The 461,373-nt window shown below is 38.6% G+C and carries 406 protein-coding genes, 8 tRNA genes, 3 rRNA genes, 99 pseudogenes and 1 riboswitch (3 of these 517 only partly in view); of the genes and pseudogenes, 343 read left to right on the top strand and 173 right to left on the bottom strand.

Going from position 1 to position 461,373, the window contains the following annotated elements:
* A protein-coding gene (locus LZ575_RS12330; RefSeq protein ID WP_235324860.1) for a hypothetical protein crosses the window boundary here: on the bottom strand, positions 1-42 show its 5' end (the start). The gene continues 846 nt to the left of window position 1, outside the view; only the first 42 of its 888 coding nucleotides appear in the window; the start codon lies at positions 40-42; its stop codon lies off the left edge, out of view.
* Positions 1-808 carry the 5' portion of a hypothetical protein gene (locus LZ575_RS12325; RefSeq protein WP_235324859.1) on the bottom strand. The gene continues 14 nt to the left of window position 1, outside the view, so only the first 808 of its 822 coding nucleotides appear in the window; the start codon lies at positions 806-808; its stop codon lies beyond the left edge, outside the window. Before LZ575_RS12325 ends, LZ575_RS12330 begins: the two co-directional genes overlap by 56 nt.
* Before the next feature lie 36 nt (positions 809-844).
* Positions 845-1,444, bottom strand: a complete 600-nt coding sequence (locus LZ575_RS12320; RefSeq protein ID WP_235324858.1) for a ribonuclease HII — start codon at positions 1,442-1,444, stop codon at positions 845-847.
* Positions 1,445-1,613: 169 nt separating this feature from the next.
* Between LZ575_RS12320 and LZ575_RS12315 the strand changes: the two genes are divergently transcribed.
* The 24 genes from LZ575_RS12315 to LZ575_RS12200 all read left to right on the top strand — a co-directional run bounded on the left by LZ575_RS12315 (position 1,614) and on the right by LZ575_RS12200 (position 20,817).
* Positions 1,614-2,150 (top strand): carboxypeptidase-like regulatory domain-containing protein, encoded by a 537-nt coding sequence (locus LZ575_RS12315; protein ID WP_235324857.1) that lies wholly within the window; start codon positions 1,614-1,616, stop codon positions 2,148-2,150.
* Positions 2,063-4,576: a SusC/RagA family TonB-linked outer membrane protein gene (locus tag LZ575_RS12310; RefSeq protein ID WP_235330726.1), complete on the top strand. Its 2,514-nt coding sequence runs from the start codon at positions 2,063-2,065 to the stop codon at positions 4,574-4,576. The genes LZ575_RS12315 and LZ575_RS12310 overlap by 88 nt, the downstream gene beginning before the upstream one ends.
* 32 nt (positions 4,577-4,608) lie before the next feature.
* Entirely contained in the window at positions 4,609-5,514 is a 906-nt protein-coding gene (locus LZ575_RS12305; protein ID WP_235324856.1) for a RagB/SusD family nutrient uptake outer membrane protein, read from the top strand.
* On the top strand, positions 5,501-6,082 hold the full coding sequence (locus tag LZ575_RS12300) for a RagB/SusD family nutrient uptake outer membrane protein (protein ID WP_235324855.1): 582 nt from the start codon (positions 5,501-5,503) through the stop codon (positions 6,080-6,082). The genes LZ575_RS12305 and LZ575_RS12300 overlap by 14 nt, the downstream gene beginning before the upstream one ends.
* A 124-nt stretch (positions 6,083-6,206) precedes the next feature.
* Positions 6,207-8,105, top strand: a complete 1,899-nt coding sequence (locus LZ575_RS12295; RefSeq protein WP_235324854.1) for a putative porin — start codon at positions 6,207-6,209, stop codon at positions 8,103-8,105.
* Positions 8,106-8,923: 818 nt separating this feature from the next.
* Positions 8,924-10,441 (top strand): 16S ribosomal RNA (locus tag LZ575_RS12290).
* Between the two features lie 185 nt (positions 10,442-10,626).
* Positions 10,627-10,700 (top strand) — tRNA-Ile (locus tag LZ575_RS12285).
* 238 nt (positions 10,701-10,938) lie between these two features.
* A tRNA-Ala gene (locus LZ575_RS12280) sits at positions 10,939-11,012 on the top strand.
* 226 nt (positions 11,013-11,238) lie between these two features.
* A 23S ribosomal RNA gene (locus tag LZ575_RS12275) occupies positions 11,239-14,076 on the top strand.
* 197 nt (positions 14,077-14,273) lie between these two features.
* A 5S ribosomal RNA gene (gene rrf, locus LZ575_RS12270) occupies positions 14,274-14,383 on the top strand.
* The 16S, 23S and 5S rRNA genes sit together here with 2 tRNA genes alongside, the layout of an rRNA operon.
* 864 nt (positions 14,384-15,247) lie before the next feature.
* Positions 15,248-15,691, top strand: a complete 444-nt coding sequence (locus LZ575_RS12265) for a hypothetical protein (protein ID WP_235324853.1) — start codon at positions 15,248-15,250, stop codon at positions 15,689-15,691.
* 216 nt (positions 15,692-15,907) lie between these two features.
* Positions 15,908-16,669, top strand: a complete 762-nt coding sequence (locus LZ575_RS12260) for a hypothetical protein (RefSeq protein WP_235324852.1) — start codon at positions 15,908-15,910, stop codon at positions 16,667-16,669.
* 27 nt (positions 16,670-16,696) lie between these two features.
* Entirely contained in the window at positions 16,697-16,957 is a 261-nt protein-coding gene (locus LZ575_RS12255) for a hypothetical protein (RefSeq protein WP_235324851.1), read from the top strand.
* A complete protein-coding gene (locus LZ575_RS12250; RefSeq protein WP_235324850.1) occupies positions 16,917-17,147 on the top strand; it encodes a hypothetical protein in 231 nt (76 codons plus the stop codon). Before LZ575_RS12255 ends, LZ575_RS12250 begins: the two co-directional genes overlap by 41 nt.
* Before the next feature lie 210 nt (positions 17,148-17,357).
* Complete coding sequence (locus tag LZ575_RS12245) at positions 17,358-17,549, top strand: hypothetical protein (protein ID WP_235324849.1); 192 nt, start codon at positions 17,358-17,360, stop codon at positions 17,547-17,549.
* 27 nt (positions 17,550-17,576) lie between these two features.
* The gene (locus LZ575_RS12240; RefSeq protein ID WP_235324848.1) at positions 17,577-17,714 is read left to right on the top strand and encodes a hypothetical protein; all 138 of its coding nucleotides are present in this window, start codon (positions 17,577-17,579) and stop codon (positions 17,712-17,714) included.
* A gap of 83 nt (positions 17,715-17,797) precedes the next feature.
* Positions 17,798-17,989 carry a hypothetical protein gene (locus LZ575_RS12235; protein WP_235324847.1) on the top strand — a complete coding sequence of 64 codons (192 nt, stop codon included), beginning with the start codon at positions 17,798-17,800 and terminating at the stop codon, positions 17,987-17,989.
* A 27-nt stretch (positions 17,990-18,016) separates the two neighbouring features.
* Positions 18,017-18,331 carry a hypothetical protein gene (locus LZ575_RS12230; RefSeq protein ID WP_235324846.1) on the top strand — a complete coding sequence of 105 codons (315 nt, stop codon included), beginning with the start codon at positions 18,017-18,019 and terminating at the stop codon, positions 18,329-18,331.
* 126 nt (positions 18,332-18,457) lie between these two features.
* On the top strand, positions 18,458-18,718 hold the full coding sequence (locus LZ575_RS12225) for a hypothetical protein (RefSeq protein ID WP_235324845.1): 261 nt from the start codon (positions 18,458-18,460) through the stop codon (positions 18,716-18,718).
* On the top strand, positions 18,678-18,938 hold the full coding sequence (locus LZ575_RS12220) for a hypothetical protein (RefSeq protein ID WP_235324844.1): 261 nt from the start codon (positions 18,678-18,680) through the stop codon (positions 18,936-18,938). The genes LZ575_RS12225 and LZ575_RS12220 overlap by 41 nt, the downstream gene beginning before the upstream one ends.
* Complete coding sequence (locus tag LZ575_RS12215; RefSeq protein WP_235324844.1) at positions 18,898-19,158, top strand: hypothetical protein; 261 nt, start codon at positions 18,898-18,900, stop codon at positions 19,156-19,158. The genes LZ575_RS12220 and LZ575_RS12215 overlap by 41 nt, the downstream gene beginning before the upstream one ends.
* Positions 19,118-19,378, top strand: a complete 261-nt coding sequence (locus LZ575_RS12210) for a hypothetical protein (RefSeq protein ID WP_235324843.1) — start codon at positions 19,118-19,120, stop codon at positions 19,376-19,378. The genes LZ575_RS12215 and LZ575_RS12210 overlap by 41 nt, the downstream gene beginning before the upstream one ends.
* On the top strand, positions 19,338-19,610 hold the full coding sequence (locus LZ575_RS12205) for a hypothetical protein (protein WP_235324842.1): 273 nt from the start codon (positions 19,338-19,340) through the stop codon (positions 19,608-19,610). The genes LZ575_RS12210 and LZ575_RS12205 overlap by 41 nt, the downstream gene beginning before the upstream one ends.
* Positions 19,611-19,791: 181 nt before the next feature.
* A complete protein-coding gene (locus LZ575_RS12200; protein ID WP_235324841.1) occupies positions 19,792-20,817 on the top strand; it encodes a T9SS type A sorting domain-containing protein in 1,026 nt (341 codons plus the stop codon).
* 67 nt (positions 20,818-20,884) lie between these two features.
* On the opposite strand, the gene LZ575_RS12195 is transcribed toward LZ575_RS12200, so the two are convergent.
* From LZ575_RS12195 to LZ575_RS12175, 3 genes and pseudogenes are all read right to left on the bottom strand, one after another.
* The gene (locus LZ575_RS12195; RefSeq protein WP_235324840.1) at positions 20,885-22,345 is read right to left on the bottom strand and encodes a glutamate synthase subunit beta; all 1,461 of its coding nucleotides are present in this window, start codon (positions 22,343-22,345) and stop codon (positions 20,885-20,887) included.
* Between the two features lie 4 nt (positions 22,346-22,349).
* A pseudogene (gltB, locus tag LZ575_RS22580) lies at positions 22,350-26,878 on the bottom strand (glutamate synthase large subunit).
* 341 nt (positions 26,879-27,219) lie between these two features.
* Positions 27,220-28,363, bottom strand: a pseudogene (locus LZ575_RS12175) (acyl-CoA dehydrogenase).
* Positions 28,364-28,454: 91 nt separating this feature from the next.
* Between LZ575_RS12175 and LZ575_RS12170 the strand changes: the two are divergent.
* The 8 genes and pseudogenes from LZ575_RS12170 (at position 28,455) to LZ575_RS12135 (ending at position 34,605) form a co-directional block, all read left to right on the top strand.
* Complete coding sequence (locus tag LZ575_RS12170; protein WP_235324839.1) at positions 28,455-29,519, top strand: anhydro-N-acetylmuramic acid kinase; 1,065 nt, start codon at positions 28,455-28,457, stop codon at positions 29,517-29,519.
* Positions 29,520-29,626: 107 nt separating this feature from the next.
* The gene (locus tag LZ575_RS12165) at positions 29,627-30,853 is read left to right on the top strand and encodes a Glu/Leu/Phe/Val dehydrogenase dimerization domain-containing protein (RefSeq protein ID WP_235324838.1); all 1,227 of its coding nucleotides are present in this window, start codon (positions 29,627-29,629) and stop codon (positions 30,851-30,853) included.
* 55 nt (positions 30,854-30,908) lie between these two features.
* Positions 30,909-31,612: pseudogene (locus tag LZ575_RS12160) on the top strand (MotA/TolQ/ExbB proton channel family protein).
* A gap of 1 nt (position 31,613) precedes the next feature.
* Complete coding sequence (locus LZ575_RS12155; RefSeq protein ID WP_235324837.1) at positions 31,614-32,012, top strand: biopolymer transporter ExbD; 399 nt, start codon at positions 31,614-31,616, stop codon at positions 32,010-32,012.
* 11 nt (positions 32,013-32,023) lie between these two features.
* Positions 32,024-32,844, top strand: a pseudogene (locus LZ575_RS12150) (energy transducer TonB).
* Between the two features lie 30 nt (positions 32,845-32,874).
* On the top strand, positions 32,875-34,062 hold the full coding sequence (locus LZ575_RS12145) for a folylpolyglutamate synthase/dihydrofolate synthase family protein (protein WP_235330724.1): 1,188 nt from the start codon (positions 32,875-32,877) through the stop codon (positions 34,060-34,062).
* Positions 34,063-34,131: 69 nt separating this feature from the next.
* Positions 34,132-34,206, top strand: a tRNA-Val gene (locus LZ575_RS12140).
* Positions 34,207-34,530: 324 nt separating this feature from the next.
* Positions 34,531-34,605: transfer RNA gene (locus LZ575_RS12135), tRNA-Val, on the top strand.
* Positions 34,606-34,678: 73 nt separating this feature from the next.
* On the opposite strand, the gene murF is transcribed toward LZ575_RS12135, so the two are convergent.
* The 3 genes from murF to gldJ form a co-directional block, all read right to left on the bottom strand.
* Entirely contained in the window at positions 34,679-35,641 is a 963-nt protein-coding gene (gene murF / locus LZ575_RS12130) for a UDP-N-acetylmuramoyl-tripeptide--D-alanyl-D-alanine ligase (RefSeq protein ID WP_311196108.1), read from the bottom strand.
* Positions 35,642-35,666: 25 nt separating this feature from the next.
* Positions 35,667-35,960, bottom strand: coding sequence for a Mur ligase domain-containing protein (locus LZ575_RS23690; protein WP_311195765.1), 294 nt, complete (start codon positions 35,958-35,960; stop codon positions 35,667-35,669).
* Positions 35,961-36,099: 139 nt separating this feature from the next.
* Complete coding sequence (gldJ, locus tag LZ575_RS12125; RefSeq protein WP_235324836.1) at positions 36,100-37,761, bottom strand: gliding motility lipoprotein GldJ; 1,662 nt, start codon at positions 37,759-37,761, stop codon at positions 36,100-36,102.
* A gap of 352 nt (positions 37,762-38,113) precedes the next feature.
* Between gldJ and porV the strand changes: the two are divergent.
* The 9 genes and pseudogenes from porV to LZ575_RS12080 all read left to right on the top strand — a co-directional run bounded on the left by porV (position 38,114) and on the right by LZ575_RS12080 (position 47,506).
* Positions 38,114-39,272 (top strand): annotated as a pseudogene (gene porV, locus LZ575_RS12120) (type IX secretion system outer membrane channel protein PorV).
* 57 nt (positions 39,273-39,329) lie between these two features.
* A pseudogene (cdd, locus tag LZ575_RS12115) lies at positions 39,330-39,814 on the top strand (cytidine deaminase).
* Positions 39,815-39,921: 107 nt separating this feature from the next.
* On the top strand, positions 39,922-40,923 hold the full coding sequence (gene pdhA / locus LZ575_RS12110) for a pyruvate dehydrogenase (acetyl-transferring) E1 component subunit alpha (protein WP_235324835.1): 1,002 nt from the start codon (positions 39,922-39,924) through the stop codon (positions 40,921-40,923).
* A 4-nt stretch (positions 40,924-40,927) separates the two neighbouring features.
* A pseudogene (locus LZ575_RS12105) lies at positions 40,928-42,613 on the top strand (pyruvate dehydrogenase complex dihydrolipoamide acetyltransferase).
* A 154-nt stretch (positions 42,614-42,767) separates the two neighbouring features.
* The gene (locus LZ575_RS12100; RefSeq protein WP_235324834.1) at positions 42,768-43,679 is read left to right on the top strand and encodes a M20/M25/M40 family metallo-hydrolase; all 912 of its coding nucleotides are present in this window, start codon (positions 42,768-42,770) and stop codon (positions 43,677-43,679) included.
* Positions 43,676-44,194, top strand: a pseudogene (locus LZ575_RS12095) (SDR family NAD(P)-dependent oxidoreductase); the annotation flags it as partial. The gene LZ575_RS12100 and the pseudogene LZ575_RS12095, both read left to right, overlap by 4 nt.
* A 170-nt stretch (positions 44,195-44,364) precedes the next feature.
* Positions 44,365-44,967 (top strand): annotated as a pseudogene (locus LZ575_RS12090) (SprT-like domain-containing protein).
* Between the two features lie 12 nt (positions 44,968-44,979).
* Complete coding sequence (locus tag LZ575_RS12085) at positions 44,980-46,071, top strand: mannose-1-phosphate guanylyltransferase (RefSeq protein WP_235324833.1); 1,092 nt, start codon at positions 44,980-44,982, stop codon at positions 46,069-46,071.
* Between the two features lie 202 nt (positions 46,072-46,273).
* Positions 46,274-47,506: a DUF389 domain-containing protein gene (locus tag LZ575_RS12080; protein WP_311195764.1), complete on the top strand. Its 1,233-nt coding sequence runs from the start codon at positions 46,274-46,276 to the stop codon at positions 47,504-47,506.
* A gap of 2 nt (positions 47,507-47,508) precedes the next feature.
* Here the strand turns inward: LZ575_RS12080 and LZ575_RS12075 are convergent, their stop codons facing one another.
* Both LZ575_RS12075 and LZ575_RS12070 read right to left on the bottom strand, forming a co-directional pair.
* Positions 47,509-48,276 carry an ABC transporter ATP-binding protein gene (locus tag LZ575_RS12075; protein WP_235324832.1) on the bottom strand — a complete coding sequence of 256 codons (768 nt, stop codon included), beginning with the start codon at positions 48,274-48,276 and terminating at the stop codon, positions 47,509-47,511.
* Positions 48,276-49,014: pseudogene (locus tag LZ575_RS12070) on the bottom strand (MlaE family ABC transporter permease). Before LZ575_RS12070 ends, LZ575_RS12075 begins: the two are co-directional and overlap by 1 nt.
* 112 nt (positions 49,015-49,126) lie before the next feature.
* Between LZ575_RS12070 and pafA the strand changes: the two are divergent.
* Positions 49,127-50,779 (top strand): annotated as a pseudogene (pafA, locus tag LZ575_RS12065) (alkaline phosphatase PafA).
* Here the strand turns inward: pafA and LZ575_RS12060 are convergent.
* The 4 genes and pseudogenes from LZ575_RS12060 to gcvP form a co-directional block, all read right to left on the bottom strand.
* Positions 50,776-51,626: pseudogene (locus LZ575_RS12060) on the bottom strand (glycosyltransferase). The pseudogenes pafA and LZ575_RS12060 overlap by 4 nt on opposite strands.
* Before the next feature lie 129 nt (positions 51,627-51,755).
* On the bottom strand, positions 51,756-52,277 hold the full coding sequence (locus tag LZ575_RS12055; RefSeq protein ID WP_235324831.1) for a methyltransferase: 522 nt from the start codon (positions 52,275-52,277) through the stop codon (positions 51,756-51,758).
* Between the two features lies 1 nt (position 52,278).
* Positions 52,279-53,337, bottom strand: a complete 1,059-nt coding sequence (locus LZ575_RS12050; protein ID WP_235324830.1) for a 3-oxoacyl-ACP synthase III family protein — start codon at positions 53,335-53,337, stop codon at positions 52,279-52,281.
* A 186-nt stretch (positions 53,338-53,523) separates the two neighbouring features.
* Positions 53,524-56,374 (bottom strand): annotated as a pseudogene (gene gcvP, locus LZ575_RS12045) (aminomethyl-transferring glycine dehydrogenase).
* Between the two features lie 305 nt (positions 56,375-56,679).
* On the opposite strand from gcvP, the gene LZ575_RS12040 reads away from it, so the two are divergent.
* Entirely contained in the window at positions 56,680-57,333 is a 654-nt protein-coding gene (locus LZ575_RS12040; protein ID WP_235324829.1) for a hypothetical protein, read from the top strand.
* Positions 57,334-57,580: 247 nt separating this feature from the next.
* Here LZ575_RS12040 and LZ575_RS12035 read toward each other — a convergent pair.
* The 4 genes and pseudogenes from LZ575_RS12035 to LZ575_RS12020 form a co-directional block, all read right to left on the bottom strand.
* Positions 57,581-58,133 (bottom strand): annotated as a pseudogene (locus LZ575_RS12035) (sigma-70 family RNA polymerase sigma factor).
* 94 nt (positions 58,134-58,227) lie between these two features.
* Positions 58,228-60,253, bottom strand: a pseudogene (locus LZ575_RS12030) (M3 family metallopeptidase).
* Between the two features lie 240 nt (positions 60,254-60,493).
* A pseudogene (gene purE / locus LZ575_RS12025) lies at positions 60,494-60,980 on the bottom strand (5-(carboxyamino)imidazole ribonucleotide mutase).
* A 46-nt stretch (positions 60,981-61,026) separates the two neighbouring features.
* Positions 61,027-62,184, bottom strand: a complete 1,158-nt coding sequence (locus LZ575_RS12020; RefSeq protein ID WP_235324828.1) for a 5-(carboxyamino)imidazole ribonucleotide synthase — start codon at positions 62,182-62,184, stop codon at positions 61,027-61,029.
* A gap of 131 nt (positions 62,185-62,315) precedes the next feature.
* Here LZ575_RS12020 and LZ575_RS12015 point away from each other — a divergent pair, with 131 nt between their 5' ends.
* From LZ575_RS12015 to LZ575_RS12000, 4 genes are all read left to right on the top strand, one after another.
* Positions 62,316-62,846: a phosphoribosyltransferase gene (locus LZ575_RS12015; RefSeq protein WP_235324827.1), complete on the top strand. Its 531-nt coding sequence runs from the start codon at positions 62,316-62,318 to the stop codon at positions 62,844-62,846.
* Positions 62,847-62,848: 2 nt separating this feature from the next.
* Positions 62,849-63,427, top strand: coding sequence for an adenylate kinase (locus LZ575_RS12010; protein WP_235324826.1), 579 nt, complete (start codon positions 62,849-62,851; stop codon positions 63,425-63,427).
* Positions 63,428-63,465: 38 nt separating this feature from the next.
* On the top strand, positions 63,466-64,470 hold the full coding sequence (obgE, locus tag LZ575_RS12005) for a GTPase ObgE (protein ID WP_235324825.1): 1,005 nt from the start codon (positions 63,466-63,468) through the stop codon (positions 64,468-64,470).
* A 61-nt stretch (positions 64,471-64,531) separates the two neighbouring features.
* Positions 64,532-65,053, top strand: a complete 522-nt coding sequence (locus tag LZ575_RS12000) for a DUF4136 domain-containing protein (protein WP_235324824.1) — start codon at positions 64,532-64,534, stop codon at positions 65,051-65,053.
* A 454-nt stretch (positions 65,054-65,507) separates the two neighbouring features.
* On the opposite strand, the gene LZ575_RS11995 is transcribed toward LZ575_RS12000, so the two are convergent.
* The 3 genes from LZ575_RS11995 to LZ575_RS11985 are packed head-to-tail and all read right to left on the bottom strand — an operon-like array spanning position 65,508 to position 73,501.
* Positions 65,508-67,124 (bottom strand): OmpA family protein, encoded by a 1,617-nt coding sequence (locus tag LZ575_RS11995; protein WP_235324823.1) that lies wholly within the window; start codon positions 67,122-67,124, stop codon positions 65,508-65,510.
* Positions 67,125-67,138: 14 nt separating this feature from the next.
* The gene (locus LZ575_RS11990; RefSeq protein ID WP_235324822.1) at positions 67,139-68,080 is read right to left on the bottom strand and encodes a type IX secretion system membrane protein PorP/SprF; all 942 of its coding nucleotides are present in this window, start codon (positions 68,078-68,080) and stop codon (positions 67,139-67,141) included.
* 24 nt (positions 68,081-68,104) lie between these two features.
* On the bottom strand, positions 68,105-73,501 hold the full coding sequence (locus LZ575_RS11985; RefSeq protein WP_235324821.1) for a gliding motility-associated C-terminal domain-containing protein: 5,397 nt from the start codon (positions 73,499-73,501) through the stop codon (positions 68,105-68,107).
* 684 nt (positions 73,502-74,185) lie between these two features.
* Here LZ575_RS11985 and murC (LZ575_RS11980) point away from each other — a divergent pair.
* The 7 genes and pseudogenes from murC (LZ575_RS11980) (at position 74,186) to LZ575_RS11950 (ending at position 81,111) form a co-directional block, all read left to right on the top strand.
* Positions 74,186-75,551: pseudogene (murC, locus tag LZ575_RS11980) on the top strand (UDP-N-acetylmuramate--L-alanine ligase).
* Between the two features lie 57 nt (positions 75,552-75,608).
* Positions 75,609-76,307: a RadC family protein gene (radC, locus tag LZ575_RS11975; protein ID WP_235324820.1), complete on the top strand. Its 699-nt coding sequence runs from the start codon at positions 75,609-75,611 to the stop codon at positions 76,305-76,307.
* Positions 76,308-76,316: 9 nt separating this feature from the next.
* Positions 76,317-77,606 carry a polysaccharide deacetylase family protein gene (locus LZ575_RS11970; protein WP_235324819.1) on the top strand — a complete coding sequence of 430 codons (1,290 nt, stop codon included), beginning with the start codon at positions 76,317-76,319 and terminating at the stop codon, positions 77,604-77,606.
* A pseudogene (locus LZ575_RS11965) lies at positions 77,593-78,189 on the top strand (YjjG family noncanonical pyrimidine nucleotidase); the annotation flags it as partial. The gene LZ575_RS11970 and the pseudogene LZ575_RS11965, both read left to right, overlap by 14 nt.
* 141 nt (positions 78,190-78,330) lie before the next feature.
* A complete protein-coding gene (locus tag LZ575_RS11960; RefSeq protein ID WP_235324818.1) occupies positions 78,331-78,879 on the top strand; it encodes a hypothetical protein in 549 nt (182 codons plus the stop codon).
* On the top strand, positions 78,880-80,286 hold the full coding sequence (locus LZ575_RS11955) for a DUF5723 family protein (RefSeq protein ID WP_235324817.1): 1,407 nt from the start codon (positions 78,880-78,882) through the stop codon (positions 80,284-80,286).
* 3 nt (positions 80,287-80,289) lie between these two features.
* Positions 80,290-81,111 carry a hypothetical protein gene (locus LZ575_RS11950; RefSeq protein ID WP_235324816.1) on the top strand — a complete coding sequence of 274 codons (822 nt, stop codon included), beginning with the start codon at positions 80,290-80,292 and terminating at the stop codon, positions 81,109-81,111.
* Here LZ575_RS11950 and LZ575_RS11945 read toward each other — a convergent pair.
* Complete coding sequence (locus LZ575_RS11945) at positions 81,105-82,379, bottom strand: replication-associated recombination protein A (RefSeq protein WP_235324815.1); 1,275 nt, start codon at positions 82,377-82,379, stop codon at positions 81,105-81,107. The two genes, LZ575_RS11950 and LZ575_RS11945, sit on opposite strands and share 7 nt — an antisense overlap.
* 152 nt (positions 82,380-82,531) lie before the next feature.
* Here LZ575_RS11945 and LZ575_RS11940 point away from each other — a divergent pair, with 152 nt between their 5' ends.
* Positions 82,532-83,296: a rhomboid family intramembrane serine protease gene (locus tag LZ575_RS11940; RefSeq protein WP_235324814.1), complete on the top strand. Its 765-nt coding sequence runs from the start codon at positions 82,532-82,534 to the stop codon at positions 83,294-83,296.
* Between the two features lie 55 nt (positions 83,297-83,351).
* On the opposite strand, the gene rlmB is transcribed toward LZ575_RS11940, so the two are convergent.
* The 9 genes from rlmB to LZ575_RS11905 form a co-directional block, all read right to left on the bottom strand.
* Positions 83,352-84,089, bottom strand: coding sequence for a 23S rRNA (guanosine(2251)-2'-O)-methyltransferase RlmB (rlmB, locus tag LZ575_RS11935; protein ID WP_235324813.1), 738 nt, complete (start codon positions 84,087-84,089; stop codon positions 83,352-83,354).
* 94 nt (positions 84,090-84,183) lie between these two features.
* Positions 84,184-85,104 (bottom strand): hypothetical protein, encoded by a 921-nt coding sequence (locus tag LZ575_RS11930; RefSeq protein WP_235324812.1) that lies wholly within the window; start codon positions 85,102-85,104, stop codon positions 84,184-84,186.
* Between the two features lie 5 nt (positions 85,105-85,109).
* Positions 85,110-85,949: a hypothetical protein gene (locus tag LZ575_RS11925; protein WP_235324811.1), complete on the bottom strand. Its 840-nt coding sequence runs from the start codon at positions 85,947-85,949 to the stop codon at positions 85,110-85,112.
* A gap of 11 nt (positions 85,950-85,960) precedes the next feature.
* Positions 85,961-86,266: a SusD/RagB family nutrient-binding outer membrane lipoprotein gene (locus LZ575_RS22575; RefSeq protein ID WP_255702608.1), complete on the bottom strand. Its 306-nt coding sequence runs from the start codon at positions 86,264-86,266 to the stop codon at positions 85,961-85,963.
* Positions 86,259-87,317, bottom strand: coding sequence for a SusD/RagB family nutrient-binding outer membrane lipoprotein (locus LZ575_RS11920; RefSeq protein WP_255702607.1), 1,059 nt, complete (start codon positions 87,315-87,317; stop codon positions 86,259-86,261). The genes LZ575_RS22575 and LZ575_RS11920 overlap by 8 nt, the downstream gene beginning before the upstream one ends.
* Positions 87,318-87,452: 135 nt before the next feature.
* A complete protein-coding gene (locus LZ575_RS11915; RefSeq protein WP_235324810.1) occupies positions 87,453-89,180 on the bottom strand; it encodes a TonB-dependent receptor in 1,728 nt (575 codons plus the stop codon).
* Complete coding sequence (locus LZ575_RS11910; RefSeq protein ID WP_235324809.1) at positions 89,149-89,946, bottom strand: hypothetical protein; 798 nt, start codon at positions 89,944-89,946, stop codon at positions 89,149-89,151. Before LZ575_RS11910 ends, LZ575_RS11915 begins: the two co-directional genes overlap by 32 nt.
* Positions 89,906-90,076, bottom strand: coding sequence for a TonB-dependent receptor plug domain-containing protein (locus LZ575_RS24290; protein ID WP_409187214.1), 171 nt, complete (start codon positions 90,074-90,076; stop codon positions 89,906-89,908). The genes LZ575_RS11910 and LZ575_RS24290 overlap by 41 nt, the downstream gene beginning before the upstream one ends.
* A 59-nt stretch (positions 90,077-90,135) precedes the next feature.
* Positions 90,136-90,570, bottom strand: coding sequence for a carboxypeptidase-like regulatory domain-containing protein (locus tag LZ575_RS11905; RefSeq protein WP_235324808.1), 435 nt, complete (start codon positions 90,568-90,570; stop codon positions 90,136-90,138).
* A 428-nt stretch (positions 90,571-90,998) separates the two neighbouring features.
* On the opposite strand from LZ575_RS11905, the gene rpsL reads away from it, so the two are divergent.
* The 35 genes and pseudogenes from rpsL (at position 90,999) to LZ575_RS11730 (ending at position 112,491) form a co-directional block, all read left to right on the top strand.
* Complete coding sequence (gene rpsL / locus LZ575_RS11900) at positions 90,999-91,373, top strand: 30S ribosomal protein S12 (RefSeq protein WP_006795815.1); 375 nt, start codon at positions 90,999-91,001, stop codon at positions 91,371-91,373.
* A gap of 71 nt (positions 91,374-91,444) precedes the next feature.
* Positions 91,445-91,921 carry a 30S ribosomal protein S7 gene (rpsG, locus tag LZ575_RS11895; RefSeq protein ID WP_235324807.1) on the top strand — a complete coding sequence of 159 codons (477 nt, stop codon included), beginning with the start codon at positions 91,445-91,447 and terminating at the stop codon, positions 91,919-91,921.
* A 5-nt stretch (positions 91,922-91,926) separates the two neighbouring features.
* Positions 91,927-94,034, top strand: a pseudogene (gene fusA / locus LZ575_RS11890) (elongation factor G).
* A 10-nt stretch (positions 94,035-94,044) separates the two neighbouring features.
* A complete protein-coding gene (gene rpsJ, locus LZ575_RS11885) occupies positions 94,045-94,350 on the top strand; it encodes a 30S ribosomal protein S10 (protein WP_010230113.1) in 306 nt (101 codons plus the stop codon).
* Positions 94,351-94,608: 258 nt separating this feature from the next.
* A pseudogene (gene rplC / locus LZ575_RS11880) lies at positions 94,609-95,222 on the top strand (50S ribosomal protein L3).
* Positions 95,222-95,851: a 50S ribosomal protein L4 gene (rplD, locus tag LZ575_RS11875; protein WP_235324806.1), complete on the top strand. Its 630-nt coding sequence runs from the start codon at positions 95,222-95,224 to the stop codon at positions 95,849-95,851. Before rplC ends, rplD begins: the two are co-directional and overlap by 1 nt.
* 5 nt (positions 95,852-95,856) lie before the next feature.
* Positions 95,857-96,147, top strand: coding sequence for a 50S ribosomal protein L23 (rplW, locus tag LZ575_RS11870; protein WP_146836868.1), 291 nt, complete (start codon positions 95,857-95,859; stop codon positions 96,145-96,147).
* A 9-nt stretch (positions 96,148-96,156) separates the two neighbouring features.
* A pseudogene (gene rplB, locus LZ575_RS11865) lies at positions 96,157-96,986 on the top strand (50S ribosomal protein L2).
* 6 nt (positions 96,987-96,992) lie between these two features.
* Complete coding sequence (gene rpsS, locus LZ575_RS11860; RefSeq protein WP_235324805.1) at positions 96,993-97,271, top strand: 30S ribosomal protein S19; 279 nt, start codon at positions 96,993-96,995, stop codon at positions 97,269-97,271.
* A gap of 8 nt (positions 97,272-97,279) precedes the next feature.
* The gene (gene rplV / locus LZ575_RS11855; protein ID WP_235324804.1) at positions 97,280-97,687 is read left to right on the top strand and encodes a 50S ribosomal protein L22; all 408 of its coding nucleotides are present in this window, start codon (positions 97,280-97,282) and stop codon (positions 97,685-97,687) included.
* Positions 97,688-97,695: 8 nt separating this feature from the next.
* Complete coding sequence (gene rpsC, locus LZ575_RS11850) at positions 97,696-98,427, top strand: 30S ribosomal protein S3 (protein ID WP_235324803.1); 732 nt, start codon at positions 97,696-97,698, stop codon at positions 98,425-98,427.
* Between the two features lie 19 nt (positions 98,428-98,446).
* On the top strand, positions 98,447-98,866 hold the full coding sequence (gene rplP / locus LZ575_RS11845; RefSeq protein WP_235324802.1) for a 50S ribosomal protein L16: 420 nt from the start codon (positions 98,447-98,449) through the stop codon (positions 98,864-98,866).
* A gap of 11 nt (positions 98,867-98,877) precedes the next feature.
* Positions 98,878-99,069, top strand: coding sequence for a 50S ribosomal protein L29 (rpmC, locus tag LZ575_RS11840; protein WP_235324801.1), 192 nt, complete (start codon positions 98,878-98,880; stop codon positions 99,067-99,069).
* 18 nt (positions 99,070-99,087) lie between these two features.
* Entirely contained in the window at positions 99,088-99,345 is a 258-nt protein-coding gene (gene rpsQ / locus LZ575_RS11835) for a 30S ribosomal protein S17 (RefSeq protein ID WP_073085362.1), read from the top strand.
* Positions 99,345-99,713, top strand: a complete 369-nt coding sequence (gene rplN, locus LZ575_RS11830) for a 50S ribosomal protein L14 (protein WP_235324800.1) — start codon at positions 99,345-99,347, stop codon at positions 99,711-99,713. The genes rpsQ and rplN overlap by 1 nt, the downstream gene beginning before the upstream one ends.
* A gap of 12 nt (positions 99,714-99,725) precedes the next feature.
* Positions 99,726-100,039: pseudogene (gene rplX, locus LZ575_RS11825) on the top strand (50S ribosomal protein L24).
* 2 nt (positions 100,040-100,041) lie between these two features.
* Complete coding sequence (rplE, locus tag LZ575_RS11820) at positions 100,042-100,593, top strand: 50S ribosomal protein L5 (RefSeq protein WP_235324799.1); 552 nt, start codon at positions 100,042-100,044, stop codon at positions 100,591-100,593.
* 2 nt (positions 100,594-100,595) lie between these two features.
* A pseudogene (rpsN, locus tag LZ575_RS11815) lies at positions 100,596-100,864 on the top strand (30S ribosomal protein S14).
* A 62-nt stretch (positions 100,865-100,926) separates the two neighbouring features.
* Positions 100,927-101,326 (top strand): annotated as a pseudogene (gene rpsH / locus LZ575_RS11810) (30S ribosomal protein S8).
* A gap of 18 nt (positions 101,327-101,344) precedes the next feature.
* Positions 101,345-101,887, top strand: coding sequence for a 50S ribosomal protein L6 (gene rplF / locus LZ575_RS11805; protein ID WP_235324798.1), 543 nt, complete (start codon positions 101,345-101,347; stop codon positions 101,885-101,887).
* Between the two features lie 12 nt (positions 101,888-101,899).
* Positions 101,900-102,256, top strand: a complete 357-nt coding sequence (gene rplR, locus LZ575_RS11800; protein ID WP_235324797.1) for a 50S ribosomal protein L18 — start codon at positions 101,900-101,902, stop codon at positions 102,254-102,256.
* Positions 102,257-102,263: 7 nt separating this feature from the next.
* Positions 102,264-102,790 (top strand): annotated as a pseudogene (rpsE, locus tag LZ575_RS11795) (30S ribosomal protein S5).
* A gap of 11 nt (positions 102,791-102,801) precedes the next feature.
* Positions 102,802-102,984, top strand: coding sequence for a 50S ribosomal protein L30 (rpmD, locus tag LZ575_RS11790; RefSeq protein WP_235324796.1), 183 nt, complete (start codon positions 102,802-102,804; stop codon positions 102,982-102,984).
* 8 nt (positions 102,985-102,992) lie between these two features.
* Positions 102,993-103,445: a 50S ribosomal protein L15 gene (gene rplO / locus LZ575_RS11785; RefSeq protein WP_235324795.1), complete on the top strand. Its 453-nt coding sequence runs from the start codon at positions 102,993-102,995 to the stop codon at positions 103,443-103,445.
* Between the two features lie 10 nt (positions 103,446-103,455).
* A pseudogene (gene secY, locus LZ575_RS11780) lies at positions 103,456-104,794 on the top strand (preprotein translocase subunit SecY).
* Positions 104,795-104,796: 2 nt separating this feature from the next.
* The gene (gene infA, locus LZ575_RS11775) at positions 104,797-105,012 is read left to right on the top strand and encodes a translation initiation factor IF-1 (protein WP_006988529.1); all 216 of its coding nucleotides are present in this window, start codon (positions 104,797-104,799) and stop codon (positions 105,010-105,012) included.
* Positions 105,013-105,017: 5 nt separating this feature from the next.
* Positions 105,018-105,134, top strand: coding sequence for a type B 50S ribosomal protein L36 (ykgO, locus tag LZ575_RS11770; RefSeq protein ID WP_006988528.1), 117 nt, complete (start codon positions 105,018-105,020; stop codon positions 105,132-105,134).
* A 3-nt stretch (positions 105,135-105,137) separates the two neighbouring features.
* Complete coding sequence (rpsM, locus tag LZ575_RS11765) at positions 105,138-105,512, top strand: 30S ribosomal protein S13 (protein ID WP_235324794.1); 375 nt, start codon at positions 105,138-105,140, stop codon at positions 105,510-105,512.
* Between the two features lie 8 nt (positions 105,513-105,520).
* Positions 105,521-105,910, top strand: a complete 390-nt coding sequence (gene rpsK / locus LZ575_RS11760) for a 30S ribosomal protein S11 (RefSeq protein WP_235324793.1) — start codon at positions 105,521-105,523, stop codon at positions 105,908-105,910.
* Between the two features lie 90 nt (positions 105,911-106,000).
* The gene (rpsD, locus tag LZ575_RS11755; protein WP_235324792.1) at positions 106,001-106,606 is read left to right on the top strand and encodes a 30S ribosomal protein S4; all 606 of its coding nucleotides are present in this window, start codon (positions 106,001-106,003) and stop codon (positions 106,604-106,606) included.
* 20 nt (positions 106,607-106,626) lie between these two features.
* Positions 106,627-107,619: a DNA-directed RNA polymerase subunit alpha gene (locus tag LZ575_RS11750; protein ID WP_235324791.1), complete on the top strand. Its 993-nt coding sequence runs from the start codon at positions 106,627-106,629 to the stop codon at positions 107,617-107,619.
* 87 nt (positions 107,620-107,706) lie between these two features.
* Positions 107,707-108,231: a 50S ribosomal protein L17 gene (gene rplQ, locus LZ575_RS11745; RefSeq protein ID WP_235324790.1), complete on the top strand. Its 525-nt coding sequence runs from the start codon at positions 107,707-107,709 to the stop codon at positions 108,229-108,231.
* Between the two features lie 184 nt (positions 108,232-108,415).
* Positions 108,416-109,530 (top strand): annotated as a pseudogene (carA, locus tag LZ575_RS11740) (glutamine-hydrolyzing carbamoyl-phosphate synthase small subunit).
* Between the two features lie 201 nt (positions 109,531-109,731).
* Positions 109,732-111,018 carry a phosphopyruvate hydratase gene (eno, locus tag LZ575_RS11735; RefSeq protein ID WP_235324789.1) on the top strand — a complete coding sequence of 429 codons (1,287 nt, stop codon included), beginning with the start codon at positions 109,732-109,734 and terminating at the stop codon, positions 111,016-111,018.
* 188 nt (positions 111,019-111,206) lie between these two features.
* Positions 111,207-112,491, top strand: a pseudogene (locus LZ575_RS11730) (citrate synthase).
* A gap of 21 nt (positions 112,492-112,512) precedes the next feature.
* Here the strand turns inward: LZ575_RS11730 and LZ575_RS11725 are convergent.
* The 5 genes from LZ575_RS11725 to LZ575_RS11705 all read right to left on the bottom strand — a co-directional run bounded on the left by LZ575_RS11725 (position 112,513) and on the right by LZ575_RS11705 (position 117,520).
* The gene (locus LZ575_RS11725) at positions 112,513-113,367 is read right to left on the bottom strand and encodes a hypothetical protein (RefSeq protein WP_235324787.1); all 855 of its coding nucleotides are present in this window, start codon (positions 113,365-113,367) and stop codon (positions 112,513-112,515) included.
* 136 nt (positions 113,368-113,503) lie between these two features.
* A complete protein-coding gene (locus LZ575_RS11720; protein WP_235324785.1) occupies positions 113,504-114,337 on the bottom strand; it encodes a glycoside hydrolase family 26 protein in 834 nt (277 codons plus the stop codon).
* Positions 114,321-114,623 (bottom strand): hypothetical protein, encoded by a 303-nt coding sequence (locus tag LZ575_RS11715; RefSeq protein ID WP_235324784.1) that lies wholly within the window; start codon positions 114,621-114,623, stop codon positions 114,321-114,323. Before LZ575_RS11715 ends, LZ575_RS11720 begins: the two co-directional genes overlap by 17 nt.
* Positions 114,568-116,304: a glycosyltransferase gene (locus LZ575_RS11710; RefSeq protein WP_235324783.1), complete on the bottom strand. Its 1,737-nt coding sequence runs from the start codon at positions 116,302-116,304 to the stop codon at positions 114,568-114,570. Before LZ575_RS11710 ends, LZ575_RS11715 begins: the two co-directional genes overlap by 56 nt.
* Positions 116,294-117,520, bottom strand: coding sequence for a hypothetical protein (locus LZ575_RS11705; RefSeq protein WP_235324781.1), 1,227 nt, complete (start codon positions 117,518-117,520; stop codon positions 116,294-116,296). Before LZ575_RS11705 ends, LZ575_RS11710 begins: the two co-directional genes overlap by 11 nt.
* Before the next feature lie 279 nt (positions 117,521-117,799).
* Between LZ575_RS11705 and LZ575_RS11700 the strand changes: the two genes are divergently transcribed.
* Both LZ575_RS11700 and ctlX read left to right on the top strand, forming a co-directional pair.
* Positions 117,800-118,714: a dimethylarginine dimethylaminohydrolase family protein gene (locus tag LZ575_RS11700; RefSeq protein ID WP_235324780.1), complete on the top strand. Its 915-nt coding sequence runs from the start codon at positions 117,800-117,802 to the stop codon at positions 118,712-118,714.
* A 2-nt stretch (positions 118,715-118,716) separates the two neighbouring features.
* Complete coding sequence (gene ctlX, locus LZ575_RS11695) at positions 118,717-119,652, top strand: citrulline utilization hydrolase CtlX (protein WP_235324779.1); 936 nt, start codon at positions 118,717-118,719, stop codon at positions 119,650-119,652.
* A gap of 82 nt (positions 119,653-119,734) precedes the next feature.
* On the opposite strand, the gene LZ575_RS11690 is transcribed toward ctlX, so the two are convergent.
* From LZ575_RS11690 to LZ575_RS11675, 4 genes are all read right to left on the bottom strand, one after another.
* Positions 119,735-120,751, bottom strand: a complete 1,017-nt coding sequence (locus tag LZ575_RS11690) for a DUF6056 family protein (protein WP_235324778.1) — start codon at positions 120,749-120,751, stop codon at positions 119,735-119,737.
* 643 nt (positions 120,752-121,394) lie between these two features.
* Positions 121,395-121,766: a hypothetical protein gene (locus LZ575_RS11685; RefSeq protein ID WP_235324776.1), complete on the bottom strand. Its 372-nt coding sequence runs from the start codon at positions 121,764-121,766 to the stop codon at positions 121,395-121,397.
* Between the two features lie 101 nt (positions 121,767-121,867).
* Positions 121,868-122,839 (bottom strand): right-handed parallel beta-helix repeat-containing protein, encoded by a 972-nt coding sequence (locus LZ575_RS11680; RefSeq protein ID WP_235324774.1) that lies wholly within the window; start codon positions 122,837-122,839, stop codon positions 121,868-121,870.
* A 228-nt stretch (positions 122,840-123,067) separates the two neighbouring features.
* Positions 123,068-123,520 (bottom strand): hypothetical protein, encoded by a 453-nt coding sequence (locus LZ575_RS11675; protein ID WP_235324772.1) that lies wholly within the window; start codon positions 123,518-123,520, stop codon positions 123,068-123,070.
* 641 nt (positions 123,521-124,161) lie between these two features.
* On the opposite strand from LZ575_RS11675, the gene LZ575_RS11670 reads away from it, so the two are divergent.
* Positions 124,162-124,365 carry a hypothetical protein gene (locus tag LZ575_RS11670; RefSeq protein WP_235324770.1) on the top strand — a complete coding sequence of 68 codons (204 nt, stop codon included), beginning with the start codon at positions 124,162-124,164 and terminating at the stop codon, positions 124,363-124,365.
* 1 nt (position 124,366) lies between these two features.
* On the opposite strand, the gene LZ575_RS11665 is transcribed toward LZ575_RS11670, so the two are convergent.
* Entirely contained in the window at positions 124,367-124,801 is a 435-nt protein-coding gene (locus LZ575_RS11665; RefSeq protein ID WP_311195761.1) for a hypothetical protein, read from the bottom strand.
* Positions 124,802-124,909: 108 nt separating this feature from the next.
* On the opposite strand from LZ575_RS11665, the pseudogene argS reads away from it, so the two are divergent.
* From argS to LZ575_RS11645, 4 genes and pseudogenes are all read left to right on the top strand, one after another.
* Positions 124,910-126,692 (top strand): annotated as a pseudogene (argS, locus tag LZ575_RS11660) (arginine--tRNA ligase).
* Between the two features lie 37 nt (positions 126,693-126,729).
* Positions 126,730-127,188 carry a hypothetical protein gene (locus LZ575_RS11655; protein WP_235324769.1) on the top strand — a complete coding sequence of 153 codons (459 nt, stop codon included), beginning with the start codon at positions 126,730-126,732 and terminating at the stop codon, positions 127,186-127,188.
* Positions 127,189-127,289: 101 nt separating this feature from the next.
* A pseudogene (gene ffh / locus LZ575_RS11650) lies at positions 127,290-128,617 on the top strand (signal recognition particle protein).
* Between the two features lie 115 nt (positions 128,618-128,732).
* A complete protein-coding gene (locus LZ575_RS11645) occupies positions 128,733-129,626 on the top strand; it encodes a bifunctional 5,10-methylenetetrahydrofolate dehydrogenase/5,10-methenyltetrahydrofolate cyclohydrolase (protein ID WP_235324767.1) in 894 nt (297 codons plus the stop codon).
* Between the two features lie 67 nt (positions 129,627-129,693).
* Here LZ575_RS11645 and LZ575_RS11640 read toward each other — a convergent pair whose 3' ends face one another.
* The 12 genes and pseudogenes from LZ575_RS11640 to LZ575_RS11595 all read right to left on the bottom strand — a co-directional run bounded on the left by LZ575_RS11640 (position 129,694) and on the right by LZ575_RS11595 (position 137,493).
* Complete coding sequence (locus LZ575_RS11640) at positions 129,694-130,110, bottom strand: YkvA family protein (RefSeq protein WP_235324765.1); 417 nt, start codon at positions 130,108-130,110, stop codon at positions 129,694-129,696.
* An 18-nt stretch (positions 130,111-130,128) separates the two neighbouring features.
* Positions 130,129-130,896 (bottom strand): AI-2E family transporter, encoded by a 768-nt coding sequence (locus tag LZ575_RS11635; RefSeq protein WP_311195760.1) that lies wholly within the window; start codon positions 130,894-130,896, stop codon positions 130,129-130,131.
* Positions 130,856-131,149, bottom strand: coding sequence for a hypothetical protein (locus LZ575_RS23680; protein ID WP_311195759.1), 294 nt, complete (start codon positions 131,147-131,149; stop codon positions 130,856-130,858). The genes LZ575_RS11635 and LZ575_RS23680 overlap by 41 nt, the downstream gene beginning before the upstream one ends.
* A gap of 6 nt (positions 131,150-131,155) precedes the next feature.
* Positions 131,156-131,581: a VOC family protein gene (locus LZ575_RS11630; RefSeq protein WP_235324763.1), complete on the bottom strand. Its 426-nt coding sequence runs from the start codon at positions 131,579-131,581 to the stop codon at positions 131,156-131,158.
* Positions 131,582-131,704: 123 nt separating this feature from the next.
* Positions 131,705-132,529: a 23S rRNA pseudouridine(2604) synthase RluF gene (rluF, locus tag LZ575_RS11625; RefSeq protein ID WP_235324762.1), complete on the bottom strand. Its 825-nt coding sequence runs from the start codon at positions 132,527-132,529 to the stop codon at positions 131,705-131,707.
* An 86-nt stretch (positions 132,530-132,615) separates the two neighbouring features.
* A complete protein-coding gene (locus LZ575_RS11620; RefSeq protein ID WP_235324761.1) occupies positions 132,616-132,822 on the bottom strand; it encodes a hypothetical protein in 207 nt (68 codons plus the stop codon).
* A gap of 102 nt (positions 132,823-132,924) precedes the next feature.
* Positions 132,925-133,122 carry a hypothetical protein gene (locus LZ575_RS11615; RefSeq protein WP_235324760.1) on the bottom strand — a complete coding sequence of 66 codons (198 nt, stop codon included), beginning with the start codon at positions 133,120-133,122 and terminating at the stop codon, positions 132,925-132,927.
* 88 nt (positions 133,123-133,210) lie between these two features.
* Complete coding sequence (locus LZ575_RS11610) at positions 133,211-133,477, bottom strand: hypothetical protein (RefSeq protein WP_235324759.1); 267 nt, start codon at positions 133,475-133,477, stop codon at positions 133,211-133,213.
* Between the two features lie 13 nt (positions 133,478-133,490).
* A pseudogene (locus LZ575_RS11605) lies at positions 133,491-135,017 on the bottom strand (helicase HerA-like domain-containing protein).
* Positions 134,971-136,095, bottom strand: coding sequence for an LD-carboxypeptidase (locus tag LZ575_RS11600; protein WP_235324758.1), 1,125 nt, complete (start codon positions 136,093-136,095; stop codon positions 134,971-134,973). Before LZ575_RS11600 ends, LZ575_RS11605 begins: the two are co-directional and overlap by 47 nt.
* A gap of 74 nt (positions 136,096-136,169) precedes the next feature.
* Positions 136,170-136,394 (bottom strand): D-alanyl-D-alanine carboxypeptidase, encoded by a 225-nt coding sequence (locus tag LZ575_RS24285; protein ID WP_409187159.1) that lies wholly within the window; start codon positions 136,392-136,394, stop codon positions 136,170-136,172.
* Positions 136,360-137,493, bottom strand: coding sequence for a D-alanyl-D-alanine carboxypeptidase (locus LZ575_RS11595; protein ID WP_255702606.1), 1,134 nt, complete (start codon positions 137,491-137,493; stop codon positions 136,360-136,362). The genes LZ575_RS24285 and LZ575_RS11595 overlap by 35 nt, the downstream gene beginning before the upstream one ends.
* A gap of 223 nt (positions 137,494-137,716) precedes the next feature.
* Between LZ575_RS11595 and LZ575_RS11590 the strand changes: the two genes are divergently transcribed.
* The 3 genes from LZ575_RS11590 to LZ575_RS11580 all read left to right on the top strand — a co-directional run bounded on the left by LZ575_RS11590 (position 137,717) and on the right by LZ575_RS11580 (position 139,830).
* Positions 137,717-138,379, top strand: coding sequence for a peptidoglycan recognition family protein (locus LZ575_RS11590; RefSeq protein WP_311195758.1), 663 nt, complete (start codon positions 137,717-137,719; stop codon positions 138,377-138,379).
* A gap of 7 nt (positions 138,380-138,386) precedes the next feature.
* The gene (locus LZ575_RS11585; RefSeq protein ID WP_235324755.1) at positions 138,387-138,980 is read left to right on the top strand and encodes a M14 family zinc carboxypeptidase; all 594 of its coding nucleotides are present in this window, start codon (positions 138,387-138,389) and stop codon (positions 138,978-138,980) included.
* A gap of 91 nt (positions 138,981-139,071) precedes the next feature.
* Positions 139,072-139,830 (top strand): hypothetical protein, encoded by a 759-nt coding sequence (locus LZ575_RS11580; RefSeq protein WP_235324754.1) that lies wholly within the window; start codon positions 139,072-139,074, stop codon positions 139,828-139,830.
* Positions 139,831-139,886: 56 nt separating this feature from the next.
* Here LZ575_RS11580 and LZ575_RS11575 read toward each other — a convergent pair whose 3' ends face one another.
* Positions 139,887-141,203, bottom strand: coding sequence for a D-alanyl-D-alanine carboxypeptidase/D-alanyl-D-alanine-endopeptidase (locus LZ575_RS11575; protein WP_235324751.1), 1,317 nt, complete (start codon positions 141,201-141,203; stop codon positions 139,887-139,889).
* A gap of 149 nt (positions 141,204-141,352) precedes the next feature.
* On the opposite strand from LZ575_RS11575, the pseudogene LZ575_RS11570 reads away from it, so the two are divergent.
* A pseudogene (locus tag LZ575_RS11570) lies at positions 141,353-141,986 on the top strand (7-carboxy-7-deazaguanine synthase QueE).
* A 55-nt stretch (positions 141,987-142,041) separates the two neighbouring features.
* Here the strand turns inward: LZ575_RS11570 and LZ575_RS11565 are convergent.
* Positions 142,042-142,602 (bottom strand): DUF2911 domain-containing protein, encoded by a 561-nt coding sequence (locus LZ575_RS11565; protein WP_235324749.1) that lies wholly within the window; start codon positions 142,600-142,602, stop codon positions 142,042-142,044.
* A 618-nt stretch (positions 142,603-143,220) separates the two neighbouring features.
* Between LZ575_RS11565 and gyrB the strand changes: the two genes are divergently transcribed.
* The 5 genes and pseudogenes from gyrB (at position 143,221) to secDF (ending at position 150,436) form a co-directional block, all read left to right on the top strand.
* On the top strand, positions 143,221-145,161 hold the full coding sequence (gene gyrB / locus LZ575_RS11560) for a DNA topoisomerase (ATP-hydrolyzing) subunit B (RefSeq protein ID WP_235324748.1): 1,941 nt from the start codon (positions 143,221-143,223) through the stop codon (positions 145,159-145,161).
* Between the two features lie 136 nt (positions 145,162-145,297).
* Positions 145,298-145,453 carry a hypothetical protein gene (locus LZ575_RS11555; RefSeq protein ID WP_235324747.1) on the top strand — a complete coding sequence of 52 codons (156 nt, stop codon included), beginning with the start codon at positions 145,298-145,300 and terminating at the stop codon, positions 145,451-145,453.
* Positions 145,446-146,261, top strand: coding sequence for a DUF6588 family protein (locus LZ575_RS11550; RefSeq protein WP_235324745.1), 816 nt, complete (start codon positions 145,446-145,448; stop codon positions 146,259-146,261). The genes LZ575_RS11555 and LZ575_RS11550 overlap by 8 nt, the downstream gene beginning before the upstream one ends.
* A gap of 90 nt (positions 146,262-146,351) precedes the next feature.
* Positions 146,352-147,278 carry a malate dehydrogenase gene (gene mdh, locus LZ575_RS11545; protein WP_235324743.1) on the top strand — a complete coding sequence of 309 codons (927 nt, stop codon included), beginning with the start codon at positions 146,352-146,354 and terminating at the stop codon, positions 147,276-147,278.
* A 157-nt stretch (positions 147,279-147,435) separates the two neighbouring features.
* Positions 147,436-150,436, top strand: a pseudogene (gene secDF / locus LZ575_RS11540) (protein translocase subunit SecDF).
* A 542-nt stretch (positions 150,437-150,978) separates the two neighbouring features.
* On the opposite strand, the gene LZ575_RS11535 reads toward secDF, so the two are convergent.
* From LZ575_RS11535 to folE, 5 genes and pseudogenes are all read right to left on the bottom strand, one after another.
* Positions 150,979-151,467 (bottom strand): DUF192 domain-containing protein, encoded by a 489-nt coding sequence (locus LZ575_RS11535; protein WP_235324742.1) that lies wholly within the window; start codon positions 151,465-151,467, stop codon positions 150,979-150,981.
* Positions 151,464-152,286, bottom strand: a pseudogene (gene lgt / locus LZ575_RS11530) (prolipoprotein diacylglyceryl transferase). The gene LZ575_RS11535 and the pseudogene lgt overlap by 4 nt, the downstream one beginning before the upstream one ends.
* Before the next feature lie 79 nt (positions 152,287-152,365).
* Positions 152,366-152,590 carry a membrane protein insertion efficiency factor YidD gene (gene yidD / locus LZ575_RS11525; protein WP_235324740.1) on the bottom strand — a complete coding sequence of 75 codons (225 nt, stop codon included), beginning with the start codon at positions 152,588-152,590 and terminating at the stop codon, positions 152,366-152,368.
* Between the two features lie 17 nt (positions 152,591-152,607).
* Positions 152,608-154,093, bottom strand: a pseudogene (gene cysS, locus LZ575_RS11520) (cysteine--tRNA ligase).
* Positions 154,094-154,119: 26 nt separating this feature from the next.
* The gene (gene folE / locus LZ575_RS11515) at positions 154,120-154,797 is read right to left on the bottom strand and encodes a GTP cyclohydrolase I FolE (RefSeq protein ID WP_235324738.1); all 678 of its coding nucleotides are present in this window, start codon (positions 154,795-154,797) and stop codon (positions 154,120-154,122) included.
* Between the two features lie 147 nt (positions 154,798-154,944).
* On the opposite strand from folE, the gene LZ575_RS11510 reads away from it, so the two are divergent.
* Positions 154,945-156,789 (top strand): T9SS type B sorting domain-containing protein, encoded by a 1,845-nt coding sequence (locus LZ575_RS11510; RefSeq protein WP_235324735.1) that lies wholly within the window; start codon positions 154,945-154,947, stop codon positions 156,787-156,789.
* A 60-nt stretch (positions 156,790-156,849) separates the two neighbouring features.
* Here the strand turns inward: LZ575_RS11510 and LZ575_RS11505 are convergent, their stop codons facing one another.
* The 4 genes from LZ575_RS11505 to LZ575_RS11490 all read right to left on the bottom strand — a co-directional run bounded on the left by LZ575_RS11505 (position 156,850) and on the right by LZ575_RS11490 (position 159,470).
* Positions 156,850-157,005 carry a hypothetical protein gene (locus tag LZ575_RS11505; protein ID WP_235324733.1) on the bottom strand — a complete coding sequence of 52 codons (156 nt, stop codon included), beginning with the start codon at positions 157,003-157,005 and terminating at the stop codon, positions 156,850-156,852.
* Positions 156,995-158,029, bottom strand: a complete 1,035-nt coding sequence (locus tag LZ575_RS11500) for an outer membrane protein transport protein (protein ID WP_235324731.1) — start codon at positions 158,027-158,029, stop codon at positions 156,995-156,997. The genes LZ575_RS11505 and LZ575_RS11500 overlap by 11 nt, the downstream gene beginning before the upstream one ends.
* Before the next feature lie 70 nt (positions 158,030-158,099).
* Positions 158,100-158,363 (bottom strand): hypothetical protein, encoded by a 264-nt coding sequence (locus LZ575_RS11495; protein ID WP_235324729.1) that lies wholly within the window; start codon positions 158,361-158,363, stop codon positions 158,100-158,102.
* Positions 158,364-158,384: 21 nt separating this feature from the next.
* Positions 158,385-159,470 (bottom strand): hypothetical protein, encoded by a 1,086-nt coding sequence (locus LZ575_RS11490; protein WP_235324727.1) that lies wholly within the window; start codon positions 159,468-159,470, stop codon positions 158,385-158,387.
* A gap of 117 nt (positions 159,471-159,587) precedes the next feature.
* Here LZ575_RS11490 and proS point away from each other — a divergent pair.
* The 4 genes and pseudogenes from proS to rpsT all read left to right on the top strand — a co-directional run bounded on the left by proS (position 159,588) and on the right by rpsT (position 161,765).
* Positions 159,588-161,068, top strand: a pseudogene (gene proS, locus LZ575_RS11485) (proline--tRNA ligase).
* A gap of 198 nt (positions 161,069-161,266) precedes the next feature.
* Positions 161,267-161,338 (top strand) — tRNA-Glu (locus LZ575_RS11480).
* Between the two features lie 78 nt (positions 161,339-161,416).
* A tRNA-Glu gene (locus tag LZ575_RS11475) sits at positions 161,417-161,488 on the top strand.
* Positions 161,489-161,516: 28 nt separating this feature from the next.
* Positions 161,517-161,765, top strand: a complete 249-nt coding sequence (gene rpsT, locus LZ575_RS11470) for a 30S ribosomal protein S20 (protein WP_235324725.1) — start codon at positions 161,517-161,519, stop codon at positions 161,763-161,765.
* A gap of 129 nt (positions 161,766-161,894) precedes the next feature.
* Here the strand turns inward: rpsT and yihA are convergent, their stop codons facing one another.
* A complete protein-coding gene (gene yihA / locus LZ575_RS11465) occupies positions 161,895-162,500 on the bottom strand; it encodes a ribosome biogenesis GTP-binding protein YihA/YsxC (protein ID WP_235324723.1) in 606 nt (201 codons plus the stop codon).
* Between the two features lie 9 nt (positions 162,501-162,509).
* Positions 162,510-163,274 carry an alpha/beta fold hydrolase gene (locus tag LZ575_RS11460; protein WP_235324721.1) on the bottom strand — a complete coding sequence of 255 codons (765 nt, stop codon included), beginning with the start codon at positions 163,272-163,274 and terminating at the stop codon, positions 162,510-162,512.
* A gap of 288 nt (positions 163,275-163,562) precedes the next feature.
* On the opposite strand from LZ575_RS11460, the pseudogene mraZ reads away from it, so the two are divergent.
* The 17 genes and pseudogenes from mraZ to LZ575_RS11375 all read left to right on the top strand — a co-directional run bounded on the left by mraZ (position 163,563) and on the right by LZ575_RS11375 (position 182,888).
* Positions 163,563-164,032, top strand: a pseudogene (mraZ, locus tag LZ575_RS11455) (division/cell wall cluster transcriptional repressor MraZ).
* Positions 164,019-164,916, top strand: a pseudogene (gene rsmH, locus LZ575_RS11450) (16S rRNA (cytosine(1402)-N(4))-methyltransferase RsmH). Before mraZ ends, rsmH begins: the two co-directional pseudogenes overlap by 14 nt.
* Before the next feature lie 31 nt (positions 164,917-164,947).
* Positions 164,948-165,265 carry an FtsL-like putative cell division protein gene (locus tag LZ575_RS11445; RefSeq protein ID WP_235324719.1) on the top strand — a complete coding sequence of 106 codons (318 nt, stop codon included), beginning with the start codon at positions 164,948-164,950 and terminating at the stop codon, positions 165,263-165,265.
* A gap of 3 nt (positions 165,266-165,268) precedes the next feature.
* A pseudogene (locus LZ575_RS11440) lies at positions 165,269-167,277 on the top strand (penicillin-binding protein).
* Complete coding sequence (locus LZ575_RS11435) at positions 167,274-168,737, top strand: UDP-N-acetylmuramoyl-L-alanyl-D-glutamate--2,6-diaminopimelate ligase (protein ID WP_235324717.1); 1,464 nt, start codon at positions 167,274-167,276, stop codon at positions 168,735-168,737. Before LZ575_RS11440 ends, LZ575_RS11435 begins: the two are co-directional and overlap by 4 nt.
* A 33-nt stretch (positions 168,738-168,770) precedes the next feature.
* Positions 168,771-170,012: a phospho-N-acetylmuramoyl-pentapeptide-transferase gene (mraY, locus tag LZ575_RS11430; RefSeq protein WP_235324716.1), complete on the top strand. Its 1,242-nt coding sequence runs from the start codon at positions 168,771-168,773 to the stop codon at positions 170,010-170,012.
* Between the two features lie 181 nt (positions 170,013-170,193).
* Positions 170,194-171,538 (top strand): annotated as a pseudogene (gene murD, locus LZ575_RS11425) (UDP-N-acetylmuramoyl-L-alanine--D-glutamate ligase).
* A 123-nt stretch (positions 171,539-171,661) separates the two neighbouring features.
* Positions 171,662-172,866: pseudogene (locus LZ575_RS11420) on the top strand (FtsW/RodA/SpoVE family cell cycle protein).
* Positions 172,863-173,962, top strand: a pseudogene (gene murG / locus LZ575_RS11415) (undecaprenyldiphospho-muramoylpentapeptide beta-N-acetylglucosaminyltransferase). Before LZ575_RS11420 ends, murG begins: the two co-directional pseudogenes overlap by 4 nt.
* 48 nt (positions 173,963-174,010) lie before the next feature.
* Positions 174,011-175,371: pseudogene (gene murC, locus LZ575_RS11410) on the top strand (UDP-N-acetylmuramate--L-alanine ligase).
* Complete coding sequence (locus tag LZ575_RS11405) at positions 175,361-176,077, top strand: cell division protein FtsQ/DivIB (RefSeq protein WP_235324714.1); 717 nt, start codon at positions 175,361-175,363, stop codon at positions 176,075-176,077. Before murC (LZ575_RS11410) ends, LZ575_RS11405 begins: the two are co-directional and overlap by 11 nt.
* Positions 176,078-176,080: 3 nt before the next feature.
* Positions 176,081-177,431 (top strand): annotated as a pseudogene (gene ftsA, locus LZ575_RS11400) (cell division protein FtsA).
* A 26-nt stretch (positions 177,432-177,457) separates the two neighbouring features.
* A pseudogene (gene ftsZ, locus LZ575_RS11395) lies at positions 177,458-179,434 on the top strand (cell division protein FtsZ).
* A 90-nt stretch (positions 179,435-179,524) separates the two neighbouring features.
* Positions 179,525-179,975, top strand: a pseudogene (locus tag LZ575_RS11390) (GatB/YqeY domain-containing protein).
* 50 nt (positions 179,976-180,025) lie between these two features.
* Positions 180,026-180,102, top strand: a tRNA-Arg gene (locus LZ575_RS11385).
* 228 nt (positions 180,103-180,330) lie between these two features.
* Positions 180,331-181,584 carry a site-specific integrase gene (locus tag LZ575_RS11380; protein WP_235324712.1) on the top strand — a complete coding sequence of 418 codons (1,254 nt, stop codon included), beginning with the start codon at positions 180,331-180,333 and terminating at the stop codon, positions 181,582-181,584.
* Positions 181,585-181,785: 201 nt separating this feature from the next.
* Positions 181,786-182,888: pseudogene (locus LZ575_RS11375) on the top strand (IS3 family transposase).
* Between the two features lie 118 nt (positions 182,889-183,006).
* Here the strand turns inward: LZ575_RS11375 and LZ575_RS11370 are convergent.
* The 3 genes from LZ575_RS11370 to LZ575_RS11360 all read right to left on the bottom strand — a co-directional run bounded on the left by LZ575_RS11370 (position 183,007) and on the right by LZ575_RS11360 (position 185,191).
* Positions 183,007-183,627, bottom strand: coding sequence for an MAE_28990/MAE_18760 family HEPN-like nuclease (locus LZ575_RS11370; protein ID WP_235324711.1), 621 nt, complete (start codon positions 183,625-183,627; stop codon positions 183,007-183,009).
* Positions 183,628-183,638: 11 nt separating this feature from the next.
* Positions 183,639-184,691 (bottom strand): DUF262 domain-containing protein, encoded by a 1,053-nt coding sequence (locus LZ575_RS11365; protein WP_235324709.1) that lies wholly within the window; start codon positions 184,689-184,691, stop codon positions 183,639-183,641.
* An 83-nt stretch (positions 184,692-184,774) separates the two neighbouring features.
* On the bottom strand, positions 184,775-185,191 hold the full coding sequence (locus LZ575_RS11360; RefSeq protein ID WP_235324707.1) for a helix-turn-helix domain-containing protein: 417 nt from the start codon (positions 185,189-185,191) through the stop codon (positions 184,775-184,777).
* 148 nt (positions 185,192-185,339) lie between these two features.
* Here LZ575_RS11360 and LZ575_RS11355 point away from each other — a divergent pair, with 148 nt between their 5' ends.
* From LZ575_RS11355 to LZ575_RS11345, 3 genes are read left to right on the top strand one after another with little or no spacing between them, the layout of a single operon-like run.
* On the top strand, positions 185,340-186,254 hold the full coding sequence (locus tag LZ575_RS11355; RefSeq protein WP_235324705.1) for a hypothetical protein: 915 nt from the start codon (positions 185,340-185,342) through the stop codon (positions 186,252-186,254).
* Complete coding sequence (locus tag LZ575_RS11350) at positions 186,220-186,627, top strand: hypothetical protein (protein ID WP_235324704.1); 408 nt, start codon at positions 186,220-186,222, stop codon at positions 186,625-186,627. The genes LZ575_RS11355 and LZ575_RS11350 overlap by 35 nt, the downstream gene beginning before the upstream one ends.
* Complete coding sequence (locus LZ575_RS11345; RefSeq protein WP_235324703.1) at positions 186,611-186,949, top strand: hypothetical protein; 339 nt, start codon at positions 186,611-186,613, stop codon at positions 186,947-186,949. The genes LZ575_RS11350 and LZ575_RS11345 overlap by 17 nt, the downstream gene beginning before the upstream one ends.
* 866 nt (positions 186,950-187,815) lie before the next feature.
* Here the strand turns inward: LZ575_RS11345 and LZ575_RS11340 are convergent.
* Both LZ575_RS11340 and LZ575_RS11335 read right to left on the bottom strand, forming a co-directional pair.
* Positions 187,816-188,265, bottom strand: a complete 450-nt coding sequence (locus tag LZ575_RS11340) for a RadC family protein (RefSeq protein ID WP_235324702.1) — start codon at positions 188,263-188,265, stop codon at positions 187,816-187,818.
* Between the two features lie 68 nt (positions 188,266-188,333).
* Positions 188,334-188,684, bottom strand: coding sequence for a single-stranded DNA-binding protein (locus LZ575_RS11335; protein WP_235324701.1), 351 nt, complete (start codon positions 188,682-188,684; stop codon positions 188,334-188,336).
* A gap of 399 nt (positions 188,685-189,083) precedes the next feature.
* Between LZ575_RS11335 and LZ575_RS11330 the strand changes: the two genes are divergently transcribed.
* The 12 genes and pseudogenes from LZ575_RS11330 (at position 189,084) to LZ575_RS11280 (ending at position 198,172) form a co-directional block, all read left to right on the top strand.
* Positions 189,084-190,091, top strand: a complete 1,008-nt coding sequence (locus LZ575_RS11330) for an IS110 family transposase (RefSeq protein ID WP_235324700.1) — start codon at positions 189,084-189,086, stop codon at positions 190,089-190,091.
* 722 nt (positions 190,092-190,813) lie between these two features.
* Positions 190,814-191,446 (top strand): Crp/Fnr family transcriptional regulator, encoded by a 633-nt coding sequence (locus LZ575_RS11325; protein ID WP_235324697.1) that lies wholly within the window; start codon positions 190,814-190,816, stop codon positions 191,444-191,446.
* A gap of 78 nt (positions 191,447-191,524) precedes the next feature.
* Positions 191,525-192,324, top strand: a pseudogene (locus LZ575_RS11320) (sulfite exporter TauE/SafE family protein).
* A gap of 43 nt (positions 192,325-192,367) precedes the next feature.
* On the top strand, positions 192,368-192,988 hold the full coding sequence (locus tag LZ575_RS11315; RefSeq protein WP_235324696.1) for a bifunctional 2-polyprenyl-6-hydroxyphenol methylase/3-demethylubiquinol 3-O-methyltransferase UbiG: 621 nt from the start codon (positions 192,368-192,370) through the stop codon (positions 192,986-192,988).
* 148 nt (positions 192,989-193,136) lie between these two features.
* Positions 193,137-193,418: a heavy-metal-associated domain-containing protein gene (locus LZ575_RS11310; protein WP_311195755.1), complete on the top strand. Its 282-nt coding sequence runs from the start codon at positions 193,137-193,139 to the stop codon at positions 193,416-193,418.
* 39 nt (positions 193,419-193,457) lie between these two features.
* Entirely contained in the window at positions 193,458-193,607 is a 150-nt protein-coding gene (locus LZ575_RS23670) for a hypothetical protein (RefSeq protein ID WP_311195754.1), read from the top strand.
* The gene (locus LZ575_RS11305) at positions 193,591-194,052 is read left to right on the top strand and encodes a TlpA disulfide reductase family protein (RefSeq protein ID WP_311195753.1); all 462 of its coding nucleotides are present in this window, start codon (positions 193,591-193,593) and stop codon (positions 194,050-194,052) included. The genes LZ575_RS23670 and LZ575_RS11305 overlap by 17 nt, the downstream gene beginning before the upstream one ends.
* Positions 194,053-194,153: 101 nt before the next feature.
* Complete coding sequence (locus LZ575_RS11300; protein WP_235324695.1) at positions 194,154-194,447, top strand: hypothetical protein; 294 nt, start codon at positions 194,154-194,156, stop codon at positions 194,445-194,447.
* Positions 194,410-194,853, top strand: coding sequence for a protein-disulfide reductase DsbD domain-containing protein (locus LZ575_RS11295; RefSeq protein WP_235324692.1), 444 nt, complete (start codon positions 194,410-194,412; stop codon positions 194,851-194,853). Before LZ575_RS11300 ends, LZ575_RS11295 begins: the two co-directional genes overlap by 38 nt.
* A complete protein-coding gene (locus LZ575_RS11290; RefSeq protein ID WP_235324689.1) occupies positions 194,783-196,267 on the top strand; it encodes a protein-disulfide reductase DsbD in 1,485 nt (494 codons plus the stop codon). Before LZ575_RS11295 ends, LZ575_RS11290 begins: the two co-directional genes overlap by 71 nt.
* A gap of 101 nt (positions 196,268-196,368) precedes the next feature.
* On the top strand, positions 196,369-196,866 hold the full coding sequence (locus tag LZ575_RS11285; RefSeq protein WP_235324688.1) for an SRPBCC family protein: 498 nt from the start codon (positions 196,369-196,371) through the stop codon (positions 196,864-196,866).
* Between the two features lie 268 nt (positions 196,867-197,134).
* A complete protein-coding gene (locus tag LZ575_RS11280; RefSeq protein ID WP_235324687.1) occupies positions 197,135-198,172 on the top strand; it encodes a c-type cytochrome in 1,038 nt (345 codons plus the stop codon).
* A 122-nt stretch (positions 198,173-198,294) separates the two neighbouring features.
* On the opposite strand, the gene LZ575_RS11275 is transcribed toward LZ575_RS11280, so the two are convergent.
* From LZ575_RS11275 to LZ575_RS11245, 7 genes and pseudogenes are all read right to left on the bottom strand, one after another.
* Entirely contained in the window at positions 198,295-198,651 is a 357-nt protein-coding gene (locus LZ575_RS11275) for a 5'-nucleotidase C-terminal domain-containing protein (RefSeq protein ID WP_235330720.1), read from the bottom strand.
* Between the two features lie 31 nt (positions 198,652-198,682).
* Positions 198,683-199,888, bottom strand: coding sequence for a bifunctional UDP-sugar hydrolase/5'-nucleotidase (locus tag LZ575_RS11270; RefSeq protein WP_235324686.1), 1,206 nt, complete (start codon positions 199,886-199,888; stop codon positions 198,683-198,685).
* Between the two features lie 115 nt (positions 199,889-200,003).
* Positions 200,004-201,658: pseudogene (locus tag LZ575_RS11265) on the bottom strand (bifunctional metallophosphatase/5'-nucleotidase).
* Positions 201,659-201,669: 11 nt separating this feature from the next.
* Positions 201,670-202,050 carry a DsrE family protein gene (locus LZ575_RS11260; RefSeq protein ID WP_235324683.1) on the bottom strand — a complete coding sequence of 127 codons (381 nt, stop codon included), beginning with the start codon at positions 202,048-202,050 and terminating at the stop codon, positions 201,670-201,672.
* A gap of 52 nt (positions 202,051-202,102) precedes the next feature.
* Entirely contained in the window at positions 202,103-202,519 is a 417-nt protein-coding gene (locus LZ575_RS11255; RefSeq protein ID WP_235324678.1) for a DsrE family protein, read from the bottom strand.
* 2 nt (positions 202,520-202,521) lie between these two features.
* Positions 202,522-202,965, bottom strand: a complete 444-nt coding sequence (locus tag LZ575_RS11250) for a DoxX family protein (RefSeq protein ID WP_235324677.1) — start codon at positions 202,963-202,965, stop codon at positions 202,522-202,524.
* 82 nt (positions 202,966-203,047) lie between these two features.
* Positions 203,048-203,341, bottom strand: coding sequence for a hypothetical protein (locus LZ575_RS11245; protein ID WP_235324676.1), 294 nt, complete (start codon positions 203,339-203,341; stop codon positions 203,048-203,050).
* Between the two features lie 347 nt (positions 203,342-203,688).
* Here LZ575_RS11245 and LZ575_RS11240 point away from each other — a divergent pair, with 347 nt between their 5' ends.
* From LZ575_RS11240 to LZ575_RS11215, 6 genes and pseudogenes are all read left to right on the top strand, one after another.
* The gene (locus LZ575_RS11240) at positions 203,689-204,903 is read left to right on the top strand and encodes a hypothetical protein (protein ID WP_235324675.1); all 1,215 of its coding nucleotides are present in this window, start codon (positions 203,689-203,691) and stop codon (positions 204,901-204,903) included.
* 72 nt (positions 204,904-204,975) lie between these two features.
* Complete coding sequence (locus LZ575_RS11235) at positions 204,976-206,229, top strand: MFS transporter (RefSeq protein ID WP_235324674.1); 1,254 nt, start codon at positions 204,976-204,978, stop codon at positions 206,227-206,229.
* 356 nt (positions 206,230-206,585) lie between these two features.
* Positions 206,586-207,922 (top strand): annotated as a pseudogene (locus LZ575_RS11230) (MBL fold metallo-hydrolase).
* 137 nt (positions 207,923-208,059) lie between these two features.
* A complete protein-coding gene (gene epsC, locus LZ575_RS11225) occupies positions 208,060-208,863 on the top strand; it encodes a serine O-acetyltransferase EpsC (protein ID WP_235324673.1) in 804 nt (267 codons plus the stop codon).
* 401 nt (positions 208,864-209,264) lie between these two features.
* Positions 209,265-209,465: a DUF1264 domain-containing protein gene (locus LZ575_RS11220; protein ID WP_235324671.1), complete on the top strand. Its 201-nt coding sequence runs from the start codon at positions 209,265-209,267 to the stop codon at positions 209,463-209,465.
* A 24-nt stretch (positions 209,466-209,489) separates the two neighbouring features.
* Positions 209,490-209,672 (top strand): hypothetical protein, encoded by a 183-nt coding sequence (locus LZ575_RS11215; protein ID WP_235324669.1) that lies wholly within the window; start codon positions 209,490-209,492, stop codon positions 209,670-209,672.
* Positions 209,673-209,796: 124 nt separating this feature from the next.
* Here LZ575_RS11215 and LZ575_RS11210 read toward each other — a convergent pair whose 3' ends face one another.
* From LZ575_RS11210 to LZ575_RS11170, 10 genes are all read right to left on the bottom strand, one after another.
* The gene (locus LZ575_RS11210; protein WP_235324667.1) at positions 209,797-210,246 is read right to left on the bottom strand and encodes an OsmC family protein; all 450 of its coding nucleotides are present in this window, start codon (positions 210,244-210,246) and stop codon (positions 209,797-209,799) included.
* 52 nt (positions 210,247-210,298) lie between these two features.
* The gene (locus LZ575_RS11205) at positions 210,299-210,520 is read right to left on the bottom strand and encodes a hypothetical protein (RefSeq protein ID WP_235324665.1); all 222 of its coding nucleotides are present in this window, start codon (positions 210,518-210,520) and stop codon (positions 210,299-210,301) included.
* Position 210,521: 1 nt separating this feature from the next.
* On the bottom strand, positions 210,522-210,842 hold the full coding sequence (locus LZ575_RS11200) for a rhodanese-like domain-containing protein (RefSeq protein ID WP_235324663.1): 321 nt from the start codon (positions 210,840-210,842) through the stop codon (positions 210,522-210,524).
* Between the two features lies 1 nt (position 210,843).
* The gene (locus LZ575_RS11195) at positions 210,844-211,128 is read right to left on the bottom strand and encodes a rhodanese-like domain-containing protein (RefSeq protein WP_235324661.1); all 285 of its coding nucleotides are present in this window, start codon (positions 211,126-211,128) and stop codon (positions 210,844-210,846) included.
* Between the two features lie 278 nt (positions 211,129-211,406).
* The gene (locus LZ575_RS11190) at positions 211,407-211,796 is read right to left on the bottom strand and encodes a DUF302 domain-containing protein (RefSeq protein WP_235324660.1); all 390 of its coding nucleotides are present in this window, start codon (positions 211,794-211,796) and stop codon (positions 211,407-211,409) included.
* A 98-nt stretch (positions 211,797-211,894) separates the two neighbouring features.
* The gene (locus LZ575_RS22570) at positions 211,895-212,227 is read right to left on the bottom strand and encodes an aspartate/glutamate racemase family protein (RefSeq protein ID WP_255702605.1); all 333 of its coding nucleotides are present in this window, start codon (positions 212,225-212,227) and stop codon (positions 211,895-211,897) included.
* Positions 212,217-212,582, bottom strand: coding sequence for an aspartate/glutamate racemase family protein (locus LZ575_RS22565; protein ID WP_255702604.1), 366 nt, complete (start codon positions 212,580-212,582; stop codon positions 212,217-212,219). The genes LZ575_RS22570 and LZ575_RS22565 overlap by 11 nt, the downstream gene beginning before the upstream one ends.
* Before the next feature lie 178 nt (positions 212,583-212,760).
* Positions 212,761-213,276: a hypothetical protein gene (locus LZ575_RS11180; protein WP_235330719.1), complete on the bottom strand. Its 516-nt coding sequence runs from the start codon at positions 213,274-213,276 to the stop codon at positions 212,761-212,763.
* A 40-nt stretch (positions 213,277-213,316) separates the two neighbouring features.
* The gene (locus LZ575_RS11175) at positions 213,317-213,913 is read right to left on the bottom strand and encodes an FAD-dependent oxidoreductase (RefSeq protein ID WP_235324659.1); all 597 of its coding nucleotides are present in this window, start codon (positions 213,911-213,913) and stop codon (positions 213,317-213,319) included.
* Positions 213,910-214,110 (bottom strand): hypothetical protein, encoded by a 201-nt coding sequence (locus tag LZ575_RS11170; protein WP_235324658.1) that lies wholly within the window; start codon positions 214,108-214,110, stop codon positions 213,910-213,912. Before LZ575_RS11170 ends, LZ575_RS11175 begins: the two co-directional genes overlap by 4 nt.
* A 186-nt stretch (positions 214,111-214,296) precedes the next feature.
* Between LZ575_RS11170 and LZ575_RS11165 the strand changes: the two are divergent.
* The 13 genes and pseudogenes from LZ575_RS11165 to LZ575_RS11100 all read left to right on the top strand — a co-directional run bounded on the left by LZ575_RS11165 (position 214,297) and on the right by LZ575_RS11100 (position 229,464).
* A pseudogene (locus LZ575_RS11165) lies at positions 214,297-214,856 on the top strand (YeeE/YedE family protein).
* Positions 214,857-214,861: 5 nt separating this feature from the next.
* Positions 214,862-215,275: a YeeE/YedE family protein gene (locus tag LZ575_RS11160; RefSeq protein WP_235324657.1), complete on the top strand. Its 414-nt coding sequence runs from the start codon at positions 214,862-214,864 to the stop codon at positions 215,273-215,275.
* 1,482 nt (positions 215,276-216,757) lie between these two features.
* Positions 216,758-219,274, top strand: a pseudogene (nirB, locus tag LZ575_RS11150) (nitrite reductase large subunit NirB).
* Positions 219,275-219,287: 13 nt separating this feature from the next.
* Positions 219,288-219,665, top strand: a complete 378-nt coding sequence (gene nirD, locus LZ575_RS11145; RefSeq protein WP_235330718.1) for a nitrite reductase small subunit NirD — start codon at positions 219,288-219,290, stop codon at positions 219,663-219,665.
* A gap of 15 nt (positions 219,666-219,680) precedes the next feature.
* Positions 219,681-220,271 carry a DUF4202 domain-containing protein gene (locus LZ575_RS11140; protein ID WP_235324656.1) on the top strand — a complete coding sequence of 197 codons (591 nt, stop codon included), beginning with the start codon at positions 219,681-219,683 and terminating at the stop codon, positions 220,269-220,271.
* 10 nt (positions 220,272-220,281) lie between these two features.
* A complete protein-coding gene (locus LZ575_RS11135; protein WP_235324654.1) occupies positions 220,282-220,449 on the top strand; it encodes a hypothetical protein in 168 nt (55 codons plus the stop codon).
* 11 nt (positions 220,450-220,460) lie between these two features.
* Positions 220,461-220,979, top strand: a complete 519-nt coding sequence (locus LZ575_RS11130; RefSeq protein WP_235324652.1) for a hypothetical protein — start codon at positions 220,461-220,463, stop codon at positions 220,977-220,979.
* A 16-nt stretch (positions 220,980-220,995) separates the two neighbouring features.
* A complete protein-coding gene (locus LZ575_RS11125; protein ID WP_235324651.1) occupies positions 220,996-222,099 on the top strand; it encodes an ATP-binding protein in 1,104 nt (367 codons plus the stop codon).
* A gap of 45 nt (positions 222,100-222,144) precedes the next feature.
* A complete protein-coding gene (locus LZ575_RS11120) occupies positions 222,145-222,807 on the top strand; it encodes a response regulator transcription factor (protein ID WP_235324650.1) in 663 nt (220 codons plus the stop codon).
* A gap of 181 nt (positions 222,808-222,988) precedes the next feature.
* Positions 222,989-223,564, top strand: a complete 576-nt coding sequence (locus LZ575_RS11115) for an MFS transporter (protein ID WP_235324648.1) — start codon at positions 222,989-222,991, stop codon at positions 223,562-223,564.
* Positions 223,565-223,581: 17 nt separating this feature from the next.
* Positions 223,582-224,412, top strand: coding sequence for an MFS transporter (locus LZ575_RS11110; protein ID WP_235324645.1), 831 nt, complete (start codon positions 223,582-223,584; stop codon positions 224,410-224,412).
* 89 nt (positions 224,413-224,501) lie between these two features.
* Positions 224,502-228,025: pseudogene (locus LZ575_RS11105) on the top strand (molybdopterin-dependent oxidoreductase).
* Positions 228,022-229,464 carry a rubredoxin domain-containing protein gene (locus LZ575_RS11100; protein ID WP_235330649.1) on the top strand — a complete coding sequence of 481 codons (1,443 nt, stop codon included), beginning with the start codon at positions 228,022-228,024 and terminating at the stop codon, positions 229,462-229,464. Before LZ575_RS11105 ends, LZ575_RS11100 begins: the two are co-directional and overlap by 4 nt.
* A 27-nt stretch (positions 229,465-229,491) precedes the next feature.
* Here LZ575_RS11100 and cobA (LZ575_RS11095) read toward each other — a convergent pair whose 3' ends face one another.
* The 6 genes and pseudogenes from cobA (LZ575_RS11095) to LZ575_RS11070 form a co-directional block, all read right to left on the bottom strand.
* The gene (cobA, locus tag LZ575_RS11095; protein WP_235330648.1) at positions 229,492-230,268 is read right to left on the bottom strand and encodes a uroporphyrinogen-III C-methyltransferase; all 777 of its coding nucleotides are present in this window, start codon (positions 230,266-230,268) and stop codon (positions 229,492-229,494) included.
* Positions 230,269-230,496: 228 nt separating this feature from the next.
* Complete coding sequence (locus LZ575_RS11090) at positions 230,497-231,099, bottom strand: TetR/AcrR family transcriptional regulator (protein WP_235330647.1); 603 nt, start codon at positions 231,097-231,099, stop codon at positions 230,497-230,499.
* A 97-nt stretch (positions 231,100-231,196) separates the two neighbouring features.
* Positions 231,197-234,357, bottom strand: a pseudogene (locus LZ575_RS11085) (efflux RND transporter permease subunit).
* A 13-nt stretch (positions 234,358-234,370) separates the two neighbouring features.
* Positions 234,371-235,427 (bottom strand): annotated as a pseudogene (locus tag LZ575_RS11080) (efflux RND transporter periplasmic adaptor subunit).
* 1 nt (position 235,428) lies between these two features.
* The gene (locus LZ575_RS11075; protein ID WP_235330646.1) at positions 235,429-236,772 is read right to left on the bottom strand and encodes a TolC family protein; all 1,344 of its coding nucleotides are present in this window, start codon (positions 236,770-236,772) and stop codon (positions 235,429-235,431) included.
* A gap of 234 nt (positions 236,773-237,006) precedes the next feature.
* Complete coding sequence (locus LZ575_RS11070; RefSeq protein WP_235330645.1) at positions 237,007-237,678, bottom strand: DUF2490 domain-containing protein; 672 nt, start codon at positions 237,676-237,678, stop codon at positions 237,007-237,009.
* Positions 237,679-237,858: 180 nt separating this feature from the next.
* On the opposite strand from LZ575_RS11070, the gene LZ575_RS11065 reads away from it, so the two are divergent.
* Positions 237,859-238,290 carry a PepSY-like domain-containing protein gene (locus LZ575_RS11065; RefSeq protein WP_235330644.1) on the top strand — a complete coding sequence of 144 codons (432 nt, stop codon included), beginning with the start codon at positions 237,859-237,861 and terminating at the stop codon, positions 238,288-238,290.
* Between the two features lie 140 nt (positions 238,291-238,430).
* Here the strand turns inward: LZ575_RS11065 and LZ575_RS23660 are convergent.
* The 4 genes and pseudogenes from LZ575_RS23660 to LZ575_RS11045 form a co-directional block, all read right to left on the bottom strand.
* Positions 238,431-239,421, bottom strand: a pseudogene (locus LZ575_RS23660) (lipoate--protein ligase).
* Positions 239,422-239,717: 296 nt separating this feature from the next.
* The gene (locus tag LZ575_RS11055; RefSeq protein ID WP_235330643.1) at positions 239,718-239,843 is read right to left on the bottom strand and encodes a PAS domain-containing protein; all 126 of its coding nucleotides are present in this window, start codon (positions 239,841-239,843) and stop codon (positions 239,718-239,720) included.
* A 177-nt stretch (positions 239,844-240,020) separates the two neighbouring features.
* Positions 240,021-240,473 carry a hypothetical protein gene (locus tag LZ575_RS11050; protein WP_235330642.1) on the bottom strand — a complete coding sequence of 151 codons (453 nt, stop codon included), beginning with the start codon at positions 240,471-240,473 and terminating at the stop codon, positions 240,021-240,023.
* Between the two features lie 152 nt (positions 240,474-240,625).
* Entirely contained in the window at positions 240,626-240,790 is a 165-nt protein-coding gene (locus LZ575_RS11045; RefSeq protein ID WP_235330641.1) for a hypothetical protein, read from the bottom strand.
* A 274-nt stretch (positions 240,791-241,064) separates the two neighbouring features.
* On the opposite strand from LZ575_RS11045, the gene LZ575_RS11040 reads away from it, so the two are divergent.
* From LZ575_RS11040 to LZ575_RS10940, 25 genes and pseudogenes are all read left to right on the top strand, one after another.
* A complete protein-coding gene (locus tag LZ575_RS11040) occupies positions 241,065-241,601 on the top strand; it encodes a DUF542 domain-containing protein (protein ID WP_311196081.1) in 537 nt (178 codons plus the stop codon).
* A gap of 4 nt (positions 241,602-241,605) precedes the next feature.
* Entirely contained in the window at positions 241,606-241,809 is a 204-nt protein-coding gene (locus LZ575_RS23650; RefSeq protein ID WP_311196080.1) for a hemerythrin domain-containing protein, read from the top strand.
* A gap of 95 nt (positions 241,810-241,904) precedes the next feature.
* Positions 241,905-242,246 carry a phosphoribosylpyrophosphate synthetase gene (locus LZ575_RS11035; protein ID WP_235330640.1) on the top strand — a complete coding sequence of 114 codons (342 nt, stop codon included), beginning with the start codon at positions 241,905-241,907 and terminating at the stop codon, positions 242,244-242,246.
* A gap of 162 nt (positions 242,247-242,408) precedes the next feature.
* Positions 242,409-242,570 (top strand): hypothetical protein, encoded by a 162-nt coding sequence (locus tag LZ575_RS11030; protein WP_235330639.1) that lies wholly within the window; start codon positions 242,409-242,411, stop codon positions 242,568-242,570.
* The gene (locus LZ575_RS11025) at positions 242,524-242,988 is read left to right on the top strand and encodes a hemerythrin domain-containing protein (RefSeq protein ID WP_235330638.1); all 465 of its coding nucleotides are present in this window, start codon (positions 242,524-242,526) and stop codon (positions 242,986-242,988) included. The genes LZ575_RS11030 and LZ575_RS11025 overlap by 47 nt, the downstream gene beginning before the upstream one ends.
* A gap of 22 nt (positions 242,989-243,010) precedes the next feature.
* Entirely contained in the window at positions 243,011-243,469 is a 459-nt protein-coding gene (locus tag LZ575_RS11020) for a hemerythrin domain-containing protein (protein WP_235330637.1), read from the top strand.
* 112 nt (positions 243,470-243,581) lie between these two features.
* On the top strand, positions 243,582-244,388 hold the full coding sequence (locus LZ575_RS11015) for a universal stress protein (protein WP_235330636.1): 807 nt from the start codon (positions 243,582-243,584) through the stop codon (positions 244,386-244,388).
* Positions 244,389-244,704: 316 nt separating this feature from the next.
* Positions 244,705-244,995 (top strand): annotated as a pseudogene (locus LZ575_RS23645) (MFS transporter); the annotation flags it as partial.
* A gap of 10 nt (positions 244,996-245,005) precedes the next feature.
* A complete protein-coding gene (locus LZ575_RS23640) occupies positions 245,006-245,143 on the top strand; it encodes a hypothetical protein (RefSeq protein WP_311196144.1) in 138 nt (45 codons plus the stop codon).
* On the top strand, positions 245,136-246,194 hold the full coding sequence (locus LZ575_RS11010) for an MFS transporter (protein WP_311196079.1): 1,059 nt from the start codon (positions 245,136-245,138) through the stop codon (positions 246,192-246,194). The genes LZ575_RS23640 and LZ575_RS11010 overlap by 8 nt, the downstream gene beginning before the upstream one ends.
* 26 nt (positions 246,195-246,220) lie before the next feature.
* Positions 246,221-246,529: a hypothetical protein gene (locus tag LZ575_RS11005; RefSeq protein WP_235330635.1), complete on the top strand. Its 309-nt coding sequence runs from the start codon at positions 246,221-246,223 to the stop codon at positions 246,527-246,529.
* A gap of 23 nt (positions 246,530-246,552) precedes the next feature.
* Positions 246,553-247,773 carry a hypothetical protein gene (locus LZ575_RS11000; RefSeq protein ID WP_235330634.1) on the top strand — a complete coding sequence of 407 codons (1,221 nt, stop codon included), beginning with the start codon at positions 246,553-246,555 and terminating at the stop codon, positions 247,771-247,773.
* Positions 247,774-248,015: 242 nt separating this feature from the next.
* Positions 248,016-249,071 (top strand): MFS transporter, encoded by a 1,056-nt coding sequence (locus tag LZ575_RS10995; RefSeq protein ID WP_235330633.1) that lies wholly within the window; start codon positions 248,016-248,018, stop codon positions 249,069-249,071.
* Positions 249,072-249,089: 18 nt separating this feature from the next.
* A complete protein-coding gene (locus LZ575_RS22560; RefSeq protein WP_255702938.1) occupies positions 249,090-250,220 on the top strand; it encodes a molybdopterin oxidoreductase family protein in 1,131 nt (376 codons plus the stop codon).
* Complete coding sequence (locus tag LZ575_RS22555) at positions 250,153-250,659, top strand: molybdopterin oxidoreductase family protein (protein ID WP_255702937.1); 507 nt, start codon at positions 250,153-250,155, stop codon at positions 250,657-250,659. Before LZ575_RS22560 ends, LZ575_RS22555 begins: the two co-directional genes overlap by 68 nt.
* A 43-nt stretch (positions 250,660-250,702) precedes the next feature.
* Entirely contained in the window at positions 250,703-251,311 is a 609-nt protein-coding gene (locus LZ575_RS10985) for a molybdopterin oxidoreductase family protein (protein ID WP_235330632.1), read from the top strand.
* 167 nt (positions 251,312-251,478) lie between these two features.
* Positions 251,479-252,049 (top strand): annotated as a pseudogene (locus tag LZ575_RS10980) (4Fe-4S dicluster domain-containing protein).
* 171 nt (positions 252,050-252,220) lie between these two features.
* Positions 252,221-252,577, top strand: coding sequence for a ubiquinol-cytochrome c reductase iron-sulfur subunit (locus tag LZ575_RS10975; RefSeq protein WP_235330631.1), 357 nt, complete (start codon positions 252,221-252,223; stop codon positions 252,575-252,577).
* A 2-nt stretch (positions 252,578-252,579) separates the two neighbouring features.
* Entirely contained in the window at positions 252,580-252,864 is a 285-nt protein-coding gene (locus LZ575_RS10970; RefSeq protein WP_235330630.1) for a DUF6755 family protein, read from the top strand.
* A gap of 256 nt (positions 252,865-253,120) precedes the next feature.
* Entirely contained in the window at positions 253,121-253,891 is a 771-nt protein-coding gene (locus LZ575_RS10965; RefSeq protein ID WP_235330629.1) for a GTP 3',8-cyclase MoaA, read from the top strand.
* On the top strand, positions 253,888-254,163 hold the full coding sequence (locus tag LZ575_RS22550) for a hypothetical protein (RefSeq protein WP_255702933.1): 276 nt from the start codon (positions 253,888-253,890) through the stop codon (positions 254,161-254,163). The genes LZ575_RS10965 and LZ575_RS22550 overlap by 4 nt, the downstream gene beginning before the upstream one ends.
* Positions 254,164-254,170: 7 nt before the next feature.
* Positions 254,171-255,070 (top strand): molybdopterin molybdotransferase MoeA, encoded by a 900-nt coding sequence (locus LZ575_RS10955; protein WP_255702932.1) that lies wholly within the window; start codon positions 254,171-254,173, stop codon positions 255,068-255,070.
* Between the two features lie 191 nt (positions 255,071-255,261).
* A complete protein-coding gene (locus LZ575_RS10950) occupies positions 255,262-255,801 on the top strand; it encodes a molybdenum cofactor guanylyltransferase (protein ID WP_235330628.1) in 540 nt (179 codons plus the stop codon).
* Between the two features lie 127 nt (positions 255,802-255,928).
* A pseudogene (moaCB, locus tag LZ575_RS10945) lies at positions 255,929-256,845 on the top strand (bifunctional molybdenum cofactor biosynthesis protein MoaC/MoaB).
* 96 nt (positions 256,846-256,941) lie between these two features.
* A complete protein-coding gene (locus LZ575_RS10940; protein ID WP_235330627.1) occupies positions 256,942-257,289 on the top strand; it encodes a cupin domain-containing protein in 348 nt (115 codons plus the stop codon).
* Positions 257,290-257,400: 111 nt separating this feature from the next.
* Here LZ575_RS10940 and LZ575_RS10935 read toward each other — a convergent pair whose 3' ends face one another.
* The 10 genes and pseudogenes from LZ575_RS10935 to LZ575_RS10890 all read right to left on the bottom strand — a co-directional run bounded on the left by LZ575_RS10935 (position 257,401) and on the right by LZ575_RS10890 (position 265,564).
* Positions 257,401-257,841 carry a universal stress protein gene (locus LZ575_RS10935; RefSeq protein WP_235330626.1) on the bottom strand — a complete coding sequence of 147 codons (441 nt, stop codon included), beginning with the start codon at positions 257,839-257,841 and terminating at the stop codon, positions 257,401-257,403.
* Positions 257,842-258,146: 305 nt separating this feature from the next.
* Complete coding sequence (locus tag LZ575_RS10930) at positions 258,147-258,725, bottom strand: Crp/Fnr family transcriptional regulator (protein ID WP_235330625.1); 579 nt, start codon at positions 258,723-258,725, stop codon at positions 258,147-258,149.
* 401 nt (positions 258,726-259,126) lie between these two features.
* Entirely contained in the window at positions 259,127-259,546 is a 420-nt protein-coding gene (locus LZ575_RS10925; protein WP_235330624.1) for a hypothetical protein, read from the bottom strand.
* A 61-nt stretch (positions 259,547-259,607) separates the two neighbouring features.
* A complete protein-coding gene (locus tag LZ575_RS10920; protein ID WP_235330623.1) occupies positions 259,608-259,958 on the bottom strand; it encodes a GreA/GreB family elongation factor in 351 nt (116 codons plus the stop codon).
* A gap of 66 nt (positions 259,959-260,024) precedes the next feature.
* Positions 260,025-261,303: pseudogene (locus LZ575_RS10915) on the bottom strand (Glu/Leu/Phe/Val family dehydrogenase).
* A 364-nt stretch (positions 261,304-261,667) separates the two neighbouring features.
* Positions 261,668-263,004: pseudogene (locus LZ575_RS10910) on the bottom strand (sigma-54-dependent transcriptional regulator).
* Between the two features lie 4 nt (positions 263,005-263,008).
* Complete coding sequence (locus LZ575_RS10905) at positions 263,009-263,854, bottom strand: sensor histidine kinase (protein ID WP_235330622.1); 846 nt, start codon at positions 263,852-263,854, stop codon at positions 263,009-263,011.
* A 44-nt stretch (positions 263,855-263,898) separates the two neighbouring features.
* Entirely contained in the window at positions 263,899-264,108 is a 210-nt protein-coding gene (locus tag LZ575_RS10900; RefSeq protein WP_235330621.1) for a hypothetical protein, read from the bottom strand.
* A gap of 97 nt (positions 264,109-264,205) precedes the next feature.
* The gene (locus LZ575_RS10895) at positions 264,206-264,538 is read right to left on the bottom strand and encodes a hypothetical protein (protein WP_235330620.1); all 333 of its coding nucleotides are present in this window, start codon (positions 264,536-264,538) and stop codon (positions 264,206-264,208) included.
* Positions 264,539-264,775: 237 nt separating this feature from the next.
* Positions 264,776-265,564, bottom strand: coding sequence for a discoidin domain-containing protein (locus LZ575_RS10890; protein WP_235330619.1), 789 nt, complete (start codon positions 265,562-265,564; stop codon positions 264,776-264,778).
* A gap of 352 nt (positions 265,565-265,916) precedes the next feature.
* Between LZ575_RS10890 and LZ575_RS10885 the strand changes: the two genes are divergently transcribed.
* The 9 genes and pseudogenes from LZ575_RS10885 (at position 265,917) to LZ575_RS10845 (ending at position 275,276) form a co-directional block, all read left to right on the top strand.
* Positions 265,917-267,719: a SusC/RagA family TonB-linked outer membrane protein gene (locus tag LZ575_RS10885; protein ID WP_235330618.1), complete on the top strand. Its 1,803-nt coding sequence runs from the start codon at positions 265,917-265,919 to the stop codon at positions 267,717-267,719.
* A gap of 10 nt (positions 267,720-267,729) precedes the next feature.
* Positions 267,730-268,995, top strand: a complete 1,266-nt coding sequence (locus tag LZ575_RS10880) for a TonB-dependent receptor domain-containing protein (protein WP_235330617.1) — start codon at positions 267,730-267,732, stop codon at positions 268,993-268,995.
* A 12-nt stretch (positions 268,996-269,007) separates the two neighbouring features.
* Positions 269,008-269,547 (top strand): hypothetical protein, encoded by a 540-nt coding sequence (locus tag LZ575_RS10875; RefSeq protein ID WP_235330616.1) that lies wholly within the window; start codon positions 269,008-269,010, stop codon positions 269,545-269,547.
* Positions 269,480-270,619 (top strand): RagB/SusD family nutrient uptake outer membrane protein, encoded by a 1,140-nt coding sequence (locus LZ575_RS10870; protein WP_235330615.1) that lies wholly within the window; start codon positions 269,480-269,482, stop codon positions 270,617-270,619. Before LZ575_RS10875 ends, LZ575_RS10870 begins: the two co-directional genes overlap by 68 nt.
* A gap of 86 nt (positions 270,620-270,705) precedes the next feature.
* Positions 270,706-272,138 (top strand): annotated as a pseudogene (locus tag LZ575_RS10865) (glycoside hydrolase family 125 protein).
* A gap of 29 nt (positions 272,139-272,167) precedes the next feature.
* Positions 272,168-272,647 (top strand): ROK family protein, encoded by a 480-nt coding sequence (locus LZ575_RS10860; protein WP_235330614.1) that lies wholly within the window; start codon positions 272,168-272,170, stop codon positions 272,645-272,647.
* 49 nt (positions 272,648-272,696) lie between these two features.
* Entirely contained in the window at positions 272,697-273,113 is a 417-nt protein-coding gene (locus tag LZ575_RS10855; protein ID WP_235330613.1) for an ROK family protein, read from the top strand.
* Positions 273,114-273,736: 623 nt separating this feature from the next.
* A complete protein-coding gene (locus LZ575_RS10850) occupies positions 273,737-274,744 on the top strand; it encodes an IS110 family transposase (protein ID WP_235324700.1) in 1,008 nt (335 codons plus the stop codon).
* 148 nt (positions 274,745-274,892) lie between these two features.
* A complete protein-coding gene (locus LZ575_RS10845; protein WP_235330612.1) occupies positions 274,893-275,276 on the top strand; it encodes a hypothetical protein in 384 nt (127 codons plus the stop codon).
* A 125-nt stretch (positions 275,277-275,401) separates the two neighbouring features.
* Here LZ575_RS10845 and LZ575_RS10840 read toward each other — a convergent pair whose 3' ends face one another.
* From LZ575_RS10840 to LZ575_RS10825, 4 genes and pseudogenes are all read right to left on the bottom strand, one after another.
* Positions 275,402-275,626 (bottom strand): hypothetical protein, encoded by a 225-nt coding sequence (locus LZ575_RS10840; protein ID WP_235330611.1) that lies wholly within the window; start codon positions 275,624-275,626, stop codon positions 275,402-275,404.
* Entirely contained in the window at positions 275,586-275,861 is a 276-nt protein-coding gene (locus tag LZ575_RS10835; protein ID WP_235330610.1) for a hypothetical protein, read from the bottom strand. Before LZ575_RS10835 ends, LZ575_RS10840 begins: the two co-directional genes overlap by 41 nt.
* A gap of 184 nt (positions 275,862-276,045) precedes the next feature.
* Positions 276,046-276,192, bottom strand: a complete 147-nt coding sequence (locus LZ575_RS10830; protein WP_235330609.1) for a hypothetical protein — start codon at positions 276,190-276,192, stop codon at positions 276,046-276,048.
* Positions 276,193-276,448: 256 nt separating this feature from the next.
* Positions 276,449-277,903, bottom strand: a pseudogene (locus LZ575_RS10825) (protein adenylyltransferase SelO).
* Between the two features lie 688 nt (positions 277,904-278,591).
* Between LZ575_RS10825 and LZ575_RS10820 the strand changes: the two are divergent.
* The 4 genes from LZ575_RS10820 (at position 278,592) to LZ575_RS10805 (ending at position 283,432) form a co-directional block, all read left to right on the top strand.
* Positions 278,592-278,804 (top strand): hypothetical protein, encoded by a 213-nt coding sequence (locus LZ575_RS10820; RefSeq protein WP_235330608.1) that lies wholly within the window; start codon positions 278,592-278,594, stop codon positions 278,802-278,804.
* A 267-nt stretch (positions 278,805-279,071) separates the two neighbouring features.
* Positions 279,072-281,612, top strand: a complete 2,541-nt coding sequence (locus LZ575_RS10815; protein ID WP_235330607.1) for an MBG domain-containing protein — start codon at positions 279,072-279,074, stop codon at positions 281,610-281,612.
* Positions 281,613-281,706: 94 nt separating this feature from the next.
* Positions 281,707-282,573: a T9SS type A sorting domain-containing protein gene (locus LZ575_RS10810; RefSeq protein ID WP_235330606.1), complete on the top strand. Its 867-nt coding sequence runs from the start codon at positions 281,707-281,709 to the stop codon at positions 282,571-282,573.
* 187 nt (positions 282,574-282,760) lie between these two features.
* Positions 282,761-283,432 (top strand): type 1 glutamine amidotransferase domain-containing protein, encoded by a 672-nt coding sequence (locus LZ575_RS10805; protein WP_235330605.1) that lies wholly within the window; start codon positions 282,761-282,763, stop codon positions 283,430-283,432.
* 185 nt (positions 283,433-283,617) lie between these two features.
* Here LZ575_RS10805 and LZ575_RS10800 read toward each other — a convergent pair whose 3' ends face one another.
* The 4 genes from LZ575_RS10800 to LZ575_RS10785 form a co-directional block, all read right to left on the bottom strand.
* A complete protein-coding gene (locus LZ575_RS10800; protein ID WP_235330604.1) occupies positions 283,618-284,514 on the bottom strand; it encodes a carbohydrate kinase family protein in 897 nt (298 codons plus the stop codon).
* A 41-nt stretch (positions 284,515-284,555) separates the two neighbouring features.
* Positions 284,556-284,792 (bottom strand): HAD hydrolase-like protein, encoded by a 237-nt coding sequence (locus tag LZ575_RS10795; protein WP_235330603.1) that lies wholly within the window; start codon positions 284,790-284,792, stop codon positions 284,556-284,558.
* Positions 284,793-284,828: 36 nt separating this feature from the next.
* Positions 284,829-285,341, bottom strand: a complete 513-nt coding sequence (locus LZ575_RS10790; protein WP_235330602.1) for a hypothetical protein — start codon at positions 285,339-285,341, stop codon at positions 284,829-284,831.
* A 121-nt stretch (positions 285,342-285,462) separates the two neighbouring features.
* Complete coding sequence (locus tag LZ575_RS10785; RefSeq protein WP_235330716.1) at positions 285,463-286,809, bottom strand: sugar porter family MFS transporter; 1,347 nt, start codon at positions 286,807-286,809, stop codon at positions 285,463-285,465.
* A 286-nt stretch (positions 286,810-287,095) separates the two neighbouring features.
* Here LZ575_RS10785 and LZ575_RS10780 point away from each other — a divergent pair, with 286 nt between their 5' ends.
* On the top strand, positions 287,096-287,494 hold the full coding sequence (locus LZ575_RS10780; protein ID WP_235330601.1) for a hypothetical protein: 399 nt from the start codon (positions 287,096-287,098) through the stop codon (positions 287,492-287,494).
* A 17-nt stretch (positions 287,495-287,511) separates the two neighbouring features.
* Here LZ575_RS10780 and LZ575_RS10775 read toward each other — a convergent pair whose 3' ends face one another.
* The 6 genes from LZ575_RS10775 to LZ575_RS10750 all read right to left on the bottom strand — a co-directional run bounded on the left by LZ575_RS10775 (position 287,512) and on the right by LZ575_RS10750 (position 293,068).
* Positions 287,512-288,492, bottom strand: coding sequence for a YpdA family putative bacillithiol disulfide reductase (locus tag LZ575_RS10775; protein ID WP_235330600.1), 981 nt, complete (start codon positions 288,490-288,492; stop codon positions 287,512-287,514).
* Entirely contained in the window at positions 288,479-289,141 is a 663-nt protein-coding gene (rpe, locus tag LZ575_RS10770) for a ribulose-phosphate 3-epimerase (protein ID WP_235330599.1), read from the bottom strand. The genes LZ575_RS10775 and rpe overlap by 14 nt, the downstream gene beginning before the upstream one ends.
* A gap of 35 nt (positions 289,142-289,176) precedes the next feature.
* A complete protein-coding gene (locus tag LZ575_RS10765) occupies positions 289,177-289,587 on the bottom strand; it encodes a BLUF domain-containing protein (RefSeq protein WP_235330598.1) in 411 nt (136 codons plus the stop codon).
* A 56-nt stretch (positions 289,588-289,643) separates the two neighbouring features.
* Positions 289,644-291,032 carry an NAD(P)/FAD-dependent oxidoreductase gene (locus LZ575_RS10760; protein WP_235330597.1) on the bottom strand — a complete coding sequence of 463 codons (1,389 nt, stop codon included), beginning with the start codon at positions 291,030-291,032 and terminating at the stop codon, positions 289,644-289,646.
* Positions 291,032-291,904: an SDR family oxidoreductase gene (locus LZ575_RS10755; RefSeq protein ID WP_235330596.1), complete on the bottom strand. Its 873-nt coding sequence runs from the start codon at positions 291,902-291,904 to the stop codon at positions 291,032-291,034. Before LZ575_RS10755 ends, LZ575_RS10760 begins: the two co-directional genes overlap by 1 nt.
* Positions 291,905-292,204: 300 nt before the next feature.
* On the bottom strand, positions 292,205-293,068 hold the full coding sequence (locus tag LZ575_RS10750) for an RNA polymerase sigma factor RpoD/SigA (RefSeq protein WP_029035204.1): 864 nt from the start codon (positions 293,066-293,068) through the stop codon (positions 292,205-292,207).
* 275 nt (positions 293,069-293,343) lie between these two features.
* On the opposite strand from LZ575_RS10750, the gene LZ575_RS10745 reads away from it, so the two are divergent.
* A complete protein-coding gene (locus tag LZ575_RS10745) occupies positions 293,344-294,111 on the top strand; it encodes a LexA family transcriptional regulator (RefSeq protein WP_235330595.1) in 768 nt (255 codons plus the stop codon).
* 261 nt (positions 294,112-294,372) lie between these two features.
* Here the strand turns inward: LZ575_RS10745 and LZ575_RS10740 are convergent, their stop codons facing one another.
* From LZ575_RS10740 to LZ575_RS10730, 3 genes are all read right to left on the bottom strand, one after another.
* A complete protein-coding gene (locus LZ575_RS10740; protein ID WP_235330594.1) occupies positions 294,373-294,591 on the bottom strand; it encodes a hypothetical protein in 219 nt (72 codons plus the stop codon).
* 67 nt (positions 294,592-294,658) lie between these two features.
* Positions 294,659-294,901: a hypothetical protein gene (locus LZ575_RS10735; protein WP_235330593.1), complete on the bottom strand. Its 243-nt coding sequence runs from the start codon at positions 294,899-294,901 to the stop codon at positions 294,659-294,661.
* 256 nt (positions 294,902-295,157) lie between these two features.
* Entirely contained in the window at positions 295,158-296,192 is a 1,035-nt protein-coding gene (locus LZ575_RS10730) for a glycosyltransferase N-terminal domain-containing protein (protein WP_311196078.1), read from the bottom strand.
* Positions 296,193-296,362: 170 nt separating this feature from the next.
* On the opposite strand from LZ575_RS10730, the gene LZ575_RS10725 reads away from it, so the two are divergent.
* Positions 296,363-297,496, top strand: a complete 1,134-nt coding sequence (locus tag LZ575_RS10725; protein WP_235330592.1) for a DegT/DnrJ/EryC1/StrS aminotransferase family protein — start codon at positions 296,363-296,365, stop codon at positions 297,494-297,496.
* A gap of 164 nt (positions 297,497-297,660) precedes the next feature.
* On the opposite strand, the pseudogene fabD reads toward LZ575_RS10725, so the two are convergent.
* The 5 genes and pseudogenes from fabD to LZ575_RS10695 form a co-directional block, all read right to left on the bottom strand.
* Positions 297,661-298,545 (bottom strand): annotated as a pseudogene (gene fabD / locus LZ575_RS10715) (ACP S-malonyltransferase).
* A gap of 92 nt (positions 298,546-298,637) precedes the next feature.
* A complete protein-coding gene (locus LZ575_RS10710; RefSeq protein ID WP_235330590.1) occupies positions 298,638-299,138 on the bottom strand; it encodes a pyridoxamine 5'-phosphate oxidase family protein in 501 nt (166 codons plus the stop codon).
* Between the two features lie 95 nt (positions 299,139-299,233).
* Complete coding sequence (locus tag LZ575_RS10705) at positions 299,234-300,100, bottom strand: fructosamine kinase family protein (protein ID WP_235330589.1); 867 nt, start codon at positions 300,098-300,100, stop codon at positions 299,234-299,236.
* A complete protein-coding gene (locus tag LZ575_RS10700) occupies positions 300,087-300,569 on the bottom strand; it encodes a dihydrofolate reductase (RefSeq protein ID WP_235330588.1) in 483 nt (160 codons plus the stop codon). The genes LZ575_RS10705 and LZ575_RS10700 overlap by 14 nt, the downstream gene beginning before the upstream one ends.
* A 2-nt stretch (positions 300,570-300,571) precedes the next feature.
* Complete coding sequence (locus LZ575_RS10695) at positions 300,572-301,027, bottom strand: 2TM domain-containing protein (RefSeq protein WP_235330587.1); 456 nt, start codon at positions 301,025-301,027, stop codon at positions 300,572-300,574.
* Between the two features lie 63 nt (positions 301,028-301,090).
* On the opposite strand from LZ575_RS10695, the gene LZ575_RS10690 reads away from it, so the two are divergent.
* A complete protein-coding gene (locus LZ575_RS10690) occupies positions 301,091-302,164 on the top strand; it encodes an aminotransferase class V-fold PLP-dependent enzyme (protein WP_235330586.1) in 1,074 nt (357 codons plus the stop codon).
* Between the two features lie 49 nt (positions 302,165-302,213).
* On the opposite strand, the gene LZ575_RS10685 is transcribed toward LZ575_RS10690, so the two are convergent.
* From LZ575_RS10685 to LZ575_RS10665, 5 genes and pseudogenes are all read right to left on the bottom strand, one after another.
* On the bottom strand, positions 302,214-302,471 hold the full coding sequence (locus LZ575_RS10685) for a DUF427 domain-containing protein (RefSeq protein ID WP_235330585.1): 258 nt from the start codon (positions 302,469-302,471) through the stop codon (positions 302,214-302,216).
* Between the two features lie 16 nt (positions 302,472-302,487).
* A complete protein-coding gene (locus LZ575_RS10680; protein ID WP_235330584.1) occupies positions 302,488-303,465 on the bottom strand; it encodes an L-histidine N(alpha)-methyltransferase in 978 nt (325 codons plus the stop codon).
* Between the two features lie 13 nt (positions 303,466-303,478).
* Positions 303,479-304,642 carry an ergothioneine biosynthesis protein EgtB gene (egtB, locus tag LZ575_RS10675; protein ID WP_235330715.1) on the bottom strand — a complete coding sequence of 388 codons (1,164 nt, stop codon included), beginning with the start codon at positions 304,640-304,642 and terminating at the stop codon, positions 303,479-303,481.
* 165 nt (positions 304,643-304,807) lie between these two features.
* The gene (locus LZ575_RS10670) at positions 304,808-305,218 is read right to left on the bottom strand and encodes an energy transducer TonB (RefSeq protein WP_235330583.1); all 411 of its coding nucleotides are present in this window, start codon (positions 305,216-305,218) and stop codon (positions 304,808-304,810) included.
* Between the two features lie 16 nt (positions 305,219-305,234).
* Positions 305,235-306,088 (bottom strand): annotated as a pseudogene (locus LZ575_RS10665) (thymidylate synthase).
* 228 nt (positions 306,089-306,316) lie between these two features.
* On the opposite strand from LZ575_RS10665, the gene LZ575_RS10660 reads away from it, so the two are divergent.
* The 3 genes from LZ575_RS10660 (at position 306,317) to LZ575_RS10650 (ending at position 309,568) form a co-directional block, all read left to right on the top strand.
* Positions 306,317-308,161, top strand: a complete 1,845-nt coding sequence (locus tag LZ575_RS10660; RefSeq protein WP_235330582.1) for a hypothetical protein — start codon at positions 306,317-306,319, stop codon at positions 308,159-308,161.
* A 106-nt stretch (positions 308,162-308,267) separates the two neighbouring features.
* On the top strand, positions 308,268-308,702 hold the full coding sequence (locus LZ575_RS10655) for a helix-turn-helix domain-containing protein (RefSeq protein WP_235325074.1): 435 nt from the start codon (positions 308,268-308,270) through the stop codon (positions 308,700-308,702).
* Positions 308,666-309,568 carry an IS3 family transposase gene (locus tag LZ575_RS10650; RefSeq protein WP_311196085.1) on the top strand — a complete coding sequence of 301 codons (903 nt, stop codon included), beginning with the start codon at positions 308,666-308,668 and terminating at the stop codon, positions 309,566-309,568. The genes LZ575_RS10655 and LZ575_RS10650 overlap by 37 nt, the downstream gene beginning before the upstream one ends.
* A 392-nt stretch (positions 309,569-309,960) precedes the next feature.
* Here LZ575_RS10650 and LZ575_RS10645 read toward each other — a convergent pair.
* The 4 genes and pseudogenes from LZ575_RS10645 to LZ575_RS10630 form a co-directional block, all read right to left on the bottom strand.
* A pseudogene (locus LZ575_RS10645) lies at positions 309,961-311,663 on the bottom strand (NupC/NupG family nucleoside CNT transporter).
* Positions 311,664-311,671: 8 nt separating this feature from the next.
* On the bottom strand, positions 311,672-312,289 hold the full coding sequence (locus LZ575_RS10640) for a bifunctional nuclease family protein (RefSeq protein WP_235330581.1): 618 nt from the start codon (positions 312,287-312,289) through the stop codon (positions 311,672-311,674).
* 84 nt (positions 312,290-312,373) lie between these two features.
* A complete protein-coding gene (locus tag LZ575_RS10635; RefSeq protein ID WP_235330580.1) occupies positions 312,374-313,342 on the bottom strand; it encodes an electron transfer flavoprotein subunit alpha/FixB family protein in 969 nt (322 codons plus the stop codon).
* Positions 313,343-313,403: 61 nt separating this feature from the next.
* Positions 313,404-314,150 carry an electron transfer flavoprotein subunit beta/FixA family protein gene (locus LZ575_RS10630; protein ID WP_235330579.1) on the bottom strand — a complete coding sequence of 249 codons (747 nt, stop codon included), beginning with the start codon at positions 314,148-314,150 and terminating at the stop codon, positions 313,404-313,406.
* Between the two features lie 169 nt (positions 314,151-314,319).
* On the opposite strand from LZ575_RS10630, the pseudogene LZ575_RS10625 reads away from it, so the two are divergent.
* The 11 genes and pseudogenes from LZ575_RS10625 to LZ575_RS10580 all read left to right on the top strand — a co-directional run bounded on the left by LZ575_RS10625 (position 314,320) and on the right by LZ575_RS10580 (position 327,346).
* Positions 314,320-315,298: pseudogene (locus tag LZ575_RS10625) on the top strand (pyruvate dehydrogenase complex E1 component subunit beta).
* Positions 315,299-315,315: 17 nt separating this feature from the next.
* Positions 315,316-316,257, top strand: coding sequence for a DUF5686 family protein (locus LZ575_RS23635; RefSeq protein ID WP_311196077.1), 942 nt, complete (start codon positions 315,316-315,318; stop codon positions 316,255-316,257).
* The gene (locus LZ575_RS23630) at positions 316,254-317,855 is read left to right on the top strand and encodes a DUF5686 family protein (RefSeq protein ID WP_311196076.1); all 1,602 of its coding nucleotides are present in this window, start codon (positions 316,254-316,256) and stop codon (positions 317,853-317,855) included. Before LZ575_RS23635 ends, LZ575_RS23630 begins: the two co-directional genes overlap by 4 nt.
* Positions 317,856-317,923: 68 nt before the next feature.
* Positions 317,924-318,436 (top strand): inorganic diphosphatase, encoded by a 513-nt coding sequence (locus LZ575_RS10615; protein ID WP_235330578.1) that lies wholly within the window; start codon positions 317,924-317,926, stop codon positions 318,434-318,436.
* A 118-nt stretch (positions 318,437-318,554) separates the two neighbouring features.
* A pseudogene (locus LZ575_RS10610) lies at positions 318,555-320,867 on the top strand (sodium-translocating pyrophosphatase).
* Positions 320,868-321,210: 343 nt separating this feature from the next.
* Positions 321,211-322,065, top strand: coding sequence for an SDR family NAD(P)-dependent oxidoreductase (locus LZ575_RS10605; protein WP_235330577.1), 855 nt, complete (start codon positions 321,211-321,213; stop codon positions 322,063-322,065).
* Between the two features lie 169 nt (positions 322,066-322,234).
* Positions 322,235-322,483, top strand: coding sequence for a Rho termination factor N-terminal domain-containing protein (locus LZ575_RS10600; protein WP_235330576.1), 249 nt, complete (start codon positions 322,235-322,237; stop codon positions 322,481-322,483).
* A gap of 508 nt (positions 322,484-322,991) precedes the next feature.
* Positions 322,992-323,764, top strand: a pseudogene (locus LZ575_RS10595) (Ku protein).
* Entirely contained in the window at positions 323,765-325,333 is a 1,569-nt protein-coding gene (gene ligD / locus LZ575_RS10590) for a non-homologous end-joining DNA ligase (RefSeq protein ID WP_235330575.1), read from the top strand. It abuts the pseudogene before it with no gap.
* Positions 325,263-326,234 (top strand): non-homologous end-joining DNA ligase, encoded by a 972-nt coding sequence (gene ligD, locus LZ575_RS10585; RefSeq protein ID WP_235330574.1) that lies wholly within the window; start codon positions 325,263-325,265, stop codon positions 326,232-326,234. Before ligD (LZ575_RS10590) ends, ligD (LZ575_RS10585) begins: the two co-directional genes overlap by 71 nt.
* Positions 326,235-326,311: 77 nt before the next feature.
* Positions 326,312-327,346: an App1 family protein gene (locus tag LZ575_RS10580; protein ID WP_235330573.1), complete on the top strand. Its 1,035-nt coding sequence runs from the start codon at positions 326,312-326,314 to the stop codon at positions 327,344-327,346.
* 365 nt (positions 327,347-327,711) lie between these two features.
* Here LZ575_RS10580 and LZ575_RS10575 read toward each other — a convergent pair whose 3' ends face one another.
* From LZ575_RS10575 to LZ575_RS23620, 6 genes are all read right to left on the bottom strand, one after another.
* Entirely contained in the window at positions 327,712-328,326 is a 615-nt protein-coding gene (locus LZ575_RS10575) for a deoxynucleoside kinase (protein ID WP_235330572.1), read from the bottom strand.
* Positions 328,327-329,268: 942 nt separating this feature from the next.
* The gene (locus tag LZ575_RS10570; protein ID WP_235330571.1) at positions 329,269-329,640 is read right to left on the bottom strand and encodes a DUF6122 family protein; all 372 of its coding nucleotides are present in this window, start codon (positions 329,638-329,640) and stop codon (positions 329,269-329,271) included.
* Positions 329,641-330,061: 421 nt separating this feature from the next.
* Complete coding sequence (locus LZ575_RS10565) at positions 330,062-330,493, bottom strand: DUF202 domain-containing protein (RefSeq protein WP_311196075.1); 432 nt, start codon at positions 330,491-330,493, stop codon at positions 330,062-330,064.
* A 96-nt stretch (positions 330,494-330,589) separates the two neighbouring features.
* Positions 330,590-332,914: an amidohydrolase family protein gene (locus LZ575_RS10560; RefSeq protein ID WP_311196074.1), complete on the bottom strand. Its 2,325-nt coding sequence runs from the start codon at positions 332,912-332,914 to the stop codon at positions 330,590-330,592.
* Between the two features lie 135 nt (positions 332,915-333,049).
* Positions 333,050-333,538, bottom strand: a complete 489-nt coding sequence (locus LZ575_RS23625) for a hypothetical protein (protein WP_311196073.1) — start codon at positions 333,536-333,538, stop codon at positions 333,050-333,052.
* Complete coding sequence (locus LZ575_RS23620) at positions 333,504-333,860, bottom strand: hypothetical protein (RefSeq protein WP_311196072.1); 357 nt, start codon at positions 333,858-333,860, stop codon at positions 333,504-333,506. The genes LZ575_RS23625 and LZ575_RS23620 overlap by 35 nt, the downstream gene beginning before the upstream one ends.
* A 218-nt stretch (positions 333,861-334,078) precedes the next feature.
* Between LZ575_RS23620 and LZ575_RS23615 the strand changes: the two genes are divergently transcribed.
* The 14 genes and pseudogenes from LZ575_RS23615 (at position 334,079) to LZ575_RS10500 (ending at position 343,212) form a co-directional block, all read left to right on the top strand.
* Positions 334,079-334,642 (top strand): molybdopterin-dependent oxidoreductase, encoded by a 564-nt coding sequence (locus LZ575_RS23615; protein ID WP_311196071.1) that lies wholly within the window; start codon positions 334,079-334,081, stop codon positions 334,640-334,642.
* Between the two features lie 23 nt (positions 334,643-334,665).
* The gene (locus LZ575_RS23610) at positions 334,666-334,980 is read left to right on the top strand and encodes a molybdopterin-dependent oxidoreductase (protein WP_311196070.1); all 315 of its coding nucleotides are present in this window, start codon (positions 334,666-334,668) and stop codon (positions 334,978-334,980) included.
* Between the two features lie 76 nt (positions 334,981-335,056).
* Positions 335,057-335,344, top strand: a pseudogene (locus LZ575_RS23605) (hypothetical protein).
* 11 nt (positions 335,345-335,355) lie between these two features.
* Positions 335,356-335,844: a monoheme cytochrome C gene (locus LZ575_RS10550; RefSeq protein ID WP_235330570.1), complete on the top strand. Its 489-nt coding sequence runs from the start codon at positions 335,356-335,358 to the stop codon at positions 335,842-335,844.
* Positions 335,845-336,253: 409 nt separating this feature from the next.
* Entirely contained in the window at positions 336,254-336,529 is a 276-nt protein-coding gene (locus LZ575_RS10545) for a hypothetical protein (protein ID WP_235330569.1), read from the top strand.
* Positions 336,530-336,958: 429 nt separating this feature from the next.
* Entirely contained in the window at positions 336,959-337,399 is a 441-nt protein-coding gene (locus tag LZ575_RS10540; RefSeq protein ID WP_235330568.1) for a VOC family protein, read from the top strand.
* A gap of 263 nt (positions 337,400-337,662) precedes the next feature.
* A complete protein-coding gene (locus tag LZ575_RS10535; RefSeq protein ID WP_235330567.1) occupies positions 337,663-338,070 on the top strand; it encodes a hypothetical protein in 408 nt (135 codons plus the stop codon).
* A 41-nt stretch (positions 338,071-338,111) separates the two neighbouring features.
* Positions 338,112-338,978, top strand: a pseudogene (locus LZ575_RS10530) (cation:proton antiporter).
* A 464-nt stretch (positions 338,979-339,442) separates the two neighbouring features.
* Complete coding sequence (locus tag LZ575_RS10525; RefSeq protein ID WP_235330566.1) at positions 339,443-340,729, top strand: hypothetical protein; 1,287 nt, start codon at positions 339,443-339,445, stop codon at positions 340,727-340,729.
* Positions 340,730-340,861: 132 nt separating this feature from the next.
* A complete protein-coding gene (locus tag LZ575_RS23595; protein WP_311196068.1) occupies positions 340,862-340,990 on the top strand; it encodes a (4Fe-4S)-binding protein in 129 nt (42 codons plus the stop codon).
* The gene (locus LZ575_RS10515; protein WP_235330565.1) at positions 340,987-341,271 is read left to right on the top strand and encodes a GNAT family N-acetyltransferase; all 285 of its coding nucleotides are present in this window, start codon (positions 340,987-340,989) and stop codon (positions 341,269-341,271) included. Before LZ575_RS23595 ends, LZ575_RS10515 begins: the two co-directional genes overlap by 4 nt.
* A gap of 443 nt (positions 341,272-341,714) precedes the next feature.
* Entirely contained in the window at positions 341,715-341,915 is a 201-nt protein-coding gene (locus tag LZ575_RS10510; RefSeq protein WP_235330564.1) for a hypothetical protein, read from the top strand.
* 136 nt (positions 341,916-342,051) lie between these two features.
* The gene (locus LZ575_RS10505) at positions 342,052-342,405 is read left to right on the top strand and encodes an AraC family transcriptional regulator (protein WP_235330563.1); all 354 of its coding nucleotides are present in this window, start codon (positions 342,052-342,054) and stop codon (positions 342,403-342,405) included.
* Positions 342,406-342,471: 66 nt separating this feature from the next.
* Complete coding sequence (locus LZ575_RS10500; RefSeq protein ID WP_235330562.1) at positions 342,472-343,212, top strand: SDR family oxidoreductase; 741 nt, start codon at positions 342,472-342,474, stop codon at positions 343,210-343,212.
* Between the two features lie 63 nt (positions 343,213-343,275).
* On the opposite strand, the gene LZ575_RS10495 is transcribed toward LZ575_RS10500, so the two are convergent.
* Positions 343,276-343,896, bottom strand: coding sequence for an alpha-ketoglutarate-dependent dioxygenase AlkB (locus LZ575_RS10495; RefSeq protein WP_235330561.1), 621 nt, complete (start codon positions 343,894-343,896; stop codon positions 343,276-343,278).
* A gap of 320 nt (positions 343,897-344,216) precedes the next feature.
* Between LZ575_RS10495 and LZ575_RS10490 the strand changes: the two genes are divergently transcribed.
* From LZ575_RS10490 to LZ575_RS10470, 5 genes are all read left to right on the top strand, one after another.
* Positions 344,217-344,582 carry a BlaI/MecI/CopY family transcriptional regulator gene (locus LZ575_RS10490; RefSeq protein ID WP_235330560.1) on the top strand — a complete coding sequence of 122 codons (366 nt, stop codon included), beginning with the start codon at positions 344,217-344,219 and terminating at the stop codon, positions 344,580-344,582.
* Between the two features lie 2 nt (positions 344,583-344,584).
* On the top strand, positions 344,585-344,911 hold the full coding sequence (locus LZ575_RS10485) for a hypothetical protein (protein ID WP_235330559.1): 327 nt from the start codon (positions 344,585-344,587) through the stop codon (positions 344,909-344,911).
* Positions 344,886-347,057: a M56 family metallopeptidase gene (locus LZ575_RS10480; protein WP_235330558.1), complete on the top strand. Its 2,172-nt coding sequence runs from the start codon at positions 344,886-344,888 to the stop codon at positions 347,055-347,057. The genes LZ575_RS10485 and LZ575_RS10480 overlap by 26 nt, the downstream gene beginning before the upstream one ends.
* Before the next feature lie 79 nt (positions 347,058-347,136).
* Positions 347,137-347,334 (top strand): hypothetical protein, encoded by a 198-nt coding sequence (locus tag LZ575_RS10475; protein WP_235330557.1) that lies wholly within the window; start codon positions 347,137-347,139, stop codon positions 347,332-347,334.
* 263 nt (positions 347,335-347,597) lie between these two features.
* A complete protein-coding gene (locus tag LZ575_RS10470; RefSeq protein WP_235330556.1) occupies positions 347,598-348,110 on the top strand; it encodes a HEAT repeat domain-containing protein in 513 nt (170 codons plus the stop codon).
* Here the strand turns inward: LZ575_RS10470 and LZ575_RS10465 are convergent.
* Positions 348,096-348,623: a CIA30 family protein gene (locus LZ575_RS10465; protein WP_235330555.1), complete on the bottom strand. Its 528-nt coding sequence runs from the start codon at positions 348,621-348,623 to the stop codon at positions 348,096-348,098. The two genes, LZ575_RS10470 and LZ575_RS10465, sit on opposite strands and share 15 nt — an antisense overlap.
* Before the next feature lie 193 nt (positions 348,624-348,816).
* The gene (locus tag LZ575_RS10460; protein ID WP_311196067.1) at positions 348,817-349,701 is read right to left on the bottom strand and encodes a 2-hydroxyacid dehydrogenase; all 885 of its coding nucleotides are present in this window, start codon (positions 349,699-349,701) and stop codon (positions 348,817-348,819) included.
* A 205-nt stretch (positions 349,702-349,906) separates the two neighbouring features.
* Between LZ575_RS10460 and LZ575_RS10455 the strand changes: the two genes are divergently transcribed.
* The 7 genes from LZ575_RS10455 (at position 349,907) to LZ575_RS10425 (ending at position 354,691) form a co-directional block, all read left to right on the top strand.
* On the top strand, positions 349,907-350,635 hold the full coding sequence (locus LZ575_RS10455) for an ankyrin repeat domain-containing protein (RefSeq protein ID WP_235330554.1): 729 nt from the start codon (positions 349,907-349,909) through the stop codon (positions 350,633-350,635).
* A 53-nt stretch (positions 350,636-350,688) separates the two neighbouring features.
* Positions 350,689-351,270 (top strand): hypothetical protein, encoded by a 582-nt coding sequence (locus tag LZ575_RS10450; RefSeq protein WP_235330553.1) that lies wholly within the window; start codon positions 350,689-350,691, stop codon positions 351,268-351,270.
* 145 nt (positions 351,271-351,415) lie between these two features.
* On the top strand, positions 351,416-352,327 hold the full coding sequence (locus LZ575_RS10445) for a M23 family metallopeptidase (RefSeq protein WP_235330552.1): 912 nt from the start codon (positions 351,416-351,418) through the stop codon (positions 352,325-352,327).
* A gap of 334 nt (positions 352,328-352,661) precedes the next feature.
* Positions 352,662-353,078 (top strand): DoxX family protein, encoded by a 417-nt coding sequence (locus LZ575_RS10440; RefSeq protein WP_235330551.1) that lies wholly within the window; start codon positions 352,662-352,664, stop codon positions 353,076-353,078.
* A 15-nt stretch (positions 353,079-353,093) separates the two neighbouring features.
* Positions 353,094-353,519 carry a VOC family protein gene (locus LZ575_RS10435; protein ID WP_235330550.1) on the top strand — a complete coding sequence of 142 codons (426 nt, stop codon included), beginning with the start codon at positions 353,094-353,096 and terminating at the stop codon, positions 353,517-353,519.
* A 176-nt stretch (positions 353,520-353,695) separates the two neighbouring features.
* Complete coding sequence (locus LZ575_RS10430; protein WP_235330549.1) at positions 353,696-354,082, top strand: iron chaperone; 387 nt, start codon at positions 353,696-353,698, stop codon at positions 354,080-354,082.
* A gap of 147 nt (positions 354,083-354,229) precedes the next feature.
* On the top strand, positions 354,230-354,691 hold the full coding sequence (locus LZ575_RS10425) for a nuclear transport factor 2 family protein (protein WP_235330548.1): 462 nt from the start codon (positions 354,230-354,232) through the stop codon (positions 354,689-354,691).
* A 78-nt stretch (positions 354,692-354,769) separates the two neighbouring features.
* On the opposite strand, the gene LZ575_RS10420 is transcribed toward LZ575_RS10425, so the two are convergent.
* Entirely contained in the window at positions 354,770-355,192 is a 423-nt protein-coding gene (locus LZ575_RS10420; RefSeq protein ID WP_235330547.1) for a DUF2141 domain-containing protein, read from the bottom strand.
* Positions 355,193-355,501: 309 nt separating this feature from the next.
* Between LZ575_RS10420 and LZ575_RS10415 the strand changes: the two genes are divergently transcribed.
* The 11 genes and pseudogenes from LZ575_RS10415 to LZ575_RS10375 all read left to right on the top strand — a co-directional run bounded on the left by LZ575_RS10415 (position 355,502) and on the right by LZ575_RS10375 (position 361,703).
* Positions 355,502-356,416: an ion channel gene (locus LZ575_RS10415; protein WP_235330546.1), complete on the top strand. Its 915-nt coding sequence runs from the start codon at positions 355,502-355,504 to the stop codon at positions 356,414-356,416.
* Entirely contained in the window at positions 356,400-356,600 is a 201-nt protein-coding gene (locus LZ575_RS10410) for a hypothetical protein (RefSeq protein ID WP_235330545.1), read from the top strand. The genes LZ575_RS10415 and LZ575_RS10410 overlap by 17 nt, the downstream gene beginning before the upstream one ends.
* 190 nt (positions 356,601-356,790) lie before the next feature.
* Positions 356,791-356,928 (top strand): hypothetical protein, encoded by a 138-nt coding sequence (locus tag LZ575_RS10405; RefSeq protein WP_235330544.1) that lies wholly within the window; start codon positions 356,791-356,793, stop codon positions 356,926-356,928.
* A complete protein-coding gene (locus tag LZ575_RS10400) occupies positions 356,895-357,194 on the top strand; it encodes a PH domain-containing protein (RefSeq protein WP_311196107.1) in 300 nt (99 codons plus the stop codon). Before LZ575_RS10405 ends, LZ575_RS10400 begins: the two co-directional genes overlap by 34 nt.
* 4 nt (positions 357,195-357,198) lie before the next feature.
* A complete protein-coding gene (locus LZ575_RS24280) occupies positions 357,199-357,393 on the top strand; it encodes an SHOCT domain-containing protein (protein ID WP_409187213.1) in 195 nt (64 codons plus the stop codon).
* Positions 357,394-357,799: 406 nt separating this feature from the next.
* Positions 357,800-358,936, top strand: coding sequence for an App1 family protein (locus LZ575_RS10395; protein WP_235330543.1), 1,137 nt, complete (start codon positions 357,800-357,802; stop codon positions 358,934-358,936).
* Positions 358,933-359,067 (top strand): hypothetical protein, encoded by a 135-nt coding sequence (locus tag LZ575_RS23590; RefSeq protein ID WP_311196066.1) that lies wholly within the window; start codon positions 358,933-358,935, stop codon positions 359,065-359,067. Before LZ575_RS10395 ends, LZ575_RS23590 begins: the two co-directional genes overlap by 4 nt.
* Positions 359,068-359,445: a DinB family protein gene (locus LZ575_RS10390; RefSeq protein ID WP_311196106.1), complete on the top strand. Its 378-nt coding sequence runs from the start codon at positions 359,068-359,070 to the stop codon at positions 359,443-359,445.
* Positions 359,446-359,556: 111 nt separating this feature from the next.
* Positions 359,557-360,684 (top strand): annotated as a pseudogene (locus tag LZ575_RS10385) (cation:proton antiporter); the annotation flags it as partial.
* 24 nt (positions 360,685-360,708) lie between these two features.
* Entirely contained in the window at positions 360,709-361,275 is a 567-nt protein-coding gene (locus LZ575_RS10380; RefSeq protein WP_235330712.1) for a universal stress protein, read from the top strand.
* A gap of 14 nt (positions 361,276-361,289) precedes the next feature.
* Positions 361,290-361,703, top strand: coding sequence for a hypothetical protein (locus tag LZ575_RS10375; protein WP_235330542.1), 414 nt, complete (start codon positions 361,290-361,292; stop codon positions 361,701-361,703).
* A 104-nt stretch (positions 361,704-361,807) separates the two neighbouring features.
* On the opposite strand, the gene LZ575_RS10370 is transcribed toward LZ575_RS10375, so the two are convergent.
* From LZ575_RS10370 to LZ575_RS10355, 4 genes and pseudogenes are all read right to left on the bottom strand, one after another.
* Positions 361,808-362,257 (bottom strand): universal stress protein, encoded by a 450-nt coding sequence (locus LZ575_RS10370; RefSeq protein ID WP_235330541.1) that lies wholly within the window; start codon positions 362,255-362,257, stop codon positions 361,808-361,810.
* Between the two features lie 20 nt (positions 362,258-362,277).
* Positions 362,278-363,195: a glyoxylate/hydroxypyruvate reductase A gene (locus tag LZ575_RS10365; RefSeq protein WP_235330540.1), complete on the bottom strand. Its 918-nt coding sequence runs from the start codon at positions 363,193-363,195 to the stop codon at positions 362,278-362,280.
* A 19-nt stretch (positions 363,196-363,214) separates the two neighbouring features.
* A pseudogene (locus LZ575_RS10360) lies at positions 363,215-364,583 on the bottom strand (acyl-CoA dehydrogenase family protein).
* A gap of 132 nt (positions 364,584-364,715) precedes the next feature.
* Positions 364,716-367,292, bottom strand: coding sequence for a DUF3857 domain-containing protein (locus tag LZ575_RS10355; protein WP_235330539.1), 2,577 nt, complete (start codon positions 367,290-367,292; stop codon positions 364,716-364,718).
* Between the two features lie 193 nt (positions 367,293-367,485).
* On the opposite strand from LZ575_RS10355, the gene LZ575_RS10350 reads away from it, so the two are divergent.
* From LZ575_RS10350 to LZ575_RS10340, 4 genes are all read left to right on the top strand, one after another.
* A complete protein-coding gene (locus LZ575_RS10350) occupies positions 367,486-368,223 on the top strand; it encodes an SRPBCC family protein (RefSeq protein ID WP_235330538.1) in 738 nt (245 codons plus the stop codon).
* Positions 368,186-368,566 (top strand): SDR family NAD(P)-dependent oxidoreductase, encoded by a 381-nt coding sequence (locus LZ575_RS23585; protein WP_311196143.1) that lies wholly within the window; start codon positions 368,186-368,188, stop codon positions 368,564-368,566. The genes LZ575_RS10350 and LZ575_RS23585 overlap by 38 nt, the downstream gene beginning before the upstream one ends.
* Positions 368,529-369,149, top strand: a complete 621-nt coding sequence (locus tag LZ575_RS10345; protein WP_311196065.1) for an SDR family oxidoreductase — start codon at positions 368,529-368,531, stop codon at positions 369,147-369,149. Before LZ575_RS23585 ends, LZ575_RS10345 begins: the two co-directional genes overlap by 38 nt.
* 152 nt (positions 369,150-369,301) lie before the next feature.
* Positions 369,302-370,015, top strand: coding sequence for an SRPBCC family protein (locus LZ575_RS10340; protein WP_235330537.1), 714 nt, complete (start codon positions 369,302-369,304; stop codon positions 370,013-370,015).
* Positions 370,016-370,102: 87 nt separating this feature from the next.
* Here the strand turns inward: LZ575_RS10340 and metK are convergent.
* From metK to LZ575_RS10320, 4 genes and pseudogenes are all read right to left on the bottom strand, one after another.
* Positions 370,103-371,360: pseudogene (gene metK, locus LZ575_RS10335) on the bottom strand (methionine adenosyltransferase).
* Positions 371,361-371,669: 309 nt separating this feature from the next.
* Positions 371,670-371,909, bottom strand: coding sequence for a hypothetical protein (locus LZ575_RS10330; protein ID WP_235330536.1), 240 nt, complete (start codon positions 371,907-371,909; stop codon positions 371,670-371,672).
* A complete protein-coding gene (locus LZ575_RS10325; RefSeq protein WP_235330535.1) occupies positions 371,902-372,093 on the bottom strand; it encodes a hypothetical protein in 192 nt (63 codons plus the stop codon). Before LZ575_RS10325 ends, LZ575_RS10330 begins: the two co-directional genes overlap by 8 nt.
* On the bottom strand, positions 372,090-372,305 hold the full coding sequence (locus LZ575_RS10320; protein ID WP_235330534.1) for a hypothetical protein: 216 nt from the start codon (positions 372,303-372,305) through the stop codon (positions 372,090-372,092). The genes LZ575_RS10325 and LZ575_RS10320 overlap by 4 nt, the downstream gene beginning before the upstream one ends.
* Before the next feature lie 367 nt (positions 372,306-372,672).
* Here LZ575_RS10320 and LZ575_RS10315 point away from each other — a divergent pair, with 367 nt between their 5' ends.
* The 22 genes and pseudogenes from LZ575_RS10315 to LZ575_RS10225 all read left to right on the top strand — a co-directional run bounded on the left by LZ575_RS10315 (position 372,673) and on the right by LZ575_RS10225 (position 392,572).
* Entirely contained in the window at positions 372,673-372,846 is a 174-nt protein-coding gene (locus LZ575_RS10315; protein ID WP_235330533.1) for a hypothetical protein, read from the top strand.
* Positions 372,847-373,279: 433 nt separating this feature from the next.
* Positions 373,280-374,558: pseudogene (locus tag LZ575_RS10310) on the top strand (O-acetylhomoserine aminocarboxypropyltransferase/cysteine synthase family protein).
* Between the two features lie 78 nt (positions 374,559-374,636).
* Complete coding sequence (locus tag LZ575_RS10305) at positions 374,637-375,650, top strand: alpha/beta fold hydrolase (RefSeq protein WP_235330532.1); 1,014 nt, start codon at positions 374,637-374,639, stop codon at positions 375,648-375,650.
* Positions 375,613-376,161 carry a hypothetical protein gene (locus LZ575_RS23580; RefSeq protein WP_311196064.1) on the top strand — a complete coding sequence of 183 codons (549 nt, stop codon included), beginning with the start codon at positions 375,613-375,615 and terminating at the stop codon, positions 376,159-376,161. Before LZ575_RS10305 ends, LZ575_RS23580 begins: the two co-directional genes overlap by 38 nt.
* Positions 376,082-376,687, top strand: a complete 606-nt coding sequence (locus LZ575_RS23575) for a hypothetical protein (RefSeq protein WP_311196063.1) — start codon at positions 376,082-376,084, stop codon at positions 376,685-376,687. Before LZ575_RS23580 ends, LZ575_RS23575 begins: the two co-directional genes overlap by 80 nt.
* The gene (locus tag LZ575_RS10295) at positions 376,687-377,877 is read left to right on the top strand and encodes an O-succinylhomoserine sulfhydrylase (protein WP_235330531.1); all 1,191 of its coding nucleotides are present in this window, start codon (positions 376,687-376,689) and stop codon (positions 377,875-377,877) included. The genes LZ575_RS23575 and LZ575_RS10295 overlap by 1 nt, the downstream gene beginning before the upstream one ends.
* Positions 377,878-377,912: 35 nt before the next feature.
* Entirely contained in the window at positions 377,913-378,332 is a 420-nt protein-coding gene (locus tag LZ575_RS10290) for an Rrf2 family transcriptional regulator (RefSeq protein WP_235330530.1), read from the top strand.
* 242 nt (positions 378,333-378,574) lie between these two features.
* Positions 378,575-379,207 (top strand): annotated as a pseudogene (locus tag LZ575_RS10285) (phosphoadenosine phosphosulfate reductase family protein).
* A 103-nt stretch (positions 379,208-379,310) separates the two neighbouring features.
* Positions 379,311-381,408, top strand: a pseudogene (locus tag LZ575_RS10280) (HEPN domain-containing protein).
* Positions 381,401-382,188, top strand: a pseudogene (cobA, locus tag LZ575_RS10275) (uroporphyrinogen-III C-methyltransferase). Before LZ575_RS10280 ends, cobA (LZ575_RS10275) begins: the two co-directional pseudogenes overlap by 8 nt.
* A gap of 7 nt (positions 382,189-382,195) precedes the next feature.
* Positions 382,196-382,789: a bifunctional precorrin-2 dehydrogenase/sirohydrochlorin ferrochelatase gene (locus LZ575_RS10270; RefSeq protein WP_235330528.1), complete on the top strand. Its 594-nt coding sequence runs from the start codon at positions 382,196-382,198 to the stop codon at positions 382,787-382,789.
* Positions 382,782-383,847: pseudogene (locus tag LZ575_RS10265) on the top strand (NAD(P)/FAD-dependent oxidoreductase). The gene LZ575_RS10270 and the pseudogene LZ575_RS10265 overlap by 8 nt, the downstream one beginning before the upstream one ends.
* A 708-nt stretch (positions 383,848-384,555) precedes the next feature.
* On the top strand, positions 384,556-384,978 hold the full coding sequence (locus LZ575_RS10260) for an OsmC family protein (RefSeq protein WP_235330527.1): 423 nt from the start codon (positions 384,556-384,558) through the stop codon (positions 384,976-384,978).
* An 84-nt stretch (positions 384,979-385,062) separates the two neighbouring features.
* Positions 385,063-385,165, top strand: a riboswitch (SAM riboswitch).
* Between the two features lie 49 nt (positions 385,166-385,214).
* Positions 385,215-386,234, top strand: a complete 1,020-nt coding sequence (locus tag LZ575_RS10255) for a homocysteine S-methyltransferase family protein (protein WP_235330526.1) — start codon at positions 385,215-385,217, stop codon at positions 386,232-386,234.
* Position 386,235: 1 nt separating this feature from the next.
* Positions 386,236-388,974, top strand: coding sequence for a methionine synthase (gene metH / locus LZ575_RS10250; RefSeq protein ID WP_235330525.1), 2,739 nt, complete (start codon positions 386,236-386,238; stop codon positions 388,972-388,974).
* 61 nt (positions 388,975-389,035) lie between these two features.
* Positions 389,036-389,992 carry a methylenetetrahydrofolate reductase [NAD(P)H] gene (gene metF, locus LZ575_RS10245; RefSeq protein ID WP_235330524.1) on the top strand — a complete coding sequence of 319 codons (957 nt, stop codon included), beginning with the start codon at positions 389,036-389,038 and terminating at the stop codon, positions 389,990-389,992.
* A gap of 60 nt (positions 389,993-390,052) precedes the next feature.
* The gene (locus LZ575_RS10240; RefSeq protein ID WP_311196062.1) at positions 390,053-390,925 is read left to right on the top strand and encodes an acyloxyacyl hydrolase; all 873 of its coding nucleotides are present in this window, start codon (positions 390,053-390,055) and stop codon (positions 390,923-390,925) included.
* Positions 390,882-391,151, top strand: a complete 270-nt coding sequence (locus LZ575_RS23570; protein WP_311196061.1) for a hypothetical protein — start codon at positions 390,882-390,884, stop codon at positions 391,149-391,151. The genes LZ575_RS10240 and LZ575_RS23570 overlap by 44 nt, the downstream gene beginning before the upstream one ends.
* Positions 391,148-391,519, top strand: a complete 372-nt coding sequence (locus tag LZ575_RS22545) for a GIN domain-containing protein (RefSeq protein ID WP_255702929.1) — start codon at positions 391,148-391,150, stop codon at positions 391,517-391,519. Before LZ575_RS23570 ends, LZ575_RS22545 begins: the two co-directional genes overlap by 4 nt.
* A gap of 26 nt (positions 391,520-391,545) precedes the next feature.
* A complete protein-coding gene (locus tag LZ575_RS22540; RefSeq protein WP_255702928.1) occupies positions 391,546-391,905 on the top strand; it encodes a GIN domain-containing protein in 360 nt (119 codons plus the stop codon).
* Positions 391,906-392,011: 106 nt separating this feature from the next.
* Positions 392,012-392,258 (top strand): annotated as a pseudogene (locus LZ575_RS10230) (AbrB/MazE/SpoVT family DNA-binding domain-containing protein).
* Complete coding sequence (locus LZ575_RS10225) at positions 392,249-392,572, top strand: type II toxin-antitoxin system PemK/MazF family toxin (RefSeq protein WP_235330523.1); 324 nt, start codon at positions 392,249-392,251, stop codon at positions 392,570-392,572. Before LZ575_RS10230 ends, LZ575_RS10225 begins: the two are co-directional and overlap by 10 nt.
* Positions 392,573-392,594: 22 nt before the next feature.
* Here LZ575_RS10225 and gldA read toward each other — a convergent pair.
* Positions 392,595-393,589, bottom strand: a pseudogene (gene gldA, locus LZ575_RS10220) (gliding motility-associated ABC transporter ATP-binding subunit GldA).
* Positions 393,590-393,877: 288 nt separating this feature from the next.
* Between gldA and LZ575_RS10215 the strand changes: the two are divergent.
* The 4 genes and pseudogenes from LZ575_RS10215 (at position 393,878) to LZ575_RS10200 (ending at position 397,801) form a co-directional block, all read left to right on the top strand.
* Positions 393,878-394,702, top strand: coding sequence for a prephenate dehydratase (locus LZ575_RS10215; protein WP_235330522.1), 825 nt, complete (start codon positions 393,878-393,880; stop codon positions 394,700-394,702).
* Entirely contained in the window at positions 394,699-395,847 is a 1,149-nt protein-coding gene (locus LZ575_RS10210) for a pyridoxal phosphate-dependent aminotransferase (RefSeq protein WP_235330521.1), read from the top strand. Before LZ575_RS10215 ends, LZ575_RS10210 begins: the two co-directional genes overlap by 4 nt.
* Positions 395,844-396,692, top strand: a pseudogene (locus LZ575_RS10205) (prephenate dehydrogenase). Before LZ575_RS10210 ends, LZ575_RS10205 begins: the two are co-directional and overlap by 4 nt.
* Positions 396,693-396,715: 23 nt before the next feature.
* On the top strand, positions 396,716-397,801 hold the full coding sequence (locus LZ575_RS10200; protein WP_235330520.1) for a bifunctional 3-deoxy-7-phosphoheptulonate synthase/chorismate mutase type II: 1,086 nt from the start codon (positions 396,716-396,718) through the stop codon (positions 397,799-397,801).
* Positions 397,802-397,905: 104 nt separating this feature from the next.
* Here the strand turns inward: LZ575_RS10200 and LZ575_RS10195 are convergent, their stop codons facing one another.
* A complete protein-coding gene (locus LZ575_RS10195; protein ID WP_235330519.1) occupies positions 397,906-398,553 on the bottom strand; it encodes a hypothetical protein in 648 nt (215 codons plus the stop codon).
* An 84-nt stretch (positions 398,554-398,637) separates the two neighbouring features.
* On the opposite strand from LZ575_RS10195, the pseudogene rsgA reads away from it, so the two are divergent.
* The 35 genes and pseudogenes from rsgA to LZ575_RS10040 all read left to right on the top strand — a co-directional run bounded on the left by rsgA (position 398,638) and on the right by LZ575_RS10040 (position 433,231).
* Positions 398,638-399,593, top strand: a pseudogene (gene rsgA / locus LZ575_RS10190) (ribosome small subunit-dependent GTPase A).
* A pseudogene (gene dtd / locus LZ575_RS10185) lies at positions 399,590-400,045 on the top strand (D-aminoacyl-tRNA deacylase). Before rsgA ends, dtd begins: the two co-directional pseudogenes overlap by 4 nt.
* A 49-nt stretch (positions 400,046-400,094) precedes the next feature.
* Complete coding sequence (locus LZ575_RS10180) at positions 400,095-400,331, top strand: hypothetical protein (protein WP_235330518.1); 237 nt, start codon at positions 400,095-400,097, stop codon at positions 400,329-400,331.
* 48 nt (positions 400,332-400,379) lie between these two features.
* A complete protein-coding gene (locus LZ575_RS24275) occupies positions 400,380-400,760 on the top strand; it encodes a DUF3857 domain-containing protein (protein ID WP_409187212.1) in 381 nt (126 codons plus the stop codon).
* A gap of 389 nt (positions 400,761-401,149) precedes the next feature.
* Positions 401,150-402,019 carry a hypothetical protein gene (locus LZ575_RS10175; RefSeq protein ID WP_235330517.1) on the top strand — a complete coding sequence of 290 codons (870 nt, stop codon included), beginning with the start codon at positions 401,150-401,152 and terminating at the stop codon, positions 402,017-402,019.
* Positions 402,020-402,029: 10 nt separating this feature from the next.
* Positions 402,030-402,521, top strand: a complete 492-nt coding sequence (locus LZ575_RS10170) for a hypothetical protein (protein ID WP_235330516.1) — start codon at positions 402,030-402,032, stop codon at positions 402,519-402,521.
* An 8-nt stretch (positions 402,522-402,529) separates the two neighbouring features.
* Positions 402,530-404,035: a transglutaminase gene (locus LZ575_RS10165; protein ID WP_235330515.1), complete on the top strand. Its 1,506-nt coding sequence runs from the start codon at positions 402,530-402,532 to the stop codon at positions 404,033-404,035.
* A gap of 2 nt (positions 404,036-404,037) precedes the next feature.
* A complete protein-coding gene (locus tag LZ575_RS10160; RefSeq protein WP_235330514.1) occupies positions 404,038-404,364 on the top strand; it encodes a nucleotide pyrophosphohydrolase in 327 nt (108 codons plus the stop codon).
* Positions 404,364-404,531: a hypothetical protein gene (locus LZ575_RS10155; protein ID WP_235330513.1), complete on the top strand. Its 168-nt coding sequence runs from the start codon at positions 404,364-404,366 to the stop codon at positions 404,529-404,531. The genes LZ575_RS10160 and LZ575_RS10155 overlap by 1 nt, the downstream gene beginning before the upstream one ends.
* Positions 404,532-404,660: 129 nt before the next feature.
* Positions 404,661-405,878: a 3-phosphoshikimate 1-carboxyvinyltransferase gene (gene aroA / locus LZ575_RS10150; protein WP_235330512.1), complete on the top strand. Its 1,218-nt coding sequence runs from the start codon at positions 404,661-404,663 to the stop codon at positions 405,876-405,878.
* A gap of 98 nt (positions 405,879-405,976) precedes the next feature.
* Complete coding sequence (queA, locus tag LZ575_RS10145) at positions 405,977-407,026, top strand: tRNA preQ1(34) S-adenosylmethionine ribosyltransferase-isomerase QueA (RefSeq protein WP_235330711.1); 1,050 nt, start codon at positions 405,977-405,979, stop codon at positions 407,024-407,026.
* Positions 407,027-407,346: 320 nt separating this feature from the next.
* Positions 407,347-408,390 (top strand): annotated as a pseudogene (rlmN, locus tag LZ575_RS10140) (23S rRNA (adenine(2503)-C(2))-methyltransferase RlmN).
* A 114-nt stretch (positions 408,391-408,504) separates the two neighbouring features.
* Positions 408,505-409,483, top strand: a pseudogene (locus tag LZ575_RS10135) (polyprenyl synthetase family protein).
* A gap of 307 nt (positions 409,484-409,790) precedes the next feature.
* Positions 409,791-410,129, top strand: coding sequence for a hypothetical protein (locus LZ575_RS10130; RefSeq protein ID WP_235330511.1), 339 nt, complete (start codon positions 409,791-409,793; stop codon positions 410,127-410,129).
* Positions 410,111-412,531, top strand: a complete 2,421-nt coding sequence (locus tag LZ575_RS10125; protein ID WP_235330510.1) for a LuxR C-terminal-related transcriptional regulator — start codon at positions 410,111-410,113, stop codon at positions 412,529-412,531. The genes LZ575_RS10130 and LZ575_RS10125 overlap by 19 nt, the downstream gene beginning before the upstream one ends.
* A 219-nt stretch (positions 412,532-412,750) precedes the next feature.
* Positions 412,751-414,358, top strand: a complete 1,608-nt coding sequence (locus tag LZ575_RS23565) for a SusC/RagA family TonB-linked outer membrane protein (RefSeq protein ID WP_311196060.1) — start codon at positions 412,751-412,753, stop codon at positions 414,356-414,358.
* Between the two features lie 245 nt (positions 414,359-414,603).
* Positions 414,604-415,755 carry a hypothetical protein gene (locus LZ575_RS23560; RefSeq protein ID WP_311196059.1) on the top strand — a complete coding sequence of 384 codons (1,152 nt, stop codon included), beginning with the start codon at positions 414,604-414,606 and terminating at the stop codon, positions 415,753-415,755.
* Between the two features lie 11 nt (positions 415,756-415,766).
* Positions 415,767-416,498: a RagB/SusD family nutrient uptake outer membrane protein gene (locus LZ575_RS23555; protein WP_311196058.1), complete on the top strand. Its 732-nt coding sequence runs from the start codon at positions 415,767-415,769 to the stop codon at positions 416,496-416,498.
* Positions 416,499-416,584: 86 nt separating this feature from the next.
* Positions 416,585-417,346, top strand: coding sequence for a RagB/SusD family nutrient uptake outer membrane protein (locus LZ575_RS23550; protein ID WP_311196057.1), 762 nt, complete (start codon positions 416,585-416,587; stop codon positions 417,344-417,346).
* Between the two features lie 3 nt (positions 417,347-417,349).
* The gene (locus LZ575_RS10110) at positions 417,350-418,546 is read left to right on the top strand and encodes a LamG domain-containing protein (RefSeq protein WP_235330509.1); all 1,197 of its coding nucleotides are present in this window, start codon (positions 417,350-417,352) and stop codon (positions 418,544-418,546) included.
* Positions 418,533-419,069, top strand: a complete 537-nt coding sequence (locus LZ575_RS10105; RefSeq protein ID WP_235330508.1) for a LamG domain-containing protein — start codon at positions 418,533-418,535, stop codon at positions 419,067-419,069. The genes LZ575_RS10110 and LZ575_RS10105 overlap by 14 nt, the downstream gene beginning before the upstream one ends.
* Positions 419,070-419,245: 176 nt before the next feature.
* Positions 419,246-420,596, top strand: a pseudogene (locus tag LZ575_RS10100) (glucoamylase family protein).
* A 96-nt stretch (positions 420,597-420,692) separates the two neighbouring features.
* Positions 420,693-422,090, top strand: a complete 1,398-nt coding sequence (locus LZ575_RS10095) for a glucoamylase family protein (RefSeq protein WP_235330507.1) — start codon at positions 420,693-420,695, stop codon at positions 422,088-422,090.
* An 88-nt stretch (positions 422,091-422,178) separates the two neighbouring features.
* Positions 422,179-422,970, top strand: coding sequence for a prolyl oligopeptidase family serine peptidase (locus LZ575_RS10090; RefSeq protein WP_235330506.1), 792 nt, complete (start codon positions 422,179-422,181; stop codon positions 422,968-422,970).
* A gap of 20 nt (positions 422,971-422,990) precedes the next feature.
* Entirely contained in the window at positions 422,991-423,902 is a 912-nt protein-coding gene (locus tag LZ575_RS10085) for a family 43 glycosylhydrolase (protein ID WP_235330505.1), read from the top strand.
* Positions 423,903-423,908: 6 nt separating this feature from the next.
* On the top strand, positions 423,909-424,361 hold the full coding sequence (locus LZ575_RS10080) for a hypothetical protein (RefSeq protein ID WP_235330504.1): 453 nt from the start codon (positions 423,909-423,911) through the stop codon (positions 424,359-424,361).
* A pseudogene (locus tag LZ575_RS10075) lies at positions 424,336-424,416 on the top strand (hypothetical protein); the annotation flags it as partial. The gene LZ575_RS10080 and the pseudogene LZ575_RS10075, both read left to right, overlap by 26 nt.
* A gap of 18 nt (positions 424,417-424,434) precedes the next feature.
* A complete protein-coding gene (locus LZ575_RS10070) occupies positions 424,435-424,797 on the top strand; it encodes a fibronectin type III domain-containing protein (RefSeq protein ID WP_235330503.1) in 363 nt (120 codons plus the stop codon).
* 36 nt (positions 424,798-424,833) lie between these two features.
* Positions 424,834-427,103 (top strand): annotated as a pseudogene (gene bglX / locus LZ575_RS10065) (beta-glucosidase BglX).
* A gap of 205 nt (positions 427,104-427,308) precedes the next feature.
* The gene (locus LZ575_RS22535; RefSeq protein WP_255702926.1) at positions 427,309-428,157 is read left to right on the top strand and encodes a DUF4886 domain-containing protein; all 849 of its coding nucleotides are present in this window, start codon (positions 427,309-427,311) and stop codon (positions 428,155-428,157) included.
* A 28-nt stretch (positions 428,158-428,185) separates the two neighbouring features.
* Positions 428,186-429,319, top strand: a complete 1,134-nt coding sequence (locus LZ575_RS22530; protein WP_255702958.1) for a DUF4886 domain-containing protein — start codon at positions 428,186-428,188, stop codon at positions 429,317-429,319.
* Positions 429,320-429,437: 118 nt separating this feature from the next.
* On the top strand, positions 429,438-429,809 hold the full coding sequence (locus LZ575_RS10055) for a hypothetical protein (RefSeq protein ID WP_235330502.1): 372 nt from the start codon (positions 429,438-429,440) through the stop codon (positions 429,807-429,809).
* 5 nt (positions 429,810-429,814) lie between these two features.
* Positions 429,815-430,858 carry a glycoside hydrolase family 172 protein gene (locus LZ575_RS22525; RefSeq protein ID WP_255702925.1) on the top strand — a complete coding sequence of 348 codons (1,044 nt, stop codon included), beginning with the start codon at positions 429,815-429,817 and terminating at the stop codon, positions 430,856-430,858.
* Between the two features lie 184 nt (positions 430,859-431,042).
* Positions 431,043-431,486 (top strand): hypothetical protein, encoded by a 444-nt coding sequence (locus tag LZ575_RS10045; protein WP_235330802.1) that lies wholly within the window; start codon positions 431,043-431,045, stop codon positions 431,484-431,486.
* A gap of 40 nt (positions 431,487-431,526) precedes the next feature.
* A pseudogene (locus LZ575_RS10040) lies at positions 431,527-433,231 on the top strand (sulfatase).
* Between the two features lie 450 nt (positions 433,232-433,681).
* Here LZ575_RS10040 and LZ575_RS10035 read toward each other — a convergent pair.
* The 5 genes from LZ575_RS10035 to LZ575_RS10020 form a co-directional block, all read right to left on the bottom strand.
* Positions 433,682-433,945, bottom strand: a complete 264-nt coding sequence (locus LZ575_RS10035) for a hypothetical protein (protein ID WP_235330501.1) — start codon at positions 433,943-433,945, stop codon at positions 433,682-433,684.
* Positions 433,946-433,996: 51 nt separating this feature from the next.
* Positions 433,997-434,119 carry a hypothetical protein gene (locus LZ575_RS22520; protein ID WP_255702924.1) on the bottom strand — a complete coding sequence of 41 codons (123 nt, stop codon included), beginning with the start codon at positions 434,117-434,119 and terminating at the stop codon, positions 433,997-433,999.
* Between the two features lie 34 nt (positions 434,120-434,153).
* Positions 434,154-434,504, bottom strand: a complete 351-nt coding sequence (locus tag LZ575_RS10030; RefSeq protein WP_235330500.1) for a PHP domain-containing protein — start codon at positions 434,502-434,504, stop codon at positions 434,154-434,156.
* An 86-nt stretch (positions 434,505-434,590) separates the two neighbouring features.
* Positions 434,591-435,118, bottom strand: a complete 528-nt coding sequence (locus tag LZ575_RS10025; protein ID WP_235330499.1) for a hypothetical protein — start codon at positions 435,116-435,118, stop codon at positions 434,591-434,593.
* 106 nt (positions 435,119-435,224) lie between these two features.
* The gene (locus LZ575_RS10020; protein WP_235330498.1) at positions 435,225-436,061 is read right to left on the bottom strand and encodes an alpha/beta hydrolase; all 837 of its coding nucleotides are present in this window, start codon (positions 436,059-436,061) and stop codon (positions 435,225-435,227) included.
* A 238-nt stretch (positions 436,062-436,299) separates the two neighbouring features.
* Between LZ575_RS10020 and LZ575_RS10015 the strand changes: the two genes are divergently transcribed.
* The 5 genes and pseudogenes from LZ575_RS10015 to dnaG all read left to right on the top strand — a co-directional run bounded on the left by LZ575_RS10015 (position 436,300) and on the right by dnaG (position 440,862).
* Complete coding sequence (locus tag LZ575_RS10015; RefSeq protein ID WP_235330497.1) at positions 436,300-436,860, top strand: RNA polymerase sigma factor; 561 nt, start codon at positions 436,300-436,302, stop codon at positions 436,858-436,860.
* A gap of 192 nt (positions 436,861-437,052) precedes the next feature.
* Positions 437,053-437,613: a hypothetical protein gene (locus LZ575_RS10010; protein WP_235330496.1), complete on the top strand. Its 561-nt coding sequence runs from the start codon at positions 437,053-437,055 to the stop codon at positions 437,611-437,613.
* 94 nt (positions 437,614-437,707) lie between these two features.
* Positions 437,708-438,505, top strand: coding sequence for a hypothetical protein (locus tag LZ575_RS10005; protein ID WP_311196055.1), 798 nt, complete (start codon positions 437,708-437,710; stop codon positions 438,503-438,505).
* Complete coding sequence (locus LZ575_RS23545) at positions 438,498-438,734, top strand: hypothetical protein (protein ID WP_311196054.1); 237 nt, start codon at positions 438,498-438,500, stop codon at positions 438,732-438,734. The genes LZ575_RS10005 and LZ575_RS23545 overlap by 8 nt, the downstream gene beginning before the upstream one ends.
* A gap of 168 nt (positions 438,735-438,902) precedes the next feature.
* A pseudogene (gene dnaG / locus LZ575_RS10000) lies at positions 438,903-440,862 on the top strand (DNA primase).
* Here the strand turns inward: dnaG and LZ575_RS09995 are convergent.
* Complete coding sequence (locus tag LZ575_RS09995; RefSeq protein ID WP_235330495.1) at positions 440,855-441,493, bottom strand: response regulator transcription factor; 639 nt, start codon at positions 441,491-441,493, stop codon at positions 440,855-440,857. The pseudogene dnaG and the gene LZ575_RS09995 overlap by 8 nt on opposite strands.
* 122 nt (positions 441,494-441,615) lie before the next feature.
* A pseudogene (nadE, locus tag LZ575_RS09990) lies at positions 441,616-442,417 on the bottom strand (NAD(+) synthase).
* A 106-nt stretch (positions 442,418-442,523) separates the two neighbouring features.
* On the opposite strand from nadE, the gene LZ575_RS23540 reads away from it, so the two are divergent.
* The 3 genes from LZ575_RS23540 to gldC are packed head-to-tail and all read left to right on the top strand — an operon-like array spanning position 442,524 to position 443,823.
* The gene (locus LZ575_RS23540) at positions 442,524-443,054 is read left to right on the top strand and encodes a hypothetical protein (protein ID WP_311196053.1); all 531 of its coding nucleotides are present in this window, start codon (positions 442,524-442,526) and stop codon (positions 443,052-443,054) included.
* Between the two features lie 20 nt (positions 443,055-443,074).
* Positions 443,075-443,485 carry a hypothetical protein gene (locus LZ575_RS23535; RefSeq protein WP_311196052.1) on the top strand — a complete coding sequence of 137 codons (411 nt, stop codon included), beginning with the start codon at positions 443,075-443,077 and terminating at the stop codon, positions 443,483-443,485.
* Positions 443,485-443,823 carry a gliding motility protein GldC gene (gene gldC, locus LZ575_RS09980; protein WP_235330494.1) on the top strand — a complete coding sequence of 113 codons (339 nt, stop codon included), beginning with the start codon at positions 443,485-443,487 and terminating at the stop codon, positions 443,821-443,823. The genes LZ575_RS23535 and gldC overlap by 1 nt, the downstream gene beginning before the upstream one ends.
* On the opposite strand, the gene LZ575_RS09975 is transcribed toward gldC, so the two are convergent.
* Both LZ575_RS09975 and rho read right to left on the bottom strand, forming a co-directional pair.
* The gene (locus LZ575_RS09975; protein WP_235330493.1) at positions 443,824-444,528 is read right to left on the bottom strand and encodes a hypothetical protein; all 705 of its coding nucleotides are present in this window, start codon (positions 444,526-444,528) and stop codon (positions 443,824-443,826) included.
* Positions 444,529-444,617: 89 nt separating this feature from the next.
* Positions 444,618-446,498, bottom strand: coding sequence for a transcription termination factor Rho (rho, locus tag LZ575_RS09970; RefSeq protein WP_235330492.1), 1,881 nt, complete (start codon positions 446,496-446,498; stop codon positions 444,618-444,620).
* 198 nt (positions 446,499-446,696) lie between these two features.
* On the opposite strand from rho, the pseudogene LZ575_RS09965 reads away from it, so the two are divergent.
* A pseudogene (locus LZ575_RS09965) lies at positions 446,697-447,106 on the top strand (DUF4293 domain-containing protein).
* An 85-nt stretch (positions 447,107-447,191) separates the two neighbouring features.
* Here LZ575_RS09965 and LZ575_RS09960 read toward each other — a convergent pair.
* Complete coding sequence (locus LZ575_RS09960; RefSeq protein ID WP_235330491.1) at positions 447,192-447,524, bottom strand: hypothetical protein; 333 nt, start codon at positions 447,522-447,524, stop codon at positions 447,192-447,194.
* 100 nt (positions 447,525-447,624) lie between these two features.
* Complete coding sequence (locus LZ575_RS09955; RefSeq protein WP_235330490.1) at positions 447,625-448,131, bottom strand: metallophosphoesterase; 507 nt, start codon at positions 448,129-448,131, stop codon at positions 447,625-447,627.
* Positions 448,132-448,276: 145 nt separating this feature from the next.
* Here LZ575_RS09955 and truA point away from each other — a divergent pair.
* Positions 448,277-449,024, top strand: a pseudogene (gene truA, locus LZ575_RS09950) (tRNA pseudouridine(38-40) synthase TruA).
* Positions 449,025-450,792: pseudogene (locus LZ575_RS09945) on the top strand (ABC transporter ATP-binding protein).
* On the opposite strand, the pseudogene LZ575_RS09940 reads toward LZ575_RS09945, so the two are convergent.
* Positions 450,789-451,563 (bottom strand): annotated as a pseudogene (locus tag LZ575_RS09940) (diadenylate cyclase). The pseudogenes LZ575_RS09945 and LZ575_RS09940 sit on opposite strands and share 4 nt — an antisense overlap.
* Positions 451,564-451,599: 36 nt before the next feature.
* Positions 451,600-452,425 (bottom strand): annotated as a pseudogene (folP, locus tag LZ575_RS09935) (dihydropteroate synthase).
* A 178-nt stretch (positions 452,426-452,603) separates the two neighbouring features.
* Between folP and LZ575_RS09930 the strand changes: the two are divergent.
* The 11 genes and pseudogenes from LZ575_RS09930 to LZ575_RS09885 form a co-directional block, all read left to right on the top strand.
* Positions 452,604-453,149, top strand: coding sequence for a DUF1599 domain-containing protein (locus LZ575_RS09930; RefSeq protein WP_235330710.1), 546 nt, complete (start codon positions 452,604-452,606; stop codon positions 453,147-453,149).
* A gap of 9 nt (positions 453,150-453,158) precedes the next feature.
* Positions 453,159-453,620 (top strand): DoxX family protein, encoded by a 462-nt coding sequence (locus LZ575_RS23530; protein WP_311196051.1) that lies wholly within the window; start codon positions 453,159-453,161, stop codon positions 453,618-453,620.
* A 47-nt stretch (positions 453,621-453,667) separates the two neighbouring features.
* Complete coding sequence (locus LZ575_RS23525; RefSeq protein WP_311196050.1) at positions 453,668-454,255, top strand: hypothetical protein; 588 nt, start codon at positions 453,668-453,670, stop codon at positions 454,253-454,255.
* Between the two features lie 178 nt (positions 454,256-454,433).
* A pseudogene (gene tpiA / locus LZ575_RS09920) lies at positions 454,434-455,200 on the top strand (triose-phosphate isomerase).
* A pseudogene (prmA, locus tag LZ575_RS09915) lies at positions 455,190-456,029 on the top strand (50S ribosomal protein L11 methyltransferase). The pseudogenes tpiA and prmA overlap by 11 nt, the downstream one beginning before the upstream one ends.
* A 55-nt stretch (positions 456,030-456,084) precedes the next feature.
* On the top strand, positions 456,085-456,363 hold the full coding sequence (locus LZ575_RS09910; RefSeq protein WP_235330489.1) for an ATP-dependent Clp protease adaptor ClpS: 279 nt from the start codon (positions 456,085-456,087) through the stop codon (positions 456,361-456,363).
* A 92-nt stretch (positions 456,364-456,455) separates the two neighbouring features.
* Positions 456,456-456,529 (top strand) — tRNA-Arg (locus LZ575_RS09905).
* Between the two features lie 211 nt (positions 456,530-456,740).
* Entirely contained in the window at positions 456,741-458,030 is a 1,290-nt protein-coding gene (locus LZ575_RS09900) for a site-specific integrase (RefSeq protein ID WP_235330488.1), read from the top strand.
* A gap of 315 nt (positions 458,031-458,345) precedes the next feature.
* Positions 458,346-459,146, top strand: a complete 801-nt coding sequence (locus LZ575_RS09895) for a cysteine peptidase family C39 domain-containing protein (RefSeq protein WP_235330487.1) — start codon at positions 458,346-458,348, stop codon at positions 459,144-459,146.
* A gap of 188 nt (positions 459,147-459,334) precedes the next feature.
* Positions 459,335-460,534, top strand: coding sequence for a peptidase domain-containing ABC transporter (locus tag LZ575_RS09890; protein ID WP_235330486.1), 1,200 nt, complete (start codon positions 459,335-459,337; stop codon positions 460,532-460,534).
* A 199-nt stretch (positions 460,535-460,733) separates the two neighbouring features.
* Positions 460,734-461,373, top strand: partial view of an HlyD family secretion protein gene (locus tag LZ575_RS09885; protein WP_235330485.1) — the 5' portion only. Its footprint extends 452 nt past the window's final position; only the first 640 of its 1,092 coding nucleotides appear in the window; it begins with the start codon at positions 460,734-460,736; the stop codon falls past the right edge of the window.

Below are 461,373 nucleotides of genomic sequence, written 5' to 3'. Positions count from 1 at the left end.
AGAATAAAATCCAGCTGCATTGGCTAGGTGTAACAGTTGCAAGCAGGTTTGGTTGTGAAGTTACCTCCTTAAAATTACTAAGAATACTAATCTCACTTTCTTTCCAGGTTGAAATTCCGTTTAAAAAAATGTTCTCTCCCTCCAGGTCAATATCCACAACACTCCAGGATGCAATATTTTGGATAGGGAGCAGGAAATTGGAAAAGGAATCCTCAATGTTTTTATCGACTAATTTATGATTTATTAAAAGAGAAGTTTTTGAAGGATCAGCTGCGTTGAGAACTTGGTTTAAAATAGCATTATCATTGTTTTCCTCTTCTGTAAGAATTTTTTCAAGATTTATGCGGGAATTACTGGCTATTAAAATTTCGTTATTAAAAGAGGTAAAGAAACTAATATCTTCCAGGGTGTATTTGGTAATATCAAAATCCTCATATTTAAAAGTCTCTATAGATTTATTTTTTATGGTGTCGATTTGAATAGTGTCCTGCTTTCCTTGTGCAAGGAAGGTATAATGGAATATTCCTGCCGAATCTGTGCTAAAGGAAACAATAGCGGGGCCTTTAAAAAATCCCGACAAACTTTTGAGCTGTGTTTTAATTGCGGTACTTACCAGGTGTGGATTATCTTTCAGGAACGAAAGACTATCAATTTTTGTCAGGAAAGAGTTTAGATCATTTGATTTTAGTATGTAGGCTGAATTTTTGGGAATCCAACTTTTAAGATCAGTATCTCTTTCCTTTTCTTCATTACACGAAATGAGGAGGAGCAAGGGTACTAATATTAACAGAAGCTTTTTTAAAATCAAAAGATATATTTTTGGAATGTCTTGCAAATATAATAATCACAGCTCAAGCTCCAACTGCTCAGGCAGCAACCGGAAACTTCTTCTGTGGTATTTTGTAACTCCGTATTTTTCAATTGCTGCCCGATGTTCTGCTGTGGGATATCCTTTGTTTTGTTTCCAGTTGTACATAGGATATTCTTCATGCAGCTTTTCCATATAGGCGTCCCGGTAAGTTTTCGCAAGTATTGAGGCTGCAGCAATATTGAGATATTTACCATCTCCCTTAATGACACATAGATGGGGAATTTCTTTATAAGGTTTAAATCTGTTACCATCTACAAGGATATGTTCCGGTGCTACATCTATTTTATCTAGACAGTGGTGCATAGCCAGGATGGATGCATTTAGAATGTTGATCTCGTCTATTTTATTGTTATCGAGATGGGTAACAGAAAAACATAAAGCCCTTTTTTCAATAATTTTTTTCAATCTTAAACGTGTAGGAAGTTTTACCAGTTTTGAGTCGTTCAAAAATTTATTTCTAAAACTAGTGGGAAGTATTACAGCTGCCGCGGTTACAGGCCCCGCGAGGCATCCTCTTCCTGCTTCATCAGTCCCGCACTCTATGCCTTTTTTGTAGTAGGAATTTAATAACATTTAAAAAGTATTTTAAAAAAATAAGAAAACTCACGCAACCCTTTCTTTTTATTTGCATCTAAGAGGCAAGCGCTGTGTTAAAGGTTTAACACTTCAAATTTCGCAAAAATATTTTTGCCGGAGAATAAATTGTGAATTTTGACGCGGGCTAATTCAAATTAACAAAATAATGAAAAAGAAATTAAGTGGAATTCTAACACTTTTGATGGTGTTAGTGGTGCAATTAACCTTTGCACAGCAAAAGACGATAACCGGAACGGTTACAGATCAACAAGGATTACCTTTACCTGGTGTAAATGTAATTGTCCAGGGTACATCTAATGGTACCCAGACAGATTTCGATGGGAACTACAGTATTTCTGTTGTAGAAGGAAGAACATTAGTTTTTTCTTATGTTGGATATGCAACGAATAATGTAGTAGTAAGAAATGTTACTACCATTAATGTTACTTTAGAGGAAGATGCAGCAGCTTTAGATGAAGTAGTTGTTGTGGGTTATGGAACACGGGACAAAACTGACGTGGTTGGTTCTGTAGTTCAGGTTTCTTCAGATGTTTTTGAAGAAAGGCCTTCTGCCAACGTTTTAGATGCTGTTCAGGGAAGAGTAGCCATTTACAAATTCTTACCTCGTCCGGAGAGCCTTCTGCAACACCTTCAATACGTTTACATGGTGCAGGTTCCCTTGGGGCAGGTTCAACGCCATTAATTGTTCTTGACGGGTTCCCTATTGATTCGGGTTCATTAGTGAGTATGAATCCAGAAGATTTTGAAGATATAACAGTTTTAAAAGATGCTTCTGCGACTGCTATCTATGGTTCACGTGCTGCCAACGGGGTAGTTTATATTACTTCTAAAAAAGGTAGGAGGGGTAAAGACCCGGTTATAAACCTTAGCTCTCAACATGGGTTTACATATCTGGCCAATAAGGATTATTTCACCAACTTTTTAAACACTCAGCAATTAACCGATTTTTGGGTAGAAACAGGGTACCGTACCCAGGAGCAGGTAAATGCAATTTTAGAAGAATATCCAAATGATACTCAGTGGTATGAATATTACTACAATGAAGGAGCTCCAACAACCCAATTGAATTTAAATGTTTCAGGAGGTGGGGAACATTCTACCTACTATATTTCCGGAGGTTATTTTACACAGGAGGGAATGGCTTACCGTTCTGGTTTTGACAGGTATACTTTAAGAAGTAATCTTACTACAGATATTAAAGATTGGATCCAGGTAGGTTTGAATCTTTCTTTAGGGTATGATGAGAGACAAACAAACCCTTATGGTAGTAATAGTACGAATAGGGGATTAGCTCTATTGGCACAACCATTTTATTCACCTATTAATCCTGAGACCGGGAGAAGGTATGAAGGTGTAATTCCAGGTTGGAACAGGTATGATCCACAGTACCTGGCTGATAACAATCCTAGTTTGGGAACGAATGTGCAGCTTAACCCATCTGGATTTATCCAATTACAACCATTCAAAGGCTTAACTCTAAGAACTCAGGCGGGTGTGGAGTTCTATGACTATACAATTTCTACACAAAGGTTACCATCTTATGTTGGTTCCTTAAATTTTGGTTCTTCCTCGGAAGAGTTTAGAAGAGGGTTAACAAAAACTATTACAAATACCATCGAATATAAATTTGATCTTGGTGTGGTTAATAATTTTTCTATTCTTGGAGGTCAGGAGTATATAGATTTTGATTATGAAAGATTTTTAGGATCATCTGCTGGTCAAAGTGACGACCGTTTAATTTTATTAGGTCAGGGACCTGAAAGTATTAGTGTGGAACAGGACAGGGCAGAGTATGTATTTACTTCCTATTTTGGACGTCTTACCTATGACTATAATAAGAAATACTATGTTGATTTCACGGCAAGACGCGATGGATCTTCACGTTTTGGTGCTGAAAACAGATATGCCGATTTCTGGGCTATTGGAGCAATGTGGAAGGCTAAGAATGAAAGTTTCTTACAGGATGTTAATTGGTTAGGTGAACTGACTTTTAGAGCTAGCCACGGTACAAGTGGTAATGCAGATATAGGTAATTACAACAGTTTAGCTTTGGTAGGCACAAACCAATACAATGGTCAAAACCGTTGGGCTTTATCTACCCCGGGTAATCCTGCCTTGTCCTGGGAAAATCAAACCAAGACAACTCTGGGAGTAAATATGAACTTATTTCAGAGGTTAAACCTGGATGTTGAATTATATAATAGAGTGACAGAGGATATGCTAATTGATGTGCCATATCCATATACTACAGGATTTGACGAAGTAACCTCAAATGTTGGCTCCCTTAAAAACAGTGGTATTGATGTGACTTTGGACTTCAATTTATTTACAAACCAGGATTTTTATGTAACACCTTATTTAAACTTTAACTATAACAGAAATGAAGTTACTGAGTTATTCCAAGATAAGGACTACTGGATTATCCCTAACACAGGAGTATCATGGGCTATTGGACAGCCAGTATCTTTCTTCTACCCGGTTTTCGCAGGTGTAGATTCAGAAACTGGTGATGCACAATGGTATGTTCCTAATGAAGATCCTGATCAAATTATAAATCCTAATTTGGATCCAAATAATGTTACAACTACTTTCAATTCCGCTAATCTTCAACAAAATACTGGAATTAAAAGATATGCGCCACTAAATGGAGGTTTTGGACTTAATGCCGGGTACAAAGGCTTCTATATGCAAGCAGCATTTACTTTTTCAGAAGGAAAGCATCTTATAAATAATGACAGGTACTTCTTTGAAAACCCGTCTGTATTTGGAGGTTTTAACCAGAGTACTGCAGTTCTGGATTATTGGAAAGAGCCAGGAGATCAAACACAATTCCCACGTTATGGTGTGCAGTTTACACAATTTGACTCGAGGTTGATTGAAGATGCTTCTTTTATAAGATTAAAAACTCTTTCTTTAGGTTATAATCTACCGAGGGAATTAGTGCAAACTGTCGGTTTAATTGATGGTTTGAAGCTTTACGTGGTTGGAAGAAACTTATTGACCTGGACTGAATATTCAGGACCAGATCCTGAGATCGATTCAAACCTAACTTTAGGAGTGAATCCAAACACAAAACAGTTTACTATGGGAGTTGATATCGCATTTTAAACAAATAAAAATAATAGAGAAATAATATAATTATGAAAACAATTAAGTTGAAATATTTTACGACTGGAATAATGTTTTTGTTGGTGCTGGCCTCGTGTAACGACTTAGATCGTTTCCCTCATGATGCTATTGAACGCTCCCAGTCCTTTCAGTCTGTACAAGATGCTTCTAACTGGAATACTGGAATGTATGGACAGTTGAGAAACAGAGTGTATGGGTTGTATATGTATTCTACAGATATTCAGGCTGATCAATTAAATGCCACATTGGATTATGGAAATAGAAATGGTGGTGTACATCGTTGGGATTTTTTAGCTGATGATTATACGATTCGTGATACCTGGCAATCTTATTATTCTGGTATTACCAGTATTAATGCTGCAATAGAAGGTTTTGAAACTATTGAAACTGAAACTGAAGAAGAAGCGGCGGAATTAAATCAGTATATCTCAGAAGCATATTTAACAAGAGCATACTATTATCATCAATTGATTCTCCGATTTTCAAAATCGTATGATCCTGCAACGGCATCATCAGATCTTGGTGTTCCATTAATGTTGGAATATGATATTGAAAACTTTGCTCCAAGAAGTTCTGTACAAGCTGTTTACGATCAAATTTTAGCAGATATTGAAACTGCAAGAGATGGATTAGCCGACGTGCCTGGAGTTCAGGGTTCTAAATATTATACAAGCGATGTTGTCACTGCTCTTGAAGCAAGAGTAAAATTCTATATGCAGGATTGGCAGGGAGCTAAAGAGGCTGCAGATGAATTAATAACATCTGGAAGATATCCGTTAATAACCAGTGAAGAAGGATTAATGGCATATTGGTATCAGGATGGGGGACAGGAAGACATTTTACAACTTTTTGTAAGTGCTCCAGATGAATTGGCAAATACTAATAGTATCTATCTTGGGTTTAATGGTGGAACTTAGTCGTTTTTCACCAGATTTTATTCCATCTGAATGGGTGGTGGAAATGTATGCTGAAGATGATGCCAGAAGAGAAGTGTATTTTGAAACTTTACCTGTAACATTAGGTGGTCTTGATTATTCAGATTTGGTTCTGGTAAACAAGTATCCAGGTAACCCTGAATTATTTACAGGAGCTAATACGAATTATCAACATGCTCCTAAAGTTTTTAGAATTGCTGAAATGTATCTAATATCTGCAGAAGCTGCTGTTAGGAGCACTGGTGATGCTGCAGCAACTTTAAATTCTTTAAGAGTTGCCAGAGGTTTAGAAGCTTTGGCGAGTGTTACTCTTGAAGATGTGAAGGAAGAGAGAACCAGAGAGCTGGCTTTTGAAGGATTTAGATTGGATGATTTAAAGAGATGGGATGAACCAATGATTCGTAAAGACCCGCAGACTCTTGATGCTATTCAAACTGGTCCCGGTTTTCACACTCTTACTAAGGAAGAAGATGCGCCTAAATTTATTTGGGGAATACCTACTCACGATATCACAATTAATAGAAATCTGGAACAAAATCCCGGATGGTAATTTTTGATTTACTCTACCAAACCGCTCTTAGGAGCGGTTTTTCTTTTTTTACAATTAATACTATTGCATACAATTCTATTTAGATTACTTTATTATTTTACTTTTGTAGGAGCGAAAATATTTCATGGGAATTTATAGACTTTTTTTTCTCCTTTTTATGCTTTCCAGTGCATCCTTTGCACAACGGCCCACGCGAGAAGGAGCCAGTGATTTGCCTGTTCAAAAGGACTCTCTTGAAAAACCACCTATTACTGCTTATAAAATTTTCACTATCAGTGGTGATACCACCTATGTAGACACTTCCCTTACCATTCAAAAAGACTATCGGTTTAATTATTTGAGAAAAGATTTTTTTGAGCTCTTACCTTTTGCCAATGTGGGACAAACGTATAACAGATTAGGTTACAATTTTAAAGATGAAGAGCTGCTACCGGAATTTGGAGCTAGAGCAAGACATTTTAATTTTATGGAAGCCAGTGACATTTTATACTATGAAGTTCCCACACCTCTAACTGAGTTATATTTTAAAACTGTTCCGGAACAGGGGCAAACTCTTGATGCCTTTTTTACAATTAGTACTTCCCCACGCCTTAACTTTTCCCTGGCCTATAAGGGGCTAAGGTCTTTGGGGAAATATCAAAATGTTCTTACCAGCACGGGAAATTTCCGTTCTACTATTAATTACAATACTCTAAATGAAAGATATTATTTAAAAGCTCATTTTGTTTCCCAGGATCTGCTTAACCAGGAAAACGGAGGATTAAACGAATTTGCCCTGGAACAATATGTTAATAAAGAACCGGAATTTGAAGACAGATCTCTCCTTGAAGTAAAGTTTGAGAATGCTGAAAATGTCCTTTTTGGTAAAAGATTTTTCCTTAACCAGGAATATATAATATTACCTGGAGAGGACACTTCTATAGCCCTGGAACATTTACTTGACTTTAGTGATAAGAAATATATTTTCAGGCAAACCTCACCTGTAGGTTTCTTTGGTGAATCTTTAAGAAATTCAGAGCTAAATGACGAATCTAAGTTGCGACACATTAGGAATATACTTGGCTTATCTTATAGAAATGCCAGTTTAGGTAGACTTGCGGTTAAAGGAGGTGCGTCTTATTACAATTATGGATACAACTCGGTGCTGGTGCTGGAAGATGATATTGTTGCCAATAGGTTGATTGGGGAGAATTATTCGGCTGGTGTAGAATATGCCAATGCTTTTGGTCCTATATCTTTGTATGGGGATGCAATGGTAAATGTAATAGGAGATTTTTCCGGACATTATTTTACAGCGGGTATAGATTACCGTCTAAATCTTCAAAATCTTCTTAATATAGAGATCAACAGCAATGAGAGAGCTCCAAATTTTAATTTTCTTCTTAATCAAAGCGATTACTTAAATTATAATTGGCAGCCCGATATGTCCAATGTAGGGACAAGGGTTTTAAGTGTTAAGCTTATTTCTCCGCAACTGGTAGATGTTGAGGGAGCGGTAACTCAGGTAAATAACTATTCTTATTTTTCCCGGAACGAAGCAGGCTTTGTAAAACCTTTTCAATATGATGGTGCTTTAAGTTATTTCAAGCTGAAGGCGCATAGAGAATTTCATTATGGCAGGTTCGCTCTGGACAACACAGTAATGTATCAGACCGTGGCTGAAGGTGGGGACGTTTTTAATGTGCCTGATTTGGTTACACGTAATTCACTTTATTACCGGGACCATTGGTTTGATAAAGCATTATATGTGCAGACTGGTTTTACTCTTAAATATTTTACCTCCTATGAAATGGATGCTTATGACCCTGTGCTTGCTGAATTTTTTGTGCAAAACGAGGTAGAATATGGAGGCTATCCCGTGGTGGATTTCTTTTTTAACGGAAAAGTTCAGCAAACCCGAATATTTTTCAAACTCGAAAATGTGAATTCTCTCCTCACTGGTAACAATAACTTTTCCGCACCTGATCATCCTTACCGTGATTTTATTGTGCGTTTTGGTTTAGTCTGGAATTTCTTTTTGTAGTAAGTAGCAGTTCCCATCCTGCCCAGGATGACATAACTTCCTTTTAAAATTATTAAAATTCATAATCAGAAGATACAAGAGTACCTGCGTTCTTCACATAAAATACATTAGTGCATTAGTGGCTAACCCCAGCCTTAAGATTGTTCCTGAATGTAATTGAACAATTCTACGCCCCCTGAAATGTTAAAGTTTTAGTTTCAAAAAGAAGACAGTCAATTGGTTAAGAATTGGGGTACAATTTTTAAAAATAAATCAGGAGATTTTATTTGTGGGAAAGAAAAAAAGGGTGTATATTTGCAGCCGCTTAGAGAGAGGGTAATGCTTCAAAAAGAGCGGGAAGTTCATTGAATACTGGAGTAGGAGTAAATGTAGGGAGAATAGTCTCTGCAGTCTCTTAAAAAAACTTTAAAAAAGTTTTTGGTGGAAAGAATTTCGGGTGTATATTTGCACCCCGCTAATTAGAAAAGGCGGTTAAGTTCTACAAAAAATTTCCTCAAAAAAACTTCAAAAAAAGTTTTGCTGTAAATTAAAAGTTGTTGTACATTTGCAGCCGATTTAAAAACGAGCGAGAGTTCTTTAAGAGTTATTGAAAAATAAGAAATCCCGGGTGGGTGAGAGAAAAAGGTTCGAGTCCTTTTATTTTTACAAAAGCCACAATGTGGCAAAGTTCATTGATATATTGAAATTGACAGCGCGTTTTAATCCTTCGGGATTAAAGCAAAGAAATTAAATTAAGACTAGAGAATTCGTTTTGAGCATTTCTTATTTAGGTAAGAGATGAAATCGACCTTAGTAATTGTAAATTTATTTAAAGATTAACGATGAAGAGTTTGATCCTGGCTCAGGATGAACGCTAGCGGCAGGCTTAACACATGCAAGTCGAGGGGCAGCACGTCTTCGGATGGTGGCGACTGACGCACGGGTGCGTAACGCGTATACAATCTACCTTGTAGAGGGGGATAGCCCGGGGAAACCCGGATTAATACCCCATAGTACTTAGAGACAGCATTGTTTTTAGGTTAAACATTTATGGCTACAAGATGAGTATGCGTCCTATTAGTTAGTTGGTAAGGTAACGGCTTACCAAGACTTCGATAGGTAGGGGTCCTGAGAGGGAGATCCCCCACACTGGTACTGAGACACGGACCAGACTCCTACGGGAGGCAGCAGTGAGGAATATTGGACAATGGGCGAGAGCCTGATCCAGCCATGCCGCGTGCAGGAAGACGGCCCTATGGGTTGTAAACTGCTTTTATACGGGAAGAAACACTCCTTCGTGAAGGAGCTTGACGGTACCGTAAGAATAAGGATCGGCTAACTCCGTGCCAGCAGCCGCGGTAATACGGAGGATCCAAGCGTTATCCGGAATCATTGGGTTTAAAGGGTCCGTAGGCGGGATAATAAGTCAGTGGTGAAAGTCTGCAGCTCAACTGTAGAATTGCCATTGATACTGTTATTCTTGAGTGTTTATGAAGTGGTTAGAATATGTAGTGTAGCGGTGAAATGCATAGATATTACATAGAATACCGATTGCGAAGGCAGATCACTAATAAAATACTGACGCTGATGGACGAAAGCGTAGGTAGCGAACAGGATTAGATACCCTGGTAGTCTACGCCGTAAACGATGGTTACTAGCTGTTTGGTCTTCGGACTGAGTGGCTAAGCGAAAGTGATAAGTAACCCACCTGGGGAGTACGTTCGCAAGAATGAAACTCAAAGGAATTGACGGGGGCCCGCACAAGCGGTGGAGCATGTGGTTTAATTCGATGATACGCGAGGAACCTTACCAGGGCTTAAATGTAGTCTGACAGGGGTGGAAACACCTCCTTCTTCGGACAGATTACAAGGTGCTGCATGGTTGTCGTCAGCTCGTGCCGTGAGGTGTCAGGTTAAGTCCTATAACGAGCGCAACCCCTGTTGTTAGTTGCCAGCGAGTAATGTCGGGAACTCTAACAAGACTGCAGGTGCAAACCGTGAGGAAGGTGGGGATGACGTCAAATCATCACGGCCCTTACGTCCTGGGCCACACACGTGCTACAATGGTAGGGACAGAGAGCAGCCACTTTGCAAAGAGGAGCGAATCTATAAACCCTATCTCAGTTCGGATCGGAGTCTGCAACTCGACTCCGTGAAGCTGGAATCGCTAGTAATCGCATATCAGCCATGATGCGGTGAATACGTTCCCGGGCCTTGTACACACCGCCCGTCAAGCCATGGAAGCTGGGGGTACCTGAAGTCGGTCACCGCAAGGAGCCGCCTAGGGTAAAACTAGTAACTGGGGCTAAGTCGTAACAAGGTAGCCGTACCGGAAGGTGCGGCTGGAACACCTCCTTTCTAGAGCTTTTGCTTATTAAAGAGCAAAGCGCAATTATCAAAGGTTCTCAAAGAGGAACTCTTTGGTCTTAATTTAGCTGTCGATTTTAATTTATAATTTAAAGAGAAACAAGAAGTAAGAAACAAGAAGTAAGACTTTTGTCTTGACTCTTGGCTCTTGAGTCTTGTCTCTTAAAAAAAGAAGCAGTCTCATAGCTCAGCTGGTTAGAGCGCTACACTGATAATGTAGAGGTCGGCAGTTCGAGTCTGCCTGAGACTACAAGTCGAAGCAGACGAGAAGTTTATCCTGAGTAAGGCACGGTAGTGCCGCATCGAAGGGAGTCTGCCTGAGACTACTACCGCCCAGGGGCGGAGTTTAAAGTTAAAGGTTTAAAGTTCAAAGTTGAACTGGAGACATAAGTTCATTACAATTATTGAAAGGAAATTTTAGAAGTTGGGATGCCTATCCTTTTTGGAATTTGGAATTTTAGTTTTTTTTGGAATTTCATTTTTGATTTGGGGGATTAGCTCAGCTGGCTAGAGCGCCTGCCTTGCACGCAGGAGGTCATCGGTTCGACTCCGATATTCTCCACTTGTTGATTGTATAGTGTATACTGTATAATGTATATTGAAAGATTACATTATACAATTTACAAGCTACATTATACAATTAGAAATGTTCATTGACATATTGGGAAATAAAGAATACGAGAAAAATCGAATTTGTATTTATACAAGTAGATAGAATAATAGAATAAATCGTTTTTATAAACATGCTGCACGGCTGTTTATAGAGACAAGAGCATATTAGGTAAAAGCACATAAGCTAAATAAGGGCGTATGGGGAATGCCTAGGCTCTCAGAGGCGATGAAGGACGTGATAAGCTGCGAAAAGCTGCGGGGACTGGCACATACAGTTTGATCCGCAGATATCCGAATGGGGCAACCCACTATATTGAAGATATAGTATGCCGAAAGGCAGGCGAACCCGGGGAACTGAAACATCTAAGTACCCGGAGGAGAAGAAAACAAAAGTGATTGCGCAAGTAGTGGCGAGCGAACGCGCATTAGCCCAAACCACGTAGCTTACGGGCTGCGTGGGGTTGTAGGACCACGATATTGGTTGTGTTATGAATTAGAACACTTTGGAAAGAGTGACCATAGAGGGTGATAGTCCCGTATAGGTAAAGATCATAAACCATAGTGGTATCCTGAGTAGTGCGGGGCACGAGAAACCCTGTATGAATTTGGCGGGACCATCCGCTAAGGCTAAATACTCCTGAGAGACCGATAGTGAACCAGTACCGTGAGGGAAAGGTGAAAAGAACCGTGAATAACGGAGTGAAATAGATCCTGAAACCATACGCTTACAAGCGGTCGGAGCCTTTAGGGGTGACGGCGTGCCTTTTGCATAATGAGCCTACGAGTTAACGTTGCCAGCAAGGTTAAGCATTTAAGATGTGGAGCCGTAGCGAAAGCGAGTCTTAATAGGGCGTTTTAGTTGGTAGTGTTAGACGCGAAACCGTGTGATCTACCCTTGGGCAGGTTGAAGCTGTGGTAACACATAGTGGAGGACCGAACCCGTTGACGTTGAAAAGTCTTGGGATGACCTGAGGGTAGGGGTGAAAGGCCAATCAAACTCGGAAATAGCTCGTACTCCCCGAAATGCATTTAGGTGCAGCGATTTAATAGTTTTATAGAGGTAGAGCTACTGATTGGATGCGGGGGCTTCACCGCCTACCAATTCCTGACAAACTCCGAATGCTATAAAATGTTTTAGATCAGTGAGGGCATGGGTGCTAAGGTCCATGTCCGAGAGGGAAAGAACCCAGACCATCAGCTAAGGTCCCCAAATGTATATTAAGTTGAAAAAACGCGGTTGAACTGCCCAGACAGCTAGGATGTTGGCTTGGAAGCAGCCATTCATTTAAAGAGTGCGTAACAGCTCACTAGTCGAGCGGTTCGGCATGGATAATAATCGGGCATAAATATACTACCGAAGCTATGGATTTCATATTTAGATATGGAGTGGTAGGGGAGCATTGTAACAGGGTTGAAGGTAAGCTTTGAGGCTTGCTGGACTGGTTACAAAAGAAAATGTAGGCATAAGTAACGATAATGCGGGCGAGAAACCCGCACACCGAAAGACTAAGGTTTCCTCAGCTATGCTAATCAGCTGAGGGTTAGTCGGGACCTAAGGCGACCCCGAATGGGTTAGTCGATGGACAACAGATTAATATTTCTGTACCTGCCCCACGTTAAAAGTGACGGAGGCGAAAAGTTGGTGCGCACTGACGGAATAGTGCGTTGAAGCCAGTGGTAACACGGCGATAGTACACAAAGGCTTCGGCTGGCGTGATAATCCAGCGGATCGACTTCCAAGAAAAGCGAGTGGTGGCAGCCCGTACCGCAAACCGACACAGGTAGTTGGGATGAGAATTCTAAGGTGCTCGAGAGATTCATGGCTAAGGAACTAGGCAAAATAGACCCGTAACTTCGGGAGAAGGGTCGCCCACAGCAATGTGGGCCGCAGTGAAGAGGTCCAGGCGACTGTTTATCAAAAACACAGGGCTCTGCTAAATCGAAAGATGATGTATAGGGCCTGACACCTGCCCGGTGCTGGAAGGTTAAGAGGAGATGTTAGCATTCGTGCGAAGCATTGAATTGAAGCCCCAGTAAACGGCGGCCGTAACTATAACGGTCCTAAGGTAGCGAAATTCCTTGTCGGGTAAGTTCCGACCTGCACGAATGGTGCAACGATCTGGACACTGTCTCAGCCATGAGCTCGGTGAAATTGTAGTATCGGTGAAGATGCCGATTACCCGCTGTGGGACGAAAAGACCCCGTGCACCTTTACTATAGCTTAGTATTGACTTTGGACAAGTGATGTGTAGGATAGGTGGGAGACTTTGAAGCGGCGTCGCCAGGCGTCGTGGAGTCATTGTTGAAATACCACCCTTTACTTGTTTGAAGCCTAACCCCGCAACACGGGGGACAATGCTTGGTGGGTAGTTTGACTGGGGTGGTCGCCTCCAAAAGAGTAACGGAGGCTTCTAAAGGTTCCCTCAGCACGCTTGGTAACCGTGCGTAGAGTGCAATGGCAAAAGGGAGCTTGACTGAGAGACATACAGGTCGATCAGGTACGAAAGTAGAGCATAGTGATCCGGTGGTTCCGCATGGAAGGGCCATCGCTCAAAGGATAAAAGGTACGCCGGGGATAACAGGCTGATCTCCCCCAAGAGCTCACATCGACGGGGGGGTTTGGCACCTCGATGTCGGCTCGTCACATCCTGGGGCTGGAGAAGGTCCCAAGGGTTGGGCTGTTCGCCCATTAAAGTGGCACGCGAGCTGGGTTCAGAACGTCGTGAGACAGTTCGGTCTCTATCTACAGTGGGCGTTAGAAATTTGAGTGGATCTGACTCTAGTACGAGAGGACCGAGTTGGACTAACCTCTGGTGCACCAGTTGTTCCGCCAGGAGCATTGCTGGGTAGCTACGTTGGGAAGGGATAAGCGCTGAAAGCATATAAGCGCGAAACCCACCACAAGATGAGATTTCTTTAAAGGATCGTGGAAGACTACCACGTTGATAGGCCATAGGTGTAAAGGCAGTAATGTCATAGCCGAGTGGTACTAATAATCCGTAAAGCTTAGTGCACCCGTCCCGGTAGCAATACCGGGACAGGATAACCTAAAACTCATTTATTCTATTACAATATCATCGTTTTTCTTCTTTTGTTTATTTCCTTATATGTTAACTTATTACCCGCACCGCGGAGTTTACAGTGATACAGTATACAGTCTACAGTTTTTACAACTGAGAACTGACAACTTTAGAACTGCAAACTTACATTTTAAGGTGGCTATAGCAACGGGGCTCACCTCTTCCCTTTCCGAACAGAGAAGTTAAGCCCGTTAGCGCAGATGGTACTGCTGTATTGTGGGAGAGTATGTCGTCGCCTTCTTTTTGAAAACCCTTCATCTAATCGATGAAGGGTTTTTTTGTTTTATAAAATTGCTACTAAGATTATTACAAGGTCTGCTTAAACTGATTAAAGCACTTATCATATGATAGGTGCTTTTTTGTTTAAGCTGGAGGGGAGATAAAGTCACAGAGTGTAAAGCCTTTAAAACAATTGGAGGAAAATGCTGGAAATGCACAATGTGAATTCGGAAATTATCAAATGGACCCAGATGGCGATGGTTGTGCTCTTATTCTTGCTTATATTTTATTAGGATCTCTCCCTCCTCTGGATATTAATTAAGTTGTGTTACTGGGAATTTCACAGGTAAATACTTTTTTACACTCATACCTTGAGTCGTTATTAAGTTTATTGCACACAGTAACTAAATTACCTGGGATATACTTTGCCCGTACAATGAATGTATTCTCTTTTAGAGCAGAATTTATATTAACAATCCTTTATAAATTATAATTTTAAAGTTAGAAAAACATTGGCGTTAACTTTTAATTTTATTGCTTACTTCTTTATACATCAGCCAATTAAAATAATATCTATTCATCTGGGGGTTTTCCCCCTATTTTCTATTTCACGTTTTTTAAACAATATATTATGTTATTTTTATCCTAATAAAGTTCCCTATAACTTTATAGAGAATCTGTAAATCCCACTTTACTGGATGCTCTACATTCCTCCCATTAATTAATTTTTACCCTACTACGGTTCTGTTCACTGCCTTATCCTTCCCCGAAGAGCAGTTTATTTAATTTTTATTAATCTAACCGATCATCATTTTTATTAGCCCATTTCTACCTACGAAGTACCTACGGATGTCTGGTGATTATTAACCACTAAAATTTTATTAATATGGGACTTATTACATCTACGGGGGATTTTCTCTGTATGCATCATTGGGGTGCATTACCTTTTAAGCTAAGGAAAATTGGAGAAAATAAACTACCTGCTTTCTCTTTTCTGATTTTTGTGTTTTTTCTTGCTTCATCTCCTTCCTTTTCTCAGGGGACAGGACCATGTGATGGAACAATGAGGTGGAGCGGGGGTGCTCATTGGAATCTTGATGGCACAATTGACGATAGACCTAACGCACCTCAACCAAATGGGATTATAAGGTGTGGTAGTTCGGCAGAAACTCAGTCAAATATTTTGCCATATAACAATACCGTATATACCCCAGGCGTTTTTGAAATTGATGTGGAAAGCGGTGGAGGCTGTGTAGATCCCAGTACCGGAATACTGGCAGAACCAAAAAATCCAACTCCAGGAGAACTAGGTTATATGGATAAATTTTGATGTGCGGGCATATGCTTAAGCAGTTTTGATATACAAATAAATGACAACGCAGGCGATGATATAGCCTGGGCTCTTTATGTCTCTAATACTCATACTTCAAGCGTTAACAGCAATGGCTTAAGCGGTGACTGTAATGATTTACAGTTAATTCCTGTGTCTTGCGGGGTTGAGAGTTCTAGTACATGGAATTCTATTCCAATTGCAGGTGTTGACTTTTTGGAATCCACTAATTTTTACCTGGCTATCTGGGATCAAGGTGCAGATGGGGAACTTACTGTAAATAATTTCAAAGCAAGATATGGATGTGGAGAACCAGATTTATGCTCGTTGAGTGTAGGAGATCCTGAAGTTTCTTGTGTTGTAGATGGTATTTATAGCGTGACTGTTCCTATTGATGGGGTTAACGCTCAGTACAGCGCTATCGATCTTAATGCTTTAACTATTTCGGAAGATATTTGTCTTGGAAACATTGGTGAAGGCGGAGCTATTTCCGGCTCTTTTGTATTGACATACAACGAAGGCACGAACTATAATATTGATATAGTTGCCTCAGGCGAGCCTACTTTAGAATGTACAGATCCATTTAATCCTACACAATGTACGGGGAATGTACAGGGAACATCTCCGGTAACTACAGTTGTTACTGCTGGTGATGAGTCAGTATGTATTGGTAATACAGTTCAGTTATCTGCTACTCCATCAGGTGGTACCTGGAGTGGTGATAATGTAAGTGCATCAGGATTGTTTGATGCTGCTGGACTAACCGCTGGTCCTTATGAGGTGACCTATACATTTACTGATAATACGGGATGCTCCTTCAATGATGTTGCAACAGTAACTGTAGTTTCCTCACCTGACGCTGATGAGCTTGAGGATGTAACTGCTTGTGATAACTATACGCTGCCTTCCTTAAGTGCTGTAATCAATACTGGACAGGAACCGGAGGTACAGGGACACAATTGTCTGTTGGTGATGTGATCAGTACCGATCAAACGATCTATATCTATGCACTTAGCCACTGCGCCTTGTGTTGCAGATCAATCTGAGTTTGAAGTTGATATCAATGATTCCCCTGAAGCCGATGAGCTTGAGGATGTAACTGCTTGTGATAACTATACGCTGCCTTCCTTAAGTGCCGGTAATCAATACTGGACAGCAACCGGAGGTACAGGGACACAATTGTCTGTTGGAGATGTGATCAGTACTGATCAAACGATCTATATCTATGCACCTAACCACTGCGCCTTGTGTTGCAGATCAATCTGAGTTTGAAGTTGATATCAATGATTCCCCTGAAGCCGATGAGCTTGAGGATGTAACTGCTTGTGATAACTATACGCTGCCTTCCTTAAGTGCCGGTAATCAATACTGGACAGCAACCGGAGGTACAGGGACACAATTGTCTGTTGGAGATATGATCAGTACTGATCAAACGATCTATATCTATGCACTCTAGCCACTGCGCCTTGTGTTGCAGATCAATCTGAGTTTGAAGTTGATATCAATGATTCCCCTGAAGCTGATGAGCTTGAGGATGTAACTGCTTGTGATAGCTATACGCTGCCTTCCTTAAGTTCCGGTAATCAATACTGGACAGGAACCGGAGGTACAGGGACACAATTGTCTGTTGGTGATGTGATCAGCACCGATCAAACGATCTATATCTATGCACTTAGCCACTGCGCCTTGTGTTGCAGATCAATCTGAGTTTGAAGTTGATATCAATGATTCCCCTGAAGCTGATGAGCTTGAGGATGTAACTGCCTGTGATAACTATACGCTGCCTTCCTTAAGTGCTGTAATCAATACTGGACAGCAACCGGAGGTACAGGGACACAATTGTCTGTTGGTGATGTGATCAGTACCGATCAAACGATCTATATCTATGCACTTAGCCACTGCGCCTTGTGTTGCAGATCAATCTGAGTTTGAAGTTGATATCAATGATTCCCCTGAAGCTGATGAGCTTGAGGATGTAACTGCCTGTGATAACTATACGCTGCCTTCCTTAAGTGCCGAGTAATCAATACTGGACAGCAACCGGAGGTACAGGGACACAATTGTCTGTTGGTGATGTGATCAGTACCGATCAAACGATCTATATCTATGCACTCAACCACTGCGCCTTGTGTTGCAGATCAATCTGAGTTTGAAGTTGATATCAATGATTCCCCTGAAGCTGATGAGCTTGAGGATGTAACTGCCTGTGATAACTATACGCTGCCTTCCTTAAGTGCTGTAATCAATACTGGACAGCAACCGGAGGTACAGGGACACAATTGTCTGTTGGTGATGTGATCAGTACCGATCAAACGATCTATATCTATGCACCTAGCCACTGCGCCTTGTGTTGCAGATCAATCTGAGTTTGAAGTTGATATCAATGATTCCCCTGAAGCCGATGAGCTTGAGGATGTAACTGCTTGTGATAACTATACGCTGCCTTCCTTAAGTGCGGGTAATCAATACTGGACAGCAACCGGAGGTACAGGGACACAATTGTCTGTTGGTGATGTGATCAGTACCGATCAAACGATCTATATCTATGCACTTAAGCCACTGCGCCTTGTGTTGCAGATCAATCTGAGTTTGAAGTTGATATCAATGATTCCCCTGAAGCCGATGAGCTTGAGGATGTAACTGCTTGTGATAACTATACGCTGCCTTCCTTAAGTGCTGGTAATCAATACTGGACAGCAACCGGAGGTACAGGGACACAATTGTCTGTTGGTGATGTGATCAGTACCGATCAAACGATCTATATCTATGCACTTAGCCACTGCGCCTTGTGTTGCAGATCAATCTGAGTTTGAAGTTGATATCAATAATTCCCCTGAAGCCGATGAGCTTGAGGATGTAACTGCTTGTGATAACTATACGCTGCCTTCCTTAAGTGCCAGTAATCAATACTGGACAGCAACCGGAGGTACAGGGACACAATTGTCTGTTGGTGATGTGATCAGTACCGATCAAACGATCTATATCTATGCACTTAGCCACTGCGCCTTGTGTTGCAGATCAATCTGAGTTTGAAGTTGATATCAATGATTCCCCTGAAGCTGATGAGCTTGAGGATGTAACTGCCTGTGATAACTATACGCTGCCTTCCTTAAGTGCCGGTAATCAATACTGGACAGCAACCGGAGGTACAGGGACACAATTGTCTGTTGGTGATGTGATCAGTACCGATCAAACGATCTATATCTATGCACTTAGCCACTGCGCCTTGTGTTGCAGATCAATCTGAGTTTGAAGTTGATATCAATGATTCCCCTGAAGCCGATGAGCTTGAGGATGTAACTGCTTGTGATAACTATACGCTGCCTTCCTTAAGTGCGGGTAATCAATACTGGACAGCAACCGGAGGTACAGGGACACAATTGTCTGTTGGTGATGTGATCAGCACCGATCAAACGATCTATATCTATGCACTTAGCCACTGCGCCTTGTGTTGCAGATCAATCTGAGTTTGAAGTTGATATCAATGATTCCCCTGAAGCTGATGAGCTTGAGGATGTAACTGCCTGTGATAACTATACGCTGCCTTCCTTAAGTGCCGGTAATCAATACTGGACAGCAACCGGAGGTACAGGGACACAATTGTCTGTTGGTGATGTGATCAGTACCGATCAAACGATCTATATCTATGCACCTTACCACTGCGCCTTGTGTTGCAGATCAATCTGAGTTTGAAGTTGATATCAATGATTCCCCTGAAGCCGATGAGCTTGAGGATGTAACTGCTTGTGATAACTATACGCTGCCTTCCTTAAGTGCGGGTAATCAATACTGGACAGCAACCGGAGGTACAGGGACACAATTGTCTGTTGGTGATGTGATCAGCACCGATCAAACGATCTATATCTATGCACCTAAGCCACTGTGCCTTGTGTTGCAGATCAATCTGAGTTTGATGTAAAAATTAAGGATAGTGCTGAAGTCCCCGAATATCAAATTACTCAAGCCAATTGTCTTGGTGATGATGGCGGTTTAACATTCATAAATGCAGAAGCTAACCTTTACTATAGTTTAGATGGAGGATCTTTTATCCTCTACACTCTAGTGAAATTCCTCTTGCCGTTGGAGAGTATAAGTTCATAGTGAAATATGGTGTAAACGGTTGTCCTTCCGAAGAATTTATAATAAATATAGGAAAACCCCAGGAAGTCACTGTTCCTCTTCTTTATGAAGTAGAACAACCCGAATGCGAATCTTTGGTTGGTACAATATTTATATTAAACGAAGAAGCTCTAAACTATACAGTTAGAAATACAGGGACAAATTTCACTTTTTATGATAATGTTAGTTATCCTGCCACTGGATTTACAGACTTACCACCAGGAGAATATCTGATAACAGGTATTAGTGAAAATGGTTGTATTTCAGGAAGTGTAGTAATTAGTCTTAATAATCCTGATTGCCAGGTGGCGGAAGGCTGTACTTTAGGTTACTGGAAAAATCATACAGACAGATGGTGTGATGCTTATCAAACCTGTACTGTCTATGGGGAAGTCTTTGAGAATGCACCTTCCGCTCTTGCAGATTTAACACTTCTGGAAGTTCTGAACTTAGGTGGTGGCGGTATTAATAACCTGGGAAGACAATCGGTAGCAGCATTGTTAAACACTTGTAGTAGCGAGGTAGAGTATTACTATACCAACCAGTTGGAGTTAATTGCATATGTAAATAGTAACTTCTCCAGGAGACTAGCTGGTGCAGCAGGAACCTATCTTGATGAATTAAACAATGCCGGATGTCCTTTAGGAGGTACTCAGGCAACATCAGAACCATCAGAAGGATGTGATCCTGATGATTCCGATAATGAAAACAATGGCAGCAATGGAAAGGGAAATAATTCGGTGGCAATTTCAGGCTTCACTGCATATCCTGTTCCCTTTAAAGAAACATTAAATATTCAATATGAGTTTGATTATGTTTCTCCTGCGACCATTCAGTTCTTTGATATGAGAGGCAGGTTATTAAGATCTGTTAAAGAACTTAAAGCAACCCGTGGGGTAATAACCACTATAGAAATTGACTACACAATGAGACCAAGTCAAACCTATATTGTGAAAGTGATTACGAACCGTGAGGTTATAACAAAGCAAATAGTTTCTTCTAAATAGTTTGGTTAATTATTTAAATGAGAAAAGCAGCCTCCAGGGGCTGCTTTTTTTTACTTATTTTTTTAGATTAAGCTGCAGGTAAATCTCCAGTTCCTTTAGTAGGAAGAAAAGATCTTCCCATTAAATATTCATCGACATTTCTTGCTGCTTCCCGGCCTTCAGAAATAGCCCAGACAATTAATGATTGCCCTCGGCGCATGTCTCCGGCAGTAAAAACATTAGGAACGTTGGTTTGATAATTATCGCCTGCTTTTATATTTGTACGGGTGTCAACTTCTAAACCAAGTTTCTGCCCCAGGGTACTTTCAGGTCCGGTAAATCCGAGAGCCAGAAGAACAAGATCGCATGGCCATTCTTTTTCTGTTCCCTCAATCTCCCTTAACTGAAGTCTTCCACTACCTGTATCTACCCATTCCACTTCTATTGTTTTTAAACCTTTAAGATTTCCGTCCTCATCTCTTATAAATTCTCTTGTTGATATACTCCAGTTCCTTTCTACTCCTTCTTTATGAGAAGATGTAGTTTTTAAAGTAAAAGGGTAGTAAGGCCAGGGGCTGGAGCTTGTTCTGTTTTCTGAAGGCATTGGCATAATTTCGAAGTTTGTAACAGATCTTGCTCCATGGCGGTTGGATGTTCCCACACAGTCTGAACCCGTGTCTCCACCCCCAATTACAATAACATTCTTGTCTTTTGCATGAAGTTCCTCAATAGTTTCTGCCAGTCCATCAACTACTTCATTGTTCCTTTTTAGAAAATCCATTGCCTGGACCACTCCTTTTCCTTCCGCTCCGGGAATTGGTAAAGGCCTTCTTTGTGTAGCCCCGCCACACAAGACTATGGCATCAAATTCTTTTAACTTTTCAATGTCGTAGTTCACTCCCACGTTTGTTTCTGTTCTAAATTGAATACCTTCTTCTTCCAGGACCGCCAGGCGACGGTCAATTACCCATTTTTCCAATTTAAAGTCAGGAATTCCATATCGTAGGAGACCACCAATTTTTTTATCTCTTTCAAATACTGTGACCGTATGTCCGGCGCGGTTTAATTGTTGTGCAGCTGCAAGGCGAGCAGGTCCTGATCCAACTACTGCGACAGTTTTTCCTGTTCGAACTTCCGGAGGACAGGCGGTAATCCATCCTTCCAGGAAACCACGTTCAGGAATATATTTTTCAATAAGTTCTATTGCTACAGGTGGTTTAATAATTCCCAGTACACAGGCCGATTCACAAGGTGCGGGGCACAACCTTCCAGTAAATTCAGGAAAATTATTTGTTGAATGTAATATTTGAAGTGCTTTTTTCCAGTCGTTCTTATAAACTGCGTTATTAAAATCTGGAATAAGATTTCCCAGGGGACAGCCACTGTGACAAAACGGGATTCCACAATCCATACAGCGTGCTCCTTGTTCATTTAATTCAGTTGTACTTAATTCCTGAGTGAACTCTTTATAATTCGTTACCCTTTCCTGTACAGCAATGGTCTCTTCTTCTCTTCTTGGATATTTAATAAAGCCTCTTAATTTGTCCATTTCTTTATGCTGTTTTTAGTTCTTTTTCGGCAGTGGCCATTTTTTCTTCTTCTAATAGTTGTAGAGCCTTTTTGTATTCTACCTAGCATTACCTTAATGAATTTTTTCACGTTTTCTTCCCAATCTTCCAAAATGTCTCTCGCAACCTCACTTTGGGTAAATTTTAAATGCTTTTTAACCAGCTTTTTCAATTGATTACTGTCTTCAGAATTTGGCTCCTCAAGACCAATCATTTCCATATTAAAATTATGGCTGTTTATTTTATTATCGGGATCATAGATGTAGGCAATTCCCCCACTCATTCCGGCAGCAAAATTTCTTCCTATGGTGCCAAGGATCACCGCGATCCCCCCTGTCATATATTCACAGCCGTGATCTCCAATTCCTTCAATTACAGCTCTGGCGCCTGAGTTTCTAACGCAAAAGCGTTCTCCTCCAATTCCATTAATGTAAGCTTCTCCTCCGGTAGCTCCATAAAGGGCAACATTTCCTATGATAATATTCTCATTTGATTTAAAAGTTGCTTTTTCAGGTTTTTTTACTGAAAGTATTGCTCCACTTAGTCCTTTTCCGAAGTAGTCATTGGTGTTGCCTTCTACGTTAAGAGTAAGACCTTTAGTGGCAAAAGCTCCAAAACTCTGGCCTGCGGAGCCGCTGAAGTTTAGTGTTAAGGTATGCTTTGGAAGACCCTTGGCCCCGTGGATCTTGGAGATTTCATTACTTATAATTGCTCCGGTTGTACGGTTTATATTAGTAATAGGATATTTAAGAACTATTTTCTCCTTTCTGTAAATAGCCGGATGTGCCTTTTTAAGTATTTGAAAGTCCAGAACATCGTCGAGGCGGTGATCCTGCTTCATAGTACTATATAAAGACATTCCCTCATCAATTTGTGGTTTGTACAAAATATTTGACAAATCTATTCCCTGAGCCTTATAATGACCTATAGCCGTATCCATATTTAGTTTTTGACTTTGGCCAACCATATCATTAATGGTCTTAAATCCGAGATCTGCCATGATCTGGCGGAGCTCCTGTGCAACGAAATACATAAAATTAATTACGTGTTCAGGAGTGCCTTTGAAATTCTTTCGAAGCTCAGGGTCCTGAGTGGCAATTCCTACCGGGCAGGTGTTTAGATGACATGCTCGCATCATGATACAACCTGAAGCAACCAAAGGTGCAGTTGAAAATCCAAATTCTTCTGCTCCTAATAAACAGGCAACAGCAACGTCCCTTCCTGTTTTTAGCTGGCCATCACATTCAACCACTATTCGGCTTCTCAAATCATTAAGCAGTAAAGTTTGTTGTACCTCGGCAATTCCAAGTTCCCATGGAAGACCTAAGCATGCCTTAAAGAGGTGAGGGGAGCAGCTCCCGTACCTCCATCAAAACCTGAGACCAGGACAACATCTGCCTTAGCTTTTGCTACACCAGCTGCTATTGTTCCAACTCCAATTTTTGATACCAGCTTTACATTAATTCGAGCTTCCCTATTTGCATTTTTTAAATCGAAAATTAGTTGCGCTAAATCTTCAATAGAATAAATATCATGATGTGGGGGAGGAGAAATAAGACCTACATAGGGTGTGGAATTTCTGGTTTTTGCAATCTCAGGATTCACCTTGGGGCCGGGCAGGTGCCCACCTTCTCCGGGCTTTGCACCCTGAGCCATTTTTATTTGAATTTCCTGTGCGTTGGTAAGATAATCGATGGAAACTCCAAATCTTCCTGAAGCTACTTGTTTTATAGCAGAATTCCTCCAATTACCATCAGGACTTTTGTGATATCGTCCTTCATCTTCACCACCTTCACCACTATTGCTTTTTCCCTTCATCCTGTTCATCGCAATTGCGAGATTTTCATGCGCTTCTCTGCTTATTGAACCAAATGACATTGCTCCGGTTTTAAACCTTTTAACAACTTCTGTCCAGGGTTCAACTTCTTCAATTGGGATAGGATCAAGGTGCTGAAATTTGAACATCCCGCGGATGGTCATTAAGTTTTTACTTTGATCGTTAATTAATTTTGAATATTCCTCGTAGCTCTTCGGGTTGTTTTGTTTAACAGCTTGCTGAAGTTTGGCAATGCTCGCAGGGTTAAAAAGATGCCTTTCCCCATTCCTTCGCCAGCGATAATCGCCCCCAATTTCAAGATCAATAGGGGTGTGTTCATTTTTTGGACTGAAGGCCTGTTGAATTCTTTTTTGAATTTCTTTTTCTACTTCGTACAATCCTATTCCTTCAATACGTGTTGGGGTATTGCTGAAATATTTATTTACAAATTTCTTATTTAGACCCAGGATCTCGAATATTTGCGCACCACGGTAGGAGTGAAGCGTAGAGATCCCGATCTTATTCATAATTTTTACAATTCCCTTACCTATTGCAGTATTAAAATTCTGTACCGCTACCTCAGGATCTCTTGCATCAATTTCATTTGTCTCTACGAGGTCGTAAATGATCTCATTTACCATATAAGGATTTATTGCACTGGCTCCATAGCCAAATAACAATGCAAAGTGATGTGCCTCGCGTGGTTCAGCAGATTCTATTACTATTCCAAATGAGGAACGCCTTTTGCGCTTTTTAATCATATGATGAACAAAAGAACAGGCTAGAATAGAAGGAATAGGTGCGTGAGAAATATCTACATTTCGATCAGAAAGTATTATAATGTTACAGCCTAAGCATCTACTGCTGTTGTAATTTCATCAATCATTGCGTCAAGACGCTCTTCTAATCCATTCATCCCTTTTGATGCCTCATACAGCATAGAAATGGAAGCTGCTTTAAAGCCCGGTTTTTGAATAGATTTGATCTTATCCAAATCTTCATTTGAAATAACAGGATTTTGAATTCTGAGTTTTCGGGCCTGTTCAGGAATGATGTCAAAAATATTTTTGTCTTCACCTATAGATAAACTAATATCTGTAACAATTTCTTCCCTTATCCCGTCCAGTGGTGGATTTGTAACCTGCGCAAAGAGTTGTTTGAAATAATTAAATAAAAGTTGGGGCTTATCAGAAAGTACCGCTAAGGGTATATCAGATCCCATTGAACCAATTGCTTCTTTAGAAAGTTGAGCCATTGGAGCAATAATGGTATTAATGTCTTCCAGAGTATAACCAAACAGCTTTTGTCGAGTCTTAAAATCTAATTTTTCTACAGGAGTTTTATTTCCCGTGTATGCAACATCTGCCAGAGGTAGTAAATTTTCCTTCAGCCATGTTCCATAAGGTCTTTGAGCTACTATTTTTCTTTTAACCTCTTCGTCTTCAATAATTCTCCCCTCATTCATATCAACGAGGAACATTCTACCCGGTTCGAGACGACCATGCCTTTCTACATTCTCTGGCGCAATCTCAATAACTCCTGTTTCTGAAGCCATTATTACATAGCCGTCTTTTGTTAATGTGTATCGTGAAGGGCGAAGTCCATTTCTATCAAGAAGGGCACCTATATAATTTCCATCTGTAAAGGGAATGGAAGCCGGACCATCCCATGGTTCCATGATACAGGAATTATATTCATAGAAGGCCTTTTTATCTTCGTCCATCATTGGATTTTTTTCCCAGGCTTCAGGTACCATCATCATAATTGCTTCGGGTAAAGAGCGACCAGTGTGAAGAAGTAATTCGAGGACTGTATCCATAGATGCTGAATCAGATTTTCCTTCGGCAGTAATTGGAGTTATCTCCTTTACATAATCTCCAATTAAATCACTTTTAAAAAGCTCCTCTCTGGCTTTCATTCTGCTTAAATTCCCTCGCAAGGTGTTGATTTCACCATTGTGGCACATATATCTAAATGGTTGAGCCAAATCCCAACTTGGAAAAGTATTAGTTGAAAATCGTTGGTGGACCAGGGCCAGTTTAGTTACCAGGTCTGGATCATCAAGATCTTTGTAATAGATATTAATATCTTCTGGCATAAGAAGGCCTTTGTATATTAAAGTGCTGGTAGATAAACTGGGAACATAAAAGTAATGTGATTCTGATAGTTCAGTATTTTCAATTTTATGTTCGGCTATTTTACGGGAAACAAATAGCCTCGCATCAAACTCTGTAGATGTAATATCTTCTCCTTTGCCAATAAAAATTTGTTGCACATTAGGTTCAGTCAATGCTGCGATACTTCCCAGGCAGGTGTGATCTACGGGAACTTCCCTCCAACCCAGGATCTTTAATCCCTGCCGAAGAATTTGTTCTTCAAAGATGTTCTTTACAATTCTTTGCTGATTAGCTGAAGGAGGTAGAAAAACCATTCCTACTGCATACTCCTTACGCTCCGGAAGGTCGAAATTGCAAACTTTCTTAAAAAAAGTGTGGGGAATTTCTATTAATATTCCGGCTCCATCTCCTGTTCTTCCATCGGCACTTACCGCTCCCCGATGTTCTAACCGCACCAGGATGTCCAGTGCTTTATGTATAATGTCGTTTGTTCTTTCTCCTTTAAGGTTGCAAATAAATCCTGCTCCACAATTATCGCTTTCAAATTCCGGATGATATAGCCCCTGCTGCTTTGGTTTCATAAACTCATGTATTATGTGATATTTACAAAAATATATGATTTAATGCATATTGTAATGATAAAACACCTATTTTCTGATAAAAATGTATTAAACGGAATTAAATGAGTATTTTTTATTAAATTCGGAATGAGGACAAAGCCTCATTATCAAATCCTGAATATTTGGCGTGAAACGAGAAAGGGTTTTGAGATATCTTTTAAAAATCTAATTTTAAAACATTTTTTGCTGCACCCCCTATATTAATAGGGGTACATTATTAAAAACCTCAAATTTTCTAATATAATCTCATAAAAAAACAGCCTATAAAGGCTGTTTATATATATTGTAAAAATTTTTACCCCCTATTTCTTTAAAATGCTTCGGGAGATTACTATTTTCTGTATTTCTGAAGTTCCTTCATAAATTTGCGTAATTTTTGCATCTCTCATCAATCTTTCTACGTGATAATCTTTTACATATCCGTTTCCACCATGGACCTGAACTGCTTCCACGGTTACATCCATAGCTACTTTAGATGCATATAATTTAGCCATTGCGCCAGATAGATCATAATTGTCTGCATTGTCTTTATCTACAGCCGCTTTCATAACGAGCATTCTTGCTGCTTCTATTGATACGTGCATGTCAGCAAGTTTAAATGCGATGGCCTGGTGATTACATATTTCTGTACCAAATGCTTTTCTCACTTTAGAATACTCCAATGCCAGTTCATAAGCACTTAGCAGCTATTCCCAAAGCCTGTGCGGCAATTCCTATTCTTCCCCCGGCTAAAGTCTTCATTGCAAACTTAAATCCGAAACCATCTTCACCAATCCTGTTCTCTTTTGGGATTTTTACATCATTAAAAATTAAAGAGTGGGTATCGCTTCCTCTAATTCCCAATTTGTTTTCTTTTGGTCCTATCTCAAAACCCTGCCAATTTTTTTCTACAATAAAAGCGTTTATACCTTTATGTTTTTTCTCCCGGTGTGTTTGCGCAATTACTAAATAGTAATCGGCAGATTTTCCATTGGTGATCCAGTTTTTAGTTCCGTTAAGAACGTAATGGTCACCTTTATCCAGTGCGGTGGTTTTTTGTGAAGTAGCATCACTCCCTGCTTCAGGTTCAGAAAGACAAAAGGCTCCCAGTTTTTCACCCGTAGTTAGTTTGGACAAATATTTTGACTTTTGTTCCTCATTTCCAAAAGTGTCAAGCCCCCAACAAACCAGGGAATTATTAACCGACATAACTACTGATGCTGAAGCATCTATTTTTGAAATTTCTTCCATCGCGAGAACATATGAGACAGTATCCATTCCACCTCCTCCATATTCCGGTGAAGCCATCATTCCAAGAAATCCCAGTTCTCCCATTTTTTTCACCTGCTCCATTGGGAATTCCTGCTTATCGTCCCTTTCAATTACCCCCGGCAGCAATTCGCTTTTGGCAAAATCCCGGGCGGCATCACGAATCATTATATGTTCTTCAGTAAGTTTAAAATCCATCTGATCGATATTATTAAATCAAAAATTTTTTCAGAACAAAGGTAGTTTTTTGATGCCTATAATTCAATTCAGAATAGCTATTTTTACGAATATGAAAAAATTTAGCTATAAAGTACTGGGAGTAATGTCCGGCACTTCCCTTGATGGAATAGATCTGGCTGTAGTGAATTTTACAAAGGAAGATAGCTGGAAATTTGAAATTGAAGATGCTGAAACTATCCCTTATCCTGTGGAGTGGAAAGATCAACTTTCGCGTGCAATTGAGTATGGAGAGGACTTGCTAAATAATTTAAATGAAGAATATACAAGGTATCTTGCCAGTATAATTTCCACCTATTTAAAAAAGAGATCTATTTATGGTCTTGATGCAATTTGTAGCCATGGGCATACTATAAAACATGAACCACAAAATATGTACACGCTCCAAATTGGGAATTTGCCTTTGTTGGCACAACTGCTACAGCATAAAATTGTTTGTGACTTCAGGGTTCAGGATGTACAATTAGGCGGTCAGGGGGCTCCTTTGGTTCCAATAGGAGATCAATTGCTGTTTTCTCAATATAAATATTGTTTAAATCTTGGCGGTTTTGCTAATATATCTACGGAAAGAGGGAATAGCAGGATAGCTTATGATGTTGCTCCCGTAAACACCGTTCTAAATTATTATGCCGAAAAGTTGGGGCATTTCTATGACGCCGGGGGGCAAATTGCTTCTTCGGGAAAATTAATAGATGATCTTTTTATCCAGCTGGGGGCATTGCCTTTCTATAACCAGGATCCACCAAAATCCTTGGGAATAGAATGGGTTAATGCTGAAATTCTTCCGTTGCTAAGGAACTATGAAAGCGACGTGCCTTCTATTTTAAATACCTTCTGCCAGCATGTAGCTTCTCAAATAACCAGAGTCCTGGATAACTCTGAGGATTCAGAAATCCTCATTACAGGAGGAGGTTCTTATAATACTTTCCTCCTTCAGCAGATTAAAGCAAGGACCAAAAACAGGATTATAGTACCTACAGATGAAATTGTCAATTTTAAAGAAGCTCTCATATTCGGACTTTTAGGTGTGCTGAAATTAAGAGGTGAAATAAACGTTTTAAGTAGCGTAACAGGGGCAGAAAGAGACCATAGTTCCGGTGTTATTTTTGAACCCTAAAATTTGCTCTTTTTAAACTATGGGGCTCATTTGTTTTTTATATTTGCTCAGCGTTAGCTAAAGCAGCATACCAACCGTTTTTGCACCCCGGAAAATTTAAATAAAAAATGAAGGATTTACTTAATTTATATGAAAATAAAGCACCCGAAATTGTCTTTAACTGGAAAGATCCCGAAACTAATGCTGAAGGCTGGGTGGTGATAAATTCCCTTAGAGGTGGCGCAGCAGGTGGAGGTACGAGGATGAGAAAGGGGCTGGATATGAATGAAGTGCTTTCTTTGGCAAAAACGATGGAAGTAAAATTTACTGTCTCAGGCCCTGCAATTGGCGGTGCAAAGTCAGGCATTGATTTTGACCCAAATGACCCCCGTAAAAAAGGAGTTCTGGAAAGATGGTACAAAGCAGTATCTCCATTGCTTAAAAGTTATTATGGTACTGGTGGAGATTTAAATGTGGATGAAATTCATGAAGTCATTCCTATAACTGAAGATTGCGGAGTTTGGCATCCTCAGGAAGGAGTTTTTTCAGGGCATTTTCACCCAACGGAAGCAGATAAAATAAACCGGATTGGACAACTTAGACAGGGAGTAATTAAAGTGCTGGAAAATTCCAGGTTCTCGCCCGATGTGACCCGAAAGTATACTGTGGCAGATATGATAACAGGGTATGGAGTGGCTGAAGCCGTTCTACATTACTACGGTATCTATGGCGGGGACGTAAAAGGAAAGAGAGCAATAGTTCAGGGATTTGGTAATGTAGGATCTGCCGCAGCTTTTTACCTCTCGAAAATGGGAGTAAAGATCATTGGGATTATAGATAGGGTAGGAGGTCTTATTAAAGAAGATGGTTATTCGTTTGAAGAGATTAAGCAGCTGTTTTTAAACAAAAACGGAAATTCCTTAAAAGATTCCAATCTTATTCCTTTTGAAGAAATTAATGAGAAAATCTGGAAATTAAATGCAGAAATTTTTGCACCTTGTGCTGCCTCAAGACTGGTTACAAAAGAGCAGGTGGAGCAATTGATTGGCGGCGGACTGGAAGTGATAAGTTCCGGAGCGAATGTTCCTTTTGCCGACAAGGAAATATTTTTTGGCCCTATTATGGAATTTGCAGATGAACGCGTAAGTGTAATTCCTGATTTTATTGCGAATTGTGGAATGGCCAGGGTGTTTGCCTATTTTATGGAACGTAGGGTGCAAATGACTGATGAAGCAATTTTTAATGATACTTCCATTACTATTAAGAGTGCAATAAAGAGCACCTTTGACCATAATAGTTCCAAAAAGGACATAAGTAGGACTGCTTTTGAACTGGCTCTAAAACAATTGGTGTAAAACTTTACAATTAATAACACAATCTCACGTTACATTACAAAACCTTACATTTTTTATGCTATACTTTTTTCAGCAAGATGACCTGGCTCTGGGAGCCCAAGAGGTAGAACTTAGTCGTAGAAGAGAAAACCCTTTCATTATTTGATTTAATGTTGAGTGGTGGACTGGGTGGTCAAATAATAATTGCCATTCTTTTCGTATTATTATTCGTGGCAGTATATATCTATTTTGAACGTTTATTCGCAATTAAAGCTGCTACCCAGGTAGATCAAAATTTTATGTTGCAAATAAAAGATAGTGTTCTTAACGGGAATATCGAATCTGCCAAAATAAGATGTGCCCAAACCAATTCACTAAGTGGCACGTTTAACCGAAAAGGGTATATCCAGGATTGGGAGCCCACTTGAAGATATAAATACAGCTATTGAAAATGCTTAGAGACTGGAAGTTTATAAATTGGAGAAAAATGTAAGTATCCTTGCAACAATTGCGGGAGCTGCACCAATGATTGGTTTCCTGGGAACAGTAATTGGTATGGTATTGGCATTCCACGAGTTGGCTACAAGTAGTGGCCAGGCAGAAATGGGATCTCTTGCTGAAGGTATTTATACCGCGATGACCACAACAGTTGCCGGGTTAATTGTGGGTATTATAGCTTATATAGGTTATAACCATTTAGTTGTGAAAACAGATAAAGTGGTACATCAAATGGAGGCTACTGCTGTAGATTTCCTTGACCTGCTAAACGAGCCTGCATAATATGAACTTAAGAAGTAGAAATAAAGTAAGTGCAGATTTTAGTATGAGTTCAATGACAGATATTGTTTTCCTGTTATTGATCTTTTTCATGCTTACCTCACTAGTAATTACTCCCGAAGCTCTGGATCTTATTTTACCCAAGGCTAAAGGTAAAACTACCAATGTCCAATCTATATCTGTAAGTATTACTAAAGATCTTCAGGTTTATATTGATAGCGACAGGGTGAGTAATGCTGCCCTTGAGAGTACGTTGAAGCAAAGACTGGCAGGGGAAGAAGATCCGACTATTATTTTAAGGGCTGAAGAAGGTGTGCCTATTGAAAAAGCTGTTAATGTAATGGACATTGCAAACAGAAATAAATATAAAATTGTATTGGCTGTAAAGCCAGATCAAGACTAAATAATATATAAGTGAGTTTTTTAAACACCAAACACGAGAAAAAGTCTTTTACCATCACGGTAGTGCTGCACGTGTTGCTTATATTATTGTTATTGTTCTTCGGGATGACATATCTTGACCCACCACCAGAAAGTGGCATTGCAATCAATTTTGGAACATCCGATGTTGGCTCAGGGGATGTTCAACCTACCGAGCTAGTAAAATCTGCTCCCCAGCAAACAACTGCGCCACAGGTTTCACAACCCAAACCTGTTGTAGAAGAAGTGGTTACCCAGGAAACTGTTGAAGCTCCTGTTGTTGAAAAGAAAGCAGAAAAAAAACCGAGTAGTACAGGAAAAAGTTGTGGAGCCCAAACCTAGTTCCTCCTGCAAAAAAACCAGATCCCACTCCTGAGAAATCTACCACAGATGCATTAAGTAGCATCCTTAATGGTCCTAAAAGCGATGGGACAGCAACGGGGGGAGAAGGAAATGATCAGGCTGCCGGAGATAAAGGTAGCCGGGATGGTGATCCCAATGCCAGTGCATATTATGGGAACGGCCTTGGCCTTGATGGGGATGGAAATTACCGCCTGGGTGGCCGTAGAGCATTAAACAAGGAGAAATTTGTACAGGATTGCAATGAATCGGGAATTGTTGTTGTTCAAATTGAGGTTAATCAAAATGGGCAGGTAACTAAAGCAACTCCCGGGGTAAAGGGAACTACCAACAATGCAGCCTGTTTGACAGATCCCGCGCGTCGTGCTGCTCTTGCAACCCGGTTTAACAGCGATTCAAAAGCTCCATCCAAACAAGTGGGTACTATAGTTTACAACTTCAAATTATCTGAATAAGTGTTCAATTATTCTCAAACTGTTGAGTGGATGTTTCAACAGTTGCCCATGTATCAGCGCATTGGAGCTGATGCTTTTAAAAAAGATCTTACCAACATTCTAAAATTTTCTGAAGCTATAGGTTCTCCCGATAAGAAATTTAGATCTATTCACGTGGCCGGAACAAATGGTAAGGGTTCTACAAGCCATATGTTAGCTTCTATTCTGCAGGAATCGGGCTATAAGGTTGGCTTATATACCTCACCTCATTTAAAAGATTATAGAGAAAGAATTAAAATTAATGGCTGCAATATTCCTGAAGAGGATGTAGTTGCTTTCATTACGCGGAATAAGGTGTTTTTAGAGGCTCATAAGCTTTCTTTTTTTGAAATGAGTGTAGGAATGGCCTTTGATCATTTCGCTGCGATGGGGGTAGATATTGCAGTGGTAGAGGTAGGTCTCGGGGGAAGGTTAGATTCTACTAATATAATAACTCCCGTTCTTTCGTTAATTACGAATATAGGTTTTGATCATACTCAAATGTTGGGTAATACTCTTCCGGAAATTGCAGGGGAAAAAGCTGGTATAATAAAACCTAAAATTCCGGTTGTAATTAGTGAGAAGCAAATTGAAACCGAACCTGTTTTTCGCTCTATAGCTAAGAGAAATGATTCTCCTATCACTTTTGCTGAAGATCAGCCTTCTGCCTCATATAATTCAGACCTTAAAGGAAATTATCAGAAAAAGAACATTCAGGCTGTTGTGACGGCAATAAGAACATTGTCTAAAGATTTTTCTGTTTCAGAAGAAAACATAAGAACAGGTTTGCTGAATGTCAAGAAAAATACGGGTCTTAGAGGCAGGTGGGATGTTTTACAAGAATCTCCGAAAGTAATTTGTGATACAGCTCATAATGCTGAAGGTTTACAATGGGTAATGAATCAACTTAAGGAGGAGGAATATGTTCTTCTTCATATCGTGATGGGAGTTGTAAATGATAAAGACCTGGAAAAAATTTTGCCGTTGTTCAGTAATGAGGCAAAATATTATTTCTGCAAGCCAGATGTTCCAAGAGGAATGGAAGCAGCGGTTTTAGCTGAAAAAGCTTCGAATTTTGGGTTGAAAGGAGAAGTATATTCTTCAGTATCAAAAGCATATGAGACGGCACTTAAGATAGCTTCTTCAAGCGATCTTATCTTTGTTGGAGGTAGTACTTTTACGGTTGCTGAAATAATTTAATTTTTTTCGAAAATAAGTTTGTGGAATTCAAAAAGTGCTCTATATTTGCATCCGCAATCAAGAGATAGCGGGCAATTAGCTCAGTTGGTTCAGAGCACCTCGTTTACACCGAGGGGGTCGGGGGTTCGAATCCCTCATTGCCCACGAAAGAAAAAGCTTCCAGAAATGGAGGCTTTTTTTATGCAAAAAAGTTTGGGATCTGGATTTTGGAGGGATCAAGCATGAATGTTGTGGACTAAGCAAAAATATTAGTTAATCTGAATAGGAAGAATTCAATATTTTTCACACCTCTTGAGCTCTTTATTGTTACATTAAATGAGTCTGCTGATGGATTTGGAATTCTTCTCAAAAAATAGTTTAAGACTGACCTAATTTAATTGAATTATACATCATCTAAAATTGATTTTCAATTGAAAGTTTTTTTAATGTGAAATGTCAAAAGTTTTGATATTTTTGTCTTCCAATTACGGGTGATTAGCTCAGCTGGTTCAGAGCACTACCTCGACAAGGTAGGGGTCACTGGTTCGAACCCAGTATCACCCACAAAAAAAGCTTCCATTGACGGAAGCTTTTTTTATTTAACGTGATTTTATTCCTCTTAGGGAGAGGTCGAAAATTACTTTATAAAGTCTACAATCCTTTCCAAAGCCATTCCCCTGGATCCCTTAATCAGAATAAAGGTATTGGTTAAATCTTTTGTTATTATCTCTGATTTCAGCTCCTCAAAAGATTCAAACTTGCTTATGTTTTCTGCTGAAGTTTGGGTACGGTAAAAATTTTTTCCAGTTAAGAATATATCTTTAAAACCGGATCTTTCCAGATGATTTACAATAGCCTGATGCTCCTTTTCCGAGTCTTTTCCTAATTCGAACATATCACCAAGTATTACTGCTTTATTTTTAGCCGGATGTTTAGAAAAGCTTTCAAGAGCAGCCATCATACTTGTGGGGTTGGCATTATAAGCATCCATAATTAAGGTGATATTGCCAATTCGAAGAATTTGAGATCTGTTGTTCTGCGGCGAATAGGCGGCAATAGCTTTTTGAATATGTTCAGGCGCAATTTTAAAATAGGTACCTATGCAGATAGCGGCTGCAATATTTATGGCATTATAGCTGCCTGTAAGAAGGCTGTTATAAGTAACTTTTTCACTCTCAACCCCGGCATTCTCACTGCAGGAAGGATACTCGACTCTCACATCTGCCAGTTCACTTTGACCAAACGAAAAAACTTTCTTATACGTAAGTTGTTTTTTCTGAACTTCGTCATCGGCATTAAGAAAGAGCAATTTTTGATTTTCTTTCAGGTAGTCATAGAGTTCACTCTTGGCTTTGATAACTCCTTCTACGCTTCCAAATCCTTCAAGATGTGCTTTCCCGAAATTGGTTATGTAGCCAAAATCGGGTTGGGCTATTTCGCACAAAGTTTTAATCTCCAGGGGATGATTTGCTCCCATTTCAACAATTCCGAATTCTGTATTCTCGTTCAGGGAAAGTAAGGTAAGTGGTACTCCAATATGATTGTTTAGGTTTCCTTTTGTAGCGATAGTATTGAACTTCTTTTTAAGAACGGCGTGAATTAACTCCTTACTCGTCGTTTTTCCGTTACTGCTTAATGGCCAGGATAGGTAAGTTGAGCTGTTTCCTGTGGTAAGTTGCCAGGTCCTGTAGGGTTTTTAGAACATTATCTACAAGAATATATTCTTTATCCTTAGCAAATTCTTCCTCGTCAATTATTGCATAAGAAGCGCCTTTTTGAAGTGCTTGAGAAGCAAAAGAGTTTCCATTAAAATTATCTCCTTTTAATGCGAAAAAAAGCTGGTTGGTCCTAATGCTTCTTGTGTCTGTTGCTACCCCGGTGCTTTCCAGGAATAAGCGGTGAAGTTGTTCAATGTTCATTAAATAAAAATATTAAAAAGAAACGGTTTAAAAAGTTCACTTCGTTTCTAAAGGAGTGGAAATTACCTTTATTGCTGAAATTCAGCTAAACGAAATATTCTTTTTAAACCGTCTATAGGTTAAACAGAAAAACTAAATCCTAATTGTGTCTTGCTGTTTTATTTTCTTCTTTTGACTTAGACCCAACTCTGGACATAGCATTTCTAAATCCAATATAATCTGTAGCCATATCCTGCGGGAAGTATCTTCTTTGAGCCGGATCCAACCAGTATGCACGGTCTCTCCATGATCCCCCTTTATATACTCTAACTTCATCACTTACTAAAGTAGTACGTTTTGCAGCATCATATTCTGGTTTTACATTCCCTGTGCTATCTGTTGCAACTCCATATTGAGGAGAGTTGTACATTCTCTTTCCAGGGCTTTCTATATCCTGAAATGGTGCATAATACCGGGTAGAACTTTTGTCTCCGTCACGGAAATTCCTGTTATCACTGGAATCAAAATTGGTTCTCATATAGGTGTCAGATTCTGTAATAGCTTCCTGTACAATTTGTCCGGGTAATTCTCGTGCTACTATTCTACCGCTGCTTAAAGTGTCATAGACTACTCCGTCTGGAGCTACAATTTTTACAGTTCCGTCTTCACTAATAGCATTCTTGGTATAGACATTCCCTCTATAGTAGTTAAAGTCATTAAACTCATCATCTACAATAGGTCGGTAAACATCGGCAACCCATTCAGCCACGTTTCCGGCCATATCATAAAGTCCAAAATCATTAGGCTCATAAGTTTTTACTTCAGCAGTAATATCTGCTCCGTCATCACTCCATCCTGCGATACCGCCATAATCTCCTGCTCCCTGCTTAAAGTTTGCAAGTTGATCTCCCATTCTTCTTGTGTCCCCAGATCTTGTGTACTGTCCATCCCATGGATATTTTTTACGTCCTCTGTAAACATTATAACTTCTGATTCCAACAAGACCAAGTGCAGCATATTCCCACTCTGCTTCGGTAGGTAATCTATATTCCGGACTTAATACTCCGTCCTTACGCTGAACATATATATTTTTTGCTTCCCCGCCATCAACAGGTGTAGTTCCAAAATCATCGGCCTTATTTCCTCCACGAAGCATTTCTTCACTTCCTCCATAAGTTTGGCTGGGGGCATTTAAATAAGTTTCTGTATCAAAAGTGGAAGCTGCATCAACATTAAAGCGAGCACCTTCCTGTGTTATTCCTTCTCTTTCCAGAATTAATTCATTAACCCTGTTGGTTCTCCATTTACTAAATTCAACCGCCTGTATCCAGTTCACTCCTACTACCGGGTAATTGGCATAAGCCGGGTGACGTAAATAATTCATTACCATAGTTTCATTAAAACCTAAACGGTTTCGCCAAACTAAAGTATCGGGTACTGCTCCATTGTATATGTTCCGGTAATTTTCTTCACTTGGAGGAAACACACTTTTCAACCAGTCCAGGTACTCCATGTACATAAGGTTAGTAACCTCTGTTTCATCCATATAAAAGGACTGAACGTGCTGTTGTGTAGGAGTGTTGTTCCAATCGTGCATAACATCATCCTGAACTCTACCCATGGTAAAAGTTCCTCCTTCTACGAAGACAAGTCCTGGAGCGGTTTCCTGCTCTTTGTAATCGGTCTTGTACTGGAAACCTCCATCCTTGGAATTTATATCCCAACCTGTAGCCCGCGAACTGTCTTTGTTGGAATTACAACTGAAAAGACTAGCGGCTAAAGCGATAGTAAAAAGTGATTTAAAGGCTACATTAGTCCTCATATTTTTATTCTCTTTATGTAGTAATTTAGGCCTTGCAATATAGTAATTAACGGCAAAAATACAAGATTATTTTACAGGATGCAAAATCCTCTAAATCCCTAGTTTTCTTGAGGGTAAATCTGGAAGAATTTATAGGCCAGGGCTGGTTAAAATACCAGATATCCCTCCTTGCTGGTTTAAATTATTTTAGACTTCCCGGGAAAGCTGGAACCCATACAATATATAGGTATCTAAGGAGTTATAAATAAATAGGTAAAATTAGGAGGTTTCTTTAGAGATATGATACAATTTCGTTTGATGGCTCTTCTCTAACAAGAATAAAAAATTATATTTGTTTAATACTATATACGTGATGAAAAAAATTACGATTCTGGTTTTGGGATTTGTCTTGTTTTCTAATTTTGAGGGATTCTCTCAGGATGAGAGGGATAGAGTGATAACTACTGCTGTTCCATTCCTTATTATTGCTGCCGATGCCCGGGCCGCCGGAATGGGGGACCAGGGTGTGGCTACTTCACCCGATGCTTTTTCTCAACAGTGGAATCCTGCCAAGTTTGCTTTTTCAGAGAGCCAGCAGGGGGTGGGAATTTCCTATACACCTTATTTAAGTAATATTGTCAATGATATTTTTCTTGGGAATTTTACTTATTTCAACAGGCTGGATGAGAGGAGTGCGGTTGCTGCAAGTTTAAGATACTTTAGTCTTGGGTCTATTGAAACTCAGGGCGGTTTTGAAGAAGTGCCACTTTTATTAAGCCCGAATGAAATGACTTTGGACCTTTCCTACGCATTAAGATTAAGCGATAATTTTTCTATGGCTGTGGCGGGAAGGTATTTAAGGTCTGATCTAAAGCTTGCTGTGAATAGTGAAGATGCTACTGCAGCCTCTACGTTTGGAGTTGACGTGGCAGCTTTTTATCAAACCGAATCAATTGTGTTTTCTAATTTTGATGGAAGATTTCGGGCGGGTGCCAATATTTCCAATATTGGTCCTAAAATAAAGTATGACGATGTAGGGCAGGAAAACTTCATCCCCACCAATCTAAAAGCAGGTGCCGGATTTGATTTTATTTTTGATGCAGATAATAGACTGGGTACTTATGTAGAGTTTAATAAACTTCTGGTGCCTACTCCGCAGGATTTTAATGGAGATGGGGAAATTAACAGTGCAGATGAAGAAGAATATAATAATATAGGAGCTATTTCTGGTATCTTTAAATCTTTTGGAGATGCTCCCGGTGGTTTTGGTGAAGAACTTCGGGAGGTGACCTGGTCTTTGGGAGCTGAATACTTTTTTAGGGAAGCATTTGCGCTGAGAACTGGTTACTTTAATGAGAGTGATACTAAAGGTTCCCGAAAATTTGTGGCTTTAGGTGCAGGCTTTAAATATGCGCTTAGTGATTATAGATATTTCATATCTCTTTTCAACTTCTGATGTGGTGAGCCCTTTAGAAGGAACTTTAAGGTTTGGACTCACTTTTAATTTTGGGGAACAATATTCTTCTTATTAATACTAAGCTCATCTTAATTTTATAGTGAATAGCCTTTTTACATAATAAATTTATTATTTGAAGTCTCTAGAAATTACTTCCACTTTTGAAATCTACGATTCCTTTGATGAACTGCACGGGGATGTGCAGGATTTGATGAATACCGCCATTGAAGCGCGTAATGCCGCTTATGCGCCGTATTCCAAATTTAAAGTAGGAGCTGCTTTACTCATAGAAAGTGGTGAAGTTGTAATAGGCAGTAATCAGGAGAATGCTTCCTATCCTTCAGGATTGTGTGCAGAGCGTACTGCAATATATTATGCCGGAGCACGATATCCGGAGGAAAAGATTTTAAGGATGGCGATTTCAGCTAAATCCCTAAACCATCGGGTTGTTACTCCCATACCACCTTGTGGAGCCTGCTTAAGCAGGCTATTGCAGAATACGAAGTGAAACAGGAAAGCCCAATAGAATTATTTTTTATGGGTGAAACAGGGAAGGTTATTAAGGCAAATTCCCTAAAAGAACTACTTCCACTTATCTTTGATAACTCTTATCTTTAAGAAATCTTTCTTTTTAGTTGTAAAACTGTTTTCCATTCTTTTTGAAAATAGTATTTTTGTTATCCGTCAGCCAAAATCCACGGTCTGGCTTTAAAATTAATTTGTAGATGAAGAAAATTACCAAAGCCACCTATCTTAAGTGGTACGAGGATATGCTATTCTGGCGTAAATTTGAAGACAAGCTCGCACAGGTTTACATTCAGCAAAAAGTACGAGGATTCCTGCATTTATATAACGGCCAGGAAGCAATTTTAGCAGGTGCTTTACACGCAATGGATCTTTCTAAAGATAAAATGATCACAGCTTACAGGAATCACGTTCAACCAATTGGAATGGGGGTTGATCCAAAAAGGGTGATGGCAGAGCTATATGGTAAAGGAACAGGAACTTCCCAGGGATTAGGTGGTTCTATGCACATATTTTCAAAAGAGCACCGTTTTTATGGTGGTCACGGGATAGTGGGAGGTCAAATACCTTTAGGGGCAGGCCTTGCATTTGCCGATAAGTATTTTGAGAGAGATGCTGTAACCTTAACTTTTATGGGTGATGGAGCTGTACGTCAGGGCTCGTTACATGAAACATTAAATATGGCAGTGAACTGGAATCTTCCAGTAGTGTTTTGTGTAGAAAACAACGGTTATGCCATGGGAACCTCTGTTGCCAGAACTTCCAAGAGTACAGAAATTTGGAAATTAGGTAATGGGTATGAAATGCCCTGCGGCCCTGTAGATGCTATGAATCCTGTAAAAGTTGCTGAGGCTTTGGATGAAGCTATTGCAAGAGCCCGTAAAGGAGATGGTCCTACTTTTATTGAATTGAAAACATACAGGTACCGTGGGCACTCCATGAGTGATGCGCAGCAATACCGAACTAAGGAAGAGGTTGCAGAGTACCAGAAGGTTGACCCAATTACGCAGGTGCTGGATGTAATAAAAGAAAATAAGTACGCAACGGAAAAAGAGATTAAAGCAATTGATAAGAGGGTAAAAGATCTCGTGAGCGAATGTGAAAAATTTGCTGAAGAATCAGATTATCCGGAGAAAAACGTAATGTACGATACTGTTTACGAACAAGAGGATTATCCTTTTTTATCACATAAAGTAGAATAAAATTATGGCAGAAGTAATCAATATGCCTCGTTTGAGCGACACTATGGAAGAAGGTGTTGTGGCAAAATGGCTAAAAAGTGTAGGTGATAAAGTAGAAGAAGGCGATATACTTGCTGAAATTGAAACAGATAAAGCTACCATGGAGTTTGAATCCTTTCACGAAGGAACACTGCTTCATATAGGAATACAGGAAGGTGAAACTGCTCCTGTAGATACACTTCTGGCCATTATTGGAGAAGAAGGAGAGGATATCTCCGGATTACTAAAAGGTGGAGGATCATCTTCCGCAAAGGAAGATAAGAAAGATTCCCCCAAAGCAACTTCAGATTCCAAACCTGAACCCGAAACCGGGAAGGATGAGGACGCAGGCAGTGATGACGATGGTAGTGAAGATGCTTAGGTGGAGAAATTCCTGAAGGAGTTGAAGTAATTACAATGCCAAGGCTGAGCGATACCATGGAAGAAGGTACCGTTGCTTCCTGGCTTAAAAAAGAGGGTGACAAAGTAGAAGAAGGTGATATCCTTGCTGAGATCGAGACCGATAAAGCTACAATGGAATTTGAATCTTTTTATAACGGTACTCTTCTTAAAATTGGAATTCAGGAAGGTGAAACTGCAAAAGTGGATACTCTTCTTGCCATTATTGGCCCAGAGGGAACAGATGTTTCAGGAATTGGTGCTAAACCTTCAGCATCAAAAGCAAAATCTTCAGGTTCCAAAGAAAAATCAGAAGAGAAAAAAGAAACTTCAGAACAAGAAAATAACGAGAACCAGCAAACATCAAAAACTGCCGATGGGGGAAGAATTTTTATTTCTCCTCTCGCCAGGAAAATGGCTGAAGACAAAGGAATCGATCTTGAACAGGTCAAAGGTTCAGGAGAGAATGGCAGGATTGTGAAAAAGGACATTGAGTCCTTTAAACCATCACAAAAAGCAGAAAAATCACAAACCCAGGCTGCTTCCAAAGAAGGAACTGCTGCTGTTAAACCGTATACTCCGGCAGGAGAGGAAAGCTTTGAGGAAATTAAAAATTCTCAAATGCGCAAAACTATTGCAAAACGTTTAGGAGAATCTAAGTTTACAGCGCCTCATTATTATCTCACTATAGAGGTGAATATGGAAACTGCAATGGCATCCCGGGTACAAATCAATGAGTTGCCAGATGTAAAGGTTTCTTTTAATGATATGGTTATAAAAGCTTCGGCTATGGCTCTTCGCAAACACCCAAGAGTAAATTCTCAGTGGACAGGGGACTCTACAAAAATTGCCAGACATATACATATGGGAGTTGCTGTAGCAGTTGAAGATGGCCTTGTTGTGCTTAGTACTAAAATATGCAGATCAAATGTCTATGACTCAAATTGGGGCGCAGGTAAAAGATCTCGCAGGGAAAGCGCGAAATAAAAAATTACAGCCACAGGAAATGGAAGGTAGTACCTTTACAGTCTCAAATTTAGGAATGTTTGGAATAACTGAATTTACAAGTATAATCAATCAACCTAATTCTGCAATTTTATCTGTAGGGGCGATAGTTGAAAAACCTGTTGTTAAAAATGGTCAAATTGTGGTTGGGAATACGATGAAGGTAACCCTTGCATGCGATCACAGGACAGTGGATGGAGCAATAGGTGCGGCATTTCTACAGACCTTAAAGAGCTATCTGGAGAATCCCGTCACAATGCTTGCTTAAACACTCCTGTTTAGGTAATAAATTATTAGAAATCCCGCACTTTTGCGGGATTTTCTTAACTTTAGCGGTATGAGTAAATTCTATTTTAAAACCGTTCCTCTCCTTTTGTTACTCGGTTTTTCGGCTTGTAATCTTAGCCAAAAATCAACTCAGGATGCAGGAGTTATTCAGGAAAGCAAAACTGCTTAGTACTGCAATTAACATTTCAAAAAATTCTTTACAAAAAAATCTTGAATATCTCGCCTCAAATGAGCTTAGAGGCCGTGAAACAGGTACTGAAGGTATTGAGAAAGCAGCGAGTTTTATTGAAAAAAGTTTTACAAAATCTGGTCTTCAGCCCTATTTTGAAACGTACCGTGATTCTTTTGAGGTTAAAGGGAAGGTGGGGTATAATATAATAGGCTATATAGAAGGGACAGATAAAGAACTTAAAGATGAATTCATCATTTTAGGGGCGCATTACGATCACGTTGGTTTGGGAAAGGTAGTAAATGGTGATTCTATTGCCAATGGAGCTAATGACAATGCTGCGGGAACTGTGGCTGTTATGGGGCTTGCAGAATACTTCGGAAAAAAGAAAATAAATAAAAGAAGTCTCCTGTTCGTTCTTTTTTCAGCAGAAGAAATGGGATTAGTTGGAGCAAAATATGCTGCTGCAAATTTGAAAGAGAAAGGTCTGGATCTATATGCGATGGTAAATCTTGAAATGATAGGGGTGCCTATGCAGGGAAAGAATTTTGCGGCATATCTTACCGGATTCGAAAACTCAAATATGGCCCAAAAATTTAATGAATATTCTAATGCTGAAGTTTTGGGTTATCTACCCGAGGCGAAGCAGTATAATCTCTTTAAGCGTAGCGACAATTACCCCTTTTACGAGGAATTTAAAGTTCCCGCGCAAACTATAAGTACTTTTGACTTTACAAATTATGAGTTTTACCATCATGTTTCTGACCAGTCAGAAAAAATGGATTTCGCACATATGGCGTCATTAGTTGAAAAGATAATTCCGGCATTAACAAAGATGGCTAACACTCCCGAGAAGGAAATCAAATTGAATAAATGAAGCAGGTGGTAATAACCGGAACCAGCCGGGGTATTGGGTGGGAGATGGTTCAAATTTTTGCTGAAAGAGGTTACGAGGTTTTGGCGTTATCCCGAAATACAGATTCAATAAAACAACTGGACCTTAAAAATGTAAAGGTTCAGGCTTGTGACATTACGAGTGAAATTGATCTAGAGAAAGTTCGGGAACATTTAGCTGCTTCGGGAAAAGTTGATATTCTTATTAATAGTGCCGGAGCTGTTCTTAACAAGCCTTTTGAAAAAACAGGACTGGATGAGTTTAAAAATATCTATAATACGAATGTTTTTGGAGTGGTGGGATTGCTTCAGGTAGTTTTACCTTTTATGCAAAAAACCGTCATGTGGTTAATATTAGCAGTATGGGAGGAGTGCAGGGTAGTGTTAAGTTTGCAGGACTTTCAGCATATAGCTCAAGTAAAGGTGCATTAATCACTCTTACTGAATTACTGGCCGAAGAATATAAAGAAACCGGGCCTGCTTTTAATGTTCTTGCTTTAGGAGCTGTACAAACGGAGATGCTGGAAGAGGCATTTCCCGGTTACAGGGCTCCCCTTTCGGCTAAAGAAATGGCAGAGTATATTGTAGATTTTAGTTTAACCGGAAATAGATATTATAACGGGAAGATGTTGCAGGTATCAAACAGCACTCCCTAGGTACTACGTAGAATGAACAAGATCCTGGAAAAATACCTTCCCAGTCATGCAGTACCTAGTTATCTTCAGCTTAATAGAAGAAAACAGGATACACCTTAAAATTGTAAATGAAAGGGTAACGCGTCATGGAGATTATAGAAGAACACAGGAAGGGATCCATCAAATTACTGTCAATTCAAATCTTAACAGGTATAGATTTTTAATAACAACGGTCCATGAAATTGCACATTTAGTTGCTTTTGAAAAATTTGGGAGGGCCATAAAACCACATGGACAGGAGTGGAAATTTACATTTCAGCAGTTAATGCTTCCTTTTATTCGGCCTGAAATCTTTCCTGCACGACTTTTACCATTAATTGCACGGCATTTTAAAAATCCGCGCGCCAGTAGTGATACAGATGCGAGACTCTCGGTGGCTTTAAAGGAATACGATCCAGAAAATGACAAAAATTATATTTTTGAGTTACCTAGGCAGGGGGATCTTTCAAAATTTATAATGGGAAAATTTTTAAAAAAGGTCCAAAACGCAGAAAACTCTATGAATGTGTGGAGCTTTCTACAGGAAAAGTATATCTTTTTCAGCCAAATGCGCAGGTTGAATTTTTAATGAGTTAAAAAATTTTATAAATGACTACGTACAATAATAATTTCTACGCTGTTATTATGGCGGGAGGAATAGGTTCAAGATTTTGGCCTAGAGTTAGTACTACTAAGTATCCCAAGCAGTTTCATGATATGATGGGCACGGGAGAAACTCTTATTCAGCTTACCTACAACCGCATTTCAAATATTGTGCAACCTGAGAATATCCTTGTGCTCACTAATGAATCTTATAAGGACATTGTAAAGGAGCAACTTCCAAAAATAAAAGAAGATCAAATCGTTCTCGAACCTGCAATGAGGAATACGGCACCCTGTATCCTCTTAGCTGCCTTAAAAATAAGGAAGATGAACGAAGATGCGGTTATGATAGTTGCACCCAGTGATCATTGGATCACAGAAAAAGATGCATTCCTGGATGATATTAATTTTGCACTACAAATGGCATCCAAAGAGGATAGTTTAATTACCCTCGGAATTCGACCAACCAATCCTAATACAGGTTTTGGCTACATTCAGTTTGAGAATAATGCACAGGAGGAAAGGCTGCAAAAGATAACCCGATTTGCTGAAAAGCCCACTCTTAGGAACGCGAAAAAATATCTGGAGGAAGGTAACTACCTGTGGAATGCGGGCATTTTTATTTGGCGCGCCTCATTTATTATAGATTCTTTTTCAACTCACCTGCAGGAGATGTACAGGCTTATTATAGATGGAGAAAAAGATCTAAACGGTCCTAATGAAGATAAATTTATTAAAGAAAATTATCCGCAGGCTCAAAACATCTCCATTGATTATGGTATTCTTGAGAAGTCTGATAGTGTTTATGTTATTCCAGCTTCTTTTGACTGGGATGATTTAGGTACCTGGGGAGCCATGTACAATCAACTGGCAAAAGACGGCCACAAAAATGCTGTAGTCAATGCGAAGCTAATTCCTGAAAATTCGACCGGAAATATTGTTTATACTCATTCTTCGAAAGTAGTGGTCATTCAGGGAATGGAGGATTTTATTGTGGTAGATGATAAAGATGTACTATTAATAGTTCCAAGGGAAAAGGAACAGGAAATTAAAAATATTAGAGCCAGGGTCCTGGAAAAATTTGAAGATTTAGGTTAAAATGGAGAATAAAGATAATATTGGCAGTAATCCATAAGCTAAAGATTCAGAACTGGGATTCTCTCACGCCAATGGCATCTGGAAAAGTATCAAAGTATTTTTAAAAGAACTACTGGACATTCGGAGTGATACCGACAGGGAAACTACGGTAGAATCTGTAAAAAAGGATATTTCCTTTAAAGGCCATAATGCCTGGATCCTTGTGTTTTCAATATTTGTGGCATCCATTGGGCTTAATGTAAGTAGTACGGCGGTGGTAATAGGAGCGATGTTAATCTCACCACTTATGGGGCCAATTGTAGGCGTGGGCTTATCGGTTGCTATAAATGATGTAGACACGCTGAGAAAATCCTTTATTAATCTAGGTGTAATGGTGGTGTTAAGTGTGCTCACGGCATTCATTTACTTTTCAATTTCCCCTGTTAAGCAAGAAACTCCTGAGCTGGTTGCTAGGACTTATCCAACTATTCTTGATGTTTTAGTCGCGATCTTTGGTGGTCTCGCTTTAATTGTAGCCAAGACAAAACGCGGTACGATAGCAAGTGTAATCTTTGGAGTTGCAATTGCTACTGCTCTTATGCCACCCCTGTGCACCGTAGGTTATGGTTTGGCCATAGGAAACTGGAAATTTGCGTTGGGTGCTCTATATCTCTTTTCAATTAATGCTGTTTTTATTGCCCTATCTACTTTTGTGGTCTCCAAATTTTTGGGCTTTCCCCTTGTAAAGTATGCTAATAGTAAAAAACGGAAACGAACTGCTCAAATAGCTTCAGCCATTGCAGTAATCGTTATGGTGCCGAGTGTGGTTTTGTTTTATAACCTTTTTCAGAAGCAGGTTTTTGAAACACAGGCAAACTTGTTCTTTACAGATGTTATGCAGTTTAGCGGAGCAGAAAAGCTGCGAACTTCAGCTAATTTTCAGAATAAAGAACTGGAGGTTTTTCTTATTGGAGCCCCTGTGCCACAAGCTACAATTGAAACCTGGCGAACGCAGATGGGGGACATTACCGCTTTAAAGGAAGCAAACCTTATTGTGCGACAGGGACCATCACCCGCAGGTGACATGGCAGAACTTTCATCACAGGTAAGGAGTGGGATCCTTGAAGATCTTTATGTAAAGAATCAGGAAGTAATAGAGGATAAGGATGCGAGAATTTCACTACTGGAAAAGGAGCTATTAAAATACAGGAAGGGAGATTTTTCTTTTAGAGATTTAAGCAAAGAAATTAAAGCCAATTATGAGAATATTGAAAATTTAAGTTTTGCCAACGAAATTTCTACTGATTTTTCGAAAATAGATACTGTTCCCACCTTTCATGTAAACTGGAAAAATAATGTCTCTTCCAGAGTAAAGAGAACAGATACAGAAAAAATGCAAAACTGGTTAAAATTGAGGTTGGGATTAGATACCCTTGCAGTAAAATCTCAGAACTAGTATTAAAGCCCCTGTTGCTGTGCTTCCCTTACCTTCTTAAAAAGATCTGAAGAATAAACAAAATCTGTCACCGTTTGGTCATCAGTTTTAAAGATTTGAGATTTGTCACCTTTCCACGCGAGCAGTCCGTCTTTTAAAAAAGCAATATTTTCTCCTATTTCTAGCAGAGAGTTCATATCGTGGGTGATAACTACTGTAGTAATATCGTATTCAACCGTTAGTTCGTGAATTAAGTTATCTATTATTGTTGCGGTATGAGGATCAAGCCCAGAGTTTGGTTCATCACAAAACAAGTATTTGGGTCTATTAACTATCGCTCTCGCAATTGCCACCCTTTTTTGCATTCCACCACTTATTTCTGCAGGAAATTTTTTCGCTGCGTCTGTGAGGTTAACTCTGTCTAAAACTTCTCCTACTCTTTCGAGCAGATCCTTCTTCTTCTTACGTTTAGTAAACATTCTAAGAGGGAACATTACATTTTCTTCCACTGTCATTGAATCAAAAAGTGCCCCTCCCTGGAAAAGCATTCCTATCTCCTGTCGCAGTGCACGCTTTTCTTCATCTGTAAAGTTGGAATAAGCATTTCCGTCGTATTCTATTGTACCTTCTTCCGGAGTAAATAGACCTAACATGCATTTAAGAAGAACACTTTTTCCCGAACCGGATTGTCCTATGATTAAATTTGTTTTTCCTGTTTCAAACACAAAATCAATTCCCTTAAGGATCTTCTCTTCGCCAAAACTTTTATGTAAATTCTTTATCTCTATCATTAGCTTAACAGTAATTGAGTTACTACATAGTTAGTAATAATTATTACTACACTGGTCCACACGAAAGAGGTAGTACTGGCTTTTCCAACTTCCAGTGATCCACCTGTCATGTAGTAGCCGTGAAAAGCTGGTATAGTGGCAAGGATCATTGCAAATAAAAAGGTTTTGAAAAAGGCGTAAAAAAGCTGGTAACCCACAAAATCTTCCTGTAAGCCTGCGATAAAAACATCAGACCCCACAAAGCCTCCTAATACTGCCGATATGTAAGCTCCTGCTATACCCAGAAACATAGAAATTGCAATAACAAACGGATAAGTAAGCATTGCTACAATTTTTGGAAGAACGAGGTAATTAAGGGAATTTATACCCATTACTTCTAAAGCGTCAATTTGTTCAGTAACCCGCATCGATCCTATACTGGAAGTGATAAAAGAACCTACTTTACTTAGCCATAATAATGGAGATAAAAGTAGGAGAGAATTCAAGTATAATAGATTGTCTTGCTGCAAAAGCAATCAGGGACTTAGGGATTAGAGGATTGTTAAGATTTAATGCAGTTTGTAAGGCTACAACCCCACCAATAAAGAAAGATAGGAAGGCCACTATACCAAGAGAACCTATGATCAATTGGTCAATTTCTTTAAAAATCAATTCCTTAAGTACAGAGCGCTTGGTCATTCGCCCAAAAATCCCCTTTATCATCAAAATGTATTGACCAATAGAATGCAAATAACTCATTAAGGACTTTTTGTAAAGCTAAAATAGTAATTTTTACTCGGAAAGTATTTAACTAAGAATTAATCTTTAACCGAGGGTTTTAGTAAATTTGGGCTTAATCAAAATTAAAGACATGAAAAAAACACCCCTACTAATTTTTTTAATCAGCTGGGTTTTTACTGTACAAGCCCAGGTGGGAAAGGATCCCGGAACTAAGGATGATAAACCTAAACTAGTGGTTGGAGTAGTAGTAGACCAAATGCGTTATGACTACCTCACCCGGTTCTGGAATAAATATGAAGAGGATGGGTTTAAAAGAATTATTAATAATGGATTTAATTTCAAGAACAATCATTTTAATTACATTCCCACTTATACCGGGCCTGGCCATACTTCGGTTTATCACAAGACCAGCCCTATGAACCATGGAATAATTGGTAATAACTGGTACAATAAATTTGAAGAGAAGGAAGTATATTGTGCTGGTGACGACAGTGTAGAACTAGTAGGTACCACATCTTCCGCAGGTAAAATGTCTCCCCACAGGATGCTGGCTACAACAGTGGCTGATGAAAATCGATTGTTTACTCAAATGAATGGAAAAACAATTGGGATTGCTCTTAAGGACAGAGGGGCCATACTTCCTGCAGGACACACTGCAAATGCGGCTTATTGGTTTCACGGAAGTAATGAAGGGAAATGGATCACAAGTACATTCTACCTTAAGGAGTTACCGCAATGGGTAAAAGATTTCAATGCTTCAGGAAAAGCAGATTCTTATATGACCACGTGGAATACCTTAAGAGATATTAATACTTACACCGAAAGCGGGACCGACAAAAACACTTTCAGAAGGAGGGCATAGCGGTCAAACCACCTTTCCATACGATTTAAAAAAATTAGCGTCACCTAATAGCCCTTATGAACTGCTGAAAGGTACTCCCTTTGGAAATTCAATAACAGCCGACTTCGCAATTGCGGCTTTGGACGGTGAAGATCTGGGGAAAGATGATTATACCGATTTCTTGACAGTAAGTTTCTCAAGTACAGATTATATAGGCCACAACTATGGTGTGAATTCTAAGGAAGTGCAGGATACTTACCTGCGTCTCGATCAGGACCTGGCAAGGTTACTTAAAGCTTTAGACGAAAAAGTGGGGGAAGGTAATTATGTGTTGTTCCTTACATCAGATCACGGTGGAGTAGATGTGCCGTCTTATCTTAGTTCGCTAAAGATACCCTCAGGTTATTTTGACCACGGGAGCTTTGAAAAAAAGGTAGATGAATTTATTGATACTTATTTTGATGGCGCAGACGTTATTGAGAATATCTCTAACTATCAAATCTTTTTCAACTATGAAGCATTAAGAGAAGAAAATATTAAAGCGGCTGATCTTGAAACTTCTCTTGCACATTTCTTACTTCAATATCCTCAAATTAGTAATGTCTACACCAGGACTCAGCTACAGAGCGGTTCTTTTACCTCAGGTACAGCAGCCCTTATACAGAATGGATTTAATCAAAAGAGAAGTGGCGATGTAATAATAGTTTTAGAACCTAAGCAATTATCACTTCTTCACGTACCGGATCAACTCACGGAAGTGGATTTAATTATGATACTCATGCTCCTTTACTTTTTTACGGAAAAGGAATAAAAAAGGGAAGTTCTACAAAACGGACAGAAATAATAGATATTGCTCCAACCGTCTCGGCATTGCTGGGAATATCCTTTCCAAATGCTCATACAGGGAGACCTCTTACTGAAATATTGGATAAAGAAAATTAAAACAATTTTCTGAACATTTTTTTGAAGCGCAAATTTCTTATAAAGCGGCCTTCTTCTGCTGAAACCAGATAGGGCTGCTTTTCTTTTTTTGCTTTATGGAAGCTAAGCAAAGATATTCTCTTACGAGGGAGTAATCATTCTTGAGGTGTGCAAGTTTGACTGAAGCTATAAATGTTATTAGAAAACCATACCTCAACTTATAAAAAGCTTCTCCCTGTTTGTACCTGGAGGCTTGTCCATAAGTGCTACCCGTAGGTTTTAAATGTTTTACCAATAAGCTGTGGTCGGTTTTTACTCCCCAATTGTGGAACTGGGCCAGTAGCTCATCTGCAGTGTCCCATCCCATCGATTTTTTTAAACCTCCAATGTCTTTAAAACAGGCTTTCCGGTAGGCTTTTAATGCACCACGAATATGGTCCGTTGATGTAAGATTTTCAATAGTATATTTCTCTTCATTCAGGATAGTGCAAAATCCGCCCGCCATCCCTGTACGGGAATTTTCTTTAAAGTGTGCTGCAATTGTATTTAGATAATTCTTTGGGAAAACCAGGTCAGCATCAAATTTACAGAGGATATCGTAATCATCATCAAGAGTTTCCAGGCCTGTGTAAAATGCTTTTATAACTTTACTTCCTGGGAGATGTTCTTTAGAAGATGTAGTTTGCACAAGCGTGATGAAGCTGTACTTTTTGGTAAATTCCAATACTATATTGGGAGTGTTATCTGTGGAATGATCATCTACAACTACAATTTTTTTGGGGAGTAGGGATTGTGTTGCAAGAGATAATAGAGTCTGTGCAATGAATGCGGCTTCGTTGTGTGCAGGAATGACAATATATACCCTCAAAATTTCAGCTTAATAATTAAGGCTAAATTATCAATTTTCGTTGACTCTATTTTCGAATGGTAATTCTGTTTTATATGAATTGGGAATAGTAGAGGTTGTTGTTTTAGGTAATCCAGTGATAAGTCGGTTTTAAGTTCTTTCTGCATATACAGCATAATATCTTGGGGTAAAGTTGCGTAAGACAGGTCTTATTCCAATCTTTTTTACAGGATTGGTCCATTTAGCAGAATCTTTAATCTTCCAGCCCGCTTTTTCTAAGAGCCAGTCAAATTGCCAGTCTTCAAATTCGTGGAAGTGCCGATCACGCATATCAGTTTTTGAGCGATAAGCTTCGGAAAACCATAATTTAAGAGGTACTGTGGCTACCAACTTGGGAGCCTGAATGTCTTTTAGAATATTAAATGGAGCCACCAGGTGCTCAAAAATTTCAAAAGCAGTGACAACTTCAAAATTTTTAGATTTTACTGCTGTAGTATCCAAATCAAGATCTTCCCCGCCTGTATTGGTAACCTGGTAATTCTCCTTCTGCATAATTTTAGAAAAAGGATTTTCTACTCCCAGATCTAAAATATTTGCCGGAGGTGGAATTGATTTGTGTAAAAATTCTAAGGTTTTATGATAACGCCTGTTAGGATATGTCTTCTCGTACATCCTAGTATTGATAGATAATGGAATTTACGTTCATTCCTGCACCTACACTGGCAAGAATGACCACATCTCCTTTTTTTACTTCCTGGTCTTTAATTTCACCTCTCACTACTAAATCCAGCAAAGTTGGAACTGTTGCAACACTGCTGTTGCCTAGTTCGTGGATAGTCATAGGTGTGATCCTGGGAGGGACTGGTTTTTTATGTAGTTTATAGAACCGGGCGACTATAGCATCATCCATTTTTTCATTTGCCTGATGGATAAATATTTTCTTCACATCATCTATGGTCTTGCCGCTTTTGTCAAGACAGGTCTTCATAGCCTGCGGAACCTGGCTAAGAGCAAATTCATAAATCTTCCTGCCATTCATCTTAATATAACGGGTGTCGTCCTGTTCTTCCGGGCGGTTTGATTTCCCAAAGTAAATATGATGTGCATCCTGATAGGCATAGGTGGCCGATTCGTGTGCAAGAATGCCGCCTTCCTCATCTGTAACTTCAAGTACTGTAGCGCCTGCTCCATCTGAAAATATCATGGAATCCCGGTCGTATTTATCTACTACCCGGGAGAGGGCTTCCGCACCAACTACAAGACATTTTTTTGCCATTCCACATCTCATAAATGCCTGTGCCTGGATCACGGCTTCTATCCATCCCGGGCATCCAAAGAGGACATCATATGCCACACATTTTGGATTTTTTATTCTTAAATTATGTTTTACACGTGTAGCAATACTGGGAACAGTATCACTTTGGATACTGCCGTGCTTCACATCTCCATAATTATGGGCAATGATAAGATAGTCTAATGTTTCAGGATCTATTTTGGCATCTTCAATTGCTTTTTGAGCAGCAACAGTAGCCATATCTGAAGTGCTTAGTTCTTCTTCAAGATATCTCCTTTCTTCAATCCCGGTAATGGCTTTAAATTTTTCAATTGTTACCTCATTACCATGGGGAAAACCGGAACCGTCATCATTCAAAAATTCGTGTTTCAGAAAATCTGAATTCTTTCTCTTCATATTAGGAATAAAACTGCCTATTCCCGTAATTCTTATGCTCATTGAGGCGGGGTAATTTGTGATTCTTTTAACTAAAATAGTAAAAACCAATTAATTCAAAGCCACAGTTTTCTTTTAATTTCGGAAGACTGGAAGATCATCATATCTTTTCAAAATACGATTAAAAATCTTTGTCTTTTGCTGAAAAAACTGAGGATATCAAAAAAGGGCGTATAACACGCCCTCTCTTTAAGCTTCCATATATTCTTCAATAGGATCGCAGGTACAAATAAGGTTTCTGTCTCCATACGCGTCATCAACTCTTCTTACTGATGGCCAGAATTTATTATCTGCAATATAGTCTAAAGGAAATGCTGCCTGCTCCCGGGAATATGGAAAATCCCAATTTGTCGCAGTTAACATAGCCATTGTATGAGGTGCATTTTTTAATATATTATTCTCATCGTTGGTAGATGAGGTGTTGATTTCCTGTCTTATGGAAATTAAAGCATCACAAAAACGATCCAGCTCTGCCTTACTTTCGCTTTCAGTAGGTTCTATCATCAAAGTTCCTGCTACAGGAAAGGATACAGTAGGTGCGTGAAATCCATAATCCATTAAACGTTTGGCAATATCTACCACTTCTATCCCATTGTTTTTAAATGGACGACAGTCTACTATCATTTCGTGAGCTGCTCTTCCTCTTTCTCCTGAATAAAGCGTTTGATAATGATCTTTTAGCCTTGCTTTTATGTAATTGGCGTTAAGAATAGCATACTCTGTAGCCTTTTTAATTCCTTTGCTTCCCAGCATCGTGATATACCCATAAGAAATAAGACATACTAATGCCGATCCCCAGGGAGCAGATGAAATGGCTGTTATTGCTTCTTCACCTCCCGTTTTAATTACGGGATTTCCGGGTAAAAATGGAAGTAGCTGCTTTGCTACACAAATAGGACCTACTCCAGGTCCTCCACCTCCATGAGGTATTGCAAAAGTCTTGTGCAGGTTAAGATGGCAAACATCAGCACCAATAGCGCCGGGATTGGTTAATCCTACCTGTGCATTCATATTGGCGCCATCCATATATACCTGGCCGCCGTTATCGTGAATGAGTTTTGTTATTTCTTTTATAGAAGATTCAAAAACACCGTGAGTAGAAGGATAAGTAACCATTAATGCTGCGAGATTGTCCTTGTGTTTTAAGGCTTTTTCCCTTAGATCATCTATATCAATATTGCCTTCTGCGGTAGCTTTTGTTACCACTACTTTCATTCCTGCCATAACTGCTGAAGCAGGATTTGTGCCGTGAGCAGAGGAGGGGATTAGGCACACATCTCTGTGAGCTTCACCTCGAGATTCGTGATAGGCTCTAATGACCATTAAACCTGCATATTCTCCCTGAGCTCCTGAATTAGGCTGAAGTGAAGTTCCTGCAAAACATAGTGATTTCAGTAAGTTGTTCCTCCAGCTTTTTCAATACCTTCTGATATCCTTCTGCCTGTTCTATTGGTACAAAAGGATGCATATTCCCCCATTGAGGATCACTTAGAGGAAGCATTTCTGAAGCCGCATTGAGCTTCATTGTACATGATCCTAAAGGAATCATGGAGTGGTTAAGAGAAAGATCTTTTCGTTCTAGTTTTTTGATGTAACGCATCAATTCTGTTTCTGAATGGTAGGAATTGAAGACTTCATTGGTAAGAAATGGACGTTTTCTTTCTACTTCCTCCTGAATACTGGTTCCTTCTTTTAGCTTATCAATGTCATTTACCTTTTTACCTGCTAGTTCAGAGAAAACTGAAACAATCCGGTTGAGATCAGGAATGTTTGTGGTTTCATTTAAAGCTATCACCACCGTTTCAGCATCAGGATAATAAAAATTGATCTTGTGATTTTCAGCAATAGGCTTTATAGCTTTAGCATCTGCTTTTATTTGAAGAGTATCAAAGTAAGTAGCATTTAATTGCTCAAATCCAAGTTCTTTCAGTTTAGCTTCAAGTGTAACTGCAGAAGAGTGAACAGTGTCTGCAATATATTTTAATCCTTTAGGGCCATGATATACTGCATACATTCCAGCCATTACAGCAAGAAGTACCTGTGCAGTACAAATATTGGAAGTGGCTTTATCTCTTTTTATATGCTGTTCCCTTGTTTGAAGCGCCATGCGAAGCGCGCGGTTTCCATTTAGGTCTTTCGTTACTCCAATTATACGCCCGGGAATGCTGCGTTTGTATTCATCCTTTGTGGCAAAATAAGCGGCGTGAGGACCACCATAACCTAAAGGAATTCCAAAGCGCTGGGTGGTGCCAACAACAACGTCTACACCTAACTCTCCAGGAGCCTGTAGCCGTACCAGGCTCAAAATATCTGCAGCTACAACAATTTTTATTTGGGCATCTTTACATCCCGATACGAATTTTGAATAGTCATATACAACTCCCGATTTTCCGGGATATTGAATAATGGCTCCAAAAAAGTCTTCAGAAAAAGAAAATGAATTATGATCTCCCACAATTAGTTCAATTCCCAAAGGAAGAGCCCTGGTTTTTAGTAAAGAAATGGTTTGAGGCAGGACTTCATTTGATACAAAGAATTTTACGACTTCATTTTTCTTTTGATCCCTTTCCCTCACTGCAAACAATAAGGCCATGGCTTCTGCCGCTGCAGTAGATTCATCGAGAAGAGAAGCGTTGGCAAGTTCCATCCCTGTAAGGTCACTAACCATAGTTTGGAAGTTCAATAAAGCTTCAAGTCTTCCCTGGGCGATCTCTGCCTGGTAGGGAGTGTAGGCAGTGTACCATCCCGGATTTTCAAGAATATTTCTTTGAATTACAGCGGGTAATATAGCCTGATTATAACCCAGTCCTATATATGTTTTAAAAACTTTATTTAATCCCGCTAATTCTCCTATATGTTCTGCATATTCATTTTCACTTAGAGCAGGAGCAAGGTTTAATGGAGATTTAAGTTTAATATCATCAGGTAATGTCTCGTAAATTAGTTGGTCTAAAGAAGAGACACCTATAGTGGAAAGCATGTCTTTAAGTTCATCTTCGTCAGGACCAATATGTCGTAGGGCAAAAGAATCTGTTCTCATTAAAATATAGTTGTATTTTGTGGTGCGAAATTACGTATTTTAAACGTAAATTTTTACAATTTAGGTACTTGCGGATGTTAAGATTTTATAGAGTTATGGGGCCTTTTTATTTCAATTCTACCGGGAATTTATGAGAGGCTATTTCAACAAAATTTTAGACTTCTATATAAACAGCAGTATCCACGTTTCTGTCGCTATAGTTTCTTTTACTGCTGTAACATTTCTTAATTTTAAAATTCCCATAGATCGTGGATTGCTGGTCTTTATATTTTTAGCTTCAGTTACTGGATATAATTTTATAAAGTATGCTTAGTATTGCAAAACTTCATCATCTAAGCCTTGCCAGAAACGTAAGAATAATTCAAATTTTTTCCTTCTTCATTTTTCTTGGCCTCTTGTGGTCATTATTATACCAGCCTTTTCAAATTATAGTGATTGCCGGAGTAATGGCCTTCTTTACGATCCTTTATGCTGTACCTGTTTTTAGTGAAAGGAGAAGTTTGCGCGGCCTGCCGGGATTAAAAATCTTTGTAATTGCTTTTGTGGTAACGGCAGTAACTATCTTAATGCCCCTTGCTTTATATGAATTAAGCTTTTCACGAGATGTTGTCTTAGAACTTTTTCAAAGATTCTGTTTAATTCTCGCAGTAATTCTGCCCTTTGAAATTCGGGATTTGAGGTATGATATGGCTCAATTGGGAACTATGCCTCAGCTCCTGGGCGTATCTGCCACAAAATTTTTGGGTGGTATTTTATTAGGATTTGCGTTACTTCCCGAGTTTCTCAAGGAGGAAACGGAAATGGATTATGTACTAAGTCTATTAATTGTAATCTTAATTATAGCAGGATTTTTAAAAAGATCCTCAATTCGTCAAAGCCAGTATTTTGCATCCTTTTGGGTGGAAGCAATTCCGGTTTACTGGTTGATCATTCTACTGATTCTTCAAAAATTATTTTGAGTATTCCTTTTTAATTTTTTCTTTCCACACTTTTTTTTCGTTTTCAGAGCAGCTCTTCAAATTAGCTTTTTTAACAAGAGCTGAAAGTTTTTTGTTATCCCGGGTGTATTTCCTGCAACCCTTACAAAATAAGTTGTGAATGTGGATCTTTATCTTTTCCCCCAAAGAAGCTTCTTCATACTGGGCCTTATCGCAACAATGATTAGCTTCAGCACAGTCAATAAAAATTGATCTCAATTTACTCATATTAGAACCAGTTTTTTTCTAAACATTCAGCAAGGGCAACGCGGGCCCTGTGAATAATTACCCAAAGGTTAGACGGAGTGATATTAAACTCATTACAAATAGCTTCAGTATCAAAATCTTCAATTGTTTTCATTTTAAAGATCTTTGCCTGTTTTTCATTGAGTGTATCCATACAGGCAAGAATTGCAAGGCCAAGTTCTTCATTTTCCATGATGTCTTCGGCAGTCATATCAAATCTGTCGGGTGCCTGTTCTTCAAGCCAGTTTCCTTCATTTTCATCATCACTGTAATTAATCCGTACTTCTGCACGTCCTTTATTAGAATTAATCCGGCGATAATGATCTATAATTTTTCTTTTTAATATTGAAATAAGCCATGTACGTTCAGATGCTTCGCCTTTAAAATTTTTCATTGATTTAAGGCTAAGCCAAAAATGTTTCCGAAATTAAGTCATTGGCAATATCCCTGTCATTTACCCTAACTATGGTGTAATTGAAGAGATAATCTGAATATTTATCGACCCACCGGGTGGGATCAATTTCATTTGTAGACATACGCGTTTAAAGAGTATCTTCAAATTTAATAAAAAGAAGGTACGAAAAGATATTAAACCATTCCCGATTTTTAAAGGCGGTTAAGATTTAAGATTTAAACTTTTTCTATAAGTCCCGCACGTTTTAAAAGAGCTTCCGGTTCAGGTTCTTTTCCCCGGAATCGTTTGTAAAGAGTCATTGGGTGTTCTGTTCCTCCTTTGGATAGGACATTTTCTTTGAATTTAAGAGCTACTTCCCTGTTAAATATCCCTTTTTCCTGAAAATATTCAAAAGCATCGGCATCAAGAACTTCTGCCCATTTATAAGAATAATAACTAAGCAGAATAACCGCCGTGGAAAATATGGGAAAAGGAGGTGCTCATACAATTTTCAGGAACTTCAGGAAAAAGTTTAGTTGGTTTAAAAGCTTCATCTTCATGAGCTTTTACCTTCCTTACTCTTGAAGGATCAATTGCGTGCCAGCTCATATCAAGAAGTCCAAAACTTATTTGCCTAAGCGTCGACATACCTTCCTGGAAATTGGCCGCATCTTTAATTTTTTTAATTAGATCTTCAGGAATGACTTCTCCTGTTTTGTAATGTTTGGCAAACAGCTTCAGGGATTCCTGCTCATAGCACCAGTTTTCTAAAACCTGGCTGGGTAATTCGACAAAATCCCAGTATACGCTGGTTCCTGAAAGACCCGGATAGGTGGTATTAGCCATCATTCCATGCAGGGCGTGACCAAATTCGTGGAAAAGTGTGGTGACCTCATTAAAAGTTAATAAGGAAGGAGTGGTTTTAGTGGGTTTTGTGAAATTACAAACAATAGAAATATGAGGTCTTTCATTTTTGCCGTCCTGTATTTGTTGAGATCGATAGACTGTCATCCAGGCACCATCTCTCTTCCCCGGGCGAGGGTGAAAATCGGCATATAAAAGAGCCACTTCCCTGCCTTCACCGTCGGTAACCCTGTAAGTAATAACATCGGGATGGTAAACGTCTACATCTACTGTTTTTTGAAAGTTGAGGTCATAAAGTTTATTGGAGACTGTAAAGACTCCCTCTATAACCTGGTGAAGCGGGAAGTATGGTTTTAATTTTTCATCGTCTACATCATACAACTTCTGCTTTAGTTTTTCACCATAGTAGGAAGCATCCCATTTTTGCAATTTGTCTATTCCGTCAAGATCTCTTGCGAAATTTTCCAATTCTTTATATTCCCTTTTTGCGGCAGGTTTAGCTTTTTCCAAAAGTTCAGCCAGAAAACCTTCTACTTTTTCCGGGCTTTCTGCCATTCTTTCTTCTAAAATAAAAGCAGCGTGGGAAGAAAAACCCAGTAGATGGGCACGTTGATATCTTAAACTGGTTATTTTTAAAACGTTCTCCTGGTTATCAAGTTCGTCATTATGAAAACCCTTTGAACCAAAGGCAAGTGCAAGTTTTTTCCTTAATTCTCTGTTTGCAGAATATTTCATGAATGGGATATAGCTGGTATAGTCTAATGTGAAGATCCAGCCTTCTTTTCCTTTTTCAACTGCTACTTCTTTTGCTTCTTCCCGTGCTTCGGGAGGAAGACCGTCTAGATTTGCCTCATCTGTAATATGAAGTTCAAACTTATTTGTTTCAGCTAAGACATTTTCTCCGAATTTTAGGCTTAGAGAAGACAATTGTTTGTCTATTTCCCTTAGTTCTTTTTGTTTATCCTCTGGCAAATTGGCGCCGTTTCGGGAAAAGGCTTTATATTTTTTTTCCAAAAGAGTAGTTTGCTCCGGATTTAGATCCAGATTTTTCCTGCTCTTGTAAACCACTTTTACTTTGGAAAAAAGTTCTTTGTTAAGAATTATATCATTTCTAAATTCAGAGAGAACAGGGGAAACTTCCTGAGCTATCTTTTGAATTTCTTCGTTTGTTTCTGCGGAGTTAAGATTAAAAAATATGTTGGTTACCAAATCCAGTTGTTGTCCCGAAAATTCTAAAGCTTCAATAGTATTTTTAAAGTCAGGGGTTTCCTGAGAGCTGACGATTTGCTCAATTTCCTCTTTAGCAAGTTTAATCGACTCCAATATAGCGGGTTTAAAATGTTCGGTTTTTATTGCAGAAAAAGGAGCGGTCTCAAATTTTTTAAGAAGTGGATTCATATTTTTTAATAATAGTTTTGAACGAAATACTGTAAAAACAACTTTTTTTATCGATAAGAGTCAAAAAACATCGGTCAATTACAGGAAATTATGTATATTTCGACATTATTTATGATAATAAAAGGTTAACACAAAAAAGGTAGTTACTTGATGGTTTAGGTTATTATATTTAGAATGGTTAATAAATTATAATTCAAAGACAAAAGGTACTACTCTCGGGCCACGCAATGCGTGGCTTTTTTATTTATTTAAGGTTTTAGCTCCTTCAATTACTTTCTCTTTCAACCCTTCTTTATAGATCAGGATCTTGTCCCGCATACATTTATCAGTCGCACCAATTATTTGCGCAGCCAGGATTCCGGCATTTTTTGCACCGTTTAGAGCTACTGTGGCTACAGGAACTCCGCCGGGCATTTGTAAAATAGAAAGAATGGAATCCCACCCATCTATAGAATTACTTGATTTTACCGGTGACGCCTATAACGGGAAGAGGAGAGAGTGAGGCGATCATCCCCGGTAAATGAGCTGCACCACCTGCACCTGCAATAATAACATGAATGCCTCGATTATGTGCATTTTTACCATAGTCAAATAGTTTGTCAGGTGTACGGTGGGCAGAGACAATATCTACCTCTACTTCAACATCAAAACCTTTTAAAACATCGATTGCTTCCTGCATAACGGGTAGATCACTGGTGCTTCCCATAATTATAGCTACTTTACTCATGTCTTCTTTAAGTTTACTATCCTAACCGCTAAATTTAATCGGGAGGTTAGTTGGTTATTACTTTTATGGAATCTTTTACTTTTTCGGCAATCTCGCGAGCGATATTAAGATCTGGATTAACGATTGTCACGTGCCCCATTTTTCTAAAAGGTCTGGTTAATTTTTTTCCATAAATATGAGGTGTCACGCCCGGCATTCTCATAATTTCTTCAATGTTTTGATAAACAACGGGTCCGGAGTGGCCTTCTTCCCCAGTAAGATTTACCATAATTCCCCCTGCTTTACTTGCCGTCTCCCCAAGGGGAAGGTTGAGAATCGCTCTTAGGTGCTGTTCAAATTGATTGGTATAACTGGCCTCAATACTATAATGCCCACTGTTATGAGGTCTGGGAGCCACTTCGTTTACAAGAATTTCATTTTCGTTTGTTTGAAACATTTCTACCGCCAGGAGGCCTACGTGCTCAAAAGCTTTTGAAACTCTTTCGGCTAAGTTCCTGGCGCGGGTTGCCACCTCTTCTTCTATTCTCGCAGGACATATCACGTATTCCACCTGGTTGGCGGTTGGGTGAAATTCCATTTCTACTACAGGATAAGTTTTCACCTCCCCGCCTGGAGTTCTCGCTACAATAACGGCAAGTTCATTTTTAAATGGCACTAAATCTTCAGCTATGCACTTGGTATTTGGAATATCATTTAGTTGTTCCTCATTCTTAATAATCATAACACCACGACCATCATAACCTCCGGTAGCACTTTTCCATACAAAGGGGAGTTTAATACTTCCTCTCCTCACCTCGTCCAGCAGGTCATTTTTTGTAAAAAAGGTCTTAAAGGAAGAGGTAGGAATATTGTGATCCTTAAAAAACTCCTTTTGAACAGCTTTATCCTGAATTTTTTGAAGTGTACTGGCTGAAGGATAAACTTTTATACCTTCTTTTTCCAGCTGTTCCAGAGCCCTCACATTTACTGCTTCTATCTCAAAAGTGAGGATATCTACTTTTCGACCGAATTCAACCACAGTATCAAAATCCATTAAATCGCCCTGGCTAAAATTATTACTTGAAATTTTTGCGGGAGCTTCATTACTGGGATCTATAACAAAAGTCTGGATATCAAATTTACGGGTTTCATAAAGCAACATTTTGCCTAATTGCCCTCCTCCCAGAATTCCCAATTTAAAGTCAGAAGAAAAATAGTTGATCATTTAATTTACTGGTTTAAGCAAAATTAATTTTTTAAGATGGATTCACGAAGTATTCAGGGATAAATCGGTCAATTTGTTAGAGGTTCAAATTGTTTAGAATCCTTATCTTTGAGCCTTTAAATTCATTAAGATTGATTCAGCTCCACGACTTAGAGTTTACTCCTTTTATTTCAGAAGAAGAGATCCTTCATTCTATAAGTAAGATATCGGAAGAAATTAATAGAGAATATGAAGGAAAGATCTTAGTTTTTCTGGGAATTTTAAATGGCGCTTTTTTGGTTGCTTCAGAAATTATTAAGCGTTTCCCTGCAGATTGTGAGGTGAATTTTGTGAAGTTAGGTTCATATGAAGGAACATCTACAACTGGAAATGTTTCAACCTTGCTTGGACTAACGCAGAATTTAAAAGGTAGAGAAGTAGTGATAATTGAAGACATTGTCGATACCGGAAATACTTTGGCTGCAATTGACAAAATTTTAATGGACATGGAAGTTTCAGGTTATAAAATCGCTACTTTATTTTTAAAGCCACACGCTTATAAAAAATCTTATCCCATAGATTTTGTGGGTATGGAAATCCCAAATGACTTCATCGTGGGTTACGGGTTAGATTACAATGGACTTGGTCGTAATCTCACGCAGGTATATAAATTAAAAGAATAATTATGATAAATATAGTACTGTTTGGACCTCCGGGTGCAGGAAAAGGAACCCAGGCTAACGTTTTAAAAGAAAAGTATGGACTGGTACATATTTCCACAGGAGATGTGTTTAGGTATAATATAAAAAATCAAACGGAACTGGGGGTTAATGCTAAATCTTTCATGGATAAAGGACAGCTGGTGCCCGACAATGTAACTATTAGTATGTTGGAAGCAGAGGTTGATCAGGCTCCGGGAGCCAAAGGTTTTATTTTCGATGGGTTTCCCCGTACAGCTGCTCAGGCTGAAGCTCTTTCTAATCTATTAGCTAAAAAGAATACCGAAGTTTCTGCAATGATTGCTTTGGAAGTAGATGATGAAATACTTGTGCAACGATTGCTGGAAAGAGGAAAAACTTCCGGAAGGCAAGATGATGCAGACGAGTCAATTATTAGGAACAGAATAAAAGTTTATTATGAAGAGACTGCAATCCTGAAGCAGTATTATCTTAAGCAGGATAAGTATTATGGTGTAGATGGAGTAGGATCAATTAATGATATCACACAAAGAGTTAGTGCTGTAATAGATTCTTTAAAGAACTAAGAGCTTATCTACGCAAAGAAGAAATAAAGTATAGAAAAATGACTGAAGGGAATTTTGTTGACTATGTAAAAATACATGTGGCATCCGGAAAAGGAGGACAGGGCTCTGCTCATTTGCGGCGGGAAAAATATGTTGCAAAGGGAGGACCAGATGGTGGTGACGGTGGACGTGGAGGACACGTAATACTAAAAGGTAACAAAAATCTCTGGACATTATTTCATCTTAAGTTTAAACGCCATATTCGTGCAGAGCACGGGGAACACGGAGGTAAACAAACCAGTACCGGGGCCGATGGAGGTGACCAGTATATAGAAGTGCCATTGGGCACAGTGATAAGAGACACTGAAACGCAGGAAATTCTACATGAAATTACTGAGGATGGCCAGGAATTAATTGTCGCAGAGGGCGGTAAAGGAGGATTAGGTAACAGCCATTTCAAAACTTCTACTAATCAAACTCCTCGTTATGCGCAACCTGGAATTGAGGGCGAGGAGAAAGACATTACTCTTGAACTTAAAATTCTGGCAGATGTGGGATTGGTTGGTTTTCCAAATGCTGGGAAGTCAACTTTATTATCTGTAATTACCGCGGCCAAACCCAAGATAGCCGATTACGAATTTACCACTCTTAAACCGAATTTAGGTATTGTAGAGTATAGAGATTATCAAACTTTTGTAGTTGCCGATATACCAGGGATTATTGAAGGAGCTGCGGAAGGTAAGGGGATTGGCCATCGCTTTTTAAGGCATATTGAACGAAATTCAACGCTGCTGTTTCTTATTCCTGCCGATGCGAAAGATATTGTAAAGCAATATGAAATCCTTTTAGACGAGCTTCGCAGGTACAATCCTGAAATGCTCGACAAGGACAGATTAATTGCAATTTCAAAAAGCGATATGCTCGATGAGGAGTTAAAAACCGAGTTGAAGGCAGAGCTTGATGAAAATCTTAATGCTCCTTATATGTTTATTTCTGCCGTGGCCCAACAGGGGCTTACACAATTAAAGGATAAACTGTGGGAAATGCTGAATAAGCAAGTTTAAAAACTGTTAAGCAGGAAATAGTAGGAACGAAATTTGCTTAACTTTAGGAAAATTCGGTCTTATGAAAATTTTCAAATATTTTGCTTTACTTGCTATTGTTACTTCCTGTAATACTCCTAAAGCTGTTTTTGATTATGATGAAAAAGTAGATTTTTCTGAATTAAAAACCTACGGAATATATCCCGATTTAGTTTCAAATTTAAATCAACTTGATGAGCAGCGTCTTTTAGGAATTCTTTCCGAAGAGATGGCACAAGAAGGTTTTACTTCTGCTGAAAGTCCTCAGATATACGTAAATTTTTATACAAACCAATATGAAACTGCCAGCAGGAACAGCCTGGGAGTTGGAGTTGGAGGTGGGGGAGGAAACATGGGAGTGGGAATTTCCGGCGGAATACCAATTGGAGGTCCGGAGACTTATCTCAGGATAACTTTTGACTTTATAGATGCTAACAGCGATTCTTTAATATGGCAGGCTATAGTAGACTCAAAGTTTAATCTAAATGCTTCTCCTCAAAAGCGGGAAGAACAGTTGAGAGCTATGGTAGAAGAAGCCCTGGAAGGTTATCCTCCAAAAAAATAAAACTCTTTTTATTTGCTTAGTTTAATCTTGCTGGAAAGGAGAGATGCCTATTGCTGGTACGATTTTATCTAAACCTTATTTGGTGTTTTCCTGCACAAAACCTCTGCAAGAGTGAATCTCCTGGCAAATTGAATAATGCGAATAGACAGGTGCTGATCGTCTATATCCTGAGCTTTGGTCAGGTTAATCCTGGGAAGTTTTATTATTCCGCCTTTATTCAACCCATTTAGGAATTGGAACAGAAATGGTTTTCAATTACATCTTCTCTGGATGTTCTATAGTGTTTGCTGGCATTAAAAGTTCTGCCACGTGGTGTCTATTAATTTAAGTGTAATGGGATTAACCTGCTGTGGCGGGTCTAAGTACTGAAAGAAGATTTTTCGACTAATGTAGAAATAAAAAAGCTCCGGTTTTCCGGAGCTTTTTCTTTGGTTGGTTAGTTAGTTGCAACTTGCTAGTTCATAATAGTGAACTCACTACGCCTGTTTCGCGCATATTGCTCATTTGTACATCCTGTTGGTTTTGTACAGTCGTTTAATGGCATTGTTTCGCCATATCCTTTAGAGGTCAATCTTTCTCTTTCTATTCCCTGGCTTACCAGGTATTCCAGAGTTGATGCCGCACGTCTTTCAGAAAGATCCATGTTGTATTTATCAGTTCCTCTTGCATCAGCATGTGATCCTATTTCTATTTTAAGAGTTGGATACTTCTTCATGATGTCTGCAACTTTATTAAGAGTAGGTTCAGACTCTGGTTTAATGGTTGCTTTATCAAAATCAAAGTAGATATTACCAACGTCTCTCAATTGTTGTCTTCCTGTTTCAGGATTAGTTTCTCTGTCATCGATTTCAACTACAGGAGGAGTATAATCTTCTCTTGTAAAAGTATAAAGGTTATCTGTACCTCTACGGTTAGAAGCAAAGAATCCTTCATCCTGTCCTTCACGAATAACAAATGCGAAATCGTCAAAAGCACTGTTAGCTGATGTACCAATATTTTTTACTTCAGTAAAATCACCTTCAGTTCTGTAAACGTCCAGGTTACCAAAACCAGGATGTCCGTCTGAAGAGAAGTAAAGAACATCCTCTTCACTAATGAAAGGAAATTGCTCTCTATGTGCAGTGTTTACTCCAGGTCCAAGGTTTGTAGGTGTTCCAAAAGTTCCATCGGCATTTACGTCTACAACATAGATGTCAAAAGATCCTAATGAACCAGGCATATCGCTGGCAAAGTAAAGTTTTGTACCATCGGCACTTAAGCTTGGATGTTCTACAGAATATTCTTCACTTGAAAAAGGTAGGACTTCAACATTGGTCCAGTTGCCATTCACATTCTGTGCACGGTAAATGCTAATGTGGGCTACTTTCTCATCATTTTCATCTTTAACCCTTTTGTCATTAGTACGGTCAAAATACATGGTCATTCCGTCCTGGCTGAAAGTAGCAGAACTCTCGTGAGTATCTGTGTTAATATCACCCGGGAATAAAACTATACCACTCAGTTCGCCCTCATCACTCATATCAGCAATGTAAAGATCAAGAGTTGGCCTTTTGTTCCATGGGTAAATTGGTCTTTCCTGATTTCTTGTTGACGCAAATACTACCTGATCGTTATAAAAAGCAATTCCAAAATCGGCTGAAGCTGCATTATTCATAATTTGATCTGTCGTGTATACGTGCGATACTGTAGTATCAAGTTCTTTTCTGAACTTTTCGAAGTTAAATTCCTTACCGAAGTATTCTGTAAAATGCTCATCAGCATCTTCAGTTTGGCCAGTAGCCATTAAAGAGTGAGCCAGCCTAAAACGGTATTCCGGAGCTACTTCTGCTTCGTGTCTAAGAAATAAAGTTCTGTAAACCTCGGCAGCACTTCCCATTTGATTTGTAAAGAAATAGGAGTCTCCCAGATTTTGAAGAACTTCTTTGTCCTTGTTGGATACTTTCTCATAAGCTTCGGCCGCATCTACATATGCTCTTTGAGCAAAGAAGCGATTTCCTTTCTTTAAGTCACTTTGTGCGAAAGCGGAAAAGCTTATAAGGATAATTAATATTGAACTATATAATTTTTTCATGTTGTCTCTGGTTTTTAGAAGAATCTAGGTGATTTATCATATCCTTTCGATAATCCGAATAGATCTAAATCGAATAATAACAGGAATTCGTGAGTGCCGTCATTATAGTTTCCAAGGTTGGAAGTTGTATAATCATAAGCATACCCTACACGTAATCCCGGTGTTACAGCAAAATTAATTAGACCTGTAACGGACTCATCCAACCTGTAACCTATTCCAGCTTCAAGCCTGTTGAACATTAATACGTTTGCAGTTATGTCAACACTTAAAGGAGCGCCTTCTACACCTCTAGCCATAAAAGCAGGCTTAAGTTTAAAGTCGTTGGAAAGATCAAATACATAACCTCCTGTAAGGAAGTAGTGAACGTTCTCTTCTCCAAGTGCTTTTAGACCCTGCTCATTTTCTAAATGTTTAGAAGTAAAAAGGTTAGGTGCAGATATCCCTAAATAATGGTTATCTCCAAACCAGAAAGCCCCAACTCCAAAAACAGGGAACAGCTCACTAATATCCTGGAAAGCAGGGTCATTAGGTTGATTTGTTTCCAATCTGGAAATGTTTCCGTCAAAAGTGGTTATACCAGCTTTCACACCAAAAGACAATTTATTGTTGTTATCGTCCAGTGGAAGTACATAAGCAAAATCGGCTGTAATGTTATTTTCTTTAATAACATCTCCAATTTCGTCGTGTACTATAGATAAACCTACTTCTACTCGTTCACTTAAGGGAGTGTGAGCAAAGAAACTGGCGGTGCTTGGAGCACCGTCAATTCCTACCCATTGTGATCTATAAATCCCACCCAAATTAAGCATACCAGGATTGTCGGTAGCGTAAGCAGGGTTAATAACACTCATGTTATACATGTACTGAGTGAAGAGGGGGTCTTGTTGAGCTATACCTTTGATAGAAAAAAGGATAATGCCCGTAAAGATTAAATATTTAATTATTGTGTTTTTCATTTCGTTCTATGTTTATCCTTTAAATTATCTACTTAAGTATACTTTGCCCTGAACAGGGGAAGTTTGTCCATCGTTGTAATTCAAGATGTAGAAGTACACACCTGCTGGTAGAACTTCGTCACCTAAAGTAGTGGATTGATTAGACACTCCATCCCAGTCCTGGTTACCTTTGTATACCATGTTACCCCATCTATTATAAATTTCGATGTTGTAGTTAGGATAGTCTCTTCTGATATTTGGAATTTCAAAAGTATCATTGGTACCGTCTCCATTTGGTGAAAATCCTTCCGGAATTCCGCAGAAACCAACGATAACATTTACTAGTAATCTCTCGGTACTCTCACATCCTACAGTTGCATCTGTAGATGTTGCGTAGTAAGTAATTCCATCTTCAAGAGCTGTTGTGCTTACTAAAGCTGTACCACCTGTTGAACTGGTATACACACGAACATCGCTTCCATTAAGTCGGGTCATTAAATCCTGAACAGTAGGATTGTCCTGACGACAGAACTCATTTCCTAAATTAGGAATAGTTGGTGCTACAGAGTCTTCCAAAGTAACAGTAACCATTACAGCTTCTGAAGGTGCACAAGCGTTCTCACTCACTGCAACTGCATAGTAAACAGCGTCAGTCACAAGGGCTGTAGTAGGATCGGCTTCAGTGGTTAGTTCAGCATCAGTATACCAAACAATTGTATCTTCAGCTCCACCTGTCGCAACAAGATTAGCTACAGTAGCACCTTCGCTTAAGCAGAAGAATTGTTCTGCATCAGCTACCGGAGCTTGAGATTGTGATCCACCAACACTAATTGTGAGAGTAGCAGTATCAGTTCCGATAGCACAAGACGATTCGTCTACTGTGTAAGTGATAACATATTCACCTTCACCTTCGGCTACAGGATCAAACATTCCATCCTCGTAAGGAGCACTAAATGACCCAGTCATTAAAGCACCTTCACCAAGTATTGAGAATAGGTCAACTTCTTCAGTATCATCAAGACAAATGTTCACAACCCTGTCACCTCCAGCATTCGCATCCTGAGGTTCTGCTACAGTTATTGTAAATGCTGCCGTGAAATTGTTAGCTGAACATTCAGAGTCATCTTCCTCAACTTCATAGGTAATTACAGTTTCCGCATCTGCAGTAGCCGGATCAAACATACCGTCTTCATAACCAATAAAAGTTCCTGTTGTAGTTGCAAAAGGACTTAAGTAATCAAAAAGATTTACAGGTTCCTGGGTATTACAGAAAGTAATATTTCTGTCCTCTCCCGCGTCGTTAGCTTCTAAAACAGTTACTGTAAGTACTGCAGAATCCTGGCAGTCTCCACTCACTACGGTGTAAGTTGTAGTAAAATCTCCATAATTGCTCACAATGTTGTATTGGGCTATAAGCTCAGCAACAGTAGGATTAAAGGTTCCATTTGTTGGAACACCTTCATCGAGTAGGCTGATGTAAAGATTTCTTACACCGTTATCTCTAAGATTTCTTACTTGAGAATTACAAACTTCAATACTCTTGTCACCTCCTGCACTTATCACATCCTCACACTCGGTAGGATCTGTTTCGTTGTTTACGGTTACAGTTACGGTAGCTGTAGCCTGGCAAGATTCAGTTCCTACAGTATAGGTATAAACTCCTGCAGCATCTGTTGCCGGATCAAAAGTTCCGTTGCCATTACTCCAGGTTCCACCCACATCAGGAGTTCCTCCTAGATAGTCGAATAAGTTCACAGCTGCGTCATCTTCATTTAAAGTCACACTTCCATTTGTACCTGCGTTTACAGATTCTACAACTCTTACAGTTAATTCGACTGAATCTGAACAGTCGCCGTTTGCAATTGTATAGGTAGTAGTGAAATCACCAAGACCGTCTGAATCTGCCTGATATTGCTCCGAAATTTGACGGGGAGTTGGATTAAAAGTTCCATTTCTGGCTACTCCTGTGTCAAGAAGGTTTAGATAATACTTTCTTATCTCGTCAACACTAGGGAAGGTAGCATTTACATCAGCAAGACAAACTACTCCTATCCCCGGAGTACCTGCATTACAGGTAGGATCTGTTTCAGTGTTTACAGTTACAGTTACAGTAGCTGCATCCTGGCAAGGTTCAGTTCCTATAGTATAGGTGTAGACTCCAGCAGCATCTGTGGCCGGGTCAAAAAATCCGTCTCCATTACTCCAGGTTCCTCCCATATCAGGAGTACCTCCTAAGTAGTCCATTAAATTAATAGGAGCATCACTTTCATTCAAAGTAACAGAACCATTTTCACCAGCATTCGCACCACCTTCAGTTACAACTAATGTAATTGTAGCTGAATCGGAACAATCTTCCTCAGTCAAAGTGTAAGTTGAAGTAAAGGTGCCAACAGGATTTGACATCCATTGTGCTACAATGGTCTCCAATGTAGGATTAAATGTTCCTGTCTGGTCAATATCTTCATCAATTAAAGAGCTAAAAAATTCAGCCGCTGAGGCAGGGTTAGCTATAAAGTCTTCTACCTGTGCAGTACATAATTGAACATTTACATCATCACCTGCATCTATTGTACAGGTAGGATCTGTTTCGGTGTTTACGGTTACAGTTACGGTAGCTGTAGCCTGACAAGATTCAGTTCCAACAGTGTAAGTATAAACTCCTGCAGCATCTGTTGCCGGATCAAAAGTTCCGTTGCCATTACTCCAGGTTCCACCCACATCAGGAGTTCCTCCTAAATAGTCGAATAAGTTCACAGCTGCGTCATCTTCATTTAAAGTCACACTTCCATTTGTACCTGCGTTTGCAGACTCTACAACTCTTACAGTTAATTCAACTGAATCTGAACAGTCACCGTTTGTAATTGTATAGGTAGTAGTGAAATCACCAAGACCATCTGGGTCTGCTTGATATTGCTCAGAAATTTGACGTGGAGTTGGATTGAAAGTACCATTTCTGGCTACTCCTGTGTCAAGAAGGTTTAAGTAATATTTTCTTATTTCGTCTACACTTGGGAAGGTGGGAATTACGTCAGCAGAACAAACTACTGCCATTCCAGGATTACCTGCGTCAATTGGACAAGTTGGGTCTGTTACTGTGTTAATAGTTACGGTTACGGTAGCTGTGTCCTGGCAAGGTTCAGTTCCTACAGTATAGGTGTAGACTCCTGCAGCATCTGTAGCCGGGTCAAAAGATCCGTCTCCGTTACTCCAGGTTCCACCCATTTCGGGAGTTCCTCCTAAGTAATCCATTAAATTAACAGGAGCATCACTTTCGTTCAAAGTAACACTACCATCTTCACCAGCATAGGCATCCCCTTGATTTAAAGTAAGAACAAAGGTAGTTGAAGCAGTTCCTGATAAGCAAGTTGCAGGATCAGCTTCAGATACTGTGTAAGTAATTGTATATTCTCCTTCAGAAACTATAAGCGAGCCATTTGCGATCATTTCACCATTCTGGTAGAAATTTCCGCCCATCGTATTGGCTTCGGATAAAAAGTTAAAAAGATTGATAGTATCTTCAGAAGTACATATTGAAGTATCTGCAATTTCACCAGTAGTTGCAGGCTCTGCCGGAACAACTGAAATAGTAAGTTCAACAGAGTCTGTACATTCTCCGTTTCCTACAGTATATGTAGTTGTGAAGTCACCCAATCCGTCATTGTCTGCCTGGTAATTAGCAGCCAACTCTTCCATTGTAGGTTCAAAAGTTCCATTTGTAGGAACACCTTCTTCAAGCAATCCAATATAATAATTCCTTATTGCAGGAAAATCCGGGAAAGTAGAAAGAACATCGGTTTCACAAACAACACCTGTATTGTCAGCTCCCGCATTTACAGTACTACCATCGGTAACGTTTATAGTAATAACAGCTGAATCCTGACAATCTCCTTCTCCTACGGTGTAAGTTGTAGTAAAGGTTCCAATAGGATTAGTTGACCATTGTGCGGCAATTGACTGAAGAGAGGGATCGAAAGTCCCTGTTTGATCAACATTTTCATCAATCAGGTTTCCAAAAAATGCTAAAGCTAAAGCAGGATTTGCAATAAATTCTTCAACTTGAGAAGAACATAGGGACGCATTCACGTCAGCACCAGCGTTTGCTTCACAATCTATTACGGTAATTGTAAATAGTGCCTCATCTGTACCTGTTACACAAGCAATGGAAGGATCAACAATATAGTTTACTGTATAGATTCCAGCACCTTCTTCAGAAGGATTAAAAATTCCCTCTGGATAATTTTCGAAATATCCATTAGGATTAGCACCTTCTGAAAGGTATGTGAAAAGGTTTTGATCACCTTCACTTACATTGAATTCGAGTTCGCGGTCTTCGCTAGCGTTTGCTTCTTCTGCAGCGACGATACTTATAGTTAAATCCACAGATGCAGGACAGTCACCGCTTGCAACAGTGTAAGTAGTGGTAAAATCACCTAATCCATCAGCATCATTTTGATATTGTTGAGCAAGTTGTTGTGCTGTTGGATTAAAAGTACCATTAGTAGGAACTCCTTCCTCTAATAGGTCAAGGAGATAATTGTTAATTGCATCAATACTTTCAAATGTTTCCAGTACATCACTTTCACAAACAATTCCTGTATTAGGTGCACCTGCAAAAGGTTCCTGAATAGTTACAGTAACTTTAAATCTATCCTGACTTTCGCACGGAGGAAGAGAAGAATTACTTCTATTCACAATTTGGCTTGCATAATAGACCTCACCGTTTACCAGGGGAGTTGATGGACTTAATGCCGGGTTTGATGTAAGTGTGCTATACCATCTAAAGGCTTGCGTATTTGGGCTCGTAGCCTGCGCCTGAAGATCGGCAACAGTAGCTTCAGGACAAAAAGTTTGAGTATCATCACCTGTTGGAGCCAAAGCTAATACAGGATCATATCGTAAGGCCAATCTACTTGTAGGACAATTGGTATTAGGATTTCTTTGACCTGCAAAGTAGCTCATCCCATCCTCAAGTACAGTACTTGATGGTAGTGGGTTACCTGAATACTCTTCAGTATAAATTTCTACATTATTTCCCTGTACCAAAGCAATAAGATCGCCAACAGTACTGTTGTCGCTTTCTCCAAATTCACAAGGTTGAAAAATAACTCCGAACTGTGTGGTAGGTGCGCCGTAATTATCTACAGTCACCTCAACAAGTCTTCGGGTTGTGCAGGTTCCGTTAGCGTTACCTGCGTAATAATTTCCATCCTGAAGCAGTTCATTTTCAGGAATTGGTGTAGTTGACTCGAGTGTTCGATACCATCGTAAGGCATCGCCACTCGCTTCCAGGTCACTAACCGTTGCTAAGTAACAGAAACTCTGTTCTTCATTAGTTACGGTGGGGCAGTTTTCCTGTGCGAAGGAAGGAAAACTCGTGGTTAATAAAATAAGGGCGAAAAGGAGCATAGATATCCCTCTCTTCCTTAAAGTAAAATTTTGCATAGGCTAGGTGTTAAATTTGACATTAGAATTCATTGAAAAGAAGCCATAATAGGCTACGCAAATATTGGAATAATTTTCTACAATGCAGGACATTTTAAGCAATAATTTAACAAGTCTTTTTGTTTTGGTTAATCTTTGGTTAAAATGTAGGAAAAACCTACAATATGGTAAGAATTCTGTGGCAGGAGAGGAATTTTGCTTATAAATTCCTGTCAATAACAAATTGTAAGGATGAAAAGTGGGTTAAGAAGGGGGCTCCACAGGTATTTCTTTTAACCATACCAAGAATTTTAAAATCAAGAAGTTAGCTTAAAATTAATGATTCGCTTATTTTATTCAATTTTCAGCAGATAGAATAAGTTAATTGGATGAAATAAAATGAACAATGTTCTGTCAAAAGCATTTATTAATACTGCGAGATGTCAGTTCTTTCGTACCGTTGATCGAAGCTTCGTTGGCTATTTTATCATTTTTTTAGTACGAGAAGAGTCTAAATTTTAGGAATTTTTTTTGTTTTTACACCTCCTTAATTTTTAGATTTTAAGACAATTGTTGAGAGGTAATGTGATTATTTCAATTTTTTTTGATCACGTTATTTAATAATCTTGCTTATAGCTTTTAAGCTTAATTTTCGCTTTCTTTCCTTCCCTCCAGATTCCTATCTTTGGCTAAATTTTTTACTTTATGAGACTTCATTTTATAGCTATAGGTGGAAGTGCAATGCACAATCTTGCCCTGGCTTTACATCAACAGGGATATACAATTTCCGGCAGCGATGACGCTTTTTATGAACCATCAAAATCCAGATTAGAGAAAGCCGAACTACTCCCGCACCAATCAGGATGGTTTCCCGAAAAAATTAAAAAATCTTTAGATGGTGTTATATTAGGAATGCACGCACGGGAGGATAATCCTGAACTTGCGAGGGCTCAGGAGATGGGGCTGAAAATATATTCCTATCCTGAATTTTTGTATGAACAATCCAAAAATAAAACCCGGGTCGTAATTGGGGGGCTCTCATGGTAAAACAACTATAACCTCAATGATTCTTCACGTGATGAAGTACCACCACCGCAATATAGATTATATGGTGGGCGCGCAATTAGAAGGTTTTGAAAATATGGTACAGCTAACAGAAGAGAATGATTTTATTTTACTGGAGGGAGATGAATATCTTTCCTCCCCAATTGACCGACGTCCTAAATTTCATTTATATAAACCGAATATTGCTCTTTTAAGCGGAATTGCCTGGGATCATATAAATGTTTTTCCTACGGAAGAGAGCTATCTGGAACAGTTCAGGATTTTTATTGATTCAATTGTTAGTGGCGGTATTCTCGTCTTTAACGGGGAGGACAGGCAGCTGGTGGATCTTGCTGAGGAGACTACAAACCAAATAAGAAAACATCCTTATTATATTCCTGAATACAGAAATGAAGATGGTCTAACGGTTCTGGATACCCCCGAAGGTGAAATGCCTATTCAGGTGTTTGGTTCACATAATTTAAGCAATCTTTCCGGAGCAAAATGGATATGTCAACACATGGGTGTGGATGAAGATGATTTTTATGAGGCAATTGCAAGCTTTAAAGGTGCTTCAAAAAGATTGGAAAATATAGTGAGAACACCATCTACAGTAGTTTTCAAAGATTTTGCCCATAGTCCTTCTAAAGTAAAAGCTACGACCCTTGCTGTAAAGGAACAATTTCCCGATAAGAAATTTTTTGCCTGTCTTGAACTACATACCTATAGTAGTCTTAATCCGGCCTTTTTATCTCAATACAAAAATACACTGGCACCAGCAGATGAGGCTGTTGTGTTTTTCTCTCCTGAAGCTTTAAAGGCAAAAAAAATGATGCCTATTTCCGAAGAGCAAATTAAGGAGGCTTTTAGTAGTGACAATTTAAAGGTATTTACCCGGCCTGAAAATTTTAAAGAATATTTGATGAGCCTTAATTACACGAATGCCGCAGTACTGCTTATGAGTAGTGGAAACTATGGAGGTTTAAACTTTGATGATATTACCCGCTGGGTTGGTGATAGCCAATAAATAATTCCCTTTATTCCTCTTCAATTTTTTATCTTTAACAGAAACCTAGGCTTTTCAATGGAGGAAAAGAAAGCATCATTATCAATTAAAACCTGGTCTTCAGGAGATCGACCACGTGAAAAACTTATGCAAAAAGGGAAGCTGGCCCTTAGCGATGCAGAACTTATAGCCATTTTAATTGGTACAGGTAATAGTAAGGAAAGTGCAGTAGATTTAAGCAGAAGAATTCTCTCAACCACAAATAACAACTTAAACCATCTTGGGAAACTTTCTCTTCAGCAATTAATGAAGTTCAAGGGGATTGGGGAAGCAAAAGCTGTTACTATACTGGCCGCAATGGAGTTGGGAAGAAGGCGAAGAAGTGAAGAGGCGCTTGAGAAAGTGAAAATTAGCTCAAGCAGTTCGGTTTTCGAAATTTTACAACCTGTCCTGGGAGAACTGGATCATGAGGAGTTCTGGATACTTTATCTTAATAATGCTAATAAAGTCATTGAGCAGTATCAAATAAGTAAAGGAGGAATTACCGGGACTCTTGTAGATGTGAGGGTTACCCTTCGAAAAGCCCTGGAACTGGGCGCTGTTTCTCTCATCCTGGCGCACAACCATCCTTCTGGAAACTTAAATCCCAGTGAAGCAGATAAACAGCTTACCCGAAAGTTAAAAACAGCATCAGAAAGTCTTGATATAAGGGTTCTCGATCATATTATTGTAACTGAAAAATCCTATTTTAGTTTCGCCGACGAAGGGATCTTGTAATAACAAATTATGCTTTTAATTTATACTCCTAAAATTACTCCAAGGATCATATATGCTTTTAAACATGTATGTACACAAATTTTGGGATTGGATATTAATTTTACAACCAAAATTGAAGAATTCATTGCTCACCAGGATCTTAAGTTTTCTTACGGAAAAAAACGCCTTGGGAATGAGCTTTTTATTCAAAATGTAGAACTTCTCCTGGAGCAGGGATTAAGTGATGTAGATGTGAAGGTTCAAACCTGGGGAGAGACAAAATGTTTTTTTTCTGTTTCTGAAAATAGTGATCTTCCTTTTGACATTTTTGCTTCGTCCTTTTATATGCTCTCCCGTTATGAGGAATATCTGCCGCATGTAAAGGATGACTTTGGTCGCTTTCCTGCTTCTGAAAGTTTGGCATACAAGGAAGGGCTACTTGAGTTTCCTGTTGTTGAAATCTGGGCTTATAAATTCAAAGAAATTCTGGAGGAACGGTTTGAAAATATTCAATGGAAAAACCGAAAATTTGAGACTACTACCATAATCTCAGTAAGCCATGTTTTCAATTTTAAAAACAAAGGTTTTCTGCGCAGTCTTGTAGGTACCATAATGGATATCGGGAAATTAAAATTTTCCCGGGTAGTGGATCGCATAAAGGTGTTATTGAGAATTGAAAAAGATCCTTATAATGTATTTGACGATCTAATTCTTTTTATAAAACGACATAAAACAAAAATGGTTTTTATGTTTCAGCTTAGTGATTTTAATGCTTACGACAAGAATATTAATCATAATAGGCTTAACTACAAATCCATCATTAAATATGTAGCGGATTACTCCCAGGTGGGACTTCGACTAGGGTATTTTGCAATAAAGGAGCAGGAGGTTCTTAAGAAGGAAAAGAAACGATTTGAAAATATAATTCATGGTCCTTTACAAAATGTTATTAATCCTAAATATAATTTAAGCCTTCCAACCCATTATGGCTTTTTAAATGAACTGGAAATTCCAAATGATTATTCTATGGGTTATCCAGAATCTATAGGATTTAGAGCGGGGACAAGTTGTTCCTTCCTGTTCTATGATTTAAATATGGAAGTCACCACACCACTCACCATTCATCCTTACGTATTTCATTCACAGGTTTGTCATTCAAGATCAGAAGGCGAAATTAAAAGTAAGTTAGGAGGTATAATAGGAGAATTGAAAAAAGTTGATGGCACATTTAGAGGGATATTTAAGAATCGCGATTTTTCTCCATATTCTGATCCGGAATATTACTATTCCTTACTAAGACAAATAAATGATATTAGATAATATAAAGCACATATTTTTTGACCTCGACCATACATTATGGGATTTTGACAGGAACTCTGCACTTACCTTTGAAGCTATTTTCAAACAGGAAAATCTCGTTATAGATTTACCTGACTTTCTTCATACATATATTCCCATTAACAATAATTACTGGAAATTGTACAGAGAGAATAAAATTTCCAAAGAGGCACTTAGAACTAGTAGGTTAAGGGATTGCTTTAACTGTATGGAGGTGGAAATGTCACCGGAAGTAATTGAGAATCTCGCTTCCAATTATATTAAATATCTTCCTGATTATAATAATTTGATAGAAGATGCAATTGAGGTTTTAAATTATCTGAACAAGAAGTATGAACTACATGTAATCACCAATGGTTTTGAAGAAGTACAGCACCTTAAACTTTTAAACTCTAAAATTTCAGTATTTTTTAAAACGGTAACAACTTCGGAAGAAGCCGGAGTTAAAAAACCGGAAAAAAAATATTTGAGCTGGCGTTGGAAAAAGCAGGAGCCTTATCAAAAGAGAGTTTAATGGTTGGAGATAATTATGAGGCAGATATTATGGGGGCCGAAAATGTGGGAATGAAAACTATCTTTTTTGATTATTACCAACTCAATAATTATAATGTGGAATCTCCTGGTATTCAAAAGTTAAAAGACCTCAAGATATACCTATAGCAATAAAGAATTTATATCTTCGTTTGTTATAGGAAAATCGTCCCCAATGGTTTTTTATAAATATTTCAAATCGGCAATTATAGTTTTTGTTGTCTTTGGAATGCTTTCTTGTGTAAAAGATGTAGATTTTGACCAGGCAGAGGATATAGCCCTTGAGCCAAAGCTACAGGTAGACCTGCTAATCTTCGATGTTGATGAAGTTGATTTTGTTGATCCCATTACTAGCCAGTTACGAACTGTAATAAGGGATACGGTAAGGCTCGAATTTCTGGATGATGATTATATCCAGGACAATTTACAACAGGTAGAATTCCGCTTTAAGTATAAGAACTCATTTCCGCAGGCCTTTTCAAATAAAATCTCTTTTCTTTCAGAAAATAATAATACCCAACACAGCCTGGATTTTTTCATAGGTGCAGGCAGTTCCTTAAATCCTGCTATTACCGAAAAAATAGATCTTATAGAAGAAGATAGGATCCAGATAATAAAAAGATCTATTAAAATGGTAGTGGAAATAGAAGTTTTACCCAGCCAGGATCCTTTTGAAGGTAGCCTGAGTTTTGCTTCTAAAGGTTTATTTTCATTCGAATTTTAGATGATGAGGTTATGTATAACAGGTTTAATCTTTTTTCTTTTCGTTCAGGTCTCTGGTCAGAAGAAACAACTGTTATATAATGTAGATGAATTGCCGCAGACCTTGATGAGCAATCCCGGTGCTTCAATAAATTTTGACGGCCATATAGGGATCCCTTTTTTTTCACAATTTAGTTTTTCAGCAGGATCTTCGGGTGTTTCAGTTCATGATATATTTGATGCTTCAAATTCCAATATTAAAGACAGGGTTTACAATACAATAAAAAGATTAACCAAGCAGGATTATTTTACGGCCCGGCTACAACTTGAAATTTTATCTCTAGGATGGAGGTTAAACAAGGACCACTATCTTTCAGCAGGTATTTATCAGGAAATAGACTTATTTGCTTATTTTCCTAAAGATCCCGCTACTTTAGTAAATGAGGGAAATTTTTCCTACATCAATATTCCTTTTGACTTTTCCCATGTATCTTTTACTGGGGAAGCCTTAGTGGTCTATCATATTGGACTTAATAAAAAGCTGGACAGGCAATGGACTGTAGGTGGGAGGGTAAAATTGTATTCCGGGATCTTCAATGTGGAAAGTGTCAATAATAGAGGGATGTTTATAACACGCCGCACTCCCGAAGGCCCTAACTATTATAGTCATCATGTAGAAAGTATGGATATAAGAATAAATACTTCAGGATACTCTTCCATATCAGGTGACTCTGAAAACGTGCAGGAAGGCACAACTGAAATTTTAAAGCGTTCTTTCTTTGGTGGTAATATAGGAGCCGGAATTGATATAGGTGCCACCTATGTCATAAATGAAGATTTTATAGCTACAGGGTCTGTTCAGGATATTGGCTTTGTACTCCAGCAACAGGATGTTGAAAATTATCTTTATTATGGTACTTATAGTACCTCAGGAATTGAACCTTTGTTTCCGGAAGTTGGCACAAATGGACAAACTATTAGATACTGGGATATCTTTGAGGATGAAGTAGATATGCATTTAATTGATGAGACTCTCCATGAAAAATATGTTACCTGGAGGCCTTTTAAATTAAATACTTCTATTGAATATGGTTTTGGCCAATCTTTTGCACCGTGTGATTATCGCAAACCCGTTAACAGGCGGCATACAGATCTAGTTGGTTTTCAATTCCATGGAATAAAAAGGCCAAGGGGAATGAAATATGCACTTTCAGCTTATTACGATAAAAAATTCTCCTCAAGACTCCGCATGAAAATCGCTTATACCCTGGATGATTTTTCTTATACAAATGTTGGGCTATTGGTTTCAAACCAGTTCAAATTTTTTAATATCTATCTTGCAGCAGATAATTTATTGGGCTACTTTAACCTGGCGAAAACTCAAAGTATGTCTCTGCAATTTGGGATGCAGATAATAATTCAAAAGTAACTTATGAAAAACCTAATATTAATATTTATACTGTTCTTTACATTAAATCAGGTTTCACACGGCCAGGATCTAAATGCCTATCGATATGTTGTTGTGCCCCTGGATTATAAATTTTTAAAAGAACCTAACCAATATCAATTAGCTGAATTAACGAAGTTTCTTTTCGAAAAAGAAGGATTTGAAGCATACATTGAGGGAAACATACCTGAGAATTTAAAAGGAATTCCTTGCCAGGCGCTTCATGCAAATTTGGAGGAAGATTCCGGTTTGTTCGTAACCCGCCTCAGTCTCTCTTTGAAGGACTGCAACAATAAAGAGATATTTAGAACCCGTGAAGGAAAGAGTAGGGAGAAAGAGTATGGAAAAGCTTTTCACGAAGCACTGAGGGATGCTTTTGAATCTATTACCGCCCTCGATTATCATTATGAGCAGCCGGAAAAAATAGTTGAAGTAACTGCTATTCCCCGGCAACCAGAAAAATCAGAAGAAGTGGAGGTTCAAAAGTCTGTTCCGGAGGCAATAAAGGAAAATAATTCAGTAGCAAAGGAAGTAGAAGTTTTGACAGATAAGGAACTACATTTTACCAGGGATAATAATGTTTATTATCTTCAGAAAACTTCTTCCGGATATAACTTTTATCAAAAAGGAATGTCAGAACCTTTTGCTGCACTTGTTAAATCTTCTACAGGAGATGCTTTTATATATTCCTCGGTAACATCAAAAGGGATGGCCAATTTTAATCAACAGGGAGATTTGGTGGTGGAGCTTTTAGAGGCTGGTAGTGGAGATTTACAAACTACTATATATAAAAAGCAGGTTCAATAACCATATTTAGTTTTCCAACGTTTCTTCAGGAATTCTCTTTGGGAGTTTTCCCTTGGATTGTTACCAGGATTGTACAATAGGGTTTCCTTAACTTGCTCCGGAAGGAACTCTGCTTCGGCAAAATTATTTTTATAATTGTGCGCGTATTGATAATCATCACCATAACCTAAATCCTTCATTAGTTTAGTAGGTGCATTTCTTAAGGAAAGAGGTACAGGTAAATTTCCTGTTTTTTTGACTAAACTTATTGCGGAATTTATGGCCATATAAGAAGCGTTGCTCTTAGGAGAGGTCGCAAGATAAATTGCACATTGACTTAAGATTATACGTGATTCAGGAAAACCTATTGTTGTCACTGCCTGAAAAGTATTATTAGCCATAACCAGCGCAGTAGGATTTGCATTACCAATATCTTCACTCGCCAAAATAAGCATTCTTCTTGCTATGAATTTCACATCTTCACCACCTTCTATCATTCTCGCCAGCCAGTAAACTGCTGCATTGGGATCACTTCCCCTAATGGATTTAATAAAAGCGGAAACGATATCATAATGTTGTTCTCCTGTTTTGTCATATAAGACAGTGTTTTGCTGTACCTGGTTTAATACCATTTCATTGGTTATTTCCACCTTCCCTTCAGCTGAAGTAACCAGGAGTTCAAAAATGTTCAGAAGCTTTCTGGCATCTCCGCCGCTTAACCGTAAAATTGCTTCGGTTTCAGTTAGGATCACCTCCCGGGAATTAATAACGGGATCTTCTTTCATCGCCCGGGTGAGTAAGGCAATAAGTTCTTCTTTAGAAAAGGGTTTCAAAGTATAAACCTGGCACCGGGAAAGTAAAGCCGAAATAACTTCAAAGCTTGGATTCTCTGTAGTTGCTCCAATTAAGGTCACCCATCCCTTTTCAACTGCTCCCAATAAAGAATCCTGTTGAGACTTGCTAAACCGGTGGATCTCATCAATAAAAAGGATTGGGTTTTTTGTAGTAAATAAACCGTCACCTTTTTTTGCTTTGTCAATGATCTCACGTACATCTTTGACTCCGCTGTTTATTGCGCTCAGGGTATAAAAGGGGCGTTTGCTTTCGGTTGCGATAATATTGGCTAATGTGGTTTTACCTACCCCGGGAGGTCCCCATAAAATCAATGAAGGGATATTTCCGCTTTTAATTTGTTTTCTCAAGGCCCCATTTTCACCAATGAGGTGTTGCTGGCTTAAATAAGCTTCCAGGTTTGCTGGTCGTAATCTTTCTGCAAGTGGTTCATTCATTTTTCAAAGGTAGGAAAAAGGAAGAATCTCTTATATTAATTGGGAAATGGAGTACTTGACAATGTGGCAATTTTTAAAATATAGCACGGGAATTGTAATAGGTATCGCTCAGTTGCTTCTTTTGGATTTTAATGCTAAATTTAATGAGAATAATGGAAAAAAAGGATGAATATTTAGTTTTTACTCCGGGAGTTCTGGCTTATCCATTATTGTTCATTTTGCTTATATGGATCGTATTCTGGTTTGAGATCAGGTTCGGTTTTGATTTTAATTATTTAGGTGTAAGACCTGGGGAAATTATAGGTTTAAGAGGAATTCTTTTTTCTCCCTTTATCCATTCAGATATTAAACATCTATTTAATAATACTATTCCTTTGTTCGTTTTATCTATGTCTCTTTTCTATTTCTATAAAGACGTGAGGTGGAAAGTTCTTTTGTATGGTATATTACTTACAGGGCTGTTAACCTGGGTTATTGGTAGGCCTGCAAATCACATAGGTGCCAGTGGTGTAATTTACCTATTGGCTTCATTTCTGTTTTTCAAGGGAATTTTCTCTAAATACTATCGATTAATCGCGCTCTCCCTGATTGTTGTTTTCATGTATGGAGGAATGGTTTGGTTTGTAGTTCCCGTAGATCCGGGAATTTCCTGGGAAGGCCATTTATCAGGACTGGCAGTAGGACTATTATTTGCTGTTATATTTAAGCAGAAGATCCTGAAGAGACCTAAGTTTGAATGGGAGACACCGGAGTATAAAGAAGAGGAAGATGAATTTATGCGACAGTTTGATGAAAAGGGAAATTTTATTGAGAGTAGGGAAGAAGATGTAGAAATAGAAAAAGAAGGACTGGAACAGAAGCAGAAAGTTACATATAAATATTTTTACAGAAGTTCAGGTGAAGATGACGGTTCGTAATAAATAATATTAGACCTGTAAGATAAAAAATACTGGGATTATTAGAATAAGATGTTTACATCCGTTGTCTTACAATCTCATATAAGAATGCTCCACAAGCTACAGAGACGTTTAAAGAAGCAATACTCCCGAACATTGGCAATTTTGCCGTTTCATCTACAATTTTCAAAATAGAGGAGGAAACTCCTTTTTCTTCACTCCCCATAACGAGAGCTACGGGTAAAGAGAAATCTAACTCATACAAATGAGAAGTTGTTTTTTCTGTCGCTGCAACAACTTTTATTCCTGAAGCCTGTAGATAGTAAATAGCATCCTTTATATGGTTAACTTTAACCAAAGGAATGTTGAAAACTGCTCCGGCTGAAGTTTTGACAGTGTCTGCATTAACGGGAGCGCCACCTTTGCCCTGGATGATAATCGCATCTACTCCACAACATTCTCCTGTTCTAATTATTGCACCGAAATTTCGAGCATCAGTAACCTGGTCTAATAAAAGAAAAAGGGGAGGGGTTCCTACCTCTTCTATTCTTTTTGCAACCAGCTCTTCCAGATTTTGAAACTTTACTGGAGAAACTTTTGCTACAACTCCCTGGTGGTTTCCCTGCGCCAGTTTGTTAAGTTTCTCTACTGGAACATATGATATATTATACTCCTGTTTTCCTACCAATTTCTGAAGTTCCTGCATCAAGGGTCCTGAGAGACCTTTTTGAATATAGATCTTATCTATATTTTTTTCGCTTTCAATAGCTTCAATAACGGTTCGTATGCCGAAAATAGTAGTGTTTTCTTCCATAATAGCAAAGATAGTATTTATTTTATCTGATTGGTATAAATAAAAAAGCTGCCAGGTTTCCCTGGCAGCTTAGTAATTAATTATTTTTAATTAACTATTGTTCGAAAACAACGGTACCTTCTGAATTTGTAATGGTAAAGCTAGAACCTGAAACAGTTAATTGATATTCCACTAAATAAGCGTCTTCAGCCTCTTCAGCAGCTCCTCCGGTTTCGTAATCCCAAAGGTTAGAAATATCTTCTGTAACCACTTCTTCTGCTCCTGCCTGAGTAAATTTCAACATTGCAGGAATGTCAAAGTTTTCAGCGGGGGCAACAGTGCCAGCATAGCTATAGAAACTTGGTACAATCCAATACACTCCATCCTCTAAATCTCCGGGAGAAATAGAAATGGATTCTGGACAACTGCTATAACTATTAGCTAAAACTGTTTCGAGTGCAGAATCGTAAATTTCCAGATCCAGATCCAGATCACATAAAGCGTGTTCTACACCATCAGTTCCCACATATGATCCCGACCATTCCAGAATTACTTTTAAGTCATCTGAAACAGAATTTTCAATTGTAACCGTAATAGGTTCCGGGAAAACTGTCTCCGGGTGAATCAAATATTTATTTGCAAGAGAATTACCTCTTTGAACCTCAAATGTCAGAGATTCAGACCCTTCAAATATATCATCATTGTAAACAATAACCTGAAGGTTAGCCGTGGTGCCGTAAGCTGGTACTGAAGCATTTACAAAATCGAAATCTTCATGTAAGGTTGCATCTCCTCCGGTTTGAACCAGTACAAAGTCTACAGGTCTTCCAATAGGTTTATCAAATGTAACGGTGTAGGTTAACACTGTTTCATCTCCCTCATTAATGGTGGTGGGACTATCAAAAGAAAATGTAGGCGTGGGATAAGTATCCGTTGACCCAAGTTCTGACACATCCTGACCAGCCTGCTCTGAATCACATGCGAACATAGCGAATACAGATGCGATCATAAATAATTTATATACTTTATTCTTCATGATGTTTAGTTTATTGGTGTATAAGTTACAGTGTAATCTCTACAATTACCACCTGCACATATATTGTACTTCATAGTAATTACTCCGGTTTCGGGATTTACAGAACTTTCTCCTGCAACACCTTTTACCAGGTTGGAATAAAGATCAACAAGATTTTGTTCTGGAATTGTGATATTATTACAGATATCGTAGAAAGTAAATCCTGGTTCACCGCCTAAAGCGTCTGGTGTCCAATGTCCAACTCTACCAGATCTATATTCGCCAGTTCCAGTTTCAGTAAATGTGTCTACAAAGTTTATGGTTTGATCGATTCCCAAATAACCAGCAACATATCTTACTGTTACATTGTAATCTCCGCCTAATTTTGAATTACATAAGTAATTTAAATTAATCTTTAAAGGCTTTCCATTGTTTATTACATTTTCACCTGTAGCACTTTCTACATTTAGGATGAGTATAGGGCTTTCATCTAAAGGAGCAACAATCCCTTCCGTTAATAATGTTATAGGCAATTTACCAATGTAGTTGTCTTCTTCTTTTAGAGTTATAGTTTGAGAATCCAGTCTAAAATGGGTTCCTTCCACAGCAGTTGAGGCTGGATCTACAGAAACCATTACCTCCACATCTCCATTCATCTCTTCTACAGTAGGACCTTTTACCTCCAGGACAATATTATCCTGGTACTCTTCACCATTAGCTATCCCCGACAGTACTTTTGAGGATTGAGTAAAACTTGCCAGGTTTGGACCAGTAATGTCGCCTACTACGACGTCGTCATCGATTACGCAAGAGGTAAGAGTACCTATTACCAAAGCGATACTTAAAAATTTTAAATTTAGTTTCATAGTATTTTATTTTAATTAGCCCAAAATATCTTAGTATTGAATACATCTGGTTGTGATGGAACATTATTTCCGTTAGATGTCAATTCACTTGCCGGATATGCTAGTCTCACCGGACGATCTGGTGTGCTTGCCTGAAGTGAAATAGGTAAATTCTCCGGAAAACCTGTTCTATTGTAATCATACCAGGATTGTTCAGCATTTATACCGTTAGTTGCGATCCATTTTTGAGTAATAATAGCTTCTATTTTGTCTGAAGATGCAGACCAACCAATATTAGCCGCATTTTGATTGTAGTATGAAGAAGCATCACTAAGCACCTAAATAGTCAAATGAAGCCTGAATACCAGATTCATAAAGTTCCTGTGGATCTCCTGAATACAAACCTTTAAATGCTAACTCAGCTAGATTTAAGTATAATTCAGCTTCAGTATAAATTATTGCATCCTGACTTGCACTTTTTAAAATTCCTGGTCCAATGTTCGAAACATTAGCAGGAATATATGCATCGACAACCGGGACATCATAATCTGTTAGTCCCTGTGGGATACCTAAGTGACCTGTAGCTGGTTCTTCAAATAAACGGTCTATTCTCGGGTCGTCAGTAGTTGTCAAATAATTTAATACATATTGAGTTGCTGCAGTAGCATCGTTAGTTAAGGTTTTAGATCCACTTACATCTAAACCAAAATCATCCCACTTAGGGTTTTGTCTATCATTATCCTGTGAATATCCGGGATTAATGCTAACATTCCCAAAGTAAAAACCCTCTTCCGCTGTTTTTGCCATTTCAGTTTGAATAAAACTTTGTTTATCAGAAAGATCCGATACACGAGTTAAAATTCGAGCTTTAAGATTATTTGCAAATTGTTTCCATGCGGTCATATCCCCTTCAAACATGATATCATCAACTCCCGGCACTACTGGTGTAATTTCTGTATTTCCGTCAGTTGAATTAATTAGGTCAATTGCTGTATTTAATTGAACAATTAAATCATCATAAATCATTTGCGCATCGTCATAAGCAGGAGTAGCGTCTCCACCTCTTTGAAGAGCTTCAGTATAAGGTACATCCCCATAAGTATCAACAAGGATTTGAAAATGATAAGCTTTCATAATCTTTGCAATAGCTTTGTAGTAACCAAATTCATCTCCTTCCAGATTATCTATAGCCTGATATTGTTTTAAAGGATTAGAATAAGTGTAATTAAAAATCGCTCCATAAAATGTCGATGTAACTAAATACTGAAATTCATCAGTGTACCAGGAAAAACCATCAGCCTGACTCCAGTTGTACATCAACATATTCCCAAGGTGGTTTATCCCCCTGTCTCTTTCTTCAATAATGGCCGTGTAATTCTGTCCCATCATAATATAAGATCTGGTGATACAGAAGTAGGATTATTTGGATCCTCATTAATATTAAGCGATTCACTACACGAAAAGGCCGTAAATATCAATGCTATAAATGCAATTGTTTTTGTGTATTTTTTCATTTTTTTCTTTTTAGAATTCTACATTAACGCTAACCCCAACAGAGCGGGTTGGAGGAGATTGAAAATATCCCCCGACACCGATAGCATTACCATTTTGAGCAGTATTAGCGTTGTTAAATTCAGGATCAGAAAATCTATTTTCTGCTGGTAACCAGGTTAAGAGATTTCTTCCTACTACACCTACTCTTAAAGCAGTCAAAGTCTCTCCTAAAAATTCTTTAGGTAAAGAATAATTTAGAGCAACTTCTCTGATTTTAAGAGCCGTAGCATCCTTTATATAATTTTCTTTAATTTCGGGAAAATGATCTTTCCAAAACTCCATCCTACCATTTGTAATAGGAATGTTTGTGTTTTCTACGTATACCGGGCTCTCATCTGTACCCGTATTAATCACAGAATTTGGCCAAACAAAATCCTGTCTGTTAGCAGATACAGATTCCATTGAACGGCCTGTAAACTCCATAACGTCTGAACCTTGTTCGTAATATACATGACCTGTTCTATAGTCTAAAGTTCCTGATAAGGAGAAACCTTTATATTGGATCTGAGAGTTAAGACCCACAATGTAGTCAGGAGTTGTTTTACCCAATAGTTTTAGGTCTCCAATTTCAGGATTACCACTTACTTCATCCACAACTACTCTTCCCTGGGGATCTCTTACATAAGAAGAAGCTTTAATGCTAGGAAATTCCTCACCTACAATAGCATAAATACCGACCTGTCCAGTACCGCTACTCCAAACCGTAACTTCATCAACACCTTCAGCTATGTCGTTAACTACTACTTTATTAGTGGTATAGTTCACATTAACATCCCAACTAAAATCTTCTGTTCTTATAAGCTTTGCTCCTAAACTCACCTCAAAACCATCTCCTTCTAATTCCCCAATATTTGTCAAATACTCCGTAGATGCAGAAGCAACTGAAGGGGTAGTAAAAGTAATAAGGTCTGTAGAAAAGGTTTTAAAATAAGCAGCATCTAAAGTTATTCTATTGCTGAAGAAAGCAAGATTTGTACCAAATTCTGTTGTGTTGATCTTTTCCTTTTTAATGTCTGAATCAACAGCGGTACCGCTTAAGAAGAAACCATTTAGACCACCAAAAGGGAATCCGGTGGATTGCGAATAAGTCTCATTAACCTCATATGGAGCTAAGTCATTATATACAGTAGAATTATTACCATATATTTTGAAATAATTCAACCAGTTGTTGTTTCTTAAACCTTCAATTGCATCACTCAAAATTAAAGAAGCACCATAAGCAGGATAGAAATAAGCTCTTTCTGCTTCAGGAAGAGTTGAAGTTGCATCATATCTTCCTGATGCAGAAACACTGAAGAAGTTTTTATACTGAGCTACTATTTCCCCGTAAGCACCGTACAATCTTCTTTCAGTTTCATCAACATCAATAGTGGGTACTCCCGTTCCGTTAGACACATCATAAAAACCTTCAATACTTAAATTGTCAGCCCTTATTGAACTTTGTCTTAAAGAAGTAGTTCTTGTCGTTGCACCCACAATTGCGTCAATTCCTATGTCTTCTGTAATATCAAAGTCTGCATTAAATCTTCCGTTAAATTCATAATTTCTATATTGAAATTCAGAATCAATTACAAAAGATGAGACGTCGGAGTGAGATGGCTGTAAATCGTCATTATATTTTTGGGCAGCTCTCCAGTCTTTTCCAGTTCCTGAACGGTTTTCTATACTAAGCACTACCAGTAAAACTAAGCCATTCATTAATTTCATAATCTGCAGTAAGGGTTCCAAATAAACCATTCCTTTGATCATTATCTCTGTTTGTACCTATAGCCCAGTAAGGGTTTTGATAATAGGCGTTGAAATAGTTGTCAGCATAAGCATAACTATTTGGATTTTCCCAATCTCTATAGGTAGAAAGAGGAATATTCGCAGGAGTGTTTAAAACAAACCAATATAGAGGTCTGTCCTGATCTCCAATTCTACTACCTACTACATTAGTCTTGTCAGTAAAGTAATTTACTGTTGCCTGTAATTCCAGAGCTCCTAATTTGTGAGAAGCACTAACATTAAAACTGTTTTTTCTGTACTCATCATCAGGAACAATACCTTTAGTTCTAAGGTCTCCTAAGGACAAACGGAAAGAGCTCTGTTCGTCACCACCATTTAAATAAACAGTGTTTTGCGAAGTGATTCCCGTGTCGTAAAAATCTTTTAAGTTGTCTTGTATAGGAGCGTAAGGTACCATTTGAGTGTCAATAGGATACCCTTCTGGGAATGTTGGTCCAATTTGTCTTAATTGACCATCAAATCTTGGACCCCAGTTAGTATTTTCAATATTGTCATAGGCACCTGCCCAACCAATACCGTATTCACTTTGAAACTCAGGCATATAAGCTACTGTTTCAAAAGTTGTAACAGAATTTAATCCTACTGTAAAAGCTTCACGATTATTTCCTGCTTTTGTTTCTACAATAATAGCACCGTTACTTAGCCTGTGATCCATATAATGCCGCAGCAGTGGCACCTTTCAATACGTTAAGGCTAGCAATGTCCTGAGGGTTTAAAGCATCAAATGTTTGTTGAGTAGCAATAATTCCATCAATAACAATAAGAGCACTGTTACTTTGACTTATAGATCTTAAACCCCTTAAAATAATTTGAGAGGACGGATTAACACCATTATTTTGAACGTTGATTTGTAAACCTGCTACTTTTAAGCAAGAGCATTTGCAGCACTTACAGGTTGCGCCTGGTTTAGCAATTCTTCGCCAACCGTCTCGGTTGTATAAGCCAGGGTTCTCTTTTCCCTTTTTATACCAAAGGCGGTGACTACTACTTCTTCTAATTGGGCAGCATCTGGAGCTAGTACCACATCGATCTCATCGATGTTTCCTACTACATATTCTGCAGTTTCCATGCCCACGAAAGAGAATACAAGGGTTTCACCCTGAGAGGCCTGGATGGAATAATTTCCATCAAAATCTGTTTGAACCCCTCTGGTAGTTCCTTCAATTAATACGTTTACCCCAGGTAAAGGTAAACCTCCTTCATCGGTAACCGTTCCGGTTATCGTTTTTTGTTGTGCAAACGAAAGTTGCACAACTAACACTAATAATAGTGTTAGAATTCCACTTAATTTGTTTTTCATTGTTTGAATGTTTGAATTAGCCACGCCAAAAATGCTAATAAAAACTTAATCCAACAATAATTCTACAGTTTATTTTAACTATTTTGTCCTAATAAGATTTTTTCCATGGATTAAAATGAACAGATGTTAAAATATAAAGAAGTAATTGCCTTTTACAGTTTATCTCTTATATCATCTATAGTGGGTGTGCTGCAGTTGATTATTTAAAAGTGATAATTCAATTTTATTAAATTTGTTGGGCGACTATTTGTTGTGCGTCAATAAAAAACAAATTTTTTTGAGCTTTATCAGGGGAGCCTGTAAAGTAAATACTTCTTTCCCTTGAAAATTAATCATTTATCATTTGATTAATCGGTTTTAATTTCTACCTTTGCCAACCCTAAAAAATAGGGAGGTAATTTTTAACAATAATTAGTGTAAAAGAAATTATGCCAACAATTTCACAATTAGTACGAAAAGGAAGAGCCAAAATAACCAAGAAGAGTAAATCGGCTGCTTTGGATTCGTGCCCTCAAAGACGGGGAGTTTGTACGCGTGTTTACACCACTACACCTAAGAAGCCTAACTCTGCTATGCGTAAAGTAGCAAGGGTAAGACTTACTAATGGAAAAGAGGTGAACGCATACATTCCTGGAGAAGGACACAATCTACAAGAGCACTCGATAGTATTGGTTAGAGGTGGAAGGGTAAAAGATTTGCCGGGAGTTCGTTATCACATTGTTCGTGGTGCCCTGGATACCGCAGGTGTTGCAGGAAGAACTCAACGTAGATCTAAATACGGAGCAAAGCGTCCAAAGAAGTAAAACAAAGTTAGAAGTTAAATTAAGAGGTAAGATCCTTTTAATGGTACAATAACAAAAACCCAAAAGAAGACATGAGAAAAAGACAGGCAAAAAAGAGGCCTATTTTACCAGATCCAAAATTTAATGATCAGTTAGTGACTCGTTTCGTTAACATGATGATGTGGGACGGTAAAAAATCTGTTTCTTTTAAAGTATTTTATGATGCAATTGCGATCGTAGAGGAAAAGAAACAAAATGACGAAAAGACTGCTTTAGAAATATGGAAAGATGCACTTTCTAATGTGATGCCACACGTTGAAGTAAGAAGTAGACGAGTAGGTGGAGCTACTTTCCAAATTCCAATGCAAATTAGACCAGACCGTAAGGTTTCAACTGCAATGAAGTGGTTGATCTCTTATTCAAGAAAACGCAACGAGAAATCAATGGCACAGAGACTTGCCGGAGAGGTTCTTGCGGCGGCTAAAGAAGAAGGTGCTGCTGTGAAAAAGAGAGTTGATACTCATAAGATGGCTGAAGCTAACAAAGCATTCTCTCACTTTAGATTCTAGAAAAAATGGCACAAAGAGATTTAAAATTTACAAGAAATATAGGTATTGCTGCGCATATTGATGCTTAGTAAGACTACTACAACAGAGCGTATCCTTTTCTATACCGGGATAAGTCATAAAATTGGGGAGGTACATGATGGTGCTGCAACAATGGACTGGATGGAGCAAGAGCAGGAGCGTGGTATTACAATTACCTCTGCAGCGACTCATTGTAAGTGGAATTACCGCGACCAGGAATTTACCGTAAATATAATTGATACTCCTGGTCACGTTGATTTTACTGTTGAAGTAGAGCGTTCATTACGTGTGCTTGATGGTATGGTTGCTCTTTTCAGTGCAGTTGATGGTGTTGAGCCACAATCTGAAACTGTTTGGAGACAGGCGGATAAGTATAGAGTACCACGTTTAGGTTTTGTGAACAAAATGGACCGTCAGGGAGCAGATTTCTTTAACGTGTGTAAGCAGGTAAGAGAAATGCTAGGTGGTAACCCGGTTCCGCTTCAGGTGCCAATTGGTGATGAAGTAGATTTTAAAGGTGTGGTTGATCTTATTGCTAAGAAAGCTATTATCTGGAATGAGGATGATTACGGGATGACTTACGAGACCATTGATATTCCGCAGGAATTAATGGAGGATGTAAATAAATATAGAGCTGAACTTGTAGAGGCAGTTGCCGAGTATGACGAAGCTCTTATGGAAAAGTTCTTTGAAGATGAAGACTCTATTACAGAAGATGAAATTATTGCTGCGCTTAGAGCTGCAACAATAGATATGTCTATTATTCCTATGATGTGTGGTTCTTCATTTAAAAACAAAGGAGTTCAGGCGATGCTGGATGCAGTAATGCGTTATCTTCCTTCTCCTGTAGATGTTGAAGCTATTGTAGGTATTAATCCTGATACTGAGCAGGAAGAAAAGAGAAAACCAAATGTAGACTCTCCTTTTTCATCCCTTGCTTTTAAAATTGCTACAGATCCATTCGTTGGTCGTTTAGCTTTCTTTAGGGTTTATTCGGGTTCTCTTGATGCAGGTTCTTATGTATTGAATACACGTTCAGGTAAAAAGGAGCGTATTTCACGTATATATCAAATGCATGCTAACAAGCAGGAGCCAATTAATAAAATTGAAGCAGGAGATATTGGAGCAGCTGTTGGTTTTAAAGATATTAAGACTGGAGATACTCTTACAGATGAGAAACATCCTATAGTTCTTGAATCTATGTCTTTCCCTACACTTAATTGGTATCGCGGTAGAACCTAAGACAAAGGCAGACGTGGATAAGATGGGTATGGCTTTAGCAAAACTTGCTGAAGAGGATCCAACTTTCCAGGTGAAGACAGATGAAGCTTCAGGTCAAACAATTATTTCAGGAATGGGTGAGCTTCACCTTGAGATTCTTGTAGATCGTTTAAAAAGAGAATTTAAAGTTGAGGTGAACGAAGGTCAGCCTCAGGTTGAATATAAAGAAACAATTACTAAAGATGCAGATCACAGAGAGGTTTACAAAAAACAATCGGGTGGTCGTGGTAAGTTTGGTGATATCATCTTTAAGATGTCTCCGGCTGATGAGGACTTTAAAGGTCCGGGACTTCAGTTTGTAGACTCTGTAAAAGGTGGTCGTATTCCCAAAGAATTTATTCCTTCAGTAGAAAAAGGATTTAAAGAAGCCATGAAGAGTGGTCCTTTAGCAGGATTCAAAATGGATACTTTGAAAGTGGAATTACTGGATGGATCTTTCCACCCGGTGGATTCTGATCAGCTTTCATTCGAATTGGCAGCTAAAATGGGATATAAAGTAGCGGCTAAAAAAGCCGGAGCTGTAATCCTTGAGCCAATTATGAAAGTTGAAGTGGTAACTCCTGAAGAAAACATGGGTGATATCGTTGGAGATTTAAACAGAAGAAGAGGACAGGTTAATAACATGTCTGACAGATCTGGAGCTAAAGTTATTAAAGCTGAAGTGCCACTTTCTGAAATGTTTGGATACGTAACAACTTTAAGAACACTTTCTTCTGGTCGTGCAACTTCTACAATGGAATTTTCTCACTATGCTGAAACACCTTCAAATATTTCTGAGCAGGTTATAAAAGCAGCAAAGGGTACAAACGATTAATAATAGGGACATGAGTCAAAAAATAAGAATAAAATTAAAATCCTACGATCACAACCTGGTAGACAAATCTGCAGAGAAGATCGTTAAGACCGTAAAAACTACGGGAGCTGTAGTAACGGGGCCAATCCCGCTTCCTACTCATAAGAAGATCTTTACTGTATTACGTTCTCCTCACGTTAATAAAAAGGCGAGAGAGCAATTTCAATTAAGCTCGTACAAAAGATTACTGGATATTTACAGTTCATCTTCAAAGACGATCGATGCTTTAATGAAACTTGAGCTTCCAAGCGGGGTAGAAGTAGAGATTAAGGTGTGATAATTCAAGTCATCCTGAATTTATTTCAGAATCTAATTAAGTTAGAAGCTGAATCAGGTTTAGCTTGACGAAAAGGAAACCGCGCTTTCCATAACATGTCCCGAGCAGTTGTCGAGGGAAAAACGGAGAAAAAATACATTCAGGATTGGAAGTATTTTTCAATCCTGAATTTTTATAAAGAAATTTTTCCTCTAACCCTGGTGGGGAAAAAATTGAGAAACAATCAGGGAAATAAAAAATAATTAATAACAAATAATTATGTCTGGGTTAATAGGTAAAAAAATAGGCATGACCAGCATCTTTGACGAGAACGGGAAAAATATTCCCTGTACCGTTATTCAAGCAGGTCCATGTGTAATTACCCAAGTCAGAACCAATGAGGTTGACGGGTATGAAGCGCTTCAACTTGGTTTCGATGACAAAAAGACTGCTAATAAGGCTGCCGAGGGGCACGCTAAAAAAGCCGGAGCTGCAGCAATGCGCAAAGTCGTTGAATTCAAGGGATTTGAAGGAGAACACAAATTAGGTGATAGCATCACTGTAGATCATTTTATTGAGGGTGAATTCGTAGATATCGCCTAGTATCAGTAAAGGTAAAGGTTTTCAGGGTGTTGTTAAAAGACACGGTTTTGGTGGTGTAGGTCAAGCTACTCACGGACAACATAACAGATTAAGAGCCCCAGGTTCTATTGGTGCTGCATCTTATCCTGCAAGAGTTTTCAAGGGAATGAGAATGGCTTAGTCGTATGGGTGGAGAGAGAGTGAAAGTAGAAAACCTAAGAGTTGTAAAAGTAGTAGCAGATAAGAATCTACTTGTTGTAAAGGGATGTGTTCCCGGTCACAAAAACTCATATGTAATCATTGAGAAATAATGGAAGTAGCAGTTTTAGATATTAAAGGAAAAGAAACAGGAAGAAAGGCTAACCTTTCTGATGCTGTTTTCGCAATAGAGCCTAATAACCATGCGGTATATCTTGATGTTAAGCAATATCTGGCAAACCAACGCCAGGGAACGCATAAAGCAAAAGAACGTGCAGAGATTGCAGGTAGTACCCGTAAGATCAAAAAACAAAAAGGTACTGGTACAGCTCGTGCCGGATCTATAAAGTCTCCTGTCTTTAAAGGTGGTGGACGTGTTTTTGGTCCAAGGCCAAGAAACTACGGTTTTAAATTGAATAAAAACCTTAAGAGACTGGCAAGAAAATCTGCTCTATCTCTTAAAGCAAATGACAAGTCAATTATAGTAGTAGAGGATTTTCAATTTGATGCTCCAAAAACAAAGAATTTTATCGATGTTTTAAAAGGATTAGGAATTGAGAATAAAAAATCTCTTATAGTGTTGGGTGACACGAATAAAAACGTATATTTGTCGTCACGCAATTTAAAGGGCTCTGAGGTTGTAAGTAGTTCAGAATTAAGCACTTACAAGATATTAAACGCAAATAATATTGTGTTTATGGAGGGGTCATTAGAAGGAATTGAGTCGAATTTAAGTAAATAAGTGCTATGAGTATCTTGATAAAACCTATTATTACAGAAAAAGCAACGGCAGATAGCGAGTTAAACAACCGTTATGCGTTTGTTGTTAATAATAAGGCGAATAAGATTGAAATCAAGGGGGCTGTAGAGTCTGCTTATGGTGTTTCAGTTACTAAAGTTCGCACAGTTAATGTCCGTCCAGATCGTAAAACCCGTTTTACTAAAACAGGAGTGATCACTGGTAAAACAAGTGCTTTTAAGAAAGCATATGTACAGGTGGCGGAAGGTGAAACTATTGATTTATACAGTAATCTTTAAGATTAAAAAATGTCAGTTAGAAAATTAAAACCAATCACACCTGGTCAGCGTTTTAGAGTAGTTAATGGATTTGACGCCATTACTACTGATAAGCCGGAGAAAAGCCTTTTGGCGCCGATCAAAAAGTCAGGTGGTAGAAACAGTCAGGGAAAAATGACCATACGCTATAAAGGTGGTGGTCACAAAAAACGTTACAGAATTATAGATTTTAAGCGTGACAAGCACGGGATTCCGGCTACTGTTGCGTCTATAGAATATGATCCTAACAGAACGGCTTTTATCGCATTATTGAATTATCAGGATGGCGAGAAAAGATATGTTGTTGCTCAAAATGGATTACAGGTAGGGCAAAATATAGTATCTGATGCTGAAGCTGCGGCTCCGGAAATTGGAAATGCTATGCCTTTAAGCAGTATCCCCTTGGGAACTGTAATTTCCTGTATAGAACTTCGCCCCGGGCAGGGAGCTGTTATGGCTCGTAGTGCGGGAGCATTTGCTCAATTAGTGGCAAGAGAAGGTAAATACGCTACAGTTAAATTGCCTTCAGGTGAAATAAGAAGAATTCTTGTTACCTGTATAGCTACTATTGGAGCTGTTTCCAACAGTGACCACCAGCTTATTGTATCTGGTAAAGCAGGTAGAAGCAGATGGTTGGGTAGAAGACCAAGAACAAGACTTAGGTAGCTATGAACCCTGTCGATCACCCAATGGGTGGTGGTGAAGGTAGAGCTTCTGGAGGTCACCCACGTTCAAGAAAAGGTTTACCTGCAAAAGGTTTCAGAACCAGATCTAAGACGAAAGCGAGTAATAAATATATTGTAGAACGTAGAAAGAAATAATAAGATATGGCACGTTCATTAAAAAAAGGACCTTTCGTTCATTATAAATTAGACAAGAAGATTTCCGATAACGTTGAATCTGGAAAAAAAGCGGTTATTAAGACCTGGTCAAGGGCTTCTATGATCACTCCGGATTTTGTGGGGCAAACTATTGCTGTGCACAACGGGAAACAATTCGTACCTGTTTATATTACAGAGAACATGGTAGGTCACAAGTTAGGAGAATTTTCACCTACAAGATCTTTTAGAGGTCACGCAGGTGCAAAAAATAAAGGTAAAAGATAATTGAAGCTATGGGAGTTCGTAAAAGAGAAAAAGCAGAGCAAACAAAAGAAGCTAAAAAACAAATAGCTTTTGCAAAACTGAATAACTGCCCTACTTCGCCAAGAAAAATGCGCTTAGTTGCAGATTTAGTTCGTGGTGAAAAAGTAGAAAGAGCGCTTCATATATTGAAATTTAGCTCTAAAGATGCTTCACGCAAATTGGAAAAGTTATTGCTTTCTGCAATTGCAAACTGGCAGGCTAAGAATGAAGATGCCAGTATCGAAGATGCTGAATTGTTTGTTAGTGAGATCCGTGTAGACGGAGGTAGCATGTTAAAGAGATTGCGTCCTGCACCACAGGGTCGCGCACACAGAATAAGAAAACGTTCCAACCACGTTACATTGGTTTTAGGAGCAAACAATAATACACAAAGCTAAGTAAGAGTATGGGACAGAAAACAAATCCAATCGGGAATCGCCTTGGTATCATTAGAGGATGGGAGTCCAACTGGTACGGAGGAAATGACTACGGTGATAAACTTGCCGAAGACGATAAGATTAGAAAATACATCCATGCTCGTTTATCTAAAGCGAGTGTATCCAGGGTAATTATTGAGCGTACCCTTAAACTTATAACCGTTACTATCACCACTGCCCGTCCCGGTATCATTATTGGGAAAGGTGGACAGGAGGTAGATAAGTTAAAAGAAGAGCTTAAAAAAATTACCGATAAGGAAGTTCAAATCAACATCTTTGAAATTAAAAGACCTGAACTTGATGCTCACCTGGTAGCTAGCAGTGTTGCAAGACAAATAGAGAATCGTATCTCTTACCGTCGTGCAATAAAGATGGCTATTGCGGCTGCAATGAGGATGAATGCTGAAGGAATAAAAATTCAGATTTCAGGAAGGTTGAATGGGGCAGAAATGGCTCGTTCTGAAGGTTACAAAGATGGAAGAATTCCCTTGTCAACTTTTAGAGCCGATATTGATTATGCTTTAGTTGAGGCCCATACTACTTATGGTAGACTTGGTGTTAAAGTGTGGATCATGAAAGGTGAGGTTTATGGTAAGAGAGAGCTTTCCCCGCTTGTTGGTATGGCCAAGAAGCAAGGAGGAGCGGCAAAATCTGATAGACCAGCACGAGGTGGAAATAACAAAGCACGTCGTAGAAAGTAATTTTTTAAAGTAAAGAAAAATGTTACAGCCTAAAAGAACAAAATATCGCAAGATGCAAAAAGGCCGTATGAAAGGTGTTTCTCAAAGAGGACACAGACTTTCAAACGGTACCTTCGGGATCAAATCTTTGGACTCGGAATTCCTTACTGCACGTCAAATAGAAGCCGCACGTATTGCTGCTACCCGTTATATGAAGAGGGAAGGTTCATTATGGATTAAAATATTTCCAGATAAGCCTATTACAAAAAAGCCTCTTGAAGTACGTATGGGTAAAGGTAAAGGTGCCGTGGAATATTGGGCAGCAGTTGTAAAACCGGGAAGGATCCTTTTTGAAATAGGAGGAGTTCCTTATGATGTTGCAAAAGAGGCATTACGTCTTGCAGCCCAGAAGCTTCCGGTTAAAACTAAGTTTATTGTAGCTAGAGATTATCAAGCTTAATTAGAGAAGTTATGAAACAATCAGAAGTAAGAGAATTATCTGTAGCAGAATTGCAGGAAAAACTTGGTGAGACCAGGAAAGCATACGCAGATTTAAAAATGGCTCACGCAGTATCGCCATTAGAGAACCCAATACAGCTTAGAGCCGTAAGAAGATCTATAGCGAGACTTGCTACAGAGTTAAACAAAAGAGAACAACAATAAGTGTTATTCTGCTGAAAGATGGAAAAAAGAAATTTAAGAAAAGAACGTATAGGTGTAGTAACCAGTAACAAAATGCAGAAATCTATTGTAGTTTCTGAAGTTAAAAAGGTAAAGCACCCCATGTATGGAAAATTCGTATTAAAAACGAAGAAATATGTGGCACACGACGAGACAAATGACTGCAACATTGGAGATACAGTAAAAATAATGGAGACTCGTCCATTGAGTAAATCTAAATGTTGGAGATTAGTAGAAATAATTGAAAGAGCAAAATAATGGTACAACAAGAGTCTAGATTAAGAGTAGCAGACAATACCGGAGCCAAAGAAGTTTTGGCTATTAGAGTATTGGGCGGTACAAATAGGAGATACGCTTCTGTTGGGGACAAAATAGTTGTCAGTGTAAAAGAAGCTACACCCAATGGAAACATTAAGAAGGGTGCAGTTTCTACAGCAGTCGTAGTTCGTACCAAAAAAGAAGTACGTCGACCAGACGGATCGTATATCCGTTTTGATGACAATGCTTGTGTTCTTTTGAATCCGGCTGGTGAAATGCGCGGTACCCGTGTATTTGGACCAGTGGCCAGAGAACTTCGTGATAAGCAATTCATGAAGATTGTATCATTAGCACCAGAAGTGCTTTAATACATTAAAATGATGACAAAGCTTAAAATAAAAACCGGAGATACTGTAAGAGTTATGGCTTAAGTGATCACAAAGGTCAGGAAGGGAAAGTTCAAAAGATTCTTCGTGATAAGAATAAAGCAATTGTGGAAGGTGTAAATACAGTTTCTAAACATGAGAAACCCAGTGCATCTAATCCTCAGGGAGGTATAGTAAAAAAGGAAGCTCCAATTCACATTTCTAATTTATCTCTTGTAGATAAAAAAGGTGATTCTACCCGTGTAGGTTATAAAACTGAAGACGGTAAGAAAGTGAGATTTTCCAAAAAATCCAATGAAGTAATTTAGTTATGGCATACGTACCAAGACTTAAACAAGAGTATAAAGAGAGAGTGATCTCTGCTCTTACAGAAGAATTCAGTTACTCCAATGTAATGCAGGTGCCAAAACTTGAAAAAATAGTTTTGAGCCGTGGTGTTGGAGCCGCTGTTGCAGACAAGAAACTTATTGATCATGCAGTAGATGAATTAACTGCTATCACTGGTCAAAAAGCCGTATCCACCATTTCTAAAAAGGATGTTGCGTCTTTTAAACTTCGTAAAGGGATGCCTATTGGGGCAAAAGTTACTTTACGCGGAGAAAGAATGTATGAGTTCCTTGACCGTTTAATTACATCAGCTCTTCCAAGGGTTCGTGATTTTAATGGTATTAAAGCAACCGGATTTGACGGTAGAGGTAATTACAATTTAGGTGTTACCGAACAAATTATATTTCCTGAGATCGATATCGATAAGGTAAATAGAATTAATGGTATGGATATTACCTTCGTTACTACTGCAAGTACAGATAAGGAAGCGAAATCATTATTAACGGAACTAGGTTTACCATTTAAAAAGAATTAATTATGGCTAAAGAATCAATGAAAGCCCGTGAGGTGAAGAGGCAGGAGTTAGTAAAAAAATATGCTGAGAAGCGTAAGGCTCTTAAGGAGGCTGGCGACTATGAAGCTTTACAAAAACTTCCAAAGAATTCTTCTCCAGTACGTTTACACAATCGTTGTAAGTTAACCGTAGACCACGAGGATATATGAGACAATTTGGTCTTTCCCGTGTAACATTCAGGGAAATGGCTAATCAGGGTTTAATACCTGGTATTAAGAAAGCTAGTTGGTAATTAAGATTTAACAGGAGGAAGGTTTCAAAATGATGAAAAACCACTTCCGCAAATAAAAACAAATGACTACAGATCCTATTGCAGATTATTTAACAAGAATTAGAAATGCGGTGGCTGCAAACCACAGAGTGGTTGAAATACCTGCTTCTAATGTTAAAAAGGAGATCACAAAAATATTATTCGATCAGGGATATATTCTTAGCTACAAATTTGAAGACAATACCGCTCAGGGTACTATCAAAATAGCTCTTAAGTATGATAAACTTACTAAGGAGCTGTAATAAAGAAAATCCAACGAATAAGTAAACCTGGTTTGCGAAAGTATGCTTAAGTGCTAATGAACTACCTCGTATTTTGAACGGTCTTGGTGTGGCTATCGTTTCTACTTCTCACGGAGTAATGACAGGAAAGCAAGCCAGAGCAGAGAAAGTTGGTGGTGAGGTTTTATGCTACGTTTACTAATACATAAAGACTTAAGAAATGTCAAGAATAGGTAAAAATCCAATCACGATTCCAGAAGGCGTCACAGTTGACGTAAAGGATGGAATGGTGACTGTAAAAGGAAAATTAGGAGAATTAACTCAGGAATTTAGTGACATCGACATTAAAATTGAAGATGGAATTATTACTTTTGAGCGATTTTCTGATAAGAAGGACCAAAAAGCTAAACACGGGTTATATCGTGCATTAGTGAATAATATGATCGAGGGAGTGTCTAAAGGCTGGACAAAACAGCTGGAATTAGTAGGTGTAGGTTATCGTGCATCAAACCAGGGAAACAAATTAGATCTGGCTATAGGATATTCTCACAATATTGTTTTTGAACTAGCGCCGGAAGTTACAGTAGAAACAGTTTCAGATAAAGGAAAAAATCCTATCGTGAAATTGACTTCTTACGACAAGCAACTTGTTGGCCAGGTAGCATCTAAAATTCGTTCCTTCCGTGCTCCAGAGCCTTACAAAGGAAAAGGAATTAAGTTCGTTGGAGAGCAATTAAGAAGAAAAGCAGGTAAATCAGCTTAATAGAATTTAGATATGGCAGTTTCAAAGACAGATAGACGAAATAAGATAAAGAAGAGAATCCGTAAGGATATTACTGGTACTCAAAGTAGACCAAGATTGGCAGTTTTCCGAAGCAATAAAGAAATTTATGCTCAGATAGTTGACGATGTTGAGGGAAAAACTTTGGTAGCAGCTTCTTCAAGAGATAAAGATGTAACATCAGCCGAAGGTAGCAAAATTGAAAAAGCTGCACTGGTTGGTAAAGCTCTTGCTGAAAAAGCAAAACAAGCCGGAATAGAAACTATTTCTTTTGACAGAGGTGGGTATTTATATCACGGAAGAGTTAAATCATTGGCAGATGGTGCCCGTGAAGGAGGACTAAAATTCTAAATAAGATATGTATCAAGATTATAAAAATGTAGAACTTGTAAAACTAGGTAGGTCTTGAATTGAAGGATCGTCTGGTTGGTGTACAACGTGTTACAAAAGTTACAAAAGGTGGTAGAGCATTCGGTTTTTCTGCAATTGTTGTTGTAGGGGATGAAAACGGTGTTGTTGGCCAGGGACTAGGTAAATCTAAAGAAGTTGCAGATGCGATAGCAAAAGCTGTTGAAGATGCAAAAAAGAATTTAGTTAGAATTCCTTTAAATAAAGGAACACTTCCTCACGAGCAAAAAGGTAAATACGGTGGAGCCAGAGTATTATTGTTACCTGCAGCAACAGGTACAGGTATTATTGCTTAGTGGTGCAATTCGTGCCGTACTGGAGTCTGTAGGAGTGCATGATGTACTTTCTAAGAACCAGGGATCTTCAAATCCACATAACGTTGTAAAGGCAACTTTTGATGCTTTACTTCAATTGAGAAGTGCACAAACTGTAGCTAAACAACGTGGTGTAACACTGGACAAAGTTTTTAAAGGATAATACAGGATAAGATGGGAAAAATAAAAGTTACATTGGTTAAGAGCGCTATAAAGCGTCCTAAAAATCAAAAGCTTAATTTAGAGGCCCTTGGTCTTAGGAAAATGAACCAGGTTGTTGAGCACGAGAATACGCCCAATGTACTTGGAATGGTAAACAAAGTTAAACACTTAGTCTCTGTAGAGGAGACCAAATAATATAGCACATGGATTTAAGTAACTTAAAACCTGCGAAGGGTTCAGTTCAAAGTAACAGTAAGCGTGTAGGTAGGGGAGAAGGATCTGGAAAAGGTGGAACTTCTACCCGTGGACACAAAGGGGCAAAATCCCGTTCTGGTTACTCTAAGAAAATTGGATTTGAAGGTGGTCAAATGCCACTTCAACGTAGGGTGCCTAAGTTTGGCTTTAACAACATCAACCGTAAACAATATCAGGGTATTAATCTGGATACGCTTCAGTCTCTTGTAGACGAAGGCAGGATTACTGATACTGTAGATATGAAAGTATTGGTTGAAAATGGTCTGGCTAACAAAAATGAGCTGGTAAAGATATTAGGTAGAGGAGAATTGAAAGCAAAGTTGAAAATATCTGTTCATAAATTTACTGCCTCAGCAAAGGAAGCTATTGAAGCAGCCGGAGGTGAAGTTGTTACTTTATAATAGATAAACGATGAAATTTATCAATACTATTAAGAATATCTGGAAAATTGAGGAGCTAAAGAACCGCATCCTGGTTACTTTGGGACTTCTATTGGTGTACCGTTTTGGTGCGCAGGTAGTATTGCCCGGAGTTGATGCCTCACAGCTTGCAAATTTAGCTAATCAAACAGATGGAGGTCTTCTAGGTCTTCTTAATGCTTTTACCGGAGGTGCGTTTTCTAACGCCTCGGTTTTTGCGTTGGGTATTATGCCCTATATTTCTGCTTCTATTGTAGTGCAATTAATGGGGATAGCAGTTCCTTATTTGCAGAAGCTACAAAAAGAAGGAGAGAGTGGAAGAAGAAAGATCAATCAAATAACACGCTGGTTGACTATTGCCATTACTCTGGTACAGGGACCGGGATATATTTATAACCTGTTTGCTACTTTGCCTCCTAGCGCTTTTATGTTAGGTGATACCGTTACATTTGTTGCCTCTTCAGTAATTATTTTAACTACAGGGACAATATTTGCAATGTGGTTGGGTGAAAAGATTACCGATAAAGGTATTGGAAATGGTATCTCTTTATTGATTATGGTGGGTATTATTGCCACTTTGCCACAAGCCTTTATTCAGGAATATATTTCCAGGGTATTTGAATCAAATGGTGGTTTAATCCTGATCTTAATTGAATTGGTAATTTGGTTTGCTATTATTCTTGCATCTGTAATGTTAGTTATGGCAGTACGTCAAATACCTGTACAGTATGCCCGAAGAACGGCTTCTGGTGGTTATGAAAAGAATGTGTTTGGTTCAAGACAGTATATACCTCTTAAATTAAATGCATCTGGTGTAATGCCAATCATATTTGCCCAGGCGATAATGTTTATACTTAGCTGCCGTTGCAGGTCTTTCTGATGGGGAGACTTCGCAGGGAATTGCAGCTGCGTTTAGTGATATATTTGGATTTTGGTATAACCTTGTTTTTGCTTTATTAATTATTGTATTTACATATTTCTATACAGCGATTACAGTACCAACTAACAAAATGGCAGATGATCTTAAGCGAAGTGGCGGGTTTATTCCCGGTATTCGCCCAGGTTCAGAAACTTCTGAATATCTGGACAGGATCATGTCACAAATTACCCTTCCGGGTTCAATTTTCCTTGCTCTTATAGCAGTGTTCCCTGCTATAGTAGTTCAACTGCTGGGTGTACAGGCAGGATGGGCGTTGTTCTTTGGAGGTACTTCCCTATTAATTATGGTAGGGGTTGCGATTGATACTATGCAACAGGTCAATTCTTATTTGTTGAACAGGCATTATGATGGTTTGATGAAAACCGGAAAAAATAGAAAAGCAGTAGCATAACTATGGCAAAACAATCAGCAATAGAGCAGGACGGAACGATAATTGAAGCATTATCAAATGCTATGTTTCGTGTAGAACTTGAGAATGGTCATGTGGTGACCGCTCATATTTCGGGAAAGATGCGTATGCACTATATTAAATTATTACCCGGAGACAAAGTAAAATTAGAAATGAGTCCTTATGATCTATCTAAGGCTCGAATAACTTACAGATACTAATTAAGATGAAAGTTAGAGCATCAGTTAAAAAAAGAAGTGCCGAGTGCAAAATTGTGCGTAGAAAAGGCAGACTTTACGTGATAAACAAAAAGAATCCTAAATTCAAACAAAGACAAGGATAAGTTATGGCTAGAATTGCAGGTGTTGATATACCAAAACAAAAACGAGGAGTTATAGCATTAACCTATATCTTCGGAATTGGCAAAAGCAGGGCGCAACAGATCCTGAAAGATTCCAATGTAGATGAGAGCAAGAAAGTTTCAGATTGGGACGATGATGAAATCGGCCGAATTCGTGATGCAGTTGGAGCTTTCAAAATTGAAGGTGAATTACGTTCAGAAGTACAAATGAGTATTAAACGTCTTATGGACATTGGATCTTACCGTGGTATTCGCCACCGTTCCGGTCTTCCTTTAAGAGGTCAACGTACTAAGAACAATTCCAGAACACGTAAAGGAAGAAGAAAAACAGTTGCTAACAAGAAGAAAGCGACTAAATAATAAGTAGTATGGCAAAAGCAAAAACCGCTCAAAAGAAACGTAAAGTAATCGTTGAGTCTAATGGAGAAGCGCATGTTACTGCTTCTTTCAATAATATAATTATTTCTTTAACAAACAAGAAGGGTGATTTAATTTCCTGGTCTTCTGCTTGTAAAATGGGCTTTAGAGGATCTAAGAAAAACACTCCCTACGCTGCGCAGTTAGCTGCTGAGGATGCATCTAAAGTTGCACACGAAGCAGGTTTACGTAAGGTAAAGGTGTATGTTAAAGGGCCTGGGAACGGAAGGGAATCTGCAATAAGATCTATTCATAATGCTGGGATTGAAGTAACAGAAATTGTTGATGTTACTCCACTACCACATAATGGATGTCGTCCTCCAAAAAGACGTAGAGTTTAATTAATTAATAAGTATAAACAAAGAAAGCAAAACGATCTGCGAAGGACAGTGACCTTAATTCCTGATCGCTTTCTTAATAATCAATTTTAAATGGCAAGATATACTGGTCCAAAGACTAAAATAGCTCGAAAATTTGGTGAAGCTATTTTCGGAGACGATAAGTCTTTTGAAAAGAGAAATTACCCTCCGGGGCAACACGGTAACAACCGTAGAAGAGGTAAAAAATCTGAATACGCTATCCAGTTAATGGAAAAGCAAAAAGCTAAATATACTTATGGTGTATTGGAGCGCCAATTCAGAAATATGTTTGAAAAAGCAACACGTGCTAATGGAATTACAGGTGAGGTGCTTTTACAATTATGTGAATCTAGACTTGACAATGTAGTATATAGAATGGGAATTTCCCCTTCTCGTCGTGGAGCAAGACAATTGGTTTCACACAGGCATATTACAGTTAATGGAGAGATTGTAAACATTCCTTCATACCAATTAAATCCTGGTGATGTAGTTGCAGTTAGAGAGAAGTCTAAATCTTTGGACGCAATCCAAAGTTCACTTTCTAATTCAAGTGCTACTTACGAATGGATTACCTGGAACAACGATACTAAACAAGGAACTTTTGTTTCTGTACCTGGTAGAGTTCAAATTCCGGAAAACATAAATGAACAATTCATCGTCGAATTATATTCGAAGTAATAATTCACAGAAGTCGTAATATGGCAATACTAAATTTTCAGAAGCCCGATAAAGTTATAATGATTGATTCCACCGATTTCGAAGGGAAATTTGAATTTCGCCCTTTGGAACCAGGTTATGGATTAACCGTTGGTAACGCTTTAAGAAGAGTACTGTTATCATCATTAGAAGGATTCGCAATTACCTCAGTTCGCATTGAAGGTGTTGATCACGAGTTCTCTACTATCCCTGGCGTGGTAGAAGATGTTACAGAAATAATATTAAACCTTAAACAAGTGAGGTTTAAAAGGCAGATTGATGAAATAGACAACGAAGCCGTTACCATTTCTGTTTCTGGTCAGGATCAGCTTACAGCAGGACATTTCCAAAAATTCATTTCAGGTTTTCAAATCTTAAACCCTGATCTTGTAATTTGTAACCTTGATAAAAAAGTGAGCTTTAATATGGAGCTTACTGTTGAAAAAGGTAGAGGATATGTTCCCGCAGAAGAAAACAAAAAAGCTAACGCACCTTTAGGTACTATTTTTACTGATTCGGTTTACACTCCGATTAAGAATGTGAAATATAGCATTGAGAACTATCGTGTAGAACAAAAAACAGATTATGAAAAACTGGTTTTTGAAATTATAAGCGATGGATCTATTCACCCTAAAGAGGCTTTAACTGAAGCTGCAAAAACTTTGATTCACCACTTTATGTTGTTCTCTGATGAGAGAATAACTCTTGAGGCCGATGAAATAGCACAGACTGAAACTTATGATGAAGAATCTCTTCACATGAGACAGTTGCTAAAGACAAAGTTAGTAGATATGGATCTTTCTGTAAGAGCACTAAACTGCTTAAAGGCTGCCGAAGTAGATACTTTGGGAGATTTAGTATCCTACAATAAGAACGACTTGATGAAGTTCCGAAACTTTGGTAAAAAATCTTTGACAGAGCTTGAAGAGCTTGTAAACAACAAAGGTTTAAACTTTGGTATGGATCTGTCAAAATATAAATTGGACAAAGACTAATACTTAGACATGAGATTTTAGATCTAAGACGTGAGGCAATGAAGCGTAGTCTAAAATCTAAAATCTAATATCTAACATCTTACAAAAATGAGACACGGAAAAAAAATAAATCACTTAGGTAGAAAAACTGCACACCGTAAGTCAATGTTGGCAAATATGGCGTGTTCCCTAATTGAGCATAAAAGAATAAACACTACTGTGGCTAAAGCAAAAGCTTTGAAGCAGTTTGTAGAGCCTTTGGTAACAAAGTCTAAAGAAGATACTACACATAACCGAAGATTGGTTTTCACTAAACTTCGAAGTAAAGATTCTGTAGCGGAATTATTTAGAGATGTAGCTCCTAAAGTTGGAGACCGTCCGGGAGGATATACCAGGATTATCAAATTAGGTAACCGTCTTGGAGATAATGCAGATATGGCACTTATCGAGCTCGTAGATTATAACGAAATTTATAACACTACAAAGCCAGAGAAGAAGAAATCTACTCGTAGAGCTGGTAGAGGTAAAAAAGCCACTACTGATGCTGCTTCTGCACCGCAAGATGAGTCAAAATCTGAAGCAGAAAATACTGAAGCTAAATCAGAAGCTAAAGAAGACAAAAAAGACGAATAGAAATGACGCTTTTTGATTGATAATTTTAAAAGGGATAAGCCATAGTGGTTTATCCCTTTTTTGTTGAACCAGAACGGCTTACTGGTAGAACTGGTCGAAAGGTTGAAAACTAAACTATTTTAAGTAATTTTGCAACAAATTAAAAATTGATCTTTTTGAGGATCGCTGAAATTTTAGAAAGGATATGAAATACCAGAATAGAAAAAAAGCACTTATTCTTTTGCAGGACGGTACAATTTTTCACGGAAAGGCCGTAGGGAATAAAGAAGGTAGTGCTGTGGGGGAAGTATGTTTTAATACGGGTATGACTTAAGTTACCAGGAAATCTTTACAGATCCTTCTTATTACGGGCAACTTATGGTTACTACAAATGCGCACATAGGTAACTATGGTGTCCACAATGAAGAGAGCGAATCCAGCAAAGCAAAAATCGCCGGACTTATTTGCAAAAATTTCAGTTACAATCATTCCCGTCCTTCTGCCGATGGGTCCTTGTTGGATTTCCTTGAAGACAGTAATCTTTTTGCTATTTCCGATGTTGATACGAGGGCTTTAGTTGCATATATCCGCGAAAATGGGGCAATGAATGCCATCATCTCTACACAGGTAGATGATATTGAGGCTTTAAAAGCGCAATTGGCTGAAGTGCCGGACATGAAAGGATTGGAACTTGCATCCAAGGTTTCAACAAAAGAACCCTACTTTTTTGGTGATGAAAATGCCACTTATAAAGTGGCGGCGCTGGATGTGGGGATCAAAAAAGGAATCCTTAGAAATCTTGCAAAAAGAGACGTATACATAAAAGTTTTTCCTTACGATAGTACGCTGGAAGAAATGCAACACTGGCAACCCGATGGATATTTTATTGCAAATGGTCCAGGGGATCCTCAACCAATGGATAAGGCTATAGCTCTCGCTAAGGATATTATCGCCAATGATCATCCGTTGTTCGGGATATGTCTTGGCCACCAGATTATTGCCCTTGCAAATGGAATTTCCACCTATAAGATGCATCACGGTCACCGAGGAATTAATCATCCTGTTTTAAATATAAAGACCGGGAATGGCGAAATAACCTCTCAGAATCATGGGTTTTCCGTAGATAGAGAAGAAACAGAAGCTCATCCTGATGTTGAGATTACCCACATAAGTATAAACGACAACACTATTGGAGGTTTACAAATGAAATCTAAAAATGTGTTTTCGGTTCAATATCATCCCGAAGCAAGTCCCGGGCCTAATGATGCTCACTATTTATTTGATGAATTTATAGAACGAATGAAAACTGTGAAAGCATAAAGCCGTTCTTGAAGATATATAGGATGCCGGAACTTTTCTCCGGCATTTTTTATTTGATGTATAAGTCATCGTGATGATTTGATTTTTGAGTGAACGAAAACGTTATTGTTAAATTTGTAGGTTATTACCTCTGTTTTCCTCGCAAATTAGTAGTTCTATTTGTATCTTAGGGCTGCATTAATTAATCAACAAAAAAAGTATATGAGTACAATAATTAATATTCACGCGAGGCAAATTTTTGATTCAAGAGGTAATCCAACAGTAGAGGTTGATGTTTTAACCGAGAATGGAACTTTGGGAAGAGCTGCTGTTCCTTCAGGAGCTTCTACGGGTGAACATGAAGCAGTTGAACTGCGGGACGGTGGTAAAGAATTTATGGGCAAAGGTGTCTCCAAAGCTGTTGAAAATGTGAATAATGATATTGCTGAAGAACTTTTAGGCTACTCTGTCTTCGATCAAAATTTAATTGATCAGGTTATGATAGAGCTTGACGGCACACCCAATAAAGCCAAACTTGGAGCTAATGCTATCCTTGGCGTTTCCCTGGCAGTAGCAAAAGCTGCTGCGAATGAACTAAATATGCCTTTGTATAGATATATAGGAGGAGTAAGTGCCAATACACTTCCCGTGCCTATGATGAATATTATAAATGGAGGGTCTCACAGTGATGCCCCTATTGCTTTCCAGGAGTTCATGGTTATGCCTGTTAAAGCTGAAAGTTTTTCAAAGGCACTTCAAATGGGTACAGAGATCTTTCATAACTTAAAGAAAGTTCTGCACGATAGAGGGTTAAGTACAGCAGTTGGTGATGAAGGAGGTTTTGCACCAACCCTTGATGGTACTGAAGATGCATTAGATACAATTCTACTTGCTATAGAAAAAGCGGGTTATAAAGGTGGAGATGAAGTAATGATTGCTTTGGATTGTGCTGCTGCGGAATTTTATGTGAACGGAAAATATGACTACACCAAATTTGAGGGTGAGAGTGGAAAAGTAAGAAGTAGCCAGGAACAAGCTGAATATTTAGCTGAACTGGCTTCAAAATATCCAATTATCTCTATTGAAGATGGTATGGATGAAAATGACTGGGAAGGCTGGAAAGCTTTGACAGATAAAGTGGGAGATAAGGTTCAGTTAGTAGGCGATGACTTGTTTGTTACCAACGTTGAAAGATTATCAAGAGGAATTAAGGAAGGAATTGCAAATTCAATTCTTATCAAAGTCAATCAAATTGGGACTTTAACCGAGACTATTGCTGCAGTAAACATGGCTAAAAATGCCGGGTACACGTGTGTTATGTCGCACCGTTCAGGTGAAACTGAAGACAATACGATCGCCGATCTTGCAGTAGCATTAAACACAGGACAAATTAAAACAGGTTCTGCTTCCAGAAGTGACAGGATGGCAAAATATAATCAACTTTTGCGTATCGAAGAGGAATTGGAGAGTGTTGCTTTTTATCCGCAGAAAAAAGCCTTTAAAATCTAAAAATAATTGAGAATTAATGTACAAATCCTTCCAAATAAATTGGGAGGATTTTTTGTTTAAAAAATTTTGTGTAATTGGCTTCTGTTGCTGCGAAAACGTGAAATTACCTATCTATATTGGCTACAATTTTCCTTATTATTTTGTATTTTAGCATTCCTTAAATATAATCTGAAAAAAGATAAACATATATGTCAAAAGTTGCTACGTTAGAGATAGAGGGGAAGAAATACGAGTTCCCGGTAACCATTGGAAGTGAAAATGAAGTTGCCATTGATATTAAAAGCCTTAGAAGTAAAACCTAGTGCGATCACGCTGGATCCGGGATTTAAAAATACAGGAAGTTGCGAGAGTGCAATTACTTTTTTAGATGGAGAGAAGGGTATTTTAAGATATAGGGGTTATAGTATTGAAGATCTTGCTGAAAAGGCAGATTTTCTCGAAGTAGTTTATCTTCTAATTTTTGGTGAACTTCCAAATGCGGAGCAACTTGATAATTTTAAAGAAGACATAAAGAACCAAAGTGAAGTTAATGAGGACATGAAGAAGGTTATTAATGGATTTCCTTCTACAGCTCATCCAATGGGCATGCTTTCCTCTCTTACAAGTGCACTAATTGCCTTCAATCCCAAATCTGTTAACGTTAGTTCAGAAGAAGATATGTACAAGGCAATTGTCAAGCTTTTGGCTAAGTTTCCTACCCTTGCTGCCTGGACCTTACGTCGCACAAGTGACCTTCCGCTTGAGAATAGAGACAACTCAGTGGGTTATGTAGAGAGTTTACTTAAAATGATGTTCCAGAAGCCCGGTGAGGAGTATAAATTCAATAAAACGGTGGTTGACGCTATGGATAAATTGCTTATCCTTCATGCAGATCACGAACAAAATTGCTCTACATCAACAGTAAGAATTGTGGGTTCTTCTCACGCCAGTTTATTTGCTTCTATTTCCGCAGGAGTATCTGCTCTCTGGGGTCCATTACATGGGGGTGCAAATCAGGCGGTAATTGAGATGTTAGAAGAAATAAAAGCTGATGGAGGGGATACGTCAAAATTTATAGATAAAGCTAAAGACAAGGAAGATCCATTTAGGCTTATGGGCTTTGGTCACAGAGTGTATAAGAATTTTGATCCACGTGCCAAGATTATTAAAAAAGCGGCAGACGAAGTTCTCTCAGATCTTGGAGTAAATGACCCCATATTAGAAATAGCTAAATCTTTGGAAAAAGCTGCGTTAGAAGACGAGTACTTCGTGCAACGCAAGCTATACCCTAATGTCGATTTTTATTCAGGAATTATCTATAGAGCGATGGGCATCCCAACAGAAATGTTTACTGTTATGTTTGCAGTAGGAAGGTTGCCGGGTTGGATAGCTCAATGGAGGGAAATGAGATTAGGAGGAGAACCAATAGGGAGGCCCAGACAGGTTTACATAGGTGAAAATCTTCGGGATTTTAAACCCGTTGAAAAACGATAAAATAACTGCAAAAAAAAAGCTTCATTTTAATGGAGCTTTTTTTTTGCAGTTATTTTTCCAGGGAGTATGAAGTGATGTTTTACTGCTGGTGGTATAACCATTTTTTTTCACCGTAAGTAATAACTCATAATTTTCGTACTGCTCTGGAATTTCTATAGATATTTGTGGACCTTCCTCAAGTTCTTTAATTGCAAGAGCATTCCCGTAAGTATCATTTTTTATAAGGCTCCACATAAATTTTAATTCTGTATTATTTTCTGAAGCTAATTTCCATGCGTTGTCTTCAAGAATTACTGCATTATAAACATTGGAAGATCCCGGATAAAGTGGAACCGCAGGTTTTAAAATGGAAGCCTGAAATTCATCCATTTTGTTTGATTTTCCTCCCCACCGGGTTTCTATGTCCGCCAAAATAAGTTTTTTATTTCCGTTGAAGTCTAATAGACCATCAAAGCTTAAATGGCTGCTACTTCTTTCGTTTTGCCAGTTTTTCAGTAGTAGATCTAAGGTGTCCAGTTGCTTGTTGGCAAGATAAATTTCTGAATCTAACTGACTTATATAAACTGAAATATCTTCCTCTTTTGCAAAGTTTAGTACCTCCTCAAGCCTTGAAGTATTATTAATAATAAGTCCGTAGGAATCAATGGGAAGAGTCTTATTAAGTAATTGTATAGTGGTCCTCGTGTTATCGTTAAGAAATAGTTCCAGAACGATTGACCTGGAATCATCCAGACTTTTTATTTCTGAAATCAATTTTTGGAGCCAGGTGAGATAGGCAATTTGCTGATCGAATAATCCCGGTTTGGTGTAAAGGAACTGTAGGTCATATTTGAAGGAATAGGCAATGATGTTTTTTTCATCCTCCAGGTTCTTCACCTTTGTTAGAATGTCTTCACTTATATCTGCGGTTTCCTCACTATTTCTAAAATCAATTCCTTTGTCAAAGGCAAATTCATAAATAATATTTAAATTAAAATTAGAGGCGTGATTGATTAAATTATAATCGTAAATATTACTGCTTAGTGTAGTGAATTGTATTAATTCCGGCTTCTTTCATTAAAGTAAAATCTCTTTTAAGAACATTCCTCGTAAGTGCATAGTAATTATCTTTCCAGTTTTTTCCTTTTTTGTAATGTACACCTCTTATGTTATGTCGTGTAAGAGGATTTTTTAAGGAGTTTGTGCTGGTAATCTCGTTTAAGGTCGTGTAGGTGCTTAAGGATTTAGCACTAAAATTTTCCTGGATAAAAGACAGAGAATTAGAGGTCCAGTCTAAAAATTTCAGGTTATAATTTGTTTGAGGTATATTTTGGTCAAAAGCGCTATTAAATAAAACGATACCCGAAACTTCAGGAAATTTATTATTTATACTTTCAATTGCCTCCTGAATCCATTTATCCTGGGTCCCATCCATATTTAAAGCTCCAAATTCTGCCAGCATTACTGGTTTATTTGTAAGATTAAGTATCTCCTGCCGGAAGGGTTCATATAAACTCTCAAAGGAATAATATAAGTGGTCATCATTGAGGGGTCCATAATGAAGTGCAGTTAGACCAATCCAGTCTACGTATTCATCTCCCGGATAATAATCTACTATAGATTCAGCCTTCCAGGGATTCCAGACCATTACAATTTTATCTGCCCCTTCTGCTGCTATGATTGAAGTTAAATGTCTCCATGCTGCTTTAAAATCTTCAGGAGTATTTTCTCCCGTAGAAGACCAGGGATATTGGGGATTGTCAAACTCATGAGCAAAGCGTAAAAAAACAGGTCTGTTATAACTACCCAGTTTCTTAATAAATTCTTTTATGTAGACATCAAAGTATCCTTCAGCAATAAATTTCAAACCCTAGCTTTTCTTTTAGAGCCGGAATAGTATCATCAACCTGTAATTCTGAAACCCAGGGTTCCCAGGTTATCATCGGGATAGCGTTTTTCTCATAGGTTGCCTCCATTAACTTCTCCGGAAAGTTAGTCAGGCTTTCCTGGTTCCAGGCCAGGTAGAAAGAAATTATATGGAAATTGACGTTGAACTTGTTTTCCAGTAAATTAATTTCCTGAATATCAGATAACCCACTAATTTCCTGAGGGTGGAAAATGCCCAGATACTCTCGGGAATTTTTTTCTTTCATAGGGAGCCTCGACCATTTCCCATCTATATAAATCATTAAGGTTCTTTAAATTCATTGAAGTAATGAGAGTAAGGAGTAGTAGTGGAAGCGCAATTTTCCTTGTAATAGAAAAGGCTGAACTTGCAAATTCACCTATCCCTTCCTTAGCTTTCCATAAAAAGGAAATTTTTGATTTTGTAAGGCTTGTTCTTAAAATGCGGTTTTGATTGGTAACTTTATTACTTAAATAAATACCGAAAAACATTATGCAGGCATTAAAAAAAGCAAAGCCTGCCATAACTATGGAGTAGGGGGTGAAATCTATACTTAATCCATAGAAAATGGCAAATAGGGAAACAATGGCAACTATTAAATTAGGGATAACAATTCGATAGTTGGTATTCCATTCATTTTCCTTAGGTGTTGGAAGGTAGGGTACCTTTTTATCTATGATCGTGTATAGTAGGCCTATAATGTAGATCCACCAGGTATTTATAAATAAAAGTCCTCCCACCAGGTGGAATCCGCGTTCCTTTTTCTCTATAACCCACTTTTGTATAAAGGTTCGAATTAGAAGAGAGCTTAGGGCTACAGGTAAGATTACCAGTGCAAAATCTATAATATTTCCATCCCAGGGTGTAATAGCAAACAAGAGGGATATTACTGGTATTAAAAAATTAATAAGGCATATTACTCCTCCTAAATAGTGTAAAGGCAAAATCCCGTAGTGAATCTTTTGTCTTCCTGTTAGTTTATTAAAAATTTTAGGGTAAACCTTCACCAGTAAATCAAATGTACCTCTGGACCACTTTAATTGTTGTTTAAAGAAGTTGGTAAGATTGGAGGGGGCAAGCCCCCGGGCTAATACCTCGGGGACATATACTGCTTTCCAGCCTTTTGAGTACAAAAGCATAGCGGTATGCATGTCCTCACAGAGTCCCGGTGCGTGACCTCCAATACTATCTAATGCAGCTCTTCGAAAAACACAATTTGCACCTATGGCATTTACCGCACCGTAAGCATTTAGAGTCATCATCATAGGGCCATAAAACTGAAAAGTTTGTTCGGCTGCACCCCTTGCGACTAATGTTTCTTTAATATTATAATAGGATTGCACTATTTGAACAAATGCAATTTCAGGATCATTAAAATAAGGAAGAATGGGGTCAAGAAAAATTGGTTCAGGTATATGGTCGGGATCCAGAATCACACAAATGTCACCTTCGGCATATTTTTCCAGGGCATTATTGATGTTCCCTGCCTTGGCATTGATCCTGTTATCTCTGGTGACGTGAATAATACCATTTTCCTCACAAAATTGCTTTAAATAAGGATCATTAGCTTCATCACACAAATATGTGGTATGTGGGTATGTAATATGGTTTATAGCTTCCAGGGTGGTGATGGTCATCTGGTATGGTTCTCCCGGGAAGTAAGTAGTTAAAATATCCACCTTCAGGTTTGGTGTTTTGCCTGGAGACTCAGGGACCGAAATATTAGAATAATTGTACCACATGTACAGTTTTTTAGTAATACTGTATACAAGGGTTATTGTGAGCAGAGTAAAAAGAAATGGATCGCCAATATTTTCCGGCTGGAAGAAAAAGTATATAAAATTTAAGATGCTAAAAATTCCCAGAAGAATCATAAACTTTATAATCCTTCTTTCCTTTACAGTAGGAGTTGTAATTTTATTCTCCATTTTCTGTATTTAGCACATAAAAGGGAAAATTTGCGGTTGCAATATATTCGGTTGTGTTGGTGAGATAAACATAAAGCCTATAGGCACCTTCCTCTTTAGGAACTTTAAAAAATACCTTATTCTCCATTTTTTGGTGTTCCAAATTATCTAAAAGCACACTTTCGTCTTCAACAAACCAGGATTCTTTTCGAATTTCCCAACCATAATTTAAATCTTGATTTTCTTGCTGTGTTAGAACTACTTCTGCTTCAGCCATGATTCCGGGCAATAATATGACATTCTCTAAGGCACCCTTACCGTTTAGAAGAAGATACTTTAATTTGGGTCCTTGGTAAACTCCTTCAGAATTTTTCCAGATTTTTTCAAGTTCAAAAACAACCTGGGTTTTTTCACTGTTTTCTCCAAAGAAGCTAAACCAGGTCGGAGTGATTTCATTCTTTTTCCCCCAGTAGAAAACTAAGTTCCCAAGAGAACCTTCTTTTTCCAGGGGTAGGAGATAATTATAATATCTTTCTCTAATTTGCTCAGCTTTCTTGGTGCTGGTCTCTTCAATTGGAGCTTTCCAGGCAGTATAACCATTCTCCCAGGGGCCGTTTATTCCCCACTCTGAAATAACATATTTTTCCTCCCAAAAGTATTTATTGACACCTAATTGATCCGGGAAAGTAGATATTCCTCCAAAAATATTAAAGGAATAAAAATCGAGATTTGTTTCTCTTAAAATCATGCTTCTTGTCCGCCTTCTGCTCGCTCCGGCTACAGTGGTACTTACCGGGTGCTCACCGTCTTCATTATGAATGTCATCAACAAGAGACCTGTAATTGGAAAAAAAATTTAAATTTTTGTAAAACTCGGGATACTTTATTTCGTTTCCCAAATTCCAATAAAGTAGTGAAGGATGATCTTTGTATTTCATTACCGTTAAAAGAACATTTTCCCGTAAATCTTTAAACAATTCTGCATCTTCATAAACCTGAGGATCCTTAGAATAACTGGGCAGTGGGATATCTAAAACTACAGCAAGTCCTAAATTTGCCGCCTTATCAAGCGTTTGCTTTAAATGGAGAGTGTCATATATACGAACTGTATTTGCCCCGGCGGCTTTCAACTCTTCCATATATTTAGGGTGTGCAGCAGCTCCTTTAATTATAAATGCTTCTCCATTTCTAAACAATCTAAAGCCAGAATTACTTTCTACGACATAGACTGCAGGCATAGAATCTTCCGGAGCTTTGCCATTGGTGCAAGCGCTCAAAAAGATTAAAATGAAACCTGAAATAAATATTACATTTAGATTTTTCAGAAAAAATTATTTTGAGTGCAGGGTTTGTAGGGATGCGCTAAGATATTAAAAGATAGGTATTCTAATTTGTTAGAGAAAGTATAAATATGTGCTTCTCTACATAAGTAAAAATCAGAAATACCCTATTATATATAAAAGATAAAAGACTTTTATATCCTACCGACTTTTTTATATTTGCTCAAAACTGTCCTTATGTTAAATTTGAATATTACCAGTGAAACTGGTCGGTTGAGAGCTGTTGTTCTGGGCACTGCAGTAAGTAATGGCCCTACTCCGGAATTGGCCGAAGCTTACGATCCAAAATCAGCAGAGCATATTCAAGCGGGGACGTATCCCGTGGAAGAGGATATGGTCAGGGAAATAGAGGCGGTAGCTGCAGTTTTGAAAAAGTATAATGTCAAAGTTTTTAGACCTCAAATTATAGAAGACTATAACCAAATATTTACCCGGGATATAGCATTTGTAATTGAAGACAAATTTATTAAGGCTAATATATTGCCTAACAGGGATGAAGAAATAGAAGCTATTAGTAATGTCATTGATCAATTTGATCCTAAGAAAATAATATACCTTCCCGAAGAAGCGCACGCCGAAGGAGGGGACATTATGCCCTATAAGAATTATATTTTTGTAGGGACCTATGACGGTAAGGATTACAAAGATCTTATTACCGCTAGAACAAACATTGCAGCAGTTGAAGCTTTACAGCTTATGTTCCCTCACAAAAGTGTCAAAAGTTTTAGCCTTAGAAAATCTAATACAATTGCAAAAGATAATGCTTTGCATTTAGATTGTTGTTTTCAACCTGTGGGAAAAGATAAAGCCATAATTTATAAAGATGGATTTTTATATGAAGAGGATTATAATTGGCTGGTAAACTTATTTGGCAGGGAAAATGTTTTTGAAATAACCCGCAATGAAATGTATGATATGAATTCAAACATTTTTTCTATTTCTGAGGATGTAGTGATTTCTGAAAAAGGCTTTACGCGGCTTAACCAATGGTTGAGAGAACAAAATATTATAGTAGAGGAGGTTCCCTATGCTGAAATATCAAAACAGGAGGGGCTTTTGCGTTGCTCTACTTTACCTTTAATACGAGATTAATAATGGCAGAACAAATTACAGATACTATCATGATGGTGAGGCCAGTAGGCTTTAGGATGAACGAAGAAACTGCTGTAAACAATTTTTTTCAGGAAGATCTTCATTTAAAAAATGAGGAAATTAATATACAGGCTCAAAAAGAGTTTGATGCTTTTGTTGAAAAACTGAAAGATGCCGGAGTTAACGTGGTAGTAGTTAATGATAAAACTGAACTGGATACACCCGATTCTATCTTTCCAAATAACTGGGTTTCTTTTCATGAAGACGGTACAGTAGTAGTTTATCCTATGTTTGCCGTTAATAGAAGGAGAGAAAGGAGAATGGAATTTTTTGAAGAACTGGAAAAAATAGGCTTCAAAATAAATGAAGTTTTAGACTATACGAGTGCTGAGGAGCAGGATGTGTTTTTAGAAGGCACGGGTAGTATGATCCTTGACAGGGCAAATCAAAAAGCTTATTGTTCATTATCTCCAAGAGCAGATGAAGAATTATTCATTGAGTTTTGTGAAGACATGGAATTTACCCCTGTTATTTTTACAGCCAATCAGCATGTAGACGGGAAACGAAAACCCATTTACCACACTAATGTAATGATGTGCCTCGCAGAGGAGTTTGCGGTAATCTGCCTGGATAGTATAGACGACTCCGGGGAACGCAAAAATGTTCTTAAGCACCTAAAAGGCGACGGTAAGGAAATTATAAAAATTTCGGAAAAACAGATTCATAATTTTGCCGGAAATATGCTCCAGGTTAAGGGTAAAGCTGGCAAAAAGTATCTTGTAATGAGTAAGACTGCGGAAGATAGTCTTACTTCTGAACAAAAGAAAAAAATTACATCCTATTGTGAAATCTTGAGTGCAGACGTAAATACAATTGAAACTTGTGGAGGTGGCAGTACCAGATGTATGATGGCAGAAGTGTTTCTTCCCCCATCATAAAACTTCAGCTCATCTTAAGTATTTCTTCGGGATCATTTAGAACTTAAAAATTTATTGCTTAGAAAGAAAAGATGTGTAAGCATTATTCTTTTGAAGGTTCTTCATAATGGCCCATAATGAAAGGTTTATCGAAATAATCAGAAAGGCACTCATTATAATAATATTCTTCACTTTTTGTTTGAGTTGCAAGATCGTAAGGTAAGATCGTGTTAGGGGTATGGTTTATTATTGGAACAACACAAGTTTCTTCAGCACACTTTCTTAAAAGTGTATATCTCTCCTCCATTTCAATATCATATTTCATTGCTGTGCCAGTCAACAGGTCTTTATATACGGTTCTTACATTGTTGGTAGTTAAAAAAATTAAAGCTAAGCCTAAAAAGCACGCACTAAGTCTAAACTGTATACTAAATAAAATTTTTTGAAATATTGTGTTTTTTAGAAAAAGCAAAATAGCGGAGGCAAGGGTAAATATTCCAAATATATAGAGTAGAAAAATAACATTTACCGTTCTATCGGGAGGCGGTCCTCCCTGAGTCCAGAGGGAAGGAAAATAACATAAGAAAATAAAGCAAAGTAAAAAACATCCTAAAAGGAAAATATGAAGAAAGGAAAAATTTTTAAGAGAAAATCGCTGTCTTAAATTTTGACCAATTCTGGTTAAGAGTGGTGCCCATAGTAGTATTAATATAAGAGTCATTGGTGCCCATCTTAAAATTGCATAGAGCGCATATTTTATTGAAAAGCTAATTGAAAACCAGGGTTTAAATTTATCGGGTTTAACTAACATTCGTTCAGTATTTCCAGGAGAAAATATTGAAAAAGCAGAAGCAACTATGGTAATAACAACCAGTGAAATTAAAAAAGGATTCACCCTCCTGTTTTTGTAAGTATCAATTAAAAACCATAGAACCAGGATTACATTCAGGATTATAAGAGAAGTTTCATTTAAACCTGCAACAGCTATACAAAGCACTCCCGCTAGCAACGTATACAAAATTTTTGTAATTATAGTATTCCCATCCTTAAGATGTAAAATGAAGGTTAACAGGAATAGTGTTAAAATTGCAGCTAACTGGTAGGTTATAGAGCCTGGCATCCAAAAAAAGCTTCGGTAATTGTGGGTGCTTTAAATAAGTACAGAAAAAAGATCATTAAACCGAAAATGTTTCGATCGCTGGCACTTAAACCCGGGAATAGCTTTTTTAAAAAACAGTATATGGAGAAACCAAAAGATAAAATCAAGGCAACGGGTAAGAGTCGGTAAAATGTTAAAGAACCTAGATCAATAGGAAAAATTGTTAATAGAACCGTAGCTAAATATCTTCCACTCCATGTAAAATAAAAGAAAGATTGAGCCTGCCAAAAACCTAGGAAAATAGATTGACTGGAATAGCAAAAATCATCGGCGGAAGGGTGATTATAGAGGGAAATAAACAGAAAAGGGAAAGTAACCAGCAGGACAAAAATTCCGAAGAGGATATATTCACTTTTAGCTGAGAATTTACTTTTTTCTATTAATGTCAATATCGTATTTTTTTGTGAGATGTGCCATTTCTGGATTAAAAGGTTTCCCGTTTAAAAAAGGGGCTTTTTATCAGTCTATATCAAAGAAATAAAAAATAATTGATTTTAACAGAGAATTAAAATAAAAGATAAAATTAACTAAATGGTTAAATTGTTTGTTCCGGTAGAATTAATTGTAAATAATTTACAATTCAGTGTCTGAAATAATAAAAAATTTAAAAGGAACCACCTTTAAAAAGATGGGCCCCAATGTTCCTAGAAGAAGCATCGGTTTTATTTCCATAAAAATCTGAGGCTCCCGGGTCAAAAGGAAGTATGACTCCATTGTTTAATGCTGGTGAACCTTCATTCAGTTTGTATGCTTCAAGAGAAGTAAGTTCTCCCCCAAATCCAATGGTCCCTCCATTTCCGGGATTTGTTAGTAAAGCATCACCTTCATATCCCACAGGAAGTGTTTGATAGATTTCGTTTCCACTATTTCGAAAAGCTGAAAGGGAATCGTAAGTACTTCCTTTGTAGTTGATTTTAAATTCCTTGGTAGTATGATATAAATTACCGAAAAACTTTCCGTCGTAACCCGCAGGCACGTCTATAAATTCCGGGCCATTTTCTGCTACAAGAATATTGTTGTAGAAGTTAATGTTTTGATTTAACGTTTTCCAGGAGGCATATTTTATATTGGCAGCACTTAAGCATATCCTGGTATGGTTAAGACTAAAGTGTTGTTATGCACAATAATATTTTTCATTTTATAAATACCTTCGCCATTAAATAAATAAACACTTCCTCCATTTGTGGCAGCATCATTTTCACTTATGTTGTACCTAACTGTAATATTGTTCATTGGTCTTGCGCCGCCAAACTGCCCAATAAGATATCCTGCACCTTCATTGTCGTGAGAATAGTTGTACTGCATTATACCATTTGTCACACCACCGTCAAGGTCAAAGCCCCCGCCATCTTTATTTGAGCCCGACTGCATTCCATACACTTCATTATGCTGAATGGTTACCTGATCTGCATCCCAGTACCAGATACCTACAGGACCACCACCACTAAAAGAGTTGCCGCTTCCGGAATTATATGCCGTGCAATATTCAATAACTGAATGTTGAACATCTGAAAGTACTATGCCGTTTCCGGAATTATTCTCAGGATTTTTTTTATATCCGGGAATATTAAATACTTCGCAACTTCTAACTATAATATTGGAGTGGGCATATCCAATTTTACTGCCCGAAAATTCTCCATAGGAAGAAATTCCTGCATCTAATATATCGTGCACCTTATTGTTTTCTATGAGTACATCATTAAATCCTGAATTTTTGTTCCAGGATCCTATTACAATACCTGAATCCCGGTAACCAAAAATTTCACAGTTTGTTATTTTTACTGAATTAAGTTTTATGTCTCCAGGTAAATCATTATAAAAGTTAATTCCAGAATTTTTGTTTGTTGTAGTCGCGTTTCCGGCGAAAATTAGGTGATCTATAACAATTCCTGCGGTGTTATAAGCCATTAAACCATCTGAAAGTCCAGAGGAAATTGTGGCCTTTCCCGTCCCGTAGGAGGAAATTTTCACGGGATTATTAGCATCATTAGCGTCATTTTTATCTAAATAAAGGCTTCCGTCATATTGATGGCTACCTTCAAATAACACAGCATCACCCGGTTGAAGGTTTATGGAATTTACTTTGGAAATAGATTTCCAGGAATCCAGGGGGAAATTCCTGTATTTTTGTCGTCACCTGTGGGACTTACATAATAGGTTTTGCTTAAGCACATTTAGAATCGCTTTTAAATTCTCCCTGTATAGAACCAAATTGAAGAGAGGAGAATTCAAAATTTCCGGAAATATCTGAGCAGTCCATATCGTTTTCAGGGGATTTTAGATACTTAGGTGAATTCCAGTCCAGGTCAGGGGTTCTGATGATGAGGTTTCTCCACTGCGTATAAGACAAATATTAAATCTATCATCGGTAGTGCAGGTTTCATTAGTAAACACATCAGTATCTACTAAGATACCAACTAAAGCCTGAATACTCAAATTGGTTTGTCCATCAGCTGTGGTAAGTAACATATTAAATGTTCTTTCCTCGTTGTTTAGAGGAATACCATTAAAAGAAGAATTTTGATTTTCGCAATTCGTACATTTATAAGTTCCTGTGATAGGAGTAACCGGAGATTCTGCTGTATGTTCAGCCCCTGCTATAGCAGACATTTGATCTTTATAAATTACTTCAGAAAATAATGGCGTGTTATTCTCGTCCAGTGTAAAAATGAAGGAAATATCTTCACTTTCAAATTGTACTTTAAAATCTGCAGTGCTGCTTTTTTGCAAAATATCTTGTGCCTGGACTACCAATATTTGTCCGTTTTGTAAGGTAACATTGGCAACAGCTGCATCATAGACCTTATTGGGGTCCTTAAAATTCTTAGGAAGAATTAAATCAATAGTTCCTCTCGTGTTGGAACCTTGTACTGCAAAAACCCCTTTATATATTTTTGACTCGCTTAATAATTCTTTTGCTAGATCCGGCTTATCTAAAATTTTCTCTTCCTGGTCTACAGAGCAGGATTGGATTATAACTAAGATAAAAGATATTACAAATAATTTTAGGGTACTGAAGTACTTAGTCGCTGTAGGGGGCTGTAGAAAACATTAACTTTAATTTTGGAGTAAAATTCTTACTGCTGAAAATTTCTACCGTCCTGTTAATGATCCTTTGGGGGGAGAGATGGATCACTCAGGGTATTCGGCAAATTTCAAAAGATCCTTGTATTATCTTCTGATTATTCAGGTGGCAAAGTAAAGTCAAAAATCGACGAAATGCAAAAATAGCAGATGAAATACCGTGTTAAATTTAATAAAAGTTTAACAGATCTGTGTATGTTCTTAGGGCTTAGCGAGTTAGCTCCAATTAAAAAAGTGCAGCTGTTTTAAAGGTTAATTAAGTACTTTCACATCTTATAATGATTTAAATGAAAAATACCCTCAAATATGTTTTGGTCATTTTTGGCCTCCTTTTAATTGGCTATGGCATTTACAGCTTTTTCACTCCTGATATTCTGTTGGAGGCAGGTCCTGTAAAAATAGAGGCGGAAGGAGATAAATCTCAACCTCTGGCGATGGTAGGTTTGGGAATTCTCTCTATTGTAGCAGGTATGGCTTTTAATAGGCGCTAAACTATTTTATAGAAGATCTTCTACTCTGGTGGGTGCTGTACTTAGTCTTATAATCCAGTATCTTCATCATATATTTGTGAACCGCAGGATTTTCTGCTTTTACTTTAATAAAATAGTGATCCCGGTAAATTGAATATTCTTCAGATTTTCCTTTGTATAACTTCAATTTGTAATAAGGAATAACAAGTGCATAAGTTTCCAGAAGCGAGCGGAACATAACAATAATGCCCCTGGGCCTCATCTCTATATTGCACACATTGGTATTATTGTCCAATACGAGGAGATTGTGAATATCAATACTTGCAGTGGTTATTTGCAGTTTGGGAGAGCCAATGCCATTTAATTTGAATCGTTCCACCAACGTAAAAGTTTTACCCACTTCATCAATAATCTTCTCCTTAATTTTTGGTTGGTTGTAACTGATATTCAGTAGCATCTGGCATTTTCTTTAAAGATAAGGATTTGAGGTTAAAGCACTGGGGCTTACTTCTATTTTCTATTATCTTTGCGGCTTCAGAAAAAACAGAAAATACGCGCTAAATAAATGAAGATCCAGGATAAAATCGAGCAACAGGTAAAAGCAGCAGTAGCAAATTCTTATGGAGTGGAATTGGAACAGGTAGAGTTTCAGCCCACACGAAAAGATTTTGAAGGAGATCTCACCCTGGTTACTTTTCCAATGCTTAAGCTGGTGAGGACAAACCCGGTACAATTGGGTAAAACCGTGGGCGATTTTTTAGTGGAAAATGTTTCTGAAGTAGATCGCGTGAACGTAGTTCAGGGATTTGTGAATATTGTGCTTAGTGACAGCTATTATAAATCTCAATTTTCTGAAATAAGGAATGATCCTCAATATGGAAAAAGTTTACCCGGAGAGGACCCGAAATCCATAATGGTTGAGTATTCTTCGCCAAATACCAATAAGCCTTTACATCTTGGGCATATCAGGAATAATCTTTTGGGATATTCGGTTTCTGAAATTCTTAAAGCTGCTTAATAGGGTGCACAAAACCCAGATCATCAATGACCGGGGTATTCACATATGTAAATCAATGCTCGCCTGGGAAAGATTTGGTAATGGTGAAACTCCTGAATCTTCCGGGTTAAAGGGAGATAAACTGGTGGGTAATTATTATGTGAAATTTGACCAGGAGTATAAAAAAGAGGTTCAGGAATTACTAGAAAGGGGAGTTAATGAAGAAGAAGCAAAAGCTGAAGCTCCTATTCTTAATGAGGCTAAAGAGATGCTGCGAAAGTGGGAAGCTAGCGATCCTCACATTGTGGCTCTCTGGGAAAAAATGAACAGCTGGGTGTACAGTGGTTTTGAAAAAACTTATGAGGCACTTGGAGTTGATTTTGATAAAAATTATTATGAAAGTCAAACCTACCTTTTAGGAAAAGATGTTGTGAACGAGGGGCTGGAAAAAGGTGTTTTTTATAGAAAAGAAGATGGCAGCGTCTGGATCGATCTTACAGGGGAGGGGCTTGATGAGAAAATAGTTCTTCGAAGTGACGGCACTGCAGTTTATATGACCCAGGATATTGGGACCGCAATACAAAGGGTTAAAGACTTTGAAATAGACGGGATGGTTTACACTGTTGGTAATGAGCAGGATTATCATTTTAAGGTGCTGTTTTTAATTCTGAAAAAATTGGGTTTTGAGTGGGCGAATTACCTGTACCATTTAAGTTACGGTATGGTCGATCTTCCATCAGGAAAAATGAAGAGCCGGGAAGGTACTGTTGTAGATGCCGATGATCTTATGGAACAAATGACGCTTACGGCAAAAGCTATATCTGAAGAGCTGGGGAAACTTGATGAATATTCAGAAAATGAAAAGGCTGAACTTTACAGAATTATTGGTTTAGGAGCTTTGAAATATTACATTTTGAAAGTTGACCCTAAAAAACGTATCTTGTTTAACCCTGAAGAGTCAGTTGATTTTCAGGGAAATACTGGTCCATTTATTCAATATACCTACGCCAGGATCCAGTCAATTTTAAGAAAAGCCGATTTTGATATTGAGGCTAAAATTGATGTTCCTGCGGAGTATAAACTTCATGAGAAGGAGAAGGAGTTGATTAAACAACTTCAGTTATATCCAGAGACCATACAACAGGCTGCTGAAAATCATAGCCCTGCTTTAATAGCTAATTATACCTATGATCTTGTGAAGGAATTTAATTCTTTTTACCAAAACGTCACTATCCTGGGTACAACAGAAAGATCTGAAAAAGTGTTTCGGGTGCAATTAGCGAAAATCGTGGGAGATGTTATAAAATCTGCTTTTGAATTACTGGGGATTCAGGTTCCGGAAAGGATGTAAAGTATAGCTATTCCATCTAAAATCTAAATTGAAAAATATGAAAAAGATAATGTTATTTGGTCTATTAATTACTTTCTTAGGAGTATCCTCCTGTGATATTTCAGATGATGGTTCTGAGTGTGTAATAGGTCCTGTATTAATATTAATAGATCTTGTGGAGGAAGGTTCTAATGAAAATCTCTTTTCTAACGGGACCTTTGATAAATCGCAATTTACTGTGGTAAGTAATAATAACCAGCCAGTGAATCACAATTTCCTTAATGTTGACGGCAGGGAGTATCTAAGAATTGCCCTGGGAGAGACTGTGGGTGAAAATACTATTAGCTTAAAGTTGAACAGTGAAGTAATTATGGATATTCAATACACTACAGCCTTATCTACAGGAGAATGTAATAACCCCTATATTACCGATTTCGATATACCTGAATATGATTTTGAACAATTGCCTTCAACTGGTGCTATAAGAGTTTATTTTCCACTTCAGGTACTTGATTAAATAATTTATTTCAGCTGCAAAGAAACTTTTTTCAATGGGCTTTAAAATGATTAAATTTGCTCCTCGCTTTTTAGATAAAGCAGTATAAAACAACAGGAAATATGTTCGATAATTTAAGTGATAAGTTAGATAATGCTTTACATGTTCTTAAAGGACACGGCCAGATAACCGAAGTAAACGTTGCCGAAACTTTAAAGGAAGTAAGAAGAGCATTGGTTGATGCCGACGTTAACTATAAAATTGCCAAGGAATTTACTGGTACAGTAAAGGAAAAAGCAATGGGGCAAAATGTATTGACTGCATTAAAGCCTGGACAGTTAATGGTGAAGCTTGTAAAAGATGAGCTTACTCAATTAATGGGTGGTGAGGCAGAAGGTATAAATCTTTCCGGAAATCCTTCGATTATATTAATGTCGGGTTTGCAGGGTAGTGGTAAAACTACCTTTTCGGGAAAACTTGCAAATTATTTAAAGAACAAAAAGTCCAAAAAACCTTTATTAGTTGCCTGTGATGTATACCGTCCTGCAGCAATAAATCAGCTGCACGTAGTAGGAGACCAGGTTGGAGTTGAGGTTTATAGTGAAGAAGGAAACCAAGATCCCGTTAGTATAGCAAAATCTGCAATAGCTCACGCGAAGCAGAATGGTCATACTGTAGTAATCATAGATACCGCTGGTCGTTTAGCTGTAGATGAAGCGATGATGACCGAGATTGCCAATATACGCACTGCTATCCAGCCTCAGGAAACTCTTTTTGTTGTAGATTCTATGACGGGCCAGGATGCTGTGAACACAGCTAAAGCTTTCAATGAGAGGCTTAATTTCGACGGTGTAATCCTTACAAAGTTAGATGGTGATACTCGTGGTGGTGCTGCGATATCTATAAAATCTGTAGTTAATAAACCAATTAAGTTTATTGGTACTGGAGAGAAAATGGAAGCCATTGATGTTTTCTATCCTTCCCGAATGGCAGACAGGATCCTGGGGATGGGAGATGTGGTTTCACTTGTTGAAAGAGCGCAGGAACAATACGATGAAGAGGAAGCAAGAAAACTTCAGAAGAAGATTGCAAAGAACCAGTTTGGTTTTGACGATTTCCTGAATCAACTTCACCAAATAAAGAAGATGGGATCTATGAAAGATCTTATGGCTATGATTCCGGGTGCAGTAAAATGCTTAAAGATGTTGATATAGACGACGATGCCTTTAAACACGTAGAGGCGATAATTTATTCAATGACTCCTGAAGAGAGAAGTACTCCGGCCGTTATTAATGCTAACAGGAAAAAACGAATTGCTAAAGGTTCAGGTACATCAGTACAACAGGTTAACCAATTACTAAAGCAGTTCAACCAAATGGGCAAAATGATGAAGATGATGCAAGGTGGTGGCGGTAGAAAAATGATGCAGATGATGAACGGGATGAAATAAGCCCCTGCCCCGAAAGGTGAATTTTAAAAATAATTTTAATGTCGCGTTTTTCGTGATTTAACTCTTCCCTTTGGGAAGGAAGGAGCTTCCAAAAAAATACTGACCACTATAAAATATGACAATTCTCGACGGAAAAAAGACCAGCAGTGATATTAGAGATGAAATTGCTGCAGAAGTATTAAAAATGAAACAGCGTGGGGAAAAAGTACCTCACCTGGCAGCAATCATTGTTGGGAGTGACGGGGCAAGTATGACTTATGTAAACAGCAAAGTACAGGCCTGTAAAAATGTAGGTTTTGAATCTTCACTCTATAGATTATCATCTACGGTTAGCGAAGTGGAGTTACTGGCAAAAATCCAGGAACTTAATGAGAATGATGACATCGATGGTTTCATAGTGCAACTACCTCTCCCTCCTCAAATTGACACTCAAAAAGTGATTTTGGCTGTAGATCCTGAGAAAGATGTTGATGGTTTTCATCCCACTAACTTTGGTAAGATGTCATTAGATATGTCTTCTTTTATTCCTGCTACGCCGTTTGGAATTTTAGAATTACTTGAGAGATACGATATTCCCACTAAAGGAAAGCATACTGTAGTTATTGGAAGAAGCCATATTGTAGGAAGGCCTATGAGTATATTAATGGGGAGAAGTGGCTTCCCCGGGAACTCCACAGTAACTCTCACCCATGAATTCACTAAAAATATTACCCAGATCATTTCCCAGGCAGATATAGTGATTATCGCTGTTGGAATTCCTGACTTTTTGAAAGTTGAAATGATTAAAGACGATGCTGTGGTTATAGATGTAGGTATTACCAGAGTGCCTGATGAAAATGCTGAAAGAGGTTATGTGTTAAAAGGAGATGTCGATTTTGAAAATGTTAGTAAACGAGCATCATATATAACGCCTGTTCCCGGTGGAGTAGGGCCAATGACGGTTTCCATGCTATTAAAGAATACCTTGCTGGCCAGGGAAAATCATAGAAGTAAAACTCTTGTAAAGTAGAAGTTATAATTTTATATATAGAAAAAGGACCTCTAAAAGGTCCTTTTTCTATTACTTTTCTGCTGATTTAAACTTCCACTTCTTCTTTATTTCCTTCATCCAGTTTCCAGTCAAGGTAATTGTGAATGTCAGTTTCAATAAATCTAAGACTGAAGGTTAGGACTGCAAAATCATCAACATATCCTATTCCGGGGATAAAATCAGGAATAAGATCAAAAGGGTTCAGGATGTACAGGAGTCCAAAAGCAATTGCAGCTATAGTAAACCATGGGACATTGGAATATATTCCGTTACGGTAATCCTTCAGCATTCCAATCATCACTTTTCCAAGTTCAGTATATTTCTTGAGTACATTGGAACTCTGGATCTTATCCGCAATTTCTTCCTGATTGTCCATTACTACATCTACGTCTTCACCTTTAACTTCGGCAATCTCACCTTTTACGTAATCCTCGTCTATTGACTGTGTCTTTTTATTAAACATATATTTCTTTTTTAAATTTTACAAATTGTCATTTTCGTCACCGTATTCTTTTTTGTAGATCTTTAATATAAGCAAAAATAAGGAAATTAGCAGCGGCCCGAATATTAAACCTATAAAGCCGAACAGAGGGACTCCTACAACTACACCAAATAATGTAATTAGAGGATGAACGCTTGAGAGCCTTTCCAGGATATACAGCCTAACGAAATTATCTGTAGCTCCAACTACGACCAATCCGTAAATTAAAATGGCTATGGCCTGCCAGTTTTGTCCCTGAGAGAGCAATAGTAAGGTAACGGGAATTATTCCTAAAGCAGAGCCTACAAAAGGAACCATAGATCCTACAGCTGTAATGGTGAACCAAAACAAAGGATCGGGCACACCAAAGATGAGAAATCCTATAAGAGCAATGACTCCCTGTATAATTGCAACTAAAGGGATGCCTAAGGCATTGGATTTTACAGAGAGATCACTTTCTTTTTCAATTAGTCTGATATTTTCAGAATTGAGAGGAATGTAACTTTTTATACCCTCATGCAAAAGATCTCTGTTGATGAGCATGTAGTAAAGCAGGAAGTACATGATCCCAATTGCAATAAAGGCCGAAAAGGTTCCTCCTGCAAGACTTTGAAGATTTGCTGTGAGCCAGGCGGTAATTGAAGACGTGTCAATAGAATTGCTTACATCAAATTCCAGGTACTCTTCCAGGTGATTTGCCTGCTCCTTCACAGCAGCAATTACCTTTTCAGAATTGGCAATGGCCTGTCCAATTTTGGAAGAAAGCATAATAACAATAAGTACTACTAAGTACTAAAATTCCTATAAAAGAGGCCACCATAAGCAACACTGCTGCCCAGGTTTTCTTCCAACCCCTGGCTACTAAATTGCTCATCCACTTTTTAAGTATCACGTATAAAGTGATAGCACCTAAAATACCCGATAAAAAAGGAACAATTTCCTTGAAAATTAAAAAACCCAGGAATGCAATGACAAAAAGAACAAAAATTTGCCGAACCAATGAGGGTTTTAATCTGTTCATTTTGGACTATTTGGCGAAGAGTTGACTCATATCCTTAAAAGCCTTAAATTCTAATGCGTTACCAGATGGATCCTTAAAAAACATAGTTGCCTGTTCTCCTGTCTTTCCCTTAAATCTAGTGTAAGGCTCGATAACAAACTCAATATTTTTTTGTTTCAGTTGTTCCGCAAATTGTTCAAACACATCCCAGTCCAAAACAACTCCAAAATGAGGAATTGGAACATCTTTTCCATCTACGGGGTTTCCTTTTCCTGCAGTCTCAACAAGAGTTTCCTGTACATGGATTACCAGTTGATGACCAAAAAAATCAAAATCTACCCAATGGTCGCTACTTCTTCCTTCTGTACATCCTAAAGTTTCTCTGTAAAAAGTTCTGTTTTCTTCTAGATTCCTCACGGGTATAGCGAGGTGAAAGGGTTGAATTCTATTCATATATTTTTGGATAACGTGTTTAGAATTTTGTAATGTGGAAATTTCCTGTTAGCAATAGTACATTCCCACATTAAAAATATAAAGATCTGGTGGAAAGCTGCTGATGTTTCCGCTAATTCTCTGTTAAGTTTTTTTTCTGAAATTCCTGGCGGAAGATTTCTCGATTTTTTCTCCAGACTGATTTCGTGCCTTTCCGGAAGAATTCTCGTTAGAAGAAGATTCTGGTTGAGGTGCAGTTTTTTCTGAAGTTGAAATCAGAGAGTTAATAGTCGCTAATTCACCTTCTGTTAAGTTTCGCCATTCCCCTCTAAGCACATCCAGCTGGACATTCATAATTCGAATACGTTTTAACGCTGTAACTTCATAGCCCAGGTATTCGCACATTCTCCTGATCTGCCTGTTTAACCCCTGAGTTAACACTATTCTGAAATCAAATTTCCCCAGCTTCTCAACCTCACATTTTTTAGTCACGGTATCCAGAATAGGAATTCCTGCGGCCATACGCTCAATAAAATTTGAGGTGACAGGCCTGTCTACAGTCACTATGTATTCCTTTTCATGATTATTCCGTGCTCGTAGGATCTTATTTACGATATCGCCGTCGTTGGTTAGAAAAATTAGCCCTTCACTAGCTTTGTCTAACCTTCCTATTGGAAAAATACGGGTGGGAAAATTAATATAATCAATAATATTGTCCTTTTCCACACCAGTGTCGGTAGTACATACAATTCCTACAGGTTTGTTGAAGGCAAGATATACCTGTTCCTCCTTATTATTTTTAACCTGTTTGCCGTTCACAGCAATTACATCTCCGGGAGCCACCTTAGTCCCCATTTCGGGAACTTTTCCATTGATTGTCACTCTCCCCTGCTCAATTAGTTTGTCTGCTTCCCTTCGGGAACAGTATCCGGCTTCACTAAGGTATTTGTTTATTCGGGTGAGTTGCATAAGAGAAGAAAAAAATTAAGGCTACAAAGATAAGATTAAAATCAGGTTTAACCTGTGTTATCTTACTCTATAGCCTTAATTCTGCTTTATCTGTTTTGGTGTTCGGCTGCCACTTCATCTGTATCTTTCCGGTATTTGAGCATTGAAATACCTGCAATAAAAAAGATAAATCCTAAAATGGCCAGAGCCCAGGGGCTGAACATTAAGGCAATACTTCCAAATATTCCCAGAACGCCCATTACTAGTGCGATTGCACCGCCAATTAACATAATAACTGCTAAGATCTTAATCATAGGTTTAATGTATTGGTTAAATGATAAAGTTAGACAAAGTATTCAAAATGGGAACTCTATTAACATTTCCTAAAGACTTGATCCTGCAGGTTTATAATATAATTACCAACTTATCATAAAATGTTTAATTGGGGCATTGTCGGGAATTTGATTTGGAGTTATTCTGGTATCGGTATCAAACCTTAGGCTGGATGGTAATTCTTTCTTATCAATTGTGAGGTAAATATTTAACTCGTCAATAAATACCACTGCAGAGTTTAAAGTATTCTCAATGCGGGAAATGCTGTAGTTTTTAACCACATCCCCAAACGTGCTGGAAGTATTTAAGCCTTTGGCTGTTTCGAATCGTGGATCAAGTATTTGTATATATCCTACTGTGCTTGTAGAATCAAATTGTTGTACTTAGCTCAATAATAAGAAGAGGAGAACCATCTTTATCATAAATTTCTATATCATTTGTGGCACTCAATAACTTATTGCCGGAGGTATGACGTACAATAGAATCATTGGAAAAAATTGAGTCCAGTTGATTGATCTTTATCTCCTTAGTTAAGGGTCCTACTCGTGTAGCTTCTATCAGGTATGGATCTGAATGATCTCCACAGGCGACTGCAATTGATAAAACTAATGCGGCAAGACTAATTTTTTTAAACATGTGTTTCTAATATTTATTTTAAAGTTTTGTTTAATATGCTCATTACTCCCCGTATAAAAGTGGCACTTGTAAGTACTTTAAGAATAGGATTTTGGCGGGTGGAAGATCTGCTTCCTGAAGGCTTGGAGGAACGGGTCACTACTTTTCTTTCTTCCCTGGCTTTTTCTTTGGCTTCATCCAGCTCTGCACGTGAGAGTTTAGCATTTAATAATTCATAGGCACTTTCCCTGTCTACTGCCCGGTTATATTTTTCTACGAGCCGGGATTTGGAAATTATATCGCTTATCTCATCTGGTGAAAGTATATCCATCCTGCTCATAGGAGCGCGTAACATTGTTGCCGCAAGGGGTGTTGGTCTTCCTTTTTCATCAAGGGCAGAAATTATAGCTTCTCCTATTCCTAACGAGCCAAGTACTTCTTTGGTATCGTAATATTCTGAAAGTGGATAATTTTCTGCTGTTAATTTTATAGCTTTCCTGTCATTTGCGGTAAAGGCCCTTAGCGAGTGTTGAATTTTCAGCCCCAATTGGCTAAGAATTGCTGCAGGAACGTCCGTAGGATTTTGGGTAATAAAGTAGATTCCAATCCCCTTTGACCGTATTAGTTTAATAATACTTTCCATTTGATCCATTAATGCGCCGGAAGCTTCTTTAAAGATAAGATGAGCTTCATCAATAAATAGAACAAGTTCAGGTTTGTCAACATCTCCTTTTTCCGGAAATTCTGAATAGATTTCAGCCAGCAGGCTGGTCATAAAGGTTGAGAAAATCTTCGGTTTATCCTGAATATCATCAAGACGTATAATATTTACATATCCTTTTCCTTCCGAAGTTTTCCTTACAAGATCCATTACTTCAAAGGAGGGTTCTCCAAAAAGTTGATTACCTCCCTGCTGCTCTAATGCCACAATTTTTCGCAGAATAGTACCTGTTGAGGCTTTTGAGATCCTTCCGTAATCTTTTTCAAATTCTTCTTTTCCTTCTTCTGTAGCAAAAGCAAGGATTTTTTTAAGGTCTTTAAGATCCAGCAGAGGTAGGTGAGTATCGTCGCAGTACTGGAAGATAATTCCCAGAATGCTGGTTTGGGTGTCAGTGAGGTCGAGGATCCTTCCTAATAACACTGGGCCAAATTCACTTACCGTCGCTTTCAGCTTTACTCCGGGTTGTTCAGAAAGGCTTAGGATCTCTACCGGAGATCCCTTGCTGGTCAATTCAAAATTTAAAAGCTAGTGTCTTTCAATTAGCTTCTTATTTTCTTCAGCAGGTTTTGCGATGCCGCTTAGATCACCTTTTACATCCATTAAAAGTACGGGGATTCCTATATCTGATAAATTTTCAGCAAGTATCTGCAGGGTTTTTGTTTTTCCTGTTCCTGTAGCTCCGGCAATTAGGCCGTGCCTGTTCAACGTCTTAACCGGAATTTTAACACGTGCTTCTGGCTGAGGTTCCCCTTTATACATTGCTGCTCCAAGGTAAATATGATCTCCTTTAAATTCATAACCTTCCCGAATATGCCGGATAAACTTTTCTTTTTCTTCCATTTTCTGCTCTTAAAAGATTAGCCCAAGTTATTTCACCGCTTAGCTGTAGCAATTGAATTGTTCCTTTGGTGGAATTTATTTCGGCTTCAATCCCATTTGGAATTGTTGAATTATCATCTATATGGCCTATCATTGCTCCTGTATATGCAGGTATGTTTAGCGGCTTGATGTAATGATCTATAACTTCCTCCAAGGTAAGGGAACCATACCCACTGCCGGGCTTGCAATCGCTACATTTCCCAAATACAAATCCGGAGATCTTTACAAACACTCCGCCAAGCTGCAACTGGGACATCATCCTGTCTACGGCGTAGATTTGTTCCCCTACATCTTCGAGATATAAAATTTTGTTTTCCCAGTTTGAGGGAAAATAGGGTGAACCCATAATTCCTGTTAATACAGAAAGATTGCCACCTAATAATTTTCCCCTGGCCACACCCGGAGTAATGGTTCTAATTCGATTTTTTGTGATGGTGAGATTATCTCCTTTTTCTTTTGGGTTTTCAAAAATAGCAGCTTCAGCATCAAAAAGAATTTTTCTAAAACTAGAATAACTAAAGCTGTTCCAGGTGGAGACGGCAAGAGGGGCATGAAAGGTTACCAGTCCCGTTTTAGAATAAATTGCAAGATGAATCGCTGTAATATCACTATAGCCAACGAATATTTTAGGATTTTCCTTTATAGCCTGATAATCTATTTTATCCAATATTCTTGCTGCACCAGATCCTCCTCTTAGGGCTATAACAGCATCTACATCAGGGTCTCGAAACATAGTATTTAATTCGTTAGCCCTCTCGTCATCAGTTCCTGCAAGATGTCCATACCGATTCTTTACAAACTCACCCAGTTTCACCTTTAACCCCATCGCCTCAAAATTCTCAACAGCAATTTCGTAAGCTTCTGTTTCAAAAATGGCACTTGAAGGGCTAACAATACCAATAGTGTCTCCCTTTTCCAATTTCTTAGGCAGTAACTCGTCCTGCGAATTTCCCATGAATTGATAAGGGGCAATAAAGGATGAAAAGGAAACTGCGAGGCCGCCCGCTCCCAGGTTTTGGAGAAAATTTCTTCTTTGCATTTTTAAAATTTATTTAGAGCCTTCAATATTTGCTAAATTAAGAGAAATAGTGAATTTCTCGTTTTCTACCGGGTCTAATTCTCCTCATAGATCTCACGTAGAATCTTCTCCATTTGATTTTTAATTTCCGCAGTTGGAACTACATAATTACTATTCATAAAGCTGAAGGCAAGGATTTTTCCAGACTTAGCTCTTAAAAATCCGCTAAGACTGTGGTTATTGGAGAGAGTACTCAGTCTTGGCAAATATATAAGGTGGAGAACCTCAAGCGTAATTATTTTTAATAGTGCCAGAGACACCTCCAACCGCTAATAGATCAAACAATCTTTCCTGCGGTACTTCTTCATAAATTAGCTTTAATAGTTCAACTACAGATGCTGGTGTAAACAAATTGTATCTTGAAAGGCCTGAGCCATCCACCCATTTAATCTCATCTGGAAGAGTTTTAAGGTGATTTTTTTGCATATATTTTATAGCAATATCTGCTTTTAAAGTATCTGAAAGTTTCCCGGCAGAAAGTAATAGAAGCTGCTCTGCAATAAAATTGTCGCTCACCTGCAGCATAGTCTTGTACATACTGTCTACGGGAATACTATACAACGTGCGGGCATTCCCAAAACCTTCAGGTATTGCCTGGACAAAGCCCACCTTTTTTTGAAGAGTATCACTTAACATTTTCACGATTAAAGAAGAAGAATATTTAAAAGGAACATTTTGTTCAGCAGCTTTAATCGGTCTCTTTTCAGAATAACTAAATCTGTTACGGCTTAATTCTCTGGTAATGCGGGAATTTTCTTCTGAAAGATCTTCAGCAAAAACTGAATCTGTAAAAATCCCGGGAAGTACTTTAGGCTTCTTTTTATCTGAAGGAAATTGAAAATGAACCCTGTTCCCATAAATTGGAAAAGCAGTTCGTTCCACTGAATAATATGAATTATAATCGTCCCAGGCCCAACCAGGACCAAAATATTCTTCTTCAAAAAGCGGAGCAACATAAACGAGCGTTTCTTCGTGTTTTTTTAAAAAATTTAAAACAGGTGATTCAGGTAGATCGGGGTTTAATAACGAAGGATCTCCGGTGCCTGTGAAGAATAGGCTATCATTTTTAATGAAGTATTTTAATCCGGGGACTGAATCTCCTAAAACCTTAAGCCCGGTATAAAAAGTAAAAAGTTTGGTGTTTGAAGCCGGGGTGAAGTATTTACCTGAGTTTCTCTCATAGATCATTTTATCTCTTTCCAGGTCATAAACTGCAAGTCCTGAAAAACCTTTTTCAAATGTCTTCTCCTTTTTAAATTTCTTATCAATTTGTCGGGAAGTTGAGCAGGAAGAAAAAAGTAATCCGAAGAGAATTAACAAGAAAACAATGGGTATGTTGTGGATAAATTTCGGTTTCATATTAGTGAATGGTAAAACATCTTTTAAAATTACTTTTTATAAATTAATAGATAGCCTCATCTTAATTTTTTTCTCAGACTTTTAGAATAAGATGATTGTATATTACAATTAAAAATTTTTAATAAAATTGTTCAGGAAGATCTGGAAAGCCTTAATTTTAAATGTTTTGTTATGTGGGTGTTTTATAGGTAGTAGTAATTTCTCTGCAGAAAATAATGAACTGGTGAAAATTCTTAAACTCTTATTTTGCTTAATTTTTATTTCCTGTTCCAGCGGGAGAGTTTTGCCGAAGATGGTTTCAAAACCTATTGAGTTTAATGATGAACGAAAGGAGTTGAGTTTAAAATACCTGGATGAGCATTACGGAATTAAAAAAGATGTTCCGGAAATTGAGCCTAAGATGATTGTTATTCACTGGACAGAAATAAAGACTTTGCAGGAGTCTTTTGATACCTTTAAACCAGTTCATCTTTCAGAAAAAAGAAATGATATTCAGTCAGCCGGGAAATTAAATGTTTCTGCTCACTATTTGGTAGACAGAGATGGAACGATTTACCGACTGATGCCGGAAACATTAATGGCCAGACACGTTATAGGGCTTAACCATCTGGCCATTGGTATTGAAAATGTGGGAGGAACAGTTGAAACCCCACTAACCGATGCTCAGCTTAAATCAAATGTTTTTTTGGTGAAGTACCTCAGTAAAAAGCATCCTGTGGAATATGTCATTGGGCATTATGAATATACGTTGTTTATAGATCATCCTTTTTGGCTGGAAAAAGATAATTCCTACCGCACTAAAAAAGTAGATCCCGGTTTGAAATTTATGGAAGAGTTAAGGCGGGAGACGAAAAATTTAAATTTAAGGCCACTTCCGGGCAACTAGAAAATCGATGAAAAAGGTTTTTATATTTCTATTATTGCTTTGCAATGATGTTAGTTATTCGCAAGTCCAGGATCTTTACAGAGAAATCTATAAAACCTATCCGGAGTATAAAATTGACGAATTTAAAACCAGAAGATTTGAACATCCCAAGGTGAAAGAACAGCTGAAAGAAGTTGCAAAGGACCCTGCTTTTAGCCTGCAAGAAGTGGGGAGATCTATCGAAGGAAGAGAGCTTTATTTACTAAGTACAGGCACCGGGAAGACTAACATCTTTTTATGGTCACAAATGCATGGAGATGAGTCTACAGCTACAATGGCTCTCTTTGATATTTTTAATTTTTTAAGAAGTGAAGGATTCGAGGAGGAAAAACAGGAATTATTAAAAAATGTTCGCCTGCATTTTCTTCCAATGGTAAATCCCGATGGAGCTGAAAGGTTTGAACGTAGAAACACACTTAATATAGATCTAAACCGCGATGCCTTGCGTCTCCAGTCGCCGGAAAGTCAAACTTTGAAAAGAGTAAGAGACAGTATTAAGCCTGAATTTGGTTTTAATCTTCATGACCAGAGTAAATATTACAATGTTGGGTTAACTAGGTAAGCCTGCAACAATCTCTTTTCTCGCTCCTCCTTACGACTACGAAAAATCAATTAATGAGGTTAGGGGAAATGCGATAAAATTAATAGTGGAAATGAATGGTCTACTGCAGGAGTATATTCCGGGACAGGTTGGTAAATATGCAGATGATTTTGAAGTCCGGGCGTTTGGTGATAATATTCAAAAATGGGGTACCAGTACAATCTTAATAGAATCTGGAGGTTTAAAAAATGACACTGAAAAGCAGGAAATTAGAAAACTTAACTACACCATTATTCTCGCTTCATTATTTTCTATTTCAAATATGTCATATAATGATAATAACCTTGGATTCTATGACAGTATTCCGGAGAATGAAAGGATGCTTATGGACCTGAAAATTACCGGACTAACGTATAATTTAATGGGCAAAAAATATATACTCGATCTTGGAATAAATCAAATAGAACTTGAAGATCCGGCAAAGAACAGTTTCTATTATAGTGGTGAAATTGTAGACCGTGGTGATCTTAGAACCAGCTTTGGGTATGAAAACCTGGATGCTTCAGGTTATGAGTTTGTCCTGCCAAAGGTTTCTCCTGTCTCATATTCTATGGAAGATCTAAAAAGTTTAGATTTTCATTCTTTCCTGAAGAGCGGTTACGCATTTATAAAAGTTAAGAACCTGCCTGCAGAAAAGTATATTCATTATCCTGTTAATTTAGTAAGCGGGAATTTTAAATCTCCTAAAGGAATAACCTCCAATTTTTTTCTCTCAAAGGCTGGAAATTTGGAATATGCCATAATCAATGGCTTTCTTATAAATCTGAAGGATAAGGAGCTAAAGATTAAAAACGCTCTAATCAGAAAGTAAAATTCATAAATATTTATAATTCCATCAAAAGGCAAATTTCAGGATGTAGTTTCAAATTAATATCTGTTATAGATATCCCTGAGGATTTTTTCCATTTCTCTTTTAATTTCTCTGGTGGGAACTACAAAATTACTGTTCATAAAACTGAAGGCCAGAATTTTCCCGCTTTTACTTTTTAAATATCCACTCATGCTGTGGTTGTGCAATAAAGTCCCGGTTTTGGCAAAAATGTAAGGCTGCCGGGCGTGGTAATAATTTCTTATAGTTCCTGTTTTCCCATAGGTGGCCAGCAGGTGAAAAAGCCTTTCTGTTTCCACTTCATCGGCAATTTTATCCAGTAAAGCGACCATGGAACGGGGAGTCATTAAATTGTATCGGGACAATCCTGAACCGTCAACCCAATAAATTTTATCTGGTAGATCCTTTAAAGTTTTTTTTAGGATATGATCTATGGCAATGTCTGCATCAAAGGTGTTTTTAAGTTTATTTGAGCTTAACAAGAGAATTTGCTCAGCAATAAAATTATCACTGTCCTGTAGCATTCTTTTATAAAGGCTGTCCGTAGGAACGCTCATTTTTATCTGGGGTTCTCCGGCCTTGGGAGGTAAAGTGTTCAGGATCTTTATTTCTTTCTCAACTACATCACTTAATAATTTTACCAGAAGTTCGGGAGAATACCGAAATGGCAGCCTGGATGCCGACTGCCTGGGAAGGACAGGAACATAATAGTAGGTGAAGTAGTTCTTATATAAATCTCTTTCAATTCCGGACCGCTGACCATAAAAATTTTTAAGGACGATTGAATCCTGAAAAACCCGGGGATAAACCACGGGAACCCTCCGTGAAGAAACTGCACCAAAACTTACAAGATTACCATATATAGGAAAATCAGATCGTTCAGGAGAGTAGGAGGAGTTATAATCATCCCAGGCCCAGCCGGGACCGTAATGTTTTTCAATTTTTGAAGCTGGAAGGTAAAACAGCTTTTCTTTTCTGTTCTTCAGGAATGCAAGGATATCAGATTGTGGTAATTCAGGATTGAGAAAAGAAGGATCCCCTGTCCCGGTGAAAATAAGAGAATCATTATTTGTCCAGTACTTGAGACCTGGAACAGAATCTTCTAAAATTTTGAGTCCGGCGTAGAAGGTCAATAACTTTACATTAGAAGCAGGAGTAAAATATTTATCTCCTAATCGCTCATAAACTATTTCATCAGTTTCCAGGTCTTTTACAACAAGGCCTGAAAATCCCTGTTGGAAAGCTTCAGCGTTTTCAAAATGTGAATCTGGAGATTGGGCATTTGAAATATTGGGTAAAAAGAGGTAAAATAAAAGGTTGGCAACAAATAATATTTGAAGTTGGTTCTTTATCATGGGGCAGTTTTGTGGCAGTTTAAGCTTATTCTTCGAATTTCTATTTTAAAATCTTACTAAATTTCTTTAAATGGTTTAATAAAAATGAACACCTCATTGAAAGGAAGATTTCCCGTTAAGCTTTAGGATATTCATTATCTTTGCACGCTATGGTTACACAGGATATACAAGAGCTGGTAGATGAGGGACTTATGCTGCCATTGATGGAAGCATTTTACACAATACAGGGAGAAGGCTTCCATAAAGGGACTGCTGCTTATTTCATTAGGGTAGGAGGCTGTGATGTAGGCTGTCATTGGTGTGATGTCAAGGAAAGCTGGAATGCACAATTACATCCTCCTACTGGAATAGATGAGATGGTGGCGGATGCCGCGGCTCATAGCAGTACAATAGTTATTACGGGCGGTGAACCATTAACCTGGGATATGGGCCCGCTTACGTCAAGATTAAAAAGCAGGGGTTGCAAGGTTCATATAGAAACCTCGGGAGCGTATAAATTAACTAAGCACCTGGGATTGGGTTTGCTTATCGCCTAAAAAGATAAAGCTTCCCACAGAGGAAGTTTATGCAGTTGCCAATGAACTAAAGGTTATCGTTTTTAACTCGCATGATTTTATATTTGCTGAAGAACAAGCTGCAAAAGTAAATGATAACTGCATTCTCTATTTACAACCCGAATGGAGTAAGAGAGATAAAATGATTCCTTTAATTGTTGATTACGTGATGAAAAATCCACAATGGAAGGTGTCTTTACAAACTCATAAATATTTAAACATCCCATAAAAAAGAGGGGTGATTAAAACTTGTTTAACCACCCCTATCTTTATGTTATACTTTGTTACTTACCAGTTGCCTTAAAAGGTACAGAGACATATTTGTCATCCCAACCCATAAGAAGGTTTGCTCCATTCTCATTTGGTTCAAAAGCCATCGAAAAGGACTCTATAGAAGTTGGTGAATTCCTAATAAGTACTTTTATTCTTACAAGGTCTTCTTTATCTGTATATTCGTAAGCACCCCAGGTGTGAATTCGGTTATTTAAAATAATAGTCCACTCCTTTTCATTAGGAATTGTATAAATTGTATAAGTGCCTGCTTTCACAGTTTCATCTGCCACTTTCATGTCCTGGTATAAAGTAAGCTCTGTCGCCTCATTTGCATAAGTTCTCCAAACTTCACCAAAAGGTACAAGTTTGCCAAATACTTCACGATTCCGTTTTTGTGGACGGCTATAAATAACCCGGGCTATTGCCTTATCATCGGCATTTCGATAAATAACTAAATCCATTGGGCTGGCATCGATCTTTGGAAAGTTAGGCCCTTCCTGTTTAGTTTCCTGTGCAATTGAATTAGTTTGCAAGGCAAAAATTGCAATCGCCAATAACATTAATTTTTTCATAAAATATTTTTTTGTTTTAAGTGAAAATCCGTTTAAAAGTATGGTTTATCAAAGAAGACACTTGTTAAAGGACTATTTATTCTTTGTTAATATTCTCAACTTATAATTGCAATTAAAATGCCAAATAAATTTATAAAGGATTTTTCTGATATGAAAAACTAAATCCGTCCTTTAACTATGTGCAAAATAAGATTTCTTTTTGCGACATCAAGATGAGCGTAAACTGGGGTGAATACATCTGGATTAGGACTTAAATTACAAATTCAAAAGATATCGATAGTTGGTTTCCTTCTAAAATTTCGAAATTGAAGAGCCTACTTTTACCGTAAAATCATAATTGAATATAAGCTGCTGGGGGTTGAGAACTTTCAGAAAACAGTTGAATTCTGATTTTGAAAGTTAATGGAGCCTTGGTTGAAGAAGTAGCATATTCTAAGTTGCTCCCGGAAGATCTACACTAGGTTTCTGAAGAATACAAATTCATAGCGGGTTAAGGTGGTTTTTTCACAAAAATTGTTAATAACTTCGGGGTATTGAGGTGCGCATCAAGCTAATAGGAGTAGGGGTTTTCTTATCTTTGTGTGTTATAAATTTAGATGAAATTTAACAGAATTATATATGAGCGAAGAAGCGAAGAAACATAACTATTCTGCAGATAGTATTCAGGCGCTGGAGGGTATGGAGCATGTTCGCATGCGGCCTTCCATGTATATTGGAGACACGGGAATAAGAGGTTTACATCACCTGGTATACGAAGTAGTTGATAATTCTATTGATGAGGCCATGGCTGGCCACTGTGATACGATAAAAGTCACAATTAATGAAGATGGGTCTATAACCACCGAAGATAACGGAAGGGGTATACCTGTAGATATGCACAAGAAAGAAGGAGTTTCGGCTCTGGAGGTTGTAATGACCAAAATTGGTGCAGGTGGTAAATTTGATAAAGATTCTTATAAAGTTTCAGGAGGTTTACACGGGGTAGGTGTGAGTTGTGTTAATGCACTTTCAGATCACTTAAAGGCTACTGTTTATCGGGATGGCCAGATATGGGAGCAGGAATATGAGAAAGGGAAGCCCATGTATCCTGTTAAGCCTGTCGGGGAGACAGAGCTTAGCGGTACAATAGTAACCTTTAAGCCGGATCCTACCATCTTTCAACAAACGGTTGATTACAATTATGATACTCTTGCCAGCAGGATGCGGGAATTGTCTTTTCTTAACAAAGGAATTACAATTTATCTTACAGACAAAAGACAGGTTAATGATGACGGTACACATCCTATAGAAAAATTTCATTCTGAAGAAGGATTAAAGGAATTTATAAAGTATCTCGATGGTAACAGGGAGCCAATTATTGCAGATGTTATCTCTATGGAAGGCGAAAAAAATGATATACCTGTTGAAGTGGCAATGGTATACAACACCTCCTTTAATGAGAATTTACATTCCTATGTAAATAACATAAACACTCACGAAGGAGGAACGCACCTTTCTGGTTTTAGAAGGGGTTTAACTACGACCCTTAAAAAATATGCTGATGCTTCCGGGATGCTGGACAAGCTAAAATTTGAAATTGCAGGGGATGACTTTAGAGAAGGTTTGACTGCAATTATATCAGTAAAAGTAGCAGAGCCACAATTTGAAGGTCAAACAAAGACAAAATTAGGGAACAGGGAAGTGACCGCTGCAGTTTCTCAGGCGGTTTCTGAAATGCTGGAGAATTATCTTGAAGAAAATCCAGGTGATGCAAAAGTAATTGTTGAAAAAGTTATCCTTGCAGCGCAAGCCCGTCACGCAGCCAAAAAAGCTCGTGAAATGGTACAGCGTAAGACTGTAATGAGTATAGGAGGTTTGCCCGGGAAATTATCAGATTGTTCTGAGCAGGATCCTTCTAAATGTGAGGTGTATCTTGTAGAGGGAGATTCTGCAGGGGGTACAGCCAAACAGGGAAGGGACAGGAATTTCCAGGCTATCCTTCCTTTAAGAGGTAAAATTTTGAATGTTGAGAAGGCGATGACTCATCGTGTTTTTGACAACGAAGAGATCAAAAATATTTATACGGCTCTTGGAGTTACAATAGGTACCGAAGAAGATAGTAAAGCTTTAAATCTCACAAAACTACGATACCATAAAGTGGTTATAATGTGTGATGCCGACGTGGATGGTAGCCACATCGAGACGCTAATTCTTACTTTCTTCTATAGATATATGAAGGAATTGCTGGAGAACGGTCATATTTTTATTGCAACTCCACCGCTTTATCTTGTGAAAAAAGGGCAGAAGAAACAGTACGCATGGAGTGACAAGGAGCGTGATGAGATCGCAGCCAGCTTTAGTGGAGGTGTTCAAATTCAGCGGTACAAAGGTTTGGGAGAGATGAATGCAGAACAGCTTTGGGATACCACTATGAATCCTGAATTTAGAAAGCTGAGACAGGTGAATATTGACAATAGTAGCGAGGCAGATAGAATTTTTTCTATGTTAATGGGCGATGAGGTTCCACCAAGAAGGGAATTTATAGAGAAAAATGCTGTATATGCTAATATAGATGTCTAGTTAAAAAAGCTTTTAAAGATATAATGCCCCAAAACACGAAGTGTTCTGGGGCATTTTTTATTTTCTTCCTTACCTCTAAATTTCTTCTGTAAGTAAGTATTTTTATTATTTTTACCCCAACTCTAAAATCTATACCTTGAAAAAAATATTTCAGCTTATGCTTTTGTTGCTGGTGACCTACACAGCAAACGCTCAGGACCAAGTAGACAATTTAATAAACGATATGCTAAAGGTGGCCAACAACTTTGCTACCCCGGGAGCTGAAGCTGCTGCTTTGCAATCCAGTGCTTAGTTGGTTTACCTCGGGAAGAACTCTTGACAAATGGAAATTTGAAGTATCAGTACACGGGAACGCTGTATTTATTCCTGATGGGAAACAACAAAAATTATCATCAAACAGAGATTTTTCAATTCTGAAATTCAGGGGTAGTGAAAATGCGGTACTGCCTACGGTATTTGGAGGTGAAACAGATGCTGTTTTTGAAGGAGAAATTTTTAATCAAAGCTTTTCTTTTGATGCAATTAATGGATTAGACAAAAGCATGATTATGCATCCATACCCTCAGGTCACTATTGGATTACCATACTCCAGTGAAGTGACAATAAGGTTTCTTCCTTCCATAACGGTAAACGATGTGGGTTTTAGTACTTATGGAATTGGAATTAAGCACAATTTTACCCAATATTATGAGAGAAGATACAATGCTGAGGATTTCCAATTTTCAGGTGTGATAACATATAGTAATTTTAATGCTGATTATGCTTTCAATCAAATTACTATTCCTCTTTTACTGGACCTTAACCGAATAGATGTTAGTGCCGATCTTTGGCTTTTCCAGGCCCTTGGTTCAAGACTTTATGGGAATTTTGAAGTATTTGGAGCCCTGGGTGTCACGGCCTCAAGTTTTGATTACGAAATGGGTGGGAGTGGTGAATACCTATCTCAACTAAACACTGCTTTAACCGGAATAAGTGGGAGCGGCACCAAGTTTAAAGGAGACCTGGGATTTAATTATTACTTCGATAATTTTAAAATCAGCACCATGTTTACCGCCAGCAATTTCTTTAATGCTAATCTCGGGGTACATTACCGTTTTTAATGTCCTACTTTAACCATTCATTGTTACTTTTTTGCAGCATAATTTGTATTTTCGCTAAAACGTAAAAAATTATATAAAACCATACAAATTATGAAAGTTACTATCGTAGGTGCAGGGGCCGTTGGAGCCAGTTGTGCAGAATATATTGCCATTAAGGATTTCGCTTCTGAAGTTGTTCTGTTAGATATAAAAGAGGGGTTTGCAGAAGGAAAAGCAATGGACCTTATGCAAACTGCCACACTTAACGGTTTCGATACTAAAATTACAGGAGTTACCAATGACTATTCCCGAACCGCAGGAAGTGATGTCGTAGTGATTACTAGTGGTATTCCCCGAAAGCCTGGAATGACAAGGGAAGAGTTAATAGGTATAAATGCAAATATTGTAAAGGAGGTCTCTTCTAATTTAATTAAGCATTCTCCCGATACTGTAGTGATAGTAGTAAGTAATCCTATGGACACTATGACCTACCTTGTTCATAAGACAACTAATTTGCCAAAAAACAGAATAATAGGTATGGGTGGAGCTTTAGACAGCGCACGCTTTAAATACCGTCTTAGTGAAGCTTTAGAATGTCCACCATCTGATGTTGATGGGATGGTTATTGGAGGCCACAGTGATACAGGAATGGTTCCACTAACGAGACTTGCCACGAGAAATTCTGTTCCTGTTACAGCATTTTTGTCTGAAGAGAGATTAGACCAGGTTAGTGAAGATACTAAAGTTGGTGGGGCTACATTAACAAAGCTTTTAGGAACAAGTGCCTGGTATGCGCCTGGTGCCGCAGTGTCTGCTCTTGTGCAAGCCATTGCCTGTGATCAAAAGAAAATGTTTCCGTGCTCAGCTCTTCTGGAAGGGGAATACGGGCTGGAAGATCTTTGTATAGGTGTACCTGCAATATTAGGAAGAGACGGTTTAGAAAAGATCGTTGAAATTGAATTGAATGATGCTGAAAAAGCAAAAATGAAAGAGAGTGCAGAGGGGGTTAAGAAAACAAATGATCTTCTGGAAATATAATTATAGAAGGAACTGATAATCAATAATGAAAGGCCACCTCTAAGGTGGTCTTTTTGTTGTTTAAAAGTTAAAATATTCTAAAAAAAAATAATTGGGATTTGACTAATGAAACCCTATATTTGTCCGTTTTAAAAAAATACCTAAATATTAAGGAATAATGCAGAATAAAGGACTGATAAAGATTTTTGCTATTTTATTTGGTCTGGTATGTATCTACCAGTTATCATTTACATTTATTGCAAGCAGTGTAGAGGGTGATGCTGAAGCTTATGCCGAGAGACAAATTAGCACAGATGTTGAAGATTATCCTGTGGTGAGAGAGCAGGTAGAAGGTCGCTACCTGGACTCGGTAGGGAACAACGAAATCATTGCCGGAATTACTTACAATTCAGCAAAGGAAAAAGAACTAAATAAGGGGCTTGACCTTAAAGGAGGAATCAACGTGATCCTTCAAATTTCGGTTAAGGATATACTTAAGGGGTTAGCTAATAATAGCCAAAATCCTGCATTTAATCAGGCGATTGCTGAAGCCGATGCGGCTCAGAAAGATAGCCAGGATGATTATATTGACCTTTTCTTTGCAGCTTTTAATAATATACCAAACGCCAAACTTGCATCTCCTGATATTTTTGCAAATAAAACTTTGAGTGATCAGGTAAACTTCGAGATGGCTAATTCTGAAGTAGAACCTATTATAAGAGAAAGAGTAAACGAATCTATAACTTCAGCTTTTGAAGTTCTTCGTAAGCGTATTGATAAATTTGGTGTTACACAGCCCAATATTCAAAGGCTTGGAAATTCGGGTAGAATTTTAGTTGAGTTGCCAGGGGCAAAGGATATTACCCGAGTTAAATCTCTTCTTCAAAGTACAGCTCAATTAGAATTTTGGTTTGTACATAAAAACAATGAATTTGGCAATTTTCTTCTGAACGCTAATAGCGTTATAGCTGAATCTCTTCAGGGACAAAAAGAAATTACATTAAGCAGAAACATCAACTGATACTACAAACACTTCAGACGAAGAAGCAGAAATAGAAGCACTTTTGGCAAGTGCAGAAGATACTGCACAGGCACAACAAAACTCCAACAATCCTTTACTGGAATTAGTAGTTTCTCCGGGTTTCCAGGGAGGACCTGTTCTTGCAACATTTCAGGCAGCTGATACTTCCAGGGTAAGACAGTATCTTGAAATGCCACAGGTAAGATCTTTACTGCCTGCAGATTTACGTTATGCAGAATTTGCCTGGGGAGTTCCTAAAAATAATATAGTTGAGCTTTATGCTCTTAGAGGAAACAGGGATAATACTCCTCCGCTTACAGGAGATGTTATTACAGATGCACAGCAATCTTATGACCAACTTGGTAGAGTTGATGTTACCATGCAAATGAATGGTAAAGGAGCCAAGATTTGGGAGGAAATGACTGGTCGGGCATATCAGGAGCAAGGTAATATAGCTATTGTACTTGATAACGTCGTATATTCAGCACCAACTGTTTCCACTGGTCCTATTAGTGGAGGTAGAAGTCAAATTTCTGGAGATTTTGATATTACAGAAGGACAGGATTTAGCAAACGTTCTAAGGGCGGGTAAACTTCCTGCTTCTGCAGATATTATTCAGAGTGAAATTGTTGGACCTTCCTTAGGTCAGGAAGCAATTAATAGCGGTATAACATCCTTTGTTATTGCCCTTATTTTTGTTTTGATCTGGATGGTTTTCTACTATGGAAAAGCAGGCCTTTTTGCCGATGTTGCCTTAGCTGTAAACATTTTATTCATTTTTGGAATTCTTGCTGGTCTGGGAGCAGTTCTTACTCTTCCTGGAATTGCAGGTATCGTGTTAACCATAGGTATGTCTGTTGATGCTAACGTGCTTATTTTTGAAAGAATAAAAGAGGAGCTGGCCAAAGGAAAAGCGCAAAAGGATGCCATTAAGGATGGTTTTAACAATGCACTTTCTTCTATTCTTGATGCGAATATTACAACAGGACTTACAGGTCTAATCCTGTTAATTCTTGGTACAGGGCCCATTAAAGGTTTCGCAACAACGTTGTTAATAGGTATTGCTACTTCATTATTTACAGCAATCTTCATTACCAGATTGTTTATTGATGGATATGGTAAAAATGGTAAATCCCTCGCTTTTAGTACATCTGCAACAAAGAACCTGTTCCAGAATTTGAATATTGATTTCCTTGGAAAAAGAAAGATCGCCTATGTTATTTCTGGTATTTTAATTATTATTAGTATTGGGTCATTTTTGACAAATGGCCTTAACCAGGGAGTTGACTTTTTAGGCGGGAGGACTTATACCGTACGATTTGCAGAAAACGTAAACTCAACTGATGTTCAGGCTGATCTTTCAGCGGTTTTTGGAAGCGCAGAGGCAAAGACTTTTGGAGCTAATAATCAGTTAAAGATTACGACAAAATATAAAGTAGAGGATGATGGTGAAGCAGTAGATCAGGAGATCCAGAGAATGATGTTTGATGCACTTCAACCATACCTTCCGCAGGATGTAACTTTTGAGGACTTTACTGTTGGTTCAGGAGAAAGATCTGTAGGGATTATGCAATCTATGAAAGTAGGACCTACTATTGCCGATGATATTAAAAACGATTCATTTTGGGCTATCCTAGGTTCACTTATTGTAGTATTCCTTTACATCTTATTAAGATTTAGAAAGTGGCAATTTAGTTTAGGTGCAGTTGCGGCTGTAGCTCATGACGTTATTATTGTATTGGGTATATTCTCGCTTTTCTATAACGTGATGCCATTTAGTATGGAAATTGATCAGGCTTTTATTGCAGCTATTCTTACTGTAATTGGTTACTCTCTTAACGATACCGTGGTAATCTTTGACAGGATTAGAGAGTTTGTAAATGAACACTCTACGTGGCCTTTAGGAAAGACTGTAAACAGCGCGTTAAATAGCACGATGAGCAGGACTGTAAATACCTCTTTAACAACTATTATTGTATTACTGGCGATCTTCATCTTTGGAGGTGAAAGCCTGAGGGGCTTTATGTTTGCAATGATTATAGGTATTATAGTAGGTACATATTCCTCCCTTTTCATCGCAACTCCAATAATGGTAGATAGCGTTACGGATAAAGCAAAAATAGAAAGCAAAAAGAAAGAAGAAGTTGTAACCTCATAGGTTATTCATCTTCAACCATAACAACGGCTGCCAATTGGCGGCCGTTTTTATTCTGGAGGGTAAATACCTCAAGGCTTGCCTCTTTAGTAAATGTTTATAGTCTAGAAACCGTATTCCTGTGAAATCCTTCGTAGGCTCTCCCGGAAATAATTTATTATAAGAGAATTAATACCCCCAGGCTTTTTTAATTCGTCAGTATATAAGGAATTAAAAAGGTATTCCTCTAAACTACCTGTGGTCATCCTGGAGGAATTTTGTAAATGAGAAAAATAACCGAGACTTGTCAGGTTATTAACTGATTAAGGACTGAAAATGATTTCCTCGGAAATGCTGTAGTTTTCCCAGAGAATTTCCTCTGAGATGGAAATGGTCAAGGATCAGTTCTATTATGGGGTGAAGGATAAGTTGAGAATCTGTTCCGCAGGAATTGGATTTGCCGCCTGAAGATCCGGGTTGTAATTAAACCAGGTCCAGGGCTGGAATATTATTGAGTAGAATGTTTTGGAGAAAAGGAATGGATTAAGTGGGGTGGTATGCTCCGTTTAATCCCGGGTAAACTTCATCTTATCTCCGGTTTCAATATTCCATTCGTCCACCTTCCCTGCATTTACTTCCAAAATAAATTGAGCGGGTTTCGCTGAAGGAATTGATGTAAGGTCAAGCGGTACTGCATTTTCATGAAAGCTTACTACACTGCTGTCTTTGTCGTAAAAAATAAGGTCCAGCGGGATTAGTGTATTTTTCATATAGAAGCTCCTGGGGGCTTCGTTTGTATATATGAACAACATACCCTGATCCTCACCTAAAGCTTCGCGGTACATGAGACCTGTTTCCCATTCATAAGGAGTATCGGCAATTTCAATATTAAGAGAATGAGTTATCTCTCCATTTTTTAAAAGATCTAATTCTCCTTCCTTTGTAAAAGTAATTTCCTCAGTGGGTATAGAAGTTTCTTTGGGTTCATCGGCACAGGAGAGTGCTGCCAGGGATATCAGCCCAGGCAATATGGCGCGAGGAAATATCAATTTCATACGGTAGTATTTTTAGTTGGCCTGTACATAAAATAAATTCCAGCGATAATAAAGGGAATACTTAACCATTGTCCTGTATTTAGAGACATTACAATCTCACCTTCACTTTGCGGCTCTTTTAAAAATTCTATAAAGAATCTTACTGTCCATAACAGGACCAGAAATAAACCAAAAATGTAACCTAGTTTGTATTTTTTGTCTGTCTTCCAATATACAAACCATAAGGTGAGGAAGACAAGAATATAACAAAAAGACTCGTACAACTGCGCCGGATGTCTTGGGAAATTCTCACCCAGTTTTGCAAAAATAACTCCGTAGTCACTGTTTGTAGGTTTACCAATTATTTCTGAATTCAGGAAATTTCCAATTCTGATGAAAACACCACCACTGGCTACGGGAATTACAATTCTGTCAAGTATCCATAATGTTGGTTTGTCAAGAACATTTTTCCGGTACAGGTACATCGCTATAATTATCCCGATAGCAGCACCGTGACTCGCTAATCCTCTAAATCCCGTAAACTCAAATTCAGGTTCAAATCTAACTAAGCAGAAATATCTCAAGTAAGTGATGTTGAAAGTAATCCCAATCGTAAAAGATGACATGGCCCAATCGTGCTCCAATAAGAGTGGCCAGAACCATATATATGAATAAAGGATCAAGCTTTTCTTCCGGAATTCCTTCTTTTGCATATATGCTCTTCATAATATACCAGCCAAGGCCAAAGGCTATCAAGAACATTAAACTGTAGTAGTGAAGGGTAAAGAAACCCAAATCTAATCCTTCCGAAGGATCCCAGACAATGGCATTAAAAAACATCTAAGAGAATTTAGTTTGTTGAAGTAAAGATACATATTTGCGTGGTTTTGCAATAGATACCGCGTTTAATATAATAAACTTATGGTACAGGATCAAAACCTTTGCCTCCCCAGGGATGACAGCTTGCAATACGTTTGATACCCAACCAGCCGCCTTTAAACAGGCCGTAACGTTGTAAAGCTACAAGGGTGTATTGAGAGCAGGTGGGAGAATATCGGCAAACTGCAGGGGTTAATGGCGAGATTACCTTCTGATAAAATTTTACCAGGAGAATAAAAGGGTAAGCCAGCCATGACTTCAACATAAAATTTAGTTTAAAGACTAGTCTATTGAAAAGGTAGTGCCTTCCTTTCCATCTTTTAATTGAATACCCAAAGCCAGAAGTTGATCCCTTATTTGGTCACTTGTGGCAAAATCTTTATTATTTCGTGCCTCTGCCCTTAGCCTTATTAATAGATCAATCGCACCGGAAAGTTTTTCAGTACTTTCTTCATGTTGCGAGGTAGCATCAAGTAAGCCCAAAACATCAAAAATAAAAGCTGACATCTGTGCTTTTAAACCTTCTTTGTCTCCTAGGGAAATCCTCTCTTCTCCTTCTTTTACGGCGTTAATGAATTTTACAGCTTCAAACAAAGTGGCTATTAGAATTGGGCTATTAAAATCGTCATTCAGGGCATCATAACACCGCTGTGTCCATTTCTCTATGGAAAAGGTAGAATTGGAGGAAACGGGTAGCTGATCAATGGTTCTAAATGATTCCATTAATCTATTAAAACCTTTTTCGCTGGCTGCCAGAGCTTCATCAGAAAAATCAAGAATACTGCGGTAGTGAGCCTGTAGCATAAAAAACCGTGCAACTGAGGGATTATATGCTTTACTTAAAACATCATTATTTCCGGTAAAAATTTCAGTTGGGAGAATATTATTTCCTGTACTCTTGGCCATCTTTTTTCCGTTGAGAGTGAGCATATTGGCGTGCATCCAGTAATTAACCGGATTTTTCCCTGTAGCAGCTTCACCCTGAGCGATTTCGCACTCGTGGTGTGGAAATTTTAAATCCATTCCGCCACCATGGATATCAAACTGTTCGCCCAGGTATTTAGAACTCATTACTGTACATTCAAGATGCCAGCCTGGAAAACCGTCACTCCAGGGTGAAGGCCATCTCATAATGTGTTGTGGTTCAGCTTTTTTCCATAAAGCGAAATCCTGTGGATTTTTCTTGTCGCTTTGAGCAGCTAATTCTCTCGTATTGGCTATCATATCTTCTATGGCACGGCCACTCAACCTTCCATAGTTATGATCTTTATTAAATTTAATAACATCAAAATAAACAGAACCGTTTGCTTCGTAAGCAAGACCTTTTTCCATTATTGTCTTGATGGTTTCTATCTGCTCAACGATATGTCCTGTTGCAGTAGGTTCAATACTGGGAGGTAAATTGTTGAATTTTTGCAGGATGTTATGAAAATCAATGGTGTATCGCTGTACGACTTCCATAGGTTCTATCTGTTCCAGTCTCGCTTTTTTTGCAATCCTGTCCTCACCTGTTTCAGCATCATTTTCTAAATGACTAAGCATCTGTAATATTGCGAACGTATCTTACTTTATATCCCAGGTGTTTCAGGTAACGAAATACAAGATCGAAAGAAATAAAAGTACGGCAGTTACCTAAATGAACATTGCTGTAAACTGTAGGTCCACAAACATACATTCCAACATTTCCTTTTGTGAGCGGGGTAAAAACTTCTTTTTCCCCTGTCATTGAATTATATATTTTCAGGCTTTGTTCATGATACTGCGCCATATATTTCTTTCTGGTAAGATTAAAAATTAAAAAGTTGTGTCCAGCTTGATATAGTCCAGGAATTCTCTCTTCACTCCTGCATCTTTAAAAGCACCTCCAAACTCGCTAGTCACGGTACTGCTTTCAATATCTCTAATTCCCCGGCTATTTACACAAAGATGTTTTGCATCAATAACACAGGCAACATCTGGAGTTCCCAGTGCTTTTTGAAGTTCCTGCACAATTTGCATGGTCATTCTTTCCTGGACCTGCGGTCTTTTAGCATAGTAATCAACAATTCGGTTCATTTTGGAAAGTCCTATTACAGAGCCTTTTGAAATGTAAGCGACGTGGGCTTTACCTACTATTGGTAGAAGGTGATGTTCACAGGTGGAGTAAATTGTAATATTTTTCTCAACCAGCATCTCACCATATTTATATTTATTTTCAAAGGTGGAAGCTTTGGGTTTTCTTTGAGGGTCAAGACCTGAAAATATTTCCTTTACAAACATTTTCGCTACCCGTAAAGGAGTACCTTTAATGCTGTCATCTGTAAGGTCCATTCCCAGCGTGTCAAGTATATGTTTTACGTCCTCGGTAATTAAAGCAATTTTTTCAGTATCACTAAGGTTAAAAGCATCTTCTCTTAATGGGTTTTCTGCACTGCTGGAAGCGTGAGCGTCACCAAGTTCGTCTATTTCGTTCTCAATATGGTCAATCTTCATAACACTATTTTCTATTGTAGTCGGATTCTTTGTAATAGGCTTGCAAAGATACATATTTTCACAGTGTTTCTTGCAATGTTTCAGATTTCCCCTCGTTTAATGTTAAAGTAATTTTCTTAATTTGCATCACTTTTACTATTGCCAAATATGAAGCCCGGAGCTATATATTTTTTGTTCATTGCATTTTTTGCATTGGGATCTGGTGCTTTGTTTGCGCAAGGGGACAGGTGTTCTACCATTCAGCCTTTTTGTGCAGGGGATGAACTCTTAATATTTGAAAATTCCAGTTCAGCCAATAATAGTCAAACAGTGGCAGAAAGAGGGCCAGATTATGGTTGCCTGGTTACTCAACCTTATCCCGCATGGTTTTACTTACAGGTAAGAGAAGGCGGGAATCTGGAGTTTAATTTACGCCAGAGCCAGAATCCCGATGGTTCAGGAATGTTGTATGATGTGGATTTTATTGTGTGGGGGCCGTTTGATCCAGGAGAGGAATACTGCAGCGCCTCTAAACTTAATGCTCAAAATACCATTGATTGTAGTTATGATCCTTCTCCCGTAGAAAACGTTCGAATTCCTAGTGCCAGGGCAAACCAGGTGTATGTTGTTCTTATTACAAATTTTTCTGCACTACCCGGGTATATTAGCCTGCAACAGGTGAACACTGGTAGCGGAGGCTCTACAGATTGTTCTATTGTGGGTAGCGCACTTGGGCCAGATCAACGTCTATGTGGGGTGGAGGAAGTTACTCTTAATGCCGAAAACGTTCAGGCGACTGCTTATGAGTGGTTTGTTTTAAATGAAAGGTCTAATCAGTTTGAAGTTATACCGGGTGAAACAGGGCCAACATTAACTGTGAATACGAGTGGTGAATATCAGGTAACTGTTACAAGTGATGTTCTAAATGCTGAAGACAGCGACCAGGTCCTTATAGAATTTTTCGATAATCCCGTAGCATCTGTACCTTCTCCGGTCATTGGATGTGCAGAAGGGGAAACTGTCACTTATAATCTTACAAATGCTACATCAGATATGGTGGGAGGGAACCCGGGATCATATTCATCAATGTTCTTTTTGACACAGGACGATTATGAAAGGTCGAATCGTATCCCAAATCCAACAAACTTCATTGGGGTTGAAGGGCAAAGCATACTGGGAGTAATTGTAGATGAAGAATCTGGATGTCGATCTAATCCTGTGGCCATTAGGCTGGAAGCTTTTTCTTTTCCTGAAATAGAGTTTCCTCCAGTTATAGCTTTTTGTGTAGACAGCAACGGAGATGTGGTTGGGAATGTGTCCATTGGGGAAAATTTAGGTTCTGGTTATGTTTACTCCTGGAACGTACCTAATGATCCCGATGGAGACGGGGTAGAGAATGCTGTTTTAAACCTGGAAAGCTTTCCGCCTCAAAATGTAATTAGTTTGACCCTTGAACATAGAGAATCGAGTTGCCAACGAACATTTTCAACAGAGGTTGTTGTCTTCTCGCCTCCGGCAGCAGTGACGGTAGAAATAGAAGGTAGTGATTTTGAAGGGGGATATAGACTTACTGCGACAGCTTCCCGATCTATGGGAGATGAAACTTCTTATGAATACAGACTGGATAATGGGCCGTGGCAGATGGACAATATATTTCAGGGCGTAAGTGGAGGCACTCATACTATTACTGCAAGGGAGATTAATGGCTGCGGGAGTACTTCTTCTGCACCCTTTCGATTATTAGGATACCCAAGATTTTTCACTCCTAACAATGACGGTTATAATGATAAATGGAACATAATAAACGATGGAACAGGTTTTGTAACCAAAATTTTAATTTTTGACAGGTATGGAAAATTGCTTAAAGAAATTCAGCCTTCTTCTTCGGGATGGGATGGAACCTACAATGATGCACTCATGCCTGCCGATGATTATTGGTTTGTAGTGGAGTACAGGGATAAAAATTCAGGAGTTGCAAAAGATTTTAAGGGACATTTTTCCTTAAAAAGATAAATCCGGAATTTTTCTCAAGTCTTGAAAAAATTCCGGATCTAAAAAGTAGGTTAAGCGTATTTATATTCCAAAGCTCAGGGAAAGAACCACATTGGAGAAATCTCTTTCTATTTCCGCCGTATTGGTTAAACCAACTGAGTAAAGTTGAGGATTATCTGTTCTTGTGGCATTATTATACGCCAAATCCAGTTTTATATTACCAAAGTTATATCCCAAACTCAGCAGAATATCCTTCCAGATTGCCAATAGTCATTTCATTTTTATAAGGGCTCTCCTCAAATCTATAACCTCCTCGTAAACTTAAACGGCTTATTCGATATTCTCCACCTACTTTATAAGTAGATGCGGCCTTTAGGTTCTGCGAAATGAGGTTATTTTGATACATAAATTCAGGATCTCCTGCAGGACGCAATTCTGTACTGCTGTAATCTTTATGAGAATAATCGAAGCTTAATAATCCTGTTGTTCCAAAAAGGATAGCAACACTACCTGTTATTTTTCCGGGTGTCTTAAGTTTGTAATCAGGATATAAATTGACAATGTTAGGTTCCACTAAAACCAAATCGTCAAGTTCAGTACTGTATGTTTCAAGACGTTGAGTAGTTTTTTCAGAAATAGTAAACCAGGTAGGGGTCTCGTATGAGACTCCCACACGGAAGTTTTCACTAACCTTTGCAATAGTTCCAACCTGCAGTGAAAAGCCATTCCCGGCAGTGCTCAAATTATTAGAGAACACGACCTCGTTGGTCTCGCTACCAGCGTTAGTATTGGTTTCAAAAAGATTTGTTATTCGATCATAATTGAGGAAATGAGCATTTAAATTTGCTCCAAGGTATAAGAAGTTGTTGAATTCTGAAGCAAAGTTAAATGAGAATTTTCCATTGAGGCCTGTGGCTAAATAAGAGTAATTCTGGTTAAAACTGCCGGGTGCAATAGTTGAAGTATACTGCGTATTGGCAGGATCGTTTGAATTAGGATTTAAAATATAACCCTGATAGCCAAGAAAAGCCTGTTGTGCTCCAAAACCTTCATTTTCACCAAGATATGAGTAGAGGTCACCAACTGTCTCGTTCTCTACAGTTTCAAGAAGTTCTAAGGGAATACCATCGGCATAACCTAGAAAATAATTGTCTATTGATGATGTACCTGTTCCCTTTGCTATAAAATTATCATTAAAATTCTGAGTTTGAGAATAATTCACCCCCAGAGTAAATTTATTAAAGGCATTTTCTTCATCCAAACTATTAAAAACTAAAACTGCCCCAGCCTGGTCAAAGTTGACATCAGAATTTTTATCTGAAGTAAATGAGTTAAAGTAGCCAGGTAGTATTTTTCCGTCGATCGTAACTAAGGCTAACTGTAGAATAGCTGTTAAGAAAAACCGCTGAACCTGCCGGATTTACGGTCATAGCAGAAAGGTCTCCTCCCAGGGCACCAAAGGCACCACTCATAGCTCTAAATCTTGCTGTTCCTGATAATCCTTCTGTAGAATATCTAACCGCATCGGTTATGTCTTGTGCTTGTGAAAAGGTCATAGCCAGTAAGGCTATGACCGTTATATATACTTTTTTCATAAAAATTTTATTGGAAAAATATTAATTACCGCGACCACCAGATGATGATCTTCCACCGCCGGAGCTACGAACAGTTCCCGAACTTCGGGGAGCAGGAGAACTACTTCTTACAGTACCTGAACTTCTGGTTGAAGATGAATTACTTCTCACTGTGCTACTGTTACTACGAGTGGGTGCCGAATAAGTATTGCTACGCCTGTTAGCTCCTGCATCGTATACTCGTGACCTGGTATTTGAGTTATAATCAGTATTGCTTCTGGTTTGATATTCCCTGGAAACTGTTCTTCTGGTCACACCATAGTCATCGTTAGAATTTCTAAGATTTCTTATGCTTCTGGAATAACTGGAGTTTCTGCCGCGGGAATCTAAGGAAGCTGCATTTCTAACACTATTGGTGTTGCTTCTATTATTATAATACGAAGCAGCGTCTCTTCTTCCTGTATTATAAGCTACCGAATGACGGAAGCTGTTATATCTGTTTCCGTAGTAATTGTAAGGGTTGTACCATCCACCTCCGTAGAAAGGATGCCCGCCGTAACCATAGAAGCCTCCATGGAATCCACCAAAGCCAATAGACCATGAATTCCCCCAGTGTCCTCCGTAATAGCCGTGGCGCCATGGATTATACGGTCCGTAATAACCAGGACCCCAGTATGAATAAGGACCCCAATAAGGATCAAAGGCATACATTCCACCTGCCCAATAGGGGTTATAGAATCCACCATAGAAACCGTTATTGTAAATGTTGATTTGATAGGAATCAGGATCTTCTCCCCAGGGTGCATTTCCTCCTACATAACCCTGCTGTTGGTCATTAGGATTATATTCACCTGTAGAAGAATAAGATTCTACATCAGTAAAAATTGCGTCTTCAGCAAGGACTTCGCCATATAGTGCCGCTTCTTCTGCAAACAAGTTTTTATAATAACTTCTGTCACTATCTTGGGTCGCATTTTGGTTCTGCCTATCGTAGGGACGATTGGTCTCTCCGTAAATTCCATCTTCATATCCGGAATACTGATAAGAGCTACAAGATGCCAACAAAAGAAAAGACACAGGAGCTATGAAAAATAAAATGTTTTTTGAGCTGATATTAATAAGTTTCATTAGCCGTGTATTTTATTGTTGAACATTACAAAAATAGTTAGTTTTGCGCTAACTAGTTGTACCTTTAACATAGACACAACAGGTGATAAAATACAACATTTGTGCCAAAATTAAGAAATGGGTAAGAAATTAACTACGCGTAAAGAAGACTATTCGAAATGGTATAATGAGTTGGTAGTCAGTGCAGATCTGGCTGAAAATTCAGCAGTAAGAGGTTGCATGGTGATTAAGCCATACGGCTATGCAATATGGGAAAAAATGCAGGCTGAATTAGACAGAATGTTTAAAGAAACAGGACATGAAAATGCTTATTTTCCACTTTTCGTGCCTAAGAGTCTTTTTGAAGCTGAAGAAAAAAATGCTGAAGGATTTGCCAAAGAATGTGCAGTGGTAACTCATTACAGATTAAAAACCGATCCCGAAAATAGTGCTAAACTAATAGTTGATCCAGAAGCTAAGCTGGAAGAGGAACTTATAGTGAGGCCTACCAGTGAAGCAATCATTTGGAACACTTACAAAGGTTGGATCCAATCCTACCGGGATCTTCCAATTCTCATCAATCAATGGGCAAATGTTGTAAGGTGGGAAATGCGTACAAGATTGTTTTTAAGAACTGCTGAATTTTTGTGGCAGGAAGGTCATACAGCTCATGCTACCAAAGCAGAAGCTATTGCAGAAGCCGAACAGATGAACGATGTTTATGCTGAATTTGCAGAAAATTTTATGGCTATTCCTGTTATTAAGGGAACCAAGAGTGAAAATGAGCGTTTTGCTTAGGTGCTGTTGAAACGTATTGTATAGAGGCATTGATGCAGGACGGAAAGGCGTTACAGGCAGGGACATCGCACTTCCTTGGCCAGAATTTTGCCAAAGCCTTTGATGTAAAGTTTGCGTCAAAAGAAGGAAGTCTGGAACACGTATGGGCTACATCCTGGGGTGTTTCCACCAGATTAATGGGAGCGCTTATAATGACCCATAGCGACGATCAGGGTCTGGTACTGCCGCCAAATCTTGCTCCAATCCAGGTAGTTATTGTTCCTATTTATAAAGGAGATGAGCAGCTTCAGGCAATTTCAAAAGTGGCAAACGAGCTTGCGGCTCAACTCAAAGCAAAAGGGATTTCGGTTAAATATGACGACAGGGATACACAAAAGCCCGGCTGGAAATTTGCGCAATATGAGTTACAGGGTGTACCTGTAAGAATCGCTATTGGACCAAAAGATCTTGAAAATGGGAATGTAGAACTTGCAAGAAGGGATACGCTTACGAAAGAAATTGTTCCTCAGGAGGAGGTTGTGGAGAAAATTAAAGCTCTTATGACTACTATGCAGGAGAATTTATACCAGAGAGCAAAGGACTTTAGGGATGGCCATATAACAGAGGTCGAAAGTTTTGAAGAATTTAAAGAAGTTCTAAAAACTAAAGGAGGATTTCTCTCGGCACACTGGGATGGAACACCGGAGACTGAAAAAGCTATAAAAGACAAAACCAAAGCTACAATACGATGTATTCCTATGGCAGGAAATAAGGAAGTAGGCAAATGTGTTTTCACTGGAAAACCTTCTTCACAACGGGTTTTATTTGCAAAGGCTTATTAGAAGAAGCCGGAACTTTTATCTATAGAAATACCTTTTAATTTCGGGATTTTTAAAGGCTAAGCTCAGGAGATTATTGAGTAATATTAGTGATCGGGGAACTGGAAGATTTAAATTTTCAAAAAAATTGGAAAATTTCAGTTCAACATTTGTGGCATTCAAAAATAGTTGTATTTTTGCATCCGCATTTAAACAAAAAATGGTCCGTTCGTCTAGGGGTTAGGACGCCAGGTTTTCATCCTGGTAACAGGGGTTCGATTCCCCTACGGACTACGAAGCACAAGTTGCTTTAAATTCCTGCTTAGGCGGGAATGTCTGCCCACTTAGCAGGCTCCTTTTTGAAATGATAATGGTCCGTTCGTCTAGGGGTTAGGACGCCAGGTTTTCATCCTGGTAACAGGGGTTCGATTCCCCTACGGACTACTTTAAAAATAATTAAACAGTATTTGTAATGGCAAATCACAAGTCATCGTTAAAGAGAATTCGTAGCAATGAGACTAAGCGTCTAAGAAATCGCTACCAACATAAAACTACAAGGAACGCGATTAAGAAATTGCGTGATGCAGATAAGAAGGAAGCGGAGACTTTATTTCCATCTGTAGTTTCTATGATAGATAAACTGGCTAAGAAAAATATCATTCACGATAACAAAGCCTCAAACTTAAAGTCAAAGCTAGCTAAGCACGTAGCTGCACTTTAAGAGAAGACAGTGTTCAATTTATACAGGAACTGTTGGAGACCTATGTTTTCAACAGTTTTTTTATTGTAGTAAATTGTAGATGATGGGAGAGTTTGGAAAATTATCTTTACCCTTTTATTGCTGTTTATTCTATTGTCCCTGGAAGTGGGAATTAATATCTTCTATATATTCCAGTACTTCTTCCTGGCCTAAGCCACTAGTGGCTGATGTAATAAAATATCTCGGAATATCTTCCCAGGTTTCAAGCATCCTGTCTTTGTAGTGCTCAATATTTCTTACCAAAGCCTTTGGCTTTAATTTATCGGCCTTCGTAAAAATTATACAAAATGGAATTTGATGCTCTGCCATCCACTCCATAAATTCCATGTCTATAGCCTGAGGTTCATGTCGACTGTCGATGAGAACAAAAGCACAAAGCATTTGCCTGCGCTTTTCAAAATATTGGGTAATAAATTTTTGAAATGTCTTTTTGGTAGATTTTGAAACCCTCGCATAACCGTAGCCAGGTAAGTCTACCAGGTGCCAGGTATTGTTAATAAGGAAGTGATTAATTAACTGGGTTTTTCCCGGGCGTCCTGAAGTTTTAGCCAGGCTTTTGCGGGCGGTAAGCATATTGATAAGGGAAGATTTACCTACGTTACTTCTGCCAATAAAAGCATATTCCGGAAGCGAACTCTCAGGACACTTTTCAACATCGCTGTTACTCACAACGAATTCTGCAGTTTTAATCTTCATTTCTATTTCTTAAAAATTTCTCTTCTGGAGCCAGGAGAAAAGAACTTCATTAAAACGGTCAGGATGCTCCATCATTGCGGCATGGCCGCATTTATCAATCCAGTATAAATCAGAGTCTGGTAGTAGTCTATCAAAATCTTCGGCAACTTCGGGAGGAGTGACATTATCATTTCTTCCCCAAATTATACAGGTAGGAGTACTCATATTGGGAAGATCCTTTGCCATATTATGCCTTATTGCACTTTTAGCAATGGCGAGGGTTTTTACCAATTTATTTCTATCACTTACGGTGTGGTAGACTTCGTCTACAATTTCCTTTGTTGCAACTTCGGGATCGTAAAAAACGTTCTGGGCCTTCTTCTTAATAAATTCATAGTCTCCTCGGCGGGGGTAACTTTCTCCCATCGCGTTTTCATATAGGCCGGAGCTGCCTGTAATTACCAGGCCTTTTACAATTTCAGGATACATTTTGGTTGCCAGGAGTGCAATGTGTCCTCCTAAAGAATTTCCCAGTAAAATGACCCTGTCGTATCCTTTAAAATCTACAAAGTCCTTAAGGTATTTTGCAAAAGTTTGCACGCTGGTCTTAAGAATTGACATGGTATAGAGCGGCAACTCAGGAATTAATATTTTGTAACCTTTTTCAGGAAAATAATTTACAACACCGTCAAAATTACTTAACCCACCCATGAGTCCATGTAAGATAACTATTGGAGTTCCTTCACCTTTTTCTAAATAGGTAAATTGTCCTTCTTGCTGTAAACTATTCTTCATTTATGGCCTTTGCGGTTAGCAATCGCAAATATAGCGATTTCACTACAAGTATAAGCAAATTTAAGAAATACGACCTCGATTTTGGTAAAGCTTTTAGTATTAAATTCTTATCAAAAGCTGTAAAAATTTCAGAAAAATTCACCTTTCAAAGCAAGCCTCTGAATCTCACCTAAGTAGCCATATTCGATAGTCTTTCAGGATAATAGGTGGAAAAACTTTTCAACAAAGTGGTAAAAAGTGGTAAATTGTGGTAAATATTTCGATATATTTGAATCTATAAAGAGCAGGGTGGTAAATCTCATAGGAACATATGAATGTAAAGTAGATGCAAAGGGCTAGGTTGATGGTTCCTTCAGCATTGAAAAAGCAGTTATCGCCTATGCTTCAGGAGGGATTTGTGCTAAAAAGAGCAGTTTTTCAAAACTGTTTGGAGCTTTATCCTATGGAAGAGTGGAATAAATTGATGGTGAAGATGAACGGGCTCAATCGCTTCAAAAAGAAAAATAACGATTTTATAAGAAGGTTTACAGCTGGAGTAAAAACTGTTGAAGTTGATACTAATGGCTAAGTTATTAATTCCTAAAGATCTTGTTGCCTATGCTGGTATTGATAAGGAAATCGTTCTTTCTTCGGCAATAAATATTATAGAGATCTGGGATAAAGATAAATACGAAAATACCATTGATGCCACCACCGATGATTTTGGAGATCTGGCTGAAGAGGTAATGGGTAATGAAGACTTTGATGGAATATCATAAGCCTGTTTTATTAAAAGAATCTGTTGATGGCCTCAACGTAAAACCTGATGGGGTTTATGTTGATGTAACCTTTGGTGGAGGTGGTCATTCGAGGGAAATTTTAAGCCGAATGGGAGAAAGTGGGGAGATTATTTGCTTTTGATCAGGATGTAGATGCCCTGGCTAATAAAATAAATGATCCCCGGTTTACTTTGATCAATGAAAACTTCAGGTTTATTAAAAGATTTCTGAGGTTTTATGGGGTAAAGGAAGTAGATGGAATTCTGGGAGACTTTGGAGTGTCTTCTCATCAATTCAATGTTGCAGAACGTGGTTTTTCAACCCGTTTTGATGCAAAGCTTGATATGAGGATGAATCAAAAAAGTAGTCTTAGTGCCTACGAAGTTATTAATGAGTATGAGGAAAAGCAGTTAAGGCAGCTTTTTTATCAATATGCCGATTTGAGGAATGCTCCTAAACTTGCTGCAGAGATTGTGAAGGCAAGGAAAGAAGCTCCTATTGAAAGCAGCGAGAGGCTTAATGAAGTATTAAAGCCGTTTCTTTTTAAAGAAAAGGAGCATAAGATCCTGGCTCAAATCTATCAGGCAATAAGGATAGAGGTGAATCAGGAAATTGAAGTTTTAAAGGAGTTCTTGTTGCAAACTCCCGAATTGTTGAAAAAAGGAGGGAGGCTTAGCTTGATTTCTTACCATTCCCTGGAAGACAGGCTGGTAAAAAGATTTATTCGCAGCGGACTTTTTGAAGGAGAGCCTGAAAAGGATTTCTTCGGAAATATTTCAGTCCCTCTGAAAAAAGTAAAGGGGTTAATTACCCCTTCAGAAGAGGAGCTAGCGCAAAATAACCGGGCAAGAAGCGCCAAATTAAGAGTAGCAAAGAAATTATAAATTATAGATCCTTCAGAAGAAAACAGAAAGAATGAACAGCGGATTTTACAACATCTTAAAAGCAAATTTCCTTATTAGCAGTGATGCTGTTAAGAATTGGCGCTTTATAGTTTTTTGTACCCTCCTGGCAATAATAATGATTGCATGTTCCCATAGTGCTGAAAGGAAAGTGCACAAAATAGCTGCATTAAATCACCAGGTACTGGAACTAAGAAGCGAGTTTCTAGATGTAAGATCTTCCCTGATGAAGCTAAAGATGGAATCCACCCTTACAAGCAAAATGGCAGGAAGGGGAATAAAACCTTCAGAAACTCCTCCAAATAAAATAAAAATTAAAATAACCGATTAAGCTGTGGCAACCACCGATAAGCACATATTAAACCGTTTGTACTTCATTGCAGGACTTATGTTTGTCTTTGCTGTTGCGGTAGCTGTGCAGTTGCTCAATATACAGATAGTTGAGGGTGAAAAATACAATCAGCTGGCAGAGGAGCGCACTTATCGAAATTTTACTATTCCGGCAAATCGCGGGAATCTTTATGATACAAATGGAAATCTTTTAGCTACATCGGTTCCTAAGTATGACATTAGGTTTGATGCTGTTACGGTTTCCGATAAAAATTTCGAAAAAAACATAACCGGACTCTCTCAGGAACTTTCAAAAATGTTCGGAAAAAGTTCCTCCCAATGGGCGCATACTTTAAGAACAGCAAGAGTAAATAAACACAAGTATCTGCTTGTCGCCAGAAATTTGGGGTATTCGGAATATTTAAAAGTGAAAAGCTTTCCCATGTTCAATTTGGGTGCTTATAAAGGAGGAATGATCGTAGAACAGCGTACTGTAAGAGAGCATCCTCTTGGGGCGATGGCAGCCAGAACGGTGGGATATGAGCGCCAGGATGATCAGGGTTATTATACCCGTGTTGGTCTGGAAGGTGCTTTTGCCCCATTTCTGGAAGGTAAGGACGGGCACAGGCTAAAACAAAAGATTGCAAAGGGGCAGTGGAAGCCTATTAGCGATAATAATGAAGTGGAGCCAAAAGATGGTTATGATGTGGTTTCTACAATTGATGTCAATATTCAGGATATAGCTCACCACGCGCTGTTGGCCCAGCTTGAAAAATATGAAGCCGATCACGGAACGGTGGTGGTTATGGAAACAGAAACCTAGGTGAGATAAAAGCCATTTCAAACCTTGGTCGCACCGCCAAAGGTTCCTACTATGAAAAATTGAATTATGCTGTTGGGGAAGCGCACGAACCGGGATCGACCTTTAAGCTTATGGCTATGGTCGTGGCTTTGGAAGATAAAGTGATCGATACCAGTACTGTGGTAGATACCGAAAATGGTATAATGACGATTCGTCGCAATCACGTGCGCGATTCAAAACGCGGTGGGTATGGAAAAATTTCGGCTGCCCGTGCTTTTGAAGTATCATCAAACGTTGGAATAGTAAAGCTCATCTATGAAAATTACAAAGACAATCCCAAAAAATTTGTAGATGGTCTTAATAGAATGAATTTGAATGAACCTTTGGGGATTTCTATTAAAGGAGAGGGAGCACCTTATATTCCTTATCCCGGTGACAAAAAGTGGAGCGGTCTTTCACTTCCATGGATGGCTTACGGGTATGGGAGTATTCAAATTACGCCTTTACAAACCCTTACATTTTATAATGCCATAGCCAATAATGGAATAATGGTGAAACCAAGGTTTATTAAGGAAATAAAGGAGTGGGATAAAACAATAGTGAAGAATGAACTCACTGTGATTAATCCTTCAATTTGTTCAAAAGAAACGATTTCCAAGGTTCAGGAAATGTTGAAGAATGTTGTGGAAAAGGGTACAGGAAAAAACCTTTACTCGCCCAATTTCTCTATGGCCGGAAAAACAGGAACGGCTCAAACCGAATACTGGAAAGAAGGATGGGCGTCTAACCCCCAATATATCTCCTCTTTCGTGGGATATTTTCCCGCTGAAGATCCCAAGTATACCAGTATTGTAATAATTCACAAACCTAAGGTAAGTACCGGATACTATGGAGCAGATGTAAGTGGGCCTGTGTTTAAACGTATTGCGCAGAAAATATATACTGATACGCCTATTGAAGACGAGATCGAGTCCCTGGAGATAGAGAATAATAAAATTTCCAAGGATTTTGAAAAGTATTATGCAGCGTCCCGGGATATAAAAGAAGTGATGCCTAATGTGAAGGGAATGCCCGTAATGGATGCGATGTCTTTACTGGAGAACCTGGGGTTGAAAGTGCAGGTGCAGGGCAAAGGATATGTCAGAGAGCAGTCAGTCGAGCCGGGGCAAAAAATAAAGAAAAACCAACAAGTAGCATTAAACCTGAGTTGAAAAGTTTAAAAGACATATTGTACAAAGTTCCTATGGAGGCTGTCGCAGGTAGTACTGCGGTGATCATAAATGATATTCATTTTGATTCCAGGAAGGTACAGCTTAATGATGCCTTTGTAGCCGTACGGGGGACAGTAGTAGATGGGCATGAGTATATTTCAACTGCAATAAAACAAGGTGCCCTGGCTGTTATTTGTGAGGAAATTCCTGAGAATATTATTAATGGTGTGACTTACGTACAGGTTCAAAATTCTCAAACCGCACTTGCCTTCATGGCTGCCAACTATTACGACAATCCTTCTGAAAATTTGAAATTAGTTGGAGTGACGGGTACAAACGGAAAAACTACAGTAGCCACTCTTTTATACAATCTCTTTACAAAGGCCGGATTTAAAGTTGGATTATTATCTACCGTAAAAATTATGGTGGCTGACAAGGAATATAAAGCTACCCACACCACTCCCGATTCTCTGACCATCAATGAATATCTCTATAAAATGAGTGAAGAAGGTGTGGAGTACTGTTTTATGGAAGTAAGCTCACATGGGATTGCGCAAAAGAGAACGGCTGCCCTTCATTTTGCGGGTGGAATTTTTACCAACCTATCTCATGACCATCTGGATTATCACAATTCTTTTTCTGAATACCGGGATGTGAAGAAGGTATTTTTCGATGAATTACCTGTTTCAGCCTTTGCACTGACTAACGCCGATGATAAAAACGGTCCGGTAATGCTTCAGAATACAAGAGCAAAGAAATATACATACGCCCTTAAATCTTATGCTGATTATAATGCACAGATTCTGGAAAACCAGTTCAGCGGATTACTGCTGAAAGTAAATGGACATGAACTCTGGTCGAAACTAATCGGAAATTTCAATGCTTATAATATTCTGGCCATATACGCTGCAGCTGAATTACTGGGCCTGGAAACACAGGAAAACCTTAGGATAATCAGCGAACTACAGTCAGTAAGCGGAAGGTTTCAATATGTTATTACCCCGCAGAAGGTTACTGCAATAGTAGATTATGCCCATACACCTGATGCCTTAAAAAATGTGCTGGAAACCATCAACTCTATAAGAACCAAGAACGAGGAACTTATTACTGTTGTTGGTTGTGGTGGAGACCGAGACAGAACCAAGCGACCTGTAATGGGAAATATTGCTTCAACATTAAGCACGCGTGTGGTTTTTACGAGTGACAATCCCAGGACAGAAGATCCCGAAAAAATACTTGAAGAAGTAGAAAAAGGTGTCGAACCCCAAAATTTCAAGAAAACAATGTCCATTGTCAACAGAAGACAGGCTATTAAAACTGCCTGCCAGCTGGCGCAACCTAATGATATAATTCTCATTGCAGGGAAAGGGCATGAGACTTATCAGGAGATAAATGGTAAGAGGACAGATTTTGATGATTTCAAGATCGTGAGTGAATTTTTAACCGAAATGGAGAAATAACTTCCTTAAGAATTAAGGAACGGAGTAGAGAATATGCTATACTATTTATTCAATTTTTTAGACCAGCGTTATGAAATCCCCGGGGCGGGATTGTTTGAATTTATTTCATTCCGCTCGGCTATGGCTATTATTCTTTCTCTCTTGATTTCAACCATTTACGGTAAAAAGATAATCAACTTCCTCTTACGTAAGCAGGTAGGAGAAAGTGTAAGAGATCTTGGTCTAAAGGGGCAAAGCGAAAAAGCAGGAACTCCAACAATGGGAGGATTAATAATTATAATTGCTACCCTTATTCCTGTACTGCTCTTCGCTAAGCTTGATAATATTTATGTGCTCCTGCTTATAGTAACCACCCTCTGGATGGGTGCAATAGGATTTTTAGATGATTATATCAAAATATTCAGAAAAAATAAAGAAGGCCTCAAAGGTCTGTTCAAAGTAGTTGGACAGGTAGGCCTTGGTTTAATCATAGGTTGTACCATGTACTTCCATCCCGGGATTACAGTGAAGGAAAAACCGAATGTTCCTGTGCTTACAGATACTGAATTTGTCGAGCAGGCAGAAATGGCATCAGAAGCAGTAGGGCCGGGAGAAAAGAGTACAACGACTACAATTCCTTTTGTCAAGGATAATGAATTTGATTATGCAAGCTTAATAACCTGGATAAATCCTGCGTGGGAAAGTTATGCCTGGTTAATCTTTATTCCTATAGTTATTTTCATAGTAACAGCTGTTTCCAATGGAGCAAATTTAACTGATGGTATCGACGGGCTGGCAGCGGGCTCCTCTGCGATAATAGTTTTAACCCTGGGTGTTTTCGCCTGGGTCTCGGGTAACATCATATTTTCAGATTATCTCAATATAATGTACATCCCGAGGTCTGGAGAGATGACCATTTATATTTCGGCATTCGCGGGAGCCTTAGTGGGATTCCTTTGGTACAATACTTATCCTGCCCAGGTTTTTATGGGAGATACAGGCAGTTTAACAATAGGCGGAATTATAGCGGTACTGGCTATTGCCACAAGAAAGGAATTACTGATCCCCATTCTCTGCGGAATTTTCCTCATTGAAAATTTGTCGGTAGTAATGCAGGTAAGCTGGTTTAAAATTACAAAAAGACGCTATGGTGAAGGCCGAAGGATATTTTTAATGTCGCCCCTGCATCACCATTACCAGAAACGAGGAATTCACGAGAGTAAGATTGTTGTAAGGTTTTGGGTAGTAGGAATTTTTCTCGCCATTGTTACCATAGTTACACTGAAGGTGAGATAGGAGCCCCCTGATCCCCTAAGGGGGAATAAGAAGCAAGAAGCAAGATGCAAGAAATTACGAATTAAGAATCAAGAATCAAGAATCAAGAATCAAGAAATTACGAATTAAGAACCGAGAACAGAGAACAGAGAACTGAAAACCTACAACCTATAACTGACAACCTATAACCAATAACTACTAAATGGAATCACAACGAAAAATAGCAATTCTGGGAGCTAAGCGAGAGCGGGGTGGGGACTGCTGTGCTTGCTCTAAAGCAGGGATTTTCAGTTTTTGTTTCAGATAGGGGAAAGGTTAAGGAGAAATATAAAAAGCAACTGCAGGAGTTAGGTGTGGATTGGGAAGAAGAGAAACACTCCGAAAAGAAAATTCTGGATGCAGACCTTGTGATGAAAAGTCCCGGAATTCCGGAAAAAGCTCCGCTTGTGGTGAAGCTTTTGGAGAAAAAGGTTCCTGTCATTTCTGAAATAGAGTTTGCATCTGCCTATACTTCTGCCAAAATAATAGGAATTACAGGCAGCAATGGGAAAACCACCACAACTAAGTGGGTATACGATCTTCTTAAGAGTGCAGGATTGTCTGTTGGAATGGCGGGGAACGTAGGAGATAGTTTTGCTTTACAGGTGGCCCAGACAAATGTGGACTGGTATGTTTTGGAGCTGAGTAGCTTTCAGCTTGACGGAATAATAGATTTTAAACCCCATATAGCGGTTATAACAAATATAACTCCCGATCATTTAGATCGATACAATTATAATCTGGATGAGTACGTGGCATCAAAATTCAGAATAACAAAAAATCAAACCGAAGAAGATTACCTGATCTATGATGGGGATGACGAGATCATTGCAAAGTGGTTAAAGGGGCATCATGTAAAGGCGCAGGAGTTACCATTTTCCGTAGTTAAAAAGTTAGAAAACGGAGCTTATTTAGAAGATAACAACATTAAAATAATTACACAAAACACCCAATTTATTATGCCGAAATCGTCTCTAGCACTTGAGGGTCAACACAACACGAAAAACGCAATGGCTGCCTCAACCGTGGCCCAGTTATTAAGAATACGAAAAGAGACCATACGAGCCAGTATGGAAAGTTTTCAGGGGGTGGAACATCGCCTGGAAAAAGTTCTTAAGATCAATAATGTGATGTACATCAATGACTCCAAGGCAACAAATATTAATGCTACCTATTATGCTTTGGACAGTATGGATACTGAGACCGTATGGATAGTTGGAGGAGTAGACAAAGGGAATGATTATACTGAATTGCTTCCGCTTGTTAATGAGAAGGTTAAGGCAATTATCTGTCTTGGTGTTGATAATTCTAAAATCTTTGAAGCTTTTGGCAATTGTGTAGAATTAATGACCGAAACCCAGTCTATGGCAGAAGCTGTACAAATGGCTTATAAACTGGCAGACAAAGGGAATGCAGTTTTACTTTCTCCCGCCTGCGCCAGCTTTGATCTCTTCGAAAATTACGAAGACCGCGGCAGGCAATTTAAAGATGCAGTGAGAAACCTTTAAGGAGAATCAAGAATCAAGAATCAAGAGAGAAGAGAGAAGAGAGAAGAGAAAAGAGAAAAAGGATTTGAACTAGAGAAAAGAACCTATAACCTATAACCAATAACTTATAACCAAAAACATTAAATGAGTAACATCTTTTCAAATATAAAAGGAGATAAGGTTATTTGGGCTACAGCCGGGTTATTAGCGTTGTTTTCGTTTTTACCTGTGTATAGCGCAAGTAGCAATATTGCTTATTTGTATGGAGATGGTAGTACTTTTAATTATCTGGTGATGCACTTCTTTCACCTGTTGTTGGGCTTCTGCTTATTATACGCAATTCATAAAATTCCTTATCACTATTTTAAAGGCTTATCAATTCTTTTGCTTCCAATTGTAGTGGTGCTGCTTATCTATACAATCACTCAGGGAACAACGATTGGGGGATCAAATGCCAGCTAAGTGGATCCAAATACCTAGTGGTGGGAGTGACATTCCAGTCATCGACTTTGGCTGCAGTGGTATTGCTGGTTTATGTGGCGAGATATCTTACAAGAATTTCAGAAAAAACAGTCACTTTTAAGGAAACTATTCTTCCTTTATGGACACCTAGTTTTGTTGTTCTGGCCCTGATCCTCCCTGCCAACTTTTCCACGACAGCGATAATTTTTACAATGGTGATGGTGCTGGTTTTTTTAGGAGGATATCCTTTAAAATATATCGGAATAATTATGGGAGCGGGATTACTTGTGCTCACCCTTTTTATTCTCACGGCTAAAGCTTTTCCGGGATTCTTGCCAAATCGGGTAGACACCTGGACAAGCAGAATTGAAAATTTTGCCAATGATGAAGATACAGAAGCCGATTACCAAATCGAGAGAGCTAAAATAGCCATAGCCCGGGGAGGAATAGCGGGAGCAGGAATAGGGAAGAGTGTTCAAAGGAATTTCCTGCCACAGTCTTCTTCAGATTTTATTTATGCCATTATTGTTGAGGAAATGGGACTGGTAGGGGGAATTGGAGTTATGCTGGCCTATCTCATGTTATTGTTTAGAATAGTGATTGTGGCCACAAAAGCCGATTCAATTTTTGGGAAGCTGGTAGTAATGGGAGTGGGATTGCCTATAATATTTCAGGCGCTGGTAAATATGGCCGTCGCAGTGGAATTATTTCCGGTCACAGGACAAACTCTGCCGCTTGTAAGTAGCGGGGGAACATCTATTTGGATGACGTGTTTGGCTTTAGGAATTGTATTAAGTGTTAGTGCCAGAAGGGAAGAAATAAAAGAATCGGAAGAAAGGGATCTGGATGAGGAAAATCCGCTGGATATTTTAAGTGAAGCAATATGAAAAAACCTCTGAAAATAATTATATCAGGTGGTGGAACGGGAGGACATATCTATCCCGCAATTTCTATTGCAGATGAAATTAAGAGGAGATATCCCGATGCGGAATTTTTGTTCGTGGGAGCAAAGGACAGAATGGAGATGGTAAAAGTGCCGGAGGCAGGCTACAAAATAGAAGGATTGTGGATCACAGGAGTTGAACGGAAAATCACCTTAAAAAATTTGATGTTTCCTTTTAAGCTGGCAAGCAGTTTATATCGGGCAGCACAAATCATAAAAAAGTTCAAGCCAGACGTGGTAATTGGACAAGCGGATTCGCAAGTGGACCATTGCTGAAAATGGCAAATATGAAGAAGATCCCCACCCTTATTCAGGAACAGAATTCTTATCCCGGGATAACAAACAGGATGTTGGGAAAAGAGGCGAATGTAATTTGTACTGCGTACGAAGATCTGGAAAGATTTTTTCCGGAAGAAAAGATCAGGATCACCGGGAATCCCGTAAGGCAGGATATCAAAAACATTACAGCTAAACGGGAAGAAGCTTTGAAATTTTTTCAGCTGAATCGCGAGAAAAAGACGCTGCTGGTTTTGGGAGGCAGTTTAGGCTCCAGAAGGATTAATCAACTTATGGAAGCGTATGTGGATCTTTTTGAAGAAAATGAGGTGCAGGTGATCTGGCAAACCGGCTCCTTATATTATGACGAATACAAAATCTATAATAGTGATTCCATTCAAACTCACGCTTTTTTAAAGAGAATGGATCTTGCATATGCCGCAGCAGATACTATTATTTCAAGGGCTGGTGCAGGAAGTGTTTCAGAATTGTGTATAGTAGGGAAACCTGTGCTGTTTATTCCATCGCCAAATGTTGCAGAAGATCACCAAATGAAAAATGCAATGGCAGTGGTACAAAAAGATGCAGCAAAAATGATAAGAGAAGATAATCTGGCTCAGGATTTTGAGGAAACAATTCTTTTAATGCTGAATTCAGAAGAACTGCGGAAGGAGCTTTCAGAAAATATGAAAGAAATGGCACTGCCCAAAGCGACAGAAGCCATTGTAGATGAAGTTGAAAAATTACTAAATAATAAAATCTAAAAACCTCACAGGTCTTTGAGACCTGTGAGGTTTAGAACAACAACGAACTTGAACGATTTTAAAAATATACAAAATCTTTATTTCCTCGGAATAGGTGGAATAGGAATGAGCGCCCTGGCACGATATTTTAATTCCCTGGAGAAATCAGTTGCAGGTTACGACAAAACCGCGACTAAGTCTCTCCCGTTCTCTGGAGGCTGAAGGGATAGAAGTGGTGTATGAAGATGAGGTGAATTTATTGCCTGAAAGTTTCAGAAATATCAATACTACCCTGGTAATTTACACACCTGCAGTTCCTGCAGATCATCAACAACTAAACTATTTCAGGGAAAAAGGATTTTCTATTAAAAAAAGGTCAGAGGTGCTGGGAATGATAACCAAAGACATTTTTACTCTTGCAGTTGCAGGAACTCATGGGAAGACTACCACTACTGCCATTTTGGGGCATTTACTCAGTCATTCCGGAGCTAAAGTTACTGCCTTTCTGGGAGGGATTAGTGAAGATATCAACAGCAATTTGATCCTTCAGGGTAATGAAGTTATGGTAGTAGAAGCTGATGAATTTGATCGTTCTTTTTTAAGATTATCACCCAATATAGCGGCAATAACCTCTATGGATGCAGATCATCTTGACATCTATGGAGATGCCGGAAAACTTATCGAATCCTTTAGGGAATTTGCTTCTCTTGTTCCACGTGGAGGAAAACTTTTTGTGAGCAAAGGTTTGGATATGCCTGGCACCACAATTGGCGTCGCAAATGATGATGCAGATTATTCAGCAGTAAATATTAAAGTCGAAAACGGGTCGTATCATTTTGATCTACGTACTCCGTCAACAGTAATAAAGGATTTACAATGTAATCTCCCCGGCAAACACAATTTGCAGAATGCTGTAACTGCCCTGGCAATGGCACTGGAATATGGGGCCCCACCCCTTAAGCTTGTCAGGGCACTATCGCATTTTCGAGGTGTGAAACGCAGGTTTTCTTACAGGATCAAGACAGAGGAATTTGTCTTAATTGATGACTATGCTCACCATCCTACCGAGATTGCTGCGGCCCATCAGGCTGTAAGAGAAATGCATCCAGGCCAGGAGGTGATGGTAATATTTCAGCCTCACCTGTTTAGCCGTACAAAGGATTTTGCTGATGATTTTGGTAAAAGCCTTTCAGGGTTTGATGAGGTAAGATTGCTGGACATTTATCCTGCGCGGGAAAAACCTATGCAGGGAATAACCTCAGAATGGTTACTGGAAAAGGTTGAGAACAGTAATAAAAAATTGATCCAGCCTGGGGAAATTGCGAATGAAGTAAAGAACTCCGGCTGCAAGGTAATTATTATGTTAGGAGCTAAGTGATATTGGTGAAATGGTGGGCCAGCTTGAAAAAGAATTAAGAAATGAAGATTAATTACAATTACATAAAGGCAGTATTCGTGGTAGCTGTAGTGGTCTTCCTTTACGGTTTTGCCGGGCAGAGAAATAGCACCAGAAAAATATCTAAAATAGAAGTACATTTTACTGAATCTGAAAACCTTTATGTTACTGAAGAAGCGGTTAATAAATTGTTAATACAAAATAAAGTCACTGCTGCGAGTGTAGGTAAAGAAACTTTAGATTTGAATAGGGTGGAGTCGGTTTTGAATAATCACGAAATGGTTGAAAATGCTGAAGTATTTGTCACCCTGGATGGCATTTTAAAAACACAAATCAGCCAGCGTCGTCCAATTGGAAGAGTACTTGCCGAAGATGTTTTTTACGTGGACAGATTAGGGGATAGAATGCCCCTTTCGCCGTATTATTCCGCCAGGGTTCCTGTTGTGACAGGTGTTGATGATAAAAGTATAGAAGAAGTTTACCCAATTTTGGACTATATAAGTAAAGATCAGTTTTTACAGGAACATGTGACAGCCATTACAAGGAAGAGGGGTGGACTTTATGAGCTTGAAATAAGACAAATGGATTTTAATTTGTTCTTTGGGAAAGTTGAAAACGTAGATATTAAATTCAACAATTTTAAAGCCTTTTACAAAAAGGCACTAAAAGACGAATTATTAAATACTTACAAAATGGTGGATCTACAATTTGGGAATCAGGTTGTATGCACTAAAAAATAAGTTATGGAAGAGAACGACATTGCAGTAGGTCTTGATATTGGAACCACAAAGATTGTGGCCATGATCGGGCGCAAGAATGAATACGGGAAGGTGGAGATCATAGGGATAGGAAAGTCAAAAAGTATGGGTGTGCACCGGGGAGTGGTGAACAACATCACCCAGACTATACAATCCATTCAACTGGCAATACAGGAAGCAGAAGCAGATTCAGGTTTAAAAATACAGGATGTGGTGGTTGGGATCGCTAAGCCAGCACATAAGAAGTTTACAACACAGCGATTATATTACCAGGCCAAACCCGGATGAAGTAATTGATAATGATGATATACATACACTGTGCAACCAGGTTCATAAACTTGTGATGCTTCCAGGGGAAGAAATAATACATGTGCTTCCACAGGAATTTAAGGTAGATGGTCAGGCAGAAATAAAAGAGCCTATTGGTATGTACGGGGGTAGACTGGAAGCCAATTTTCACGTGGTAGTGGGACAGGTTTCCTCAATCAGGAACATTGGCCGCTGTGTAAAAAGTGCAGGATTGGAACTTTCAGCAGTAACTCTGGAACCATTGGCTTCAGCAAATGCAGTTTTAAGTCAGGAAGAAAAAGAAGCGGGAGTAGCCTTAATTGATATAGGAGGTGGAACTACAGATCTTGCCATCTTTAAAGATGGAATCATCCGCCATACCGCAGTAATACCATTTGGTGGAAACGTAATTACTGAAGATATAAAAGAAGGTTGCTCGATCATTGAAAAGCAGGCCGAACTACTGAAAATAAAATTTGGATCGGCGTGGCCGGGTGAAAACAAGGATAACGAAATAGTTTCCATTCCCGGATTAAGGGGGAGAGAACCAAAAGAAATTACTCTTAAAAATCTTTCCAAGATCATACATGCACGTGTTGTGGAGATTATCGATCAGGTTTACCTGGAGATAAAAAATTACGGACACGAAGAGCAGAAAAAGAAATTAATAGCAGGAATGGTTATCACAGGTGGTGGAGCCCAGTTAAAGCATCTAAAGCAGTTGGCTGAATATATCACCGGAATGGATACCCGCATAGGTTATCCCAACGAGCACCTGGCGGGGAATAGTGATACTGAAACCACCAGCCCGCTTTACGCAACGGCAGTTGGATTAGTATTAAACAGCCTGGAGCAAAAAAATGCACGATTCCAGGAGCAGGTGAACTTAAAAGAACCGGAACAACCAAGGGTTGAGGAGAAAATACAGGAAAACGATTTTGAAGGGGAAGAGGAAGATAATACTCCCATCCCGGAAAAAAGAGCAAGGAAAAGCATCTTTGACAAATGGGCAGAGAAGTTTAAAGATTTTTTAGATAACGCAGAATAGAGTAGAGAACCAGTAAAACAGGATTTATGAGCAGTACAGATTTCGAAAACATTTCATTCGATTTACCCAAAAACCAATCGAACGTAATTAAGGTTATTGGTGTAGGTGGTGGAGGAAGCAATGCGATCAACCATATGTTTCAACAAGGAATTAAAGGGGTTGATTTTGTTATTTGCAACACCGATTCGCAGGCCCTGGAAAACAGTACGGTACCCAATAAAATTCAGCTAGGGGTTAGCCTGACAGAAGGATTAGGAGCTAGGTGCGAATCCGCAAATTGGAGAACAGGCAGCAGTAGAGAGTTTTGAGGAGATAAAGCGAATGCTTGATACCAACACAAAAATGATTTTCATTACTGCAGGAATGGGAGGTGGTAAAGGTACAGGGGCTGCGCCAATTATTGCCAAGCAGGCTAAGGAAATGGATATACTTACCGTAGGTATAGTTACCATTCCTTTTCAATTTGAAGGAAAAATGAGAAACGAGCAGGCACAACTTGGAGTTGAGAAACTTCGAAGCCATGTGGATTCTCTTATTGTAATAAATAATAACAAGCTTAGAGAAGTTTATGGAAATCTTGGTTTTAAGGCAGGATTTTCCAAGGCAGATGAGGTATTGGCAACAGCTTCCAGGGGTATTGCTGAGGTTATTACCCATCACTATACGCAAAACATCGATTTACGTGATGCCAAAACTGTATTGAGCAATAGTGGTACAGCTATAATGGGATCTGCAACTGCATCTGGTGCAAACCGTGCTCAGGATGCGATTACAAAAGCGCTCGATTCCCCATTGCTTAATGATAACAAGATCAAAGGAGCTAAGAACGTATTACTGCTTATCGTTTCCGGTTCAGAAGAAATTACAATTGATGAGATTGGAGAAATTAACGATCACATCCAGAATGAGGCTTAGCCACAGTGCTAATATTATTATGGGTGTTGGGGAAGATGATAAACTCGACGATGCAATAGCAGTTACAATAATTGCGATCTAGTTTTAATGTGGAAACACAAAATGAGATTGTAAATACAGAAACTAAAAAGATCATCCATACTCTGGAAGATGAGCAAAGAGCTGAGCACAATTTTACAACTGCAAAGTTTGACAATGGCAGACAAATTTCTGATGAACCACATTCAGAAACAGAATCCCCAAAAATTTTCCATTCTTTGGATGAAGAGGTAGAGGAGGTTAACACTCCTAGAATAAAAGATAATTTAAGTACTCCTCCAAGCGTACGAAATATGAACGTGATCTATGAGGAGGTTAAATATGCTCAGGAAAACTTTATTATTACTGATACTTCAGATGAAACAAAGGATTTAGAAGTTAATGAAGCTGAAGAAATTTCGGGAATACCGGAAGAGCAATTCATGTTTACTTTTGATTTTCCTATCAGCAATAATAAAAAAGAAGAAAAGAAAGCCCCGGTTCAGAACCAAATTCAGCAAACTCAAAGGTCTTCTGAAGATTCAGCAGCAAAAAAGGTGGTTCACAATCTTAGTGAGCAAACCAGAGATATGGAGGTGAATGAGCCTATTGAAATTATCCCGGTGACCGAAAGTTCTGCGACAGGTATAAAACGCTATAGCCTTGATGATTATATGGAGGTGGAGCAAATGCTGAAGAAATCCAGGCCTACTCAAAAGAAAACCGAAGAGGATGAAGTAGTTTTTGAAAAGAAAACTGTGGCGCCACAACCAGAAAAACCCGCACAACGGGATGAGAATGATCCTTTTGATAATCCAATTTCTGAAAGCCTAATTGCAAGAGCTGCAGACAGAAGAGCAAAAATGAAAGAATTTAATTATAAATTCAGGAGTAATGCTGCTCACATTGATGAAATAGAAAGACAGCCAGCCTATAAGCGCCAGGGAATTGATCTTGACAGCTCAAGACATGGAGAAGAAAAACTTTCCAGGACAAGCCTGGGGAATGGCGATAAAGATGAATTGAGGTTTAGGAGTAATAATTCATTTTTGCACGATAATGTAGATTAACCTATTAAGTGAACACTTTATAAAACCTGAAATTCTTTATAGGATTTCAGGTTTTCTTTTTATATTCGCAGTCCTTAATTAAATAAGAAAATGAGTCTACAAGAGCGTGTAATGACCGAAATGAAAGCAGCTATGCGAGCCAAAGATGCTAACAAACTGGAGGCACTACGAGCTATTAAAAGTCAGATTTTGTTGTCTCAAACAGAGAGTTCTGCTAAAGAAGGTTTAACTGAGGAAGAAGAATTAAAATTGCTTCAGAAACTTGTTAAGCAAAGAAGAGACAGTGCCGCAATTTACAGGGAACAGGGAAGAGAAGATCTTGCCCAGCCCGAAATTGACCAGGCAGCTGTAATAAGCATGTTTTTACCTGAGCAGTTAACCGATGAGGAAATAGAGGCAAAAGTAGATGAGATTATTGCAGAGACAGGTGCTGAAGGAATGAAGGATATGGGAAAAGTGATGGGTAAAGCATCTGCAGACCTTGCTAAGTAAGGCAGATGGCAAAACCATTTCGATGATCGTAAAGAAGAAATTGAGTTAATAATGGAATAGACCGCACAGGTTTTAAAAACCTGTGAGGTCTGAAAACAAGGCCCCGTGGCGCAACTGAATAGCGCATCAGATTTCGGCTCTGAGGGTTGGGGGTTTGAATCCCTCCGGGGTCACCAAAGCTAATAACAATTAGCTGCAAAACCACGCAAATCTTAGGATTAGCGTGGTTTTCAAGTTTTTAGGAATACATTTAATTTGACACAATTTGAATTAAAATGTCACCTAAAAGACACCTTAATTTTTAAAAGGCACCTTAGGTGTCTTTTAGAGAATTTTATAGAAGGACTGTATAGTTGATTTGACTTTCATCTAATTATTAATTGTTTAATTAAAAGATGACAACTATGAATACGTCTAACACATTTTCAATTCTTTTTTTGGTAAACCCAAAAAAAGTATCAGGTAATCAGGTAATCATTTTTGCCAGGATTACCGTGAACAGCCAGAGAGCCATCATTAGTTTGAAAAGGAGAATTCCGCTGGAATTATGGGATTCTGCTAAAAAGAGGGCAAGAGGAAATTCTGCGGAAGCAAAGCAAGTAAACCAGTATTTGGATCTTGTCCATTCTAACTTGTTTCAATGTTACCAGGATCTACTATTTAAAAGAAAATTAATTACAGCCAAAGTAATAAAGGCGGCATATTTGGGAGATGATGAGACTTCCAAAACGCTGCAAAATTTGCTGGACTACCATTCCAGGAAAATAGCAAGCACTTTGGCTTCCGGAACCATTAGAAACTTCGGGATCACTGAAGGCTATGTTCAAAAATTTTTAAAGAAGGACAGGAAAACTTCAGATGTATATTTAAAAGATCTGGATTACAAGTTCCTCTGTGATTTTGAATATTTCCTTAGTACCTATTATCCTAATGGCCACCCCAGAGCCATGAGTCATAATACAGTTATGAAGCATATACAGCGCTTGAGAAAGGTGATTAGGCTTGCCTATAATATGGAATGGGTAGATAAAGATCCGTTCCGGCGTTGGAAAACCACCTTTGAAAAGAAAGAACGTGAATTTTTATCGGCCAATGAACTTTCAAATCTTGAAACCTATGAATTTCCACTAGATAGATTAGATCGCGTTCGAGATCTTTTCGTCTTTAGCTGCTACACAGGAATTAGCTATGTCGACGTAATGAAGTTGACAGAAGATAATATTTTAATGGGTATTGACGGGAATAATTGGATAGTAACAAAACGGCAGAAAACAAAAACTCCAATTAAAGTACCTTTACTTGATCCGGCACTCGATCTAATAAAAAAATACAGCCAGCATCCTATGACAATAATTAGTGGAAGTCTCCTTCCGATCATTACCAACGAAAAGCTGAATGTATATTTAAAGGAAGTTGCGATACTTTGCGGTATAAAAAAGAATCTAACCTATCATATGGCCAGACACACATTTGCAACAACCATTACTTTGAGTAACGGGGTACCTATAGAAACTGTTTCTAAGCTTTTAGGTCATACTAAAATTGCAACAACGCAAATATATGCCCGTGTCCTGGAAAACAAAGTGAGCAGGGATATGAATAATTTGAAGCTTGTTCTCGAACAGAATAAGGGAGTGAAAAAATTTCCTGATCAATAGTAAAAGAGAAAGATGATTTAAGTATGAAGAAGTTATTTGAGCTGGTATGGTTACTGCTTATTTCATAGGAACATCATATTACAGTTCGTGGGGAGGTAAGGATAAGATCTTGTATGCTTCCCTTAAAGCCGAACTGTTTAAAAGTAGAATAATTCTTAAATTTAAACAGTATGAAAAAAAAGTAAATTTTCCCCACAGCAGATTGCTAAGATCCTTAAGGAGTTTGATAATGGTAAAACTGCTCCTGAAATTAGCCGTGAATATGGTGTAAGTACTGCTGCTTTTTATAAATGGCGAGAACGCTTTAGCGGAATGAACGGTAAAGAACTTAAGCGGCTCAAGGAATTAGAGGAGGAAAATCACCGACTAAAGCAAATGTATGCCACTCTGTCCCTGGATCACGAGATGGCCAAAGAGATTATCGAAAAAAAGCTCTTAAGCCTTGCCGTAAGAGAACCATAGCTAAAGACCTTGCTCATTACGGCATAAGAAGGGCGTGCCGTGTCCTAAATTTGAGCAAGAGCGTGTTTTATTATTCACCTCTTCCTAAAGATGACAAACCTATAGAAGAAACCTTAAAGCAAAAGGCAGAAAAATATAGTGAAGAAGGCTTTTGAATGGCTTATGATCGGCTGCGCAAGGAAAGGAAGCCATGGAATCATAAAAGAGTTTATCGTGTATATAAGAACCTTGGTTTAAGCCTAAGACGCAAAAAGAAGAAAAGATTACCAGCAAGAGTGAAAGAACCCTTAGAAGTGCCTGAAACTCCCAACCATACCTGGAGCATGAATTTTGTAACAGATGTTCTGGATAACAAAAGAAGGTTTAGAGCCTTTACAATAATTGATGATTATAACCGGGAAGCTCTTCACATAGAAGTTGATTTCTCCTTGCCTAGCAATAGAGTGATTTGGGTGTTAAACCACCTCATTAACCGAAGAAAAAAACCTCAGAAAATAAGAATGGATAATGGTCCCGAGTTTGTAGCCAACATAGCTTCAGAATGGAGCCAGATGCACGGAATCGACTTCCAATATATCCAGCCAGGAAAACCTACACAGAATGCTTTTATTGAACGATTCAATGGAACCTACAGGAGAGGAGTCTTAAATAAATACATTTTTGAAGACCTGGACCAGGTAAGGGAACAAACCCAGGTATGGATGGATGATTATAATAATCAAAGACCTCATGATGCATTAGGTAAAATGGCCCCTATAGAATATGCAAAATATAATTCCCTTCTAAAAACCACAGATAAAACGAAAAACAATAATTTTATAAAATCAAGCAGTTCTAATTAGGGGAAGCTTACATTTTGTGTTATTAAAATACAAAATATATTTTATAAACTATCTTTAGAACAACCATTTATTTTATTGAATGTTTATTAATAAATGCAAATTAATCTAATGAAAAAAATCACTTCTTGTAAGTTTCTTCTTTTTCACATGATTCAACTCCAATAACAATATCCAGCATTAAATTTTCCACTAGAGAGACAAATTCTGTTAGGTGAGTCATATTCACTATAATGGAATTTTCACCATGGGCTATTTTATTTCTGAAGAGTAGAAGCTTATTTAAGCCATTATTATATTTATTGTCAACTTCTGAAATGCAATATCGTTCTAATATTCGATTCAAAACCTTCAGATTGACATTTGATTCTGTTGGTATTTGAGGCTTTAGTGTAATATTCTCCTGAAACAAAATGTCTAATGATTGGACAAGCTTCACTTTTTTTTCAAAATTTACCCTAGGATTATTGAATTCACATTCCGAATCAATATGGTGAGTAAGTAACGCATAGGAAATATTAGATCGATTTAATGAGAGGGTATTGAGATGGTTGGAATAAATCGTAAAACAATTCTTTACAAAACCTTCCCATATTGAGTAAATAGCTGGAATAGCATATTTAATATGTAAATCTTTATGATCCGGGCTAAAGCTATACCTTATAGGAATAGTTTTAAGAGTAGCCAATTCCGAGGTTCTCCAATCAATATCTGCCAGTATTTCTTTTATAAATCCTTTCATGAAACAGTACCTCACCCGAAAATTTCGTCCGCCACTTCAATTCTTTTTAAGATTCTAGATTTACTTGCAGAGGCAGATCCTGAAGCTTTTCTGAAGGAATCTGATTCTTTTAATTGGTTAACTTTATCTATAAGTTCATCAGTTCTAACTCCTTTGTACTTATCATAATATTTTGTTATGCCAATGGCGACACAGTCATATAAACTTGTTGAAAAAACATTATTTGCACCCCTAAATACTTCCTTTCCGACCGGATGAAGTAAGGCTACCATGTTTTCAAATTTCTCCTTAAGCTTTGGAATCCTATCAGCATCTGCAACTGTTTTTTTCATATAATTAGTCATGTGTTGTGATATGTTTTCTGAGAGTTCATCTTGTCCATCTGTTAAAGCACAAAAACGCAAAACTAATTCGTCCATATAAAGTTGTTCAAGTTGCCTCTCTGTGGGCTGAATAAGTTGTACAAACTTATCATGCTCAGCACAATTCCGGAGAAATATATTGAACTCCTTTGATACCCCTCTAAATATAGCGTTCCTTATCTCTTGATCCGTCAACTCAGAACCTCCCGTATTTAATCTGTTGAACAATTCATACCTCATGTCAAAACCACTATTCCATTTGATGATTTCAATTCGACATGTTGCTCGTTTAATGTTTAACTGAAATTTTAAGGGCAGGTCTTTTGAAGCAAGATTTTCTAGTTCTTCAGTTAAATCACCTTTACACATTACCCAATTATTTTTGTCCTGGGTATTTTTTAGAATTCCGAAAAAAGAAAAGACAGTCGAAATCCTTTGAAGACCGTCTACAAGTTCCCATCTACCATTTTCGTCTTCTGCAACAAAAATAGGAGGAACAGGAATACCAATTAAGATAGACTCAAGAAACCTTGTTTTTTGATATGTATCCCATCGAAATAATCTCTGAAAGTCTGGATCAATAATAATTTCATCCCTTTCATACATACTCATAATTTCACCGAATGACATATCAAGTCGATCAGTATTGAGACTATTTCTTGTTTGTTGTAGTTTTTTTTCTAATTTTTCTATTTTATTCATGATATTATTAATTCATTTCCCTCGAAGATTTCTTATGTAAAAAATATCCCGCTCGGAAGGCGGGATTAATTCCAAAGATTTAATTATTTTTTTAACAACTTCTCCAAATATGCCACCTTATCCTTTTCAGCCTGAACCAGGCGCTCATAAAGCTTTTTGTTTTCTTCGTAAGCTTCCACCAGTTTATCAAGAGGATTGAAAGTTGGATAAATTCCTTGATTAAAGCTATTGCCTTGGGAGGCACTGTTATCATAAAAGTTATTGAAGTAATTTATCACGTGATCTTCGGAAAAGTTTTCAATCGCCTCTTTAGTAACTCCTAAAACCTTCGCTACTTTTTCAAGTTTTTCTTCTTCCAAAGTTTCACTTTGTTCCAAGTGGGAAACACTTTGCTGGCTAAGGCCTAACTCTTCGGCAAGAGTTTCTTGTTTCATCCCGCGTAATTCACGAATACGCGCAATCTTACGGCCGATGTGGTTTGTTTTGGTTGATGTTGTCATAATTCACAATATAATAGATTTCTTCTTCTAAACTTTTTTATATAACCCTAATGGGTAAAATACCAATGGAATGAGTATAATACAAAGCCTATTGGTAGGGTACGGCTCTGGTTGTTTTTACCTTCATTAAGAACTAAAAATCAACATCATGGAGGCATTAACAAATATAAGAGTTTCTTCTACTAGAATTTCAAACACTGCAAAGACTATTCAACAAGTTTTTAACGAAGTTGTGCAAATTCTATTAAAGCACCTGGAATTAGAAGCTGCCTACTGCTTTGGCTTTCAATCTGAAGAAAATTTGAAACACAATATACTTATAGATAAAACTGGACAAAAAGAGCAACATTGGCAATTAAGCCTTCTGCTTATTGGCACCAATTTCCCTCCCAACGCTACAGCAAATCTCGCTGATATTGTTTCTAAACAATTTAAAGGAGAGATTAATCTGGGTTTATTATGCTACAGTCCTAAACAAATAGCTCTCTCTAATAATGAACATCAGCATCTTTTCCAAAAAATAATTAGGTCGGGTTGGTTGATCTATGGCATACCCTTCGAAATAGCTAAGTTGAAGTTAGACAACCTTCCTGACCTTAATTATAAAGGCATCATCAGGTACTGCGAAAATCGATTGATGATTTCCGAAAGCCTGTTGAGCAATGCTACTCAATTTCTGGACCAGCCTCTAACCGCTGCTTTTCTTCTTCGTAACAGTATTGAACAGCTTTCCTTAGCGATTCTATATTCTTTTATTCATTACCACCCCAACCAATTTCATATTTTTTATCTCCTACAGCTATGTCAAAGCTGTTGCCATCATCAGGAAATTACTTGGCCAATTGAATTATTCCAGGATCAAAGACTAAAAGAATTACTTAAAACAAGTGCCAGTGATTTACGGTTTCGTAGTACCGATATTTTCACAAAGGAAGATGTACAATACTTACATCACTGTTGCTTGTCTTTTAAAAAGAAGGTGGAACCTCTACTTCAGAAACAATTATTACAATTAAAATCTAAATCAGATGAAAAAGAAATTGAAGAAGAGGGAGAAGTATAAGGCTATAATATCCTTACTGGAGAATCGTAAGGATGGGCTCCAGCCTATTCCTGAATGCAGGAAAAACCTAAAGAAAGTCAGCCTTACCGTAGAAGATCACGCGGATTACATGATGCGAATCTCAGCCTTATTAGAAGTATGTGTTATAGCTTTAGACGGGCAGGGTAGTTTTAGTTCAAAAAGTCTCTCCCATATTACAGGAGAAGCCAGTATTGGTCTTGTATTGGAAATGGTAATTGATCTGCTCCCTTATGATCAAATGAATTATATGGATCGTATTGAAGAAATTATCGATAAGGAGAAACAGGAAACCCAAAAAACTAATGACATTTCAAGAATTACTAAACTTGGACACAATGAAAAAAAAGGATAAAAATGATCTCGCCAGATTAAGGAGGCTCGCGCCAAATTTATTTCGCACCCTTAGAGAAGATGAAGAAAGAGAAAGATCGTACAGAGCCCAAATTGAATTTACCAGTTATGTGGAGCTTATCTCTACAATCTCTGATTTACTGAAACTGTGTATTACAGAAGCTTGTTATGATGCTGAAGGCGCGTCTCCTTACATAAAGCGACCCCTTAATATCCAAGGTGTACTGGAATTGATTTTGCAATTACTCCCAGTAGACGAAGCAGAATTACTGGATGAAATAAGACCATTTTTAAAGCAAAAAGAAAAAAATAGTACTACCTAAGATTCTGGATGAGATTCAAATATGAAGTTTTGTGGTTAATAGATAAATGGGCTAGAGCTTTCAAAAAATTCCGCTTACTTAAACCATTTACTTTTTTTATCTGGTGCATTTTCCTTTGATTATTACAAGAAGAAATTTTTAGCAATCCCCCGAGATGAAAAATAAGGATCTCTTTTTGTTTCATTTCCACTTACTTCTTTCAGAGCTGTATGCATTACCTTTTGATGTAGCCTTACATTTTAGAATTTGAAATTAGGAAAGGCCTTATAAAAAGCAAAGCGGCTTTATGCAGGCCGCTAATTTCAAATTCTGTTTCTTTCTTCTGAAAATGAGAATATTATTTTTGGTTCCGAACTAGGGGACTTGAGACAAAAAAGATCTTCAAACATTTCTTCTATATAAAATCATGATCTTTTTTGACTCGTGTTTAAGATTTTGGACGAACCTCTTTTCCTGAAATGTAGCGTTTGCTGAATGAAAGGAAATGTGGTGAGGACCAACTTAAATTCCATTTTAAGTGACTTTTGACGCAAAAAATTCCCTATTTACAAGGGTTTCCAAAGGTTTTGACGCAAATTTAATAAAAAATTATTGTAAATAAATTCTTATATTATTGTGAATCAGGGAAATATGAAAACGTAACTGGGCTCTGCCCGTTACCCTCTTGCTATTCCTTTTTGTCCCGCACGACGGGACAAAATTTCAACCTTTCCGAAGGTATTCAAGGAGAAGTTATGCGTTCCTTTCAAGGAAAATTTTAAGAGAAAATATTCTAAAAATTGAGAAAATTCTTAGTGGAATCTTGTTCTTATTGGGAATAATAGAAAAAGAAAACGGGCGGCTAAATTGCCACCCGTTCCTAATCTTTAAAGGAGTCCTTCATCGGCAAAACTAAAATAATCCCCATCAGGAATAATTATTAAATGATCCAGTACCTTTATATCAAAATATTCGCCTCCTTGAGTTATTTTTTTTGTGAGTTGCTTGTCTGCTTCACTGGGTTTTAAGTTTCCACTAGGGTGGTTATGTGCTATTATTACAGCGGTTGTTAAACTTTTCAGCAGTACTGCAAACAATATTCTCACATCTACTAAAGTTCCTGTTATTCCACCGGAGGAAAGGGTATAAATCCCCTTTACCTTATTTGAGTTGTTTAACAAGAGAATTTTAAAAGATTCGTGGAGCCCAATATTCTTTAAATCCCAATTTTCATAGAAGAGGGAAAATGCATCATGGGACGAGGAAATTTTAGGCAGATCTTTAGTTTTCAAGTTTCCGCTGTAACTTATCGATATTTCATTAACTTTGGTTTTCATAACGGCATTTATTAAATGTTAGAAAGAGAGGGCGCAACTTTTCACGGGAACGCCCTCTTTTTTTGTTTTTAATTTTTGGTGGAATTTTCTTTGGAACTTAATAGAAGAAGTTCATTGACTACTATTTCTGTAACTACATGTTTTTCGCCTCCTGCGCTTTCAAAGGAACGGGAGGTTAATTTTCCCGCTATTGCTAATTCAGAACCTTTTTCAACATACTTTTCTACTAAATCAGCTTGTTTACCCCAGGCCACCAAATTGTGCCATTCGGTTTGTTGAATTTTCTCGTCGTCCTTCATGAAATAATCATTGGTTGCTAATGAAAATCGAGCTACTTTTTTTCCATTCTCGAAAGTGTGCATTTTAGGAGTGTCTCCCACATTCCCAATTAGTTGAACTTTGTTTTTTAGAGTTTTCATAAATAATAAAGATTAAGGTTTATAAAATTTTAGTGATTTACTTATTGTATCCCGAGCGTTTTCCTTTTTTTGATTTTTAACTTTATTTCCGCTTCCTTTTTGTGGATTTTGTATGATTTCATTGTTTCCGTTTTTGATTTACTTCCCGTAGTGCCGTCGCTGTTACCTCGTACGTTTGTAATTCATTAAGGTTCTTTTAGTTTCTTTGGAGAAAAAGGCAGTGGGAATAGGAGATATAGCTGTTACCAGGTAGTCCGTGAGATATACCGTAAAAAAGACACATACCCTGTTCCCATTCGTTTCTCAGAATCTGGGCAGTACTTAGGGAGCTTTTATGCATCCCGCGTAAAGACGAGAATAGATCATAAGAAGCTTCCTGCCTCATTAAATCCTAGTATTATGAATACAGTACAATTTTGTGTGGGAATTGATGTATCAAAAGATTCCCTTGAATGCTCCTATGGTTTGTATTCCGAATTCGGTGAATTACAATTTTCTAAGGTGCAGAAGTTTACAAATGACCTTAAAGGTTTTAAAAAACTACTGGAATGGTTGAAGAAGAAAAAAGATCCTGCAGAAATTTTTTTTGTGATGGAAGCCACTGGTGTCTATTATGAAAATTTGGCTTATTGGCTTCAAGAGAGGGATTTTTACTTATCGGTAGTACTTCCCAACAAAGTAAACTACTTTGCCAAGAGCCATAACATAAAGACAAAGACCGATAGTGTGGATGCTAAGCTTTTGTGCAGGATGGGCTTGGAAAGGAAATTGGATCATTGGGAAATTCCCTCCCTTCAAATGAGAACTTTAAAGATCCTAACAAGGGATTACCGTAGCCTTAAGGCCAAACTTACTATGACCAAAAATCAACTGCATGCAAAGGACAATTCTCATAAATGTCCCCCCACAGTTGGTAAGAGACTTAAACAACAAATCCAATTACTGGAAAAGCAGATTTCACAGGTGGAATCTGAGATCAAGCTAGTTGTTAGAAAAGATAGCATTCTGGACGAACGGATCAGAAAGATGGAGACCATACCAGGAGTAGGGTTCATGACCATCGCTTGTATTTTGGGCGAGACGAATGCTTTTGCGCTCGTACGCAATTCCAAACAATTGGTAAGCTATTGTGGATTTGACATACAGCATCGGCAGTCAGGTCTTTACGCTGGAAAGACGACCATAAGTAAAAAGGGGAACAGTTTTATAAGATCTGCACTCTATATGCCCGCATTATCTTCCCTACAACATAATCCAAACCTGAAAATATTCTATAATCGCTTGTCAGAGAAGAAATCCATAAAAAAGATTGCAGTGACTGCAGTGGCAAGAAAACTACTAGTGCTTATCTATACGATTTGGAAAAATGGATCAGAGTATAATCCAGATTATTTATTTTCAGATTAGAAATAATGATTTTGGTGTTGTGCTTGTTGGATTGGAAACAACTCCTTTTTAAGAGTTGTTCCATTTCAACAATGCCACGTACTCCATGTAAAAAAACAAAAAAAAGATTGTTTTTTATCGCAGTACCTTTTTTTGATGCTTATACAGTTTCGAAATTTAGAATTAGGGAGGACTTATAAATAGGGAGCGCAGTGACCTAGGTTTATGCAGTCTGTACTAACTTCTAAATTTTGGTATTTTGCATAGTAAAAAAAGGTAGTTGCAGTGAAGACCTGGGTAGTTCAAAAATGGAGTAGGGAAGAGTATAACTGGAACAGGAGGCGGAAATAAAACAAGTTATGGAATCCAGAAACAGCGGACTCAAGGGAAAAAGCTTACTGTTATATCAAAGAATGGAGTTTATGAAGTAATTCAATCGGAGTTATAGAGTTCCAGAATATATTAGGCTTTTTTCCTCGTGTCCAAGACCTATAGACGAGCCTGGTTTCAAGCCCTCCCGAGAAGCGGAGGGGCGGGAAATCTGGTGAAGATCTTGAGTTATATAATCTTCCTTCAGGTATTTTGTGAGGGGGAATTACTCGGGATAACTTAAATTGTATCGAAAAAAAAGAAGGGCGTGATGGTTATGACTTTTGGGCCACCCAATAATAACCCCATAATTTACATTTCGATGAAGTATATTTAAGGCTGTAAATTCAACTCACTTAAAATATATATTTAAAATGTTAGAGGAATTAAAAGAAGCTTACGGATTTATTTTTGAAGAAGAGTTAATCCAAGAAATTAATGAAGTGGGCGTGTTGAAATTTGCCAGGGAAGGGGAAATCATTATGGATATTAGTGATTACATTACTTCTATGCCTTTGCTTCTGGAAGGTGCCATCAAAATTTTACGGGAGGATAAGGATGGTAATGAATTACTGCTTTATTTCCTGGAGCGAGGGGACACTTGCGCAATTACCCTCTCTTGCTGCCTGGGTCAGACCAAAAGTGAGGTTAGAGCAGTAGCTGAAAGAGATACTTCTTTTGTAATGGTGCCTGTGGTTAAAATAGAAGATTGGACCGCAAAATATAAAAGTTGGAGAAATTTCGTGTTCGAAAGTTACCAATCCCGATTGTCTGAAATGCTCGAAACAATTGATACAATTGCCTTCCTTAATATGGATCAACGGTTACTGCGTTATTTGCAGGACAAAGCGAAAATAAATCAGTCCGAGGAACTTCAAGTGACACATCAGCAAATTGCCTATGACTTAAATACGTCCCGTGTTGTTATTTCAAGATTATTAAAAAGACTTGAAATGGAAGGAAAAATTCTTTTACAACGAAACCACATTGTTGTACATGATCTATAATCCATAGGTCTGTAACTTTTGTTACTGCCCAGCCTGAAAGCCGGAGTTACTTTTGCTTGAACTTAAAAAAAAGGAACTTTGGAAATAATTGATCTTTTAGGATACTTTGGTGCTTTAGTAATAGGTGTTAGTTTGGGGCTCATAGGGGGTGGTGGGTCTATACTTACTGTACCCGTGCTTGTTTATCTTTTGGCTGTTAATCCTGTTACTGCAACAGCTTACTCTCTTTTTGTTGTTGGCGCCTCCTCCCTTATAGGGGCAATGAAAAAAATGAAAGATAAATTGGTAGATTTTCGCACTGCCGCAGTTTTTGCTATTCCTGCATTTATAGCTGTTTATAGTACCCGCTACTTTTTGGTCCCAGCAATTCCTGAACATATTTTTACACTTTGGGGATTTGAGGTGACTAAAAACATCGGGATAATGCTATTTTTTGCAGTTATTATGATTGTGGCCTCAATTTCAATGATTAAAAACAACGGAAAGGAAGACCTTAGTGAGACCAAGGTCAAATATAATTACCCTTTAATAATAGTTGAAGGACTCGTGGTGGGTGTACTAACAGGAATAGTAGGTGCTTAGTGGTGGTTTCCTTATTATTCCTGCACTTGTGTTACTTGCTAAGTTACCGATGAAAAAAGCGGTCGCAACTTCCCTTCTTATTATTGCAGTAAAATCTTTAATAGGATTTATAGGGGATATACAGAACCTGGATATTGACTGGATTTTCCTGCTGATATTCACCAGATATTTCTATCCTGGGAATATTGGTTGGTGATTATCTCAATAAATTTATCAATGGTCAAAAACTTAAAAAGGCTTTCGGCTGGTTTGTGCTAGTAATGGGAATTTACATAGTGTGGATGGAAATATCGTAAGACCATTCAAAGTAACCAACAATAAAAAAAGAAAATTAAAGAAATGAAAGAATTTTGGGACGAAAGGTATAAACGGGACGATTATGTCTATGGAAAAGATCCAAATGATTACCTGAAAGCGAAGCTGAAAGAATTACAACCGGGAAGGATCTTCTTTCCTGCGGAAGGGGAAGGCAGAAATGCTGTATTTGCAGCAAAAGAAGGTTGGAAAGTATCTGCGTTTGATATTAGTGCAGAGGGTAGAAAAAAAGCTCTTAAATTGGCTAAAGAGGAGGGTGTGCGAATTAATTACAACACCTCCGATCTACAACACCTAAGAGTTAAAGAGGAGGAATTTGATGCAATAGCCCTTATTTACGCACATTTTCCGCCGCCGGAGCGAAAGCAGTTTTTTAGCTTAATTCATCAATATCTTAAAGAAGGGGGGAAAGTAATCTTTGAAGGATTTGGTCCAAAACATCCGCAATACCAGAAATTGAATCCGGCAGTTGGAGGTCCACAGGAGGAAAGAATGTTGTTTTCGGAAATAGAAATGAGAGAAAATTTCCAAGAATTACACTTCGTTGAATTCTATGAAGGTGAAATTGAATTGAACGAAGGGGATTTCCATAAAGGCAAAGGCTGGGTGATAAGGTTTGTTGCTGAAAAAAGGAACTGGAATTGAAATTCACACACAAATTCTTCATAAGGCATCCATAATTATCGGATGCCTTTTTTATTCTGCTTACTGTAACTTTTGTTACAGCCCAGAGCTAATGGGGATGTTATCTTTGAAGGCAGAAAGATTATATCTTAAATAAGAAATTCTGAAGATGATGAAAACAACTATAACTATACAAAATTTGAAATGCGGTGGATGTGTGAACACTATAACCGCCAAACTACTGGAAATAGATAACATTGTTGAAGTGCAGGTAGATAAAGATTCCTCTACCGTCGCATTCAGGTATAAAGACCCGGAAGATGCATTTAAGGTCAAGGAGAAATTGAAGAAACTTGGATATCCTGCAGTAGATAATAAAAATTCATTGCTTATAAAAGCTAGTTCTTATATAAGTTGTGCAAGTGGAAAAATGCAGGAGGGGAGTTTTTAAAACTCCGGCCTAAAACTATTTATTTATAAAAAACATGTAATGAAGAAAAAGACTAAAAAAGGTTTAATAGAATACGGAATTATAATAGCCATTTTTGGCGGCCTCTATTTCACAGGTTTACATACAGAAGTTTTTGGATTTCTTCAACGGGGGATACTTGCAACTAAGCATAATGGATCCAGATCTTGAGCAGAAATCTGACCTTGCTGTGAATGAAACCTATCCAAAAGCAGATTTTTCGATGAAGCTTATAAACTCTAAAGGTGAAAAAGTGGCTATGGAGGATCTAAGGGGGAAGGTGATCTTTATTAATATATGGGCAACCTGGTGTCCTCCCTGTATTGCTGAAATGCCTGGAATTAACAAACTTTACAAGGATATTGATAAAGACAAAGTAGCATTTATAATTTTGTCTGTCGACCAGGATTTTCAAAAAGCCATTGATTTCCATAAGAAAAAAGGCTATGACTTCGAAGTATATATGCCCGATGGTAGTATGCCGCAAATGTATTACACCCAAAGCATTCCTACTACTTATGTTATAGATGCGCAGGGAAATCTTGTTATGACACATCAAGGGATGGGAGATTTCGATACTAAGGAGTTCAGGGAATTTCTTAAAAACCAATACTAATTTAAAAGCAGCAAGAATTTTTTTCCTTCCTGCTCCTTTTTTCTCTTTGATAAAATTTTTCACTGTTGTTTCGAGAATATATCGAGCCTGTTTTTTTGTCTATGAAATTAAAACTTACCATTATTTTAACGCTTCTGCTTTGCGGAACATCTTCTGTTATTGGTCAGGTAATAGAACCGCCAGAATGGGAGATTACATTTAGTAAAATTCCTTCCAAGATCGGGGAAAAAGTGACTATACATTTTGAAGCAGAGATTCCTGATGGTTGGTATATGTATTCCAGTGACTTTGATCCTGAAGTAGGACCACTGATAACTGAATTTAGTTTTCATGAAGACGATCAATACGAACTGCTCGATGAGATACAGCTTAGTGGGGCAAAAGCGAAAATATGATGCGATTTGGGAAGGAGAATACACCTATTTTACTGAAACTGCGAAATTTAATCAGGAAGTACTTATTAAAAAGGAGGCACCGGAATTTAGAGGAAGTATTTTCTATCAAATATGTTCAGATGTCAGTGGCCAATGCATTCCTTTTGAAACAGATTTCGCGTTTGATAGTACAGGAAATAACATTGCTGCAACAGGTAATAAAGAAAGTGAGATTGAAAACTCCAGAATTTATGATATGTTTTCATCACGGGAAAATGGAATTATAGAAGAAAGTGAAAATGTTTCTGCAGTTGAAAATATGAAATCCCTGGAACCTTTTCAAAATTCTTTCAAAGATGAATCTGAAGACATTGATCAGGGTTGGACAGGATTACTGGCCTTCTTTTTTATCTCCTTTGGCGCTTAGCCTTGCAGCTTTATTAACTCCCTGCGTTTTTCCAATGATCCCTATGACTGTAACCTTTTTTACTAAAGGTTCGGGAGGTAAAAAAGGTAAGATTAATGCTTTTTTATATGGCGTGTTTATCATAGCTATTTACACCGTTGTTGGATCTTTGTTTGCAGTGCTATTTGGCGCCGGATTTGCGAATTTCCTGTCCACACACTGGCTTCCAAATCTACTGTTCTTTGCAATCTTCCTGCTTTTTGCCCTTTCCTTCTTCGGAATGTTTGAAATTACTTTACCAAACAATTTAATTAATAAGGTAGACAGGCAGGCAGAAAGAGGAGGTCTTTTAGGAATTTTCTTTATGGCATTTACCCTGGTACTGGTAAGTTTTAGTTGTACTGGTCCTATTGCCGGAACAATTTTGCTGCAGGCCGCCAGTGGAGAAGCGATTATGCCCTTAGTAGGTATGCTTGGGTTTTCATTGGCTTTTGCAATTCCCTTCACCCTTTTTGCCTTTTTCCCGGGTTGGCTGAGTTCTCTTCCAAAGAGCGGGGGCTGGTTGAATACAGTTAAAGTTATACTTGGATTTTTAGAACTGGCTTTGGCATTAAAATTCCTTAGTATGGTTGACCAGGTCTACCACTGGAACATCCTTGACAGGGAAATTTATCTTGCACTCTGGATCGTAATATTTGCACTTTTAGGTTTTTATTTGCTCGGGAAGCTTGTCTTCCCGCACGAAAAGAAAATAGAAAGTGTTTCAGTTCCCCGGCTAATGTTGGCAATTCTGGTGTTCAGTTTTGTAGTGTACCTCATTCCGGGACTTTTTGGTGCTCCATTAAAAGCACTTTCAGGTTACTTACCGCCTATGGGGTCACAGGATTTTAATCTGACTACGGCTTCTATAAGCTCTGAGCCCGAAACTAGTATCAACTCCTGCGGAACACCTTTGTATAGTGATTTTCTTAAATTACCACACGGGATTCAGGGATTTTTTGACTACGAAGAAGCTGTTGCTTGCGCCCGGGAACAACATAAACCCTTGTTTATCGATTTTACAGGCCACGGCTGTGTAAACTGCCGTGAAATGGAAGCAAACGTGTGGAGTGATCCGGAAGTCCTTAGGAGGCTTAAAAATGATTATGTAGTGGTTGCGCTCTATGTTGACGAAAAGACAGAATTACCAAAGGAAAAATGGTATACCTCAGCCTATGACGGGAAAGTCAAAAAAACAATAGGCGCTCAAAATATGGATTTTATGATCCAGAAGCTTAATGCCAATGCACAGCCTTATTACACGCTGCTTGGAGAGGAAGGGAACTTACTTGCAACACCCAAAGGATATGATCTTGATGTAGCAGCATTTATTTCATTCCTGGATCAGGGAAAAGAAGAGTTTTACAAGGGAAGTATTGAATTAGGTAAAGGTTAAAAATTTGAACCAGTAAAGAATTAGTTCTTGAAACAGTTTCATCTTCTGGTATGTTTATCTTTCCTAAGATTGTACAGTGAGAATTAAAAAAAATTTATAACATGCCAAATTTAAAGCTACAAACGCTAATAAAAGCAAACAGGTATATTGTCTTTGATTTATCAAGAAGTATTGATCTTCAGTCAACATTTGTTACTGGTTCCAATGAAAAAGCGGTTGCAGGAAGAACGAGCGGATTAATTAAATTAGGTGAAACAGTCACCTATAGGGGAAAACATCTTGGAGTTCGGCAAAGTCTTACCTCCAGGGTAATTGATTTTGACAGACCTCATTTTTTTGCAGATGAAATGGAAAAAGGTGCTTTTAAAAGTCTTAGACATGAACATCATTTCATCGCAACGGAAGAAGGAACTTTAATGAAGGATGTTTTTAATTTTCAATCTCCTCTGGGCGTTCTAGGAAAGATTGCAAATGCATTATTTCTCAAAGCCTATATGACTAATTTCCTGAAAAACCGTAACAAGGTAATCAAAGAGTTTGCTGAAAGTGGGAGATGGAAAGAACTTTTGCCAGAAAAAAATATGGAGTATTATAACTAATCCTCCATTATTGGGCCTATCCAGATTATTTCATTCCTTGATCAGGGAAAATAAAATTTTAACTAACAGAATGATGTTTATGAGGAGTAGGTTAATTTTTTGAAGAATCAATAGTCAATGCTATGTAACTAATGTTACTTACTATTTCTGAAGGAAATTTTAGGTTTGTTTCAATATGGGTGCTTTTTTAAGATTCCCCTAAGACCTCTTAATTAGCGGATCGTAAAAAACCCACTAATTACTGGTTTTTACTGAAAGTTTCAAACCTATGAAAAATTTCTCTGCACTTGTAAAATCGGTAACTTATATGTTTGGAGCAGCAATTGCACTTGTTTTAGTCATATTTTTAAGTGTACTTGTTTATCAAACTTATCCAAAACTCTTTATTAAAGAATCTATTGCTGAAACTGTAGAGGTCTGGGCTCCAAAAGATATTGATCTTGCCCTTGCTGAAGGTTTTGGCGATGAGGAGGTGGAATATGGTTATCATTTGATCACCAACAGCCCCAACCTCATAGGTCCGGGTGCAGAAGATCCAAATATGAGATTTGCAGGGAATAATCTTGCCTGTGCAAACTGTCATTTGGATTCCGGAACCAGGGCAGGTTCAGCATCATGGGTAGGCATTACCGAAAGATTTCCGCAATTCAGCAATCGATCAAATTCAGAAAGCACTTTAGAAGACAGGATCAACGGTTGTATGGAAAGAAGTATGGATGGTAAAGAGCTTCCGAAAAGATCTAAGGAAATGAAAGCAATCCTAGCTTATATGGAATGGCTGAGTGAAGGCCTTCCTGAAAACCGAAAAATAGAGTATAAAGGTTTTCCTTCTATTGAATTACCTGATTTCGCCGTTGATCTTGTAAAAGGGTCGGAACTATTCAAGGTAGAATGCGCACATTGCCATAGCGAAGATGGGCAGGGAATTAAAAATATCGGGACAAAAAATGGTTATTTATATTTCCCTCTTTGGGGAGAAGATAGTTACAATGATGGTGCAGGCATGCACCGAGTGATTACTGCCGCTAAATTTATAAAGGGAAATATGCCTTTTGGAGAGGCCACAAGAGAACATCCGAAATTAACCGATGAAGAAGCCTATCATTTGGCAGGTTATATCAACAGCTTTAACAGACCTGAAAAAGTAAACAAGGAAAAAGATTTTCCCGATCTTAAACTAAAACCTATGTCTACACCTTATGGCCCTTATGTAGATAATTTTTCTGCAGTTCAACATAAATACGGACCTTTTCAACCTATCAAAGATTTTTATAAAGAAAATTACGGGCTCAACAAATCTCAGTAGTTTTCTAATAAGGTATTTTATTAATATGGATTCAGAAGATAGGCGTAGTATATAATGACCAGTTTTAAAAAAGAATGGAGGAATTTATTATCTCCCTCCATTCTTCTAACCTTAAGGAGACATTATTGGATAATTTTAATTTCTCCCATATTTTTCGGTTTTGAAATTTCTCCTAATTCCCGTAATTTTGCAATTACAAATTCATTCAGTTGAATTTCCTTATTCTCTATGTTTTTCCCATTTCCCAGCTCTTTATATCGATGCAATCCTTTAAGCATTCCACTGTGAGTAACGACCTTATAATCTTTATGTAAATCAAGATCTTCCCCGTTCACCTGTACATCCCTAATGCGGTTACCTAGGGGTTTGGAGTAATCTAAGGTATAGCTTACTCCGCTACTTTGCAGCAGACCACCCACTACCTCGTATTTATCACCGGGTTTTTGATTGGTTGCCGTTTGCTCAAGTGTTGCCTTAATATGTTCTCCGGCAAGACTAAGAGTAGTAACCTTAGGGGGATGAGGAATTAGCTAAGTACAAATTTTCACGTGTAATCTCTCCCTGCAGGGAAATGCCATACCCTACCCCCGGCAAAAAAGAGATATCTGCATCATATTCCGAACGCAACAAATTTCCGACAAGTTTTTCAAATGTACTTTCACTTTTGTACTGCCTGTCGATCACGTCTGTAGCAGTTGCTATTTTTTCTTCCAGATGGTCCCTGTGTGGAGCACGCAGCTCTCCTATAAGAGATTGCATTTCCGGGTCTTCTTCGTAATTACTCAGCCACAGCAAATGATGTTGTGCTTTAACCCCGATTAATTTGCGGTCTCTAATTTCTAATTCAATATCACCCAGTGCTGCGGCATCTGCCATGGCCTGTACCATATATGTATTATTAATTTTTTCAGGCTTTGAAATGAGGTCGTGGCTATGTCCTCCTATAATAAGGTCTATGTCGCTAAATTCTTCTGCCGTCAATCTGTCAACAGCAGTTCCCTGATGGGAAAGCAGTACTATGATATCTGCCTGTTCCATTAGCTCCGGTAAAATCTCCTTCAAAACCTCATTCCCGCGACGAAATTCCAGATTTTTCATATTATCTGAACTGCCTGTAAGATTTGTGTTGTGATAGCCCACTGCAAGAATGGCTATCTTTGTACCTCTTATTTCCTTAATTAAATAAGGATTATTAAAAATGCTTTTTCCAGTTCGTTTGTCTATAATATTGGCTGCACCTAAAGGAAATCCGCCAATCTTCATTAGCTCTTCAGTGCGATCTCTGCCATAATCAAAATCATGATTTCCCAGTGCCAAATACTCATACCCAAGGTTTTTCATCATTGTAATTATCGCTTCCCCTTCAGTTAAATTTCCAAGGAGATCGTCGCTAAAGGTATCTCCGGAATCCAATAATAAAACATTTTCATTATCCCGGGAATTTCTTATTTCTTTCACCGCAGTAGATAGGGCTGCAAAACCTCCTATTTCCCCTTCTTTCTCAAAGGTAATTAGATTATCTCTCTCTGGATCACTAGTCTGGGAGGTTGCACTACCAAGAGTTGTTTGAAATGGCATATAATTTCCATGAATGTCGTTGGTATGAAGGATGGTGACAATTTGAGTTTCTCCGATTTCAGAAGATGTGATTTTGTTCCCGCTTTTGCAGGAGGTCAAAATTGAAAGGATCACCATTGCATTTATTAATTTTTTCATAGTTCAGGTATTAATATTCTGAAACACTTCAATTATTCTTTAAAGTACCTTTTGAAAAATTAAAAGCCTGCCAAATATTTTACAAAATTGCCAGGCTTTTGAAAATTGAATTATTCTATTGAAATTGATATTCGGTTCCTGGTACGGTAGAAAAAGAGTTTGGACCAAGGTACTCACAATAAGCACGGCCTTCCAATTTTGGAGAGACAGGAGAGTTCTTTTGTAAGTACTCTTCTACAACATCGTGAATAGTATAATCTTTCACTTCCACCTCTTTCACATCGGGTATACGGCACAAATTATCGATTGGATCTCCGGGACGTACACAGGCAGAAATTGTATAGTATTTATCCATTTGCATGGGTTCTCCTTTTATAGTGATGGATTTAACACGCTCTCCCTTGTTACCCTGACTGTTGAAGTCTACCTCCATTCCGGAGAATCTTACCAGCCAACCACCAAACCTTTCTGTAGGTACCTGTGCAAAAGCATTATGCATTTCCCGCTCCAGCCAGTCTTTCACCTGTTGGCCCGTTACTTTTCCGGTTTTCACCCTTTCATTTACGGTAGTAAATTCCACAAGTTTGCGCGGGTGATGGGTGCAGGCTTCCCGTCTACAGGAACAATGGGATTTCCGAATCTAAATCCGTTGGAGATGGAAATATCGGCTCCGGTTTTCCATCTTGCGGCATCGGTGATCATATTGTCCATTGGATTCTCAACCGTAAGATATCTGTAAATGGGGGTGGCTGTATATCCTACAACAGTTTCCAGATATTCCTCATAAGGCTCCTTGGCTTTATCTACCAACTGTTGCAGGCCTGGGTCTGCAGGATATACTTCGGGATCCACTTCAATTAGTTCATATTCATCTCCCACCAGCTTTTCATCTACAAAATGCAACGTTAGTTTTCCAACGAAAGAACCGAAAGCCCCCGGTTCACTTACCTTGGCATATTTCCCCTGGATAAGCTCCCGTACCCGTTCGTGTGTATCATTCCCGAGGATATAATCCACATCTTTTGACATTTCCTGGTTAGCAAGATCCACCTGTTTAAAAACTCCCATATGAGTTACCAAGAAAAGCACATCTACTTCTTCTTCTTTTTTAACGGTGGAAATAAGTTCCTTCACCTCATCCTCGATCCCGCTAAAGGTCATTCCTTCACTAAAAATGGGATTTTGGCGCACTGGTACATCGGGATCATTAATTCCAATAAATCCAATTTTCACTCCTTCTATTTCCTTTGTCCAGTAGGGAGGGAAAAGCTCTTTTCCATCTTCCTCGTGAAACATGTTCTGAGCGATCACGGGCGTATTGTAATGGGTCATAATATCCATCATCCTGTCCTTCCCGTAGACTACTTCCCAGTTTCCGGGGATGATCAGATCATAGCCCATGTTACTGATGATCTCCGGGAAAATACTTCCTTCAGAGAGTGCCGCATAACCACTACCCTGGATAAGGTCTCCTCCATCCACGATCAGCGTGCGACCGGGATTTTTTTGACGCTCTTCTTCAAAAAGGGTTTTAATATTGGCCAAACCACCTCTTTCTTTAAAAACGATTTCCTCATTTTCCCAGAAGAGTTCAGGGTGCGGATCAAGTTGCCCGTGAATATCAGCTGTTTGCAGCACGGTTATGCTAAGGGTATCTTTACTTATCTTTTTCTCTTCTGAATTTCCCCCGGTTGCCTGGTTACAGGATGTAAAACTCACAAGTCCCAATCCTGCCAGAATCAATAAGGATGTCTTCAAATTAATTTTCATAGATGTTTTTTTTATAATTGTAAACTATAATAATTGTTGTTCTTCTGTAGTTGGATAAGATGCGTATAGGCGTGATCCACCACTTGAATATACTCGTGCAGTTCGGCCGGATTAATTCCCAGCCTGTCGAGGGATATTTTGCAGACAGAGATCGATACTCCTGCCGCTTTCGCTTTGCTGGTGTAGGCCTCCATATCTTCCTTATTGGTAAGCTCTTTGACGTTGGCCCCGTACATTACGATCTGGAAATCACCAAACTTTGCTCCGTCCTCTACTTTTAAAGCTTCGGCCGTAAGAATGATTGGTTGTAGCTGCGGGATCTTAGTTGTTGATACCACATAATTATTCATACCTTCCTGTTGATTTGTTTGCGCACTGCTTAGTAATAGCAAACATTATGAGCCCCATTAATATTCCTATTGATCTTTTCATAGTATCCTGTTTTTAAAGTGAAATGCTGGTGTAACCCTTCTTTTGTAACTGAAGGTTGTGTAGAATCCCATTTTCAACAACCCGAAGCTCAGGGGAAATATCTTTGCGATCCACTCCGAATTTTTTCAGTGAAAATCCGCAGGCAATAAGCTCAACATTATGTTCCTTAGCTTTATTGATATACTTCTGCATCATCTCTTTATCGCCCAGTTCTTTAACTGTTTGCCCACAAATTATCACCTCGAATTTTCCGAAGTTCTTACCGTCCTCCTGCGCCAAAGCTTCTGCAGTTAAAAATATGGGCTGGAGCTGCGGGATCTTCTTAGTTAATACTACATAGTTTTGCTGCTCATCCTGCACCTGTGCATTAACAGGGCTAGTTATAAATGTTAGAAGAAATACGATACTGCTTAAAAAATACATTTTCATAGTTATTTGTTTTTTACGCTCAATTCGGGTTGAGCTGGGTTTGTGTCTGTTATTGTTTCTTTGGAAAAGTCATTAAGAATAAAAAATAATAGTCCGCCCATGATGGCCACGTTCTTAAACAGTGGTCCCAGGGTATTCGCCTGTCCTACCTGGATGGTAATGGTTATGGGTATTAGAACTGCCAGGAGGATTACTGCCGCCCAGCGGGTTTGGAATCCCACTAAAAAGGCTAGCCCTGCAACGAGCATTGCTATACCCGATAGAATTACCATTAGTTCCGGGTTTCCAAAGAAATAGGCAAATTTACTTAAACTGGCTGCGTCAATGCGCTGCGCCGTTTGCTCAACATTCATGAGGTGATTGGAGCTAGCGATAAGAAATATCCCACTAAGCATTATTCTCAATAAGTGAATAGAGCGACGGCTTACTGAAATTTGAGTCGTCATAAAAAATAGGTTATTGTTCGGAACCCCTGCAGGTTCTGAAAAAATTAGAATTATAATCTTTGATTAAAATGGGAAATTAAGCCTAAACTCGTGGAGGGGGATAGAAATTGTCTTTGGCAGACTCCGGTAAGGGAGGCGTGGTATGTGCGTATTTCCGATTTTGTTCAATTAGAATCGGGGACTCCCAGGTAAAAACTTCAAATTTAAAAGGAGCATTACAAAAAGAATCTATAGTAAGATCAAGAGATCTGTTATCTTCAGCTATAACCTTTGGCGATTTGCTGCCTTGTATTTTTACATTCTGCTTTTTACAAAAAGGATTTACGTAAACGATCTCATCGGAATCAAAAACAGCCACCAAAATTTTAGAGTCCATCACGAGAAATTTTCCGAAGAAAATAATGATAAAAAAAATCGCTATATAAAGTTTTTGATTCATACGAAAGTCAAATGTAAAAATTACTTATGTGTTGCTTTGTGACTTTTGTTACATAAGAGTGAATTTAATGATGTGTAACTTTTGTTACTGGCGATATGACTGAGTTTTTCCAGTTTTGCAACAAATTTTTTATTGTGAAGTTAAGTTTACTTTCTATCCTACTTTTCCTCTTGTTTCAAGTACCCCTTTTCTCTCAGGAGCATAAAATACAAATTGAAAACAAGCCTCTATTAGCGGACATCTTCAAAAAAGCTCATATACACGGGCATGTTCGCAATTATTTCATGGCTACAATTAACCAAGAAAATCTTTCTGATTACCACACCAATGCAATTAGCGGAGCCATAGGTGTTACTACAGGTAATTATAAAGGCTTTGAAATAGCAGTAAAAGGGATCTTCACCTATAAAACCTTTGGTAGTGATCTGGGGCTGGAGGATCCTTTTACAGGGAAAAATGCAAAATGGGAATATGAGCTTTATGATGTATTGAATAAGGGGAACTTTAAAGATCTTGACAGACTGGAGGAACTTTTTATAAGATATAGGTTTGCAGACTCCTATCTCTCCTATGGAAAACTTGAAACTGAATATACCCCTTTGCTCAACCACAGTGATGGGAGGATGAAACCCTTTGCGCATAAAGGATTTTGGGGTCACTTCAGTTTTGAACCGCAGCATATCATCAATGTGGGATGGCTCAACGGTATCTCACCCCGTGCAACCACAGAGTGGTTTGACCTAGAGGAAGGAATAGGCCTATTTTATAACGGTTTTCAACCTAATGGAGAGAGAGCGAATTACCACGAGTTCTATCCTGTAAATGGCATTGGGGTTTTTAATTACCAATACCGTGGAAAGAATTTAAAGCTGGCAATTTATGATGTATTTATTGATAAGTTGCATAATACTTTATGGACAGAAGCGGGTTATGATTTTAATGGCTTTAACCTGGGACTGCAGTACGTTTACCAGACACCAATGAAATTTTCTGAAAGCCTGGCTTATGAAAATCGTTATGTACAACCGGATGAAAACGGGCAGGTTTTGAGTTCACAACTGGGGTGGGGAAATAATCGTTTCAATTTTGCCTTTGCCTATACCCATGCATTTGATACGGGCTTGCTTTTTCCTAAAGAACTGGGCAGGGACAGATTCTTTACCTCCATTCCAAGATCAAGACTGGAAGGTTTAGGAGCTGCAAATGTTTATACCCTCAAAGGGGAACTCATTCTTTCCCAGCCTAATATTCATTTTGGTGTAGAACTGCAACAAGTTAAAGGAACCACACCTGGACAAATGCGTTTCAACAAATATAATGTAGATGAGTCTTTCCAGCTTAATACTCATTTTACGTATGCAGTTGACGGCTTTTTAGAAGGGCTTAGTTTTGACCTTCTTTGGGTTTACAGGGAAAATCAAAATAATAGGGATGCAGAAAGCATTTTTAACAAGAGCAATTTCAATCAGATAAATTTTGTTACAAACTTCTATTTTTAAAGAACTAATGGCTGTTCAAAGAAAGAAACAGCCTAAAATTTTATCTCTATAAATAGATTTCAAGCTATACAAATGAGAAATACAAATCAATTACAACTGGGGCTGAAAGAAAACTGGAAGCAGTTCACTCTCCTCGTCATAATTAATGCCTTTGTGGGGGGAATGGTGGGTCTTGAACGGAGTATCCTGCCGGAAATTGCCGAAAAAGAATTTCAAATGGCTGCCACTTCTGCCATTCTTTCTTTTATTATTGTTTTCGGGATTGTAAAGGCTATTTCCAATTATTATGCAGGAGCACTTGCCAATAAATTCGGCCGAAAAAATCTACTGATACTGGGATGGGTATTTGCCATTCCCATTCCTTTTATCCTGATGTATGCACCCAACTGGAACTGGATTATTGGGGCAAATGTATTACTGGGAGTCAACCAGGGCCTTGCCTGGTCAAGCACAGTGGTTATGAAGATCGACCTGGTGGGAGAAAAACAAAGAGGGTTTGCAATGGGTCTCAATGAATTCGCAGGCTATTTAGCGGTTGCAATTGTAGCATTTTTGACAGGGTGGATAGCGGGAGAGTATGGACTGCGTCCTTATCCATTCTACCTTGGTATCCTGCTTATGGTCCTCGGCCTGGTGATGAGTATTTTTTTAATTAAGGATACCCGGGGCCACGCAAAGAAGGAGGAAGGCACGAACACAGTTTCCCTGCTCAAAAATGTGTTTTGGGATACCACCTGGAAACATAAAAATTTAGGTTCAGTAACACAGGCGGGGTTAATCAACAATCTGAATGATGGAATGGCCTGGGGGTTGTTTCCAATCCTGCTGGCCGCCAAAGGCTTTAACCTGGAACAAATAGGAATTGTAGTAGCTGTTTATCCTGCAGTATGGGGCATGGGCCAGCTCTTCACAGGAAAAATGGCCGATAAGTTTTCGAAAAAAGACATGCTCTTCTACGGAATGTTATTACAGGCCATAGTTCTTATTATCCTGGTTTGGGCAGAAAGCATGTGGCATTTTATGGTATTAATGTCTTTATTAGGTTGGGGAACGGCGATGGTGTATCCCACCTTCCTTGCCACTATTGCAGATAATACCCACCCCAGGGACCGGGCCGAAAGTATCGGGATATTCAGACTTTGGAGGGATCTTGGTTATGCAGTGGGTGCAATCCTTACCGGGATCATTTCAGATCTAATAAGTATTGAGGCTGCAATTTTAATCGTAGGCCTATTAACGCTGTTTTCTTCCTGGATCATTTTCTTCAGAATGAAAAACAGAGATGTTGCTCCCGGCCTTTTTTCAATCTTTAAGCATAGCTCCTAGAGCTGATTTAAAAATTAAAGATCATGGTTGGCCGGAAAAGAACCAATAGTTAAGAAACTAAGAGTTAAGACTTATTCTTAGTATCCTGATTATCAATACTAAAGTTTTGCAAATCCTGTTCGGTAGATGAAAGAAGATGAAAGGCAGCCCCCTCAAGCATTTTTAGGACCACACCGCCAGTAATAGCAGAGATTCTGAGGAAAGAAGATCATTTTAATTGGAAAGTAATAAATTATATATTAACTGATTGTTCATTTTGCAGGATACTTTGGACTGTAACAATTGTTACTGCCAAAAGGCATTTAAGAAAGTAAATTTGTACCACAAAATAAAGATTAAATTAAAACAAATAGATCATGACAATAAAACAATTTAAAGACGACCCATTAGCGCACTATTCTTATGCGCTGGTAAGCGAAGGTAAAATGGCCTTAGTTGATCCAAGCCGTAACCCTGACCAATATTACAAGTTTGCTGAAGAGCATAATGCAAAAATTATTGCAGTCTTCGAAACTCATCCACATGCCGATTTTGTGAGTGGGCATTTGCAAATTCACCAGGAAAGGCGCCAAAATATATATAAGTGAGAAGGTTGGTGTAAGTTATCCTCACGAACCTTTTGATGAAGGACAATCGGTAAAGATCGGAAACATCAAAATTCGCCCGCTACACACCCCGGGTCACTCTCCGGACAGTTTGACCTTTGTTGCCGAAGATGGTAGTGAAACCGCATTATTCACTTAGTGACACCTTGTTTATTGGGAACGTTGGCCGTCCAGATCTTAGAGAAAAGGCAGGCAATATGAAGGCAAAACGAGTAGAACTTGCGAAGGCTATGTATAACACCATGCAAACCAAATTTAACGCCCTTCCCGATGATGCCCTGGTTTATCCCGCACATGGAGCAGGATCATTATGTGGTAAGAATATGAGTGCCTCGCCTTCAAGTACATTAGGAGATGAGCGCATGGGTAACTGGGCATTCAAAGAGCAGACGGAAGAGGAATTTGTAGAGGAAATTTTAAAAGATCAGCCCTTCATTCCTTCCTACTTCGGCTTTAACGTAGACTTGAACCGTGAAGGGGCAGGAAACGTACAACAGGAAAAATATCGTGTTCCTTTGCATATTGGAGTTTCTAAAGTAGAAGAGGGAATTACCGTTGTAGATGTGAGGGATGATGATTCCTATAAAGCGGGACATTTGCCAAACAGTATCAATATTATGTCCCGTACAGAAGGTGATAAATATGAAACATGGTTGGGAGCTATAATTGAACCAAAGGAACCTTTCTATCTTGCATTAAGCTCTGTAGAAGATATTGATGAGCTATTGGAAAGAACAGCAAAGATTGGTTACGAAAAACAAATGAAAGGTGTGATCACGTTGAGTGAGGATGTATCTGAAAAATCAGACAATCTTGACCTTCAAAATTTTAAAAATAACAAGGAGAATTTTACTATTGTAGATATTAGAAACGAGAGCGAACTGGCGGAAGGTAAGATCTTTGAAAACGCAGTAGGAATTCCACTGAATGAGCTTCGAAACCGAGCAGAGGAATTACCCAGGGATAAACCGTTTGTTGTACACTGTGCCGGGGGATATAGATCTGCTGCCGGAAGCAGTATTCTGGAAAATAAGTTCGGTGATCAAAAGGTATTTGATCTTAGTGAAGCAATTCAGGACTTTAAATAAAATATAATTATTTTAAAAAGAAAGAGGCTGCCCCAAAAAGGGGCAGCCTCTTTTATAAAATATCAGGAATAAAGACCTCAATGACAAGAAGTTTTCTCACCAGAGCCTTATTTTAGGTACTCACGAAGAAGCACATTATGGATAAAGACAAGATTATCGAGGAGATAAAGGCACAGAAGAGATTGCCTAACCTCCGGTTTGAGATTAAAGAAAGAGCGGAGGCTTTTACAAAAAAGCTATTCTTTACCTTGTTTGATGCGGAAACTCCGGTGGAGGAGAATATTGCGGCACTTGGACAGGAATTTCAGGAGTTGGCAGATATGGTGTGCTGGGAACCTGACCAGCCCTGCAGAGACCTATGGGTGAAATATCTTGAAAAATTACTAGCTATCCTGAAAAGGTTAAATCTGGATGCCCGGGCGATTGCAGAAAATGATCCCGCAGCGAATTCAATTGAAGAGGTTTACCTTGCTTATCCCGGTTTTTTTGCCATTGCAATACATAGACTGAGTCATGAATTGTACAATTTTGGAATGCCATTGGTACCACGTCTTATGGCCGAATGTGCACACTTACTTACGGGAACAGATATTAATCCTGGTGCCCTGATAGGAGATTCTTTTTTCATAGATCATGGAACAGGGGTGGTTATTGGGGAAACCGCCGTCATAAAAAACAACGTTAAAGTTTACCAGGGTGTTACCCTCGGGGCACTTTCTGTGGAGCGGGGATTTAGAAATAAAAAAAGGCATCCTACCATTGAAGAAAACGTCACCATCTACGCAAATGCAACCATTCTTGGTGGGAAGACTTTTATAGGTGCCAACAGTGTAATGGGAGGAAACGCCTGGTTAACATCTTCGGTTCCGGAAAATTCTATAGTGACTCATGCTCCTACAATCAATATCAAAAATTTTCAGAAAAAACCAAATGACTTATAAATTTTGTTTGTGATATTCTTCTAATAACATTGTGCTTAAGCGGATATAGATCTGCTGCCGGAAGCAGTATTCTGGAAAATAAGTTTGGAATCTAAAGGTGTTCGACAGTAGTGAAGCAATTAAGGACTTTAAACAGTGATAAAGTTATGTAATAGAATAAAAGAGGTTGTCCCAGTACAGTAGACAATCTATTTTTATAAAAAAAACAAGACTATCAATAGATTAATAAAGAATGATATTCAAAAATAGGAAATCAGCTTTCTCTTTTTTAATTTAAAGATCTTCTCGGCATTGCAGGAACTTTTGGCCTGGGAACATAATAAAAATCCCCTTTTAGCACCTTTAGGGCATATTTCTCGCGATCCAGTTCTGCATAGGTCCTTTTTTCCTTTGACCGGAAAATGGGTAAAAAACAATACTGGCACCCGCACAACTATGAGATCCTCTCTGGCCAATTAGTTGCTCCCGGCTTACCCGATGTAGCCGAAATAGAATTGCTGAACAGCAAAATGAACAGCTACGGTAAAACCTGGCATACCTGGAGTACAGATAAAGAAGATGAACTTCCCTTTGGAGATCCCGTGTTAGCCTGGTCATTTTAATCGGACGGGGAAGCAGATCCAGAAATGGAAAGTCAACGCAATGAAGCAATGGATATTGATCCAGTTGAAAAGCGCAAGCAGCGAAAAGACTTGATTTCCAAGGCAAATCCACAGGAGGGTATGGATGCAATAAGGGATAAATTCCCCGGGACTACGCAGTCTATTCCGGGAGTGGAGAGTAAGAATGCAAAAGATACACTGCAGTAATTAATTAGCAGAGTTTCCTTATCCGGGGAAAAGATTTATGATCGCTGCACATTTACATCCGGGAAACAATAAAAAATCCCGAATTTCAAAAAAGAAATTTGGGATTAAATCGATAATAGAGTGCTTAAACATTATGATTTTCAGCAATAAGAACTGTTGTTTCCATATGAACTTCAGAAGTTATTGAGTTGGATATAAGACAGGCTCTTTCGGCTTTGATCATGATCTTTTCTGCTTTTTCCCTGTCAACTTCATTTGGAATAGTTACTGCAGGTTTCAAAAGGATCTCTGTCATTGCAAATTTTCCATCTTTCTTATCCAGGAGACCTTCTGCAGGGCAGGTAAGGCCTTCGAATTCTAAATTGGAATTTTCAGCAATTGCCAGGAAAGTGTTCATAAAACAGCTGCTTACTGCGGCTGTGAAAAGATGCTCAGGGGACCATATCCCCGGCATTCCTTTAGGAAATTCGGGCGGGGTTGCCACTTCAATGATCTGGTCAAGTTCAGGAGAAGAAATCTCGCCTTTTCTTTGAGATAAATAAGTAAGGTCTACGTTATAAATATGTGGATCCATAAAGTTTATATTTATTTGATGTATAATTATACTGTAAAATTAAGGCCTATGTTTAAGAGGTCCTATGATCATGATCAGGTTTTACTTCACAGGCATTGTTTGCACAGGAACCCGAAGCACAGCCCAGACCAAAAACTCCCATTCCGGCAAAATAAAGCCCGGGGAGGGTGAAAGCCCACTCTCCATCCAAACCAGCATGAATAACCATAAGGAGTCCTATAATTACAAAGACCCATCTTGTCCAGGTCCAGCCGGAGAATATTCTTTTTCGCAAATTAGGAAGATAATTTATTATTGAGACTGGACCAGCTTCCACCATTGTAAACATTAGTAAAACCCTTTGATTTTAGTAAGCTTGTGGCTGAAGCACTTCGCATTCCCGAAGCGCAACAGGTAATAATGGGCTTTTTCTTATCCTTTGGGATTCCCGGATTAGAATTAAGGTTCGGTAACGGTATATTTTTAGATCCCTTAATGTGTCCGCCATCATATTCAGCTTTGCTTCTCACATCTACAATTACTCCGCCTTCTTTAAGCAGTTGATTATAATCTGGTGCCGGGGAAAAACCCAACATTTCTTTTAGTTTGTCGAACATACTATGCTTCTTGAGAGGTTAAATTATTCACTTCAAGCCAGGAACCTCCGTTTACACATTCCACACCCTCTCTGCTAAGGTAATTTGTGGCCTGCCCACTTCTGTTACCCGAGGCACAGCATAGGATTAACGGGGATTCCAAATCTTTTAATTCATCAAGTCTTAAGGGAATTTCGTTCAAGGGTATATTTACAGCTCCCACCACGCTTCCTCCTCTATATTCTGCAGGAGTGCGAACATCAACAATGGTCCCTTTCTTATTTTTTATTAGTTCTTCTGTCTTCATCTTAAAAATTTTATTTAAACTTCGTTTATTTTAATACTGCAAAAGGATGCAGATTTATAAGAACAAATTTAGTATTTAAGCACAGTTCCGTCAGTTACAAATGTTACATAACTGGCTATAAAACAGGGGTGACAAAAAATATTGGGGAAGGCTGAAACCAGGATTGACAGCGGCAAAAATAAGCTAGAAAAGGAATAAGCATAGAAATTAAAAGAAAAAGGTCCGGGAGAGTAATTCTCCTGAACCTTGAAATTTAATTACGAATCTTAAAAAAACAATTAAGAAAGCCTTTCAATTACAGTTTTTAGTTTAGATCGTACCTCCTGTGCGATACCTCCTAGTTCATCATTCTCTATTGCAGACATGGAGGCCACAGGATCTACTGCAGAAACTTCGGTCTTACCGTCTTCTGTTTCCTGGACTATTACGTTACAGGGGAGCATTGTCCCAATCTTACTTTCAGCAGAGATCGCCTGGTGGGCCATTTGCGGGTTGCAGGCTCCCAGGATCCTGTACTTCCTGAAGTCGACGTCAAGTTTCTTTTTAAAAGTTTCTTTTACATCAATTTCGGTAAGGATTCCAAAACCTTCTTCTTTTAGTTCCTTGGTAACCTTATCAATTGCCTCCTCAAATGAGACATCGAGTACTTTTGAAAAATAATAACTCATAGCTTAAATATTTGATTTTTCCATAAATTTACCTCTTTTAAACCGTCAGGAAAAAAAGTTGCTATTAATCTTATGTGAAGATGAGACTTTCAGAAGCTTTAATAATCAGCAAGGATAAAATCGGCAGCCATTTGTGCATGAAGGTAGGTGGTGGCGATCATTGGCAGATCAAAATTTGAGGTCTCAATAAGCATCGGCAGCTCGGTACAGCCAAGGATGATTCCTTCTGCTCCTTTTGCCTTGAGCAGCTCCATTTGCTTCATGAAAAAAGATTTGGCTTCAACGCTAAAGATCCCCTGAGTAAGTTCGGCAGACACGAAATGGTGATTTTGATCTAAATGTTGAGCATCGGGAATAATGGTTTCAATTCCGTAGTTAGTTTTTAGGTGCTTCGGAATAAAATCCCCGGTCATTGTGGGCTTAGTTTCCAAGAAGACCTAAAGTTTTTATATCCTGCTTCTTAGCCTCTTTCCCAATAGCATCGGCAATGTGAAGAACCGGAATATCTATTTGGGGTTGTACAAAGTCGTAAACCATATGCGGGGTATTGGCACAGATCACCAGAGCTTCGGCCCCGGCAGTTTCAAGGATGCGGGCGATCTCCAGGTATTTATTGTTGATCTTTTCCTTATTCTGCTCCCGCATGAGCTCAATGTTAAGGCTGTAGATGATCAATTCGGGATTGGCCTGAGCACCAATTTTCCTCCCAACCATCTCGTTGATGAGCCTGTAGTAAACTATGGTGGAATGCCAGGAGGTGCCTCCTATGAGTCCTATCTTTTTCATATTGTAAATTTTATTGTTCCTCTAAAGTTAATACAGGGAAAAAGGAGCGGAAGTAATATAAGTTTATAAAAACAAATCATAATCAGCTTCTTTGTTTGCTCTTTTTAAGAACGTTAGATAAGATTTAACCTTTCTCTGTAATATTTAATGAGAACCTGGATCGTTCTATTTTTCCTGATTAAAAGTTTTTGAAGAACCAGAATTTTTCATCCCACCATTTGGAGAAGTGTCCCCACTGGGCGGGAGTTTTCATTTTGACATCATTCTGCCCGGTAGCCGAAAATCTTCCTGCGGTCTCACTGGCTTTACCTTCGCCCGCTTCGATAAAGTATTTTCCTTCGGGCACGAAAGTTTGATCAGGCTTCTGGTTAGCCAATTTTCTGCCAATATTATGAGCTACTACCGCTGCCTGCTGTCTTGCAAAAACTCCAATCTTTGGAAGCACAGCCCCTATGTCTGTTTTGAGGTGGGTGACATCTCCTATCGCATAAACATTTTCAAATTTGGTTTCCAGGGTCTTGTTATCAACATCTACCCACCCGGTATTTTCGGCTAATTCACTGTTTTTGACCACCCCGGGTAGCTGGTGCAGTGGAGTATAAGCCAGAAGATCATATGCATAAGTTTCTCCGTTACTGAATTCCATTGCGTTTCCTGAAACAGCTTTCAGTTCGTGATTTGGGAAATACTTGATCCCTTTCTTTTCCAGCAGTTCCTTTAGTTCGCGGGAAGCTTCAGCGTAAGCTGAATTCCATTGGGACGGCTTCAGGCGTATAAAGGGAAACTGTGGTGTTTTTTGGGAGGTTGTTTTTCCTTACAAAATCTTCTATGAGCATCGCAGCTTCATAAGGTGCCGCCGGACTTTTGAATGGAAGGGAAGAAACCAGAATGGCAATTTCACCTCCTCTAAAATTTTTCAATTCAGCATAAAAATCCTGAGCTCCTTTTAGGGTAAAGAAATTAAAGCCGTACTTATCGAGATTGAAAATATCTGCCTGTTCCACCCCCAGGGAAACTACCATGTGATCTCCTTTATATTGCTCTCCTTTTACGGTTACAGTAATATCTTCTGGATCTAGGTTTTCAATTTCCCCTCTAATAACCTCCAGGCCCGAAGCGTCCAGCTTGTCGGTACGCTCTGTGATCTCCTGTTGTTTGCTTTTTCCAACCATCACCCACGGGAGAGAAGGGGAGTATACGTTTGTTTCCTCTTTTTCAAATACAAGGATCTTTACCAGGTTGATATCTTCTTCGTTTCCGCTGTGTCTGCTCAGTTCCTTGGCAGTAACGATTCCGCCTTGTCCGGCTCCTAATACTAAGATGGTTTTCATCCCTGTCTATATTTAAGATTAATATGTTTATTATGCTGCTCATTGACCCGAATAGGTTCCGGGCGTAATTGATCTTCCGGATAAAAAAAATTGGATGAACAGCAATACTTATTTCCGGTTGTAAGGGATCCAGTATTTTTAAAATCCTGCCAAATTTCCTTCAGCAGTTCTTTCAGTCTATATATTTTTTGGTTCATAATTTGATTTTTAAAAAGTTGAAAAGTTTTATTTCTTATATACAAAGCAAAATTAGGCGGAAGCTACCCGCTTAGTAAGCCACTTTTGTTACACAAAGAGGCTGTATTTACAGTCCATAGTGTAACATTTGTTACTGTCCTATGATTAAAATCATACTTTCTTTGCACTCACAAAAAAGAACAAATATGGAATGGATTTTAGAACCCTGGCCCTGGTATGTTGCTGGGCCACTTATTGCAGGAATTATGTTTTTGCTATTGTTTGGAGGTAAGAATTTTGGAATGTCTTCTAATCTGCGAACGATGTGTACCATTGGAGGTGCTTAAGCAAAAAAGCAGATTTTTTCGCTTTTGACTGGAAAGCACAGCGCTGGAATCTGGTAGTGGTTGCCGGAACAATCCTTGGTGGATTTATTGCAGCAAATTTTTTAAGTACTGACACTGCAGTAGATATTAATCAGGAGACAGTTTCTACTCTTGAGAACCTTGGATTTTCAAGTGCCGGAGAAGCTTATCTTCCGGATGAGTTGTTTGCTACAAATGCATTAACAGACCCTAAATCCCTGGTTATCCTATTAATTGGTGGCTTATTGATTGGGTTTGGAGCGCGGTACGCGGGAGGTTGTACTTCTGGTCATGCGATTTCAGGATTGAGTAATTTACAATTACCTTCTTTAATAGCCGTTGTTGGATTTTTTATTGGTGGAATGATCATGATCCACTTATTGTTTCCTTTAATTTTTTAAGAAATATGAAATATTTAAAATTTTTATTAATAGGTATAGTTTTCGGAATAGTAATGTTCAAGAGTGAGGCCGCATCCTGGTTTCGAATTTATGAAATGTTTCAATTTCAGTCATTCCATATGTATGGCATCATAGGATCTGCACTTGCCCTTGGTATTTTGGGCACCTGGCTTATAAAAAAATATACGCTTAAAGCCATTGACGGGGAGCCTATAAAATTCACCCCCAAGGATAAGAGCTTTAGCCGATATATGTACGGCGGTATCCTATTCGGTCTTGGATGGGCTCTTGCTGGATCCTGTCCGGGTCCCATTTATACTTTAATTGGTGCAGGATATATTTCAATACTTGTTGTTCTTATGGGAGCACTTATTGGTACGTTTGTTTATGGACTGTTAAGAGGAAAGTTACCTCATTAAAAGAATTTCCATATAGACACTCATTTTTAAAGTAGACAAACTTAAAAACCCTTACAAAAAATCAGTAGAATAGTTAAAGATGCGGGTCAGATTCTTCAGAATTAAAGTCTTTTCTGGCCTGTGTTATTTCATATGTAAATTACTTGTTCTCCTTTTCGGCCTAAGGGTTTCTAACTACAAATCTTATTTAGACCTGTGAAAACTTTGTCCTATATAATTTGATTTCAGATTGACCTTGGTTTGATTTTTAATTTATCTTTTTTATATGTTTTCCTTTATTTTACTATAAATATTTATTACAAGGATTGATAGAATTTTAATACATTAGTTCAATAAAAACCTCGAATTGTGGTAAAAAGAAAGTTTAGAGAATTTAGGTATAATAATGAAAATCCTTTAGAGTTCTTTATCAACTCCCGAATTGTCTTTATTATAGTTTTGATTATTTCTCTTGTGGCTTTTTTTGTTTGGCTTCAAATCTCATTGGGTTTATTCTTCTAATTACCTTTATTTATCCTATTATTAAATAGCATATCTGTGCTACCGATATAAATTCATCCTCCTAATCAAAATTTGGCATTTTTCTCACAATTTTTGGATGATAACTTTAATTCTCCTGGAAAACAAATGACAAGGAAGAATTATAAAAAAGCTTTGGACTGACTCTAAAAAATCTAATAAAATTAGGTATTTTTAATGTAGAAGGCCAAACTCCTATATCTTAAACCAATTTAAAAGTCACCTATCAGGTTACCTTAGAAAAAAAAGGTTTGAAAAGCCTAATGTGATATGCAGTCAGCGTGTAAGGTTTGAATCCCTCCGGGGTCACTAGAACGGAGAATCCGCAGCAACGGTTGCGGATTTTTTATTTAAAAATCTCGGCCGTTTATAAATCTTTATTTTAACTTAAAACCTGGTCCTGAATAAATTCTTCTTCTTAGTTTTTGCTTGGTTCAACCGTAAGATCTTTAATGCTTATCATTTTTCCCTTTATAGATTTACCTAAGATAATAACTTCCTTACTTACCTTATATTCCTCTATAGCGTGCAGGAGTTGTTTCTTGGTGTCTCTTCGAATTTTGACAAGGTCTTTTGATTTTTGTTGCGGACTTCAATATAGTAACCATCTCTCAGGTCCTTTGGTTGTGTGGAAGGTCTTCCCATGATATTATATAAAAAGCGGAAAATTTATTTTTTCTCATTTTATCTGTCGTTTTAAGTATCCAAACTTGACAGAAGTTATATTAATAAACTGAAAATAAACCGGATTATTATAAATCCTTTCCAAAAAAGGAGTATCGTTTAAAACGATTCACATAATATCAGATGTTTCGGGTAATAAGTATACCTTTTAAGGATTCCGTTATCAACCCACATTCTAGATTCTCATAAAGTTTGCTGAAAAAATATTTCGCAACTTATTAATATTCTACGTATATGAATTAAGTATTTATACTTATATTTGATTTTAAATACGTAGATATGAAAAAGATTATTGTTGTAGGAAACGGAATGGTGGGATACAAATTTTGTGAGAAATTAATGTCCAGCCCAAATCGTGAGAACTATAAGGTCCTGGTATTTGGAGAAGAACCACGCTCAGCTTATGACCGGGTTCACCTTAGTGAGTATTTTTCTAATGAGTCTCCCGATGATTTGTTACTGGCACCGTTAAAATGGTATCAGGAAAACAAGATTGAATTACGTACTTCAGAATTAATAAGTGAAATCAAACCTAACGAGAAGCAGGTCGTAACTTACAAAAACCAGGTTTTTGACTATGATTACCTGGTCCTGGCAACGGGATCCTACCCTTTTGTGCCTCCCGTGGAAGGATCAGATAAAACGGGTGTTTTCGTGTATAGAACAATTGAAGATCTTGATGCTATTAAAGCATATTCACTAAAGCTAAAGGAACAGGGAAAAAACAGGGCAGCTGTTTTAGGAGGAGGATTGTTGGGCCTGGAAGCGGCAAACGCAGCGAAGGAATTGGGTTTAAAAACTGATGTTATAGAATTTGCTCCCCGGCTTATGCCACGGCAGTTGGACAAACCTGCAAGTGAAATGCTAAAGGCAAAAATCCAGAGTCTGAGTATAGACGTGCACCTTGAAAAAGCTACAATAGAAATTGCTTAGTGAAAACGGAGTGGAGCAGATGTACTTTTCTGACGGCTCCTCTCTTCAGACAGATATGCTAATTATATCGGCCGGAATAAGACCTCGCGATGAACTTGCTGTAAAAGCTAGTATTCAAACCGGAAAAAAAGGTGGAGTTTGGGTAGATAATAGAATGAGAACTTCCGAAGAAGATATTTTTGCCATAGGGGAAGTTGCTCTTTACAACGAAGGTGTTTATGGTTTAGTGGCTCCCGGCTATGAGATGGCACAGGTAGCTGTCGAACAAATCACCTAGTGGCAACAAGGTCATGGCAGACGTTATTGATATGTCTACGCAGTTGAAACTAATTGGAACGGAAGTAGCCAGTTTTGGTGATCCTTTTGCAGAAAATGAAGAAGTTTCTACGATCACTTATGAGAATAAGCGCTCCGGAATTTATAAACGAATCAACATAAATAAGAAAGGTGATAAATTGCTGGGAGGAATACTTATTGGAGATTCTTCAAATTATAATAACCTGTTCCAAATCTTCATAAATGGAATGAAACTTCCAAAGAATCCCGAGGATCTTATTATTCCTTCTAAGGAAGGTGGTAGTTCAGTAGGAAGTGCTATGGATTTCCCAGATTCGGCACAAATCTGCTCCTGTGAAAGTGTTACAAAAGGGGCTATTTGCAAATCTATAGAATCAGGAGATTGTGGAGACCTGGCCGATGTCATCAAATGCACCAAAGCAACTACAGGTTGTGGTGGTTGTAAACCTATGGTTAAAGATCTTGTGAATGCTTCTTTGAAAGCAATGGGCAAAGAAATTAAGGAAGTCTTATGTGAACACTTTGATTTTAGCTTAGCAGGAACTTTACGATCTTATAAAAATAAATAAAGTTAGAGATTATAATGAAGTCCTCAATCTCTTCGGAAAAGGAGATGGTTGTGAAATTTGTAAGCCTGCTCTTTCTTCTATTTTCGGAAGTATATACATGGAAACAGCCAACCGACAGGTTACTATCCAGGATTCAAATGACCGTTTTCTGGCCAACATTCAGCGTAACGGAACTTATTCTGTCGTTCCACGCGTTCCGGGAGGGGAAATTACTCCGGAGAAACTAATGGTTTTAGGTGCTGTTGCAAAAAAATACGATCTGTACTCAAAAATTACCGGGGGCCAACGCATTGATCTCTTTGGAGCAGAGCTGCATCAGTTACCTCATATCTGGAAAGAGCTTATTGACGCAGGTTTTGAGAGTGGCCATGCTTATGGCAAATCTCTTAGAACGGTAAAGAGTTGTGTGGGATCCAGCTGGTGTAGGTATGGAATGCACGAAAGTGTGAGCTATGCTATTAGAATAGAAGACTAGTATAAAGGTTTAAGATCGCCCCACAAACTTAAAGGAGGTGTTTCGGGATGTATCAGAGAATGTGCTGAAGCACGTGGTAAGGATTTTGGAATTATTGCAGTAGAAAGTGGTTGGAACTTATATGTGTGTGGCAATGGTGGGGCAACTCCCAAGCATGCCATACTTCTGGCTGAACAACTGGATGATGACACCTGTATCAAATATCTGGATAGATTTTTAATGTATTATATACGAACCGCACCACCACTGGTTAGGACTGCGCCATGGTTAGACAAACTTGACGGGGGAATAGAATATCTGAAAAAAGTAGTGATTGAAGATTCTCTTGGGATAGCTGAAGACCTAGAACAGGAGATGCAGGAATTGGTTGATAATTACGCCTGTGAATGGAAAGAAGCAATTGAAAATCCTGAAATGATGAAACGATTTGAGCACTTCGTGAACTCAGAAGATTCAGATGATAATCTGGAATTTGTACCTATGCGTGACCAAAAAATGCCAAAAGCCTGGAGCGCCAGTTAAACTATAAGAGATGATAGAAAACTTTATAGATCAATATAAGACTGTTGACGAAACCAATGTAAAACAATGGTTATTCGTGGGGAAAACATTAGATTTTCCTGTAGATGGCGGGGGATGTGTAAAACATGGAAAGAAACAAATAGCTGTTTTTAATTTCTCCCGAAGATCTAAATGGTATGCGTGTCAAAATCTTTGTCCTCACAAGCTGGAGATGGTATTGTCCCGTGGAATGATAGGAGATGCAAAAGGAACTCCAAAGGTCGCCTGTCCTTTACATAAAAAAACATTTTCATTAGAGGACGGTTCCAATTTAAATGGTGATGACTACAGAATTGCTGTATATCCGGTTAAAGTTGAGGAAGAAAATGTTTATATTGGGTTCTCAGATTAAGAATTCCGAAAGTATATGAATAAGTTTAATGAAGCTTTAAATCGCATCGACGAGAAAAATTCTGAAGATCCCCACAAGGAATTAGCAGACGGGAAAACATATCCTAAAGAACTGTTATACTCTGAAAGAATGACTAAGCAACTTCTGGAGTTTAAACCGGAAGCCTCAGAAGAACTTCAAATAGCAGCAAGAGCTCAACATATATGCAGGTGGCAAACTCCGCGGGAGGATTATCCCATGACAAGAGTGGGCTATTTGAACTGGCGAAATGATCTTAAAAAAGAACATGCCGAGATTACAGCAGAAATTCTGAAGGAAGTAGGTTATGATCAGGATTTTATTGATCGGGTAAGCTTTTTAGTCCAAAAGAAGAAGATCAAAAAAGACGCGGAAAGTCAAATTTTGGAAGATGTTATTTGCCTGGTTTTTCTCCAGTATTATTTAGATGATTTTGAGGCTAAACTCAAGGAGGACCATAAAGAAGACAAGATGTTGGATATTATTAGGAAAACCTGGGCTAAAATGTCTGCAGAAGGACATGAGGCAGCTTTAAAATTGGCGCTTCCCGATAAGGCTGCAGCTCTTGTAAATCGCGCTCTTTCTTAATTTGATAACCATGCCTGGAGACCAATTCTCCCTTGATCAAAAGACTTTCAAAAAGTTAAGCCTTCTTTACATTCTGGCTCTAAGTGCTATTGCTCTTTCGGTTGTTGTAAGCCAGATCCTCATTCATCAACATCTTGATGATCAGGAAAGCGATTCCACAGTTTTAAATATCGCTTAAGCAGGCAAAGAATGTTAAGCCAGAAACTTACTAAAGATGCTTTCAAACTTTTAAGTATTGAAGACTGGGACGAAAAGCTAAAAATTAAGGATAGTATAGAAGCTACTCTTGAGCGATGGAAATTTTTTCATGCTGCGCTCAGGCAGGGGAATGACAGTCTTGGTCTCCCTGATGAAAAAAGTCGGGAAATTACCGCCATGTTTGCCGAAGTAGAGCCTTACTTCCTGAATACCACAAATGCTGCAGAAGCTTTGATTTCACAACTTGAAGGTAATTCTGCATCTCCCTTTGAGGATATTCGCACTCACATTTCTGTTATTTCAAATAATGAAGCAGAATTCCTAAGGGGAATGGATCAAATTGTAAATCAATTTGAAAAAGAAGCTGCTGAAAAGGTGAAAAGATTAGAAAATCTGGAATTGCTTTTAATGGCAATTACCCTTATTATTCTTTTAAGCGAACTTTTTTCATATTTCTGCTTAAGCAGCAAGGGGTGTAAGGGGTACAATTCAAAAATTATTGCAAGCTGAGAAGGATGCCAAAAAAATGGCAAAAGATGCTGATGAATTAAGCAAAGCGAAGGAAAAATCAGTAAAGGAATTACGGGTTTTAAACCAGGCGATGAATCAAACCTTATTGTTTGCCCGGTTAGATGGGAATGGAAATATTATTGAACTGGGCGAAAAATTTTCGCGGCTGTTCAGGATCAGGAAGTACGGCGATTACAGTAAATTTTCTGATTTACTATCGGTTAAAGAAGAGGAGAGGAAGCATATAGAGCAACTTCTGGAAGAAAATTACAGGAAAGAATGGCAGGGGGAAGTAAAAGCAACCACACAGGAAGGAAAAAGAATTTGGTTGGAAATGTCCCTGATACCTTTTAGTTCAGCTATTGACGATTGGGAAATTTTGGTAATTGCATCAGATATAACTACCCGTAAAGAAGCCCAGCTCGAAATTGAGGATCTAAGGCAAAAAAGATTTCAGGAAAAAATAGATCAGCAAAAATTGATCTCCAGTAAAATTATAGAGAACCAGGAAAACGAGCAGAACCGAATAGCCAAGGATATACATGATGGGATAGGGCAGATGCTTACAGGATTAAATTTTCATCTTGAAAGTATAGATGTAAATCAGACTGAAAAGGCAGCGAATAAAATTGAAAATCTAAAACAATTGACCGGGAATATTATTAAAGGAGTGAGAACAGCAACCTTTAACCTGATGCCCCCTGAACTTTCAGATTATGGTATTGTGCCTGCTTTGACCAAGCTAACACAGGAATTATCGAGATTAACAGGAAAAAAGATCATTCTATATGATAAGACAGGATTTAATCAAAGGCTGGATTCACTGGCAGAAATTAATATCTATCGAATTACCCAGGAAGCTATTAATAATGCCATTAAGTATGCAGATTCCAGTCATATTATAGTTTCTGTTTCCCATAGTGATACTATTTTAAGTATAACAATTGATGACAATGGTAAAGGATTTGACAGGACGAAAGATCAAAGTGGTAAAGACTCCGGCGGTATGGGTATGACCTTTATGAAAGAGCGTATAAAATACATTCAGGGTCGGCTTTTTGTTACTTCTGAAATTAATAAAGGAACAAAAGTTACTCTAAACATACCCCTGCCAAATTAATTGGCTTCTCTTAAAATTCCCTAATTTAGACTACAAAAAATTACAATGAGCAAAATACGTATAGTCCTGGCAGATGACCATGTTCTGGTTAGAGACGGAATAAAAGCCTTACTTGAAGACGAGAATGACATTGAGGTGATTGACGAAGCCTCTGATGGTCTTGAAGCCCTGGAAGTGGTAAAGCGATCCCTGCCTGATGTTCTTGTAGTAGACATACGTATGCCCGGTTTGACGGGAATAGAAGTGGTGAGGAAAGTAAGGGAGGAGAATTTAAACTTAAAGACTCTGATATTATCCATGCACGATTCTGAAGAGTATGTTTTACAGTCGGTACAGGTGGGTGCTGACGGTTATCTTCTAAAAGGAGCAAGTAAGGATGAATTTCTAAAAGCTTTGCACAAAGTGGCCGATGGAGGTAAGTACTTTTCAGGAGACATTTCTTCTATTCTTGTAAATAATTTTGCTAAAGTTAACGCTGGCTTGGAGCAGAAACCAACTGAGACAGTTGATGATCCTTTTAATTTAACCAAAAGGGAAATCCAGATTCTCACTTTAGTCATGGATGGGAAAAGTAGTAAGGAAATTGGAGAAGAGCTAAATATAAGTAAAAGGACAGCTGAGGTGCATCGTTTTAATCTGATGAAGAAGTTAGATGTAAAGAACCTCATTGAGCTTACAAATAAGGCCCGGGAATACGATCTTGTGTAAATTATAGCTGTTCTATTCAATTCTTAAATTTCTAAATTCGGAATATTGTCTGCTTTGTTTTAATCTTTTCTGAAATACATTCCTTAAAATTTAATGAGCTCATAAATTTATCATTTCTACGTATTTTTTAAGTATTAAGTAAGTATTATTACTTAATTTAGTATTTATAAAAATAAGTATTATGAAAAGTTCAACTTCAGCAAAAGCAACAAAATTTCATTTACATAACATTAAAAGTGTACCCATACGCACTTTCTGGATTACTGCACTTGCATTTTTCCTTTGTTTCTTTGCCTGGTTTGGTGTAGTGCCGTTTATGCCGGACGTTGTTCGTGATCTGGGAATGACACCTGCACAAAAATGGAATTCAGTTGTTCTGGCAGTGACGGGTACTGTCTTTGCCCGTTTACTCATTGGTAAATTGTGTGATAAATATGGGCCGCGGCTCTGTTACACCTGGCTACTAATGCTGGGAGCAGTACTTATTATACTTACTGGTTTTGTAGAAACGCCTTTCCAATTTTTAATTTGTCGATTGTTTACAGGTTTTATAGGAGCATCCTTTGTTATTACCCAGGTGCATACCTCTCTCATGTTCTCCTCTAAAATAGTGGGAACTGCAAATGCAACTTCTGCAGGTTGGGGAAACCTCGGTGGTGGAGCAAACAGGCTGGGAATGCCAATTATAGCTGCTATAGTCATTGGTTTTGGTGCAGCTGAAACAGAAGCCTGGAGATATTCTGTTATTATTGCTTAGGTCTTTTATGTTTTATTATGGGTGTGGTGTATTATTTCTTCACCCAGGATACACCGGAAGGTAACTTTAAGGAACTGGCTGAAAAAGGTGACGTCCCCAAATTAAAAAAGGACCAGGAAGGTTTTCTTACTGCAATAAAAGATTACAGGGTTTGGATTCTCTTTGTAGTTTATGCCTCCTGTTTTGGAATAGAGCTCACCGTCTATGGTACTATGGATGACTACCTTCAAAATACATTTCAGCTGGAAAGGATAACTGCCGGAAATATTGTGCTTTCTTTTGCTCTAATGAATCTTTTTGCACGTACCCTTGGAGGATTCTTTGGAGATAAATTTGGTAAAACCAAAGGTATTAGAGGAAGAGTGTTGTTCTTATCTTTTATCCTGGTCGTGCAAGGGGTAATGTTGGCTTCCTTCTCCAATATTTCTACTTTATACCTGGCTATTGGATTTCTAATTTTATTCAGTCTTTCGGTACAAATGGCAGAGGGTGCTACTTTTTCTGTTGTGCCCTTTATTAATAAAAAAGCAATAGGATCCATTTCAGGTATTGTGGGTGCAGGAGGCAATGTTGGTGCTTTTTTGGCAGCTATGTTGCTCAAAGTTAAATCTGCTGCTTCAGAAAAAGCCGCCATTGCAGCTAATGAAGGTTTAAGTGAGGAAGTAATAAGATCGGCACAAGCCGCGGCTGCTTCTCAGGCTGTTTCTGAAGGTTACCTTTTAATCGGTTTAACAGTGATAACTACAGGAGTCGTGGCGTTGGGAATACGATTTTCAGCTAAAGAGGAAAAGGTTGCGCAAAAAGAATTACAGGAATCTTTTAATAATACTACACCTGCAAATGCTTAATTTTAGGCATGCAGGAGTGATATTGGTAAAAGCATAAATATCATCATTATAAAGAGTTTTTTAATCTTACAACTTAATTTATTCGGCAGATGCTCGAAAAGGAAGTAAAAAGTACTTGTTCATATTGTGGAGTAGGCTGTGGCGTCATAGTGAAAAAAGATGCGCGCAATCGGATAGAAGTATCCGGAGATAAGGATCATCCCGTAAATAAAGGAATGCTTTGTTCAAAAGGAATGAATCTGGACTATGTGGTGAATGATAGTTCTGATAGGATCCTATATCCTGAAATGCGCTGGAGCAGGTCCCATCCCCGGGAACGTGTAACCTGGGATGATGCTATGGAGAGAGCTGCAGGAGTTTTTAAATCTATAATTAAAAAATATGGACCGGACAGCGTTGGAATGTATATATCGGGGCAATGTTTAACAGAAGAATATTACATAGCCAACAAACTAACCAAGGGATTTTTAGGAACTAATAATATAGATACCAATTCACGGCTATGTATGAGTTCTGCCGTTGTAGGTTATAAGAAAACGTTTGGCGAAGATTCTGTTCCTGTTAGTTATGAAGATATAGAACTCGCCGATTGTTTTCTTATCGCAGGCGCGAATCCCGCCTGGTGCCATCCTATTCTTTTCAGAAGGTTGGAAAAGCATAAGGAGGCAAACCCTCACGTTAAAATCATTGTAGCAGATCCTCGCAAAACAGATTCAGCAAACTTTGCAGATCTGCACCTTCAGCTAATTCCGGGAACCGATGTAATTCTTTATAATGCCATTGGCCGCCAATTAATAAAAAAAGGATTAGTAGACAAAAGCTTCATTAAAAAGCATTCCGAAGGTTTTAAGGAATACAGGGAACAGGTAATGTCTTTATCTCTAAATCGTGCTTCAGAATTATGTGGTGTTCCGGCCAATGAAATTAAAAAAGCGGCAACTATTATTGGCCGCTCTAAAGGTTTTATCAGCATGTGGGCGATGGGACTCAACCAAAGTGCTGTTGGTTCTGACAAAAATTTTTCTTTGCTGAATCTCAACCTGGTTACCGGGCAGGTAGGAAAACCCGGCTCAGGTCCTTTTTCCCTGACGGGACAACCCAATGCTATGGGAGGACGGGAAGTAGGCGGTATGGCAAATCTACTGGCAGTTCATAAAGATCTTGCCAACGAAGAACATAGAAAGGAAGTCGCTCAATTTTGGGGCGTAGATGAGATTTCTCCAAAACCGGGATATTCGGCTACAGAAATGTTTGATGCGCTTGAAGAAGGAAAGCTTAAAGCTGTTTGGATAGTATGTACTAATCCTGTTGTGAGTATGCCTAACGCAAGGCAGGCAGAGAGAGCACTCAAAAATTCCAAATTTGTGGTAGTCCAGGATATTTCTCACAAATCTGATACCCTTGCCTACGCAGATCTTGTGCTTCCGGCGGCAGGATGGCTGGAGAAAGAAGGTACTATGACAAATTCAGAAAGAAGGATCTCCTACCTGAACAAAGAATTGCATCCTCCCGGGGAAGCCAGGCCCGATGTTGAAATTTTATGTGACTTTGCCCGAAAGATGGGCTTTCGGGGCTTTAACTACAATAGTACTGAAGAAATCTACAGGGAATATGCCGCTATGACCAAGGGTACAAATATTGATATTTCGTGTCTTAATTATGACAGGCTGAAGAATGAAGGTACTTTCCAGTGGCCTGTATCAGAATATCGACATCCCGGTACTCCGCGCTTGTTTCAGGATAGAAAATTCTATACTCCCTCTCAAAAAGCGATTTTTAATATTCCAAAAAATGTGGAGAATGCATCTGCCAAACCAGATGGAGAGTATCCTTTAATCTTGACGACCGGAAGAATTCGGGACCAATGGCATACGATGACCCGTACAGGGAAAGTAGCAAGGTTAAAAACTCATTATCCTGATCCAATCCTTGAAATTAATCTTTTAGATGCTTATCTAAATAATATAAAGAATGGGGATGTAACCGAAATTAAAAGTCCGAATGGAACAGTTCGGGTGCGGGCAAAAATTACTGATAATGTTAGAGAAGGAGTAGTGTTTTTGCCAATGCACTGGGGAAAGAACCTTAAGAACGATCTTAACCGGGCGAATAATTTGACACACACCAGGGTTGATCCAATTTCAAAGGAACCAGATTTTAAATACACTGCTGTTTCAGTTTCCAAATTCAGAAAAAAGCAGGAAAAAATTGTGGTAGTAGGGGCGGGGACAGCTTCTTTCAGGTTTATTCAGAATTACAGGGAGCATAACCGCACAGACGAGTTGCAGGTGTTTTCCAAAGAAGCTCATCCTTTTTATAACCGTGTTTTACTTCCGGAATATATTACCGAAGAGCTTAGCTGGGAGCAGCTTCTAAAAATCAAAGAGAAGAAACTTCAAAAGCTCAGGATAAAGCTTCATTCTGAAACATACATTGTAAAAATTGATCCTGAAGTAAAACTGGTATTGGATAGCAAGGGCAATTCACATCCTTATGATAAATTAATTTTAGCTACAGGGAGTGATGCTTTTGTACCTAAAGATGCGCAGCTTCAACTTCCGGGGAGGTTTACGATGCGCAGTAAAGAAGATGCCGATAACTTTAAATCCTATATGGAGGCAACAGGGCTACCACCGGAACAGCAGCATGTAGTACTTGTTGGTGGCGGACTTCTGGGACTGGAACTGGCGGCAGCTTTAAAACATAAAAATTTAAAAATAACTATTGTTCAACGTTCGTCACGTCTAATGGAGCGGCAGTTAGATATTACATCCAGTAAACTTCTTGCACAGGATGTGATGGAGCGGGGGATACAGGTTTATTTTGATAATGAAGTAAGTACTGTTTTTGATGATGAGGAAACCAGAGAATTGGTCATCACATTAAAGAGCGGTAAGATTATTACTGCTCATTCTATTGTTTATGCAATCGGTACACGCCCCAATATAGATATTGCAAAAGCAAGTGGCATTATTTGTGGCCGGGGAGTAAAAGTTAACCTAAGCATATGCAGTCGTCCAACCCTGATGTTTTTGCGCTGGGTGAAATTGCAGAATTTGAGAATAAATTATTCGGAATAACCTCGGCGGCAGAGGAGCAGGCGACTATTCTCGCGAATTATATGGCCGGGGACATTAGCAGTAGTTACAATGGATCGGTTCTAATGAATATCCTTAAGTTCAATGATTTGGACATTTGTAGCATAGGGGATATCAATATTCCTGAAAATGATGATACTCATGAAGAAATTGTTCTTATGGACCTGCGGAAGCGGTACTATAAAAAATGTATTGTAAAAGATGACCTGTTGGTGGGTGCTGTATTAATGGGTAATAAGGATGAATTTGCCGAATTCAAGAACCTTATTGAAAGTAAAATTGAGTTATCAGATAAACGTGAGAAATTACTTCGTGGTGCGGGCAATGAAAAGCCTGTCTTAGGTAAACTGGTGTGTTCCTGTAGCCAGGTGGGTGCAGGTAATCTTGAAGAAGCAGTAGGTCAGGGCTGTAACAGTTTTGAAGAGCTCTGCAAACTTACAGGTGCCGGGTTGGGCTGCGGAAGTTGTAAAACTGAAGTTCGGGAAATATTTAACCGCTCAAAAGAATTAGCATGAGAAAGAATGTTCCAAGAATAATAATAAAGGGAGGCGTACTCTCACCTGCAGAACTTAAATCAATAGCAGAAACAGCTGAAGCCTCGGGACTAAAGACCATTTCTTTTGGTTCCCGGCAGGATATTCTACTTCCGGAAGCCACAGACGAAACAATTCTTGATAATTTTAAAGGATTTACTGTTGTAAAAAACTCATCCTTTCCAATAGAAAACATTGTTTCTTCTTATGTTTCAACAGATATTTTCCCAACGACTGCGTGGCTTACCGGGGACAGATATTTGTACATCCTGGAACAAATAAGGTACGAACCAATACTAAAAATAAATATTACCGAACCAAGACAAAGGCTGGTTCCTCTGTTCACAGGACATTTAAATTTTATTGCTTCAGAACATGAAGACTATTGGTATTTGTATATCCGGTTGCCAGATTGGGAAAAAACTGAAATGTATCCCGCCCTCATTTATAGCTGGGATATTGGAAAGGTAGGACAGGCAGTGGAAAATATTTTGCAGGAAGATCCTGAAACTATTGAAATGATCTTTGATTTGGTGAGTGACGCTGTAGATACTGATAATCGCACAGTGGACAAACCGCTGGAAGTGCCATTCTATCCCTTCCCGTATTACGAAGGTATGAATCGTACAGGAACAGGGAAATACTGGCTGGGATTATACTGGAGAAATAATAAGTATGACCTTGAATTTCTGAAGGTGATGTGTGACTTTTGCGCGGAATTAAAAATCGGAAGAATCTGCATCACCCCCTGGAAATCTTTTATAGTAAAAGGAATTCCCGTAGAGTCAAAACTGCAATGGGAAAAATTACTGGGCAAATTCGGGATTAATGTTCGGCATTCAATGCTTGAACTTAACTGGCACTTGCTAGTAGCTAATGATGAAGCCTTAAGTCTCAAAAAGTATCTGGTGGCAAATTTTGATCAAAATGACATTAGTACTTATGGCCTCACTTTCGGAATTGCTAATTACACCAGAAGGGTATATTACTTTACTTCCATAGTTATTGAAAAAAATAAAATTCCCGAGAATTTAACCGAATTTGAAATTCGGGATACTTATAATTTGCTGTACGCTAAAAACTTTGATCCAAATACGCGGGAATATATAACTCATGTTCAGGATGTGGATAAAGTGGAATTGCCTGGCCTGCTCATGGAGCTTAGTCAGATGTATTTTGAACAGTTAGGAAATAAAATAGAGGACGAAAAACCTACAGGCTCAAAAAAAGAAGTGGTAGAAGTTGAGGTTTTTCAATGTCAGGAGTGTTTTACTGTCTATGACAAAACTTATGGAGACAAAACCCAGGGAATACAAGCGGGAACAGCCTTTGAGGATTTGATTAATGATTATAGCTGCCCGGTGTGTGAAGCTCCCAAAGCAGCTTTTAAATCAAAAATTTTTATTAAGCAGCTTGATTAGAAAGCTTAAAGTTATATATTACTAACCTTATTTAGAATAAACTAAATTATCTTCCACAAGAGCAGATAATTTATCATTAGCAAATTCTACGACTTCTCCAATTACTATAATTGCGGGAGAGGAAAGATTTGCTCCGGCAACCTTTTTCTCAATATTTGAAATTTTTCCTATAGCGCGACGTTCGTTTTCCTTTGTTCCATTTTGTATAATTGCCACAGGAATTTCTGCCTTGCCGTGTTTTGTAAATATTGAAACAATTTCAGATAATTTGCTCATTCCCATGAGAATAATTACTGTGGCTTTAGATTGAGCTGAAAGTTCTATATCCTGAGATAATTTGTGACCGGAAGTAGTGCCCGTTAGTACCCAAAAACTTTGTGCAACCTCTCTGTGAGTAACAGGAATTCCCAGCCCGGCAGGAACCGAAATTGCTGAAGATATACCCGGAATTACTTCAGAAGGTATTCCTGCTTTAGCAAGATGGTCCATTTCTTCACGACCGCGTCCAAAGACAAAAGGATCACCTCCTTTTAAACGAACAACATTGCCATATCTCAGGGCGTAGGCTACAATCAAATCATTGATCTGGTCCTGCATGTAAGAATGGCATCCTTTCCTTTTTCCGACGAAAAGCTTTACTGCATTTGGTGCATATTTTAAAATTTCCTCATTTACCAAAGCATCATAGAGAACGGCATTTGCATCCTTCAGGGCTTTAACTGCTTTGAGAGTGAGCAATTCAGGATCTCCCGGCCCGGCCCCTACTAAAGTTACTTTTGGTTTATTTGTAGGTATAGTACACATAGTTTCTCCAATTTTATATTCAAAGGGTGTGATGCTCCCATGAAATAGGGTGAACTAATATATACTAAAATTACTTACTTTTAAAATTAAACATACGTATTATTACTTATATTGTTTTATTTTTGTCTTATAAGTATTCAAACCAGGACTTTGTTGGTAGAGAATATTTGAAAAATTTTTCTGGCTCCCGCTAAGGAATCAAATTTTTGGAGAGAAAAATCATTAGGTTCAGGATCGTTGAAGCTCTTTTAAAATACCTTTTCCTTTTTCAGTCGTAATAGCATTCATATAAAACAGGAGAGATTCCTGCTGATACTTATTTCGAGAGATTTGTGTAGTATCCAGGTATGGGGAATTGTCATAGGTCATGGTCATTTGGAAATATAATTTTGAATAAAGGTGGGCGTCAAAATCATTCCTGTATAAACCCTGGGCCCGTCCTTTTTCAACGTTATGTACCAGTATTTCTGAAAGTTTTTCAGAAAAGTACAACATGTGTTTATTGAAAATTTGGGGATAATATTTAACAAGTTGTCTCAGGAGGATCGAATCGTTTGTTTTAGATGCTCTTTCTATTTCTTCATCTCTGGCAAACATTCTTTCTACTGCATTCTCAATCTTTTCGTCGAGGTTTCGCATCTTGTTTAAAACCTTTTCAATACTGTAAGTCAGGGTTTCCTCTAGCAGGTTTTCCTTGTTTGTATAATTTTGATAAAGCGTTTTTTTAGAAATTCGCAACTCCTTTGCGATATCATCCATGGTCACAGTCTTGGCACCGTTGATGATGAAAAGTTGGGATACTTTGTTTAGAAAATCTTCATCTTTCTCCATTGCAATTTGTTTGTTCTCGTTAAAGGTCCTGCATTTAATGTAATTTAATAAAAATTAAGAAGCTGACTGGTGCAGGGCCAGCCAGCTCTTAATAAATCTAGAATTCGAATTCGTGTTTTGGATCTACGTGATCATATTCTGCCACCATTAACTCCTCGTAATTCTTCTCTTCTTTCTTGAAGAATTTCTCCTCCAATCGCACAAAAATCATAAACACTACGGGAACGATTACCAGGGTTAAAAACAGGGAAGATAATAATCCACCTATAATTACAATGGCTAAACCATTATTCATCTCAGCCCCGGCTCCAGATGCAAGTGCAATAGGTAGCATCCCGAACACCATGGCTATTGTGGTCATTAAAATTGGTCTTAAACGAGCGTGATTCGCCTGAATTAAAGCTGTACGGATATTTTCCCCGTGCGCCAGCCTGTGATTCGCAAAATCTACAAGTAGGATAGCATTTTTGGCTACCAATCCAATAAGCATAATAATACCCAAAATGGTAAAAATGTTTAAACTTTGGTTAGTAAGAGCTAATGCCCACAGAGCACCAATGAAAGACAATGGAATAGAAAATAATACAATAAATGGCTTTATAAAGTCATCATAAAGTACCACCATAATCATATATACTAACATAATGGCGGCTAAAAGAGCTATTCCAAGGGTACCAAAACCTTCACTTTGGTTTTCCATGTTACCACCCCAGGACCATTCCACTCCTTTAGGCTTCTCAACATTTGCCAATTTTTCTTCCCATTCCTGAGCTACTGCTCCCGTGGTTTTCCCTACGGTTTGTGCCATAACGGTCACAGAGGGGGAACGGTCATAACGTTCCAGCAAAGAAGGCCCTGATTCGTAACTAATATCAGCGAACTGTGCTAAATTAATTGTTTGTCCCTGAGGGTTGGTAAACTGAATATTCTGTACGTCCTCAATATTGTTTCGGGCAGCTTCATCAAAAATTATATTGATGTCGTATTCATTATTTCCTGTACGGTACTTATTATCGGTATTTCCGCTGAAAGCTGTACGTAAGGTTTGTCCAACTGTAGCAACGTTTAACCCTAAAGAGGCCATTTTATCTCTATCAACATTAACTGATATTTCAGGGTTTCCTTCTTCTACACTTAATTCAATTTCAGTAGCTCCTTCAATATTTCTAAGCAGGTCTTCAGCTGTTTCAGCATATGCCAGGGCCTCTTCAAAACTGTTTCCGGTAATGGTCATTTGAAGTGGTGCCTGCTCTGCACCAATTATCCCCACGGGTACAGTAGTAATTTTAGCACCAACCAATTCCTGTTCAAGATCACGGGTAAGCCTTGCAGCAAAAACGTTTGTTTTTTCATCCCTTTCAGATTTATCTACCAGGGTCACCGTAATTTCCGATTTGTAATTGGTAGCCTGGGCACCTCCCAAACCACCACTGCTGGACTGTCCTACGGTTGTAATCATTCGGTCTACCTCCGGAAGTTGGGAGAGGTAATTTTCAGCTTTTTGAGTTACAAAGTTAGTTTCCTCTATAGAAGCATCCTTATCTATTTCCAGTTGCACAAGAAATTCACCCCTGTCTGTCCGTGGAAAGAAATCTGATCCAATGTATCCCATTGCCACCAATGAAATCGAGCTGGCGAAAAGAACAAAAACTATTAAAAAGGTTTTTACTTTATTATCAAGGGACCAGTGAAGGATCTTGGTAACCTCCTGGGTAAACCAGGTAAGACCTGCTTCAAATTTGTGAATTATCTTTCCAAAGAAAGAATCTCCACTTATAAGCTCAAGTTTTCCATATCTGGAGAATAACCAGGGAACAACTGTAAAAGAAACTAACAAAGACAGCAAAGTTGCAATGATCACCGTAACACAAAATTGAGAAATAATATTTGCAACAAGTCCTGTACTTAAAGCAATAGGAAGGAATACCACCACAATTACAAGTGTAATAGCCGTTACTGTAAAGCCAATTTCTTTTGCTCCGTCATAAGCCGCACGTACTTTATTTTTACCCATTTCCATATGGCGGTGAATGTTTTCAATTACCACAATCGCATCATCAACAAGAATACCTACCACAAGTGAAAGCGCGAGTAAACTCATTAGGTTTAAACTGTAGCCTAACATCAACATTCCAATGAAGGTGGCAATAAGTGAAGTAGGAATTGCTACCATTACTATAAGGGCATTCCTGTAACTGTGCAGGAAGAACAACATTACAAATGCTACCAGTCCCACGGCAATTAAAAGATCCTTTATTACAGAATTTGCTGCGGCAAGAGTAAATACAGAGGTGTCATTCGCCATTGTAATTTTCACTCCCTGTTCAGCATAAAGCTGCTCAATTTCTGCCATTTTCTCCTGAACAAGTTCACTTACTTTTACAGCGTTGGCATCAGTTTGTTTTTGAACCTGAAGCAAAATTGTATTTTGACGATCTATCCTTGCTATTTTCTCAACTTCCTTCTGGGTGTCCTGAACTTCAGCTACATCTGATAACCTGATGTTTTGCCCATTTTGAGAAGCAATAACTAAATTCCTAAGCTCATCAACTGACTGAATTTTTCCTGAAAGACGTATAAGAGTTGTGTTTTCTCTTGTAGTAAGATTACTAGTAGGAAAATCCAGGTTGGAGGCAGTAATGATTTGTTGTACCATTGGAATGGTAAGGCCATAACCTTCAAGCTTGTTGGGATCTAAATTTACCCTGATCTCCCGTTCCTGACCTCCAACCATAGTCACCTGTGCCACTCCCTGAAGTCTGGAAAAAGCTGGCTGGATTTTTTGATCAATAAGATCATAAAGTTCATTTTCTGAAAGATTCCCAGATACCCCCATACTTACCACCTAAGCAAATCTGAAAGCGAGAACTGCGAAAGTGATGGTTCATCTATATCCTCCGGAAGATCTGACCGAATGGCATTAATTTTTCTCTGAGCTTCATTTAATGCAAAGTCAACATCTGCATCATTAGTAAGTTGAATCGTTACAAGAGAAAGACTTTCGAAAGACTTTGTCTGGATCTTTTTTATATTTTCCAAAGAAGAAATTGCGTCTTCCACTTTACGGGAGACTGTATTTTCTACTTCAGCAGGTGATGCACCGGGATAAATTGTCATCACTGTTACCACCTTCACTTCGAATTTTGGAATCAACTCATAGTTGAGCTGACTATAGCTGAAAAGACCTCCCAGGATGAGTAACGCTAGCATTACTATCACGAGACTGGGTCTTTTTATTGAAACCTGTGCTAATTTCATTTCTTTTTATCTTTTATTTTAAGATTTTAACCGCAGTGTTATCAGTAAGATTAATTTGTCCACTGGTTACCACCACATCTCCCTCATTAAGTCCACTTAGTTACCTGGACTTTACTTCCGTAATTTACCCCAGTCTTAATTTTTGTAAGTTTTGCTGTACCGTTGTCTACAAGGAACACCTGGTTATCACTTACACTACCCACAAAAGCTTCCCTTGGAATTGTAAGAACATTTTCAAGTCCTGCCTGGTTGAAAACTGCAGTAGCATACATACCTGCTCTAAACTTGTTTTCAGTGTTATCTATCGTAATTTCTACCGGGAATTTTAGTGCTCCATTAGAAGCAGGAGCTATAAAGCTTATTTTTCCGCTTATAGTATCCCTGGTGACGCTTGGCACAATGTTTACAGTATCTCCCATCTCTAAATTGCTAACCAAAGCTTCATCTACCTCGACCTTTAATTTAAGAGAGGAAATATTTACAACTTCAACTATTGGAGTACCTGCACCCACTACCATTCCCGGTTCAACCATCTTCTGGTTAACAATCCCGCTTACTTTGGATCTAACGTTGGTATCTCCTGAGCTAAGTTGTGCAGATTGATGCTGTGCTCTGGCATTTTGAACCTGTAAACGAGCCTGATCCAGTTGAACTGCTGTGACACCACCAGTTTTATATGCAGATTCATATCTCTCCAATGTAGAAACTGCGTTGTCAAGGTTGGCCTTTGCATTATTAACATTCACATTAATCTTATCTCCGGAAAGTCTGGCAACTATCTGGCCCGCCTTCACTATACTGCCTTCTTCAACCAATATCGCAACAATTTGTCCTCCCATTTCTGCCGAAATATTTGCACGGGTCTCCGGCTGGAAGGTACCGTTCACCGTGAACCTGCCACTAATACTTTCTTTTGCAGCTTCTGCTGTTCTTACGGCGATCTCAGTATTTTTTTGAGCAACAATATTAAGTTCCTGCTCATTTTTACTCTTATTATTTCTAAGGATAAGGAAGAAAATTAAGGCAACACCTGCCAAAGCTACTATTGTAATTATTGTTTTCTTTTTCATTTTAAAGGTTGTTTTCATTAAGAGTTTCTAATTTCCCCTGTGATTTTAATAGCTCTACTTCCGCTAATTTGTAGTCGAGACGGGCATTAGTAAGATTATTTTTAGCTTCAGCCAAATCTCTTTCAGCATCAAGCATATCGTTTAGACTGGCTAAGCCCAATCCATAGTTATTTTGGGTATCCTGATAAACTTCCTGTGCCAACTCCACATTTTCTTCCTGTGTTCTAATGGTAATAAGGTTGTTTTCCAGCTGCGCCAGAGCATTGCTATAGGCAAGTTGAAGGGCGAGTTCAGTCTCCCGAAAATCGGCCTGGGCTTTTTCTATATCTATTTGATTTTGTTTTACCCTGGATTTGGTTGCTCCCCCGTTAAAAATTGGGATTTGGATATTTAAACCCACAGCTGAAAGATCGGACCAAAAGACTCCTTTGTCCTTACCATTCCAAAGCGGTACTACGTCTCCCTGTCCCAGCCAGCCATAATTAGCCACAAGAGCTGCCGATGGATAATACTCTGCAAGGGTTGCTTTTTTCTGCCAGTTTAACAGCTCAATTTGCTTGTTTAAGAGCTGTAACTCTGTTCTCTCATTCATTTCCAGGTTTTTTCCTGGAAGAACTACAGGTTGAAAGGCTTCAGCAGGTAATCTTATCTCTTGTGACATAGACATACCTATCATAAACTTTAATGCATTTTCACTAAGTTCTACAGCATTAAGGGCCTGCTGCCTGCTGGCAATTAGATTGTTAAGCGCTACTTTACTGCGATCATAGTCAATTTCTTTGGCGAGTCCGTTTTCAAATAAGCCTTTAACAATGTTCACAGTTTGTTCGGTCAACTCTAGATTACTCTGTAGGTTTTCCAGCATTTGCTGCGTTTGGTATACCTGGTAATAAGCAGTGGCTACCTTTTCAATTATTTCTTCATTCGTTAACTGTGCATTTAGCTGGTAAAACTCCTTGGTGGACCTGGCTGCTTTTAATCCCGTAAATACCTGTTGATTGAAAAGTGTTTGGGTAAGTTGGGCATTGGCATTAGAAGTCCATTTCCTTCCTAATGCGACAGCAATATCCTCACCTGGCATTCCAAAAATCTCCCCCGGTAACAGGTTTTGTTGCAAAAGAGGATTGAAGGTTGTATTCGCATTTGCCGAAATATTTGGTAAAGCATTGGCTCTTACCTCTGCAATCTTTGCATTAGCCTGCTCAATATCAAGCCGCGCCTTTTGAGCTTCCGCTTTGTTTTCCAGTGCGTAGGAAACTGCTTTTGGAAGATTTAGCTCAATAGGAGATTCCTGGGCAAAGCTAAAACTGCTGGTCAATAATAGACCAATTAATAACTTTTTCATTTTACTTATTGTATTTGAATCATCTTTAAATCGAATGCAAAGATAACACCAAAATAAACTAAAAAACAAAAAAAGTTTCCTAGTTTATTTTTAAATAAGATTTAGCTGAAATAATGACAGAAGAGAAGCGCAGGAGCGGCTATAATTTTGCTTTTTTACGATTGATAATTTTAGTGTTCGCGAACAGAATGATAAACTTTATCACCTCCATGCAATTATCTGGTACAGTAATTTTTATAGGGAAAAAGAGACCCCGGTAATAAGAAAGAATTCGTGACCGGGAGTACGGGTGTAGTTTTCAATACGGTATTCTAAATCAAGCCCTAACTTTAAATCTTTAAAGGAAGTATTTTCAAAACCGAGAGAAAACCTTTGTTCTGCTTCCGGTTTAGAAGGCCTTGAAAAAGCAAATAAAGCTTCTGTTGCCAATCCTACAGAGAATTCATCAATTAAAGGTCGGGAAAATTGGAGTGCGTACCTTACCCGATGGATGGTCTCTTCCCTAAAACGCTGTTCCAACCTAAATCTATGTGATATTGGGAGAGAAGAGTTGGTAGATCCTATTTCTATCTGTTCTATAATTCTAATTTCGTCCCTATTGAAACTATCAAAAATTTCTCTAAATCGATACCTTAATCCCAGGCTTATCGCAAGGAATTCCTTTGCTTTATATTTAGTAAAATGATTAAGTTCCAGGTGCTCATGTTGATACCCGCTTATACTTTTCCCATTTAGTTTCTCCTGTAACAGTCCACGATTTCCTGCGCCAAAATCTATAGACCAATTATTTTTAAGAGGAATGGAGATTTCAAATTCATTCTCATAATAGAATGATTGAGAATCCTGTGAAAATGAAAATGTAATAATGAAAAAGCATACTAATACAGCAAATATTTTATTCCTCATGTGGTAAGATTGCACAGGTTTATATTTTTATTGACTCCAATTAAATGATGAAAAAGCGCATTGGAATTTTTGAAAGATATAAGTGCTTTTAGGAAACATTTAGGAATAGAAAGATTGAGTATTCCTAATTTTTTTCAGTTTTGGACCTTTATTTTGTCCTGTAATTAAAAAACAAGAATTATGAAAAGAGTGATGTTAAGTGGATTGGTTATGTTATTTTCAATAGGAATGATGGCACAATCAACAAACGACAAATTACCTAAAACTGCACAGGATTTTATTAGCAAGCATTTTTCTAACCTTCAAACAGAAGAAGTAAAGGAAAATAGCAGCTGGGAAATTTGGGAAGATGAAAAATATGAAGTTAGACTCTCCAATGGGTTACAGCTGGATTTTGACGAGAATGGTAATATTATTGAAATAGATAGCCAAAATAATGAGGCTATACCAGAAGCGGCTATACCTGCCAGTATTACTACGTATTTAAAATCTAATCATCCCGATGCAAAAATCATAGGTTGGGAAAAACAAGGGAAAGGTCAGGAAGTTGAATTATCAAACGGAATCGAAGTTGAGTTTGATAACAATGGAAAATTTCTCAAAATAGATTAGTTAATTAGTCAAAAAACTAATGATTGAAGAGGTCGTCTGTTTTAGATGACCTCTTTTTTTGCTCAAATTTTACTGTTCCGCAAATTAGTTTTTAGATCATATTCCCTTCCCGGGCTGGAATACCTGGCAGATCCTCGTCATTACCGTGAACCAAATCGAGATAATCTTCTTTTGTAACAGCACCAAAATATTCTTCTATTATCACTTAGTTCAAGAATACGGGATATTTCCTGCCTATCATACCGGGCACCTAAAAAGAGTTTTTCTAATGTTTCTACAGGTTTAGATCCAAAGAAGTCTCCATAGATCTTAAATTCTGTAATTTTTCCTTTTTCAACAAATATCCGCACATCAATTTCCCCGGCTGCAAATCTCTTTGCTCGCTGGATGTTAAACTTGGGTGAGCTACCGTAGTTCCAGTCCCAGGTTCCATATTTTTCGTCCTTTAATTTTAAGACAGCTTCCCATTCCTGTTCAGAAAGTTTGTAGGTTTCAAAATCTTCTCCTTCTTCATATAACCCTTTTAAGACCATAGACCGAAAAGTTTCTATATCTATCTTTTCCTCAAGAAATTCACTTATGTTGGCTACCCTGCTCCGCACAGATTTATGTCCTTTGGACTGGATCTTATTCATCTTGACATTCAGCGCCTTTGTTACCTCATTTAGATCACTATTGAGGAGCAAGGTGCCATGATGAAACATTCTTTTTCCTGTAGAGAACTGCGCATTCCCTGAAATCTTTTTATCATTGGCAACAATGTCATTCCTGCCTTTTAATTCTGCCGGAACTCCCATTTTGTTCAGCACCTTTATTAAGCTCTGTGAATTTTTGAAAGTTGTTTAGACTTTTTACATCGTGATCTGTAATAAAGCTGAAATTGAGATTTCCGAAGTCGTGATAGACCGTACCTCCGCCAGACATTCTGCGTACAACGTGTATATTATTCTCTTCCACATAATCAAAATTAATCTCCTCCAGCGTATTTTGATTCCTGCCAATTATAATAGAGGGTTCATTAATATAGAACAACAAGTAATTCGTCTTCGCGTCAAAATTGCGGAGAGCATATTCCTCCAGTGCCAGGTTAATGTGCGGATCGTTATTCCCTTCGTTATCTATAAACACCATTTTATAAATTTAAGGATGTTACTCCAATATTTTTCAATATTCTGATAATTCAAATCCAGATGTCGTTTTTCCCCTGTTATATTTGTAATTTCAGTAATATCCTGTGAATATCCTGCAACTCCTTTATGATTTTTCTTATAGTCACGAACAGCAAAATATCTAATGCAGATTTATTTTTTCCTGATATTGATCCAGAAGGAGGGTTCAGTCTTTGTGCGTTTTATTAAATTCTTCAAGATTTTTAAAACAGTACCAACACTTTTAGGGGGATGACAATGTTGCACTCGGCCCATAATTCACGTGCTTCGGGGGAAAAATCTTTCCTCGCCACGGTTGTAGAAAATTACCCGGTTAGTTTCATCTACATGAGTGATGTCCAGAGACATTGTTTGGAAAAGATGATTTACCTGCTCGCCTTTCATTGATCGTTCATCATAATGAGCACAATAATTTTCCTGAACACCCTTTTGAGAATTTTTTATATGCTAATATCTGCCCATTTGATAATTCTTCCTAAAGTGTCATATCAGGAGTTGTGAACATGAAACCTTATTAGGTATCTACAGGAGTTTTTTAAAAAAAGAACAATCCGTGGCTGCTTAAGCAACAGCACCAAGTATGGTTACCAAACTTAAAATAAATAAAATCCAGTGCGCCTTGTGAAGGAAAGTAAATGTCTTCTCAGGATGTTTTATAGCATAACTTTTAAAGACTTTATGAAGAACCAAAGGCTCTAAAATAAACAGAATGATTGTGAAAATTAACCACACCAGGACCATAGCGTGCAGCCACCAAAACTGTAAATACAGGAACCGTTCCCATGCGTCCATGTAATACAGCATATAAAATCCGCTCAAAGCAGTTAGAATAGTAGTGATTTTCGCCTGTAAAGCAAATTTTCCTTCTAATTTTTCAAAGGTTTCCATCCGCTCGCGGGGAGATTCCATTTTTTTCACCGCAGGAATAAGTACAGTAGTGACCATTGCCACACCACCTATCCATAAAACAACTGCCAGGACATGAATAACCCTGGCCCAGATGAAATAATCCATTTCTTTTTTTGGGATATCTTATTTGTAAAAATAGATCACATTTTAAAAATAACCTAAGGTCTGTTCCCAGAGATAGTAGGAGGTAAAAGGCTGAGATGACACCATAACTATATTAAAAAAAGGACAAACTAAGAATAGTTATGCCTAACATCCTACTTTATAAGAAAAGTACTGAACAGGCCGAAAGAAATTTCTGCCCATACTATAAGAGCAATAATCATAATAGCTGAAATAGTAATAAAAAAGTAAAGCGGATTTCTCAGGATCTTTTCCCTTAGTGAATCCAATTCTTTAGACTCATTATGTAATTGTCTCATGGTATAAAAGTAAGAAGTTGTTCAGGTTCTTATTAACGTTTTCTTAATTATTGTTAACGTTTTATGTGTCTTTGTTGAACAAGTATTGGTGCCTGGGAAGAAAGAAAATCCTCCTAATTAGTAGATTTGACCTGGTAAAAATTTGTTACCATAGATGCTTTATAGTAGATGCAGTAGTAGAAGTGTACAGATAATCAGCTAAATATGATTTCACTCATATTATGGCCGGATACTTATCCTCATTTTTGATATAATTAATTAAACACTAATACCCATGAAAATACAGGATACAAGAACAGTGGCAGAGATGGTAACTGAAAACATAAGTGCTGCTCATATTTTTAAAAAATATGGAATTGATTTTTGTTGCGGAGGTGGAATAAGTATAAAAAGGGCAGCGGAAAAAGCAAATGTAAATTTTAATATTTTGGAAAAAGAATTATTGGCAATCAATAACATTAAACCAGAAGCACAAAATTTTAATAGCTGGTCTCTTGATCTTTTAGCTGATCATATTGTAAATGTTCATCACAATTATATAGAAGAAAGTATTCCACTTATAGTTCAGTATGCTTCGCGTGTAGTTCAGGTACATTCCAGCGATTATCCCGAATTAATCCAGATACAACGCCTGTTTTCTGAAGTGGCTGTAGACCTGGGAGGGCATCTTAAGAAGGAGGAGTTAATCCTTTTTCCATTCATAAAAAAAATGGTAAAGGCTAAAAAAGATGGAACTTCTTTGGAAAAGCCTGGGTTCGACACTGTTGATAATCCTATAAGAATGATGGAAGCAGATCACGAAGAAGCTTAGCTATATGTTTAAAAAGATCTCAACCCTTAGTAACAATTTTACTCCTCCTCCGGGAGCCTGCAATACTTACCGTGCATTTTATGCAAAACTCGAAGAATTTGAACAGGACCTACATCAGCATGTACATCTGGAAAACAACATCCTTTTTCCAAAAGCCATTGCTCTGGGAAAGGAGTTCTCTTTAAGGGAAGCAGGAAAAAAAGTTTGATTAATAGCATCAACAGATATTAAAAGCCTATCTTTTAGATGCTGCGGATTATGGCCGATAAAGAAAGATAATTTCAATAATTAAAAGAAAGAAAGATGAAATTGCCGAGAAATTATGACACCGTTTCAGAAGCAGTAAATGACCTTCAGAAAAAAGGTTTCACCACAAACTTTTCATTAGTTGCAGAAAAGCAGTGTTTGGTTTGTAACCACACCTCTTTGCAGCTCTCGCCCGATGAATTCCAAATCGAAGAGTTGTATCGCTTTGAAGGGGATACAGATCCCGGGGATGAAATGATTGTCATGGCTATATACTCCCCAAAGTATAACATCAGGGGTGTGGTTGTAAATGGTTTTGGAATGTATGCAGATAGTTTAACTTCAGAAATAACTGAACTTATAACGAAACATAGGACTCAGGGCCATGAATATAACTGAAAAGTATCATTAATTTTTTTTCCGAAACCTGAAGAGGAGAGGAAGAATGATGCTCCGAAAGGTTTATGCCCGATTTGCTGGGACTATCAGCAATATGAAGGAAAAATTAGAGATATTGTAGAAGACAAACAAATAAATGTAAATAATCATAAAGACAGGTATATGCTTATTCAGGAATTTGTAAAGGAAAATCTGGAAGGAATAAAGCTGAAGCAGGGTGAGATTAATTCCTGTCCCACCTGTAATTGTGAGGAAGAAAATAAAATAAAAACAACGAATGAAGAAACCTATAAAACGACACGACGCGCTAAAACCTTTGAGTAGAGAACATCATCATGGATTACTACTGTGCTGGAAAATTCGGCAGGGATTTAAGTTTAATGTGGAGCCTCAACGAATGAAAGACTATACCCAATGGTTTAAAATAAATTATCTCGATCCCCATTTTGAAGCAGAAGAAAAGTTTATTTTTCCTGTTTTGGGTGAGGAACATGACCTCATAAAAAGAGCATTGGCAGAGCACCGACGTCTAAAACGCTTATTTAATCAGGATAATGAGGTTGAAAAAGCCCTTCATCAAATTGAAGAGGAACTGGACTTACATATTAGGTTTGAAGAGAGAGTGCTTTTTAATGAGATTCAGAAGGTTGCTACTTCAGGACAGTTAGCTGAAATTGAAGAACATCATGAAGGAATTCATTTTTCTGATGATAATTGGAAAGATCAATTCTGGATCTCCTGATTCAAATACATATCGTTTTAAAATGAATAGTTCAAAACCACAAGTTGCTTTAAATAGTCTCAGCAAGGACCATGATGAAAGTCTAAAATTTTGTTCCAGAATCAGGAACGGGCTTTCAAATAAAGTGAAACCGGAAAGGATTCGCAGTTATACTGACTGGTTTAAAAAAAATTATCTCGAGCGGCATTTTGAAACTGAAGAAAACCTAATTTTTCCGGTTTTAGGAAAAAACGTACGGGTGAAAAGAGCAATAGCAAATCACCGTAGGATTAGGAAGTTATTAAGTTGTGGCTGTGAAAATGAAAAAGTTCTCCACCTCCTGGAGGAAGAATTGAGCAGGTACATACGATTTGAAGAGCGTACGCTTTACGCAGAAATTAAAAAATTAGCAACAGCAGAGCAACTTTTTGAATTTGAGAAGTTGCACCAAAATCTTCACCTTCCCGAAGAACAGTGGAAGGATAAATTTTGGCTTGAATAACAAATTTTAAGAACAAAAATCTTATTTCATATTAGATAAAATATTGAAAATCTGACTTTAATCATTTTTGAGCAGATGTAAGTAGTTTAATTTCGTCTCATAGAAAAAAGCTATGAACGTCCTTTTATTATCAGATTTTTCTCCCGTTGCAATTAATGCTACCCATTACGCAATGGATGTTTTACAAGATAAGCAGGTAAACTTTTATCTGTTAAATATTTTTGATCCCGACCCCGACGATTTAGAAAAATTTGCAGGAGCAGGTAATTTAACAATCTCTGGAAAATTAAAAGAAAGAGTAGAGAAGCTACAGCAAAGATCGAAGGGGCGACAGCATAAGATAACGGGTCACTATTCTGAGGAGAAATTAGTGAATAAAGCCCGCGATTTTGTGCAACAACATAAGATAGATCTCATTGTTATGGGAGCCGTAGGAAGGGAGCAAAGTACTTCTAGCATTCTTGGAAGGCATACATTTGAAATTATGTCCAAGATCAAATGCAATATTCTTGCAGTGGCTGAGGGTAGTGAGTATAAGAAGCCTAAAAAATTAATAATGCCCCTGGATTATACAGCATCCTTTGGGGAGAAGAATATCAGCTTTCTTAAGAATTCAGGAGTCTTTAATAAGGTGAACCTTGATGTTTGGGAGCTTGCAGGTTCAGGTGATGTTGAAAACTTAGATCACCTTGAAAAGAAAGGAATATTCTCTGCTCTAAAAGATTTAAATATAAAATTTTCCCCACTTCAGGATTCCGCTTTTACGGACAAAACTATATGGATGGATGTACAGAATAAATTTCACCTCATAGTTTTATTAGGAAAAAATTTAAGAATATGCGATCGCTTGTTGCACAACAGGCATGGATTATACGCTACAGTTCCAAACCAGTTGCCTATACTGGTTCTGCACGATTAGTGCCTACCTCAGTTGTTTCTGTTTTTCCCAAATTTTCTGAGTATAGAATTTGTCAGCTCTAGTAGATTGGATAAATTAATCTTTGTTCCTAATTAATTTAAAAACCTCTTCTGTAGAAAAGGAATCTCTCATTTATTAGCATAATTAAATGTGTGTTTTTAACTTTAAAGATCTGAAATTGATGATATTCATCATTTTATTTGTTTAAATAATCCAACATTTTTGCATCGTCCAAAAAAATGTTATCTGTACCCTAAAATTTTTTATAACAAAAAAAATATACATCCCAACGCACCATTAATTCTACTTATAGATTATGAGCAGACCATCTTCTACCGCGCATAGAATGTTATTTCTAAACACTCTGGCATTTACTATTTGTTTTGCAGTCTGGATGTTTAACGGAGTAACTGTTACATTTCTGGTAGACAATGGTTATTACGATTGGTCCTCCGTGCAAATAGGATGGTTACTTGGTATACCCGTACTTACAGGCTCAATTTTTAGGCTCCCACTAGGAATTATGACAGACAAATACGGAGGAAAATGGGTTTTTGGGGGATTGTTACTTGTTAGTGCAATTCCCATGTTTTTACTTCAATATGTAGATTCTTTTCTTGGCTTTGCGTTATGTAGTTTTGGATATGGTCTTACAGGAGCTTGGTTTTGCGGTAGGAATTGCCTACACTTCTGTATGGTACGAGAAAGATTGGCAAGGTCGTGCATTAGGTATTTTTGGTGCGGGAAATGCTTAGTGCCGCATTAACTACACTTCTGGCTCCAACAATCTTATTATCTCTAACTAAAAATGGGGCCGATATGGAAAACTGGAGAATTCTTCCGGTTATATATGCTGCCGTATTGGTTTTAATGGCATTAATCTTCGTAATCTTTGCCAAAAATAAGAAACCTGCTACTCAAAGAACTCTTACCAAATTAATGCAGCCTTTAAAGAGTATTCGCGTTTGGAGGTTCGGGCTTTATTACTTCCTGGTCTTCGGATGTTTTGTAGCTTTTTCACAATGGCTTGTACCTTATTATGTAAATGTTTATTACCTCCCTTTGGTAACAGCAGGAATTCTTGCTGCCGCCTTTAGTTTCCCATCAGGAGTGATTCGAGCTTTAGGAGGATGGATGAGTGATAAATGGGGTGCCCGAAAAGTTATGTACTGGGTTCTGGGATCCTCTTTAGCTATAAGTTTTCTTCTGATTTTTCCTAAAATGGAAATTTATTCCCCCGGTAACGGGATTATGGCGAAGAAAGCAGGGGAAGTAACTTATGTTTCTGAGAACAAAATAGTTGCGGCAGGCATAGAATATAGTGTTATTCCAAGGGACGAAACTAATCTTAACACAGTTGAAGGGGATTTTGTATTTCCAAAAAAAGAAACCTGGCAGGAGTCTGTAGTACAGGAAGGACAGCGGGTAGAAAAAAAGGAACTTTTAGCAAGTGGGGAAACAAAGATATTCTTTGAAGCCAATGTATGGGTCTTCACTTTCCTGGTAATTATCCTGGGAAGTATCTGGGGAGTAGGCAAAGCTGCGGTATACAAACACATACCTGAATATTTTCCCGAAGAAGTTGGTGTAGTAGGTGGTATGGTAGGAGTTTTAGGGGGTTTGGGAGGTTTCGTTTGTCCCATCATTTTTGGTTATTTTCTCGATGGCACGGGACTATGGACCAGCGCGTGGATTTTTACTCTGGTTCTTTCAGCTATTTGCCTGTGGTGGATGCATAGAACAATTCAAAAAATGATGCACAAGGAGCAGCCAAAACTCATGCGCCAGATCGAATCTAAAAAATAATACTAAACCTAATTAAACCAAATAATATGAAGACTAATCTGGAAGAATGGAATGTTGAAGATCCGGTGTTTTGGGAACAAAAAGGTAAAAAAATAGCCTATCGTAACCTCTGGCTTTCCATTCCGGCGCTTTTATTATCTTTTGCAGTATGGATGATGTGGAGCATTATTACTACCAAGATGAAGGAATATAACTTCCATTTTGGGATGATCACTCCAGATATGTCTGAGGATATGGTGAATGAGCAGTTGGCCAGAATTAATAACCTTTACTATACATTGCCTGCAATAGCAGTCTCGCAGGAGCTACCCTTAGGATCCCGAATTCTTTCCTGATAGCTCTTGGAGGAGGGCGTAATGTGGTGTTTACTACAACTACACTATTATTAATTCCGGCTTTTGGAGTAGGGTTTGCACTGGCAGACCAATCAACATCCTATTTTACATTTGCAATTCTCGCCCTTTTGTCAGGGTTCGGAGGCGGAAATTTTGCGTCATCTATGAGTAACATCAGTTACTTTTTTCCGAAAAGAATGCAGGGAACATCTCTTGGTCTCAATGCGGGAATTGGAAATCTTGGAGTGGGTATCATGCAGAAAATGATTCCCTTTGTTATTGGAATTTTTCTATTTTCCGCTGTGGGAAGTGAAGGTGAAGTCGTAGAAGACCAACCACTGGCAGGATTGCAAAATGCGGGGTGGATATGGATTCCCATTGTATTTGCAGCCATAGCAGCTTTTTTTGGAATGAACAATGTCATCACAGGAACTCCCAAACTTCCCACTACCATCCAGGGAATAGCAAAAACTCTCTTTATGGTATGTATAGGACTTGCAACTGCAGCTGTGGGATCCTATTTGCTGGTTGGTCTTGAAATTAATATGTGGATAGTTTTACCCGTTGTGGTAATTCTCACTTTGCTTCTAATGAAATACCTTAGCCCCGGGGATATAAAGCAAAGCCTTAACAAGCAATTTTCAATTCTTAACGATAAGCATAACTGGATCATGACTATTATCTACACGATGACTTTTGGTTCCTTTATTGGCTTTTCGGCGGCATTTCCCAAACTTTGTCAGGATATTTTTGTTTATACAGATCCTTTAGATCCTCAATATACCAATCCCAATGCGCCAGATTTTCTTACCTGGGTTTTTATTGGGCCTATGTTGGGAGCCATTGTTCGGCCCCTGGGAGGTTGGTTTTCTGATAAGATTAACAGCGGCTCCCGGGTGACGACCTATAGCACAATAGTAACCGTTATTGCCACTATAGCCGTGGCTTATTTCATAGTGCAGGCGAGAGAAAGTTCAAATCCAGAAACTTACTGGTGGCCGTTCTTTGCTTGTTTTATGGTCTTGTTTGTTACCACCCAGTATAGGAAACGGTTCCACTTTCCGAAGTATTCCTTATATCTTCAGCAAAGAAAAAGCTGGGCCTGTTCTGGGTTGGACATCGGCAATTGCTGCCTATGGTGCTTTTATTATTCCGCAGGTATTTGGAGAACAAATTCAAATGGGAACTCCGGAGTTTGCTTTGTACGGGTTCGGAATATATTATCTGGTGTGTCTGGGTCTTAACTGGTGGTACTATGATAGGCCTTCCTCTGATATTAAATGTTGACCAGAGCTAGACCTAATGATGAGCTTGTGAGAAAGAGCCATATCAAAGGATTTTTCATATTCCGTTTATGACTATCAGCTGGTATTTAGATTGACTTTAAATTACCCGTCTGGCCTGACGCATTTTTGCCAGTCCTCTTCAAATTTCGTTATATTTATGTTATCCTGAATTTGTTGAACCTTTAAAGCTTCCAACAGCTATGTATAGACTTTTCAAAACTTTGGATAAAATAGCTTTAATAAAAGCCACCATAGCCGCTGTTCTTATTATTGTTTTGGTGCTTGTAGGTTCCAGAAATCTTCAAAATTTTGATCCTGCTTTAATTGCATATCTAATAGGGACTGTTTTTGCCGTTTTTGGAGTAGCGTATCGATATTCAGTTTGGATTCAAAGGCCGCCAACAAGATTGTACTGGCGCCGCAGTATGCAGTTTCTCTTTAGCAGATTCTTTTTTCCTTATTTATGGCGTTCTATAAGGTTATTTTTTAAAAATATACTGGCACAAAGATTTATTGCCCATAGAAGTAAGACGAGATGGTTCGGTCATTTTATGCTCGCAACAGGATGTTTAATCGCATTTGCAATTACAATTCCTCTAACCTTTGGATGGATTCATTTTATTCTGAAACCTGGAGACGATACGACTTATTACGCTTTGTTATTTGGATTTGAGGCCGGGTCGTTCAGCCTGGGATCACCACTTGCTTTTATTGCTTTTCATGGGCTTGTTTGGTGTTCAGTACTGGTAACAATTGGAGCAATTATAATGATGAAAAGAAGGTTTACAGACGGAGGTTTAATAGCAACTCAAACTTTTGAAAATGACTGGCTTCCTTTAATACTTTTAATAGCAATTTCAGTTACCGGATTAGGGATTACCTATGACTATACCTTTTTAGGCGGAAAAACCTACCAGTTTATGGCTGTAACTCATGCTATAACTGTGATTCTGTTCCTGGTTTGGTTGCCCTTTGGAAAGTTTTTCCATATTTATCAGCGTCTGGCTCAGTTGGGAGCAAATCTTTACAAAACGGAAGGTAAGCGCAGGGGAATGGCGGTATGTCCTCACACTCACGAAGAATTTGCAACGCAAACTCACATAAATGATCTCAAAGATGTAACTAAGGATCTGGGGTTTAATTACGATAAAAAAAATGGGTCTAATCATTTAGACTTAAGTCCAGAGGGAAAACGTTCAGCGTTGGCTGTAGCACACTTAAATGCAAGAAAAGAAGCCGGAAAATTCTTCGGCTAAAAACAGAAAGAAATAATAATGGCAAAACTTCCGGTTTCAGTCGATAAAATAATAGAAGATTTTGGGCCTCATAAAGCCTATGCCCCACAAACAGGATTCCAGGGAAACAAGGAACCCGATAAGATGGTGAAAACACATTGCTGTTACTGCGGAATGCAATGTGGCATACAATTAAAAGTAAAAGATAATAAGATTACAGGTTTTGAACCCTGGATGGAATTCCCTTTTAATGAAGGCCGTCTTTGTCCTAAGGGAGTAATGCGATATATGCAGAACAATCATCCCGATAGGTTAATGGATCCTATTGAGCGGGTGGAAGGAAAAGGTTTTAACCCGGTGACCTGGGAACATGCGATGAGCAGAACTGTAAGTGAGATTAAAAGAATTCAGGAAACCTATGGAAAGGATTCCTTTGCTATGCTGTCCGGAGTTTCACTTACAAATGAAAAAAGTTATATGATTGGAAAGTTTGCCCGTGTAGCTTTAAAAACCGCAAATCTTGATTATAACGGAAGACTTTGCATGGTAAGTGCCGGGGGAGGGAACAAAAAAGCCTTTGGACTGGACAGAACATCAAATAGCTGGGCTGATCTTAAACATGCTGAAGTTATATTGGTTGCAGGAGCAAACATAAGTGAAACTTTTCCTACCCTTACCCATTATATCTGGCAGGCGAGGGATAATGGTGCGAAATTAATAGTTGTAGATCCCCGCGTGATCCCACTGGCACGAACTGCCGATCTTCATTTACCCATAAGACCGGGAGGAGATTCTGCACTATTTGGGGCAATTCTTAAGATAATGGTCGATAATGACTGGCTGGACCATGATTTTATCGATAATTATACTTCCGGATTCCAGGAAACAATAGATGCCGTTAAAGATTACGACTTAGATTGGGCTGAAGAACATACCGGAATTTCAAAAGATCTCATTTATCAGGCTGCGGAAATGTGGGGTAAAGCAAATACAAGTTTTTTACTTCATGCCCGCGGTATAGAACACCACACGAAGGGAGTAGAAAATGTACTAAGCTGTATCAACATAGTTTTAGCATCCGGCCGACTGGGAAGACCTTATTGTGGTTACGGTACTATTACTCTACCAGGGAAATGGCCAGGGAGGCAGGGAGCACGGTCACAAATGTGATCAATTACCGGGTAACCGTGATATTACCAATCCCGAACATCGTAAATATATTTCAGAAGTATGGGGCATCGACGAAAAAGATATGCCTGGAAAAGGTTTATCTGCCTATGAACAAATAGAAGCAATTCACCGTGGGGAAATCAAAGGGATGATTTCCATATGTTTCAATCCGCTGGTTTCCCTTCCGAACAACAATTTTGTGCGGGAAGCCCTGGAAAAGCTTGAATATTATATATGTATTGATACCTTTCTTAGTGAAACTGCCCGTTATGCGGATGTTGTAATGGCAGGTTCTCTTCACGAAGAAGAAGAGGGAACAGTAACCACTGCGGAAGGAAGAGTGGTAAAAATAAACCAGGCAATAACCCCGCCTGGAAATACACGAAGGGATGGACAGATCTTGATGGAACTGGCCGACTTAGCTCGGCGAAAAAGATAAATTCAATTTTGCTACAAGCGAAGATATTTTCAATGAATTAAGAGTGGCCTCAAAAGGAGGAACAGCCGATTACTATGGCATTACTTACAAAAAAGTAGTTGATAATATGGGAATCTTTTGGCCGTGCAAGACTTTAGATCACCCGGGGACGCCAAGATTATGGGAAGATAAAAAATTTGAGACTCCCGATAGGAAAGCACATTTTAATCCTGTGAGGTACCGTCCAGCTTCTGAAATGCCCAATAAAGAGTATCCGGTTGTATTAACCACAGGAAGGGTAGTATCGCAATATTTGAGCGGAACATCAACTCGTAGAATTGGAAAGTTACTGGATCAATATCCGGAACCATTGCTGGAAATACATCCCAGGCTGGCATTCCAGTATGGAATAGAAAATCATGATTTGATTAGGGTGAAAACCAGAAGAGGAGTGGCAGAATTTCCTGCACACGTGGTAGAGACTATACGCGAAGACACCGTTTTCATACCTTATCATTGGGGAGGGAAACATTCAGCCAACCAGTTGACAATTGATAATTTAGATCCAATTTCGAAAATTCCTGAATTCAAAGTCTGTGCCTGCCAGTTGGAAAAAACAGGAAGAAAAGGATCTCAGCATCGCACGGATACTGCTTATCAAAGTTCATTGTAGTTTAGAGTGGACAGTGGATAGAGGACATTAGAAATTGAGAATATAGAAAATAGAATAAAGAGAAGAGACAAAAACCAGAAGACAAGGAATTTGAACCTTGAACCTTGAACCTTGAACCTTGAATCTTAAACTGAAACAGACAATTACTAACCTTTAAATATCAAATTATGCCGGAAACAAATTATGATCAGGAAATGGCTTTTTTCGTAGACATGCAACGTTGTATAGGTTGTCACGCCTGTGAAATGGCCTGTGCTGAATGCGAAACGAACGGGCAGGAAAGTATGATACACGTGAATTATGTGGATAGACAAAAAAGTCCACAAACCACCGTGCAGGTGTGTATGCACTGCGAAGATCCAACCTGTGCTAATGTATGTCCGGCAGATGCGATATATCAGGATGAATTTGGGGTGGTACATTCTGCAAATACTTCAAGATGTATTGGGTGTTCCAATTGCGTTCTGGCCTGTCCTTTCGGCGTTCCGAAAAAAATGGAAGAAGCTGAATTAATGATGAAGTGTAATTTGTGCTATGACAGGACAAGTGCAGGAAAAAAACCAATGTGTGCAACTGTATGTCCAAGCCAGGCCCTTTTCTATGGAACAAGAGCAGAAATTGAAAGAATGCGGCCGGATAGCGAGCTTAGTAAACTCATTCTTTTTTGGGCAGCAGGAAGTTAATACCAAAGTCAATATTATGATGCCTAAAGGAACTCATTCCTTAATCATCCCATAATTTTTTCACTCATATGGCACGAGAAAATTCAGAAAGAGAACCTAACTGGAAAGAAGATTTTCCCATAGAAAGTAAAAGGGCTACCCATTAAGCCGCAGGGAATTTGCGAAATTCCTGGGACTGCTGTCTGGTGCATTTGCAATTAGTAACGGGTTTATTGTAATACGTGCAATGGCTTTTCCGTCCAAACCATTGGAAGGGGAACACTTTGTAGTAAATGAAGATGAGGTTCCTGTTGGAGAAATGTTCCAGTTTGAAATTCAGGGGGATAAGCATATACCATATATCCTCATACATCTGGAAGAAGATCAATGGCGCGCTTTTGAACAAAAATGTACCCATCTTACCTGTGCAGTGAGATACAGCCGGGAAGAAAATAAGATCGAGTGTCCCTGTCATAACGGATGGTTCAGCGCAGACACCGGGGAAGTGCTACAGGGCCCACCACCACGGCCATTGCCTCAACTGGAAGTGGTTGTAAGAGATGGGAAAGTATACGTTAAAGAAGAAGAACCTCAAAATGCTTAAAGATGAGTAATTTTAGAAGATCCCAAAACGAAGCGCATCCAAATAAAACCAATACAATCCTCACAGGAATTATATTGCTGCAAATACTTTTAATCAGTATGCAAATTTGGTTATTGTTTGGGGCGTTAAATAATGCTCTGGAAGAGAATTTCTACTTTGCTTTGACTACATTTATAGGTTCAGCTATCATGGCAATTTTCGCAATCTGGATCCTGAAGTATTTACCTGAACCATTAAAAAAGGGTCCCACTAAAAAGCCTATTGTTGATGTTAGCAGAAATCCTTAGTCAACGGAATTATACCGTTTTCTGAGGTAATTTAAAAATGACTCAATGCTTACAGATACCCACTCCAGAATTCACAGTTATCTAAGAATTTCATTAACTGATAGCTGCAACTTCCGCTGCCAGTACTGTATGCCTGATGAAAATATTCAGTGTTTGCCAAATAAACACCTTATGCAGGTAGACGAAATTGAGCAGATAGCCACGACTTTTGTGAGCCTGGGGGTGAATAAACTCAGGTTGACTTAGCGGGGAGCCAATGGTGCGGAAGGAATTTCCGGAGATCCTAAGACGGTTGTCGAAATTACCTGTAGAGATCAGCCTGACCACAAATGCAGTGCTCGCCCACAAATATATTGATCATTTAAAAGCGGCGGGAGTACGCTCCCTGAATATTAGCCTTGACACTCTTGATGCCGAAACTTTCAAAAAAGTTACAAAAAGGGACCAGTTTCAGCAGGTTTGGGATAATATATTGCTGCTCTTAAAAGAAGGTTTTAGAGTAAAAATCAATGCCGTTGCAATAGAAGGAATTATTGAAAAGGAGATCCTGGATTTTGTGGAGATCACCAGGCATTTACCGCTGCACGTGAGGATGATCGAATTTATGCCTTTTGAAGGAAACCACTGGAACAGTAAGAAAGTAGTGACTGCAGGGCAGATGCTGAAATTAGTGGAGGCGGAATACGATATGGTAAAATTAAAAGATGCGCCACACGATACCGCTAAAAAATACAAAGCTATAGGGCACGAAGGAACTTTCGCTTTTATAACAACGATGAGCGAACATTTTTGCGGCGATTGCAACAGGATGCGTTTAACTGCTGATGGAAAGATGAAGAATTGCCTCTTTGGAAGTGAGGAAATGGATCTGCTGGGAACTTTACGGAAAGGAGAAAACATAGAACCTTTGATAAGACTTTCAGTTCTTCGGAAGCATGCCGTGATGGGCGGTCAGTTTTCTAAATCTTATAAAGGCGCAGATGCCACTCAATTGAAGAACCGGAGCATGATCAAAATTGGCGGATGATCTCAGTTACTGAAGCACGAAGAATACTTTCAGAAAATTTAGAAAGAGCAGAAAAGACTTTGGTCGCTTTGCAAAATAGCCGGGGCAGGATCCTGGCCGAAGATGTTTATTCCCCTATTGATGTTCCATCCTTTGATAATTCAGCTATGGACGGATATGCTTTAATATTCGACGGAAAGAGAAATGAGTGGAAGCTGGAAGGAGTAATTCAGGCCGGGGATACTTCAGTAAAAAACATTTCAGAAGGAAAAGCTATAAGAATATTTACTTAGTGCAAAAATGCCTGAAGGGGCAGATACTGTAATTCAGCAGGAACTTATTGAAAGCAATGATGAAACCGGAACAATATCTTATTATAAGGACAAAATAGACCCAGGGAGCAATGTAAGATTAAAAGGATCTCAATGTAAAGAAGGAGATTTGATTCTTAAGTCGGGAACTTTAATCACTCCGGGGGCGATTGGATTATTGGCTTCGGTTGGTGTAAGTAAGGTAGCTACCTATTCTCTACCATCAGTTGGATGTATTATCACAGGGGATGAAATAAAAGAGGTGGGGAGCACCTTAAAAGAAGGGGAGATCTACAACTCCAACGGCCCAATGCTCGAAGCTTTTCTTAATGAAGTAGGAATCTTGAATACTACTCATTACAGAGCAACAGATGATAAGGACGAGCTTCAAAAAGTTATGGATGAAGCATTACAAAAACACGACTTTTTGCTCCTTAGTGGAGGAATTTCTGTAGGAGATTATGACTTTGTAAAGCAGTGTCTTGAAAAAGCAGGTGTGAAGGAGTTGTTTTATAAAATAAAGCAGAGGCCGGGAAAACCTTTGTTTGCAGGTAAAAAAGATAATAAATGGATATTTGCACTTCCCGGCAATCCCGCCTCGGTACTTAGTTGTTTTAATCTTTATGTCAAACCCTGCCTGAAGTTCCGGTTGGGGTTTGATAACGTATGGTCGCCTGGCCAGATCCTTCCTCTCAGGGAGGATCAATTGAAAAAACAAGGATTCACCTTCTTTTTAAAGGGCCGAATAGATGGCGGTGAGATAAAAATATTAGATGGTCAGCAGTCGTTTAATTTACAAGCTTTTAACACTGCAAATTGCCTGGTAGAACTGGAGGAGCAAAACGAAATCGTAGAAATGGGCACACCCGTAAAAGTTTATAATTTATAGAAGATAATGGTATTGAGATTTTTTATTGATCTACTCATATTGCTTTCGGTTTTAGCTTTTTTCTACCTCATGGAGAATAATAGAAGAATTGGCTTTGCATCTGGAGAGGTTGCAGCCAATATATTTCGTTTTTTATGAAGCGGGTGCGGCGGGTGGAAGCCTTTGTTTTGGCAGGAGGGAAAAGCAGTAGGATGGGCAGAGATAAAGGAATGATGCTGTTAAAGGGAAAACCTATGATTTCTCACATTCTGGAAGCTTTTAATGAAGCTGAAATTCCTGTAAATATAATAGCCAATGACAGTTCTTACGAATCTCTGAGATTTCCCGTTTTCGCCGATATAGTTTCTGAAAAAGGGCCAATGGGGGGCTTGCTTACGGCAATTAAATATTCAAAAGCTGAGGTGATTTTTTTAGTTAGCTGCGACATGCCTTTAATTTCCTCTAATGCCTTAAAACATTTTTTTGAACTGGGGGACAGGGAACATATTGTGGCGGCAACTGTAGAGGAGAGGGTAAATCCATTATTTGCACTGTACCCGGTTTGCCTTCAACAAGAATTAGAAATAAGGATTGCTGAAGGTCGTTTAAAAATGACTGATATGATCTTAGAAAACAAGCACATTTTAGTTCCTTCTATAGCTGGAGAAAATCCACAACTTTTTAGAAACGTAAATAATGAAGAGGATTTTAGAATACTGGAAGACAACTGGAATCATTTAAGTAAAACCTAGACGGTAAAATTAAAGTGGGAGAGAATATTTCAGAAAATGGGATAGGGTGGAAATTTTAAAGTCCTTTTTAAATTTTAAGATATTTAAAAGGAAGTGGAAAGTAAATACAGTATTAAAATAATAATTCATGGTTAATATCACGCATAAAAGCAATACTCTTCGCAAAGCCATTGCACAGGCAGTAGTGCGAGTAAGCACCCCCGCAACCATCACTGCAGTAGAAGAAAAACGAGTGCCAAAGGGGGACGTTTTTGAAATGGCTAAGACCACGGTCTTTTCGCTGCCAAACGCACCAGTGATATGATCCCCGATTGTCATCCCCTGCCTATTGAGTTTACAGAAATAAAATTCAGGATTGAAAATCTTGAGATCTATGTGAGCGTTGAGGTGCATACTATATATAAAACAGGAGTTGAGGTGGAAGCTATGCACGCAGCTTCGGTAGTAGCACTTACAATGTACGATATGTTGAAACCCATTGATAAGGGGATTAGTATAGAAGCTATAAAGCTCCTCGAAAAAAAGGGAGGTAAAACAGATTATCGTAAAGTGGTTGAAGAGAATCAGCTGTTAGCTACTGTCATAGTATGTTCAGATTCTATATCTGAAGGTGGCAAGGAAGATCGTGCAGGGAAGGTCATTATCCATAAGTTGCGGGCACACCAGGTGGGCATTGAAGATTATATTATTATTCCCGATGAAGTAGATACCATCCGGAAGCTGGTAAGAAAGAAATGCGATTCCGGAGTAAACCTAATTATTCTTCCACTTAGCGGCACAGGTCTTTCTCCACGTGATGTTACACCGGAAGCTATAACCCCACTTTTGGATCGTCCTATTCCAGGCATTGAAGAAGCCATAAGAGCTTATGGGCAGGAGCGGACTCCTTATTCTATGTTGTCCCGATCTGTTTCCGGATTAATTGGGGAGACTTTGGTCCTTGCTTTGCCGGGCTCTACAAAAGGTGCAGAAGAATCTATGGATGCAATCTTTCCGGCTGTAATTCATATCTTCCGGGTATTGGCAGCTTTTAAACATGACTAAATCATTTTTTCAGGTTCTTTTTAACTTTTCCTGATCATGATCATAAAGTGACCTTGGCTATAGGGTTAATTTTGTATTGAATTTAAAACAGGAATTATGAAATATGCATCATTAACAAATGAACTGGAGTATAACGACGGTAAACCTGCGGTTAAAGTTTTAATGGATACTGACAGTAGCAGGGAGATAAGAATAACAATGAGACAGGGGCAGGTAATGAAAGAACATAAAACTCCCTTTCCTATTGTAGTGGAAATTTTTGAAGGGCATATTACTTTTGGAGTTAAGGGTGAGACCCACAATCTCGTTAAAGGAGATCTGGTTTATCTTGAAGGAAGCGTACCCCACGATCTTAAAGCTGAAGAAGATAGTACAGTAAGACTTACTCTCTCAAAATCTGATAGTGCCGAGAGAGTAAAAGGTGTAGCCGACAGTTCTTCGTAGAGTAGAAAGTAGTGCAAAATATAAAAAACCGGGATTATCCGGTTTTTTTATATTCAAATTCTTTTAAAAATAATATTGTTAATGATACCAGATCAAGGGTATGATAAATAATTATTGAAGTGGGACCGCCAGAAGAGGAATCTTAAGTTCATCAATAAGGTCTTTCTTCTTATTTTCAGTAAAAAGTCCATAGAGGAAATTTCTTTTCCTATGCCCGGCGACCACAAGATCAATATCCCGCTCCTCCACAATTTTTTTTATAGATTTTATAACAGATCCCTCAATTAGTAAACCTTCTGCTGCAACCTGGTGGGTTTCGGTGAGTTCGTTTGCCCATTGCTTTATGGCAGCGGCTTCTTTCTTATTGTTTTCAGCCAATCTATCATAAAGATACTGCGGGCCCGCCTCGCGGCTTATAAAATCTTTAGGAACTGCTTCTGTTACATGAATAATCCAAATTTTAGCATTATTGAGTTTTGCAATCTCAACTGCGTGAGCAGTCAATTGATCAGCCTCTTTAGGTTCATCTATGGCAACAAGTATATTTTTCATAGGATTTAATAATTATTTAAAGTTACTAAAATTTATGATTTTTTGAAGTAAGTTAGCCATCTCATTTCGAAGAATAGGTGAGATAATCATAACGAATTTCAAAACTTGAGTTCTTAATCTTCTTTGATTTAATAGGGAGAAGCCTAAGAGTGTTTTAAAAGGTAAAATTCACTATTCACCTACTCATCTTTCTCTAAAGTAACATAAGCTAGAGGAATGTTTCTTCTGATGATTTGGCTGCAAATTTTCAGGTGAGCAATTAAAAAAAACCAGGACTGTATAAACTCAAATCGAAATACGTGAAATTATTCGAAAGTAATCTGGCTTCGAAGGCGGCTTAGGGTTTCCCTCGTTACACCAATATATGAAGCTATCATATGTTGAGGAACTCTTTGTACAATATCAGGAAAATCCTGAAGTAATTTAATATAACGCTCTTCAGCAGTAGTGCTCATTGTACCCATAAGTCTTTTCTGGGTTGCAATTAGGTTATTTTGTATGAGAATTCTAAAATATCTTTCAAAGGCCGGAACTTCTTTAAGCAATAGATCCCAGGAAGAATTAGTGATTAATAATAGTTCACTGTCCTCAAGCGCTTCAATATTATATTCTGAAGGTTCCCCTGTAAGGAAGCTATAAAGATCGGCCACCCACCATCCCTGCATTCCAAATTGAAGAATATGCTCGTTCCCCTTTTCATCTATAGTATAACTGCGAAGCAGTCCCTTCTCTACAAATGTGGTATAAATGCATGGATCACCATCTTGAAGAAGAAATCGTTTCCTACGGAGTTTCTTGGGAATAAAAAGTGTTTTTGCGTATTCAAATTCCTCATTGGAGATTATAATGGTATCAGAAACTTTCTTTTGAAGATATTGGTACATAACCAAGATTTAGTATAGCATTGTGTGAAGCAGAAATCCCTTTTACGTAAGCCTTTTCATGGGAGAAAAAACTTCGCTTTAAAAATAGTAAAATAAGTACAGTTGGGATATTAATTCCCTAAGATATAAACTCTCGTGGTTGAGCAAATTGTTATGAGTACAGATCTTTTAGAATAAAAAATTATGCATTAAGGATCAATTACCTGCACTCTTTCTTCAATTGATTTAAGCCAAATTGTAAGTTTAAAAATTGTTTAATTATGTCCACAAATGTGGATAATAAAAAACATCTCCTGAATTTCTGCAGGAGATGTTGTAGCATAAGTTAAGATTAAAGCTTTGTAGACCGTTCTTTTAGATAACTCTTTGAAGCAAAATTTGACTGTAGATCCAACCAGGTTTTACAAAAATTTTTTAATCCCTTTTAGTAGGTGGGAAAACAACATTGTTTTGAGGCTTCTATTTTGCTGGAAATAATTTTCTATTTCCAGTTTAAACTTTTGGTGAGTGTTCAAAAAGAAAGTTTCACAGTGAATATCATCACACTCCTTCATTCCTTCCTGTTCTATTAAAAAATCTCTGAGTTTATGAGAGACCTCATCTGTCTTCTTTTTCAACATTTCCAGTTCCTCATTCAGGAAATTAATATCCTGTTGATTTAGATCTGTTTTCTTTATAAGTGAAGAAGCAAAAAGTTCGAGATAAAATTGATTCTCATTATCCAGATATTGAACTTCGGAATACCAGTTTTTTACATCCCGATAAAGATTTAAACCTTGAATATCTTCAGAATTATAATGTTCTTTGATTAAATCATCCATTTATAATGTTTTTTATACGAGTTCTAATTGCGTCACATCAATAATTTTAATTGTTCTTTCATTAAGCAGGGAAATGCCATAATATTTCATCCCCTTCTGCGTATCCCATTAAAGCCAATCCCATTGGAGCTAAGACAGAAATCTTATTCTGCCTGATATCGCTTTTGTCCGGGGTAACGAGCTGGTATGTCTTTTTTACATTATAGGCAGTTTCTATTGTAACTATTGAATTGAACCTAATCACATCCCCGGGCATATCTTTGTTTGGCAATACTTTGGCTTTGGCGAGTTCTAAAGTCAACTTTTCTATAGAATTTTTATAAGTTTGATCTTTATGATAATGTGCCATGCTCATAATGCGTCGCAAAAGCTCATGTTCTTTCTTTTCAATTACTATTACTCCGTATTTCATAGCTTTCATTTTTGTATCATTTAGGATCTGTGATCCAATTTCGTTAAATATTTTAGAGTTTTGAACTTATGGGAATATACCTCGTTGTACATAGGCTGTTTCAATCCGCGAAATTGCAATTATGTATGCTGCAGTTCTCCAGTCAGTATTTCTTGTGGCAACTTCTTTTTCTACTTTGTTAAAAGCTTCAGTAATTTTCTTCTCTAGTTTTACCATCACCTCTTCAATTCCCCAAAGTTCACCGTTTCTATTCTGGAGCCATTCAAAATAACTTCCTATTACTCCGCCGGAATTGCATAAAATATCAGGGATTATTGTAATGCCTTTTTCCAAAATGATCTTTTCGCCTTCACTATCTGTGGGGCCATTTGCACCTTCAGCAATAATTTCAGCTTTTATTTTATAAGCATTGGCACTAAGTAATTTGATTTCCCAGGGCAGCAGGAATAAGAACATCACACTCTAATCCAAAAAAGTCATCAGGCTCCATTTCGTTTGCTCCTGTAAAACCTTTAATAGAACCTTTTCGAGGTTTGGAATGTTCGTAAAGGTCATTTACCTCAATACCATCAGGATTATACAATGTGGCATGAGCATCCTGTACTGCAAGTAATATTGCGCCTTCTTCTACAAGAAATTTTGAAGTCCAGTAGCCTACGTTCCCAAATCCCTGGACAATAAAAGTCTTTCCTTTTAATTCTTCACCTCTGGATTTGTATAACAATTTTATGTTTAAATATACCCCGTAGTAAGTAGCCCGATCTCTTCCTTCCAGACCGCCCGAGCCTATAGGTTTCCCCGTAACCACATGTTGATTTTGTGATCTTTCAGAACTGGAAATGGTAGACATATAAGTATCTGCAATCCAGGCCATAGTTTGAGCATTGGTATTAACATCGGGGGCAGGAATATCGTGTTCAGGACCAATGTTTTCTCCTAATGCGTAGGTGAATCGGCGGGTAATTCTCTCTAATTCAGAATCTGAATAATTTCTTGGATCAATTTGAATTCCTCCTTTTGCACCTCCATAAGGAAGACCCGCTAAAGAAGTTTTCCAGGACATCCACATTGCCAGAGCCTTGGCGGCATCAACATCTACAGAAGGATGATAGCGAAGACCACCTTTATAAGGACCCAAAGCATTATTATGCTGTACCCGATATCCTGTAAAAATTTCTACCTGTCCATTATCCATCTTTACGGGAAAATGAACAATTATTTCATTGTTAGTAATAGCCAGTATTTTCCTTATGTTCGGGTTTAAATCTATGAGATCTGCAGTGGCATTGAACTGCTGCATCACTGTTTCATACATTCCCTGCTTATTTTCTTTTATAGTTACCATATCTTTATTCAAAATGTTCACATTCTTTTTTGTTATTTTCCTGCCATACGCAATGGCTCCTATTATCACAATTAAAACAAAGACCAAAAGGAGATTTTTGTTTTTGAGAAAAAAGAGCCGTGTCCCTTAATTTTCTTCTTGGCTCGTCAATTAATGTTTTTATTAAATTCATAGCTTTTCTTTTATGTCAATCTTGTTCGCATCTTAAGACAAAGTGTATGCCCCACAATAAGTTGGTTATGATCAATGGAAATAACTGGCTGAAAATGAGCGAATTGAAGCAGGAATAAAATAGAGCTTGCTATTTATGACCGGGGAGAAAGGACCCGGTGGCGAAAAATCTCCCCGAATTGAAAAGAGGCAATTATTTTAGTTTTTGGCGAAGAGTTTTGCGGTCTATTTGGAGAATTTCTGCAGCCTTTGTTTTATTATTTTCAACTGCTGCCAGGACTTTAAGGATGTGAGATTTTTCAATCTCCTGTAGAGATTTTAAAGAAGTATCCTCAGTAGGTTGGGGATATTTTAAATAGCCTGGAAGATTATCTATCTCAATTTGACCATCGCTCATAATAATAGATCTTTGGATAATATTTTCCAGCTCTCTTACATTACCAGGCCAGGAATGTCTTATAAGAAGGGCTATGGCTTTTTCAGAAATTCTAATATTAGGTTTTCCATATTCCTGCGCATATTTCTTCAATAGAGTATGTGCTATGGGAATAATATCGTTTTGTCTCTCCCTTAATGGAGGAATACTAATATTAACGACATTGAGGCGATAGTAGAGATCTTCCCTAAAAGTTCCTTTTTGAACCATTTCATAAAGCTTGGCATTCGTCGCAGCAATCACCCTTAAATTGATTTTATGGGAAACCTGGGTTCCAATTCTTCTCACTTCCTTCTCCTGCAGCACTCTTAAAAGACTTGTTTGAACCTTAAGAGGGGCAGTTCCTATCTCATCTAAAAAAATAGTACCGCTTACTGCATATGAAAAAAACCGTCGCGGGTTTCATTGGCACCTGTAAAAGCTCCTTTAACATACCCAAATAGTTCTGATTCCAGGAGGTTTTCAGGAATTGCACCACAATTAACAGTGATAAAAGGATTGGCTGCAAAGGAACCTTTATAATGTATTGCCCGTGCAACCAGTTCTTTGCCTGTGCCACTTTCTCCCTGTATTAAAACAGTAGCCCTGTTGTTCTTTACTCTTTCAATGATATCAATTAATTCTTCAATCTGTTTGGATTGACCAACAATTCCTGCATACCTGATGTTTTCAGCTACACCTGTTACAGCATCCTTTTCAGTTGCTGTTGTTGAAGAAATTACACGCTGTTGTAAAGATTTTTCAACCGCATTTTTTAATTCGGCATGTGTAAAAGGTTTTACAAGATAATCTACCGCTCCCGATTTTACAGCCTCAACAGCACCATCTACAGATGGAAAACCTGTAATTACCAGTTTTTGAATTTCCGGAAAATGTTCATCGACATATTTTACAAGTTCCATCCCGTTTATACACGGCATTTGAAGATCTGTAATAACAAGATCGATACTTGAATATTTTAAAATATCCAGAGCCTCAGTTACAGAGGAGGCTTTATAAGTATGAAAATTTTGCGCCTTTAAATTTCGCTGAAGTACCTCCAGCATATCGTAATTATCATCAACGATGAGAATATTTTCCTTTTTCAATGGCATAGCATCAGGTACTTAAAGGTAATGTAATTTTAACTACAGTTCCATGTGGAGAGTTATCATAAGTAGAAATGGTACCCCGGTGACTTTTGACAATTCCGTGGACCACACTTAAACCTAATCCCGATCCTTCACCTAAGGGTTTGGTGGTGAAGAAAGGTTCAAATATCCTGGAACGAATTTCTTCTTTTATACCCGGTCCCTCGTCAGAAATTTCAATATATAAGTAGTTTTCATCGTCATAAACATTAATACCAATTTTCCCATTTTCAGGTGAGATATAGATGGCGTTAATAAGAATATTAAAGAGGACCTGGCTAAACTGGATACTATCGAATCTTGCTCTAATGTTTTCTTCTGAAATTTGAAATTCATGGTTCACCCCTGCCTTTTTAAAATTTGGTCCCAGTAAAGAAAGTACCTGGAGGACGAGAGGCTTTATATAAATAATATCCATATTTTGAGGCATTTCGCAGGCAAAGAACATTAACTTCTTTACCACCTCCCTTGAATAAATAGCAGACTTGATAATCTTGGAAATATCTGAAGTGATTTGGGGGTCATTGGAATTTTCAGCAATAAATTCAGCGAAACCAAGTATATTGCCTAAGGGGGTATTCAATTCATGTGCAATACCAGCGGTAATTTCGCCCAGGATTACAAGACGGTCATTGCGCTCTGCTGTTCGTTTTAATATTTCCTCCTTTTCCTTATTTTTTATCTTTTCATAAAAATTGCTAAGCTCGAATGCCACTTTTCGCAATAATTGTTTTTCTTCCTTTAAAAAATCCTTTTCTTTAAAGGTGGGAGAGGAGTAGAAGACACTTATAGAGCCTATTTCTTCATTATACAACTTGATCCTGTAATTTTGCGAAACATTGGGTAGGGGAATGGGGCTTAAGTGTTATATGAGGTGCCATGTATTAGTATTTCTACCGTGGCGGCTTCAGAAAATCTCCAGGCCTTCTTCAGGATGTATGCAATCTTATTTAAGGTTTCCGTTGTATTTTCTTTGTGCTTTGCTAAAACTGAAGAAACATTGTAAAGGCAGGATAACTCTTTAATTCTTTCCTGAAGTTTTTCTTCTGTTGATATGGGATGAGACATGATTAAGGTTAAGACTGAAAAAGGAAGTTACCAGGTTTGGAAAAATTTCTGTCAATTTCGGAAAAAGGATTTTTATGTAGAAGAAATTGGGTCAATTTTACTGCATTTTTAATACTGCCCAAAGTGCGATTAAAATTATCCAGGTGGAAATTCCAATAATTCTCTGTTTATTCCAGTTGCGAATAAAATAAAGAATTGCTCTATCAGACTCCGAATTAGTTTTAGGAAAAATTTCCTTGTTTGTCATTTTCTCATATTCCTGAAAACCCATTTTAAGGGCAATTCGTCCACCGGAGGTCAAATACAATTGGTTTTTTGATCTCTCCACCAAATCCATAAGAATGAGGATCCCTAATTTATTTGAAACCTCTGGCTCCTGAAGTAATTTACTTTCATTAGCCTCATTTACAAGTTTAAGAACCTGGTCCATTTTGCTTTTTCCATTGATAAGGCAATGACTGTGCCTTTAAAAAATATTTTAAGAATAATTCTTAATGCTCTTTAAATTCAATGCTTACGGGAGGTGTTAAGAAAAGGACGGCAATTGTTTCCGGAGAGAAATTACCCGGCACGGGAAATATTCCCTACTGCATAAAACCTGGGTTTGGGAACAAAAAAAGACCAGAGTTAGGGCTCTGGTCTTGGATAGCTAATTCGGGAGTTTTTGTTAATCAGAAATAACCATTAAACGCCATTCACTTATTTGGATAAGATTACTTCCATTATTGGCTGTTATCAATAATCTATAGTACTTAAAACGTTCTTCATTATTAACGTTAAATTCTTTGGTTTGATTTCTGTCACTCCAGGATTGGTCGGTTCTGGTGTCTAGGACTTCCCAGGTGGTACCATCATTAGAACCTTCCAGTGTCCAGGCCTTCGCATCTCTTTCGGGAGCGTCGTTTCCTGAAGTTAAAGTATATATGTCTACAGCCCGGGCTTCTGTTAATTCCAGTTGAACCCACATGTCTGTTCCGTATTCGGTAAGATATTTATTATTAAAGTCGTTGTCGATTAATTTAAGTGATCCCTCACCCGCATTTGGTCCCCCTCCATTTTCTCTGTTTACGGTAATAATTGCACCTTCTGTAACATCCTCTGGTCCAAATTCTGTTACAATAATTTCTGCAGTAGCCTCAAGTTCTCCATCTGCCGAGAAAAATCTTACGGTAGTAGTTCCCTCTTGTTTTGCTAAAACTGTTGCCGAGTAATCTTCGTTCATAGAAATATCAACTATGGAAGGGTTACTTGCTTCCCACTCATAATTCTTCTGTGGGAATACATTGGGTTGAAATATTGGGTTTACAACCAGTTCTTCTCCTATTATTAGTGCAGCAGAGGAAAGGTCAAGAACTACACCTTGCTCTACAAGTGGTGGGAAATCACGTTTTGCTTCACAGGATAAACTGGTAAAAGCCAGAATGCCTAAGAGAAAGATGATATTGACTCTGCTCATTATTAATTTGTTTAAGCTTTCCATCATATGGGTAATTTATTAGTGTTTTTGTTGTTTACTTAGTGTTGAACCTGAATCCCGATTTTATAAATAACGGTATTAGTAGCTGTAATAGGATCAGATAAATTTAACGGAATAAAAATACTAAATCGTTTTAGTCAAAACAATAATTTTTATTAATTAACTTTTTTTTAACAAATATGAATTATCTTGTCCTTAATACAGGTATGCTCATACTTGCGGGGCAGCGAAAAAATTTTTTCGAATTTTAATTTTTTTCTTTGGTAGACTAAATCGTTTTAGTAAATTCGGCTTTATAATTTGTTGTGTTAAACTAACATAAATTAAGATAATGAAAGAGCCTTACAATTTGAGCCCTGTCTATTTTGAGAAGGGTATTATGCGTTCCACTTTTGAACATTTTAAAGGAAAGGGGTTACTGCTGTTTTTGATCCTTTTAATGGGAAGCAGTCCCAGTTTAGTTGCCTTTACCTATCAGCAGGAAATAAGAGTTACAGGTACTGTAGTTGATGCTGATGGTTTGCCATTGCCCGGTGTTGCTGTTTTACAGGAAGGAACGGATAATGGTACCCTTACAGATTTTGATGGAGTGTATACTATAGATGTGCCTGCACAATCTGTTCTTGTTTTTTCCTTTGTTGGTCTTAAAACTGTAAAGCGGGTAATAACCGAAGCAGGAACAGTAGATGTTCAAATGCAGAATGACCAGGAATCTTTAGATGAAGTTGTAGTAGTTGGTTACGGTACTCAAACCAGACGTGCTGTGAGTACTGCTGTTGCGCAGGTTTCGGAAGAGGAGTTTAATCAGGGAGTGGCAACTAATGCTATGGATTTGATCCAGGGTAAAGTTGCGGGTTTAGCTGTGACAAGACCAGGTGGTAATAATCCTAATGGTGGTACTTCTATTCAGTTAAGAGGTGTTACTTCTATTACAGGTAACAGAGATCCATTAATAGTAATTGACGGAATTCCCGGAGGAAACCTTGATCTTGTGCAGCAAAACGATATTGAATCTTTCAGTGTCCTTAAAGGTGGAGCTGCTGCTGCTATTTATGGTACACGTGGGAATAATGGAGTTATATTAATTACCACTAAAAGAGGTAAAAGAGGTGTTACAAATTTCGAGTATGCAACATATGTCTCCAGAGATTTTGTTAATAGAAAACCTGATTTTCTTTCGGCTGATGAATATCGGGGGTTAATTGATCAGGGGATAATTGGGGAAAGTAACGACTTAGGTTATTCTACCGATATTTTTGATGAACTTACTAATAAAGAGAATTTAAGTCAATATCACAATTTTGCTGCTTCGGGAGGAAGTGAAACCAGTAATTATCGAGCTTCTTTATATTACAGAAATCTTGATGGTATTGCATTAGAAAACGAAAGAACAGAATATGGCTTCCGTGCGAGCTTTAACCAGTCGGCATTTGACAATAAGTTTAATTTTCAGTCTGGTCTTGCGGGTAACTTTAACGACGCGAATCTTTTAGGTGGTGGTCAATTTGGTGCGGTGACAGACTGGAATCCAACTGCTCCAATTTATGCGCCTTACTCTAATGAAGAGGGTAGTGATCTTATTAATTTGGGAAGATTTGGTTTTTACCAGCCACAAAACTTTTATAATCCTTTTTCAGAATATGCCAACAGGATCAATGAAAGACAACAGCAAACTTTCTCTGGAGATGTAAGAATGAGTTATCAAATATTTGATGGTCTTACAATTGCGGCCTTTGGATCATATCAAAGAAATACATGGAATGACAGGCAATATCGTTCTACAGAAGATTGGAATCAATATAATCCTTCCAGTGACTATAGAGGAACTGCTTATGCCTATAAATCAAATCGATTAGAATACACAAAAACATTTGAGCCAACAATAACTTATATTAACTTTTTTGGGGATCATACTGTTGATGTTTTGGGAGGTTATAGCTATCAATATTCGACCAGAGAAGATTTCAATATGAATAACAGTGGTTTTACTACTGATGCATTTCTTGACTGGAATTTTGGAGCAGGAAATGCTATTACAGATACAGATTTGCCACGTCCGGGACTGGGAAGTTTTAAAGAGGACAACACCTTAATTGCCTTCTTTGGAAGGATTAACTACTCCTTTTTAGACTAAGTATTTTTTCATGGCTTCTTTGAGACACGAAGGATCATCTAAATTTGGTGCCAATAATAAGTGGGGTAATTTCCCTGCGGCTTCTGCAGCCTGGATGATCTCTGATGAAGAATTTATGAATGATGTGGATTTTGTAACTAATTTAAAGCTTAGAGTAAGTTACGGGGTAACTGGGAACCAGGGGATTCCACCCTACAGGTCTCTTACTACCCTGGGTACAGGAGGAAAATATCCTATTTTCCTGGGAGACGAAACTGAAGCAACATACTACCAGACTTATGGAGCGAACAGAAATCCTAATCCTGATCTAAGATGGGAAAAGAAAAAAGAATGGAACTATGGTGTGGATTTTGGATTGTTTAATAATAGAATTTCAGGTTCATTAGATGTGTACAGCAGAGATACTGAAGATCTTTTATTAGACTATACTGTTCCTCAGCCTCCTTATGTGCATAGTAACATATATACCAATGTTGGTACCATCAATAATAAAGGGATTGAACTGGCATTAAGTTCACGTGTTCTTGAAGCAGGTGATTTCACCTGGAATATTGATGTGGCCGCAAGCTACCAGGAGAATAAGCTGGTAACTTTATCTAACGACACTTTTATTGCCAGCGAAATTTTTGGTGGAGGAATAGGAAACCCTGGTAACCTGGGAGATGCTATTAGAAATACCGAAGGAGGTCCTATAGGTGACTTCTATGGAAAAAGATTTGCAGGTTTTACCCGAGATGGAGAATGGTTATTTTACAAAGCTGACGGTTCTGTAGGTACAGTAAGCCAGATGTCTGAGGAAGACAAAGCTATCATAGGAAATGGTTTACCTAAATATTATGCTTCTCTTACTAATACCTTTAGATACAACAATTTCGATCTTACGGTATTCTTCCGCGGGAAATTCGATTTTGATATTTTAAATACTGTAGATCTTTTCTATGGAAATCAGGAATTGTTACCTGGAAATGTTTTAGGTTCAGCATTGGATGAGTATAGCCAGATACAGCAAGCTCCTCAATATTCAGATTACTATTTAGAGCGTGGAGACTTTGTGAAGCTGGATAATCTTACTTTAGGTTACACCTTTCCCCTTGAAAATTCAAGAGCTTTAAAAAGCTTAAGATGGTTTGTGAGCGCAAGAAACCTTGCGACCTTTACCGCATATACAGGCAGAGATCCAGAGGTGCAGGATACAGGTCTTTATCCTGGTCTTGATGATCGAAATTTTTACCCTCGAACTACGACAGTATCCACTGGTATAAATGTTCAATTTTAAAAATATACAACTATGAAAAAAATAAAATATAGTGCTAGCTTTCTTCTGGTCTTCCTGATGTTTGGATGTACAGATCTGGAAGAGACTACGTATTCTGAACTTTCCAAGTCTAACTTTTATAACAATAAGCTGGAAATTATTCAGGCCACTTTAAGACCTTTTACACATATGCAGGCCTGGCTGGCATGGTCAGGACAGAATGGTTATTATTATCATAACGAACTTTCTGCAGATCAGGTTGCATGGCCGCAAAAGGGGCGTCATGGATATGACGGTGGAGACCATATCCGGCAACACTACCACACCTGGACACCTGAAGAAGGTCGTCTTAGAGGTGCCTGGAGCTTGATGTGGGGAGGAGTAGGATATGTTAACGCTGCTATAGAAGACATTTCACAGGTAGATCCTGCTGCTGCTAGGTATTACCGAAGAAGAACTTCAGTCAATCCTGGCAGAGTCAAAAGTTCTAAGAGCTTATCACTACATGAAGATAATGGACATGTGGGGAAATGTTCCTATTGTGACTCAGGTGGGTGTTCCTCAAAATCCTGAGACTCAGGACAGGGTAGAAGTATTTAATTATATCGAAACCGAATTACTGGAGAACGTTGAGAAATTACAGCCGCTATCTCCTCAATTATTGGGTAGAGTATCTAAAGCTGCAGGATATGCTATGCTGTCTGAGCTTTATCTTAATGCCGAAGTTTGGTTAGGAGAGCCGCGTTATCAGGAAAGTATTACCTATTCTGATAAAGTAATTAATGGTGAAGGTGGTGGACTAAATGGAGAAATTCGTCTTGATCCTGATGTAAATGGACCTTTTAATAATGAAAATCATTTGTCACCAGAGAATGTTTTCCAGTTTCCGTTCAGTAGGTTGAATGACTTTGGGTATAACTGGAGTTCATTTTATATGGGCTTTTCAAACATGTCTGAAGCACTTAATGTTAGTTATTCTGGCTGGAATGCTTTTGTTGTTATTCCTTCAGCTTTCGATAAGTATAGCGAAAATGATTTAAGAAAAGATGAATGGTTTCTTTTTGGACCTCAATACAAATTTGGTACTGATCAACCAATTTTAGGTACAGAAGAATTAAGAGGTCAGCCATTGGTGTATGTGAATAACATCAGAAGGAATACTGAGGGACAAACAGGAGAAGGAAGCATGGCAGATGGAGAAGAGAACAGCGGAGCTCGTTTTAACAAATACAAATCTGGCACTATAGATGATCTCAACTACCTTGAAAATGATTTTGTTATCTACCGTCTTACTGAAATGTATTTCAACAAAGCTGAGGCATTAATGAGAATGAATGGTGGAGTTGCTACTGCCGAGGCTGTTGAGTTAATAAACAGCAGTAAGCAAAGATATTTCTCTGGTGCAGATTGGGAGAATGCAAAATATACAACTGCCACTCTTACTCTTGACGAATTACTTGAAGAGAGAGGTCGTGAATTTATCTTTGAAGGAAAACGTAGAACAGATCTTATCCGTTTCGGCGAATTTGTGACTGGCAGCTGGTGGGATCACACTCCAAGCGGAAGTGAGCATCTTACTATTTATCCTATTCCGTTGAGGCAGGTTCAAACTAACCCGAACCTGGTACAAAACCCCGGTTACTAAACCGAAAAACAAAAGGCTCTTAATCGGGCCTTTTGTTTTTTTTATACTGATTTTTAAACCTTTTATATTGTTCTAATAAAATAGTTATGCATAGAAGAAAATTTATAAGTAATACAGCACTTTTTGGAGGCTTAACCATGATTGATCCTTTTTCAATTGCGGCGGGCTCGCCTTTAAATATTAAAGATTTTCCTACTGTAAGGGTTCCTGAAAGTGAACGAAACTTTCAAAGTAAGCTTATTGAAAGTACTATAAAGGAATTTCAGAAAAATGTAAAAGATAAGGAGCTGGGATGGCTTTTTAACAACTGCTTTCCAAATACTTTGGATACGACGGTAGTCTATAAAGAAATAAACGGAAGACCGGATACTTACGTTATTACAGGTGACATAGATGCAATGTGGTTGAGAGATAGTTCTGCCCAGGTTTGGCCTTATATGATTTTTGCGAAAGAAGACAAGAGGTTAAGAAATCTGATTGCAGGGGTCATAAACCGTCAAACCCAACAGATTTTAAAAGACCCGTATGCCAATGCTTTTTATGATGATCCAACTAAAGAAGGGGAGTGGATGACCGACTTTACTGATATGCAGGCGGGTGTTCACGAGAGGAAGTGGGAAATTGATTCCCTTTGTTATCCCATCAGGCTTGCATACAACTATTGGAAGACTACAGGAGACACTTCTCCTTTTGATGAGAACTGGCAAAAAGCAATAAAGTCTACACTTGCTGTTTTCAGAGATCAGCAAAAAAAGAATGATAGGGGATCATACTCATTTCAAAGAGAGACTCCGCATGCTACTGATACGCGAGCTTTGAAAGGATTAGGATATCCCGTCAACCCGGTGGGATTAATCTGTTCAGCATTTAGACCTAGTGATGATGCATCAGTATTTTCATTTCTTATACCCTCTAATTTCTTTGCAGTGGTAAGTTTAAAACAAGCTGCCGAAATGATGACAGAAATTGCTAAAGATCCCCGTACTGCTAAAGAGTTAATGGATCTAAGAAATGAGGTGGATCAGGCACTTAAAGATTATGCGGTTTACGAGCACAAGGATTTCGGAAAAATCTACGCTTTTGAAGTAGATGGTTTTGGGAATCAGCTCATAATGGATGATGCCAATGTGCCAAGCCTTTTATCATTGCCTTACCTGGATGCGGTTGATGCAAATGACCCTATTTATGAAAATACCCGCAAATTTGTTTGGTCTCAAAAGAATCCATTCTTTTTCAAAGGAGATGCTGCTGAAGGAATAGGAGGTCCTCACGTGGGAATGGACATGATCTGGCCAATGTCTATTACTATGAGAGGATTAACAAGTAAAGATAAAGCTGAGATTAAAGAATGTATTAAAGTTCTTAAAAACACCCATGCTTAGGTACAGGGTTCATGCACGAATCCTTTCACAAAGATAATCCTGAAGATTTCTCACGATCCTGGTTTGCCTGGGCAAATACTTTATTCGGAGAGTTCCTTTGGAAGACTTATAATGAAAACCCTGAGTTGCTGAGCTAAAATTGTTAGGATCATAAGTATATTATCTATTGAAAATTAATAAAACCAGGCCTGTCACAATTGGAGTAGACATTGGAGGAAGCCATGTTAGTTGTGCGGCATTAAATCATGAAACTTATAAACCTATCCCCGGAAGCCTTTTTACCGGAAAGGTAGACAGCAAAGCTTCGAAAGATTCAATATTAAGGCAATGGAGTGAAGTGATTAACAAGGTATTGCTAAAAGTTGAGAATGAAGAAATCTCAGGAATAGGAATTGCTATGCCCGGTCCATTTAATTACGATCGGGGCATAGCTTTGTTCAAAACCAATGACAAGTATGAAACCCTGTACAATGTTTCCATTGTTCAGGAGCTCCCTAAATTTATTACCCTACCACAATTGCCAATTAGGTTTTTAAATGATGCCTCCTCTTTTGGAATAGGAGGAGGTCTTCAATATAATTTAGGTGCTAATACACGCATTATTGCCTTAACATTGGGGACTAGGTTTTGGAGCAGCTTTTATTGAAGATTTTTTACCCGTTGTTACTGGTAACGGCGTTCCCAGGGATGGATGTTTGTGGGACAAAAAGTTTAAAGATGGAGTTGCAGATGATTATTTCTCCACCCGCTGGTTTGTTCAAAGGTATAATCAGCTTTCGGGAAAAGAAGGAATTAACGGAGTTAAAGAAATAGTAGCTGCAAATGATAGATATACCCAAGAGGTATTTAAAGAATTTTCGGAAAATTTGGGTGAATTTTTAGCTCCTTATGTCCATGGATTTAATCCGGATATTTTAATTATCGGCGGAAATATTGCTAAAGCACACGAGTTGTTTTTACCTGCTGTTCTGGAAAACTTTGAGTCGGCCAATTTTAACCTGACTATGAAGATAATTGAAAATACTGAAGAAGCCGGAATAGTGGGTTCTTCCTATTTATTCCATCCCGATTTTTGGTCTAGGTTGAAAAAAGAGCTTCCACGTTCATTGTAATTCATTATTAAAATTCTCTTAAGGCAAGTCACCTGGTTTAAAAGAGATCATTTGTGAGAGATTCCCGACTTGTTTCGCAGAGGTTGGTATTAAATATTTGCTTAACCGTGAAAACAGTAGTCAGTAAAAGAACTTTGTCTATAAGGTTCAAAAGTGGTATCAATTAATAGAATTATCTAATACTATAATACACTCAGTAATAACGATAAAGGCAGTGGAGTACAGCAGATAAAACATTTTACATCTTTAGGTTCTACTGTACTCTTCTTTTTCCCCTGAGCCTAATTCTTATTCGACTTTATAAAATTTGCTGCTGATGCAAGAAATATATACTATTTACTTCAGAATTATTATTGTGAAAAAGTGCGTGATAAAATAGCTTAGCTGTTACTCGTACGTTTGTAATTCATTAAGGTTCTTTTAGTTTCTTTGGAGAAAAAGGCAGTGGGAATAGGAGATATAGCTGTTACCAGGTAGTCCGTGAGATATACCGTAAAAAAGACACATACCCTGTTCCCATTCGTTTCTCAGAATCTGGGCAGTACTTAGGGAGCTTTTATGCATCCCGCGTAAAGACGAGAATAGATCATAAGAAGCTTCCTGCCTCATTAAATCCTAGTATTATGAATACAGTACAATTTTGTGTGGGAATTGATGTATCAAAAGATTCCCTTGAATGCTCCTATGGTTTGTATTCCGAATTCGGTGAATTACAATTTTCTAAGGTGCAGAAGTTTACAAATGACCTTAAAGGTTTTAAAAAACTACTGGAATGGTTGAAGAAGAAAAAAGATCCTGCAGAAATTTTTTTTGTGATGGAAGCCACTGGTGTCTATTATGAAAATTTGGCTTATTGGCTTCAAGAGAGGGATTTTTACTTATCGGTAGTACTTCCCAACAAAGTAAACTACTTTGCCAAGAGCCATAACATAAAGACAAAGACCGATAGTGTGGATGCTAAGCTTTTGTGCAGGATGGGCTTGGAAAGGAAATTGGATCATTGGGAAATTCCCTCCCTTCAAATGAGAACTTTAAAGATCCTAACAAGGGATTACCGTAGCCTTAAGGCCAAACTTACTATGACCAAAAATCAACTGCATGCAAAGGACAATTCTCATAAATGTCCCCCCACAGTTGGTAAGAGACTTAAACAACAAATCCAATTACTGGAAAAGCAGATTTCACAGGTGGAATCTGAGATCAAGCTAGTTGTTAGAAAAGATAGCATTCTGGACGAACGGATCAGAAAGATGGAGACCATACCAGGAGTAGGGTTCATGACCATCGCTTGTATTTTGGGCGAGACGAATGCTTTTGCGCTCGTACGCAATTCCAAACAATTGGTAAGCTATTGTGGATTTGACATACAGCATCGGCAGTCAGGTCTTTACGCTGGAAAGACGACCATAAGTAAAAAGGGGAACAGTTTTATAAGATCTGCACTCTATATGCCCGCATTATCTTCCCTACAACATAATCCAAACCTGAAAATATTCTATAATCGCTTGTCAGAGAAGAAATCCATAAAAAAGATTGCAGTGACTGCAGTGGCAAGAAAACTACTAGTGCTTATCTATACGATTTGGAAAAATGGATCAGAGTATAATCCAGATTATTTATTTTCAGATTAGAAATAATGATTTTGGTGTTGTGCTTGTTGGATTGGAAACAACTCCTTTTTAAGAGTTGTTCCATTTCAACAATGCCACGTACTCCATGTAAAAAAACAAAAAAAAGATTGTTTTTTATCGCAGTACCTTTTTTTACTATCTTAAACTTATGAAAATCAGTATAATATTTCTTCTGTTTCTGGTTACGAAAACGATGTCGGGGCAAGGCGTCTTCACCAGTTTCTCAACTCAATATTTCCCATCCTCTAAAGTTGAAAAAATTGATAGGGTTATAACCTTTGATGACGAACGCATAACAATTAAAAGTCTGGCAGGAAATAAGGTGAAGATTAAAACTCTTTTTATTAAGAGAAAGATTTTTAATTATGATGATGAGGAATCCTACGTGGTTTATGAATGTGCTTCGAGAAATGGAACCTCTCCAACAACCGTAATGTTACCCACAGAGCGTCCAGATCATATTACCTTCTTTCAAACTTCTCTTACCAATCCCGAAAAGGTTCTGGAATATAAGATGCTTCTGGATAAATAAATTAAACTTAAGATTGTTGAAGAAAACGTTTTTTTTTTATAAAGAACGAAAGGGAAAAAATTTCTGAACGCTGAACAAAAATTTCAGCAATAGTAAATGCTAAATGTATTCTGCCTGACCGATTCTTATAGTTTATAAGCTTTTACGAGATCTACAGAATTGTCATACCAGGCGGTAATTTTACAAACTCCTTTTACCTCTTTTACTTCATAGATAATGCCTTTTCCATAGTCTTTCCATTGGAATTCCCCAATTTCTACCAGGTCCCGGGAAAAAGCAGAAACATTGTAGATGGTTTCTGAAGAAGGCTCAATAATCTTCCCATAAGTAACAGGTTTCTGTACCGTCATCTCCTTTTTTAAGGAAAATAACCCTTCGCTGCTCATAGGTGCCACTGTTCTTTGTAGTGACAGGTATTTTATAAAAAAGATAGTTTTCACCACTTTTTGTAACACCCTCAGAAAAAGGTTCGCCATAATCTTTCAGGATTTCACTTTTAGTCTGTAAAATTTGGGCATTTACATTCTGCTGAAAACTCAGAAGTAGAAATCCCATCCCCAATAGAGTAATTATTTTCGTCTTCATATGGAAACTTTTAGTTGATTAATGCCTTGTGTTACAATTCAATATACGCAAATTAATTGATAAAAACAGGATGTCTCAAAGGATTGAGAATATAGACGTCAAAAAATTTACATGGTACGAAAATATATTAGCAGAAAAAACTGAACAGCTGAGGGGGATATCTTCTACTATCGTAACAGAACAATTATCCAGCTATTACACCAAGGAAGATCAGAAATAAAATAAATACAAAAACCAGTAAATAGTCACTCCAGGTGTTTTCTTCTACAGAACTCTTTACATTTTCCCAGGGATGGGAGTTCTGCCAATGATGTGAATTATGTGTGCTCATCTCGTGAAAATTTTGAGTTAGAGGGTTGAATACTTCTATTCAAAGATGGAAAATATCTCTTTTAAATTATATGATATTCATCATATTTACCGGGTTTATTTCTACTTTAATACACTGCTGATCTAGGTTTGATTTAAAGAAGTTAAGAGGGCAATTGGTTAAGTATATTGCTGGAAATTATGGGTTTTTGCGAATAATTAAAACTGGTATGGACTAATCTGTTACCCGAGTTTTTTAGCTAAGTCACTAACCAGAATTATGAGCTACAGGAAAGCATGGAACAATAAGCTTTTTGTGTTGCCCATTCCGGCCGCTTTTTAAAGAATTCGTCATCTTTACCCGAATAGGGATCTTTTAGAGCTACTCTTAATTTTTCGAACAAAATATTTTCTCCATTTTCCAATTCCTCAATTGCCTGGTGTAATAAATAATTCCGAAGAATAAAGTGAGGATTCGTTTTCTGCATTTTTCCCTCCGATTCTTCTGCGGAAATAGAATTCTTCTTTAGCCTTTCCTGATACTGAAGGATCAAATCTGTAAACATGTTTTCTTCCCTATCTTTTGGATGCTCGTAAAAACTTTTAGCAAAGTGATCCAAAATCTGTTCTTTGCCGTTTATTTTCTGCGGAAGCTGAGTAAGTAACTGATAAAATATTGTCATATCCGGCTTCACCGTTCCCAATACTTTTTCAAACTCTGCCACCAGAGTCCGGTCTTCCTGTGTTACTTCATCAAAACCTAATTTATTGGCCATCATCATATAATACTGTTTCCAGAAAACTTCTTCATACGTCTTTAGTGCCTCCTCGAGCTCATCCTGCTCTTCGAAAAGCGGTATTAATCCGCTGCCAAGTTTCCCGAGGTTCCAGTACCCAACTGAGGGTTGATTTCCAAAGGCATATCGGCGACCGGGAAGATCGGTGGTGTTGGGAGTAAAATTGGGATCGTAATCATCCAGAAAGGAGAACGGGCCATAATCTATAGTCTGTCCCAGGATGGACATATTGTCAGTATTCATCACTCCGTGGACAAATCCTACCCGCTGCCATTCCACCATAAGTTTCGCAGTTTTCTCTATCACCTCTTTGTACCAGGTAATGATTTTGTTTTCTCCTGTGATGTGCGGATAATACCTGTCGATCACCCAATTTACCAGCTTTTTGAGACTTTGGATCTCTCTTCGGGCTGCAAGCATTTCAAAATTCCCGAATCTTATAAAACTTTCCGAAACCCGCATCACAATAGCTCCGGGTTCATAGGCTGCATTGCCATTGTAGAACATATCGCGCAGGATTTGATCTCCGGTGGAAACCAAACTTAATACTCTCGTCGTTGGAATCCCTAGATGGTGCATTGCTTCGCTCATAAGATATTCTCTAACCGAAGATCGCAATACCGCCCGACCATCGGCGCGCCTCGAATAAGCTGTAGGTCCGGCACCTTTAAGTTGTAACTCCCATTTTTTTCCATTCAATTCCCATTCACCCAAAGTGATCGCACGACCGTCACCCAGTTAGTAAGCCCAATTTCCAAACTGATGCCCGGCATAGCAGGCGGCATATGGATGCATGGTATCTGTAACCCGATTTCCCGCCAGGATTTCTATATCCTCCCGGGTAGGACTGGCAATGTTCAATTCCTCAGCAAGATCTTCAGTCCACGCTAAAAGTTTAGGTTCTGAAACAGGAGTAGGTACAGCTTTGCTGTACATCATTCCCGGAGTTTGCCGTGGAGAAAGATCTCCGCTTTCATCTCCTGGGAAGGCGTTCACAAAATCTTTCTTATATATTTTTTTGCTTAAATTTTCCATAGTTACATTTTTGACTGTTCTCATAAAGGGCATTTTCCTTTCCAGAGATAGTAGATAAGATATATCTTCCCTGGGAGGTTGGCAAGGAAGTTTATTACTTTAGGATTTCTTTCAGGTTTGCCGAAAACATTTAAAGAATTATCCCTTCTCTATCTCTCCTTTTTTATTCCTAACAGTTAGATTTATTGGAATTTACAAGAAGATGAATTGTTACAGGAGAAGAAGAAAGGATGAACAGTTAGATTCTCAAGATGTACGTCCCAGAAACAGCAAATTCTTAAAAATTCTGACTTCTTTCCTACGGAATTACTTCTTCTTTCCTGTTGATTTATAATGTTTTGTGCCCTTTGTCGAAATTATAATTCAATTGCTCGAAAAACCTTAAAGTTTTCTAAAAACAAGAATAAAATAATGTTAATTCGCTTCTTTGCAGTAATCCAAAGATATTGTAAAATCCTCCCCTAATTCTGGCGATCTTCTCCAAAGATCTCAGATTGTTTTTACACTATTATGCTGCTTCCCCACCAAATAAGTTCAATGTGCATGCTCGTTTTTAATATCTATATATCAACTATTTAATTTTTAATGTATGGCTGAATCTTTACACCTACTTAGAGGGGATTTTCTAAAATTCACCCTCTTTTTTATTGGCTGCTTTTTCTTCGTCTCGACGGGGTGGGGGCAGACTGAAACGACCACGATTACAAGTTCCAATATGGAGGCTTATGCTGGGTTGCCTACTCCTACAGTAACATCAGACAAAGCTGATTATGCACCGGGAGAAATAGCTATTATCACATAGTACAGGATGGACGCTGGATTCTACTGTCGACATCCACCTGGAGGAAGAACCCGCACACGATCACCATCACGGCTATCATGGTACTCCTGTCGATGCGAATGGTAACTGGAGAATAGAATACCCGATTGAAGAGCGTCACCTTGGGGTGGCTTTTACTGTTATTGTGGATGGAGTTCAATCAAAATATCAAGGATTGGCTTATTTTACTGATGGTGAAATAGTTTTTACCGCAAGTGGTTTGCCAGAGGGTGTTCAAATTTCAGTGGATTGGGAACATACCCAGGCTTAGGTGGAACAATTGGTACTACATCCTTTACTACTCCAAATCATTCGGCAACGGTTTCCGTTAATAACCAATCCTTTTCATACACATATCCTCTAACGGTTACAACATTGCAAGGTGTAAATTATATTTTTATTTCTTCCAACCATAGTGGTGAAATAGAAGATACAGGTAGTGGGGGAAAAAATGGGCCTAAATTTGGAGTTATTGGATATTATGAATTAGCGTGTACCGCTCCTTCAATTTCTTCCTCAAAACAGCCAGCAAATCAAACTATAACTTATGGACAAGATGCCTCTTTTACAGTTGAAGCTTCTGGAACAGTTGATTCCTATAAATGGCAGGTAAGTAAAAACGGAGGCGTGAATTATACCGATGTAAGTATTGAAACATTTTCAGGTTATAGCGGTGTTACTTCCACTACTTTATCTATTACGAAGCCTACAGTTGCTATGAGTAATTACAGATATCGTGTAGTTTTATCTGCTTGTGATCCTGTAAAGACTACTACAAGTAGTGCTGCAATTTTAACGGTTAATAAGAAAGCTACTTCCGTAGTTGTAGATGCTCAGACTAAAGAATATGGTTCTGCTGATCCGGCTTTCACCGGAACTCTTTCAGGTTTCCTTTCTGCTGATGGAGTTACTGCTGCTTACAGTCGTGTAGATGGAGAGACTGTTGCTGGAGGTCCATACGCAATCAGTGCAACTTTAACTCCTGCTACTGTACTTGGAAATTACGAGATCACTAACACTCCTGGAGCACTAAGCATTACTAAGAAAGAAGCTTCGGTAGTTGTTGCTAATAAGATTAAAGAATACGGTTCTGCTGATCCGGCTTTCACCGGAACTCTTTCAGGTTTCCTTTCTGCTGATGGAGTTACTGCTGCTTACAGTCGTGTAGCTGGAGAGACTGTTGCTGGAGGTCCATACGCAATTACCGCAGTTTTAAGTCCTGCTGCTGTTCTTGCTAACTATGAGATTACTAACACCGCTGCTGCTCTTTCTATTGCTGAAAGAGCAATCACCATCACAGCTGATGCAATGAGCAAAACATACGGAGAGGATGATCCTGCACTTACTTATCAGATTACAGAAGGAAGTTTAGCTTACAGCGATGTTTTCACTGGTGATTTGACCAGGGAGTCCGGAGACGCTGTTGGTGACTATGAGATCCAGCAGGGGACTGTTGCGTTGAACAGTAACTATACTTTGACCTATGTACCAGCAGATCTTTCTATCGGACTGCGTTCTGTTGAGATCACTGCTGATGCAAAGAGCAAGACTTACGGAGATGCTGATCCAGCACTTACTTACAAGATCACCGATGGAAGTTTAGCTTACAGCGATGTTTTCACTGGTGATTTGACCAGGGAGTCCGGAGACGCTGTTGGTGACTATGAGATCCAGCAGGGGACTGTTGCGTTGAACAGTAACTATACTTTGACCTATGTGCCAGCAGATCTTACCATCGGACTACGTTCTGTTGAGATCACTGCTGATGCAAAGAACAAAACTTACGGAGATGCTGATCCAGCACTAACTTACCAGATCACCGAAGGAAGTTTAGCTTACAGCGATGCTTTCACTGGTGATTTGACCAGGGAGTCAGGAGACGTTGTTGGTGACTATGAGATCCAGCAGGGGACTGTTGCGTTGAACAGTAACTATACTTTGACCTATGTACCAGCAGACCTTACCATCGGACTACGTTCTGTTGAGATCACTGCTGATGCAAAGAACAAAACTTATGGAGATGCTGATCCAGCACTTACCTACCAGATCACCGAAGGAAGTTTAGCTTACAGCGATGCTTTCACTGGTGATTTGACCAGGGAGTCCGGAGACGCTGTTGGTGACTATGAGATCCAGCAGGGAACTGTTGCTTTGAACAGCAACTATACTTTGACCTATGTACCAGCAGATCTTACCATCGGACTACGTTCTGTTGAGATCACTGCTGAAGCAAAGAACAAAACTTATGGAGATGCTGATCCTGCATTTACTTACCAGATCACAGAAGGAAGTTTAGCTTACAGCGATGCTTTCACTGGTGAGTTAACAAGAGTGACCGGAGAAGATGTTGATAGTTACCAGATCCAGCAGGGAACTGTTACTTTGAACAGCAACTATTCTTTGACCTATGTACCAGCAGATCTTTCTATCGGACTACGTTCTGTTGAGATCACTGCTGATGCAAAAAGTATTTTCTGTGGTCAGAAGGATCCCATACTAACTTTCCAAATAACAAGTGGAAACTTAGTATATAGTGATACATTTTCTGGAGAATTATCAAAAGAAGCAGGAGTACTTGCTGGTGAATATGAAATTACGCAGGGTACCGTTAATTTAAGCAGCAACTATTTACTTATTTATATTCCGGCAAAATTAACTATTCAGGGAGTAACCATCGATGCCAGTGCAAGCAGTAACCCCGTTCAACTTGGAACAACAGCAACGCTTTCAGCGCAGGTAACACTAAGCAGTAGCAGGAGTAAGTGTAACATTCACTTTATCAGAATATAACACTACTAATGTAGGAACATTTGCACAGTCTTATACCGCTATAACAGCAACTAATGGAATAGCTACTGTAACAGTTCCTAATCTGCCTTCCGATGTGTACAAAGTGACTGCAGTTGCAGGAGGTGGATGTTCAAGTTCTGGTGCATACTTACCAGTTTACGATCCAAATGGTGGGTTTGTGACCGGAGGTGGTTGGATTTACTCTTTACCGGGTAATATGCAAGGTACTCAGGTAGCTGCAGAAGGAAAGGCTAACTTCGGATTTAATGCGAAGTATAAAACCGGGAAGAATAATATGACGGAGGTGGATGGAAATACAAACTTCCAGTTCCAGGCAGGAGATCTTCACTTGAAGAGCTTGTCCCACGATGATATGTCCCTTGTGATTTCAGGTGCAAAAGCAACCTATCGTGGAATTGGAACTGTAAATGGAGCGGGTACTCATAAATTCCTATTAATAGCTATTGACGGTGATATTTCCGGAGGTGGTGGAATAGATAAGCTCAGGATTAAAATCTGGAAATCCAATTCTTCAGTAGTTCTTTACGATAACCAGTGGATTTCTGATGAAAATTCCAATGACGCAACAGTCCTTGCTAGCGGCTCAATCGTCATCCACAAACCAAAAGCAAACAACAAAACCGCTGAAGTTGTAGAGAAAGTTTCTGTAACTGCAAGTGAAGAACCAATAGTCGAAATACTTGAAAGTATGGCAGTTGCTCCAAATCCAGTGAGGGAGGAGGCAAGAGTAAGATTCAGCCTTATTGAAGATGCTGCTGTGGTACTAAGGGTATTTGACTTTAACGGTAGAGAAGTAGACAGATTGTTCTCCGGTAGCGTAAGAGCTCATGAGGTAAAGGAAGTCGGTTTCCAACGTAAGAATTTGATGAGCGGGGTTTATATCCTGAAACTTACTACAGATCGTGGTAACTCTTACGACAAACAGATCATCGTTGAGTAACATCTGATACTGATATTATCAGATAATAATTAAAGCTCCGGGGAACCGGGGCTTTTCTTTTTTAGGAAAGTCTAAGGCTTTGCACCCAAACTTTTATTAAAACTTTGCTTCCAAAGTCCTATGGCAGTAATTTTATTTTTGACAAAAGCCGGAGCTCTCCGGTCATTATATAATCTAAAAAATTGTTATGAAAGTATTAATGGTGTTAACCTCTCACGATGAGCTTGGTGACACAGGTAAAAAAACCGGATTCTGGGTAGAAGAATTTGCTGCTCCCTATTATGTGCTTGCAGATGCAGGTGTGGAGGTTACTCTCGCATCTCCCAAAGGAGGACAGCCACCTATAGACCCTTCAAGTGAAAAAGATGATGCACAAACAGAAGCGACTAAACGCTTTGATTCCGACGAGGAGCTAAAACAAAAACTTGCTAACACCAGAAGGCTCGAAGAAATAGAGGCTTCCGATTATGACGGAGTTTTTTATCCGGGAGGGCACGGGCCACTTTGGGACCTTGCCGTGGATCTCAAGTCCATAGATCTTATTCAGGATTTTTATAGGAATATGAAACCAATGGCTTTCGTATGTCACGCACCGGGTGTTCTTGCAAACACGAAATCTAACAACGAGCCTCTCGTAAGAGGGAAGGACGTTACAGGATTTGCAAATTCCGAAGAAGAAGCTGTGGGGCTGACAGAGGTAGTGCCGTTCCTGGTAGAGGATAAAATGAATCAATTGGGAGCGAACTATAGCAAAGGTGAGGACTGGAGTTCTTACGTGCGCATTGATGGAAAATTGATCACGGGACAAAATCCCGCTTCTTCAAAAGAAGCTGCCAAAGCTCTTCTGAAGTTCCTTTAGTGGAGTAAATTAGAAAAAGAACAGAGGACAAAAAGTTCTCTGTTCTTTTTTATACCAGTTCTTAAATACCCAAGGACCTGGAATCAAATACCAAATAACAAGCACCAAATTCCAAATATGGTATTAAGCTCGTGGTTATAACAAGCTTTACTTTCGCAAAAAAGTTGAATTTTGGAACTTTAAACCTAAGAACCCTCCAGCGGAAACATAAAACTTTTGATCTGTTCCTCCGTTAAATTCGGGTTTGCACCTTTATGGCTGGCAACAAGTGCTCCCACAGCACAGGCGGTATCAATAGCTTTTTGAGGGTTTTCTTTTTGTAATAATTTGGCTACTAAAGTTGCAAGAAAAGAATCTCCGGCGCCAACCGTATCTTTTACCTTCACCTTATAACCGCTGTTGTAGTACAGTGTTCCTTCAGTTAATAATACTGCACCGTGGCTGCCTTTTGTTATACAAATGGAAGGTGTATTTGTTTTTTCAGAAATAAATTCAAGATTTTGTTCCATGGAATTATATGGGGAGCCAAGCTTTTCGGCTATTTCAAATAATTCCTCATCGTTAAACTTAATAAAATCTGCTTTTTGCATTAAATTATTTAGAACATCAAGCTCATAGTGCGGTGGCCGAAGGTTTATGTCTAAAACTTTATAAGTAGCAGAATCCAGAAGTGTATATAAGGTATCACGGCTGACTTCATCACGACAAACAAGACTTCCAAAGATAAAAGCATTGGCGTGTTCAACTGATTTTAGCATTCCATCAGTGAGTTTAATTTTATCCCAGGCCGAAGGATACGCAATTTCGTAAGTTGCCGATCCACTCTTACTCAGGGTAACTTGAACCTTACCTGTAGGATATTCCGGATCCGTCGTTATATTTTGAACGAAAACTTTCTGACCCTTCAGATAAGCAAGAATTTCTTCTCCTTTCTTATCATTTCCTATGCTGCTGATCATTTCAGCATTGATCCCCCAGGAGCTTAGCCGGGAAGCAACATTTAACGGGGCACCTCCAATTCGTTCTTCATCTGGAAAAATATCCCATAGTACTTCCCCAAAGCATACAGCCTTTATCTCCATTTAATAGTTTTCAATTCTTAGGTTAAAGATCTTCAGCAATACTAAGCTGACTGAAAAGATAAGACTTTTTCCAGATCAATATCTGCCACAGAATTTACAATCATATCAGGTTTAAAAGCATAATCATTCAGGTTTTCCTTTTTAGAAACTCCTGAGAGGGTGAGAATTGTGGTGTAACCTAATTGAATTCCTCCTAAAATATCGGTATCCATAGTATCGCCAATAATGATGGTTTCCTTGGCTTCAAGTCCCAAATACTTTCTTGCAGATCGCATCATAACAGGACTGGGTTTCCCAACTGAAAAAGCTTTCTTCTAGGTGGCCTCTTCTATCATCGCTACTACTGCTTTAATTCCCAAATTGGTCCACCCGGATTTCTTTGGACTTGGATCCAGGTTAGTTGCAATTAATTTGGAGCCCGATAAGATCATATCTACAGCATTGTTTACCATTTCCAGGGTGAAATTTCTGCCTTCTCCAACAACCACGAAATCGGGATTATTGTTGACAAGGATATATCCCTCCTGTGACAAACTGGTTATTAATCCGCCCTCACCCAAAACGTAAGCTGAACCTTTTGGCTCCATAAAAGATAGAAACGAAGCAGTAGCCATTGCACTGGTATAGACATTTTTTTCTGAGATCTTTATGCGCATTTTTGCCACCTTATTCACCGTATCGAGAGGAGTACGCTGGCTGTTGTTGGTCATAAAGAGAAAAGGTATTTTTTTCTTTTGAAGCTGTTCAATGAATTTATCGGCTCCGGGAATGAGGGTGTCATTTCCATAGATCACTCCATCCATATCTATTAAAAATCCTTTTTTCATATATAAGTTTTTTAATTTGTATTCAAAGTTAGAAGGTATCTGCTTTCCTTTATGTTGTATCCTTACCTCAATTGTATACAATCTTACCCTAAGAGTTATTATTTTCGAGAGTTTTCCCTTGTTATAAATGAGAGGCTGCCTCCCGGCTTTGGGAGGGTGAAAGTTCTTCACTTAATTCCTCAAGTGATTTTCCTTTGGTCTCCGGCATCATGAAAATTACAAACAGCAGTTGCAGGACCATCATAAAAGCAAAAAAAGCAAAGACTGATGCCGCTCCCACTGTTGAGAAAAGAAATGGAATGAGAGAAGGAATGATTGCCGCTAATAACCAATGTGTGGAAGATCCAAATGCCTGCCCCGAGGCCCGAAGGTGATTCGGGAATATTTCAGAAATAAAAACCCAAATTACTGCACCCTGGCCTATGGCGTGCGCTGCGATAAAAAGAAACAGGAAAATTGGAACAGTAAGTCCTCTCCAGTTCAGAAAAAATGAGGCTGCCACCAGGGATAAGGAGATAATATATCCTATTGAGCCTATAAACATTAGTTGTTTTCGACCCAATTTATCAATGAGGAAAACTCCCAGGATTGTGAACAGCAGGTTTACAACTCCAATACCAATGCTACTAAGCAAAGCGGTACTCTCACCCAGTCCCGCCTCTTCAAAAATGCGGGGGGCATAATAGAGAAAAGCATTTATTCCTGAAAGTTGATTGAAAAATGCCACCAGGAAAGCCAGTATGAGCGGGAACCAGTATTTTTTCATGAAAATATGTTCTCCGGAAAAATTGGTTTCCGACTGTTTGCCTATTTCAAGCATTTTCGCTTCTATATCGGCGGAAGGATGAATTTTCCTAAGAACTTTTTCAGCTTCGGCATTCCAGGATTTGGAAATAAGCCATCTGGGGCTACGCGGCACCATGAAAATGAACAGGGTGTAAATGATTGCGGGAATAGCTTCAACTCCCAACATCCATCTCCAGGGCTCTTCCCCTGTATTCCGCAGAAGATAGTTTGATAGGAAAGCAATCAGAATTCCCAGGACTATATTAAATTGGTACAAAGAAACCAGTCTACCCCTATATTTTTGCGGGGCAATTTCTGAAACATAAGTGGGTGCGGCGATGGTAGATGCTCCTACCCCCAATCCTCCCACAAACCTAAATACTGCAAACGAGACAGGATCATTGGCAAGGGCCGAGCCTACAGCAGACACTATATATAAAACACCTATAATTATTAGTGTATTTTTTCTTCCAAATTTGTTGGTAGGAAATCCTCCAAAAATGGCCCCTATCACCGTTCCCCACAGTGCCATTGCCATGACTACGGAACCGTGAAAGGCATCTGAAGTACCCCATAAAGTTTGTAGAGCTTTATCTGCTCCCGAAATTACAACTGTGTCAAAACCAAAAAGAAATCCTGCGAGGGCGGCCGTAATAGACCAGGCTAAAATTTTTGACTGCATTTTATACTGAATTATTCTTATAATTTGTTTACCACTTTGATCGACATACCGCATTTTAGAGTACCTGCCAATTGGGAGCTATGAATATAGTTATTTTTTTTCCTCCTGAAGTAGCTGCGGTATAAATGAATTAGATCAACATTTATGGAAACTTTAAGAAGAGGTTAAGGACAGCAGAAAGAGCAGGAAATTTTGGAAATTGTTAAGCTATTGAGTTAAACAACCTATAAAAAAAATTGAAGTGCTTAATGATGCCCTAAATTTACTTTTATAAAAATTATTTGATATGACAACCTACTATAAACAAACTGAAATTAAAGCTGCCATTGATCAACTGGCAGATGATTTTCTTAAGGAATGCAAGCGATGCGAGGAACTTCCTGAAGGATTTGTTGATTTGATAAAGCACAATTTCCTGGCGAAATTCGTGTGTTATGATAAAGAGACGAAAACGATTGAAATAGGAGTGGAAGATAATTCACCAGACGCTCTTTACCCAAAAATTAAAGTTTACAAGTATTCTTTAAATTCTAAGACCTGGATAAGAGATTCTTTTAAAAATGATTTAAACGATCTTCATTTTTATGGCTTAGTTATTAAACCGAAACAGATCCTCAAGAGATGCAGATGTAATTTTAATGTAAGATTTAAACGCATTCACCCCCGAAGGGAAATGGCACTTTAGTTTTACCTGAAGTGCCATTACTTTTTTCCGGCAATATCATCCAGGATCATTTTTGCGTGTACCCTGGAATTTTCAATAAACCATTTGTGGGTTTCCATTCCGCCACAAATTACTCCGGCTAAATAGATTCCCGGCACATTGGTTTCCATGGTATTTTCATTGTATTGAGGAATTTTTCTTGCATCATTGGAAAGATGAATCCCTATATCTTTCAAAAATTGAAAGTTAGGTCTATAACCTGTTAGGAGCAGGACGAAATCATTCGGGAGGATATCGGTACCATTTTCAGTTTCTATTATTACTTCCTCTTCTTTGATTTCAGCCAGTCTGGCTCCAAAATAAGCTTTAATACTTCCTTCTTCAATTCTGTTAATTATATCTGGTCTCACCCAATATTTTACCCTCTCCCCAATTTCCGGTTTTCTTACTATCATCGTAACTTCTCCCCCTTTCCTGTAGATTTCCAAAGCAGCGTCTACAGCTGAATTGCTTGCTCCAACAACCACAGTTTTTTGAGTAGCATAATAATGAGGATCATTGTAATAATGTGCAACCTTGGGAAGCTCTTCTCCCGGGATATTCAGGTAATTAGGAATGTCATAAAAACCAGTAGCTACAATAATTTTAAGGGTGGAATACCTTTCTTTCGTAGTAATAACTGTGTGTTGATTTTCTTTTGAAGTCTCTACTGAAAGGACTTTCTCAAATAAATTGATTTTCACATTATTGGAAGTAGCTATTCTCCGATAATATTCTAATGCTTCCGCTTTTCTTGGCTTCGGATTATTGCTGATAAAGGGAATATTATCCAGTTCCAGCTTTTCTGAAGTTGAAAAGAAGGTCATATTTGTAGGGTAGTGGTACAGGGAATTTACCAGGCACCCCTTTTCTAAAACGAGATAAGACAATCCCTTTTTTTCAGCTTCAAGGCCACAGGCAATTCCTATAGGCCCACCTCCAATGATGATTAAATCGTATTGCTCTTTATTTGTTTGCAAGTTCTTTCAATTCTTTTATCGTTCCTGGCTGGTCCTCTGCTTTAAACACAAAGCTCCCGGCTACCAGTACATCGGCATAAGCTTTTACCAGCTGCGCGGCATTCTCGCTAGTCACGCCGCCATCAATTTCAATGAGAGTAGTGGCATTATTATTAACTATAATTTCCTTTAATCGTTGAATTTTTGAGTAAGTATTTTCTATAAAGCTTTGTCCTCCAAACCCGGGATTGACACTCATAATACATACCAGATCAATATCTTTTATAACGTCCTCTAGAAGATTTACACGTGTATGTGGATTAATGGCTACTCCCGCTTTCATTCCTTCTGCCTTAATCGCCTGCAAAGTTCTATGCAGGTGTGTGCTGGCTTCATAGTGAACAGTAAGATTATTGGCACCCAATGCTGCAAACTCTTTAATATACCTATCCGGCTCCACAATCATTAAATGAACATCGATAGTTTTTTTTGCGTGTTTCTGTATTGCCTGGAGTACGGGCATCCCAAAGGAAATATTGGGAACAAAAACTCCATCCATGATATCAATATGAAACCAGTCTGCTTCACTGGAGTTAATCATTTCAATATCTCTTTGCAAATTAGCAAAATCTGCAGCAAGAACAGATGGGGCAATAAGTTTTGGCTTCATTATTTATTTTTTGAATGCTGCAAAAATAAGAAAACTTATTTGGAGGTTTCTATAAAAACGTCCAGCATCCTTTTTGCCACTTCCTTGGTTTGGACATCCATCCCATCTAAAGGTTTGTAATACCTTTCCATAGCTTCCCGGCTGTATTTATTTTTTTCAGTAACAAAATCAGCATCATACCCGTCGTATCCAGTTTGGTCTATTTCTTTTCCCAGGATTTGAATAACCGAGTGATGTCTTTTGTCTTTCCTTATGTTCTCAAAAAGCTCCAGAAGCTGTCGTTTTTCTCCCTCCAGTACCTGAAAAAAATTTCCTTCAGAATATAACAATATTCCTTTAAATCCTTCATCATTATTCTTTTCTTTCCACTTTTGGAGAAGTTGTTCTAATTTTTCCTGCTCTAAATTCTCTATGGCAGTACTTACATAGCATATTGTGTATCTCATTAAAAAAGGTATTGAGTTAGTTTTAAAAATGATCAGAAACTACTTTTTTGGCTGCATTAAACCCACACATCCCATGGACACCGCCCCCCGGGAGGAGTAGAGGATGAACAAATATAAACTCGTGGATCGGGTGTGGAGTAGGGGGATATTTTGACAATGGGTCTTGTGAAGAGTTGGGTAATGTCCTGTCTCCCTCCATTAATATCTCCTCCTACTATATTAGGATTCCATTGCTGTAATTCTACCGAATTCATTGTGGACCTTGCCAGGATAGTTTCTTTAAATCCTGGCGCCGCGCGTTCAATTTGATTTTCTATAATGGCAGAATAATCTTTTATACTTCCGTTGGGGACGTGACAATATGCCCAGGCAGTATATTTTCCTTCAGGAGCGCGGCTATCATCAAAATTACTATGTTGAGCAACTAATACATAAGGTGTATCAGTCATATTTTTTTGATGAATGGTTTTTTCTGATTCTTCTATTTCTTCTTTTGAAAACCCGATATGGACTGTTCCCGATCTTCGGCACTTTTCATTGGTAAAAGGAATTGGATCACTTAGCGCCCAGTCCATTTTAAAGACACCTGCACCATAATTGAAATTTTTCATCCTCGTCCTGTAGAGATCTGTAAAATTAAAACCTTCAATTTTGAGAAGCTGCTTTGGGGTAACATCAAAGAGGTAAGCCTTGGCTTTGGGTAATTGTTCCAGATGCGTAATATTCTTATTTAAGAACACTTCTCCTCCCAGGGAACGGTAATACGCCAGTAAGGCATTTGTAAAACTTTGAGCTCCTCCTTTAGGAAAGGGCCAGCCGTAACGATGAGCCATGGTTGTTAATACCAGGCCAAATGAGGCTGATGCTATATTTGTAAGGGGTAAAGTGCTGTGAGCAGCAGATCCATAAAAGAAAACTTTTGATTTTTCATTTTTGAAATAATGATCTGCCAACAACCGGGCAGAAGGAATAGCTTTTAAGCCAAATTTCATAAACTCCAGGGGATGATCGGGAAAGCCGAGCGGTCCAAGTAAATTTTCTTCCAGTTTATTCCAGTTCGTCACAATTGGTGTAAACAAATCCTCATAGGCTTTCCCATCTTCTCCCAATTGTGCAGCAGTTTCCTTAATATCCCTGTAACAAGCAATGGCAGTGCCATCATCAAAGGGGTGAGAATAGGGTATTTCAGGAAAGATCCATTCCAGTCCAAAATCTGTTAAAGGCAAGGTTCTTAAAAAAGGCGAGGCATATCCCATAGGAAGAATGGCCGAGCCTACGTCGTGTTTAAAACCTGGCAGGCTCAATTCCTGAGTTCTTGTAGATCCTCCGGGAGTTGAAGCCTGTTCAAAAATTGCTGTATTTATTCCCTTTTGCTGTAAATATATGGCTGCTGCCAGTCCGTTTGATCCGCTTCCTGTAATAATTGCATCGTATGTTTCCGGCATTATGGCAATCGTTTTAAATCAAGAGTCCTTAAGTATTCTTCGAAAGTGACTGATCCGTTTTTCTCTCCTATCATATCGTTTGTGGTGATATAGGTAAAGTAGTCCAGTTTATCGTGAGTCCCTTCACTAAATATTTTCGGAATATCGGCACCCATCTGGGCAATTGTTTTTGGAACTTTAATTATCTGTCCGCCAATTTTCTCTTTAATCATTTCAGCCATTTCCAATCGGGTATGAACCAGAGGCCCTCCAACTTCAATCATTTGTGGTCCGCTTTCGATATAGGATACTACAACTTCAGCTAAATCCTGATGGTGAATACTATTTGTTTTTGCCTGTCCATCTCCTATGACAGGGATCACTTTTCTTTTTGCCATGATAGCAAGGTCATTTAAACCCGAAAAAAATCCTACAGGTCGAATAATTGTATAATCCAATCCTGATGCTTTTAATTCGTTTTCGAACATTTTATGAGCCTTTGCAATGCTGTAATCCTCTTCCACATCGGCCCCTTTAATAGAAACATATATAAAACGCTTCACCTTGTTCTTTACGGCGTCATCTAAAATACTCTTGTTGGCGATGTAATCACTTTCAAAAAAAGATGAATCGTTAGGAGAAAAGAGGCTTACACTTTTCCCAAGGGAAGAGACTACTGTATGAACATCTTTTGTAATTCCTGTGAGCTCAGGACTTTCTTCGGAAGCATCACCTTTCCAGACATCTTTTGTATAGGGAGCAAGTTTGGAAACTCCTTCATTTGATCGGGTTAATACTCTTACAGGCACCTCCTGCTTTTTCAGTAATTTCACAATCTCCATTCCCAGTGCTCCGGATGCTCCTGCGACTAAAATTCTTTTCTGTTGATCCATATATTTTTCTTTTTCTTTTCACTCAGGGTACTTCGTATGAATTTAAGCAGAAATAGGATCAATCCCGGAGAGTAGGGGACAGATTAACACAAATTTATAGAGCGTGCGTATAAAAAGCTAAAAACCCTAAGATATAGGATAAGGAACAGGTATTTAGAAGCATCTAAAGCAAACAAATTCTAAAAATATGCCATGAAAAAACCCCGGTCATCACTCCGGGGTCATTCATCAATCAAAAAACGAACAGTTATTTCTGCACTAAGTCATCACTCCGGCACTAAACTGTTGTCATCTTAAATATTATCCTAAGTAAGTTTTAAGGATCTTACTTCTGGAGGTATGTTTCAATCTTCTAATTGCTTTTTCTTTTATTTGACGAACTCTCTCCCTGGTTAGATCAAAAGTCTCGCCAATTTCTTCCAAAGTCATAGGATGTTGATCACCAAGGCCAAAATATAACCTAATAACATCTGCTTCTCTTGGAGTTAATGTTTCAAGAGCTCTTTCAATTTCGGTCCTAAGAGATTCGTGTAATAATTCCCTATCAGGATTGGGAGATTCCCCACTCCTTAATACATCATAAAGGTTTGAATCTTCACCTTCTACCAGGGGAGCATCCATAGATACGTGACGCCCGGAATTTTTCATAGATTCCTTAACATCATTTATTGTCATATCCAATTCCTTTGCAATTTCTTCTGCACTTGGCGGGCGCTCGTGAGATTGTTCAAGAAAAGCAAAAGTTTTGTTGATCTTGTTAATAGAACCAATTTTGTTTAGAGGTAAACGTACAATACGGGATTGTTCGGCCAATGCCTGTAAAATAGACTGGCGAATCCACCATACAGCGTAAGAAATAAATTTAAAACCACGAGTTTCGTCAAAACGTTTTGCGGCTTTAATAAGTCCTAAATTTCCTTCATTAATTAAATCGGGAAGGGTTAAACCCTGGTTTTGATATTGTTTTGCAACCGAAACCACAAAACGTAAATTAGCTTTGGTCAATTTTTCCAAAGCACGGTCATCACCCGCTTTTATTCGTTGTGCCAATTCCACCTCTTCATCGGCGGTAATTAAATCAACTTTACCAATTTCTTGCAAATACTTATCCAGCGAGGCAGTTTCACGGTTAGTTACCTGCTTCGTAATTTTAAGTTGTCTCATCTATCTTCTCCTTGGATTTTTTATTATGAATAGCTCTTGTACCTATTGTACGTAAAGAGTAGGTAAAAGGTTACAAAACTTACACTTAATTTTTGGGGATTTTGACATTTTTTCAAATTATAAATAGATTTAGTTAGATAAATATTTATTAATCAGCTGATTACTCTTGAATTTTCCTATTATTTGTTTTCAGTAAAACAAACGAGGCGGCACTTTACAATGGAAAAATTCCATATTTTACGGTGGATATATTCCATAATTAATTATATTTGTTTATGGGAACAGATGTAACACTAGAAGTAAAGCGATTTAAAGAAATTCGTGACGATCACAATTTCACCCAGGCAGAATTTGCTGAAGTCTTAGGCATTAAAAACTCTACGGCAGATATTGAAAGAGGCCGCACTAAACTTTCGGGAAAAGTGGTGGCAGAACTTTTGAGGCAATTTGGAGTGAATCCTCTGTGGCTGTTTGGAGACAGCAGCCAAAAATATTTACCCGTTAATAAAGGGGATGTTAGTCCTAAAGTGGTTACTGTAAACAGTGGGGAGGAAGAGAATATAATTCTCGTAAACCAAAAAGCTGCTGCGGGTTATCCTCACAATGTTCAGGATGTGGAATGGTACCAGCAATTACCTGCATTTGATATTCCACTTCCGGAATATAGAAATGCCACTTACCGCGGTTTCCAGGTTGAGGGAGATAGTATGTTGCCCAATCTTAGTCCGGGAGAATGGGTCCTGGGGAAAGCTGTTCCAAGTGTTTCTGAAGTAAATAATAATAAAATTTATGTTGTGGTTCTTTATGATTCGGTTCTGGTAAAAAAGATTCAGAGGCTTGAAGATCCTTATAAAATGCTGTTGGTTTCTATAAATGAAGAATACCCGCCTGTGGAAATTCTTGTGAGTGATATTCAGGAAATATGGCAGGTAAACAGCAAACTTACATTCAGTGTTGATGCTACTTCAGAAAATGGTTTGCTAAGGCAACTTCAGCAATCTATGGAGGAATTGAAGAGTGAGTTCAAAACCTTAAAACATTAAAAAAGATCCAGACTGGTTAGGAATGGATCTTTTAAGTTTTAGTTGAGTTGGATTGTTAATCCAGTTCGTCACTAAGCTTCTTCAATAGCGTCACCTAAGCATCATCTGCAGCTCTTTCAACTCCAGAGCGATCGTCTCTACATGAAGTAAAGACCATGCTGGTTGTAAAAGTAAGAGCGAGGAATAAAACTAGTTTCTTCATAATTTTAGTATTTAGTGGTTATTTGTAGAATTCTGCCTTCCGGCGGTATTAATATACGATTATAAATCGTCGTTTCCTTCAAGTTCCTGCTCAACTTCATTGGCTCCTTCTTCAATAGAGTTACCAACATCTTCTGCAGCGTCTTCTATTTCCTCTTCAGTATTATCAAAATCATCAGTAACTTCAACTTCTTCTGTTCTGGTTTCATTTTCTCTACAAGAGGTAAAGAAAGCACTAAATGTAAAAGCTGCTACCAGTATTAAAAGGGATTTTTTCATGATCTTTTGTTTTTAGCGGTTAAACTTTTTGACTTAACAAAAATTAAAAATTAAAACTTCTTGAAGATTAAGTGTCATCTCCAATTCTATCTATTTCTTCGTCTATTTCTTCATTAACTTCGTTGTCCACTCTTTCCCCGGTCCTTTCGAGAATTCCTTTTTTCTCTTCGGTTTCTTGAGGTTCAACCTTTTCTTCAACTTTTTCAACTTCTACTTCACGCACCACAGTCTCTTTCTCACTTTCCCTACAGGAAAACAAAGTCATAGAGGAAAAGAAGATTAGTGATGTCATTAAAATGAATCGTTTCATAATCATGATTTTATGATTTCTATAGATCGAAATTACTACAATAATGAATTCCTAAATTAATTTTGGGAGGACTTTAGGATAAATTGTACAAATTTTTAAAAATTAAGTGAAAAATTAAGAAAATTTAACGTGATTTTCTATTAAGTACTGTCGGACAACTTCAGTTGCTCCTGTATTCTTATTTATAAAATGCCCGCTAATTATTCCGGTTTTCCTTCTAAAATCACCGTCTTTAAGTAGTTTTGAGAAGATGGTATCAAATTCCCGGGAATTCTGAACAGTATAAAGGCTTAGCTATCTTCTGTAGCTGTATCGCTTCCGGGAAATTTTCAATATTGCTTCCTGTTACTATCGGGACACCAAAAGTTGCTGGCTCCAAAATGTTGTGAAGACCCGTTTTACCTGCGGCCCCTCCCACATAAGCAATATCGGCATAACTGTAAACCTTTGTTAACAGGCCAATGGTGTCAAGGATCAATATTTCATAGTCACTTAGCTGCGCATCTTCCTTTTCTGTAAAAAGAATGGCCCTTTTAGAGAAACTATTTTTCAGCTTTCTTATCTTCTCAGGCTTTATCTCGTGAGGTGCGACTATAAATTTTACTGTAGAAGGAGCTTCGTTTATGAAATTCTGCATCAGGATATCATCTTCAGGCCAGGTACTTCCCGCTACTATACATTCCTTATTATTCAGGAATTCTTCAATAAAAGCCAGCTTGTTGTTCTGTTTTAACTGCCGTGAGACGCGGTCAAATCTTGTATCCCCACTTACTGTGACATTTTCAATTCCTATTGATTTCAATAGCTCTAAAGATTGTTCGTTCTGAACAAAAAAATACTCGAAAGTTTTAAGGGGTTTCCTCATCCAGTCTCCATAGGATTTAAAGAAAAGCTGATCTTTTCTGAACCCCCCGGAAATTAGAAGAGAAGGAATATTCCGGTTCTGCAGTTCTTTTAGGTAATTGGGCCAAAAGTCATATTTTATAAACAGGGCAAGATCAGGATGTACAAAATTTAAAAACTTTGCAGCATTAGAAGGTGTGTCCAGGGGAAGATACACGACGGCATCGGCAAAAGTCGAGTTCTTTTTATTTTCATATCCTGAGGGTGAAAAAAAGCTAATGACAATCTTATGCGATGGGAATAATTCTTTTACCGTTTCAATTATTGGTAGCCCCTGTTCATATTCCCCCAGGGATGCAACATGGAACCACACTACTTTATCAAGAGGGTCAATTTTTTGTTGAAGTATCGAAAATGTTTCTTTTCGTCCATCAATAAATTTTTTCATCTTATCACTAAATAGACCCGTGACCGGGAGGATATTTTTAATTAAATAGGATGATATATTGTATAATGTTTCCAAACCTTATTTTATACCGCTAAAATACCTCTTTCCATAAAATACGCATGAGATGGGGCCGATATTTTGTATTTTCGTGGTACTACAATAAAAACTTCATGAAAAAATTACAAATGGTTGACCTGCAGGGTCAATATGAGCATATAAAAGATCAAATCAATACCTCTCTGGAAGAGATCATGCAGACTTCTGCCTTTATTAATGGGCCAGAAGTTCAAAAATTCCAAAAGGAACTGGAGGAATATCTCGATGTGAAACACGTAATTCCTTGCGCCAACGGTACAGATGCTCTTCAAATTGCAATGATGGGGCTCGATCTTAAACCGGGTGATGAGGTAATAACTGCCGATTTCACTTTTGCAGCAACTGTAGAAGTAATAGCTCTTTTGCAACTTACTCCTGTTTTAGTAGATGTGGAACCTGATACTTTTAACATAGATCCCGAAGCAATAAGAAAAGCAATCACTCCTAAAACTAAAGCGATCGTACCAGTTCACCTTTTCGGGCAAACTGCAAATATGGATTCAATTATGGAAATTGCCAAAGAGCACGATCTTTATGTTATAGAAGACAATGCGCAGGCAATTGGAGCTAATTTTCATTCCCGCGAAGCGAAAACCTATAAAACAGGTACAATTGGCCACGTTGCTTCCACATCATTCTTTCCATCCAAAAATTTAGGTTGCTTTGGAGATGGCGGTGCTATTTTTACTAATGACGATAAATTGGCTCATACTCTAAGAGGAATTGTAAATCATGGAATGTATGAACGCTATCACCACGATGTGGTTGGAGTTAATTCGCGCCTGGATAGTATGCAGGCAGCAGTATTAAGAGCAAAGTTGCCAAAGCTGGATCTATATAACGAAGCCAGGAAGGAAGCAGCGAGAAAATACGATCAGGCATTCGAGGGACAGGAAAATATTGTAATTCCATATAGAGAAGGAGAATGTGATACTCACGTTTATCATCAATATACCCTAAAGATTACCAATGGAAAGCGGGACGCCCTGGTGAAGCATTTAAATGAAAAAGGAATTCCATGTGGAGTTTATTATCCAATTCCACTTCATAGTCAAAAAGCTTATCAGGATTCCCGATATAACGAAGCTGATTTTCCGGTTACAAATCTACTGGTAAAAGAAGTGATTTCCCTGCCCATGCATACCGAACTGGAGGATGATCAAATAGAGTTCATAACCAGCAGTGTCATTAAATTCATAAATAATTAATTGCTAAGAAGTTCCTACTAAAAACATTGAAAACCCGGGAGGAAGTTGTATTTGTTATGAAAGAGGCTGAAGTGTATAAGAGCAAGTAAAGCTTGGCTGAGATAGTGTAAAACAAAAAATCCTGACCACGTGATCAGGATTTTCTTGCTTTTATAGAGAGTTCTTTATATTTCAGCTGAAGTTACTTCTGCACTTCTGTCAATTTTTTTAACCAGTCCCTGTAAAACTTTTCCGGGTCCAACTTCAGTAAAATGGGTAGCGCCATCAGCTATCATATTTTGAACAGACTGAGTCCATTTTACAGGTGCCGTCAATTGAAAGACAAGGTTTTTTTTGAATTTCCTCAGGATCTGTCACAGCAAAGGTCGTGACGTTCTGGTAAACAGGACAAATAGGTCTTTTAAATTCGGTTGCCTCAATAGCCTCAGCGAGTTTTTTCCGGGCAGGTTCCATTAAAGGAGAATGAAAAGCTCCTCCTACCTAGTAAAACCATTGCCCGCTTGGCGCCATTTTCCTTAAGCAGTTCACAAGCTTTATCTACAGCAGCCACACTACCCGAAATTACCAACTGCCCGGGACAATTATAATTGGCAGCTACCACCACACCATCGACCTTGGCGCAGATAGATTCTACAGTGGAATCTTCCAGTCCCAGAACTGCCGCCATTGTAGAGGGCTCCAGTTCACAAGCTTCCTGCATGGCCAAGGCCCGCTGGTAAACCAGCCTTAAGCCGGATTCAAAAGAAAGCGTATTATTAGCAACCAAAGCAGAAATTTCTCCTAAAGAATGTCCGGCTACCATATCGGGTTTAAAGGAGTTGCCAAGCACTTTGCTCAATATTACCGAATGAAGAAATACGGCTAAGTTGGGTAACTTTGGTTTGTTTGAGATCCTCGGCAGATCCTTCAAACATTATATCTGTTATATGAAAATCTAAAATATCATTCGCCCGCTCAAAGAGTTTTTGGGCTTCGGGGTACTTCTCGTAAAGATCAAGTCCCATTCCTGAAAATTGTGCTCCCTGCCCGGGAAATATGTATGCATTCATAGTTTTATTTTAGTATCACAAAAATAGTAATAAAAAAAAGACCTTATAACGGGAGGGCGCTATAAGGTCCTGGGATTGCAAAAAATCCCATTTTAAAACTTCAATTTTCCTTTTTCACCTACATCTTTATTATCGCCAGTTATAGCAGATATACCCATTTTAAAAAGGCTGATATATTTATTTTCTTTTGTGTCCCAGTAGTAAGCTTCTTTAGGTGTGATTTTTAAAGCTGTGAGATTTGGATCATCAACTCCTGTAAACCAGGCATCATCCTTTTTATTATAAAGTTCCTCTAGAATACTTTTATCTGTTACCACACTGGCTTCTCCGTAGATACTTATAAATTCCATATCAGATGGATCACTATACAGCAACTGCACATTGGAACTTCTAACAATATTCGCATTATGTTCACTGTTAAGACCACTTAGGAACCAAATGTTTCCTGCCTCATCGACCTTTTTAGTGGTCATAGGGATTGCACTTATAGGCTGGGTATCGAGAGCAGTAAGCAACATGGCAAATTTTATGTCATCCACTAGATCTGTCATTTTTTTAAGGGCATCTCTGCTGGCTAAATTTTCGGTACTCATAACTTTTTTGTTTTTTTACAATGTACCAAGCTGCTAAAAAGTTTACCGCTAATAAATTGCTAAAAGATAATTAGTTAGTGTTAATATGTGTAAAATTAGCTGTATCGGTCAATTATGGAAGTTACTCTGGCGAGGTAGCCTGCGCCAAAAATATTAAGATGGACAAGTAGGTAGTATAGCTGCCACAATGGTATTCGCTTTTCCCAATCCTTTTGCAGCGGAAAATGAAAATTATAGCTCTCAAAAGCAGCCGGACTAAAACCTCCAAAGAGCTTCATCATAGCCAGGTCTAATTCCCGGGGTGCATAGGAAACCGCAGGATCTATGAGGCCGGGTTGCCCTTCGGAATCTGCGAGGTAGTTCCCACTCCAAAGATCTCCGTGAATAAGAGAGGGGGGTTCATCGGGAATAACTTCTAAACAATAATTAAAAAGGGCTGTTGTCTTACCCAGCTTAAAACCTTTTGACTTAGCCAGTCGAAATTGAGGTTCTAATCGTTGGCTAATGTAAAATTCTGAAGCCGTACTGCAGTGCCCGTTTTTCTGCGGAAGGCTGCCAATATAATTATCAGTATCAAATCCGAAGAGGTGATTAGTTTTCTTATGAAGATCTGCCAGCTTTTTTCCGAAGACGTTCCAGAAATCTTCAACAGGGGAAGTGCTATTTATGTACTGGAGTAGGAGGTAAGCCTTGTTTTCTATCACTCCTGTGGCCAATACCTTTGGAACGGTAAAGATCTTTGTTTCCCGCAATGCTTCAAGTCCGGTTTTTTCTGCCAGAAACATTCCGGGATATTTAACGGGATCATTCAGTTTTACTGCAAATTTTTCTCCCGCTGCTGTAGTAATTTGAAATACCTCATTAATATCCCCACCTGCTAAAGTGGAAGCTCTAAGAATCTCAAAGTTGTTCCTGCCTGCTATCTCGTCTAAAACCCAGGGATAGCCATCACGCTCTTTCATAAGTTAAATAAGTGAAGGCGTATTGGTGCTTCTCATCTTTCTCATGAAATTCTTCAGCTACCAGTTTCCATTTTTTATCATCTATTTCGGGAAAAAAAGTATCTGCTTCAAAAGTTCCGTGTACCCGGGTAAGTTCAATCCTGTTCGCAACGTCCATAGATTGCTTATAAATTTCCCCACCCCCAATAATAAAAGGCTGCGGATCTTCAGCTGTGAGTTCTACCGCCCTTTCCAGGGAGTGAACTACCACAATGCCTGCTTTATTCCAGTTTTCTTTCCGGGTGACAACAACATGAGTCCGGTTTGGCAGGGGCTGCGGAAAAGAATCGAAGGTTTTTCTTCCCATGATTATATGATGGCCGGAGGTGAGCTTTTTAAAACGTTTAAAATCATCGGGCAAATGCCATACCAGGCCGTTATCTTTTCCAAGGGCATTATTTTCTCCTGCAGCTGCAATGATGGTGAGCATAATTAGTGATTAAGAGGTTTGTCCGGATTCTGGGAATTTTCATCCCGTATTCTTATCCGCTCATCGTATTTTTTTTCAGATGGAAGCGGGTGGTCTCGTTGAACCTGTTGCTCCATTTCCCTTATACGGTCTCTCTGTTTTTGTACCAGCTTTTCCATTTGGCGTTGTTCCCATTCTTTACCCATCAGGCTGCTTGTAACAAAAACATTAATCAGGTGGATTAAAAAGAAAAAGGTCCAGATGAGAATGGCCCATACGAACCAGTTGTACCCCAGGGGCATAAATTCTTCTTTATAACCTATAACAACATTCAGAATTATTAATAGAACTGCACCTACAAGAAATATTACAAAATGTTGAAACAGTCTCTTTTTTTGGAGGGTCCTTTTCCTGGCGTTTTCGTAAAGTTCTCTCTGTTCCAGATCGAGTTTGGAGGTGTTTTTCTTTTTGGAAAACATAATAAGAAGTACTTTAGTGTAGTTTCAAATTTAGAGTTTTTTTACTCCAATGTTAAAATGCTTATGAAGAATTTAAGAAAACCCTTTCCTGTACTGGAACAATATACCTATTTAAATACTGCTGCTTCAGGACTCCTGTCTGAAGAAGTTTTTGATTTCCGACAGGAACACGACCTGGATTTCCTGGTTTCGGGAAGCATATTAAAAGAAAAGCAGGGGAAGATACTTGCGGGAGTGAGGGAAGGGGTAGGCAAATTTTTCAATTGTGCACCCAATAGAGTTGCTCTGGTCCCAAATTTCTCCTATGGTTTCAATACATTGCTTGAAGGGTTGGACAGGTCAAAAAAAGTTCTCCTTTTGGAAAATGATTATCCTTCCATCAATTGGGCAGTGAGCTCGCGAAATTTTCAGGTTTGTACCGCTGTTATTGACGGGCAACTTGAAAGTAATATTAAAAATGCTTTTCAACAATACAAGCCTGATGTTTTTGCTTTTAGTATAGTGCAATACATAAGCGGAATAAAACTTTCTTTTGAATTTCTTTCAGAATTAAAAAGAGAAAATCCCGATGTGCTCTTCATAGCGGACGGTACGCAGTATTTAGGTACCGAAAAATTTGACTTTGATGCCTCAGGCCTCGATGTAGTAACTGCCAGTACTTACAAATGGCTTAATGGAGGATATGGAAATGCCTTCATTCTTTTCAATGAAACTGCAGCCGAAAAAATTGCTCCCAAAAGTTCAGGATTTAACTCCCTGCAGGGAAAATATAAAGCTCACGAAGGAAATTTTATAGGTAAGTTTGAACCCGGGCATCAGGATACGCTTAACTTTGGCAGCCTAAAAATAGCATTGGATCTTCTTCAAAGAGTCGGAATGGATGTTGTGGAAAGTCGGGTCGCAAATCTTGCAGATTTGGCGAAAGAAGAATTTATAAAATTAAAACTGCTGGAGGAGAGGGTAATAAAGCGAGAGAAACATTCTCCTATTTTTAATATTACAGGAGACGACAAACTTTATAACAAGTTAAGAGGAAAAGACATTATTTGCTCTCAAAGAGGTGAGGGGATAAGGGTAAGTTTTCACTACTTCAATAACGAGGAGGAGTTGGAATGCCTTCTTAAAGCATTAAAGTGAAATTTTATTCTGATTTTAAATTCTCTTAATTAGTAATTTCCACACCTTTTCAAAAGGCGATATAATTTTCAATGGGTTTTGCCGCTTTACTGGCTTCGGGGTAATACCAGGCGGCATCTTCGTTCAACTTACCATCTACTTCTATTGTGTAATAAGATGCTTTTCCCTTCCAGGGGCACCTGGTGTGTGTAGAACTATCTTTGAAAAATTCTTCTTTGATTGATTCCGGTGGGAAATAGTGATTATTTTCAACAATTTTTGTGTTTTCACTTTCAGCCAGTATTTTTCCATTCCATAATGCCTTCATAATTTCTGTTTTAAGTTTAAAGATCTCCCTCTATTCTGAAGATATAATTCTTGTAATAATTTTTATCGTCAGAAAAAGCTTCTGTGACTTTTAAGCCTGCTTCTTTTGCGAGCCAATTCACCACGTGGTCATCGTATTTTTGAGAAATTTCGGTATGAATGGTTTCCCATTGCTCAAAATGAACCTCCAGTTCAAGGTCTCCCACGGTCACCTGTTGTTCTTTGGTACTAACCAGAAAACTTCTTGCAGTTCCTGTTTCGGGATCATAGGTTTCCCAATGCAGGAAATTATCTGGATTAAAATTTCCGCGGAGTTCCCTGTTGATCCGCATTAAGCCATTTTTGTTAAAAGCTGCAGTTACTCCCTGTGGGTCATTGTATGCATTCAATATAGTTTGGGGATTTTTCTTTTGATCAAATCCCATAAACAGCATATCATTAGGACTCATTGCTGAGCGTATTTTTTTTAAAAACTGGATGGCATCTTTGTGCAGTAAATTTCCAATATTGGAGCCCAGCACCATAATCACTTTTTTTCGGGAATTATATTCCGCCAGTCTTTCAAGAGTCTCTAAGTAAGTTCCCTGCTGAATTTTTATATCAACTTCAGGGATTTCCTTATGGACCGAAGCTTCTAATTCCTGAAGGGCATTTTCACTTATATCTATTGGAAGATATTTGAATTGGGCTTTTTTATCGCTAAGGTATTTCAGCAGAATTTTAGTTTTTTTTCCGTCTCCGGCTCCCAACTCGATAAGGTCAAAACCATCGGGGGAGACAAATGTTTCAGAAATCTGCGCTTTGTGTTGTTCCAGAATATTAAATTCGCATTCAGTTAAATAATATTCCGGAAGATCCATGATCTTTTGAAAGAGCTTATCTCCATCTTTATCATAGATATATTTAGATAAAAGATATTTTGGATAACTGGTTAACCCGAGATATACGTCCTTTTTATAAGCCTCTTCAAAGGAGGTTGTTGATTTGTTTTTCATAATTCTTTCGGGATTACCTGGCAAGCCTAATTCCAGTAAACTGCCATCTTAAGGGCGGCTGAAAAAAATTACGGTAGGTGTGGCGGGTATGGTTTGGAGATGTTGCTACAGAACCCCCTCTTAAAACTTTTTGATTCACCATAAATTTTCCGTTATATTCTCCCAACGCTCCTTCGGCAGTTTTAAAGCCTGGGTAGGGAGAATAAGCACTCTCTGTCCATTCCCAGCGCTTTCCCCATTTAAAATTTTTGCTCGCAATTTCCCACTCAAATTCTGTAGGCAATCTCATTTTCTTCCACTGGGTAAAGGCAAAAGCTTCATAATAGGAAACATGACATAGCGGGGCATCGGGATTTAAAATTTTTAGCCCCTGCAAAGTGTAGTGATGCCACTGTTTATTTATTTTATGCCAGTAGAGGGGAGTTTGAATATTATTTATATTTTTCCAATCCCAACCTTCGGCGTGCCAGAGCAGCACATTATCATAGCCACCTGCATTTATAAATTCCAAATATTCCCCGTTAGTAACAAGTTTATGCGAAATTTGATACTCCCCCAGGTAAACTTTATGAGCACCCAATTCATTATCGTAGCTAAAGTCATTTGAGGAATGACCGATTTGATAAACTCCTTCCTCTATTTTTATCCATTCCTGTGGTGCCTCTTCAATTTCATTTTCCCTGAAGGTGAGGTTATATTCTGGTAAGAGAGGGTTATTCCCCAGGATAAATTTAATATCGGTAAGTAAAAGTTCCTGATGTTGTTTCTCGTGATGGCAACCAATTTCCAATACTTCCATCATTTCCCGGTCAAAATAAGTATCGTGAAAAAAGGCCAGGATTTCTTTTGTTACATATTCCCGGTATTCATAAACCCAGGCTACTGTAGGCCGGGAAAGATTTCCGCGATCTGTGCGAACGACCTTGTCTCCTACACTTTCGTAGTAACTGTTAAACACATAAGCGGAATGCTCATCAAACAACTTGTAATTCTTCCGGTATTTTTTCAGAATAAATTCTTCAAAGAACCATGTAGTATGTCCAAGGTGCCACTTGGGAGGGGAAACATCTACTATGGGTTGTACAACATAATCTTCCGTTTCCAAATAGGAACAAATTTTTTCGGTATCTGCCCTTGTTTGGGTGAAAAGGGATTTAAGGTCTTCCTGTGAGATCATAAAAGGAAAGCAATTGGCTATTTCCAAAGTTACGCTTTTTTAAGAATCACTTTAATCCACAGGAGTTAAGGAGGCGTTAAAAGAAGAAACTGTGAGTTTAATACACCTCTAACAAAAAAAGCCCTCCCTTTAAAGGAAGAGCCTTTTAATGTCTCTAATACTTTACTAAAAATTAAAGGACATAGTATAATTTATAGTAACGGGAGTATCACCACGCAATCCGGGCTTTAGCTTTGGAAAGGATTTTACAACTCTTTCCACTTCCTTATTAACAATAGCCTCCGGTCCTTCAGTTTCAACATTTATAATCTTTCCTTCTTCATCTACAGTAAATGAAACTGTAGACTTTCCTCTTACCCAGTTACCATCGGCATCCTGGGAATAAGTAAAATTTTCTTTAATAAAGGCATTCATTTTTGAGTTGAAACAGTCTTTGGTTTCTTTACTGTCCTCACAACCCGGCCAAATAGGAGCAACTTCTTTTTGAGTTACTTTGTTAGCCTCCACCTTTGCATCCTGTGCAAAGGAAATTCCTGTAAAAATAAAAAATACGATAAGTGCTTTTAAAGCTTTCATAAGAATAAAATGTTTTTTAGACAGCTACCTGTGCTTTTATGTGCGGGTGAGGTTCATAACCTTCCAGGACAAAGTCTTCAAACTTAAAGCTGAAGATGTCTCTGACTTCCGGATTAATTTTCATTTTTGGCAAAGGCCGAAGGTCCCGGCTAAGCTGTAGCTGCACCTGTTCATAATGATTACTATAAATATGTGCGTCTCCAAATGTATGAATAAAATCTCCATAATCATAATCGCATACCTGTGCTACCATCATGGTTAATAGTGCATAGGACGCAATATTAAAGGGAACTCCTAAAAAATATCGGCGCTGCGCTGGTATAGCTGAAGAGAGAGTTTAGGTCTTGCACCTTTTCCTGCACCTTTTTCCGGCGGACTTACATAAAACTGAAAAAAGGCGTGACAGGGGGGAAGTGCGGCTTTATCATTTGCGACATTTTCAGCAAAAGATTTTGAAGTGTCTGGTAAAGCTGAAGGATTCCATGTTGAAACCATCATCCTGCGGCTGTTAGGATTCTTCTTCAAAGTTTCCACGACTTCTTTTATTTGATCAATATCTTCATTGTTCCAGTTACGCCACTGCCTGCCGTAAACCGGACCCAGATCTCCATTTTCATCTGCCCATTCATTCCAGATCCTCACTCCATTGTCCTGAAGGTATTTAATGTTAGTGTCTCCATTAAGAAACCAGAGTAATTCGTAAACTATAGATTTTAGATGCAACTTTTTAGTGGTGACCATTGGAAAACCTTCCTGGAGATCAAATCTCATTTGGTAGCCAAAAACACTCTTTGTTCCTGTACCTGTACGGTCGCCTTTTTCATTTCCATTTTCCATCACGTGGCGTAATAGATCGTGATACTGTTTCATAATTCAACTTTTAACGGTCTAATTTTTTTAAAAATAAGGAAACTATGTAGGGCCTGCCAGTTATAGTGAATTCTTTATTCATTACTTATCAACCTTTGTTAAATCCTTTAATATCACTATTCCCCGGGGGATAAAGTATTGTTAATTAACTTTTTAATAGTAGCAATTGCTTCTATAATCTTGTAAACTAGTATTAGACTAATACTAATCACAAAAATCAAAAGGAAAATGAAAAAGAAAATGTGTACGAGTTTATTTTTAGGTTTAGGTGCAATTGCTGCACATGCACAGGTACCTGAAACAACTGAAACCTATTATTTCGTAGATTCAATTGTCACTCCCAATTTCTTTATAGCTGTCCTGGCAGGTGTATTACTTGCGATGGGTTTTCAATTTATTCTCACGGCACTCTCTGTAGCAGCGGGAATAACTGCTATTGGAGATATTAAGAAGCAGTATGTAAAAGGGAAGTATCATCCTAATGGAAAAGACAACATGCACGATACGAAGCATGATGTTACGAAGGATGATGATGACGATGATGGGATGGATACGGGAACAATGATAACCAGTGGGTTTGGTGCCTGGAGTGTAATTACTACCGTTTTATCCTTATTTGGAGCCACAGCTCTGGCAATTAATCTTGCACTTATTGCAAATCCTGTAATAGCTATTACATTAGGATTGGTAATTTGGGCAACTTTTTTTATCCTGCTTTTCTATTTAGAGAGTAAAGTGGTGAACTCCCTGGTAGGAGGCCTTATAAATACTGCCACTTCTGGTCTTAGAGCATCAGGGGAAGCTGTAAAGAGCATGTTCAGCACATCGCACGAAACACAAATGAAGCATGTGGCTGAAGATACAGTAGATAAAATTAGAAAAGATTTTAGTTCAGCTTTTGATCCGCACGTAATCAACGATAGTATAGATGAGTTTTTTACCAGACTTAATAAAACGGTAGACAAAAAAGTTCCGGATTATGAGAGGGTAAAAGAAGATATTAAGAAAATCGTCGAAGAGTCTGACCAAAGAACGGCAAAGATTTCTAAAGAGTCTGACCAAAGACAGGAACAAATCCAGAAGAAGCATGGTGGCGGTGGCCAGGGTAAATGGATGGCAATAAACAGCGTCCTTACCAGTGCAATAAATAATAGTTCAAACGAGGATTCCCAGGGTAAAGGGAAAGTAGAGCAATTAAAGCAACTCCAAAAAGAACTTAAAGCTGCTTATGATGAAGGTAATACTCAGGAAGAAAGTGTAGAAAAAGTTGTTGCAAAATTAACCTCGCAGGAGGAAGAGCAAGTGCATCGATATGTTGAAAAAATAAAAGGCGTATTAGCCAGTGCATCTTCGAGCGACATGGATCAGGGTGCAGTACAGGAAAAAGTGATGCAGGTTGTGAAAAATCCATCAGTAGAAGGTCCTAAACTTGCAGGGAAACTCAAGGAGATAGACAGAGAAACTATAATAAGAGTTCTTTCTCAAAATACGAGCCTGGACAGGAAACAACTGGAAAATTATGCTGATAAAGTAGAGGAGATCATCCGGAAAATAACAGGTACCCTTAGTGGTAGTTCAGGAACTGGTTCGGTAAGTAGTAGTACTCCCGATTTTGGGGATATGAAACTTAAACTTGAAAAAGAGATCTTTAAGTTTATGAATCACACCGGGAAACCTGATATTAATTTCTCTATGCTTACCAGTTTCCTTCAGAGTAAATTAGGAATGAGCAGTAGTGGTGGAAGCGGCGACAGCCTTTCCAGTATAAAGAGAAAGCTTACAAACCTCGACAAAGAAACAGTTGTGGGCATAGTAACCAGTAACACCAGTATTGATCAAAAAGATATTGATAAGGTGGTACAATCCTTTGAAGATGCAAAAACGAATGTTCTTCAAAAGGTGACAGATCTTGAAATGGAAGCTAATAGAAAAGTAGAAAATCTAAAAAGAAGAGCTATTATTCAGGCAGAGAATACCAGAAAGAATGCAGCCGCAGCTGCGTGGTGGTTAGTAGCCAGTGCGTTACTTTCAGCAGGTGCTGCAATTGGAGGTAGTTTACTTGCTCTTGGATAGGAGAGACTTAAAATTAGATACTGAAAAACCCTTCTTTAATGGAAGGGTTTTTTATGTTTAACCCGTGTCCTGTCCTGAAATAGCGATACACTAAAAATCTAGTGTAATGAAAACATCAGCGAGCAAAGGGTATATCAAGCGTACCCAAAAAGATTACTCTGTTTCTTTTAAGTTACAAGTTGTCCAGGAAATTGAATTTGGTCAACTAGGCAGGACAGAAGCTTGTCATAAATATGGGATTCAAGCTAAATCAACAATTAGGGAATGGCTCAGAAAATATGGTAACTTTGATTGGGAGAATCAATCTGGAACTATTGTGGCAAAAACACCTGAACAAAGAATCCTTGAGCTAGAGGCCAAAGTCAAACTGCTGGAGAAACAGAAGGCAAGGGCGGAGCATCTTGCCGAGCGAGCAGATAAGAAAGTCATTATCTTCGATATGCTGGTAGATATGGCCGAGAAAGAATATGACATCCAGATCAGAAAAAATTACACGCCCGGGTTATCGACCACTTCAAAGAAGAACACAAAGAAACAATAGTTTCTTCCTGTGATTTACTCGGGGTAAGTAGACAGGTATATTACAGATCCATTAGATCTACCATTGAAAAACAGGAAGTGGCACAAAAGGTAATTGCCTTGGTGCGGCCCGTAAGAATACTGATGCCCAGGCTAGGTAGCAAGAAGCTGTACCATATCCTTAAAGAAGAACTTGTTCCTTTGAAAGTAGGACGTGACAAACTTTTTAGAATTCTTAGGGCAAACCATATGCTGATAAAATCCAGGAGAAGCTATCACATCACCACAGACTCGCACCATAGATTTAGAAAGCACAAAAACCTATTGTGTGCCACAGAAATAAATAGGCCAGAACAGGTTTTGGTAAGTGATATTACTTATGTGGGCAATAGGAGGAATCCTGCATACCTGGCACTGGTCACAGATGCTTACTCGAAAGTTGTAATGGGGCACGACGTATCGAATAGTTTGGATGTGTCAGGATCAATAAGAGCTATGGAGATGGCAGTCAAAAACAGATGCTATAGCGACCAACCTTTGATACACCACTCCGACAGGGGCCTCCAATACTGTTCCAACGACTATCAAAAGGTACTGGATAAAAACAATATTAAACCAAGTATGACTGAGAAGTATGATCCCTATGAAAATGCCATTGCCGAGCGGATAAATGGAATATTAAAGCAGGAATTCCATATTGCAAAATACGATACTGACCTCACAACAAGAAAAAAGCTAATAGATGAAGCAATAAAAATTTACAACCATTTAAGGCCACACCTGTCAAACCATATGCTAACTCCACATCAAATGCATCAACAATTAGTCCTAAAAAGAAAACAGTACAAATCAAAAAAGCTGAACAATGAGATCATCGTTCAGCTTTAAATAATTAATTTTAATCCTTAATAATCTGTATCGCTCATTTAGGACTAGACACCGAAAAGAGTTTTACAGGTTTAATGTTCAGGGTTTAATGTTCAAGGTTTAAGGTTCAAGGGTTCACGTTATAACTACTAGCTACCAACTTAGTATTTCGGTCAATCTAACTTCTAACTTTAAACTTCGATCTTTCAACTCTAAACATTTATTTTCTAACTTCTAACTTCTAACTTCTAACTTCTAACTTCTAACTTCTGACTTCTGACTTCTGACTTCTGACTTCTGACTTCTGACTTCTGACTTCTGACTTCTGACTTCTGACTTCTGACTTCTGACTTCTGACTTCTGACTTCTGACTTCTGACTTCTGACTTCGGACTTCGGACTTCCCGCTTCCCATTACCCAATAATCATCCCTGCAATAGTTGCAGAAAGCAACGAGGCAATAGTACCTCCAATAAGAGCTTTAATTCCGAATTCTGATAAGGTTTTTCGTTTGCCTGGTGCAAGGGAACCAATCCCGCCAATTTGTATTCCAATGGAAGCAAAGTTCGCAAATCCACAAAGCATATAAGTGGCCATGATAACTGATTTCTCGTAATTTAGACTCAGGAGGTTTGCAGGGTTTTTTAGCTCTGCCAGTTGTATATAGCCAACAAATTCACTGGCAACCAGCTTAATTCCAAGCAATTGACCCATAAGCATCATATCCTCCCTGGCTACCCCTATGAGCCACATAAGAGGGGCGAAAATGGTTCCAAGAATGGCTTCCAGAGAAATAGAGGAGTACGGGGTATAGGCCGCCATAACTCCATTTAAGGTAGTAATACCACCAATCCAGCCCAGGATGTAGTTGATCATAGCAATAAAAGCAATGAATACAAGTAACATGGCAGCAACGTTGGCGGCCAGCTTTAAACCTTCGGTAGTTCCGTTGGCAATAGAGTCCAGGATATTGGAACCAATTTTTTCCGAAGAAACTTCAACGTTCGTATTTACAGGTTCCTGTTGCGGATAAAGAATTTTGGAAATTACAATTGCACCCGGAGCTGCCATTACAGAAGCGGCAAGAAGGTGTTTTGCGAACGATAAGCGTAATGCAGGGTCGTCGCCTCCAAGAAAACCAATATACGCCGCCAGAACTCCGCTTAAGCAACTGTAGCCATCCCGCCAATCATTACGAGTAAAATTTCAGATCGGGTCATTCTCTCCAGGTAAGCCTTTATGAGAAGTGGAGCCTCTGTTTGTCCTAAAAAGATATTTCCGGCAACACTTAGACTTTCAGCACCCGATATTCCCATTAATTTCGTCAAGACCCAGGCTAATCCTCTCACAATAATTTGAACTACTCCCAGGTAGAAAAGGACCGAGGTTAAAGCTGAAAAGAAGATAATGGTGGGTAAGACCTGGAAAAGAAAAATGAATCCAAAACTGTCGGTATTCATTAATCCGCCCAGCAAAAATTCGCTTCCGGCTAGTGTAAAATCAAGGATCAGTACGAAAATACCTCCTACAAATTCAAAGATGTTTTTTATGAAATTCACCTGTAACACCCCAATTGCCAGCAGTAGTTGAGCGGCAAGTCCCATTGTAATAGTTCGCCAGTTAATGGCTTTCCTGTTACTGCTGAAAAAATAGGCAAGTAATAAAAGACAAAGCATTCCCAAAACACCGCGCCATATACTGGTGAACGAAGGTCCCTGGCTGGCAATCATTTCTTTAGTAGCTTTTTCAGGAATTATTTCATTGACCTCCAGAGGTTTTTCTGAAAAACTGTAAGTGTCATTCCCGTCCTGAAGCTGAAGTGATCCTTCGGAAAGCTCAGAAACCCGATATTTACTTATGCTGTCTGACGGTTCGTTGTGGAAAAAAACAAGAAGGTTATTTTGATAGAGATAATCTCCATTGGTGATTGTGTCTCCTGATTTTGTGATAAAAAATTGCCCTTCAGTAAGAATTAATTGATCTCCGGAAGAAAAATTGGAGGGAAGAGTGTTGTTTTTTGTGGTGGTTTCAAAACTCCAGGTTTTAGTGAGGTTTTGAGACTGAACTGTGAAAATTCCAAATAAAATAAAGAACAGGAGAACCCAGATTTTCTTCATGTGTAAGCTTACTTATTGCGTTTTGAGATCTCATCCCTAAGCCTGGCAGCCTTTTCGTAATCTTCGCTTTTCACAGCCTGGTCAAGAAGGGTTTCAAGTTCATCCAGAGACATTTTTTTGAAATTGACATCACGGTTTTTTCCGGAGTCTGCAAGGATCTCATCAACTCGCGATTCCTCCTGAGCAGGAGTAGGGGTCATAGTTCCCGATTCTCCTTTGAGGAATATCCCGGCTTTATCAAGGATGTTCTTATAAGTAAAAATAGGAGCGTTAAATCGAAGTGCCAGAGCTATTGCATCACTCGTACGGGCATCTATGATCTCTTCTATTTTATCCCTTTCACAAATAAGGCTGGAGTAAAAAACACCATCTACAAGTTTGTGAATGATCACCTGTTTTACAACAATTTCAAAGCGGTCGCTAAAATTTTTAAAAAGATCGTGCGTTAATGGCCGGGGAGGCTTTATTTCTTTCTCTAAAGCTATAGCAATAGATTGTGCCTCAAAAGCACCAATTACTATAGGTAATTTTCTCTCTCCATCCACCTCGCTTAGAATGAGTGCGTAAGCCCCATTTTGGGTTTGACTATAAGAAATTCCTTTTATATTAAGGCGTACTAAACTCATATATCAATAATTAAAAAGGGCTGTCTAAATAAGGACATTATACCAGATTTAGACAGCCCTTTTAAGGCACGCAAGTTAAAAAAATTATGCGTTTTTAGCTTTAAATTCTTTTAGTTTTTCATTTAGTTTAGGCACGATCTCAAAGGCGTCTCCTACTACACCATAATCTGCAGCTTTAAAAAATGGAGCTTCGGGATCATTGTTTATCACGACTTTAGTCTTGGAAGCATTAATACCTGCAAGATGCTGTATTGCACCAGATATTCCAACCGCGATATATAAATTTGCGGCAACAGGTTTTCCTGTTTGTCCCACGTGTTCCCCGTGAGGCCTCCATCCCATGTCACTTACAGGTTTGGAACAGGCTGTAGCTGCTCCAAGAGTATCGGCTAACTCTTCCAGCATTCCCCAGTTTTCAGGTCCTTTCATACCGCGTCCACCAGATACTACAATTTCTGCATCGGCAATGGTCACTTTATCCCTGGCTTTATCTACACTGGTAACATTAACCGAAAAATCTTCCCCGGCGAGGACAGGATTAAAATCTTCAACGGTTGCAGATGCTGAACTTTCTTTTAGTCCAAAAGCATTTTTAGAAACTCCTATAATTTTTACCTCGGTATTAATTGATGTAAAGCTGAAGGCTTTATTAGTAAAAGCAGTTCTTTTAACTGTAAAAGGGCTGGTGCTTTCAGGTAATGCAACTACGTTAGAAGCATATCCCGCATTCAGGTGTACCGCAAGCAAGGGAGCTACATATTTGCTGTTTGCGCTCTGGCTCAAAATAACCACTTTCGCATCTTCTTTTTCAGCAGCCTGTTTAAGTGCATCAGCATAAGCTTCAGCATTAAAATTCTTTAATTTATCACTGCTTACTTTCAATACTTTATCTACACCATACTGTCCTAATTCTGAAGCATCTTCAGCATTAAAAACAACGGCAGTAACTGTGGTTCCAAGAGATTGTGCAACTTCCTTTGCGTAGGAAGCCACTTCCAGAGATGCTTTTTTAAACTTTCCTTCTTCTGATTCTGTATATACTAAAACTGACATATGTTTATTTTTTGAGAGACCTCACAGGTTTTTAAAACCTGTGAGGTCTTTTTATTATTTATTATATAACCTTAGCCTCGTTGTGAAGTAGATTCACCAGCTCATCAAGATTATCGGGATCAATAAGTTTTACAATTCCTTTAGGAGCTGGTTTTTCAAATTTCTCCACTTGTGTAGGTGCTGTAACATCTGTAGGTTCTACTACATTAAGGGGCTTTTTTCTCGCCATCATAATTCCTCTCATATTTGGGATCCTAAGATCACTCTCTTCCACAAGGCCTTTTTGAGCTCCTATTACCAGCGGTAAACTTGCTGTCAGGCTTTCTTTCCCGCCATCAATTTCCCTCACGGCTTTAGCTTCACTTCCTTCTACTTCAATACTAATACAGGTATTGACGAAATTAGCGCCTAATAATCCCGCAAGAATTCCCGGGACCATACCGCCATTATAGTCTATAGATTCTCTCCCGGCAATAATGAGATCGTATCCTCCTTCTTTTGCGACCTTAGCAATTTCTTTTGCCACCTGGAAACCATCTATAGCAGGGGTGTTAACTCTAATTGCATTGTCGGCACCTATGGCTAAGGCTTTTCTAAGTGTAGGTTCAGTTTCAGGCCCTCCAACATTTATAACATCAACGCTGGCTCCCTGTTTTTCCTTAAACCACATTGCGCGGGTAAGGCCGAACTCATCATTGGGATTAATGACAAATTGAACTCCGTTGGTATCGAATTTTTTATCCCCGTCAGTAAAATTAATTTTTGAGGTAGTATCGGGCACATGGCTAATACATACTAATATTTTCATCTATATTTCCTTTTAAAATAAATTTATTGTCATTTTTTACGAAGATAAGTAATTAAAACCATATTTGCTATGCGTGCATAATAAATATTTTATCCCGAAGTAGTAGTTTAAACTTTCCTTAATTACTATTTTTGTTCTTCAAATTTTGAAAAACATATTCAACTATAGAATGAAGACAATTCAGTTTAGAGAAGCGGTCCAGCAAGCCATGAGTGAAGAAATGCGAAGAGATGACACCATCTACTTAATGGGAGAGGAAGTTGCGGAATATAACGGAGCTTATAAAGCTTCCAAAGGTATGTTAGATGAGTTCGGCCCAAAAAGAGTTATAGATACACCAATCGCAGAACTTGGTTTCTCTGGTATTGCTGTGGGAAGTGCTATGAACGGTAACAGGCCGATCGTAGAATTTATGACCTTTAACTTTTCTCTGGTTGGAATTGATCAAATAATAAACAACGCGGCCAAAATGCGGCAGATGAGCGGGGGACAATTTAATATTCCTATAGTTTTCCGTGGTCCGACTGCTTCTGCAGGCCAATTGGCAGCAACTCACTCCCAGGCTTTTGAAAGCTGGTTTGCCAACTGTCCCGGTCTTAAAGTAATTGTTCCGTCAAATCCTTATGATGCAAAAGGTTTGCTTAAGTCGGCTATTCGTGATGACGACCCGGTGATCTTTATGGAAAGCGAGCAAATGTATGGGGATAAAGGAGAGGTGCCGGAAGAAGAGTATACTATCCCTATTGGAGTAGCTGATATTAAACGTGAAGGTACAGATGTAACAATTGTTTCCTTCGGAAAGATCATTAAAGAGGCTTACAAAGCTGCTGAAGAACTGGAAAAAGAAGATATTTCCTGTGAGATCATCGACCTAAGGACTATACGTCCTATGGACCACGAAACAATTCTTAAGTCTGTTAAAAAAACTAACCGACTTGTAATTCTTGAAGAGGCCTGGCCTTTTGGAAATATTGCCACAGAAATCACCTACCAGGTACAGTCCCAGGCATTTGATTATCTGGATGCACCTATAGTGAAAATTAATACTGCAGATACTCCTGCGCCTTATTCACTAAGTGCTTTTAAAGGAATGGCTTCCAAATAGTGAAGACGTTATAAAAGCAGTAAAAAAGGTGTTATATAAATAACGGGAAACCATTTATATTTGAAACTTCATCTAAGCTTATTAGATGGAGTTTTTTTTTTGCCCTCTATGAAGCAATTTTTCCTCTGTTCCTTTCTTTTGCTAAGTTTCTTTTCTTCCCTCGCCCAAACCAGGATTAGTGGTGAAATAGTAGATGAAGCGGGTGAGCCTGTAGCTTTTGCAAATGTTATATTTCTAAATTCCTCTGTAGGCACTGTTTCTTCGGAAGACGGAAAATTTTACCTTACTTCTACCCGGGATTACAAAGCAGTAGAATTTTCCTTCGTAGGATATGAACCGCTCGTCCTTCAGCTGAAGGAGGGGGATAACTTAAACCTCAAGGTTGTTCTTAAAGAAGACCAGGAAAGTTTGCAGGAAGTTTATATTATGCAGGGAAAAACTTCCAAGAAAAACAATCCGGCAATAGACATTCTAAGGAAAATTTGGGAAAACCGAAGGCAAAACGGGGTTAACAAATTTGACCAGTATGAATATCGAAAATATGAAAAACTGGAGTTTGATGTCAATACGATAGATAGCTCTTTTATAAATAACAAGATCTTTAACGGGCTGGAGTTTATATTTGAAGATCTTGATACCAATGCCATTACCGGGAAAACCTATCTGCCTATTTTCTTAAATGAGTCGGTACTTCAGGTTTATGGCGATAATAAACTGGGAAAAAAGCGGGAGGATCTTATTGGAAATAAAAATTCAGGATTTAATAATAACCAGATCCTAATTGAGAGTATCAAAGACCTTTATTTTGAAATAGACGTTTATGAAAACTACCTTAGAATCTTTGATAAGAATTTTATAAGCCCGCTCTCAACAACAGGAATAGACAATTACAATTATGTGCTTGCAGACAGTTCTATGATAGACAATAAATGGCTCTACAATATTGTTTATTATCCCCGCTTAAGCAAAATGAGTTCACTTTTAAAGGGAATTTTTGGGTGAACGATACTACCTGGGCGATAAAGCAAATCAAGATGGAAATGTCTCCCAATGCTAATATCAACTGGGTAAAAGGAGTTTATCTGGAACAGGAATTCGAGGTGCTGAATGATTCAATATTTTTGCTAAAAAGAGATTTCCTTTTAGCCGATTTCTCTTTTGAGAAGAAAGAAGATGCACGTGGCATTTATGGGAAGAAAACGGTATTATATGATCAGCACAAATTTAACGAAAAGCGGCCGTCAGGTTTTTATGACAGGAGAGTAACTTCCCGGGACGAAGCTATTTATAAGAGAGAAGAAAGCTTTTGGAAAGAGAATCGCCTGGAGCCCTTGAACAGGGATGAGAGCGGTGTTTACCAGATGCTGGACACCCTGCAAAGTGTGCCTGCCTTTCAAAGAGTATATACTATAGCCAGTATAGCGGCTACAGGATATTTGGAATTTAAAGGATGGGATTTTGGTCCGGTATACAGTTTAATTGGCTACAATGATGTGGAGGGGCTTCGGCTAAGAGTAGGGGCACGCACCTATTTTGGACCCGATGATCCCTGGAGGATTGAAGGCTATGGAGCATACGGATTCAAAGATGAAAAGTTCAAATACGGTATCCTCGGCCAATTGATGCTGGACCCCAAATCCCGATTAATTGCTTCTGCCGGATACAGGAATGATATAGAGCAACTGGGATCGAGTTTGACAAATACAACCGATGTGTTGGGAAGAAGCCTTGCCTCCTCCTCTTTGCTTAACGTGGGCGATAATAATACTCTTAGTACAATTAAACTCACAACTATAGGACTTTCTATTGAGCTAGTAAGAAATATTACATTTCAGGTAATTGGTTCTCATCGAAACCTGCGACCTGCGTCCCCGGAATTCAGCCTTTCCTGGTATACAGATCGGGCACAAAATGAAATAGCAACAGATATTGACCAAACCGAAGTTTCTACAATTGTAAGCTTTACTCCCGGAAGAAAAACTTCGGGTTATGGGGTGGACAGGACGGTTATTAATGCTGAGAATTTTCCGACGATTTTCTTAAATTACACTTATGGGGCCCGTGATATTTTTAACAGCGATTTTGAGTACAGGAAACTGCAGCTGTTTTACGATCAGCCGTGGTGGATTGGTGGATTAGGCCTGGCAAACATAAGCCTTGAGGCAGGTAAGACCTTTGGAGAGGTGCCGCTGGGATTATTAAGTGTGGTCCCGGGAAACCAAACTTACTTTTCCATGTATAACACTTTTCCGTTGCTCGATTTTTATGAGTTCGTAACCGATACGTACGTGGCTTCTCACTTTGAACACAATTTTAATGGAAGGATCTTTTCCAGGATTCCGGGGTTAAGGAACCTTTATCTGCGGGAGATCATAGGCATTAGAGGAGTATGGGGAAATATTTCAGAAGAGAACAGGCAGCTGGATGCTTCCGGCTTGCCTTTAAGGGCGCCGCAGGAAGAACCCTATTGGGAATACAGTGCCGGAGTGGGAAATATTTTCAAGTTCATTCGTATTGATGCTCACTTCCGTGGAAGCTACTTTGATAACCCCGATGCACGGACTTTTGGGGTAACAGCCACCTTCGGTTTTCACTTTTAAATAACATTTTTTCCGTTTTAAAAGGTTTATATTTGCCCCCTCTAAAAATGTGAAAAACAGAAATAAAGATGTCTGATACTTTTGATGTACTTATAGAAATTCCGAAGGGAAGCAGAAACAAATACGAATATGACTTTGAATTAAAGAAGGTACGCTATGACCGTATGATCTTTTCTTCAATGATGTATCCTGCAGATTATGGATTCATACCTAATACTCTTGCACAAGACAGTGACCCGTTGGATGTACTCGTACTGGTTGCCGAACCTACATTCCCTGGAATTGTAATGGAAGTGAAGCCTATTGGCGTTTTCCATATGGCAGATGAAAAAGGTCCTGATGAAAAGATTATTTGTGTACCAGTATCAGATCCTATCTGGAATAGATTAAATGACCTTCACGAACTTAACGGCCATTTAGTAAAGGAAATTGAACACTTCTTTAGAGTGTATAAAGATCTTGAAAAAAAGAAAGTAGATGTAGGAGGTTGGGGTGATGCAGCTGAAGCCAGGACAATAATTCAGCAGTGTATAGAAAGATATAAGAATTACGAAGGTGATAAGGAAAGATTTGGATTATAGGTAAAATCTCTCCCTCATTTTAATAATAAAAAGCAATAATCTTAAAAAAATTATTGCTTTTTTAATTATCATTGATTTACTACATTAGCTGCCATTAACTAAACCTTAACAAACAAGTATGGAATCAATGATGATCTATGCCCCAATAGTCCTTGCCCTTATTGGCCTTGTCTATATGTGGATACAAAGGTCCTGGGTGTTAAAACAAGATGCTTAAGCTCAGGAAAAATGAATGAAATTGCCTCTCATATCTATGAAGGCGCACTTGCTTTCTTAAAAGCCGAATATAAATTACTTACCGTTTTTGTTATCGCTGCCAGTATCGCCCTTGCAGCTGTTTCTTTTATAGTTCCTACCACACATTGGTTGATAGTTGTTGCTTTTATCTTTGGGGCTTTCTTTTCTGCCCTTGCGGGAAATATGGGAATGAAGATCGCTACTAAAAGTAACGTACGTACCACACAGGCTGCCCGTACCAGTCTTCCACATGCTTTAAAAGTTTCCTTTACAGGAGGAACCGTAATGGGTCTTGGGGTTGCAGGTTTGGCGGTCCTTGGCCTTACTGCATTCTTTATCTTATTCTACCACTTCTTTATGGGGGGAGAGTGGACAAATACTGAACAAATGACCATCGTTCTGGAAACCCTCGCAGGATTCTCTCTTGGAGCTGAATCTATAGCTCTTTTTGCACGAGTAGGGGGTGGTATTTATACAAAGGCGGCGGATGTGGGTGCCGATCTTGTAGGTAAAGTGGAAGCTTAGGTATTCCTGAGGATGATCCGCGAAACCCTGCGACTATTGCAGATAACGTTGGGGATAATGTGGGTGACGTTGCGGGGATGGGTGCCGATCTTTTTGGTAGTTATGTGGCAACAGTTCTTGCTGCGATGGTACTGGGTAATTACGTGATCCAGGATATGGGAGGTAATATTGTGGATTCAGGTTTTGGAGGTATAGGGCCTATTCTTTTACCTATGTCCATTGCTAAGTGTCGGGATCATTTTTTCCATTATTGGAAGTATGGTTGTAAGTATTAAAAATAATACAGCAAAAGAAGCTGAAGTACAGGGAAGTCTTAACAAAGGAAACTGGATCTCTATTGCTTTAGTGGCTGTTTCCTGTTATTTTCTTGTAAAATGGATGTTGCCGGAGCAGGCTTTAACAATGGGATTTTTTACTTAGTGGAGCTGAAGGTTTTGAGTATAAAGAGATCTCTTCAATGAGGGTTTTCTATGCTACTCTTGTAGGTCTTGCTGTGGGAGGATTAATCTCTGCTGTAACTGAATATTATACAGGACTCGGTAAAAAACCAGTGCTTTCAATTGTTCAGAAATCAAGCACAGGTGCGGGAACCAACATTATTGCAGGTCTTGCTACGGGAATGATCTCTACTTTTGGATCCATACTTTTATTTGCTACTGCAATCTGGGCATCTTACGCGCTTGCGGGATTTTATGGAGTTGCCCTTGCAGCCTCAGCGATGATGGCGACTACTGCAATGCAGCTGGCTATCGATGCTTTTGGACCTATTGCAGATAACGCTGGTGGAATTGCAGAAATGAGTGAATTACCTGCTGAGGTTAGAGAGCGTACAGATATCCTGGATTCGGTAGGAAACACTACTGCTGCTACAGGAAAAGGTTTTGCCATCGCCTCTGCGGCACTTACCTCCCTTGCTCTTTTTGCTGCTTATGTAACTTTTACAGGAATAGACGGTATTAATATTTTTAAAGCTCCTGTACTTGCGATGTTGTTCGTAGGTGGAATGGTGCCTGTAGTATTTTCGGCTCTGGCAATGAATTCTGTAGGTAAAGCTGCTATGAAAATGGTGGAAGAAGTAAGAAGGCAGTTCAGGGAAATTCCGGGAATTATGGAAGGAACAGGAAAACCTGAATATGATAAGTGTGTTGCGATCTCTACTGAAGCTGCTCTTAAAGAGATGGTTCTTCCGGGAGCACTTACAATTGGTTTTCCTATTGCTATAGCATTACTTCCAATGATCTTTGGTTACGACAATCTTTTAATTGCTGAAATGCTTGGAGGTTATATGGCCGGGGTTACTGTAAGTGGAGTGCTTTGGGCTATTTTCCAGAATAACGCCGGGGGTGCATGGGACAACGCTAAAAAATCTTTTGAGGCAGGAGTACTCATCAACGGTGAAATGACCTATAAAGGTTCTGATGCTCATAAAGCAGCCGTTACTGGAGACACTGTTGGAGATCCTTTCAAAGATACTTCAGGTCCTTCTATGAACATCTTAATAAAACTTACCTGTTTAATTGGACTTGTACTTGCTCCAATCTTAGGTGGTCATACTGAAAGTGATATTCCTAATCAACCTGAAGAAACGCCATTAAATACAGAAAACGAAGCCGGAGTAGGTGCTGCAAATGATTATGTAGCAAATTATGAGGATTTTATAATAGGTTAATATTTTTCTGAAAATTCAGAAGAAATCAAACCCGGAAAGAAGCTAAAACTTCTCTCCGGGTTTCGTCATTTAATTTGAAGAGAGTTGTATCTGCGAAAATCTGCAATTTTTCTATCTGCGGATTCTGCGGGAAAATTTGGAGTGGGACCACCCCGTTCTACGGACACCCCTCCGGCGGAGGGGAATTTTTCTTTGCGTTCTCTGCGGAAGCTTTGCGCCTTTGCGTGAACCCTCCTTTCAATAATCATTAAGATATAATATTAAACTTTTGATAAACCATCTTACTTGCAGGCTTTTCTGCTACAATTTTTTTAATTTAAAGATGAACTATGAAATAGAAATTATGAAAAGATTAGAAGGAAAAACAGCAATCGTAACAGGAGGAGGAACAGGAATAGGAGAAGCAATTTGCAAAAAATTTGCCCTGGAAGGCGCAAACGTGCTGGTGGTAGGAATGCCTCAAGACCCTGTTGAAAAAGTAGTGAGTGAGATAAGTAGCAATAATGGGCAGGCGATCTCTTTTAAAGGAGATATTTCAGAAATCGAAACCGCGAAAAAAGCTATTAAAGCCGCTACAGATAAGTGGGGGAAAATTGATATTCTTATCAACAATGCGGGGGTATATCCCGAAGTGAATACCGTGGATGAATATTCCGTAGAGGCATTTGAAAATATGCTGAAGAACAACGTGCGTACCACCTTTCTTATGACAAAACTGGCCATCCCGGAACTTAAGAAAACAAAAGGCTGCATAGTTTCCGCAGGATCAGAATCTGCAATTGTCGGAATTCCGGAAGTTGCTGCTTACGGAGGTACCAAAGGATTTGTGCATTCCTTTATGAAAGGAGTAGCTGCCGAGCAGGCCGAAAACGGGATAAGGGTAAATGTCGTAGCACCGGGACCAATTGATACCTCCTGGACTCATAAAGAAACCAGCGGGCTTGATAAGGAATCAGAAAAAACTATGGTGAACGCCACCTTAATGGGCAGGAGAGGTAAGACCGAAGAAGTGGCAAATGTTTATCTTTTTCTTGCATCTGATGAGGCGACTTACGTAACAGGATCAGTCTATCAGGTAGATGGTGGTATTACAATAGCCAAAGGACCTATGGGTAAAAAAGTGGAAGACGGTCTTCACCAGCCAAAAGAAACCCTAAACCTGAAACACGAGCACGACGGAACGACAAAGATTAAATAAAAGCCCCCTCACCTGCAAAGGGATATAGGAGTTATTACGAAGATTTTTACTTTAAAGGAATTCTGCGAAAAAATCAGCGAAATCTACAGGAAATCGAAAGAACTCGCGGCTAATCGTTACAAACGGAAAACTGAGAACTTTTAACTAATAACATATAAATAAACTCGTTATGCCAAATAAAGACACACCACAAATTAAGAATGAAGATCAATACGAAGCACTTCGGGATAAAGGAATGAGCAAGACAAAAGCTGCGCGAATTGCCAATACCGAAAACTCCGGTAAAAAAGGTGGAAAAGCGGAAAAATACGAGGACAGAACCAAAGATGAGCTATATAAAAAAGCCAAAGAAGTCGGGATCGAAGGCAGAAGCAAAATGAGCAAGGAAGAGCTGATCAAAGCGCTAAGGAATTCCTAATGTCTCCCCGAGCGCAGTTGAGGGGTTTCTTTGGAGCAGAATCACACTAAAGAAGGAGGTCTCGACTGCGCTCGACCTGACAGTTTTCAAGATCATTATAGGTAAAGAGATATAAGTTAATTTGTCACCCCGAGCGCAGTCGAGGGGTTCTATGGAGCAGAATCACACTAAAGAAAGGAGGTCTCGACTGCGCTCGACCTGACAGGTTGGGTTCGAGTAAAATCTGCGGGTTCTGCGGGAAAATATTGGAGACAGATCTGCGAAAATCAGCAGTGGGCCCACCCCGTCCTTCGGACACCCCTCCGGCGGAGTGCCCACCCCGTCCTTCGGACACCCCTCCGGCGGAGGGGAATTCCCTAGTTCATGACAATATACAAATAACAGAAAACGGAGAACTGACGACATATAACATATCTATAAAGCCGCCAAATAGCTAAAGTTTTAATAAAGTGAAGAGCAGGGGATTTAAATTTCTTAATTTAATTTTCCTGTTTTTAAATATAATATTATGAGGTCCATTTGGAACGGTTCAATTCAGTTTGGTTTAGTGTCTATTCCCATTAAAATGTATTCAGGTTCTGAAGATAAGAAGCTGGATCTTGATATGCTGGACAAGAACGATAATGCCCGTATCCGTTATAAGCGGGTCAATGAAAATACGGGAGAAGAAGTAGAATGGAAGGATATAGTCAAGGGTTACAAAAAAGGGGAGAGTTATATAGTTCTTGAAAAAGAGGATTTTGACGCTGCCAATATGAAGAAGAGCAAGACCATTGACATTGAAGAATTTATAGAAGAAAAAGAAGTTGCCGATGTTCTGTTTAAAAAACCTTACTTCCTGGAACCGCAAAAAGAGGGGGGAAGTCTTACAATCTTCTCCGCGATGCACTGAAGAAAACTAAAAAACTCGGGGTTGCAACTTTTGTAATGCGCCAAAAAGAACACCTTAGTCTTGTTGGAATTTATAAAGATGCTTTGGTGCTTCACGTCATCAGATTTTCAGATGAGATAAGAGATCCTTCCGAATTAAAGCTGCCGGAAGCTAAAGTCACCAAAAAAGAAGTAGATATGGCTATTTCTCTTATAGATCAATACACCAGCGAGTTCAGTTTTGATAAATTTAAGGATGTCTATAATGATCAGCTGTTAAAGATCATTGAATCTAAATCTGCAGGAAAAGTTTCCAAAGCAGAAAAATTTGAGAGCAAGGCAACTCCCGCCAAAGATCTTATGGCACAACTAAAGGCGAGTCTGGAAAAAAAGAAAGGCAAAGCTTCGTAAATGAGCTTAGAGGAATATTTTAAAAAAAGAGATTTTAGTACCACCCCCGAACCCAAAGGAACCATTCCGAGTGGAGAAGGGCAGCTGCGCTTTGTGATTCAGCGACACCAGGCGACCCGGCTACATTACGACCTGCGGCTGGAGATGCAGGGGACATTAAAAAGCTGGGCAGTTCCCAAAGGACCCTCAATGAATCCTTTGGACAAACGCCTGGCTATCCAAACCGAAGATCACCCTATTCAATACCTCACATTTGAAGGAACTATTCCCAAAGGAAATTACGGTGCCGGGATAATGGAGATCTGGGATCAGGGGACTTTTGAAGGGACAGGGGGTATAAGTCAGAAGGAAATGCTGGATCAACTTATCAACGGAGATCTAAAACTTACCTTCTTCGGAAAAAGGATCAAAGGCACTTTTGCCCTTGTAAAAACTGCACGTGGCGAGAAGGGAAATCAATGGCTGCTGATAAAGAAAACAGATGATTTTTCTACAGATCTTAAGTACGATGCTGAAGATTTTGCTCCTTCCAAAAAGATAGATCCTCCCGAAAAACCCAAAGAGCGATTTGTAAAAACCCTGCAGCCAACAGAGGCTATAAAACCTATGATGGCAACGGCCACAAAAGAGGTCTTTAATGATCCCGACTGGATCTATGAGCTCAAGTGGGATGGGTACCGAATGATTGCCAATGTTAAGGATGGTAAAGTGGAGTTGCATTCCCGAAACGCAATTTCTTATAATACAAAATTCGCTAGACTCGTAAGAGACCTGGAACAGATTCCACACAATGTGATCCTGGATGGAGAAGTGGTGGTGGTGGATAAAAAAGGAATTCCTGATTTTCAGAAATTACAGAATTATGACCATACTACCCTTGGAGAGTTGAGATTCTATGTTTTTGATATGCTGTACCTTAATGGGATGAACATGATGGACCTTCCCCTAATTCAGAGGAAATCCCTAATAGAAGAAGTTATTGAAGATACTTACCATACTTTCTACTGTGAACATATGGAAGGAATGGGGAGTGCTTTTTTTCAGCGTGCCGTAGATGCGGGTTTGGAAGGTGTTATTGCCAAGAAAGCAGATTCGGTTTATACTCCAGGTTATCGCAGTGAAAAATGGCTAAAGATCAAAGCTGTACAAAGTACCGAAGCAATCATCTGTGGTTATACAGATTCTGAAAGCAACAGTTTTAAATCGCTCATTCTGGGGATGTACAAGGACGAAAAACTGACCTACATCGGGAATTGCGGCAGCGGATTTTCAGCAGCAAAACAGAAAGAGCTTATCAAGAAATTCAGAAAACTGGAGGTTGATGACAATCCTTTCGGGGAAACTATAAATCTTAAAGGCAGGAAACCCAACTGGATGAGGCCGGAGCTCATTTGTGAAGTAGAATATACAGAGATTACCAACAGCGGGCATTTGCGGCATCCGGTTTTTAAAGGACTCCGGGAAGACAAAACCGTGCAGGAGATCACTAAGCGAAAAAGTGATCGAGAAAGAATCTGTAGAAGAGAAATCTGCTTCCTCTGCTTCAGATTCCTCTTCGGGGTCAACTAAAGCGGGACATTTAGAGATTGGTGGAATTGAAGTTCCGTTTACCAATCTGGACAAGGTATACTGGCCGGAGTCGGGGTACACCAAATATGATCTGATTGATTACTACTTAAATATTTCAGAATATATTCTTCCGTATTTAAAGGACCGTCCGCAGAACCTGCATCGGCATCCCAACGGAATAGATCAGACGGGATTTTATCAGAAGGATAATGAAGGAATCTTGCCAAACTGGATCGAGACGGTGAGAATTCATTCAAAATCTTCAGAAAAAGAAATTGAGTATATGCTGTGTCAAAAAGAGGCAACGCTGTTGTATATGGCCAATCTTGGATGTATTGAGATCAATCCCTGGAGTTCCCGGGTGGAGAAGCTCGAATATCCCGATTTTACAGTTATAGATATAGATCCTTCAGATAAAAATACTTTTGAGCAGGTGATAGAAGTCGCACAAGCTGCCAAAGAGGTGCTGGATATGGCGGGAATTGTGGGATATTGTAAGACTACTGGTTCCAGCGGAATTCACGTTTACATTCCTTTGGGCGCGAAGTATACCTATGACGAAGGCCGGGATTTTACGAAACTGCTTTGTTATTTCATCAACGAGATGCTCCCTGAATTTACAACTATGGAACGGAACGTAAAGAAAAGGGGACCGAAAATTTACCTGGATTTTTTACAAAACCGTCGGGGCCAGACCCTTGCCGCACCCTATTGTGCAAGGCCAAAACCCGGTGCTACTGTATCGGCACCCTTGCAATGGAAGGAAGTGAAGAGCGGGCTGAAGCTGCAGGATTTTACAATAAAAACGATGAACAAACGCCTGGAAACTTACGGAGATCTCTTTACTGGGTGCTCTGGGCGAGGGAATAGATATGGAAGCCGCGCTAATGAAGTTAAATGAGTAGTAGTCCAAATGAAGATCTGTTCTTAGGAGAAATAGAAATGGAGCAAAATTTTAAAATTTAAAAGGAGAATTTTATGCTGAAAAGGATTAAAAGGATCATAGGGAAACAAAAAGTAGACAATGTTCTTGTCACACCCTACCGCAGTTATGGTACGAAAAATCACCTGTACGTCCTGGGACGGGCGCTGGATGATGTGCCTTTAAAGATTGTGGAAGATCAGTCGCTTATAATGACCTTCAGAAATACTTTTCGGCAATTCAACACCTATGAAATTAAAGATGCGGCTATAGATCTTCACCTTCCGGAAAAGCTGAAACTATCTACAAAAACAGACGGGGAAGGATATTTTCTTTTTGATGAAACCATCAACACCAATCTTTCTGAAAAAGCCGATGAGGAAGGCTGGGTGAAGGTAGATCTTCATTTTCGGGGGGAGAGTGTTAGAAATACCGGAGAGAGGGAGGATAATTTCCAGGGAGAGCTTTTAATTCCTGAAGACAATGCAGAATTCGGGATCATCAGTGATATAGATGACACTATATTGAAAACTGACGTTACTTCCTTTTTAAAGCTGAGGTTGCTGAAGAATTCTTTGCTTACTAATGCCTACGAAAGAATTCCTCTAAAAGGTGCTCCCGAACTCTATCAGAAATTGCACTGCGGAAAACATGGGGAGAATAAGAATCCAATCTTTTATTTAAGTAATAGTCCCTGGAACCTGTATCAGTATCTGAAACTTTTCCTGGATTATAATAAATTTCCGAAGGGACCAATTTTACTCCGCAATTTCCGTGGACCTTTTGACCGATCTCTAAAACCGGAAAAACCTCACAAACAAAAAGAGATCATCAACATACTTAAAACTTACCCTGATCTTAATTTTATCCTTATAGGGGACAGCGGCGAACACGACGCCAGTATTTATACTGATATTGCTGTTCAATATCCTGACAGGATCCTGGCGATCTATTTAAGAAGCGTAAACCACAGGAGGCAAATGGAGAGAGTACAAAGTATAGTGGACGAATTCCGAACCACTCCTGTTTTGATGATGGATAACAGTAAAGAAGCCGAGGAACACGCGAGGGAGAATGGATTTATAAGGTAGTAGTGAGATTTTAGTATTGAGTAGTGAGATGTTAGTATTGAATATTGAGATTTTAAGTGGAGAGTGGAGAGTGGAAAGTCCGGCCGGGGAAAAAATTCTGCGCTCTTTGCGGAAATCTTTGCGGCTTTGCGTGAAACATCAGCAGTGATCCACCCCGTCCGCCCCGGCGGACACCCCGCCAGGAGAGGGCCACCCCGTCCTGCGGACACCCCTCCGGAGGAGGGGAATTTTAAGCGATTAGCCCTTACTTTTTAATATAAAGCCTGGGCCTAGAATTTATAACCTATAACCTATAACCTATAACTTATAACTGGTAACCTATAACCTATAACCTATAACTGGTAACCTATAACTAATAACTTCAACTAAAACAACCCGTGCAGTTCCGCGTCTATTTTGGTTATAATGTCACCGAGATGTTCGGGATTGTCAACGAAATTAATGTCATCTACATCAATAATTAAGAGATTACCCTTGTCGTAACCTGTTACCCACGCCTCATAGCGTTCATTAAGCCTGCTTAGGTAGTCGATTGAAATTGAGTTTTCATATTCCCTCCCTCGTTTGTAGATCTGGGAAACGAGGTTTGGAATACTGCTTCGTAAGTAAATAAGTAGATCGGGGCCTTGTACGACGCTCTCCATCAAATCAAACAGCGATCTGTAATTTTCAAAATCCCTGTTTGGCATTAATCCCATTGCGTGCAGGTTAGGAGCGAATATGTGAGCATCTTCATAGATCGTCCTGTCCTGGATAATATTTTTTCCGCTTTCACGAATTTGTAAGATCTGGCGGAATCTGCTGTTGAGGAAATAGATCTGCAGATTAAAGGACCAGCGTTCCATTTTATTATAGAAATCCTCGAGGTATGGATTCTCCAGAACATCTTCATACTGAGGCTCCCATCTGTAATGTTTGGCTAGTAATTTTGTGAGGGTGGTTTTACCTGCACCAATATTTCCCGCAATGGCTACGTGCATATTTCTGGATTAAATGGAGGTTAGATTTTAGTTGATGAAATTAATTGAATACCTATAAAGATGCAAGAATAATACAGGAAAAAAGTGGATAAAGGAACCTGTCTTTCCGGCAGGCAGAAGAAAGAGGATAGAGTGGAATGAATAACCGAAATAGAATTTACAAAAATATCAAATTTCAATTTCACGTCATCCTGAACTTGTTTCAGGATCTAGCATGAATTAAATTCCAAATTCCAAATTCCAAATGCACTTCCCCGTTACTTCGAATGTTTTTTCCTGATCGAAGGGGCAGGGAAAAATGTATCGGGAAGTGCTTTCATGATCCAACTCCCAAAGGCTCTTAACTTTTAATCAAGCCAGAAGCTGAAATAAATTCAGCTTGACGTTAAGATCTAGATTTACGCTATGCAAATACTACTCAGAAGATTCTAAATTAAACCCTACGTCATCCTGAACTTGTTTCAGGATCTAGCATGAATTAAATTCCAAATTCCAAATTCCAAATGCACTTCCCCGTCACTTCGAATTTTCTTTCCTGATTGAAGGGGCAGGGAAAAATGTATTGGGAAGTGCTTTTATGCTCCAACTCCCAAAAGGTTCTCAACTTTGAATCAAGCCAGAAGCTGAAATAAATTCAGCTTGACGTTAAAATCTAGATTTAGGTTATGCACATACTAAGCAGAAGATTTTTTAATTAAATCCTACGTCATCCTGAACTTGTTTCAGGATCTAGCATGAATTAAATTCCAAATTCCAAATTCCAAATTCCAAATGCACTTCCCCGTCATTTCGAATTTTCTTTCCTTATCGATTGGGCAGGAAAAAAATGTATCGGGGTGCTTTCCTGCTCCAACTCCCAAAAGGTTCTCAACTTTGAATCAAGCCAGAAGCTGGATTTTTGTTTCGCTAAACTACTCACTACTCACTACTCCATACTCACTATTAATTCAACCCCTCATAAATTTTAGAACTCAGGTAGCACTCTTGACATTTCGAGAACATCCAGAGACAGTCAATAAAATCGGTTAAGATATGGAAGAGTAATCCAATGAAGATAAGGCGGATGATCCTGTGCTTTACAAAAATCACTCCCAGCACATAAATTCCGATTGCATAAAAAGAGTGTAAGGGATGGTATCCTATCCCGCAACGTTGGGGATCAAAAATGGGATCGGCTAAGAGGTGGTCTGCGTCCATGAACATGGTCGCAAGGAGGATAAGCCAATTTCGCGCCCAGTGTTTTTTGTCGTACCAGTATGCTATAACACCTATGAAAATAAAGTGGAGGAAATAGTGAACGAGGGTTTGGAGCATATTTGGTTGTAAGTTGTAAAGTTTTTGGTTTTAGGTTGTTGTTATTGGTTTGAAATTTTTCCCGCAGATCCCGCAGATGGAAAAGCAGATTTTCGCAGATCTGTGTTCTGGTTTCAAGCAAAGATCGCAAAGAACATAACCTCGCGTTCAGACTTTCCACTCTCCACTTTCCACTAAAATGAAGCGGTTTCACGCAAAGGCCGCAAAGATTTCCGCAAAGGCCGCAGAGAAAATAATCCCTTGTTCAGACTTTCCTCTCTCCACTCTCCTCTTTCCACTATTTTTTTAGCGTCCAGACTTTCCACTCTCCACTTTCCACTAAAATGAAGCGGTTTCACGCAAAGGCCGCAAAGATTTCCGCAAAGGCCGCAAAGAAAATAATCCCGCGTTCAGACTTTCCTCTCTCCACTCTCCACTCTCTTTAAGTAGTCGAATTGCTGTCGGAAGTTTCAGAAGGTCCTTCAACTCCTCCCTTCAGCAGATCTTTCATTTTTCTTTTCAGAACAAAAAACCGCCATACACCAATTGTTACAAAGAGGCCGGAAAATACGAGGGCCAGGTAGCCTATGTAGTGAAGGTCTTCATATTCCTTCAGCTGCAGTAGGGTAAGTCCGCCCAATAGAAAATAAAGTGAAGCCTGAGTATAAGAAAGCAATGTCCTTTCATTCGCCAGTTTCGTCCTTTCCAGTGCCAGGTGCTCCCGGATAAGCGCTTCGTCTATCGCCCTGGTCGTAAATAGTTTCCCGAATTTGACTTTTCTCATCGCGTTTGCTGTTTTCAGTTTATTGTTTCCCGTAGACCTGGAATTGTTAACTTCTCCCTTAGGCGAAAAGACCACAACTTGTCCAGGCACTTCAGTTTACAAAATACTTACTAAATTATAAAGTCTCCCTACTCTACACTCTACACTCAATTCTCAATTCTCAATACTCAATTCTCACTACTCCTACTACTCGTGCCAGGGGAAAATCTCCATATTCCTCCTGTTCTCCCAAAAGAAATTTCCTCTTTCCTTCGGCTCATTTCCTAATTCGTTCATCGTGTTAGCGTCGTACAACCTTCCATTTACCATTGTGTAGATGATCGTGTTGGTATTTCTTATGTCTTCCAACGGATTTTTATCCAATACCAGCAGGTCAGCCAGTTTTCCTTCTTCCAGGGAACCAATCTCTTCACTCAGTCCTATGTAATCTGCCGGATTTATAGTCGCGGTTTTCAATGCTTCCATATTGCTCATCCCGCCCATTTGTATTAGCCATAGTTCCCAGTGTGCACCTAATCCCTGCAGTTGCCCATGGGCGCCCATGTTTACTTTAACGCCAACATCTGAAAGGGCTTTTGCAGTTTTGGAAACCAGGATTGGTCCTTCTTCATATTCTTCTTCCGGTAAAGTAGTGCGATGTCTGGAGCGTGCATCAATTACGCTTCGGGGAGTGAAGGTTAGGAGTTTTTCATTTTCCCATACCCTGGTCTTGTCATAGAAATAGTATTCCCCATTAATTCCGCCGTAATTCACAATAAGGGTAGGAGTGTAGCCGGAATTGCTGTTGCCCCATAAAGTAAAAATATCCTTGTAAACCGGGGCGATGGGAATGTTGTGTTCTATCCCTGTGTGCCCGTCTACGATCATGTTCATATTGTGGAAAAAGGTACTTCCACCTTCCGGCACCACGTTCATATCCAGTTCCTTCGCTGCCTGCATCACCTGCTGGCGCTGTTCACGGCGGGGCTGATTATAACTTTTTACTGAAGTCGCACCAAAAGCTTTGGTCCTTCTTAAAGCCGATCTAGCATCTTCCAGGCTATTAATCTCTGCCTTAAAATCTCCTTCAGCACCATAGAGAATGATTCCGGTAGAGTAAAGACGTGGCCCCACCATTTCACCGCTCTTTATAAGTTCTGCCATTCCAAAAACCGTTTCACTTAATGCTGATGGATCGTGTGACGTGGTTACACCGTAAGCCAGATTAACATAGAACGGCCAGTGTTTTTTGGGGGTTAGTCCGTAACGGAATGCTCCAATATGCGCGTGTGCATCTACCATTCCCGGCATAATAGTTTTTCCTTTTAGGTCATAGATTTTTGCATTCTTTGGAATGTTTACTTCGGAAGCAGGACCAATGGACACAATTTTATTTTCCTCCACGAGAATGCTTCCGTTTTCGATCACTTCCTCCTTCTCGTTCATGGTAATGATACGAGCATTGGTAAAAGCGATGCGACCCGAAGGCACATCTGTTTTCAGCTCCAGCCCTATCTTTGTCCCACTCTCTGTAATTGGCGGAATGGAATCCACGGAATTTTCTAAAAAGGTAAAACGTTCAGAAACTTTGTTGGTGAAATACTCATCTCCCAGTGTCCAGTGTACATTCTGGCTGTTTCCGGACCAGTGCAGATTGATCCCCGCATCCTTTGCGATCTGTGTCACAGGCACCGTCTTAACATCCGGTCCCAGGGTTACCAGCTTTCCTGTCATAACAAGTGGTGCGATATAGGCTTTGTGAAGGTTGCTGAAGGCGATCCAATTATTATCAGGACTTGGTACTAACCTTCCGCCGTACTTCGATTCCAGGTGGGTGCGTTCGTCCTTTCCCTGAAGATCAACACTTTTTAACCGCTTGGTAAGATTTCCCATTAAGTAACCCCCGGTTTGGTAGAAGATCCTTTTGCTGTCTTTAGTGAACATAGGGAACTCCCCTTCATCAAGGATCTTCCTGATGTTTTCTCCGGAAGCCTTCATCAGGTAAATCCCCGGATTTTTGGAGAAAGTATTGCCCATGTCGTTGTTTCCGCTTTCTTTGTTGAAGACGATCATGCTGCCGTCACGGGAAAATTCGGGATTGCGGTAGATCCCTTTTTCAGAAGTTAGTTTTTTGCTGTTTCTGCCGTTAAGGTCTACGGTTCTCACTGCGCCCATTGCATCATCTTTCCAGGTGACGTAAACAAGCCGATTTCCATCAGGAGAAAAAGAAGGTTCAAATTCAAATTCTTCCGATTTGGTGATACGTTGGGGATTTCCATCAGGAAGGTTTTTCTTCCATAAATAACCTACAGCGTTAAACACCAAAGTCTTTCCGTCAGGAGAAGTGACCGCATGCCGAATGACCTTCGGATTAAAATTTTCGGTATATACCTTACTATTTGAAGAGTGGGCTTCAGCAATTTTGAAAGTGTTGTTCACCTGGAAAGGAACATCGGCAACCTGAGTGCTTTCAGTATCTATCCTTTTGATCTTTCCTTCGCTCCACACTACGATCTCCTTGTTGTTAGGCATCCAGCTGAAGCCGGGATATACTCCAAAGATCGCCCAGGCTTCCTGCTGGTCCTTACTTAGATCTTTGTAAACCTAGCCATTCCTCGCCCGTTTCCAGGTTGTGGATGTAAAGAACCGTGTTTGTACGGACCCTCTTTACGAAAGCAAGCTTTTTCCCATCGGGGGAAACCTGGGGGCGTGCAGCTCCTCCAGGTCCGCTGTAACCCGGTCTATTTCACCGGTTTCAAAATCGTAACGGTTGATCACGTAGATCTGGTTGTTTGGATCTTTGTTATACTGGAAGAAGCCTCCCGGGTACATATCTTCACTGTAGTACAGGTATCGGCCATCTGGCGAAATGCTTGGTTCATTCACATCCTGCTGGTCGTTCTTGCGTTCGGTTAGCTGAATCCCGGCTTCTCCTGCGCCAATATGGTACATCCACATTTCCCCGGCACCCAGGGAACGGCCTGAGGTAAAATGCTTTCGTGCCACAACGGCATTTCCGTCTGGCATCCAAACCGCATTATTAAGTAACCTGAAATTTTCTTTGGTAAGTTGTTTAGCTTTGGAACCATCAGCATCCATGATCCAGATGTTATCCCCACCACTAAGCATCGCTGGTAAAGGAGATCTTTGATCCATCGGGGCTAAACCTTGGCTGCACCTCGTAAGCCATCCCGCTGCGGAGTGCTGTGGCTTTCCCTCCGGAAACCGGGATTTTATAAATATCGCCCAAAAGATCAAAAACGATAGTTTTTCCATCGGGACTCACGTCCAGGTTCATCCATGTACCCTCGTCTGTATCCAACTGTATTTCTTTAATATTCCAGTCATCACTGTAGGGATCGTTGACATCCCATTTATCATTTTTCTTAAGGCTATCTTCTTTTGTTTTTATTTCCTGTGCAAACAGGGCAGGAGAGGTCACCACCAATAGTAGTGACAGCAAGAATTTATTGTACATCAAGTTGGATTTTAAAAGGCCTAAATATAAGGAATGTTTAGGATTTTTTGATACTGAACGAGGAGGTGGTATAGGAGGAAATAAATTATATAATCTCCACAAATCATCTCATCCCCACAAATCATCAGAGCCATTATTCTGAAGGAGGAGGAGGTATTATGCTTTATTTTCTTTTTTTTCTTACAGGTTGAATCTATATTTGTTTATTAGCCTTAGAAATGAAAATTCAAAAAAATGTGCCATTTATTGAGGGGGAGCTCTGGGACCGTAGAAATTTCCTAAAAAAGGGAGTACTTTCTGCCATGGCTGTAGCTTTGGGTACTGAGATTGTTTATGCCGCAAACATGCCACCCGGGTATGTACCATTGGTTTTTTCCGAATTAAAAGATCCCCTGGATGGGAAAGACAAACAGATGATCATTAGGAATGAAAGGCCATGGAACATAGAATCGCCGCCGCATTTGCTGGATGATGCGATCACGCCCTTCAGCAAAATGTTCATCAGAAACAACGGACTTATTCCGGAAGGAATTGATGCGCAAAACTGGACTCTTACTTTTGAAGGAGAATCGGTAAAAGAGAAGAAAACTTATAGCCTTGCTGACTTAAAGAAAAATTTCCGGACCTATACCTACCAGTTAGTGCTGGAATGCGGGGGAAATGGCAGGGCGGGATTTTATCCTCCTGCTTCCGGAAACCAATGGGAAGAAGGGGCTGTTTCCTGTGCGGAGTGGACAGGTGCCAGGCTTAAAGATATTTTGGAAGATGTAGGTATCACTTAGTGATGCAGTGTATATTGGCTACTATGGGAAAGACTAAGCACATTAGCGGAGATTTGCAAAAGGTTCCTATTTCGCGGGGCGTCCCCATTTCCAAGGCAATGCAGGAAGAAACCTTAATTGCCTGGGCCATGAACGGGGAAGAAATCCCGGTAACACATGGTTACCCATTGCGCCTGGTGTGCGGTGGCTGGCCTAAGCATCAACTTCTGGAAAATGGCTGCACAAAATTGTGGTTCGCGACCGGGTTCACGACGGTCCAAAGATGTTGGGCACCTCTTATCGTGTGCCTAAAAATCCTGTGGCTCCCGGTACTAAAGTGCCTGAAGAAGATTTTGTAATTATTGAATCCATGCTTAAGTAAAATCGCTTATTACCTACCCAAAGTCGGGAGCGATAAGCAGCATTTCCAATACGATGAATGTACGGGGACATGCCTGGGCAGGGGAGAATGAAGTTTCCAAGGTGGAAGTTTCCACAGATTTTGGGGCTACCTGGAAAACCTGTGCCCTGAAAAAGTAAGCGAACTTACTGGCATGGCAACAATGGAATACTAAGGTGAAATTTGATAAAAAAGGATATTACGAGATCTGGGCGAAGGCTACCGATGATAAAGGAATTTCTCAACCTATGGTTATGCCCGCCTGGAATCCTAAGGGATATTTGAACAATGCCTGTCACAGGATTGCAGTAAAAATCAACTAAAGCCAGGGAAATTGGAAGCTCACGACCAGCACAAAGGGAGAAAATTTTTTAGCCGGAATAAAAGAAAAATATTTCTCTTTGCAATTCCCATTCTCCTGGTTACAGGAATTGCCTTTTTAATTTATTATTCCCGCACACAGGTAGATACATCTAAAGATCCCACAATTGAAATTTCCGCAGAAAATGCAGTATCCCCTGTCGATCCTCAAATTGAAAATGGTATTCATGTGCAATCAGGTCTTGTGGATGATGAAGGATTGTATGTTGTCATTGGCAGTTGTACATCCTGTCACTCCAGTGCGCTTATTTTACAGAACCGCTACTCCCGGGAAGGCTGGCATGAAAGAATTGAGTGGATGCAGGAAACCCAGGGCCTTTGGGATCTGGGGGAGAATGAAGATATAATTCTGGATTACCTGGCTTCCAATTACGCTCCGGAAGAACCCCGCGGCCGCCGCAAACCTCTCAAAGATATCCAGTGGTATGAACTAAAGGAGTAAAGATTTTACTTTTGAAAAATCTTGTTGATAAGTTCCATTTATTCTGACCTTATTCCGGAATTCATTTTTAATTAATAAGCTGAGCCTGTAGCTTTAAAGATCTCTTCCGTTAATATCACTGCTTGCATTTTTTAAAAATGTATTTGTAGGAAACATAGTAGAGGAAGAAGACACCAGGAATAGTGGTGTCGGCAGGAATCGGCAGTGTTTGAATGCTGATTTATAAGTGGTGCTAAAGATTTGGAATATTTGTGGTTGTTATGCTGAACGACGAGGTGATATAAGTGGAGTTTGTAACTAGATGTATGCTCTATTTTATATTCTATAATTTATCGATCTCCTTATAATTGATCAGAAATCTGCCTGAATATGCAAACAGAAAAATCAAAATGATTATTTTGTATAGGTAATGTCTGAAAAATTCAAAGGAAAATATCGCAGTGAATCAGCCCGGTTGCCAAATTGGGACTATGGCAGTAATGCTGCCTATTTTATTACCATTTGCACAAAAGACAGGGAACATTATTTTGGGGAAATAATAGATAGCGAAATGTTCATGAATAAAAACGGAAAAATCGCAAATGAATGTTGGTTGGCGGTCCCGGATCATTTTCCGTTTGTAAAATTGGGATATCATTTGGTTATGCCTAACCATTTCCATGGCATTATTATTATTGATAAATAGTAGGGACGCGATTAATCGCGTCCCTACCAGAACGTACCGAAAATGCAGGGGATAAATTAACGGGTGGAATTACAGGTAATAATAATCCTATGTTGAATGAAAATTTGTCAAAAATCATTCGATGGTACAAGGGACGTACAACCTTTGAAATTCGAAAAATCGATCCCAATTTCTCCTGGCAATCCCGTTTTCACGACCACATAATCAGAAATGATCAATCCTTCCACCGAATTTCAGAATATATAAAAAACAATCCTTCCAATTGGAAAGAAGACAAGCTGCATTAATTTTAATGCCCATCTACCAATCTGAAAAGAAGAAACAGGAATTATTGAATGGAGGAAAAGATTAGATAACAGATCATTGTAAAATCGAGTACATCCTTTTTTTGACTATTTTTAATGGGACCTTAAGATCAATTTCATAGCTATGCCTCTAATCAATCCTCACATCAATTTCAACGGAAATGCTGAAGAAGCATTTAGCTTTTACAAATCAGTTTTTGGCGGAGAGTTTGCAAAAATTATCCGATTTAAAGAGCTGGCAGGTCCGGAATTTCCGGTAGCAGAAAATGAAGAGAATAAGATTATTCATATCGCCCTGCCAATAGGTAAAAGTAATATGTTGATGGGGAATGATGTTCCGGAAAGTTTGGGGCCAACGAATGAAAATGAGAACAGAAGCAAAATTGTAGTGCTCACCGAAACCAAAGAAGAAGCAGAAAAACTTTTTCACGGACTTTCAGCAGGAGGGCAGGTAGAAGGGCCAATAGGGGATAGTCCGTGGGGTTCTTATTTTGGCTGTTTTCGGGATAAATATGGTATTGAATGGATCGTGGAATTTGATCCGGAGTATAAGGCAAAAGGATAAGCATAACGTTCATGCATTGTTTCTGAAACTGTGTGCGGGAGGTAATTTTTTTTAAACAAATTTTTTCGTAGATCCTTAAATACGATTTGCTTTAATAGGAAATCACATTTCGCTTCTAAAGGCAAACATCTCATAATCTTATGTGAAACTATGGGCAACCCAATTTGCGTTTCTTTCTAAATCTCTATTTTTAAGAAATCCCTCTTTCTTTCACATGACTTTGCCCCCGGCAGAAAAGAAATTGTTGGGTGTAAAGAGATTCAATGGAAATTCAGGACGCGATACATGTATTTGGAGATTACCAGTTATGGCTGATTATCATTGGCCTTGGTTTTCTTTGCGCCACCGTTCTGCCCCGGTTACTGGCAGAATATCCCTTTGCCATGCCTATCGTTCTTTTGGTTTTGGGTTACCTGGCGATCGAACTGCCGCTTGGGCTGACGGCGCCGGATCCCAAAATACAGGGGAAATATGCAGAGCATCTTACCGAAATAGGAGTGATCATTTCCTTGATGGGCGCAGGGCTGAATATCGATCGTCCTTTTAATTTTAAAACCTGGAATGTTACCTGGCGGCTTTTGGGAATTACGATGGTCATCACTATTGCCCTGGCAGCATTTGTCGGTTGGGCGATCGCTGCTTTTGTGCTTAAGCTACTGCCGTATTGTTAGGAGCGGTAATAGCGCCTACAGATCCTGTTCTTGCTTCGGAAGTGCAGGTAGGTCCCCCGCAGGAAGGGGCAGAAGGGGATCATACCGGAGATGCAGATCATACCGAGCCGGGAGAGGAAGAGGAAATAAGGTTTGCACTGACTTCGGAAGCCGGATTAAATGACGGTCTTGCCTTCCCTTTTACCAATATGGCCATTGCGATGGCTATTGCGGGAACACATCCCGGAAACTGGATCGAGAGCTGGCTGCTCATTCATGTTTTTATGGAACTGGGAGTGGGAATACTTTTAGGTCTTGGCCTCGGCTGGTTACTTGCCAAACTTATTTTCGCACAGTCGGCAGATAATAACCTGGCTAAAGTTATGGTAGGATTATCTGCGCTGGCAGGAACTCTTATTATTTACGGAATAACCGAATTCCTGGGAGGCTATGGTTTCATTGCCGTATTTATTGGGGCAGTGGTCATTCGCAGCACCTCCAGGGATCACGAATATCACCTCGACCTGCATAAGAACATCGAAAAATCTGAACGCATCTTAATGGTCGCTATTCTCATCGCCCTTGGAGCAGCCATCTCCGGCGGACTCCTGGACGCACTCACCTGGCCGTTGGTGATCTGTGCCCTTCTTATTGTATTTATCATACGGTAGGATTGCTTAAGTGTGCTGGGAATGATTGGTTTTAATAAAGCCCAGTGGCGGGACCGGCTTGCGATAAGCTTTCTGGGAATTAGAGGAATTGGCTCGTTCTATTACCTCGCCTATGCGATGAATATGGAATCTTTTAAAGGCGAAGATGAGATCTGGGCGCTGGTCGCATTGGTAATCGTTATCTCTATTTTTGTACACGGTATTACCGCTACTCCTATTACCGCAAAGCTGGATAAGATGCGGGAGGGGAGGAGTTAGGATTGCGTTAGAGGTAAATTTTACTTTTCTTAACTTAATTAGTTATTCTTTCTAATTTTCTTTTCTTCTAAATTCCGAACCTACTATCATTTATCATTCGAATTTATATGTTGATTATAACAAATTAACACTGTAGACTTTCCTCATAAGGTATAACATAATTTTTAGTAGGTTTGGTAGATATCTATAAAATGAAATACATTATAAAATCGAATTAATTTGTTAGAGCCTCGAATTTAAAAATCATTCTTACAAGTAACTGAAATTTGGAGATATTATTTTTTAGATTAGCAACTACATATTATTAAAAATTTAAGAATTAGATAATTAGTAATTTCGAAAGAGTAACTATTAAATTTTAATAATAGGACTCATAGCAATTATAAACCAAGTAATAATATTTGTTTTCGAAGCAATGACTTTTTCTTGGTTATTAATAAAAAAGAGAATTTAAATTAAAAATTTTGAGGGAAAAAAATCAGGAATATTTTCACCACAGAAATAGTTTGTTCCTCTTATTAAATGAAGAGATTAACAAAATTAATACAGATCATAAAAAATCCGGCTGGACAATTTGGGCTTTATTGGCTGCTTTAGGTACTATGACGTGGATTTTAATAAATCAAATAGAAGCTTTAAGTATAAACTGGTTTAATTTAGGCATTATTATTATAGATGGAACCTTTGTATTACTTTTTATACTGAGTTTAAGTGCTTTTTTAAAAATTAAAGGCACCAAAAGTGATGATTTGCGATATCAAACAGGTAAAGACACTCAAATAAATTCTAGTTCTTCGTATTTTGTAGCTTTTTTCTGGATCTTTCTAGTCTTAATTTTAGTATATACGAATAAGCTATTTGTTTCCAATATTTCCCGACTCCTCTCTTATATAGTCCTAGTATTTTATATCATAATTTCATTAAATTTTTTAATTGTACGAAAATTAAAATTTCTTTTTTTACCTAAAGATCCTTCATTCGGAAACATAGGATTAAATAGAGCTAATTGGATATTACGATTAACTCTTATAATAACAATTATTTTAATTTCCATTTCTGGCTTTGAATGGATACGAAATTCAGTAGTGTCGGACGTATTTAAGGTTCAAGAGGTGAAAACTGCTTTTCTAATTTTCGGAATTGGAATTGTTACTTATCTAGTATTTTCCCAATCCCCAAATTCAAGATTAATTCATCATTTAGTACAAATTAGAAGGAATTTAGCTTTGACAGATATTTCTAATGAAGAAATAGTCTCAGAAATAGATATAGCAATAAAAGGACAAAAATTCGAAAATTATTTAAGTTCGGACATTTCCGAAATAGCTCAGTATAATCTTCTATTTGAAAAAGAATTAGAAATTGTTCATAGAAATCTTTATGAGAATTTTGATAAAGATTCATTAGAAAATAATTTTTCCAAACATTCAAAAGAATTAGTCTTTAGAAGTTTAGTTTATGCCGCGAAAATTGAAATTGATCAGATACAAAAAATTATAAATATCCTGAAAATTAAAGGTAAATTGGTAAAAATGATTGGGGGTAACCCGCATTCCGAAAATGTAATTCTACAAAATATTTTTAATAGAAATAAGGAAAATAGGGAGAAATACAACAACCTGGTTAAAAAATATTATGATATAATTAAAATTAATGAAAATCATGAAGAGGCTAAACAAATGATAGTAGATTTAAAGAAATATGTTCCTCAATTGAAATATTCAACTAATACTGGAGAAATCCTTGAATAAGATCAGCAAACCTTCACCACAAGAATAAAAAGAATACATAGAATATGGCAACAAAAGAGTACAGCAATGGGGAAATAACCATTCTATGGCAACTAAGCAATTTGCACCCACTCCGGGATATGTGTAAAAACTTTGCCCAAAGTTTATAATCCACAGGAGAAGCCCTGGCTAAAAATTACCAATGCTTCTACACAGGAATTAATTGAGCAGCTTGCGTTATGTCCTTCCCGTGCTTTAAGTATTAAAAATTTGGGGCAATGACAAGATTAGAAAGAGAAGACAACGGCAGGAAAGGCAGATTTATCATTTATGAGAATGAGAAATTTGCAGGAGAAATGACCTACACCTGGGCCGGGAATGATAAATTTATTATTGATCATACAGGAGTGGAAGAAGAGTTTGGAGGAAAAGGTTTCGGGAGGCAATTAGTCATGGAAGCCGTGGAATTTGCCCGTAAAGAAGAAGTAAAAATTCTCCCGCTTTGTCCTTACGCGAAGAAAGTATTTGACAAGAACGCTGATATCACGGATGTGAGATTTTAGCTAAGTATGGTTATTTAGATTAGTGAAATTAATTTCCAATTTGGTTTTTAATATAGTCGTTGGGCAAATTTCCTGATATGAGCCGTTTTACTGTATTTGTTATTATTTTCTTATTTCCCTAACCAATTTTGCTCAGAATATAAAAGCGACATATTCAGCAATGTTGACAGAAAATTATTTTATTCCGGACTCCATTCCAAATGATTATTATGCCACGAGGGTAGAGGAGATGAATAATCAAATAAGCCTTAAAATTCCGAAGAAGATTAAAGGGAGTTCGCCTTATAAATTTCTCCATCTTTCATAACGACAACAATCTTTTAGATAGTATTCAAAAAATTCTTTTCAAGGAGTGAAAAGAATAAGTTCAGGATTAAAAATACCAAATTTGAGAGAATAAGGAAAACAAGCCTAATTGGAGTTGCCAATTTGTTTTTTCTAAAATGAATCTTGAAGAAGTTAAAATGCAGGATGCCTTAAGTACAGCTAGTATAGAAATTAATGACAATAACACCTATGAATATTATTTTTATCCCGGGATTCCCCATAAAATAGAGGCTGTAAGAGTATCTTTAATACAAATGGCTGGGGAAAAAGGAAAAAGAATTGATAAAACCCTTATTGAATTAGTCTATAATGAGTAATAACCGAAACCGGGTACTATACTATAAATCCCTTCTTATTTGTTGGTAAAGTAGATAGCTTATGCAGAGTCAGAAAAGAGATAATCAAATCCGGAATTTTCTTTAACTTTAAAACATACATAGCTGCTATCTAAAAATGCTTAAACGACCTGAGGAAATTACAATTAAATTCAATGAGATTCTCGATGGGCATTTGAAAAAAATAGTTAGTGGGGAAATTGAAGTATTTCCCGAAATACATGAAATAGCAGGTTTAATGTGTATTCACCCCACTCATTTAAGTAATACAATTAAAGAAGTTACGGGTAAGGCACCTTGTGATGTTTGCAATGAAAAAACGATTGCCGCAGCCAAAAAACTGCTAAGCGATCCCGGGTGCACCATTAGAGAGGTGGCATTAAGGCTAACATTTGAACCCTCGAATTTCACAAAATACTTCAAAAGGCACACTAAGCGAAACACCTTCTCAATTCAGGAATTCTATTTTTAAATTCTGAAACCTTCACCATACGTAAAGAATTTTCGGTCTCTATTTTTGTACTCTAAATTGATTATTATGACAGACTTAAAAAACAAAACTGTACTGGTAACCGGATCCTCTCAAGGTCTTGGAAAGAAAATCGCACAGGAATTTTCGGGAAAAGGAGCCAATGTGATCATTAATTATAACTCAAACAGAAATAAAGCAGAACAGCTTGTTCAGGAAATTAATTCCAGGGGAGGGAGTGCGATTTCTGTTTTGGCAGACGTTAGCCAAAAGGATCAGGTGGAGGAACTTGTTGCCAGAAGTATTCAGGAATTTGGAAAAATTGATATTGTAATTAACAATGCGGGAATTATGACAACAAAATTGCTGAAGGATTTTTCAGAAGAAGAATTTGACCGTCATTTTGCCATTAACGTCAGGAGTGTTTTTCTTGTTATGAAAATTGTTTCTGAGCGAATGGAAAACTACGGAAGAATCATAAATATCTCCAGTTCCACAACCCGAATGATGATGCCCACCTATTCAATTTATTCAGCAACTAAAGCTGCAGTCGAACAAATGACCCGGGTCTTCGCTAAAGAAATTGGAGCTAAAGGCATTACTGTAAATTCCGTTTTGCCGGGACCTTTGATTACGGAATTATTTTTAGAGGGAAAATCCCGGGAGCTTATTGAGAGAATTGCAGGTTTGGCAGTTTTGAACAGGATAGGGGAAGTAGATGATATTATTCCGCTTGTTCTGTTTCTGGCGGGTAAGGAATCACAATGGATCACCGGGCAAAATATAGGGATCAATGGAGGAATGGCATAATTGACTAAAAGAATTATCCGTTTTTTATTCAATGATCAGTAATTTCAGGAATTTTTAAAAATTTCAGATACCGAAATGCTCCCTTAACATCGCTGCTACCTTACCTTCAGGATTAATAGGTTTAACTTTTTTCGGCATTACTTTACGGTACGTGATGGATAATCTTCTTTCTCTGTGTTTTATATTTCCATCGATATTATCCTTTTTACGTGGAGGGATGGAGTGGTTCCATTTGTACCTCGCCTCGTCCTGCATCACATATAAGGATCGCCTGGGGATTTCCACATCTATCACTTCCCCGCCCGATATTTTTTTAAATTTCATCACGCAGCCACTCCCAAGGTTGATGCCACAAATTTGATTATCAAAATAGTTCCTGTCCTTATGCGGTCTTATTCCCTGCCCGGGAGAGTACTCATTAATGATCACCTGGTCCGGCTGTTTTTCTATAATTTTTTGTTCCACAATCTTCCGGGACAGCTCATACATTTTCGGAGGTATGGGAACCGGAAATTTTACCAGGTCGTATGGAGACTCCAATTCATTCCTGTAACCGTAATATTGCAACCTTCTGTCATAGTCTACGACCCAGGGCTGGGAATCAATTTCAGCTATTAATTCCTCTTCCAGTGATTTATTTATAAAATCAGGATACAACAATAATCCCGGCACTAAGGTTTCCATATTTATTAATTTAAGTTTTGATATAGCAGACAATTAAAAAATAACTCCAAACTTGTCCATCCTTAATTTAATAAAATCTTCAGGGAGAAAAAAATAACTGCTGCATTCTAAGTTTAATGTAAATCCAATTTTGCTATTGTCTAATGACAGTGTTATGCAAAAATTACATCCTGATGTTTTAGGATATATATTGGGTTCAATATGCACAAACTTAAAATGATCCTGTATTCTTCAAAAATAATTGGAATATTTTTGCTCTACGCTTGTAGAATGAAAAATAAACTCTACATTTGTAGAGGGGATCCCTTAATTAAAGAAATATGCAACTATCTAAAGCTGAAGAACAATTGATGCAAATTCTGTGGAAACGGAAAAGAGCCTATATGAAAGATTTAATAAACGCTTATCCGGAACCTAAACCTGCAACAACAACAATAGCAACTTTACTTAAAAGAATGCGGGATAAAAAATTTGTGGATTTCGTTCAGGATAGCCGCTCCAGAGAATATTTTCCTTTAATAAAAAGGGAAGCTTATTTTTCGAAGCAAATTAATGGATTAATCAAAAATTTCTTTAATAATTCAGCTGCTCAATTCGCTTCGTTCTTTACTGAAGAATCAGATTTATCTGAAGCTGAGTTAAAAGAACTCCGAAATATTATAGATGAACGTATTAAGAAGCAGTAATTATGATAGAATATATTCTGAAATTTTCCGGTTGCTTGCTGGTTTTGTACACTTTTTATCGTCTTTTTCTTGAAAACGAAAAACTCCACTTCTTAAAGCGCTACTATTTACTGTTAAGTTTATTAATGGCAATAGTTCTTCCATTGATTACTATAAGCTATAATTACTACGTTGAAGCGGTTGAACCTGTTAACTTTGAAAATTTTACTCCTGTTCCCTCTATTACTTACGGCCAGGAGGTGCAATTTAATGAAATTTCCTGGAAAAGATTATCTTCCTTTTGTTCTTTGGATTCTTTATACAGTGGGGGTCCTATGTTTTATATTTAGGTTTTTTAAAAATCTTCTATATTTAAAAAAGCTTGTAGAAACTAACGATAAAGTAGTCGAAAGAATAAGCACCAAAGTCCTATTACCTTTCAGGCAGATACCCTATTCCTACTTCAGATATATTTTTGTTGAAAAAGATGCTTTTAAAAGTAATCAAATTCCGAAGGAAATTTTAAAACATGAAGAGGCTCATGTTCAACAAAATCATACGCTGGATTTACTAATTTTAGAAATTCTACAGATCATCTTCTGGTTTAATCCATTGTTCTATTTCATCAAAAGGTCAATGCGCTTAAACCATGAGTTTATGGCAGACGAGGCTGTTCTAAAACAGAAAAACATTATCCCTGCCGATTATCTAAACTTATTAATTAACAGCTCGTATGGTATAAATCAAACCATTATGACGAGTTCATTTAAAAATTCATTAATCAAAAAAAGAGTAGTTATGATTTCAAATTCATTTTCAAAAAAGAGAGCACGATTAAAAATTGGATTTATTGTGCCTGTATTATGTTGTTGTATCTATTTTTTTAATAATGATATTGTGGCTCATCCCATTCCTGTGGATGAAAGAGAAGTTAATACTGCAGAGAATGAACCAAATTTGTCGAATTCTGCTGATTCTTTGATATATGGAAGGATCAATTATTTACAATCAGAAGGGAAAGCTCATAAAGGTTTTAGAGTAATTACTAACAGATGGGCTATTAAAAACAGGAAAGATAAAATAGTAGGAGATAAAAAGCTGGATATTTTAATACAGGATCAGAAAATCCAAGTAAACGGTAAAGCTGTTAACGTTGATGAATTCGTTCAGGTTATAAATTCCATAACCCATACCTGGACCAAAGAAGATGCAATGCTATACAAATTAAGTGTATCTCTTGACAGTAAAGAAAATCCTGTTTACTCCAGGCTTTCCATGAGGTTCACAGAAACCGATCTTTTTAAAATGGATCCTTCACACGGTATGTATATTTATGAAACAAATCCCAATGAAGTTATTCAGCAAATACAGGAAATAGGAGGTAACATCTATCTCAATGATGAAAAAATATCGCGTCAAAAGGCTTCAGGATTACTTGAAAATCCAAATGCATATTCCTTTATTAAACATTTAGATGAATCAAATAATAAAATGGCATTATGGATCTGGGATCAGGTAAATACGACTGACAACAAAAGTGCTAATGATCAATTTGAGAAGAACACACCGGGGATCAATGAAGCGGGGAAAGATTTTAAGCAGGTAGTTAATTCCCTGCGGAGTATAAATGCCTATTCCGCTCAAAATGACTGGATACACCTTTATGTGGAAAAAGATAAATCCATTGGAATAAATGGACGAAAAACCGATTTGCAAAGCCTTACCCAAAGGTTAACCGAGCTTACACAGTACTCGCAAAATGAGCGTAAAAAATATTTAAAGTTGATCCTCATCGTTGATCCAAGGATTACTATGGACCATATCAATGAGATAAATAAGGTTATTCAGGAATATGGAGTCTACTCCATGATTGGGCATTCTATTATCGAGCCACCGAAAGGAATGTCTAATTACCCTACAAGTATAGTTAAATATAACCGTATATTGAAATTGCCAGTCCGGGAACAACAGACTTTTGATTTCTCAGTAAGTTATGATCTTTTGGGTAAGGGATATTCTACGAAAGATATTGAGGATAGCTTCAAGAAGTCATTGGGGTCTATTCCTACCACAAGAAATAACCTTGAAGATAGATCAACCAGCCAGCCAGTAGGAGAACAAAAGGAAATTGTTCGAGGATTTCCTGATGTGAAGAAAGATTCTAAGCGAAAAATTGAAGATCAGGAAGCCAAAGTTCGCGGCAGAAAGCAAATTATTAAACAGATAAGAGAAAATATGGTTAATTCGGTCAACGAGCTCATAGAAAAAGGAGATGTTGTTACATATTTTGAAGATGGAAAGGAAATAACTGCTTCTAAAGCTTTTAATCTTGCAAAAGAGGTAGAAATTGGTAATAGAGATATGATTCTTACGACAATCTCCGGTTCCAAAACTCCTGTAATTTGGGCTAATTTAAGAAGTCTGGTGATTCATAGTGACTCGGGTTTTTCATTTAAATACGAAGAAGAATACCCGGAGGGAAAATTTTTTGAATAGCTACCTAGTTAAAAAGTAACTTCAATAAAATGAGTGAATTAAAAATTATGAGTATATTCATAAAAATTAAATTTATGGTATGGAATTAAACATCTTCTATTTGGACTATTCTGCTTTATCTCCGTGTGTATCTACGGTCATAGTGCAGAAATTAAAGTCACAGCAACAACCAGTGCCGTTACCTAGCTATAGTGTAAAAACTACCAAAATTGAAGAGCTGAAAAATATTGACTGGGATGCGTTGGAGGATCTTTTTAAAGATAACGAGAACGATTAGGTAGTAAAGTTTGTCTTTGAGTATGATAACACATCAGAAAAAAGAAATTCAAAGCCTGATATTAAGAATTTCAAGTTTGAAGTCTCCGGTACTACTGAAGAACTTCCGGGTTTAATTGAAAAATCAAAACGAACAATTTTAAAAATTTCAGAAATAAACGAATCATATAATTAAAGGACATTTCGGAAGTGCTGCCAAAGTCAGAAATAATGCATTTCAAATATTTTCAATCTCTACTTTCAGCTTAATTTAAATTTAAATCGTTGAAAACACTTACCAGAATTCTTCTCGTTTCATTCGCTTCCATTTTGATGATTAGTTGTCATTTTGATGTTAAGGTAGACAGTTATACGAAAACTATGGAGACCAGATCAACTGCCGATTCAGAATTAGCAGAAATTGTTCGAAATGAAAAAGATCCGGAAGTAAGAAAACAGGCACTTAGCAAAATCACTTTTGATCCTATCCTTACGGAAATAGCAAAGACTGATAAAGATCCCGAAATTCGAAAACTGGCTGTTAGTAAAATCACCTTCGGTCCCAGTTTGACAGATATTGCAAAGAGCGATAAGGACCCGGAAGTACGGAAACTTGCTGTGAGTAAAATCACTTTTGATCCAAGTTTAACTGATATAGCTAAGACCGATAAAGATCCCGAGGTAAGGAAAATGGCTGTGAGTCAAATGAATTTTAGTCCCAGCCTTAAAGACATAGCAAAGACAGACAAAGACCCGGAGGTAAGGAAAGCAGCCATTAAAAGATTAGCCGGGCTGTAACTCTATTTTATCAATTTCAAGCTTAAAATTTTCAGCTTTTCCATTGCCAATAAAAAATCGGATCTCCTGGATCTTATCTGCGTTAAAATTTGGCAGGTCCAGCTTATTTCCGCGGTAGGTGGGTTTCATTTGGTTAAGAGGTATTTCTATCGTTTGCCAGTCTCCGGAAGTCTTAAAATCATATACATAGGAAGCTTTTTCTTCCAGATTTGCCTTTATTCTAAACTGATACTTTTTGCCATCCCCTTTTAGGCGGATGACTGCCCGATCATATCCTTTGATGTCCCGGGATGCAAAATGATTTTGCATAGAAGCAAATCCGCCGTTGTTTTCAAGGGAAACAAATCCTGTAAAGACTGCATTTCCCTCCGGGCTTCGAGTGAGTTCACTGGAGGATTTTCCTCCCATTACCACGTCATTCTCTATTTCCCAGGAAGACCAGTCAGAAGAGGCACTAAAATCATAGAGTAGTAAGCTGTTCATAAGTAAAACGTATAAAAACAGGGTTTTCATTAAATCAAATATTCTTTTAAGGTAGAATTTTCTCCCCTCTTCGCTGGTTAGACTGTTGTTAAACTTTAGTTTATGATTTTTGTTTTAAAGAACCTCATTCTCCAGTATTCCAGCATTTTGGAAACTGGCGATGTTAGAGAGGGTGACTTTGGAAATTTCCTGCATGGCCTCTTCAGTAAAAAAAGCCTGATGGCTAAGTAATTAGTACATTGTTAAAAGAGAGGAGACGCATAAATACATCGTCCTGTATCACCTTATCTGAAAGATCTTCAAAAAAGAGATCGGCTTCTTCTTCGTAAACATCTATTCCCAGATATTTTATTTGCTCGCTCTTTAAGCCATCAATAACTGCCTGAGTGTCCACTAGTGCGCCGCGGCTTGTATTTATAAGCATTACCCCTTTTTTCATTTTTGCAATGGAGGATTTGTTAATGATATGATGCGTTTGGGGAGTTAAGGGGCAGTGAAGGGAAACAATATCTGCCCTGGAATAAAGATTATCCAGGCTACTATATTCCACGCCAAGATTTTCAGCTTCCTCAGATTTTTCAAGGTCATATCCCAGGACTTTACAACCAAAGCCAAGTAGTATTTTTGCCGTGCACATACCAATTTTTCCGAGACCAATAAGGCCTACAGTCTTGCCGTTAAGATCAAAACCCATGAGTCCGTTTAAGGAAAAGTTTCCTTCTCTCACTCTGTTGTAAGCACGGTGGGTTTTTCGGTTAATGGTAAGAATTAAGGCCACAGTGTGTTCGGCTACAGAAAAGGGGGAATAAGCCAGTACTCTTGCTACCTTAATGCCGAGTTCTTTTGCTTTTGTAAGATCAACATGATTATAACCTGCACTCCTAAGGGCAATTAATTTTACTCCCTGACTGGCCAAAATTTCCAGCACCCCTGCATTTGCACTGTCATTCACGAAGATACAAACTGCGTCAAATCCTTTAGCCAGTACAGCGGTATGACGATTCAAAGGCTCATCTAAGAATTCAAGATGAAAATCGTGATTCTTATTTTGATTGTTGAAATATTTCCGGTCATAGGGTTTTGTACTAAAGAAAAGGATCTTCATCATAAAAGTTTTGATTTTAAATTTAAGAAAACCAACAGGAACAGGAATGTTTGATGGTTTTTAATTCCGAATTCAATTAAAAAAGTCATTGTATTTCAGCAGAATTTGATTTTTTTTCCGCAGTTGTAATTAACATAATTTTAATAGATTTGACGAGTACTCATACCATCGATTGTTCAAACTTTCGCAACCACTAAAAACCGGAGTAATGAAAAAAATAAGCTTCTTATTATTATTTATAGGTGCAACTATCTTAGGCTATGCTCAAAAGCTGTACAGAGCAGTTGAAGATGGAGATATTGATAAAGTAACCACATTATTAGCAAAAAATGCAGATGTTGCTGAATACAACAAAAAGGGTCTTTTTCCTTTGTGGCGTTCGGCTGCAGATAATAATTATGAAATTTCTGAACTTCTCATTAAAAGTGGAGCTGATGTTAACCAGAAAAACAAGGTGGCTCCGGGAAACTCAACCCCTATTCAAATTCCCTGTCAGGAAGGCTACTTTGAAATTGTAAGACTCCTCGTAAATAACGGAGCTGATGTGAATTTGAAAGGATACCTGGAGTTTACTCCAATTCGCGTAGCGGCTCAAAATGGCCACATGGATATTGTGAGGTTCCTGTCCGAAAATGGTGCAGAAATTGACACTAAAGCCCGGGATGGTGCTACTCCTCTGGAACACGCGGCCTCCAAAGGTCATTTTGAAATAGTGAAGTACATAGTTGAAAATGGAGCTGATGTAAATAACATTAATGCAGAAGGTGATTTTCCTATTGGTGAAGCTGCAAAAAGCGGACATCTTACCATAATTCAACTTTTAATTGATAATGGAGCTAACCTTTCTCTAAAAAATAATCAGGGAAAAAATGCCTTTGAACTGGCAAAAGAAAAAAATCAAACCAAAGCAGCTGATCTTATTAAGAAGTTTATTTAATTCCCACGACCTTGACCTGGTGGGATTATAGGTTTAACAATAATTTATTTCCAATGAATGTAATTTTTGTAGCACTTTTATTAATACTGGGGCCAATAGTTTCTGCACAAAACCTTCAGGAAGGACAAAAGAGATGGAGTACAGAATCCCCTTTAACTATTGATGATTTCCAAATCAAAATTAGCGATGAGAACAATGATCCTGTTTATAGCCAGTTTGTTATTTCTCATGCAATTAGTGGGTTCGACTTTTTGAAAAAGAATCTCAACCAGAAAATAGAAAATGTATTTTACGGGAATGCATCCTGGATAGACACTTCCATGGTAGAAAATACTCAAAAACAAGTAGAATTTCAGCAATTGCAGTTTGATCTTGCAGAGGTTCACACCCGTCAATTCCGAAAGCGGGTTCTGGAAAACAAGGGACAAATTGCCAAAGGATTTGGTATTATAAATCAAATAAGCGACGAAATTATGAGGGAACTATCTGAAAGTCGCCTGCAACTTGTAAAGGAAACAAAGAGCGGTTTAAACGAAGAGAAACTTGCAGAATGGAGAGAAAAAATCGCGAACGATCTTAAGGAACTGGAGGATTTTAGCTATGACAATAAAAAAGCAGTGAAATTGTCAAATTAATTTTTTTGTATCTAACTTGTAGTAATGCAATTTCAGGAAGTGAGATTGACTCTTATTATAAATGAGTAATTGACGGGATTATATAAATTTTATAGACCTGTTTTCAGTTCCTCCTGTTTAATTCTGAAAAAATTAATACTAAAGAATGATGGTAAAGAAAACTCTGTTTCTGTTTTTATTTTTTTTCAGTTTTGTACAGGCCCAGTTTGCACAGCAAACTAAAATGATCTTCAATAAGACAGAGGATATTGAGAAAGGAAGGGAACTTCAAAATCTGCTTGACAATAAACAGCTGGACAGTTTATGGAATTTGATGAGTGATAATTTCAAACAGGCTGTCAATGGAATAGATAATTTTAAACAGCTTTCCCTTTCCCTGGAATCCAAACTTGGAGCAAAGCTAAATATTTTGGATGAAGCCAGTTTTAGAGAGGCAGGAGCTGTTAGCTACTACGAGATAAGCCGCTTTGAAAATGCACCTTCGTTGACCTATAAGTGGGTTTGGCAGGATTCAATAATAGTAGGATTGTCCATTACTCCCACGCCGGAAGCTGCAGAATCTCAATACAACAACTATCAAACTAAAACTGAATTGTCTTTACCTTTCGAGGAAAACTGGTATACAGCCTGGGGAGGAGATGAAGCATATTTGAATAAACACATTCAATCTTCAAACCAAAAATTCGCTTTTGATTTCCTTAAAGCTGAAAACGGGGAAGTATTAAAGAACGGCCAGCGCAGTGAGAATTCTGATTTTTATGCTTTTGGTGCAAAAATTTTAGTTCCGGGAAAAGGAGTAGTGGTTAAAGTTTTAGACACAGTGCAGGATAACATATTGGGCAAGGTGAACGAGAAAGTACCCCCGGGAAACCACGTGGTTATTGATCATCAAAATGGTGAATATTCCTTTCTGGCACATTTTAAACAGGGATCAATAAAAGTTAAAGAGGGTGACAAAGTGGAGGCAGGGGATCTTTTAGGATTGGCGGGCAATAGCGGAAGAAGTGATGTCCCGCATCTGCATTATCACTTGCAGACCCAAATAGAATACAATTAGGGAGACGGATTACCAATTCAGTTTAGCGGCTACATTGAAAATGGGCAGTTTATAAAAAATTCCAGCCCCCGGAGAGGTTACATTGTTTCCAGGGAGTAATCCTCTGTCACAATTTTCTGTCAACAGCAGAAAAAGAATTATTTAAGTTTGCTTTACAGTACTTAAATTGAAAGTTCCGGAATTTGATGTCTTAAAATGATGTCATCAGATCGTATCATTTTTCTTTTTACCTCCCTATAAAATTTTCTTCTGTCGCAATTGCCCCTTCTTTTTGTCTCATCTCCCCATTTTTCATTTACTTATTTGAGGATATCTTTAGATAAATCTTCATCCCATGAAAACACGTAAAAAACAAAAGATCATTTTCTGGACGGCCACCGGATTTATTTTTCTTTTTGAAGGAGTTATGCCTGCCCTCACCTCTCAAACTGATCTGGCTAAAGAAGGGATCTCTCACCTTGGCTACCCCGAATATTTTGGTACAGCCCTTGTTATTTTTAAAGTTTTAGGTTCTATAGCCCTTGTAATCCCTAAAGTTCCAGCCCGGTTTATGGAGTGGGTATATGCGGGATTTACCTTTGATTTTATTTTTGCTTTCATCAGCCATTGGGCAGTTGACGGGGCCGGGATACAAACTTTTTTTCCGCTTGTGATTCTGGCAATTTTAATGGTCTCCTATGTTTACTACCATAAGTTAAAAGCTAAGCCTCAGGAGGAGGTGCCGCTTTCACTTCGAACAAATTCTGTATAAAATAAACCTAATACTATGAAAGTACATCCTTATCTAAATTTTGACGGTACAGCCGAAGAAGCATTTGATTTCTATAAATCGGTTTTTGGAGGAGAGTTCAAAGACAAAAACAGAATGAGCGAAGCGCCGGGAGGAGACAAACTACCCGAAGACGAAAAGAACCGCCTGATGCATATTTCCCTTCCCATTGGTAACGGAATTTTCCTGATGGCTTCAGATATTATTCCCTCTGCCGGACATAAACTGCAGGCGGGGAATCAGACTTATGTGCTGCTGGATATAAAAGACAAAGCAGAAGCAGATCGTCTTTTTAATGGCCTTTCTGAAGCCGGAGAAATTGAAATGGAAATGGCCGACACATTCTGGGGCGCCTACTTCGGAAGTTTTGCTGATAAGTATGGGATACGGTGGATGATAAACTGTGACCCGAATGCAGAATAATTTCAGAAAAAAAAATTTTCACAAGTTGCGGCAAAAGAAGTAATCCTGAAGTTTTATTCATGCAGATCAACTTTATAAGTAGAGAATTCCTGTAGCTCCCGGGGCTGCAGGAATTCTTTTTAAAAGTAACTTAAGGTGAAATTACATTTCTAAAGGAGAAAATTCACAAAATATCCATGAGTACAGTAGATCAAAAGCCTGAAAATATTGACGACTACATAGGAACCTTTCATGAAAATGTACAACAACTTTTGCAACAGGTGAGAGAGGCAATTCTCAAGGCAGCTCCCCAGGCACAAGAGGTCATTTCTTATGCCATACCTACTTATGTGCTGGCGGGGAATCTCGTACACTTTGCCGCCTTTAAAAACCACATAGGTTTCTATCCGGGTCCGTCGGCCATTGCTGAATTTAGACAAGAACTAACCAAGTACAAAGGGGCAAAAGGATCTGTGCAGTTTCCCCTGAAAGAACCTATTCCTTTTGAAACTATTTCTAAAATTGTCAAATTCAGGGTAGAGGAGAACCTCGCCAGAGCAAAAGCTAAGTCAGTAAAGAAATAGTTCTTTTACAATGCCTGCATAAAAAATTGCAGGATATAAAAGTCTTTCCTTTGAATAGCATTTTCTTATTTACTACTTTAGATTTTAGAGCTTTTTTTGCCATTTGTAAATTCTGAAAGTCCTGCTTTCCCATAAAAACGTTTCCCTATGAAAACTACTCTTCAACTATTCTTTTTAATGTTGCTCTCCGTTCCGGTAGTGGCCCAGAATTCCGTAGAAGATGAAGAACAGCAGATTAAAGATCTTATCACTAATTATTTTAATGATATTTTTTCCAAAAATGAACAGGATAAACTATCAGATTATCAAACGGAAGATTATTTGCTTCTCGAAAACGGTGAGGTTTGGGATACCGAAATAATTAAAGGATATATGGAGAAAGCTGCGGCAAGGGAAAGGTCACCGGAAAGGATCAATACATTTAAATTCATTGAGGTCAAAGTTTCCGGGGACTTGGCCTGGGCGGCTTATCACAACAATGCCGTTTTTAAAAGGGACGGGGAGAAACTTGGGGAAATGAACTGGCTTGAAAGTGCAACAGCCATTCGTACAAAGGACGGGTGGAAATTGCAAATGCTGCATTCTACGATTGTTAAAAAAGAAGAATAGATCGGTTGATAAGGAGTAAAACCAAATCTGAAATAATCCCCTAAAAAAAATTTTCAATACCTCGCTGAGATACTCCGCCTAAAAATGCCTTAAGCGGATCTTCTGCTTCACAGTTTCCCCGTTACTAATTTCAAATTTCGCATCCTTCCATTTAGGAGGGCCAAAATTTGCAGGAGCATCGTTAGAGGCTCCATAACCTTCTTTGGGAATTCCAAGGAAGTTTTTGGTGAGCTCATCATTTTTATCCTCATCGTGAATCAGGGTAATGGCGTAGGTGCCATCGGGAATATTAGTAAAAGTAAAGGTAGCTTTCCCCCCTGAAATTTTTACTTTTTCTCCTTTAAAGGGTGTTTCAAGAAAGGAAGCTTCGGTATTGTACAAGCCTAAAAGAACCAAACCTTTATCTGATTTAAAATTGTCAATTTCCACTTCAATAGAATTTTGAGCGTGCAGGTAAAGGGTTCCGAAAAGAAAAACAGGGATCAGCAGTAAGTTCTTCATTGTAAAAATTCTTATTTAAAGTGCATTTGCAAAAGCTGTTCCGCAATGGAAGAACTTAAGGAGCAAAATAACAGAAATAATTACAGGATCACGCGAATATTAGATGAAATATAACTTTTAATTGTGCTGTTAAGACAGTGTCAGGTGCTTCAATAGTTAATTCCTAACCTTCAGGTGGGTTCCTGGAAATGATTATAATTTGCTAACTTAGGGAAAGCAGGAGCAGCATTAAATCCATATTTCAGGAAAACTGCAATGGATCAGTTTAAAATAAACTTCAAGGAACCGCTAAAGGACAAGTAAAAATCTATGCTTAAAGGAAATCTTGGTAACCACCTAATCTTATTATTCTTATTCTGTAGTCAAACAGCTGTTTTCGGGCAACAGGACAGTCTTACTTCAGTAATAAACAAAGAGCTGGTGGTGGGAGTATATACTGAACCTCCTTATGTGATAAAGGGGAAGAACGGATCCTGGGATGGTATAAGTATAAGATTATGGCGAGGGATTGCAGAAGATATGGATCTTGATTACAGGTTTATGGAAGTTGAAAAAGGATCTCCGGCGGCCGAATTACAGCAGGGAGCAGACGTAATTCTTACCGGGAATGTAACTGCAGAAGCAGAGAATCAGGTGGATTTCAGTCACATCTATCACACTGCAGACCTGGGGTTGGCAAAACCTCAAACGACAAATCTTTCTGATATTGTCAAAGCCTTTTTTAGTGAACGTTTTTGGTATATCGCAGGTTCGCTTTCAATTTTGCTTCTAATCGTGGGAACAATTATTTATTTTATTGAAAGAAATCAAAATGAAGATCAATTTGGAGGGGAGAGGTCGGTTGCCAAAGGAATTGGCTCGGGCTTCTGGTGGGCTGGTGTTACGATGACTACAATTGGATATGGAGATAAAGCGCCTCAAACTTTTTTTGGACGTGCAGTGGCGCTCATTTGGATGTTGGTAGCTATGGGTGTAACCGCGGTGCTTACTGCCTCGCTGGTTTCTGCGGTAATGGGAGGATCGGGTAAAAATAAAATCAGTGTTCCTAATGATCTCAGGGATATGAAAATTGCCGCTGTGGAAAATTCTCCGGCTGCAGAATATCTCAATGCTGAGAGAGTTTCTTTTCACTCCTTTCCCGATATTCAAAAGGCTTTAGAGGCTACAAATAAAAATGATATTGACGCGGTGCTACATAGTGTACTTGATGAGATACCAAATTAACAATGCTTCAGATATTTCCCTGAAAGTTCAACCAGTAATGGTAGATCCTGATTATTACGCCCTGGCCTTTCCTGCCGGAAGCGACCTGAGGGAACCAGTGAATTTAGCCTTACTTCGAATAATTAAAACTCCGCTGTGGCAGCAGGAGTTAAACCGTTTTATTCCTGATAAATCAGGTAAATAGGCGCTGCAGGAGAATATCTTTATTGATCCTTGGCCAAAATCTCATTCACAAAAATTATCTTTAATATGCCCGAATGGAGTCATAAAAAGCTCTTTTTAGAGGACCGGGATTCCTGTGCAAAATTTGTAACTTTAGGACAAACGAGGAAGCCGCATTTTCCCATTAAACTTCCGAAGCAAAAACAGAAGGAATGAAAGAACTGAACAAATACCTGAATGAGTCCCAGGATCCAAAGACGGTGGAGAAAATTCACAGTACCGTTAGCGAATTACTCACTACCGGAGAAAATATTGAATATATAGCCGTGCAGAAAAACCATCGGCACTAAACATCTCTCCCGATTGCCTTGCTCTTACCAATAAGCGGGTAATTTTTTGCCGCCCCAGGAATTTAGGTCTTTCAATGGATTTTGACGATTACCTGTGGAAGGAAGTTGAAGATTGCCATATAAAAGAAGGCATTATGGGGGCGACTTTTACTCTTAATTCCGTAAAAGGATCGAGTATAGAAATAGATTATCTGCCGAAGGCGCAGGCGAGGATGCTTTACCGTTATGCCCAGGAACAGGAAGAAAAAATGACGGAATACCGCTAAGCAGCTGGAACTGGAAAATTCCCGGGCTAAAGCTAGCGGAGGTATAACAGTAAACACAGCATCTGAAGAAAAGAGACAACCTTCACCCGAAGAAGATCTTGTAGCAAGTCTTAGAAAGCTGAAGGCACTTCGGGAACAGGACCTGATAAGCCAGGAGGAGTTTGAAAAGAAAAAGGCGGAAATATTGGATAAACTGTAGTCCCTCCGGCCCCTGAAGGGAGCCTTTTAGTGGGAGATAAAGTTGGTCTGGAATCTTCGGGAAAGTATCAGCACTGGGACCACCCCGTCCTGCGGACACCCCTCCGGCGGAGGGGAATTATTCTTTGCGGGCTTTGCGGGTAACTTTGCGCCTTTGCGTGAAAAAATTGAGATCTGCGGCTTCTGTGGGAGGAGAAACAAGAAAAAATAAACAAGAGACAAGAGCCAAGAAGTTAGAGTATAGAGAAGAGAGAAGAGAAATTTTGAGGAATTAGTTCTGCGTAAATCTGCTTTTAATCTGCGACTTCTGCGGGAAAAGAACCAGCACCGGGGCCACCCCGTCCTGCGGACATCCCTCCGGCGGAGGGGAATTATTCTTTGAGGGCGGGAACAAGAAAAATAATTATATGAAAAATAACATTAAAGGCAATCTTAAAGAGGCCGTGGCACGGGTGGAACATCAATTATCTATGGCGAAGTTCACCGTTAAAGATAAAATGAACTGGCTCGAACCTGTTAAGATCTTTCCGTACCATGGCTTTGGAAATGAGAAGTATGTTTACATAAAGGGTCGTGTTCTTGAAAATGAAAAAGTAAGGGAAAAAGATCACGATGGCTCTAACTGGGAACATATTAAAGACACTTATAAAAGATTTGAGTCTGATGAAATTCCTTATATTAAAGTGAAAGGAAGTTTCGCCGGGCAGGAGAAGGAAGCAGAAACAGACGAAGAAGGTTTCTTTGAATTTGAATTTAAATTTGATTCGCCTATAGATTACGAGAAATACGGAAAGAAGATAAAGCTGGAACTGCTGGAAACGAAAACTGATGAGGACGAGAAGGAAGCGGAAGGAATAATTTTCGTTCCGGATAAAGACACAGAATTTGGAATAATTTCAGACATTGATGATACTGTTCTTGTTTCTGAGATCACTAATTTCCTGGCACGAATAAAATTGGCTCTTCTTCACGATGCCACCGAGAGAAGTCCTTTTCCCGGAATAGCTGCGTTCCTGCGGGCGCTTCAAAAAGGATATGATGACAAGGGTGTGAATCCGCTGTTTTTCGTGTCGGGTAGTGAATGGAATCTATATGATTTGCTGGTCAATTTCTTTAGATATCATGACGTTCCTGAAGATCCATTATTCCTAAAAGATAAGGGACTGAGCAGGCAGGAGGGCAGGATAGAAACCAAAGGGAGTGCACATAAAATTGAAAAAATCCGGCACGTTCTGGAGGCTTACCCCGACCTGAAGTTTATTTGCATAGGAGACAGTGGAGAAAAAGATCCCGAAACTTATTACCACGTTATGGAAGAATTTCCTGACAGGATCATAGGTATCTATATCAGGGATGTTTCCAAAGATGACAGAGATAATGAAGTGCAGGAAATAAAGAAAAAAGTGGAAGCTAAAGGAGCTGAAATGCTTCTGGTGGAAGAAACTTTGAGTGCTGCCAAACACGCTGCAACAATGAAGTGGATCAATGAGGATCAACTGGAGGAGATTCAGAAAGAATGTGAAAAAGATTCAAAAGGGAAATGAGCGAAAAACCTGAAGTCTGGCTACGCGGAAGAATAGAGGGAATACCAGATCTGCTTCAGCCTGTGGCTCACGCGCTGTTGCAGGCAAGGGAAGATATTCATGTTTATCTGAAAGATTTTCCTGAAGACTAGCTGTGGGAGAAACCTGCGGGGAGAGCTGCAGTAGGATTTCATCTTCAGCATTTAACCGGAGTTCTCGACAGGATGTTAACTTATGCTTCAGGAAAGGAACTTAGTGAAGAACAATTTTCAGCATTAAAAATGGAAGGTGATCCTTCCGCAGGAAATGATGTTTCAGGTTTTGTCGCTGCATTTGACAGAAAAGTGGATCACGCGTTGCAGGTACTTTCCAAAATAGAAAAATCGTCGCTTACAGAATTCCGGAGTGTTGGCAGGAAGAAATTACCATCTTCGGTAATCGGACTTCTTTTTCACGCTGCCGAACATACTCAGCGCCACGTTGGGCAACTTCTGGTAACAGCAAGCGTGGTTAAGGTACGGCCAAATTAATTATGCATTCGCCCTTTAAATTATTCCTCTGCTATTTCCATTATTGCAGTATCTTGGCACAGAACCGGAGAATATTTTTAAATACTATTTTTCACCTTTACTTCTTATAGAATGATACTGCTCAGCATTTTTGAGACTACATTGCCGCTTACAAATCCGGTGCTGAAATTTCTCCTGATCCTTGTGATCATTTTGGTCGCTCCCATTCTTCTGAATAAAATTAAGATTCCGCCACTTCTCGGTCTTATTATAGCAGGGGCTGTTATTGGACCTTATGGTTTTAACTTAATGGAGCGGGACAGTGGGATTATCTTATCTGGAACTGCAGGACTTTTGTACATTATGTTCCTGGCAGGGCTGGAAATCGATCTGGCCGACTTTAAGAAAAACAGCAAAAAGAGCATCATCTTTGGAATGTATACATTTTTTATCCCAATGACTTTAGGGATACTAACAGGTTTATATATTCTGCAATTTTCAATTTTCACTTCGGTACTGTTGGCAAGTATGTTCGCTTCCCATACACTTATTGCTTATCCCCTAATAAGTAAGCTGGGAGTGGCAAAGAACCGTGCAGTAAATATTACCGTAGGCGGGACAATGATTACCGATACCCTGGCGCTGCTTGTCCTGGCGGTGATAGTTGGAATGACAACAGGAGAGGTGAACACGCAGTTTTGGATTAGACTGGTAATTTCGCTAATAGTTTTTGGTCTCCTTGTGATGCTGCTATTCCCTGTCATAGGCCGCTGGTTTTTGAAGAGGTTCCACGACAGCGTGTCTCAATATATTTTTGTGCTCGCAATGGTATTCCTGGGAGCAGTTTTGGCAGAACTTGCGGGAATAGAGGCCATTATTGGTGCATTTCTTACGGGGCTTGCTTTAAACTAGCTCATCCCTCACACTTCTCCTTTAATGAACAGGATCGAATTTGTGGGTAATGCTATATTCATTCCATTTTTCCTGATAGGAGTTGGAATGTTGATTGATTACAGAGCTTTTTTTCAGGATTTTGAAACTATTAAAGTGGCGGGAGTAATGATCTTTGTTGCCACTTTTGCTAAATTTTCTGCAGCCTGGCTAACGCAAAAAACATACAATTTTACAACAGATGAACGAAGGCTGATATTTGGTCTTAGTAATGCCCAGGCCGCTGCAACGCTGGCAGCCGTGCTTGTGGGGTATAATATCATTCTCGATGTAGCGCCAGATGGGGAACCAATACGGCTACTCGACGAGAGTATCCTCAACGGTACAATTCTCATGATACTTTTCACCTGTACCATTGCATCTTTTGTCGCTCAAAAAGGAGCAAAAAATATAGCACTACAAGAAGCAGGAGAAAAGGGTGCAGAAGAATTAAACAGCCTGGAAAAAATTCTCATTCCTGTAAGTAATTCTGAAACCACCGAAGAACTGATCAACCTGGGAATTACAGTAAAATCAAGGAAGAACAAAAATGAGCTCTTTGCACTTAGTATTATTGACAATAGTACAACAGATGCCACTGCACATAAGAATGCCAGAAAAATTCTTCAAAAAGCAGCAATCGCAGCTTCGGCTACAGATAATTCCCTTCACCAACTTTTAAGGTACGATCAAAGTGTAACCCAGGGAATTGTTAGCGTAGTACGCGAACAGCAGATCACAGATCTTATTTTAGGCCTGCATATAAAAGAAGGAATTTCAGATTCTTTTCTTGGAAATCTCACAGAAAATATCTTAAGTAAAAGTAATACCACAACTCTTATTTATAAAGCAGTTCAGCCATTTGGGACAATTAAAAGACATATAATCCTGGTGCTTAAGCAAAGGCAGAAAAGGAAATAGGTTTTGCTTTTTGGTTGAGCAAGGTGTGGAACATCGCACGAAATTCGGGAGCAAAATTACTTTTTTATGGCTCAGAAGAAACGCTTCAGTTCATAAAGGAAATTCACGGGAAACATCCTGTTGAAGCCCAGTTTATTGAATTTGTAAATTTGGATGATTTCTTAATACTGTCGAGGGATGTGCAGAAGGATGATAACCTAATCATAATTCTCAGCCGTAAAGACAAAGAATCTTACCACAGCAATATGGCAAAAATTCCTGGTTACCTTAATGAATATTTTCGTGAAAACAGCTTTATTCTGGTTTATCCTATGCAGCTGGGAGTCGTAGACAGTACTGGCATTGATTACCGAAATCCTGCTATTCTCGAACCAATTGAAAAACTGGACGAGATAGGTAAGACTATTGGGAAAATGTTCCGGAGGTAAAAAAATAGCAAAGGAACTCCTGCTACCTTAATGAAAGATTTTAATAATAAAAATTCCGCCTTCGGAATTGATCAGATAATAACAAACAGTTCTAAACGCTGAAGTTAGTCCTCATCAATAGGAATTGCCAGTAAAGGTATTTCGGCTTTCTTAAGAAGTTCCAGGGAAACATTTTCTGAAAACAGGTCGTGGAAAAAACTATGTTTATGAGTACCAACGATAAGCAAATCGCTTTGTAGCTTTTTTGCCTCCTCCACAACTGTTTCTACAGTAGATCCCTGGATTAACAGTGCTTCCCGTTCGATGCTTTCGTCAAAAAAAGTGTCGCAAATGGTTTGCAGCTTCCGGTGTTCCTCCCGCAGTTCATCTGCCTTAACATCACGAACATATTGCGGGCCCACCTCAAAACCCACAAAATCAGGATTAGGTTCAGCCACATGTACTACCCAAACTTTAGCTTCAAATTTTAAAGCAAGAGCTTCAGCATAACTTAACAAATCACCTACAGTTTCATTAAAATCTATAGCTACAAGTATATTTTTTATCTCTCTCATATAAGTGCAATTATTTCAGCTTAATAACCCTTCTCCCGTCTTACTACATTATGAAGTTCTTCCCCTTCAGTCATTCTTTCGTAATTATCGACTATCTGTGGTACTACCTCTTTGGGATCTGTAACACTGGCAATATGTGGAGTAATGTAAATCTTTGGATTTTCCCAAAAAGGATGATCTTCAGGAAGAGGCTCTTTTCTAAAAACGTCCAATGCTGCACCACTTAAATGACCGCTGTTTACATAATTAAGAAGATCCTGTTCTACCAGATGCTCTCCCCGGGCCACATTTATTAAAAAGGCACCTTCCGGAAGTTTTTCAAACAAATCAGAATTTAAAATATTTTCAGTGTCAGGAGTCAGAGGAAGAAGACATACCAGCACATCAAGATTCTCCAGGAAATCCTCCAGTTCGTCAAGCTCATAACTTTTTACTCCCTCTAATTCTTTTTTGGACCTTGACCACCCCGAGACCTGAAAATCATTTTTTACCAGTTTCTCAGCTACTCCGCTTCCCAGCACTCCCAGGCCCATAATTCCTACACGAGTATCTTTGATCCTGATGTAACTTTTGGGTTTCCATTCTCTGCTGTTGTGGTGAAGCGAAAGGTTGCGCAAATGGTTTAAAATTAAAGCAAGTACAAAATCCCCCATATCTTCCCGAAGCTGCCCATCTACGATGCGGGTGATTTTTACATGTTCCGGAATCTCTGGATCACTGGTGATGTGGTCAACTCCTGCACCCATAGAAGCTACCACTTTCAGGTTTGGATAATTTTTGAATATTCCGCGAGGATGTTTCCAGGCAATGGCGTATTCAACTTCTTCTTTATCATGCTCTTCGGGATAAACGAAAACATTCATTCCCGGATGTTGATTTTTTAACTCATTTACCCATTTCTCCGGATTTCTTCCCGGGCTTATTACCAATACTGACATTAATTTTTATTTTTTCTGATTAATTCACAAAGGCACTATAGTCAGTAATTGCCCGACCTACAATGAGTGAATTTATTTCTTTTGTTCCTTCATAACTGTAAATTGCTTCGGCATCGGCCACAAAACGTGCAACGTCATACTCCAGAAGAATACCGTTGCCGCCCATTACTTCCCGAGCGCGACTTACAACATCCCTTGTTCTCATACTGCAATAAACTTTTGCCAGCGACGCATGCTCATCTGTAAGCAGATCCTGATCCTGCATTTCTGATAATCGGAAAACCAACGTTTGCATGGCGGTAAGGTTAGATAGCATCTCTACGAGATGATTTTGTATCAGCTGGTATGAAGCAATAGGTCTTCCAAACTGCTCCCTCTTTTGTGTGTACTTAAGGGCACTTTCATAAGCACCACGGGCACAACCCACGGCCTGCCAGGCTACACCTGCACGGGTCATTTTTAAAACTTTGGCTGTGTCTCTGAAAGAATCGGCATGTTTTAGCTAAGTCGCTTTCCGGTACTTTACAATCGGTGAGGGTGATAAGGGCATTCTGCACTATTCGCAGTGCCATCTTATCTTCCATTTTTTCGGCTTTATAACCCGGATTTTCTTTTCCTCTTACAAGGAATCCCTTTACGTCGTTTGTAGCTTCATCTCTTGCCCAGATGATAGTAACATCCGAAAAAGTAGCATTTCCAATCCATTTTTTCTGACCGTTCAGGATCCAGTTTTCTCCGTCAAACCTGCAGGTAGTTTCCATTCCTCCCGCGACACCCGATCCCACATTAGGTTCAGTAAGGCCAAAGGCTCCAATCTTCTCCAGTTTTTGCATTTGTGGCAGCCATTCTTCCTTTTGAGCTTCACTTCCGCAGAGATAAATTGAGCCCATAGCAAGACCACTGTGCACCCCGAAAAAAGTAGAAATCGAAACATCAACTCTCGCTATTTCCTGCGCAATAATACCTTCCATAAGAAAGGACATATTTGGGCAGCCGTAGCCTTCGTAGGGGATGCAAGTAATATTGAGTTTGGCAAATTTCTCAATGATCTCAAACGGAAATTTTGCGCGGTTCCAATGATCATTCACCAGCGGCCGCACCTCATCTTCCATAAAACTGCGAACCTTTAGCTGAACCTCCCGCTGTTCCGGTGTAAGCTTAAGGTCAAGATTGTAAAAATCTCCATCAATTGGAGGGAGATCATGTTGTCCTTTCCGGCGCTTGGTTTTCAGCATTTTCATCAAGCCTTTCATTTGATTTTCATCCAGGGAGCCCAAAGTTTTCATAGCTTCGGGGAGATCTATGGTCTGGCTGATCTTTGCCAGCTGGTCTAAATCAACAGCTTTTAATAAATTGATGGTGTTCCTTACTTTTCCGAAAAATGACATAGAAGAAGATTTAATTCATAAAGTTAGATATTAATGAAGTGGAACCTTGTTAAAGGTTTCTGAAACAATTACAGGCGAAGGAGTCCGGAGACTAAGATGCATCTGAAATCCAGGGAATTTCTGCTTAAATTATTATTGAGTAAGTATGGGCGCTTGTTCTTGCGGAGCAATTATTTTCTCCTCTTTAATAGTCCTGGTGAAGGTTTCCTCTACCCGGATAGAATATATGAAATACGGGATCCAGATTAAGCACCGTATTCCCTCCTTCACAAGATCTGTGAACATCTCCTGTTCCTCCACTCCTGTATATGCCAAAGGACTCAGCTGAGAAATGGCAAAAGTGTCCAGGGCTGTCATTATAAAAGTTACGGCGTAAAAAATAATTATAATACGGGGAGCAATAGTTCGCCTCCTGAAAAAGATGAGTGCTACAAAGAGGGAAAATATGAGGTAAGCTGAATTATAGATGAGTTCGCCAATAAGGAGAAGTCCCAGGTTGAAATTTTCTTCAATACTAAATAGAGTCTGCCACATTTCCCCGTTAAAGTATTGGGATGAATTTATTTCATACAGAACTAGAAATGGCGTGATTGCTAATCCTATGGCTACAATAATTAACCATCCCCCTATGCTTCTCTCTTTTCGGGGAGCAACTACAGAGGGGAGGTCATAGGTGTTGTAAATACGATAACAAAAATATCCCGTTCCTCCCATCGTCAAAAGTACCATGAATACTATCCACCAGCTGGTGGTAGCCGATTGAGAATTTTCATTAAAGAGAGTATTATAGCTTAATCCATATGCTAAATTTTCCTGAGCACGGGAATGTTCCTTCAGGTATGCAGGAAGATCTTCGGGAGCAATATGATCTGAAAGAGATTTGTATTCGTGAGTTAATTCCAGTTTCGCATTTTTATATTTTACATCGAAGGAATAAGTAAAATCTTTCGTGCCGTAAGTGCTACTTTCATTTTGGATGTTAAAGGCTTCCGGTACAAAAACGATCGTTTTATGAGTGATATCTACATCAGGATTGATGTAGTAAGGCATGTTTCTTTCTGTTGATTTAGTGGGAAAGAGATGTGTTCTTATGGAAAGAGGATTAAATTCAGCATACAATATTGTCGCATCTGTATCATCTTTAGTCCATAGGGAATCTATCCGATATTTTTCAAAAACAGTAAATTCATTTTTTAGCTTATCATCCTCAAAAGAAACCACTTCCTCTACTTTTATCCCGGGATATAATTCAGCATAAAAAGAAGTATATCCCTGCTGTACATTTTTTAGAGTAGATTCAGAAAACTCCTGTCTTTGGAAGTCAGATTCATTTCCTCGGTAAATGGTCTTTACTGTAAAATTAGCTCCCCCGCCTACGTCATCCAAAATGAATGTTTCGACTATATCTGTTTTGGAAGGTTTTGGTGAAGGTAATTTTGTAAGACCCTGGGATCCTGGTTTAAGGAGAAGTCCGTAACTATAATTCGGGAAATAAATATTACCAGGTTCTCCTCCCTGATCACTTATAGTTGGATCAATATAAACCAATTTGTTGTTTTCCAGCTGAATTTGAACAATACAGTGATCAAAAACATTTGGAGAAGGTAAGCTGTTTTCCAAATCCCGACCCGTTGATGAATTAACCAACATTGGATGTGCAGTTATCCCTTGCGCCTGTAGTAGTTCACTCAGCAAAAAAGATTTGTCTTTACAATCCCCGTATCTCCTGTTAAAAACCTCCAGAGGATAACTGGGCTTATGTGAATTCATCCCGTTTTCAAATCCTAAATAGCGAATTTCGTCCTGTACAAATTTGATGGTTTGGGTGATATTACCAGTTTCACCATTTTCAATATTAAGATATGGATAAGCTTTTTTACTTAGCGCAGTGCGAGCGTTTTTATCTATTCGGTAATGTTTTTCAAATTTATCTACTACTTCCTTCCAGTTCCTATATTGTGTAATTTCTACAGCGGGTGCAGCATCAAACCAGGCAGGAGTATTATCTTCATATTCAATAGCAGAAATTTTCTCCTTTTCCCATGAATATTTTGTCCTGTTTCCAATTGTGGAAATATGAGGGTTTTTAGCTCCTCTCAATAATTTATATTCCAAATTTTGATCGTTAGGAACGGTTACCGAAAAATTTATCCGGTTCATTGGGAATACATCCTGAAAATAAAATATTCGTTGATAATTTCCCTCGTATACAGGATTAGATCCCGAAATAGTGTAAGAATAGTTAATAATATCTCCAACTCGAACATCGGTTAAATTGGCAATAATGGTAAGACGGCCATCGTAGAGATAATTATCCATTCCAGCTTCTCTTTGAACTACCTGCAAAGATGCTGGCTGCATCTTATTAATTTCTTTTCCATCTCTCACAATGGCAATTTCGTGGAGGATTATTTGTTCGTATTCAGGATCGAAATCTATGGTTAGGTTTCCCATATCCTGAACTCCCTTTGTATTTAAAATTTTATAGGAGAATCTTTTGTAATACTCTTTAGTACCAACGTTATCCTGAATGTCTATAAGAAGAGAATAAAAACCTGAAGTTGCTGTTCCGGGAATAGTAGCGTCTGGATCTAATTTTGTTTCATCTATCCATTTGTTCGGCGTAGCATAACTAATATTCTTATGCTGCCCGAAAGTGTTAAGCGTGATCAGCAGAAATAAGAGAATGTATAAGCGAAAACAGAACATAGCTATGGATATTAGAAGAGCCAAATTAACATTTTATTAAGAACAGCAAAACCTTTTTTAGAATTTTGTTAATCAATAACAGCTTATGGCTTTTTCACAATTTTATGTAATAACATTAGCAAAAGTTTAGGAGTGAACTGCCCGCTATAACTAGTGGTATCTTTAATTTTATGGGAAACCAAAAAAAAGTAATATGGAAAATGCAGAATTTATCCGGAAAGGAGAGGCAGGGACAGTACACATTACCAATCCTGACAGCAATTTGTCTAATAACCGAACACTCGCAGCTGCAGGAGGAGCCTTTTTAGCTTTTCTTGGACTTAAAAGAGGCGGGTTTTTAGGAATTTTGGCCGCTGCAACAGGGGGAAGTCTCCTTTATAAAGGAGCCTCAGGAAAATGGCCCTGGGATGAGTTAGATCTCGATAGCAGTGCAAATACAGATATTGACATTTCAACAAGTGTAATTATAAATGAGCCACGGGAAGTTTTGTATGCCTACTGGAGAAAGCTTGAGAACCTTCCCAATTTTATGAAGCACCTGGAAGAGGTGGATGAGGTTACAAACAAACGCTCACAATGGAAAGCCAGAATTCCCGGCGGATTAGGGAATCTGGAGTGGGAAGCAGAGATCATACAGGAAGAAGAAAACAGCCTTCTTGCCTGGAGAGCCCTGCCGGACTCAGAGATTCAGAATTCGGGAGAGGTGAGATTTGAAGAAATTCCCGGCAGCATTGGCACAAGAGTAACTACCCGTATATCCTACAGGCCGCCTGCGGGAGAACTTGGAGAAATGGCTGCAAAAGTGCTCAATCCTTCCTTTAGTAAGATCATCAAACAAGATCTTCAAAGATTTAAAGATTTTGTTGAAACCGGAAATTACAAGAATCCTGCTTATGATTTATGGGAAGGTAGGAAACCATCTCAATTTTAACAAGGTAGAAATTGTACAACAACAAAAAGAAATGAAAATGAAAGAGGATAAAAATAAACAACAGGATCCACAAAAGAAATATGAACAACCTCCTTACCCCGGCCAGGAGCAGAAAGTTCCGGGAACAGAAAAGGAAATGTCTCCCAAAGCCGATCATGGAGAGAAATCTTACAAAGGCTCGGGTAAGCTGGAAGGTAAAAAAGCAATTATTACTTATGGTGATTCAGGAATTGGAAGGGCAGTGGCAATTGCATTTGCAAGAGAAGGTGCAGATGTTTTAATTTCTTACCTGAGCGAGGATGAAGATGCAAAAGAAACTGCAAAATATATTGAGGAAGCGTAAAAAGGCGGTTTTAGTTTCAGGAGACATTAGTGAAGAGGAGCACTGCAAAAAGATAATTGACAAAGCTGTTGAAGAGTTTGGCCGAATAGACATACTCGTTAATAATGCTGCGTTTCAAATGAGCCACGAATCTTTACAGGACATCCCAAGTGAGGAATGGGATTACACCTTCCGCACGAACATCTATGCTATGTTCTGGTTATGTAAAGCGGCAGAACCACATATGAAGCCGGGATCAACAATTGTCAACACTACTTCCATTAACGCTTATAAACCCAAACCAATATTACTGCCCTACGCAACTACAAAAGGAGCAATTCAAAACTTCACCGTAGGTCTTGGACAACTTTTAGCAGAAAAAGGCATAAGAGTAAATTGCGTGGCTCCGGGACCAGTATGGACTCCGTTAATACCATCTACAATGCCACAGGAGGAGGTGAAATCCTTTGGGAAGAACACTCCTATTGGACGGGCAGCACAACCTGCAGAACTCGCTCCGGCTTATGTGTTACTTGCTTCGGAAGGGTCCAGTTATATGACAGGATCTACAGTGCAGGTAACAGGAGGAACTCCAAGTATTTAAATTGATTTTTTTAATCGTTATGAAATGGTTGAAATGCTTGATTTTTATGACATTGGGAAGGAGTATTAGCAAAATTTTAGTACGATAAATTTTCTTTGGAGATAGATGAATCGTATCTTAAGATAAAGCATTTAAAATTAAAAAAAGAAAATATGGAATCACAAAATGAAAAGAAGACGAATGGATCTACTACCAGTACTACAAGAACCGGAAGTGGAGCGACTAAGAGGAGTTATTCCGGAAAAAATTCAGGAGGACAGGGAGATATCCTCTCGACCCTGAAAGAGAATAAGAAAGGCTTGTTGGGAGTTTTAGGTGCAGTTGTAGGCGGTGCTTTGCTTTACAAAGGAGCTAAAGGAATGAAAGGTTCAGGAAAGAGCAGTAGCAAGAGTATAGTTGCCACCAGTAAATTAACTATTAACAAGTCGCGGGAAGAGCTTTATGCTTATTGGAGGAACCTTGAAAACCTTCCGAATTTCATGAGTCACATCAAGGAAATAAAGGAAACCGGAGATAAGAGATCTGAATGGGTTGCAAAAATTCCGGGTGGAATTGGAACAATAGAGTGGGATGCTGAAATCATTCAGGAAAGAACCAATCACTTATTGATGTGGAGATCTTTACCTGGATCAGAAATTGACAATTCAGGGGAAGTAAGATTTGAAATAGATCCTAAAGGAAAAGGTACTATTGTAGAAACTACAATTACCTATAGGCCACCAGCAGGTGACGCAGGAGGTTTTGCAGCTAAATTGCTGAATCCAGCCTTCGAAAAGCTTGTAAAAAATGACCTTAAGCAATTCAAGAAACTTATGGAAAAAGGAGGGAAGGCAAAAAGAATAAGTCAGCCATCTTCCAGGGTATAAGAACAATTTAATTATCTCGAAATGTCTATTTCGAAAAAAAACCCACAGACATAATAGCCTGTGGGTTTTTGTATTATAGCCTTAATTCTATAAGCTAAAGGCTTCTTTTACTTTATCTACGTAATCAAGTTTTTCCCAGGTAAATAATTCTACTTCCTTTGTAATTTTTCCATTGTAGGGGCTTTCAAAAATTTTAGTAATTTTTCGGGGTTCCTTTCCCATATGTCCGTAAGCAGCGGTTTCCTGTAAATAGGATTTCTAAGCTTTAAGCGTTCTTCAATTGCAGCTGGGCGCATATCAAAAATCTCTGCTACTTTCTTTGCTACTTCTCCGTTTGAAAGGTCTACTTTGGATTTGCCAAAAGTATCTACAAAAATGGAAGTCGGCTTTACAACTCCTATGGCATAAGAAACCTGGACTAGGATTTCATCGGCAAGCCCGGCAGCAACTAGATTTTTTGCAATATGTCTTGCTGCATAAGCGGCAGAACGGTCTACTTTACTGGGATCTTTTCCTGAAAAAGCCCCTCCACCATGAGCTCCTTTTCCGCCGTAAGTATCGACTATAATCTTTCTTCCGGTTAAACCTGCATCGCCGTGTGGTCCGCCAATAACGAATTTTCCGGTTGGATTTATATGGTAAGTTATTTCATCATTAAACAACTTCTGTAAGTATTCCGGGAGTTGTTCCTTTACTCGTGGGATTAAAATTCCAATAATATCTTCCTTTATCTTTGCCAGCATTTTGTCATCATCCTCATCAAAATCATCGTGCTGTGTAGAGACTACAATGGCAACTATTTTCTGCGGCACATTGTCGTCACTGTATTCAATGGTTACCTGGCTCTTTGAATCTGGACGGAGGTAAGAAATATCTTTTCCTTCCCTTCGCAATTTTGCAAGTTCAATAAGGATCTTGTGAGAAATGTCGAGAGCGAGTGGCATATAATTTTCAGTTTCACTGGTAGCATAACCAAACATCATTCCCTGGTCACCTAAGCACCCTGCTCTTCTTTACTGCCACGATCTACCCCCTGGTTGATGTCCTGACTCTGTTCGTGAATGAGTGAAATTACACCACAGGAATCCCCACTAAATTTATAAGCTCCTTTAGTATATCCAATGTCATTGATTACTCCACGCGCAATGTTTTGTACATCCAGGTAAGTATTACTCCTTACTTCTCCTGCGAGTACCACCTGGTAAGTAGTAACAAGAGTTTCACAAGCCACCTTGGAGTTTTCATCAAAAGCTAAAAAATTGTCTAAAAGAGTGTCGCTGATTTGGTCTGCAACTTTATCCGGATGTCCTTCAGATACACTTTCTGAAGTAAATAAATAAGCCATTTATAATTTTTAAGAATTAATGTAAAGGCTATTTGACGTGAAGTGCTAGAGAAGTTTTCACTGCTTTAGCTTTTTTAAGGGTTGCAATCAGTCAAATTAGTCCCTGTAATAAATCAGTAGCAAATGTATAAAAATTGATACAATAGGCACCTTCTTTAACTAGATTTTAAAAAAGTCAGGGAAATATTTACGTGGACTCTCTCTCGCTGTCTTATTTCCATTAATTAAATGATGAGAAACTTCGAAAAAAAAAGCTTTTCTCATATTTCAGAGAAAAGCTTCGTTCACGTAATTACTTTTTTAATACAATTAGAAAGGTTCTACTGCATCTCTTGCTTCTGAACGGGTAAGGAATATTTGAATACCCAGGTTTACACTTAATGAATTTTGGTAGTCTGTGTTACTAGCACCTACAAGACCATTATATTTGGCCGAAGCTTCCAGTGCCACATTTTCACTAACAAATAGAGAATACCCGGGACCAAAACCGAAGGTAAATCCATTTGTTGTAGGGCCACCAGTTACATTTACTCCTGCAAGACTAGGCATTTGTTTCCATGAAAAACTGTCCTGTTGGGACTTCATCTCCAAGTTCAGCATCTTCAGGTGATAAATAGTAGCGTGAGAATGCCTGCACTCCATAGGTTGTACTTTTGGTTGATTGGCCACTATTTTCCGCAGATTTTGTAAATCCTAAATTTACAATTGCACCTAAGACGAAACTGTCATTCAAAAAATACCCTGCTTTGGGGCTAATTCCAATATTGTAATCCTAGCTCCATCGTTCAGTCCTAAATTAAAACCAAACAATCCATTACTGGTTGTACTTGTAAGGCCACTACCTAAATCTGCACCCAGCATAAAATTTCCTTCCTGTAGTTGTGCATTTGAAACACCCGTAACTCCAAAAATAAATAACATTGATAGTAAAAAAATCTTTTTCATAAGTAATAATTTTGCGTTTTTCTGTTCAATTTTTTCCAATATAAGTACAACAAAAATGATATACCCTCACTTTAATAAACATTAATATAATTTTGCCTGCAATTGTTAAAAGATCGGTGCGAAGAGTTCTGATCGAATATATTTTTAGAGAAATATTAAGTTTTAAATAGGAGCAGAGCCCGTTATCAGTAGCTCTGGAAGAAGTTTTAAGAAAAAGATTAAAATTTATTTGGATTCTAATTTATTGTGTGCTTACATTTGCGAAAGACAAAACAAAAGAAAATGTATCAGGTAATGTGCAATATGTGTATGATGATGTGGGAAACTTCCGCAGCGGACACTAATGCATAACCTTTAACTATAAGATTTGCAAAAAGCCGCTGCCACCGCAGCGGCTTTTTTTTTTGCCGCCGAAGGAGGAGATAAGACACGAGAAACAAGAAACAAGAAACAAGAAACAAGAGGCAAGAGGCAAGAAACAAGAGGCAAGAGGCAAGACCAAAGAAAAAAGAGAAGAGAAAAAAGAGAAGAGAAATTTTGAACTTTGAATCTTGAACTTCTAACCAGAAACCAGACAACGAAATGAAACTTAATCCCGCAATAAAAACTATGATGTGTCGAATGATGCGAATGTGTATGATGTACACAGAGACACACTATTGCCACAGGTCCAGGATATAAATTAGTTATAGTTCAATTCCTAAAATCCCTCCGGCAAAGCAGTGTCGGGGGGATTTTTTTTTGCAACAAGAGACAGGAAGCAGGAAGCAAGAGTCAAGAGTCAAGAATCAAGATTCAAGATTCAAGAGACAAGACGATAGACTTTCGGGATGGGGAAAACAGAAACGGCAAACGGAAAATAGCAAGCGAAAGAATTGCGTTGACCGGAATAAAAAACATAAAAACTTAAGCAAGAGTTAATTAACTTAGAATCGACCAATTAAATTTCAATTATAACCTTTAACAACTAAAACATGAGTACTAAAATTGCAACAAATGCTTTGCACGCTTAGCCACGATGTCGCTGCCAACGGAGGAACCAGAGCAGTTCCTATTTATCAGACGACTTCCTACGTTTTTAAGAACGCAGATCATGCTGCCGCTTTATTTTCACTGGCAGAACCGGGTTACATTTACACCCGTATCAACAATCCTACAAATGATGTTCTGGAACAAAGACTTGCGGCACTGGAAGGCGGGATTGCGGCTGTAGTAACTGCTTCGGGTACAGCTGCTACCAATACAGCTTTACTCACGCTGCTTAAATCGGGCGACCATATTGTCTCATCCAGCAGTCTTTATGGAGGTACTTACAATCTTTTTAATGTAACCCTGCCAAGATTAGGAATTACAACCACTTTCGTAGATCCCAATGAGCCGGAAAATTTTAAAAAGGCAGCCAAAGAAAATACTAAAGTGTTTTTTGTTGAATCCCTTGGAAATCCCAAACTTGATATTCCCGATCTTAAGGAAATTTCCAAATATGCAAAGGAAGTTGGAGTGCCATTATTTGTTGATAATACCGTAGCTACTCCTTCTCTTATAAACCCCATTGAACACGGTGCCGACATAGTGATCCACTCCCTTACAAAATATATTAACGGTAACGGAACCGCTCTTGGTGGAGCCATTATAGACGCCGGAAAATTTAATTGGGCTAACGGAAAATTTCCTGAATTTACAGAGCCTTCGCCCGGATACCATGGAATTATTTATCACGATGCTTTGGAAGAAGCGGCTTTTATTGCCAAAGTGCGTATTGAAGGACTCCGCGACCATGGTGCGGCTCTTAGCCCCTTTAATGCCTTTCAAATACTGCAGGGACTCGAGACACTTGATATAAGAATTAAAAAGCACAGTGAAAATGCGCTGGAACTGGCAAAATGGCTTCAGCAACAGCCGGAAGTTAAATGGGTAAATTACCCGGGACTTGAGGAAAGTGACTATTACGATCTTGCTAAAAAATACCTTCCGAAGGGACAAAGCGGGTTACTTACTTTTGGAATTGAAGGCGGATTTGAGTCAGCAAAAGTAATAGCAGATGAAACCCAGTTGTTTTCCCTGCTTGCCAATATTGGAGATACAAAGTCGCTAATTATTCACCCTGCAAGTACTACTCATCAACAACTTAGTGATGAACAACAGGAATCGACAGGAGTAACAAAAGATCTTATTCGTTTATCTGTTGGACTGGAAGATATTGAAGATCTTAAAGCCGATCTTAAACAAGCTTTTGGAAAAATAAAGAAATAGTTAAACAAAAACATCGGCCGGAGTGCAGGTCTGCTTAAATTGCGACCTGCCATTCTTATCAAAATTTAGAGAGAAAATATGCTTAAGAAGTTAAAAATAAAAGGATTTGAAAATTCCGCAGGAACCATACAGGATATCAGGTTTAGTTATGAGGTTTTTGGACAGGCTCTGGGAGAAGCGCCAATAATATTGGTAAACCACGCCTTAAGCGGTAATTCAAAAGTGACCGGAACAGGAGGCTGGTGGAATTCTTTAATTGGGGAGGGAAAAACTATAGATACCTTACAGTACACTATTCTGGCTTTTAATATGCCGGGAAATGGGTACGATGGTGATCCCACCCATCTTTTGCATAATTATAAAGAATTTACTTTAAGGGATATTGCTAAAATTTATGCTGCCGCACTGGAACAACTTGATATTTCTTCGTTATACGCAGGAATAGGTGGTTCCATTGGTGGTGCTTTGTTATGGGAATTAGCAGCACTTAAGCCGCAACTGTTTCAGAATATTATTCCGGTAGCTACAGATTACAAGGCTACCCAGTGGCTACGGGCTTTATGTAAGGTTCAGGACCAGATCCTTAACAATTCGGCAGAACCATTGAAAGATGCGAGAATGCATGCGATGACTTTTTACAGGAGCCCACAATCTCTGGAGGCAAAGTTCGGTTCAGGAATTCAGGCAACGGGTGACAACTGGAATGTTGAGGGATGGCTGGAATATCACGGGCAAAAACTTGAGGAGAGATTTCAGCTGGCTTCTTACAAATTGATGAATCATCTGCTTACCACGGTCGATATTAGTAACGGCAGTGGAGATCAACTTTTTGCAGCTTCAGAAATAGAAGGCACCATTCATATTGTAACTGTAGATTCTGACAGGTTCTACCTTCCTGAAGATAATTGGGATACCTACGTGAATCTCTCTCTTATAAAAAACAACATCAGCATCCACGAAATAAAATCTATTCATGGCCACGATGCTTTTTTAATTGAGTTTGGCCAGCTGGCTGGTTTTTTAGGTCCAATATTTAATTCAAAACACATACAAGATGACACGAGTAAACGTAGTGCTATTTGGGGTAGGTAATGTAGGGAGTACATTAATACAACAAATTCTGGATATTAAAAAGCAGTTAGAAGCATCGGGAGAAATTGAAATAAACCTGCCGGTAGTGGTAAATTCCACTATTGCATTTTTTGAGAAAAGAGGAGTGACTTCTTCCTGGGAGGCCGATTTTAAAGACTATGGCTTTCCTTACAAACTGCAGGATATCATTGAATATGTGAAGAAAAATGATCTTGAAAATGTTATTGCAGTAGATGCTACAGCCAGCCAGGAACTGGTAAATAATTACAGCTTACTTATTGAAAATGGTTTTCACATTGTGGCAGCCAACAAAGTGGCCAATACCCTTTCTACAGAATTTTATAATAACCTGCGGAAGGATCTTAGGGAGCATAAGAAGTATTTTCTGTACGAAACTAATGTAGGTGCTAAGTCTTCCTGTAGTGGAAACTGTGAGGAATTTATATGCATCAGGAGAAAAAGTAACAAGAATAAGAGGAGTTTTCTCCGGATCCCTAAGTTATATATTTAATACGTTTTCTGAAGGTGGGAAATCTTTTGATACAGTTTTAACTGAAGCAGGAGAAAAAGGTTTTACTGAACCCGATCCCCGCATTGATCTTTCAGGAAAGGATGTGGCGCGAAAGTTATTGATCCTTGCGAGGGAGTTGCAGTTGCAAAAGGAGCTATCCCAGGTGAAAATTGAAGACCTTGTTCCGGTGCATTTGAATGGAGGAAGTAGCCTTAGTTCATTTAAGGAAAACCAGATAGATCTTAATGAAGATTTTGAAATTTTGAGAAAAGATTTAAAGGAAGATGAGGTCATAAGACATGTTGGCGAACTGGATGTTGCCACAGGAGAACTGGAGGTAAAACTTGTAAAGGAGAAAAGATACTCCCCGTTCGGAAGCCTGAAGCATGCAGATGCTTCTTTTGAAATTTATACTGAGTCTTACGGAGAAAGGCCCATTGTAATTCAGGGTGCAGGTGCAGGTGCTGCAGTAACTGCACGTGGTGTTTTGTCAGATATTCTTAAATTGGCAGAAAAATTGGCGTAATGACAAACAACCCTGGATCAAAAAAGGAATCAAATATGGAAACCACGGCTATTCGAACCCAAATTGAGCGCACTCAATTTATGGAGCATTCGGCGCCGCTATATCTCACCTCAAGCTATGTTTTTGAAGATGCTGAAGATATGAGAGCTTCCTTTTCTGAAGAAAAAGAACGAAACATTTACAGTAGATTCAGCAATCCAAATACTTCAGAATTTATTGAAAAAATAGCTGCAATGGAAGGGGCAGAGACGGGATATGCTTTTGCTACGGGAATGTCTGCAGTGTTTTCAACTCTTGCAGCACTCTTAAACAGCGGTGATCATATTGTATCTGCACGATCAATTTTTGGATCAACACACAGCCTGTTCACGAAATATTTTCCGAAGTGGAATATCTCTCATAGTTATTTTAATGTAAATGAAATTGATTCAGTTGAAAGTCTGATCAAACCCGAGACAAAAATTCTGTTTGCTGAATCGCCTACAAATCCCGGGGTGGATATTATTGATTTGGAGGAATTAGGAAGGATTGCAAAAAAACACAATTTGATCCTGATCATTGACAATTGTTTTGCTACTCCCTATTTACAGAATCCTATAAAATTTGGAGCCGACCTGGTAATACATTCGGCAACAAAACTAATAGATGGCCAGGGACGGGTCTTAGGTGGAGTGACAGTGGGAAGTGCAGATTTGATCAGGGAGATCTATCTTTTTTCCCGAAATACGGGTCCGGCACTATCCCCTTTTAATGCCTGGATTCTTTCTAAAAGTTTGGAAACCTTACTGGTAAGACTGGACAGGCATTGTGAAAATGCACTCAAAGTTGCTGAATTCCTGGAGCAGGAAGCAAATGCGGAAAATGTAAAATATCCTTTTTTGAAGTCTCATCCTCAGTATGAAGTTGCAAAAAAACAAATGAAGCTTGGAGGAAATATTATCTCCTTTGAAATTAAAGGAGGACTTGAAGCAGGAAGAAAATTTATTGATAATGTACAGCTTTGTTCAAGATCGGCAAATTTGGGAGATACCCGGAGCATTGTTACGCACCCTGCATCAACCACGCACAGTAAATTGAGTGAAGAGGATAGGCTGGAGGCGGGGATCACTCCGGGACTGGTAAGGATTTCGGTAGGACTTGAACACATCGATGATATTATAAAGGATTTAAAACAGGCATTGAACGCGTAAACAGGTAAAGCCTATTAAATTGATATATTTGCTGAATGCTTTCCAAAAAGACAAAATACGGTGTAAAGGCACTGGCATATATAGCAAAACAACCCGGCAAAAAACCTGTTCAAACTGCAGAGATTGCCAGTAGCCAGAATATTTCTCTTAAGTATCTTGAGAGTATAATGGTAGTATTAAAAAATTCAGGCTTCGTCGGTTCCAAAAAGGGCAAGGGAGGAGGTTATTACCTTCTTAAAGATCCTTCAGAGGTGAAGATGACACAGGTAATACGGGTTTTAGAAGGTCCTATTGCAATGCTGCCGTGTGTTAGTCTGAATTTTTATGAGAAATGCCAGGATTGCCCCGATGAAAAATCCTGTTCAGTTCACGCATTGATGATACAGGTGAGAGACAGCACCTTGCAGGTCCTCGGAAAGAATACTCTTGCCGATCTTGCTATAGGAGAAAACTGAAAAATGTTAAAATAGAAATCTTCTGCGGCTGATTTGCTGCATATTAAAAAAGGAGTTCTATATTTGTCAATACCCTACCTACCCGATAGGATATTAGGATAAATAAATGGGAATTTCATTTCCCTGGAAACGGAGAGAAGCAAAAATATTGCCCCACTTGATTCCATCAACAGGATCACAAAAAAAAGGCATCTGAGACAACAAAAAGTATGACACACGTAAAATTTTGGGAGGGAACAGAGATGAAAAAATTTACAGAAAGAGAATTAAAGACACTAAACAGGCAGCTAAAAGGAATTCCACCTAAGCAGAATTGATTCAGTGGATAATCAATAATAGCCAGAGGCTTAATTGTAACCACAAATTTTCGCCCTTACGAAGCTGCAATACTTCATGCCTGTTCCAGGATAGACCAGTCCATTAAAGTAATTTGGTGTGATACGGGGTATAATACTCCGCAAACTTATGCTCACGCCCGGGAGGTGATAGAGAGCCTGCATCTCAATGTAAAACTCTACACCCCGAAAGAAACTTCAGCCTATAGGGATGCTTTTTTTGGAGGTATACCGCAGGTAGATAGTCCTTACCATGACGAGTTCACCCGGCAGGTAAAACTGGAGCCTTTTGAAAGAGCGATGCGTCAACAAAAGCCGGATGTATGGTTCACCAACCTAAGAAAAGGTCAAACCGCTTTTAGAGATAGTATCGGGATCCTTAGCTATAGCAAGGATGGAATTTTAAAAGTAAGTCCGTTTTACCATTGGAGCGATGAGGAACTGGATATCTATTTAAGGAACAACAACCTACCCAATGAGTTTAAGTATTTCGATCCCACCAAGGTCCTGGAAAACCGGGAATGCGGGCTGCATGCCTAGAGTAAAATTTCGGCAACATAGCAGGAAAGAAAAAAATTACGGTAAAGTATAGGTCAGGGAGTGAGAAAACTGATGTGTGCAACTGCCTATAAAATATAAGAATATGCAAAGTTTCAGAACAGAATTAGAAAACCCCATAGTTGAACAGGAAATAGTCGATTTAGCGAAAAGGATAAGACTTTTTCGTGAAGGAAAAGCTGATGAAGAAAAATTCCGAAGTCTTCGTCTGGCTCGTGGAGTTTATGGACAAAGACAGGCGGGTGTACAAATGGTGCGGATAAAACTACCGTTTGGAAAAGTAACTTCTGAACAATTACACAGGATCTGCAATGTTTCAGAAGAATATTCTACAGGTCGGTTACATATTACTACGCGACAGGATATCCAGATACATTATGTGAGCCTGGACAGAACACCAGAGCTTTGGAGCCAGCTGGCAAAAGATGATATCACTTTAAGGGAAGCCTGCGGTAATACAGTACGTAATGTAACAGCTTCGCCAACTGCCGGAATAGACGTAAAGGAGCCATTTGATGTATCGCCTTATGCACATGCAACTTTTCAGTTTTTTCTCAGAAATCCAATCTGTCAGGAAATGGGAAGAAAGTTTAAGATCTCTTTTTCTTCTTCTGAAGAGGATACGGCTTTAAGCTACATTCATGATCTTGGCTTTATAGCAAAGATGAAAGATGGAAAACGCGGCTTTAAAGTAATGTTAGGGGGCGGGCTGGGTTCACAGCCAAGGCATGCCGATGAATTGTATGATTTTATTGAAGCTGAAAAAATTATCTCACTTACTGAAGGTGTTTTGCGTGTCTTTGACCTAGGTATGGTGAAAGAGCGAAAAGAATGAAAGCCAGGATGAAATATCTTGTAAAGGATATCGGGAAAGAAGCATTTATGGACCTGGTGGCCGAGCAACAAACGGCTCTCTCTAAAAATATTCCCGCTTTTGAAATTGAAAAATTTGAAGCAGCTCCAGTTTTAAAGGATGTTGAAATTCCTTCAGTAGAAATTGAAGATCAAAAGCATTATGAAACATGGAAATCCACAAATATAATTCCGCAGAAACAACAGGGATTATTTGCTGTAGGTATCCGGGTGCCTTTAGGAGATTTTTACATTGCAGAGGCCAGGCAATTGGCAGATCTTATTAAGAATTATGCGGGCAATGAGCTAAGGTTTACTTTGCGACAGGATATTCTTATTCGTCACGTAAGGGAAGAATTGCTGCCTTTCTTTTATACTGAATTAAAAAGACTGGGCCTGGCAGAAGCCGGGTATGATAAAACAATAGATATTACTGCCTGCCCGGGAACAGACACATGTAACCTGGGGATTGCCAGTAGTACAGGAGCTGCAGATGTTCTTGAAGATGTTCTTAAAGCTGAATATCCTCATTTCGTAAACGGCAGGGATATTACTATAAAAATAAGCGGTTGTATGAATGCCTGCGGGCAACACAATATGGCCGAAATTGGATTCCAGGGAATGTCTGTAAAAGTAGGGAAAGCTGTAGCGCTTAAGCACTTCAAATTTTACTTGGTGGCGGAACTTTAGGAGATGGTCAGGGAAGATTTGCAGATAAAGTTATAAAGGTGCCCAGTAAACGTGGTCCTGAAGCATTACGATTAATACTGAACGATTTTCAGGAACAGTCTGCTCCTGACGAAAAATTTATTCATTACTACGACAGACAGGGGAAATCTTATTTTTATGACCTGCTGAAGGATCTTGGAGATACGACAAATCTTACAGAGAATGATTTTGTAGACTGGGGGCACGAAAAGCCTTATATTCAGGCAGTAGGAGTAGGGGAATGTGCAGGAGTAATTATTGATCTCATTGCTACCCTGTTATTTGAAAGTGAAGAGAAAATAGAGAATGCTCACAGTGCTTTGGAAAGAAGGGCCTGGGCAGATAGTATTTACCATTCCTATACTTCAATAGTAAATTCGGCTAAAGCTTTATTGCTTTCTGAAGATGTCAAGACTAACACTCAGGCGGGAATTATTTCTCAGTTTGATGAGCTGTTTGTTAACACGGGAAGGATTGCGCTTTCTACTTCTTTTGAAGAATTTGCATATCAGCTAAATCATCACGAGCCAACAGAGGTCTTTGCCAACAAATATTTAAATGATGCGAGGATCTTCCACAAAACTATAGACGCATATAGAACGAAGGAGGTACAAAATGTATAATACTCCCAAATTAACGGTAGTAGGAGCAGGTCCCGGAGATCCGGAATTGATAACCCTGAAGGCGGTAAACACTTTAAAAACCGCCCGGGTTGTCTTATATGATGCACTTATAAACAGGGAACTCCTTGATTATGCACCACAGGCGGAGCATGTCTTCGTGGGGAAGCGTAAGGATAAGCATAGATTTTCACAGGATGAGATCAACGAGCTAATTGTAAAATATGCTCTGGAAAGAGGACACGTAGTAAGATTAAAAGGAGGAGATCCTTTTATCTTCGGAAGAGGGAGCGAGGAGATCAATTATGCTAAAAGTAAAGGTCTTGAGACTGCCGTAGTTTCTGGTATTACCTCGTCTATTGCAGTTCCCGCCAATGTGGGGATACCTCTAACGCAACGCGGAACTTCTGAAAGTTTCTGGGTAATTACAGGAACAACTTCAGAAAAGAAACTTTCCGAAGACGTAAAACTGGCAGCACAATCTACCGCTACTGTTGTGATCCTTATGGGTATGGGCAAAATCGCAGAAATAGTGGAGATTTTTAGTAAGTATGGCAAAGCAGATATTCCTGTGGGTGTTATTCAAAATGGAACTACAGAGAATGAAAGAGCTAGGTTTTGGAACAATAAGGAATTTGGAACAGGTTGTTGCAGAAAAAGAATTGACTGCACTAAGCAATTATAGTAATAGGTGAGGTCGTAAGAGAAAGTGGAGAAATCTTTTCTACTCTTGAAAACAAGATTAAGACCACCGAAATAATAAATTCCCCCTTCGGGGGCTAGGGAACCTATGGAAGAAAGAAACGAACTATATCCTGTATTCCTTAAGGTAAATAAACTTAACATCCTGATAATTGGAGGTGGGAATGTAGGTCTTGAGAAGCTTCATTTTTTGCTGAAGTCCAGTCCTAATGCTAATGTAGAAGTACTGGCGAAAGGGTTTCTACCTGAAACTCTTGAACTTGCTGAAAAGCATGGAGTTAAGGTCACCAAGAGAAGGTACAGGAGTAAATATTTGAAGAAAAGACACGTGGTGATTGCGGCCACTAATGATACGAAACTTAACAAAAAGATTTACAGGCATGCTAAAAAGAGATATTTACTGGCCAACATTGCAGATACGCCAGATCTCTGCGATTTTTATATGGGAGGTATAGTTAATAAAGGTTATGTGAAAATTGCAATTTCAACTAATGGCAAATCACCTACAACAGCAAAACGTTTACGGGAGTTTTTTGAAGAAGTAATTCCTGAAAATATCAATCAAATGGTAGAAAATCTTAACGAATACCGAAAAAGTATTAAAGGAGATTTTGAAGATAAGGTAAACCAAATGAATACAATAACTGAAGCATTAAAAGTAAAAAACGAGAGAAATGATTAAGACAGATATCCTGATAATTGGTGCCAGTCTCTACGGCTTTATTCACCGTTTTCGAGGCGGGGCTACTCAAGTTAAAAACACATTTAATAGACGCATTGCCACAACCGGGTGGTCAATGTTCTGAAATATACCCAAAAAAGCCCATCTATGATATTCCGGCTTTCCCTGAGATCCTGGCGGGAGACCTTGTGAAAAATCTGATGGAACAAATTAGACCCTTTGAACCAGGATTTACTTTAGGTGAACGTGCAGAAACACTGGAGAAACTTGACGATGGCACTTTTATAGTCACTACAAATAAAGGGACCCAACATCATGCTCCTGTAGTAGCAATTGCAGGGGGACTGGGTTCTTTTGAGCCCAGAAAGCCGCCGATCTCTAATATTGAAGACTTTGAAGATAAAGGAGTATCGTATTTTATTAAAGATCCGGAAGTATATAGGGATAAAAGAGTGGTAATCGCAGGTGGAGGTGATTCTGCTTTAGACTGGGCTATTTATCTTGCTGATGTTGCTGCGGAAGTTTCCCTGGTTCACAGGAGAAATGAATTCCGTGGAGCACTGGACTCTGTTGAAAGAGTATCAGAACTTGCAGATATCGGGAAGATTGAAATGATCACAAATGCTGAAGTCGTCGGCCTTGTGGGAAAAAACAGGCTTGAAAAAGTGGTGATCCGTCACAAGGATACTGCCCGGGGAGAAGAATTTAAAGATGTGGATGATTTCATTCCACTCTTCGGACTATCTCCCAAACTTGGACCTATGGGCAACTGGGGGCTGGAGATAGAGAAAAACGCTATTAAAGTTGATAACTCTTACGATTACCAGACCAACATCCCGGGAGTTTATGCAATTGGCGATGTTAATACCTACAAAGGAAAATTAAAGCTCATCTTATCCGGATTTCACGAGGCTGCTATCATGTGTCAAAGCGTATACCAAAGAATCCATCCCGATAAAAAGTATGTTCTTAAATATACTACTGTTGGCGGAGTTGAAGGATTTGATGGAAGTAAGAAAGAAGCTAAGAAAGAAGTAGTACAGAAAATAGGAGTTTAAGCCCTCTGTCAAAGGGGAAGAAAGATATTTACTTTAGAATGGTGAATAGGAAAGGCCCGGCAGGTATCCACTTGCCGGGCTTTTTTTTATCCTTCGCCCCGGCTAACCACCCCGTCCTTCGGACACCCCTCCTTAAAATAAGGAGGGGAGCTGGATTACAACTAAGAGAGAAAAGCTCCTTCCCTTTTTTCAAGGGAAGGTGGCATTCCGCAGGAATGACGGAAAGGTTCACTGCGGGGGAAAATCTCGAATTAATAATAAAGCATCCTGCGTATACTAAGACTTGCTTCGCAATAGATGGTTGATGAAATTTCAAGAAACCACCCCGTCCTTCGGACACCCCTCCTTAAAATAAGGAGGGGAGCTGGTTCACAATTAAGAGAGAAAAGCTCCTTCCCTTTTTTCAAGGGAAGGTGGCATTCCGCAGGAATGACGGAAGGGTTCACTGCGTTGCAGAATCTGGAAGTAATAAAAAAGCATACTGCGTATACTAAGACTGCTACTTGTAATTGAAATTTTGGATTTGAAATTCCACGAAACCACCCCGTCCGCCGCGGCGGACACCCCTCCTTAAAATAAGGAGGGGAGTTGGTTCACAACTAAGAGAGAAAAGCTCCTTCCCTTTTTTAAGGGAAGGTGGCATTCCGCAGGAATGACGGAAGGGTAATAACTTCAATTTTCATAACTTTGTTTAAAACCTCTGATACAATGAAAATCCACCTAAAAAGGCTGAATGAAAATTACCATTTTGAAACTAAAAATGAACGTGGAGACATAGTTCATCTTGATAACAAATCTGAACCCAACCCTCAGGGAGCAAGCCCAATGGAATTGCTACTTATGGGAATAGCTGGCTGCAGCAGTATAGATATTGTAATGATTCTTAAGAAGCAGAAGATAGAACTGGAAGATCTTCAAATGAATGTGGAAGGCTTCAGGAAAGAAGGTGCAGTGCCCAACGTTTTTACGGCTATTAAAATGGAAGTCCTGTTAAAAGGTGATTTTCCGGCAGATAAAGCTAAACGTGCAGTAGACCTTTCTATTGACAAATATTGCTCGGTTGCAAAAATGCTGGAAAAAACTGCAGAAATCAGTTATGAGGTCTACTTGAACGGAAAATTAGTGAATTAATTATTTTTTTATTAAAACCCTTGCATTCTAAAGGCGCAGCCTTATATTTGTGTAATTAGTTTAAGTTCATTTTTATATATAACATCGTTATCAAGAAAGGTTGAGGGATTAGACCCGCTGAAGCCTTGGCAACCCTCCTTAGGGAGAAGGTGCTAAATTCTACCACGACTTCGTGGATAGATAACTAAAAGATGCTTTTCCACACTTCTTTTTTTGATAATGACAATTGCAATTAAATGTCAAAAATAGAAGAATTACTGTCCAATAAAATACTCATTCTTGATGGTGCCATGGGTACCATGCTGCAGGAATATAAATTTTCTGAAGAGGATTTTAGGGGCTCCCGGTTTAAAGACTGGCCCACTTCTTTAAAGGGGAACAATGACTTGTTATCCCTCACTCAACCTGAAGCTATTGCCGATATTCATCGCAAGTATTTTTATGCAGGAGCAGATATTGTTGAGACGAACACCTTCTCGGGGACCACCATTGCCATGGCCGATTATCAAATGGAAGATCTCGTGTATGAACTTAACTACGAAAGCGCCCGAATAGCCAAAAAAGTTGCCGAGGAGGTAACGGCAGAAAATCCGGATAAACCCAGGTTTGTAGCCGGAGCAATGGGACCTACAAACAAAACTGCGAGTATGAGCCCCGATGTTAATGATCCCGGATTTCGCGCAATTTCCTTTGAAGAATTAAGGGTAGCATATAGACAGCAGGCACAGGCTCTAATTGATGGAGGTGTAGATGTATTACTGGTAGAGACAGTTTTTGATACTCTTAATGCCAAAGCCGCATTATTTGCAATTGATGAGCTTAAGGAAGAGCTAAACAGTGATATTCCCGTAATGATTAGCGGAACAATTACCGACGCTTCCGGGAGGACTCTTTCGGGACAAACCGCAGAAGCTTTTCTCATTTCAATTTCTCATATTCCTTTATTAAGTGTTGGTTTTAACTGTGCTTTAGGAGCAAAGCAATTAACCCCTCACCTCGAGGTGCTGGCACAAAAAACTCCTTATGGGGTTTCGGCGTATCCTAATGCGGGATTACCTAATGCTTTTGGGGAATATGATGAAAGCGCGTCACAAATGGCAGAGCAGATAAAAGAATATCTGGAGAAAGGACTTGTAAATATATTGGGTGGTTGCTGCGGAACAACCCCCGCTCATATTAAGGCTATTGCAGATATTGCAAAAGATTATAAACCCAGAGCAATAGCAGTAAAAGAACTTTTAAATTCTGAAGTATAGGATGGCCAGAGAACAAACTTTAGAAGAACAGAAAAATAAAGACTCCTCATCAGTTAACCCGAAAAGAGCACTTAAACCGCTGAAACTTTCGGGTCTGGAACCGCTGGTGATAACTCCCGAAACTAACTTTGTGAATGTGGGAGAACGAACCAACGTGGCAGGGTCTAAAAAATTTCTCCGTCTCATAAAAGACGATAAATATGAGGAAGCCTTGGATGTGGCAAGGGATCAGGTTGAAGGAGGCGCGCAGATCATAGATATAAACATGGATGATGGCCTCATTGATGGAAAAGAGGCTATGGTCAAATTTCTCAATCTCATAGTTGCCGAGCCTGACATATCGAGGGTTCCCATTATGATAGATAGTTCAAAATGGGAAATTCTGGAAGCCAGTCTTCAGGTGGTACAGGGGAAATGTGTGGTAAATTCCATCAGCTTAAAGGAAGGCGAAGAGGAATTTCTTTCCCACGCCAAAAAGATTAGAAGATATGGAGCAGCTGTTATTGTTATGGCTTTTGATGAAGTAGGCCAGGCAGATAACTATGAACGCCGCATCGAAATTGCAAAACGCTCCTATGACCTTCTTACTCAAAAAGTGAATTTTCCGCCGGAAGATATCATTTTTGATCTAAATATTTTCCCTGTTGCTACTGGTATGGAAGAACATCGTCGTAATTCTATAGATTTTATAGAAGCGGTGAGATGGGTGAAAGAGAACCTGCCTTATTGTAGCCTAAGTGGGGGAGTAAGTAATGTTTCTTTCTCTTTCCGTGGTAACGATCCGGTGAGGGAGGCGATGCATTCGGTTTTTCTGTATCATGCGATCCAGGCGGGAATGAACATGGGAATTGTAAATCCGGCACTACTGGACGTATATGATAATATTCCGAAAGATCTTTTAGAGCACGTTGAAGATGTGATCCTGGACAGGAGAGATGATGCTACTGAACGCTTATTAGCTTTTGCGGAAAATGTTGTAGGCACAGAAAGAGAGAGTAAAGTAGATCTTTCATGGAGGGAAAAGCCAGTTCAGGAGCGCATTACGCACGCCCTTGTAAAAGGAATTGATACTTATATCCTCGATGATATTGAAGCTGCAAGGCAGGAGGCAGCAAGACCCCTGGAAGTAATCGAGGGTCACCTGATGATCGGAATGAACGTAGTTGGAGATCTCTTTGGAAGCGGAAAAATGTTCCTTCCCCAGGTTGTGAAGTCGGCGCGGGTAATGAAAAAAGCTGTGGCTTATCTCCTCCCTTACATTGAAGCAGACACTTCCGGGCCAAGACAACAGGCTGGTAAAGTACTTCTTGCTACAGTAAAAGGTGATGTACACGATATAGGTAAAAATATTGTAGGGGTTGTTCTGGCTTGTAATAATTATGATATCATTGATCTTGGAGTCATGGTACCCCCGGAAAAAATAATTGAAACAGCAAAAGCTGAAAATGTTGATGTTATTGGCCTTAGCGGATTAATTACTCCGTCCCTGGATGAAATGGTGCACCTGGCAAAGGAGATGCAAAGACAGAACTTTGAAGTGCCTTTATTAATTGGAGGAGCTACAACATCTAAGGCCCATACAGCGGTGAAAATCGATCCGCAGTACAATAATGCGGTGGTACATGTCAACGATGCCTCAAGGGCGGTAACCGTGGTGGGAGATCTTCTTAAGGAAAATACCCGAAGAAAATATATGGATGACCTAAAGGCGGAGTACGACATCTTCAGAAGTAACTTCGGAAAAAGAAGTAAGGTCAAAGAATATCTTTCTATTGCTGATGCAAGGAAGAATAAATATAAAATAGACTGGAAAACTTCAGAATTATTAAAACCGAACAAGTGCGGGATCCAAATAATTGAAGATTTTGATCTGAGGAAACTGGTTGAGTTCATTGACTGGACCCCGTTTTTCAGAAGCTGGGAATTGCACGGGAAATATCCCGATATTCTTACTGACGAAGTAGTAGGAGAACAAGCCACTGCTCTGTTTAAAGATGCAAGGGAGCTTCTGAATCAAATTTTAGATGAAAAGCTGCTGAAGGCTAAAGCTGTCTACGGACTTTTTCCGGCTAATACTGTAAATGATGACGACATAGAAATTATTTACGGGGATGCTTCCGAAGAAAAAAGGATGCTTTTCCGAACTCTTCGTCAACAATTGAAGAAGTACAAAGGAAAACCCAATTTTGCCCTAGCTGATTTTGTCGCTCCAAAAGAGACAGGTATTCAGGATCACCTCGGTCTTTTTTGTGTAACTACAGGTTTTGGGACAGACGAATTGGCCAAAGAATACGAAAAAGACCACGATGACTACAATTCAATTTTAATAAAAGCACTTTCTGATCGTCTTGCTGAAGCCTTTGCTGAGTATCTTCATAAACAGATAAGAACTGAAGACTGGGGTTATGCATCAGGGGAGCAACTTTCTAATGAAGAGCTTATAAAAGAAAGTTATAAAGGTATTAGGCCTGCACCGGGGTATCCCGCCTGTCCCGATCATCTTGAGAAGATAAGTATTTGGGACGTATTAAAAGTAGAAGAAAAAATAGGAGTAAAATTAACCGAAAGTCTCGCTATGTGGCTTACCGCCAGTGTAAGCGGATATTATTTTGCCAATCCTGAAGCGCGGTATTTTGGAGTCGGAAAGATTACCGAAGATCAAGTTAAAGATTTTGCAAACAGAAAAAATATATCGCTGGAAAAAGCCGAAAAGTGGCTTAGTCCATCCATTGCAGATTAAATAACCTCAAACTAAGACCTCACAGGTTTTGAAAACCTGTGAGGTCTAATATTAACTAAGAATGAAAATAACAGAGCATATTAATGCAGCAAAAGGAAGAACATTATTTTCTTTTGAAATTTTACCTCCCTTAAAAGGGCAGAATATTCAATCTATTTTTGACGGCATAGATCCTTTAATGGAATTTAAACCTCCGTTTATTGATGTCACTTATCACAGGGAGGAGTATGTTTATATTGAAAAGGAGAACGGACTTCTGGAAAAGAAAGTAGTTAGAAAGCGTCCCGGAACAGTTGGGATTTGCGCAGCCATCCAGAGCAAATATAAAGTTGACGCTGTACCTCATATCCTGTGTGGCGGTTTCAGCAAGGAAGACACAGAAAATTTTTTAATAGATCTGGATTTTCTGGGAATCAAGAATGTAATGGCTTTACGAGGTGACGCGGTGAAAAGTGAGACCTACTTTAAACCCGATCCAAATGGAAATATCTTCGCCTGCGATCTTGTAAAGCAAATAATGGATATGAACATAGGAGACTTTCAGGAGGAGATCCTGGAAAATTCTCATCATACTGATTTTTGTGTGGGGGTGGCAGGTTATCCCGAAAAACATATGGAAGCACCAAGTTTGGACCAGGATATAAAACGATTAAAGGAGAAGCAGGAATCGGGAGCAGCCTATGTGGTGACACAGATGTTCTTTGATAATGAGAAATTTTTTCAATACGTGGAAAAATGCCGACAGTACGGCATAACAATTCCGATAATTCCGGGATTAAAACCTTTGGCAACAAAAAATCAGCTAACGGTTCTTCCGCACAGGTTTCACGTAGACCTTCCCGAAGATTTAATTTCTGAAGTTGACAAATGTAAAAATAACCAGGAAGTACGCCAGGTAGGGGTGGAATGGTGTACAGAACAAAGTAAGGAATTAATTAAGGAAGGAGTTCCTGTATTGCATTACTACTCGATGGGAAAAAGTGACAATATAAAAAAGATAGCTTCAGCAGTATTTTAAGAATTAAGGCATAAAAGTCGGGGAAAAATTTTCTTTGTAATTGCTTAGCTTTGCGCCCGTATGAAGAAAATTGCCCCTTTTCTTTTTTTATTAGCCTGCCTGACCTCGTTCTCCCAAAATGATATAAAGAAATATTATTCGGTAGATGTGAACTACTTCTATGGCAGTATCATAGAACACAATCCTCATATTTCGCATCTAATTACTCATCATCCTGAAGGTTTGATCTTTAGCTTTAATCGTAAAACTTACGGTCTGGAAGATTGGGAAGCTAGGTACAATTATCCCGATGTAGGTTTTTCCTTTTCCTATCAGGATATGAAAAACCCTCACCTGGGGGATAATTACGGTCTATATGCCCATCTCGGGTTCTATTTTCTGAAAAGAAATCTCGTATTTAAGGTTGGACAGGGACTGGCCATAAACACCAATCCTTACCATCCTGATGACAATTATATAAATAACGCCTATGGTTCAAGAATTATGAGTTCAACGTTTTTTAGCGGAACCATTCAGAAGGAGAACATTTATAAAGGATTTGGCTTTCAGGCAGGGATTTCATTAATTCATTATTCAAATGCTGATTTTAAATCTCCGAATAATTCCACTAATACAGCAGTTATCAACGCCGGAATCAATTACCTTTTTGATCACGAAAATCAGCCAGAGTATATTCCCGGTAACCAAGAAAAGTATTCTGAACCTTTGCATTACAATTTTGTGCTTAGGGGAGGTGCCAATACTATTGGAATAATAGGATCAAAAATATATCCTTTTTTAACCGTTTCGGCTTATGCTGATAAAAGGATCAACAGGAAAAGCACTTTCCAGGTTAAGTACAGAACTCTTCCTGTCGCGGTCTATGGAAGAATTTATTTACTATCAAAGTGTGACTTTTCCATTTGGAGAAACGACAGGGGAAGAAGATTCTAAAAGAATTGGAATTTTCCTGGGGCATCAGCTCACTTTTAGGAAACTTTCTATGATCACCCAGCTGGGATATTACGCTTATTATCCATACGATAATTATGTGACAAGGATTTATAACAGGATAGGTTTACAAAGACCAATTTATAAAGATCTCTTTGGATCTATAACTGTACTGGCACATGGTGCCAATGCCGAAGCTGTCGAATTCTCAATTGGTTATAGATTATGAAAAAGCTTTGGCCTTTTATCGTTATGGTTTTGATGCTTGCAGGATGCGATAAGGAAGATGCACCAGATTGCCTCAAAACTACGGGTGATATTATAACTTATGATATTGAGGTAGCCGAATTTGAAGAGCTGATAGTCTACGGAAGGATCAAATTGTTCATTGAGCAGGGAGAGGAGCATAAAGTTGTGATTGAAACTGGTAAAAATCTTGCCGGAGATATAACAGCTACTGTGGATGCCGGAAGATTGAGCCTGAGAAATAACAACAATTGTAATTTAATCAGGGATTATAATACGACAACTATTTATGTAACTGTGCCTAATCTTACCTGGTTACAAAATGCTGTAATAATACAATTGAAGGAATAGGTGTTCTGAACTTTCCTGAGATCTGGTTGCGCTCGCTCAATCAGGAGAAAGATCCTGAAATCTACACCAATGGAGATTTTAAACTCCACCTTGTTTCGGAGCGAATTAGGGTAACTGCAGATAATTATTCAAATTTCTATTTAGAAGGGGAAACAGGATATCTCAATCTTTACATTGCTGCCGGAGATAGCCGTATCGAGGCTGACAAAATGAGGGCAGGTACTGTTGAAATTCAGCACAGAGGTACAAACAAACTCTTCGTCAATCCGCAGGAAGTGTTGAAGGGGGAAATTAGAAGTACCGGGGACGTTATTTCTATAAATCGTCCGGCGACAGTGGATATCGAAACATTCTACACGGGCAGATTGTATTTTCAAGCCCCCTAACCCCAAAGGGGGAATAAAAGATTTTCAAGAGCGGTTGTTTCTCCAAAAACTTTGTTTTTCCTAAAACAAAAATGTAATAACTTTGTATTTACAAAAATGCAATATTATGGAGGCTTCTATTATAAAAATTGGAAATTCGAAGGGACTTCGGCTTAGTAAAACCATTCTTGAAAAATATCAGATTAAAGATAAGGTAGAACTTATTCTGGAGGAAGGTCATATTTTAATAAAACCCATTGAAGAACCTAGAAAAGACTGGGCAGAGAAATTCCAGAAAATGTCACAAGCTTAGTGATGATCAGCTTTTGATGGACGATGTTTTTAGAGATGAAGATTTTGACGAATGGAAATAAAACAATACAATATTGTTATTGTAAATCTGGACCCAACCATTGGAAGCGAAATTCAGAAAACCCGCCCCTGTGTGGTGCTCTCCCCAAATGAAATGAACAGATACCTCAAAACAGTTGTTGTTGCTCCTATGACCACCACTGTAAAGGAATATCCTACCCGTGTTCCTGTAAATTATTCAGGAAAAAAAGGAATGATTGCCATAGACCAGATCAGGACTATCGACAAATCCAGAATTGTTAAAGTTACAGGAAGCCTCAGCGAGAAGGAAATCACCAGAAGTAAGGAGGTATTGAAAGAAACCTTTGTTGATTAATTTAATTAGACTACAAAGGCCCCTAGCCACTGAAGGGGGGAATAAAACAACAAAAGAAAGTAGCTAGACTCCCTCTTCGGGAACTGGGGCGCTTTTTTTGGGGGCTGGTCAATTCAGCAAAGAGACTTTCGAGATTTTTTGTTTTCCGGTTTAGTTGAAGTGTTTTGAGGCCATTATCGTGAGCGAAATCAAATACTGCAGGCCGCATATCTTTTGAAGTGTCAAAGGTGAGGTGGTAATGGAATCCGCCAATGTTTATCGCCTTAAGCAGATGAGGTATTCTTTGTAAGGCCACTTCTTCAATCCTGTAGTCAAACTCCACGTGGATGATCTGCTCGTTTTCTTCACGTAGCTCTTTCATTTTTTTGTCGGCCACTATTTTGCCGTGGTTTATTATAATTACCCGGTCACAAAGAGCTTCAACTTCCTGCATAATATGAGTAGAGAGAAAAATTGTTTTTCCGGCACGACCATTGGGTTGCTCTTTGGCAATATTCAGGATCAGGCTACGAATTTCTACAAGTTGGTTTGGATCGAGACTGATGGTAGGTTCATCCAGGATAAGAACTGCTTAGTTCATGTAATAAAGCGGCAGCCAGTCCTACCCGCTGCCTGTAACCTTTTGATAACTGCCCGATTTGTTTATTTGCTTCAGGAGATAAGCTTAGTCATTTTTATAACTTCTTCTATCCTGGATTTATCAGCTTTATAAACAGAAGCATTAAATGCCAAATATTCCCTTACATACATTTCAGTATAAAGAGGGTTATGTTCAGGAAGGTAGCCAATACTCTTTTGTACTTCTTCAAGATTTGAAGAAATGGAAAAATTATTTACACTCGCCTTTCCTTCCGAAGGGGTGAGGAAGCCAGTAAGAATCTTCATAAGAGTAGACTTTCCTGCGCCGTTGGGCCCCAGAAAACCTACAATTTCTCCTTTCTCTATTGAAAAGGAAACTTTGTCCAGAGCCTTTTGTTCCCCGTAAAATTTAGATATTTCCTGTACCTGAATAGACATAGACTTTCTTTTTTTCAAAAGTAATGATAATTTTGGCCGGACAGGTAATGTCAAATTCTGTCTTCCCGAAACCGTTATCGTAGAAATTTTCTGAAAATTGTCTTAATTATTAAAATTATATTCTAAATTAGCGAAATACAAATTGAATAATGAAAAACATCATTACCTGGAACTCTTTTTATTACTTCTATTTCTATTACAGAGATAGAATCGGGAGCGCCATGTAATTAAAAGAATTATATATCAATCCCGATGGCAACATCGGGATTTTTTTTTAGACAATTTTAAATGGAAAAAATTATAGGTATTCAGGGAGCTCAGGGTTCTTTTCATCACTTAGTTGCTCAGGAATATTACGGTGAAGATGTAAAAGTCCTTGAATTTATGTCTTTTGGAGAGTTGGTAAAGAGCCTGGTAGCAGGAGAATGTACTGAGGCTGTTATGGCAATAGAAAACTCAATTGCTGGTTCGATCTTACCAAATTATGCCTTAATAGATGAAAACAACCTGAAAATTGTTGGGGAACACTACATCCCAATTAATATGAACCTTATGGCTTTGCCGGGGCAGGGGATAGAAAGTATTAAGAAGGTGTATTCTCACCCAATGGCATTGCTGCAGTGTAAAGATTTCTTTAAAGAACACCAGCATATAAAGTTAATTGAAGATACTGATACAGCCGAAGTGGCCAAAAGAATAGCTGCCAAGGGATCAAAACATGTAGCAGCAGTAGCAAGCACAGCTGCCGCAAAGATTTTTGGCCTGGAGATTTTAGCTGAAAGTATTCACACCAAAAAAAGCAATGCTACAAGGTTTCTAATAATTAGTAAAAAGAAGAAGGAGCCTAATGGAGATGTAGTAGATAAAGCTTCCCTAAAGTTTGAACTCGAGAGCAAGCGTGGAAGTTTGGTATCTGTTCTCAATATTATACGCGACTTTGATATGGACATGACAAAAATTCAAAGTATGCCCATTATTGAAGCTCCCTGGAAGTATTCGTTTTTTGTGGATGTAAAATTTGACAATTATAGCGAATTTCAAAAGGCTATGGAAATACTCGAAGTAATGACAGAACAATTACATGTTCTGGGAACTTATAAAAACAGTTTATGATACAGCAAGCCGATAGGTTAGAACACGTACAGGAGTATTATTTCTCTACGAAACTGCAGGAAGTACGGGCACTTTCCGCAGGTGGAAAGGATATTGTGAATCTGGGCATAGGAAGTCCTGATCTTCCTCCGCCCCCGCAGGTAATTGAAGGATTGAATCAGGCCCTTTTAAACCCGGGTGCGCATCAATATCAGCCTTATAAAGGAACAGCAGATTTTAGAAATGCGATAAGGGAGTTTTACAATAATTACTATAGAGTTGAATTAAATCCCGAAACAGAAATTCTTCCTTTAATGGGCAGTAAAGAAGGGATTACCCATATTTCTATGGCATTTTTAAATGAAGGAGATGAGGTATTGATCCCAAATCCGGGATATCCTACTTATACTTCGGTAACAAAACTGGTGGGTGCAAAGGCTGTTTATTATGATCTTAATGAAGAAAAAAACTGGAGTCCCAATCTGGAGGAAATCCGGCGGCTTGACCTGAGCAAGGTGAAAATGATGTGGGTGAATTACCCTCATATGCCGACAGGAGCATCAGCTAATGAAAAGATTTTTTCAGAACTGGTGGCCTTTGGGAAGAAGCACAAGATCCTTATTGTGAATGATAATCCCTATAGTTTTATTCTGAATAAAAATCCGAAGAGCATACTGGAGGCCGAAGGGGCAAAAGATATTGTTCTGGAACTAAATTCTCTAAGCAAGAGTTTCAATATGGCGGGCTGGAGAATAGGAATGGTCTGCGGAAGTGAAAAACATCTTAACACTATTCTGAAGGTTAAAACTAATATGGATAGCGGGATGTTTTTTCCGCTACAGGCTGGTGCTGCTGCAGCTCTTCGTCTTCCTGTGGAATGGTTTGACTCGCAAAATGACATTTATACAGGCAGAAAAAATAAAGTTTTAGAACTGGCTGCTGCTCTGGGTTGTAAGCCGACAAAAGAACAAACCGGGATGTTTGTCTGGGCCAAAGTTCCTGAGGGTGAAACTTCAGAAGGATTTGTAAATAAGCTGTTGTACAATCACAGCATTTTTACAGCTCCCGGATTCATTTTTGGAAGCCAGGGAGAAGGATATGTTAGGTTTTCTCTTTGTGCAACTGAAGAAAACATTGATAAGGCAATCAACAGGATCAAATCATGAAAGTGCACGTAATAGGGGTAGGGCTAATAGGAGGCTCTTTCGCCATAGACCTGAAATCTAATTTTGAAGATGTTGTCATTACAGGAATAGATTCCAGTAAAGAAAACCTGCAAAAAGCTGAAGAGCTGGTGATAATAGATAAATCTGGCGATTTTGAAGGATTAAAAGATGCAGATGTAGTTTTTATCGCTGTACCTGTTGATGCCAGCATTAATATATTAGAAAAGGTTCTTAATAATATTGATGAGAGTACTCTTGTAATAGATGCAGGCTCTACAAAAGAGAAAATTTGCGCAGCTGTGGCGGGAAATGCCCGCAGACGAAATTTTCTTGCAGCGCATCCTATCTCCGGAACAGAATATTCTGGTCCGGAAGCAGCTATTCCAAACCTGTTTAGGAACAAGACCAACATCATCTGTGAAGTAGAAAAAACAGCATTTCGGCTTCAGGAAAAGGCTTTAGAGATCTTTCAGAAGCTGGGGATGAAAATAAGATATATGGATCCTGCTGCTCATGACTAGCATATTGCTTACGTCTCTCATCTTTCCCATATAAGTTCTTTTATGTTGGGGAAAACAGTGCTGGAAAAGGAGAAGAATGAAAAAGACATTTTTGATCTTGCCGGAAGTGGATTTGCGTCTACTGTGAGGCTCGCGAAAAGTTCTCCTGCAATGTGGTCGCCAATATTCGAACAGAACAAAGAAAATATTTTAGAAACCCTTACTGCATACATCAACAACCTGTCTCACTTTAAGGAATTACTCGAGGAGAATAATTTTGAAGGTGTTTACGGGGAGATGGAAAAAACAAATCATATAAAAACAATTTTAAACGGAATCAACTAACCTCACATTTTAAAACTTGAATAATGGAAAATCGAAAAGAACTCCGAAACTGGCTAGACGCATTTAATCTTAACCATCCATTGGTTATTGCCGGACCATGTAGTGCCGAAACTGAAGACCAGGTAGTAGAAATTGCAAGGCAACTAAAAGACAGCGACGTAAGTGTTTTACGCGCCGGGATCTGGAAACCGAGAACCCGTCCCGGAAATTTTGAAGGCGTAGGTGCTTTGGGCCTTAAATGGATGCAAACTGCAAAAGCTGAAACGGGATTACTAACGACAACAGAAGTAGCTAATCCTGCACACGTAGATCTTGCACTGGAGCATGATGTGGATATTTTATGGATAGGAGCAAGAACAACAGTTTCTCCATTTATAGTTCAGGAAATAGCTGATGCTCTTAAGGGAACAGATAAAACGGTTCTTGTGAAGAATCCCGTGAATCCTGATCTCTCTCTCTGGTTGGGAGCTGTTGAAAGATTGTATACATCAGATATTAAGAATTTAGGAGTAATTCACAGAGGATTTTCAGCATATGAAAAAACGAAATACAGGAACAATCCTGAATGGCAAATTGCTATTGACCTTCAAAATAGATTCCCTGATCTTCCATTAATCCTGGATCCTTCGCATATTGCTGGACGAAGAGACATTATTTTTGATCTTTGCCAGACAGCGCTTGATCTTAACTATGATGGGATCATGGTAGAAACTCATCACGATCCAGATAAAGCATGGAGTGATGCAGCACAGCAAATCACACATGCAACCCTTATTCAGATTATGAAAGATCTTAAGATAAGAAAAGAAATTTCAGAAAGTGAAGACTTTCAGCTAAAGCTGAGCAATCTTAGAGCTCAAATTGATGTTGCCGATAATCAGCTTATAGAATTACTTTCCAAAAGGATGAAAATTTCCGATGAAATAGGGAAAGTGAAAAAAGCACAAAACGTTTCTGTATTGCAAACCAAGAGATGGAATGAGATTCTTGGAAATATGGTACTGGAAGGGGAGCAACACGGGTTAAGTGAGGAATTTATCCTTCGACTTTTTAAAGCTGTTCACCAGGAGTCTATAAATCACCAGGAGAAAATAATGAAGCAGAATTAATTGGAATGAGTCGGGAAGTCTCGAATTCACCGATTATAGATCTCAATAAATTAAAACCTCACAGGAAAATGTCTCTGTGAGGTTTTTTAGTTTAAAAGAAGAAGTTATTGAGTATATGCCATTCTTCTTGATGCTTTTCGCATAAGAGTATTTATTAAAGTGTCGGTACTACTACCCAGTCCCCCGGCAACTCTTTTATTGTAATTCCAAAGAAGAACTCCGTCTTCAGCATTATTCACATTCATATTAATAGTTGCGGAATTTGTTGTTCCATAAAAACCCACTAATATTCCCAAAGCAAGTGATGCCCCATCACTCATGGGTTTATCTGTTTCAAACCTGCCTGAAATAACTGCATCGACTTCTAATAATTTTGCAAGTTCTTCAGGAGTAAGCAAACTCAAATCAGCGATATTATTTTTACTTAAAATCGCATTGGTTTTTGACGGATCCTGGACTTCAAGTTGGAATTTGCCTCTCTTTTTCCTCTGTAAAAACCAGGTAAATAAAGATTGTTGAATTGCAAAGCCCTCATTTTTTTCCATTTCTGCTAGTTTCTCTGCTGAAATTTCTTTCATCTGCTTGGGGCGTAACAGTACCTGGGTTTTAAATGGAACAATAGCAATGGTTTTGTGATCTTTTGTAAGTGTGGCAAATTCCGGATGCTCAAAGAGGTTAGTCTGAGCATAAGACATAGTTCCAATTCCCATAAATAATAGGGTAATGAAAAATTTAAATGTAATTTTGTTCATATCGGTCAGAATTAATTGATGCTGACAAACTTAGGATATTTTACGAATCAGTAATAGGAGATTTTAAGAATTTATTAACAAGGTATGGAGGGATTGGTTTACAAATCTACAGGGAGTTGGTATTTAGTAAAAACAGAGGATGGTAAGGCCTACCAGTGCAGGATTAAAGGCAAATTCCGCATGAAAGGGATTAAAAGCACTAACCCTGTCGCTGTTGGGGATAAGGTAGAATTTGATATAGAAGAGTCTGGGGAAGAAGAAGTTGGAGTAATAAAGAAAATAGAGGATAGGGATAATTATATCATCAGGAAATCTGTAAATCTCTCCAAACAAACACATATAATAGCAGCTAATATAGATCAGGCATTTTTACTCGTTACCCTTAATAATCCTCCCACTTTTACCACTTTTATAGACTTAGGTTCCTGGTAACGGCAGAAGCCTACCACATAAAAACTGTTCTTCTGTTCAATAAAGTTGATTCTTATAATGAGGAAGAGCTGGGAGAAGTAAAGTACCTGGCAGCCTTATACAGGAGTATAGGCTATGAATGTGTTGGAATTTCAGCTAAAACAGGAAAAAATGTAGATAAAGTGAAGGAGATGATGACCGCAAAAACCAGTATGATCTCAGGTCATAGCGGTACAGGAAAGTCTACCCTTGTCAATGCGCTGGAACCTTCTCTGGACCTTAAAACTGCCGGAATTAGTGAACAACACAAGCAGGGACAGCATACTACTACTTTTGCTGAAATGTTTGATCTTTCCTTTGATGCCAGGATAATAGATACCCCGGGAATTAAGGGTTTTGGGGTAGTAGAAATGGAAAAGGAGGAATTGGGAGATTATTTTCCTGAATTTTTTGCACGAAAGCAGGATTGCAAGTTTCACAATTGCCTTCACATTGAAGAACCTAAATGCGCCGTAAAAGATGCTTTGGAAGAAGGTGAAATCGCATGGAGCAGGTATAAGAGTTATTTGCAAATAATTGAAGGGGAAGATGAGCAACAATATAGAACTGATAATTACGCAGAACAATGAGAGTTGTAATACAGCGGGTATCTGAGGCTTCAGTTACTATTGAAGGGAAAGTAAAATCATCAATTGAGCAGGGTTTGTTGATTTTGTTGGGAATAGAAGAAGCCGATACTCAGGAGGATATTACCTGGTTATGTAATAAAATTGCAAAGCTGCGCATCTTTAATGATGACCAGGGAATTATGAATCTTAGTCTTGAAGATATTAATGGAGAGGCATTAGTAATAAGCCAGTTTACCTTACACGCTGCAACCAAAAAAGGGAACCTAGCCAAGTTATATCAAAGCAGCGAAACCTGAAATTGCCATTCCACTTTACGAAGCTTTTCTCAAAGAAATGGAAGCCAAAATTAAAAAAACCATAGGGAGTGGGGTTTTTGGGGCCGACATGAAAGTGGCTCTAATCAACGATGGGCTTAAGTAACAATAATAATAGATTCAAAAAAGCGGGAATAAATTTGGTTACTTCCATGAAAAACCTATTTTTAACAAAATTTTAAGGCTCATGAAGTACAAATTTTTTATCAGCATCCTGCTGCTGGCAGTCCCTGCTGTTATCACAGCACAGGAGGTTAATCTTTCGGTTGGGGCTATTGCGCCTGCATTGCTCGAAAACACCAATGCGGTATTACGAAATGAAGAAGTATTTATTGAAGTTGCTGCTGTTGATAAGCTTATCCAAAAGAAGAAACGTATCATTACCGTGCTTAATGAACATGGGAACGACCATGTGCAAGCTTAGTCAATTTTACAATAATAACATAAAGATCAAAGATCAACAGGCGTTGATATTCGATGCTGCTTAAGTGTTCAAATAAAAAAAATTAAGCAAAAAGAATTCAGGGATGTAAGTGCCATAAGTTCTAACGATCTTTATACAGATTCCCGAATTCAGTACCTTGACTACACCCCTCAATCTTACCCATATACGGTGGTTTACGAGAGCGAAATCCAAAATAATTCTACAGTATTTATTATCCCATGGCAGCCACTTTCAGACTATTTGATAAGTGTAGAAAATTCAAGTTATCATTTTTTAAACCCTCAGGGGATTCCTCTTAGAACGGAAGAAAAAAATATAGAGGAATTTAAGGTTCAACATCAAAATGATGGACGGAATATTACCTACAGCGTATCGGGAATACTTAAGCATACAAAAATGAGTATTTAAGTCCATCTCTAAAGGAGTTTGTTCCTTATGTAGCAATAGCCTTAAACGAATTCTCACTTGTTGGAGTAAAAGGTACGGCATCAAACTGGCAGGAGTTTGGAAAATGGCAACATGATAATCTACTTGCCGGAAGAAATCAACTTCCCGCAAAGACAATTCAGAAAATAAATGGGCTTACAGCAACCGCCACCACAGATATTGAGAAGGCACGTCTAATCTACCAGTATGTCCAGGACAACACCAGGTATATCAGTGTGCAGTTAGGGATTGGCGGCTGGGAACCAATGCTTGCAGAAGAAGTAGACTGACTGGGCTATGGAGACTGTAAAGCTCTTACAAACTATACTAAAGCCCTTCTTGATTCCCAAAATATTCCTTCCTATTATGCGGTGGTATACGGGGGAGAAGAAAGAAGAGACCTCAAAGAAGATTTCGCTTCTATGCAGGGGAACCATGTTATTCTAAATATCCCTCAGGAAGAGGAGGACGTATGGCTTGAATGCACGAGCCAGACAGATCCCTTTAATTACCTGGGTGACTTTACAGATAACCGCAATGTTTTGCTTATTAAACCTGATGGGGGAAAGATAGTGAAAACAAAAGCTTATTCGGTTTTGGATAATAGTAGGATAACCGCGTGTCAAATAAATGTAAATGAGTCCGGGAACTTTAATGCTAATGTCAAACGAGTGAGCAAAGGAGTTCATTACGGAAATATTTACCATTTGATGCGTCAAACCCAGGAAAGACAGGATTTATACTACAAGAATAGCTGGAGTTATCTTCAAAATCTTCAGGTATCTCCACCAAAATTCGGTAACGACCGTGAAAACCAAATTTTTATTGAAGAACTGACTCTTACCGGAGAAAATCTTGTTACCAAAACCGGATCAAGAATTCTTTTACCTCTTAATTTTTTAGTTCCCCCGGCCTATAATGTACCACGCGTTAACTCCAGGAAATTGCCTTTTGAAATATCACGGGGAGCTACTTATAAAGATGTTTTTAGCTTTTCAATTCCCTCGAACTATAAGATTGAGACTTTGCCCGAGAGCTTAAGCTTTACCAGTGAATTCGGGAAATTTGAATTGAAAATTGAATCAAAAGAAGAAGATGGGGAACGTGTTATTGAGGTGGTAAGAGAATATGTTGTAGAAGAGGGACGTTGGTCTCCCGACTTATATCCGGCATTCAGGGATTTTATGGTTAAGGTGAATACCTCCAGCAACCAAAAAGCAGTACTAATTGCTAATAATTAATCCATATAAAATGAAGAGTATTTTTACAATTTTATCCCTGTTAGTTTGTGTTCTTACACAAGCTCAGGACTTCAGGTTTGGTAAAGTATCAAAGGAAGAAGTTCTTGAAGCTGCTCATCCTGTGGATGGGGAAGCTGATGCTGCAGTGCTTTATAGAAAAATTAGCACACACTACCAGTATAGTGATAATGGTTTTACACTGGTTACAGATGTACATGAGAGGATCAAGATCTATAATAAAGACGGATTTGATTGGGCAACAAGAGAGTTAAGACAATATCAGGACAGTAATAAACGGGAAAATATTTCGGGCCTGAAAGGATATACCTATAACATTGTTGAAGGAAAACTGGTTGATGAAAAGCTTAAAAATGATGGAATATTTGAAGAAGAGGCATCTAAATATTTACACAAGACCAGGTTTACTATGCTTAAGCAGTTACAGAAGGTAGTGTTATTGAATATGAATACTCTCTACGTTCCCCTTTTGTTACGACCATAGACGATATAATGCTTCAGTATACAATTCCTATTAATAAACTGGAGGCCAGTGTAAGTATTCCGGAATTCCTGGGTTTTAAAAAACATTTTAATTTAAGATCCCCTCTAACTTTCACAATTAATGAATCTTCAAAAAATTTCAGCTTTACCAGTCTGGAAAGTGTGGTTGGCCGCGGTGGATCAATAAAAAGTTCTACAGGGACTTCCCAGGTACAATATAATCAACACATATATTCCATTGAAAAAGAAAATATCCCGGCCTTAAAGAGAGAAGCTTTTGTTGATTACGTGTGGAACTACGCTGCAGTGTTAAAATGGGAATTGCAATTTACAAAGTTTCCAAACTCCCTTGTAGAGAATTATACCGAAACCTGGGAAAATGTTTCCAAATCTATTTATGTTGACAGTTATGGAAAGGAATTAGGACGAACCGGATATTTTGATAAGGATCTGGACCAAATTCTTTCCGGAGTAACAGACCATGGAAAGAAAGCATCTTTAATATACAATTTCGTTAAAACTAAAATAAAATGGAATGGCTATGCAGGATTTATTGCTGAAAATGGTGGAGCTAAGGCTTACAAAGAAGGTGAAGGTAACGTAGCAGATATAAACCTCGCACTCGCTTCTATGCTTAAATATGCTGGTCTTAAATCTTATCCCGTGTTACTTTCTACTAAAGATAATGGTATTCCTCTTTTTCCTACCAGAAAAGGATTTAATTATATAGTTACGGCTGTAGAAGTAGGAGAAAATGTGTTTTTACTGGATGCCACAGATGAGAACAATGCATTTGGAGATTTACCCGAAAGAGCACGAAACTGGCACGGCAGGATCCTGATAGATAAAGAAGCTTCAGACTGGATAAGTCTTATGCCTGCCCAACAATCCAAGAATAGACTTCAAATAAGCTATCAGTTCGATGAAAGTCTGAAAATACAGGGAAAGACAATTAACGTTATTAATGGATATTACGCAAAAACCTTTAGAGACAACTATAAGAATGTAAACAAAGACAGTTACCTCGAAACTCTTGAGAAAGGAAAAGGGAATATAGTAATATCTGAACTGGAAATGGAGAATGAAATTGAAGTGGGAACAGATATCAAACAAACTTACACCTTTGAACTGGAAAACGGAATGGAAAGAATAAATGATAAAATTTACTTAACTCCCCTATTGTTTCTGGCTGAAAAAGAAAACCCATTTAAAGCCGAAAAAAGGGAATATCCTATCTTTTTTTATTTTCCGTCATTAGAAAATAAAACTGTAAATATTCTTTTACCTGAAGGCTATGAAGTAGAATTTTTGCCTGAAAGTGCTATTATTGATCTTAATAATGGCGCAGGGACTTTCAAATTTATAACTTTACAAAATGGAAATTATTTGAGGATTGAATCTGAATATAATATGAAAAATACTGTTTATCCTCCTGCAGATTACAAAAGCTTAAAAGACTTTTTTGCCGAAGTGGTAAATAAACATTCAGAAGCCATTGTTTTGAAACGAATATAGAAATGGACATTAAAAATTCACAGTTAGCTGTAGATAATTGGATAAAGGAACATGGGGTAAGATATTTTAACGAGCTCACCAATATGGCCCAATTAACAGAGGAGGTAGGTGAAGTAGCGAGAATTATTGCAAGGAGATATGGAGAACAAAGTGAAAAGGAAAGTGACAAAAATAAAGATTTAGGAGAGGAACTGGCAGATGTAATGTTTGTAGTCCTTTGCCTTGCAAATCAAACGGGTATAAATCTTCAGGAAGCCTTTGATAAAAAGCTGGATATTAAAACCGAAAGAGATCAAAACAGGCACAAGAATAACGAAAAATTAAGGTAGTGGCATTTAAGAAAGTGGTAAGGGACAGGAAATTCTGGTTAATGGTAATTTTACAGGGATTGGCGTTTGCAGTACTATACCAGGTCATTTCCATCTTTTTTGAATATGGAGGGTTAAATTTTTCAGCTTATTTTGAAGCAAAATTTGGGGAGGACTTAGTGGATTAAATTTATTATAAGTACTCTTTTAGCTGCCTTTGTTTACGGCTTTATTGTTTCTTATGGCCAATTTAGTACCCGGATAAAAAGAGAAGAACGAAATAAATAGGAGATCTCCTGTTAAAGAAAATAGTAAGAATGAATTTAAAAGTATCAGCACCAAAGGGAAAACTGGAGGGCAATTTTAAAATTACAGGTTCCAAAAGTGAGTCCAACAGAGCTCTTATTTTACAGGTTCTTTTTCCTTCTATAGAATTGGGAAACCTCTCTAATAGCGATGATACACAAGTACTGCGGAAAGCCCTGAAGAAAAACAACGGCACGGTAGATATTCACCACGCGGGTACTGCAATGCGGTTTCTCACAGCTTATTTTTCGGTTCAGGAAGGTGCAGAGGTAATTCTTACCGGGAGCCAGAGAATGCAGGAGCGCCCGGTTCAGCTTCTTGTGGAGGCTTTGAGACAGCTTGGGGCAGAAATTGAATATGTGAAGGAAGAAGGATGTCCTCCTTTAAAAATATCGGGAAAGAGTATAAAAGAATCTTCAGTTTCTTTGAAAGCAAACATCAGCAGCCAGTATATTTCAGCTTTAATGCTCATTGCACCTTCGCTCCCCGAGGGACTTGAAATAAATCTTGAAGGTCCGGTTACTTCTACTCCTTATATTAACATGACTCTTGATATGATGAAGTTCTTCGGAATAGAAGCAAACTTTAAAAATCAAACGATCACGGTAGAACCGAAGAAGGAAGTAGCCGCAAAGAAACTGGAAATAGAATCAGACTGGAGTTCTGCCTCTTATTTTTACAGCCTTGCTGCAATTAGTGAATCTGCAAATATTAAGCTTTCCAGTTATAGAAAGGACAGTTTGCAGGGAGATTCAGAAGTTGCTGCTATTTACCGGGAATTAGGTGTGGTTACTGAATATGGAGAGCATACGGTGCAGTTAACCAAAGAAGGCCATAAAAGACCAAAGAAGCTACATCTAGACCTTAAAAATACGCCAGATCTGGCACAGACCATTGCGGTTACCTGTCTTGCTTTGGGAGTAGAATGTGAGCTAAAGGGACTGCACACCCTTAAAATAAAAGAAACTGACAGGCTTCAGGCCTTAAAGAATGAAATGGAAAAATTTGGTGCAAAAGTTATAATTACCAATGATAGCCTGCACTTAAAACCTATAGAGAATTTAAGTTCCGGGGTAACTGTTGCTACTTATAATGACCATAGAATGGCAATGGCTTTCGCTCCTCTTGCTCTCCGTATTCCGCTTGAAATTGAGGACGCGGGGGTTGTCTCCAAATCTTATCCCGAATTTTGGGAGCATCTGGAAAAGCTTGGTTTTACGACTGCCTGATATTCAATATAATTACTTTTAGAAATAACCTTCTAATTACTTGACAACGCCTATCCCGAGGTTGTATATTTGCAGCTTTTAAATATTCAACTATGGGAATGAAACTTTCACACTTCAATTTTGAACTTCCAAAAGAACTTTTGGCCGAATATCCTGCAGAAAATCGGGATGAATCCAGGCTAATGGTGCTAAACCGGAAGGATCAAACTATTGAGCATAAATTATTTAAGGATGTTTTAGATTATTTTGAACCTAAAGACGTAATGGTTCTTAATAATACTAAGGTTTTTCCTGCCCGCTTATACGGTAATAAGGAAAAAACTTATGCTCGCATTGAAGTGTTTCTATTAAGGGAATTAAATGCCGAAACAAAACTTTGGGATGTGTTGGTAGATCCGGCCAGAAAGATAAGGATCGGGAACAAATTATACTTTGGTGAAGATGAAAGTTTGGTAGCTGAAGTTATTGATAATACTACTTCGCGTGGAAGAACATTGAGATTCTTATACGACGGTTCTTATGCTGAATTCAGAAAGAAACTGGAAGAGTTAGGTGAAACTCCATTACCCAAGTATATTAAGAGAGAAGTTGAGCCGGAGGACCAGGAGAGATATCAAACTATTTATGCAAAGAGAGAAGGAGCTGTTGCTGCACCTACAGCCGGACTTCATTTTTCGAGACATTTACTAAAACGACTTGAGATTAAAGGAGTTGATTTTGCTGAAGTTACTTTGCACGTGGGACTAGGAACATTTAATCCTGTAGAAGTTGAGGATCTTTCAAAACACAAAATGGACAGTGAAGAAGCTTTTATTGAAGAAGCCGCTACACAAACCATTAATAAGGCTATAGCGGAACGTAGGAGAATTTGTGCAGTAGGAACAACCGTAATGAGAGTTTTGGAAAGTTCGGTTTCTTCTAATCATACCTTAAATGAGTTTAATGGATGGACCAATAAGTTTATTTTTCCTCCATACGATTTTAGTATCGCTAATTGTATGATAACCAATTTTCATACTCCAAAATCAACTTTAATGATGATGGTTTCTGCTTTTGCAGGACATGATTTTATGAAAAAAGCCTATGCTGAAGCAATTAAAGAAAAATATAAATTTTATACCTATGGGGATGCAATGTTAATATTGTAACCTCTTTTCAATTCCAATGGAACCACGAATGCACTGGAAGTGTATTCGTGGTTTTTCTTTTTCTGAAAGTTTATGAACCAATGGAAAGTTGCTGCTCGATTTAAAAGCAGCTTTTCTTTTTCTGAAAATTCTCCTGTAATTGTGGTTCTTTAATTACGACTTGTGATTAGGGACAGACGAAGTTTTCAAAATTTGATATAGTTTATAATGGAAGGATTCATTATAGTTGTCGCCTCTTAGACTGCCGATGCATTATTCTGAAAAGTAAATACTTAGAGTCCTTACAGTCTAAATGCTTAAAATCTTCATACTTTTGCACCGTGAAAAATAATAAGAAAGATATACGCGCATTAACAAAAGAACAGCTCCAGGACTTCTTTGTGTCCCGGGGAGATAAATCTTTTCGTGGTACGCAGGTATACGAATGGTTATGGCAAAAGAGTGCATATAGTTTTGATGATATGACAAATATTTCAAAGGCTACGCGAGAAATGCTTGAAGAAAACTTTGTTATTAATCACATTCGTGTAGATCAAATGCAGCGTAGTAGTGATGGAACTATTAAGAATGCAGTTAAACTTCACGACAATTTAACCGTAGAATCGGTACTAATTCCCACTCCTAAAAGAACTACAGCTTGTGTTTCCTCACAGGTGGGCTGCAGCCTGGATTGTAAATTTTGCGCTACGGCCACTTTAAAAAGGATGCGAAATCTAAATCCTGATGAAATTTACGATCAGGTAGTGGCAATTGATAATGAGAGCTAGTTATATTTTGACAAACCTCTTTCCAATATTGTATTTATGGGAATGGGCGAACCGCTGATGAATTACAATAATGTGATGAAAGCTATTGAGAAAATAACATCAAAAGAGGGTCTTGGAATGTCGGCTAAAAGAATTACAGTTTCTACATCCGGGGTACCTAAAATGATCAGGAAACTTGCAGATGATGAAGCGAAAGTAAAACTGGCTGTTTCCCTGCATTCTGCTATTGATGAGGTTAGAACCACCATTATGCCTTTTAACGCAACATTTCCGCTTCAGGATCTAAGGGAAGCTTTGGAATATTGGTACTCCAGGACCCAAAGCAGGATCACCTATGAGTATATTGTATGGGAAGGCATTAATGACAAAAGGAGAGATGCAGAGGCCCTGGTGAAGTTCTGTAAATATGTCCCCTGTAAGGTCAATCTTATTGAATACAACCCCATTGATGACGGAGTTTTTCAACAGGCTTCTTCGCAGGCGACCAGTATGTACGAATCCCTGCTGGAGCAAAATGGTATTACAGTAACCGTACGAAGGTCCCGGGGTAAGGATATAGATGCAGCTTGTGGCCAATTGGCTAATAAAACTACTTAAGCTTCTTAACAGATAATAAAAAACTGGATCTTCACACTTTCTGTCCTTTTAGAGCTCTAATTCGAGCGATGTGCCTCTTTAATACGAAATTCTTTAACTATCTTTGGGCACCGTATGAAAGTCATTGCCCAGATTAAACTTCCGGTTGAAAAGGAGATGGAACTTTTTGAAAAAAAGTTCTTTGAATCCATGTCTTCTAAAGTTGCTCTTCTCAACCGAATTACACATTATATTGTAAACCGAAAGGGCAAGCAAATGCGGCCTATGTTTGTCTTCCTCGTCGCCAAAATGGTTTCTGAAGGAAACGTGAACGAGCGAACTTATCGCGGGGCTGCAGTTATTGAACTTATACATACTGCTACCCTGGTTCACGATGATGTTGTGGATGATTCTAACCGTAGACGCGGATTTTTCAGTATAAATGCATTATGGAAGAATAAAATTGCTGTATTGGTGGGAGACTACCTGCTTTCCAAGGGATTGCTTCTTTCCATAGATAATAATGATTTTGATCTTCTGAAGATTATTTCTGTCGCCGTAAGGGAGATGAGTGAAGGGGAGCTTTTGCAAATCGAAAAAGCCAGACGACTCGATATTACCGAGGCAGTTTATTACGATATCATTAGGCAAAAAACAGCCACATTAATTGCAGCTTGTTGCAGCCTTGGAGCGGCATCGGTTAAACCAGGTTCTGATGATATTACAAAAATGCGCAGGTTTGGTGAGTTAATAGGAATGGCTTTTCAAATTAAAGATGATCTTTTTGATTATGGTAATGAGCAAATTGGAAAACCAACTAAGTATTGACATTAAGGAACAAAAGATGACTTTACCTCTAATTTACACTTTGAACAATTGTGATCCTAAAGAAAAAAAATGGATCATAAATTCAGTTAAAAACCATAATAAAGATAAAAAAAGAGTAAAAGAAGTTATTTTATTTGTGAAAGAAAAAGGAGGTCTGGATTATGCGGTCAGGAAAATGAAAGAGTTTCAGAAGGATGCCCTGGAGATTCTTGAAGCTTATCCTCCGTCTCCGTTTAAGGACTCTCTTAACCTTATGGTTAATTATGTTATCGATAGGAAGAAATAACTCTTTTTCAATCTCCCTTCTCTTTGCCTTTTTAATTCTTACATAGCCTTTATTTGTAATACCTTATTTCTGTTCAAATCTTAGTGGGGAATCAAAGAGTAAATATTAAAATTTCCAATAAGGAATATCCTGCTGTACTCTATATAAAAACTCTCTTTGAATTGAAGCTTTCTCCTGCCTCTTGCTTGTAAATAACAAAGATCAGTAACCATTCTTTTTCTTTTAGAAAGGAAAGAAAAACTTCAAAAGCTATTACTTTTGTAGAAGTAGGACCACAACAGTTCCTGCTCATTATAAAAATAAGCCTATGAAAACTACCCTTTTAAGCCTCCTTTTTACGGTGATGGGTATTTTTTTTACCCAGGCTCAACAACTAACGCCACCAATCCAGAACTATACTTCGCTGGAGTATTCGGCAGCTAGCCAGAATTGGGATTTAGCAATTGATTCGACCGGAATTATTTATGCAGCTAATAATGATGGATTATTAATTTATGATGGTCAGCAATGGGAGCTTAATAAGTTAAGATCCGGTTCCATTATACGTTCTGTTCTTGTACATGAAGATAAAATCTTTACTGCTCTTACAAAGAATTTGGGTATTGGGAAAGAGGCGATACGGGAGTTATGGAATACACCACTCTAATGCCTTTACTCAAGGATCATCAAATGCAGAATGAAGAAATTTGGGAGATAATTTCTTTTAATGATGCACTCTACTTTAGATCTTTTGGGGCCATCTATAAATATAATGGTGAAAAAATTGTTCCTGTTCAAAATGTGCTTTCAAATGCTATGATTGTATTTCAGGATCAATTATTTCTTTCCCTGGGCAGTCGGGGTATTTTTATTTTAACTGCCGGAGGTAAATTAATTCCTCTAAAAGGCCAGGAAATTCTTGAGGGTAGGAGCGTTGTTGACTTCGCGGATGATGGAGAGCAATTAATTTTAGGTACTGCCAAAGGTTTATTTACTTATTCTAATGGTAAGTTGGAAGCGTTTAGTGACCAGAAGCTTAATGAACAATTGGAAAGGGATGAACTAAATCATATCTTAAAGATATCTGATGAAGAATTTGCCTTTGCCACGGTAAAAAACGGCATTATTTTCTATAACCAACCATCACAAAATTTTCAGATCTATAACAGGAACAGTGGCTTACAAAATAATACTGTCTTAAGTATGGCACTGTATAAGGGGAAATTATGGCTGGGCCTGGATAATGGAATAGATGTAATAGACCTTGAATCACCTGTAAAGTTCTATACTGATGATTCGGGAGAACTGGGTGCCGTCTACGACCTTACCTTTTTGAACTCTAACATGTATTTAGCCAGTAATACGGGGGTTTATGAATTATCTCAAAATGATCTGGCTCTTTTAAATGGTGCCGAAGGACACTCCTGGAACCTGGAAGTAATTGACGATATTTTGTATAGCAATCACAATAAAGGCACTTTTAGTGTTCAAAATAATAAATTAATTCCGGTTGAAGAAAGAACAGGTAGTTTTACTATTGAACAACCCCCCGCCAAGGAAAAAGGACTGCTTATTGGCAATTATACGGGTATAAGCGTTTATGATCCCTCATCAAGAGCAGTGCATCGATTGAGGGAGGTAAATTTTCCTGTAAAGAAGATCGTATTTGAAAACTCTGATATTTTGTGGGTAGCCCATCCTTATGAGGGGCTGTACCGAATGGGAATTCAGGAGGACCTGAAGAAAACTTCTTTTATAGAAAAAGTAAATAATATAGGAAAGAAAGGTGGTTATAAAGCTGATGTCTTTCGAATCAACAATCAAATAGCTGTCTTTCAGGATAATATATGGTATAAGTATAATGCACTTCTGGATACTTTACTTGTTTTTGAAGAATTAAGAAAATTTGAGAATCACCGACTTTTGTTAGAAGACCGTACAGGATACTGGTTTACCAATACTATTTCAAATTCAATTGTTTTTACCGATTTTAAAGAACAGAAACTAAACCTGGCTTTTCGGGAATTAAATGAGAGACTGGTAAAAGGAAATGAAAATCTTATAAAATATAATGATTCAATTTATTATATAACTCTTAATGATGGATTTGGGGAAATTAATTTGAATAAATTAATAAGAGCCAAGAGGAGTGAAGATGTGAGTAAACCCATTGTTTACAGTATAAAAGATTCCAAAAGGAGTTACAATATAGAGCAGCTGGCTTTAATACCATTTAAGAATGCCCGGGATGTTCAATTTAGAATAGCTCTACCTGATTCTGATGCTATGGAGCTTAGGTATGAACTTGAAGGCAGGAATGGGCACAGGGGAAAAGTTGTGGAAGGAAATCTTAATTTTCAGAATCTTTCTTATGGAGATTATCGGCTTAAATTATATGCAGTAAGTGCTCAAGGGGCTGCTTCTGAAACAACAATACACAATTTTGAAGTCTTACCTCCGTGGTATCTGTCAAATCTTATGAAGGCCGTTTATTTTTTGTGCGTTATTGGAGTTATAGGCTTGATCTTTTGGTATAACAGAAGAAAATTACTTAAACATCAGAGAATGTTGGAGCTTAAATTTCGCCAGGAACATGAAGAACGCCTCAGGAAGATTGAGAAAGAAAGGCTTGTACATGAGATTAACAGCAAGCGAAAAGAACTGGCCAATACTACTATGATAGGTGCCAAGAAGAATGAGGTTTTAATGGAAATTCAGGGAGAATTAAATCGAGACAAAGATAAATTCAGTAATCAGTTTCGATTAAAGCATATAATGAATAAGATTAATCACGCTATAAAAAGCAAGGATGAATGGAAATTATTTGAGACAAATTTCAATGAGTTACATGAAGATTTCTCGAAGGAACTGCTAAAAAAATATCCCCGGTTAAGTAATAAAGACTTAAAGTTATGTTCGTATCTCAAAATGAACCTTTCCTCAAAAGAAATTGCCCCTCTTATGGGTATTTCCATTCGTGGGGTTGAAGTTCACAGGTATAGGTTGAGGAAAAAGATGAATCTGGACAGTAAGGAGAACCTTACTAACTATCTTATCAAGAACTTTTGATAGCAATATTTGATAGTTAGCGATTTACATTACTACATCATTACTACTACAACTTAAATTTTTACCCTTGCTGGCTTACGTCATTGCTGTTGTAAATACTTGTAAACTAATATTTTAGCTGAAATTTTTTGGTTGACGTAGGAGTTGTGTACTATAACGTTTGCGGTAGAAACCTAATCTGGCGTATCTTTCCATAAAACTTTGAAAAAATTCAGTTGTATGAAAGTTAAATTACTATTAATCCTGGCATTTTTAGTTACGAGTGTAGGATTTGCACAGGACTCTAAAACTATTACGGGAACAGTTTTGGATCCTAATGACCTTCCTTTACCCGGTGCAACGGTAAAAGTAGTGGGAAAGGAAATTTTTGCTGTCACAGATTTTGACGGGAATTTCACTTTAGAGGGGGTTGTTAGTGGTGACCGCTTCAATGTAACTTTTCTTGGATTCGAAACTCAGGAGTTAACTATTGGAGATAATGTAGAGTATATTGTTAATCTACAGGAAGACGCTGCAACACTGGATGAAGTTGTGGTGGTAGGTTACGGTACCCAACGAAAATCTGATCTTACAGGTTCTATTGTAACTGTAAATGCTGAGGAGCTTGAAAGAACACCTACCTCTAACGTTATGCAGTCCTTACAGGGAAAGGTTGCAGGGGTGCAAATCGTTTCAGCTAATTCCCCCGGTGATTCTCCAACAGTTCGTGTAAGGGGAGTGGGTACCTATACAAACGCTACTAATGTATTATATGTAGTTGATGGTGCTCTATATAATAACATAGATTTCCTTAATACGAAGGACATAAAATCTGTAAACGTCCTTAAAGATGCTTCTTCCTCTGCAATATATGGTGTAAGAGCTGCTAATGGGGTAATTATTATTGAAACTAAAGCGGGAAGGAGAAATCAAAAGGCACAGTTTGAATATGATGGATATACGGGTATTCAACGCGCACAGAATGTTGTAAAAATGGCTAATGCTGAACAATTTACAACAATGGCCTACGAATCGGGTTCCACAGCTGATATTCAGTTTGTAATGAACGCAATGCAGCGGTTTGGGAGGAGCAGAATTAATCCTAATATCCCGGCAGTAAATACAGACTGGTATGATGAAATTTTAAGGGATGGTCTAATGCAGAGCCATAGTATTGGTATTTCAGGAGGTAGTGATAATGTTACTTATTCGGTTGGAACAAACTATTTTTCACAGGAAGGGATTCTTGATATGAAAAATGAGTATGAGAGATTTAATATTCGATCTAAAGTAGATATTGATATTTCTGACAGATTCAAGGCGGGAGTGAATTCCATCTTCAGTAATGCTACCAAATATGAGCCTGAAAATTCAGCCTGGTTTAAAGCATACTTTGCCGTTCCAATATTGCCTGTAATGGATCCCACAAATACTTCAGCAGCACCTAATCAATTTGCAAATGCTCAACTTTTAGGGTATAGAAGTACACAAAATCCTTTTACAGATCTTACCTATAACGATAACAGGTTGAAGATACGTAAACTGCTCACCACTCTATATTTCCAATATGATATTATAGATGAAAAACTGGATTTCAAAACTACTTACAGTCATGATTTTTCCTCGTTGGAAGAGCGTCGTGTTAATCTTCCCTACACCCTCGGGAATAACGTTGAGGTAAGATCTTCAATTGACCGGGAGAGTAATAATTTTTCAAACCAGTACTGGGACAACGTCCTTACTTATAAAGATAGGTTTGGAGATCATGATCTTACTTTAATGGCGGGTACATCTTTTAGGGATGAAGCTGCCAACGAATTTGAAGCAACAGGACAGGACATTGCTTAGGTATTCGTTTTGAATCAAGTTGGTATCTTGACTTTGCTGATAATGAATCTTTCAACAACAACGTAAGTGAGATAGGTAGGAGATATTATGGACTTTCATATTTTGGAAGAGCGGCTTATAGCTTTAAAAGTAAATATCTTTTATATGGGACCTTTAGAGCCGATGGTTCTTCAAAATTCACACTTGATCCCTGGGGATATTTTCCATCAGTTGGTTTAGGCTGGGTGATTTCTGAAGAAAACTTTATGCAGAATGTTGGATTCTTCGACTTCCTGAAATTACGTGCCAGCTGGGGAAGACTTGGGAATGATAATGTGGCGGCAAGTGCAGGGTCCAATACGATCACAGTTGTAACGGGTGCTATTGGAGAACAACCAAGACCCGGGATTACCTCTACCAGTGTATTTTCCAATAATACCTGGGAGGTAATAGAGGAAAGAAATTTTGGGGTGGATATAGAAGCCCTTAATAACCGACTTTCCTTTACTGCAGATTATTACATTAGGAATACAGAAGATGCTATTTTGCCTGTATATATTCCAATTGTGAACAGAAGCGTTGACAGAAACTCTGGAATTATTAGAAATCAGGGTCTGGAATTAATGGCCAGCTGGAACAGTTCTATTGGTGAGGATTTTAATTACTCTATAGGAGCCAATTTTACAACCCTTAAAAATGAGGCTATTGAAATAGAAGATGAAAGTGGTTATATAGATTCAGGATCGGCTGAATTTAGACAAAGAACAATGGAAGGTGGACCATTATTTGCATTCTATGGCTATGAAAGAGTTGGAGTTTATCAAAATGATGCTCAAATTGCTGCCGATCCTATAGCAGTAGCGAATAATTTAGTTCCCGGAGATCTCATTTATAGAGACCAAAATAATGACGGGGCAATTAATGATGCGGACAGAGTAGTCTTAGGATCTTTTTTACCTGAATTCACCTACGGTGGTAATATTGGAGCTAATTATAAAGATTTTGACTTTTCACTGAATTTCTACGGTCAAATTGGGAATAAAATCCTGAACAGAAGAAGAGGGGAAGTAATTTTTACAAACGACACCAATATGGATGCAGATCTTGCCGTGAACAGATGGCATGGGGAAGGGACCAGCAATATTTATCCCTCTTCTGCTGGAATTAGAAAAGCCTGGAACCAAAAACTAAGCAATTTTTGGGTCGAAGACGGTGATTTTTTCAGAATTCAAAATATCCAGTTGGGGTACACGATTGATCAGGAAAATCTACCTACTACCAGGTTATACGTAACAGCAGAAAGACCAATTTCCATATTCAGCTACAATGGATTTACACCAGAAGTTTCTGATGGTGTAGATAGACAAACCTATCCAGTTTCAGCTATTTATACAATTGGAATAAACGTAAAATTTTAAAAAAATAAAAAATGAAAGCTATAAATAAAATTTTTACCCGCTCGCTGGTTCTGCTTGGTGTTGTAGCAATGAGTGCGTGCTCCGATAAACTTGACGTTCAGGAAGGTCAATTAAATACAGGTGATTTGGATTACACTAACACCTCAGAAATGATTGCGCCTCTTATTGGAGGATATTATGAATTTGCCACACGTGGATGGGAAGAACCTCTCCTTTTAGCTGTGCGGGGAGATGATGTCAATGCAGGAGGTTTAGGTGACCAACAGCCATTTGCAGATACAGATAGGTATAACTATAACAAAGATTATTGGATGTACAACTCCTTATGGAATGTGCATTACAATGACATAATAAATATGAATACGGCGATACTGCAAATCGAGAATTATAAGGAATTTGCGACAGGAGACGATATTGCCAGAGCTGATCAATATATTGCAGAATTAATGGTTTTACGAGCCTGGTTCCATCTCAATCTTGCACGGGTTTGGAGTGACGTTTTTATTATCACTTCCAATCAGCCTGAAGCTGAAATTGAGGAAGGAGTTTCCAGTAAAGAAGAAATAATGCAGTTTATTTCCGATCAAATGGATATGGCAATTCCTAATCTACCCGATCTTAGACCAAATCAACGTACGGACATTGAAGGAGGGGTTACAAGATATACCGCCTACGCCATAAAAGCATTAGCGCAACAGGAACTGGAAAATTACCAGGGGGTTGCAGATGCTACGGTGCTATAATCGAATCTGGTTTATTTTCTCTTTATCCCGATTTTTACGACCTATTTAAAAAACCAGGAGAATTAAGTGATGAGAGTTTACTTGAGATGCAATTCTCCGATTTTGGTACACCTACAGGGGACCAGGTATATCATTTATATGCACCGTTTGGACCTCAAAACTGGACACCTGCTCGTGCAAATGCCTCCAGTGGCTGGGGCTTCTATGAGCCAAGTTTTAAGTTTATAAAGTTTATGATAGATAGGGATGAGACGGTACGGCTTGAAACCAGTGTGTTATTTACTGACAAAGGCATTGATTCCCTAAGAACAGTTGGTGTTACTGATATTCCGGGTTTCGTTTCAAATACTACGAGATCTGGCGATATGATTAATGACTTTGCCAGAGGGGTATTTTCTAGCGGGAAGCACTATTTACCTTCCAATCAGTTAACAACCGGGAGAAATGATTACGGTGCAGGAAAAAATATGATAGTCATAAGGTATTCTGAAATACTTTTAATGTATGCTGAAGCCTTAACACGTGGAGCTTCCGGTTTGGGAATGACAGCAGATGAAGCTGTAAACCTTGTGAGAGAAAGGGGCGATATGCAACCAATATCCAATGTTACTACTCAACAGGTTCTCGATGAGAAATTTGCAGAATTAGCTTTGGAGTGGGGAATTCGTTATTATGATATGATCCGGCTAAATAATTATTCAGAATTAAGCTATAATGGAAGAACATTTACTGCGGCAGATGAATACCTGCCTTATCCGCAGGCACAGGTTGATGCATTACCCTTAGAGGCCACTCCTGTGAATAGAGATACTCCAATGAACGCTGTACTGTCACAATTAAATAATTGATCAATGAAAAATTTAAATATAAAATACCTGGGACTTGTGACCTGTTTATTTCTGTTTGTTGGATGTGAATATGAAGGTATAGATCCTATTACCTCAGTTGATCCGGGACAGGATGAGGCGAGTCCCGTAATTACTATTAGTAACCCTCCTGAAGGCATGGTTATTAATGAAGCAACAGAGCTTTCATCTCTTGAAATCAACCTGAAGGTGGAAGACGACATCGAATTACAGGAAATTGTGGTTCAGGTGAATGGAGAGAACGTGGCGACCTATACTGAATTTACTGACTATCGTATTGCACTCAAAAAATTCATGTATGAGGGTATAACCTTTGGAGAACATACTGTTACTGTGACTGCAACAGATATGGATGGCAATGTTACCAGTAAAACCGTTAATTTTAAAAAGGAACCTCCTTATTCCCCAAAATATGAAAATGAAGTCTTCTATATGGGATTTGAAGGAGCGTATATGGACCTGCTTTCTTTAACAACTGCTCAGCAAACAGGTACTCCTGGATTCTCTGAAAATTCTTATGAAGGTGCAAGATCTTATAAAGGAGCAAATGGGGCATATCTTTCTATCCCGCTGCCGGAATTAGGAAATGATTTCACCGTCGCGTTTTGGTATAATTTAAATACTTCAGCTGATAGAGCTTGTATTTTAACTGCAACAGATGACAGCGATCGCAACCAGGGATTTAGGTTCTTTAGGGAACCAGCTCCGGGAGATGCTACAAAACAAGTTTTTAAGCTTAATGTTGGAACCGAATCTGGTGATATTTGGAACGATGGAGGAACAATACCTGCTGCGGATTCAGATTGGATGCACATCGCCTTTACATTTACTTCAGAAGGAACTGTGATTTATTTTGACGGAGTTCCAGTTCGTTCAACGGAACTCTCCAACGCTCAGGTTGACTGGACGGGAGTGGATAACTTAGTGATTGGGTCAGGTCTTAACTTCGAAGGATGGGGACATAATTCAGATCCCAGTTTAATAGACGAACTACGCCTCTTTGATGTTGCTTTAACTGCAGAGGAAATTGACGAAATGGTAAATCCTGATGGAGGACCTTTATCACTTTATCTGCCATTTGATGGAGATTATAAGGATGTGGTGTCGGACAGAACAATAACTGTAGTGGGAACTCCCGGCTTTGCAGGCGAGAGTGTTGAGGGTACAAATGCTTATGCTTAGTGCAACAGGTTCTTACCTTACTTTCCCATCAACTGGTTTATTAGAGGATGAATTTAGTACCACCTTTTGGTATAAAGTAAATGCCGATCCTAACCGTGCAGGTATAATTACAGTTAGTGCTGTAAATGCAAATGGTCCTAACTTAAATAATCTGAACTATGGGTTCCAGTTATTTAGAGAAGGAGATGCAGCCAGCCAACGTATAAAGGCCAGTGTAGGTACCGGAGAGGGAAATAGCTGGAATGATGGGGGGCTTATCAACGTAACAGCTGGTGAATGGGTGCATGTTGCTTTTACCATTTCTGAAACTGAAAGTAAAATCTATTTAAATGGAGTACTACAGAATACTGGAACAGTCACCGGGGGAGTGGATTGGACAGGAGCTGACTTAATTTCGGTAATGTCCGGTGCTCCAAGATTTACTGAATGGAATCATTTGTCAGACCGAAGTTATATTGATGAACTTCGTTTTTATAACGTAGTTCTTTCTCAGGAAGAAATTCAGGCTGCAATAGCCGAATAAGAAAAAGATTCCGTTACGGTTAGGTGCCGGAATCTTTTCTTTTTTATCTAAACCGGAAAAATAACGGGAGGATAAGACATCCTAAAACTTACTAAAAAAAGACCTTTAATAATTTAATCTTATAAAAAGATTAGGTCTGTGCGGTCTGCCGTAATATTAATCTAATGAAGGCTGAAATGTTTAGACACTTTTATGTTGTAGGAATTTTAATGCTGATTTTTGCCTGTTCAAATGATGATGGTCCCGGTTACCAGGAACCTTACATCCCCAATCCCGGTAACGGTAATGGCAACGGGAATGGAACTGAGGAACCTTTAAGTGATGATGAATTACTGGACCTTGTTCAACAACAAACATTTAAATATTTCTGGGATTTTGCGGGAACAAATTCAGGTCTTGCACGTGAGCGTTCACAGGCTGATGCATATAATGGGGAAGGAAGGAACATTATTACAATGGGAGGTTCAGGGTTTGGAATAGCATCTTTCCCTGTGGCTGTGGAGAGAGGCTGGATAAGCCGTGAAGAAGCCGTGGGAAGAATGGAAAAGATGCTGGACTTTCTGGAAAGTGTTCCTACGTATCATGGGGCTTTTTCTCACTGGTACAAAGATGATACTGTTCAAACCCGACCTTTTAGCGAACTTGATAACGGGGGTGACCTGGTCGAAACCGCTCTTTTAATGCAGGGTTTGTTAATAGCCAGTCAATATTTTTCAGAAGAAGATGAAATCGTAAACAGAATTACAGCCTTATGGGAAGCTGTGGAATGGGATTGGTACACCCGGGATCAAAATGTGCTTTACTGGCACTGGTCCCCTAATTATGGATTCCAAATAAATCTAAAAATTCAGGGGTGGAATGAAGCTCTCATAGTGTATGTCCTTGCAGCGTCTTCTCCCACTCATCCTATTGAGCCGGAGGTATACCACGAAGGCTGGGCATCTAATGGAGGGATTGTAAATAACAGTCAGCATTACGGGATTAATTTGCCGCTTGGCCCACCTTACGGAGGTCCTTTGTTTTTTGCTCATTACTCCTTTATAGGTTTGGATCCTACTAATCTTTCTGACCAATATGCCAGATACTGGGATCAAAACAAAGCTCATAGTATGATTCATTACCAATACGCTATTGATAATCCTCAAAATTTTGAGGGCTATGGAGAGAACTCCTGGGGTTTTACTGCCAGTGACAGTTACCAGGGTTACGAGGCTCATAGCCCATCAAATGACAAAGGTGTTATTACACCTACCGCTGCCCTCTCTTCATTTCCTTACACTCCGGAGCAATCAATGAAAGCCCTAAGGTATTTCTATGAAGAAAAAGGGAGCAGGCTTTGGGGACCTTATGGATTTTATGATGCTTTTTCTGAAGAACAGAATTGGTATGCTAATGGCTACCTCGCTATTGATCAGGGACCTATTATAACAATGATAGAGAATTATAGAACTTAGTCTATTATGGGATCTTTTTATGCAGGACGAAGATGTACAGGCAGGGCTTGATAAACTGGGATTTTCATACTAAAAATTTAAAGCAGGGGTCAATAATTCTAATGTTGATCCTGTGCGTTTTAAATTGGAAGTATAACAAGTAAAAAAATCCACTAATACTAAACAAATTATGAATTATCGTAAAGCATATATTTTTATTCTGACTCTACTCACTGTTCTGGGATGTAAAGAAAATCAAGACAAACAACTTGCAGTTAATGAAGAAGTAGAAAAAACAGATAGCTTATCTCAGGAGGCTTTACTCGATACTGTTCAAAAGCAAACGCTGAAATATTTTTGGGATTATGCCGAACCAAATTCAGGTATGGCGAGAGAGCGTTTTCATCCCGATGGGGATTATCCCAGGAATGATGCTCATGTTGTCACAACAGGAGGTTCCGGTTTTGGATTAATGGCTATAGTTGCGGGAATGGAGCGGGAGTTTATTCCTCGTGATTCTGCTGTGGCAAGATTAAATAAAATAGCCGATTTTTTGGCTAATACCACGAGATTCCACGGAGCATGGCCTCATTGGATAAATGGCGAAACGGGCGAGACTCAGGCATTTAGTGACAAGGACAATGGAGGTGATATTGTAGAAACTTCATTTCTTGCACAAGGCCTTATAGTTGTAAGAGAGTACCTTAAGAACGGGAATGAACAGGAAAAAGCAGTTGCTGCGAAATATGACGAATTATGGAAAGGTATAGAATGGAACTGGTACACAAACAACAAAAATGGAATATACTGGCACTGGTCTCCAATTTATGAGTGGGAAATGGACTTTATGATCGAGGGATATAACGAATGTCTTATTACTTATATAATGGCAGCTTCCTCGCCTGAACATGCTATTCATCCCGATGCTTACCACGATGGCTGGGCGCGAAGCGGGAGTATTACTACTGATGTTGAAGCATTTGGGATTCCCTTAATTCTGAAACACAACACCAGGGGAGATATGGGAGGCCCTCTCTTTTGGGCTCATTATTCTTATCTGGGATTAAATCCAAAAGGTCTAAGTGACAAATATGCAAATTATTGGGATTTGAATGTGAATCACAGTAAGATCAATTATCTCTATGCCCAGGAAAATCCGAGAGATTTTGATACCTATCACGATGCTTCCTGGGGGCTTACTGCTAGCTATACAAAGAATGAGGACGGGAGTGTGGGTTATGCAGCTCATTCTCCAGATGAAGACCGTGGAGTGGTCTCCCCAACGGCAGCAATAAGCTCTCTTCCTTATACTCCGGGAGAATCTTTGCGAGCTATAAGATATTTTTATGAAGATCAACATGATCTTTTATGGGGTCCGGCCGGGTTTTATGATGCTTTTAGTCTTGAAGGAGAAGATTGGGTGGCCAAAAAATATCTGGCTATAGATCAGGGACCAATAGTAGTAATGATAGAAAATTATAGATCAGGCTTGATCTGGAACCTGTTTATGGGTGCTCCTGAAGTGCAGGAAGGACTTGGCAGATTAGGGTTTACTTCTGAAGAATATGGGCAAATAGGTAATAAATAATAGTATTTTAGACCTCGCAGGTTTCAAAAACCTGTGAGGTCTAACTTAACTAATGATTGTGAGGTCTTCACAACAAAAAAAATTTTATATGAAAAGAACATTTACTTTTTTAACCTTATTTCTCTTTTTAGTTGCAGCTTCAGCACACGCTCAGGATCTTCAAGATTACCAAAAAGCAGAGTTTATTCAGAATAATGACACGCTGAATTACAGAATCATGTTTCCGAAGAATTTTTCAGAAGATAAAAAATATCCTGTTGTATTATTTCTTCACGGTGCCGGGGAACGGGGAGACGATAATGAAGCGCAACTCGTACACGGGGGGAAATTGTTTGTGGAGAAAAGAGATGAGTTTCCTGCGATTGTAATTTTTCCGCAGGCTCCAAAAGAAGATTATTGGGCAAATGTAGAGGTAGAGCGGGATTCTGTTCCATATCAATTTCATTTTAAAAATACAGCTGAACCCACACAGGCTCTCAGCTTAGTTATGGGTTTAATGGATTCTATTACAAAACAAAAATATATAAACCAGGATAGGATCTACATTGGCGGACTTTCCATGGGCGGAATGGGAACTTATGAAATGCTCTACAGGAAACCGGAAATGTTTACCGCTGCTATCGCCATATGCGGAGGTGCAGATCCTGAAATTGTAAAAGAGTATCCTGAAGATTTTAATATCTGGATCTTTCACGGAGAAAAAGATGACGTCGTTTTACCCAAGTATTCCAAAATAATGGCGAGGGAAATAAACTCCCGGGGGGCTAACGCAAAATTATCTTTATATCCGGAAGATAACCATAACAGCTGGGACACAGCTTTTGCAGAACCAGAACTATTACCCTGGTTGTTTTCCCATAATAAAAGCGATAGAAAATAGAGAACTGACATTAGACAAAAATGAAAGGCTTTGGTTATATAATTACATCAGCAGTTTTATTATTTAATGGAATGCTTCATTCGCAGGAAGTAGTGCCGGAAACCTATATAAATCCATTAGATATTGATTATACCTATATGGTATACAATTCAAGCAACAATATTTCCTACCGTTCCGGGGCAGATCCTGCTGTAATTGAATTTAAGGGAGAATACTATATGTTCGTTACCCGATCATTTGGATACTGGCATTCAAAAGATCTTATTAATTGGGAATTTATTAAACCTAAACAATGGTATTTTGAAGGTTCAAATGCCCCTACAGCCTTTAACTATAAGGATTCACTTGTATACTTTGCGGGAGATCCTGCGGGATACGGAAGTATTCTTTATACCGATGATCCCAAAAGCGGAGAATGGACACCTACTGCTTCTATTTCTAACAACATCCAGGATTCGGAATTATTCATCGATGATGATGGAAAAGCTTACCTGTACTGGGGCTCGTCCAACGTTCATCCTCTTCGTGTAAAAATGCTGAATAAAGATGATCGGTTTTTGGAAACCGGGGTAGAAAAAGAACTTTTTAATCTGGTGGAAGAAGAACATGGCTGGGAACGCTTCGGGGAAAATAATTTTCACCCAACTTTAAAGGAAGGTTATATGGAAGGTGCCTCTATGACCAAGCACGACGGCAAATATTATTTGCAGTATGCGGCGCCGGGTACCCAGTTCAATGTTTATGCAGATGCTGCTTATATTGGGGAAACTCCGTTGGGGCCTTTTAAATATATGAAAAACAATCCCTATAGTTTTAAGCCCGGAGGGTTTGCCAACGGTGCAGGACATGGGATAACGGTGAAACAAACTAATGGACAATACTGGCATTTTGCTACTATGGCCCTGGCTTCCAATTCACATTGGGAACGCTAGCTCTCTATGTTTCCAACATATTTTGATGATGAAGGTTTGATGTATACAAACACAAGCTACGGCGATTATCCACTCTTTGGCCCTGATCATCCCACCAAAGCAGGACAGCATAGTGGCTGGATGTTGCTTTCCTATAAAGGGAAGACAACCGTCTCCTCTTCCGCAAAGCAAATCAGGAAAAGTACTGCTACCGATGGAGATTTTGATATTACTGAAATGCCACTGGAAAAGAATAGCAAAGGTGAAATTACATCAAAAGTGCTAACTGATGAAAGTCCAAAATCATTCTGGGTTGCCGAAGCAAATAATGATGAACAATGGGTTCAGATCGAAATGTTGTCTCCCGGAAATATTTATGCATTTCAATTAAATTTTCACGATGAGGAGTCCGGAATCTACACCCGGACTGAAGGTTTACGCCATATAGTTTACCCTGCAAGTTTCAGAAGATGGGAATAATTGGAAAACTGTTGTTGACAGAAGTAAAAGTTTTGAAGATGCACCAAATGCATACATAACCCTAAACGATCCTGTGAAGGCAAAGTACGTACGCTACAATAATGTGGAAGTCCCGGGAAAAAATCTGGCATTGTCTGAAATTAGGGTTTTTGGAAAAGGTCTGGGCAAAAAACCTGCAAAGGTTAAAGGATTCAATATTACAAGACAGGACGACAGGAGAGACGCTTCTTTTAAATGGGAACCTGTGAAGGGAGCCCAGGGTTATAATATTCGATGGGGCATAGCGCCGGATAAGTTATATCAGTCCTGGTTACTTTATGACGTAAATGAACATTTTATGAGGAACCTGGATCGTGATACTCCTTACTATTTCAGCATTGAAGCTTTTAATGAAAATGGGATTTCAGAAAGAACTCAGGTTCAGGAAGTGAAATAATAAATAAGCCAATAATAATTTTAAAGAATAACTATAATGAGAAAATTGAATCTTTTATTCGCCCTCCTGTTTATTATGGGACTGTCCTCTCTTCGGGCACAGGAGCAAATTCCTGAAGTTGAAGAACTTCTTGCAAAAATGACTTTGGAAGAAAAAATAGGTCAGTTGAATTTGTTGACCCCGGGAGGCGGAGTAGCTACAGGATCTGTTGTGAGTGAAGATGTGGAAGCAAAAATAAAAGCCGGAAATGTAGGAGGCCTATTCGGGGTTTCCAGTCCGGAGAAGGTTCGTCAGGCACAGGAAATTGCTGTGAATTCTTCCCGGTTAAAAATTCCGCTACTTATAGGATCAGATGTTATACATGGATATAAAACAACATTCCCAATCCCGTTAGGTCTTTCCTCCAGCTGGGATATGGAGTTGATAAAAAGAACAGCACAGGTCGCTGCAAAAGAAGCAACTGCCGATGGGATTAACTGGAATTTCTCTCCAATGGTAGATATTTCCAGGGATCCGCGTTGGGGCCGTGCTGCTGAAGGAGCAGGAGAAGATGCTTATTTAGGATCTCAGGTTGCCCGGGCTATGGTTGAAGGCTACCAGGGGGATAATTTTTCTGCACCTAATACTATGCTCGCTACCGTAAAACACCTCGCACTATATGGCGCTGCAGAAGGTGGAAGAGACTACAACCGCGTTGATATGAGCCGCACAAAAATGTTCAATGAATATTTGCCTCCCTACAAGGCTGCGGTAGACGCGGGGGTTGCTAGTGTAATGACTTCTTTTAATGATATAGATGGAGTCCCTGCAACCGGAAACAAGTGGTTACTGACGGATCTCCTTAGAGACAGATGGAGATTTGACGGATTTGTAGTTTCAGATTATACTTCAGTTAATGAAATGATCGCTCATGGAATGGGAGATCTTCAGGCAGTATCTGCACTGGCTCTTAATGCAGGACTGGATATGGATATGGTGGGGGAAGGTTTTCTTACCACTCTAAAGAAGTCTGTCGAAGAGGGAAAAGTAACCGAAGAACAAATTACCACAGCTGCAAGAAGAATTCTGGAGGCTAAACATAAATTAGGTTTACTTGAAGATCCTTACAGGTATTCAGATGAAAGCAGGCCTGCAAAAGATATTCTTTCCGCAGAAAATAGAAAGCTTGCACGAGAAGCTGCTGCGCGTTCTTTCGTTCTGCTGAAAAAGGAAGGAAATATTTTGCCGCTGAAGAAGAATGCAAAAATTGCATTAATAGGTCCTCTTGCCAATGATAAGTTCAATATGCTAGGTACCTGGGCTCCAACAGGGGACAATCAATTATCTATTCCTGTTTTGGAAGGAATGAAAAATGTTGCTCCTGGCGCTACTATTACCTATGCTAAAGGTGCAAACATTGTTGATGATGAGGCGTATGCCAAAAAAGTAAATGTCTTCGGACCAAAAATTGAGATTTCCAAAGAGTCTCCTGAGCAATTGCTGAAGGAGGCTATGAAAGTTGTAAAGGCTTCAGATGTTGTTGTAGCCGTAGTTGGAGAAGCTTCAGAAATGAGTGGGGAAGCAGCCAGCAGAACAGAAATTTCCATTCCTGAAAGTCAGAAAAAGTTGATTAGAGAACTTGCTAAAAGTGGAAAACCTGTGGTATTGGTGGTTATGAGTGGAAGACCTCTCACTATTCCTGAAGAAATGGAATTGCTAGGTAAGTATCTTACAGGTATGGCACCCCGGTGTAGAAGCCGGAAATGCTATAGCCGATGTTCTTTTTGGGGATTATAATCCTTCAGGAAAGTTAACTGCCACCTGGCCCAGAAGTGTTGGACAAATCCCGATATATTACGGTATGCGCACAACGGGAAGGCTTAGCAGCTTCCGAAGAATTTCAAAAGTTTCAATCTAATTACCTCGATTCTCCTAACTCTCCTTTACTTCCATTTGGACACGGGCTTAGCTACACAAATTTTGAGTATTCAGACATAAAAGTTAACAGTGAGAAACTTTCAGAAAACGGAAGTATAACGATTTCAGCGAAAGTAAGTAACATCGGGAATTATGAAGGCGAGGAAGTAGTTCAGCTATATCTACATGATAAAGTGAGAAGCATTACGCCACCTATGAAAGAACTGAAAGGATTTCAAAAAATATTTCTGAAAAAAGGAGAATCAAAAACGGTAGAATTTCAAATTACTACAGAAGATCTTAAATTTTATAATGCCAACATAGAGCACGTTTACGAGCCGGGGGAATTTGAATTTTTCGTTGGAGGTACTTCGGCATTGGAACCTTCAGGAAGCTTTACGGCGGAATAATTATTAAAATGAGTTGAGAATTGCTGTATATGTGTTTAAAAAATAAAGGGAAAATGAAGTAAATTCTCCGGGAAGAAAGAAATCACTTTCTGGAAGGACGCTTTGGAACATATAGTCCTCCTGGGATTAGCATCAAAATAATAAAGCAGCACAGGTTCTATAATTAAAAAAATAAAATCAGTATTAATGCTATAACAAATAATGTATGAAATCAACAAACTACTTTATTAGCCTATTATTTTTCCTGTGTTTTGCTATAATTATCCCGTCAACATTTATAGCCTGTGAAAAGGAAGACCAGCTGGAAGAACCCAGGAGGGAGCTTGCAATTGAATTGGAATCTGCTCGCTTAAAGGTAGGTCAGGATATAGTTCTAAAGCCTATTTTCAGTAATTATTCTAAGCAACAGGAATATGTGTGGGAAGTTTCCGATCCTGCAGTACTTGAAGTAAGCTCAGTTTCTGCCAGCTATGATGCGACGATAACAGCTGTTGGGGAGGGAACTGCTACTGCAACCATACGAACTAAAGATGGCTCACAAGAGGCTTCAACGACTATTCAAACCGATCTTATAAAGGAAACAGAAGTTAGTATCCCTGCTACTATTACTGCTCATACCCAGTCCACGGTTAGTATAGTTCCTGAATTCAATCTGGTAGATGTTCCGGCCAGATCATATTCCTGGACATCCAATCCCGAAGGAATTATTTCTTTTGAAACCGATCCTAACACTTATGCAGTAGAAATACAGGGACTCGTAGCAGGAACGACTGAACTTACCATTACTTCAGGTGATGGAGAAGTAGTAGGTTCTACAACCGTTACTGTAGTAGATGATAACAGTGCTACTGATGGAGTTCTAAAAATTCTGGCTATTGGGAACAGTTTTTCTGAAGATGCCATAGAATATTATTTATACGGTCTGGCTAATGCTGCTGATCAGGAAATAGTTATTGGAAATTTATACATAGGAGGAGCAGAGTTATCTCAACATGTTGCAAATGCCAATTCCAATGCTAATAGTTACAGTTATAGAAAAGTTGGTTTAACCTAGTGATAAAACAACTGCCGGAAATGTATCTATATCTACTGCATTAGATGATGAAAACTGGGATTATATCAGTTTCCAGCAAGTAAGTTCAAACTCCGGTAAGTATGATACTTTTGTTGAAGACTTACCTGCATTGTATGAATATGTTGATGCCCGTATTGAGGATGAAAATGTGAAGTACCTACTACATCAGACATGGGCTTATGCAGAGAATTCCACACACTCAGGCTTTACCAATTATGGCCGTGATCAGCTAACTATGTATGAAGCCATAGTAGACGCTTACGATCAGGCACAGGATCTAATACCTACTTATAAAATTGTGCCTGCTAGTAGTACAGCAATACAAAATGCCAGAACCAGCTATTTGGGAGATAATTTTACCCGCGATGGATATCATTTGAATGAAATTGGGAGATATACTGCCGCAAGTGCCTGGTTTGAAATTCTATTTGAACAAAGTGTTGTTGGCAATACCTACAGGCCGGAAGCATTTACCCCTATAGCTGTTGAAATTGCCCAGCGTGCAGCTCATGAGGCAGTTCAATCTCCAAACGAGCTTACTGTTCTAACAGATTATCAAAACGCCGGAGGCAGTGGTATTCTTACTGAAGAAGTCAAAATCAACTTTGGAAATGCTTCTACTACGGCAGGATGGAATACGCTAAGCAGTTTTCTTGAAGGTGCAACCGTACCTAACTTAACTTATGGAGATGGTGAATTTACAGGTATTGAATTAAGTGTAGCAAGTCGTTTTAATGGAATTAATACGAATGGAGAAACACTAACAAATACATCAATGGATTTATCTGCAGATGTATCCGGAAATTCATTCTTCGGAAATTCAAAACTACCATTTTCCCAAATGCTCATAGTAAAAGGAGTAATTAAATTAACAGGTTTTGAAGGAGACGGTACCTATGATCTATGTTTCTTCGGATCGCGAACTGCTACTGATAATAGGGAGACACAATATACTGTTATTGGAGAGAGTACAGCTTCTGCAGCTCTCAATGCGGCGAGCAATACAGAAAATACCGCTTGTGTTACGGGAGTGAAAGCAGATAGTAATGGGGTGATTACTATCGAAGTCACTTCAGGGCCTAACAATTCTAACGATAATGGTTTTTTCTATATAAATGCTATGACCATCAGTCCGGAATAGTTTTTATAATTTTTAAATTTTATAGAAACCGTCCGGAATTTAATTCAAGACGGTTTCTGTCTTTTTGGGAGAAAAAATTGGAAGGGAAAATTTTAATTTAATATTAAATCCAGGACTTATGAAGTATTTATTCTTGCCGCTATTCTTGATGATCCATTTATCCTCCAATTGCCAGGAACAGAAAATTAGTTATGCTAGTGTGGTAAAAAAACTAACCGACCTTAAAGCCCTGGCCGAACTACCTGAACCCGGAGAAGCCAGCTCCATGTGGTCCAGCTATGATCGAAAAAGTAAAATTGATCCCGCAACAGGAGAATTTAAAGAGTGGGAAGCAAATGATGACGGATTTACACCGCAATACATTCGTAAAGAGGGAGAACAGGAAGTTCTGGCCGAAATGGAAGGCCCCGGTGCTATCGTTCGCATTTGGTCCGCCAGCCCACGTGAAGGAAAGGTGAAGATCTACATAGACGGTAATGAGGAACCGTAATTTCTTTGCCGTTTATAGAATATTTTAAACCAACTATTCCCGCATTTAATTTTCCTCAACTCGTTTACGAAACGAACGCCCGGGGATTTAATAACTATGTGCCCATTACTTATCAAAAATCATTGAAAATTGTTGCAGATCCAGGGTGGGGACAATACTACCATTTTAATTACATAAGTTTTCCTAAAGGAATTCAAGTAGAGAAGTTTGATCCTGAAATGAGTGAAAATAACCTCAAAGCTTTACAGGAAGTAAATAATTTGTTTGAAAGCAGGATGGGAGAATATCCTTACGATCTTTCTGTAACGACAGAAAACAAAATTTTAAGAATAGCTCCCGGCGAAGAGAAAATCTTTTTTCAAACTGAAGATGCCGGGGCAGTCTCTTCATTGAAGGTAAAACTGAAAATAGGGGATAAGAAGAAGATGGCAGAAATTCTTCGGAAGTTGTTGCTTACAATAAAGTGGGATGGAGAAGAAGAACCTTCGGTTTGGTCACCATTAGGTGATTTCTTCGGAACCTCTCCCGGATGGAATGAATACAGAACCTTTCCTATGGGGATGACTGAGGAATGGATGTATAGCTATTGGTATATGCCCTTTAAAGATGGGGCAGAAATAGCAGTAAAGAATGATTTTAATGAGGAGGTTCAAATAGAAATAGAGCTGAAGCATGAAGAACTGGGAGTAGAGGTAGAAGATCTTGCAAGATTTCATGCCAAATGGCACAGGGACCTATCGCCTTTAGAAGAATCTCGCTGGCCGGACTGGACACTTCTGGAGACCATGGGAAAGGGCAGGTTCGTGGGAACACATTTACTGGTATGGAACCCGAAAGGTGGTAGTTGTAGTGCAGCGGGTCCAGGCCACCATTGGTGGGGAGAAGGAGATGAGAAGTTTTTTGTAGATGGAGAAACCTTCCCTTCAACTTTTGGTACGGGGACTGAAGATTACTTTGGCTATGCCTGGTGTGATCCTTCAAAATTTGAGCACGCCTTTCACAGCCAAACTCAGGATAATGACAATATGGGATATCAGCCAATGAACTAGGTGGCATATTATTGACAATATTCCCTTTCAGGAGTCATTTGATGGATATATAGAAAAGTATTTTCCGAATCACTGGCCCACCCAATATTCAGTAGTAGTATACTGGTATCTTAACCCTGAAGGGAATGATAATATTCCTGAAACCCCTGTAGAGGAGCGGTTTGGATACGAGATTCCTTATAACGTGTTCAGGGAAAAAGGTGTTGTGGAAGGAGAATCTTTGGAAATAAAACATTCTTCGGGAGGCTGGGTTTCTCCAGATGTTTGGGCGCATGAAAGTCTTTATGAGGAAGTTAGCGGTCATAAAGTTATGATATGGCATGCACCCCGGGAGCCAAATGATGAACTGCAGCTTAATTTTGTGTGGCCTGAGGCTGGTACTTATAAGGTTAAAATAAATAAGGTGCTAACAAAAGAAGGAGGAAAATTTCAAATTTATTTAAATGAGGAGTTAGGAGAGATGCTGGATTTTAGCTCCGGTGAGGTTGAAAACGCTACAGAAAAGCAAAAACTTGGAACCGTTCAATTAAAACCCGGGCCTCAACAGCTCAGGCTCCAATGGGCAGGTGAAAAAGGTGAAGGAGGGGAAATGCGGCTGGATTATTTAAAGTTTGCAAAAATAGACTAAACAATATTATTTTATAATAATCACTTCATTAATAAAGAGTATGAAAATTATTAATTTCAAAATAATTCTTCTTTTGTTTTTTATCATTCTAAGTACTTCTTGCAATGAGGGAAAGGAAAAGGAAAAGCAGGAGGAGCCAAAAAGGCCAAATATAGTTTTCATAATGACCGATGATCACGCCGCCCAGGCTATCAGTGCGTATGGTCACCCTATCAGTCAGTTGGCTCCTACTCCTAATATCGATCGCATTGCCGAAAACGGAGCGAGGTTTAAAACAAACTTTAATACCAACTCCATTTGCGGGCCAAGTCGCGCTGTTATTCTTACAGGAAAACACAGCCATTTAAATGGCTTTAGGATGAATGGAGAAGTGTTTGATGGATCACAGCCTACTTTACCTAAGTATCTCAAAGAGGTGGGATATAAAACTGCACTCTTCGGAAAATGGCATCTGCATGGACTTCCTGAAGGATTTGATGAATGGAATATCCTGGTGGACCAGGGAAACTATTATAATCCTGATTTTATAAAAGGAAAAGATACTACCAGGATTGAAGGTTATGCTACAGATATAGTAACCGAAATGGGACTGGAATGGCTTAAGAATAATGCGGGGGGAGAGGAGCCTTTCCTTTTAATGGTCCAACATAAAGCCCCGCATCGTAACTGGATGCTTAGCTTTGAGACATCTTAATTTATACGACACAGTGCAGTTCCCGTTACCCGATACTTATTTTGCAGATCATAAGGGCTCAATAGCGTCACAGGAACAATTGCAAACGATCTATGAAGATATGTATGAAGGTCATGATCTCAAAATGAGCGTAAAAAAGGGAAGTGATTCGCTGGCGCACAACCCCTGGACGACTGACTTTGAACGTATGACTACGGAACAGAGAAGGATTTGGAATGATGCTTACCGCCCAAAAAATGATGCCTTTCACGAATCAAATCTAAAAGGAAAGGAACTTGCAGAATGGAAAGGACAGCGATATTTACAGGATTATCTGGCAACAGTAGCCTCTGTAGATGAAGGAGTGGGAAAAATTCTGGATTATCTGGAAGAAAACGGCCTTGCTGAAAATACTATATTTATATACACTACAGATCAGGGATTTTATCTGGGTGAAAAAGGCTTTTTTGATAAGCGTTTTATGTATGAAGAATCTCTGGCAATGCCACTGCTTGTGCAATATCCTAAGGAAATTCCTGCCGGGTCCGAGGTTAATGAGCTAACTCAGAATCTGGATTTTGCTCCTACATTTTTGGATTATGCGGGAGCAGAAATTCCGGCTGACATGCAGGGAAAATCTTTAAGAAATCTCCTAAAACAAGAGCGACAGGGAGAGGATTTCAGAAATGCTATCTACTATCATTATTATGATTTCCCCGCTTTTCATATGGTGAAAAGACATTACGGGGTGAGGACCAGGAGATATAAGCTAATGCATTTTTATGATGACATTGATCAGTGGGAAATGTATGATTTGCAGAAAGATCCGCAGGAGATAAAGAATATTTATGATGATCCTGCTTACACTGAAGTCAGACAGGAGATGCATGAAAATTTAAAAGCTCTTCAGAAACAATATCAGATTACTAATAAAGAATTTGAGCAGACTCCCCCGGAAAGGGTTGAAAGGGCGTACAGAAACTTTGCTAAACTCGCAGATGAAGATGTGAGGAATTATGAAGGTTATGTTAGGAAATATGGTTCTGGCAAGGTTCCAAAAAATGTGGAGTGACAGGTTTGGTACCTACTTGAAGGTATTACCGTTTTAATTGATAGTTCTTTCAAAAATGTGTGGGAATAGAAATTAATCTATTCCATAATAAGCAGGAAAGGCTGGGTCCAGGCAACTTCTACATCTCCTTCTCTATAAGGGTTCTTCTTTGGTTTAGTAGAAACGATTTTGGCTCTTACAAATAAATAGTTTTCAGGAAGTTTAAATTCAGCTTCGTTGCCTGAAACGGTTTTTAAAATTTCACTTTGAGCTTTGTCATTGTGAGCTGCAATAAACTGAGTCTGGTAAGAAACACCATCTTCAGCTTTAATTTTTACAGATAAGGTGTTCTTCTTAAACGAAACCTTATCCAGTTATACTCCGGTTGTTGAGTAGAAATCTCCTGCTTCCATGCTCTTAATGAGAGAGTGAGGATGTAGTTTATCGGCTATCACCATTACCCAGCCACGGCTAAGCATTACTGTACTTGCTCCCAAACTTATGATAATGATGGCTGTCATCTGTAGCTAATCCAAACATAATTGGTTTGCTTGTGTTGATGTAGGCGATGTTCACCTGATCCCACATTTCCTCGGTACTACTATGAATGCTGTCGCCGTAGTTATTGACATAGGGATGTCCGTTGTAAACTTCAAAAAATCTCTCCCCATTAACCTGCATAATATCTTCGGCAGTAATAGCGTAGGTGAAGTTAGGGTGGTTGAGGTGCTGCATTATGGGTTCTCCGGTTTTTTCTCCCTGCTCCTTTATTGCGTCTAGATTATTTTATATTAACTCCACGATTGTCTTTCCGGCACGAGGTTCAATTAATTCTTGAATGTTTATGGCCCCCATATGAACAGCTTTGTCATCCAGATACGCCGTAACCTCTTCAGCTCTGAAGATCATAAATTTCTCTTCCTCTTCAAACAGCGGCCGAAATTCAGCAAGAGTTTTGAGTTTTATGAGTTCCCAGGGAGTCTTTTCTGTACTCTACCCATTCTTCTCCATACTTCTCGAGATATTCAGCAAAAGCTTCCTGATAAATTGTATCCCGGGGTATGGTTTTCCATTTCTCACCTGCAATAATGTTATGGTCTGACCGGGCCACGAAGTCATAATCATGGTCCTTGTACCATTCCATGATCATTTCCGGAAATTCGTCTCCGTCACTCCAGTAGGAATGAGTGTGGAGGTTTCCTTTGTAGTATTTTTCCTGGGATTTGCAACTGTAAAAGCTTATCAAAGTCAGAAGGAGAAAAAGTATTTTTTGATTCCGGATGTCGATTTTCATCAGTAGCTCTTTAGTGTTAATCTCAAATCCATTAGGGAGGAACTATTTTTATCTTCCGTTCAGGTAGTATTAAGGAATAAAATGCATTACTCCTTTTTAAAGTTTAATCCTCTTTCTGGAATATATTCTATAATGCACTCCTCTTTTTGCCATTTTATAAATGCAATATCAGGATCCTCAATAGTGCCAGGTTTTAAAGAGATTTCTCTCCTTTGAAGTAATTGGTTAAATTCATCTACCTTGTAGGAAATCGCAGTTTTAGATATTATCTTATCTCTTATCATTACTTCATAATCCTCACCATATGTATCGATCATCTTTCTGTAAAAAAGAAGTTTATTGGGTACCTGAAAAGTTAGAAGTATCGACTTAATTAATTTGCCGGAATATGTACGGATACCAATATGATAAAGAGACATACCTAAAAACAGAATTTTGGGATCTGATATTAAATAGCTGTTATCATCTAACTCGTTTGCGGCAGAACCCAAGAAAGATGCCTTATAAATGTTTTCTCCTAATAAAGATTTAATATTAACTTCCTGCACTTTAATATAAGTATAATCTAAAGGTAATGAATCATTAATGTATTTTTTAATGAAATTACTTCTCACAGGCAAGTTCTCTATTTCGATGAATACATTGTTAGAAAATTATTTCATTACTTCTACCTGAAGTTTTTCGCGGTCGAGGAAAGCGACGCTAAAAAAATCAAAAATTTCAGTAAAATATTTTACTAAGCATTCCGGAATGTTCATGTTTCCCACCTTCAAAGCTAAATAACAGGTAGGAAGTATCAAGCTCCTTCAGCCTTTGGGTAATTGTCCTGGAACCATCTAAAAATAAATATCCGGGTTGGTCCCTGTCACACCAATGGTGTGGTCCTGTTGCGTATGGTACCAAATTGTCTTCAGTCCCGTGAAAAAAGACTCCCGGTACTGCATTTTCTTCGGTTATATAACGGGCATCAACAATAGCACCTGCAAGGGAAAACACCCCGGCAAAGTGAACATTGTCATATTTTTTAAGATCAGGAAACATCAGGCGTTCATTATAAACAGCAATTAAAACAGCTTCGGCTCCTGCGCTGCTTCCGCCTACAATTACGTTAGAAGTATCAATTTTGTACTTCTCTTTGTTCTTCAGCATAAAATGGACTGCGTCCATAAAATCTTCAGCAGCCAACCGGAAAGTTTTTATTTTTCCTTCAGCTTCATAATCACAACTAAAAGATTCTCCTTTACGGGTGAGGCGATAAGAGATTGAAACCGCTACATAACCTTTTTGTGCTGCGGCTTTGGCAAAATTTACTTCTCCTTCATTGGTACGGGTACCTCCTGCAAAGCCCCCGCCGTGCATGAAGATGATGAGAGGCCGGGATGCTGCTTCGTCTTTTAAAGGCTGGTAAACGTCCAGTTGCAGAGCCTCGCCATCTTTAGTTGCATAAGTTTCTGTAGTAGCAGGACCTACTTTAAAAAGATTATTTACAAATCGCTCCTGTGCCTGTGTGGCAAAGGAAAAAAGAAAGATAGAACAATACAGGAGGTACTTATGCATCAATAAAATGTTTGGTTCTTAAAGATACGGCTTTTCACTTTTTTTCTGAAACACCTGCCGCTAAAGTTCTGCGGATCATGTAAAGGCCATCCTTATTTTGAGAAAATATTACTTTATAGATGAGAGAACTCGGTGAAAAAGTATGGGAAAGGGAAAAATTTCAGAAAAAAAATTTTAGCGGGGCAACCTTTTGTAAATTTCACGCGTCTATGTAAGTAGAAGGTCTAAAGAACTTTTTGTGAAAGTCATTCATCTTTTTAAAAACGAATCTCAGTTGATCGCCAGGGCTATAAATAATAACCGGGCATCTCAACAGCGATTGTACGAAATGTATTCGGGAAAGATGTTAAGTGTGTGCAGGATGTATATTAAAGATCTTCATCACGCAGAAGAAGTTATGCTCAACGGATTTTTTAAAGTTTTCTCTCATTTGAAGGATTTTAAACATGAGGGAAGTTTTGAAGGCTGGATAAGAAGAATTATGATAAGAGAGTCTATTTCTTTTTTAAGGAGCAGAAAAACACTGGATTTTAAAGATGATGGTTTAGAAACCTATTCCGGTAGTTCAAATGATATCCAGTCAAAAATGGATGTAGAAGAGATACAGCAGCTAATAGATGCGTTACCGGAAGGATACAGGCTGGTGTTCGTAATGTTTGCAGTAGAAGGATATAAACATAACGAAATAGCCGAAATACTTGGAATAACAGAAGGCACCTCTAAATCTCAGCTATTTAAAGCGAGGAAAATATTACAGGAACAGCTTTCAACAAAATTTGAAGGTTATGGAACAACATAAATTTGAAGAACAAATAGGCTTAGCAGTTAAAAGACAGGGAAATTAAACCTTCGGCCGATGCCTGGAATAAACTTAATGAGCGCCTGGAAAAGGAGGATAAGAAATCCAAATCTTACTATTGGATTGCAGGAATCGCAGCTTCTTTTGCTGCGGGGATATTGCTCCTAAGCCTTGTATTTAATAATAACAGTATTGAGAACACACCTGCAGTTGTGGATACGCTCAGTAGAATTTTTAGAACAAGAAAATGAAGACAATGCTTTAGAAATAAAAGAGAATAAGGAGGTTATTAATAATTCCAATCTTGATCAAATAGCCGCTGAAGAAGTTAATGAGCCACCGACTAAAAAAACTGAAAAATCGAATACTGCTCCGGTTGTTTCTAAGAATAGTGAAGAACAAATAGCTGCCATAGAAGATGTAGAGATTCAGAAAGAAGTAAAAAAGGAAATATCTACTGCTGAAACTGAAATTCTTCCGCAGCGATTAGAAGAAGTTATAGCTGAAGTTTCTTCAGAAGTAAATTCTCATGGAGACATGACAGAAGCTGAAGTGGATGCCCTGCTCTACAAGGCTGCGGCTGAAATAAGTTTGCAGCGGGAAAGGGAAAGCTTTTCACGCAATGTAGATGCCACCGCGCTTTTAATGGAGGTAGAAATGGACCTGGAGCAGGGTTTCCGGGAGAAAGTCTTTGATATTCTTAAAGAAGGTTATTTAAAAGCCAGAACAGCAGTTGCCAACAGGAATTTTTAAAATCAATAATAATCATTAATCAAAATTAATCATCAACCTGTCTTGCACCTGCCTCTCATCGGGGGCAGGGACCGGACAAAAAAAATCGAATCAAATGAAAACAATTACCATTTACCTTAGTATTTTTATTATGAGCCTGGGAATGCAGCTAGTACAGGCGCAGGAAACAGAAGTTCCCCAGGAAATAATTAAACTCCAGGAGAAAAGAGAGCAGGTCATAGCAGAAGAAAAAGCTGCTCTTAAAAAAGAGGTGGAAAGCATAAACACCCGCCTCGAGGCACGTGAAATTTCTACAGATGAAGCTACACGCTTAAAAGAAGAGGCAGCAAAAAAACACGCCTTAAATATAGAGAACAGGCTGGCAATCATTGAAAATGAAATAGAGTGGCTTTCAATAAATGAAGACGGAAATTTTAAGAGTAGAGAAGAAAGTACACACTTTAGCTGGGGAAAGAAAAAAGACCGCTACCGCCACAGCGGTAACCGCACAAGCTCTCAATTAGTCATAGCTGCAGGTCTTAATAATGTCATCCAGGAAGGTGTGTCTCTTGATGATTCTGATTTTCAGCTTGGAGGAAGTAGGTTTTTTGAACTGGGAGTTGCCTGGAGAACAAGAGTCTTTAATAACTCAAATTGGCTAAGGCTTAGATACGGGATTTCGTTTCAGTTCAATGGATTGAAACCTACAGATAACCGATATTTTGTAGAAAATGAAGATCTTACAGTGCTTGAGGAATATCCGCTGGAACTTGATAAATCTAAATTTAGAATGGACAATCTGGTATTTCCTTTACATTTCGAATTTGGTCCTTCCTATAGTGAAAAAACAGATTGGGGAAGATGGTTTTCTTCAGAAGATAAATTCAGGATAGGACTTGGGGGGTATGCTTAGCTTAAATATCGGAGAAAGACAAAAGCTGAAATATAAAGACGACGGTGAGAAGGTGAAGCGCAAACTCAAAGGAGATTACAATACTAACGATATAATTTATGGATTGAGCGCTTACATTGGCTGGGGAGATACAACCTTGTATGCAAAATATGATCTAAATCCCCTTTTTGACGAACCTAATGTGGAGTTGAATAATGTTTCTCTGGGGCTTAGGTTCGATCTTGATTAGAAGGGATTTATAATAAAACTTCAAAACCACCCGGCAACTATGGCGCAGGTTTTGATATTAATATTATAACAATCTGCTAAGTTGTTGAAGAGGATAGTTTTCATTCATTGGAAATTGTCCTCTTTTTTTTATCACTACATTTGATTCTCTTTAATATTCCACAAGATTTTGATTTCTAAAAACACCATAGACCAGGTCTTTGAAACCGCAAGGGTAGAGGAGGTGCTTGGCGATTTTGTTCAGTTGAAAAGATCAGGTACTAACCTTAAGGGTCTCAGTCCTTTTACTGAGGAACGTACTCCCAGCTTTATGGTATCTCCTATAAAGCAAATCTGGAAAGATTTTTCAAGTGGAAAAGGAGGGAATGTGGTGGCCTTTCTTATGGAGCATGAACATTTTACCTATCCCGAAGCTATTAAATACCTCGCTAAAAGATATAATATTGAAATAGAGGAAACAGAGCAAAGCGACGAGCAAAAACAGCAGGCAGATGAGAAGGAAAGTATGTACCTCGTATCTGAATTCGCCAGTAAATATTTTCAAAAAACCTTGTTGAAGACAGAGCAGGGAAAGGCTATTGGCTTGAGTTATTTTAAGGAAAGAGGATTTACAGCAGAGACTATAGATAAATTTGGCCTTGGGTATTGCCTCGATGATTGGGATGCTTTTACAAAAGAAGCGCTTGGCAAGGGTTATCAACTGGAGTATCTGGAAAAAACAGGTCTTACAATTGTAAAGGGCGAAAAGCAGTTTGATCGTTTCAAAGGCAGAGTAATGTTTCCAATACATTCAATGTCTGGCCGTGTTCTTGGTTTCGGCGGAAGGATCTTAACAAATGACAAGAAAGCGGCCAAATACTTAAACTCACCGGAAAGCGAAATTTACCATAAGAGCAAAGTTCTCTACGGAATCTACTACGCAAAACAAGCTATTGCCAAAGAAGATAATTGCTATATGGTTGAAGGATATACTGATGTTATTCAATTTCACCAAAGCGGAATAGAGAATGTTGTTTCTTCCTCGGGAACTTCCCTTACTTCTGAACAGATCCGGCTTATAAACAGGCTCACGAAGAATATTACTGTTCTTTTTGACGGGGATGCGGCAGGAATGAGAGCTTCTATCAGAGGAATTGATCTCATTCTGGAGCAGGGGATGAATGTGAAGGTATGTGTATTTCCAGATGGCGAAGATCCCGATAGCTTTGCAAGAAAAAATTCCACTCTTGAACTTCAGGAATATCTGCAGGAAAACTCCAAGGATTTTATAGAGTTCAAAGCGTCTCTCTTATATCAGGACGCCAAGAATGATCCTGTAAAAAGAGCGAATCTCATCCACGATATGGTCTCTAGTATTGCGAAGATCCCAAACCAGATCCAACAGGAAGTATATATCCAGGAATGCTCCAGGATAATGGACATTTCTGAAGATGTATTATTCTCGACCCTGTCCCAGATCCTTGCAAAAGAAGGAAAATCTGCTCCATCAAAACCTTCCGGTAAAAAAACAATGGATGTAGTGAGGGATACTGCTCCTGCTACGCCAAGGGTGGATGAGCTTTTTATATTAGAACGTAAGATCATAAGTATCCTAATGCTCTACGGCACTGCAGAAGAAGAATTTGAAGATCTTGTGCTTAAGGAAAACGAAAAAGGAGAACTGGTACTTGAGCCGGAAGTACAAAAGGCAAAGGTTTTTGAGAAAATTTTCCTGGATCTTCAGGAAGATGAGGTAGCGTTTACCAATGACAATTTCAGGGAATTGTATAACAGGATCATCAGCTTAGTTAAATGAGGAGGGAGAGGTGAGCATGGATAAGTTTGTAAACCAGCTGGAGCCGGAACTCGCTGCCGAAGTAACGACTTTGCTTATGGAAGAGGAGCAGTACAGATTACACGAATGGGACAGGATGAACATCATGGTGAAATCTAAAGATGTAACTATCTCCCGACTCGTGAGTGAAACTATCCTTGCTTTACGACGCTTTTTGATAAGCAAAAAAATTGACGAACTTTCCCGTGAAATAAAAGAGAAAGAAGAGGAAGATTCGAAACAAACGATCGAGGATATCATGGATTACCTGAATCTTAAAAAGATCCTTTCCAATAAACTTAACAGGGTTATGTAGTACGTAACTGCAGCAGTCTGGTCTGGTGAATTAGGTCAGCCAGGTTATCTACCTTTAATTTTTTAAGTAACCTTGTTTTATAGGTGCTCACAGTTTTTTCATTTATATCCAAAGCCTCAGCTATTTCTTTATTTCTCTTACCTGTAGCAAGCATATTTAAAACTTCAGCTTCCCTGGTAGAAAGTTTTTTGAATTTAGAAATTAGCCCATTGCCGTGAGAAACGCCTGAGTTAATTTTCTCGGTAATATTCTTGTTCAGGTAAATTCCACCGCGGGCGACCTGTTGTATAGCCTGTTGAAGATTTTCTGTAGAGACCGTTTTTGAAAGGTAGCCGGAGGCTCCTGCTTTTATTGCGCTTATGGCATACATTTCCTCGGGATGACAACTAAAAATAAGCATTTTAGTGCCGGGGAATTGCGTTTTTATCGTACGCAAGGCTGTTATCCCATTGATTTCCGGAAGATCGATTTCCATTACCAGTACATCGGGAATTTTATTTTTAAGAAATTTGAAAAGTTCCTGTGCGCTGGTAACATTGCCTATTACCTCAAGATCGTCATTTTGACTCAATAAAGAAGTGATGCCCACTCTCGTAATTGGATGGTGGTCTGCTAATAGTATTGTACTCATAAAGCCTCATTAACACTAAAAATCACAGTAGGTAGGGCAATGCAATTTAGTATGGTTAGTAAATTGAATAACCTAAATTAAATGATAAAAACTGCAATTCTAATGCTCGTAGGAAATATTCGTTAAAAGGCTTCCTTTTTAAGATGAACGGGTATTTTACAAACAGGAATCGGATTTATTTTATGCAAATTAGCGGAATGGCGGCTCTTATATATTTTAAAAACTTCAGCTTTTCTTCCTTCAAAATCAGATAATACTTTACCCTCTTCACTTACTCTCATAGCCCATTCCAGTTCATCATAGCTGGCGCCCATTTGTTCCTCATCGCTGGGGCTATCTTCAAAGAGTCCATCGGTAGGTTTTGCCTCAATAATCTCAGGATTTAATTTAAGGTAACGTGCTATTTCATAAACCTCACTCTTCATCAAATCTGCAATGGGGCTAAGGTCCACTCCGCCATCTCCGTATTTGGTGAAAAATCCTACACCAAAATCCTCAACTTTATTTCCTGTACCTAGCTACCAAATAGCCATGTAATCCGGCGAAATAATAGAGGGTGGTCATACGCAACCGGGCCCGGGTATTAGCAAGGGAAAGGTCCAGGTTCGGGCTTTCAGAAGCTTGTGGTGCCGCTGTTTTGAACTCCTCAAAAACAGGAGTGAGATCAACTACCAGGTTACTCACATTTGCGAAATGCTCTTTTAAAAATTGAATATGTTTTTCTGCTCTGGAAACCTGGCTTGCCTGCTGGTGTATGGGCATTTCAACGCATAATGTTCTCATACCTGTTTTGGCACAAAGTGCAGAAACAACAGCAGAATCAATTCCACCACTTATTCCAAGAACAAAGCCATTAGTATTGGAATTGGTTGCATATTCTTTTAACCAGTCCACTATGTGGTTTACTACTTTTTCCGTTTGCATATTGTTTGGGTGTTTCAATTTGTAAGTAATACCTTTGCAAACAAATTTAGCATGAATAGATAATTAATAAAAGTGCCCTGCGTTAAAGGCTTCACAATAAATTCTAATGAATAGGAAACTATTATATTTTGTTCTTGCTGTCCTGCTTATTTCCTGTAATGAAGAGTCTAAAGTAGAAAAGGAAATAGAGAAGATAAACGTGGAATTTGATGTTATTAGGTTTGATAGAGAATTTGCAGATGTTAGTCCGCAGGAATTTCCAGCTTTAAAACAAAAGTACCCTTTTTTATTTCCTGAAAGATTTTCTGATAGCATTTGGATTGCCCGGATAAACGATACCATTCAGCAGGAGTTAAATACGGAAGTGGGAAAAGAATTTCCCGATTTTTCAGCTGAAGAAGATAAACTTCACAGCCTGTTTCAGCATATAGAATATTATTTTCCGCAGTTTCAACCTCCTACAGTGATTACTCTTACTTCAGAAGTAGATTACAGAAACAAGGTATTATTGGCCGAGCCTTATTTATTTATCTCTCTGGACACCTACCTGGGAGAAGATCATGGGTTTTATATTGGCATACAGGAATATCTCAAAAAGAATTTTCAAAGAAATCAAATCCTTCCCGATGTTGCTTAGGTGAATATGCTGAAAAATTTGTGCCCAAACCACAATCCAGGATGTTTTTGGAGCATATGATCTACTACGGAAAAATTCTCTACCTTAAAGACTTGTGGTTGCCGGAAGTAGATGATTCTGAGAAAATTGGATACACTTCCGAAGAGATTCAATGGGCGAAAGAAAATGAAGAGCAGGTATGGAGATACTTTGTAGAGAGAGAGTTGCTTTTCAGCAATGATACCGAACTGCAGTCAAGATTTTTATTCCCTGCACCTTTTTCAAAATTTTACCTGGAACTGGACAATGAAACCCCCGCAATGCTGGGGCATTATATAGGATGTCAAATGCTAAGGCAGTATAAAGACCGCACGGGTGCTGACTTGCAGAAAATTTTAAATGCCCCTGCAGAAGAAATATTTAAACAATCAAATTATAAACCGAGGAAATAATGGCAGAATTCAAAAAATCGGAAATCAATATAGAAGTTTTACTGGATGAGAATCGAGTGCCTGAGGCATTGTTTTGGAGTGCAGAAGATGGAGATGTATATAAAGAGGAAGCAAAAGCAATGTTGCTATCAATGTGGGACAGCAATGCGAAAGAGACTTTGCGTATTGATCTATGGACGAAGGACATGCCTGTAGATGAAATGAAAAAGTTTTTTCACCAAACTCTAGTTGCAATGAGTGACACTTTTAATCGCGCAACACAAGATGAAAAAATGACGGCTACCATGAAGGACTTCTGCGATTACTTTGCAGAAAAGATGGAACTTATAAAGAAGTAGTTATTCCTGAGGAAAAAATAGCTTCCAGTTTTCAGGACGTAAATGTTGAGCCATAAACTCTGTAGGGTATTCACCATTCCTTACTAAAATCTGCCCGCCAGGTTTAATTAGAGCAATGGAACCACAAAGACTTGGAGTTAGGAACATATTGCTTTTAAGAAAGTTTTTTAGGTCCTGGAAGTAGTATTCATCAGGCGAAGCAATATCATTTTTAAGAGGAATTCCTTCTTCAAAAAAGTGAAATACTATAACATTGTCGTATTCTTTTTCGATAGAAGTTTTCCATTCGGAAGTAAAAGACTTTCTTCGCTTTATCTGGGCTTTGTTCCAATTGTTAGGAAAGGATTCAGAGCACAGGTCATCTTTGTAGGTGTAGTCTAAAAGAAAAGTAGCATCATCTGGAAAGTTTCTGCCAGTAAGGATTTGTAACTTTTCCTTTAAGTCGGAGTATGTGGCGAAATGCCTGGAATAAATTGGACCTACCAATTTAGCTACTCTGCCACTGTCACTGGTGCCGTAGTCCCATCTTGTGAGGTTGTTTTCCTTGTTCCTCCACCTTTCCTGAAATTCATTTTCTTTTAATTTATTTCCGTATTCGTCAAGATAAATTTTCGGTTTTTGATGAAGTACTCGTGTACCGAGATCCTGTTGTGAGGAACATGAGACTATTAAAATGCTTATGGTTAAAAAGAAAAAATACTTCATAAAGGAGTGGGGGATGAGTTTAAAATCTTAATATAAAAAAATCCGGCTGTTTTGGCAGCCGGATTTGTATGAATTTATTCCGAAGAAATTTACCCGTTCATAGAGATCAGGAATTCTTCGTTGTTCTTCGTTTGTTTAAATCTTTCATTGATGAATTCCATTGCCTCAACAGGATTCATATCGGCAAGATACTTTCTCATCACCCACATTCTTTGTAGAGTTGCTTCATCAAGAAGAAGGTCATCGCGTCTTGTACTTGAGGAAGTAAGGTCAATCGCAGGGAAAATTCTACGGTTAGCGATTTTTCTATCCAATTGAAGTTCCATGTTACTGGTACCTTTAAATTCTTCAAAGATAACTTCGTCCATTTTTGAACCTGTATCAGTAAGTGCGGTTGCGATAATTGAAAGTGATCCTCCTCCTTCAATATTTCTCGCTGCTCCAAAGAAACGTTTGGGTTTGTGAAGCGCATTGGCATCAACACCACCACTCAACACCTTACCGCTGGCAGGTTGTACAGTGTTATATGCTCTGGCAAGCCGTGTAATAGAATCCAAAAGAATTACTACATCGTGCCCGCATTCTACCATTCTCTTTGCTTTTTCAAGAACAATATTTGCAACCCGAACGTGCTCGTGAGCTTCCCGGTCAAAGGTAGAAGCAACTACTTCGCCTTTCACGTGGCGTTGCATATCTGTCACCTCTTCAGGACGTTCATCAATAAGTAATATAATCTGGTAAACTTCAGGATGGTTTGCCGCAATTGCATTGGCAATATCCTTCAGCAACATTGTTTTACCCGTTTTAGGTTGGGAAACTATCATTCCTCTTTGTCCTTTTCCTATTGGAGAAAACAGGTCCATTACCCGGGTGGAGATGGTGCTTTGTCTATCAGCAATATTAAATTTTTCTTTAGGGAAGAGGGGAGTTAAGTGCTCAAAAGAAATACGATCTCTTACCACCTGTGGGTCCAGACCATTAATTTTTACGATCTTAATAAGAGGAAAATATTTTTCACCTTCTTTCGGCGGACGTATTTGTCCTAATACAGTATCTCCGGTTTTTAATCCGAAAAGACGAATTTGTGACTGGGAAACATATATATCATCAGGAGAAGAGAGGTAGTTGTAATCTGAAGATCTAAGGAAACCGTAGTTATCCTGCATGATGTCCAGCACTCCTTCACTTTCTATTATAGCGTCAAATTCATAATCGGGTTCGCGGTACCTGTTACGGTTGTCGCGGTTACCGTTGTTTTTGTTGCCGTTATCCTGTTGTTGTTGCTGTTTGTTACTGTTGCGATTATCTTTATTCCCGTCAGTAGGTTTATTGTTGCGGGAATCTTTATCGTGTTTATTTCCTCTGGAATCTTTATTAGAATCCTGCCGGGAATTGCGGTTGTCTTTTCCGGAATCTTTATTGGAATCAGATTTTCCTCTGTTGTCTCTGTTTGAGTCTTTACCGGAATCTGATTTCTCTCTGCGGTTATCTTTTTGATCAGATGTTCCCCGATTGTCCTTACGGTTGTCCCTGTTGTTGCGAGGCTGATCTTTTGCAGAATCATCTCCTTTTTTAGTAGGAGAATCTGAAGAAGAATCTTTTTGATTATCCTTCTGTTCATTTTCGGTAGAAGAGGAAGGATCTTCAGTCTTGCTATTATCTCTGGAGCCTTTATTGGACTCGTCATTTTTAGGCAGATCGTTAGAAGTGGATTTTTTTTGACCTCTTCTATCTGCTCCAGGTTTTCCTTTACTGCTTTTTTCTTCAGTAGTTTCTTTTGGAGTAGAATCAGAAGAAGATTCCTCGTTAAGAACTTCTTTTACCTTATTAGGGTTTGCTGCCTGATAGTCTAATATTTGATACACAAGGTCCAATTTCTTTTGGGTGCGAAACTTGGGTACATTTAAAGATTTAGCAATATCCTGAAGCTCAGGCAGCTTCTTAGCTTTTAATTCTGAAATTTCAAACATGAATTGTATTGAGAATAAGTTTGTAGTTGTTTTGTTGTAAAATTCCCGATGAAGAATCGAAGAAAAAATGAAGTCTTAAGTAACCTACATTGAATTGGTTACGAATTCTTATTGCAATAATACAACATTATTTTAAATTTTTGAACACCTTAAATAAAAAGAAACACTTATTTTTGTTGCCCAAATTGTGGTTTTACTATGATCCAGCGAATCCAGACTATATATTTATTAATTGCTTTTCTTTTAAGTGGAGTTCTAATATTTTTTGTTTCTTTGTGGAGCAATGAGGCCGGGCAGCTATTTACGTTGAAGATGTTCTTTTGGCCCTCGCCCTTTTTTTGGGATCGGCCGTGTTATCTTTGGTAACAATATTTTTATTCAAAAACAGAAAGCTTCAGTTTGTACTGGGGCGGGTCAATATATTATTAAACTTTATTTTGCTAGGAGTTTTCGTGTATTGGTTGCTAACTGTACCTGGAGAGATGCAAATCTCTGAGAAAGGTATTGGGATGTTTATTCCTGTTCTTTCTATCGTTTTTTTAGTGCTGGCCAATAAGGCCATAAAAAAGGATGAAGATCTCGTAAAATCTGCAGACCGATTTCGATAGCCTTAATTATCTTAGTGTTATTAGTGCGTAGAAAACCCAAAGTGAAAGCTTTGGGTTTTTTTTATTCCCCCCAAAGGGGGAGTTTTCATTCCCCTCCTCTGGAGAAGTGTCCGCAGGACGGGGTAAATTTTACTACCTTTTTAACTTCCAAACCTCCATCTTCCATTTTCCGACTTCCGACTTCCAACTCCCAACTTCCAACTTCCAACTTCCAACTTCCAACTTCCAACTTCCGACTTCCGACTTCCGACTTCCGACTTTCAACTTCCGACTTCCAGCTTCCAACTTCCATCTTCCATCTTCCAACTTCCAACTTCCAACTTCCGACTTCCAACTTCCGACTTCCAACATCCAACTTCCAACTTCCGACTTCCAACTTCCAACTTCCGACTTCCATCTTCCATCTTCCAACTTCCATCTTCCATCTTCCAACTTCCGACTTCCAACTTCTCTTGCCTCTTGAATCTTGCCTCTTGATTCTCGCCTCTTTTAAACCTTAAACTTCAAACCTTAGGACCTCAAACCTTCTTCCCCTTTTCTCCCAACTCAATTACTTCCAGATCGGTAATATCCTTTCCATTAACTTTAAATCTCAACATCGTACGTTTTTTATGAAAACCATAGACGCCTGCTGCGCCGGGGTTCATATGGAGTAATTTCAGGTTTTTGTCGTTCATCACTTTTAAGATATGAGAATGTCCAGAAATAAATAAGTTGGGAGTATTCGCCCTAATTTCCTCTTTGACTGCGGGAGAATATTTATTAGGATATCCCCCAATATGAGTAATCCACACATCTAATTCTTCGCATAAAAACCGCTGGTTTAAAGGAAATTCCTTTCTTACTTCGTGTCCGTCAATATTGCCGTATACAGCTTTAAAAGGCTTCACCTGTTTCAACTTTTCTGCCACTTCTATGTCTCCAATGTCTCCTGCATGCCACACTTCATCGGCTTCTCCCGCATAATGAAGAATGCGATCATCTATATAGCCATGCGTGTCACTCAACAATAGTATCTTTTTCATTTTAATTCTTTTTCAGTTTAAAAGTGCGCTGTATAGTCTTTCTCAACTGTGTTAAACAATCTCCCCGGAACATCCCGCTGTGGGTTATCAAGTTTGATGTATCTTTGCAGGTATTCTTTTAATCACATAAAAGTATCAATTTACATTGAGATATTTTTTGGAGCTGGCTTATAATGGGAAGGCTTATTTTGGATGGCAACGGCAGCCGAATGCAATTACGGTTCAGGAAAAACTGGAGAACGCCCTTTACACTATCCTGCAGGCTGAAACTCCTGTAGTTGGAGCGGGGCGAACAGATACAGGCGTTCATGCAACCCAATATTTCATTCATTTTGATACTGAAGAATTATTAGAAAAAGAAAATTTTATATATAAACTAAATTCTGTTCTACTTAGCAGATATAGCGATTTACCGCGTTTTTGCTGTATCTGCAGAAGCACATGCCCGGTTTGATGCCGTTAGCAGGAGCTACAGATATCAGGTTGTAAAGTATAAAGATCCGTTTCTTTATGAAACCGCTCATTATGTGAAAAATGAACTGGACATAGAGGAGATGAACCGGGCGGCAGAGATATTAAAACATTATAAGGATTTTAAGTGTTTTTCTAAATCTAAAACCGATGTAAAAACTTATAATTGTGAGATTAGAACTGCGGTTTGGCAGGAGGAGAATGACAGGCTTGTTTTTAATATTACTGCCGACAGATTTCTGAGGAATATGGTTAGAGCAATAGTTGGAACTTTACTGGAAATTGGACTGGGTAAAATGAAGGTGGAGGAATTACACACTATTATTAAGAGCAGAGACAGGCAAAATGCAGGAACCTCAGTTCCCGCAAAAGGATTATTTTTAACAGGAATAGAATACCCGGAATCGATCGTAAAGAAATAAATGGCTACAGGGACAGGAAATGCTTTTGATATGACCCTCTTCAGGAGGTTGCTTAAATATACCAACCCATACAAATGGACCTTCTATTTTGTGGCTGTTGCTGCTATTTTATTATCCTTTTTTGCTGTCGCACGGCCATACCTTCTACAAATAACCATAGATGACTCTATAGTTCCTCAGGATGGGGAAAACCTTGTTTACTATATCACATTAATGTTTGTGGCCCTTATCCTGGAAGTAATATTCCAGTTCCTGTTTATTTATTATGCCAACTGGCTTGGGCAGGAAGTGATAAGGGATCTCAGGGTGAACCTTTTCCAGCACATAGCTTCAGTTTAAGATGAAGTATTTCGATAAGTCGGCGGTGGGAAGGCTGGTCACCCGTGCGGTGAGTGATATTGAAACTATTGCCAGTATTTTTAGTGAAGGTTTATTTGTAATAGCCAGTGATCTTTTGAAAATGCTGGTCATTCTTGGTTTCATGTTCTATAACAGTTGGCAGCTCACTTTACTGGTTCTAACAGTAATGCCTTTCATTCTTTATGCCACCAGGGTCTTTCAGAAAAAAATGAAGATCGCTTTTGAGGATGTAAGAAATCAGGTAGCCAATCTCAATACTTTTGTACAGGAGCGAATTTCAGGAATGAAGATCGTGCAGCTTTTCACAAGAGAAAAGGTAGAGTATGAGAATTTTAGGGAGATAAACAACAAGCATAAAAAGGCGTGGGTAAGAACCGTGTGGTACAACTCGATTTTCTTTCCCATTGCAGAAATGTCAACTTCTATAACCATAGGTCTTATTGTATGGTATGGAGGTTTAAGAGTGGTTGAAAGCGATGCTTTAAGTCTTGGTATTATAATAATGTTCATTGAACTTGCCCAAATGCTCTTTAGGCCTCTAAGGCAGATTGCTGATAAGTTCAATACTCTGCAAATGGGTATGGTCGCTGCAAACAGGGTCTTCGGAATTTTAGATACTCAGGAAAGTATTGCCGATGTTGGAACCACTGAAATAGACCATCTAAAAGGAGAGATAGAATTTCGAGAGGTGCGGTTTGGTTATGATGAAGCTGAAGAAGTTTTAAAAGGAGTGTCTTTCAAAGCCAATGAAGGAGAAACCATAGCAATTGTAGGTGCTACCGGGGCAGGAAAAAGTACTGTAATTAATTTACTCAACAGGTTCTATGAAATCAACAGCGGTAAAATTATGGTTGACGGTATCGATATTAAAGACATCACCTTAAAAACTTTAAGAGCTGAAATAGCTGTGGTCCTGCAGAACGTTTTTCTTTTCGCCGATACAATCCTGAACAACATCACCCTTCACAATCCCAATGTTACTGAAGAAGATGTGATAAGTGCTGCAAAGGAGATTGGCGTTCACGAATTCATTTCCAGTTTGCCGAATGGCTACCATTATAATGTAAAGGAGAGGGGAGTAATGCTATCTTCGGGTCAACGGCAGCTTATTTCTTTCCTGCGGGCCTATGTGAGTAATCCCAGTATTCTTGTTTTGGACGAGGCTACTTCCTCGGTAGACTCTTACAGCGAACAATTGATCCAGGATGCGACCGATAAGATTACTGAAGGACGAACGTCAATAGTGATCGCGCACAGGCTGGCAACAATTAAAAAAGCAGATAAGATCCTCGTGATGGATGCCGGAAAAATTGTGGAAATGGGAACTCATAAGGAGTTGCTTAAACTTCAAAACGGGTATTACAAAAATCTATACGAAGTACAGTTTATGGCAGAAGAATCGGTCTAGGTAAGATCTTCTTTCAGTTTTGCGATAAGCTCTTCAGTATCTTCAAAAATCACGAATTCCGCATCCTTAATAAAGGATATTTGGCTAAGTTTCTTCACTCACTACCAGTGCGAGGGCATCAGTTTTCTCAGTAATTCCTACAGCTGCACGGTGCCTAAGCCCAAATCTTAGAGGAATGGTACGGTCGTTGGAAACTGGTAAAATTACTCTCGTTGCAGTTATTTTATTGTCCTCAATGATCATTGCGCCATCATGTAGGGGTCCGTTTTTGTGGAATATGGATTCGATGATGGGTTGGTTAAGTTCTATATTCATATTATCCCCGGTATTTTTCACGAAATCCAGGGCCATGCTTTTTTCAATGATAATTAGAGCTCCTGTAAAGTTGCGACCCATAGCTTCACAGGCTCCTACAATAGCATTGACATTGGTAGCTATTTGGGTGTCGTCTTTAACAAACCTTAATTGCCTGAAAAACTTTCGGCGTTGGGTAAAGTTCGTGGAACCTATCATAAGAAGAAATTTTCTTATCTCCTGTTGAAAAACCACAATGAGAGCAAACATTCCCACCCCTATAAATTCTCCCAAAACGCTGCTGAGCATTTCCATTTGCAGCAATTGGGTGAGTTTACCAATGAGATATATAATTACAATCCCAACAAAAATATTGACGGCAACCGTTCCTTTTACCAGTTTATACAGGTAGAACAGCAGTAGTGCTACAAATACAATGTCAACAATATCGAGGATGCGCAGGTTTAAAAAATCCAAATTTTAAGGCTTTGTGTAAATGTAGAAAAATATCTATTAGTTTTTTATTCTGGAGATCAATTCCACAGCTTCCATCGCTTCTTTCACATCGTGCACCCGCAGGATGGACGTTCCCTTTTGTAGGGCAACAGTATTTAAAACAGTTGTGCCGTTCAATGCTTTTTCCGGAGTGATATGCAGGGTTTTGTAAATGGTTGATTTCCTTGATAGGCCCGCCAGGATGGGCAAATCCAGAACCTGTAGTAGTTCCATATGTGAGAGAAGATTAAAATTTTGATCAGCGTTTTTTGAAAATCCAAACCCGGGATCTATTATGAGATCATTTATGCCAAGGCTACGGGCGGCTTTAACCTTTTCAGAAAAGTAATAGATCACCTCCTGTGGCAAATCATTATAGTCATTAAGAGTCTTCATTGTTTGAGGCGTACCTCTCATATGCATCATTATATAAGGTACCTGATGATTTGCTACCACCTGCATCATTTTAGCATCAAGATTGCTTACTGAAATATCATTTATCATGGCAGCTCCTGCTTCAATACTTTGACTTAGCTACTTCGGAACGAAACGTATCTACCGAAATTAGTGCCTCAGGAAAAGTTTTCAGAATAGCTTCTATTGCCGGAATGACTCTTTGCGCTTCTTCTTCAGCTGAAATATCCACGGCATCCGGCCTGCTGCTGTAGCCTCCAACATCTAAAAATGTAGCACCATCTTTCAGCATAACTTCAGCATTTTTCAGAAGGTTATCTATTGAGGAATTTCTGCTTTCGGAATAAAAGGAGTCTGGAGTAATATTAAGAATACCCATTACTACAGGTTTACGGAGATCAATAAGCTGGCCCTTGCAATTTATTCTCATGATGAATTGGGATGTGATTAAATTTTAGACAAAAAGTTTAACTTTGGCTATCTTTAGCCCTGATAAAGGATTCTTTAGCGGGGCTTGCCTCATTTTAATATTATATTCAATTTATAAACCGGAATTTTTTAAGTTCCCGTGTTTGTGACCGGAAATTTACGCAAATTTGACTACCTATATGAAGGATACTCCAAAACAGTACGATGCCGTAATAGAAGTTTGTCGTGATTTATTTGAGAAAAAGATGAAAGATTACGGGAGCGCGTGGAGGATCTTAAGACTTCCATCTCTTACAGACCAAATCTTTATTAAAGCTCAACGTATTAGAAGTTTGCAGGAGAATGAAGTGAGGAAAATAGCCGAAGATGAAAAACCTGAATTTATAGGGATCATCAATTATTCAGTAATGGCTCTTATTCAACTGGAATTAGGGGTTGCAAATCAGCCGGATCTTTTAATAAACCGGGTTTTGGAATTGTATGATCAAAAGATTGCACAAACAAAAGAGCTTATGGAGAACAAAAATCATGACTACGGGGAAGCCTGGAGGGATATGAGAATAAGTTCACTTACAGATTTGATTATCCAGAAGCTGCTGCGTGTAAAACAAATTGAAGACAATAAAGGAAAAACACTGGTAAGTGAAGGTATTGATGCCAATTACCAGGATATGATAAATTACGCCGTTTTTGCCATGATCCTTATGGAAGAAGCAGCAGCTTAATCTTTTTATATGAAAGTAGTAGTAGGAATTGCCCGGATCCTGGTAGGGATCCTTTTTATTATTTCCGGCTTTATTAAATTAAACGACCCACTGGGATTCTCGTACAAGCTACAGGAATATTTTAGCGCCCAGGTGCTCAATCTGGAATTCCTCATTCCTTTCTCACTGGTGTTAGCAATTGTCCTGGTTATCTTTGAGCTGGTATTGGGAATCATGTTACTTATAGGGTACCTGCCTAAATTTACGGTTTGGAGCCTGCTGTTAATGATCATCTTTTTTACCTTTCTTACCTTCTATTCAGCTTACTTTGAAAAGGTAAAGGACTGTGGCTGTTTTGGCGATGCTATCCCTTTAACTCCATGGGAATCATTTTACAAGGATTTAGTATTGCTGGTTCTTATTTTGATCCTGTTTTTTTACCGAAAGCTAATTACCCCTGTTCTTGCACCTAAGCATCCCATCGCTGGATAATTTTCCTGGCGTTTATGCTGTGTTTCCTTTTTGCATATTATGTTTTAATGCATTTACCGCTTATAGATTTTCGTGCATATAAAGTAGGCAACAATATCAAAGAACAAATGCAGGTTCCCGAGGGTGCCCCTAAAGCAGAATATGAGTACCGCTGGAAGTTTAAGCAGGATGGGGAAGAGGTAGTTATAAAAAACCAGGGTACCTATCCACAGGTGGAAGGAGAATTTGTAGGAGTAGAGACAAAATTAATTAAAGAAGGAGCAAAACCTGCAATTCCCGATTTTCTTTTGGAAAAAAACGGGGAAAATGTTACCGATGAGGTTTTAAATGCTGAAAAATTATTGCTGATAGTCGCTTACAATTTATACAATACTGAAATTGAGGGTTATCCCGCAATCCAACTGCTGGTTGAAGAAGCCAGGGAAAAAGGTTATAGAGTTATAGGGCTTACCTCTTCAGGTCCTGAAATACAGGAACAGATAAAAGACAAACACAACCTTAATTTCGAATTTTATCAGGCAGATGAAACTCTAATTAAAACAATTGTGAGATCCAATCCCGGCATATTAACCCTCGAAAACGGGACTATTACTCAAAAAGTTCATTGGTTTGATTCTGAAAAGATCAGGCTGTAGATGTAGGACAGAATTATGCATTTGTAAGAAGTCTGTTAATCACTACCCTATTTCTGCCTGTTATCAATATATTTGTAGTTAAGGGGGCTGCTGAAATTTTGTGGCAACTTTAGATTCTTCAGGAAGAGATTCCGGAGAAGTCAGGATGATACTAATAATACCAAAATTAATCCACATTATGAGAAAAAACATAGTTGCAGGAAACTGGAAAATGAACAATGACCTTGCTGAAACTTCAGAACTTATCAACCATTTAAAAATGCAACTGGTAAAGGAACCTTCAGCAGAAGTTTACGTGGCTCCTCCTTTTACAAGTTTGTACCACACCTTTCAAACCCTTAAAGACACTCCCATTAAAGTTGCAGCACAAAATATGCACTATGCAAAGAATGGAGCTTTTACAGGGGAAGTTTCTGCACAAATGTTGAAAAGTACAGGAGTTAATACAGTGATTATTGGTCACAGCGAGCGTCGTGCCTATTTCCACGAAAATGACGAGATTTTAGCAAAAAAAAGTTTCTGCGGCTATAGAGGCAGACATGACTGTAATATTCTGTTTTGGAGAAGAGCTAAAGGAACGTAAAGCTGAAAAACATTTTGATGTTGTGAAGGACCAACTGGAGAAAGGAATTTTTCACCTGCCAAAAGAAGATTGGGACAAAGTAATTTTAGCCTATGAACCTGTATGGGCAATTGGAACCTAGTGAAACTGCCTCTCCGGATCAGGCTCAGGAAGTTCATGCTTATATTAGAAAGATCATTGCTGAAAAATACGATCAATCCACTGCTGATGCTGTTTCTATTCTTTATGGAGGTAGTGTAAAGCCCGATAATGCCAGGGAGATCTTTGGAAAAGAAGATGTAGACGGTGGGTTAATAGGAGGAGCCAGCCTTAAAGCTATTGACTTTCTTGCAATAGTAAATTCATTTGAAAATGCCGACTAATTACCTGGAATATAAATTTACGATTGAGCCCTTGCAACCTGCTTCTGAAATTCTTATTGCAGAGTTAGGGTATGCTGGTTTTGAAAGTTTTGTTGAAAATGAAGATGGGGTAACAGCCTATATTCCTTCAGAAGAATTTGATGAAGAAATTTTTGCAGGTATCCACATTCTGCAGTCAGGGGAATTTCAAATAAGTTATACTACCCAGGAAATTGAGCAGGTTAACTGGAACAGTGAATGGGAGAAGAATTTCAACCCAATTATAGTGGACGAAAAATGTTCAGTAAGGGCACCATTCCACGAAAAACCAGATACCGAATATGATATCGTCATAGAGCCTAAAATGTCTTTTGGTACTTAGCCATCATGCAACCACTCATATGATGCTGCAGTTTATACTGAAGGAAGAATGGACGGGAAAGAAAGTACTGGATATGGGTTGTGGAACTTGAGTGTCCTGGCGATCCTTACTGAAATGAAAGGTGCAACTGATATTGAAGCGATAGATATTGATAATTGGTGCTACCTGAATACTCTTGAAAATGTAGAGAGAAACGGCTGCGAGCTTATCAAAGTCTATGAAGGCGGTGCTGAATTACTGGAAGGTAAGAAGTTTGACAGGATCATTGCGAACATTAACCGCAACATTCTCCTGGACCAGATTCCGCTCTATTCTCAATCTCTCAATAATGGAGGGAAGCTTTATTTAAGCGGATTTTATACTGAAGATATTCCAGTTATAGTAGAGAAGTGTGAGGAGAATGATCTTGAGCTGTTGGATCAACTTGAGAGAGAAAATTGGGTCGCTTTAAGTTTTTCTAAGGAGTGATTTTGTTAAGAATTCATATCTTTGTAGTTTATATTTTATATCTAAACACCAGAAGATGAGCACGAAAGAAGAAGTGTTGGAAGAGGTAAAAACCCAAACCAAGAAGCAAAAGAATTACGAGATTGTTTTATATAACGATGATGTAAACACTTTTGATCACGTTATTGAAACATTAATTGCTGCCTGTGAGCACACTCCCGAGCAGGCGGAGCAGTGTTCTATACTTGTACATTACAAGGGGCAGTGCACTGTAAAAACGGGAGCATATCCCGATCTTAAACCCAGATGTTCCAAATTACTCGATGCAGGATTAAGTGCTGAAATTGTAGGATAAGACAGGGAGAAGTGGCTTCTAATATTTTTGCAAAAAAGCGTCTTAGATATTTTCTGTATTTAAAATAAAACTTATATTTGCACCCGCAAAAAGGCCTTGTGGCGCAACTGAATAGCGCACCTGATTACGGCTCAGGAGGTTCCAGGTTTGAATCCTGGCAAGGTCACTCTTAAGATTAACAAATCTTATCAAAACCGCGCAAATCTTATGATTAGCGCGGTTTTTTAGGTTTTGGGTTTTTATTTTATTTGATAGTATTCAAATTATAATGAGAACTAAAAGGTTACCTTAATTTTCAAATGTAACCTGAGGTTACATATAAGGTAAAAGCTTATATTTGAACTTGTATTGTTGATTTGACTTCATCTGAATATTAAATGTTTAATTTAAAGATGACAGCAATGCGAACTAAAAACACATTTTCAGTACATTTTTGGGTGAAACCCACAAATGAAAAGGTTAATCAGGGAATTATCTATGCCAGGATAACTGTTAACCAACGAAGGGTCCTTGTCAGTTTAAAGCGTAAAATTTCATTTGATTTATGGGATTCTTCCAAAAAGAAAGTAAAGGGAACTTCCTCAGAGGCTAAACAAATAAATCATTATTTGGATTCTGCAAAATCCCGAATTTTCCAATGTTATCAGGAATTGAATTTAAAGGGTAAGAAAATTAGTGCCCAGCTAATTAAAGCTGCTTACCTAGGAGAAGATGAGAACTCTAAATCACTTCAGGATCTTATAGATTACCATTCTAGAAAAATTGAACATACCTTAACTCCAGGAACTATTAAAAATTTCAAAATAACTGAAGGTTATATTTTTAAATTTTTAAAGACAGAAAAAAAGACAACTGATGTTTATTTAAGAGAATTGGATTATAAGTTTCTCTGCGATTTCCAGGATTTTCTGAGTTCATACTATCCGAAAGGGCATCCAAAAGCTATGGGGCATAATACTATTATGAAGCATATTCAGCGCTTGCGGAAAATGGTTACACTAGCGTTTAATATGGAATGGATAGATAAAGACCCTTTTCGACGATGGAAAAATACTTTTGAGAAAAAAGATCGAGAATTTTTATCAGTTGGCGAGTTGTCAAATCTAGAAACTTATGAGTTCCCAGTAGAAAGGCTTGATCGCGTTCGGGATTTGTTTGTTTTTAGTTGTTACACTGGTATCAGCTACGTGGATATAAAAAAACTTACTGCAAATAATATTTCGATGGGAATTGACGGGGATAAATGGATTATTTCGAAAAGGCAAAAAACCAATACACCAATTAAAGTACCCTTATTAGATCCCGTTTTAGAATTGATAAAGAAATACGAAGATCATCCTATGACCCTAGTCTCAGGAACCTTATTACCTAAAATCACGAATGAAAAATTAAACGTTTACTTAAAAGAAGTTGCTATTCTATGCGGAATAAAGAAGAATTTGACCTTTCATATGGCCAGACATACCTTTGCAACTACGGTTACTTTAAGTAATGGTGTACCAATAGAAACAGTTTCTAAACTCTTAGGACATACCAAAATTTCTACAACTCAAATTTATGCTAGAGTTTTAGAAAATAAGATTAGTCAGGACATGAATGCTTTACGTGGAATTCTAAAACAGAAAAAAGATGAAGATTCCACTCAAAGTCCAAATGTTGCATCGTAAAGAGCAAACATAAGGAGGCAAAATAGTTTATAGTTTAGCCTCCTTTTTATTATCATTAAGTGATTTTTAAAATTTATATTATAGTATAAAAATATATCTTAAACATATTATTTTATTTCTTAAATTTCTGTTGCCCAATCGATTGGAAGGTTTAAAGATATCCTCGATTAAACAAATCTTATAATAGAAAACATTATAGGAAAAGATATTCCCCTATTTCTATTCCAAAAGAACGTGATTTATAAATCAGCGATTATTTGAGATGGAACCTAATCAATTCCAAATTAAATTTATCTGTAATTAGTTTCATTTGTTATGTTTAGGACTATCGATTTTCCCGTTTATCGCCAACTGGATCAAATGGATTGTGGGCCATCTTGTTTAAAGATGCTCACTGAATTCTTCGGAAAAAAATATGATCTTGAATATTTAAGACAAATCTCCTTTCTACAAAGAGATGGTGCTTCTTTGGGAGGACTTTCTGAAGCATTAAGCAAATTGGGAATAGAATCTGTTGGGATCAAGGTAAATTTTCAGGAATTAATTTCAGAAATTCCCCTTCCCGCTATTGCACATTGGGAGGGGAATCATTTTATAATTATTTATAAGGTTAACCACAAGTTCATTTATGTCTCCGACCCGGCCTATGGCAAGTTGAAATACCGTCATAGTGAATTCATCAGTAAATGGGCAGGGGCAGAGAAGGAACATGGCGTACTTCTTCTTGTAGAACCCACTAATCATTTCCTGGACGAAGAACCTCCGGAAATGGATAAGAAAAATAGTCTTGCATTCCTTCTTGATTATCTAAAACCTTATAAAGGATATATAAACCAGCTATTCCTGGGTTTAGTAATTGCTGCCACTATTCAGTTAATGCTTCCATTTCTTACGCAGAGCCTGGTTGACTATGGAATAAATTATGAAGATTTTGGTTTCATCAACCTTATATTATTAGCACAGTTCTTTTTGTTTCTTACCCGGTCTGCATCAGAAGTGATCAGAGACTGGATCCTGTTGTATATAAGTACCCGAGTAAATATTCAGATGCTTTCAGATTTTTTAGGAAAACTACTAAGCCTTCCTTTAGCATATTTTGAATCAAAAAACATTTAGTGATTTTATGCAAAGAATCTATGATCATCAAAGGATAGAAGAGTTTCTAACTAAGCCGTGGCTTAAATATTCCTTTTGATATCTTTTCTATTTTAATATTCGGAATAGTGCTGTCTTACTTTCATCTCCATATTGCACTTATCTTCTTTACTGGCACTTCTTTATTTTTCGGTTGGTCACTATTATTTATGAAGAGGAAGGAACTTTTGGATAACCAGCTTTTCGACCTTAACAGAAAAGATCAATCCTTATTCCTGCAGATCATTCTGTCAGTTTCAGAAATTAAATTAAACAATTCAGAAAATAGGAGAAAAGGGGAGTGGGAACTTAACCAAAATGGTCTTTTCAGGATCAAATCAAAGATTTTAAGCGTAGGCCAGGCTCAAATTAAAGGTGGTTTATTCCTTAATGAATTAACCAATATTTTGATAATTTTCTGGTCTGCAAAGGCTGTAATTACAGGGCAAATTACATTGGGGGCTATGCTGGCCATCCAATTTATAATTGGCTCTTTATCCTTACCCATATCGAATATCATCAATTTTCTTACAGATTACCAGAGCGCCAAGCTTTCTTTTAATAGATTGTCTGAGGTCCACAATCAAACACCTGAAGATAACAAAAGAAGGTATGACAATATCATCCCCGTAGGAGATCTTCATCTAAGGAACCTAAGTTTTGGATATGGAAACCCTTCCTTGCCCCCTTTGTTAAGTGATTTGAATATTACTATTCCCAAAGGAAAGATCACTGCCATAGTTGGGTCAAGCGGTTCTGGAAAGACAACTCTATTAAAAATGCTTTTGAAATTTTATAAACCCTGGAAGGGTAATTTAAAAGTTGGGGATGATGATCTTAGAGATATTAATACATCCCTTTGGAGAAGTAGGTGTGGAGTTGTAATGCAGGACGGCTGTCTTTTTAACGATACTATTGAGAGGAATATCACAGAATCACAACCGGATATTCCAGTGAGTCGAAGCTCGTTACGAAAAGCTGTGGAAATGGTTAATCTAAATGAATTTATTGAGAAACTACCTCTGGGTTACCAAACAAAGATTGGTGAAAATGGGCAACTTCTTAGTGGAGGAGAGAGACAAAGAATTTTACTTGCAAGGGCGATTTATAAAAATCCAGATTATTTATTTCTTGATGAAGCCACCAGCTCCCTGGATTCAGAAAATGAAAAAAATATTGCCGACAATCTTAATTCTTTTTATAAAAACAGAACTGTAGTAATAATTGCCCATAGGCTATCTACAGTCATGACTGCTGATCAAATACTGGTTATGAATAAGGGTGAAATTGTGGAAAGAGGTAATCACTGTGAGTTAATTCAAAATAAAGGAGTTTACCACAATCTGATCAAAAACCAATTAAAGATTTGAGATTGTGGAAAATAGAGAATATAATAGAAACGGGAGCAATCCCTTGAATATAGAACCCGGTTATATACTGCGCCGTGGTACAGCCTATATGTTTGTTTTCTTCTTTCTAGTATTGCTTCTGGCAGGTATTATTTCTTTTAATCAGGTGGTAAAAGGATCGGTAACTCTTACTTCAAAAAATCCTCCTGTCGAAATTAAAGTGAAAAGAGACGGAAATCTTTCTACTATTTATTATAAACCTGGAGACTCTATATTAGCAGGAGATATTGTTGCAGTTCTAGATAATCCTGCAAGCCAAAAAGATATAACATTCCTCAAAGATAGATTATTGAAAGATTATCCAGTGGTTTTATCACCGGATACATTATTAACCGAATTTCCGCTAAACTTAAATCTAGGAATTTCCTTACAGGCGGCATACAACAGGTTTTTAGAAGAATATCACAACCTTATCTTAGAAAACACACTTGGCTATAACCAAATTAAGAAGCAAGGTTTGCTTCAAAATATTGATAACCAGGTATCAATTTTAAATTCTAAACAAGAGGAGTTTCAATTGATGGAAAAGAGTCTTTCAATTTCAACTGAAAATATAAAACGCCATAGACAATTATTTGAAAAAGGTGTGATTTCAAAATTTGATTTGGAAAATGTTGAGTTGGAATTTACCGAAAGGAATCGCCAATACTCTTTACTCAAACAACAGATGATTCAACTCCAGGCTGATAAGGACAGGGCGAAAAACAATCTTGAAATTTTAAGGACTTCTGAAGAACGAAAATTAAGTCTTCAGGAGGCTGAATTGGTTTTTGCACAGCAAAATCTTCTTAATGAGATTT

The sequence above is a fragment of the Antarcticibacterium sp. 1MA-6-2 genome, from assembly GCF_021535135.1.
Classification (GTDB): Bacteria; Bacteroidota; Bacteroidia; order Flavobacteriales; family Flavobacteriaceae; genus Gillisia.
This window is presented reverse-complemented; position numbering and strand designations above follow the sequence as displayed.

Coding starts and splice junctions, on each gene's coding strand:
- LZ575_RS12320 (WP_235324858.1), bottom strand. CDS start 1,444: ATGTTATTAAATTCCTACTACAAAAAAGGCATAGAGTGCGGGACTGAT.
- LZ575_RS12315 (WP_235324857.1), top strand. CDS start 1,614: ATGAAAAAGAAATTAAGTGGAATTCTAACACTTTTGATGGTGTTAGTG.
- LZ575_RS12305 (WP_235324856.1), top strand. CDS start 4,609: ATGAAAACAATTAAGTTGAAATATTTTACGACTGGAATAATGTTTTTG.
- LZ575_RS12300 (WP_235324855.1), top strand. CDS start 5,501: ATGGTGGAACTTAGTCGTTTTTCACCAGATTTTATTCCATCTGAATGG.
- LZ575_RS12295 (WP_235324854.1), top strand. CDS start 6,207: ATGGGAATTTATAGACTTTTTTTTCTCCTTTTTATGCTTTCCAGTGCA.
- LZ575_RS12265 (WP_235324853.1), top strand. CDS start 15,248: ATGGGACTTATTACATCTACGGGGGATTTTCTCTGTATGCATCATTGG.
- LZ575_RS12255 (WP_235324851.1), top strand. CDS start 16,697: ATGCACTTAGCCACTGCGCCTTGTGTTGCAGATCAATCTGAGTTTGAA.
- LZ575_RS12250 (WP_235324850.1), top strand. CDS start 16,917: ATGCACCTAACCACTGCGCCTTGTGTTGCAGATCAATCTGAGTTTGAA.
- LZ575_RS12245 (WP_235324849.1), top strand. CDS start 17,358: ATGCACTTAGCCACTGCGCCTTGTGTTGCAGATCAATCTGAGTTTGAA.
- LZ575_RS12240 (WP_235324848.1), top strand. CDS start 17,577: ATGCACTTAGCCACTGCGCCTTGTGTTGCAGATCAATCTGAGTTTGAA.
- LZ575_RS12235 (WP_235324847.1), top strand. CDS start 17,798: ATGCACTCAACCACTGCGCCTTGTGTTGCAGATCAATCTGAGTTTGAA.
- LZ575_RS12230 (WP_235324846.1), top strand. CDS start 18,017: ATGCACCTAGCCACTGCGCCTTGTGTTGCAGATCAATCTGAGTTTGAA.
- LZ575_RS12225 (WP_235324845.1), top strand. CDS start 18,458: ATGCACTTAGCCACTGCGCCTTGTGTTGCAGATCAATCTGAGTTTGAA.
- LZ575_RS12220 (WP_235324844.1), top strand. CDS start 18,678: ATGCACTTAGCCACTGCGCCTTGTGTTGCAGATCAATCTGAGTTTGAA.
- LZ575_RS12215 (WP_235324844.1), top strand. CDS start 18,898: ATGCACTTAGCCACTGCGCCTTGTGTTGCAGATCAATCTGAGTTTGAA.
- LZ575_RS12210 (WP_235324843.1), top strand. CDS start 19,118: ATGCACTTAGCCACTGCGCCTTGTGTTGCAGATCAATCTGAGTTTGAA.
- LZ575_RS12205 (WP_235324842.1), top strand. CDS start 19,338: ATGCACCTTACCACTGCGCCTTGTGTTGCAGATCAATCTGAGTTTGAA.
- LZ575_RS12195 (WP_235324840.1), bottom strand. CDS start 22,345: ATGGACAAATTAAGAGGCTTTATTAAATATCCAAGAAGAGAAGAAGAG.
- LZ575_RS12170 (WP_235324839.1), top strand. CDS start 28,455: ATGAAAAAATTTAGCTATAAAGTACTGGGAGTAATGTCCGGCACTTCC.
- LZ575_RS12165 (WP_235324838.1), top strand. CDS start 29,627: ATGAAGGATTTACTTAATTTATATGAAAATAAAGCACCCGAAATTGTC.
- LZ575_RS12155 (WP_235324837.1), top strand. CDS start 31,614: ATGAACTTAAGAAGTAGAAATAAAGTAAGTGCAGATTTTAGTATGAGT.
- LZ575_RS12145 (WP_235330724.1), top strand. CDS start 32,875: ATGTTTCAACAGTTGCCCATGTATCAGCGCATTGGAGCTGATGCTTTT.
- LZ575_RS23690 (WP_311195765.1), bottom strand. CDS start 35,960: ATGAACATTGAACAACTTCACCGCTTATTCCTGGAAAGCACCGGGGTA.
- gldJ (WP_235324836.1), bottom strand. CDS start 37,761: ATGAGGACTAATGTAGCCTTTAAATCACTTTTTACTATCGCTTTAGCC.
- pdhA (WP_235324835.1), top strand. CDS start 39,922: ATGAAGAAAATTACCAAAGCCACCTATCTTAAGTGGTACGAGGATATG.
- LZ575_RS12100 (WP_235324834.1), top strand. CDS start 42,768: ATGCAGGAGTTATTCAGGAAAGCAAAACTGCTTAGTACTGCAATTAAC.
- LZ575_RS12085 (WP_235324833.1), top strand. CDS start 44,980: ATGACTACGTACAATAATAATTTCTACGCTGTTATTATGGCGGGAGGA.
- LZ575_RS12075 (WP_235324832.1), bottom strand. CDS start 48,276: ATGATAGAGATAAAGAATTTACATAAAAGTTTTGGCGAAGAGAAGATC.
- LZ575_RS12055 (WP_235324831.1), bottom strand. CDS start 52,277: ATGTACGAGAAGACATATCCTAACAGGCGTTATCATAAAACCTTAGAA.
- LZ575_RS12050 (WP_235324830.1), bottom strand. CDS start 53,337: ATGAGCATAAGAATTACGGGAATAGGCAGTTTTATTCCTAATATGAAG.
- LZ575_RS12040 (WP_235324829.1), top strand. CDS start 56,680: ATGCTTAGTATTGCAAAACTTCATCATCTAAGCCTTGCCAGAAACGTA.
- LZ575_RS12020 (WP_235324828.1), bottom strand. CDS start 62,184: ATGATCAACTATTTTTCTTCTGACTTTAAATTGGGAATTCTGGGAGGA.
- LZ575_RS12010 (WP_235324826.1), top strand. CDS start 62,849: ATGATAAATATAGTACTGTTTGGACCTCCGGGTGCAGGAAAAGGAACC.
- obgE (WP_235324825.1), top strand. CDS start 63,466: ATGACTGAAGGGAATTTTGTTGACTATGTAAAAATACATGTGGCATCC.
- LZ575_RS12000 (WP_235324824.1), top strand. CDS start 64,532: ATGAAAATTTTCAAATATTTTGCTTTACTTGCTATTGTTACTTCCTGT.
- LZ575_RS11995 (WP_235324823.1), bottom strand. CDS start 67,124: ATGAAAAAATTATATAGTTCAATATTAATTATCCTTATAAGCTTTTCC.
- LZ575_RS11990 (WP_235324822.1), bottom strand. CDS start 68,080: ATGAAAAACACAATAATTAAATATTTAATCTTTACGGGCATTATCCTT.
- LZ575_RS11985 (WP_235324821.1), bottom strand. CDS start 73,501: ATGCAAAATTTTACTTTAAGGAAGAGAGGGATATCTATGCTCCTTTTC.
- radC (WP_235324820.1), top strand. CDS start 75,609: ATGGAGGAAAAGAAAGCATCATTATCAATTAAAACCTGGTCTTCAGGA.
- LZ575_RS11970 (WP_235324819.1), top strand. CDS start 76,317: ATGCTTTTAATTTATACTCCTAAAATTACTCCAAGGATCATATATGCT.
- LZ575_RS11960 (WP_235324818.1), top strand. CDS start 78,331: ATGGTTTTTTATAAATATTTCAAATCGGCAATTATAGTTTTTGTTGTC.
- LZ575_RS11955 (WP_235324817.1), top strand. CDS start 78,880: ATGATGAGGTTATGTATAACAGGTTTAATCTTTTTTCTTTTCGTTCAG.
- LZ575_RS11950 (WP_235324816.1), top strand. CDS start 80,290: ATGAAAAACCTAATATTAATATTTATACTGTTCTTTACATTAAATCAG.
- LZ575_RS11945 (WP_235324815.1), bottom strand. CDS start 82,379: ATGAATGAACCACTTGCAGAAAGATTACGACCAGCAAACCTGGAAGCT.
- LZ575_RS11940 (WP_235324814.1), top strand. CDS start 82,532: ATGGAAAAAAAGGATGAATATTTAGTTTTTACTCCGGGAGTTCTGGCT.
- rlmB (WP_235324813.1), bottom strand. CDS start 84,089: ATGGAAGAAAACACTACTATTTTCGGCATACGAACCGTTATTGAAGCT.
- LZ575_RS11930 (WP_235324812.1), bottom strand. CDS start 85,104: ATGAAGAATAAAGTATATAAATTATTTATGATCGCATCTGTATTCGCT.
- LZ575_RS11925 (WP_235324811.1), bottom strand. CDS start 85,949: ATGAAACTAAATTTAAAATTTTTAAGTATCGCTTTGGTAATAGGTACT.
- LZ575_RS11920 (WP_255702607.1), bottom strand. CDS start 87,317: ATGATGGGACAGAATTACACGGCCATTATTGAAGAAAGAGACAGGGGG.
- LZ575_RS11915 (WP_235324810.1), bottom strand. CDS start 89,180: ATGAATGGCTTAGTTTTACTGGTAGTGCTTAGTATAGAAAACCGTTCA.
- LZ575_RS11905 (WP_235324808.1), bottom strand. CDS start 90,570: ATGAAAAACAAATTAAGTGGAATTCTAACACTATTATTAGTGTTAGTT.
- rpsL (WP_006795815.1), top strand. CDS start 90,999: ATGCCAACAATTTCACAATTAGTACGAAAAGGAAGAGCCAAAATAACC.
- rpsG (WP_235324807.1), top strand. CDS start 91,445: ATGAGAAAAAGACAGGCAAAAAAGAGGCCTATTTTACCAGATCCAAAA.
- rpsJ (WP_010230113.1), top strand. CDS start 94,045: ATGAGTCAAAAAATAAGAATAAAATTAAAATCCTACGATCACAACCTG.
- rplD (WP_235324806.1), top strand. CDS start 95,222: ATGGAAGTAGCAGTTTTAGATATTAAAGGAAAAGAAACAGGAAGAAAG.
- rplW (WP_146836868.1), top strand. CDS start 95,857: ATGAGTATCTTGATAAAACCTATTATTACAGAAAAAGCAACGGCAGAT.
- rpsS (WP_235324805.1), top strand. CDS start 96,993: ATGGCACGTTCATTAAAAAAAGGACCTTTCGTTCATTATAAATTAGAC.
- rplV (WP_235324804.1), top strand. CDS start 97,280: ATGGGAGTTCGTAAAAGAGAAAAAGCAGAGCAAACAAAAGAAGCTAAA.
- rpsC (WP_235324803.1), top strand. CDS start 97,696: ATGGGACAGAAAACAAATCCAATCGGGAATCGCCTTGGTATCATTAGA.
- rplP (WP_235324802.1), top strand. CDS start 98,447: ATGTTACAGCCTAAAAGAACAAAATATCGCAAGATGCAAAAAGGCCGT.
- rpmC (WP_235324801.1), top strand. CDS start 98,878: ATGAAACAATCAGAAGTAAGAGAATTATCTGTAGCAGAATTGCAGGAA.
- rpsQ (WP_073085362.1), top strand. CDS start 99,088: ATGGAAAAAAGAAATTTAAGAAAAGAACGTATAGGTGTAGTAACCAGT.
- rplN (WP_235324800.1), top strand. CDS start 99,345: ATGGTACAACAAGAGTCTAGATTAAGAGTAGCAGACAATACCGGAGCC.
- rplE (WP_235324799.1), top strand. CDS start 100,042: ATGGCATACGTACCAAGACTTAAACAAGAGTATAAAGAGAGAGTGATC.
- rplF (WP_235324798.1), top strand. CDS start 101,345: ATGTCAAGAATAGGTAAAAATCCAATCACGATTCCAGAAGGCGTCACA.
- rplR (WP_235324797.1), top strand. CDS start 101,900: ATGGCAGTTTCAAAGACAGATAGACGAAATAAGATAAAGAAGAGAATC.
- rpmD (WP_235324796.1), top strand. CDS start 102,802: ATGGGAAAAATAAAAGTTACATTGGTTAAGAGCGCTATAAAGCGTCCT.
- rplO (WP_235324795.1), top strand. CDS start 102,993: ATGGATTTAAGTAACTTAAAACCTGCGAAGGGTTCAGTTCAAAGTAAC.
- infA (WP_006988529.1), top strand. CDS start 104,797: ATGGCAAAACAATCAGCAATAGAGCAGGACGGAACGATAATTGAAGCA.
- ykgO (WP_006988528.1), top strand. CDS start 105,018: ATGAAAGTTAGAGCATCAGTTAAAAAAAGAAGTGCCGAGTGCAAAATT.
- rpsM (WP_235324794.1), top strand. CDS start 105,138: ATGGCTAGAATTGCAGGTGTTGATATACCAAAACAAAAACGAGGAGTT.
- rpsK (WP_235324793.1), top strand. CDS start 105,521: ATGGCAAAAGCAAAAACCGCTCAAAAGAAACGTAAAGTAATCGTTGAG.
- rpsD (WP_235324792.1), top strand. CDS start 106,001: ATGGCAAGATATACTGGTCCAAAGACTAAAATAGCTCGAAAATTTGGT.
- LZ575_RS11750 (WP_235324791.1), top strand. CDS start 106,627: ATGGCAATACTAAATTTTCAGAAGCCCGATAAAGTTATAATGATTGAT.
- rplQ (WP_235324790.1), top strand. CDS start 107,707: ATGAGACACGGAAAAAAAATAAATCACTTAGGTAGAAAAACTGCACAC.
- eno (WP_235324789.1), top strand. CDS start 109,732: ATGAGTACAATAATTAATATTCACGCGAGGCAAATTTTTGATTCAAGA.
- LZ575_RS11715 (WP_235324784.1), bottom strand. CDS start 114,623: ATGAAAGAAAAAAATTCCCGAGAGTATCTGGGCATTTTCCACCCTCAG.
- LZ575_RS11710 (WP_235324783.1), bottom strand. CDS start 116,304: ATGGAGAATAAAATTACAACTCCTACTGTAAAGGAAAGAAGGATTATA.
- LZ575_RS11705 (WP_235324781.1), bottom strand. CDS start 117,520: ATGCCTGCAGTCTATGTCGTAGAAAGTAATTCTGGCTTTAGATTGTTT.
- LZ575_RS11700 (WP_235324780.1), top strand. CDS start 117,800: ATGTTAAATTTGAATATTACCAGTGAAACTGGTCGGTTGAGAGCTGTT.
- ctlX (WP_235324779.1), top strand. CDS start 118,717: ATGGCAGAACAAATTACAGATACTATCATGATGGTGAGGCCAGTAGGC.
- LZ575_RS11690 (WP_235324778.1), bottom strand. CDS start 120,751: ATGCCAGGCTCTATAACCTACCAGTTAGCTGCAATTTTAACACTATTC.
- LZ575_RS11670 (WP_235324770.1), top strand. CDS start 124,162: ATGAAAAATACCCTCAAATATGTTTTGGTCATTTTTGGCCTCCTTTTA.
- LZ575_RS11665 (WP_311195761.1), bottom strand. CDS start 124,801: ATGCTACTGAATATCAGTTACAACCAACCAAAAATTAAGGAGAAGATT.
- LZ575_RS11655 (WP_235324769.1), top strand. CDS start 126,730: ATGAAAAAGATAATGTTATTTGGTCTATTAATTACTTTCTTAGGAGTA.
- LZ575_RS11645 (WP_235324767.1), top strand. CDS start 128,733: ATGACAATTCTCGACGGAAAAAAGACCAGCAGTGATATTAGAGATGAA.
- LZ575_RS11640 (WP_235324765.1), bottom strand. CDS start 130,110: ATGTTTAATAAAAAGACACAGTCAATAGACGAGGATTACGTAAAAGGT.
- LZ575_RS11635 (WP_311195760.1), bottom strand. CDS start 130,896: ATGCTTTCTTCCAAAATTGGACAGGCCATTGCCAATTCTGAAAAGGTA.
- LZ575_RS23680 (WP_311195759.1), bottom strand. CDS start 131,149: ATGAACAGATTAAAACCCTCATTGGTTCGGCAAATTTTTGTTCTTTTT.
- LZ575_RS11630 (WP_235324763.1), bottom strand. CDS start 131,581: ATGAATAGAATTCAACCCTTTCACCTCGCTATACCCGTGAGGAATCTA.
- rluF (WP_235324762.1), bottom strand. CDS start 132,529: ATGCAACTCACCCGAATAAACAAATACCTTAGTGAAGCCGGATACTGT.
- LZ575_RS11620 (WP_235324761.1), bottom strand. CDS start 132,822: ATGATTAAGATCTTAGCAGTTATTATGTTAATTGGCGGTGCAATCGCA.
- LZ575_RS11610 (WP_235324759.1), bottom strand. CDS start 133,477: ATGTTTAAAAAAATTAGTCTTGCCGCATTAGTTTTATCAATTGCAGTC.
- LZ575_RS11600 (WP_235324758.1), bottom strand. CDS start 136,095: ATGCAAAGAAGAAATTTTCTCCAAAACCTGGGAGCGGGCGGCCTCGCA.
- LZ575_RS11595 (WP_255702606.1), bottom strand. CDS start 137,493: ATGAAACCGAAATTTATCCACAACATACCCATTGTTTTCTTGTTAATT.
- LZ575_RS11585 (WP_235324755.1), top strand. CDS start 138,387: ATGAAAAAGGTTTTTATATTTCTATTATTGCTTTGCAATGATGTTAGT.
- LZ575_RS11580 (WP_235324754.1), top strand. CDS start 139,072: ATGAATGGTCTACTGCAGGAGTATATTCCGGGACAGGTTGGTAAATAT.
- LZ575_RS11575 (WP_235324751.1), bottom strand. CDS start 141,203: ATGATAAAGAACCAACTTCAAATATTATTTGTTGCCAACCTTTTATTT.
- LZ575_RS11565 (WP_235324749.1), bottom strand. CDS start 142,602: ATGAAAAAATTAATGTTATTGGCGATTGCAATTTTTGCCTTGCAAACT.
- gyrB (WP_235324748.1), top strand. CDS start 143,221: ATGAGCGAAGAAGCGAAGAAACATAACTATTCTGCAGATAGTATTCAG.
- mdh (WP_235324743.1), top strand. CDS start 146,352: ATGAAAGTTACTATCGTAGGTGCAGGGGCCGTTGGAGCCAGTTGTGCA.
- LZ575_RS11535 (WP_235324742.1), bottom strand. CDS start 151,467: ATGAAATTGATATTTCCTCGCGCCATATTGCCTGGGCTGATATCCCTG.
- yidD (WP_235324740.1), bottom strand. CDS start 152,590: ATGTTGAAGTCATGGCTGGCTTACCCTTTTATTCTCCTGGTAAAATTT.
- folE (WP_235324738.1), bottom strand. CDS start 154,797: ATGAAGATTGACCATATTGAGAACGAAATAGACGAACTTGGTGACGCT.
- LZ575_RS11510 (WP_235324735.1), top strand. CDS start 154,945: ATGAAGCCCGGAGCTATATATTTTTTGTTCATTGCATTTTTTGCATTG.
- LZ575_RS11495 (WP_235324729.1), bottom strand. CDS start 158,363: ATGAAAAAAGTATATATAACGGTCATAGCCTTACTGGCTATGACCTTT.
- LZ575_RS11490 (WP_235324727.1), bottom strand. CDS start 159,470: ATGAAACTTATTAATATCAGCTCAAAAAACATTTTATTTTTCATAGCT.
- rpsT (WP_235324725.1), top strand. CDS start 161,517: ATGGCAAATCACAAGTCATCGTTAAAGAGAATTCGTAGCAATGAGACT.
- yihA (WP_235324723.1), bottom strand. CDS start 162,500: ATGAAGATTAAAACTGCAGAATTCGTTGTGAGTAACAGCGATGTTGAA.
- LZ575_RS11460 (WP_235324721.1), bottom strand. CDS start 163,274: ATGAAGAATAGTTTACAGCAAGAAGGACAATTTACCTATTTAGAAAAA.
- LZ575_RS11445 (WP_235324719.1), top strand. CDS start 164,948: ATGAACAGCGGATTTTACAACATCTTAAAAGCAAATTTCCTTATTAGC.
- mraY (WP_235324716.1), top strand. CDS start 168,771: ATGCTATACTATTTATTCAATTTTTTAGACCAGCGTTATGAAATCCCC.
- LZ575_RS11405 (WP_235324714.1), top strand. CDS start 175,361: ATGAAGATTAATTACAATTACATAAAGGCAGTATTCGTGGTAGCTGTA.
- LZ575_RS11380 (WP_235324712.1), top strand. CDS start 180,331: ATGAATACGTCTAACACATTTTCAATTCTTTTTTTGGTAAACCCAAAA.
- LZ575_RS11370 (WP_235324711.1), bottom strand. CDS start 183,627: ATGAAAGGATTTATAAAAGAAATACTGGCAGATATTGATTGGAGAACC.
- LZ575_RS11365 (WP_235324709.1), bottom strand. CDS start 184,691: ATGAATAAAATAGAAAAATTAGAAAAAAAACTACAACAAACAAGAAAT.
- LZ575_RS11360 (WP_235324707.1), bottom strand. CDS start 185,191: ATGACAACATCAACCAAAACAAACCACATCGGCCGTAAGATTGCGCGT.
- LZ575_RS11355 (WP_235324705.1), top strand. CDS start 185,340: ATGGAGGCATTAACAAATATAAGAGTTTCTTCTACTAGAATTTCAAAC.
- LZ575_RS11350 (WP_235324704.1), top strand. CDS start 186,220: ATGAAAAAGAAATTGAAGAAGAGGGAGAAGTATAAGGCTATAATATCC.
- LZ575_RS11345 (WP_235324703.1), top strand. CDS start 186,611: ATGAAAAAAAAGGATAAAAATGATCTCGCCAGATTAAGGAGGCTCGCG.
- LZ575_RS11340 (WP_235324702.1), bottom strand. CDS start 188,265: ATGAAAACCAAAGTTAATGAAATATCGATAAGTTACAGCGGAAACTTG.
- LZ575_RS11335 (WP_235324701.1), bottom strand. CDS start 188,684: ATGAAAACTCTAAAAAACAAAGTTCAACTAATTGGGAATGTGGGAGAC.
- LZ575_RS11330 (WP_235324700.1), top strand. CDS start 189,084: ATGAATACAGTACAATTTTGTGTGGGAATTGATGTATCAAAAGATTCC.
- LZ575_RS11325 (WP_235324697.1), top strand. CDS start 190,814: ATGTTAGAGGAATTAAAAGAAGCTTACGGATTTATTTTTGAAGAAGAG.
- LZ575_RS11315 (WP_235324696.1), top strand. CDS start 192,368: ATGAAAGAATTTTGGGACGAAAGGTATAAACGGGACGATTATGTCTAT.
- LZ575_RS11310 (WP_311195755.1), top strand. CDS start 193,137: ATGATGAAAACAACTATAACTATACAAAATTTGAAATGCGGTGGATGT.
- LZ575_RS23670 (WP_311195754.1), top strand. CDS start 193,458: ATGAAGAAAAAGACTAAAAAAGGTTTAATAGAATACGGAATTATAATA.
- LZ575_RS11305 (WP_311195753.1), top strand. CDS start 193,591: ATGGATCCAGATCTTGAGCAGAAATCTGACCTTGCTGTGAATGAAACC.
- LZ575_RS11300 (WP_235324695.1), top strand. CDS start 194,154: ATGAAATTAAAACTTACCATTATTTTAACGCTTCTGCTTTGCGGAACA.
- LZ575_RS11295 (WP_235324692.1), top strand. CDS start 194,410: ATGAGATACAGCTTAGTGGGGCAAAAGCGAAAATATGATGCGATTTGG.
- LZ575_RS11290 (WP_235324689.1), top strand. CDS start 194,783: ATGAATCTGAAGACATTGATCAGGGTTGGACAGGATTACTGGCCTTCT.
- LZ575_RS11285 (WP_235324688.1), top strand. CDS start 196,369: ATGCCAAATTTAAAGCTACAAACGCTAATAAAAGCAAACAGGTATATT.
- LZ575_RS11280 (WP_235324687.1), top strand. CDS start 197,135: ATGAAAAATTTCTCTGCACTTGTAAAATCGGTAACTTATATGTTTGGA.
- LZ575_RS11270 (WP_235324686.1), bottom strand. CDS start 199,888: ATGAAAAAATTAATAAATGCAATGGTGATCCTTTCAATTTTGACCTCC.
- LZ575_RS11255 (WP_235324678.1), bottom strand. CDS start 202,519: ATGAAAATGTATTTTTTAAGCAGTATCGTATTTCTTCTAACATTTATA.
- LZ575_RS11250 (WP_235324677.1), bottom strand. CDS start 202,965: ATGACGACTCAAATTTCAGTAAGCCGTCGCTCTATTCACTTATTGAGA.
- LZ575_RS11245 (WP_235324676.1), bottom strand. CDS start 203,341: ATGGACTCTAAAATTTTGGTGGCTGTTTTTGATTCCGATGAGATCGTT.
- LZ575_RS11240 (WP_235324675.1), top strand. CDS start 203,689: ATGGCTACAATTAACCAAGAAAATCTTTCTGATTACCACACCAATGCA.
- LZ575_RS11235 (WP_235324674.1), top strand. CDS start 204,976: ATGAGAAATACAAATCAATTACAACTGGGGCTGAAAGAAAACTGGAAG.
- epsC (WP_235324673.1), top strand. CDS start 208,060: ATGGATAAAGACAAGATTATCGAGGAGATAAAGGCACAGAAGAGATTG.
- LZ575_RS11220 (WP_235324671.1), top strand. CDS start 209,265: ATGGGTAAAAAACAATACTGGCACCCGCACAACTATGAGATCCTCTCT.
- LZ575_RS11215 (WP_235324669.1), top strand. CDS start 209,490: ATGGAAAGTCAACGCAATGAAGCAATGGATATTGATCCAGTTGAAAAG.
- LZ575_RS11210 (WP_235324667.1), bottom strand. CDS start 210,246: ATGGATCCACATATTTATAACGTAGACCTTACTTATTTATCTCAAAGA.
- LZ575_RS11200 (WP_235324663.1), bottom strand. CDS start 210,842: ATGTTCGACAAACTAAAAGAAATGTTGGGTTTTTCCCCGGCACCAGAT.
- LZ575_RS11195 (WP_235324661.1), bottom strand. CDS start 211,128: ATGAAGACAGAAGAACTAATAAAAAATAAGAAAGGGACCATTGTTGAT.
- LZ575_RS11190 (WP_235324660.1), bottom strand. CDS start 211,796: ATGAGTTATTATTTTTCAAAAGTACTCGATGTCTCATTTGAGGAGGCA.
- LZ575_RS22565 (WP_255702604.1), bottom strand. CDS start 212,582: ATGAAAAAGATAGGACTCATAGGAGGCACCTCCTGGCATTCCACCATA.
- LZ575_RS11175 (WP_235324659.1), bottom strand. CDS start 213,913: ATGAAAACCATCTTAGTATTAGGAGCCGGACAAGGCGGAATCGTTACT.
- LZ575_RS11170 (WP_235324658.1), bottom strand. CDS start 214,110: ATGAACCAAAAAATATATAGACTGAAAGAACTGCTGAAGGAAATTTGG.
- LZ575_RS11160 (WP_235324657.1), top strand. CDS start 214,862: ATGAAATATTTAAAATTTTTATTAATAGGTATAGTTTTCGGAATAGTA.
- LZ575_RS11140 (WP_235324656.1), top strand. CDS start 219,681: ATGAATAAGTTTAATGAAGCTTTAAATCGCATCGACGAGAAAAATTCT.
- LZ575_RS11135 (WP_235324654.1), top strand. CDS start 220,282: ATGCCTGGAGACCAATTCTCCCTTGATCAAAAGACTTTCAAAAAGTTA.
- LZ575_RS11130 (WP_235324652.1), top strand. CDS start 220,461: ATGTTAAGCCAGAAACTTACTAAAGATGCTTTCAAACTTTTAAGTATT.
- LZ575_RS11125 (WP_235324651.1), top strand. CDS start 220,996: ATGGCAAAAGATGCTGATGAATTAAGCAAAGCGAAGGAAAAATCAGTA.
- LZ575_RS11120 (WP_235324650.1), top strand. CDS start 222,145: ATGAGCAAAATACGTATAGTCCTGGCAGATGACCATGTTCTGGTTAGA.
- LZ575_RS11115 (WP_235324648.1), top strand. CDS start 222,989: ATGAAAAGTTCAACTTCAGCAAAAGCAACAAAATTTCATTTACATAAC.
- LZ575_RS11110 (WP_235324645.1), top strand. CDS start 223,582: ATGGGTGTGGTGTATTATTTCTTCACCCAGGATACACCGGAAGGTAAC.
- LZ575_RS11100 (WP_235330649.1), top strand. CDS start 228,022: ATGAGAAAGAATGTTCCAAGAATAATAATAAAGGGAGGCGTACTCTCA.
- cobA (WP_235330648.1), bottom strand. CDS start 230,268: ATGTGTACTATACCTACAAATAAACCAAAAGTAACTTTAGTAGGGGCC.
- LZ575_RS11090 (WP_235330647.1), bottom strand. CDS start 231,099: ATGGAGAAAGATGAAGATTTTCTAAACAAAGTATCCCAACTTTTCATC.
- LZ575_RS11075 (WP_235330646.1), bottom strand. CDS start 236,772: ATGAAAAAGTTATTAATTGGTCTATTATTGACCAGCAGTTTTAGCTTT.
- LZ575_RS11070 (WP_235330645.1), bottom strand. CDS start 237,678: ATGAGGAATAAAATATTTGCTGTATTAGTATGCTTTTTCATTATTACA.
- LZ575_RS11065 (WP_235330644.1), top strand. CDS start 237,859: ATGAAAAGAGTGATGTTAAGTGGATTGGTTATGTTATTTTCAATAGGA.
- LZ575_RS11055 (WP_235330643.1), bottom strand. CDS start 239,843: ATGAAAGGCGAGCAGGTAAATCATCTTTTCCAAACAATGTCTCTGGAC.
- LZ575_RS11050 (WP_235330642.1), bottom strand. CDS start 240,473: ATGGATTATTTCATCTGGGCCAGGGTTATTCATGTCCTGGCAGTTGTT.
- LZ575_RS11045 (WP_235330641.1), bottom strand. CDS start 240,790: ATGAGACAATTACATAATGAGTCTAAAGAATTGGATTCACTAAGGGAA.
- LZ575_RS11040 (WP_311196081.1), top strand. CDS start 241,065: ATGAAAATACAGGATACAAGAACAGTGGCAGAGATGGTAACTGAAAAC.
- LZ575_RS23650 (WP_311196080.1), top strand. CDS start 241,606: ATGTTTAAAAAGATCTCAACCCTTAGTAACAATTTTACTCCTCCTCCG.
- LZ575_RS11035 (WP_235330640.1), top strand. CDS start 241,905: ATGAAATTGCCGAGAAATTATGACACCGTTTCAGAAGCAGTAAATGAC.
- LZ575_RS11030 (WP_235330639.1), top strand. CDS start 242,409: ATGCTTATTCAGGAATTTGTAAAGGAAAATCTGGAAGGAATAAAGCTG.
- LZ575_RS11025 (WP_235330638.1), top strand. CDS start 242,524: ATGAAGAAACCTATAAAACGACACGACGCGCTAAAACCTTTGAGTAGA.
- LZ575_RS11020 (WP_235330637.1), top strand. CDS start 243,011: ATGAATAGTTCAAAACCACAAGTTGCTTTAAATAGTCTCAGCAAGGAC.
- LZ575_RS11015 (WP_235330636.1), top strand. CDS start 243,582: ATGAACGTCCTTTTATTATCAGATTTTTCTCCCGTTGCAATTAATGCT.
- LZ575_RS11010 (WP_311196079.1), top strand. CDS start 245,136: ATGCTTAGTGCCGCATTAACTACACTTCTGGCTCCAACAATCTTATTA.
- LZ575_RS11005 (WP_235330635.1), top strand. CDS start 246,221: ATGAAGACTAATCTGGAAGAATGGAATGTTGAAGATCCGGTGTTTTGG.
- LZ575_RS10995 (WP_235330633.1), top strand. CDS start 248,016: ATGTATAGACTTTTCAAAACTTTGGATAAAATAGCTTTAATAAAAGCC.
- LZ575_RS22560 (WP_255702938.1), top strand. CDS start 249,090: ATGGCAAAACTTCCGGTTTCAGTCGATAAAATAATAGAAGATTTTGGG.
- LZ575_RS10975 (WP_235330631.1), top strand. CDS start 252,221: ATGGCTTTTCCGTCCAAACCATTGGAAGGGGAACACTTTGTAGTAAAT.
- LZ575_RS10970 (WP_235330630.1), top strand. CDS start 252,580: ATGAGTAATTTTAGAAGATCCCAAAACGAAGCGCATCCAAATAAAACC.
- LZ575_RS10965 (WP_235330629.1), top strand. CDS start 253,121: ATGGTGCGGAAGGAATTTCCGGAGATCCTAAGACGGTTGTCGAAATTA.
- LZ575_RS22550 (WP_255702933.1), top strand. CDS start 253,888: ATGATCTCAGTTACTGAAGCACGAAGAATACTTTCAGAAAATTTAGAA.
- LZ575_RS10955 (WP_255702932.1), top strand. CDS start 254,171: ATGCCTGAAGGGGCAGATACTGTAATTCAGCAGGAACTTATTGAAAGC.
- LZ575_RS10950 (WP_235330628.1), top strand. CDS start 255,262: ATGGGCAGAGATAAAGGAATGATGCTGTTAAAGGGAAAACCTATGATT.
- LZ575_RS10940 (WP_235330627.1), top strand. CDS start 256,942: ATGAAATATGCATCATTAACAAATGAACTGGAGTATAACGACGGTAAA.
- LZ575_RS10935 (WP_235330626.1), bottom strand. CDS start 257,841: ATGAAAAATATACTTGTTGCCATAGATGAACCTAAAGAGGCTGATCAA.
- LZ575_RS10930 (WP_235330625.1), bottom strand. CDS start 258,725: ATGTACCAATATCTTCAAAAGAAAGTTTCTGATACCATTATAATCTCC.
- LZ575_RS10925 (WP_235330624.1), bottom strand. CDS start 259,546: ATGGATGATTTAATCAAAGAACATTATAATTCTGAAGATATTCAAGGT.
- LZ575_RS10920 (WP_235330623.1), bottom strand. CDS start 259,958: ATGAAATACGGAGTAATAGTAATTGAAAAGAAAGAACATGAGCTTTTG.
- LZ575_RS10900 (WP_235330621.1), bottom strand. CDS start 264,108: ATGTCTCATCCCATATCAACAGAAGAAAAACTTCAGGAAAGAATTAAA.
- LZ575_RS10895 (WP_235330620.1), bottom strand. CDS start 264,538: ATGGACCAGGTTCTTAAACTTGTAAATGAGGCTAATGAAAGTAAATTA.
- LZ575_RS10890 (WP_235330619.1), bottom strand. CDS start 265,564: ATGAGCAGAGTCAATATCATCTTTCTCTTAGGCATTCTGGCTTTTACC.
- LZ575_RS10885 (WP_235330618.1), top strand. CDS start 265,917: ATGAAAGAGCCTTACAATTTGAGCCCTGTCTATTTTGAGAAGGGTATT.
- LZ575_RS10880 (WP_235330617.1), top strand. CDS start 267,730: ATGGCTTCTTTGAGACACGAAGGATCATCTAAATTTGGTGCCAATAAT.
- LZ575_RS10875 (WP_235330616.1), top strand. CDS start 269,008: ATGAAAAAAATAAAATATAGTGCTAGCTTTCTTCTGGTCTTCCTGATG.
- LZ575_RS10870 (WP_235330615.1), top strand. CDS start 269,480: ATGAAGATAATGGACATGTGGGGAAATGTTCCTATTGTGACTCAGGTG.
- LZ575_RS10850 (WP_235324700.1), top strand. CDS start 273,737: ATGAATACAGTACAATTTTGTGTGGGAATTGATGTATCAAAAGATTCC.
- LZ575_RS10845 (WP_235330612.1), top strand. CDS start 274,893: ATGAAAATCAGTATAATATTTCTTCTGTTTCTGGTTACGAAAACGATG.
- LZ575_RS10840 (WP_235330611.1), bottom strand. CDS start 275,626: ATGACGGTACAGAAACCTGTTACTTATGGGAAGATTATTGAGCCTTCT.
- LZ575_RS10835 (WP_235330610.1), bottom strand. CDS start 275,861: ATGAAGACGAAAATAATTACTCTATTGGGGATGGGATTTCTACTTCTG.
- LZ575_RS10830 (WP_235330609.1), bottom strand. CDS start 276,192: ATGAGCACACATAATTCACATCATTGGCAGAACTCCCATCCCTGGGAA.
- LZ575_RS10820 (WP_235330608.1), top strand. CDS start 278,592: ATGGCTGAATCTTTACACCTACTTAGAGGGGATTTTCTAAAATTCACC.
- LZ575_RS10805 (WP_235330605.1), top strand. CDS start 282,761: ATGAAAGTATTAATGGTGTTAACCTCTCACGATGAGCTTGGTGACACA.
- LZ575_RS10800 (WP_235330604.1), bottom strand. CDS start 284,514: ATGGAGATAAAGGCTGTATGCTTTGGGGAAGTACTATGGGATATTTTT.
- LZ575_RS10795 (WP_235330603.1), bottom strand. CDS start 284,792: ATGATGCGATCTGCAAGAAAGTATTTGGGACTTGAAGCCAAGGAAACC.
- LZ575_RS10790 (WP_235330602.1), bottom strand. CDS start 285,341: ATGAAAAAAGGATTTTTAATAGATATGGATGGAGTGATCTATGGAAAT.
- LZ575_RS10785 (WP_235330716.1), bottom strand. CDS start 286,809: ATGCAGTCAAAAATTTTAGCCTGGTCTATTACGGCCGCCCTCGCAGGA.
- LZ575_RS10780 (WP_235330601.1), top strand. CDS start 287,096: ATGACAACCTACTATAAACAAACTGAAATTAAAGCTGCCATTGATCAA.
- rpe (WP_235330599.1), bottom strand. CDS start 289,141: ATGAAGCCAAAACTTATTGCCCCATCTGTTCTTGCTGCAGATTTTGCT.
- LZ575_RS10765 (WP_235330598.1), bottom strand. CDS start 289,587: ATGAGATACACAATATGCTATGTAAGTACTGCCATAGAGAATTTAGAG.
- LZ575_RS10760 (WP_235330597.1), bottom strand. CDS start 291,032: ATGCCGGAAACATACGATGCAATTATTACAGGAAGCGGATCAAACGGA.
- LZ575_RS10755 (WP_235330596.1), bottom strand. CDS start 291,904: ATGGATCAACAGAAAAGAATTTTAGTCGCAGGAGCATCCGGAGCACTG.
- LZ575_RS10750 (WP_029035204.1), bottom strand. CDS start 293,068: ATGAGACAACTTAAAATTACGAAGCAGGTAACTAACCGTGAAACTGCC.
- LZ575_RS10745 (WP_235330595.1), top strand. CDS start 293,344: ATGGGAACAGATGTAACACTAGAAGTAAAGCGATTTAAAGAAATTCGT.
- LZ575_RS10740 (WP_235330594.1), bottom strand. CDS start 294,591: ATGAAAAAATCCCTTTTAATACTGGTAGCAGCTTTTACATTTAGTGCT.
- LZ575_RS10735 (WP_235330593.1), bottom strand. CDS start 294,901: ATGAAACGATTCATTTTAATGACATCACTAATCTTCTTTTCCTCTATG.
- LZ575_RS10730 (WP_311196078.1), bottom strand. CDS start 296,192: ATGAAAAAATTTATTGATGGACGAAAAGAAACATTTTCGATACTTCAA.
- LZ575_RS10725 (WP_235330592.1), top strand. CDS start 296,363: ATGAAAAAATTACAAATGGTTGACCTGCAGGGTCAATATGAGCATATA.
- LZ575_RS10710 (WP_235330590.1), bottom strand. CDS start 299,138: ATGAGTACCGAAAATTTAGCCAGCAGAGATGCCCTTAAAAAAATGACA.
- LZ575_RS10705 (WP_235330589.1), bottom strand. CDS start 300,100: ATGAAAGAGCGTGATGGCTATCCCTGGGTTTTAGACGAGATAGCAGGC.
- LZ575_RS10700 (WP_235330588.1), bottom strand. CDS start 300,569: ATGCTCACCATCATTGCAGCTGCAGGAGAAAATAATGCCCTTGGAAAA.
- LZ575_RS10695 (WP_235330587.1), bottom strand. CDS start 301,027: ATGTTTTCCAAAAAGAAAAACACCTCCAAACTCGATCTGGAACAGAGA.
- LZ575_RS10690 (WP_235330586.1), top strand. CDS start 301,091: ATGAAGAATTTAAGAAAACCCTTTCCTGTACTGGAACAATATACCTAT.
- LZ575_RS10685 (WP_235330585.1), bottom strand. CDS start 302,471: ATGAAGGCATTATGGAATGGAAAAATACTGGCTGAAAGTGAAAACACA.
- LZ575_RS10680 (WP_235330584.1), bottom strand. CDS start 303,465: ATGAAAAACAAATCAACAACCTCCTTTGAAGAGGCTTATAAAAAGGAC.
- egtB (WP_235330715.1), bottom strand. CDS start 304,642: ATGATCTCACAGGAAGACCTTAAATCCCTTTTCACCCAAACAAGGGCA.
- LZ575_RS10670 (WP_235330583.1), bottom strand. CDS start 305,218: ATGAAAGCTTTAAAAGCACTTATCGTATTTTTTATTTTTACAGGAATT.
- LZ575_RS10660 (WP_235330582.1), top strand. CDS start 306,317: ATGAAAAAGAAAATGTGTACGAGTTTATTTTTAGGTTTAGGTGCAATT.
- LZ575_RS10655 (WP_235325074.1), top strand. CDS start 308,268: ATGAAAACATCAGCGAGCAAAGGGTATATCAAGCGTACCCAAAAAGAT.
- LZ575_RS10640 (WP_235330581.1), bottom strand. CDS start 312,289: ATGAGTTTAGTACGCCTTAATATAAAAGGAATTTCTTATAGTCAAACC.
- LZ575_RS10635 (WP_235330580.1), bottom strand. CDS start 313,342: ATGTCAGTTTTAGTATATACAGAATCAGAAGAAGGAAAGTTTAAAAAA.
- LZ575_RS10630 (WP_235330579.1), bottom strand. CDS start 314,150: ATGAAAATATTAGTATGTATTAGCCATGTGCCCGATACTACCTCAAAA.
- LZ575_RS10615 (WP_235330578.1), top strand. CDS start 317,924: ATGTCTGATACTTTTGATGTACTTATAGAAATTCCGAAGGGAAGCAGA.
- LZ575_RS10605 (WP_235330577.1), top strand. CDS start 321,211: ATGAAAAGATTAGAAGGAAAAACAGCAATCGTAACAGGAGGAGGAACA.
- LZ575_RS10600 (WP_235330576.1), top strand. CDS start 322,235: ATGCCAAATAAAGACACACCACAAATTAAGAATGAAGATCAATACGAA.
- ligD (WP_235330575.1), top strand. CDS start 323,765: ATGAGCTTAGAGGAATATTTTAAAAAAAGAGATTTTAGTACCACCCCC.
- LZ575_RS10580 (WP_235330573.1), top strand. CDS start 326,312: ATGCTGAAAAGGATTAAAAGGATCATAGGGAAACAAAAAGTAGACAAT.
- LZ575_RS10575 (WP_235330572.1), bottom strand. CDS start 328,326: ATGCACGTAGCCATTGCGGGAAATATTGGTGCAGGTAAAACCACCCTC.
- LZ575_RS10570 (WP_235330571.1), bottom strand. CDS start 329,640: ATGCTCCAAACCCTCGTTCACTATTTCCTCCACTTTATTTTCATAGGT.
- LZ575_RS10560 (WP_311196074.1), bottom strand. CDS start 332,914: ATGCCTAACAACAAGGAGATCGTAGTGTGGAGCGAAGGAAAGATCAAA.
- LZ575_RS23625 (WP_311196073.1), bottom strand. CDS start 333,538: ATGGATCAAAGATCTCCTTTACCAGCGATGCTTAGTGGTGGGGATAAC.
- LZ575_RS23620 (WP_311196072.1), bottom strand. CDS start 333,860: ATGTACAATAAATTCTTGCTGTCACTACTATTGGTGGTGACCTCTCCT.
- LZ575_RS23615 (WP_311196071.1), top strand. CDS start 334,079: ATGAAAATTCAAAAAAATGTGCCATTTATTGAGGGGGAGCTCTGGGAC.
- LZ575_RS23610 (WP_311196070.1), top strand. CDS start 334,666: ATGGGAAAGACTAAGCACATTAGCGGAGATTTGCAAAAGGTTCCTATT.
- LZ575_RS10545 (WP_235330569.1), top strand. CDS start 336,254: ATGTCTGAAAAATTCAAAGGAAAATATCGCAGTGAATCAGCCCGGTTG.
- LZ575_RS10540 (WP_235330568.1), top strand. CDS start 336,959: ATGCCTCTAATCAATCCTCACATCAATTTCAACGGAAATGCTGAAGAA.
- LZ575_RS10535 (WP_235330567.1), top strand. CDS start 337,663: ATGGAAATTCAGGACGCGATACATGTATTTGGAGATTACCAGTTATGG.
- LZ575_RS10515 (WP_235330565.1), top strand. CDS start 340,987: ATGACAAGATTAGAAAGAGAAGACAACGGCAGGAAAGGCAGATTTATC.
- LZ575_RS10510 (WP_235330564.1), top strand. CDS start 341,715: ATGAATCTTGAAGAAGTTAAAATGCAGGATGCCTTAAGTACAGCTAGT.
- LZ575_RS10505 (WP_235330563.1), top strand. CDS start 342,052: ATGCTTAAACGACCTGAGGAAATTACAATTAAATTCAATGAGATTCTC.
- LZ575_RS10500 (WP_235330562.1), top strand. CDS start 342,472: ATGACAGACTTAAAAAACAAAACTGTACTGGTAACCGGATCCTCTCAA.
- LZ575_RS10495 (WP_235330561.1), bottom strand. CDS start 343,896: ATGGAAACCTTAGTGCCGGGATTATTGTTGTATCCTGATTTTATAAAT.
- LZ575_RS10490 (WP_235330560.1), top strand. CDS start 344,217: ATGCAACTATCTAAAGCTGAAGAACAATTGATGCAAATTCTGTGGAAA.
- LZ575_RS10485 (WP_235330559.1), top strand. CDS start 344,585: ATGATAGAATATATTCTGAAATTTTCCGGTTGCTTGCTGGTTTTGTAC.
- LZ575_RS10475 (WP_235330557.1), top strand. CDS start 347,137: ATGGAATTAAACATCTTCTATTTGGACTATTCTGCTTTATCTCCGTGT.
- LZ575_RS10465 (WP_235330555.1), bottom strand. CDS start 348,623: ATGAAAACCCTGTTTTTATACGTTTTACTTATGAACAGCTTACTACTC.
- LZ575_RS10460 (WP_311196067.1), bottom strand. CDS start 349,701: ATGATGAAGATCCTTTTCTTTAGTACAAAACCCTATGACCGGAAATAT.
- LZ575_RS10455 (WP_235330554.1), top strand. CDS start 349,907: ATGAAAAAAATAAGCTTCTTATTATTATTTATAGGTGCAACTATCTTA.
- LZ575_RS10450 (WP_235330553.1), top strand. CDS start 350,689: ATGAATGTAATTTTTGTAGCACTTTTATTAATACTGGGGCCAATAGTT.
- LZ575_RS10445 (WP_235330552.1), top strand. CDS start 351,416: ATGATGGTAAAGAAAACTCTGTTTCTGTTTTTATTTTTTTTCAGTTTT.
- LZ575_RS10440 (WP_235330551.1), top strand. CDS start 352,662: ATGAAAACACGTAAAAAACAAAAGATCATTTTCTGGACGGCCACCGGA.
- LZ575_RS10435 (WP_235330550.1), top strand. CDS start 353,094: ATGAAAGTACATCCTTATCTAAATTTTGACGGTACAGCCGAAGAAGCA.
- LZ575_RS10430 (WP_235330549.1), top strand. CDS start 353,696: ATGAGTACAGTAGATCAAAAGCCTGAAAATATTGACGACTACATAGGA.
- LZ575_RS10425 (WP_235330548.1), top strand. CDS start 354,230: ATGAAAACTACTCTTCAACTATTCTTTTTAATGTTGCTCTCCGTTCCG.
- LZ575_RS10420 (WP_235330547.1), bottom strand. CDS start 355,192: ATGAAGAACTTACTGCTGATCCCTGTTTTTCTTTTCGGAACCCTTTAC.
- LZ575_RS10415 (WP_235330546.1), top strand. CDS start 355,502: ATGCTTAAAGGAAATCTTGGTAACCACCTAATCTTATTATTCTTATTC.
- LZ575_RS10410 (WP_235330545.1), top strand. CDS start 356,400: ATGAGATACCAAATTAACAATGCTTCAGATATTTCCCTGAAAGTTCAA.
- LZ575_RS10405 (WP_235330544.1), top strand. CDS start 356,791: ATGAAAGAACTGAACAAATACCTGAATGAGTCCCAGGATCCAAAGACG.
- LZ575_RS10395 (WP_235330543.1), top strand. CDS start 357,800: ATGAAAAATAACATTAAAGGCAATCTTAAAGAGGCCGTGGCACGGGTG.
- LZ575_RS23590 (WP_311196066.1), top strand. CDS start 358,933: ATGAGCGAAAAACCTGAAGTCTGGCTACGCGGAAGAATAGAGGGAATA.
- LZ575_RS10380 (WP_235330712.1), top strand. CDS start 360,709: ATGATACTTTTCACCTGTACCATTGCATCTTTTGTCGCTCAAAAAGGA.
- LZ575_RS10370 (WP_235330541.1), bottom strand. CDS start 362,257: ATGAGAGAGATAAAAAATATACTTGTAGCTATAGATTTTAATGAAACT.
- LZ575_RS10365 (WP_235330540.1), bottom strand. CDS start 363,195: ATGTCAGTATTGGTAATAAGCCCGGGAAGAAATCCGGAGAAATGGGTA.
- LZ575_RS10355 (WP_235330539.1), bottom strand. CDS start 367,292: ATGTTCTGTTTTCGCTTATACATTCTCTTATTTCTGCTGATCACGCTT.
- LZ575_RS10350 (WP_235330538.1), top strand. CDS start 367,486: ATGGAAAATGCAGAATTTATCCGGAAAGGAGAGGCAGGGACAGTACAC.
- LZ575_RS23585 (WP_311196143.1), top strand. CDS start 368,186: ATGATTTATGGGAAGGTAGGAAACCATCTCAATTTTAACAAGGTAGAA.
- LZ575_RS10345 (WP_311196065.1), top strand. CDS start 368,529: ATGCAAAAGAAACTGCAAAATATATTGAGGAAGCGTAAAAAGGCGGTT.
- LZ575_RS10340 (WP_235330537.1), top strand. CDS start 369,302: ATGGAATCACAAAATGAAAAGAAGACGAATGGATCTACTACCAGTACT.
- LZ575_RS10330 (WP_235330536.1), bottom strand. CDS start 371,909: ATGCCTAGTCTTGCAGGAGTAAATGTAACTGGTGGCCCTACAACAAAT.
- LZ575_RS10320 (WP_235330534.1), bottom strand. CDS start 372,305: ATGAAAAAGATTTTTTTACTATCAATGTTATTTATTTTTGGAGTTACG.
- LZ575_RS10305 (WP_235330532.1), top strand. CDS start 374,637: ATGCTTAAGAAGTTAAAAATAAAAGGATTTGAAAATTCCGCAGGAACC.
- LZ575_RS23580 (WP_311196064.1), top strand. CDS start 375,613: ATGACACGAGTAAACGTAGTGCTATTTGGGGTAGGTAATGTAGGGAGT.
- LZ575_RS10295 (WP_235330531.1), top strand. CDS start 376,687: ATGACAAACAACCCTGGATCAAAAAAGGAATCAAATATGGAAACCACG.
- LZ575_RS10290 (WP_235330530.1), top strand. CDS start 377,913: ATGCTTTCCAAAAAGACAAAATACGGTGTAAAGGCACTGGCATATATA.
- LZ575_RS10270 (WP_235330528.1), top strand. CDS start 382,196: ATGGAAGAAAGAAACGAACTATATCCTGTATTCCTTAAGGTAAATAAA.
- LZ575_RS10260 (WP_235330527.1), top strand. CDS start 384,556: ATGAAAATCCACCTAAAAAGGCTGAATGAAAATTACCATTTTGAAACT.
- LZ575_RS10255 (WP_235330526.1), top strand. CDS start 385,215: ATGTCAAAAATAGAAGAATTACTGTCCAATAAAATACTCATTCTTGAT.
- metH (WP_235330525.1), top strand. CDS start 386,236: ATGGCCAGAGAACAAACTTTAGAAGAACAGAAAAATAAAGACTCCTCA.
- metF (WP_235330524.1), top strand. CDS start 389,036: ATGAAAATAACAGAGCATATTAATGCAGCAAAAGGAAGAACATTATTT.
- LZ575_RS10240 (WP_311196062.1), top strand. CDS start 390,053: ATGAAGAAAATTGCCCCTTTTCTTTTTTTATTAGCCTGCCTGACCTCG.
- LZ575_RS22545 (WP_255702929.1), top strand. CDS start 391,148: ATGAAAAAGCTTTGGCCTTTTATCGTTATGGTTTTGATGCTTGCAGGA.
- LZ575_RS10225 (WP_235330523.1), top strand. CDS start 392,249: ATGGAAATAAAACAATACAATATTGTTATTGTAAATCTGGACCCAACC.
- LZ575_RS10215 (WP_235330522.1), top strand. CDS start 393,878: ATGGAAAAAATTATAGGTATTCAGGGAGCTCAGGGTTCTTTTCATCAC.
- LZ575_RS10210 (WP_235330521.1), top strand. CDS start 394,699: ATGATACAGCAAGCCGATAGGTTAGAACACGTACAGGAGTATTATTTC.
- LZ575_RS10200 (WP_235330520.1), top strand. CDS start 396,716: ATGGAAAATCGAAAAGAACTCCGAAACTGGCTAGACGCATTTAATCTT.
- LZ575_RS10195 (WP_235330519.1), bottom strand. CDS start 398,553: ATGAACAAAATTACATTTAAATTTTTCATTACCCTATTATTTATGGGA.
- LZ575_RS10180 (WP_235330518.1), top strand. CDS start 400,095: ATGAAGTACAAATTTTTTATCAGCATCCTGCTGCTGGCAGTCCCTGCT.
- LZ575_RS10170 (WP_235330516.1), top strand. CDS start 402,030: ATGAAGAGTATTTTTACAATTTTATCCCTGTTAGTTTGTGTTCTTACA.
- LZ575_RS10165 (WP_235330515.1), top strand. CDS start 402,530: ATGCTTCAGTATACAATTCCTATTAATAAACTGGAGGCCAGTGTAAGT.
- LZ575_RS10160 (WP_235330514.1), top strand. CDS start 404,038: ATGGACATTAAAAATTCACAGTTAGCTGTAGATAATTGGATAAAGGAA.
- aroA (WP_235330512.1), top strand. CDS start 404,661: ATGAATTTAAAAGTATCAGCACCAAAGGGAAAACTGGAGGGCAATTTT.
- queA (WP_235330711.1), top strand. CDS start 405,977: ATGAAACTTTCACACTTCAATTTTGAACTTCCAAAAGAACTTTTGGCC.
- LZ575_RS10130 (WP_235330511.1), top strand. CDS start 409,791: ATGAAAACTACCCTTTTAAGCCTCCTTTTTACGGTGATGGGTATTTTT.
- LZ575_RS10125 (WP_235330510.1), top strand. CDS start 410,111: ATGGAATACACCACTCTAATGCCTTTACTCAAGGATCATCAAATGCAG.
- LZ575_RS23565 (WP_311196060.1), top strand. CDS start 412,751: ATGAAAGTTAAATTACTATTAATCCTGGCATTTTTAGTTACGAGTGTA.
- LZ575_RS23560 (WP_311196059.1), top strand. CDS start 414,604: ATGCAGAATGTTGGATTCTTCGACTTCCTGAAATTACGTGCCAGCTGG.
- LZ575_RS23555 (WP_311196058.1), top strand. CDS start 415,767: ATGAAAGCTATAAATAAAATTTTTACCCGCTCGCTGGTTCTGCTTGGT.
- LZ575_RS23550 (WP_311196057.1), top strand. CDS start 416,585: ATGCAATTCTCCGATTTTGGTACACCTACAGGGGACCAGGTATATCAT.
- LZ575_RS10110 (WP_235330509.1), top strand. CDS start 417,350: ATGAAAAATTTAAATATAAAATACCTGGGACTTGTGACCTGTTTATTT.
- LZ575_RS10105 (WP_235330508.1), top strand. CDS start 418,533: ATGCTTATGCTTAGTGCAACAGGTTCTTACCTTACTTTCCCATCAACT.
- LZ575_RS10095 (WP_235330507.1), top strand. CDS start 420,693: ATGAATTATCGTAAAGCATATATTTTTATTCTGACTCTACTCACTGTT.
- LZ575_RS10090 (WP_235330506.1), top strand. CDS start 422,179: ATGAAAAGAACATTTACTTTTTTAACCTTATTTCTCTTTTTAGTTGCA.
- LZ575_RS10085 (WP_235330505.1), top strand. CDS start 422,991: ATGAAAGGCTTTGGTTATATAATTACATCAGCAGTTTTATTATTTAAT.
- LZ575_RS10080 (WP_235330504.1), top strand. CDS start 423,909: ATGTTTCCAACATATTTTGATGATGAAGGTTTGATGTATACAAACACA.
- LZ575_RS22535 (WP_255702926.1), top strand. CDS start 427,309: ATGAAATCAACAAACTACTTTATTAGCCTATTATTTTTCCTGTGTTTT.
- LZ575_RS10055 (WP_235330502.1), top strand. CDS start 429,438: ATGAAGTATTTATTCTTGCCGCTATTCTTGATGATCCATTTATCCTCC.
- LZ575_RS10035 (WP_235330501.1), bottom strand. CDS start 433,945: ATGCAGCACCTCAACCACCCTAACTTCACCTACGCTATTACTGCCGAA.
- LZ575_RS22520 (WP_255702924.1), bottom strand. CDS start 434,119: ATGATCTTCAGAGCTGAAGAGGTTACGGCGTATCTGGATGACAAAGCT.
- LZ575_RS10030 (WP_235330500.1), bottom strand. CDS start 434,504: ATGAAAATCGACATCCGGAATCAAAAAATACTTTTTCTCCTTCTGACT.
- LZ575_RS10020 (WP_235330498.1), bottom strand. CDS start 436,061: ATGCATAAGTACCTCCTGTATTGTTCTATCTTTCTTTTTTCCTTTGCC.
- LZ575_RS10005 (WP_311196055.1), top strand. CDS start 437,708: ATGAAAACAATTACCATTTACCTTAGTATTTTTATTATGAGCCTGGGA.
- LZ575_RS23545 (WP_311196054.1), top strand. CDS start 438,498: ATGCTTAGCTTAAATATCGGAGAAAGACAAAAGCTGAAATATAAAGAC.
- LZ575_RS09995 (WP_235330495.1), bottom strand. CDS start 441,493: ATGAGTACAATACTATTAGCAGACCACCATCCAATTACGAGAGTGGGC.
- LZ575_RS23540 (WP_311196053.1), top strand. CDS start 442,524: ATGAATAGGAAACTATTATATTTTGTTCTTGCTGTCCTGCTTATTTCC.
- gldC (WP_235330494.1), top strand. CDS start 443,485: ATGGCAGAATTCAAAAAATCGGAAATCAATATAGAAGTTTTACTGGAT.
- LZ575_RS09975 (WP_235330493.1), bottom strand. CDS start 444,528: ATGAAGTATTTTTTCTTTTTAACCATAAGCATTTTAATAGTCTCATGT.
- rho (WP_235330492.1), bottom strand. CDS start 446,498: ATGTTTGAAATTTCAGAATTAAAAGCTAAGAAGCTGCCTGAGCTTCAG.
- LZ575_RS09960 (WP_235330491.1), bottom strand. CDS start 447,524: ATGGAAGTTGGAAGATGGAAGATGGAAGTCGGAAGTTGGAAGTTGGAA.
- LZ575_RS09955 (WP_235330490.1), bottom strand. CDS start 448,131: ATGAAAAAGATACTATTGTTGAGTGACACGCATGGCTATATAGATGAT.
- LZ575_RS09930 (WP_235330710.1), top strand. CDS start 452,604: ATGAAGGATACTCCAAAACAGTACGATGCCGTAATAGAAGTTTGTCGT.
- LZ575_RS23530 (WP_311196051.1), top strand. CDS start 453,159: ATGAAAGTAGTAGTAGGAATTGCCCGGATCCTGGTAGGGATCCTTTTT.
- LZ575_RS23525 (WP_311196050.1), top strand. CDS start 453,668: ATGCATTTACCGCTTATAGATTTTCGTGCATATAAAGTAGGCAACAAT.
- LZ575_RS09910 (WP_235330489.1), top strand. CDS start 456,085: ATGAGCACGAAAGAAGAAGTGTTGGAAGAGGTAAAAACCCAAACCAAG.
- LZ575_RS09900 (WP_235330488.1), top strand. CDS start 456,741: ATGTTTAATTTAAAGATGACAGCAATGCGAACTAAAAACACATTTTCA.
- LZ575_RS09895 (WP_235330487.1), top strand. CDS start 458,346: ATGTTTAGGACTATCGATTTTCCCGTTTATCGCCAACTGGATCAAATG.
- LZ575_RS09890 (WP_235330486.1), top strand. CDS start 459,335: ATGAAGAGGAAGGAACTTTTGGATAACCAGCTTTTCGACCTTAACAGA.